General features: G+C 47.1%; 415 protein-coding genes, 6 tRNA genes, 3 rRNA genes, 12 pseudogenes and 5 riboswitches (2 of these 441 cut by a window edge). Of the genes and pseudogenes, 68 read left to right on the plus strand and 368 right to left on the minus strand.

Annotated features, from left to right (window positions below; translation table 11 throughout):
* Positions 1-448, plus strand: the 3' portion of a protein-coding gene (locus tag DNHGIG_RS04960; RefSeq protein ID WP_282198626.1) for an NAD(P)H-dependent oxidoreductase. The gene continues 266 nt to the left of window position 1, outside the view; only the last 448 of its 714 coding nucleotides appear in the window; its start codon lies off the left edge, out of view; it ends in the stop codon at positions 446-448.
* 145 nt (positions 449-593) lie between these two features.
* Here DNHGIG_RS04960 and DNHGIG_RS04965 read toward each other — a convergent pair whose 3' ends face one another.
* The 3 genes from DNHGIG_RS04965 to DNHGIG_RS04975 form a co-directional block, all read right to left on the minus strand.
* A complete protein-coding gene (locus DNHGIG_RS04965; protein ID WP_282198627.1) occupies positions 594-962 on the minus strand; it encodes a DUF488 domain-containing protein in 369 nt (122 codons plus the stop codon).
* A 165-nt stretch (positions 963-1,127) separates the two neighbouring features.
* Positions 1,128-2,342, minus strand: coding sequence for an FMN-binding glutamate synthase family protein (locus tag DNHGIG_RS04970; protein ID WP_282198628.1), 1,215 nt, complete (start codon positions 2,340-2,342; stop codon positions 1,128-1,130).
* A gap of 191 nt (positions 2,343-2,533) precedes the next feature.
* Entirely contained in the window at positions 2,534-2,926 is a 393-nt protein-coding gene (locus DNHGIG_RS04975; protein WP_282198629.1) for a hypothetical protein, read from the minus strand.
* A 203-nt stretch (positions 2,927-3,129) separates the two neighbouring features.
* On the opposite strand from DNHGIG_RS04975, the gene DNHGIG_RS04980 reads away from it, so the two are divergent.
* From DNHGIG_RS04980 to DNHGIG_RS05000, 5 genes are all read left to right on the plus strand, one after another.
* Positions 3,130-4,185 (plus strand): type III polyketide synthase, encoded by a 1,056-nt coding sequence (locus DNHGIG_RS04980; protein WP_282198630.1) that lies wholly within the window; start codon positions 3,130-3,132, stop codon positions 4,183-4,185.
* A 72-nt stretch (positions 4,186-4,257) separates the two neighbouring features.
* Positions 4,258-4,629, plus strand: a complete 372-nt coding sequence (locus DNHGIG_RS04985; protein WP_282198631.1) for an isoprenylcysteine carboxyl methyltransferase family protein — start codon at positions 4,258-4,260, stop codon at positions 4,627-4,629.
* A gap of 285 nt (positions 4,630-4,914) precedes the next feature.
* On the plus strand, positions 4,915-5,064 hold the full coding sequence (locus DNHGIG_RS04990; protein ID WP_282198632.1) for a hypothetical protein: 150 nt from the start codon (positions 4,915-4,917) through the stop codon (positions 5,062-5,064).
* 154 nt (positions 5,065-5,218) lie between these two features.
* Complete coding sequence (locus DNHGIG_RS04995) at positions 5,219-5,821, plus strand: TetR/AcrR family transcriptional regulator (protein WP_282198633.1); 603 nt, start codon at positions 5,219-5,221, stop codon at positions 5,819-5,821.
* 4 nt (positions 5,822-5,825) lie between these two features.
* Positions 5,826-6,521, plus strand: a complete 696-nt coding sequence (locus DNHGIG_RS05000) for a DUF2306 domain-containing protein (RefSeq protein WP_282198634.1) — start codon at positions 5,826-5,828, stop codon at positions 6,519-6,521.
* 105 nt (positions 6,522-6,626) lie between these two features.
* On the opposite strand, the gene DNHGIG_RS05005 is transcribed toward DNHGIG_RS05000, so the two are convergent.
* The 13 genes and pseudogenes from DNHGIG_RS05005 to DNHGIG_RS05065 all read right to left on the minus strand — a co-directional run bounded on the left by DNHGIG_RS05005 (position 6,627) and on the right by DNHGIG_RS05065 (position 19,978).
* The gene (locus DNHGIG_RS05005; protein ID WP_282198635.1) at positions 6,627-6,938 is read right to left on the minus strand and encodes a hypothetical protein; all 312 of its coding nucleotides are present in this window, start codon (positions 6,936-6,938) and stop codon (positions 6,627-6,629) included.
* 379 nt (positions 6,939-7,317) lie between these two features.
* The gene (locus tag DNHGIG_RS05010; protein ID WP_282198636.1) at positions 7,318-7,968 is read right to left on the minus strand and encodes a CoA transferase subunit B; all 651 of its coding nucleotides are present in this window, start codon (positions 7,966-7,968) and stop codon (positions 7,318-7,320) included.
* 18 nt (positions 7,969-7,986) lie between these two features.
* A pseudogene (locus DNHGIG_RS05015) lies at positions 7,987-8,686 on the minus strand (CoA transferase subunit A).
* A 51-nt stretch (positions 8,687-8,737) separates the two neighbouring features.
* Positions 8,738-9,523 (minus strand): 3-hydroxybutyrate dehydrogenase, encoded by a 786-nt coding sequence (locus tag DNHGIG_RS05020; protein WP_282198637.1) that lies wholly within the window; start codon positions 9,521-9,523, stop codon positions 8,738-8,740.
* A gap of 80 nt (positions 9,524-9,603) precedes the next feature.
* A complete protein-coding gene (locus DNHGIG_RS05025) occupies positions 9,604-10,986 on the minus strand; it encodes a GntP family permease (RefSeq protein ID WP_282198638.1) in 1,383 nt (460 codons plus the stop codon).
* A 429-nt stretch (positions 10,987-11,415) separates the two neighbouring features.
* Positions 11,416-12,774, minus strand: coding sequence for a sigma-54 interaction domain-containing protein (locus DNHGIG_RS05030; protein ID WP_282198639.1), 1,359 nt, complete (start codon positions 12,772-12,774; stop codon positions 11,416-11,418).
* A 470-nt stretch (positions 12,775-13,244) separates the two neighbouring features.
* Complete coding sequence (locus DNHGIG_RS05035) at positions 13,245-13,676, minus strand: cupredoxin domain-containing protein (RefSeq protein ID WP_282198640.1); 432 nt, start codon at positions 13,674-13,676, stop codon at positions 13,245-13,247.
* Positions 13,677-13,774: 98 nt separating this feature from the next.
* Positions 13,775-14,593 carry a YitT family protein gene (locus DNHGIG_RS05040; protein ID WP_282201358.1) on the minus strand — a complete coding sequence of 273 codons (819 nt, stop codon included), beginning with the start codon at positions 14,591-14,593 and terminating at the stop codon, positions 13,775-13,777.
* A 251-nt stretch (positions 14,594-14,844) separates the two neighbouring features.
* Positions 14,845-14,961: ribosomal RNA gene (rrf, locus tag DNHGIG_RS05045) — 5S ribosomal RNA — on the minus strand.
* A gap of 16 nt (positions 14,962-14,977) precedes the next feature.
* A tRNA-Asn gene (locus tag DNHGIG_RS05050) sits at positions 14,978-15,052 on the minus strand.
* 5 nt (positions 15,053-15,057) lie between these two features.
* Positions 15,058-15,134 (minus strand) — tRNA-Glu (locus DNHGIG_RS05055).
* A 59-nt stretch (positions 15,135-15,193) separates the two neighbouring features.
* A 23S ribosomal RNA gene (locus DNHGIG_RS05060) occupies positions 15,194-18,248 on the minus strand.
* 179 nt (positions 18,249-18,427) lie between these two features.
* Positions 18,428-19,978: ribosomal RNA gene (locus DNHGIG_RS05065) — 16S ribosomal RNA — on the minus strand.
* Together the 16S, 23S and 5S rRNA genes with 2 tRNA genes alongside form the textbook arrangement of a ribosomal RNA operon.
* 1,065 nt (positions 19,979-21,043) lie before the next feature.
* On the opposite strand from DNHGIG_RS05065, the gene DNHGIG_RS05070 reads away from it, so the two are divergent.
* Positions 21,044-21,394, plus strand: a complete 351-nt coding sequence (locus DNHGIG_RS05070; RefSeq protein ID WP_282198641.1) for a DUF4870 domain-containing protein — start codon at positions 21,044-21,046, stop codon at positions 21,392-21,394.
* Positions 21,395-21,457: 63 nt separating this feature from the next.
* Here DNHGIG_RS05070 and hxlB read toward each other — a convergent pair whose 3' ends face one another.
* Genes hxlB through DNHGIG_RS05090 form a run of 4 tightly spaced genes read right to left on the minus strand, consistent with a single transcriptional unit; the run spans position 21,458 to position 24,115 of the window.
* A complete protein-coding gene (gene hxlB / locus DNHGIG_RS05075; RefSeq protein ID WP_282198642.1) occupies positions 21,458-22,006 on the minus strand; it encodes a 6-phospho-3-hexuloisomerase in 549 nt (182 codons plus the stop codon).
* Positions 21,999-22,655 carry a 3-hexulose-6-phosphate synthase gene (hxlA, locus tag DNHGIG_RS05080; RefSeq protein WP_282198643.1) on the minus strand — a complete coding sequence of 219 codons (657 nt, stop codon included), beginning with the start codon at positions 22,653-22,655 and terminating at the stop codon, positions 21,999-22,001. Before hxlA ends, hxlB begins: the two co-directional genes overlap by 8 nt.
* A gap of 2 nt (positions 22,656-22,657) precedes the next feature.
* The gene (locus tag DNHGIG_RS05085) at positions 22,658-23,938 is read right to left on the minus strand and encodes an MFS transporter (RefSeq protein WP_282198644.1); all 1,281 of its coding nucleotides are present in this window, start codon (positions 23,936-23,938) and stop codon (positions 22,658-22,660) included.
* 54 nt (positions 23,939-23,992) lie between these two features.
* Positions 23,993-24,115, minus strand: a complete 123-nt coding sequence (locus DNHGIG_RS05090; RefSeq protein WP_282198645.1) for a hypothetical protein — start codon at positions 24,113-24,115, stop codon at positions 23,993-23,995.
* Positions 24,116-24,142: 27 nt separating this feature from the next.
* On the opposite strand from DNHGIG_RS05090, the gene DNHGIG_RS05095 reads away from it, so the two are divergent.
* Entirely contained in the window at positions 24,143-24,274 is a 132-nt protein-coding gene (locus DNHGIG_RS05095) for a hypothetical protein (protein WP_282198646.1), read from the plus strand.
* A 32-nt stretch (positions 24,275-24,306) separates the two neighbouring features.
* On the opposite strand, the gene DNHGIG_RS05100 is transcribed toward DNHGIG_RS05095, so the two are convergent.
* Positions 24,307-25,380, minus strand: coding sequence for a LacI family DNA-binding transcriptional regulator (locus DNHGIG_RS05100; RefSeq protein WP_282198647.1), 1,074 nt, complete (start codon positions 25,378-25,380; stop codon positions 24,307-24,309).
* A 221-nt stretch (positions 25,381-25,601) separates the two neighbouring features.
* On the opposite strand from DNHGIG_RS05100, the gene DNHGIG_RS05105 reads away from it, so the two are divergent.
* Positions 25,602-26,048 carry a Fur family transcriptional regulator gene (locus tag DNHGIG_RS05105; protein WP_282198648.1) on the plus strand — a complete coding sequence of 149 codons (447 nt, stop codon included), beginning with the start codon at positions 25,602-25,604 and terminating at the stop codon, positions 26,046-26,048.
* Positions 26,049-26,593: 545 nt separating this feature from the next.
* Here the strand turns inward: DNHGIG_RS05105 and ligA are convergent.
* From ligA to DNHGIG_RS05125, 4 genes are all read right to left on the minus strand, one after another.
* Positions 26,594-28,606, minus strand: coding sequence for an NAD-dependent DNA ligase LigA (gene ligA / locus DNHGIG_RS05110; RefSeq protein ID WP_282198649.1), 2,013 nt, complete (start codon positions 28,604-28,606; stop codon positions 26,594-26,596).
* Between the two features lie 436 nt (positions 28,607-29,042).
* The gene (gene ilvA, locus DNHGIG_RS05115; RefSeq protein ID WP_282198650.1) at positions 29,043-30,305 is read right to left on the minus strand and encodes a threonine ammonia-lyase IlvA; all 1,263 of its coding nucleotides are present in this window, start codon (positions 30,303-30,305) and stop codon (positions 29,043-29,045) included.
* Between the two features lie 605 nt (positions 30,306-30,910).
* A complete protein-coding gene (gene pcrA / locus DNHGIG_RS05120) occupies positions 30,911-33,148 on the minus strand; it encodes a DNA helicase PcrA (RefSeq protein ID WP_282198651.1) in 2,238 nt (745 codons plus the stop codon).
* 70 nt (positions 33,149-33,218) lie between these two features.
* A complete protein-coding gene (locus tag DNHGIG_RS05125; RefSeq protein WP_282198652.1) occupies positions 33,219-34,310 on the minus strand; it encodes an ATP-binding protein in 1,092 nt (363 codons plus the stop codon).
* Between the two features lie 179 nt (positions 34,311-34,489).
* On the opposite strand from DNHGIG_RS05125, the gene rseP reads away from it, so the two are divergent.
* On the plus strand, positions 34,490-35,518 hold the full coding sequence (gene rseP / locus DNHGIG_RS05130; RefSeq protein ID WP_282198653.1) for an RIP metalloprotease RseP: 1,029 nt from the start codon (positions 34,490-34,492) through the stop codon (positions 35,516-35,518).
* A 229-nt stretch (positions 35,519-35,747) separates the two neighbouring features.
* On the opposite strand, the gene DNHGIG_RS05135 is transcribed toward rseP, so the two are convergent.
* Positions 35,748-36,440, minus strand: a complete 693-nt coding sequence (locus DNHGIG_RS05135) for a geranylgeranylglyceryl/heptaprenylglyceryl phosphate synthase (RefSeq protein WP_282198654.1) — start codon at positions 36,438-36,440, stop codon at positions 35,748-35,750.
* 147 nt (positions 36,441-36,587) lie between these two features.
* The gene (locus tag DNHGIG_RS05140; protein ID WP_282198655.1) at positions 36,588-36,878 is read right to left on the minus strand and encodes a YerC/YecD family TrpR-related protein; all 291 of its coding nucleotides are present in this window, start codon (positions 36,876-36,878) and stop codon (positions 36,588-36,590) included.
* A gap of 318 nt (positions 36,879-37,196) precedes the next feature.
* Here DNHGIG_RS05140 and DNHGIG_RS05145 point away from each other — a divergent pair, with 318 nt between their 5' ends.
* The gene (locus DNHGIG_RS05145) at positions 37,197-37,661 is read left to right on the plus strand and encodes a hypothetical protein (protein ID WP_282198656.1); all 465 of its coding nucleotides are present in this window, start codon (positions 37,197-37,199) and stop codon (positions 37,659-37,661) included.
* 131 nt (positions 37,662-37,792) lie between these two features.
* Here DNHGIG_RS05145 and DNHGIG_RS05150 read toward each other — a convergent pair whose 3' ends face one another.
* From DNHGIG_RS05150 to DNHGIG_RS05575, 88 genes and pseudogenes are all read right to left on the minus strand, one after another.
* Complete coding sequence (locus DNHGIG_RS05150; protein WP_282198657.1) at positions 37,793-39,085, minus strand: helix-turn-helix domain-containing protein; 1,293 nt, start codon at positions 39,083-39,085, stop codon at positions 37,793-37,795.
* 314 nt (positions 39,086-39,399) lie between these two features.
* Complete coding sequence (locus DNHGIG_RS05155) at positions 39,400-40,359, minus strand: peptidylprolyl isomerase (RefSeq protein WP_282198658.1); 960 nt, start codon at positions 40,357-40,359, stop codon at positions 39,400-39,402.
* 102 nt (positions 40,360-40,461) lie between these two features.
* Positions 40,462-41,619, minus strand: coding sequence for an MFS transporter (locus tag DNHGIG_RS05160; protein WP_282198659.1), 1,158 nt, complete (start codon positions 41,617-41,619; stop codon positions 40,462-40,464).
* Between the two features lie 129 nt (positions 41,620-41,748).
* Positions 41,749-41,822 (minus strand) — tRNA-Gly (locus DNHGIG_RS05165).
* A 10-nt stretch (positions 41,823-41,832) separates the two neighbouring features.
* Positions 41,833-41,909, minus strand: a tRNA-Pro gene (locus tag DNHGIG_RS05170).
* Between the two features lie 9 nt (positions 41,910-41,918).
* Positions 41,919-41,995: transfer RNA gene (locus DNHGIG_RS05175), tRNA-Arg, on the minus strand.
* 3 nt (positions 41,996-41,998) lie between these two features.
* Positions 41,999-42,075 (minus strand) — tRNA-Ile (locus DNHGIG_RS05180).
* A gap of 288 nt (positions 42,076-42,363) precedes the next feature.
* Positions 42,364-43,281, minus strand: coding sequence for an EamA family transporter (locus DNHGIG_RS05185; RefSeq protein ID WP_282198660.1), 918 nt, complete (start codon positions 43,279-43,281; stop codon positions 42,364-42,366).
* A gap of 1 nt (position 43,282) precedes the next feature.
* Positions 43,283-44,989 (minus strand): arginine--tRNA ligase, encoded by a 1,707-nt coding sequence (gene argS, locus DNHGIG_RS05190; protein ID WP_282198661.1) that lies wholly within the window; start codon positions 44,987-44,989, stop codon positions 43,283-43,285.
* A 152-nt stretch (positions 44,990-45,141) separates the two neighbouring features.
* A complete protein-coding gene (locus DNHGIG_RS05195; protein WP_282198662.1) occupies positions 45,142-45,870 on the minus strand; it encodes a flagellar brake protein in 729 nt (242 codons plus the stop codon).
* Between the two features lie 171 nt (positions 45,871-46,041).
* Positions 46,042-46,401, minus strand: coding sequence for a hypothetical protein (locus tag DNHGIG_RS05200; protein WP_282198663.1), 360 nt, complete (start codon positions 46,399-46,401; stop codon positions 46,042-46,044).
* A 518-nt stretch (positions 46,402-46,919) separates the two neighbouring features.
* Positions 46,920-48,185 carry a phosphoribosylamine--glycine ligase gene (gene purD, locus DNHGIG_RS05205; RefSeq protein ID WP_282198664.1) on the minus strand — a complete coding sequence of 422 codons (1,266 nt, stop codon included), beginning with the start codon at positions 48,183-48,185 and terminating at the stop codon, positions 46,920-46,922.
* A 17-nt stretch (positions 48,186-48,202) separates the two neighbouring features.
* Positions 48,203-49,750, minus strand: coding sequence for a bifunctional phosphoribosylaminoimidazolecarboxamide formyltransferase/IMP cyclohydrolase (gene purH, locus DNHGIG_RS05210; RefSeq protein ID WP_282198665.1), 1,548 nt, complete (start codon positions 49,748-49,750; stop codon positions 48,203-48,205).
* Between the two features lie 93 nt (positions 49,751-49,843).
* On the minus strand, positions 49,844-50,482 hold the full coding sequence (gene purN, locus DNHGIG_RS05215) for a phosphoribosylglycinamide formyltransferase (RefSeq protein WP_282198666.1): 639 nt from the start codon (positions 50,480-50,482) through the stop codon (positions 49,844-49,846).
* Entirely contained in the window at positions 50,479-51,546 is a 1,068-nt protein-coding gene (gene purM / locus DNHGIG_RS05220; protein ID WP_282198667.1) for a phosphoribosylformylglycinamidine cyclo-ligase, read from the minus strand. The genes purN and purM overlap by 4 nt, the downstream gene beginning before the upstream one ends.
* A 13-nt stretch (positions 51,547-51,559) precedes the next feature.
* Entirely contained in the window at positions 51,560-52,975 is a 1,416-nt protein-coding gene (gene purF, locus DNHGIG_RS05225) for an amidophosphoribosyltransferase (protein WP_282198668.1), read from the minus strand.
* Positions 52,960-55,239, minus strand: a complete 2,280-nt coding sequence (purL, locus tag DNHGIG_RS05230; RefSeq protein ID WP_282201359.1) for a phosphoribosylformylglycinamidine synthase subunit PurL — start codon at positions 55,237-55,239, stop codon at positions 52,960-52,962. Before purL ends, purF begins: the two co-directional genes overlap by 16 nt.
* Positions 55,178-55,858 carry a phosphoribosylformylglycinamidine synthase subunit PurQ gene (purQ, locus tag DNHGIG_RS05235; protein ID WP_282198669.1) on the minus strand — a complete coding sequence of 227 codons (681 nt, stop codon included), beginning with the start codon at positions 55,856-55,858 and terminating at the stop codon, positions 55,178-55,180. Before purQ ends, purL begins: the two co-directional genes overlap by 62 nt.
* Before the next feature lie 3 nt (positions 55,859-55,861).
* The gene (purS, locus tag DNHGIG_RS05240) at positions 55,862-56,110 is read right to left on the minus strand and encodes a phosphoribosylformylglycinamidine synthase subunit PurS (RefSeq protein ID WP_282198670.1); all 249 of its coding nucleotides are present in this window, start codon (positions 56,108-56,110) and stop codon (positions 55,862-55,864) included.
* Entirely contained in the window at positions 56,107-56,829 is a 723-nt protein-coding gene (gene purC / locus DNHGIG_RS05245) for a phosphoribosylaminoimidazolesuccinocarboxamide synthase (RefSeq protein ID WP_282201360.1), read from the minus strand. Before purC ends, purS begins: the two co-directional genes overlap by 4 nt.
* A gap of 259 nt (positions 56,830-57,088) precedes the next feature.
* The gene (gene purB / locus DNHGIG_RS05250) at positions 57,089-58,381 is read right to left on the minus strand and encodes an adenylosuccinate lyase (RefSeq protein WP_282198671.1); all 1,293 of its coding nucleotides are present in this window, start codon (positions 58,379-58,381) and stop codon (positions 57,089-57,091) included.
* Between the two features lie 56 nt (positions 58,382-58,437).
* Entirely contained in the window at positions 58,438-58,962 is a 525-nt protein-coding gene (gene purE / locus DNHGIG_RS05255) for a 5-(carboxyamino)imidazole ribonucleotide mutase (RefSeq protein WP_282198672.1), read from the minus strand.
* A gap of 248 nt (positions 58,963-59,210) precedes the next feature.
* Positions 59,211-59,312: riboswitch (purine riboswitch) on the minus strand.
* Between the two features lie 120 nt (positions 59,313-59,432).
* Entirely contained in the window at positions 59,433-60,164 is a 732-nt protein-coding gene (locus DNHGIG_RS05260) for an EAL domain-containing protein (RefSeq protein WP_282198673.1), read from the minus strand.
* A gap of 189 nt (positions 60,165-60,353) precedes the next feature.
* Positions 60,354-61,485, minus strand: a protein-coding gene (gene prfB / locus DNHGIG_RS05265) for a peptide chain release factor 2 (protein ID WP_282198674.1) whose coding sequence is annotated in 2 segments (ribosomal slippage) — positions 60,354-61,403 and positions 61,405-61,485 — 1,131 coding nt in all. Because the reading frame shifts where the segments join, the coding sequence is not laid out codon by codon here.
* 33 nt (positions 61,486-61,518) lie between these two features.
* A complete protein-coding gene (secA, locus tag DNHGIG_RS05270) occupies positions 61,519-63,897 on the minus strand; it encodes a preprotein translocase subunit SecA (protein WP_282198675.1) in 2,379 nt (792 codons plus the stop codon).
* Positions 63,898-64,031: 134 nt separating this feature from the next.
* Positions 64,032-64,304 carry a hypothetical protein gene (locus DNHGIG_RS05275; RefSeq protein WP_282198676.1) on the minus strand — a complete coding sequence of 91 codons (273 nt, stop codon included), beginning with the start codon at positions 64,302-64,304 and terminating at the stop codon, positions 64,032-64,034.
* A gap of 236 nt (positions 64,305-64,540) precedes the next feature.
* Positions 64,541-64,981 (minus strand): protein-export chaperone SecB, encoded by a 441-nt coding sequence (locus DNHGIG_RS05280; protein ID WP_282198677.1) that lies wholly within the window; start codon positions 64,979-64,981, stop codon positions 64,541-64,543.
* Positions 64,971-65,264: a hypothetical protein gene (locus tag DNHGIG_RS05285; protein WP_282198678.1), complete on the minus strand. Its 294-nt coding sequence runs from the start codon at positions 65,262-65,264 to the stop codon at positions 64,971-64,973. Before DNHGIG_RS05285 ends, DNHGIG_RS05280 begins: the two co-directional genes overlap by 11 nt.
* 423 nt (positions 65,265-65,687) lie before the next feature.
* The gene (locus tag DNHGIG_RS05290) at positions 65,688-65,921 is read right to left on the minus strand and encodes a poly(ADP-ribose) polymerase family protein (RefSeq protein ID WP_282198679.1); all 234 of its coding nucleotides are present in this window, start codon (positions 65,919-65,921) and stop codon (positions 65,688-65,690) included.
* Between the two features lie 253 nt (positions 65,922-66,174).
* The gene (gene hpf / locus DNHGIG_RS05295; protein ID WP_282198680.1) at positions 66,175-66,714 is read right to left on the minus strand and encodes a ribosome hibernation-promoting factor, HPF/YfiA family; all 540 of its coding nucleotides are present in this window, start codon (positions 66,712-66,714) and stop codon (positions 66,175-66,177) included.
* 185 nt (positions 66,715-66,899) lie between these two features.
* A complete protein-coding gene (locus DNHGIG_RS05300; RefSeq protein WP_282198681.1) occupies positions 66,900-67,097 on the minus strand; it encodes a cold shock domain-containing protein in 198 nt (65 codons plus the stop codon).
* Positions 67,098-67,246: 149 nt separating this feature from the next.
* On the minus strand, positions 67,247-67,969 hold the full coding sequence (locus DNHGIG_RS05305; RefSeq protein ID WP_282198682.1) for an amino acid ABC transporter ATP-binding protein: 723 nt from the start codon (positions 67,967-67,969) through the stop codon (positions 67,247-67,249).
* Positions 67,966-68,628, minus strand: coding sequence for an amino acid ABC transporter permease (locus DNHGIG_RS05310; RefSeq protein ID WP_282198683.1), 663 nt, complete (start codon positions 68,626-68,628; stop codon positions 67,966-67,968). Before DNHGIG_RS05310 ends, DNHGIG_RS05305 begins: the two co-directional genes overlap by 4 nt.
* A 27-nt stretch (positions 68,629-68,655) precedes the next feature.
* Positions 68,656-69,456 (minus strand): basic amino acid ABC transporter substrate-binding protein, encoded by an 801-nt coding sequence (locus DNHGIG_RS05315; RefSeq protein ID WP_282198684.1) that lies wholly within the window; start codon positions 69,454-69,456, stop codon positions 68,656-68,658.
* Positions 69,457-69,949: 493 nt separating this feature from the next.
* Positions 69,950-71,065, minus strand: coding sequence for a DegT/DnrJ/EryC1/StrS family aminotransferase (locus DNHGIG_RS05320; protein ID WP_282198685.1), 1,116 nt, complete (start codon positions 71,063-71,065; stop codon positions 69,950-69,952).
* Positions 71,066-71,087: 22 nt separating this feature from the next.
* Positions 71,088-71,723, minus strand: coding sequence for an acetyltransferase (locus DNHGIG_RS05325; protein WP_282198686.1), 636 nt, complete (start codon positions 71,721-71,723; stop codon positions 71,088-71,090).
* Positions 71,720-72,760, minus strand: coding sequence for an N-acetylneuraminate synthase (gene neuB, locus DNHGIG_RS05330; RefSeq protein ID WP_282198687.1), 1,041 nt, complete (start codon positions 72,758-72,760; stop codon positions 71,720-71,722). Before neuB ends, DNHGIG_RS05325 begins: the two co-directional genes overlap by 4 nt.
* Positions 72,761-72,771: 11 nt before the next feature.
* Positions 72,772-73,926, minus strand: coding sequence for a UDP-N-acetylglucosamine 2-epimerase (gene neuC, locus DNHGIG_RS05335; protein ID WP_282198688.1), 1,155 nt, complete (start codon positions 73,924-73,926; stop codon positions 72,772-72,774).
* A 10-nt stretch (positions 73,927-73,936) separates the two neighbouring features.
* Positions 73,937-74,638 carry an acylneuraminate cytidylyltransferase family protein gene (locus DNHGIG_RS05340; protein WP_282198689.1) on the minus strand — a complete coding sequence of 234 codons (702 nt, stop codon included), beginning with the start codon at positions 74,636-74,638 and terminating at the stop codon, positions 73,937-73,939.
* Between the two features lies 1 nt (position 74,639).
* Positions 74,640-75,671, minus strand: coding sequence for a UDP-N-acetylglucosamine 4,6-dehydratase family protein (locus tag DNHGIG_RS05345; RefSeq protein WP_282198690.1), 1,032 nt, complete (start codon positions 75,669-75,671; stop codon positions 74,640-74,642).
* A 32-nt stretch (positions 75,672-75,703) separates the two neighbouring features.
* On the minus strand, positions 75,704-76,168 hold the full coding sequence (locus DNHGIG_RS05350; RefSeq protein ID WP_282198691.1) for a hypothetical protein: 465 nt from the start codon (positions 76,166-76,168) through the stop codon (positions 75,704-75,706).
* Entirely contained in the window at positions 76,143-77,498 is a 1,356-nt protein-coding gene (locus DNHGIG_RS05355) for a motility associated factor glycosyltransferase family protein (RefSeq protein WP_282198692.1), read from the minus strand. Before DNHGIG_RS05355 ends, DNHGIG_RS05350 begins: the two co-directional genes overlap by 26 nt.
* Complete coding sequence (locus tag DNHGIG_RS05360; protein ID WP_282198693.1) at positions 77,495-78,064, minus strand: DUF8042 domain-containing protein; 570 nt, start codon at positions 78,062-78,064, stop codon at positions 77,495-77,497. Before DNHGIG_RS05360 ends, DNHGIG_RS05355 begins: the two co-directional genes overlap by 4 nt.
* A 39-nt stretch (positions 78,065-78,103) precedes the next feature.
* Positions 78,104-78,289 (minus strand): annotated as a pseudogene (locus DNHGIG_RS20950) (Rrf2 family transcriptional regulator); the annotation flags it as partial.
* 59 nt (positions 78,290-78,348) lie between these two features.
* Positions 78,349-78,732: a flagellar export chaperone FliS gene (fliS, locus tag DNHGIG_RS05365; protein WP_282198694.1), complete on the minus strand. Its 384-nt coding sequence runs from the start codon at positions 78,730-78,732 to the stop codon at positions 78,349-78,351.
* On the minus strand, positions 78,729-80,615 hold the full coding sequence (locus tag DNHGIG_RS05370) for a motility associated factor glycosyltransferase family protein (RefSeq protein ID WP_282198695.1): 1,887 nt from the start codon (positions 80,613-80,615) through the stop codon (positions 78,729-78,731). Before DNHGIG_RS05370 ends, fliS begins: the two co-directional genes overlap by 4 nt.
* 50 nt (positions 80,616-80,665) lie before the next feature.
* Positions 80,666-82,444 carry a flagellar filament capping protein FliD gene (gene fliD / locus DNHGIG_RS05375; protein WP_282198696.1) on the minus strand — a complete coding sequence of 593 codons (1,779 nt, stop codon included), beginning with the start codon at positions 82,442-82,444 and terminating at the stop codon, positions 80,666-80,668.
* A gap of 15 nt (positions 82,445-82,459) precedes the next feature.
* Positions 82,460-82,801, minus strand: a complete 342-nt coding sequence (locus tag DNHGIG_RS05380; RefSeq protein WP_282198697.1) for a flagellar protein FlaG — start codon at positions 82,799-82,801, stop codon at positions 82,460-82,462.
* A 74-nt stretch (positions 82,802-82,875) separates the two neighbouring features.
* The gene (locus DNHGIG_RS05385; protein ID WP_282201361.1) at positions 82,876-83,694 is read right to left on the minus strand and encodes a flagellin N-terminal helical domain-containing protein; all 819 of its coding nucleotides are present in this window, start codon (positions 83,692-83,694) and stop codon (positions 82,876-82,878) included.
* Positions 83,695-83,879: 185 nt separating this feature from the next.
* Positions 83,880-84,107: a carbon storage regulator CsrA gene (csrA, locus tag DNHGIG_RS05390; RefSeq protein ID WP_282198698.1), complete on the minus strand. Its 228-nt coding sequence runs from the start codon at positions 84,105-84,107 to the stop codon at positions 83,880-83,882.
* Entirely contained in the window at positions 84,095-84,562 is a 468-nt protein-coding gene (gene fliW, locus DNHGIG_RS05395; protein WP_282198699.1) for a flagellar assembly protein FliW, read from the minus strand. The genes csrA and fliW overlap by 13 nt, the downstream gene beginning before the upstream one ends.
* A gap of 78 nt (positions 84,563-84,640) precedes the next feature.
* Positions 84,641-85,210 carry a DUF6470 family protein gene (locus DNHGIG_RS05400; protein WP_282198700.1) on the minus strand — a complete coding sequence of 190 codons (570 nt, stop codon included), beginning with the start codon at positions 85,208-85,210 and terminating at the stop codon, positions 84,641-84,643.
* 50 nt (positions 85,211-85,260) lie between these two features.
* Positions 85,261-86,169, minus strand: coding sequence for a flagellar hook-associated protein FlgL (flgL, locus tag DNHGIG_RS05405; protein ID WP_282198701.1), 909 nt, complete (start codon positions 86,167-86,169; stop codon positions 85,261-85,263).
* Between the two features lie 67 nt (positions 86,170-86,236).
* Complete coding sequence (gene flgK, locus DNHGIG_RS05410) at positions 86,237-87,697, minus strand: flagellar hook-associated protein FlgK (RefSeq protein WP_282198702.1); 1,461 nt, start codon at positions 87,695-87,697, stop codon at positions 86,237-86,239.
* 30 nt (positions 87,698-87,727) lie between these two features.
* The gene (locus DNHGIG_RS05415; protein ID WP_282198703.1) at positions 87,728-88,222 is read right to left on the minus strand and encodes a flagellar protein FlgN; all 495 of its coding nucleotides are present in this window, start codon (positions 88,220-88,222) and stop codon (positions 87,728-87,730) included.
* Positions 88,223-88,234: 12 nt separating this feature from the next.
* Positions 88,235-88,537 (minus strand): flagellar biosynthesis anti-sigma factor FlgM, encoded by a 303-nt coding sequence (flgM, locus tag DNHGIG_RS05420; RefSeq protein ID WP_282198704.1) that lies wholly within the window; start codon positions 88,535-88,537, stop codon positions 88,235-88,237.
* 203 nt (positions 88,538-88,740) lie between these two features.
* Complete coding sequence (locus DNHGIG_RS05425) at positions 88,741-89,124, minus strand: TIGR03826 family flagellar region protein (protein ID WP_282198705.1); 384 nt, start codon at positions 89,122-89,124, stop codon at positions 88,741-88,743.
* Positions 89,125-90,047: 923 nt separating this feature from the next.
* Entirely contained in the window at positions 90,048-90,371 is a 324-nt protein-coding gene (locus tag DNHGIG_RS05430; RefSeq protein WP_282198706.1) for a hypothetical protein, read from the minus strand.
* 124 nt (positions 90,372-90,495) lie between these two features.
* Entirely contained in the window at positions 90,496-91,446 is a 951-nt protein-coding gene (locus tag DNHGIG_RS05435) for a 5-oxoprolinase subunit C family protein (RefSeq protein WP_282198707.1), read from the minus strand.
* Positions 91,447-91,630: 184 nt separating this feature from the next.
* The gene (locus DNHGIG_RS05440; RefSeq protein WP_282198708.1) at positions 91,631-92,389 is read right to left on the minus strand and encodes a LamB/YcsF family protein; all 759 of its coding nucleotides are present in this window, start codon (positions 92,387-92,389) and stop codon (positions 91,631-91,633) included.
* Positions 92,390-92,860: 471 nt separating this feature from the next.
* Positions 92,861-93,577 carry a 5-oxoprolinase subunit PxpB gene (gene pxpB / locus DNHGIG_RS05445; protein WP_282198709.1) on the minus strand — a complete coding sequence of 239 codons (717 nt, stop codon included), beginning with the start codon at positions 93,575-93,577 and terminating at the stop codon, positions 92,861-92,863.
* A gap of 125 nt (positions 93,578-93,702) precedes the next feature.
* Positions 93,703-94,491, minus strand: coding sequence for an IclR family transcriptional regulator (locus DNHGIG_RS05450; protein ID WP_282198710.1), 789 nt, complete (start codon positions 94,489-94,491; stop codon positions 93,703-93,705).
* 710 nt (positions 94,492-95,201) lie between these two features.
* Positions 95,202-96,353 carry a glycerate kinase family protein gene (locus tag DNHGIG_RS05455; RefSeq protein WP_282198711.1) on the minus strand — a complete coding sequence of 384 codons (1,152 nt, stop codon included), beginning with the start codon at positions 96,351-96,353 and terminating at the stop codon, positions 95,202-95,204.
* Positions 96,350-97,909 (minus strand): acyl CoA:acetate/3-ketoacid CoA transferase, encoded by a 1,560-nt coding sequence (locus tag DNHGIG_RS05460; protein WP_282198712.1) that lies wholly within the window; start codon positions 97,907-97,909, stop codon positions 96,350-96,352. The genes DNHGIG_RS05455 and DNHGIG_RS05460 overlap by 4 nt, the downstream gene beginning before the upstream one ends.
* A 16-nt stretch (positions 97,910-97,925) precedes the next feature.
* Entirely contained in the window at positions 97,926-98,948 is a 1,023-nt protein-coding gene (locus DNHGIG_RS05465) for an ABC transporter permease (RefSeq protein ID WP_282198713.1), read from the minus strand.
* Positions 98,949-98,963: 15 nt separating this feature from the next.
* Positions 98,964-99,902 (minus strand): ABC transporter permease, encoded by a 939-nt coding sequence (locus tag DNHGIG_RS05470; protein ID WP_282198714.1) that lies wholly within the window; start codon positions 99,900-99,902, stop codon positions 98,964-98,966.
* A gap of 5 nt (positions 99,903-99,907) precedes the next feature.
* Complete coding sequence (locus DNHGIG_RS05475; protein ID WP_282198715.1) at positions 99,908-101,398, minus strand: sugar ABC transporter ATP-binding protein; 1,491 nt, start codon at positions 101,396-101,398, stop codon at positions 99,908-99,910.
* 72 nt (positions 101,399-101,470) lie between these two features.
* A complete protein-coding gene (locus DNHGIG_RS05480; protein ID WP_282198716.1) occupies positions 101,471-102,634 on the minus strand; it encodes an ABC transporter substrate-binding protein in 1,164 nt (387 codons plus the stop codon).
* Between the two features lie 20 nt (positions 102,635-102,654).
* Complete coding sequence (locus tag DNHGIG_RS05485; protein ID WP_282198717.1) at positions 102,655-103,410, minus strand: N-acyl homoserine lactonase family protein; 756 nt, start codon at positions 103,408-103,410, stop codon at positions 102,655-102,657.
* Between the two features lie 19 nt (positions 103,411-103,429).
* Positions 103,430-104,170, minus strand: coding sequence for a 3-oxoacyl-ACP reductase FabG (gene fabG / locus DNHGIG_RS05490; protein ID WP_282198718.1), 741 nt, complete (start codon positions 104,168-104,170; stop codon positions 103,430-103,432).
* A 52-nt stretch (positions 104,171-104,222) separates the two neighbouring features.
* The gene (locus DNHGIG_RS05495) at positions 104,223-105,818 is read right to left on the minus strand and encodes an acyl CoA:acetate/3-ketoacid CoA transferase (RefSeq protein ID WP_282198719.1); all 1,596 of its coding nucleotides are present in this window, start codon (positions 105,816-105,818) and stop codon (positions 104,223-104,225) included.
* Positions 105,819-105,830: 12 nt separating this feature from the next.
* Positions 105,831-107,009, minus strand: a complete 1,179-nt coding sequence (locus tag DNHGIG_RS05500; RefSeq protein ID WP_282198720.1) for a thiolase family protein — start codon at positions 107,007-107,009, stop codon at positions 105,831-105,833.
* 191 nt (positions 107,010-107,200) lie between these two features.
* Complete coding sequence (locus DNHGIG_RS05505) at positions 107,201-108,247, minus strand: LacI family DNA-binding transcriptional regulator (RefSeq protein WP_282198721.1); 1,047 nt, start codon at positions 108,245-108,247, stop codon at positions 107,201-107,203.
* Positions 108,248-108,504: 257 nt separating this feature from the next.
* Positions 108,505-108,688 (minus strand): annotated as a pseudogene (locus DNHGIG_RS21155) (transposase); the annotation flags it as partial.
* Between the two features lie 5 nt (positions 108,689-108,693).
* Positions 108,694-109,116, minus strand: coding sequence for a transposase (locus tag DNHGIG_RS21160; protein ID WP_439647726.1), 423 nt, complete (start codon positions 109,114-109,116; stop codon positions 108,694-108,696).
* Between the two features lie 282 nt (positions 109,117-109,398).
* Positions 109,399-109,803 (minus strand): type II toxin-antitoxin system death-on-curing family toxin, encoded by a 405-nt coding sequence (locus DNHGIG_RS05515; RefSeq protein ID WP_282198722.1) that lies wholly within the window; start codon positions 109,801-109,803, stop codon positions 109,399-109,401.
* Positions 109,804-109,950, minus strand: a complete 147-nt coding sequence (locus DNHGIG_RS05520; RefSeq protein ID WP_282198723.1) for a hypothetical protein — start codon at positions 109,948-109,950, stop codon at positions 109,804-109,806. It lies immediately after the preceding gene.
* A gap of 211 nt (positions 109,951-110,161) precedes the next feature.
* Positions 110,162-111,097, minus strand: coding sequence for a ComFC family protein (locus DNHGIG_RS05525; protein WP_282198724.1), 936 nt, complete (start codon positions 111,095-111,097; stop codon positions 110,162-110,164).
* The gene (locus DNHGIG_RS05530; RefSeq protein WP_282198725.1) at positions 111,094-111,948 is read right to left on the minus strand and encodes a DegV family protein; all 855 of its coding nucleotides are present in this window, start codon (positions 111,946-111,948) and stop codon (positions 111,094-111,096) included. Before DNHGIG_RS05530 ends, DNHGIG_RS05525 begins: the two co-directional genes overlap by 4 nt.
* A gap of 490 nt (positions 111,949-112,438) precedes the next feature.
* The gene (pnpS, locus tag DNHGIG_RS05535; protein WP_282198726.1) at positions 112,439-114,220 is read right to left on the minus strand and encodes a two-component system histidine kinase PnpS; all 1,782 of its coding nucleotides are present in this window, start codon (positions 114,218-114,220) and stop codon (positions 112,439-112,441) included.
* A 1-nt stretch (position 114,221) separates the two neighbouring features.
* A complete protein-coding gene (locus DNHGIG_RS05540; protein ID WP_282198727.1) occupies positions 114,222-114,917 on the minus strand; it encodes a winged helix-turn-helix domain-containing protein in 696 nt (231 codons plus the stop codon).
* 38 nt (positions 114,918-114,955) lie between these two features.
* The gene (gene recD2 / locus DNHGIG_RS05545) at positions 114,956-117,181 is read right to left on the minus strand and encodes an SF1B family DNA helicase RecD2 (protein ID WP_282198728.1); all 2,226 of its coding nucleotides are present in this window, start codon (positions 117,179-117,181) and stop codon (positions 114,956-114,958) included.
* A gap of 84 nt (positions 117,182-117,265) precedes the next feature.
* Entirely contained in the window at positions 117,266-117,925 is a 660-nt protein-coding gene (gene phoU, locus DNHGIG_RS05550; RefSeq protein WP_282198729.1) for a phosphate signaling complex protein PhoU, read from the minus strand.
* 30 nt (positions 117,926-117,955) lie between these two features.
* A complete protein-coding gene (pstB, locus tag DNHGIG_RS05555) occupies positions 117,956-118,723 on the minus strand; it encodes a phosphate ABC transporter ATP-binding protein PstB (protein ID WP_282198730.1) in 768 nt (255 codons plus the stop codon).
* The gene (gene pstA, locus DNHGIG_RS05560) at positions 118,720-119,610 is read right to left on the minus strand and encodes a phosphate ABC transporter permease PstA (protein WP_282198731.1); all 891 of its coding nucleotides are present in this window, start codon (positions 119,608-119,610) and stop codon (positions 118,720-118,722) included. The genes pstB and pstA overlap by 4 nt, the downstream gene beginning before the upstream one ends.
* A complete protein-coding gene (gene pstC / locus DNHGIG_RS05565; protein ID WP_369414750.1) occupies positions 119,610-120,443 on the minus strand; it encodes a phosphate ABC transporter permease subunit PstC in 834 nt (277 codons plus the stop codon). The genes pstA and pstC overlap by 1 nt, the downstream gene beginning before the upstream one ends.
* A gap of 216 nt (positions 120,444-120,659) precedes the next feature.
* On the minus strand, positions 120,660-121,544 hold the full coding sequence (locus tag DNHGIG_RS05570) for a phosphate ABC transporter substrate-binding protein (RefSeq protein ID WP_282198733.1): 885 nt from the start codon (positions 121,542-121,544) through the stop codon (positions 120,660-120,662).
* 124 nt (positions 121,545-121,668) lie between these two features.
* A complete protein-coding gene (locus DNHGIG_RS05575; RefSeq protein WP_282198734.1) occupies positions 121,669-123,450 on the minus strand; it encodes a methyl-accepting chemotaxis protein in 1,782 nt (593 codons plus the stop codon).
* Between the two features lie 497 nt (positions 123,451-123,947).
* Between DNHGIG_RS05575 and DNHGIG_RS05580 the strand changes: the two genes are divergently transcribed.
* The gene (locus DNHGIG_RS05580) at positions 123,948-124,832 is read left to right on the plus strand and encodes an HAD family hydrolase (RefSeq protein WP_282198735.1); all 885 of its coding nucleotides are present in this window, start codon (positions 123,948-123,950) and stop codon (positions 124,830-124,832) included.
* A 235-nt stretch (positions 124,833-125,067) separates the two neighbouring features.
* Positions 125,068-126,489 carry an EsaB/YukD family protein gene (locus DNHGIG_RS05585; RefSeq protein ID WP_282198736.1) on the plus strand — a complete coding sequence of 474 codons (1,422 nt, stop codon included), beginning with the start codon at positions 125,068-125,070 and terminating at the stop codon, positions 126,487-126,489.
* Between the two features lie 415 nt (positions 126,490-126,904).
* Here DNHGIG_RS05585 and DNHGIG_RS05590 read toward each other — a convergent pair whose 3' ends face one another.
* The 26 genes from DNHGIG_RS05590 to DNHGIG_RS05715 all read right to left on the minus strand — a co-directional run bounded on the left by DNHGIG_RS05590 (position 126,905) and on the right by DNHGIG_RS05715 (position 152,700).
* Positions 126,905-127,570 carry a polyprenyl synthetase family protein gene (locus DNHGIG_RS05590; protein WP_282198737.1) on the minus strand — a complete coding sequence of 222 codons (666 nt, stop codon included), beginning with the start codon at positions 127,568-127,570 and terminating at the stop codon, positions 126,905-126,907.
* Between the two features lie 402 nt (positions 127,571-127,972).
* The gene (locus DNHGIG_RS05595; protein ID WP_282198738.1) at positions 127,973-128,707 is read right to left on the minus strand and encodes an ABC transporter permease subunit; all 735 of its coding nucleotides are present in this window, start codon (positions 128,705-128,707) and stop codon (positions 127,973-127,975) included.
* Between the two features lie 40 nt (positions 128,708-128,747).
* Positions 128,748-129,443: an ABC transporter ATP-binding protein gene (locus tag DNHGIG_RS05600; protein ID WP_282198739.1), complete on the minus strand. Its 696-nt coding sequence runs from the start codon at positions 129,441-129,443 to the stop codon at positions 128,748-128,750.
* Complete coding sequence (locus DNHGIG_RS05605; RefSeq protein ID WP_282198740.1) at positions 129,440-129,826, minus strand: GntR family transcriptional regulator; 387 nt, start codon at positions 129,824-129,826, stop codon at positions 129,440-129,442. The genes DNHGIG_RS05600 and DNHGIG_RS05605 overlap by 4 nt, the downstream gene beginning before the upstream one ends.
* Positions 129,827-130,728: 902 nt before the next feature.
* The gene (locus DNHGIG_RS05610; RefSeq protein ID WP_282198741.1) at positions 130,729-130,956 is read right to left on the minus strand and encodes a permuted SH3 domain-containing protein; all 228 of its coding nucleotides are present in this window, start codon (positions 130,954-130,956) and stop codon (positions 130,729-130,731) included.
* 27 nt (positions 130,957-130,983) lie between these two features.
* Positions 130,984-131,331, minus strand: coding sequence for an STAS domain-containing protein (locus tag DNHGIG_RS05615; protein WP_282198742.1), 348 nt, complete (start codon positions 131,329-131,331; stop codon positions 130,984-130,986).
* Positions 131,332-131,356: 25 nt separating this feature from the next.
* On the minus strand, positions 131,357-133,561 hold the full coding sequence (locus DNHGIG_RS05620; protein ID WP_282198743.1) for a PAS domain S-box protein: 2,205 nt from the start codon (positions 133,559-133,561) through the stop codon (positions 131,357-131,359).
* Between the two features lie 23 nt (positions 133,562-133,584).
* Positions 133,585-135,705 carry a FapA family protein gene (locus DNHGIG_RS05625; RefSeq protein ID WP_282198744.1) on the minus strand — a complete coding sequence of 707 codons (2,121 nt, stop codon included), beginning with the start codon at positions 135,703-135,705 and terminating at the stop codon, positions 133,585-133,587.
* The gene (locus DNHGIG_RS05630) at positions 135,702-136,568 is read right to left on the minus strand and encodes a PP2C family protein-serine/threonine phosphatase (protein ID WP_282198745.1); all 867 of its coding nucleotides are present in this window, start codon (positions 136,566-136,568) and stop codon (positions 135,702-135,704) included. The genes DNHGIG_RS05625 and DNHGIG_RS05630 overlap by 4 nt, the downstream gene beginning before the upstream one ends.
* Entirely contained in the window at positions 136,568-136,888 is a 321-nt protein-coding gene (locus tag DNHGIG_RS05635; RefSeq protein WP_282198746.1) for an STAS domain-containing protein, read from the minus strand. The genes DNHGIG_RS05630 and DNHGIG_RS05635 overlap by 1 nt, the downstream gene beginning before the upstream one ends.
* A 29-nt stretch (positions 136,889-136,917) precedes the next feature.
* Positions 136,918-138,504 (minus strand): methyl-accepting chemotaxis protein, encoded by a 1,587-nt coding sequence (locus tag DNHGIG_RS05640; RefSeq protein WP_282198747.1) that lies wholly within the window; start codon positions 138,502-138,504, stop codon positions 136,918-136,920.
* A gap of 33 nt (positions 138,505-138,537) precedes the next feature.
* A complete protein-coding gene (locus DNHGIG_RS05645) occupies positions 138,538-140,025 on the minus strand; it encodes a class I adenylate-forming enzyme family protein (protein ID WP_282198748.1) in 1,488 nt (495 codons plus the stop codon).
* The gene (locus DNHGIG_RS05650) at positions 140,022-140,258 is read right to left on the minus strand and encodes an acyl carrier protein (protein WP_282198749.1); all 237 of its coding nucleotides are present in this window, start codon (positions 140,256-140,258) and stop codon (positions 140,022-140,024) included. Before DNHGIG_RS05650 ends, DNHGIG_RS05645 begins: the two co-directional genes overlap by 4 nt.
* A 12-nt stretch (positions 140,259-140,270) precedes the next feature.
* Positions 140,271-141,320 carry an alpha/beta hydrolase gene (locus tag DNHGIG_RS05655; protein WP_282198750.1) on the minus strand — a complete coding sequence of 350 codons (1,050 nt, stop codon included), beginning with the start codon at positions 141,318-141,320 and terminating at the stop codon, positions 140,271-140,273.
* Complete coding sequence (locus DNHGIG_RS05660; protein ID WP_282198751.1) at positions 141,321-142,301, minus strand: ATP-binding protein; 981 nt, start codon at positions 142,299-142,301, stop codon at positions 141,321-141,323.
* A gap of 18 nt (positions 142,302-142,319) precedes the next feature.
* The gene (locus DNHGIG_RS05665; RefSeq protein ID WP_282198752.1) at positions 142,320-143,045 is read right to left on the minus strand and encodes an SDR family oxidoreductase; all 726 of its coding nucleotides are present in this window, start codon (positions 143,043-143,045) and stop codon (positions 142,320-142,322) included.
* Entirely contained in the window at positions 143,045-143,875 is an 831-nt protein-coding gene (locus DNHGIG_RS05670; protein WP_282198753.1) for a 6-carboxytetrahydropterin synthase, read from the minus strand. The genes DNHGIG_RS05665 and DNHGIG_RS05670 overlap by 1 nt, the downstream gene beginning before the upstream one ends.
* Before the next feature lie 19 nt (positions 143,876-143,894).
* Entirely contained in the window at positions 143,895-144,464 is a 570-nt protein-coding gene (folE, locus tag DNHGIG_RS05675) for a GTP cyclohydrolase I FolE (protein WP_282198754.1), read from the minus strand.
* 96 nt (positions 144,465-144,560) lie between these two features.
* Positions 144,561-144,644: riboswitch (cyclic di-GMP riboswitch) on the minus strand.
* Positions 144,645-145,088: 444 nt separating this feature from the next.
* Positions 145,089-145,484, minus strand: coding sequence for a hypothetical protein (locus tag DNHGIG_RS05680; protein ID WP_282198755.1), 396 nt, complete (start codon positions 145,482-145,484; stop codon positions 145,089-145,091).
* Between the two features lie 104 nt (positions 145,485-145,588).
* Positions 145,589-145,672: riboswitch (cyclic di-GMP riboswitch) on the minus strand.
* 150 nt (positions 145,673-145,822) lie between these two features.
* The gene (locus DNHGIG_RS05685) at positions 145,823-147,223 is read right to left on the minus strand and encodes an efflux RND transporter periplasmic adaptor subunit (protein WP_282198756.1); all 1,401 of its coding nucleotides are present in this window, start codon (positions 147,221-147,223) and stop codon (positions 145,823-145,825) included.
* A gap of 45 nt (positions 147,224-147,268) precedes the next feature.
* Complete coding sequence (locus DNHGIG_RS05690; RefSeq protein ID WP_282198757.1) at positions 147,269-148,795, minus strand: DHA2 family efflux MFS transporter permease subunit; 1,527 nt, start codon at positions 148,793-148,795, stop codon at positions 147,269-147,271.
* 13 nt (positions 148,796-148,808) lie between these two features.
* Entirely contained in the window at positions 148,809-149,462 is a 654-nt protein-coding gene (locus DNHGIG_RS05695; RefSeq protein WP_282198758.1) for an HlyD family secretion protein, read from the minus strand.
* A gap of 75 nt (positions 149,463-149,537) precedes the next feature.
* Positions 149,538-149,981: a MarR family winged helix-turn-helix transcriptional regulator gene (locus DNHGIG_RS05700; RefSeq protein ID WP_282198759.1), complete on the minus strand. Its 444-nt coding sequence runs from the start codon at positions 149,979-149,981 to the stop codon at positions 149,538-149,540.
* A gap of 365 nt (positions 149,982-150,346) precedes the next feature.
* Positions 150,347-150,787, minus strand: coding sequence for a glycosyltransferase (locus DNHGIG_RS05705; RefSeq protein WP_282198760.1), 441 nt, complete (start codon positions 150,785-150,787; stop codon positions 150,347-150,349).
* A 54-nt stretch (positions 150,788-150,841) separates the two neighbouring features.
* Positions 150,842-151,537 carry a response regulator gene (locus tag DNHGIG_RS05710; protein WP_282198761.1) on the minus strand — a complete coding sequence of 232 codons (696 nt, stop codon included), beginning with the start codon at positions 151,535-151,537 and terminating at the stop codon, positions 150,842-150,844.
* A gap of 17 nt (positions 151,538-151,554) precedes the next feature.
* Positions 151,555-152,700 carry a sensor histidine kinase gene (locus DNHGIG_RS05715; protein ID WP_282198762.1) on the minus strand — a complete coding sequence of 382 codons (1,146 nt, stop codon included), beginning with the start codon at positions 152,698-152,700 and terminating at the stop codon, positions 151,555-151,557.
* 508 nt (positions 152,701-153,208) lie between these two features.
* Between DNHGIG_RS05715 and DNHGIG_RS05720 the strand changes: the two genes are divergently transcribed.
* Positions 153,209-154,447: a helix-turn-helix domain-containing protein gene (locus DNHGIG_RS05720; RefSeq protein ID WP_282198763.1), complete on the plus strand. Its 1,239-nt coding sequence runs from the start codon at positions 153,209-153,211 to the stop codon at positions 154,445-154,447.
* A gap of 18 nt (positions 154,448-154,465) precedes the next feature.
* On the opposite strand, the gene metK is transcribed toward DNHGIG_RS05720, so the two are convergent.
* The 4 genes from metK to DNHGIG_RS05740 all read right to left on the minus strand — a co-directional run bounded on the left by metK (position 154,466) and on the right by DNHGIG_RS05740 (position 158,198).
* A complete protein-coding gene (gene metK, locus DNHGIG_RS05725) occupies positions 154,466-155,662 on the minus strand; it encodes a methionine adenosyltransferase (protein WP_282201362.1) in 1,197 nt (398 codons plus the stop codon).
* Positions 155,663-156,065: 403 nt separating this feature from the next.
* Positions 156,066-156,296: an alpha/beta-type small acid-soluble spore protein gene (locus DNHGIG_RS05730; protein ID WP_282198764.1), complete on the minus strand. Its 231-nt coding sequence runs from the start codon at positions 156,294-156,296 to the stop codon at positions 156,066-156,068.
* Positions 156,297-156,423: 127 nt separating this feature from the next.
* Positions 156,424-157,230: a WecB/TagA/CpsF family glycosyltransferase gene (locus DNHGIG_RS05735; RefSeq protein ID WP_282198765.1), complete on the minus strand. Its 807-nt coding sequence runs from the start codon at positions 157,228-157,230 to the stop codon at positions 156,424-156,426.
* Positions 157,227-158,198, minus strand: a complete 972-nt coding sequence (locus DNHGIG_RS05740; protein WP_282198766.1) for an LCP family protein — start codon at positions 158,196-158,198, stop codon at positions 157,227-157,229. Before DNHGIG_RS05740 ends, DNHGIG_RS05735 begins: the two co-directional genes overlap by 4 nt.
* A gap of 179 nt (positions 158,199-158,377) precedes the next feature.
* Here DNHGIG_RS05740 and csaB point away from each other — a divergent pair, with 179 nt between their 5' ends.
* On the plus strand, positions 158,378-159,487 hold the full coding sequence (gene csaB / locus DNHGIG_RS05745) for a polysaccharide pyruvyl transferase CsaB (protein WP_282198767.1): 1,110 nt from the start codon (positions 158,378-158,380) through the stop codon (positions 159,485-159,487).
* A 379-nt stretch (positions 159,488-159,866) separates the two neighbouring features.
* Positions 159,867-160,721: a polysaccharide deacetylase family protein gene (locus DNHGIG_RS05750; RefSeq protein WP_282198768.1), complete on the plus strand. Its 855-nt coding sequence runs from the start codon at positions 159,867-159,869 to the stop codon at positions 160,719-160,721.
* Between the two features lie 237 nt (positions 160,722-160,958).
* Here DNHGIG_RS05750 and DNHGIG_RS05755 read toward each other — a convergent pair whose 3' ends face one another.
* Entirely contained in the window at positions 160,959-162,269 is a 1,311-nt protein-coding gene (locus tag DNHGIG_RS05755) for a gluzincin family metallopeptidase (protein WP_282198769.1), read from the minus strand.
* Positions 162,270-162,341: 72 nt separating this feature from the next.
* Positions 162,342-163,967 (minus strand): putative polysaccharide biosynthesis protein, encoded by a 1,626-nt coding sequence (locus tag DNHGIG_RS05760; protein ID WP_282198770.1) that lies wholly within the window; start codon positions 163,965-163,967, stop codon positions 162,342-162,344.
* Positions 163,968-164,618: 651 nt separating this feature from the next.
* Here DNHGIG_RS05760 and DNHGIG_RS05765 point away from each other — a divergent pair.
* Complete coding sequence (locus DNHGIG_RS05765) at positions 164,619-165,458, plus strand: YncE family protein (protein WP_282198771.1); 840 nt, start codon at positions 164,619-164,621, stop codon at positions 165,456-165,458.
* 285 nt (positions 165,459-165,743) lie between these two features.
* On the opposite strand, the gene DNHGIG_RS05770 is transcribed toward DNHGIG_RS05765, so the two are convergent.
* Positions 165,744-167,030 carry a helix-turn-helix domain-containing protein gene (locus DNHGIG_RS05770; RefSeq protein ID WP_282198772.1) on the minus strand — a complete coding sequence of 429 codons (1,287 nt, stop codon included), beginning with the start codon at positions 167,028-167,030 and terminating at the stop codon, positions 165,744-165,746.
* 279 nt (positions 167,031-167,309) lie between these two features.
* Positions 167,310-167,483 (minus strand): annotated as a pseudogene (locus tag DNHGIG_RS21165) (DapH/DapD/GlmU-related protein); the annotation flags it as partial.
* A 741-nt stretch (positions 167,484-168,224) separates the two neighbouring features.
* Between DNHGIG_RS21165 and DNHGIG_RS05780 the strand changes: the two are divergent.
* From DNHGIG_RS05780 to DNHGIG_RS05790, 3 genes are all read left to right on the plus strand, one after another.
* The gene (locus DNHGIG_RS05780; protein ID WP_282198774.1) at positions 168,225-168,902 is read left to right on the plus strand and encodes a response regulator transcription factor; all 678 of its coding nucleotides are present in this window, start codon (positions 168,225-168,227) and stop codon (positions 168,900-168,902) included.
* Positions 168,903-168,960: 58 nt separating this feature from the next.
* Positions 168,961-170,349, plus strand: a complete 1,389-nt coding sequence (locus DNHGIG_RS05785) for a HAMP domain-containing sensor histidine kinase (protein WP_282198775.1) — start codon at positions 168,961-168,963, stop codon at positions 170,347-170,349.
* Positions 170,350-170,483: 134 nt separating this feature from the next.
* On the plus strand, positions 170,484-170,654 hold the full coding sequence (locus tag DNHGIG_RS05790) for an aspartyl-phosphate phosphatase Spo0E family protein (protein WP_282198776.1): 171 nt from the start codon (positions 170,484-170,486) through the stop codon (positions 170,652-170,654).
* Between the two features lie 18 nt (positions 170,655-170,672).
* On the opposite strand, the gene DNHGIG_RS05795 is transcribed toward DNHGIG_RS05790, so the two are convergent.
* The 4 genes from DNHGIG_RS05795 to DNHGIG_RS05810 form a co-directional block, all read right to left on the minus strand.
* Complete coding sequence (locus DNHGIG_RS05795) at positions 170,673-171,014, minus strand: EamA family transporter (RefSeq protein ID WP_282198777.1); 342 nt, start codon at positions 171,012-171,014, stop codon at positions 170,673-170,675.
* On the minus strand, positions 171,014-171,394 hold the full coding sequence (locus tag DNHGIG_RS05800) for a DUF2304 domain-containing protein (protein WP_282198778.1): 381 nt from the start codon (positions 171,392-171,394) through the stop codon (positions 171,014-171,016). The genes DNHGIG_RS05795 and DNHGIG_RS05800 overlap by 1 nt, the downstream gene beginning before the upstream one ends.
* Positions 171,395-171,417: 23 nt before the next feature.
* Positions 171,418-172,131, minus strand: coding sequence for a glycosyltransferase family 2 protein (locus tag DNHGIG_RS05805; protein ID WP_282198779.1), 714 nt, complete (start codon positions 172,129-172,131; stop codon positions 171,418-171,420).
* A gap of 567 nt (positions 172,132-172,698) precedes the next feature.
* Positions 172,699-173,880, minus strand: coding sequence for a glycosyltransferase family 39 protein (locus DNHGIG_RS05810; RefSeq protein ID WP_282198780.1), 1,182 nt, complete (start codon positions 173,878-173,880; stop codon positions 172,699-172,701).
* Between the two features lie 102 nt (positions 173,881-173,982).
* Between DNHGIG_RS05810 and DNHGIG_RS05815 the strand changes: the two genes are divergently transcribed.
* From DNHGIG_RS05815 to DNHGIG_RS05825, 3 genes are read left to right on the plus strand one after another with little or no spacing between them, the layout of a single operon-like run.
* Positions 173,983-175,203, plus strand: a complete 1,221-nt coding sequence (locus DNHGIG_RS05815; RefSeq protein WP_282198781.1) for an O-antigen ligase family protein — start codon at positions 173,983-173,985, stop codon at positions 175,201-175,203.
* The gene (locus DNHGIG_RS05820; RefSeq protein WP_282198782.1) at positions 175,200-176,858 is read left to right on the plus strand and encodes a hypothetical protein; all 1,659 of its coding nucleotides are present in this window, start codon (positions 175,200-175,202) and stop codon (positions 176,856-176,858) included. Before DNHGIG_RS05815 ends, DNHGIG_RS05820 begins: the two co-directional genes overlap by 4 nt.
* Positions 176,851-177,609 (plus strand): hypothetical protein, encoded by a 759-nt coding sequence (locus DNHGIG_RS05825; RefSeq protein ID WP_282198783.1) that lies wholly within the window; start codon positions 176,851-176,853, stop codon positions 177,607-177,609. Before DNHGIG_RS05820 ends, DNHGIG_RS05825 begins: the two co-directional genes overlap by 8 nt.
* Positions 177,610-177,656: 47 nt before the next feature.
* Here the strand turns inward: DNHGIG_RS05825 and DNHGIG_RS05830 are convergent, their stop codons facing one another.
* Positions 177,657-179,876 carry a YcdB/YcdC domain-containing protein gene (locus DNHGIG_RS05830; RefSeq protein WP_282198784.1) on the minus strand — a complete coding sequence of 740 codons (2,220 nt, stop codon included), beginning with the start codon at positions 179,874-179,876 and terminating at the stop codon, positions 177,657-177,659.
* Between the two features lie 652 nt (positions 179,877-180,528).
* Between DNHGIG_RS05830 and DNHGIG_RS05835 the strand changes: the two genes are divergently transcribed.
* From DNHGIG_RS05835 to DNHGIG_RS05870, 9 genes and pseudogenes are all read left to right on the plus strand, one after another.
* The gene (locus tag DNHGIG_RS05835) at positions 180,529-181,506 is read left to right on the plus strand and encodes a D-2-hydroxyacid dehydrogenase (protein ID WP_282198785.1); all 978 of its coding nucleotides are present in this window, start codon (positions 180,529-180,531) and stop codon (positions 181,504-181,506) included.
* Positions 181,507-181,733: 227 nt separating this feature from the next.
* The gene (locus DNHGIG_RS05840) at positions 181,734-182,282 is read left to right on the plus strand and encodes a GNAT family N-acetyltransferase (protein ID WP_282198786.1); all 549 of its coding nucleotides are present in this window, start codon (positions 181,734-181,736) and stop codon (positions 182,280-182,282) included.
* Between the two features lie 358 nt (positions 182,283-182,640).
* On the plus strand, positions 182,641-184,623 hold the full coding sequence (locus DNHGIG_RS05845; protein WP_282198787.1) for a methyl-accepting chemotaxis protein: 1,983 nt from the start codon (positions 182,641-182,643) through the stop codon (positions 184,621-184,623).
* Between the two features lie 295 nt (positions 184,624-184,918).
* Positions 184,919-185,821, plus strand: a complete 903-nt coding sequence (locus DNHGIG_RS05850) for a class I SAM-dependent methyltransferase (protein WP_282198788.1) — start codon at positions 184,919-184,921, stop codon at positions 185,819-185,821.
* A gap of 256 nt (positions 185,822-186,077) precedes the next feature.
* Positions 186,078-186,287, plus strand: a pseudogene (locus tag DNHGIG_RS05855) (transposase); the annotation flags it as partial.
* A 64-nt stretch (positions 186,288-186,351) separates the two neighbouring features.
* Positions 186,352-186,567, plus strand: a pseudogene (locus DNHGIG_RS21170) (DUF4158 domain-containing protein); the annotation flags it as partial.
* Between the two features lie 671 nt (positions 186,568-187,238).
* Positions 187,239-187,922 (plus strand): HAD family hydrolase, encoded by a 684-nt coding sequence (locus DNHGIG_RS05860; RefSeq protein WP_282198789.1) that lies wholly within the window; start codon positions 187,239-187,241, stop codon positions 187,920-187,922.
* Between the two features lie 68 nt (positions 187,923-187,990).
* Positions 187,991-189,343 carry an MFS transporter gene (locus DNHGIG_RS05865; RefSeq protein ID WP_282198790.1) on the plus strand — a complete coding sequence of 451 codons (1,353 nt, stop codon included), beginning with the start codon at positions 187,991-187,993 and terminating at the stop codon, positions 189,341-189,343.
* A 12-nt stretch (positions 189,344-189,355) separates the two neighbouring features.
* Positions 189,356-190,123 carry a sugar phosphate isomerase/epimerase family protein gene (locus tag DNHGIG_RS05870; RefSeq protein ID WP_282198791.1) on the plus strand — a complete coding sequence of 256 codons (768 nt, stop codon included), beginning with the start codon at positions 189,356-189,358 and terminating at the stop codon, positions 190,121-190,123.
* Positions 190,124-190,426: 303 nt separating this feature from the next.
* Here DNHGIG_RS05870 and DNHGIG_RS05875 read toward each other — a convergent pair whose 3' ends face one another.
* The 3 genes from DNHGIG_RS05875 to glpK form a co-directional block, all read right to left on the minus strand.
* A complete protein-coding gene (locus DNHGIG_RS05875) occupies positions 190,427-191,002 on the minus strand; it encodes a glycerol-3-phosphate responsive antiterminator (protein ID WP_282198792.1) in 576 nt (191 codons plus the stop codon).
* A gap of 49 nt (positions 191,003-191,051) precedes the next feature.
* Positions 191,052-192,722, minus strand: coding sequence for a glycerol-3-phosphate dehydrogenase/oxidase (locus DNHGIG_RS05880; RefSeq protein WP_282198793.1), 1,671 nt, complete (start codon positions 192,720-192,722; stop codon positions 191,052-191,054).
* Between the two features lie 159 nt (positions 192,723-192,881).
* The gene (gene glpK / locus DNHGIG_RS05885) at positions 192,882-194,384 is read right to left on the minus strand and encodes a glycerol kinase GlpK (protein WP_282198794.1); all 1,503 of its coding nucleotides are present in this window, start codon (positions 194,382-194,384) and stop codon (positions 192,882-192,884) included.
* A 226-nt stretch (positions 194,385-194,610) separates the two neighbouring features.
* Here glpK and DNHGIG_RS05890 point away from each other — a divergent pair, with 226 nt between their 5' ends.
* Positions 194,611-196,353: a YcdB/YcdC domain-containing protein gene (locus tag DNHGIG_RS05890; protein ID WP_282198795.1), complete on the plus strand. Its 1,743-nt coding sequence runs from the start codon at positions 194,611-194,613 to the stop codon at positions 196,351-196,353.
* Positions 196,354-196,469: 116 nt separating this feature from the next.
* On the opposite strand, the gene DNHGIG_RS05895 is transcribed toward DNHGIG_RS05890, so the two are convergent.
* From DNHGIG_RS05895 to DNHGIG_RS05960, 14 genes are all read right to left on the minus strand, one after another.
* On the minus strand, positions 196,470-198,101 hold the full coding sequence (locus DNHGIG_RS05895) for a M20/M25/M40 family metallo-hydrolase (protein WP_282198796.1): 1,632 nt from the start codon (positions 198,099-198,101) through the stop codon (positions 196,470-196,472).
* A gap of 27 nt (positions 198,102-198,128) precedes the next feature.
* Positions 198,129-199,724, minus strand: coding sequence for an amidohydrolase (locus DNHGIG_RS05900; RefSeq protein ID WP_282198797.1), 1,596 nt, complete (start codon positions 199,722-199,724; stop codon positions 198,129-198,131).
* A 448-nt stretch (positions 199,725-200,172) separates the two neighbouring features.
* Positions 200,173-202,785, minus strand: coding sequence for an S-layer homology domain-containing protein (locus tag DNHGIG_RS05905; protein ID WP_282198798.1), 2,613 nt, complete (start codon positions 202,783-202,785; stop codon positions 200,173-200,175).
* 310 nt (positions 202,786-203,095) lie between these two features.
* A complete protein-coding gene (locus tag DNHGIG_RS05910; protein WP_282198799.1) occupies positions 203,096-204,385 on the minus strand; it encodes an MFS transporter in 1,290 nt (429 codons plus the stop codon).
* Positions 204,386-204,401: 16 nt separating this feature from the next.
* Positions 204,402-205,184, minus strand: a complete 783-nt coding sequence (locus tag DNHGIG_RS05915) for a carbon-nitrogen family hydrolase (RefSeq protein WP_282198800.1) — start codon at positions 205,182-205,184, stop codon at positions 204,402-204,404.
* Positions 205,185-205,196: 12 nt separating this feature from the next.
* The gene (locus DNHGIG_RS05920) at positions 205,197-205,877 is read right to left on the minus strand and encodes a DUF2848 family protein (protein WP_282198801.1); all 681 of its coding nucleotides are present in this window, start codon (positions 205,875-205,877) and stop codon (positions 205,197-205,199) included.
* Positions 205,878-205,883: 6 nt separating this feature from the next.
* Positions 205,884-206,531 carry a GntR family transcriptional regulator gene (locus DNHGIG_RS05925; RefSeq protein ID WP_282198802.1) on the minus strand — a complete coding sequence of 216 codons (648 nt, stop codon included), beginning with the start codon at positions 206,529-206,531 and terminating at the stop codon, positions 205,884-205,886.
* A gap of 256 nt (positions 206,532-206,787) precedes the next feature.
* Positions 206,788-208,050: a M48 family metallopeptidase gene (locus DNHGIG_RS05930; protein ID WP_282198803.1), complete on the minus strand. Its 1,263-nt coding sequence runs from the start codon at positions 208,048-208,050 to the stop codon at positions 206,788-206,790.
* 91 nt (positions 208,051-208,141) lie between these two features.
* Positions 208,142-209,128 (minus strand): metallophosphoesterase family protein, encoded by a 987-nt coding sequence (locus DNHGIG_RS05935; RefSeq protein WP_282198804.1) that lies wholly within the window; start codon positions 209,126-209,128, stop codon positions 208,142-208,144.
* A 191-nt stretch (positions 209,129-209,319) separates the two neighbouring features.
* Positions 209,320-210,024 carry a VIT1/CCC1 transporter family protein gene (locus DNHGIG_RS05940; protein WP_282198805.1) on the minus strand — a complete coding sequence of 235 codons (705 nt, stop codon included), beginning with the start codon at positions 210,022-210,024 and terminating at the stop codon, positions 209,320-209,322.
* Between the two features lie 1,082 nt (positions 210,025-211,106).
* Entirely contained in the window at positions 211,107-212,276 is a 1,170-nt protein-coding gene (locus DNHGIG_RS05945) for an S-layer homology domain-containing protein (protein ID WP_282198806.1), read from the minus strand.
* Between the two features lie 740 nt (positions 212,277-213,016).
* On the minus strand, positions 213,017-214,414 hold the full coding sequence (locus DNHGIG_RS05950; RefSeq protein WP_282198807.1) for an ArnT family glycosyltransferase: 1,398 nt from the start codon (positions 214,412-214,414) through the stop codon (positions 213,017-213,019).
* Between the two features lie 36 nt (positions 214,415-214,450).
* Entirely contained in the window at positions 214,451-214,858 is a 408-nt protein-coding gene (locus DNHGIG_RS05955; protein ID WP_282198808.1) for a GtrA family protein, read from the minus strand.
* Positions 214,859-214,881: 23 nt separating this feature from the next.
* Complete coding sequence (locus DNHGIG_RS05960) at positions 214,882-215,892, minus strand: glycosyltransferase family 2 protein (protein ID WP_282198809.1); 1,011 nt, start codon at positions 215,890-215,892, stop codon at positions 214,882-214,884.
* A gap of 225 nt (positions 215,893-216,117) precedes the next feature.
* A riboswitch (cyclic di-GMP riboswitch) is annotated at positions 216,118-216,201 on the plus strand.
* Between the two features lie 11 nt (positions 216,202-216,212).
* Here DNHGIG_RS05960 and DNHGIG_RS05965 point away from each other — a divergent pair.
* Complete coding sequence (locus tag DNHGIG_RS05965) at positions 216,213-216,656, plus strand: DUF6042 family protein (protein ID WP_282198810.1); 444 nt, start codon at positions 216,213-216,215, stop codon at positions 216,654-216,656.
* 226 nt (positions 216,657-216,882) lie between these two features.
* Here the strand turns inward: DNHGIG_RS05965 and DNHGIG_RS05970 are convergent, their stop codons facing one another.
* The 3 genes from DNHGIG_RS05970 to DNHGIG_RS05980 form a co-directional block, all read right to left on the minus strand.
* The gene (locus DNHGIG_RS05970) at positions 216,883-218,796 is read right to left on the minus strand and encodes an EAL domain-containing protein (RefSeq protein ID WP_282198811.1); all 1,914 of its coding nucleotides are present in this window, start codon (positions 218,794-218,796) and stop codon (positions 216,883-216,885) included.
* A gap of 118 nt (positions 218,797-218,914) precedes the next feature.
* A complete protein-coding gene (locus DNHGIG_RS05975; protein ID WP_282198812.1) occupies positions 218,915-219,958 on the minus strand; it encodes an S-layer homology domain-containing protein in 1,044 nt (347 codons plus the stop codon).
* Positions 219,959-220,120: 162 nt separating this feature from the next.
* Positions 220,121-220,690: a helix-turn-helix domain-containing protein gene (locus tag DNHGIG_RS05980; protein ID WP_282198813.1), complete on the minus strand. Its 570-nt coding sequence runs from the start codon at positions 220,688-220,690 to the stop codon at positions 220,121-220,123.
* Positions 220,691-220,960: 270 nt separating this feature from the next.
* Here DNHGIG_RS05980 and DNHGIG_RS05985 point away from each other — a divergent pair, with 270 nt between their 5' ends.
* A complete protein-coding gene (locus tag DNHGIG_RS05985) occupies positions 220,961-222,943 on the plus strand; it encodes a methyl-accepting chemotaxis protein (RefSeq protein ID WP_282198814.1) in 1,983 nt (660 codons plus the stop codon).
* Between the two features lie 54 nt (positions 222,944-222,997).
* Here DNHGIG_RS05985 and DNHGIG_RS05990 read toward each other — a convergent pair whose 3' ends face one another.
* The 5 genes from DNHGIG_RS05990 to DNHGIG_RS06010 form a co-directional block, all read right to left on the minus strand.
* The gene (locus tag DNHGIG_RS05990; protein WP_282198815.1) at positions 222,998-223,393 is read right to left on the minus strand and encodes a hypothetical protein; all 396 of its coding nucleotides are present in this window, start codon (positions 223,391-223,393) and stop codon (positions 222,998-223,000) included.
* Between the two features lie 706 nt (positions 223,394-224,099).
* Positions 224,100-225,545 carry an NAD(P)/FAD-dependent oxidoreductase gene (locus tag DNHGIG_RS05995; RefSeq protein WP_282198816.1) on the minus strand — a complete coding sequence of 482 codons (1,446 nt, stop codon included), beginning with the start codon at positions 225,543-225,545 and terminating at the stop codon, positions 224,100-224,102.
* 174 nt (positions 225,546-225,719) lie between these two features.
* Positions 225,720-226,355: a hypothetical protein gene (locus DNHGIG_RS06000; protein ID WP_282198817.1), complete on the minus strand. Its 636-nt coding sequence runs from the start codon at positions 226,353-226,355 to the stop codon at positions 225,720-225,722.
* A 386-nt stretch (positions 226,356-226,741) separates the two neighbouring features.
* A complete protein-coding gene (locus DNHGIG_RS06005) occupies positions 226,742-229,876 on the minus strand; it encodes an efflux RND transporter permease subunit (protein ID WP_282198818.1) in 3,135 nt (1,044 codons plus the stop codon).
* The gene (locus DNHGIG_RS06010; protein ID WP_282198819.1) at positions 229,873-231,336 is read right to left on the minus strand and encodes an efflux RND transporter periplasmic adaptor subunit; all 1,464 of its coding nucleotides are present in this window, start codon (positions 231,334-231,336) and stop codon (positions 229,873-229,875) included. Before DNHGIG_RS06010 ends, DNHGIG_RS06005 begins: the two co-directional genes overlap by 4 nt.
* Positions 231,337-231,610: 274 nt before the next feature.
* On the opposite strand from DNHGIG_RS06010, the gene DNHGIG_RS06015 reads away from it, so the two are divergent.
* Positions 231,611-232,711, plus strand: coding sequence for a YheC/YheD family endospore coat-associated protein (locus tag DNHGIG_RS06015; protein ID WP_282198820.1), 1,101 nt, complete (start codon positions 231,611-231,613; stop codon positions 232,709-232,711).
* 921 nt (positions 232,712-233,632) lie between these two features.
* On the opposite strand, the gene DNHGIG_RS06020 is transcribed toward DNHGIG_RS06015, so the two are convergent.
* The 8 genes from DNHGIG_RS06020 to rfbA form a co-directional block, all read right to left on the minus strand.
* Positions 233,633-235,405: an S-layer homology domain-containing protein gene (locus DNHGIG_RS06020; protein ID WP_282198821.1), complete on the minus strand. Its 1,773-nt coding sequence runs from the start codon at positions 235,403-235,405 to the stop codon at positions 233,633-233,635.
* 661 nt (positions 235,406-236,066) lie between these two features.
* Positions 236,067-236,291, minus strand: coding sequence for a hypothetical protein (locus tag DNHGIG_RS06025; protein WP_282198822.1), 225 nt, complete (start codon positions 236,289-236,291; stop codon positions 236,067-236,069).
* 57 nt (positions 236,292-236,348) lie between these two features.
* Positions 236,349-237,482: a dTDP-4-amino-4,6-dideoxygalactose transaminase gene (gene rffA, locus DNHGIG_RS06030; protein WP_282198823.1), complete on the minus strand. Its 1,134-nt coding sequence runs from the start codon at positions 237,480-237,482 to the stop codon at positions 236,349-236,351.
* Positions 237,483-237,872: 390 nt separating this feature from the next.
* A complete protein-coding gene (locus DNHGIG_RS06035; protein ID WP_282198824.1) occupies positions 237,873-238,238 on the minus strand; it encodes an EamA family transporter in 366 nt (121 codons plus the stop codon).
* A 512-nt stretch (positions 238,239-238,750) separates the two neighbouring features.
* The gene (locus DNHGIG_RS06040) at positions 238,751-239,428 is read right to left on the minus strand and encodes a GNAT family N-acetyltransferase (protein ID WP_282198825.1); all 678 of its coding nucleotides are present in this window, start codon (positions 239,426-239,428) and stop codon (positions 238,751-238,753) included.
* Complete coding sequence (locus DNHGIG_RS06045; RefSeq protein ID WP_282198826.1) at positions 239,418-240,374, minus strand: glycosyltransferase family 2 protein; 957 nt, start codon at positions 240,372-240,374, stop codon at positions 239,418-239,420. Before DNHGIG_RS06045 ends, DNHGIG_RS06040 begins: the two co-directional genes overlap by 11 nt.
* On the minus strand, positions 240,361-241,392 hold the full coding sequence (gene rfbB / locus DNHGIG_RS06050) for a dTDP-glucose 4,6-dehydratase (protein ID WP_282198827.1): 1,032 nt from the start codon (positions 241,390-241,392) through the stop codon (positions 240,361-240,363). The genes DNHGIG_RS06045 and rfbB overlap by 14 nt, the downstream gene beginning before the upstream one ends.
* Positions 241,393-241,933: 541 nt before the next feature.
* Entirely contained in the window at positions 241,934-242,860 is a 927-nt protein-coding gene (rfbA, locus tag DNHGIG_RS06055; protein ID WP_282198828.1) for a glucose-1-phosphate thymidylyltransferase RfbA, read from the minus strand.
* Between the two features lie 711 nt (positions 242,861-243,571).
* Between rfbA and DNHGIG_RS06060 the strand changes: the two genes are divergently transcribed.
* The gene (locus tag DNHGIG_RS06060) at positions 243,572-244,246 is read left to right on the plus strand and encodes a copper amine oxidase N-terminal domain-containing protein (protein ID WP_282198829.1); all 675 of its coding nucleotides are present in this window, start codon (positions 243,572-243,574) and stop codon (positions 244,244-244,246) included.
* 217 nt (positions 244,247-244,463) lie between these two features.
* Here DNHGIG_RS06060 and DNHGIG_RS06065 read toward each other — a convergent pair whose 3' ends face one another.
* Positions 244,464-246,560 carry an S-layer homology domain-containing protein gene (locus tag DNHGIG_RS06065; RefSeq protein ID WP_282198830.1) on the minus strand — a complete coding sequence of 699 codons (2,097 nt, stop codon included), beginning with the start codon at positions 246,558-246,560 and terminating at the stop codon, positions 244,464-244,466.
* Between the two features lie 118 nt (positions 246,561-246,678).
* The gene (locus tag DNHGIG_RS06070) at positions 246,679-248,136 is read right to left on the minus strand and encodes a glycosyltransferase (protein WP_282198831.1); all 1,458 of its coding nucleotides are present in this window, start codon (positions 248,134-248,136) and stop codon (positions 246,679-246,681) included.
* A 181-nt stretch (positions 248,137-248,317) separates the two neighbouring features.
* Here DNHGIG_RS06070 and DNHGIG_RS06075 point away from each other — a divergent pair, with 181 nt between their 5' ends.
* Both DNHGIG_RS06075 and DNHGIG_RS06080 read left to right on the plus strand, forming a co-directional pair.
* The gene (locus DNHGIG_RS06075; protein WP_282198832.1) at positions 248,318-248,614 is read left to right on the plus strand and encodes a transposase; all 297 of its coding nucleotides are present in this window, start codon (positions 248,318-248,320) and stop codon (positions 248,612-248,614) included.
* A gap of 8 nt (positions 248,615-248,622) precedes the next feature.
* Positions 248,623-249,450, plus strand: coding sequence for an IS3 family transposase (locus tag DNHGIG_RS06080; RefSeq protein WP_282198833.1), 828 nt, complete (start codon positions 248,623-248,625; stop codon positions 249,448-249,450).
* A gap of 37 nt (positions 249,451-249,487) precedes the next feature.
* Here the strand turns inward: DNHGIG_RS06080 and tnpC are convergent.
* From tnpC to DNHGIG_RS06185, 21 genes and pseudogenes are all read right to left on the minus strand, one after another.
* Positions 249,488-251,066 (minus strand): annotated as a pseudogene (gene tnpC, locus DNHGIG_RS06085) (IS66 family transposase).
* A 70-nt stretch (positions 251,067-251,136) separates the two neighbouring features.
* Positions 251,137-251,493, minus strand: coding sequence for an IS66 family insertion sequence element accessory protein TnpB (tnpB, locus tag DNHGIG_RS06090; RefSeq protein WP_282198834.1), 357 nt, complete (start codon positions 251,491-251,493; stop codon positions 251,137-251,139).
* Entirely contained in the window at positions 251,487-251,804 is a 318-nt protein-coding gene (tnpA, locus tag DNHGIG_RS06095) for an IS66 family insertion sequence element accessory protein TnpA (RefSeq protein ID WP_282198835.1), read from the minus strand. The genes tnpB and tnpA overlap by 7 nt, the downstream gene beginning before the upstream one ends.
* Before the next feature lie 230 nt (positions 251,805-252,034).
* Positions 252,035-252,292: a hypothetical protein gene (locus DNHGIG_RS06100; protein ID WP_282198836.1), complete on the minus strand. Its 258-nt coding sequence runs from the start codon at positions 252,290-252,292 to the stop codon at positions 252,035-252,037.
* A gap of 372 nt (positions 252,293-252,664) precedes the next feature.
* Positions 252,665-254,068: an undecaprenyl-phosphate glucose phosphotransferase gene (locus DNHGIG_RS06105; RefSeq protein WP_282198837.1), complete on the minus strand. Its 1,404-nt coding sequence runs from the start codon at positions 254,066-254,068 to the stop codon at positions 252,665-252,667.
* A complete protein-coding gene (locus DNHGIG_RS06110) occupies positions 254,019-254,939 on the minus strand; it encodes a glycosyltransferase family 2 protein (protein ID WP_282198838.1) in 921 nt (306 codons plus the stop codon). Before DNHGIG_RS06110 ends, DNHGIG_RS06105 begins: the two co-directional genes overlap by 50 nt.
* 90 nt (positions 254,940-255,029) lie before the next feature.
* Positions 255,030-255,575, minus strand: coding sequence for a dTDP-4-dehydrorhamnose 3,5-epimerase (rfbC, locus tag DNHGIG_RS06115; RefSeq protein WP_282198839.1), 546 nt, complete (start codon positions 255,573-255,575; stop codon positions 255,030-255,032).
* Between the two features lie 29 nt (positions 255,576-255,604).
* A complete protein-coding gene (locus DNHGIG_RS06120; RefSeq protein ID WP_282198840.1) occupies positions 255,605-256,552 on the minus strand; it encodes a glycosyltransferase family 2 protein in 948 nt (315 codons plus the stop codon).
* Between the two features lie 5 nt (positions 256,553-256,557).
* Positions 256,558-257,400 carry a dTDP-4-dehydrorhamnose reductase gene (gene rfbD, locus DNHGIG_RS06125; protein WP_282198841.1) on the minus strand — a complete coding sequence of 281 codons (843 nt, stop codon included), beginning with the start codon at positions 257,398-257,400 and terminating at the stop codon, positions 256,558-256,560.
* 46 nt (positions 257,401-257,446) lie between these two features.
* Positions 257,447-258,403 (minus strand): glycosyltransferase family 2 protein, encoded by a 957-nt coding sequence (locus DNHGIG_RS06130; protein ID WP_282198842.1) that lies wholly within the window; start codon positions 258,401-258,403, stop codon positions 257,447-257,449.
* Positions 258,400-259,464, minus strand: coding sequence for a glycosyltransferase family protein (locus DNHGIG_RS06135; RefSeq protein ID WP_282198843.1), 1,065 nt, complete (start codon positions 259,462-259,464; stop codon positions 258,400-258,402). The genes DNHGIG_RS06130 and DNHGIG_RS06135 overlap by 4 nt, the downstream gene beginning before the upstream one ends.
* A 73-nt stretch (positions 259,465-259,537) precedes the next feature.
* Positions 259,538-260,587, minus strand: a complete 1,050-nt coding sequence (locus DNHGIG_RS06140) for a glycosyltransferase family 4 protein (protein ID WP_282198844.1) — start codon at positions 260,585-260,587, stop codon at positions 259,538-259,540.
* The gene (locus DNHGIG_RS06145; protein WP_282198845.1) at positions 260,568-263,318 is read right to left on the minus strand and encodes a glycosyltransferase; all 2,751 of its coding nucleotides are present in this window, start codon (positions 263,316-263,318) and stop codon (positions 260,568-260,570) included. Before DNHGIG_RS06145 ends, DNHGIG_RS06140 begins: the two co-directional genes overlap by 20 nt.
* 10 nt (positions 263,319-263,328) lie before the next feature.
* Positions 263,329-264,039, minus strand: coding sequence for a phosphocholine cytidylyltransferase family protein (locus DNHGIG_RS06150; protein WP_282198846.1), 711 nt, complete (start codon positions 264,037-264,039; stop codon positions 263,329-263,331).
* Positions 264,040-264,069: 30 nt separating this feature from the next.
* Positions 264,070-265,422: an ABC transporter ATP-binding protein gene (locus DNHGIG_RS06155; protein ID WP_282201363.1), complete on the minus strand. Its 1,353-nt coding sequence runs from the start codon at positions 265,420-265,422 to the stop codon at positions 264,070-264,072.
* Between the two features lie 12 nt (positions 265,423-265,434).
* Positions 265,435-266,244, minus strand: coding sequence for an ABC transporter permease (locus DNHGIG_RS06160; RefSeq protein WP_282198847.1), 810 nt, complete (start codon positions 266,242-266,244; stop codon positions 265,435-265,437).
* A gap of 392 nt (positions 266,245-266,636) precedes the next feature.
* Complete coding sequence (locus tag DNHGIG_RS06165; RefSeq protein WP_282198848.1) at positions 266,637-268,994, minus strand: O-antigen ligase family protein; 2,358 nt, start codon at positions 268,992-268,994, stop codon at positions 266,637-266,639.
* Positions 268,995-269,429: 435 nt separating this feature from the next.
* Complete coding sequence (locus DNHGIG_RS06170) at positions 269,430-270,956, minus strand: stalk domain-containing protein (RefSeq protein WP_282198849.1); 1,527 nt, start codon at positions 270,954-270,956, stop codon at positions 269,430-269,432.
* A gap of 150 nt (positions 270,957-271,106) precedes the next feature.
* Entirely contained in the window at positions 271,107-273,452 is a 2,346-nt protein-coding gene (locus DNHGIG_RS06175; RefSeq protein ID WP_282198850.1) for a copper amine oxidase N-terminal domain-containing protein, read from the minus strand.
* A gap of 661 nt (positions 273,453-274,113) precedes the next feature.
* Positions 274,114-275,235, minus strand: a complete 1,122-nt coding sequence (locus DNHGIG_RS06180) for a glycosyltransferase (protein WP_282201364.1) — start codon at positions 275,233-275,235, stop codon at positions 274,114-274,116.
* Positions 275,236-275,443: 208 nt separating this feature from the next.
* Positions 275,444-275,758: a hypothetical protein gene (locus DNHGIG_RS06185; protein WP_282198851.1), complete on the minus strand. Its 315-nt coding sequence runs from the start codon at positions 275,756-275,758 to the stop codon at positions 275,444-275,446.
* 125 nt (positions 275,759-275,883) lie between these two features.
* Between DNHGIG_RS06185 and DNHGIG_RS06190 the strand changes: the two genes are divergently transcribed.
* A complete protein-coding gene (locus tag DNHGIG_RS06190; RefSeq protein WP_282198852.1) occupies positions 275,884-276,534 on the plus strand; it encodes a YigZ family protein in 651 nt (216 codons plus the stop codon).
* Here the strand turns inward: DNHGIG_RS06190 and DNHGIG_RS06195 are convergent.
* On the minus strand, positions 276,433-277,098 hold the full coding sequence (locus DNHGIG_RS06195; RefSeq protein WP_282198853.1) for a competence protein ComK: 666 nt from the start codon (positions 277,096-277,098) through the stop codon (positions 276,433-276,435). The genes DNHGIG_RS06190 and DNHGIG_RS06195 overlap by 102 nt on opposite strands.
* Before the next feature lie 247 nt (positions 277,099-277,345).
* Here DNHGIG_RS06195 and DNHGIG_RS06200 point away from each other — a divergent pair, with 247 nt between their 5' ends.
* The gene (locus DNHGIG_RS06200) at positions 277,346-277,930 is read left to right on the plus strand and encodes an RNA polymerase sigma factor (protein ID WP_282198854.1); all 585 of its coding nucleotides are present in this window, start codon (positions 277,346-277,348) and stop codon (positions 277,928-277,930) included.
* Between the two features lie 214 nt (positions 277,931-278,144).
* Here the strand turns inward: DNHGIG_RS06200 and DNHGIG_RS06205 are convergent, their stop codons facing one another.
* From DNHGIG_RS06205 to DNHGIG_RS06370, 34 genes and pseudogenes are all read right to left on the minus strand, one after another.
* Positions 278,145-278,522 (minus strand): hypothetical protein, encoded by a 378-nt coding sequence (locus tag DNHGIG_RS06205; RefSeq protein WP_282198855.1) that lies wholly within the window; start codon positions 278,520-278,522, stop codon positions 278,145-278,147.
* A 261-nt stretch (positions 278,523-278,783) separates the two neighbouring features.
* On the minus strand, positions 278,784-279,221 hold the full coding sequence (gene fabZ, locus DNHGIG_RS06210; RefSeq protein WP_282198856.1) for a 3-hydroxyacyl-ACP dehydratase FabZ: 438 nt from the start codon (positions 279,219-279,221) through the stop codon (positions 278,784-278,786).
* A gap of 155 nt (positions 279,222-279,376) precedes the next feature.
* Positions 279,377-279,901 carry a CDP-diacylglycerol--glycerol-3-phosphate 3-phosphatidyltransferase gene (gene pgsA / locus DNHGIG_RS06215; protein WP_282198857.1) on the minus strand — a complete coding sequence of 175 codons (525 nt, stop codon included), beginning with the start codon at positions 279,899-279,901 and terminating at the stop codon, positions 279,377-279,379.
* A 111-nt stretch (positions 279,902-280,012) separates the two neighbouring features.
* Complete coding sequence (locus DNHGIG_RS06220; protein ID WP_282198858.1) at positions 280,013-280,846, minus strand: flagellar hook-basal body protein; 834 nt, start codon at positions 280,844-280,846, stop codon at positions 280,013-280,015.
* Positions 280,847-280,884: 38 nt separating this feature from the next.
* Positions 280,885-281,712 carry a flagellar hook-basal body protein gene (locus DNHGIG_RS06225; protein WP_282198859.1) on the minus strand — a complete coding sequence of 276 codons (828 nt, stop codon included), beginning with the start codon at positions 281,710-281,712 and terminating at the stop codon, positions 280,885-280,887.
* Positions 281,709-282,737, minus strand: a complete 1,029-nt coding sequence (locus tag DNHGIG_RS06230) for a rod shape-determining protein (protein ID WP_282198860.1) — start codon at positions 282,735-282,737, stop codon at positions 281,709-281,711. Before DNHGIG_RS06230 ends, DNHGIG_RS06225 begins: the two co-directional genes overlap by 4 nt.
* Positions 282,738-282,858: 121 nt before the next feature.
* Complete coding sequence (gene spoIIID, locus DNHGIG_RS06235) at positions 282,859-283,167, minus strand: sporulation transcriptional regulator SpoIIID (RefSeq protein WP_282198861.1); 309 nt, start codon at positions 283,165-283,167, stop codon at positions 282,859-282,861.
* A 226-nt stretch (positions 283,168-283,393) separates the two neighbouring features.
* A complete protein-coding gene (locus DNHGIG_RS06240; protein ID WP_282198862.1) occupies positions 283,394-284,374 on the minus strand; it encodes a M23 family metallopeptidase in 981 nt (326 codons plus the stop codon).
* Between the two features lie 90 nt (positions 284,375-284,464).
* Complete coding sequence (gene spoIID / locus DNHGIG_RS06245) at positions 284,465-285,448, minus strand: stage II sporulation protein D (RefSeq protein WP_282198863.1); 984 nt, start codon at positions 285,446-285,448, stop codon at positions 284,465-284,467.
* Between the two features lie 208 nt (positions 285,449-285,656).
* Positions 285,657-286,925, minus strand: a complete 1,269-nt coding sequence (gene murA, locus DNHGIG_RS06250; protein WP_282198864.1) for a UDP-N-acetylglucosamine 1-carboxyvinyltransferase — start codon at positions 286,923-286,925, stop codon at positions 285,657-285,659.
* Positions 286,926-286,959: 34 nt separating this feature from the next.
* The gene (locus tag DNHGIG_RS06255) at positions 286,960-287,718 is read right to left on the minus strand and encodes a YwmB family TATA-box binding protein (protein WP_282198865.1); all 759 of its coding nucleotides are present in this window, start codon (positions 287,716-287,718) and stop codon (positions 286,960-286,962) included.
* A 103-nt stretch (positions 287,719-287,821) separates the two neighbouring features.
* Complete coding sequence (locus DNHGIG_RS06260) at positions 287,822-288,067, minus strand: DUF1146 domain-containing protein (protein ID WP_282198866.1); 246 nt, start codon at positions 288,065-288,067, stop codon at positions 287,822-287,824.
* Between the two features lie 197 nt (positions 288,068-288,264).
* The gene (locus tag DNHGIG_RS06265) at positions 288,265-289,755 is read right to left on the minus strand and encodes an NADH-quinone oxidoreductase subunit N (RefSeq protein ID WP_282198867.1); all 1,491 of its coding nucleotides are present in this window, start codon (positions 289,753-289,755) and stop codon (positions 288,265-288,267) included.
* A 3-nt stretch (positions 289,756-289,758) separates the two neighbouring features.
* Positions 289,759-291,276, minus strand: a complete 1,518-nt coding sequence (locus DNHGIG_RS06270) for a complex I subunit 4 family protein (RefSeq protein ID WP_282201365.1) — start codon at positions 291,274-291,276, stop codon at positions 289,759-289,761.
* Positions 291,277-293,160: pseudogene (gene nuoL, locus DNHGIG_RS06275) on the minus strand (NADH-quinone oxidoreductase subunit L); the annotation flags it as partial.
* Between the two features lie 29 nt (positions 293,161-293,189).
* Positions 293,190-293,498: an NADH-quinone oxidoreductase subunit NuoK gene (nuoK, locus tag DNHGIG_RS06280; RefSeq protein ID WP_282198868.1), complete on the minus strand. Its 309-nt coding sequence runs from the start codon at positions 293,496-293,498 to the stop codon at positions 293,190-293,192.
* Position 293,499: 1 nt separating this feature from the next.
* Positions 293,500-294,024 carry an NADH-quinone oxidoreductase subunit J gene (locus DNHGIG_RS06285; protein ID WP_282198869.1) on the minus strand — a complete coding sequence of 175 codons (525 nt, stop codon included), beginning with the start codon at positions 294,022-294,024 and terminating at the stop codon, positions 293,500-293,502.
* On the minus strand, positions 294,025-294,501 hold the full coding sequence (locus DNHGIG_RS06290; protein WP_282198870.1) for a NuoI/complex I 23 kDa subunit family protein: 477 nt from the start codon (positions 294,499-294,501) through the stop codon (positions 294,025-294,027). It abuts the gene before it with no gap.
* Between the two features lie 57 nt (positions 294,502-294,558).
* Positions 294,559-295,560: an NADH-quinone oxidoreductase subunit NuoH gene (nuoH, locus tag DNHGIG_RS06295; protein ID WP_282198871.1), complete on the minus strand. Its 1,002-nt coding sequence runs from the start codon at positions 295,558-295,560 to the stop codon at positions 294,559-294,561.
* Positions 295,560-296,663: an NADH-quinone oxidoreductase subunit D gene (locus tag DNHGIG_RS06300; RefSeq protein WP_282198872.1), complete on the minus strand. Its 1,104-nt coding sequence runs from the start codon at positions 296,661-296,663 to the stop codon at positions 295,560-295,562. Before DNHGIG_RS06300 ends, nuoH begins: the two co-directional genes overlap by 1 nt.
* A gap of 10 nt (positions 296,664-296,673) precedes the next feature.
* Positions 296,674-297,480, minus strand: coding sequence for an NADH-quinone oxidoreductase subunit C (locus tag DNHGIG_RS06305; RefSeq protein ID WP_282198873.1), 807 nt, complete (start codon positions 297,478-297,480; stop codon positions 296,674-296,676).
* Positions 297,477-298,025 carry a NuoB/complex I 20 kDa subunit family protein gene (locus DNHGIG_RS06310; protein ID WP_282198874.1) on the minus strand — a complete coding sequence of 183 codons (549 nt, stop codon included), beginning with the start codon at positions 298,023-298,025 and terminating at the stop codon, positions 297,477-297,479. The genes DNHGIG_RS06305 and DNHGIG_RS06310 overlap by 4 nt, the downstream gene beginning before the upstream one ends.
* Complete coding sequence (locus tag DNHGIG_RS06315; protein ID WP_282198875.1) at positions 298,016-298,384, minus strand: NADH-quinone oxidoreductase subunit A; 369 nt, start codon at positions 298,382-298,384, stop codon at positions 298,016-298,018. Before DNHGIG_RS06315 ends, DNHGIG_RS06310 begins: the two co-directional genes overlap by 10 nt.
* A 362-nt stretch (positions 298,385-298,746) precedes the next feature.
* Complete coding sequence (locus DNHGIG_RS06320; protein ID WP_282198876.1) at positions 298,747-299,004, minus strand: hypothetical protein; 258 nt, start codon at positions 299,002-299,004, stop codon at positions 298,747-298,749.
* Between the two features lie 188 nt (positions 299,005-299,192).
* A complete protein-coding gene (locus tag DNHGIG_RS06325) occupies positions 299,193-299,621 on the minus strand; it encodes a F0F1 ATP synthase subunit epsilon (RefSeq protein WP_282198877.1) in 429 nt (142 codons plus the stop codon).
* Between the two features lie 28 nt (positions 299,622-299,649).
* Positions 299,650-301,059, minus strand: a complete 1,410-nt coding sequence (gene atpD, locus DNHGIG_RS06330; protein ID WP_282198878.1) for a F0F1 ATP synthase subunit beta — start codon at positions 301,057-301,059, stop codon at positions 299,650-299,652.
* Positions 301,060-301,086: 27 nt separating this feature from the next.
* Positions 301,087-301,941, minus strand: a complete 855-nt coding sequence (atpG, locus tag DNHGIG_RS06335) for an ATP synthase F1 subunit gamma (RefSeq protein ID WP_282198879.1) — start codon at positions 301,939-301,941, stop codon at positions 301,087-301,089.
* A gap of 33 nt (positions 301,942-301,974) precedes the next feature.
* Entirely contained in the window at positions 301,975-303,483 is a 1,509-nt protein-coding gene (atpA, locus tag DNHGIG_RS06340; RefSeq protein ID WP_282198880.1) for a F0F1 ATP synthase subunit alpha, read from the minus strand.
* 16 nt (positions 303,484-303,499) lie between these two features.
* The gene (atpH, locus tag DNHGIG_RS06345) at positions 303,500-304,048 is read right to left on the minus strand and encodes an ATP synthase F1 subunit delta (RefSeq protein WP_282198881.1); all 549 of its coding nucleotides are present in this window, start codon (positions 304,046-304,048) and stop codon (positions 303,500-303,502) included.
* Positions 304,042-304,530: a F0F1 ATP synthase subunit B gene (atpF, locus tag DNHGIG_RS06350; protein ID WP_282198882.1), complete on the minus strand. Its 489-nt coding sequence runs from the start codon at positions 304,528-304,530 to the stop codon at positions 304,042-304,044. Before atpF ends, atpH begins: the two co-directional genes overlap by 7 nt.
* Before the next feature lie 133 nt (positions 304,531-304,663).
* Positions 304,664-304,879 (minus strand): F0F1 ATP synthase subunit C, encoded by a 216-nt coding sequence (gene atpE, locus DNHGIG_RS06355; protein ID WP_282201366.1) that lies wholly within the window; start codon positions 304,877-304,879, stop codon positions 304,664-304,666.
* Positions 304,880-304,986: 107 nt separating this feature from the next.
* Positions 304,987-305,730 carry a F0F1 ATP synthase subunit A gene (gene atpB, locus DNHGIG_RS06360; RefSeq protein ID WP_282198883.1) on the minus strand — a complete coding sequence of 248 codons (744 nt, stop codon included), beginning with the start codon at positions 305,728-305,730 and terminating at the stop codon, positions 304,987-304,989.
* A gap of 28 nt (positions 305,731-305,758) precedes the next feature.
* A complete protein-coding gene (locus tag DNHGIG_RS06365) occupies positions 305,759-306,133 on the minus strand; it encodes an ATP synthase subunit I (protein ID WP_282198884.1) in 375 nt (124 codons plus the stop codon).
* Between the two features lie 232 nt (positions 306,134-306,365).
* Entirely contained in the window at positions 306,366-307,553 is a 1,188-nt protein-coding gene (locus DNHGIG_RS06370; protein WP_282198885.1) for an acetyl-CoA C-acetyltransferase, read from the minus strand.
* A 332-nt stretch (positions 307,554-307,885) separates the two neighbouring features.
* On the opposite strand from DNHGIG_RS06370, the gene DNHGIG_RS06375 reads away from it, so the two are divergent.
* Positions 307,886-308,278 (plus strand): DUF2203 domain-containing protein, encoded by a 393-nt coding sequence (locus DNHGIG_RS06375; RefSeq protein ID WP_282198886.1) that lies wholly within the window; start codon positions 307,886-307,888, stop codon positions 308,276-308,278.
* Between the two features lie 6 nt (positions 308,279-308,284).
* Here the strand turns inward: DNHGIG_RS06375 and DNHGIG_RS06380 are convergent, their stop codons facing one another.
* Entirely contained in the window at positions 308,285-308,521 is a 237-nt protein-coding gene (locus DNHGIG_RS06380) for a hypothetical protein (RefSeq protein ID WP_282198887.1), read from the minus strand.
* Between the two features lie 121 nt (positions 308,522-308,642).
* On the opposite strand from DNHGIG_RS06380, the gene DNHGIG_RS06385 reads away from it, so the two are divergent.
* Positions 308,643-308,819: a hypothetical protein gene (locus tag DNHGIG_RS06385; RefSeq protein ID WP_282198888.1), complete on the plus strand. Its 177-nt coding sequence runs from the start codon at positions 308,643-308,645 to the stop codon at positions 308,817-308,819.
* Here DNHGIG_RS06385 and wecB read toward each other — a convergent pair.
* Together wecB and upp are read right to left on the minus strand one after the other, a co-directional pair.
* The gene (gene wecB, locus DNHGIG_RS06390) at positions 308,776-309,924 is read right to left on the minus strand and encodes a non-hydrolyzing UDP-N-acetylglucosamine 2-epimerase (RefSeq protein ID WP_282198889.1); all 1,149 of its coding nucleotides are present in this window, start codon (positions 309,922-309,924) and stop codon (positions 308,776-308,778) included. The genes DNHGIG_RS06385 and wecB overlap by 44 nt on opposite strands.
* An 11-nt stretch (positions 309,925-309,935) precedes the next feature.
* Positions 309,936-310,565 carry a uracil phosphoribosyltransferase gene (gene upp, locus DNHGIG_RS06395; protein ID WP_282198890.1) on the minus strand — a complete coding sequence of 210 codons (630 nt, stop codon included), beginning with the start codon at positions 310,563-310,565 and terminating at the stop codon, positions 309,936-309,938.
* A gap of 149 nt (positions 310,566-310,714) precedes the next feature.
* On the opposite strand from upp, the gene DNHGIG_RS06400 reads away from it, so the two are divergent.
* Positions 310,715-311,935: an MFS transporter gene (locus DNHGIG_RS06400; RefSeq protein ID WP_282198891.1), complete on the plus strand. Its 1,221-nt coding sequence runs from the start codon at positions 310,715-310,717 to the stop codon at positions 311,933-311,935.
* 21 nt (positions 311,936-311,956) lie between these two features.
* Here DNHGIG_RS06400 and DNHGIG_RS06405 read toward each other — a convergent pair whose 3' ends face one another.
* From DNHGIG_RS06405 to DNHGIG_RS06520, 24 genes are all read right to left on the minus strand, one after another.
* Positions 311,957-312,664 carry a hypothetical protein gene (locus DNHGIG_RS06405; protein ID WP_282198892.1) on the minus strand — a complete coding sequence of 236 codons (708 nt, stop codon included), beginning with the start codon at positions 312,662-312,664 and terminating at the stop codon, positions 311,957-311,959.
* Positions 312,661-313,320 (minus strand): ATP-binding cassette domain-containing protein, encoded by a 660-nt coding sequence (locus DNHGIG_RS06410; protein ID WP_282198893.1) that lies wholly within the window; start codon positions 313,318-313,320, stop codon positions 312,661-312,663. Before DNHGIG_RS06410 ends, DNHGIG_RS06405 begins: the two co-directional genes overlap by 4 nt.
* Before the next feature lie 13 nt (positions 313,321-313,333).
* Positions 313,334-314,074, minus strand: a complete 741-nt coding sequence (locus tag DNHGIG_RS06415) for a DUF2705 family protein (RefSeq protein ID WP_282198894.1) — start codon at positions 314,072-314,074, stop codon at positions 313,334-313,336.
* A gap of 67 nt (positions 314,075-314,141) precedes the next feature.
* The gene (locus DNHGIG_RS06420) at positions 314,142-314,891 is read right to left on the minus strand and encodes a hypothetical protein (RefSeq protein WP_282198895.1); all 750 of its coding nucleotides are present in this window, start codon (positions 314,889-314,891) and stop codon (positions 314,142-314,144) included.
* An 11-nt stretch (positions 314,892-314,902) separates the two neighbouring features.
* Positions 314,903-315,724 carry a hypothetical protein gene (locus tag DNHGIG_RS06425; protein ID WP_282198896.1) on the minus strand — a complete coding sequence of 274 codons (822 nt, stop codon included), beginning with the start codon at positions 315,722-315,724 and terminating at the stop codon, positions 314,903-314,905.
* A gap of 253 nt (positions 315,725-315,977) precedes the next feature.
* Entirely contained in the window at positions 315,978-316,715 is a 738-nt protein-coding gene (locus tag DNHGIG_RS06430; protein ID WP_282198897.1) for a response regulator transcription factor, read from the minus strand.
* A gap of 496 nt (positions 316,716-317,211) precedes the next feature.
* The gene (gene glyA, locus DNHGIG_RS06435) at positions 317,212-318,459 is read right to left on the minus strand and encodes a serine hydroxymethyltransferase (protein ID WP_282198898.1); all 1,248 of its coding nucleotides are present in this window, start codon (positions 318,457-318,459) and stop codon (positions 317,212-317,214) included.
* 219 nt (positions 318,460-318,678) lie between these two features.
* Positions 318,679-319,227, minus strand: coding sequence for a TIGR01440 family protein (locus DNHGIG_RS06440; RefSeq protein WP_282198899.1), 549 nt, complete (start codon positions 319,225-319,227; stop codon positions 318,679-318,681).
* Positions 319,221-319,691: a ribose 5-phosphate isomerase B gene (gene rpiB, locus DNHGIG_RS06445; RefSeq protein WP_282198900.1), complete on the minus strand. Its 471-nt coding sequence runs from the start codon at positions 319,689-319,691 to the stop codon at positions 319,221-319,223. The genes DNHGIG_RS06440 and rpiB overlap by 7 nt, the downstream gene beginning before the upstream one ends.
* 100 nt (positions 319,692-319,791) lie before the next feature.
* Positions 319,792-320,259, minus strand: coding sequence for a low molecular weight protein arginine phosphatase (locus tag DNHGIG_RS06450; RefSeq protein ID WP_282198901.1), 468 nt, complete (start codon positions 320,257-320,259; stop codon positions 319,792-319,794).
* Between the two features lie 169 nt (positions 320,260-320,428).
* Entirely contained in the window at positions 320,429-320,986 is a 558-nt protein-coding gene (locus DNHGIG_RS06455) for a manganese efflux pump MntP (RefSeq protein ID WP_282198902.1), read from the minus strand.
* Between the two features lie 205 nt (positions 320,987-321,191).
* Positions 321,192-321,560 (minus strand): chemotaxis protein CheW, encoded by a 369-nt coding sequence (locus tag DNHGIG_RS06460; RefSeq protein WP_282198903.1) that lies wholly within the window; start codon positions 321,558-321,560, stop codon positions 321,192-321,194.
* A gap of 15 nt (positions 321,561-321,575) precedes the next feature.
* Positions 321,576-323,867: a chemotaxis protein CheA gene (locus DNHGIG_RS06465; RefSeq protein ID WP_282198904.1), complete on the minus strand. Its 2,292-nt coding sequence runs from the start codon at positions 323,865-323,867 to the stop codon at positions 321,576-321,578.
* A gap of 12 nt (positions 323,868-323,879) precedes the next feature.
* Positions 323,880-324,239 (minus strand): response regulator, encoded by a 360-nt coding sequence (locus DNHGIG_RS06470; protein ID WP_282198905.1) that lies wholly within the window; start codon positions 324,237-324,239, stop codon positions 323,880-323,882.
* 452 nt (positions 324,240-324,691) lie between these two features.
* A complete protein-coding gene (locus DNHGIG_RS06475) occupies positions 324,692-325,732 on the minus strand; it encodes an L-threonylcarbamoyladenylate synthase (protein WP_282198906.1) in 1,041 nt (346 codons plus the stop codon).
* A 129-nt stretch (positions 325,733-325,861) separates the two neighbouring features.
* Positions 325,862-326,305, minus strand: coding sequence for a GNAT family N-acetyltransferase (locus tag DNHGIG_RS06480; protein WP_282198907.1), 444 nt, complete (start codon positions 326,303-326,305; stop codon positions 325,862-325,864).
* Positions 326,306-326,392: 87 nt separating this feature from the next.
* Positions 326,393-327,652 (minus strand): ATP-binding protein, encoded by a 1,260-nt coding sequence (locus tag DNHGIG_RS06485; protein ID WP_282198908.1) that lies wholly within the window; start codon positions 327,650-327,652, stop codon positions 326,393-326,395.
* Positions 327,653-327,704: 52 nt separating this feature from the next.
* Complete coding sequence (gene spoIIR / locus DNHGIG_RS06490; protein ID WP_282198909.1) at positions 327,705-328,415, minus strand: stage II sporulation protein R; 711 nt, start codon at positions 328,413-328,415, stop codon at positions 327,705-327,707.
* Positions 328,416-328,483: 68 nt separating this feature from the next.
* Entirely contained in the window at positions 328,484-329,368 is an 885-nt protein-coding gene (gene prmC, locus DNHGIG_RS06495) for a peptide chain release factor N(5)-glutamine methyltransferase (RefSeq protein WP_282198910.1), read from the minus strand.
* Positions 329,361-330,434: a peptide chain release factor 1 gene (gene prfA, locus DNHGIG_RS06500; protein ID WP_282198911.1), complete on the minus strand. Its 1,074-nt coding sequence runs from the start codon at positions 330,432-330,434 to the stop codon at positions 329,361-329,363. Before prfA ends, prmC begins: the two co-directional genes overlap by 8 nt.
* A gap of 79 nt (positions 330,435-330,513) precedes the next feature.
* Positions 330,514-331,425, minus strand: coding sequence for a DUF1385 domain-containing protein (locus DNHGIG_RS06505; RefSeq protein ID WP_282198912.1), 912 nt, complete (start codon positions 331,423-331,425; stop codon positions 330,514-330,516).
* A 114-nt stretch (positions 331,426-331,539) separates the two neighbouring features.
* Positions 331,540-332,550: a TolB-like translocation protein gene (locus DNHGIG_RS06510; RefSeq protein ID WP_282198913.1), complete on the minus strand. Its 1,011-nt coding sequence runs from the start codon at positions 332,548-332,550 to the stop codon at positions 331,540-331,542.
* Positions 332,551-332,813: 263 nt separating this feature from the next.
* Entirely contained in the window at positions 332,814-333,194 is a 381-nt protein-coding gene (locus DNHGIG_RS06515) for an RlpA-like double-psi beta-barrel domain-containing protein (RefSeq protein ID WP_282198914.1), read from the minus strand.
* Between the two features lie 273 nt (positions 333,195-333,467).
* Positions 333,468-333,707, minus strand: a complete 240-nt coding sequence (locus tag DNHGIG_RS06520) for a hypothetical protein (RefSeq protein ID WP_282198915.1) — start codon at positions 333,705-333,707, stop codon at positions 333,468-333,470.
* Between the two features lie 214 nt (positions 333,708-333,921).
* Between DNHGIG_RS06520 and DNHGIG_RS06525 the strand changes: the two genes are divergently transcribed.
* Complete coding sequence (locus tag DNHGIG_RS06525) at positions 333,922-334,209, plus strand: hypothetical protein (protein WP_282198916.1); 288 nt, start codon at positions 333,922-333,924, stop codon at positions 334,207-334,209.
* Between the two features lie 75 nt (positions 334,210-334,284).
* On the opposite strand, the gene DNHGIG_RS06530 is transcribed toward DNHGIG_RS06525, so the two are convergent.
* From DNHGIG_RS06530 to rho, 4 genes are all read right to left on the minus strand, one after another.
* Positions 334,285-334,884 carry a thymidine kinase gene (locus DNHGIG_RS06530; RefSeq protein WP_282198917.1) on the minus strand — a complete coding sequence of 200 codons (600 nt, stop codon included), beginning with the start codon at positions 334,882-334,884 and terminating at the stop codon, positions 334,285-334,287.
* A 194-nt stretch (positions 334,885-335,078) separates the two neighbouring features.
* Positions 335,079-335,276: a 50S ribosomal protein L31 gene (gene rpmE / locus DNHGIG_RS06535; RefSeq protein ID WP_282198918.1), complete on the minus strand. Its 198-nt coding sequence runs from the start codon at positions 335,274-335,276 to the stop codon at positions 335,079-335,081.
* Positions 335,277-335,387: 111 nt separating this feature from the next.
* The gene (locus tag DNHGIG_RS06540; RefSeq protein ID WP_282198919.1) at positions 335,388-336,653 is read right to left on the minus strand and encodes a radical SAM family protein; all 1,266 of its coding nucleotides are present in this window, start codon (positions 336,651-336,653) and stop codon (positions 335,388-335,390) included.
* 75 nt (positions 336,654-336,728) lie between these two features.
* The gene (rho, locus tag DNHGIG_RS06545) at positions 336,729-337,997 is read right to left on the minus strand and encodes a transcription termination factor Rho (protein ID WP_282198920.1); all 1,269 of its coding nucleotides are present in this window, start codon (positions 337,995-337,997) and stop codon (positions 336,729-336,731) included.
* Positions 337,998-338,237: 240 nt separating this feature from the next.
* On the opposite strand from rho, the gene DNHGIG_RS06550 reads away from it, so the two are divergent.
* Positions 338,238-339,065 (plus strand): DUF92 domain-containing protein, encoded by an 828-nt coding sequence (locus DNHGIG_RS06550; protein WP_282201367.1) that lies wholly within the window; start codon positions 338,238-338,240, stop codon positions 339,063-339,065.
* A gap of 33 nt (positions 339,066-339,098) precedes the next feature.
* On the opposite strand, the gene glpX is transcribed toward DNHGIG_RS06550, so the two are convergent.
* Entirely contained in the window at positions 339,099-340,076 is a 978-nt protein-coding gene (gene glpX / locus DNHGIG_RS06555) for a class II fructose-bisphosphatase (protein ID WP_282198921.1), read from the minus strand.
* A 134-nt stretch (positions 340,077-340,210) separates the two neighbouring features.
* On the opposite strand from glpX, the gene DNHGIG_RS06560 reads away from it, so the two are divergent.
* A complete protein-coding gene (locus DNHGIG_RS06560) occupies positions 340,211-341,749 on the plus strand; it encodes a M1 family aminopeptidase (protein ID WP_282198922.1) in 1,539 nt (512 codons plus the stop codon).
* 105 nt (positions 341,750-341,854) lie between these two features.
* Here DNHGIG_RS06560 and DNHGIG_RS06565 read toward each other — a convergent pair whose 3' ends face one another.
* The gene (locus tag DNHGIG_RS06565) at positions 341,855-342,997 is read right to left on the minus strand and encodes an N-acetyldiaminopimelate deacetylase (RefSeq protein WP_282198923.1); all 1,143 of its coding nucleotides are present in this window, start codon (positions 342,995-342,997) and stop codon (positions 341,855-341,857) included.
* On the minus strand, positions 342,997-343,707 hold the full coding sequence (dapD, locus tag DNHGIG_RS06570; RefSeq protein WP_282201368.1) for a 2,3,4,5-tetrahydropyridine-2,6-dicarboxylate N-acetyltransferase: 711 nt from the start codon (positions 343,705-343,707) through the stop codon (positions 342,997-342,999). The genes DNHGIG_RS06565 and dapD overlap by 1 nt, the downstream gene beginning before the upstream one ends.
* 245 nt (positions 343,708-343,952) lie before the next feature.
* Between dapD and DNHGIG_RS06575 the strand changes: the two genes are divergently transcribed.
* A complete protein-coding gene (locus tag DNHGIG_RS06575) occupies positions 343,953-344,273 on the plus strand; it encodes a hypothetical protein (protein WP_282198924.1) in 321 nt (106 codons plus the stop codon).
* A 68-nt stretch (positions 344,274-344,341) separates the two neighbouring features.
* On the opposite strand, the gene DNHGIG_RS06580 is transcribed toward DNHGIG_RS06575, so the two are convergent.
* From DNHGIG_RS06580 to DNHGIG_RS06655, 16 genes are all read right to left on the minus strand, one after another.
* Complete coding sequence (locus tag DNHGIG_RS06580) at positions 344,342-345,106, minus strand: polysaccharide deacetylase family protein (RefSeq protein WP_282198925.1); 765 nt, start codon at positions 345,104-345,106, stop codon at positions 344,342-344,344.
* Between the two features lie 144 nt (positions 345,107-345,250).
* Positions 345,251-345,895: a fructose-6-phosphate aldolase gene (fsa, locus tag DNHGIG_RS06585; RefSeq protein WP_282198926.1), complete on the minus strand. Its 645-nt coding sequence runs from the start codon at positions 345,893-345,895 to the stop codon at positions 345,251-345,253.
* A gap of 24 nt (positions 345,896-345,919) precedes the next feature.
* The gene (locus tag DNHGIG_RS06590; RefSeq protein ID WP_282198927.1) at positions 345,920-346,774 is read right to left on the minus strand and encodes a class II fructose-1,6-bisphosphate aldolase; all 855 of its coding nucleotides are present in this window, start codon (positions 346,772-346,774) and stop codon (positions 345,920-345,922) included.
* 49 nt (positions 346,775-346,823) lie between these two features.
* Entirely contained in the window at positions 346,824-347,645 is an 822-nt protein-coding gene (gene kce, locus DNHGIG_RS06595; protein WP_282198928.1) for a 3-keto-5-aminohexanoate cleavage enzyme, read from the minus strand.
* 22 nt (positions 347,646-347,667) lie between these two features.
* Positions 347,668-348,069 carry a 3-aminobutyryl-CoA ammonia lyase gene (kal, locus tag DNHGIG_RS06600; protein WP_282198929.1) on the minus strand — a complete coding sequence of 134 codons (402 nt, stop codon included), beginning with the start codon at positions 348,067-348,069 and terminating at the stop codon, positions 347,668-347,670.
* A gap of 151 nt (positions 348,070-348,220) precedes the next feature.
* Positions 348,221-348,586, minus strand: a complete 366-nt coding sequence (locus tag DNHGIG_RS06605) for a response regulator (RefSeq protein WP_282198930.1) — start codon at positions 348,584-348,586, stop codon at positions 348,221-348,223.
* Positions 348,587-348,745: 159 nt separating this feature from the next.
* Positions 348,746-350,251 (minus strand): hypothetical protein, encoded by a 1,506-nt coding sequence (locus tag DNHGIG_RS06610; protein ID WP_282198931.1) that lies wholly within the window; start codon positions 350,249-350,251, stop codon positions 348,746-348,748.
* A 352-nt stretch (positions 350,252-350,603) separates the two neighbouring features.
* Positions 350,604-351,125 carry a thiol peroxidase gene (gene tpx / locus DNHGIG_RS06615; protein WP_282198932.1) on the minus strand — a complete coding sequence of 174 codons (522 nt, stop codon included), beginning with the start codon at positions 351,123-351,125 and terminating at the stop codon, positions 350,604-350,606.
* Between the two features lie 164 nt (positions 351,126-351,289).
* Positions 351,290-352,909: a CTP synthase gene (gene pyrG / locus DNHGIG_RS06620; protein ID WP_282198933.1), complete on the minus strand. Its 1,620-nt coding sequence runs from the start codon at positions 352,907-352,909 to the stop codon at positions 351,290-351,292.
* Positions 352,910-353,090: 181 nt separating this feature from the next.
* Entirely contained in the window at positions 353,091-353,594 is a 504-nt protein-coding gene (gene rpoE, locus DNHGIG_RS06625) for a DNA-directed RNA polymerase subunit delta (RefSeq protein WP_282198934.1), read from the minus strand.
* Between the two features lie 118 nt (positions 353,595-353,712).
* Positions 353,713-354,657, minus strand: a complete 945-nt coding sequence (gene meaB / locus DNHGIG_RS06630; RefSeq protein WP_439647727.1) for a methylmalonyl Co-A mutase-associated GTPase MeaB — start codon at positions 354,655-354,657, stop codon at positions 353,713-353,715.
* A 125-nt stretch (positions 354,658-354,782) separates the two neighbouring features.
* Positions 354,783-355,928, minus strand: coding sequence for an acyl-CoA dehydrogenase (locus tag DNHGIG_RS06635; RefSeq protein WP_282198936.1), 1,146 nt, complete (start codon positions 355,926-355,928; stop codon positions 354,783-354,785).
* A gap of 18 nt (positions 355,929-355,946) precedes the next feature.
* Complete coding sequence (locus DNHGIG_RS06640) at positions 355,947-356,729, minus strand: enoyl-CoA hydratase-related protein (RefSeq protein WP_282198937.1); 783 nt, start codon at positions 356,727-356,729, stop codon at positions 355,947-355,949.
* Positions 356,730-356,740: 11 nt separating this feature from the next.
* Positions 356,741-357,595 carry a 3-hydroxybutyryl-CoA dehydrogenase gene (locus DNHGIG_RS06645; protein WP_282198938.1) on the minus strand — a complete coding sequence of 285 codons (855 nt, stop codon included), beginning with the start codon at positions 357,593-357,595 and terminating at the stop codon, positions 356,741-356,743.
* Positions 357,596-357,629: 34 nt separating this feature from the next.
* On the minus strand, positions 357,630-358,808 hold the full coding sequence (locus DNHGIG_RS06650; RefSeq protein ID WP_282198939.1) for an acetyl-CoA C-acetyltransferase: 1,179 nt from the start codon (positions 358,806-358,808) through the stop codon (positions 357,630-357,632).
* Between the two features lie 25 nt (positions 358,809-358,833).
* Positions 358,834-360,786 (minus strand): (Fe-S)-binding protein, encoded by a 1,953-nt coding sequence (locus DNHGIG_RS06655; protein WP_439647763.1) that lies wholly within the window; start codon positions 360,784-360,786, stop codon positions 358,834-358,836.
* 579 nt (positions 360,787-361,365) lie between these two features.
* Between DNHGIG_RS06655 and DNHGIG_RS06660 the strand changes: the two genes are divergently transcribed.
* The 3 genes from DNHGIG_RS06660 (at position 361,366) to DNHGIG_RS06670 (ending at position 363,984) form a co-directional block, all read left to right on the plus strand.
* A complete protein-coding gene (locus tag DNHGIG_RS06660; protein ID WP_282198941.1) occupies positions 361,366-361,656 on the plus strand; it encodes a DUF5316 domain-containing protein in 291 nt (96 codons plus the stop codon).
* Between the two features lie 142 nt (positions 361,657-361,798).
* A complete protein-coding gene (locus tag DNHGIG_RS06665) occupies positions 361,799-363,184 on the plus strand; it encodes a Na+/H+ antiporter NhaC family protein (protein ID WP_282198942.1) in 1,386 nt (461 codons plus the stop codon).
* A 212-nt stretch (positions 363,185-363,396) separates the two neighbouring features.
* Positions 363,397-363,984 (plus strand): TetR/AcrR family transcriptional regulator, encoded by a 588-nt coding sequence (locus DNHGIG_RS06670; protein ID WP_282198943.1) that lies wholly within the window; start codon positions 363,397-363,399, stop codon positions 363,982-363,984.
* Positions 363,985-364,064: 80 nt separating this feature from the next.
* Here the strand turns inward: DNHGIG_RS06670 and DNHGIG_RS06675 are convergent, their stop codons facing one another.
* The gene (locus DNHGIG_RS06675) at positions 364,065-365,267 is read right to left on the minus strand and encodes an MFS transporter (protein ID WP_282201369.1); all 1,203 of its coding nucleotides are present in this window, start codon (positions 365,265-365,267) and stop codon (positions 364,065-364,067) included.
* Positions 365,268-365,575: 308 nt separating this feature from the next.
* Between DNHGIG_RS06675 and DNHGIG_RS06680 the strand changes: the two genes are divergently transcribed.
* Positions 365,576-366,184, plus strand: coding sequence for a TetR/AcrR family transcriptional regulator (locus DNHGIG_RS06680; RefSeq protein ID WP_282198944.1), 609 nt, complete (start codon positions 365,576-365,578; stop codon positions 366,182-366,184).
* A 3-nt stretch (positions 366,185-366,187) separates the two neighbouring features.
* Here the strand turns inward: DNHGIG_RS06680 and DNHGIG_RS06685 are convergent, their stop codons facing one another.
* From DNHGIG_RS06685 to DNHGIG_RS06735, 11 genes are all read right to left on the minus strand, one after another.
* The gene (locus DNHGIG_RS06685; RefSeq protein ID WP_282198945.1) at positions 366,188-366,727 is read right to left on the minus strand and encodes a hypothetical protein; all 540 of its coding nucleotides are present in this window, start codon (positions 366,725-366,727) and stop codon (positions 366,188-366,190) included.
* Positions 366,728-367,188: 461 nt separating this feature from the next.
* Positions 367,189-367,950, minus strand: a complete 762-nt coding sequence (gene kamE, locus DNHGIG_RS06690) for a lysine 5,6-aminomutase subunit beta (protein WP_282198946.1) — start codon at positions 367,948-367,950, stop codon at positions 367,189-367,191.
* Positions 367,947-369,521 carry a lysine 5,6-aminomutase subunit alpha gene (gene kamD, locus DNHGIG_RS06695; protein ID WP_282198947.1) on the minus strand — a complete coding sequence of 525 codons (1,575 nt, stop codon included), beginning with the start codon at positions 369,519-369,521 and terminating at the stop codon, positions 367,947-367,949. Before kamD ends, kamE begins: the two co-directional genes overlap by 4 nt.
* A gap of 390 nt (positions 369,522-369,911) precedes the next feature.
* A complete protein-coding gene (kamC, locus tag DNHGIG_RS06700) occupies positions 369,912-371,618 on the minus strand; it encodes a lysine 5,6-aminomutase reactivase ATPase KamC (RefSeq protein WP_282198948.1) in 1,707 nt (568 codons plus the stop codon).
* Positions 371,563-372,627, minus strand: a complete 1,065-nt coding sequence (kamB, locus tag DNHGIG_RS06705) for a lysine 5,6-aminomutase reactivase subunit KamB (RefSeq protein ID WP_282198949.1) — start codon at positions 372,625-372,627, stop codon at positions 371,563-371,565. Before kamB ends, kamC begins: the two co-directional genes overlap by 56 nt.
* Before the next feature lie 14 nt (positions 372,628-372,641).
* Positions 372,642-373,934, minus strand: a complete 1,293-nt coding sequence (gene kamA / locus DNHGIG_RS06710; protein ID WP_282198950.1) for a lysine 2,3-aminomutase — start codon at positions 373,932-373,934, stop codon at positions 372,642-372,644.
* 50 nt (positions 373,935-373,984) lie between these two features.
* Positions 373,985-375,022: an L-erythro-3,5-diaminohexanoate dehydrogenase gene (kdd, locus tag DNHGIG_RS06715; RefSeq protein ID WP_282198951.1), complete on the minus strand. Its 1,038-nt coding sequence runs from the start codon at positions 375,020-375,022 to the stop codon at positions 373,985-373,987.
* 185 nt (positions 375,023-375,207) lie between these two features.
* Positions 375,208-376,773: a sigma-54 interaction domain-containing protein gene (locus DNHGIG_RS06720; protein ID WP_282198952.1), complete on the minus strand. Its 1,566-nt coding sequence runs from the start codon at positions 376,771-376,773 to the stop codon at positions 375,208-375,210.
* Between the two features lie 127 nt (positions 376,774-376,900).
* Positions 376,901-377,092: an alpha/beta-type small acid-soluble spore protein gene (locus DNHGIG_RS06725; protein ID WP_282198953.1), complete on the minus strand. Its 192-nt coding sequence runs from the start codon at positions 377,090-377,092 to the stop codon at positions 376,901-376,903.
* 34 nt (positions 377,093-377,126) lie between these two features.
* Positions 377,127-377,312: a XapX domain-containing protein gene (locus tag DNHGIG_RS06730; RefSeq protein ID WP_282198954.1), complete on the minus strand. Its 186-nt coding sequence runs from the start codon at positions 377,310-377,312 to the stop codon at positions 377,127-377,129.
* Between the two features lie 140 nt (positions 377,313-377,452).
* Positions 377,453-377,884, minus strand: a complete 432-nt coding sequence (locus tag DNHGIG_RS06735) for a YwiB family protein (protein WP_282198955.1) — start codon at positions 377,882-377,884, stop codon at positions 377,453-377,455.
* Positions 377,885-378,302: 418 nt separating this feature from the next.
* Between DNHGIG_RS06735 and DNHGIG_RS06740 the strand changes: the two genes are divergently transcribed.
* A complete protein-coding gene (locus DNHGIG_RS06740) occupies positions 378,303-378,788 on the plus strand; it encodes an AAA family ATPase (RefSeq protein ID WP_439647764.1) in 486 nt (161 codons plus the stop codon).
* Between the two features lie 264 nt (positions 378,789-379,052).
* On the opposite strand, the gene speB is transcribed toward DNHGIG_RS06740, so the two are convergent.
* Both speB and speE read right to left on the minus strand, forming a co-directional pair.
* Positions 379,053-379,922 carry an agmatinase gene (gene speB, locus DNHGIG_RS06745; protein ID WP_282201370.1) on the minus strand — a complete coding sequence of 290 codons (870 nt, stop codon included), beginning with the start codon at positions 379,920-379,922 and terminating at the stop codon, positions 379,053-379,055.
* A 14-nt stretch (positions 379,923-379,936) separates the two neighbouring features.
* Positions 379,937-380,770: a polyamine aminopropyltransferase gene (speE, locus tag DNHGIG_RS06750; protein WP_282198956.1), complete on the minus strand. Its 834-nt coding sequence runs from the start codon at positions 380,768-380,770 to the stop codon at positions 379,937-379,939.
* A 167-nt stretch (positions 380,771-380,937) separates the two neighbouring features.
* On the opposite strand from speE, the gene DNHGIG_RS06755 reads away from it, so the two are divergent.
* The 3 genes from DNHGIG_RS06755 to DNHGIG_RS06765 all read left to right on the plus strand — a co-directional run bounded on the left by DNHGIG_RS06755 (position 380,938) and on the right by DNHGIG_RS06765 (position 385,141).
* Positions 380,938-383,046, plus strand: coding sequence for a transglycosylase domain-containing protein (locus tag DNHGIG_RS06755; protein ID WP_282198957.1), 2,109 nt, complete (start codon positions 380,938-380,940; stop codon positions 383,044-383,046).
* 276 nt (positions 383,047-383,322) lie between these two features.
* Positions 383,323-384,510, plus strand: a complete 1,188-nt coding sequence (locus DNHGIG_RS06760) for a pyridoxal phosphate-dependent aminotransferase (RefSeq protein WP_282198958.1) — start codon at positions 383,323-383,325, stop codon at positions 384,508-384,510.
* Positions 384,511-384,739: 229 nt separating this feature from the next.
* On the plus strand, positions 384,740-385,141 hold the full coding sequence (locus tag DNHGIG_RS06765; protein WP_282198959.1) for a hypothetical protein: 402 nt from the start codon (positions 384,740-384,742) through the stop codon (positions 385,139-385,141).
* Positions 385,142-385,186: 45 nt separating this feature from the next.
* Here DNHGIG_RS06765 and DNHGIG_RS06770 read toward each other — a convergent pair whose 3' ends face one another.
* Positions 385,187-385,405, minus strand: a complete 219-nt coding sequence (locus tag DNHGIG_RS06770; RefSeq protein WP_282198960.1) for a hypothetical protein — start codon at positions 385,403-385,405, stop codon at positions 385,187-385,189.
* A gap of 156 nt (positions 385,406-385,561) precedes the next feature.
* Here DNHGIG_RS06770 and DNHGIG_RS06775 point away from each other — a divergent pair, with 156 nt between their 5' ends.
* The gene (locus DNHGIG_RS06775; protein ID WP_282198961.1) at positions 385,562-386,005 is read left to right on the plus strand and encodes a hypothetical protein; all 444 of its coding nucleotides are present in this window, start codon (positions 385,562-385,564) and stop codon (positions 386,003-386,005) included.
* Between the two features lie 429 nt (positions 386,006-386,434).
* Here the strand turns inward: DNHGIG_RS06775 and DNHGIG_RS06780 are convergent, their stop codons facing one another.
* Positions 386,435-386,842, minus strand: coding sequence for a hypothetical protein (locus DNHGIG_RS06780; protein WP_282198962.1), 408 nt, complete (start codon positions 386,840-386,842; stop codon positions 386,435-386,437).
* Between the two features lie 186 nt (positions 386,843-387,028).
* Here DNHGIG_RS06780 and DNHGIG_RS06785 point away from each other — a divergent pair, with 186 nt between their 5' ends.
* The gene (locus DNHGIG_RS06785; RefSeq protein WP_282198963.1) at positions 387,029-387,679 is read left to right on the plus strand and encodes an SGNH/GDSL hydrolase family protein; all 651 of its coding nucleotides are present in this window, start codon (positions 387,029-387,031) and stop codon (positions 387,677-387,679) included.
* A 523-nt stretch (positions 387,680-388,202) separates the two neighbouring features.
* Here DNHGIG_RS06785 and DNHGIG_RS06790 read toward each other — a convergent pair.
* The 5 genes from DNHGIG_RS06790 to DNHGIG_RS06810 all read right to left on the minus strand — a co-directional run bounded on the left by DNHGIG_RS06790 (position 388,203) and on the right by DNHGIG_RS06810 (position 394,243).
* Positions 388,203-388,556 (minus strand): hypothetical protein, encoded by a 354-nt coding sequence (locus tag DNHGIG_RS06790; RefSeq protein WP_282198964.1) that lies wholly within the window; start codon positions 388,554-388,556, stop codon positions 388,203-388,205.
* A 2-nt stretch (positions 388,557-388,558) separates the two neighbouring features.
* Positions 388,559-389,659: a ParM/StbA family protein gene (locus DNHGIG_RS06795; protein WP_282198965.1), complete on the minus strand. Its 1,101-nt coding sequence runs from the start codon at positions 389,657-389,659 to the stop codon at positions 388,559-388,561.
* Positions 389,660-390,804: 1,145 nt separating this feature from the next.
* Positions 390,805-391,326, minus strand: a complete 522-nt coding sequence (locus DNHGIG_RS06800) for a transcription repressor NadR (protein WP_282198966.1) — start codon at positions 391,324-391,326, stop codon at positions 390,805-390,807.
* 29 nt (positions 391,327-391,355) lie between these two features.
* Positions 391,356-392,459 carry a quinolinate synthase NadA gene (gene nadA, locus DNHGIG_RS06805; protein WP_282198967.1) on the minus strand — a complete coding sequence of 368 codons (1,104 nt, stop codon included), beginning with the start codon at positions 392,457-392,459 and terminating at the stop codon, positions 391,356-391,358.
* Positions 392,460-392,707: 248 nt separating this feature from the next.
* On the minus strand, positions 392,708-394,243 hold the full coding sequence (locus tag DNHGIG_RS06810; protein ID WP_282198968.1) for an L-aspartate oxidase: 1,536 nt from the start codon (positions 394,241-394,243) through the stop codon (positions 392,708-392,710).
* A gap of 241 nt (positions 394,244-394,484) precedes the next feature.
* On the opposite strand from DNHGIG_RS06810, the gene DNHGIG_RS06815 reads away from it, so the two are divergent.
* Positions 394,485-395,657: a cysteine desulfurase family protein gene (locus tag DNHGIG_RS06815; protein WP_282198969.1), complete on the plus strand. Its 1,173-nt coding sequence runs from the start codon at positions 394,485-394,487 to the stop codon at positions 395,655-395,657.
* Between the two features lie 340 nt (positions 395,658-395,997).
* Positions 395,998-397,344: an MFS transporter gene (locus DNHGIG_RS06820; protein WP_282198970.1), complete on the plus strand. Its 1,347-nt coding sequence runs from the start codon at positions 395,998-396,000 to the stop codon at positions 397,342-397,344.
* 123 nt (positions 397,345-397,467) lie between these two features.
* Here the strand turns inward: DNHGIG_RS06820 and DNHGIG_RS06825 are convergent, their stop codons facing one another.
* From DNHGIG_RS06825 to DNHGIG_RS06910, 18 genes and pseudogenes are all read right to left on the minus strand, one after another.
* Positions 397,468-399,054: an APC family permease gene (locus DNHGIG_RS06825; RefSeq protein WP_282198971.1), complete on the minus strand. Its 1,587-nt coding sequence runs from the start codon at positions 399,052-399,054 to the stop codon at positions 397,468-397,470.
* Positions 399,055-399,302: 248 nt separating this feature from the next.
* Positions 399,303-399,647, minus strand: coding sequence for a spore coat protein (locus DNHGIG_RS06830; RefSeq protein WP_282198972.1), 345 nt, complete (start codon positions 399,645-399,647; stop codon positions 399,303-399,305).
* Positions 399,648-399,659: 12 nt separating this feature from the next.
* Entirely contained in the window at positions 399,660-399,950 is a 291-nt protein-coding gene (locus DNHGIG_RS06835) for a hypothetical protein (protein WP_282198973.1), read from the minus strand.
* A gap of 65 nt (positions 399,951-400,015) precedes the next feature.
* Positions 400,016-400,233: pseudogene (locus tag DNHGIG_RS06840) on the minus strand (DUF3892 domain-containing protein); the annotation flags it as partial.
* 101 nt (positions 400,234-400,334) lie between these two features.
* Positions 400,335-402,101 (minus strand): hypothetical protein, encoded by a 1,767-nt coding sequence (locus DNHGIG_RS06845; RefSeq protein WP_282198974.1) that lies wholly within the window; start codon positions 402,099-402,101, stop codon positions 400,335-400,337.
* Positions 402,102-402,474: 373 nt separating this feature from the next.
* Positions 402,475-403,404, minus strand: a complete 930-nt coding sequence (trhO, locus tag DNHGIG_RS06850) for an oxygen-dependent tRNA uridine(34) hydroxylase TrhO (RefSeq protein ID WP_439647728.1) — start codon at positions 403,402-403,404, stop codon at positions 402,475-402,477.
* A 383-nt stretch (positions 403,405-403,787) separates the two neighbouring features.
* Positions 403,788-405,110 carry a TIGR00366 family protein gene (locus tag DNHGIG_RS06855; protein WP_282201372.1) on the minus strand — a complete coding sequence of 441 codons (1,323 nt, stop codon included), beginning with the start codon at positions 405,108-405,110 and terminating at the stop codon, positions 403,788-403,790.
* Positions 405,111-405,196: 86 nt separating this feature from the next.
* Complete coding sequence (locus DNHGIG_RS06860; protein ID WP_282198975.1) at positions 405,197-405,319, minus strand: hypothetical protein; 123 nt, start codon at positions 405,317-405,319, stop codon at positions 405,197-405,199.
* Between the two features lie 2 nt (positions 405,320-405,321).
* A complete protein-coding gene (locus DNHGIG_RS06865) occupies positions 405,322-405,714 on the minus strand; it encodes an ectoine synthase (RefSeq protein WP_282198976.1) in 393 nt (130 codons plus the stop codon).
* A 55-nt stretch (positions 405,715-405,769) separates the two neighbouring features.
* A complete protein-coding gene (gene ectB / locus DNHGIG_RS06870) occupies positions 405,770-407,059 on the minus strand; it encodes a diaminobutyrate--2-oxoglutarate transaminase (protein WP_282198977.1) in 1,290 nt (429 codons plus the stop codon).
* Complete coding sequence (gene ectA, locus DNHGIG_RS06875; RefSeq protein ID WP_282198978.1) at positions 407,056-407,571, minus strand: diaminobutyrate acetyltransferase; 516 nt, start codon at positions 407,569-407,571, stop codon at positions 407,056-407,058. The genes ectB and ectA overlap by 4 nt, the downstream gene beginning before the upstream one ends.
* Positions 407,572-407,677: 106 nt before the next feature.
* Positions 407,678-408,004, minus strand: a pseudogene (locus DNHGIG_RS06880) (ATP-binding cassette domain-containing protein); the annotation flags it as partial.
* 29 nt (positions 408,005-408,033) lie between these two features.
* Complete coding sequence (gene ehuD / locus DNHGIG_RS06885; RefSeq protein WP_282198979.1) at positions 408,034-408,741, minus strand: ectoine/hydroxyectoine ABC transporter permease subunit EhuD; 708 nt, start codon at positions 408,739-408,741, stop codon at positions 408,034-408,036.
* Positions 408,742-408,744: 3 nt separating this feature from the next.
* Positions 408,745-409,398 carry an ectoine/hydroxyectoine ABC transporter permease subunit EhuC gene (gene ehuC, locus DNHGIG_RS06890; RefSeq protein WP_282198980.1) on the minus strand — a complete coding sequence of 218 codons (654 nt, stop codon included), beginning with the start codon at positions 409,396-409,398 and terminating at the stop codon, positions 408,745-408,747.
* Positions 409,399-409,503: 105 nt separating this feature from the next.
* Positions 409,504-410,409 carry an ectoine/hydroxyectoine ABC transporter substrate-binding protein EhuB gene (gene ehuB, locus DNHGIG_RS06895; RefSeq protein ID WP_282198981.1) on the minus strand — a complete coding sequence of 302 codons (906 nt, stop codon included), beginning with the start codon at positions 410,407-410,409 and terminating at the stop codon, positions 409,504-409,506.
* Between the two features lie 108 nt (positions 410,410-410,517).
* Positions 410,518-410,661: riboswitch (cyclic di-AMP (ydaO/yuaA leader) on the minus strand.
* Between the two features lie 187 nt (positions 410,662-410,848).
* A complete protein-coding gene (locus DNHGIG_RS06900) occupies positions 410,849-411,388 on the minus strand; it encodes a GNAT family N-acetyltransferase (RefSeq protein WP_282198982.1) in 540 nt (179 codons plus the stop codon).
* A gap of 110 nt (positions 411,389-411,498) precedes the next feature.
* A pseudogene (locus DNHGIG_RS06905) lies at positions 411,499-412,343 on the minus strand (DUF72 domain-containing protein).
* 112 nt (positions 412,344-412,455) lie between these two features.
* Positions 412,456-413,862, minus strand: coding sequence for an amino acid permease (locus DNHGIG_RS06910; protein WP_282198983.1), 1,407 nt, complete (start codon positions 413,860-413,862; stop codon positions 412,456-412,458).
* Positions 413,863-414,280: 418 nt separating this feature from the next.
* Between DNHGIG_RS06910 and DNHGIG_RS06915 the strand changes: the two genes are divergently transcribed.
* From DNHGIG_RS06915 to DNHGIG_RS06925, 3 genes are all read left to right on the plus strand, one after another.
* Positions 414,281-415,519: a PucR family transcriptional regulator gene (locus DNHGIG_RS06915; RefSeq protein WP_282198984.1), complete on the plus strand. Its 1,239-nt coding sequence runs from the start codon at positions 414,281-414,283 to the stop codon at positions 415,517-415,519.
* Positions 415,520-415,635: 116 nt separating this feature from the next.
* The gene (gene ald, locus DNHGIG_RS06920; RefSeq protein ID WP_282198985.1) at positions 415,636-416,772 is read left to right on the plus strand and encodes an alanine dehydrogenase; all 1,137 of its coding nucleotides are present in this window, start codon (positions 415,636-415,638) and stop codon (positions 416,770-416,772) included.
* Positions 416,773-416,928: 156 nt separating this feature from the next.
* Positions 416,929-417,876 (plus strand): glycoside hydrolase family 130 protein, encoded by a 948-nt coding sequence (locus tag DNHGIG_RS06925; RefSeq protein ID WP_282198986.1) that lies wholly within the window; start codon positions 416,929-416,931, stop codon positions 417,874-417,876.
* Positions 417,877-417,941: 65 nt separating this feature from the next.
* Here DNHGIG_RS06925 and manA read toward each other — a convergent pair whose 3' ends face one another.
* The 13 genes from manA to DNHGIG_RS06990 all read right to left on the minus strand — a co-directional run bounded on the left by manA (position 417,942) and on the right by DNHGIG_RS06990 (position 433,751).
* Complete coding sequence (gene manA, locus DNHGIG_RS06930; protein WP_282198987.1) at positions 417,942-418,898, minus strand: mannose-6-phosphate isomerase, class I; 957 nt, start codon at positions 418,896-418,898, stop codon at positions 417,942-417,944.
* A 15-nt stretch (positions 418,899-418,913) separates the two neighbouring features.
* Positions 418,914-420,128 carry a glycosyl transferase gene (locus DNHGIG_RS06935; RefSeq protein ID WP_282198988.1) on the minus strand — a complete coding sequence of 405 codons (1,215 nt, stop codon included), beginning with the start codon at positions 420,126-420,128 and terminating at the stop codon, positions 418,914-418,916.
* Positions 420,129-420,163: 35 nt separating this feature from the next.
* Positions 420,164-420,364 carry an aspartyl-phosphate phosphatase Spo0E family protein gene (locus tag DNHGIG_RS06940; RefSeq protein WP_282198989.1) on the minus strand — a complete coding sequence of 67 codons (201 nt, stop codon included), beginning with the start codon at positions 420,362-420,364 and terminating at the stop codon, positions 420,164-420,166.
* Positions 420,365-420,387: 23 nt separating this feature from the next.
* The gene (locus DNHGIG_RS06945; protein ID WP_282198990.1) at positions 420,388-421,581 is read right to left on the minus strand and encodes a glycosyltransferase family 4 protein; all 1,194 of its coding nucleotides are present in this window, start codon (positions 421,579-421,581) and stop codon (positions 420,388-420,390) included.
* Entirely contained in the window at positions 421,578-422,621 is a 1,044-nt protein-coding gene (locus DNHGIG_RS06950; RefSeq protein WP_282198991.1) for a nucleotidyltransferase family protein, read from the minus strand. Before DNHGIG_RS06950 ends, DNHGIG_RS06945 begins: the two co-directional genes overlap by 4 nt.
* A 564-nt stretch (positions 422,622-423,185) precedes the next feature.
* Positions 423,186-423,851, minus strand: coding sequence for an APC family permease (locus DNHGIG_RS06955; RefSeq protein WP_282198992.1), 666 nt, complete (start codon positions 423,849-423,851; stop codon positions 423,186-423,188).
* A 447-nt stretch (positions 423,852-424,298) separates the two neighbouring features.
* On the minus strand, positions 424,299-427,574 hold the full coding sequence (locus tag DNHGIG_RS06960; RefSeq protein WP_282198993.1) for a DEAD/DEAH box helicase: 3,276 nt from the start codon (positions 427,572-427,574) through the stop codon (positions 424,299-424,301).
* A 130-nt stretch (positions 427,575-427,704) separates the two neighbouring features.
* Positions 427,705-428,751, minus strand: a complete 1,047-nt coding sequence (locus tag DNHGIG_RS06965; protein ID WP_282198994.1) for a Fic family protein — start codon at positions 428,749-428,751, stop codon at positions 427,705-427,707.
* Between the two features lie 456 nt (positions 428,752-429,207).
* The gene (locus tag DNHGIG_RS06970; protein WP_282198995.1) at positions 429,208-429,612 is read right to left on the minus strand and encodes a VOC family protein; all 405 of its coding nucleotides are present in this window, start codon (positions 429,610-429,612) and stop codon (positions 429,208-429,210) included.
* Positions 429,605-431,176: an AMP-binding protein gene (locus DNHGIG_RS06975; RefSeq protein ID WP_282198996.1), complete on the minus strand. Its 1,572-nt coding sequence runs from the start codon at positions 431,174-431,176 to the stop codon at positions 429,605-429,607. The genes DNHGIG_RS06970 and DNHGIG_RS06975 overlap by 8 nt, the downstream gene beginning before the upstream one ends.
* A 56-nt stretch (positions 431,177-431,232) precedes the next feature.
* Positions 431,233-432,648 carry a sigma-54 interaction domain-containing protein gene (locus tag DNHGIG_RS06980; RefSeq protein ID WP_282198997.1) on the minus strand — a complete coding sequence of 472 codons (1,416 nt, stop codon included), beginning with the start codon at positions 432,646-432,648 and terminating at the stop codon, positions 431,233-431,235.
* Positions 432,649-432,930: 282 nt separating this feature from the next.
* Complete coding sequence (locus DNHGIG_RS06985) at positions 432,931-433,464, minus strand: TIM barrel protein (protein WP_282198998.1); 534 nt, start codon at positions 433,462-433,464, stop codon at positions 432,931-432,933.
* Positions 433,440-433,751 (minus strand): hypothetical protein, encoded by a 312-nt coding sequence (locus tag DNHGIG_RS06990; protein WP_282198999.1) that lies wholly within the window; start codon positions 433,749-433,751, stop codon positions 433,440-433,442. Before DNHGIG_RS06990 ends, DNHGIG_RS06985 begins: the two co-directional genes overlap by 25 nt.
* Before the next feature lie 326 nt (positions 433,752-434,077).
* On the opposite strand from DNHGIG_RS06990, the gene DNHGIG_RS06995 reads away from it, so the two are divergent.
* Positions 434,078-435,763 carry a methyl-accepting chemotaxis protein gene (locus DNHGIG_RS06995; protein ID WP_282199000.1) on the plus strand — a complete coding sequence of 562 codons (1,686 nt, stop codon included), beginning with the start codon at positions 434,078-434,080 and terminating at the stop codon, positions 435,761-435,763.
* Between the two features lie 352 nt (positions 435,764-436,115).
* On the opposite strand, the gene DNHGIG_RS07000 is transcribed toward DNHGIG_RS06995, so the two are convergent.
* From DNHGIG_RS07000 to DNHGIG_RS07025, 6 genes are all read right to left on the minus strand, one after another.
* On the minus strand, positions 436,116-436,910 hold the full coding sequence (locus DNHGIG_RS07000) for an SDR family NAD(P)-dependent oxidoreductase (RefSeq protein WP_282199001.1): 795 nt from the start codon (positions 436,908-436,910) through the stop codon (positions 436,116-436,118).
* A gap of 162 nt (positions 436,911-437,072) precedes the next feature.
* Positions 437,073-437,450 (minus strand): OsmC family protein, encoded by a 378-nt coding sequence (locus DNHGIG_RS07005; RefSeq protein ID WP_282201373.1) that lies wholly within the window; start codon positions 437,448-437,450, stop codon positions 437,073-437,075.
* A 64-nt stretch (positions 437,451-437,514) separates the two neighbouring features.
* A complete protein-coding gene (locus DNHGIG_RS07010; protein WP_282197986.1) occupies positions 437,515-438,738 on the minus strand; it encodes an IS256 family transposase in 1,224 nt (407 codons plus the stop codon).
* Positions 438,739-439,479: 741 nt separating this feature from the next.
* Positions 439,480-440,604: an IS4 family transposase gene (locus tag DNHGIG_RS07015; RefSeq protein ID WP_282197990.1), complete on the minus strand. Its 1,125-nt coding sequence runs from the start codon at positions 440,602-440,604 to the stop codon at positions 439,480-439,482.
* Positions 440,605-440,724: 120 nt separating this feature from the next.
* The gene (locus tag DNHGIG_RS07020) at positions 440,725-441,237 is read right to left on the minus strand and encodes a DUF3600 domain-containing protein (protein ID WP_282199002.1); all 513 of its coding nucleotides are present in this window, start codon (positions 441,235-441,237) and stop codon (positions 440,725-440,727) included.
* Positions 441,227-441,814, minus strand: coding sequence for a sigma-70 family RNA polymerase sigma factor (locus DNHGIG_RS07025; RefSeq protein ID WP_282199003.1), 588 nt, complete (start codon positions 441,812-441,814; stop codon positions 441,227-441,229). Before DNHGIG_RS07025 ends, DNHGIG_RS07020 begins: the two co-directional genes overlap by 11 nt.
* Positions 441,815-442,164: 350 nt before the next feature.
* Between DNHGIG_RS07025 and DNHGIG_RS07030 the strand changes: the two genes are divergently transcribed.
* On the plus strand, positions 442,165-442,545 hold the full coding sequence (locus DNHGIG_RS07030; protein ID WP_282199004.1) for a zinc ribbon domain-containing protein: 381 nt from the start codon (positions 442,165-442,167) through the stop codon (positions 442,543-442,545).
* 284 nt (positions 442,546-442,829) lie between these two features.
* Here the strand turns inward: DNHGIG_RS07030 and DNHGIG_RS07035 are convergent, their stop codons facing one another.
* The 3 genes and pseudogenes from DNHGIG_RS07035 to DNHGIG_RS07045 all read right to left on the minus strand — a co-directional run bounded on the left by DNHGIG_RS07035 (position 442,830) and on the right by DNHGIG_RS07045 (position 445,836).
* Complete coding sequence (locus DNHGIG_RS07035) at positions 442,830-444,329, minus strand: malate:quinone oxidoreductase (RefSeq protein ID WP_282199005.1); 1,500 nt, start codon at positions 444,327-444,329, stop codon at positions 442,830-442,832.
* A gap of 342 nt (positions 444,330-444,671) precedes the next feature.
* A pseudogene (locus DNHGIG_RS07040) lies at positions 444,672-444,817 on the minus strand (IS110 family transposase); the annotation flags it as partial.
* Between the two features lie 119 nt (positions 444,818-444,936).
* Complete coding sequence (locus DNHGIG_RS07045; RefSeq protein ID WP_282199006.1) at positions 444,937-445,836, minus strand: LysR family transcriptional regulator; 900 nt, start codon at positions 445,834-445,836, stop codon at positions 444,937-444,939.
* Positions 445,837-445,961: 125 nt separating this feature from the next.
* On the opposite strand from DNHGIG_RS07045, the gene DNHGIG_RS07050 reads away from it, so the two are divergent.
* A complete protein-coding gene (locus DNHGIG_RS07050) occupies positions 445,962-446,702 on the plus strand; it encodes an SDR family NAD(P)-dependent oxidoreductase (protein ID WP_282199007.1) in 741 nt (246 codons plus the stop codon).
* 382 nt (positions 446,703-447,084) lie between these two features.
* On the opposite strand, the gene DNHGIG_RS07055 is transcribed toward DNHGIG_RS07050, so the two are convergent.
* From DNHGIG_RS07055 to DNHGIG_RS07080, 6 genes are all read right to left on the minus strand, one after another.
* A complete protein-coding gene (locus tag DNHGIG_RS07055) occupies positions 447,085-449,322 on the minus strand; it encodes a P-loop NTPase family protein (protein WP_282199008.1) in 2,238 nt (745 codons plus the stop codon).
* 277 nt (positions 449,323-449,599) lie between these two features.
* On the minus strand, positions 449,600-451,102 hold the full coding sequence (locus tag DNHGIG_RS07060; RefSeq protein WP_282199009.1) for a hypothetical protein: 1,503 nt from the start codon (positions 451,100-451,102) through the stop codon (positions 449,600-449,602).
* A 242-nt stretch (positions 451,103-451,344) separates the two neighbouring features.
* On the minus strand, positions 451,345-451,524 hold the full coding sequence (locus tag DNHGIG_RS07065; protein ID WP_282199010.1) for a hypothetical protein: 180 nt from the start codon (positions 451,522-451,524) through the stop codon (positions 451,345-451,347).
* 106 nt (positions 451,525-451,630) lie between these two features.
* A complete protein-coding gene (gene rlmH, locus DNHGIG_RS07070) occupies positions 451,631-452,110 on the minus strand; it encodes a 23S rRNA (pseudouridine(1915)-N(3))-methyltransferase RlmH (RefSeq protein ID WP_282199011.1) in 480 nt (159 codons plus the stop codon).
* 13 nt (positions 452,111-452,123) lie between these two features.
* Positions 452,124-452,291, minus strand: a complete 168-nt coding sequence (locus tag DNHGIG_RS07075) for a CxxH/CxxC protein (RefSeq protein WP_282199012.1) — start codon at positions 452,289-452,291, stop codon at positions 452,124-452,126.
* A gap of 271 nt (positions 452,292-452,562) precedes the next feature.
* Complete coding sequence (locus DNHGIG_RS07080; RefSeq protein ID WP_282199013.1) at positions 452,563-453,729, minus strand: S1C family serine protease; 1,167 nt, start codon at positions 453,727-453,729, stop codon at positions 452,563-452,565.
* A 199-nt stretch (positions 453,730-453,928) separates the two neighbouring features.
* Here DNHGIG_RS07080 and DNHGIG_RS07085 point away from each other — a divergent pair, with 199 nt between their 5' ends.
* Positions 453,929-454,153 (plus strand): hypothetical protein, encoded by a 225-nt coding sequence (locus tag DNHGIG_RS07085; protein ID WP_282199014.1) that lies wholly within the window; start codon positions 453,929-453,931, stop codon positions 454,151-454,153.
* 50 nt (positions 454,154-454,203) lie between these two features.
* On the opposite strand, the gene DNHGIG_RS07090 is transcribed toward DNHGIG_RS07085, so the two are convergent.
* The 5 genes from DNHGIG_RS07090 to yycF form a co-directional block, all read right to left on the minus strand.
* Positions 454,204-455,001, minus strand: a complete 798-nt coding sequence (locus tag DNHGIG_RS07090; protein WP_282201374.1) for an MBL fold metallo-hydrolase — start codon at positions 454,999-455,001, stop codon at positions 454,204-454,206.
* Positions 455,002-455,118: 117 nt separating this feature from the next.
* Positions 455,119-455,985 (minus strand): two-component system regulatory protein YycI, encoded by an 867-nt coding sequence (gene yycI, locus DNHGIG_RS07095; RefSeq protein ID WP_282199015.1) that lies wholly within the window; start codon positions 455,983-455,985, stop codon positions 455,119-455,121.
* Positions 455,972-457,300, minus strand: coding sequence for a YycH family regulatory protein (locus DNHGIG_RS07100; protein WP_282199016.1), 1,329 nt, complete (start codon positions 457,298-457,300; stop codon positions 455,972-455,974). The genes yycI and DNHGIG_RS07100 overlap by 14 nt, the downstream gene beginning before the upstream one ends.
* Positions 457,300-459,051, minus strand: a complete 1,752-nt coding sequence (locus DNHGIG_RS07105; protein WP_282199017.1) for an ATP-binding protein — start codon at positions 459,049-459,051, stop codon at positions 457,300-457,302. The genes DNHGIG_RS07100 and DNHGIG_RS07105 overlap by 1 nt, the downstream gene beginning before the upstream one ends.
* A gap of 4 nt (positions 459,052-459,055) precedes the next feature.
* Positions 459,056-459,742, minus strand: coding sequence for a response regulator YycF (gene yycF, locus DNHGIG_RS07110; protein ID WP_282199018.1), 687 nt, complete (start codon positions 459,740-459,742; stop codon positions 459,056-459,058).
* A gap of 131 nt (positions 459,743-459,873) precedes the next feature.
* Here yycF and DNHGIG_RS07115 point away from each other — a divergent pair, with 131 nt between their 5' ends.
* Positions 459,874-460,236, plus strand: a complete 363-nt coding sequence (locus DNHGIG_RS07115; RefSeq protein WP_282199019.1) for a hypothetical protein — start codon at positions 459,874-459,876, stop codon at positions 460,234-460,236.
* A gap of 30 nt (positions 460,237-460,266) precedes the next feature.
* Here DNHGIG_RS07115 and DNHGIG_RS07120 read toward each other — a convergent pair whose 3' ends face one another.
* Positions 460,267-461,373: the 3' portion of an adenylosuccinate synthase gene (locus DNHGIG_RS07120; RefSeq protein ID WP_282199020.1), read on the minus strand. The gene runs 177 nt beyond the window's last position; 1,107 of the gene's 1,284 nt are visible here — the last part of the coding sequence; its start codon lies beyond the right edge, outside the window; the stop codon is at positions 460,267-460,269.

Here is a 461,373-nt window from a genome sequence, read left to right on the forward strand (position 1 = left end):
TTGGGCTGATTTCGTGCTGTTCCAATTCCCTCTCTGGTGGTTCTCCGTTCCCGCTATTTTGAAGGGATGGATTGACCGGGTCTTCGCCATGGGATTTGTCTACGGGGGCGGTATGTGGTACGACAAAGGCGGATTGAAGGGGAAAAAGGCGATGCTCTCCCTGACCACGGGCGGTCCCGCCCATATCTATAGCAAAGACGGAATTAACGGGGACATCGACCAGATCCTGTTTCCGATCCATCACGGTATGCTGTTCTTCTCGGGAATGGAAGTGCTGCCTCCCTTCATCGCTTGGAGTGTCGCAAGCGCTTCCGATGAACAGCGGGAACGATACCTGGAAGAATTCAAACAACGGTTGCTCACCATCGAGAGCACAGAACCGATCCCCTTCCATCCCTTATCTCATTACGGAGAAAACCTCCAATTGAAAGACGAATACAAAGATTGAGGAGATCATCTCCTCCAATCCAAATAAGAAAATGAAAAGCCTTTAGGGGGAAAAATTCCTCTAGGCTTTTGACCCATGAATTAATGGAGATTCGTAATGCCTTTACTCCAGCCATGTCACTGTTTGTAAACGGGCGAATCCCCTCTCACCTCAGCTTTTTCTTCACCCAATCCCTAAGCACCACCGCATGATTATGCACCGGGTCTTTCGCCGCGTAAAGAAGGGTGACATTTCCTTCCTGTGCATATTGACAGATTTGGTTGATCAACTGTTGATGGAGGGGATCGGAAGCGAGTTCCTTTTCGTAAAGCTCGCGAAATTCCGCAAAACGCTCCGGTTTGTGGTTAAACTGTCGTCGCAGTCCCGGACTAGGTGCGATTCCTTTCATCCATTCGTCCAAACGGGCTTGCTCCTTTTTCACCCCGCGCGGCCACAAACGGTCGACCAAAATGCGTTTTCCGTCCCCCGTGTCTGACGGCTCATAAATCCGTTTCAATCTGATTTCATAAGGCATGTCTCATCCTCCTTGCCTTTAAGATAACGATTACAAATTGTAACCGGTATTACTGAATCCACTCAGTCCACTAATAAGGTTTCGGTGAATTTTTGTCAAGCCAGCATGCCCGAAAATGAAAAGCCTAGGGGGAAAATTCCTCTAGGCTTTTGACCTATATATTTTTTAATGGAGATTCATATAGGAATGACTTTCGACTTGACCTTCAAATGTGTGGAAAAAAGGCTTCGTTTCTTCAAAGAAACGGTCTTGATTCTCAGGTGCAACGTATCCGAGTTGGATTCCTGTCGCTTTGGCGATGAAAGGGTCAATCGTACACAGATCTGACTTTGTAATATCCGATAATGCAGTTTTACCGAGTGTTACGGCTACGGATTCCATTTCTTGAACACAAGCATTCAGATATCGAACTACATTCATGGCTGCTTGGTCAATATTTAATTGGTCTGTCATTTTACCTGTATATATAACTAAGCTCGTGGGCGGTTCAAACGGTACAGCTTTCACCATTTGTTCACTGACAAGCGCCATGATAGCGGCTGTACCAATATAGACACCATCTGCCCCCAATGCCATTGCCTTCAACATTTGTCCAGGTGTCACGAGTCCCCCGGTTGCAATCAGGTTGATATCACCCATTACGCCTTTTCGCACGAAGAACTCAGCTGCTCTTGTGATAGCAAAAAGAGTGGGTAATCCAACGTCATCTTGTAAGGTGGGTGACCCTCCATGCGTTCCACCTTCCGCACCATCAAGGGTTACGAAATCCACTTCGGCTTCTACAGCAATTTGTAATTCTTTTTCAAGATGATGCGTGGCGGCTATTTTCAGTCCTATGGGTACACCTGTTTCGTCTCGAAGACGCCTTACTAATTGAATAAAGTCATCCTTTGAATTAACCCCCGGCAGGCGCGAATGAATCAGGGCGTCTTCGCCCTCGTGTAAACCAAAAACTTCTCGAAAGTCCTCCCCGATATTTTTTGCTGTTGTGCGTTGTGGCGCTGAACCTTGTGCACCTTGACCCAATTGAATTTCAATGGCATCCAGACGCTTATATTTGTCGGGGGTGTTCATCCATCCCCCTCGATTATACTGACCAATGAATAGATGAGCCGCATCCCTTTCCTCTTCAAGGAGCCCTGCTTCACCAGAGTTTGTGGCTGTACCGACAGCGGTTGCCGCTTTGGCCAAAGCGATTTTGGTGCTTTTGCTTAACGCACCTCCAAAAGACATAGCGGCAATCATAATTGGAATGGAAAGGGTCAATGGTTTTCTCGCACGGTGTCCTATGGTGATTGAAGTACGGATTCCGACGTTTTCAGGCGTTGGAAAACGAAAGAGATGTACAGGATTGAACAGAATCTTCTCCCATGGAGACATATGAATAGGGCTTCCAAGAGGGCGTGAGATAGGAGTTCCTTGATTCGCCCGCATGGCAATTTCCATAAGGTTCGTCATGCCCACTTTATTCGTTGCAGGAATCATTTCAAACAGGTTCTCGGTGTATTGGTCTCATTGCTCTCGTAATCGCTTTGTCGACAGATTCGTTAATAAATGAACGGATAAAATGTTCAATGAGTCTCAGCACGTTGAGCACTCTCCCCGAGTTCACCACGATCAACTACGTTTTTTATCTCTTCAATTTTTTGAGCCATCGCGAAACACATTTGCTTCATGGTTTCGAGTTGACGGGCAGCATTTTGTTCTTCAACCGCAAGATCCACTAACTCACGATCGTCAAAGAACTGGTTGACAAATATGTTGAATTTGGAGTCGTGGATTTCTGGGTTTGAGGTGAGTTTTGTAAGTTTGTTGTAGTGCTCACGTTCAATTGAAGAAAGTGTTCCAGCCATTGTTTCCATACGATTGAGTTCTGAATGGATGTAAGAAAGTGTATGTTTCAGGTCTTGATCATTCTCCATTTTAGTAACACCTACCCAATTTTTTGCTTTTACTTTACCCATGAATTGAAATTCTATTCCCACCCATTCTGATATTTGGATGTACCCTGTTCAGATACGGCTTTTCTTTGTAGGAGTAAGGAATATCGCGGATAATGATCCGAAGAACTGTAAAAAGTAATCAAATAGAATGATCGTGTTGCGCATGAGGATATTGCAACAATGACGAGTATCAATGCAATGGTGTTAAGGGAAGGATGATTTTTGTGCCTTACATCGTATCAACTGGAATCGCAAAAGCCCCCTACGAATATCAACAAAAAGACATTCTTCCGATTGTGAGAGAGATGTTCTCAGATAGGTTTCCTGATATAGACCGATTGCTTCGGGTTTTTGAAAATACACAGATAGATACGCGACGTTTTTGTATGCCGATCGAACATTTTGCGGAAACACACGATTTTAAAAGAAAAAATCAACTTTACATAGACAATGCCGTCAAGTTAGGAATGGATGCACTTAAAAATTGCCTTGACCAGGTTCAACTCAGTCTGAATGAAGTTCATCATCTATTCTTTATCTCCACCACTGGACTGGCGACACCAAGTATCGATGCGAGGATTTTGAATGAACTTGATGCACATCCACACATGAAACGGACTCCCATCTGGGGCTTAGGTTGTGCGGGGGGAGCAGCGGGTCTCTCCAGGGCTTACGATTATGTCCAGGCACATCCCGATGAACTTGCGATTGTCGTCGCTGTCGAGCTTTGCGGATTAACATTTCAACGTGACGATAAAACGAAAAGCAATCTGGTAGCGACTTCCCTTTTTGCCGATGGTGCTGCAGCGGTTTTAGTCTCTGGGGATCGGGCATCCCTAAAAGGAAAGTTGAAGATTAAAGGAACGATGAGCACACTTTTAAAAGATAGCTATGATGTCATGGGATGGGATTTTTCGTCATCCGGATTTCATGTCATCTTTTCACGCGATATTCCTACTTTGGTAAAACGGGAACTACCGAAGACGATCCGTGAATTCACGAATTTCTATCGTTTAAACGAGGAGATTGATCATTATGTTATACATCCGGGTGGGAAAAAGGTTTTAGAGGCATATCAGAAGTCACTGTCCATACCTGTTGAAAAACTGCGTTTGGCAGAACAGATCCTCCGTGAAAATGGAAATATGTCATCTTGCACCGTTCTCTTTGTATTAGACCGTTTTCTTAAAAATGAACCGATACAAAAAGGTGAAGCGACTCTTATTTCCGCCCTCGGCCCAGGCTTTAGTTCTGAACTTATACTTGCGGAAGGAGTCTAGCCGATACATATCAATCATTATTTTCTATTCCTTTTCCTCTTTCTTATCCTCCAACGCTTTGTGGAATTATGGTTGGCAAGAAGAAATGGGAAGTGGGCCATCTCTCAAGGCGGGTATGAAGTTGGTAAGAGCCATTTTAAATACATCGTGTTCATACACACAGGCTTTCTCGTCAGTCTTTTTATGGAGGTAGGTGCCGGCGCGAATCCCCCGACCTGGTGGATGGTGCCTTGTATCATTCTCATTCTTTCTCAGTTTTTGCGATACTGGTGTATCTATTCCCTGGGGCCATATTGGAATACAAGAATTTATATCGTTCCAGAAAGCGGTCTTGTGAAGAAAGGACCTTATCGTTGGTACTCCCATCCTAACTATTTAGTCGTTATGACAGAATTCGTTGTTATACCGCTTATAACATATTTTCGGAATATTCTGGGTACCTAAGAACCGGTGATGATTTCGACCGTACAGGATATTTGTGGGTCACCCCTTTTGCATATTACGGTACCCTGTGCAAGAACAGTTCCGTTCAGATGAACTTCTAATGGAATAACCAACGCCTTCATCGCATCCTAACCGGTATATGACCACCATTTAACGGTAAAAATGATCAACATGATAGTGGCCAATGATCATTTTTGCCACCGATGATTCGGTGAGTTTGGAGGGGACTCGACAATTGAAGGGAGTTCATATACATATGAAGCGGCTTGTGCGGCAGATGCAAGTGTGCTTCTGGCCGTCACCGTGGGAGTGGGGTTAACGAGCGGAGTGCTGTTGATCCTTCAGGCCTACCATCTGTCCCACGTTGTCAACGCTGTATTTTTGGAGCACGCTCCATTGCAACAGGTCAAGCCGGGACTCTGGATCTTAGGATGAACAGAAGATCTAATCTTCGCTGGTGGGGCTTCAAAGCCCCATCAATTTTTTCACCTTGACAAACCGACTGCCGGTTTGTATGATGAAGAAAAGTCAGAACAAACCGACAGTCGGTTTTCCCAGCTTTCCATATTCTCTTGAAAGGGGGACTCCCATGCCGGAGCTCATAACGAATCCTACCTTAGATCGATTGTTATCCACAACCGAGCAGATCATTCGAGAGAGAGGTTGCCGCCGAACGACCCTGCAGGAAATCATGAACCGTTCCGGCCTATCCAAAGGAGCGATCTATCATTACGTCACGAGCAAAGACGAATTGTTCGGTTTGATCTTTAAATCTCGGATGGAAGCCGTGAATACGCGTTTTTTTGAAGCGGTCAAGAGTGCCCGGCGAGAATTGGATCAGCCACTGAAAGCAATCACGGAAGGGTTGCGACATATTCATAACGAGAAAGATGTCAGCAATCAAATTTTCATCTATCTGCTGAGTCAGCAAGAAAATCCGGCGATCCGAGAGATGTTGCGGGAAATCTACGACCATTCGGTACGTACTGCTGCGATTTGGATCGAAACCGGGCAAAAGAACGGCGTGATCCCGGACTCGCTCGACGCTAGAAAAATGGCCGACATGTTCGTCGTCTTGTCCTACGGCCTCCGGGCGAGGAGCATGATTTCTACGGAAGCCGTTTCTTTTTCCATGGATGATTTCCATGAACTGATGCACCACATGTTATCTGAACATTCAAGGGGAGGATGAAGGGATGGGCCTGTTCACCATATTTAAAGTGTTGCATATTGTCGCCGGGTTTACTGCTTTGCTGGTATTCTGGATTCCGATCATCACCAAGAAAGGAGGCAAAACACATGTCCGGGTCGGCTGGATCTATGTATGGGCGATGATCGTCGTAGCGGTCAGTGCCCTTTACATGGGGACATGGCGGATTGTCGCCGATCCAAATCGAACCGTTGAGAGTGCAGGGTTCGCTTGGTTTTTAATCTTCATTTCTATCCTGAGCTCAGCCACCGCATGGTTCGGAATCCGCGTGCTCAAGTTTAAAAAACGATCCGGTATCCATCGGCAACCGGTCGATCTCCTCTTTTCGTCCCTGTTGCTATTGTCCGGCATCGGTATGTCGATTTACGGTTCATCTCTTCACTCTTCGCTCCTGACCTGGTTCCCGTGGATCGGCGTTATGGTAGGTGGCACACAACTTCTGTACTGGTTGCGCAAACCGGACCATCCGATGCATTGGTGGTTCCAACATTTAGGAGGTATGTTGGGGTGTTGTATTGCAACAATGACCGCGTTCACGGTGTTCGGTGCTCCCCGTCTGCTCGGACTCAGCAAGGTGAGCCTGTTGATTTGGTTTGGCCCGACCCTTTTCATGCTCCCCGTGATCATTGGAATGTCCGTTTATTACCGGCGCAAATTCAGCAGAAATCGTGCCAACTTATAGTTGGCACGAGATCGCCGAGAAAAGATGACCCGCCCCTTGTCGAATGGATCGATTCAAGACTTCAAGCATGAAACGAATCACGGGATGAGGAAACGACGGTGTGGGTCATCTACGATTGTCAATCTCCTTGCGGTCAGAAAGCCAAGTCCTTTCGTCGATAGGAACCGTGTCTTGTATCTTTTCTCCATTTCGCCAACGTTCCACCCACACATATTCATAATCTTCGACCCCTTGAGCAATTGCGTCCACAATGTCGATCTTCTCTGTCCCAATACAAAGAATGTCGGGAAACTGATGTCCAATTAACCCCATCACAACGTAAATGTCTGATGTTAATCCGCCGAAAGATCCGCATATCGATCGGCATTGACCGTAATCCAAATGATTTCCGTAATTTTCACGCGTATGATGTGTCATGCAAACCGCCTCACTTCAGCTCGGACAATTCATAAAAAAAGTCCAGAGAATCGAGCGATTTCAATTTCCGGACTTCTCAATGGCTCGAACACTTTCTTGAAAAAAGTGTAGTTTGGTGGGCGTATGCTTTGCGTTCGCGCTCCGTGGAGGTCGAACGAAAGGAAGCGTGTCGATCTCCAAAGTCACTTTCTCACGCAAAGCATATGACCTATTAACGGTTTATAAGGAAGCGGAACAACCATCGCTCACCTCTGCGCCGCAAAGCGATACAACCCACCCAAAAGCCACTCCGTTTCTTGTGGCAGCCTCAAACATCTCTTTCTGCGTTTGTTTCGTTCCTGCTTAAGTGGTGAAACGAACTTTCGAAGGAAAAGACCAACTAGTTTGTTACCGCAAGATCGGGGCTAACCCGAAATGAGGCTTCCGTTTTTTCCTTGACTTCTTCAATGGTTACACCTTCTTGCGTTTCAACAAGAATCATGCCTTCCGGTGTAAAATCAAATACCGCAAGATCTGTGATCAAGCGATCGACCACTTGTTTGCCTGTCAATGGAAGGCTGCATTTCTTCTTGACTTTGGACTGCCCCAACTTGTTGACATGTTCCATGATGACAACCACTCGCTTGGCGCCATGTACGAGATCCATCGCTCCCCCCATTCCTTTGACCATTTTTCCCGGAATCATCCAGTTGGCAAGATCACCCGTTTCGGATACTTCCATCCCTCCCAAAATGGCTAGATTAATATGTCCTCCACGAATCATGGCAAACGATTCCGCACTATCAAAGTAAGAAGCCCCCGGTACAGCCGTTATCGTTTCTTTCCCTGCATTGATGAGATCCGGATCTTCCATTCCTTCAACGGGATATGGTCCGATCCCCAGCAATCCGTTTTCCGATTGCAGTAAAACCGTATATTCGCGCGGAATTTCATTGGCGACAAGTGTAGGCATTCCGATCCCGAGGTTCACATACATTCCATCCTGAATTTCCTTTACCGCCCGCTTGACGATTTTTGTACGCGTATCCATTCCTCTTCTTCCTCCTAACTATGCTTTGAGAACGGTGCGCCGTTCAATTCGCTTTTCATAATGGAGCCCATGGATCACACGTTGTACATAAATTCCCGGCGTATGAATTTCATCCGGATCCAATTCTCCTATATCAACGATTTCTTCCGCTTCGGCGATCGTAATCTTTCCTGCCATTGCCGCAAGTGGATTAAAATTACGGGCTGTTTTACGATAGACCAAGTTGCCCAGCGGATCCGCCTTCCAAGCTTTCACCAGGGCAAAGTCACCGACAATCCCATGTTCCAGGAGATAAGTGCGGCCATTGAATTCCCTGTGTTCTTTTCCTTCCGCAATCAGCGTCCCCACCCCCGTTGCTGTATAAAAGGCAGGTATACCGGCGCCTCCAGCGCGAAGTCTTTCCGCCAAAGTGCCCTGAGGAACGAGTTCTACTTCCAGCTCACCGCTTAAAAATTGTTGTTCAAACGTTTTATTTTCTCCTACGTAGGAAGCAACCATCTTTTTGATTTGCTTGTTTGCAAGCAAAATCCCGAGGCCCCAATCATCTACACCACAATTGTTACTTACAATCGTGAGATCTTTGACTCCTTTCTCTCTTAAAGCAAGGCGATTTTTCCGGGATTCCGCACAGCCCGAATCCTCCTACGATAATGGTCGATCCATCTCGAATGTCTTCTATGGCTTCTGTTACAGAGTGGACAAGTTTCCCTTTCTTCATGTCGTTCATCTCGCTTTCTTTCTCAATTTCTCTATGAAATCGGAACCATTTTTACTGCGCGGTGTAACCTCCATCGATGACGGTCGCTGTTCCCGTCACACCTTTTAACTTGTCGCTTGCCAAAAAAACCGCATAATCGGCAATTTCCCGGACGGATAGCAATCGCTTTTGCGGAACCAACGGGTAGATCACTTCCTCCAGCACTCTCTCCAGTGGAACATTTCTCGTTTTCGCCAAATCTTTCAATTGATTGCGCACGAGCGGCGTATCCACATACCCAGGGCAGAGAGCATTGACGGTAATTCCGTAAGCTGCACCTTCCAATGCCGCTACCTTTGTTAAGCCGATGACCCCATGTTTCGCGCTGTTGTAAGCCGCTTTCCCGGCGAAACCGACGAGTCCGTTAATGGAGGCTATATTGATGACTCGGCCAAACCCCTGTTGTTTCATGAGAGGAAAAGCATGCTTGATACCAATAAACGGAGCAGTCAACATCACTTTAAGCATGAGCTCGAATGTTTCGGTCGGGAATTCCTCAATCGGTGATACATACTGCAGTCCCGCATTGTTTACAAGAATATCCAAACGCCCGTACGTTGTCGATACGAATTCGATGCTTTGGCGGAACTGTTCTTCCTTCGTAACATCACAAGCAATGCCCAAAGCTTCAAAGCCTTGGTTTTGCAATTCCTGAGCTGCCTGTTGCGCAGCCTCACCATGCAGATCCGAAAGAACCACTTTCGCCCCTGACTCTGCGAACGCGCGGGCAATTTCTAGGCCAATTCCACTTGCTGCACCCGTCACCAGCGCGATTTTGTTTTCCAAAAGTTTTTCCATACCAATCCCCTCTACGCCATGTGATGAAATTCCCCAAGACACCTACAGAACGGAATCTGTATGTGAATCAATCTTGAAGACTAAAAAATAGAAACTGCAAATGCGAGAATGAAGACAGAAAGCGTTTTCGCAACCGTTATCGCAAAAATATCCTTATAGGACTGGCGATGGGTGAGTCCCGTAATCGCAAGAAGTGTTATAACGGCACCGTTGTGAGGTAACGTATCCATCCCTCCGGATGCCATTGAAGCGATTCGATGCAAAAGCTCAGGGCTAATCCCCGCAGATTGCGCCAACTGCAGATACTGTTTACCCATCACTTCAAGCGCGATCGACATGCCCCCGGACGCGGAACCGGTAATACCTGCCAAAACGTTTACGGCCAACGCTTCCGAGACGAGTGGATGGTTACTCGCACCTAGTATCGAATCTTGAATGATTTTGAACCCGGGCAATGTTTTCACAACGTTTCCGAAACCAACTTCAGACGCCGTATTGAAGATCGCCAACAACGCCCCCATGGCAGCCGCAGTGAATCCGGCAGCAAGTTTGTTTTTCACCTGTTTGGGATTGATGAGCAGCGCGGCCAAAATCCCGATCGTCAATGCCACGATCAAAGCCCAAGTGGAAGCTACCGTTTTGACATTGGCAATCTTGAACGTCTGCTTTAACATTTCTGGATCGTACCATGACGATACGTTTAAAAAGCCTCTACTTAATAGATAGTTAAAAACCAACACGAGTATGAGCGGCAAAACGGATAGCCAAATATTGGGGTACTTTTCATCTTGATTGACTTCTGGTTCATTCGTGTGTCCTTCCCCATATCCTTCCCCGGCAACTGCCGCTTGCTTGCGGCGATATTCCAACCAGAGCATTCCTGCTGTAAAAACCATAATACTTCCGATAATCCCTACGACAGGCGCCGCATACGCATCTGTGCCAAAATAGCTTGTTGGGATAATATTTTGAATTTGCGGAGTACCAGGAAGTGCGTCCATCGTAAATGTAAATGCGCCTAGTGCGATCGTCCCCGGTATCAAGCGCTTCGGAATATTGGCTTCACGGAAAATGGCAGCCGCGAACGGATAAACAGCAAAAGCTACGACGAACAAAGAAACTCCGCCATAAGTCAATATGGCACAAGCAAGCACAACCGATAAAATCGCCCGTTTGGACCCCAACGCTTTCACGATCGAATGCGCAATCGATGCGGCGGCTCCGCTGATTTCCATCACCTTTCCGAAAACCGCCCCCAGTAAAAATACAGGGAAAAACGATTTCACGTAGTTTGCCGCATTTGTCATAAACGTTTCCGTGTAACTTGGCAGTAAAGCGTGTCCCGATAAAACAACTGCAAGCAACGTAAAGATCGGTGCAAACACGATGACTGGAAAACCGCGATACGCAAAAAACATTAACAATCCCAATGAGACAAGAATCGCTAAAACCTCAATAAACATGGCAACCCCTTCCCCTCTTTTTCTTGGATAGAAGAACTCTTTTCTGGCTCGACTCAGAAAACATGCGTTCTGACGGGCGTATGTTTCGCATTCATCCTTCGCGGATATCTTCTTTGCAAGCATATGCTCGCAACGCCCCGAAGGATGCGAGACAATCTGTCAAAGCCGCTGTCTCACGCGAAGCATCCCCCCTGTCCGAAGGCAGTTTTCACTCATCTCTTGGCACAGCTTGCAGCATGGGCGGCTACTTATGATGCTTAGCAAATTTCATGCCATCCTGATTTTTCGTACGATCCGCTTGACTTACTCATTCGATTTCATCCGGAATTTTGGAACACTTTTTATCAAAACCATCCGAATACTTAAAAATAAACAGTCCAGGATTTTGGACTCTATTCCAAATTCCTGGACTCATCAGTATTCCTTTCATTATAAACCATATTTTTCGAGTTTCTGATAGAAACTCGACTTGCTGATTCCTAGCAATTTAGCCGCTTCCAATTTGTTTCCAACTGTTGCGGCTAATGCGCGCACAATCGCTTCTTTTTCGGCCTCTTCGATACTTTCCCTTAATGGCCGCACACCGAAGGTCGATTCCTTTTTTTCCGGTTGAGGAATCAAAAAATGATCAGCTTTCAGACAATCGCCTTCCATTAGATGTAAAGCGCTTTCGAGGGCATTTCTCAATTCCCGGACATTGCCCGGCCAGGAATATCCGCTTAGTAAATCCCAAACATCTTCCTCAATTTTTCTCACGTGAATCCCTGTCGATTCCATTAATTGATCCAACAAGTCGTGAACCAATTCCGGCAAATCTTCTAATCGTTCCCGCAAAGGAGGAATGTTGATCGTCACGACATTCAAACGATAGAACAAATCCTCCCTAAACTTTCCTTCTCTGATTCGCTCCCTCAAGTCACGATGGGTAGAAGCGATGATCCTTACATCAATGGAAATTGGCTTGGTTCCTCCCAGGCGTTCCACTTCTTTTTCCTGTAAGACCCGTAAGAGTTTCGCCTGTAATGTCAGGGGCATATCACCGATTTCGTCCAGTAATATCGTCCCGTGATTCGCCAATTCAAATTTTCCTTTTTTGCCCTTTTGCAAGGCGCCTGTAAAAGCGCCCGCTTCATATCCAAACAACTCAGACTCCAGCAAGGTGTCAGGAATGGCCGCACAATTCACCCGTATAAACGGTCCCATTTCCCTGCGGCTAGCCGCATGGATCGCATGGGCAAACAATTCTTTTCCCGTCCCGCTTTCTCCTGTTATCAATACGGTTGTATCACTTTTTGCCACTTTCTGCGCAAGTTTTTTGACCGCTTGCATTTTTGGGCTGGAACCGATGATATTCTCGAAATGATAGTTAGCCCCCAACTTCCGGCGGAGTTCCCGCTTATAATAGGCCAATTCCCGCTTTAATTGATCCACCGTAGCCGCCAGCGCGTGAAGTTCGCGGACATCTTGAAACATAACCGTACCTAAAACGGCAACCAATTTTCCATTCTTAAAGATGGGTACGCGGTTTGCGATCATGTCCTGTCCGTGAATTCGTTGAATCTCGGCAATCTCCGCTTTTCCCGATTTCCCCACAATGTGCATACGTGTGTTGGGAATGACCTCTGTGACGTGCTTTCCGACTACATGATCCACACCCAAAAATTCCCGGTATCTTCGGTTCATCAACAAAATGAATCCATCCGGATCGGTCACCACAATACATTCGTGCGCCTTTTCCAATACTTCTTCAAGCAAGTCCTGATAACTTTGAGGATCAAAAGTACGCATCGAAACTCCCTTCCCATTCATCATTCCTGTTGATTGACCGATCGAGTCGCTATAATATTCTGATCTTAACTGAAACAAAAATCGACTTCAAGCGGAGGTTTCTACTTTGTGTGCTTGGGTGGATGTATCGCTTTGCGCTTGGGTTCGATGAAGGTCGTCCCGCCCGGATTCTTTACAGAAGTTGCGGAACGACCTTCAACTCACCTCTGCGCTGCAAAGCGATACGATCCACCCAAAAGCCATTTCGTTGCATGTGGTAGTTTTAAATCTCTCTTCCTTACAAGAAACTTTTCATTCTCTGATGGGGCTGCTAGCAGCATGGGTGGCTATTATGTAATAAAGGCCGGTGATACACCGGCCTCATGTACATCTATATTGATGCGATCTATTGTTAAAAAAGGTAACTGCACGGCATGCTTCGCGTTACCTTGCCTCTTGATTCATTGAAAACCGTTACCGAAGAAACGATCCTATTTAACAGTGAGCGTTGTTTGCATGTCACTGTGACCGATTCCGCACATGACTGAACATATGATGGTATAAGTCCCCGGTTTTTCAGGTGTCCATGTAACGGTTGTATCGCTGCCGGGAGTTAATGGTTGGTTCACGTTTGTTCCTGCGATGGAAAATCCGTGTGCACCTTCTTTATCGCTAATCACGAACTTCACCGGTTGACCGGCTTTCACTTCAGTCTTATCTAACGTCCATTTGAAATTGGTAGCGGTCACTTTCACCGTTTGCTCATTTCCATTAGCCGGAGCGTTTGATGAAGAGCTGTTAGGCGCGCTTGTCGCATTATTTGAAGGCGTTGCCGATTGGTTGGAATCGCTGCCGCATCCGGTAAGTGCAAGTCCCAATGCGAGAACGCTGCCCGCCAAGAGTACCAGGCGATTCTTTTTCATCCATCTTGCCCCCTTTTCTTGTCCTTATTCCATCATATCATTTGAACCTTCTATAAATATGGGGATTCCAATCCGAAGCATGACACTTTTGTGACAAGTTAGGGTACAGGCAAGCGGGTAAATCCTTCCCCCAATACCTCGTGTGCATCGGTAACGATAACGAAGGCTTGCGGGTCGACTTCCCGTACAAGATTTTTCAATTTGCTGACTTCCGATTGCTGCACGACACACATAAAGATCGGGCGTTCCTCTCCGGTATAACCACCAACGCCTGTTAGCCTTGTAATTCCCCGATTGAGATTGAACAGCACCGCGTCTTGAAGTTCTTTGTCGTGCCGCGAGATGATATAGGCCAGTTTTGCTTGAGAAAATCCCTGTTGTATAAAATCAATCGTTTTACTCGTAACAAACAGGCTGATGAGTGCATAGAGAATTCGTTCTACATTAAAGATAATGCCGGCGGAAGCGATGATACTCCCATCGATAAAAAGAAGCAACACACCCGGTGAAACGCCGGTGGCTTTTTGAAACAGGCGTGCAAGCAAATCGGTTCCGCCTGTACTGCCCTGTGCCCGGAACACGAGACCGATTGCAAGTCCCAGAGTCAGTCCTCCGTAAATGGAAGCGAGCAACGGATTCGTCGTCAACGGATGGTGGATGAGCGGTTCGGTCAACCATAAGAAAAATGTTAACGTCAAGATACCATACAGCGTTTTCACACCAAACGTTTTACCCCCGAGCCATTTGACACCTGCTATGAATAATGGAATGTTAAAGAGAAGCTGTGAATATGTAATCGGCAGTCCAATCGTATAGTAAAGCAAGATACCAATGCCGCTTACGCCGCCTGTTACCGTCTTATTAGGAATAAAAATCCAATTAACAGCTATAGACAAGATCAATGCGCCGACTGACATCAAAAGATATTCTCTGATCCAAGAATTTCTGCGTACGTCTATTCGATCTTGCACACCATTCCCACCTTTGAGTTCTTTTGCGACAAGTTTAGTTTAAACATGATGAACCGTTTGAAGCCACCCCATTCTGAACAGTTTAAACGAAGATAAACAAAAAGTTCCTCCTTTAGGTAGGGGAGGAACCTTTCGGACTGTAAAATCTAAAGCAAAAATAAAAGGATCTTCCCGCTAAAGGAAGAACCTTTTTGTCTGCCTAGCAGCGACCTACTCTCCCGGGGGCTCCCGCCCCAAGTACCATTGGCGCTGGAGAGCTTAACTTCCGTGTTCGGGATGGGAACGGGTGTATCCTCTCCGCCATTGTCACTAGGCTGAAATATGATAAGATGGCTCCTCGAGTAGGATTCGAACCTACGACCCTCCGGTTAACAGCCGGATGCTCTACCGCTGAGCTATCGAGGAAGGAATGGTGACGCGTACGGGATTCGAACCCGTGAATGCCGCCTTGAAAGGGCGGTGAGTTAAGCCACTTCTCCAACGCGCCACGCGCATGTGAGGGGATTCCCTCATAACTGAAAGCGAATGCGACCCGCGTATGGGATTTAGGTTAAGCCCTCGACCGATTAGTACGGGTCAGCTCAACACCTCACGGTGCTTACACCTCCCGCCTATCCACCCTGTCATCTTCAGGGGGTCTTACCTCGTTGACCGAGTGGGAAGTCTTATCTTGAGGGGGGCTTCGCGCTTAGATGCTTTCAGCGCTTATCCCGGCCCGACATAGCTACTCAGCGATGCGGTTGGCACCACAACTGAGACACCAGCGGTCGGTTCATCCCGGTCCTCTCGTACTAAGGACAACTCCTCTCAAACTTCCTGCGCCCGTGGCAGATAGGGACCGAACTGTCTCACGACGTTCTGAACCCAGCTCGCGTACCGCTTTAATGGGCGAACAGCCCAACCCTTGGGACCAACTACAGCCCCAGGATGCGATGAGCCGACATCGAGGTGCCAAACCTCCCCGTCGATGTGGACTCTTGGGGGAGATAAGCCTGTTATCCCCAGGGTAGCTTTTATCCGTTGAGCGACGGCCCTTCCACTTGGAACCGCCGGATCACTAAGCCCGACTTTCGTCCCTGCTCGACCTGTATGTCTCGCAGTCAAGCTCCCTTATGCCTTTGCACTCGAAGCGCGATTTCCAACCGCGCTGAGGGAACCCTTGGGCGCCTCCGTTACCTTTTAGGAGGCGACCGCCCCAGTCAAACTGCCCGCCTGACATTGTCCCTTGCCCGGATCACGGGCACAGGTTAGAAGATCAGTACCTCAAGGGTGGTATCCCAACGGCGGCTCCACCAAGGCTGGCGCCCTGATTTCCAAGCCTCCCACCTATCCTGTACATGAGATACCCATCTTCCATATCAAGCTACAGTCAAGCTCCATGGGGTCTTTCCGTCTAGCCACGGGTAACCTGCATCTTCACAGGTATTACAATTTCACCGGATCTCTCGTCGAGACAGCGCCCAAGTCGTTACGCCATTCGTGCGGGTCGGAACTTACCCGACAAGGAATTTCGCTACCTTAGGACCGTTATAGTTACGGCCGCCGTTTACTGGGGCTTCGGTTCAGAGCTTCGCTTTCGCTAACCCTTCCCCTTAACCTTCCAGCACCGGGCAGGCGTCAGCCCCTATACGTCGCCTTACGGCTTAGCAGAGACCTGTGTTTTTGCTAAACAGTCGCTTGGGCCTTTTCACTGCGGCTCCCTCGGGCTCATCACCCTACCGGAGCGCCCCTTCTCCCGAAGTTACGGGGCCATTTTGCCGAGTTCCTTAACGAGAGTTCTTCCGAGCACCTTAGGATTCTCTCCTCGCCTACCTGTGTCGGTTTGCGGTACGGGCACCAGCAGCCTCGCTAGAAGCTTTTCTTGGCAGCGTGAAATCAGGGACTTCGCTACTTGAATTCGCTCGGCGTCACAGCTCAGCCTTACCGAGAGACGGATTTGCCTGCCTCTCAGCCTCGCTGCTTGCACGGACATCCAATCGTCCGCTCACCCTATCCTTCTGCGTCACTCCATCGCTCAAACGGCTGCATGGTGGTACAGGAATTTCCACCTGTTGTCCATCGCCTACGCCTTTCGGCCTCGGCTTAGGTCCCGACTAACCCTGGGCGGACGAGCCTTCCCCAGGAACCCTTAGGCTTTCGGTGGACAGGATTCTCACCTGTCTTTTCGCTACTTATACCGGCATTCTCACTTCTTGCCGCTCCACCAGTCCTCACGGTCTGACTTCACCGCAACAAGAACGCTCCCCTACCACAGATCGTTCATCACCCTAGACTCATGGCCGCCCGCGGTTTGAGCGGATGATTTTGGCGAATGCTTTTGAATGGATCCTTGTGGAAAGCATTCGCAGAAAATGTCTCATTCACCATGACGTCCACGGTGATGAACGATCCATCCATAGCTTCGGTATCCGGTTTGAGCCCCGTTACATTTTCCGCGCAGCGTCACTCGACCAGTGAGCTATTACGCACTCTTTAAATGGTGGCTGCTTCTAAGCCAACATCCTGGTTGTCTGTGCACCGCCACATCGTTTCCCACTTAACCGGAATTTGGGGACCTTAGCTGATGGTCTGGGCTGTTTCCCTTTTGACCACGGATCTTAGCACTCGTAGTCTGACTGCCGGAGACCGAGATCATGGCATTCGGAGTTTGACTGAGTTCGGTAACCCGCGAAGGCCCCTAGCCCAATCAGTGCTCTACCTCCATGTCTCTGCTCCGACGCTAGCCCTAAAGCTATTTCGGGGAGAACCAGCTATCTCCGAGTTCGATTGGAATTTCACCGCTATCCCCACGTCATCCCCGCATTTTTCAACATGCGTGGGTTCGGACCTCCATGCGGCTTTACCCGCACTTCATCCTGCACAGGGATAGATCACACGGTTTCGGGTCTACGACTGCGTACTCTAGCCCTCTTCAGACTCGCTTTCGCTGCGGCTCCGGCTTCCCGCCTTAACCTCGCACGCAATCGTAACTCGCCGGTTCATTCTACAAAAGGCACGCCGTCAGGCATAAACGCCCTCCGACTGATTGTAGGCACACGGTTTCAGGTTCTCTTTCACTCCGCTCCCGCGGTGCTTTTCACCTTTCCCTCACGGTACTGGTTCACTATCGGTCGCCAGGTTGTATTTAGCCTTAGGAGGTGGTCCTCCCGGATTCCCACGGGATTCCTCGTGTCCCGCGGTACTCGGGGTCCGTCTCGGAGTCCTCTTCGTTTCAGATACGGGACTGTCACCCTCTCTGGTCGGCCGTTCCAAACCGTTCTCTTACGAAAAGGATTGGTAACTCCACGTGAGACGCCCCACGACCCCGCCTGTGCAAGCACAGGCGGTTTAGGCTCTTCCCCGTTCGCTCGCCACTACTGAGGGAATCACTGTTGTTTTCTTTTCCTCAGGGTACTAAGATGTTTCAGTTCCCCTGGTGTACCTTCTCACTGCCTATGGATTCAGCAGTGGATACCCCGCCATTACGCGAGGTGGGTTGCCCCATTCGGAAATCCCCGGATCAAAGCCTGCTTACGGCTCCCCGAGGCGTATCGGCGTTAGCCCCGTCCTTCATCGGCACCTGGCGCCAAGGCATCCTCCGTGCGCCCTTCGTAGCTTAACCTACAAAGGTTGTTCAAAAAGTCGGTGGATCCGCCTTTTTGAACTTGCTCTGTTTGATGCAGTACCTTGGCATAAGCCAAAGTTGATGTCGCATTCGCTATCCAGTTATCAAGGAACCTTGAGGAATTCGCTCCCTCAAAACTGAGCCGTGCAGAAGAAAAGCATCTGTTACATCCTTAGAAAGGAGGTGATCCAGCCGCACCTTCCGATACGGCTACCTTGTTACGACTTCACCCCAGTCATCGGCCCCACCTTAGGCGGCTGGCTCCTCAGAGAGGTTACCCCACCGACTTCGGGTGTTGCCAACTCCCATGGTGTGACGGGCGGTGTGTACAAGGCCCGGGAACGTATTCACCGCGGCATGCTGATCCGCGATTACTAGCAATTCCGGCTTCATGCAGGCGAGTTGCAGCCTGCAATCCGAACTACGAACGGTTTTCAGGGTTTGGCTCCACCTCACGGTTTCGCATCCCGTTGTACCGCCCATTGTAGCACGTGTGTAGCCCAGGACATAAGGGGCATGATGATTTGACGTCATCCCCGCCTTCCTCCGACTTGTCGTCGGCAGTCTGTTGTGAGTGCCCAACTGAATGCTGGCAACACAACACAAGGGTTGCGCTCGTTGCGGGACTTAACCCAACATCTCACGACACGAGCTGACGACAACCATGCACCACCTGTCACCGCTGCCCCGAAGGGAAGGTCTGTCTCCAGACCGGTCAGCGGGATGTCAAGCCCTGGTAAGGTTCTTCGCGTTGCTTCGAATTAAACCACATGCTCCACTGCTTGTGCGGGCCCCCGTCAATTCCTTTGAGTTTCAGTCTTGCGACCGTACTCCCCAGGCGGAGTGCTTCATGCGTTAGCTTCGGCACTCATGGGTATGAGCCCACGAACACCTAGCACTCATCGTTTACGGCGTGGACTACCAGGGTATCTAATCCTGTTTGCTCCCCACGCTTTCGCGCCTCAACGTCAGGAATCGGCCAGCAAGGCGCCTTCGCCACAGGTGTTCCTCCACATCTCTACGCATTTCACCGCTACACGTGGAATTCCCCTTGCCTCTCCGACCCTCAAGCTCTCCCGTATCCAAGGCCGTCCCGGGGTTGAGCCCCGGGTTTTCACCCCGGACGCAGAAAGCCGTCTGCGCGCGCTTTACGCCCAGTGAATCCGGACAACGCTTGCCCCCTACGTATTACCGCGGCTGCTGGCACGTAGTTAGCCGGGGCTTCCTCCTCCGGTACCGTCAGGATAGGAGCATTGCCTCACCTATCGGTTCGTCCCGGAAGACAGAGTTTTACAATCCGAAGACCTTCATCACTCACGCGGCGTTGCTCCGTCAGGCTTGCGCCCATTGCGGAAGATTCCCTACTGCTGCCTCCCGTAGGAGTCTGGGCCGTGTCTCAGTCCCAGTGTGGCCGGTCACCCTCTCAGGTCGGCTACGCATCGTCGCCTTGGTGAGCCGTTACCTCACCAACTAGCTAATGCGCCGCGGGCCCATCTGGCAGTGACGCCGTGAAGCGCCTTTCCCTCCTCACGGATGCCCGTGAAGAGCGTATCGGGTATTAGCACTCGTTTCCAAGCGTTATCCCCGTCTGCCAGGCAGGTTGCCCACGTGTTACTCACCCGTCCGCCGCTGACTTTGAGGAGCAAGCTCCTCTCCATCCGCGCGACTTGCATGTATTAGGCACGCCGCCAGCGTTCGTCCTGAGCCAGGATCAAACTCTCGAAGAAAAATTCGCTCTGCGCCTCGCGAGCGAGGCTTCTTGCAGAGCCCATCTATCGTCCAATCGTGGCTCTCTTCTGCACGATTCAGTTTTCAAAGAGCGACTGTCGCAACAGCGACTTTCCCAATATACCACCTTGCAATCTGTTTCGCAAGTGGCAATTTTTGTTTCACTTTTCATCACCGCTCATCGCGGCGACGATTTGTATATTAGCATAACAACGAGAATGGGTTCAATCTCATTTTGAAAACAAAACAGACCAAAAATCGAATTGATTCATAAATTTTTCAAGAAACGTTCATATTTCTAGGTTTTTTTCTATTATTCCTTATAAATTTTCGTTCATGCCATATACCCGTAGACTCATCATATAAAGATAGTAGGAAGGAAGTGATGCTATGAAGATTTTACAAGGTGCGGCTCTTCATAAAAAGATATTATTTACTATTACGATCGCTATCATTGTGATCGGTACCAGCGGTTTACTGCTCTTCATCCCTCCATTCTCCATACCTCCGCTGTCCGCTTACTTTCTATTTTTTCATGAGCTTACTGGCTTGATTGTCATTCTCCCTTTTCTTCTTACTCTCATCATTCACGGAGTACCCAAACGAAAAACACATACAGTTAAAAAATTATACATGTGCACAGGTGCACTCTGGGGCCTTATTTTTCTTTTTTGCGCTGGGACAGGCGTGTTTGCATATTTTGCTGCCTCACCCCCCTGGTTATACGTTGTACATATCATTTCAGGAGTGAGCGCGCTGATCCTCTCATTGTTCCATGGATGTCAACACCACCCCGAACAGCATCGACGATCATCTCAAAATGATTTTCACCGTAAGTAAGTTACACAAAATGTGAGACTTCCATTACAATCTGCTCGATTCATCGGATACACTTCGGATACGCTTGGAATGCAAACATTTTTCTGTGTCATGGAAGAATGAGGTGATTCTGAGAGATTGCCTTCCATATAATGAAATGACCGTTTCTAAATCAAACGATAGCTCTGCAACAAACCCTTGCAAGCGAAACACTTGCTACCCCAAAAAAAGCAGGAGGGGATCCTATGCTTTCCTACGAAGAAAAGCAGGCTCGCACGTGGGGGATGCTTTGCCACCTTTCTGCATTAGCCGGTTATTTCATCCCATTCGGACATCTCTTGGGCCCTCTGATCATTTGGTTGATCAAAAAAGACGAATATCTTTTCGTCGATGATCAGGGTAAAGAATCGCTTAATTTTCAACTTACCCTGACCCTTTATACCATCATTTCAAGCATTCTGTGCATATTACTGATCGGTTTTGTACTCTTGTTGGTTCTTTTTCTCGCGGAACTTATACTGGTGATCATCGCTTCTGTCCAAGCAAACCATGGTGAAAAGTATCGCTATCCTTTAACGATACGATTTATAAAGTAATCCTTGAAAAACCGAGGGCCGGAGTCTCCGGCCCTTGTATGTGTGAAAAAATCACTTGCCTGGTTATTCCAAATTACTGTGCCGCACAAATGCAGCCCTGTTGTCAACTTCGTGCATTTGGGCATAGCGCAAGCAAATCGCGTCAAATACAATGTGCGCACATTGATCAAACAAGGAGCCGAGGGGCTGGACACTCTCCGTTTCCCCTTGACGCCTGAATTTCGTGGCCGCAGGGACGTGCAAGACAAAAGTGGCAAGACTCGCCAACTCGGACGTTTTGTCCGTTGTGAGCGCGAGTATCGGGCATCCGAGATCCCGGGCCTTTTGTGCGACCATGAGCACACTTTTTGTCGTGCCGGAACCGGAGATCGCGACAAGTACATCCCCTGCTTTCATGGAGGGAGTAATCGTCTCTCCAACCACATAAACCGTAGCCCCCAAATGCATCAGACGCATCGCAAATGATTTGCCCATGAGCCCGGAACGGCCTTCCCCGACGACGAAGATGCGCTTTCCTGCTTGCAAATCCGCTGCAAACAGTCCGATATCTCCTGCATCCACATGAGTCAGGACAGACTGTACTTCCTTCAAAATCGTCAGGATCTCATTCACAAAGCATTTCTCCTTTCAAAGCATCCGCCGTTTCACGAATCTTTCGGGCTTGTGCAACAGGATCTTCGGCATTCGTAATAGCAGAGCCGATGATTACCACATACGGTTTTACGCGCGAAAGTGCAAATAAATCATCGGCCGTTATCCCGCCTGCCAGTGCCAGCCGCGGACCGTCTGTACCTATACGTTGTATTTGAGTCAACCACTCGAGCGACTGTCTTTCCCCCGCAATCTCTTGTTGATCTTTGCTGACATGGGCACACAGGATCGCTTCTTTATAACGGTAAATACTCTCCAAGTGCGGAACAGGCGTATTGAGCAAATCTACCATTACGCGCTTTCCTCGTTGAGCGGCGACTTCCATGCACACATCGATCGTAACGGTGGGTGCAGCCCCCATCACGGTGGCAACGTCCGCCCCTGAAGCATAACAAAGGTCGAACTCATAACGGGCGTTATCAAATGTTTTCATATCGGCTACAATCGTTTTGTCAGGGAACGCTTCACGCAGGGCCTTGATACTTTCCATGCCAAATTCTTTGATGAGTGAGGTACCCACTTCCATCCAGTCCACATACTCTCTCACCCGTTGACCCAACTGGATGGCTTCATCGATCGTCATGCGGTCGAACGCGAGTTGGATCATCATAATTATGCCTGCACCTTCCGTTCTAATGGAATATGAGACGATGTTTTGACGGCAATCGTCAAAAGGACAGACAAGAGCAAAGATCCTGCCATAAAAATATAGGATGCACCCGGACCGCCCGTCAAACCGTTAAGATATCCCACGACATACGCCCCCACAAACGATCCCAAGGCTCCCATGCTGTTGATTAAAGCCTTTGCGGCACCCGCTACGTTACGCGGCATGATTTCAGGAACGATGGCGAAGAAAGGACCATAAGGAGCATACATCGCCCCACCCGCGATAACCAGCAAGACAAATGATAGCCAGAAATTCGATGTACCGATCGCGTACGATGCGTAAAACGCGAGAGCACCTATCAATAGGAAGGGCCAGACAAACGCTTTGCGATTCAATGTACGGTCCGAGTAATACGAACAGATGACCATGAGAAGCACCGCCAAGACATAGGGAACCGAAGAAAGCCAGCCCGTCGCTACGATCCCGATATGGGAAGCGGCCTTAATGATCGAAGGCAACCAAATGACAAATCCGTAAACACCGATGCTCCAAAAAAAGTACTGTAACGATAGCAAAATCACTTTGTTCGATTTGAATGCTTCCCTATAATTCTTGACCGGCTGTATCGCTAATTGTTCCTGCTGGAGCGCCATTTCGATCTCCTGTTTTTCCACTTGGGCAAGCCATTTTGCATCCTTCGGGTGATCATCGACTAACATCCACCAAATAAATGCCCAGAGAACCGCCGGGAGCCCTTCCAGGATAAACATCCAACGCCAACCGAACGCTTGCAGCAAATAGCCGGAGACTACCGACATCCAAAGCACGGTGACCGGATTCCCCAAGATCAAAAACGTATTGGCGCGAGAACGTTCCTGTTTCGTGAACCAATGGCTCAAATATACGAGCATCGCCGGCATGACAACACTTTCAACAACCCCCAGCAAAAAACGGACGATGAATAATACCGAAATGTTTGAGATAAAACCGGTAGCCGATGCAAGTACACCCCATAGAATCAAACTCCAGAAGATCAATTTCTTGGCGCTCCTCTTTTCCGCGTAATGAGCCCCCGGAATTTGAAAGAAAAAATACCCAAGGAAAAAGAGAGCGCCCAACAATGAGGAGACCCCTTGTGTAATATGCAACTCTTTCGCCATTCCTCCAGCGGCGCCAAATCCGTAATTCGCACGGTCAAGGTAAGCCAGACTGTACGTGATAAATACGATGGGAACCAGACGTATCCAGCGTCCAGGAGCCAATTTGACTTGCTCTTTTTCCATTCCACTCACTCCTTTGCATACATAAAAGAATCGAATTCCTCTCCATCGGTGACCTTACATATCGCTAGATCTCGTCACCGCCGATACATCGCCCGTATGTCCAGCCGGACTGCTTTCGTTAAACACATGCCATTCAAGCAAAACACGGATGATTCTGATCGTCCAGCTTGATGGCAACCGATCTCACCCCCTTATTCCAGGAAAATGTCTATATCAGCGGTCGGTTCGATCCGATGGATTTCCCTTCCGCAACTCCTGGCAAAACCGAATGGTACAGTAGCAGAAATCTGTTCGATTCCACATGATGAAACCGTTTCCATCAAAGCTCTGAAATGAGTCGCCATCATGGCGACAGCAACTCAGAATGATTATATGGACTTCGTAGTCGCGGATGATCCGTTCCCGTCCGGTTTTGAGCTGGACGGTGTGGAACCACGAACGATCAACTGACCCGACAAGGAAATCTGGCGTGCGGGAGTATCATCTCCTTCCAAGCGCTGTAACACGCGTTCCATGGCGGTAACCCCAATCTCATACGTCGGCTGGGCAATCGTTGTGATTCCGGGTCCCACAACGGGCGCCCAATCCAGATCGTCAAAACCTAATACAGAGATATCTTCTGGAATCTGCAAGCCTTTTTTTCGCAATTCTAAAATCAACTGTAACAAGATGACTCCGTTTGCCGCGAACAGGACACGCGATTGGTCTTGAGAACTGTGAACGAATGCGTCCAGCTTCTTCTCCAACTGCTTCTCGCTACGCAGGTCGATCTCATAAATATCCGATACACTACAATGGCCGTACCGACGAAGGACGTTTTGAAAAGAAATCAAACGTTCCATACGTGAACTGATTCCATCGATCGGTTCGCTAAAAAAAGCGATTCTTTCATACCCTTGTTCCACCAAATAATGAACGGCCTCCGCTGTCGCCTGTTCATTATCGACCCCCACCGTATCGAATCCCAACTCGGGGACTTTACGATCGACCAGTACCACAGGGGTATGCTCGGCGGCTAACTGGTGGAGGAACTCATTGTTTTGTCCGGTCGTATTGATGATGAGCCCGTCGATCCTCTGTGCTTGCAACATGAAAATGTATTCCCGTTCTTTCGCGGGATCGTTATCCGTATTACAAACCATCAAGCTGTACCCATGACGTTTGCAGACATCCTCTGCTCCGCGAAGAATTGCGGTGGAAAACGGATTCGTGATATCGGCAACCACAATGCCGATCAAATGACTCCTATCTCGCTTCAATCCGCTTGCCATCCGATTGGGGCGGTAATCCAGAGCGATGATAGCCTCTTGAATACGCTTGAGTGTTTGCTCCGCTAAAGCTTCGTAGTGGCCGTTCAAATAGCGTGACACGGTCGTTTTGGAAACGCCGGCTCTCCTTGCTACATGATCGATCGTTATGCGTTTACGCGCATCTTGTTTCATTTCTCAACAACCTTTTCCCGAGTGATGAGACAACATTGTAAATCTGTATGCTGGTTGGCGCATGCGATGAAATCGGTTTCTGAAATCGGTTCCATCGATGTGACTTTAGAATATCACATCCGATATCCGTGTCAAGGGGCAGTTCTTTTTTCACTTTCTGCTGAATCTGTGGTAAAGTGAAGATAAAATACAATGGCAGCATTTAAGAAGGGAAAGAGCCCATGACCGACGTTGAAGCATATCTGAGTAAACTGCGGGCGCAAGGATTCAAACTGACAGGCAAGCGCCGTGCGATCGTTGAAGTGCTGTTGCGGGAAGACCGTTACATTACGGCGAAAGATCTCATGGAAGCTTTGAAAGAGTCTTATCCAAGCCTCTCCCTTGATACCGTTTATCGTAACTTGAATATGCTGAAAGAGGCTCATATCATAGAGGAATCGGAGTACGGAGAAGGCGGGTCGCGATATCGTATCCGTTGCTCTACAGACCATCACCACCATCTTGTTTGTATACGCTGCGGTAAGACGGAAGCGCTGGAAGATTGTCCGATGGACATCCTCGCCCATGTTCCTGAAGGTTATCAGGTGGTGGGACACCGCTTCGAAGTTCTAGGCTATTGTCCGGGTTGTACAGACGATCTTTCCTCCAAAGGAGGAAGAGAAGTTTGAGACTTCCACAATATACGGAGTGGCTTTTGGGTGGATGATATCGCTTTGCAACGCTGAGGTGAGTGGAAGGTCGTCCCGTTTCCATTTTGGCCGTTAACGGGGTATATGCTTAGCGCGTAATTGCGAATTTGGAGGTCGCCTCGCTTCCTTTAGAACGTTCAAGGTGCAAATGCTTTGCGTGAGAAAGCGACCTTGGAGGTCGTCTCGCAACATTTGATCATTATTCTTTGCGAGACGACCTCCACGGAGCATGAGCGCAAAGCATTTGCCCCATACGACGACCTCCACGGAGCGCGAACGCAAAGCATATACCCGCTGAGACGACCTCCACGGAGCGCGAACGCAAAGCATATACCCGCTGAGACGACCTCCACGGAGCGCGAACGCAAAGCATACGCCCGCCAAACTACAGATTTTCAAAGAAAATGCCGTTCATCCAGGAACGGCATTTTTGTTCATTCGTTATCTGTTCGCGTAATGTACACGGCATTGGCTGTTTGCAAACGTGTCGTTTGAAAATCTCCCGAATCGAAAGCGCCCGGTATTCACTCCGTCCCTCCCAGCCATTCAAGGAGCGTATCTTCGTCCAATACTTGAATCCCCAATTCACGTGCCTTGTCTAGCTTGGATCCCGCTTTCTCTCCGGCGATCACATAGTCGGTCTTCTTAGACACGGAACTTGTCACCTTTCCTCCTCGTTGCTCAATCATGGCACTCGCTTCTTTGCGGTCAAACTTTGTGAGCGTTCCGGTCAGCACAAACGTCTTGCCGGCAAATGGCGATTCCTCAACCGCAACGGGTGCAGGACCGCGATAGGTAAAGTTAACTTCTGCCGCACGTAACTTTTCGATGACCACATGTACGGTGTCTTGCGCAAAATAATGCAGAATCGAATCCGCCATCTTGGGACCGATTTCCGGAACGGCAATCAATTCATCGAAGCTTGCCTGCATCAAACGATCGAGTGTCATGAAATGTTGAGCCAACAGTTTCGCCGCTTTTTCACCGATAAAGCGAATACCCAGCCCGAAAATCAAACGCTCGACAGAGTTTTCTTTTGAACGTTCGATCGAAGTGAGAAGGTTTTCCACCGATTTCTTTCCCATCCGCTCTAGCGGTAAAAGCTGCTCTTCCGTCAGCGTGTAGAGGTCTGCCACATCACGGATCAGCCCCGCTTGAAACAACTGGGTGACCACGCGTTCCCCCAATCCATCGATATTCATCGCATCGCGTGAAACGAAATGAATGATCCCTTCGCGTATCTGTGCTTGGCAACGTGGATTGATACAGCGCAGAGCCACTTCACCCTCGAGGCGGACGAGTTCACTGTCACATTCAGGACAGTGTGTCGGCATATGATATGCCCGTTCATTTCCTGTCCTTTTTTCTTTTAGCACACGCACAATTTCCGGAATGATGTCCCCCGCTTTTTGTACGATGACCGTATCGCCGAGCATGACATCAAGCTCACGGATAATATCTTCGTTGTGCAAAGTCGCTCGCGAGACGGTGGTTCCGGCTAACTGCACGGGATCAAGGATCGCCGTGGGCGTGACCACTCCGGTTCGTCCAACGCTGACCTCGATATCCCGGAGGATCGTCTCCGCTTGTTCTGCAGCAAACTTGTAGGCAATCGCCCAGCGCGGACTTTTTGCTGTTGCCCCCAGTCTCGCTTGCTGGTCATAACGGTTAACCTTGATCACCATACCATCAATGTCATAGGGAAGATCCGCACGTTTGCCCGCCCATTCACCGATGAAGTCGATCACCTCTTCGATATCGGCGCAAACGCGCATGTACGGGTTCACTTTAAAACCCAAGTCTTTGAGCAATTGCAATCCTTCATAGTGGGTTTCGATCGTTTCATCCTCCAGGTATCCCATTGCGTATGCGAATAGAGAAAGATTGCGGCGAGACACAATCCGCGGGTCGAGTTGCCGCAAGGAACCGGCCGCCGCATTTCGCGGATTGGCAAACAGAGGTTCCCCAGCTTCCTCCCGCTCACGATTGATGCGTACAAATTCTCTACGCGGCAGATAGGCTTCCCCACGTACCTCGAGCGTGAGAGGGCGCGGAAGTACGAGCGGAATAGCTTTGATCGTCCGCAAGTTGGCTGTGATATCTTCTCCCACCTCACCGTCACCGCGCGTAGCCCCTCGTACGAATACCCCATGTTCGTAAATCAGCGAGACGGCCAGCCCGTCGATCTTCAATTCACAAACATAGTTCACCTGTTCACCCGGAAGGGCGCCACGCACACGCCTGTCAAATTCGCGCAAATCTTCCGGTCCGAACGCATTGGACAAGGAGAGCATGGGCGTCCGGTGGCTCACTTTTTCAAATCCTTCAAGCGGCTCACCCCCAACCCGCTGTGTCGGGGAATCCGGTGTTATTAGTTCAGGATATTGGTTTTCCAAATCCACCAATTCGCGCATCATTTGATCGTACTCGTAATCGCTGATCGCAGGTTGATCAAGTACGTGGTAACGGTAGTCATGTTCTCTGATTTCTGCACGCAATTTTTCAATACGTGACTGGATTTCTTCAAGTGATTTCATCAATTCGCTCACCTCAAAACGTACTAAACCACAATCCTATCCTATCATTGCAAATCCCCTTCATGCCATACCATGAGACATTTTTGCGACGAAACGAAGCACACCTTCATTTTCCGATCCTTGCGCGAAAGGTACGCCCGCCAAATCAAAAGTACCATCGGAGGATTGAAAACTGCCTTGGACGGGCGTAATGCTTTGCGTGAGTGAGCGACTTTGAAGGTCGTCTCGCAACATTTGATTACTATTTCATGCGAGACGACCTTCACGGAGCATGAGCGCAAAGCATATACCCGCTGAGACGACCTCCACGGAGCATGAACGCAAAGCATACGCCCCACCAAACTCCAGATTTTCAAAGAAAAAAGAGCCCCTCTCCCAAGAGTCATTGGGAAGAGGAGCCCTATAGATAATCACTTTGATTCACAAACGAACCTGATCAGATCAGCAAATTAAACAAGTAAGGATCCTTCGTGATCTCGATATATTGGATACCGTTCCGGTTCAATCGATCGATTAACGGGTGATAATCGTCTTTACATTTCAGCTCGATTCCAACCAAAGCGGGCCCGTTGTCTTTATTGTTCTTTTTGGTGTATTCAAAACGCGTGATGTCGTCATGCGGACCTAATACTTTATCCACAAACTCGCGCAAAGCACCGGCACGCTGCGGAAAATTGATAATAAAATAATGTTTCAATCCCTCATACAATAAGGACCTTTCTTTAATTTCCTGCATCCGGTCGATATCATTATTTCCTCCGCTGACAATACAGACGACGTTCTTCCCTGCGATCTCATCACGATAAAAATCGAGTGCGGCAATCGGCAAGGCTCCTGCAGGCTCTGCGACGATCGCATTTTCGTTATACAATTCGAGGATTGTCGTACAGACCTTTCCTTCCGGTACCAATACGATATCATCGAGTATGTCTTTGCAAATCTCCATCGTGAGATGCCCCACCTGTTTCACCGCCGCGCCATCAACAAATTTTTCGATATCCTTGAGGGTAATCACGTCGTTTTTATCCAAAGATTCTTTCATTCCAGGGGCGCCTGCCGGTTCCACACCGATGATTTTGGTTGAAGGACTGATTCCTTTGATGTACGTACCTACTCCTGATGCCAGCCCTCCCCCTCCGATGCTGACAAAAACATAATCAATGTGTTCTTCCATGTCATTCATAATCTCGATACCGACCGTACCTTGACCGGAAATAATTCGCGGATCATCGAACGGATGGACGAAGGTCATTTTTTCTTGCTGACAGTATTTCACGGCTTCCGAATAGGAATCGTCAAACGTATCGCCTGTCAGGATGACTTCCACGTAGGAACCGCCGAACAATTTTACCTGAGAGACTTTCTGCCTGGGCGTCGGGGTTGGCATAAAAATTTTCCCTTGGATGCCCAATAGCTTACAAGAGTAAGCCACACCTTGCGCATGATTTCCCGCGCTCGCACAAACCACACCATTTTTCAATTCTTCTTCCGACAAACTTTGAATGAAGTTGTACGCGCCTCTGATTTTAAAAGATCTGACCACCTGAAGGTCTTCACGCTTCAAATAGGTATTGCAGTTATATCGGTCGGATAAAAGGATATTTCTTTGCAAGGGAGTCTTTTGAATCACATCTTTTAGGTGGTGATTCGCAACAATGATATCTTCTAATGTCACTTTACCTAATGTTACTTTCCCCATGTCATTGCTTCCTCCAAACAAACAATTCGTATCATAATTTTGTTTATTTCATTACTTTATCACTGAACGCCAAATCAGACAAACGTGAATTTTTTTGTCAATCCAAACTGAAACGTTTGGATCAAGCGTTTCCCGCCAGTGAAGAAGCAGAAACAGGATCAGAGAATCTACTCGGAAAAACACTCTGAAAATTCTTACTTGTAAATTAGTACTTGGGTGGATGTATCGCTTTGCGCTTAGGTTCTTTGAGGCATATGCTTTGCGCTCATGCTCCGTGAAGGTCGTCTCGCATAGAATAATAAACAAATGTTGCGAGACGACCTTCAAAGTCGCTATTACGCGCAAAGCATATGCCTTCTTAACGGTTTATAGGTAGCGGAACGACCTTCAACTCCCCTCTGCGCTGCAAAGCGATACGATCCACCCAAAAGATACTCCGTTTCTCTGTGGCAGCCTCAAACTTCTAATTCTGCACAAGAAACATTTCATTCTCTGATGGCGACGCTTGCAGCATGGGTTACTATAAAAAAAAGAGGTCCGAGCACATTTCAGACCTCTCATGATGGATCATACCGAATGGTAAGGGAGGACAATAGAACGGCGTTTCAACACTTCGTGATCGGTGCGAATCGCGCCAACAGTTTTCTTTCCCCAATCGGCTCCGGGAAGAGAACGACCAGTTCAAGATCATCTCCGGATCCGGAGCGGCCGACGATTTGACCGATCCCCCACTTTTTATGCTGCACTTGTTCACCGATATCCCAAGACAAAGAAAGATCGGCTCCCATTCCTTTGGGAATCTGCAATCTTCCGGGAATGGCTTGTGCGCGTGCATCCTGCCGTCCATTCTGTCCCTGAATGTTCCATTGACCCAATTGGGCTCTCCGATAGCCGATTTCCTCGATCAAGGACTTGGGAATCTCTTGCAAGAAGCGGGATTCCGGGTTATTTTTCGTTTGTCCGAACAACATGCGGGACAACGAAGCTGTAAGAAACAACTTTTCCTCCGCGCGCGTGATCCCGACATAACACAGACGTCTCTCTTCTTCGATCTCATCTTCGTTGCCGAGCGTTCTCATATGCGGAAACACACCTTCTTCCAATCCGACCAAAAAGACGATCGGAAATTCCAGTCCTTTGGCCGCATGCAATGTCATCAGCGTGACCGTATCCGCCTCTTCGTCCACTTCGTCGACATCCGCCACAAGCGCGACATCTGTCAGAAATTCCAGCAGCTTGCCCCCCGTTGAAGCCGATTGCTTCTTGTCGAACTCCCGGGTGACCGACAGGAACTCGTCAATATTCTCGAGACGCGTTTGCGCTTCAATCTTCTTCTCGGCTTCCTGTTCCAATTCCCGCCTGTATCCGGTCAACTTTAACATTTCTTCCGTCAGTTCCGTGACCGAGAGAAATTGCGCTTGTGTCGCCAGGTTGCGGATCAGCAGAACGAATTCTTTAATCTTCTTGTTAAACCGCGCGGACAATCCGACCTGTTCGATTTCCTGCATCGCCGCAAACAAAGACATTCCGTGCGCTGAGGCATAGGCTTGAATTTTCTCCAAGGTCGAATCTCCAATCCCCCTTTTGGGGACATTGATGATACGCGTTAACGAAATGTCGTCGCTCATATTGGCGATGAGGCGAAGATATGCGAGAACATCTTTGATCTCTTTGCGTTCATAGAACTTGATGCCGCCGACCAAGGTGTAGGGAATGTTCGCTTTGATGAAGCTCTCCTCGAGCACGCGGGATTGCGCGTTGGTACGGTACAACACTGCGCAATCCCTGCGCATCCTTCCCTGTTCCACGTAATTCTGGATCTGCTGCACGACAAAAAGCGCTTCATCATGTTCGTTCATGGCCCGGTAGAAACTGATCGGTTCCCCCACAGGCTTGTCCGACCAGAGATTCTTCTCCTTGCGTTGCTTGTTGTTGGCAATCACATGGTTGGCAGCTTCAAGGATCGTTTTTGTTGAACGATAGTTCTGTTCGAGTTTGATCACTGTGGCATCCGGATAGTCTCTTTCGAAATGAAGAATATTACGGATGTCGGCACCCCGCCATGCGTAAATCGATTGGTCCGAATCACCGACGACGCAGAGATTGCGCCGTTTTTCCGCCAAAAGCTTGACCAAGCGGTACTGGGCATGATTGGTGTCCTGATATTCGTCCACATGAATATAATGAAACTTGTTTTGATAAAACGAGAGGGTCGACGGATCAGACTCGAACAGATCGACCGTTTTGAAAATCAGGTCATCAAAATCGAGGGAATTGTTAGCGCGCAATTTTTTCTGGTAAGCTTCATACACTTGCGCCACAACCTGGTCAAACAACGTCTGTGCTTTCTGTGCAAAAGTCCGGTATGATTTCAATTCGTTCTTCGCATGGGAAATCACCGCTTGCACGGCCCTCGGCTCATACTTCTTCGGATCCAGGTTCAATTCGGACATACATTGTTTGATCGCCGTCAGCTGATCAGCCGAATCAAGGATCGTGAACGAATGCGTATACCCCAGTTTGTCGATATCCCTGCGTAAAATGCGCACACACATCGAATGAAATGTGGAAACCCATATGTCATTGGCCATCATCCCGATCAGCCGCTCCACCCGTTCCTGCATTTCCCGCGCCGCTTTGTTTGTAAACGTGATGGCGAGAATCGACCATGGGGCCACTTTTCTTTCCTGTATCAAATAAGCAATCCGCCGGGTTAATACGCTCGTCTTCCCGGAACCTGCTCCCGCAAGAATCAGAAGCGGACCTTCCTGATGGATGACCGCCTCTTTCTGTTGAGGGTTCAATCCCTCAAGAATCGCCTCCGCTCCACCTACCGTAAACATGTTCCTCACCCGCCTGTTCTACATTCTACCCAATAGCAACATATGTTCTCATTGTACCATATCGTACGGCTCATTTCCCCCTGTTATCGGCGAGACGCACCATCATCAATTCGGGCGCATACCGTCCCACGCGTTTGTACCAGCGGGACAATTGTTCCGCAGGCACTTCGGAAGTATTTCTCGGCATGGTCATATGATATCGTATCAGGCTAGCGACTTCATACGCGAATGCGTTTCCATAGCCAAGACGGAAAAGAATGCGTAAAGCCAAGCGGGCGCCAATATTTTCATGATCGTAAAAATGACCCACAAGATCTGTCTGGATATACTGTTTTGGTACTCGTATTCCCCTCACCACATACGTATCGCCGGAATCCGTCCCTTTACGGATCGCTTCCCCGTTTTCGATCAGAACCTGTTCTCCAGCGGAGAACGGCGGGTAAGACTCGCAAAACCGTCCCAAAAACTGCTTGATCCCCGGGTACCCTTTTCCGATATCGTGCAGCAGCATCGTCCAAACCATTTTCAAATTGCTGCCCGCAACGAAGGATGCAGCCTTTAAAATGTGTTCAAAAACTTCATACGAGTGATGAGGATTATGCTGATCAAGACCGATCGTCCCCCGATACTCAGGAATAAAACGAAAGAGCCTGCCGTCCTGCTGCAACTCGCGGATGACTGCTACCGGATCTTCGATTAACTCTTTTTCCTTCCCGCGAAAAAAATCTCGTGCCTCTTCGTCTACATCTGCATCCTGCAACATCGCTTCAATATGCGTGAATCCCTCACTGTATGTAGGAATCTGTAGATGGCGATCCGCCCGTTTCACAAATTCAAAGTTGACCGATTCGTTATCCTTCAAACGCAATAGCGCTTGGTCTAACGGGACATCCACCAAGATCGCTCTCGTCTTCACATGCAATTTCGACGCAACCGAAAGGAAAGGACGTCGCTGTTTTTCGGTTCTCACGGAACCCAACAGCCATACATCCTGACCTTTTCGCAAGGTATTCTCGATGTTTCGCAAAAGCGCGGAGAATGACTTTGGGTCATTCTTTTCGGGAATATGTTCGAGCAATGCCCCGCTTACTTTTGCGGAGGTTTGTCCCACAACAGTCGCTCCGGAACCGGGGATGCCAATGACGAACGTCAGATTGGGCAAAAGAATCCCTCCCTGCAGGCGCACGATCTTTTTTATATCATACCTGAAACTCGGGATGCTCACACCTTTTCGAAATCTGTCACCTGTCTCCAATTCTATACATGGTATAATAAAGTCGTACACGCATAAATTTTGGGTATTCGGGTCAACCTATATAGCGTTAGGAGTGATGAGGACGGATGAATATCGTATTGGCCATTTTGGCCCTCGGTTTTCTCATATTCATCCACGAATTGGGGCACTTTTGGGCAGCTCGTGCCACAGGAGTTCGTGTGGAAGAATTCGCAGTTGGTTTCGGTCCGCCGATCGTTAAATATAAACGAAAAGGAATCAATTACCGCTTGAACTGGATTCCTCTTGGCGGTTATGTCAAGATGCTCGGGGAAGATAATCCGGAAGCCTCGGATGCGCCCGACAGCTTCAACAATCGGCCCATTTGGGCGCGGTTTATCGTATTAATCGCCGGAGTGACGATGAATATCATCGGAGCGATCCTCATCCTTACACTTCTCTATAATGTATATGGCGTTCCCACTTACAAATATTATGTAGAGAACGTTATGGAAGGCCCCGCAAAAGCGGCCGGCATGAAACCTGGCGATGTCCTTTATTCGGTCGATGGCCAGCGAATCACCTCATTCGACGTATTCACAAACGAAGTCAAAGCTCATCAGGGCGGCACCATCACCGTCGACGTGGAACGAAACGGGAAACATATCCCTTTATCGATCACACCGATGACGAAAGATGGCAAGACGCAGGTGGGCATCTCGATCGGGATGAAGCAGGAGTTTGTCAAAACGGGAAACTTGCTAGCGAATACACAAGCCGCCATCACACAAACCAGCAATTTGACATTTCTCATGTTTGACGGCATTCGTCAACTTGTCATTGGCCACGTTCCGCTGCAAGATTTATCCGGCCCCGTTGAGATGATTCGCATCACAGGGCAGCAGGCTGAGACAGGAATGCCCAATTTCCTCTATATTGTGGCGGCACTCTCCATCAATCTGGCTGTCTTTAATATCCTCCCACTTCCTGCGTTGGATGGCGGGCGGATCGTCTTTTTGATCATCGAAGCCATCCGCCGAGGCAAACGTGTTTCCCTGGAAAAAGAAGCATCGATCAATTTCATTGGCATTCTTTTTCTTCTCGGGTTAATGGTGATCGTAACCTTTAAGGATGTATTTAAGCTGTTAAGCGAATAACAAAGACTTGAGTCTTGGGCCTCGTGCCCAAGACTTTTTTCTCCGTTGGAGCATCGAATGATAAACCATCCGCTTGCTAAAAAAGAAAAAGGGTTGACCCCTATTTAGAATTTTGGTATAGTAAAGCATCGAAGAGAACATGACATGATTCGACATCATGTCCCATTACATAACAACGACTTGTGACGCATGAAAGATGCGTTGTGGGTCGTTTTTTTATTTTCATTCGTTATTTAACCGCACGTACGGTCTCGTAAACCGCTTCAATCCCCCGTTCGTATAAAGCGTTTCCCACGACGATCGTATCGGCCCACTCGCCCATCTCTGCCCCCTTCTCATACGAGTCGATTCCGCCTCCATAGACTAAGTGAGCGTTTGTCGAACGCCTGATTTCCATAACGGTTTGAACATCTCCGTAACTGCCGCTGTACTCGATATAGATCGTGTTCATGCCGAAAAGCCGCTCCCCCGCAACGGCGTATGCGGCCGCCTCCTCCGCGGAAAGACCGGTCTTCGCCTCCGTCGCCTTGGCAACAGCCGCATCACCGTTTAAGACCAGATAGCCTTCCACGACAACCTTATGCCACGGAATCAAAGCCCCATACTCGCAAACGGCTTGCATATGATGACCGATCAACCATTCTGTCGATCCAGCATTCAAGACGACAGGAATCCCATACCCGTCCACTCCCGGAACAATGGCCGTCCGCTTTGAAACTTCCTGCCATACGGGCAAATGAGGCACAGCTTCTCGAACTAAGGTGTATAATCGATGCGATTTCTCGAATGTAATCCCTTGGGTTCCCCCTAACAGAATGGCGTCCGTTCCCGTCTGTCCGATCTCCCTCAATAATTCTTTCGTGATCGGGCGATCCGGATCCAACTTTACCGCATGACGCCAAGTTTTCCATGCGGTTGACAAAACATTCCGCCTCCCTGAAAATATGCATATTCCCTAGGTGATTCAAGTTGCCTCAAATGGGGCTAACAGGTATGGGTATCGCCCGCCAATGGATGAAACATTCACCTCCGACGGATCATGCGACATGTGACCTGGCTTCAAGCGGCATTACCTTTGCAAACGGTCCAAAATCAACGAATAACCGTCCGTACCGTAATTCAAACAACGTTTGACGCGGCTGATCGTGGCCGTGCTTGCGCCCGTTTCCTGCTCGATCTGGTTATACGTGTGCCCTTTGCGCAACATCCTCGCCACTTCCAGCCGTTGGGCCATCGACTGCACTTCGTTGACGGTGCAGAGGTCATCAAAAAACTGATAACACTCTTCAAGAGTCTTCAGTTGCAAAATCGCCTCAAAAAGCTGGTCAACCGTCTTATCCCGAAGCTTGTCAAGCTGCATTCTGCATTCCTCCATCTTCGCTCAGCTAAAACGTTACCGCATTACTCTATGAAGTATTCTCTACATCTTTGTTCGAATCCTGCATGGGCACTGAAAGAAAGCGTTCGCATTTTGTGGAATCATCATTGATTGTATTCGTTCCAATACGTAAAAAAATGTATAATTGGTTTAGTATTTTCCAATCGGAATGATACTATGTATAAAAAAGACCTCAATGTAAAGCTCATCAAGGAAACACAACCGCGAGTAATCGAAACTCCTTGGACATCTGAACAGCAGGGTAAGGTGTGAGAACAATCAAGAAGGAAGGGAACATCCATGAAAAGCATCAATTGGCGTCATCCAAGTATTCTGAACTGCGTGCTTATTGGGATTATTGCCGCGATCGTAATCCTCGCTCACTCTCTCGTCTTTGTCATCTTGAGCAAATGGTGGTATTCATTTTGGCTTTTTCTCTTTTTCATCACTTTTATACCGCTCTGGTTGTTATTATATGGATTTTTTTGGTCAGACCGCTTCAAATGGTATGAAATGATGATTGGCACACTATGGGTGACGTTCCTCATGTCTCTAGTATATCTTGAAAGCAACGAAATGATCGATTTCCGTTTCATGTTTTCCGTCTTGGTATGTGCAAGCTCCACTTTATCCGTCATGTTCGGTTTTTTGTTAAGAAAAGTATCACAGAGAGCCCGGCGCTTTTTCCAACGCCGTGAAAAAGAAGAACGCAAAGATGAAGGAATGGAGCAAAGCTCAAATCGAGGCACTTCGATCGGGGGCTAGAGAAACAAAAACTCCCGGCTCATTTTCAGTGATCGTTCAAAAAGGCTTCCGTTTGAAAGACATCTTGGATGCACATGGGTGAGCGATCGCCTTTTTGAACACACGATGTAAGCCCGAGAGTTTTATATCTTTCAAATCAAAATTTTTCGTTCGCGCAAACTGCCTTCCATCAAATCTGTCATCTTTTCCAAACATTGTATCGCTTCTTTGTGTTTGTTTCTTTTCTTAAAGATTTCGCTTTGTAGCGCATACAATTTGACTCGTTCGCTAAGTGGAGCCGTATTTCCCAAAAGATGTTCCGCCTCGTTCAGCCAACGCTCCGCTTCGTCCAAGTCGTCCTGGGCGAGATATATAGATATCAGCAAGCGATAAACCTCAGCTTTGTTCTCGCCTGTTTCGGCATAAAATTGAAGCGCTTTTTTCGCTTGATCGACCGCTTCTTCATAACGACCGACTTGCAGCAAAACACGAGCCAGCTCTTCATACAACTGGCCGATGTTTTTCTCAAAACCATATTCCCGGTATCGTTGAATGCTGATATCCAAGAGTGCAGCCGCTTGTTCACCGTTCCCTTCTCTTCCCAACAGGATCCCAAAACAGGCGGATGTATCGATCGCCTGACGAATTCCTTGCAAACTCCGGTAAATGGAAGCTGCAATCTGGGCGTATTCCGCTGCGCGTTCAAAATACCCTTGCTCCCTGCATGTTGCGCTGAGTTCCAGATAGGTATCGCCCATTTTTCGCAGATCCCGAAAATGGATCATGGATTCATAAGATTCAGCAAAAAAATGTTTCGCTTTCTCTGTATTCCCCATTCTTGCATAGATCTCACCCAATGTCTGTACGACTTTCGCATACAGTAACGGATCCAGGGGGCCTGCTTTTTGCATGTATTCATGCGCCTGCTCAAGATAATGCGCAGCAATCGGAAACTCCTTGCGTTTGTATGCGATCCGTGCCAATTGATATTGTACATTCGCCGCCAGCATATGGTCTTTTTTGGTCATCGCCGTTTCATACACGTAGTCGAGTAACTCTTCCGCTCTGTCAAACGTCCCTGTCTCCAAATAACAAATCGCCAATTGGTAGGACACGTCAATGACGGAAACATGGGTGGCATGCGACTCTTTCAAGTGCATTAACAAAGGGATCGCTTGTTCGTACTGCTGGTTTCCTATATATGCACATGCCAATTGGTAGGCACTTACATTCTCCATTTGCGTCTGTACATCGGTCAAAAAGTACTCAATCGGCGTTTCTAATCGCTCGGCGATCGCACACAGCAATTGGTGAGAAGGATTGGCTTTATCCGACTCGATCTGGCTCACCATGCTCGGTGTGACCAGTCCTGCGCTCAAATCCCCCTGAGTGAGTCCTTTTCGTATGCGAAGTTCTCTGATCTTCTGGCCTAGAGAATAAGACATCGTCGATCCCCCCATTCCATACAAAATATTTATAAAAAATAAATAATTGTTCATCTATTTATGCGATTATTATCTATTATAGAGAGAATACAACAACTGTCAACAGAGGTAACCTGATGAATTAAGGGTTATTTACTTATACCAGTATTATTCATGAAAATATGTTAATGGTTTTAAGTATTGTTGTAGACCCGTGTACATTGGGAGAGGACAGTTAATGCTTCCTGCCCTCGCAGGACTCACCCGTACCTTTTCCCCATAGATGCAAAAAACCCGGTGCCCATGAGACACCAGGTTTCATTTCGAGCCTTCTCCTATTGCTTTTGCCCGGAATTCGATGCTTGTGCGCTATCAGCGCCCGTGGTTCCCTGCGCCGACGCATTCCCGGCATTAAAGAGATCTTTGTACTGGGCCCAAACGATATCGACATTCTCCTCTTTCCGCAGCTCATCCAGTACTTGTTGCGGCTGCTTCGCTTTCTGTTGCTTTAACGCATCCTCGATCTTTTTCCTTACATCCGGATCATCCAACTTCGCCTCTTTCGCAGGTTTATGATCCGTCACTTTGATAATATGGTAACCAAACTGCGTCTTCACAGGGTCGCTCACTTCACCGACTTTGAGAGAAAATGCCACTTTCTCAAATTCCGGAACCATCTTTCCTTTCGGGAAGTATCCTAAATCTCCGCCTTTACTTGCTGAACCTGGATCCTTGGAGACTTCTTTGGCGATTTTCGCAAAATCTTCCCCTTTTTTCAGCCTTTGTTCCACTTGATTCGCTTCGTCAAGCGTATCGACGAGAATATGGCTAGCCCTCACTTGCTCGGGTTCATTCAATTGATCCTTATTCTGCTCGAAGTATTTCTTGATTTCATCATCGCTGATCTTGACGTCTTTCACTTCCAGCTTGTTCAAGAGCAGATTGATGCGCGCGCGATCTTTCAGTTCATCCATCGTCACATGGTTCTCGGCGAGAGACTGTTCAAACTGTGCATCCGATGGAAACTGACTTTTCAGCTTCGCGATTTCATCATCGACTTCCTTATCACTGACCGTTATGTTGTATTTCTGGGCCCCATCTTTGATCAGTTGGTCATTGATCATCTGTCTGAGAACATCTTGACCGCTTGCCCGCTCCATTTCGTTGAGAAACGCTTCTTTTGTGATCTTTGTGCCGCCGACCTTCGCAACCGTATTGGTTGTTGCGTTCGTAAAAAACCAGATTCCTCCGACCACAAGCGCGCCGGCTGCGGCACCTATGACTGCCTGTTTCATGTTTTTAAAATGCCCCTCTCTATCTAGCAAACATTTCGTCACGCATTGAGTATATCAGATTGATGAACGACAAGCACTCCCATACGAAATGACACATTTTGTTCATCCGGTGATCGGATCGTCATGCTTCCCGAAAGATGGATACACGCGGGTGATCACACCGAAAATCACATATATTCCAAGTAAACCGGCCAGCAACCAGGGAAAAGCATCGGGTCCCCATACTTGAATCATGAGCGCTCCCACAGAAGGCCCTAAAATGCTTCCTACCCCGTAATTAGCCGTGTATAACACGTTAGCGGTAGGCAGATGTTCACTTGTAATCGAGTCCCCCACATACGCGAGTCCCAGTGAATACAGAGAGCCGATGACCCCGCCGGTATAACCGAGGATCCATAGGAACAGCATGCCTGAACTTTCTATAAAAGAAAGCAGTGCAAATCCGAGCGCCCCAAACACGCACGTGACCATGAGCGTCTTGCCACGGCTATAACGATCACTGAGAAAACCGAGCGGAATCTGCAGAACCGTGCTCCCGAGTGTGAAAAAAGTGAGCGCCAACGATAACTCCTCCGCAGACGCCCCTTTGCGTAACGCATAGATCGGGAAATCGCCTGCCAATCCTCCTTCTATAAATCCGTAAACGAATGACGTGGAAAGGGCAAAAGGAGCCATCAGGATAATCGCGCGCCAGGAATATCTCTTGTTCCCCTCTACGATCTCAAACGGTTCTTCCGGAACAAACTGAAGCAATATGACGGGAATGGCAAACAGGATGGCAGACAGGATAAACGGTACCCAGACACCATAAGATAACAAATTGATTCCCTGTGGACCGATCGCCATGCCGATTCCAATCGACAGTCCGTACATGGCAAAGATTCTCCCGCGTCTTGACGCCTCCACGATCCGATTGATCCATACTTCCGTGGCAACGTAAAGGGCAGACAAGCCAATCCCCATGAGAAAGCGGAAGAATATCCATGCATACAGATGATCAAACAGCGGAAATGCAAGCACTGAAAGAATGGATAAAACGGCTCCCCCTTGAATCACCCGCTTGGCGCCATACTTGCGAATGGCCGGCTCGATAAAAGGGGAAGCCGCAAGGACTGCCAAAAACAAGGAAGTTGTCGACAATCCGTTGATCAATTCGTTCACGCCACGCCGCTCAAGTAGGAAGGCAAGCAGTGGAATGACCAATCCTTGGCTTAATCCGGCGATCCCGATGCTCAAGATGATCGCGATCAGTCTTTTCATAACCGCCCTCCTATGTACTTGGAACATCTGTCGTATTTGCAAGCATAAAAAATGTATCCCGTTCTCACGAGATGGATGAGCGATCCAACAATAAAAGACCACCTAGCTGAACTAGATGGTCTTTTCCTTTGGAGCGGGTGATGGGAATCGAACCCACGCTACCAGCTTGGAAGGCTGGAGTTCTACCATTGAACTACACCCGCAAGGAAAATATGGTCGGAGTGCAGAGATTTGAACTCTGGACCTCCTGCTCCCAAGGCAGGCGCGCTACCAAGCTGCGCTACACTCCGAAACTATTATGGCGTGCCCGGAGAGATTCGAACTCCCGACCTTTTGATTCGTAGTCAAACGCTCTATCCAGCTGAGCTACGGGCACATCTGGTGGGCCCACCAGGACTCGAACCTGGGACCAACCGGTTATGAGCCGGCCGCTCTAACCAACTGAGCTATAGGCCCGAACGAGAAGACAAGATATATAATAAACGGTTGCAACTTTAATGTCAATGGTGTTTTTTTCAATGTGCGCGAGAATCCGTGCGAACGATTCATACTATAACACGCTTCTCGCTTATGATCAAGGGAAACAGCGATCGATTTATATACAAAAAACAGGAACATGGCAATTATGTACTGCGGTTCTTTCTTTTTGCTCGTAGATGCTCTCGCTTTATACAATCAACTGTAAGGGAAGCCTTGTTACAAGGAAAAATTTTTGGGGCGGTGATCCGCCCCCGTCCCTTACGCTTAAGGTTTCGCCGCGCTCAGCTTCCGTTTTCCGGGTTGCCATTGGGCGACGATCATTCCGCCAAGGATCAGCAAGACTCCCATCCATTGAATCAACAAGATCGGTTCGCGCAAGATCAAAAAAGAGGCAACGACACCTACCGGAAGTTCGATCGCACCCAGCACAGCTGCCAGCGATCCGCCGATTTTTGGAATGCCGATGGTAAAAAGAACGGGAGGGATCACTTGCCCCAAACACCCGATCAGAAACGCCCACACCCAGAGTCCCTGGGGAAGCGTTCCGTTCCACAAGAAAGCCGGAGGAAAGACGAAATAGATGGTCACGGCAGAAGTAGTGACCAACACGGCAGAATTGACGATCGCCGGTGCCTTGCTTCGGATGCGGCCATTGACATAAAGAAATAGCGAATAACTCACCGCTGAAAGAATGCCGAGGATCAGCCCCAAGAGGGATACGTTCCCCCATTCCTCATGCCACAAATTCACCGCCATGACCGTTCCCGCAAGGATCAACGCAAGCGCGATCCAACGGTGGATCGTCGGTTTCTTTCGTGTAACCAGAAAATCGATCAGCATCGTCACCCACGTGAACTGGAATAAAAGCACGATCGCTAATGATGCCGGTAGCCACACCAGAGACGTGTAATAAAAGAGCGTCGTACCCGTCGACAAGACACCGATGATCGCCAAAATCCCCAAATCGCGGCGTGTCAACAGGCGAAACTGCTTGATGCGAAAAAACGCTCCGATCCAGATCACCAACATCGCCGCGGTGAATTGGCTGCTTGTCACATCTTCTGCAGAAAACCCTGCGTGGTAGGCGCTTTTGACGAGAGGCGAGAGCAACCCGTAGCTTGCCCCGCCCAAAAGCACGAGGAAAATCGCCAAAAGGCGGCTGGATGAACTTGATTTTTCCAAATCAAATCATCTCCAACGATTTAAGTCCGAGAAGATGGAGACACTTGCCGATCACCGTACGGGTGCATGCCACGAGCGTCAATTTCTGTGCAATCTCTTCCGCTTCCCCCTCGAGAATGCGGGTCGTATTGTAATACCGGTTGAATAACTGGCAAATGTCGATCACATATTTAGCGACAAGAGACGGATCATACTGCTCGGACGCGCGATCCAGAACATTTTCAAAGCGGCCTAACCATTTGACGAGGGACCATTCGGTATCTCCCGTGACGGCGCTCAGATCTTCCGGCATCCGCGCATGGGACGGATCATAATTCCCCTTCCGCAACAGGGAGGAAAGACGCGCATACGTGTACTGTACATAAGGACCTGTCTCACCGTCAAAATTGAGCGCTTCTTCCCAGTGAAAATCGATATCGTGCAGACGGTTATTTTTCAAGTCGTTGAAAATGATCGCACCTACACCGACCGCTTCGGCGACTTGTTCTTTGTCGGGCAAGTTCGGGTTTTTCTCCTCGATGATCTGCCGCGCCAGGTCAACCGCTTTCGTCAACACTTCTTCAAGCAAAACAACCTGCCCTTTGCGCGTAGACATCTTTTTCCCCTCGAAACGCATCATGCCGAAAGCGATGTGTGTACATTCTTTCGCCCATTCATAGCCCATCAGTTCGAGGACTTTAAACACTTGTTGGAAATGCAATTTTTGCTCTCCGCCGACGACGTAGAGAAGCTTGTCGGCATGGTATTCCCGATGGCGGTAAAGTGCCGCCGCCAGATCGCGCGTCGCATACAATGTCGCTCCGTCCGATTTGCGGATCAGGCAAGGAGGCATATTGTACGCCGAGAGATCGACAACATCCGCGCCTTGGCTTTTTTCAAGCAGGTGTTTCCGCTCGAGTTCTTCAACGACAGCGTCCATTTTATCATTGTAGAAGCTCTCGCCGCTGTAAGCGTCAAATTCGACGCCGAGCTTCTTGTAAATCGCTTTGAACTCCGCCAATGAAATCTCAATGAACCGTTTCCAAAGGGCGACTTCTTCCTCTCGTCCGTCTTCCAACGCTTTAAAGGCGGCACGAGCTTGCTCGTCCAATTCCGGATGTTTCTCCGCTTCTTCATGGAAACGCACGTACAGATCCAGCAGCTTTTTGATCGGCTCATCCTCCAGATCGAGCTGTTGTCCCCACATCCGGTAAGCGACGATCAACTTGCCGAACTGAGTGCCCCAGTCGCCAAGATGATTGATACGCACGACCTTATACCCTTGGCTTTCCAAGATATTGGAAATCGCGTTTCCGATCACTGTCGAACGCAAATGTCCCATGGAAAAAGGTTTCGCGATGTTCGGAGACGAAAGGTCGATCGCAACCGTCTTTCCTTTGCCCGCTTCCGTATTTCCGTAAGAATCACCTTGTTTCTGAATGGCGGACAAGATATCACGCACGCCTTCCGACCTTTTTATAAAAAAGTTCAGATAACCGCCAACCGGCACCGCTTTCTCAAAGAGGGGCAACAATTGGCCATTCACTTTTTCCGCTAATTCTTGCGCGATGACCTGCGGTGCTTTGCGTAACGTTTTTGCTAAGGTAAAACAAGGGAATGCCAGATCTCCGTGTGATTCGTCCTTAGGTACCTCGATCAAACCGTATAACTGTTCCGTGTCAAGAGATACCCACGGTTGAAGCTGTTGCACAACTTCCTTTCTATACATTCAACATTCGCCTCCTCACGAAAAAGAAACAAAAAGTACCCTCATCTCCATGAGGGTAGATCTCATCCAAATTTACTCATAATTTTGATCGTATAATTTCAAGTATGACTTGTCAAGGTTTGAACTACTCATAGAACTTCCGAAAATCAGTTTTAGGTGGATTCCCGCAAACGCTTCCGGATTTCTAGTTGACGCTGCATACAGTAGCGCAGAACCTGATCGCGTTGTCTTTCTATTATATTCGTGAATTCCAAAGAGGTCAGGTAAAAATCCGACTCCGCTTCACGGACGGCTCTGCGTACCTCGGCGCAATAAACGATGCGGGTGGGTTTGTTTAATGGTAAATCCAGTGTACCGACAACCGTTTGCCCCAATGACAAGACCTTTTTCGGAGATCGGAAAGCAAAGCCCCCTCCACTGAGATCCACCACCACAACCTCAACTCCTGTGTCGGCATCACAAGCAGCGAGAATCTCTTCCGGTGTGAAACGTTTGCCATTCCGTTCGAAAGCAGTCGGCTCTATCGGATGTAAAACAGATCGCAACATCACGGGAACTCGGAAATATTTCCTGCGTTGAACCTTGCTGATCGCATCTTTTTCCGGTTTCTGCAGTTCAAGCAATGGCACTTGGTCGGATACGATTTGTGTGACAGTCGTGTCAAACGTATAGAAAGTACCGGAAACCACATAACCGACACGCACTTGATCACCGGGAAGCAAGGATCTGGGAAACCCTTTTTCATCAAGAGGGATGTCCGTTAGCAATCGATCCTCTTTGATGTCTATCAACCGCACAGAATACCCTTTTTCCAGGTCAAATGGTTCATCTTTTTGATCTTGAACATAAAGGGATAGCAATTGAAATTTCTCAGGATACACACCCAACTTTCCTCTCCTTATAATCTTTCTTTCACGATCTATATGTCGTCGTCGCTCAAAGGCAGAACTTTTCTTCTATTATGCCATAAAAGATGGTATGAACCTATATATTTTTCCAAACGTAAGGCCACCTATGGGTTGGGGATCCATCAGGTGGCCGTTTCCTTTTGTTCACTGTCTGCCTGCTTGTCTCATAGCCAACAGATATTCAATGGCGCCTTTTAATTGCTTCTTGGAAAGCACGATGCGGGAACCTTCTGTTGCTTCAATGGAAACATCGGGGATCACATGATCCGACAAACGAAGCGATACGTTTGAAAACATGATCGTATGCGGAACATAACGATCTCCCCGTTCGCCGACGATCACTTTCGCGCCGAGCGAAGGCCTTTCCGCTTCCACTCCTTCAAGCATTTGCAAGACCTGATCCACACTTCCTTGCCAAATTTGCGGAGACTCCGGAATGAAATATTCATTCTGAAGGGACGAAGGTCCCGTGATCATTTGATCGGAAGGTTCTGTATGTAACATGAAAATCTCTCCTTTTCATTGATTTGCTTACTTTTTACTATTTCCACAATTCTCTTTTTTAAACATTTCATCAGATTTTATACTTTGAGAATTAGTGCTTGGGTTCGGTGAGATGCAGTAACTAGTGCTTGGGTGGGTGTATCGCTTTGCGCTTGGGTTCGATGAAGGTCGTCCCGCTCGGATTCTCAATAGAAGTTGCGGAACGACCTTCAACTCACCTCTGCGCCGCAAAGCGATAACACCCACCCAAAAGATACTCTGTTGCTTGTGGTAACCTTAAAGTACTTTTTTCGTATAAGAAACTGTTCATCCTCTGATGGTGCCGTTTGCAGGTTGGTGGATCTTGAAAATGTGTAGTTTGGAGGGCATATGCTTTGCGCTCATGTTTACGTAAAGGTCGTTTCACACGGAATATGATCAATGTTGCGAGACGACCTTCAAAGTCTCTATGACGCGCAAAGCATTACGCCCACCCCAAGACACTCCTTAAATGAAAAAAGCCGGCCAGTTACAACTGGTCAGCTTTTGAATGCTTTATCAGCGATGTCGCGGCGATAATGTGCGCCTTGAAAATGGATTTGTTCCACACCGCTGTATGCGGATGCTTTCGCGGAAGCCAGATCTTTGCCGAAACCGGTCACGCCCAAGACGCGTCCTCCGGAGGTGACGATCTGTCCGTCTTTTTCTGCCGTTCCCGCATGATAGACGAACACATTTTCGTTCACTTGGGCAAGTCCATGGATGAGTTCCCCTTTGCGATAAGACCCTGGGTATCCTTCGGCAGCCATGATCACGCAGACGGCCGCATCGCTTTTCCACGATAAATCGATCTCATGAAGCCGCCCTTCAACGACGGCGAGCATGACATCCACAAGGTCGGACTGAAGGCGAGGGAGAATCACCTGCGTTTCAGGATCGCCGAAGCGCGCGTTAAATTCGATGACTTTCGGGCCATCTTTCGTCAGCATCAGCCCGGCGTAGAGGGTGCCTTTGAACGGCGTTCCTTGCTCCCTGAGCGCATCCACTACGGGACGGATGATCGACTCCTCTACCTGTTGATACAATTCGGGAGTGGCCAGCGGAACAGGAGAATAGGTCCCCATTCCTCCGGTATTGGGACCTTTGTCGCCATCGAATACAGGCTTATGATCCTGCGAAGCCTCCATGACGCGAATGGTTTTCCCATCGACAAAAGCCATGACGGTGGCTTCCTGCCCTTCAAGGTACTCTTCGATCACGACACGCGTTCCCGCTTCCCCAAAAACTTTCTCGCCCATCATGGCTTCAAGCGCATCTTCCGCCTCGGCGAGCGTCATGGCGACGACAACCCCTTTCCCGGCCGCCAAGCCGTCCGCTTTGATGACGATCGGTGCCCCTTTCTCGCGTACAAACGATTTCGCTTCCTGCAAATCGGTAAATGTGCGGTACCATGCGGTAGGCACCCCGTTTGCAAGCATCAGATCTTTGGCGAACGATTTGGAGCCTTCAATCAATGCCGCCGCTTTGCGAGGACCGTAAATTCGTAACCCCCGCTCCTCAAAGATATCGACGATTCCGGCAAGAAGCGGCGCTTCCGGTCCGACGACAGTAAGATCGATATTTTCTTTTTCCGCAAAATCAGCCAGTTCCCGGACGGCATCCGCAGGTATATTCACAAGTGCCGCTTCTTGCGCAATGCCCGGATTGCCCGGCGCGCAATAGAGCTTTGGACGATGATGACTTTGCGCGAGGGCATGAACGATCGCATGTTCACGCCCCCCGCCGCCTACCACAAGGATTTTCATCTTTCGTTTCCCCCAACTTAATGTTTGAAGTGGCGTATACCCGTAAACACCATGGCGATACCCGCCTCATCGGCCGCTGCGATGGAATCCGCGTCTTTGATCGATCCTCCGGGCTGAATAATCGCCGTGATCCCGGCAGATGCTGCCGCCTCCACCGTATCGGACATCGGAAAGAACGCATCGGACGCGAGAACAGCGCCTTTCGCCCGTTCACCCGCTTGCTCGATGGCGATTTTCGCAGCACCGACGCGATTCATCTGTCCCGCGCCAACACCCACTGTGCAGTTGTCTTTCGCGAGGACAATCGCATTGGATTTCACGTGTTTGACCACCGTCCAAGCGAACAACAGTTGTTTCATTTCCTCATCGGTCGGTTGGCGTTTGGTTACGACTTTCAGATCGGCTGGCTGTAATGTTTGGGTATCGACATCTTGGATCAACAGACCGCCGTTCACTTTTAACAGAGTCTTCGGTTCGCCGAGCGCTGGAATGCCGCCCGAGGGCTCTTGACTCACTTCAAGCAAGCGCAGATTTTTCTTTTGTGTCAAAATGTCCAACGCATCCGCGTCGAATGACGGGGCGATGATGATTTCGAGGAAGATTTCCGCCATTTTTTGTGCAGTCGCTTTGTCGACCGGGCGATTGAGTGCGACAATGCCGCCGAAGATGGAAACCGGATCGGCCTCGTACGCTTTCATGTAAGCGTCGAAAATCGTCCCGGCGATCCCCACTCCGCAAGGATTGGTGTGTTTGACGGCAACGACAGCCGGTTCCGCAAACTCTTGCACGATCGCAAGGGCCGCATTGGCGTCATTGATGTTATTGTAGGACAGTTCTTTTCCGTGCAATTGTCTCGCGCCGGCGATCGTGTGTTTGCCTGCAGATGGTTCGCGGTAGAAAGCGGCCGACTGATGCGGATTCTCGCCATAGCGCAAATCTTGGGCTTTCTCGTATGTCAACGTGATCCGTTCCGGGTATTCCACACCGGTTTGCTTGGTCAAGTATTGGGAAACGAGGGCGTCATATGCGGCCGTATGACGGAAGACTTTGGCCGCGAATGCCAGACGCTCTTCACGCGTAAATGGTTTTCCCTGCTCCAGGTGCTCGATCACGGCGGGATAATCGGCTGCGTCCACGACGACCAGGACGTCCTGATAATTCTTGGCTGCCGCACGGAGCATCGAAGGTCCGCCGATGTCGATGTTTTCGATCGCATCTTCCAAAGTGACGTCTGGTTTCTCGATCGTCGCTTGGAACGGATAGAGGTTGACGATTACATAGTCGATCGGTTGGATCCCGAGTTCTTGGATCGCCCGCATATGCGATTCGTTGGAACGGATCGCCAACAGTCCGCCATGAATGTTGGGGTGAAGGGTTTTGACACGTCCGTCCATGATCTCCGGAAATCCGGTGATATCGGAGATTCCCGTTACAGGTATTCCATTTTCTTTCAGGAGCTTGGCGGTTCCGCCAGTGGAGACGATTTCGATCTCGTGGCGGACAAGTGCCTGAGCGAGTTCAAGAATACCTGTTTTATCGGATACACTGATGAGTGCCCGTTTCATGATGTTTTAGAGCTCCTTTCGTGTCTGCTTTTCTATTTTGAAACGATTGGGTTTGGCGGGTGTACCTTTTTGCGCGCTGTTCGGTAGCGCTGCCTACTGTAAAGTGGGCTCTTTTGAACCCCTTCGGTTCTCATAAATCACTACCCGCCCATCGACATGGATGCGGCCCTCGACCCAATCGATGAGAACCTGGGGAAGGAGGCGGTGTTCCACCTCTTGCACGCGTCGGGTCAGTTCTTCCTTCGTTTCATGGTCATGAATCTTCACAGGCTCCTGAGCGATGATGGGACCTGTATCCATGCCTTCATCGACAAAGTGCACGGTCACTCCGGTGTATTTGACTCCGTACGCGAGCGCTTGTCCGATCGCGTCTTTACCTGGAAAAGCGGGGAGCAAGGAAGGATGCAAATTGATGATGCGTCCACCATATGCCTCAAGCAATATTGGTCCACACAAGCGCATATAGCCAGCGAGTACGATGAAATCAATTTCCCGCTGCTTCAGTTCCCGCACGATCCGTTCTTCATAAGCCGCTTTATCGGCAAACTCCTTGGGAACAAGAGCAAGGCAGGGAACCCCTGCCTGTTTCGCTCTCTCCACCGCTTTTGCCTCCGGTTTGTCAGAAACGACAAGTTCGATCACAGCGCCTCCGAGTTCGTCGTTCTTCGCTTTGTCCAATAACACTTGCAGATTGGAGCCGCTACCTGACGCAAATACCGCTACACGCTTCATGCGATTCCCTCAATTCCTGAAATCTTCACCTGGCGTGCCCCTTCGACGACCGTACCGATCCGGTACGCTTTTTCACCGCGCGCAGTCACTTCCGCCAAGACCTCGTCGGCTTGTTCTTCCGGCACGATCAGAATCATACCGATCCCCATATTAAATGTACGGAACATATCACGTGCGGGGATTCCCCCTTCCCTCTGCAATAGTTGGAAGATCGGGAGAATCGGCCAAGAGCCTCCTTCAATCTGCACATCCACACCCCCGGGCAGTACGCGCGGAATGTTCTCAAGGAAACCGCCGCCCGTGATATGTGCCATCGCCCGAATGTCGACGCGGCCGAGGAGAGGCAAGACACTTTTGACGTAAATGCGCGTGGGGGTCAAAAGCTCTTCTCCCAGTGTTCGCTCCAATTCGGGGAAACGGTGATCCAAGGAGTAGCCTTTATCCGTCAAGAAAACTTTGCGCACCAGAGAATACCCGTTGGAATGAACGCCACTGGAAGCGAGCCCGATCAACACATCCCCAGGTTTCACGCGAGTACCGTCGATCACTCGGCTCTTTTCGACGACACCGACCGCAAAGCCGGCGATATCATATTCTCCATCCGCATACATGCCTGGCATCTCCGCTGTTTCACCGCCTACGAGCGCACAGCCCGCTTGTTCGCATCCGTCGGCGATTCCTTTTACGATCTGCTCCGCCACGCGGGGCACAAGTTTTCCTGTCGCCAGATAATCGAGGAAAAAAAGCGGCTCCGCTCCCATGACCAGAATATCGTTCACACACATGGCCACCGCATCGATCCCGATCGTGTCGTGCTTATCGAGAGCGAATGCGAGTTTCAGCTTCGTACCTACACCGTCCGTACCCGAAACGAGAAGAGGCTCTTTGTATTTGGCGACATCAAGAAGAAAGCCTCCGCCAAAACCTCCAAGTGATGTCAACACTTCTTTGCGCATGGTGCGGGCCACGTGCGGTTTGATGCGCTCGACCGTTTCATTGCCGGCATCGATATCCACGCCCGCTTCTCTGTAAAAATCTTGTGGCTTCTTTTCGTTGTTCTGCACGCTCATTTCTACCTTACCTTTCCAGCGCGAACTTATTCAGGTCTTCATAAATCTCCGTGGGGTATCGACCGGTAAAACATGCGTTACAGTAACTATGCGCCTGCAAAGACTCGACGCCGAACGCTTTCATCATGTTTGCTTCCGAGAGATAGGCGAGACTGTCCGCACCGATAAACTCGCGGATCTCTTCCACCGATTTTTTCGAGGCGATCAATTCTTCTCTCGCTGATGTATCGATCCCGTAAAAACACGGATGGGTCACGGGAGGGGAGGAAATGCGCACATGCACTTCGATAGCGCCCGCTTCCCGTAACATGCTCACGATCCGTCCGGATGTCGTGCCGCGGACGATTGAATCGTCGATCATCACGACCCTTTTCCCTTCCACGACACCTCTGACCGCCGAGAGCTTCAATTTGACGCCGAGCGCTCGCAATTCCTGGCTCGGTTGAATGAACGTCCGTCCCACATAGCGGTTCTTGATCAAGCCGATTTCATAAGGAATGCCCGCTTCTTCCGCATAACCGATGGCCGCTGAAATCGAGGAATCAGGTACACCGATCACCACGTCCGCATCGACCGGATGTTCCCTTGCCAACAGACGACCGAATTGTTTTCTCACCGTATGCACGTTGAAACCATCGATATTGGAGTCAGGGCGCGCGAAGTAAATGTATTCAAATGTACAAAGCGCTTTGCGATTCTGTGCAGCAAACCTTTCCGAACGCAACCCTTCCCTGTCGATGACGATCATTTCACCCGGTTCGATATCGCGAACAAACTCCGCCCCGATCGCATCAAACGCACAGGTTTCCGAAGCGACTACATACGCATCTCCAAAACGCCCGAGAGCCATCGGCCGCAACCCCATGGGATCGCGTAACGCCACCAGTTTCTCATCGGTCAAGACGACGAATGCATAAGCACCTTTGACCATCGAAATCGAAGCTCGAATGTTCTCTTCCAATGTCGGATAGCCGGAACGGGCGATCAGATGCGCGACCACTTCCGTATCGGACGTCGATTGGAAAATCGAGCCGTGCTCTTCCAAAAACGCATGCAGTTGATGCGCATTGATCAGATTGCCGTTATGGGCCAGCGCCATACTTCCCCGCAAGAATCCGAACGTCAACGGCTGCGCGTTCTGAACCGTGGAAAGGCCCGTGGTGGAATAACGCACATGACCGATGGCCGCATGCCCTTTCAAAGTTTTCAAGATATCGTTGGAAAACACTTCCGCCACAAGTCCCATATTTTTGTGATGGTACATCTTCTCCCCATCGATCGTGGCGATTCCCGCCGATTCCTGTCCGCGATGCTGCAAAGCATACAGCGCGTAATAGGTCAACTCGGCGGCGTTCTCATGACCGTAGATCCCAAAGACTCCACATTCTTCATGCCATTTGTCAAAGATCAGGTCATCAAGCATGGAATGGCTCCTTTCCATGTGGAAGCAAGGTTCTTCACCTGATCGGAAATCTTCACGTCTCCATTGACGGAAATGATCAATTGATCCCCGCGTACTTGCCCCAGCTTCTCCACAGGTACATCATGTTCTTTTGCCAACGCGAGAAAATCGTCCACATGCTCAGGCGCAATCTCCACAAGGATGCGAGACGGGCTTTCCGCAAACAATGCCGCATCGCTGCGCAACTCTGTCTGAATCTCGATGACCGCGCCTTTTTGTCCTGTGATACAACTTTCCGCCAGTGCGACCGCCAGTCCTCCTTCCGCGCAGTCATGTGCCGCACGCACAAGTCCTCTCTGGATAGCGGTGAGCGTCAAACGTTGCACTTTCTTCTCAAAATCCAGATCGATCACGGGCGCTGTGCCTGCCACCTTGCCGTGAATCGCGTGCAGGTATTCGGAACCGCCCAGATCCTTGTTCGTCCTTCCGATCAAATAGATGAAGTCGCCGTCCTGTTTGAATTCCTGCGTGGTGATATGGGCGACATCATGCACGAGGCCGACCATGCCCACGACCGGTGTCGGATAGATATCGATTCCGTTCGTTTCGTTGTAAAGCGAGACGTTCCCCGAGATGACGGGAGTTTCCAGCACGCGGCAAGCTTCTGCCATCCCGTCAATCGACTTTTCAAATTGATAGAAGATCTCCGGCTTTTCCGGATTCGAATAGTTCAAACAGTCGGTCACCGCAAGCGGTTCCGCCCCGGAACATACGACGTTTCTCGCCGCCTCGGCAACTGCAAGCTTGCCTCCCATCTCCGGATCGAGGTAGACATACTTGCCATTTCCGTCTGTGGACATCGCCAGCGCTTTTTGCGTACCGCGGATCACGACAACGGCCGCATCCGATCCCGGACGAACGGCTGTCGATGTACGCACCATGTAATCATATTGGTGATACACCCATTCTTTTGAAGCGATCGTCGGTTGACGAAGGAGAATATGCAGCACGTCTTGCAAATCGGCAGGTTCAGCCACCGATTCGACGTCGAACGTTTCCGTTTCGTCGAGATATTGGGGACGGGCAGACGGACGATGATAGACAGGGGCATCATCCACAAGAGTCTTCACCGGAATTTCAGCCGCCACTTGATCGCCTTCGAGAATGCGCAGCATGCCATCATCGGTCACACGGCCGATGACGGTCGCTTCCAGGCCCCATTTTGCAAAAATCTCTTCCGCGATATGCTCTTTTCCTTTTTTCATGACGACCAGCATGCGCTCTTGGGATTCGGAGAGCATGATTTCATAAGGGGTCATGCCTTCTTCGCGACGCGGCACTTTCAACATATCCAGTTCGATTCCGGAACCGGCGCGTGCAGCCATTTCGGAAGACGAAGAGGTCATCCCTGCGGCACCCATGTCCTGTATCCCGACGACTTCTCCCGTCTCGATCAATTCCAAGCAAGCCTCAAGAAGCAACTTCTCCATGAACGGATCGCCCACTTGCACCGCGGAGCGTTCCTTTGCATGCGGGTCTTCCGCCGACGCGAACGTTGCACCGTGGATTCCGTCGCGCCCCGTGCGCGCACCCACGACCATCACCGGGTTGCCGACGCCTTTAGCAGCGCCTTTCGCGATCTTGTCTTGATCGATGATCCCGACACACATGGCATTGACCAGGGGGTTATGGGTGTATTTTTCATCAAAAACGACTTCTCCACCCACGGTCGGAATACCGATACAGTTCCCGTAACCGGCGATCCCTTCGACGACGTGCGCGAACAGATATTTGTTGCGCTCGTTGTTTTCAATCGGTCCGAAACGCAAGGAGTTCAGCAGAGCGACCGGTCGCGCGCCCATCGTAAAGATGTCGCGGATGATTCCGCCGACTCCTGTCGCCGCTCCCTGATAGGGCTCGATAGCAGACGGGTGGTTATGCGATTCGATTTTGAACACGACGGCAAGGTTATCGCCGATATCGACGATCCCCGCATTTTCCCCAGGACCCTGTAGGACGCGCGGACCTGAAGTGGGGAAGCGTTTCAACACCGGTTTGGAGCTCTTGTACGAGCAATGTTCGGACCACATCACCGAGTAGATACCTGTTTCCACGTAATTCGGCTGTCGGCCAAGCAGGGTGACGATCCGTTCATACTCCGCATCCGTCAATCCCATGGTGCGGTAGATTTTCTCATCGGCAATTTGTTGTGGGGTGGGTTCGTTACGCACCGTGCTTCTCCCTCCATGTCCGTAAAATCGATGTAAACAGGCGTCTACCGTCATTCGAGCCAAGCCAATCATGTACCGCACGTTCAGGGTGCGGCATCATGCCGAGAACGTTGCCCGCCTCGTTAACAATCCCCGCGATATTTTCGACAGAACCGTTCGGGTTGACTCCCGCATAGCGGAAGACGATTTGATTGTTCTCTTTCATCTTCGCTAGCGTTTCTTCATCCACGTAATAGTTGCCCTCACCGTGTGCGATCGGGATATGAATGATTTCATCCTGTTCGTAGTCGCACGTAAACGGTGTATTCTTGTTCATAACGGTGAGCGGAACGATCTCACAGCGGAATTTCAATTGTTGGTTGTGGCGAAGGGCCCCCGGCAGAAGACCCGCTTCTGTCAAGACCTGAAACCCGTTGCAGACTCCGATCACCAATTTGCCTGCTTTCGCTTCTTTTTTCACGGCTTCCATGACCGGAGAGCGTGCCGCCATGGCGCCGCAACGCAAATAGTCGCCATAGGAAAAACCGCCGGGCAAAAAGATGCAGTCATACTGAGAGAGATCCGTTTCCTTATGCCATACGTAGTCGACATCTTGGGCAAGCACATCCTCGACCGCTTTGTATGCGTCGATGTCGCAGTTCGAACCCGGGAAAACGATCACCGCAAATCGCATCAATCACGCCTCCACCAGTTCAATTTCGTATGTTTCGATCACCGTGTTGGCGAGAAGCTTTTCACACATCTCCCGGACGCGCTCTTCTGCCATACGCTTGTCTGTCGTCTTGACTTTCACTTCGAGGTATTTTCCGATGCGCACATCTTCCACTTCATCATATCCGAGGGCATGAAGGGAGCGGGTCACCGCCGTGCCTTGCGGATCAAGGACCGATTTTTTTAACGTGACATGAATACGAACGAGGATCATGAAACGGTACCTCCTAAACGTCGCAGGATTTCTTGGTAAGCTTCTTCAACCGAGCCCAGATCGCGACGGAAACGGTCTTTGTCCAGTTTCTCTTTCGTTTCCGCATCCCAGAAACGGCAGGTATCAGGCGAGATCTCGTCGGCGAGGATGAGATTTCCTTGGGTATCGATACCGAATTCTAATTTAAAATCGACAAGAATGACATTTTTGTCTTTTAAGTAGTCTTTCATGATTTCGTTAATTTTGCGTCCGTATTGTTCCATGGTCGATACTTGTTCTGCAGTCGCCAGTTCGAGCACATCGATGTGGGAAGGGTTGACCAGCGGATCGCCGAGGCTATCATCTTTGTAATAGAATTCGACTACGGTTTTCGGCAAAACGGTTCCTTCTTCCAGTCCGAGACGTTTCGCAAGGGAACCGGCCGCAATGTTGCGGACAACCACTTCGAGGGGTACGATCGTCACTTTTTTCACTAACATTTCGCGTTCGGATAAGCGATCGATGAAGTGGGTAGGGATTCCCTTCTCTTCAAGCATGCGAAAGAAGATGGTGGAAATTTCGTTATTGAGATGTCCTTTGTCTGCAATTTTGCCTCTTTTTTCTCCGTTAAATGCGGTGGCATCGTCTTTGAATTCAACGATGTATTGATCGTCGCGGTCTGTCAGAAAGACTTTTTTCGCTTTTCCTTCGTATAGCATTTCGCCTTTTATAACAGTCATCATGGTATTCGTCCTCTCTTGTTGTACTTTTGAAAATTTGTGGTGTGGTGGGCGTATGCTTTGCGCTCATGCTCCGTGGAGGTCGTCTCGCACGGATTTATGGTCATATGTTGCGAGGCGACCTCCAAGGTCGCTGTCTCACGCAAAGCATTACGCCCACCAAAAGATACTTTTCTCTCCACGGATGGTGCCGCTCACGGCATGAGGGCTACTTTGAAAAACTTGGATTCTTAGGAATAGCTTCTTGAACCGGAAGCCTCTATAACCCCAAACGTTCAAAAATGGTATCGACATGCTTGATATGCCAGCTGGGGTCAAAGCAGTCGTCGAGTTCTTCTTTGCTCAGATGTTCCTTCACGACCGGGTCGTTTTCGATCAGTTCGCGGAAGGAGCGTTGTTCTTCCCACGCTTGCATCGCGCGCGCTTGCACGGTGTCGTACGCCTGTTCACGCACAAGCCCTTTGTCGATCAAGGCAAGCAAGACGCGTTGGGAGAAGATAAGACCGAATGTGCGTTCCATGTTCCGCTTCATGTTTTCCGGGAAAACGGTCAGGTTGTCCACGATGCGAATCATGCGGCGCAACATATAGTTGATCAAAATCGTGCAATCCGGAATGATGACGCGTTCCACCGATGAATGGGAAATATCCCGTTCATGCCACAACGGAACGTTTTCATAGGCGGCCAGCATGTTGCCGCGCAGGATGCGGGAAAGACCGGAAATTTGCTCGCAGGACACGGGATTGCGTTTATGCGGCATCGCCGAAGAACCTTTTTGCCCTTTGTAAAACGGCTCTTCCACTTCGCGTACTTCCGTTTTTTGCAGTGCGCGGATCTCCGTCGCGATCTTATCGAGCGTCGTACCGATCAAAGCGATCGTTGCGATATAAGCCGCATGACGATCGCGCTGCAACGTTTGCGTCGAGATCGGAGCGGGAGTCAGTCCGAGTTTCTCGCACACATATTTCTCAACAAAAGGGTCGATGTTCGCATACGTACCGACGGCACCGGAAATTTTTCCGAATTCGATCCCTTTGGCTGCCTGCTCAAATCGCTCCAGATTGCGTTTCATCTCCTCATACCAGAGAGCGACTTTCAGACCGAAGGTTGTCGGTTCCGCATGCACACCGTGTGTGCGCCCCATCATGATCGTGTATTTGTACTTCTGCGCTTGCTTTTTCAACACATCGATGAAATCATGCAGATCCTTGCGGATGATCTGGTTCGCCTGCTTGATCTGTGCAGACAGCGCTGTATCGACCACGTCGGTCGAAGTCAAACCGTAATGGACCCATTTGCGCTCCGGGCCTAAGCTTTCGGAAACCGCGCGCGTGAAAGCGACGACATCATGGCGGGTTTGTTCTTCGATCTCAAGCACGCGCTCCGTTTTAAAATCCGCGTGTTTGCGAATCTTCTCCACGTCTTCACGCGGGATCACGCCCAACTCCGCCCATGCTTCGCACGCGAGAATCTCGACCTCCAGCCACATGCGAAAACGGTTGTCCAGCGTCCATATCGCCGACATCTCCGGAAGTGAATAACGTTCAATCACAACAATGTCCTCCTCTTAAACGGTCGTGCAAGCGAGTTCTTTTGAAACACGCCCTCTTATCGTTTCAAGACCTCTTTTATATATGCGGATGCTCCGAGATCCTGCAGTTTTGCGTCCTTTTCTTCCACTTTTTTGGCCATTTCTTCACGATGCGCTTTCAACTTGGCTGCCACTTCCGCATCGGATGTCGCGATGATCTGGGCAGCTAAAAGGCCTGCGTTGTAGGCGCCGTTGATCGCAACGGTTGCCACCGGAATTCCTTGCGGCATCTGAACGATCGCATAGAGCGCGTCCACCCCTTGGATCGCGCCGCCTTGAATCGGTACCCCGATGACAGGCAATGTGGTATGTGCCGCGATAACCCCTGGCAAATGGGCGGCCAATCCCGCACCCGCGATAATGACTGCAAACCCGTTCTGCTCCGCTTCACGTGCGAGTTGAGCCGTCTTATCCGGAACACGATGTGCCGAAGAGATGCGGATCTCAGAGGGAACGCCCATTTTTTCGAGCGCTTTGGCAGCTTCCTGCATGATAGGAAGATCGGAATCGCTTCCCATGACGATCAGGACTTTTTTATTCATGCAACCCACTCCTTTTCGTTCTTAGAATCACCTATGATGGCAGTTTTATGACGAAGTAAAAACAAAACCCAGATGGGTAAGTCACTACAGATCCAACCGATCGTCGAGTGAAACCTACCCGCCTGGGTTTTTATCCCTTCGGTGTCATGCGCATAAAGGCATGCGAAACGCTCGGACCAGCCCTCTCATTAGAAGGAATGAAATACCAAGAGAATGGCGTTTAAACTCCCTCTGGCGGAGGCGGAACCCTAGATTCGCTTTCGACTCGTAGTCCAGTCATTTACGGTGACCGGGTAGAGACTCTCGGGCCATATTCCCGAGGATATACGAGCGGTATGTAATTACACGTTCAGTGTAACAATGGCTAAGGTCCTTGTCAAGCAAAATCCGAACAATTAAGTTATTGGAATAATATTCGTTCGTAAAATAAGGCGAAACATCAAGGGAATACTGAGATTCATCAGAAACATTTATCCGGCCTGAACGGACAACGGTTTGGGCATTCCTAACAAATAACCTTGTCCAAAAGGTATCCCCGCTTTTTTTAAATACTCCAGATCGCTGGTCGCTTCGATTCCTTCCGCAACGAGAAACATATCTTCGTTTGATATGGAAACCAATACATCCACGATCTTTTGTTTCAATGACGATTTAGAAATACCGGAAACGAGGGATCGATCCAGTTTAATGTATTCGGGTTCCAATTCGATAACCGCCGCCAGTGACGAATATCCCTGACCGAGATCATCGATCGCTACCCGAATTCCCCGTGTACGCAACAGGTTCACTGCCGTTCGTAACTCCTTTAAATCTCTCACCTGTGTTCGTTCTGTTAACTCAAGAACGAGACGGTGTTTTAAACTGGAATTTTCGGTGATTTCCAACAATTGTTCCATGGCGTCTTTCCGCATTAAAGTCGATGGTAATACGTTGATAAACAGCAGCCCCTCGATTTTGTTTTCAGCACCCTGCAAAGCTGTCTGTATCGCTAACAAATCGACCTCGTGAGCGATTTGCATGTCAATCGCATCCTGAAAGAGGGTAAGCGGATGCGCATAGCGGCTTTCCGCAGGCCCCCTGGCCAGCGATTCATAGGCGTATGCTTGCAAGCTTTCCAATTGGTAAATCGGTTGATATACAGTCTTTAATTTTCGTTCAGCCAATATCGTATAGAGTTCATTCTGCATACCGAAAGAATTCATGACGCGCCTCCGCTTTAAGAGGTTGTTCAAACGATGAGCTCTGATCGAAGGACTCTTCTTATTTTCCCATAGATTTAGTTTGACAAAAGCCCGTCAAATCCCTGCCTTTATCGACAAAAAAATACAAATCTTTCGGAAGGGATGAGGTGTTCCATAACAAAAAAGAGCACCCGGTCGGGTGCTCCCATCTTAATCATTGTTCTCTTCTTTGGCGGACAGGCGGCTGCGCAGCCAGGCGTCGATAAACGGGTCTAATTCTCCGTCCATCACCGCGTGTACGTTGCCCACTTCATATCCGGTACGGTGGTCTTTCACGAGCGAATAGGGATGGAAGACGTACGAGCGAATCTGGTTGCCCCATGCGATATCTTTGACTTCACCGCGGATTTCGGCCAGTTCCTTCTCTTGTTCTTCCCGTTTCTTTTCATATAACTTGGCCGCCAGGATCTTCATCGCCGCCGCGCGGTTTTTGATTTGCGAACGTTCGCTCTGACAGGTGACAACGATGCCCGTCGGGATGTGGGTGATGCGCACGGCCGAGTCGGTCGTGTTCACATGCTGTCCGCCCGCCCCGCTCGAACGATACGTGTCGATTTTTAAGTCTTCTTGGCGAATGTCGATGTCGATATCGTCATCCATCTCCGGCATGACGTCCACCGAAGAGAAAGAAGTATGGCGGCGTCCGGACGCGTCGAAAGGGGAGATGCGCACCAAACGGTGCACGCCGCGCTCCGCTTTGAGATATCCGAAAGCATTATACCCTTTGATCAAAAGGGTTACACTCTTGATCCCCGCTTCATCCCCCGGCAGATAATCGAGGGTCTCTACTTTGAACCCCCGACCCTCCGCCCAGCGCGTATACATTCGCAAAAGCATGGAAGCCCAATCCTGCGATTCTGTACCGCCGGCACCCGGATGGATCTCCAGAATCGCATTATTTTTGTCGTAGGGTTCCGATAGCAACAGTTCCAATTCAAAATCGGACAGCTTCTTGGCCAGTTGTGCCGCGCCGCGATCCACTTCATCGAGAAGCGATTCATCGTTCTCTTCTTTGGACAATTCGAGTAGCACTTCCAGGTCTTCTTGTTCGCGAGTCATCGACTCCAGTTGTTCCACGAGGTTTTTGATCGCATTGTTTTCACTGATCACTTTTTGTGCGGCTTCTTGATCATCCCAGAAAGAAGGCTCCGCCATCTTGTTTTCTAGTTCTTGCATGCGAGCTTTCTTGCCGGGGAGGTCAAAGAGACCTCCCGATGTCCGCCAATCGCTTGGCTGTATTGGTTAACTCCTGACGCAATTCCCCGTAAGTTTTCAATGCCATCGTTATTCTCCACTCCGTTCTCCTAACACACTCTTATACTTGTACTTGAACAGGTTGAACCTCAATACCAACGTTTGCCTTGAAGACAAGGAGGACGACTTCTTCGCGAATCGAATGGATCATCGCTTCAAACATCTCGTATCCTTCAAATTTGTATTCAACAAGCGGATCGCGCTGACCATACGCACGCAAATGGATGCCTTGACGCAGTTGATCCATCGCGTCGATATGATCCATCCACTTGCTGTCAACCGCGCGCAACAGAATGACTTTTTCAAAGTCTTTCATGACCGGGCCTAACTGCTCCGCACGGGCTTTATATTCCTCTTGGACAAGTCCCTGCAAGAATTCGAGCATCTCGGTGCGGTCCGCATACCTAGTGAGCTCTTCCTTCTTCAATTTGCCAGGGGACAACATATGGTGTTCCAGATAATCGATCAATCCTTGCAGATCCCAATCTTCCGGAACGATTTCTTCCTGACAATACGTGTCCACAGCGTAAGACAGCAATTCATTTGCCATGTTGATGATCGTATCGGAAACATCGTCACTTTCCAGAAGCTCGCGCCGTTGTTTGTACATCACTTCGCGCTGCTGATTCATGACATCATCGTATTTCAACACGTGTTTCCGGATATCGAAGTTATTCCCTTCCACTTTCTTCTGCGCACTTTCGATGGCACGCGTGACCAGACGATTTTCGATCGGCTGATCTTCTTCGAGTCCCAGGCGATCCATCATTGCCATGATATTCTCCGAACCAAACAGCCGCATCAGATCGTCCTCAAGCGAGAGGAAAAATTGGCTTGAGCCCGGATCGCCCTGACGTCCCGCCCGCCCGCGCAATTGGTTGTCGATGCGGCGGCTCTCGTGACGCTCCGTACCGATGATATGCAAGCCCCCCAATTCTGCGACACCTTCGCCGAGAATGATGTCGGTCCCGCGTCCCGCCATGTTGGTGGCGATCGTCACGGCGCCTTTTTGTCCGGCGAGCGCCACGATCTGCGCTTCACGCTCATGGTGTTTCGCGTTCAAGACTTGATGGGGAATGCCTTTTTTCTTCAGCAAGGAAGAAAGGTATTCCGACTTTTCGATCGAGGTGGTACCCACAAGCACCGGTTGCCCTTTCGCATGCCGTTTTTCGATTTCCGCCACCACCGCGTTGAACTTGCCGCGCATGTTTTTGTAAATCACATCGGGCAAATCGATCCGCTGGTTGGGACGGTTCGTCGGAATGACGACCACATCCATGCCGTAGATCGAACGGAATTCTTCTTCTTCCGTTTTCGCGGTACCCGTCATGCCGGAAAGCTTCTTGTACATGCGGAAGTAGTTTTGCAGCGTAATGGTCGCGAGCGTCTTCGATTCGTTCTGAATCCGCACGCCTTCCTTCGCTTCGATCGCCTGATGCAGCCCTTCGCTGTAGCGGCGACCGTGCATCAAACGGCCGGTGAACTCGTCGACGATGATAATCTCATCGTTCTGCACCACGTAATCTTTATCCCGATGCATCAACGTATGCGCCTTGAGCGCTTGCGTGATATGGTGATGAATCGAGATATGACTCGGTTCAAAGAGGTTTTGGATGCCAAAGAAGCGTTCCGCCTTGCGTACGCCTTGTTCCGTCAGTACGGCAGAGCGCGCTTTTTCGTCAACGGTGTAGTCTTCTTCGGCACGCAAGCCGGAGACGAAAATATTGGCGCGAATGTACATTTCCGTGGACTCTTCCGCCATGCCCGAGATGATTAGCGGCGTGCGCGCTTCATCGATCAGGATGGAGTCCACTTCGTCGACAATACAGTAGTGCAATTCCCGCTGTACCATCTGATCCAGCGACATTGCCATATTGTCGCGCAAATAATCGAACCCGAATTCGTTGTTCGTACCATATGTGATATCGGCCGCGTAAGCCGCTTTTTTCTCATGCGGTTCCATACCGTTGATGTTTAAGCCTACAGAAAGGCCAAGAAACCGATGGAGCTGCCCCATCTCTTCCGCGTCCCGGCGAGCCAGGTAATCGTTCACCGTAATGACATGAACGCCTTTTCCCGACAGCGCATTTAAATAGGAAGGCAGTGTAGCGACAAGGGTTTTTCCTTCCCCTGTACGCATCTCAGCGATCCGCCCTTGATGGAGAACGATCCCCCCCATCAATTGCACATCGAAGTGGCGTTTGCCGAGCACTCGTTTACCTGCTTCCCGCACGACGGCAAACGCCTCCGGCAACAGATCGTCGAGTGACTCGCCGTTTGCATGGCGTTGTTTAAATTCAATCGTCTTGCCACGCAACTCGTCGTCACTCAACTTCTCCACCATCGGCTCCAAGTTATTGATCCGTTCTACCACTTTATATAACCTTTTGATTTCACGCTCATTCGAATCTCCAAAAACTTTTTTCAGGAGGCTCAACATGTGAGCAATCACTCCTCTCTAATCTGCAAAAGGAAATCCCTCAAAGCAGAATTGTAACATTCCTTTGCAGGTAGAGACAACCTTTCCACACAAGAGTACAAAAAAATTCCAAAAAAGAAAAAGGTGACCCCCAGTCACCTTAGGTGGACTCTCTTGTCCTGCGTCAATTCCTCCTGATCTCCTCGTACCACGCCGATGGCCAATGCCACGATGATGAGCAGCGCCCAAATGCTTTCAACCGCATGCAGAACAAGTACGAGAATGATTGCCAGGACGATCTCCACCCATACGGGATGTACATCCGCGTATTTACGGACATTCCAATAGAGAATCTGACCGATCTTGACCACCAGAAAAAAACAAATAATCTGAACGATTCCCATGAGGAATCCCGTCAGAAAGCCCATTTCTGCCACCTCCCATGCTATCTTATGCAAGTACGGCATGGGCGAGTGACTACATGGAAGACACTTCACTCATGATTGGCAAAATTTATGTCGCAAGGGGATTCGTAGAGGTGGAGGGGAGATTGGAGTATATGTTGGATAGCTACAAGTAACGAGGCAGTTTATGCTTCCTCACTTTACTTTAATATACAATGTGATTTAAAAACTAAAAGGCCATCCGGCCTCTTTTGTATGAATTATTCCTGTTCAAGTTTTTGTGTTTCATTATTTTTACTATTATCGAGTTCCTCCAATAAGGCAACAATGTTTAATGTAGGGAGTATCAAAGGTGCTTCGCTTCCCTTACTCGTAATCTCTGATACTAATCCCCTTAAATAAGGAAATAGTATGGCCAGTGCATTAACTTTGTAATAACTCATAGCCGTTTCATAATCGTCAATACCATTTAAATGAAAATAACCAGCAATGGAAGCATAAACATATATTGGAGAACTATTTAGAGTCCTATCTCCGATTGAAAAGTTTAATATGACCCATGCCCCAGACCAATCATCCTGATCAGTTTGTATTTCATAATCGAATTCGGGTACTAGTTCATCTTCACCTTCATAAAACGGATTGAATTTATATTCGATATTTCTAACTTGGTAATCCCTAAATTGTAGACTAGCATACATTTAAAAATGCACCGTCCTTAGTATTGCCGATGGGGAACAAAGGAATTCTACTTTTTACTTGGCGAGGTCTTATCAGTTTTACGTTGATATCTTGACATTCCCATGAATTATCAATCATGTACTCTAGCTCTTCATCTGTGTAGAAAGCTTTTAGCATATCTCTTACGTTTAATTTTTCTAATCCGTTTTCTGTCCTTTGAACAAAACCCTTTACATCACAGTTCTCAGAAACCTTAATTCCTAATTCTTTAGCAGTATCTAAAATTTTATTAATGTTTAACATGTCATTTATCCTCTCTTTCAATACCTTTAACTAACCTTGGCTTATTACGTTTAAAGTTTCTTTGTATTTTGGGATTATGAATTTTCACTTCTTCAACATGCACAATATCAGGATCACCACTAATTGCAACTAAATTACGTACACAAATCTGCTGTCCGTGCAAATATATACCTAACCGCTTAAATATTTCTAACGAATTATATTTAGATTTTGTCGGAAACGTTCTTTGTATAACGTGAAACTCATCAGCTGGTAATAAAGAGCAAATAAAATGACGAATTTGTTCTTCATTCTTTTCTTCGAATTCCAGGCTGATACCTTCATTTTTTAATTCTTTTTCAACATCAGAAATAAAATTTTTTAAAACCTCAAGTCCTCTTCTGTTGTCCAGGTTTAGGAAATTTCGTTCATGTACTTTTATTTTTACTTGAAGAACAGCAACTTTTTCCCGTGAAGCTCTGGTGTTCGCTCAATTTTTGTCTTTCCCCAGATCCTTGCTTGAATATAATCATCCCGAAAAAAATATACTCCAGGCCCTAACCAATGATCGTCTCGTATAACTTTGGGGATTTGAAAGCCTGATGAACAGATATTAATTGCTGATTCTTCATCCGTTCCATGAAATGCAGAGATCTCATGTTCAATATCTAAAAACATCTAGATCATCCTTGCTATTAGCCTATAGCAACTGCCATGAAAATTATACCAATAAAACGGTGCCAAAAAATCCTTTTCTAGTCTCTTAATTATACGGGAACGTTTCCTTCCGGATCAATTACGAAAAAACTACACTACACAACACAATATGACATGAACCATAATAAAACGGGAAAAACCGAGGTCAGATAAGAAAAGGGGCTGCCCTCAGTTGTTAGACTTTTGGGACAGCCCCTTCATGATATATCCATTTTTACGCAAAGGTTGGTTCGATCAATCCGTACTGACCATCTTTGCGTTTATAGACAACGTTCACTTCATCCGTCTCCGCATTGGAGAAGACAAAGAAATCATGTCCTAGCAAATCCATTTGCATGATCGCTTCTTCAACAGGCATAGGCTTGACGGCAAAACGTTTCACGCGAACCACTTCAGGTTCTTTCGTGTCGGCTGGCGCTGTGCCTGTATCTTGAAACAAAGTACGAATGCCTTCTTGACGAAAACGTCGATTCAGCTTCGTTTTGTATTTCTCGATTTGTTTCTCAAGCTTCTCTGTGACGAGATCAATGGAAGCGTACATATCGGGAGAATTCTCTTCTGCGCGAAGGATGAGTCCACCGATAATCATCGTAACCTCGACGGTGTGTATGTCCTTCTCCACAGAAAGTGTAACATTCACTGCAGTTTCCGGCGGCATGTCAAAGTACTTATCCAACCGTCCGATCTTCTTCTCAGCGTAGTCTCGAAGAGCGTCCGTGATTTCCAGATGATCACCGCGAACTTGAATGTTCATGAGGTATTCCTCCCTTCCTGATATGATACATATTCCATAAAAATCACAAAAATCCTGCATCCTTTTACAACTTCTCCATCAATCTTTTACAAACATAGTCTTGACCAATCGGAACGAAAAAAGACCTTGAGAATTCTCCCAAGGTCCCTTGTTACAGAAATCTATAGTCATCAGTCAACCTGATTCTACAGTTTTGTAACATTAGCAGCTTGTGGTCCACGCGTGCCTTCCACGATGTCAAATTCCACCACATCGCCTTCATTTAAACTACGGAATCCTTCGGCATTGATTGCGGAATAATGAACGAATACATCATTCCCATTATCCTGCTCGATAAAGCCATACCCTTTTTCTGCATTGAACCATTTGACTCTTCCTTGCATGCATTCATCCTCCTAAAATATGTGACAATCGCCCTTTTTTGGGGGCATATTTAGTCTACTCCGGAAAATGAACGCCTATACCTGTTTTCACATACCAAAAAAAGCGTTGAACAGAAACGCTTGATTTCCCGTTCAACGCTTGACATGTTTTACAGAATTTTTGAAAGGAACGACTTCGTCCTTTCATTTTGCGGATTGGAAAAGAGATCCTGCGGTTTTCCTTCTTCCTGAATGATACCCTGATCCATGAAAATCACCCGGTCGCTGACTTCCCGCGCGAATCCCATCTCATGCGTCACCACGACCATCGTCATGCCTTCGCGCGCCAATGATTTCATCACTTCGAGCACTTCGCCGACCATCTCCGGGTCGAGCGCCGAGGTAGGTTCGTCAAAGAGCATGACCGTCGGTTTCATCGCCAACGCCCTGGCGATCGCCACGCGCTGTTGCTGGCCACCCGACAATTGATCCGGGTACGCGTTCGCTTTGTCGGAAAGCCCCACTTTGGCGAGCAGTTCCCGGGCACGTGTCTCCGCTTCCGCCGGTTGCATTTTCAGAACCTTGATCGGTGCCAGTGTGATGTTTTCAAGAACCGTCTTATGCGGAAAGAGATTGAAGCGTTGGAACACCATGCCCACTTCGCGTCTGACCGTATTGATATCCGTCTTCGGGTCAGTGATATTGTGCCCGTTAACGATCACTTCGCCTTTTGTGATCTCTTCCAGGCGATTTAAGCAACGCAAAAATGTCGATTTCCCCGAACCGGAAGGACCGATGACGCAAACCACTTCCTTGGGGTGGATATGGCAATCGATCCCCTTCAACACTTCGAGCGAGCCGAACGATTTGTGTAAATTAGTTACCCGGATCATGCCGTGCCGAACCTCCTTTCCAAGAAAGCGACCACCCGGGCCAGCAGGAAGGTGAGAATGTAGTAAAAGACCGCCAATGTGATGTACGGTTCCCAGACGAGCAACGTCGAACCGGCCATCGCCCGCGCGTTATATGTCAGTTCCCCGCCTGCGATCACAGCGAGCAAAGATGTGTCTTTCAAGAGAGCGATCGCTTCATTGCCAAGCGGCGGCAACATGCGCCGGAACGCTTGCGGCAAGACGACATAACGCATCATTTGGCTTTGCGTCATTCCGAGAGAACGCGCTGCTTCCCATTGACCGCGGTCAATCGATTGGATTCCCGCGCGGAACACCTCAGAGCTGTAAGCGGCATAGTTCAACGTAACCGCCACGATCCCCGAGATGAAAGCCCCGGGAGATTTTCCCCCAAAGAAAGCGGGGAGCACGGCAAAATGGAACAACAAGATCTGCACGAGCAGAGGCGTCCCACGGAAAAATGAGACGTACATTTTGACAAAACCTTGGATGAATGGATTCTTCGACAAACGCCCGAGCCCGAGAAACAATCCCAGAAGGGTCGCAAGAATGATACAAATTACCGTATATTCAATCGTATAGTACGCTCCGCTGATAAAAAACGGCATGTACTCCTGGATAGCATCCCAACGAAAGGTCAAGCATATCGCTCCTTTGATTCACCGAACTTATTGCTGGCCAAAGTATTTGTCGTAGATTTTCTTGTAAGTGCCGTCTTCGTTGATCTTCTTAATACCGTCGTTCAGCTTGTTCAGAAGCTCTGTATTGCCCTTCTTAACAGCCAGTCCATAGTACTCTTTCGGGAATTTCGGATCGATCGCGGTATGGAGGTTGTCGGCTTTGTTGTTTTTCACATAATCGATGACCACACCGTTATCGCCCACAGCAACATCCACGTCGCCATTTTTCAACGCTTCCAGCGCGAGCGGCATCGAATCGTAGCGCTTGATTCCTTTGTAATCCTTGCCAAGGAAGTCGGTAACGATCGTATCGCCCGTCGTTCCGTTTTGGACGCCGATTTTCTTGCCTTTCAGATCGTTCAAAGTCTTCACGCTTCCGTCTTTGGACACAATCATTTGGGTCGCTTCAAAATATTTATCGGAAAAGTCCATCGTCTTCTTACGTTCGTCCGTAATCGTAATCGCGGATACGAGGAAATCGCGCTCGCCATTGTTCAAAGCCGCGAAAATCCCATCCCATGGGGTATTCACAAACTTCACCTTCATGCCTTCTTTTTCCGCGATCGCTTTGACCACATCAATGTCAAAACCGACGACCTGTTGTGTCTTGCTGTCCACAGACTCAAAAGGCGCGTAGGAAGCATCCGTACCCACAACATATTCTTTCTGATTGCCACTTTGTGCGGAATCTCCCCCCGGTGCCGCCGACTTGGGAGCGCATCCTGCAGCGACGAAAGTAAGACCTGCTGCTAATGTACTTGCTAGCATAAGAGACTTCCACGTTTTCAACACAACTTCCCCCTCAAACTTTAAGTTTCTGAATCTTTCTATTTAATTTTACAATAGGCATGCGCTTTCGTACACATGAAATACTATACATTTAAACGTATATTAATTCAATAGGGGAATGATTGAACTTTTGCTAGATATAGTAGGGATCCCCACATGCTGAACATGTTGTTGATAACTTCGCGGTTTTCGGACACTTATTCACAGTATCCAAGTCATTATCCACAAATTTATCCACATGTACACAGGATATCTGAATTTTTAAACCGGCGAAAGATTATTGCACTGGGGATAAAAGGACACTGGGCGATGGAATAAAAAAGAACCTGATAGCGGTCAGGTTCTATAGGCATTATATGCTTGCTCTGGTTGTTCGTTTTTATATATTTCTTATTTATGTAATATATGTAAAGCAAGAATTAAATCATGACCACTCCTTGATCAATCGATTTGACAATAAGACCATCGGCTTAAAATTTATTGAATAGATATCTCAATCAGCATGATTATTAATACACTCTTTTATCGTCTCAACAACATATAGAGCTTGTTCATCGGAAAGATTATTAAAAAAAGGTATAGCTAGAGTTGTTTGAGAAACTCTTTCAGTAATAGGAAAATCTCCGGGCTTAAATCCAAATTCTTTTCTATAAAAAGGTTGCAAATGAATGGGGGAAAAATATGGACGACATCCAATTCCCTTCTCATGAAGACTTCGCATGATTGAAGCCCTGTCGAACTCTTCTGCAAAGCGAATCACGTAAACAAACCAACTCATTTTTACTTCGGGAGAGACGTAAGGGACAATTACGCCATTTACATTTTCAAAGTATTTATTATAGCGCTGCGCTACTGCCTCTCTTTTCGAGAGTATCTCATCGATCCTGTCCAACTGTGCCACTCCTAACGCGGCACTCAACTCGTCCATGCGATAATTGAATCCTAAGCGCTCATGGGCAAGCCACGCATTACCTTCTCCTCTTCCCTGGTTTCTCATGCTCCGGCACAAACGGGCCAGTTCGTCATCATTTGTCACAATGATACCGCCCTCTCCCGTCGTTATTTGTTTATTCGGATAGAAAGCAAATACCCCAGCCTTGCCCATGGCCCCAGCTTTTTTCCCTTTATACTCCGCGCCGATGGCCTCGCAAGCATCCTCGATGATAGGAAGATTATACTTCTCGCTAATTTTTAATATTTCTTCCATGTCTGTCGGTTGACCAAATACATGTACAGGAAGAATCGCTTTCGTTTTTTCTGTAATTTTTTCCTCGATTTTTTTTACGTCGATATTCATCGTATCTGGATCGATATCTACAAAAACAGGTTTAGCCCTTTCAAAAAGCAGACAATTGCTCGAAGCTACAAAACTGAACGGGGTCGTAATAACCTCATCTCCATCGCGAATATCCAATGCACGAACTATCAGATGAAGACCACTTGTTCCGCTATTTACCGCAATCGCATGTTTGACACCTACATAATCCGCTATTCGTTTCTCAAACTCCAAGACCCATGGTCCAATACTCAAGGTTGACGTCGATAATACGTCCATCACCATCTTGCGTTCATGGTCGGTAATATCAGGATTTGATAAAGGCACGAACATGATGTTTCCCCCTTGAACGGAATCAAATAAGAGTTTCAACTATGCGTGCGGGTACACCATACGCTTTCACTTTCGCAGGAAGTGAGCGGACAACTACAGAACCTGCTCCAACTATCGAATCCTCACCAATGTGAATCCCTTGAATCACTGATGTTCCAATACCAATATGGGTTCTCTTTCCAATAAAAACTTGACCTGCGAGGTGAGACCCCGGTGCAATGTGGGCTCCTTCTTCTACCATGCAATCATGATCCACTGTAGCACCCGTATTCACGATCACTTGTTTACCTATACAAGAATCAGGATTCAACACGGCTCCAGCTGCCACGAGACTACCATCTCCGACCTGAACGGATGAAGCAACGATGCTTCTCGGATGAATCGCTTTTACAAATGAAAAACCCATACGCTCCATTTTTTCGGCTATTTTCATGCGAATTTGGTTGTTCCCTATTGCGATAAACGCTTCCTTCAGGCCGGATCTATACAGTTCTTCTAAAATACTACTCTGTCCAATAACTTGAACTCCTGAAACTGTCTTTCCAAGCATCGATGGATTATCATCAACGATACCCACAACTGTATACCCAGATGATTGCAGAATATCAATTGAAACCTTTGCATGGCCTCCGGCTCCGACCACAAAAACTTCCTTCATTCGTCATCCACATCTTTCCAATCAATCAAGTAATCAGCAGGTAGATCTTCTTTAACCCTTTTTCCTATTAATTGATGAAACGTTTTGGGTGGCAATCCGGTTCCCGGTCTTTTCACGGTCAACATATCCTCCGTTAGAATCGTTCCTTTTTTTATTGGTCGGCTGGTTACAACACTTTTTCTTGCCAAATTCCTGTTTTTCACTTCAGAGGGTGATAACTCTTTCTTGGGTGTACCCAACGCCTTTTCCACTCGACGTATCCCCTGAATCATCAATTTCAGTTCTTCCGGACTTAAAGATGCGTGATGATCAGGACCTTCTGCCTTCTTATCATACGTAAAGTGTTTTTCTATGATTTGAGCGCCCATGGCGACAGCTGCTAACGGAACTTCGATTCCGAGCGTATGATCGGAATATCCCGTAATCTTTTGGAAGGTACTTCGTAATGTTTGCATCGCCCGTAAATTGACATCTTCAAACGGGGTGGGATAACTGGTTGTACAATGCAATAGGCATACATCGATTTCTCGCAATACGTCTAACGCTTCCTGAATTTCTTCGATCGTAGCCATACCCGTCGAAAGAATAACCGGTTTTTTTGTGGCAGCAATCCTGTGCAACAAAACCGTATTGGTCAAATCGCCTGAACTGATTTTATACAATGGGACATTCAATTCTTCTAGCCAATTGACACTTTGTACATCAAAGGGGGTCGAGAGAAACAAGATTCCGCGCTCTTCTGCGTATGATTTGAGTACTAGATGTTGATCAAAGCCAAGTTCCAGCCTTTTTAACATTTCAAATTGAGACTCATTCGTTCCCGTAGTCTCTTTCTGGTATTCCGCTTTCTCGGCAGTCCTTGTAACGATTTTTTCTGCTTTAAAAGTTTGGAATTTGACCGCGTCAGCCCCTGCCTCAACAGCGATGTCTACCAAGCGCCTGGCGATATTCAGGTCTCCCTGATGATTGACTCCTGCTTCCGCAATGATAAAAACAGGTTGTCCTTCCCCAATGGTTTTATTCCCGATGCGAATCATTGTAATCCCTCTTAGTACGTCATTTGTTTTTGTAAAAGTTTCTTATCCAGTGAGCATTTCTTTAATAATTGAACAATTCTTTTTGATGCTTGTCCATCTCCGTATGGATTCACACACGTTTTAAGTTTTTCATGAAACTCTTGATCTTCAAGTGCGAATCGGATTGCGCTCTCGATTGCATCGGTATCGTAATCAACAAATATAACATTTTCAGCGTGTTCTCTACCGAGGTTACGCGTACCAATATGTATAAATGGCAAGCGGAAAGACGGGGCTTCAATGATACCCGAACTTGAATTGCCGATGAAGACTTGCGTATGCGTAAGAAGAGACAGATAAAGATCATGATGGATATTGCGAAAGATATGCAACCAGGTTCGATCTCTATATCGCTCAATCACATCCACCATTTGTTCACTTCCCGGATCATTATTGGGATAAACAATCACCGTTTGCATTTTTACCCTGTCGAGAGCGCGCAAAATCACTTCCATTTGTTCTCCCGCTCGCTCCCTCTCCAAGATCACCGGATGTTGGATACAAAGCAAGATCGGCTCCTCACTCTGAATGCCCAATGTTTCGCAGATTGTCTCACGATCTATAAACTCTCGATGTAATATCGAATCTAATCCAGGGGCACCCACTTGATAAATCCGCCAATCTTCTTCCCCCATTTTCTTCAAGCGCTCAGCGCTTTCTTTCGTCGCCACGAAATGTAAGTGTGCAAATTTGCTAATCGCATGTCGAATCGATTCATCAATATGGCCGCTGTTGATTCTTTCTCCTCCGTGAATATGGGCAACAGGGATGTTTAAAGTTACGGCTGCGAGTACGGCCGCTAATGGCTCTAATCGATCACCAAGCACCAAAAGAATGTCCGGCTCCTGCGCCCTTAGCACATCGCCAATTGCCTGAACTCCCTTACTCAAAGCATTATAATACTCCGCTTCTTGCTCGATCCCCGAATACATCGATACTCTCGCTTGAATGGGAAAACCTTCCCTTTCAATCTCATGAACCGTTAACCCGTGAGTTTCAAGTAGATGCATTCCTGTAACAATAAGACAAAGTTCCAATGCCGGTTCTTGCAAAATGGCACTTATAATTGGGCGAAGAAGTCCAAACTCCGCTCTTGTGCCTGTCAGAACAGCTATTTTCCTTTTCATAACTCACATCCTATCGTCCATGCATGTTGAGCCAAGTCTCAGCTACTTTGAAGTCGAACCAAGTATCTATATCTATGGAACGATCCACATCCATGATCCAGACTCCTTGCCGGATTTGATCAGTCGGTTTTGGCTGCGTAACTTGCTCTTTTTTATATACATAAACCGCTCCGTTTAAGGCAAAAACATTTGGAAGCTCTTGTCTACGTGAGACAAAACCATTTGGAAAAAAAGGGGTCGCCCGCTCGTTTTCCACTTTTAACATCCAGTACGGATGATGTTTGACACGACAAACGGATGTTACTAAATCCGCGTCTAAACGATATAACACGTTAACAGCCCCATCAATGTCTTCCTTCGTACGGAGAGGGGAAGTCGGTTGCAAAAGTACCACAAGATCTGGTTGGAATCCTTCTTTCTTCTTTAATACTTCTAAAGCATGTTGAAGGACAGGCATCGTTGGTGTATCGTCTTTCGCTAACTCCGCAGGACGCAGAAACGGCACTTCGGCTCCAAATGACTCTGCCACTTTCGCAATCTCAGGGGAATCTGTCGTCACGAGGACACGCGTGATCGACTTCGCTTCCAATCCAGCCTCAATTGAGTAAGCAATTAACGGTTTCCCTGCAAGAGGAAGAATGTTCTTATTAGGAAGCCCTTTCGATCCCCCTCTTGCAGGTATGATCGCGAGAACAGCAGGTTGATCCGACACTTCAACTCTTCTCCTTTAACAAATCTAATTGTTTCCCTATCTCTGAAGCTATTAAATCTTTCACTTGAGCAGGTGTTAACAAAACCTCATCGAGAGAGGAATATCGTGTGCGATGAGTCAGTGGAATCCCCTTCTTATTCCAGGTTGTGAGATTCTCAACGGAATCAGGAACGATTACAAACATATCCTCAAACTCGTATGCACGCTTTGCTTCATCTTCTGTCATTAATTCTTCGTACAATTTTTCACCTGCCCTCAGTCCAATCACTTCAATGGGAACGGGGGTTTCATTCCTTTCCTCTGCAACCATGAAGCGAATCGCATCCGCAAGATCGGCGATTTTTAAGACAGGCATCTTCAAGATAAAGATTTCTCCACCTTCTGATGCTTCTGCCGCTCGAAAGACCAAACGCACCGCTTGTGAAATCGACATCATGAAACGAGTCATTTCAAGATCGGTCACAGTCAAAGGCTTTCTTGCCAATGCCTGTTGGATAAAAAGAGGCACGACCGATCCCCTGGAGCCTAACACATTTCCAAATCGAACACACGAAAAAACCGTTCGTTTTTTGCCTCGATACAAATTCGCTGCTGTAACTAACTTTTCCATCAACAGTTTGGTCGTTCCCATCGTATTCGCGGGATTAGCTGCCTTATCCGTTGAAATGGCGATTACTTTTTCCACATTATGTTCCAGACAGCAGTCAATCAGATTTTGTGTTCCCAAAACGTTCGTTTTAATTGCCTCAAAGGGATTGTATTCACAAGCGGGAACATGTTTTAACCCGGCAGTATGAAAGACAAAATCAATGTCTTGTAACGCGAAACTCAACCGCTCTCGATCTCGTATATCTCCGATCAGATAACGAATGTTATCGTATTCTGTTAATTCCTGTTGCATAGAAAATTGTTTTCCTTCATCACGGCTAAAGATACGAATCACGTTCGGGCCCATCGATAATAATTGGCGGACAATTTCTCCACCTATTGATCCGGTTCCTCCCGTGATCAATATATTTTTCCCTTTGAACATCTTTTAGACCTTCCTTATTGTCATGATCTTTGTTAACCTTGTTGATCATAAAACTTTGATTGATCTAACAGTGGAAAATGATGATCCGCTTGTTTGATCATTTTTTTATACATTCCCGATGCTTGTTGTGATTGCTGAATTCCTTGAATCCTTTCATACAGTTGACGCTTTCTTTCCTGGAGAAGAACATGTAAATAACGGTCACTGGCAATGATTTGATCGATCGCTTCCCTGAAAGCTTCTCTCATCTTTTGAATCTCCGTATTTACTTCCGGATTTCCAGAGGAAATAAGCACTTGTTCCTCCAAAATAAATTCTTTTTGCAAATGCTCAATGCTATGAAAAAGTTTTTCTCGTTCTGCAGTCAAGATTGAAATTTGAGAATCCGTTTGGCCAGATAAACAATGCTGCTGACGCTTTGATAGCTCATGTAACTCTCGATAACATACCAACAATTGTTCCGCTATTGATCTAATCCTCGTTTTTGTCATGAGCATTTCCTCGGTCTCCTGAGCCTAAAATATTGTTAATTCGTTCTGAGATTCCAAAGTTCTTTGACAATAAACCTTCATGAATCAAATCATTAAGATTCTTCTCTACCGTTCCTGAAATTCTAGCTCCCATCGATGCATTATAAAATTGAACGGAAGAATGTTCAGAAATGTACCGTTCGACCCATTTTCGAAATATATCCCAACTGACAGATGTCTTTATCAAACCTCCTCCAACCGCTTCCGTATACCTTACACATGTGGAAGTAAATGAAACACGTTCTCCATCGTAGATCGTCCCAGAAGCGTGAGTTCTTCCTTTTACGTAAGCAAAATCGCAACCAACGAATATGATTGGATTGCATCCCATCAAACCAGCGATCGAAAGTGCCGCTGTGGTCACCGAACCACCGCTCGAAACAGTTGTAAACTGAAGTCTTTCGGCTTCCGATTTCAACTCCTCAATCCCATCGGGAAATGCCCAAATGACAGTTTCGGGATACGTAAGAGTCAGTTCCGGACTAGCGGTCGGAAAGGTAATTAAAGGGGGATAACTTTTGATACCTTCAAATTGACGAATGACACGAGCATCTGCCTCAGTGACTACCACAAAATCAGGGTGTACGTTCTGTTGTTGCAAGGCTTGAAGTGCTGTTCCCACGCAAAAAATGACCGCTTGATCCTTCACGTTTGCAAGTAAGGGCAAAACATCGCTCAGAGATGGGCCTGCTGCCGCGATAATTGCAGGAACCCCATCAAAACAACCGGAAAATACACTAACATTTGGATGATCGTACAAATAGGGTCGTACCCTTTCTACATTGCTTAGCAACAGCTTTTGCTGTGCAGTCAGTGAGGAGGCTTGTACATGATATTCTTCAAGCAAGATTCGGATCTGTTCCATGCCTTCGGGAATGGCTTTCAACGACGGGCCATGGACATAAAAGGAAGCCGTTCCTTCCTGCACCGCTTGTAAACAGTTTGATAAGTTTTCAGCAAAATCTTGAAGAGAGACTATAGATATCAGTCGAAAGCGGGAATCTTCCAAGAGATCCGTAATGAGTCCGTATCTGAGAGCCGTATCCAATACCTCCTGACAGCACTCCAGAACGATCAATTGTTGTTGCGGATCCATTCCTTCTTTTAGTGCGCGAAGATGATGACCACATCCCAATCCGTAAATAATCAAATCACGATCTTGGGGGACGTTCCATTTTTTTATGAGTTCTTTCGCTTCCCGAATAGGATCATAACGACTATGTAAATAAATAGTTTTTCCCTTTGCTTGGATCGAAATTGTCGGCTGACCCGTACGTGCTTGGATGAGTCGAATCATTGGATTTCTTGTCCTTCATATTCTTTGATGAAATTCAACCATTCGCTCAACAGTGGAGCAAGCTCATATTCCATCAAATCTGCGACCGTTACGAAGTCTTCGTTTTCCCAAGCTTCCAAGACCTCTTTGAGCAAAGCCTGATTTCTTTGATGAAATTCAAGAGCCTTGGGCTGGCTAGATAATAGAACTGAACTATTTTGAATCAGTTGAGCGTTCCAATGTAACCCGTTTTCCGCCTGTAAGAAGAGTTTGATCGCTTCACCATCTGAGCCGCTACGAAAATATTCGGCAATCTGAAAAATAGCATCGATAAGTTTGGGTAAATATTCGATCGCAGATTGGTAGGTTTCTTTCAATAACGCTAAAGGACAAATCGTATCGACTTCTATCAGCTCCACTTGTTGATAGGGAATACTTGTACTCTCATCGAGTAATTCCCCGTTCACACGCACCTGTTGTATCAGTTTCTTTTGGCTATCAACGGTTGCTCGAATCTTCTCCCACAATTCATCACTGAATGTTCCTGACAGTTCCTTGTATTCAACCCCGTCAATTGTAACACGCATTGCTTTCTCCCCCTTATTTCTATCGCAAATATAATACCCGCCACCAGGACCGCGCCTTACCTGAACAAGCCCCTTTTTTATTAAGGACATCATGCGTTCCCTTACGTAAGCCGGATTTAGTTGTAATCTTTTACCTAATTCCTCAGATGTCACAGGATGCGCATAATCGGTTCTTTCCATCTGCAGAATTTCCAATATATTTTCCTCTAGTGCAGTCAATGGCATCTCTCATCCACTCATCGTTATTTAAGTCAACATATCCTTACATATTTTTATAAATAAAATTATTTATTGCTTTTTTCCTTTGCAACCTGAATGCTTGCCTGTTGAAACGTATCCCGCAATTCCGTCCCCAATTTGATCACGTCATCAATCATCGATGGATCTTTTTTGATATTGGCCTCGACCAAATGCCTGTACATGAAATCATAGAGAGCATAAAGATTCTCACAGAGTTCCGGGGCCACTTTTCGATTCAACGTAGTCATTAATTCTACAAGGATGTTCTGCGCTTTGACGATCCAATGATTGGCCTGATCCAATCGGTTCTCCTTCATCATCAGTTGCCCCTGTTTGCAAAACCGTATAAAACCATCAAACAGCATGAGTAATAATTTACTTGGGCTCGTTTGTACCGAGGACTGTTGATAGGCTTGAATGCCTTTCATTGGGCCTTCATCTCCTCCATGTCGCAAAATCTTTCATAATAACGCTTGGAATAAAGTTCAAGCATTTCAATAGAACGTTGACTGACGGTATGGAGCTGTTTATAGAAATGTAATGATTGACGACACGCAGCTAAATCTTTTTCTCGTGAATCCAATTGAAGTGAAAGATTTTTTTCGAAGTGGATATCCGAAAAGACTTCTCGGTAAGCGGTCGCATCCATAAACATAAGAGCTAATTTGTATCTTTCGATTCTTTTTTCAAGAGAATTTATTTCATGAACAAGGTTAGATGTTCTCTCCCGCTCCCCTTCTTCCAAAGCCGTGATAAATTCGTTCATTCGATCACAAATGGTTTGTAAATCACTATTGACTTTTCGTAATTGAGCAATTGTTTGCCTCATCTTTCTATATCCATAACGAATACGTTGCCAAGATACCTGATTATATGACATTTTTTCCATCATTTCATGAATGGGCAGGACTTCTCTGCAATAACGTGCGATTGCTTCTTGCAAAGTCATAATCTTGACACCGTTATATAACGCACCGCCTTCTGTGGCATTGATATATGTCCGTTTCCCAGAATACATACGCCCTTCAAACCATTTGAGATACACCAGATAATCATGAGTAGTAAATATGTCATTACCGTATATATCCTTTATTGGTATCAATTCTCTTCTCTTTTGTATTTCGTCAGTGCTGAGATTTTCGAATCTCGTACCTGCCGCATAAGCTTGTCCACCAGGATACGATAAATCCTGGCCTACAAAAATCAAAGGATCACAACCCATATACTCAATAACTGAAAACGCGGTAGTAGCTACAGACCCACCTGTTGGCATAGCCAATGCCTTTAAATCGTCACCGAACGCCTCTTCCAGCCAGGGAGTAAAATCATTTATCGAACAGATAACTGCTTTTGGCCCCTTATGATGTTTAACAATCTCCTCATGAACAGACATTTCCATTACAAGTGGAATATTGGAATAATCAACACCTTCAAAGTGCTTGTAATTAAGATGACTGCCATCTACGGTAATAAGAAGATGAGGAACAATCCCTTCTTTCTGCAATGCCCTATACGCCGTATCAACACAAACTATAAGAGCACGGTCCCCTATGTCCTTAAGTAAATGAATATTTTTGTTTAGGGAGGGACCAGCAGATACGAGAATAGCCGGTTTATCTTTGAAACAGTTATGTAAATCCTCCAAACGACCCGCACGCATTATGTCAGGCAAATTAGCTAAAATATTTCGAACCCACTGATCTCCGAACGTTACCCTTGTTGCTACGTTGGCTAATCCTTGCCGATACGCGTCAACAAGTCGCTTTCTGCACAGATCGTAAAACGATGGATACATTTTGCACTCTACAGGATGTTCAAGGATACAAACTTCTGGCAAGTCAAATATATCTCTTTCAACACCCAATCGGAATAAAGAATAAATGATATCCAAATCATCCCCTACATAGATTAACAACCGTTTCTCGGATAAAACATGTGTCAAATCGCGGTAAGATAGGATAAGCTTAAAAAGTTCCGGATCCGCACCAATTACAATAACATTTACCTTTTCACTTGTGCGTACCAGAATTTCTTCTATGTGATAGAAACCTCCGATCCCCAAAACAACTACTGTTTCCGCATTTGGATTCCATTGTTTCTCAACTTGAATGTAAGCCTCGTTTCGAGGGCTATATTTGCTCGTTAACGTTTGCCATTTATCATTGACTTTCACTTGAACGGAAATATCGCCAGATCTCGTCGTCTCGACGATAAAACGATCGGAGGCCGAAGTTATCTCCAATAATTTTTTTGCCAGTAGGGGATGATGGATCTCCAATTGTTCTAAATTTCTTCTCAAGATTGGATTCATTTTAATTCGGCCTCCTCATATTTAAAGCAAAACCTTTGACTGTTTTATTTTTAGTGGCCTAAAAATCCTAACAAAGCATTTCCTTGCATGTGTGATTGACTTATCGCTTCATTCATTGCGGTAAACTGAGCAATGAGAAGTTGTTTTTGCTGATCGGCCATGTCGTTGACCTGTTGAATCTGATCTTGTAAATCTTTGATCATGTTCTGATACAGTTGGTCCTGAGAGGTCGAAATACCTGTAAGCTGTGAAACGTTTACAGAAGAACCATTCAAAGTGTTAACCATCCCCGTCATATTGGTTAGCACTTGATTGAGTTTAAGTGCCATACCCGTAATTAAGTCACGGACCATCGCCGGGTTTTGTTGAAGAGCAGCGGTCAATTTATTGGTGTCCACCGTCAAACTGTTTGTCGTACCGACTGGTGATCCAATGGCACCCGTTGAGATACCAATCCCCATTAGAGAATTTTGAGGATAATTTGGTAAGGGAACCGTGTTTCCGCTATTATCCATTGTTTGTGTAATTGGTCCAGTAACCGCATCACGAATATTTGCTTGGAAGGAGGCAAGCGTCGCATCACCCTGCAGATCTCCGTCTTTACCAATGAGATTTCCGATCATATTGTAGAGCGAGTTAAATTGTGAAACAAAGTTTTGTACTGCCGTTACCGCTTGCGAAGTGTTTGAACTAATGGTAAGAGTTGTCTGACCAGTTTTCAGGAGATTGACCGTGACACCAGGAATCACGTTTGTAACGGCGGAAGAAACACTGGTCATCAGCGTACCGTTCACAGAAAATGTCCAATTCGAACCCGCGGTGGAAACCGCCCCGCTCGCCGTATCTAACTGAAGTGCATGCATCAAATTCCCTGTCACGTCCTGCACGGTTACGGGTTGCGACGATTTGGAAGTCAGGATCACTTTATCGTTAATCGGATCGTAAGAAGCTGTAACACCCGCATTGGATGTGTTAATGCGATTCAAAATAACGGACAAGCTATCCTTCGTTGTATCATAGGTAATATCAATATTATTAATCTTAAAATCACCTGTAGTTGTGCTTGTGACCGCAGTTCCGAAGTTCGCCGCGGCAGAACCTACTGCTTGCCCTAACTGTACTTGTCCTTGCGCGGTTGTCGTATAAGTATAAGGTCCGCTTCCAGATTGCTGGGCGACATCGAGACCGAGCACATGCGCAAAATTACTCGTATCACCTGCGGATCCGAATGTCATTTGCTGATTATCGGTCGTTGTTATCACGATCTGCCCGCTGCCGTTGACGGTTCCGGAAACCGTACCGCCAAACGCCGAGGAGATACGATTCAATACATCTTGAATGGTATCGGTGGAATTGACGGCAATATATTGCGTTTGTCCGCCCTTCGTAACAGCAAAGTTTCCTGTCGTTATGGCCGCGCTAAACTTTGTTGCTGTTACCGAATCTGTCCCGCTGATCAGCTGTCCGATTCTCCCTCCGCTCGTCAGCGTTGCATTGCTCCCAATGCCTGTGACGTTAATCGTATAGGTTCCTGGGGCCGCTCCTGTTCCTGCCGAGGCACTCAGGATCGTCGTATCAGCTGGAGTAGCAGTAAACGAGCCAAAGGTAGTACTGGAAGCCAACGTTTGCAACAGATTTTGCAAGGTTAGAGCGCTGTTGTTGACATTTCTCCAATCTGTCTGTTGCTGCTGAATTTTTGACAGTTGGTCATTCAAGCCGCCCGGTTGGTAAATCGCCTGCCGGTTGATATAATCCAATTGCTGAATGATCGAGTTGGTGTCAATCCCGCCCATCATCTGGGTCAGCAGTTGCATGGAATTTATTCCCATTATTTTCCTCCTTTCTTACGCTTGGCAATCTACCCAAACTCCCGCTAAACGTGCTAGATCTCGTAACGTTTTCTCGATACTTTCCGGCGGAATCTCGCGGATAATTTTCCCCGTTGCTTCATCGATGACTTTCACTCGAATTCGATGGTTTTCTTGATCAATGGAAAACTGCAAGTATTGACGATCCGTATCGAGAAGTTGTTTGAGTTTTCTTTCGATCTCCGTTGTCACATGGCTTCCCTTTTGATTCACTTGATTGTTTCTTGGGTTATGTTCAATTGTATAAAGATCTGTTTCATTAGGTGATGGATTTTTCCGTAGGGTTGAGGCAGAGCCTTCAGGAATCCGCATATCCATTTGGGATCACCCACCTCTGTTTAGCAAAGAACCGGCCATCTTCCATACGGCCGGCTCTAATCTTAATACAGATCTTAACGGAGCAATTGAAGAACTGCTTGAGGTGCTTGGTTGGCTTGTGCCAACATGGCAGTACCCGCTTGAACAAGAATTTGGTTCTTTGTAAAATTCATCATTTCGGAAGCCATATCTACGTCTTTGATACGAGAATTTGCAGCGGTAAGGTTTTGAGATGCTGTATTCAAGTTTGTAATGGTGAATTGCAAACGATTTTGTACAGCACCGAAGTTTGCACGGTAACCAGAAACTTTCGAAATGGCAGCATCGATTAAAGAAATAGAAGCCTGAGCAGAAGCAGCTTGTGTAATATTAACATTGTTAACATTCAAACCGTTCGCACCTGCTGTAACATTGTACAGGTTAACAGTAATCGTTTGATTTTTGTTCGCACCGATTTGGAAATGGAGATTTGCGATAGAACCGTTCGCGATGTTTTTGGTGTTAAACTGTGTTTGCGTTCCGATTCGGGTCAATTCGGCCTTCAATTGAGTAATCTCTTTGTTCATTTGCTGCCGATCTGCCGTTGTGTTGGTGTCGTTTGCTGCTTGCACTGCCAATTCACGCATGCGTTGCAGGATGTTGTGTACTTGATCCATCGCACCTTCCGCCGTTTGGATCAAGGAGATCGCATCCTGTGCATTGCGCGACGCTTGGTTCAAGCCCCGGATCTGTCCAGTCATTTTCTCGGAGATTGCCAAACCTGCCGCATCATCTGCAGCACTATTAATGCGGTAACCGGAAGACAGTTTCTGCATAGAGATTTGCTCATTTTGGTTATTGATGTTGAGGTTGTTGAGAGCAGACAAGCCCATCAGGTTGGTTTGAATCACCATTGCCATGTTCCATTCCTCCTTGAATGATTGTTTCTGTGCACTTCCATGTGCTTAGTCGGATTCTGCTGCCGACCTACCCTTTCTATCGGCGATTTACCCGCATAAATTTAAAAGCATTTACAGTCAAAAAAAGCCCTCTATTACAATTAACAGCAACATTTTTATACTTTTCTCTATTTTAAGCCTCATTTCATTTTGTTTAGTATTTTTTTCAGTTCATCGATCCGTAATGACTTGGATGCTTGCAAATTTTCCGCCAGTATGGCCGAGTAAATTTCCTTCCGATATACTTTAACGTCCCGTGGAGCTTGGATGGCAATCCGTACTTGTTCTCCTTTAACTTCGACGATTGTCACTTCAATCTGTTCTCCAAGCATGATCGACTCACCAGGTTTTCTTGTTAATACGAGCATGATCCTTGTACCTCCGTACTCTCTTTCAGGCACGTCATCACGAGGGGGTATCTAAACGAGAGATGGTTGAAAGCATGCAGAATGACTTGCTCGCCCGTATTATTTCGCGTATGGATCAAGATAGGAGCTAATAGATTTAACGTTATAACTCCATTTCTTGCTATTGTTGCAATCACTCGGACGAGTATATGACCCGTTTCAACCGTATCCCATCCTGCTTCTTTTCTAATCGTGTCCCTGTTAGGGTAATCAGAAACGTATGGATATGGGTCCATGAGAATAAAAGTAAGATCTGGGTCTTCTAAAGATTGCATGAAGAGAAACGGCTGATACTCCTCCAGTTCGATCATGACATACCGTTTCAAGTCCTCAAAACCAGGCAAGCCTTTAGGAAAGGTAAGTACTTGCTGGTCACCGACCTCCAGATTTCCGAAGCGAGTCGTATGGATCAACATTTGCGAATGTCATCTCCTTATCATAAATAACGGGAGCTTCTTCAGCTCCCGAGTTGTTGAATTTTTGCAAGATGATGTTTATACAGATCGATCAATTCGTTCACCGGATACCTGTATCGTGATCGAGGGATATTGCGCCATTTGAATTTGAACGTTCCCCGGGATCACCTGTGCATGAACAGCATGCGCCTGTACTTGCACCTCAGGACGATGCAAGAATACACTCGTTCGCACTACAGCCGGTTGATAGGAAAAGTGCACTGGGGATCGGGGAATCAATCCTACATTAAAGTCATGTGTTGGCGGACGAGAGTTTTCTACAGCCAAATCTGCAATTACATTTCCATTTTGAATCTCCCGCGCGAGACGGTCTCCTTCTTCCGCCTTTTTCTTTATGTAATCAAGTACAGCCTGTTGACCATCTTGGGCAAACTGACGCGCAAGCTGCCCACTAGTTGCCAGCCCCTCCTCTGCGAATGGAGCCGATTGGTCGATGGACAGTTTTCCCCTCTCAGTCTGAATATCGAGTGTCGCTGGTTGTTGCCTGATTTCTAGATCAGCCGTTTTTTGCTGAACATTCATTCGTGCAAATGATTGCGAAATACGAATAGATCCCCAAGTCTGATGAATGAGTAACGTACTCGACACGTGCACACCTACTTTTTCCAATCAAAAAGAAAAGTATACTTCATGTTCCCCTATTTTAAAAAGTCAACAAGTGTAGGTACTAAAATACGCGCACCTACAGCCAAAGATGCTTGCTGTACGTTTTCTGCCGTTTTCAGGTCAGTGATTGTCTTGGCGATATCCGCGTCTTCGACAGAAGACAAGAGCTTTTGATAGTTGGTATTCATATCATTTAATCTCTGTTCAATCAGGTTTACCCGATTGCTGCGGGCGCCTATATCCGCACGCGCAGCTAGTACTTTGTCCAGTCTCGTGCTAATGTTATCAAGCGCATTCTGTATGGTTGATGTATCGTTATTTTGCAATCCGGTGTATAACTGGTTCAGTGCCGTAAACGCATTATCGGCATCTGAATTGGCCCCGAACACGTTGTCCGCGGTGATATTGACACTGATCGTTACCCCGTCAGAAACCAAATAATCAATGCTTCTGGTATCGAAATTCGCCCATAAATTTGTAGGATCGGTTGGGCTTCCTGGGTCACTGAACGGCTTTACATCTGTCTTCTGCCCGTTAAAAATATATTTTCCGTTAAACTGTGCATTCCCCAGTTGTACCAGCTGATGGAACAGTTGTTCCACCTCTTTCGCTATGACCTGCCGATCACCGCTGTTCAATGAATCATTTGCCCCTTGAACGGCAAGCTCCCTTGCACGCTGTAAAACATCTGTGACCTGTCCGATCGTGGAGTCCGTAAAATCCAAAACGTTTGCAGCAGCGTCCGCATTGGTTTTAAACTGGTTCAAATGATTCAATTGCGCACGATAACGCAACGCGTAATTCACCCCAACAGGATCATCAGAAGGGGTATTGATCCTTTTTCCACTTGCCAACATATTTTGCAGGTTCATCATACGCTCATTACTATTCGATAAATTTTGTAACATCTGCAGATTCATCATGCTTTGCGTCACACGCATGGTTCTTTCTTCCTTTCTATATACCCAAGGAAAGGATTATTTCATTCTATTTTTTCGATCAAGTCATTTACCGAGTAATCCCCATTCCCGTAACAATCGTATTTAACAGCGAGTCGATCGTCGTTACCATCCGCGCTGCCGCACCGTACGCCTGCTGATATTTGATCATATTAGCCATTTCTTCATCAAGAGAGACACCGCTGACCGATTGACGCATGGTGTCCATCTGGTTGACCAAGGAATTCTGGTTCTTCTCCATTTGATCGGCCTCTTGCCCTTGAACTCCCAATTGGCCAACCATCGAGCGAAGAAAATCCTCAAAAGTACCCGCGGAGGAAGTCGCAAATGTTACGCTTTGGTTATACATATTACCAATGGATAATGCGTTGTTTCCATCTCCGCTTAAAGTACCCGAATCATTTGTATAAATCGAATTTGGCGAAGCAGCAGCTATGAGGCTTGTGTCCGTTATAGCTACCTGAATACTCGCCGCCGGGTTGCTTGGATTCGCAGTAAAGAAATCTACATTTGTAGGTTGAGAGGAAGACAAGGTATACCCTTGTTTATGTTGTGTATTGATCTGGGTGACGAGCGTGTTTGTAAAATCATTTAACTGGTTGATATACGTATCCACGTAGATGTTCTGCGAGTCCACCAACCCCTTTAGTTCTCCCGATTGGATGTTAAGCGAAGGGGTATCGTAGTCTGAGGACTGTGGATTTGTAATTGCATGATCTACGGTATAAAAAGTACCACTGTCATAGACCACGTGCTTCCAAGTGGTCGATCCGTCATCGACCAGGACAGTCTTATCTCCAACCTGAAGCGTGTACGATTGATTATTCTCCGTTACTTTTACATCAGCAATTTTCGAAAGTTGATCCACAAGGTAATCTCTCTGGTCGCGCAAATCGTTTGCATTCGCCCCAAAGGTCTCAGCGCTCTTGATTTGTACGTTCAGTTTTTGAATCTGATCAATATAGGAATTTACTTGGGTCACCTGCGTTTGAATGTTTGTCTGCAGATCGTTGTTCAGATCATTTAGTTGTTGGGCTGTTTCATTCAACAAGTCTGCCAGTTGTTTTCCTCTTTGCAAAACGACTGACCTTGCGGATGGATTGTTCGGGTCTGTACTTAACGTTTGCCACGCATTAAAAAACTGATTCAGCGCACTTGTTAGTCCGGTATCGGAAGGTTCATTCAAAATCGCCTGTAACTTATTCACTGTATCGCTCTTAACTTCCCATTCGCCCAACAACTGGTTTTGATTGCGGTATTGCGTATCCAGAAAGCTTTCACGCATGCGCGTAATCGATTGTACGTCGACCCCCGTTCCGATTTGGCCGACAAGTCCGCCACTCGTCATGCTCGGGTAGTACATAGGTTGAGAGGCAACCATATTCACCACTTGACGGGAATATCCCGGTGTGTTCGCATTGGAAATGTTTTGACCGACCGTATTGAGGGCGGTTTGTTGCGCGAACAGGGCGCGTTTCATCATTTCAAGACCAAAAAAGGTCGAGCTCATGCAAAAGTCCTCCTATCGCAATATCCTGCTTCATACCTTGGCGTCAAAAAAGCTTCTTCGCGGAGCCGACGCCGTCGTCCCCCGTTCGTGATACTGAATAGAGTTCGGGATATCAGTGAGCAAATCGAGTGTCATTTGCACGAACGCGAGCGACTGGCGCAAAAGCTGCGCATTGAGCTCATTGGCCTTCTTCAGTTCGTCCAGCACCGATGTGAGCCGTTCGATCATCCCCTTCATGCGAGCGGAGAGGAACGGATCTCCGAGCAGCGAAGGCAATTGACGGGCGGTCAGAGATTCTTCCGCCATCCCCTTTTTCCGCGCGAACGCAGCGACATGAGACATACGTTCTTTCTCCAACGATTCGATCCGCTGAATCCATCTCCATTCTTGTCCCGTTAAGGCGGAGAGCTTGTCCAACTCCCCTTTTATCAGAATGTCCTTTTTTTCATGGGCCAGAGACAATAACGCTTCATGCGCTTGAAGCAACTCATCGAAAATGGCGAACAACTGTTTTTCGTCTGTCACACGATCACCGCCTCATCGTTTGCCATGCCAGAAATCCACGATTTTCTCCGCCACTTGCCTTGAGTCCACACGGTAGGTTCCCGCCTTGATCGCCTGACGAATGGTCTCAATACGCTCAGTGTTTGCTGAGGGAACATTCGAAGTGTCTTGTACGGTTGTGCCGCTCGCCGATTCTTCCGCCAAACGCTTCGCTTCGTTTGAAATCTCGATCTGGTCTTGGCGATTGCCGCGGCGCCGTTCTTCACGCGGGACTTGCGCACCGATCTTCTGATACGCTTGTATCGGCGCTGTCCGCTGAATGTCATTGATTTTCATTCCATACACCCCTTCCGAAAAAAAGAGCCGAAACATGTCTTTCTCCATGTATCGGCTCTTTTTGCACTTTTGCAAAGAGATGAGAATCCGTGTATTCTTTCGTGACGGTCAATCATTGCACGTTATCGGCGAGAATCACCTTCAGATCCGCTTTTTTATACAGGATGGAGATTCCGCTCGATACGGTTTCCATCCTCCAATGACTAATTTTTGAAATAATACTTACCGGATTTCTTTTCCATAGAAGACTTCTCTTTTTTAACACTTTCGAATCCTTTTTGTAATTCGGCTGTACATTTGGAACAAAAACGCCCTTTGGAAATCAAATCGTTGCACCTTTCGCACGGATAAGTAAGATTGGGTGTATTGACCACTGTGAGGCGTCCTTCTCGAATAAACCGGATGATTACGTCAATCGGAACGCCTGTTTCTTCACTGACTTCATAGGTCGAAGCATAGCGATTTTCTTTCAGGTAGTTTCTTACATCCAAGAATTGTTGCTCTTCTTCGCGAATGCAAATGGGGCATATATCACGCGCCACCTTATTGAATAAGCGGCCGCAGTTCCGACAATTGGCCAATCCCATTCCGATCCACTCCTTCACCGACATTATACGGCAGGAGCAAGAAAATGTCGCTAGTTTTGGGAGAATTCTTTCATTGCTAAGCGAACATTGAAGTCCTGTGAAAAAGTCATAGATCAATAGGTAAATGCATCGTGAATGTCGAAGAGATAAGAAAACATAGAAAGAAATGAGCGATTACGATGAAATCGAAAGCATCAAGGCAATCATAATCCATCTTGTGGATTCGTGTATCACTGCCGGCTTAATGAAATCTGACGTTTACGTGGGAGTTTACGGGACTCACGTACGTGCCCAAGTGTCCGTTCATATCCTGAGGAAATCACGCTGCCCCCGTTCAAACGCATACAATCGGAAGGCAAATACCGACAAATCCAGAATAGGCGTATTCGTTGTGTGAACATGCCTTTGCAGAAGCGAAAACGGTATATGGACTGGATCGAACGCGAAGTAGGGGTCTGGAATGTGTGCAGAAACAAGCGCTGCTCGCCATAATTGTTAAAACTCTGAAATGCCGGTTTAAGAAAAAACGACCTAAAACCGGGATTTTAGACTGCCAAAATCCGTCTTTCACCGGACTTTTAGACGTTTTAGACCAATCGATTGGAAATACTAAATAATAAGGATATGTTCAAGATCGGAGTCGATGGTTCATGAGAAAATATACGTTATTGAGTATTGAAGAACGAATAAAAAAATCGAGAGGATTGCAAAACATGATTCAAAGCCGAAGAGAGCAACGGCCAAATGATAACAAACCTCGAACAGAGGAAGAAAAATTAATATTGATGGAAAGTTCCTATAGAAACTGGGAGAGAGATATGGTGAAAGTGGGAAAGAGGAAGTGGAAATATGTTGGAAAATAAGGAGAAGTATCTCGCGTAGACAACCGCCATGCTGGGCGCTCACAAAAAATAAACCAGCCGTCACTGACTGGATAATTGCTGCTTGTTCATTTCCTTCATCACATTCACGTCCAACCATAGATCCGAATATTGTTTGTGCACTAAGCGAATAGTCATATCTAGTTGCATAACTCGGGTTTCAATCGTATTTGCTTGTGACTGCAGGTGTTTCAAATCGGTTTTGACTTCTCGCACGTCCTTTTCTATGTTTTCTAACCTTTGTTCAACTTTCTCTAACCTTTTTTCAACGTTCTCTAGCCTTTGTTCAAAACTCTCTAACCTTTGTTCAAGCCGATCAAAACGACTACCCATTTGTTCCATTAATTGTTTCAATAATTCTTCCATCGCGTTTCGGCACCTCCCCTTTTAGAATTATATCACTCATTTGATTGGTACGGTACAACCTTCAAATGTCTATCCTCGTAGGTGATAACCTTAACCTTTCGACCACGCCCCATTGAACACACCCTCAAGCGAGCATCACTTGTGCAAGCTCGCGTGCCGCGTTTCTCGCGATCTCTTGTGCCTCTTCCACGGTAACCGCAACAAAACGGACGATGGCTCCGGGAGCTGACTGTGCCAATTTGGGCAAATCGGCGGAGATCACCGTGGCGATTTTGGGGTAGCCGCCTGTCGTTTGGCGGTCGGCCAGCAGGATGATCGGTTGTCCGTTCGCCGGAACTTGGATCGCCCCTTCCGGAATCGCGTCGGAGATGATCTCCGCCCGCCCACGGTGGGCCAACGGCGGCCCTTCCAAACGATAGCCCATGCGATCCGACTGCGGTGTGATGCGATACGTGCTTGAGAGAAATGTTGCGATCGCTGCTTGCGTAAAGTGATCCTCTTGCGGGCCGAGTACGACACGTACCACCGTTTCTTCCCCGTGGGATGCGATATAGTCAGGCGTTTTGCTCAGTCGCCGAGGCGCGAATGTCACTGCGGGTTCACCGATCGGCAATATGTCCCCCGTTTGCAAGGCACGACCTTGAAAGCCGCCAATGTGCCCTTTCAGATACGTGGAACGGGAGCCCATCACGATCGATACATCGATCCCGCCGGCAACCGCAAGATATGCCCGCACACCTCTGACCGGTTTGCCAAACTGAAGCACAGAGCCTGCCGATACATCGTGTGATGTCCATAGAGAAATGGGACGGCCATCTAATGTGGCTGACAAATCGGCACCCGTTATGGAAATTACTGTATCTTGATCTAAGACGATCTCCGGGCCAATGAGTGTAACTTCCAGGCATGCCGCACCTGGGGGATTTCCTACAAGCCAGTTGGCTGTTTCCAGGGCGAAACGGTCAAGTGCTCCTGCCACGGGGATTCCGCTTTTCTGATGGCCATAACGCCCTAAATCTTGGATCGTAATGAAAGGCCCTTTGGGCGCTTTGCGAACAGTGATGGTGCCTGGCATATAAACACCTCGATTCTGGTATGTAGCGGATTGCTTGTCCTGTTGACTGTGATACGGTAATACAATTTTACGCTAGCAAGTTGGATCCAACAAACAAAAATGCGTCCCCCACAATTACACTTACACGATTAGAAGATGATCGGCTCTTGTGAAAGGTTTAGTGTTAGGGAGTCAGCGCCTTGTATCACTCCCCTACCGCACGCAACTCCACTCCGGAGGATTGCAGCCGCTCCCGAATCTCTTTCACAAAAGCGAGCGCCTTGGGACCATCCCCGTGCACACAGACCGTGTCCGCTTGAATGGGGACATCCGTTCCGTCAGTCGCGCGAACGACCCCTTCGCGCAACATGCGGATTACCCTCTCGGCAGCTTCTTGCGCATCATGCAGCATCGCATCCGTCCGGGAACGTGGCGTGAGTGTCCCGTCTGCTTGATACGTGCGATCGGCAAAAACCTCTTGTGCCACGCGAAGCCCTGCGCGTTCTCCCGCTTTGACCAGTTCACTTCCTGCAAGCCCGAACAAAATCAAGTTTCGGTCGACGTCACGAACCGCCGTCGCGATCGCTTCCGCCAGTACCGCGTCGCGTGCCGCCATGTTGTAAAGGGCTCCGTGGGGTTTCACATGTTGGAGACAAACGCCCACTGTGGCCGCGATGGCGGCAAGTGCACCGATTTGATAGGCGGTCAGCGCATACGCTTCTTCCGGTGTGATACGCATGTCGCGACGGCCAAATCCCACGAGATCGGGCAAGCCAGGATGAGCGCCGATCGCGGTTCCATGCGCTTTCGCAAGCTTTACTGTCTTGAGCATGACCTGGGGATCTCCCGCATGGAATCCGCAAGCGATATTGACCGATGTAACAAGTGGAATCACTGCCTCGTCTTGCCCGATCGTATACACGCCGAAGCTTTCTCCCAGATCACAATTCAAGTCCACACGCATGGATCTCGCCTCCTACTTAGAAAAATAATTAGAAAATCTGTGGTTTATGGGCGTATGCTTTGAGGTCGCGCTCCTTGGAGTTCTTCGTTTCGGGCATATGCTTGGCGTTCATGCTCCGTGGAGGTCGTTTCAGCGGGTATATGCATTGCGCTCATGCTCCGTGAAGGTCGTCTCGCATGGAATAATGATCAAATGCCGCGAGACGACCTTCAAAGTCGCTATTACGCGCAATGCATATACCCTTTTACGTCCGAAAGGAAGCGAGACGACCTCCAAGGTCGCTGTTTCACGCCAAGCATATGCCTTCTTAACGGTTTATAGAAAGCGGAACGACCTTCCACTCACCTCTTCGCTGCAAAGAGATACAACCCATCCAAAAGCCGCTCAGTTTCATATAGCAGCCTTAAACTTCCTCTTTCCGCACGAAATATTTTCCTCTTATGATGGTTCCTCCCATGCGACATGGGGACGTCATTCCGATACGATGTTCACTTTCTGAGAGTTCGCTATCTTTTCATACGTCTCTGCGTCAATCGGAACGAAACGCACCCGATCCCCCGCCGACAAGAGGACGGGATGTTCGCGTGTTGGATCGTAAAGTTTGAGCGGGGTTCTGCCGATGATTCTCCATCCGCCCGGCGTTTCGCTCGGATAGACACCCGTTTGTTTGTCTGCGATGCCTACAGAACCAGCAGGGATGCGGAGACGCGGCTTTTCCAGACGTGGGGTGGCCAGGCGTTCGTCCATCCCTCCCAAATAGGGAAAACCGGGAGAAAAACCCAACATATAGATGAGATATTCTGCGCCACTATGTAACTTCACGACCTCTTCGACAGACATGCCGCAATGTTTCGCCACGTCTTCAAGATCGGGACCAAACTCTCCGCCGTAAAGCACAGGTATTTCTACAAGGCGGGCGGGAGGCATTTCCTCCAGGGACAAGTCATCCAACAGGTCACTCAGGCGGATGGCGAGCTCCCGATATCCAATGATGAGAGGATCATAATACACGGCAAGGCTGCGATAAGTCGGTACCCATTCTATGATCCCCTGGATCGGCTCCGCATCCAACATCTTGGAAAGTGCACGCACATGATCATGAATGAGCGGAGAGATTTCATCACCGAATTCGACCAACAACCCCCGATCCCCGAGCGGCAGCATCCGTGCCGGGCGATACAGTGTCATGCGATTAGTCCCCCGCTTTCCCGAATGTTTGTTTCATGTTCGATGGCCGCTTCCATCGCCAACGTTTACCCTTAACCCGAAACCTACGGATACAATCAAGACACAGATCAGTTTCAACGTTCCGATTACCGCTTATAGCCCAATGATTTTGAAATTTCTTCTGCCGTCCGCCTTGCTGCAGCTAACAAGACGGGAATGTCTTTTTCTTGAAAACGCGTATCCGGGCCCGCTAGAGAAAGACCCGCTACACACTGCCCCCGATGATCGAAAATGGGAAGGCCGATAGCTGCCGTACCTTCTTCAAGTTCCGCGTAAGAGACTGTATATCCCTTTCTCCTCGATTCACGCAAAACTGAAATTAGCTTGTCCCGATCGGTAAGGGTTCTTGACGCGTACGCCTTTAAGTCGACCCTTTGGAGATAAGATTCAATTTCTTCATCACTTTTGTAAGCCAACAAGATGCGCGGGCATGCGCCGGCATACAAGGGAGCACGTCTTCCCACTCTGGTATACACGCGAACAGGATGATTGCAATCCACTTTTTCGATATAAATTGCCTCATCTCCATCAGCAACGACGAGATTCACCGCTTCATCCACTTCATCGCATAATTGTTTCATCAACGGAAGAGAAATCGCGCGTATGTCGAGGCGGTCGGCAACCAACTGTCCATACTCTAACCAAGTAAGGCCGAGGCGATATCCGTATCCCTCCGTTCCCGGTGCGAGCAATCCGGCTGACACCAGACTCGTGACAAGCCGGTGAACCGTCGTTTTCGGCCAACCGGTGACGGCAACCAGTTCATCTAACGTAACGGTCGGTCGGTCTCTCCAATGCACAAGCAGTTCAAGCGCGCGGGACAAGCTCTTACTGGCTTCCAGTACCCGTCCCCCCTCAAACTTGTAGATATCCATATCCATAATTAAGCTTTGATGTTATTTTCGGAACTTTGGTTCCATTTTTATATTAGTATAAGATTACCTTTTTCCGTCGTCAATGGCACTCATATTTGTTTTCGGCGAAGTGTATGTTCATCAAGAAATCTTTGGCAATCAATTTTTAACCGTGATCTTTTTCTTGGATGTTAAAGAACACTACTCTCGCATGATTGATAAACTCAAAGAAACAGTTTCAAATCCCCGTATGAAAGTAGTTCGATTTATGAACCTCCTGCGATAGTTAATCATGATAGATGAGGGAAACTTTAAATAAATCCCATTTGGTCAGAAGGAGCTTGTTGAATAAATCCGTGAGGTAAAATCGAATAGCAAAAATCCGCCAATCGTTGGTAAGATAAAATGAGTAAACATCACCGCGACTAGCGGAATTATCTTGATTCAAGTACTAAACATTACAAAAGAAAATCCTTGTAGCGATTCGAACGTGAGGACCTTATGGGCAAAGGAACATCCATATGTGAGTAGTGGACTTGGAAAGAAAATGATGAATATGAGAACTGGTATCGAAAGGTTTTTCTCTATTCTCAAAGTCCAATCCCATCTTGAAAACCCATATTCGGCGAAAAACGTTAGCATGTGATGACTGTCGGCGTACTCGTAAAACCACGCACACGTTGTTAGGCTGGACACAAACAACATTAGAGATTTTGAGTACTTTTTCATTGTCAACCACATTTCGTTGTGATGAACCAATTTTTAGCATATAGCCTAATAATATTTTCTAGCGTGTCTACCAGGTATGAATATGCTCGTACCATCGATTCTTGCTCATTGATCGGTCTTGGACATATACTGAAAAATGCATCGATACCATGTTGATAGAGTTCTTGATACCCTTCACCCAGAGCACCGGATACACAAACTACAGTCTTACCAAATCGTTTTGCCCTTTTCGCAATTCCAATTACAGCTTTCCCGAATTCGGTCTGAAAGTCTGTCCGTCCTTCTCCCGTAATAACCAGTTCAACATCTTTTAAATGTTCATCAATTTGAAAAAGATCTAAAATGACTTCGATGCCCGGCTCCAAGGTTGCTCCACAAAAGGCAACTAGTCCGGCACCAGTTCCCCCAGCCGCCCCTGCCCCAGGTAGGTTCAAGACATCCTTTCCGAGGTCTTTTTCTAGAATTCTAGCAAGATGGAGTAAGTTTTTATCTAATTGTTCTACCATCTCAGGGGTAGCTCCTTTTTGCGGACCGTAGACAGCGGAAGCTCCATTGGGACCGCAAAGCGGATTTATAACATCACAGATAACTTGTATCTGTACTTTTTTTAAACGAGGATGCATATTGCAAGTATCCAATTTAGCGATTTTGTCTATATGCCTTCCTCCCAATTGGATCTCATTCCCTTTCTCATCTAAAGCTCGCAAGCCTAACGCTTGTGCGAGCCCTACCCCACCATCATTGGTCGCACTTCCCCCAATAGCGATGATAAGTTTCTTTACTTCAGGATGATCAAGTGCCGCACGTATTACTTCCCCGGTCCCATAAGTAGTAGTATCAAGTGGATTTCGCTCAATGTGAGACAGTTTCGTCAATCCCGAAGCAACCGCCATTTCCACTATTGCCGTATGTTCAATCAATCCAAAATATGCCGTTATCGGTCTACCTAATGGATCTGTGGCCTTACAATGTATCTTCTTCCCCTTTAAAGCCTGTAAAACTACTTCAACTGTACCCTCTCCTCCATCCGCGATAGGAATGCCAAGCACTTCGATATTTATCCCAACTCGCTTGACCGCCTCTTTAACAGCCTCAATCACTTCAAATGTCGACAGGCTTCCTTTATAAGAATCAGATGCCACGAGAATTTTCATGTCATGATCAACTCCATGGGACTTGGTTGAAAGATTCGAGGGTCCATTAATTTAAGATGATCAGAAATTTTGGGTTGAAAATCCATTTGCCCTAAAATGTCTCGTTCTAAGTCGATGCCGGGAGCAATTTCAACCAGTTCAAGTCCCTCTAATGTAAGCTGAAATACAGCTCTTTCTGTTACATAAATAACTTTCTTATCATGTTTAGCTGCATATTTTCCACTAAAGGTAATTTGATTCACATCACTTACAAATTTTTTATTTTTTCCTTCCTGTAGTATACGAATCTTTCCCCGATCAATTTCAACTTCTAAGCCACCAGTAGTAAAGGTAGTACAAAAAATAACTTTTTTTGCGGGCTGTGTTACATCGATAAATCCTCCACAACCGACAGATCGATTTCCAAATTTACTGACATTTACATTTCCAAATCGGTCCACTTCCGCTGCACCCATAAAGGCCAGATCTACACCTGCCCCGTGATAGTGATCGAATTGGCTGCCATGATCCAGAATGACTTCTGCATTTTTAGCAATGCCAAATTGATTAGAACCGATTGGAACCCCGCCAATGATGCCTGATTCTATCGTGAGTATAATGTCGGAATTAAGCCCTTCCTCTACAGTAATAGGTCCAATGACATCCCCAGGAATTCCAATTCCTAAATTTACGACAGCATTTTTGGTTAATTCTTGAACAGCTCGTCGACCAATGATTTTTCTAACACTCATTGGTAAAGGAGTAGCTTGCTCTACAGGAACTCGTAGTTCACCAGAATACACGGGATGATACACACAGTTTGGAATCTGACGATGTTCTTCCATTGGATTTTCTGCTATGACAACATAATCGACCAGATAACCCGGAATGACGACTTCTTTTGGATGGAAGGTCCCTGACTTCGCTAAATATTTTACTTGCACAATAACTTTTCCTCCACAAGCCTTCGCCGCTTGCGCCGCTGATAGAATTTCCAGTTTTAACGGTTCTTCTTCAGTAGTAATATTTCCGTTCTCATCCGCAGAAGTCCCCCGGATTAATACATAATCAAAAGATATGGCTTTATAAAACAAATACTCCTGATCATCAATTGTTAAAATTTCTACCAGATTTTCTTTCGTTTTGGTTCTTTCATTGAACTTACCTCCATCGATTCGAGGGTCAACGAAAGTACCAAGACCAATAGGAGAGATTTGACCAGGTAAACCATTTGCGATGGTACGAAAGAGATGAGTTAATTGACCCTGTGGCAAACAATAGGCATCGATTTTATTATCTTCAATCATCTTCCTGATTTTTGGAGCAAGCCCCCAATGCCCTCCAATAATTCGTTTGATGAGTCCCTCTTCTGCTAAATATTCAATACCATTGTTTCGATCCGATTGACCGGCAGCATGAAAAATCGTTAAATTTTTGGGATGACCAGTCTCAAGAAATCTTCTGCGTATATCCATCAAAATACGATCACATTGCCCCATACCACCAAAACCTGTAAAGGCAATCGTACATCCATCAGGTATCGTACGTACAAGATCTTCAGATTTTACGATTTTCATTTTGCTACACCACCTTTTATTGCCGTAATTTCGGAGCTCTTGAATATGCGATCAGGATGACTAAAAGTGTCAAACCTTGCACTACTTGTCGAACCCCCGCCGGCATACCACTTGCAACGAGCACATTCGTAAGCAAGGTTAAGACAATCGCACCCAATGCCGCGCCAATTAAGGTTCCTTCTCCACCGCTCAATTTTGTACCCCCAATTACAACTGCAGCGATAGATAATAACGTATAGTCATTTGCCATTTGTAATTGTGCATTACCACTATACCCAAGTAACACAAGTCCAGCCAAAATACCTATGACTCCGGAGAATACATAGGTCAAAATGACTGTGCGATTCACACGAATTCCGCATAGTTGGGCAGCCCGCCGGTTACTTCCCACTAAAAAAAGTGTTCGGCCAAATGTTGTTTTGTTAAGAACCAGACCCCAGACAACTAGTGTAATTATTGCAACAACTAATAGCCAACGAATGGGGCCAATAATCGGTTGCCCAATATCGAGGAGAAAATTCGGAATTGATCCTGAAGGCTGTCCTTTTGTGTACGCCAAGGTAATTCCATTGATTACTGAAACCATGATAAGAGTCATAACTAAAGGCGGGATACCAATACACTGGATCCCAATTCCATTGATGAGCCCAATAACAATTCCGAGAACTATAAGAATAATGATCGCGAAAGGCAAATGAGAGACTTTTCCGCCAATAAAACTCGCTCCCAGAAGTGCCCCCATTGACATTACCGCCCCTACCGATAGGTCAATACCCTCTCCACCAGATAAAATAACAAGTGTTTGACCAACTGTAGCAATCGCTAAAATGCTTGCTATAGCAAGAATATTTCCAATGTTATTTATAGAGGCAAAACCTGGACTTAAAATTTGCCCTAATATAAGAAGAAATAAACTTACAATAATTGATGGTGCATACACATTATTACGAACTATTGTGTTGAACCATTTTCTCGTTGTATTCTTTTTGTCTCTTGACGTTTGCGTTGCTTGTGTTGACAGCTGCTCCAACTCAACCATTTAATCCGCCTCCTTTTAATAAGTCAAACCTGTTCTCTTTCCTCTAAGCCAAGTTGCTCCAAGTACACCCATTAAAATGATTACCCCGGATAATAGATCCTGATAAAATGGTGAGATCTGTGCCGCCAAAACGGTTGTTGTAACCAGCCCCAAAAATATTGCTCCAAAAATTGCCCCCATTACTTCGCCGCTTCCTCCCAAGAGAGAAATCCCACCTATCACACACGCAGCAATGGCATTCAAGGATAGAGGTAATCCAACCAGAGGATCTCCTGATCCGACACTCCCAGTAAGTGCAATTGCGCCTATGCCGGATACAAATGCGGCGAACACATAAGTGAAAAATTGCATCCATTGTACGGGAATAGCCGATACATATGCCTTCCGTTCATCCCGGCCTAATGCAAAAAGCCAAATACCAGCGGGTGTCATTTTAATGAAGATCCATAAAACTAAGGCAATCAAAATAAAATAAACGGGCGTAGGAATTGAAAATAATAATCCATTATATAATTGAACAAAATCCATAGGTGCCTGGCCCCCAGGTGTAGGCATAACCCATAACGCTAATCCAGCCGCCACAGAGGATGTGGAAAAAGTTGCTAAAAGTGGATTCACACGTAGAAACCCGATGACGAATCCGTTGAGGATTCCCACTAGTATTGCCACTACCAAAGCAGATCCCAAAGCTGCTCCCATCCCCCATCCTTTTCCAAAAAGGGTAATCAACATAACGTTCACAAGTGACACGATAGCCCCTAAGGAGATGTCAATTCCACCGCCAAGCATAACAACCGCTGAACCTATCGATACACAAATGAGTGGAGCATAGGAAGAAATAAATCCTGCCAAAGAAGACAAAGATAAAAATCCCGGAGTGATAATAATGTTCAAAATGAGAAAAACAATCATCAAACCAAAAACGGGAAGTAAATTCCATTTAAGGATTCTCATCGTAATCATGCACCCCTCAGTATTGAAGCTGAGACAATATTTTCAGTGGAAATTTCCGATCCACTTAAAATTCGAACAATTTCCCCTTCATACATAACCAGAATACGTGACATTGGGGCCATCCGAGAAAGCTGAACGAGTTCTTCGTCATCACTTGAGACAAATATCACACTGGAACCTTCCTTAATTAAGTCACACATAATACGGTGGACATCAAGTCGCGCTTGAACATCGATTCCTTTCGTAGGGTCATCTGCCAATAATATGAGCGGTTTTGTAATGATCCAGCGACCAATCACGACTTTTTGTTGATTACCTCCACTCAATGTTTTGATCGGTTGTTTTGGAGTATCGAATTTGACACCATACTCGTGCAATAACTGTTTTTCGTCGATATTCTTCTGCTTCATGACAAGCTTTTTTACCGCACTAAGATTCTCGGAAAGAGATCTCCCTGCAAATACACCTTCATGCTCACGATCTCCTGAAATAAATGCCAAGCCTTCATTCACTGCATGACGAGGGGATGCAATATGTTTCTTAACTCCATTAATGTAAAGGTTAACAGTACCTTTCATTCCAAAAAGAGTTCTTACCAAGTCCGATTGACCATGACCCTGTAAACCTGCGATGCCAACAAATTCCCCAGGTCTTATGTCCAATTTAATGCGAGTTTTAAATTGCGTGAGATATAGTTCAGGCACTGACAAAACCGGATGTTCCGAAATATTACTCTCGTTTTCTATAGAATGAATCAGCGGAAACTTATCGACCACTTCTCTTCCACTCATCATCGATAAGAGCTCATTTTGATCCTTTTCTTCTATACCGACCGTTTCAATTGTTTCCCCATTTCTCATTACTGTAACTGAATCGCAAATCGAGTAGATTTCCGACATTCGATGAGAAATAAATAAAACAGAAGCTCCTTCATTTTTTAGATAGCGAAGCATTGTTTTTACAATTTCTACTTCTTCTCGATAAAGAGCAGAGGTAATTTCGTCTACAATTAAAATTTTCGGCTTTTGTATCAGCGCTTTTGCAAACTCAATGAGATATTGTTGATTGGGAGAAAGATCACTTACCTTTTTACCCAATAAATGATCCAGTTGCATTTCTTTCAGAATGAATAATGCCTTCTCCCTCAACTCTTTATGATCGGTAAAGAGGCCCAACCGTTTTGGGATGTTACACATTAAAAGATTCATTTCTACTGATAAATTAGTAAACAAACTAAGTTCTTGCGAAGTGATTACAATCCCTTGCCGTTTGGAATAAGCAGGAGAACGAAGCGCACAAGGTTTTTCGTAAAGTTCAATCTGTCCTTCATCGGGTTTAATAGCTCCTCCAAGAATCCTTGCCAATGTACTTTTACCTGATCCATTTCCACCTAAGAGCGCTCGAATTTCTCCTTTTTCCACAGATAATGTCGCATTTGACAGGGCTACGACAGAGCCAAAAGATTTCTTGATATTTTGACAGCGAAGAGCGATCATTAGATTCATCTCCCTTTGTATTGCATTAGCGGATCGTTGTTTATTAACGATCCGCTAATATATCAGTATTTTTTATTGAAATAAAGAATCCACTTGTTCTTGAGTAAGTGATGCATCAAGAGATGCGTTATCAGGCTGTCCTTGTCCCAATTTAACCGCTTCATCAAGTGAGATAGCTTTGGTAAATTTAAGCCCCTTCATCCAAGGTGCATCAGGTTGTGCATTTTTTGTCACTACATAGGGTGGATCTACTAAAATGGCATTCTTGAGATTTGGATCCAGCGGATTGGGTTGTAAAACTCCATCTTTGAATTTCTTACCCTGGAGCAAGTTTATCGTTACTTCTAATGCATCAACACCAACACCAGGTGCATATGGAACGGCAATCGAATTTAAATTCGGCATATTTGACCACTTACGTAAAAATCCAAACGTATAGTCCCCAGTCATAATGGGAGGAGATTGATTCGCGTTTTGATAGGCTTGTAAAACACCTTCGGCCATTACGTCCTGTTCCAAAATCCCATCGATGTTCTTATAAGTTGAGAGTAAGGTTGTCATTGCTGATTGCGCTGTTGACTCAGACCATTTACCAGGTACAGATGCGAGGACTTTTATATCTGGATAATGGCTTAATATGTCCTTAGCTGCTTGTTGTCGAATATTATCGGCTGTATTTCCAGGAAGACCTGTAAGTTCTACAATGTTTCCTTTTCCATGTAATTGATCGGCAATCCATTGGGTTTGGATACGCCAGAAGGCATCATTATTTCCAACAACAGCATAAGTGTCAGGATAAGCTGCAGGATCGTTCGTAATGACGACCAAGATTCCTTTCGCTTTCGCTTTTGCGATTACCGGCCCAAGGGAAGTGGCAGACACAGGATCGATCATCAAAGCGTCTACTCCACTGTTAATCATTGTGTTTAGCTGACTTAGTTGCTGCGAAACATCTGCATTCGAATTTGCGACTTGCAAGTCTTTGAGAATTCCAGAAGCTTTATACTTTTCGGCTGCCTTTTGAACATCCTCAACAAATTGCGATCGCCATGTATTTCCGAAATATCCATTGGCAAAACCAATGACGAATCCTTTCTTTTTATCGTTTGAGGCCGTGTTTTTATCTTGTAATCCAGACCCTGAACTCGAAGTTGACGTGGAAGTTCCGCAAGCTGTTAACATCGATAGTACTAATAATGCACCTGTAGCTATGGAAAACAGCTTATTCTTTTTCATAAATGGCTCCCCCCGTAATATCAAACCTTTTCAATCATGGGAAAATTACTTTCCTGATATTTTCGAATACTTATTTCATGGCCAGGTAAAATCCGTTGTGCAAGACGCCTTACTTTATTCATACTTTCATATATTTCTTTTGTACTAGTCAGAATCCCAGCAGGAATGTTTTCTCGTATGTTTTCTAATAAATTCGAAACATCCCCAGAAATACAAAGTGTTCCTTCTTCTGTTTTGACAAGTACCGACTGATGCCCCTCAGAATGTCCAGGTGTAAGGAACACTTTCAGTCCAGGGAGAATTTCTGCCTCATCATTAACAAACTTCCAACTAAAATAATCAACTGAGTGGTCATCAAATAATTCCCTCAAGTAAATGTCTTGTTGACTCGGAATTGGATTAAAAGCTGCTTTCCATTCGTTTTCCTGTACAATGAAGCGTGCCTTTTTAAATAAACGATTGTTTCCGCAATGGTCATAGTGGAGATGTGTGTTTATGACTATGTTCACATCTTCCGGGTTCCACCCAAGTCCTTGTTTAATAGCTTCGACAATGTATTCATCTGAATCCAGGTTACATGGACATACATGTTCCTCAACCCAGGTCTTATCATGAATTCCCGTATCTACAAGAATTTTATAACCGTCTCCAAAAATGGCTGTTGCCCATACGGGAATAGTGATTGCTTTTCCTACGTCTCTGCCGTAAGTCAAAGAAGACTTTTCAACAGAAAGTTCCCCCATTTTAAGAGCCATGACTTTCCATGTAGTTATCATATCAAGCTCCTCCTTGAAGTTATAAAACCATACCTCCACCGACATTAATGACTTCACCAGTAATATAAGCAGCCTGATCGGACGCCAGGAATGCAATCATATTGGCTACATCCTCTGGTTTCCCGGCACGTCCCATTGGAATTTTGGAAATCATGATATCCCATACTTTTTCCGGTACTGAACGAGTCATATCTGTTTCAATGAAACCTGGACAAATGGCATTACAAGTAACATTGAATTTGGCAAGCTCCCGAGCTGCCGTTTTACTCAAGCCGACCACACCCGCTTTTGCTGCTGCATAATTTGCTTGACCGATGTTCCCTAACCAACTCGCTGAAGAAATATTGATAATTCGTCCGTAACATCTTTCTCTCATATGTTGAGCCGCAGGTTGCATACAATTGAAAACACCCGTAAGGTTTACGGCTAGAACACTGTCCCACTGTTCATACGTCATTTTGTGTAACATTGCATCCCGATTAATTCCAGCGTTATTCACAAGGATGTCTAATTTCCCAAACTGTTCGATAGCATAGTGAATAAGGGCATTCGCCTGCTCTCGGTCAGCAACGTTAGCAACGAAGACGTCCGCTAAGTGTCCCTTTTTCTGAATGTCGTCTGCTGTTTCTCTGGCTCCCTCATTGTTAACATCGCTTACTACTACCTGAGCTCCAAGCGATGCGAGTTTATCTGCAATCCCGCGTCCCAATCCCCGTGCAGATCCCGTTACAATTGCAACCTTTCCAGTTAAATCAATCATTTGATCCCCTCCTTGTTATTTTCATCATCTAACCTTTTATGGTATAATTATGTTATACAAATTGAATTTCTCTGTTTCTTCTGATCTTTTCTTTCAAATGAAAGGAATCTTCTCGATAAATCGTAGGATCCATTATTCGCAGATTATTACGAATAATAGGTCTAAAATCCATTTGTCTTAAAATATCTCGTTCTATATCGATTCCTGGAGCGATTTCTACAAGCTCAATCCCATTTTTGGTCAACTCGAAAACAGCTCTTTCCGTCACAATGACAACACGTTGACCGCGTTCCATAGCTAATTGACCATTGAATGAAACTTGTTCAACTTTCTTTACAAATTTCTTTTCAGTTCCCTCTTTTACAATATTAAGTTTGTGATCTCTAAAATCTACTTCGAGTCCACGGGCAGTAAAAGTACTACAAAAGACGACAGTCTTGGCACATTGGGTAATATCAATAAATCCGCCAGCACCTGTAGAACGACCTGAAAATTTTGTGGAATTTACATTCCCATTTTCGTCTACCTGTCCTACACCCATGAATGTGAAATCAACACCAGTTCCATTGTAAAAATCAAATTGATATGGATGTTCAATTAAGGCTTCCATATTTTTTGCAATTCCAAAATCGATTCCACCTAATGGTGCGCCACCATAAACTCCTGATTCAACAGTTACGACTATTTCATCAGTCATATTTTCTTCGATGATTATACCGCCAATCTCATCATTGGGAATTCCTGTTCCTAGATTAATAATTGAGTTCGGTGTCAATTCCAAAGCGGCTCTACGGGCGATAAGTTTGCGTATCGTCAGAGGTTTTGCCTCAACACTCGTTACTGGAACCCGTAAGTCTCCACTATAAGCCGGATCAAAGTAAAAGCTTGAGGTTTGTCGGTGATCTTCTTCCGGATTTTCAGATTTAACGACTACATCCACGAAAACTCCCGGAATCACAACTTCTTTTGGATGTAATGTACCTGCTTCCGCAATTCTCTTTACTTGGGCAATCACCAAACCTCCAAAACGTTTTGTCGCCAGAACGGCCGGCAGCACTTCTAATTTCATGGCTTCATCTTCAAAAGTAATGTTACCGTTTTCATCGGCTGTAGTCCCGCGTACCAAGACAACATCAATTGGAATTTGACGATAATACAGATACTCTTCTCCATGAAGTTCAACAAGTTCAACTAAATCCTCTAATTCACGGGTACGAGTATTCATTTTCCCGCCTTCAAATCTTGGATCGATGAATGTTCCAAGCCCTATTTTCGATAAATGTCCTTTATGCCCACCTGCCATATCACGAAGCAGATGAGTAGCCTGCCCTTGAGGCAAACAGTACGCTTCAACTTTATTTTTGGATATTAACTCCATCCACTTCGGTGCAAGTCCCCAATGTGATCCAATAATCCGTTTGGTCATTCCTTCATGAGCAAGATGTTGAATCCCACGCTGCCGATCGCTTTGCCCTGCTGCATGAAACAATGTAAGATTACAAGGATGGCCAGTTTCCAAAAAACGTTTCTCTAATGGTTTAAGTATACTTTCGCAGGAACCTACCAATGTCATGCCCACGGTTGCAACTGTATACCCGTCTTGGATAAGCTCAGCCGCCTGTTCGCCGCTAAGAAACCTTGGTCTCATTGATGTTCCCCCCTATAAACAATTTTCATAGATTGTTGTTATGCCTTGACCTCCACCGATACACATGGTCACCAATCCAAACTGGGCATTTCTCCTTTTCATTTCATACATCAGTTTTACAGTCAAAATTCCACCAGTGGCTCCAATGGGATGCCCCAATGCAATTGCACCTCCATTAACATTCACTTTTTCCGGGTTTAGTCCTAATTCTCGAATTCCAACAATTGTTTGGGCAGCAAACGCTTCATTTAGTTCAATAAGATCGATATCTTCGATTGATAGGCCGGCACGTTCGAGCGCTTTTTTAGTGGCAGGTACAGGTCCATAACCCATTATGGACGGATCACAACCAGCCACAGCAAAGCTGCGTATTTTTAACAAGGGCTTAAAACCAAGTTTCTCAGCAATATCCGCTCCCATTAGTACGACAGCTCCCGCACCGTCATTAATTCCCGAGGAATTACCAGGAGTTACAGTACCATTTTCCCGAAATGCAGGCTTGAGGCGTGAAAGTCTTTCTATTGTGATTCCAATACGTGGATGTTCGTCAGTTTCAAACAGTTGGATTTCCCCTCCTTTATTAATCTCTACAGGAACAATTTCTTCCCTAAAAATCCCCTCTTGAAGAGCTCTCGCTGCTCTTTCTTGAGAAATCAATGCCCACTCATCTTGCTCTTGTCGAGAAACCCCATATTTTTGGGCAAGATTTTCCGCAGTTACTCCATTCGGATACGGTCCCATAGGCCAGGTCAAAATCGTAAGCAACCCGTCTTCAAATGTGTCATGTCCAAAACGATATCCGAAACGTGCTTTGCGAACGTAATAAGGTAATTGATTCATATTTTCCGTACCGCCGGCAACTATTATATCTGCGTATCCAGCTTGAATCTTTACGACTGCGGAATTAATTGCTTCCAATCCGGATCCACATTGCCGATTCACCGCATACGCGGTCGTTTTCAAAGGAAAACCAGCTTTTAAAGAAACCATTCTGCCCAAGAAACCACTTTCAGCCACTTGTCCAACATTCCCTACAATAACTTCATCTACTTCTTCCGGCTTAATTCCGGCACGAGTAACTGCTTCCCTGTAAACCAAACCACCAAGATCAGCCTGGTGAACATCTTTAAGACTCCCTGCCATAGTACCGACTGCGGTACGAGCACCGCTTACAATAACTACATCACGCACATAAATTCCCCCTGTTCAATTAATGATATAGATTATATATTTGGAACCGCTCCCAAAATAAAATGCGAAACTAATTAACAATTCGGTAAAAAACACATTTTTATTGACATTAATCACGTAAACAAGTTTTCATAATCATGCTTTAAACAACAAGATTATTGGAACCGCTCCCAAAAAACATCATAAAACCTTTACTTAAGATTTGGTGGTGCTGTTGTTTCTCGAATAACCAACTCAGGTGTATACGTAATACGTTGCAAACAAGTATCATTCCCCCGTATACGATCCATTAACAGAGACATTGCAGTGGCTCCCATTTGATAGTGAGGCTGACGAACAGTTGTGAGTGAAATCGGATGTATCCCAACAAACGGAAGATCGTCATATCCTACAATGCTTATTTCTTCGGGTATATTAATACCTGCTTCCTGCAATACATCTAAAATACCCAGTGCCATCAAATCATTGGCTGCAAAAATGGATGTAGGTCGATTAGATTGTTCCAACCAACGTTGTCCATATTGTCGTCCAGTATCCATTTTCAAATCGCCATATGCTACATCTCGTTCATTTAACTTTATCCCATAATCTTTGAGGGCTTGCATAAACCCGGCGGTTCGTTCTCGGCTTGCAGTCGATAATTGCGGACCTCCCAAATAACCGATTCTTGTATGCCCTAATTCAATCAAATGCTTAGCCGCTTGATAACCACCTTGAAAATTGTCGACAAGCACGACATCTGTTTCATATGCGTGAACATAACGATTCAGCAAAACGATTGGACACTGAATATTTTTTAGAACTGGTACTAATTCCTCTACGTCCATAACGGACATCAAAATTAAACCACTAAATCCAAACTTTTGTGCTCCTTGAAGATAAATTTGTTCTTTTTGAAAATCATAATCCGTATCACAAAGCACAACCATGTACCCTGCTTGATTTGCGATGTCTTCTACACCACGAGCTACTTCTGCGTAAAAGGGATTACGAATGTCACCAATTAAAAGTCCAATCATATTTAGGGAACCACGAGCTAAACCTTGTGCTATAAAGTTAGGTTGATAGTTAAGTTGTTGTATTACCTTCTCCACCTTCGCACGTGTCGCAGGTTTAACATTTGGATGTCCGGTTAAAACTCGAGAAACAGTTGATCGAGAAACTCCAGCCACACGTGCAATTTCGTCTATTGTTACTCCTTCTCGTGATCTCGTCATTCCAAACCTCTCATTTTTCATATTGGAACCGCTCCCAAAATTAATATAAATTTTTTTGTTCAAATTGTCAACAACTACTCATAATTTTCTAACAAGAATTTCGTCTCCTAATTCTTTAAAATGATCAAGTCCATATTTGTGTGTAAAATCCCTCGCATATGAAGCCTAGCGAATATGAGTCACTTTGGCAGCTTTCCTTTCTTGTACTTGAGTTTGCAGCCAGGCTAGATACTCGGATATATCTAGATACTTCTTGCCACTCGCCCACTTTTCATCGATCTCCATGAGCAAAGCACAGACGAGACGAACGACGGACTCCCGGTTGGGGAAGATTCGAATGACTCGTTCACGCCGACGAATCTCCTCATTCAGCCGTTCCATTCCGTTCGTTGTTCGTAGGCGTTTTCGGTATCTTTCTGGCAGCATGAGGACAGCCGTTGCATCTTCAAAACCGGCTTCCAGAATCCTCATAGCTTGGGCCGCCTTGTTCTCGTAAGATTCCGTACCACACAATCCTCCGTAATCTGGTTTACTTTGCGGGTCGAAACACCATTCACGACCATCTCCATAAGAGCCAAGACAAGAGCTTGCTCGCTCCGTTGGTATCGGGCAAACAACTCCGTAGAGAATTTACCGTTACGGATACGAGGAACTCGAAAAGTGATCGTTCCCACACGAGTTGTAAGTGGGTAGGGTAGGTACCATTTCGATAACCTTGTTGAAACTTCCGTCCGCTCATTAGGCTCTGCAGCCAATTGTTCGCTTGCTTGAGCTTGCAATACTTGGTTCAATACGGATTCTAACAACGCAGCCACCCCGGCATCCTGAGAATTCCCCAAAAATAACGGCTGCAAAAGCTTGGAATCTACGGTATTCTGGTATTGAGCCATAACAAAAACACCTCTCCTAGAATGGTGTCCGCAAACTTCATTCTAACCGAGGGTTTTTGACAATGGCTCCCTTATTTTTTAAGAAAGTCCATTTTTACACATAATATCGGACTCAACTGTATGGGATGATCGGGAAAGAAAATGTGTAGCTTGGGCGATAGTGGGGTGACGTGTGAGGGGGGAGTAGGGTTTCGGGGGATAGATGATAGTTGGGGATAAAACAGTCCTTGTATGGGCAAAGAATAAAGCCCCTTTTTCGAGCGAAAAGGGGATGTCTCTTTTTCATTCATTATCGTTCTCTCTACGCTCTACTGAATTACTTTCCAGCCAAATGGCTAATTCATCGAGTCCCATTTGTTTATTCGCGACCATTAACGCCACATCGTATAATTCTTCCCAGGATGCAGTTAGTTCGTATCCATTTAAGTCCAAGAACACTAAGGCGCAATATACACCCGTTCTTTTGTTGCCATCGTTAAAATATTGTGCAATCGCAAATCCATGCAAATACACGGCCGCTTTTAAAAACAAACCAGGGTATTGTTCTTCTCCGAAATATGTCGTAAAAGGTTTTACGACGAGAGAATCAATTAACCCCGGCTCTTTTTCCCCCGGCATCCCGCCATATAGGTTTAACAGCTCATCGTGCAGACCTATAATCTGTTCTCTTGTTAATGCGACATACATTTAGTTCTTCGCCAACTTTTCGAAGGTTTTATGGTACTTATTTAATACACGTTTTGCGGCATCTTTCACTTGTTTATCCGTGGCAACTGCATTTTGCTTGAGGTCTTTTTGTGTCATTGCCATGTCATTCTCCCTCTTCTTCTTCAAAGTTTAACACCTCCATGATCATATCTATGCCCATTTCTGGAGCAATTAGACTCGACCAACGGAGGAAACTATCAGAATTTCTAATTTAATTATACGAGATGGAAGAATAACATGGCTAGTTTCACTTCGAAGCGAAGGCTGGAATATCTATCCCTTCTCCTGTATCATTCGCCATGTCTTCTCTCTCCCTCGCCATATGCTCGCAAACTTTCTACCGAGCTACCGTCAGCACATAGACTGCTCCAACACCCGCTTCCAACAATACGCGGGAGCATGCTTCCGCGGTGGATCCCGTTGTATAGATATCGTCAATCAACAAGATTGTCTTGCCGGAGAGCTGCGAGACGTAAAACGGCTCGACGGAAAAAACGCCCTGGAGCGCAAGCAGGCGTTCCTTCCGGGTTTTCATGGCTTGTCCCGTTAAATGAATGTCACGTCGAAGAGGATTCAGCAGGGGAATCTTCGAATAACCGGATAACTCTTGCGCCAACTGATAAGCTTGATTAAAGCCACGTTCACGCAAGCGCTGGGGATGAATCGGAACGGGTACGAGAAAGTCGCAGGGGATGGCTGCCATATGCATGTCCCATGCGGTGCACAGGAAACCGGCGAGCAAAGGGAGTAGCTCTTTTTCGCGCATAAATTTGTATCGATGGAGAATCTCCCGCAATTCGTCACGGTAAGCGCCGTACGAACGAGAGAAGACAAATGAGGTTTGCCGGTAGCACTCCCGGCAGCGCAAAGACGGCTCGAATTTCCGTTGCTCCATTCTTGCGTCCCCCATGCCGCTATGATTGACGATTTCACTCGTCTCCCACTGCGGTTCTGTTGGCTGTCGGTTGAGTCGTACCGGCTGTACATCCGCAGATGGTACGCGGTCTTGGATGATGCGTGCATGCGTATCATACATTCGTTTCGTTTCTATCGCTCTGTTCACTCTTTCCAAATGGCGTCCGCAAACCATGCAGAGGGGAGGTTCGATCGGAGTGAGCCGTTGCTTACATGTTGGACAAAGCATCGGCATGTGGTCGGGAGGGGAAATGCGATCGGCGCGGGGAGAATGGATGGGCCCCGAACAGACGAGACATGAAGATGCCGCCGGGTACAGGAGCCCAAGGAATGTTTCCCACCAGAGGCGAATGTTCATGCCCACGACACCGTATAAAAGGTGATCGCAAGAACGCCAGGCCCCGTATGTGTGCCGATCACAGGTCCCAGTTCACTCAGTGAGGTTTCGACATAGGGGAACTCGTTTTCGATCCTTTGTCGCAGATCTTCCGCATCGTCCCGATTCGCCGAGTAGATCACCCCGAGACGAACTTTCTGCCCGGGTGAAGTCTGTTCCCTCAACAACTCCAGGAGGCGCTCGACCGCCTTGCGTCTCGTCCGGACCTTCTCAAAAACATCAAGTTTCCCCTCAGAATCCACATATAAAATCGGTTTGATCTGCAACAAGGAACCGACCAGTGCGGATGCTTTCGAAAGCCTGCCCCCACGGTGCAGGTGATCGAGGGAGTCGACAACAAAATAGGCGTGTACCGATGCGATCATCTCGTGTATGCGAGCGACGATCTCTTCTTTACCATATCCTTCATCCCTCATGCGAACCGCTTCCCGCACCATCTCGGCCAAGGGGTAGCTGGTAATGCGGGAATCGATGATCGTTACATCACCTTCGACCATGCGTGCCGCCGCCTGCGCCGTTTGGTAAGTGCCCGACAACCCGCTCGAAAAGAGCACGGCCAAGACTTGATCATGCGTGCGTAACAGTTCTTCGAATGTCTGCACAAAATCTCCGACAGATGGCTGTGAGGTCGTCGGCATGACCGGATCGGAAGCCAACCGTTCATAAAATTGATCAGCGAGAATATCGATGCCTTCCTTGTATGTTTGTTGGCCGAAGTTCACGATCAAGGGAACAACCGTCACTCCGTGTTGTTGAACGTAATCATGTGGCAGATAAGCTGTACTATCCGTAACGATCGCAAGCGAGCTCATCGGTAAAACCCTCCAGATCAAGTGTGAGCCTATTATAGCAGAAATCGCGATGGATCGATAAGTCACGTATGCCTATCAAGAAACTTTTCATCCTTTTATGGCAAGCTTGCGGCTGGGGCGCTCTTGAAGTGCTTGGGTGGATGGACCGCTTTGCGCTTGGGTTCGATGAAGGTTGACTAGGGTATATGCTTTGCGCTCATGCTCCGTGAAGGTCGTCGTAAGGGGCAAATGCTTTGCGTTCATGCTCCGTGAAGGTCGTCTCGCATGGAATATGATCTAATGTTGCGAGACGACCTCCAAAGTCGCTTTTCACGCAAAGCATTGCCCCTTTTACGTTCCTAAGGAAGCGAGACGACCTTCAACTCACCTCTGCGCTGCAAAGCGATACCATCCACCCAAAAGCCACTCTGTTGCTTTTGGCCGCCTCACACCTCTCTTCCCGTACATGAAACTTTTACCCTGACGGCACCAATTTCGGAATGGTGAACGACTAGGAGAACATGGGGTCTGGCTGTTTTTTGGGTAACGTAAAAGCAAAATCCGATCCTTTGCCCACTTCGCTTTGCACTTGTATCGTCCCATGGTGGGCCTCCAGAATGTGCTTGACGATCGCAAGTCCCAGACCGGTGCCTCCTGAACGGCGGTGTCTCGCCTTATCCACACGGTAAAATCGTTCAAACAAGCGGTCGATATCTTGCGGGGGAATACCGATTCCAGTGTCCTTGACGTGAACCGTCACGTGATCGTCCCCTTCTTCCATCCAGGCGGAAATTTCTCCACCTTTGGGGGTATACGTGATCGCGTTCGCAACCAGATTGATCATCACCTGCGCGATGCGATCGCTGTCGGCTTCCACAGAAACGGGATGTTCCGGCCAATTTCCTACAAGCGTAAGGCCGTTTTGTTCCGCTTGATGACACAGTTTGTCGAACGTAGAACGGAGGAGCTGCACCACATCGATCGTTTCCATCCGCATGATTGAACGGTTATGTTCAATCTGCGAAAGATCGAGCAGGTCAGAAACGAGGCGGGACAAGCGGGACGATTCGTCGTAAATGATCTGCACGAACTGTTTGGCCGTATCCGGATCGGCCAGTGCGCCGTCGAGGAGGGTTTCGGCGAATCCTCTCACGGCAGTGATCGGAGTCCGTAACTCGTGGGATACGTTCGCCACAAATTCACTGCGCATCCGTTCCAGACGGCGCCATTGGGAAATATCGTGCAAAACGGCCACCGCTCCCATGATCGTTTCATGTTTTCCCTGAATCGGGGTGATGATGACTTCCAACGTACGCTCGACCGGCGCGTACACGTTCATCTCTTTTCTCATCACTTCTCCGTGCAGGATCACATCGTCGATCATGGATGACAAGCCGTACGAACGCAGACATTCCCAATGCCAGCGTCCCAAAAATTTCTCTTCTTGTACCTCAAAGATTTTACCGAAAGCGGGATTGATCAGCTTGATGTTCCCCGAACGATCGACGACGATCACCCCGGAATCCATATGAGTGAGGATCCCTTCCAACTTGCTTTTCTCTTGGGTGAGATCTTCAATCTGTTGCGCGATCTTCGATGCCATCACATTGATCGATTCGCTGACCTCCCCCAATTCATCCGAACTGCGAAAACGCACGCGTTCGTTCACATCCCCTTCGGCGATGCGTCTGACCACCCGGTTAATCTCTTCGATCGGCTGTGCGAGTTTATGAGAGAAATAAAGGCTTACGAACGCTGTGGCGATCCCGACGAGCAGAAAGCCGATGCCGACCCTGCCCCAAAGATGTTGAAGCGTATCGACAATCGGAGAAAAAGGCACACCGACGCGCACGATTCCCAAGACATGCGGCCCTTCCTTGACCGGTACAGCCACATAATAAAAGTTGGTGTGCAGCCCTTCGTTTTCCCGAATATCCTTGCCCACAAAACCGGTTAGCGCGGATTTTACTTCCGGCTGGTCAGGCCCGTCATCGCGATTCCCTTGCGAATCAAAAAAGAGCTTCCCGCGTGAATCGAACAAGGTGATCTCTTTGCCTAACGCTTTCGCGGTTTTCTCGGCCTGCTGCATCATGTCACTGCGCGTTGCCGCAGGAGAAGCAAAATACGGACGCAACCATGTGACAGTCAATTGACCTTCTTCTTGCAATGTTTGCGTCACTTGCTCCAGCTTTACGTTTTCGAGAAGTTGTAAAATAAAAACCCCTGAAATCGACAGGGCCAAACCGATCAAAATCAGATAGGTAAAAGTAATGCGACTGCGGATGCCACGCATGTCAATTCTCTCTCCGTACGAATTTATATCCGACCCCGCGTACCGTTTTGATATATTCAGGGTTTTTAGGGTCACGTTCCAATTTTTCGCGCAAATGTGAAACGTGCACGTCCACGATTCGCGTATCGCCGACGAATTCATAACCCCAGACTTTGTCGAGAAGGTGATCGCGGCTGAGCACGCGCCCGCTGTTTTTGATCATGTAATGCAAGAGTTCAAATTCGCGCGGGGTCAGATCCACCTGTTTATCCCCTTGCATCACTTCATAACGGTTTACATCCACCGTAATATCGCCGCAGCGGTAAACCCCTTCTGCCTGGTTCGTTTCCTCGCCCGACCTTCGCAAAACAGCTTTCACACGGGCGACCAGTTCGCGCGGGGAAAAAGGTTTGGTCACATAATCGTCAGCCCCCATTTCCAGTCCGAGGATCCGATCGATTTCTTCCCCTTTAGCTGAAAGCATGATGATCGGCGTCGCGATCCCTTCTTTGCGCAAACGTTGGCAAAATTCCATGCCGCCGAGTCCCGGGAGCATCAGGTCAAGGATGATCAAATCGGGACGCTCCTGCAAAACCGTTTCCAGAGCGTTGAGCCCATTATCGCTGGTCATGACTTCAAAGCCCGCCTGCGTCAAGTTATATTCAATGAGTTTTTGAATGGCTTCTTCATCATCGACCACAAGTACACGCTGAGCCATTCCATACACCTCCAGGAAATTTGGTGCTTGTGCGGGCTTCACCCGTTATACTCTCCTCTCAACCGTTCGACGAGAAGAGAGTAACGCCTCGCAGCCGTTGCATGTTCGATCGCTTTGGCCACCGCCCGCCGCTGGCCGACGACGACTACCAGTTTCTTGGCGCGGGTCACCGCCGTATAAAACAGGTTGCGTTGCAACATCATGTAATGTTGCATGGTGAGCGGAAGAATGACGACAGGGTATTCGCTTCCCTGGCTTTTGTGTACCGTCACCGCGTACGCAAGCGCCAGTTCATCCAGTTCACTGGTTGTATAAACGATCTCGCGGGATTCGGGAATATCGGGGAACGTGACGGAAACTTCCCCTTCCTCTTCATCGATGCGTGTGATCCTCCCTACATCCCCGTTAAAAATCTCCTTTTGGTAGTTATTGCGCACTTGCATGACCTTATCGCCTACCCGCAAAGTGCGCCCACCGGATGTTAAAGAGGGTTTTCCCTTAGAAGGAGGATTTAATACATCCTGCAGCCGTTCGTTTAAATGTTCCACCCCGAGGAGGCCGCGGCGCATCGGAACCAGGACTTGAACATCTTCGATCGGATCCCCTTGAATGTACTTGGGGAGACGGCGACGATTCAAGTCCATGATAAGCTCGACCACCATGTCCGGCCGTTCCGCTTCCATGAAGAAAAAATCCCCGTCCCTTCGCATGACAAGAGGCAAGCCTTGTTGGATCCGGTGCGCATTCTGAACGATCATGCTCGCTTCCGCCTGGCGGAAGATCGTCGTCAAGCGGACGACAGGAACAACGCCGGATTGAATCATATCGGCGAGAACTTGTCCCGCCCCCACCGATGGAAGCTGGTCGACATCCCCCACGAAAATAAGCTTGGCGCCACGCGGCAACGCTTTGAGCAAATGGTAGGTGAGCGAAAGGTCGAGCATGGAGGCTTCATCGATGATAAACACATCTCCCTCCAGCGGCTGATCCTCATTCCGTTGGAATCTCCAACCGCCCCCATCTCCTTTAGAAAATTCGAGGAGTCGATGCAACGTCTTCGCAGGTACACCCGTGCTTTCCGTCATGCGTTTCGCCGCACGTCCCGTCGGTGCTGCCAGGACCACCTGATATCCCCTGCTCTCCAGCGCTTTGATCATCGCCCTTACAGTCGTCGTCTTTCCCGTTCCCGGACCCCCGGTCACGACGAGCAACGACGCGGTAAACACCGCTGCAACAGCCGCACGTTGCGCGGGCGCCAGCGTGATCCCTTCGTCCGCCGGAGCACCACCCTCTGCCCAAGTGGATGAGCCCGTTTGATTGGTCCGCTCGTGTCCGAGCGCCCTCTTTTGTTCGCCTTCGCGATCTTCCTCATGTCGGCGATGAAGAAGCTGCAGCAACCGGTCGGCCACTCCCCGTTCCGCGTAGTACAAATGCGTGAGATAGACGGGGGCTTCCTCTTTCCAAGCGGTCATCCGCACGTCCCGTGTTTCGCATAACCGATTCAGTGCCTCTTCAACGATCGTCTGATTCACTCCCAAGAGTTCGGATGCGCGTGCAAGCAAAGTCCGCTTCGGTAAAAAGACATGTCCTTCCTCCGCCGCCTGCCGCAAGATGTGCTTGATCGCCACCATCGTGCGCGCGGGCGAATCGCTGGAAACCCCCAATCGTTTCGCCAGAAGGTCGGCCGTCTTGAACCCGATTCCGTGGACATCTTCCGCCAGCCGGTATGGATTTTCCTCCAGCTTGGCGATCGTTTCTTGTCCGTACACTTGATAGATTTTCGCGGCGAGTGACGGAGAAATTTCATGGCTTTGCAGATACACCATGATCTCTTGAATGTCCTGATGCTGGCGGTACCCTTCCACAATACGTTCCGCTTTGACTTTCCCGATACCATCCACTTCCAGGAGCCGCCATGATTCCTCCGCAATCACACGCAGCGTATCCATGCCGAACGTATTCACAAGCTTTTTCGCTGTGGATGGACCGATCCCTTTGATCATACCCGAGCCAAGAAAGCGTTCAATCCCTTGCAAGGTGACCGGAGGCAACCGTTCCCAACTTTCCGCTTGAAATTGCCGTCCGTACTCTTTATGCTTGACCCATTGGCCTTTCAGCCGTACCGTTTCCCCTGCCGACAGCCCGGGAAGTACACCGACAATCGTGATCCGGTTCCCCTGCTCATCCGCCACTTTCGCCACCGTGTAGTGAGTCTCTTCATGATAATAAGTGATCCGTTCAACGGTACCTTCGATCGTTTCCATGGTCTGATCCCCTCGATAATCATCATCCTTTCTTTTTTCGTGAAAAAAAGGGCAAGTCCTGCCCAATAGCCTCTTGAACCAAGGCTACTTGTTCAGATCTTGCCGCTTTCCTGTAACCATATAGATGACCCACTCTCCCAGATTCGTAGCATGATCCCCGACACGTTCCAGATAGCGGGCAACCATTAACAGGTGTGTCAGTTGACGGTTCATCGCCCGACTGCTTCCCATCATCGTGACGATTTCCGAGAACATTTTCGTGTACAAGGCATCAACCTCATCATCTTTTTCCGCCAACGCAAGAGCGCGATCGATATTGCGCTCGACGTACGCGGTCAACGCTTCCCTCACCATCGCTTTGGCCAAATCGGCCATACGCGGAATATCGATCAAAGGCTTGATCAGACTTTCCCCGGACAAACGCAACGTGGTTTTTGCGATGTCTGTCGCATGATCCGCGATGCGCTCAAGATCGGTCACGATTTTCAGCGCCGTACCGATCACTCGCAGATCGCCGGCCATCGGCTGTTGCAATGCGAGCAAGCGCAAACAGCCATTTTCGATCTGTAACATCATCTCGTCGATTTGATCGTCCTGGGCCACCACTTTCTCAGCCAATTCCTGATCCATCTGCGCCAGGGACTTGACCGCCAGGTGGATCGCCTCCTCCACGAGCGTCCCCATTTTGAGAAGATCATGTTGCAATTCCTGCAATGATTGGTGGAATCCTTTACGCGTATCCATGCTGTCCTCCCGTCTCCGTTCTTTGTCGCTTTATCCGAATCGTCCCGTGATATAATCTTCTGTCCGCTGGTCACGGGGCGCGGTAAAAATCTGGTCGGTTTGTCCGAATTCCACCATATATCCATTGAGGAAAAATGCAGTATAGTCTGATATGCGGGCCGCTTGCTGCATGTTGTGCGTGACGATCAAAATCGTGTAATTTTTCTTCAGTTCATTCGTCAACTCTTCCACTTTCAACGTGGAAATCGGATCGAGCGCCGATGTCGGTTCATCCATCAAGAGCACATCGGGCTCAACCGCCAGGAGCCTTGCAATACAAAGTCGTTGTTGCTGTCCGCCCGAAAGTCCGAGCGCCGATTGTTTCAAACGGTCTTTCACTTCATCCCACAAAGCCGCCTGCCGCAAACTCCGTTCCACGATTTCGTCGAGATCCCGCTTCTTGGTAATCCCATGAATACGCGGACCATAGGCGATATTATCGTAGATCGACATCGGGAATGGATTGGGACGTTGAAACACCATGCCGACTCGTTTGCGCAGGGAGACGATATCGGTCGTCGGAGCATAGATGTCTTCTCCGTCGATGATGACTTTGCCTTCGATGCGCACATTGGAGATGAGATCGTTCATCCGGTTCAACGTGCGCAACAACGTCGATTTTCCGCAACCGGACGGACCGATCATCGCTGTCACCGAATGGGGCTGCACGTCCATCTCGATCTGAAAGAGCGCCTGTTTTTCCCCGTAAAAAAGGTTCAGACCTTCCACGCGCACTTTCGTTTCAACGCTCGTTTTCATGATTGTCCTCCTGTCAAACGTTTTTGCAACATGCGGCTCGGAATCGCGATCAAAAGATTAAAAATCAACACGACCAGCACCAGCAACGCTGCGGATCCTGCGGCGATTTCTTTGGCATCCGGCGCCAAACCGCTCGCCTGTACATACCAGAGATGGACCGACAGTGTTTCACCGACCGCGAACGGATTGAAGTCGAACAGGTGACGCGAAACGGACAATCCTGCCGTAAAGATCAAAATAGCCGATTCCCCCAGGGCGCGTCCCGCCACCAATGTGATCCCTGTGATCAAGCCGGGCAGTGCCGTCGGCAATAACACGCGGCGGATCGTTTGCCACTTGGTGGCCCCGAGTGCGAGAGAAGCTTCACGATAGGAACTTGGAATCGTCAAAAGCACTTCTTCCGTAACCCGCACCAAAACGGGCAGATTGAGCAACGCGAGTGTCAGGGCTCCCCCGAGAATGGAAAAACGCAATCCCATCCAATTGACAAAAAGAAGCATTCCAAACAATCCGAAGACGATCGACGGAACGGAAGCTAAGGCTTCCACCGAAAGACGGATCAACTCGGTCAAACGGTTTTTCTTCGCATATTCGGCCAGATAAATCCCGGCCCCCAACCCGATCGGCAAAGAAAAGAGAAGGGACAAAAACAGAATATAAAACGAATTAAAGAGCATCGGGCCCACACCGCCGCCCGCTTCCATCTCTTTCGGTCGGCCTGTGATGAAGTCCCATGTCAGTTTGTGTAAACCTTTCGAGAATATATAGAAAAGAAAGAACGCCAGAATCGCCAGAAGCATGACGCCGACCACCCAAAACATCACCGTAGCGATCCGGTCGGTCAGGCGGTTTCTCGCTGCCCGTTTCTCCAAAGCCGCTTTCATCATCACATGGCACTCCTTTTTGCAACAATCCGTATAAGCAGAATGAGTCCAAGAGAAATGAGAAGAAGGACAAGCGCCATCAGAAACAATGCGTTATTCCAGGTCGTACCGTAAAAAGTGTTTCCCATATCTTTGACGATTCCCGTGGTTAAGACAGAAGTCGGATCGACGAGTGAGTGAGGCAGTTTCGGCGCATTGCCGATGACCATCATGACCGCCATCGTTTCTCCGATCGCTCGGCCCATGCCGAGGATGACGGCTGTAAGAATTCCCGGGCGTGCGGCCGGCAGCAAGACCTTCCAGATCGTCTGCCAACGTGTGGCCCCAAGTGCCAGCGACGCTTCCTCAAGCGAACGCGGCAATGAACGAATCGCATCTTCAGAAACGGACAAGATGGTGGGCAGGATCATGATAGCCAGAATGATGGCCGCCGGAAGCAATCCATACCCTGCTCCTCCGAATACCTTGCCGAAATAAGGGACAAACAAAGTCATTCCGATCAACCCGTACACGACGGAAGGGATCCCCACGAACAAATCGGTAGCGGGACGCAAAATCTCCCGCATCCACTTTGGAGCGATCTTCGCCATAAAAACAGCTCCGGCAAGTGCGAACGGTACAGAGAGCAAAATCGACATGCCAGTTAACAAAAATGTTCCTGCGATAAACGGGAATGCACCAAACCGGCCATTATCAGGCGCCCAATCGGAAGAAAAGAAAAAGCTCGCAGGCTGCACATCTTTGAACGTTTGCAACCCTTGGTAACCGATAAAAACGATAATGGAAAAGATGATTAAGGAGACGGCGACCGCCGAAACAACAAACACGTTTCTCATCAGCCGATCCGTAGCCCGGCGTCGCTTGGCAAATGATTCATGGTGGCCGGAAACATCCGGGAGGGCATTTCCCGAGTGGGAGATGACCTGTTGTACACCATACCCCTCCATCCTAAAACCTCCTCATTCTTACCTAAAACAGGCAGGACGGTGCCTAAGCAAACACCGCCCTGTCACAAGACGTGTGATGAAACCATTCCTTCTATGTTGTTCTCATTACTGTCCAAGGAAGGAAACCGGAATGAATTTCATTTTTTCAACCGTATTGTTTTGGAAATCATTGCTCATGATATAATCCAAGAATGCTTTCGTCGCACCTTTCGGTTCACCTTTGGTGTACATGTGCTCGATGCCATAAAGTTTATAGGAACCGTTCTTCAGGTTGTCTTTGCTGTATGCAACTCCGTCAAACTTCAGCACTTTGACCGAATCGTCCGCATACGCCATATCGATATAACCGATCGCACCGGATGTTGTGGAAACGGCTGTTTTCATGGCCCCTGTCGATTCTTGAACAACCGCATCTTTCGTGAAGTCTTTGCCGTCCAGAATGATTTGCTTCACGAGCTTGCGAGAACCTGAGTTATCCGGACGCGTGATGATGGTGATTTTCTTGTCAGGGCCGCCGACTTCTTTCCAGTTCTTGATTTTGCCTGTGAAGATATCAGCCGCTTGTTGCTTGGTTAAGTTATCAATATTCACATCTTTATTTACGATGAGAAGAAAAGGAGCTACCGCCACTTTATGATCAACAAGTCCTTTGTCCTTGAATTCCGGTCCTGCTTCTACGTCAGACATCCCGATATCCGATGTACCGTCAGCCACGTTTTTCAACCCTGTGCCTGAACCGCCGCCGCTGGAGTTGATGGTGACATCTTTATTCTTATCCATGAATTGATTGGCCGCTTCTTTCGCCAGAGGAAGGAGCGCCGTAGAACCTGACACGGTCACTGTCCCGGAAACTTTCTCCGTTTGTTGACCGGGTTGAGCAGTTCCTCCATCTTTCTTGTCTGTTGCACTCCCGCATCCCGCCAAGATTCCGAGTCCGAGCGTTGCAACCATCGTCATCATGGTCGCTTTCTTCGACAGCTTCTTTAACACGAAAGAGTCCCCCTTTGGATAATCACCGCTACCCGTCATTGCGGCATCGTTTTCGTTTCTATCGTAGCTCTGTTTCGTAAATCTATTTTTGCCGGTATATTAAGAAATTGTTAAGATTGCGATGTCATACTTTAAATCGTCCGCTGAGCGTCTCCAACTCCTTGGCCATCATTGACAAGGAAGCGGCGGACGCCGAAATTTCATCGAGTGACGCCCATTGTTCTTGCGTGGTTGCCGACACGTTCTGTGTGGTTGTCGCAACAGACTCGGCCACCTCTACAATGAACTGAATCGCGTCATCCATACGTTCCGTTCCGGCAGTCATTTGCTGTACGGCCGCCGATACTTCATGGATCTGCTTTCCAACTTCATGGACGGAACGCTGTATTTCTTCAAATGACTCGCCAGCCGCTCGCACAACCACGACGCCGTTTTCGGCTTCCTTCTTCCCTGCTTCCATCGAAGAAGTTGCATGGTGAATCTCCCTTTGTATCATGCTTACTAATTCGGCGATCTCCTTGGCGGAATGTGCCGACTGGGCAGCGAGTTTGCGCACTTCATCCGCCACGACGGCAAACCCTCGCCCATGTTCACCTGCCCTTGCTGCCTCAATGGTCGCATTGAGGGCCAACAAGTGCGTTTGTTCGGCGAGACTCGTGATCACATGAACGATCTGTCCGATCTTTTCGGAATGTCCAACGAATCGCGCAAACACGTCCCCTAATTCCTGAACCGATCGATGAATGGTATTCATCTGCTCAATCACTTCTTGAACGACCCGATTTCCTTTGGCTGCAATTTCGGATGCTCTTCTGGCTGTATCCGAAACGGTCTGCGAATGGACTGCAATTTGTCTCGTACCGACAGATATTTCATGCGTGATGAAAGCCGTTTCTTCCATGCTGGAGACCTGTTTTTCCGTCCCGGCCACGATCTCTTCCATCATCTGAGTGATTCGTTCACTGGCCTCGTAGGACTGCTTCGCGTGAATCGTCAACCTTTCCGCCGCGGCAGCCACTCGGTGGGTACTTCCCCCGACTTGCTGAATTAAAGCACGCAGATGTTTGACCATTTGGTTAAACGATGCTGACAGTTCTCCGAGCTCATCTTTGGAACGAATGACGATCTCACGCGTGAGATCGCCGGCACCTTCAGCGATTTCCCTCAACTGGCCGTTCACCATCTGCAAAGGTTTGGAAATCATGCGGAATGTAAACAATCCGATCACCATCGCCAAAACCAATACGAGCCCATTCAACGCTAATACGAAAAGAATCATCGAATGGACCTTGGAAGCGTCGGCTGCCGCTTCTGTCGCCAACTCTTTTTGTTGTGCACCGGCGATGGCGACTGCCTGATTCTTGATATCGATCGCCAAGGGAAGTACTTCCTTGTTCGCAAGCACGACCGCTTGTTCCCGATCCTGCTTCGCAAGTGATATCACTTGATCAAATTTCTCCTGAAACTGTTGATTCGCTTCACTGAGTTTTAAGAGAGATTTCTTTTGCTCCTGTGTTTCTACAATTTTTAATGTTTTATTTACTACATTGTATAAGTCCAGATGGTCATCTTGCAGATTTTTCAAACTCGTTTCATCCTGGGTTAACAGAAATCCGCGTAAACTGCTGATTTGCTGGGAAGCGTCAAATTGAATCGTATCGGCATTCTTCAAGACGGCTACCTGCCGCTCAAGCAGACTCGAATAGGAATCGTTTACTTCCTTCATGGTATAAATGGAAGTACCGCACGTGACGGCAAGCAAGATGCCGATGAGCGAGAACCCGAGAGCCACTTTTCGAGCGATCGTAAATCGAAAGGATTTCCTTTTTCTCCGCGCAATACTCCTCACCCGTATGATCGGCTTCATCAGCCATGCCCTCTTCTGAAATACACGCGAAAGATTCATAAACCCGTACCCCTCATTGTTTGAATTTATATCGGTTTGATAGATTCATCATACGGATGTACTTTTTTCCATTTGTTAAAAAAACGTTAAGAAATTGTTGAAAAAAGTGTTCCTCCAATCTCGGTTCCCATGTGCGTTCGACAAACGTAAAAAATTCTGCGAGATTTTGTAACGTTACGACTTGGAAAGCCAGCAGTCATCGATCATCAGTAACAGGGTTGCTATGACAAATAGATACACGGGTACAATGAACAGGTACCATACGAGCATATGAAAAAACCACATGAGCATCGGACCACCCCCTGACCTATTTCCATCCTATCTTCCTATTGTGTAGAGGGAGTTAAAATGATTTGAAGATTCCGCCACGAACGGTACCCAACAAATCTGCACATAACGATTACTCCCTCTTAACAAATTTTCAAAAAACGTGACGTATACTGAAGATACCTACTGTAATCCATCCAAGGAAGGTGGACACCCTGGGACAACTCCGCATGATCCATCCAAAAAAGATCACTGTCTATTGCGATGTCGACGGTACACTTGTTTCCGAAACAAACGTCGTGAGCCCCTTGGTGAAAGGGAAAATTGAAGAATTCGTCCATCGCGGGTATGGTTTTACCTTGGCGACAGGACGAAGCTTCCCGGCCGTTCAACGTTTTTTACGAGAGATTCCGTGTAACGCTCCGCTTGTTCTTTGCAATGGATCTTACGTGTATGACCCCTTGCGGAAAAGAGCACGGTGGGTGTCTCTCAATAAAGAGTTGCTCGTTTCACTCGTACGGAAACTGATCCTTTTTCCTCATGTTCGGATCTATATGGACTGTTCTGATCACACGCTCTGGGTTTCGAATGAAGAAGCGTTAACGGATCCGTTCGTCAAACAAGAACATTTACAGCCTCGTTTGTGGAGAAACGTGCAGGAAGTTCTTGAAGCGGGAGATATTCTTAAACTCGGAATGAAACTGATTGACACCCCCGCGGATATCATCAAACAGATCGCGGAAATCTTGTCTTCCTATGCTGCGGCATATCCTCGGAGTATGCGTTGGTGCTACTCTAGCCATAATTACATCGAGGTCATGCCTGCAGGAGTGTCCAAATGGTTCGGGATTCAAAAGAGCCAGCAACTGTTGGGAATGAGCGATAGTAAGATATACACGATTGGTGACCATTTCAATGATCTGGAAATGATTCAGAACGCGGATCTCGGGGTCGCTATGGGGAATGCCGTGGAAGAAGTAAAACAGAAAGCTGCATATACGATCGGGCACGTTACGGAAGATGCCGTTGCTTACTTCCTGACCGATGTGATGAGAAACGAATCTCCGGTTCCGTATCCTCCTTCTTCACGTCGCGAGGCGGTTTCCAGAAGCTAATAACCTCTAACAGATGTATAAAGAGAAGTAAAAAAGTGTCTCAGTGCCACTGTCTGAGACACTTTTTTACGTCCTTCCTACCGCCAAATATTTCATTTGTGATGCGAATGTAATAGTGATGACAAATTTCGATTTTTTTATACTTGTAATGGAAACAAATACGAGTGGAAAGCCTCTGTTCCACTCGTATTTTCATAGGAACGAACATCCCTGTTGATCGTATGAGGTGTATGGAATGAGCATTACGCATTGCGAAGAAAAAGTGTCACATACCGTTCTCGTCACCGTAGTAGGACCCGAAGAATCGATCGACTTGGAACTCCCCGGAGATGTCCCCGTCGTCGATTTAATCCCCGCATTCGTTGAACTGTTTGCATTAGAATCCCATTCGAGCGATCCTTATGTCTGGGCTTTGGGCCCGTCGGAAGGACCGCCTTTTCCAAAAGAAAACACGCTCCTTCAATGCGGAGTCGTTGACGGAGATCAAATCTTCCTGCAGACACGCGAAGCTTGGAACCGGAACTTGTCCGCTCATGCAAAGGTATCTGATGAGCAAGCGCTGTCTTCCGCGCCAGGCGCAAGTTCCGATAATGACGCATCACAGAATGATGATCGCTTATCCTCCAATGAATGGAAGCCTCGGGGGCGTACGCGAGCCATTTTACCGGAAGCCATTCCATGGCAGAAACGAGTGGAGGCCGTGTTGCGCGCAGTCTTCTCGCACGAAACGCCTACCCTCGAGTCCAGCAGTTCCGAGACTTCGCCCACATCCGGCCACTTGCTTTCCCCATCTTCTTTGGCCATCCAGAAAGCACCCGGGTGGTGGAAACGAGCGAGAAAAACCTGGCGGAAGACAAACTATCTCAACCAATTGGACGAGAGGATCGCAGAACCGCAACTCAAACGTTGTGCCACGATCGCGGTGGTATCCCCGAAAGGAGGCGTTGGCAAGACCACGATCACAGCGTTACTCGGTACCTTGCTTGCTTTCGTTCGTCGTGACCGTATCGTGGCCATCGATACGAACCCGGACTTCGGTTCCTTAGGCCGTATCTTGGCTCCCGACCACCAGATATTCGTCGACGATTTGTTGTATCTCTTAGACAACACACCACTGACGGTGACGCGTTTGGATGGGAATCTTGGACGAGCCGTTCACGGTTTAATGGTCTTACCTGCACCTACCGATCCGGTTCGCATGGCGACATTGGATGAAGCCGCCTATACGAGAGTGGTTCGTCGATTACAGGAGATGGTAGGCGTTGTCGTTTTGGACTGTGGCACCGGATTGCAAGATCCCGCATCAAAGGCGGCCCTTGCTACAGCCGATCAAATCGTTCTCGTAACGGATGCGCAACCGTCATCAGCCAGCCTTGTTACAGAAGCGGCGGCTCTTCTTCAGCAAGAGGGAACGCCGATCTGGATGGTTGTCAACAAGATGTCCGCGAAAGGAAGCCGCCTGGATCTTCAAGCTCTCGAACATGCCATTCCCCATGCTCGCGGTTTCATTGAGATTCCAGCGGAGTCTCAAGCAGCTGACCAGTTATCTGCCGGTATATTTGACTGGCATGATGCGCCTTCCTCCTGGAAGCGGGTAGTACGCGAACTTGCCGTTTCCTTAATAGCCGAGTGGCCGGTACTAGGCATCTCGAAGTGACCGGCCGCCCGGCTTTCATTTTTGTGCGTACGGGTGATCCGCATCTTCCTTAACCGAAAAATCCTCCTTACGGCTGCTCGTGGAGTCGCAGATGGAGATGGATGATAAGGGGGTGAGTTATCGTTTTTTTTTACGAAAAAGTAACTGTTTGTAAAAAGGCTAAAAAATAGGTGCGACTAAAGAAAAAAAAGAAAAATAGATAAAAAATAATTCGCCTCTCTAAAGAACCAAATAATGCAATGAATGAAAATATCAAAAAGGAACCAAATAATTCATAAGTCATAGTCCATAATACTGGATTGAAGGTTGAATCCCAATTAAAAAATGTATCAAGAAGGGAAATTTTTAGCATCCAAAAAAAATCATGACTCATGGTGTCGTAATCTGTTGTAAGTGATGATTTTGTATATTTTTTTTATCTGCCCATTTGAACGAGTTCTTCTTTCTTCAGATTACCTAAATAATAGTCTTTAATAAGTTGAAACTCTGGATGGCTATTGTGTAGCAGATACAAGGTAGGAAGGGTTTTTTTCTTGTTAACTAGATCATTTTTTTCATCCAAGCGACAAATATCTTTTATATCGTTTTTTATCTGTGCGGCTATCCCCATATGCTCCGCGTATTTGTTTACGGTATCATGGTATTTTTCGGTAGCCAGCGCCGTTCCAATCAAACAAGCGGATGCCAGCAGAGCAGCAGACTTATTTCTAACCATCTGAAGATAGTCTTCCTCAGATTCAATCGAATCCATCAGATCATTGTGTTGACCATTGACGGCTTTCAGTACGTGACTATTCAGATATCTAATAGCGCACATCCTATTGGTTAATTCAAAAGAAGTCTGCTCTAACGCTTTTGTACTAAGGACTAAAAGACCTGTTGCTATGTTCATGGATATGCCTACATCGATCTTATTCCAAGGTACTGAAAAATCATCTTGATCCTGTAAGTCATCAAATATGTCTAGAGAAAGAATCATCAGCTCAACAGCGGCGGCTGCTTGATAGATGTCATGCGATTGACCGCCAAACATTCGATAATGTAAACATACCAGTTGCCCGAAGGGAAAGTTTCCTTTCATTTGAATGAAACGAATTCTGATAAGTAGGTTTTTAGTTCTTGAACTGAAAAATGGTCATTTATCAATTGTAACATGACTTGCACGATCTTAACCGTATCTCCTTTCATCACTCGATCACCTCCAAATCATCACAAATATTTTTGGAATTCTAAATTCAATGTGACTGCCTTTACATGAACCAATTATGTAGACCATTATAATGATATAACTTGAACACTTTATAGAATGGAAATTAAAGGACGTACTATATATATCTTACAACTATTCGTTATCAACGTGCAATGGGGTCCAAGCAATAGAAGATTTGACAGATCCTCTCATATCCGCTGACCCTGATGGCCTGAGAATCAAAGTCGCCATCTCCCACAAAAAGCTCCCCTCACCGGGGAGCCTTTTTCCTTTCTATTTCGCTTCCATATAACGGTTCAACAACAGGGAATTCACCGCCATGATCAACACGCCCAACAAGATTTTCCCGACAAAAAGCACCAGAGCTATCCAAATAAGCGATGGCTCATGGAAAAACAAAAGCCGACCGCCCACTAAGGCAAATTGAGAGACTCTCAAAAGAAGCCATTGCGCATGTAATAACAGGCTAAGAATCAAGACATACACAATCCAGCCCACAAACGCATACGGACGGAAACGGGAGAACATCAAGCTGCTCACAAAGAAGCCCAGCGTCGACAAGGTGAAGGCGAACGGAATCAGTTGAAGCAAAGCTTTCCCATCCACCATCAAGCTCTGCCAAAACAAGGACGAAAATTGTCCCGCATCTTGAAAATAAAACACCAGCACCAACAATACTTTCACAGGGATATAGGAATAAATCAGCATGCGCAGAACAGTCAGCATCACCCCGACCAACTTGGCCCACAGCATGGGCCAGCGCGAATAGGGCAACGACATCCACCAGTAAAAGGTGCCTTCCTTCCATTCTCGGTTGATCGAGGCCATAGACAAGAAGAACGCTATATAACCAAAGGCTTGAAAAACCAAACCCACATTCATAAGTTCAGGGTTGATGGATTTACCGGAATGTGCTCTGCACAACAGAAAGCCCCCGGCCAACAGCAATAGAAGGCAAGCGATCACAATATGCTTGATGCGTCCATCCCTGCTTCGCCACTTAAACATATTCACTCATTGCGCACCAACGTCCAAAAGAGTGCTCCATTCATCCCATGACCCTCCTGTATTCTTCTTGAATCGACAACCCTTTTTGCCGCAACGCCTCCACATCCGTTTGCGAGACCACATTCCCGCCCTTCAGAAAGAGCACATGTTCAAACAGTCCTTCAACTTCATGGATATCATGGGTGCTGATGATGATGGTTTTCTCACCTTCCGTCAACGTGTCGATCATCAATTCGACGATCTTCTCCCGCGACAACAGGTCAATCCCGGAAAAAGGTTCATCCAGCAAAATCAGATCCACATCACGCGCCAACGAAAGCAACAGCTGCAACCGCGCTTCCTGTCCCTTTGACATGTCGCCCACTATCTGTGTCGGTTCCAACTTCATAAACGCGGCCATTTGCTTCGCTTTCTCCAGATCAAAGTGCGGAAAAACTCGCGCGCCAAAACGGATCGCTTCTTCCACACTGTGGTGCTTATACCAACGCGCCCGGTCGGAGAGATACGCAATGCGCTCATTCAACCGCCAGGACGGCTTTTGCCCCAACACCCGCACTTCTCCAGAGGTCGGTTGGATCAGATTGACCATCATCTTAAACATCGTCGATTTCCCCGCGCCATTCTCGCCCAACAGGCCAATCACTTTCCCCTTGGGAAAGGAAAGGGTGATGCCATCCAAGGCCCTTTTCCTGCCATAACTTTTTACCACTTGCTGAAAGGTAACGATATCATTCACTCCCATTCCGCCTCCTCTAACCATTTTTGCGCCAATTCCTTGGTAATCCCCAAAGAACGCATGTTTTCGATAAAGCTATGCAAAGCCTCTGCAGCCAACTGTTTCTTCACTTCCTCCACTTTCGCTTGGGAAGAGGTAATAAAAGTCCCCTGACCCCTTCGCTTCTCACAAAGCCCTTCTCGTTCCAATTCCTGATAAGCCCGCACGACCGTGCTGGGATTAATCTTGAGCTGCACAGCCATATCCCGCACCGATGGTAATTTCATGCCCAATTCCACCTCACCTCTGGCAATCATCCGTTGTATTTGGTTTACCATCTGCTCGTAGATCGGCAAGGATAAATCCAGGACAAATTGCATGTGTCCAACTGTTCGCGTTTCCATAACGGCCTCCTTTCCAACCGCTCGCTCCTCTTTCCATCGTCTATTATGTTTGTAGTGTATGCATTCACACCAAACACTTACGTTTGAGTGTATTGTATCACTCCATACACTAAATGAAAAGGGGGAAAATATAATTACGTGTCGACACAACCTATCCAAAACCATAGGTTGTATGACTGATTGGAATAAGAGGGATAGAACCCAACATTCCCAAAGTAGGCTTGATGAAAACCGCAAAGAAAAGGGCACCAGATCGTTGCAAAACTAGCGGTGAAGATTAATACAGCCTTCCAACGGAAATCATCTTGGTCCCGAAAGCAAGGGCCAGAATCGCCCCAGTCTCTTTCCTTTTTTCTGCTTCAACGCTTGAATGAGCAGTAACCCCGCGATCAATACCAGTGAGTTGATCTGCGTAAAAAAGCACTCGTAAGGATCAGAGGATTCAGCAGCCAAAGCCATGACCTTCGCCCAGTGAAACACCGCATCAAGAGTACAAACATTAGATCAAACAAGAGTGAATTCCACACCGGATACGGGCAAATATACAACCATAGAAGGTTGTGCCATGATAAATACGGCTTGCATGGGCATCGGAATATTGGTTGTAGGATCAACCACCGACATATTGACGACCGCTACTTTTTGAATCGTATCGGACGTTGAACGGAAGGGAAGTTCCGGCAATTTAAGATTTGTTGCTATATCGTTCTTAACATCCTCCCCACTTCACCATCTGTTTAGAAAGGACTCCAAGACCGGCCGGATCTTTGCAGTATCAACTGTAATCGACAACTCACTACTTTTTTTCGAGACAGTTCAAAGCTGGATTCGCTGCGCCGAAAATAAGCGAAAAACCCTGTGATCCAATTGGAACACAGGGTTCTTGTCATTCTGTAAAACCGTCAACTTTTTTGTTGTACGGTAATCTGCGCATTGTCTTTCAAGAGAGGGAGTTGGCTGGTGATCACCGAGTCACCGTCAATTAGACCGCTGGTAACCAGCGTTTGGGATCCTTCCTGTTGCGCGATGGTCACTTCTTTGCATCGATCCTGGTTGTGATCCACTACATAGACATAAGATTTGCCATTGTCTTGCACGACTGCCGTTGAGATAACGATTCCTTGTTTCACGTCAGGTGATGATGCGGTTTTTCTAACTTATGGAGTTAAACTTCCAGGATTAATAGAGGGGTGGTCAACAAAAATTTCCCGTCCTAAAATATCCGGAATTTGCAGCAAATCAAAAATCTCACTTACTTGTGGACATAAATGAGTGATTTGAATCCTCACATTATTTTCTTTCAATTTTTCAACTAGATTTATAAATAAACCGATCCCGGTCGAATCTACAAAAGGGACTTGGGAAAAATTAATCTCTACACAGGGATATTGCTGAAGAGCTGGCAGGATTTCTTCTTCCATCACTTCTGTAATTTCAATATCCATATCCCCTTTGAAAGCTACCTGAGTTTTTTCTTCCCCAGGTATAATCTGAAATTCAAACATTGGAATTCTCTCCTCTCATAAAGTATTAAGATCGCTGAATAGGAAGAAGGATATTAACCGTGGTACCTTTACCTTCTTCACTCTCGATTTCGATTTTACCTTTATGGTTCTCGATGATTTTATAGCAGACCATTAATCCTAGGCCAGTACCTTTTTCCTTCATGGTATAAAAGGGTTCTCCAAGTTTGGATAAACGTTCTTTAGGAATTCCGCACCCCTCATCGATAAAACGAAGCATGATCTTTTCATTTCCGTAACGACGGCATTGAATTCGTATATGACCACCCTCCGGCATAGCTTCCATCGCATTTTTAATTATATTAATAAAGACCTGTTTCAGTTGATTCCTCTCACAATAAATGGAAGGAAGCTCAGGTTCGATGTCCAATTCGATTTGGATATTTCGAAGTGACATTTGAGGTTCCATCAAAGTCATGATATCAGTCAATAAGACGGATAAATCATTCTCTGTAAATTTAACAGTATGTGGTTTGGCTAAGAGTAAAAATTCGTTGATGATGGATTCAATCCGGTCGATTTCGGATAACATCAGATCAAAATATTTTTTATCATCCGTATGGGGTTTTAGGAACTGTAAGAATCCCTTAATGCTCGTGAGTGGATTCCGAATTTCATGAGCCACACCGGCTGCCAATTCCCCAACGACAGCCAGTTTTTCGGATTTCCTTAAAAGTTCCTCTGTTTTTCTCTGTTCCGTTACATCTCGACCTACCACCAATACCTGTTCAACTTCTCCTTGCTCATTGACCACCGGGGTTCCAATGACTTCTACCGTGATCCATCCTCCATTCACATGCTTATATCTAAACTCGACTCTTGTTGGACTTTTATTTATTATCATCTCTGCAAACTTTTCTTTAATGTAGGGAATGTCCTCGGGATGAACCATATCAAAAGCTGAATTTCCTTCATACATTTCGGGTGAGAACCCTAAGATTGTCTTATGAGATGGGGATGCGTATTGAACCACCCCGTTCACATCCAAAACTATAATCAAGTCAGACATGTTATCAGCAATCAGTCGATATTTGGCTTCGCTTTTTTGAAGAGCTTCTTCCGCGCGCTTTCGTACGGTAATATCCCGGATGATAGATAATATAGCTGGTTTATCCATATAAGTGATGGGACTACTTGTGACCTCTACATCTACCAGCTGACCGTCCAGACGAATGACTTTCGCTTCGAGGACATCGGGGTCCCCTTTATCTTCCAGTTGTTTTTGTCTGACTTTCAACCGTTCATGAAAATCAGGGTGTACAAATTTAAAAATTGATGTACCTATCAATTCATTTTTATCTTGTACCCCCAACATTTTCACGCCGGCTGGATTGATATATAAGATTTTTCCTTCTCTCTGTACCATAATCGGTTCTGGAGAAAGTTTGACGAGTAGTTGATACTTTTCCTCTGTTTCTCGTAACTTCTTTTCTATATTCTTCCTTTTGGTGATATCCGTGATAAAACCTAAAACCTCAACCACCTTCCCATCCTTGATAATAGGAGAAAGTGTGGTATTGAAAATCAGTCCGTAGAGTGTTAATTCGAAATATACGACTTTACCTGTAAAAGACTTTTGAAAATGTTCTTCAACGAGTTCCGCAACGTCTGGTTGAAACACTTCTTTTGCTGTCTTTCCAAACACACGATCAGTAGTGATTCGTAATACATGTGCAATAATACCTTCTGAAAACAGGAAAACAATTTCCCCTGTTTTGCGTTTCTTAATTTTAATGACCAAATTCTGCAGATGTTTCACACATTTTAGGTATTCATCGCTTAATACATCATTTAAACTGGATCTCTCATATTCCCTTCGGGTAACATTTCTAGAGATTACCCCTACGCCTATGGCGTCCCCGTTAGGATTTAGGATTGGGGTATAGATACAATCATAAAACTTAATTTCACCAGAAGAAACGACATCATGGACAACGGAAACTTCCCGCTTCTTTATTAATGCCTCTTCGACATATACATCAAACCTCGCAGCATGGTCTCTGAGTAGTTCTTTCAGGGTTTTTCCAATCATCTCAGATGGGGACAGTCCGAACATCTCTGCCCCTTTCTCATTCACTTCAAGAAACGCTCGTTCTTTGTTGTAGATCATCAGACCATCGGTACTTTGAGCAAACCAATACTTTACCATATTTTCTTCTAGATTTTCTCTTTGTACTTTCTTGTTCAATAGGATCTGTTTCCCCTTCCCCATATGGTGTACGCTCCCAACCAATCCTAGTGCAACTGTAAATATCCGTGCTTGTCTATCCTGGCAAATACATCTTTTTCAAAGTGAAGAAATTGATGTGACTTGTTTCCTATTTGTATAATCGTCCCTTCCAAAGCATATTTGATCTTGATGGTTTGTCCATCGGGGACTCGAATACAGGTGGGGATGCCTCCACGTGTACCTGCTTCCCCAATTTCGGCTCCGAACTCCGCATAGATTTCCCCCCCACGAAGCAATCCCTCTACGACGACCTTCCCGCCAGAATGAATTTTCGTGTTAATGATTCCTTGCCCGACAATATAAATGTCTCCACTACAGAAAATTTCACTGTTGAATGCATAAGGAATCGTTATGGAAGCATTGGGTTCTAAAGGTGTGTTACTAAACTCATAGAGTTTTTTCACCTGTTTGATCAATTCCCGCAGGTCTTCTGGTCCTTTCAAATGGGCGGGAATAAGCTTAAGGAAACCGTTGATTAATTCATTACCTAGTTCCTTATATTCATCATTTAGGATTTGTTCCATATCCGCCTTCATTATCATTTGGGTATACTCTTTAATGACAAGAGGTAATGTATTGAACTTTTTCTCAAGTAAGATACGTATTAATGAGCTTAATCCCATCTTGGCGATATCTGATGTTTTAAAGCCGGGAGCCGAATAGATCTGATTAATCGCAGCAGAAAGACTTTCTAATTGACTATGAATTTTCTTTAACAGCTGCCCCAATTCATAGATAAAAGGATTCCTTTTCCCCGCAGTAAGATGGCTGTTTATCACGTTCTTATTGATGAAAATTCGGTTCCCCGCTTGGATATTGGCACGATTGACATTTCCGTGTACCAATACATCCTCGATGGCATCCACCAACATTCTCTCATCCACATTCCCTTGAATTTCAACATCCCCTGTATACCGAATATTACCTGAATGTACATTTACGTCTTCCGTATGAAGTAATTTCGGTATAATGGAAATTTTGGCGATCATCCCACGGATTTCAAACTTGGGTCGTCCAGAACCCAAGGCCACAATCTTGCTCCCCTTCTCAATGAAATCCACACCTCTTCCTAGCTCCACCACTAATTCTTGAGCAGGATCCGGAGGAACGGTTTCCCCCGTAACCGTTACACCCGGTTTTCCAGGTTGCGGCGGATGAATAACAGCTATTACCTGTCCAGCATTTACATTGGCAATCGATTTAATTACTCGATAATCCACTGACCCATCTCCCGATTTATTCGGACCATTTAATCTCGTTTCGGTGTCAACAAGTATTTCGAGCCAACCGTCTTTTCCTTTTTGAGGCGCAATCCCTTTCGCGATTTCAAAAGTCCCTGGTTCCGTCGTTTCGGTTGCTTTCAAGATTTCAATCTTTTGAATCCCTGTTTTGATGTTCAATTCCTGCATTTTTTGGACAACGTGATTAGGGTTGAGGTGATTCCAAACCTCGACGGTTTCTTTTACCTCCAACTGGATATGATGATTTGGCTCCTGATCTATAAGGGTACAGGTCTTCTTGTATCCAGGTTGAATATGCAGGGTGGCCGTCATCTTTTTCTCATCCAGTTCGATCGACCACTCCGTATGTTTAATTTCATGATTTAATTCCACTTTAATTGTGTCTTTTTCCGATATGACGGTTGTTTTTCTCACTAACTCTCCGTTTTTGTAGAGAGAGACTCCTTTCGCAGGAGTGATCATTGGATAATGCGAAGGCGTTTCCTTACAATAAATACGGCCATCCTTCACCCATACCGATCCGAATTCCTTGTCCGCTTCGGGTCCCCTATCTTTGGTGTAACCTATGCGTTCGGTACTCGTAGAAGAGAGAGTTGTTTCTGCTGGTAATTTTTCCGCATCTGGAAAGTCAAGTTTGGTTTCTTCCACCGAAAATTCTAGTTCATCCTTTTTCGTAGAGAGATTCTCTCTATGTATGCCGTTCACCGGTCTTTTCTTTATGAGCCTGACAATGGCAGGTTTTGACCCAATGCCCAAAAAACCTTTAGATTCAGGCTCAATAATCTCGATATCCACTTCTTGTATGGTGGCATCTAGCAATTGTAACCCGACTTCAATCGCTTCTTTTACGTTTTTTCCTTTGGATATGATTCCGTTACCGCTCATTCTTCCTTCTCCTTTATGCTTGAATCATAGGGAGAATTAAAGCTGGATATATCCGTGGTTTGCTCTCCAACTTTTAGAATCACCATCGTAATATCGTCTTTTAGAGGGGTACCATCTGTATAAGAGTCGACCGCATCAATCACCATTTTTTCAATCTCGTTCACACTTTTCCGCTGATGTTGGAGGAGGACATTGATCAACCGTTCTCGCTTAAACTGCTCCCCTTCCGAATTTTGAGCCTCTATGATTCCGTCAGTATAGAAATAGATATAATCATCTGTCTTTAACTGTAGCTTCGCTTCTTGATAAACTTGATTGGGTAACCCGCCTAACATAATCCCAGATACTTTCGGAAGTTCTTCTATTTTATTTCCTCTAACGAGTAACGGAAGATTATGACCGGCATTTGCGTAAGTCAGGATACATGTACTAGGATCCCAATCTGCACAGAATACCGTGACAAAAGAGCGCAACGAACGTAAATCTTTATACAAGGCATTGTTCATCGCGGTCAGTGTTTCACCCGGTCCTGCGGTGTGCTCCGTAGCGCTGCGAAAAGCTCCCCGAGTTAAAATCATGAGCATCGCGGCTGGGATACCTTTCCCCATGACATCCCCAATTACGATTCGGAGTTTTCCGTTGTTTAAAGGATAAAAATCATAATAATCTCCACCAATCAACCTGGCCGGGATGGATGAACCGGTTAATTCTCCACTAATCAGCTTTGGTTTTTCCCCATTTAACAAGGTGGTTTGAATATTTCGTGCTAGATTGATTTCCCTCCATAGGAATTTATCCATCTCCTCAAGATTCGGAGTTGTATTCAGCTGGTGATGGAAAGATAATCGATTACGGAAGTTCATTAGAGTCGCTCCTTTTGGAGGGCTTCTAGGATTGTAAACAATCCTACAATTTCAAAAATCTGCTTTGTCGTTTCATCCATCCCTTCGAGATGAATCTTAAACCTCTTTTCTTGTGCCAAATAAATTAATTCCATAATGGCTCCAATACCAGTAGAATCAATAAATTCTAAGTTAGAAAGATCAATGACCAAAGAAGAAAAATTACTAGGGATTTCGTCAATTTTGCTTGAAAATACATCTATCGTTGTAATATCCAGTACACCATTTACTTTGAACAGGACATGGATGTCTTGATTCTGGATATCAATTGTTAAACTCATTGGAATCCATCCTTCTATCGGTTTTTGAGTTAAAGTTTGAATTTTTTTATGTGTTCAAGAAGGTTATTCGATAAATCGGACAAGTCTCTTGACTGATCATGAAGAGACTTCAACAGATCAGATAATGTGAGGGTCATATCGGTCGTTGCCGCTGTATGATCCTTGGCAATTTGTCGCATCACATGAATCTTCTCCAAAAGCTCTTTCTCTTTTTCGGTTTCGGGTCTGGATTGAAGATATCTTTCGATGAAATCAAGGGAATTCATCATCTCTTCTAACTGTTCTCGAGCATGCATGGTCGTTTCCATTGAGATGGTAAACATTTTCTCAACAGATTGATTGGCTTCAGCTTCCAATAGGACGGCCATCCTTCGGGCTTTGATGGCCTGCTCACTCGTATCCTTGAGTACCTGATGTAAGGTTTTGGTCATGCGATTGATACTTTCAGACAGTTTTCTAAGTTCATTGTTATCCTGCACGTGACTACGGGAAGTAAAGTCACCGGCTTCCAACAATTTAATATGTTTTTTAATCCGTTGAATGTTTTCGTAGATTCGATGAAAGAAACCAACCGTAACGAAAAACAATCCAAGCATCGATACCAAACCGAACACAATCAAAAGAATGGAATGGCGATACATTGGCCAACTCATGGCTCCATAATCCAAGGCAATGTAAATGGTTTGATCCTTATTGCAGGGAATGAACATCTTATAAACTTTGTTTCCGTTTACCTTTTCTACATAGTAGATTTTATCCGGCTTGTCGGCCAACTTGGTTAATGTTTCCTCATCTTTCTCACTCTCGAATTTGAATTGTCCGTACTCAATCTTTTTCATAGGAGGATACAATTTCTTCGCCAAACTAGGATCTTTAAAAACATGGGGATTGACAACCGCTATTTCTTTAACTAAAGGATTGCTTTTCATGACTTGGCTGATCCAAGCATTAGGACCCACTTGTTCCGTAAATTGGTAAACCTCGTTCGCTTGAATGTAAGGATCGATGATATAATTCGCTCCTGGGCGATGATAATAGGCATATTTGAAAAATTCAGGTTTATCGGTGTGGGAACCCGATTGGGAAATAGGGAGAACCATGATGTTTTTTTCTGTATAAGCGCCACCCGAAACTCTTGGTACATCTCCTTTTAATAAGTCGAACATGGGACGTGTTGCATCAGGACCGAATTGTTTAAAAGAGAAACCTACTTCTTTAGGATCAGTTGCCTTCACTCCAATCACGTCATCTCCGTTTTGAGCCAACAGAGTGATCCCTGCCAAACCTAACGAATCTCGCATTTTTATTAATTCTTCATTCCTTATTTCACCCAAACCCCGGCCTTGCAACTGGTCACTGATATACTTGGCACAAGCAATCAACTTCAAATCGATTTGATGCTCGATCGATTTGGAGGCCATATTGGTTTCTTGAATCCCTTGTTCAACACTTTGAGCGACTAATAATCCTTGGTTCTCTACATCTTTAGAAATTTGTTCATTGATAAAATATAATTGAATCGTTCCTGAGAATAATGCAATTACGAGCAACGTGATGAGTGAGCGGATCAAAAATTGAAATCGTAAAGTCGTTGTCTGTTCCTGGTTAGTAATCATATTGAATACTCTCCTCTAACTGAATACTCCCCTCTACTTTACCCTTCGCTGAGCTAGTTTGCGTAGTGTTACCTTGTCGGTTTTTCCTTGAACCACAGGGATCTCCTGAATGGTTATAAATCGATCCGGAACTTTAAAATTGGCAATCTGGGACGAACAAAACATACGCAATTCATGCGCATCACACGTTCCATTCGGAACAATAAAAGCCACGATTTCTTCACCAAAAGCCGGGTGCGGGATCCCTACGACAGCGGATTGAGAAACCGAAGGATGACGATTCAAGAAATTCTCGATTTCTGCAGGAAAAACAGGTTGCCCGCCTTTTTTAATCATGTCTTTCTTTCTACCTACAATCTTCAGCCGATTATTTTCCGTTCGTTTCACCAAATCTCCGGTGGTAAACCATCCGTCCTCGGAATAAACATCTTTTGTTAAATCCGGTCGTTGGTAATAGCCTGTAAAGGCTGCTTTCGGAGAACGGAAAATGACCTCTCCGATACCATCCTCCGTTTCCTGCTCAATCTTAAAATCAACACCTGAGAAAACCTCCCATTCAATGCCGTTACGTAAATCATCAGGCGTATACATCAATAACCCTAATTCGGATAAGCCATAGATCCCCAGAAATCCACAGCTGATTCCTTCGGCTATCCTTTCTATCAATTCTTCCCGTATGATCTCCCCCGCAAAGATGCATAGATCAAAACGATTCAAAATGGCAGGGTTCATATGTTTAATAAACGTGTAGATTCCTTGAAACACGGAGGGTGTACTGTTCACCTTGTTACATTGGTGTTGATCTAATAACGGAATGATTTTCGGAATATCAAGGTACTCCGTGGCTATGGTTTTCAATCCCGTCCGAAGGCAGGATAGCATCCATACCAGTCCATAGGGTGCAGTCGGATTAAGCGTTTGAAACACCGAATCCTGTTTTGAAAGTTGGGTTACACTCAACAGATTGTCAGACCAATTTTGGAGCGCCTCCGTTGTTAACATGATTCCTTTGGGAACCCCCGTACTTCCGGATGAGCATCCGATCAAATCAATCTCTTGTTGTTCGATAGGGCGGGGGAGGCCAGCGATTTCAATCTTTTCCCAATGGAACGAATCCTCCGATTCGTAGAAGACGGTTTGCTTACCGCTCTCTTTCGCCCATTTCTTCACTTCCTCACCGAATAAAAACCCTTGATGTTCCTTTACGGTGAAGATGATGTGAGGAGCCGTGATGTTCAGTACGCTTGTTAAATCTTCCTTTCGATATTGCCAACTTAAAGGAACCACGATCCCGCCACATTGATTAATGGCAATGGTAAGTGCCAGATATGCCGGAATGGAAGGGACTAATAATCCGACCTTTTTTCCGCGTAAGCTCCCCTCCTGTTGAAGAAGTTCCCGATATTTTTCGATCTCCTTTTTTAAGTCAGATAAGGTATAGGTGTTTGTGAAGGTGACTAATACTGTTTTTTCCAGATTCACCTCTGGTTGCTGAAAAATCCATTCATAGAATGTCCTCATAAAGAACGTCCTCCTGTCAAAGTCCGATACAAATTCTCCACACTTTTGATATCCTCGAAACTTTGAATGGTTCCTAAGTCTAAGCCAAACCTTTTCGAAATCTCGATAATGAGGTTCACCATCGACAAGGAATCCATACCCAAATCCTCTTGAAAAGAGGAGTGATTTTGGATTTTTTCCAGAGGAATGTTCGAAATCTCGGAAACCATGCTACGGAAATCATCTAATGTCATTGGGGACTCCTCCTAATCTTCCATAAACCACTGCGCGGATAATTGACGAATTTCGTGGAGCTTAAAATTGCAGCAATGGCCCTCTTCCTCGTATTCAACCAACTGGCTGTGAACCAGTTGTTCCTTTAAACCATAAATATCTTGATCGGTCACCATCACATCCTGTCCTCCGTGAAACAGAAGAATTCTTCGGTCTTTAGGGAGCATTTCCAGGGACGGTAAAAAATCAGCTCCCTCTAACACTTCATTCATTCTTTCGGTAAAATAATCGGGCAATCTCACTTTGTCCGTAGGAAGAGCCGGACTGACTGCCACAGTTTTCCTTACCTTCGGATGTTGGCTTCCATAGATAGCCCAGGAAGCCCCTGAACTCGTACCAAACAGGTAAATCGGAAGATTTTGCGTTGAATGGCATGAAGACTCAATGACCTTATTTACAAACTGGATCCACCGCTGCCTATTTCCTTTTATACCATTCATGAGATAAGTCTCGCCTTGCCCCGGTCCGTCGAAGCTAACGGTAGCAAAACCGGACCGAACAAAATCCAGCTCATAGGTTATCAACTCTTCTTTGGAGGAATCTAGGGGATTCACCATAACTACACATCCCTTGGGATGTTGGGGCATTCGAAGCCGTCCTTTACAAAGACATCCGTCGAGCTCAAAGGAAATATACGTGGTCACATAAGCGGAAAGAGTATCCGCTTGCTGGATCGCACTGAAACATTCCCGGAACCATCTTTCCTTTTCCGGCCCGCGTTGAGGAAAGATCCAGTACATGAGGTTAAAATATAAGCCTGCAATCCGATACATGTACTCCGCTTGTTCAAGCATTTCTTGTTGTTTCAAAAAATCCGCTTGTTTCTTTTTATCTATGGCTAATCGATACCAGCCATTAATCCAGTTTTCTTTGCAGGTCAAGGTAGGACGGATTTCAAACAGATCTTGTTTCTCCACTCCATGAGCGAGCCAACGGTCCCAGAAACCATTGATAAATCTGGCGGTAAATAAGGTTTTGTCGATTGCGGTGGGATTGATTTGTCTGTCCTCAATGGAATGCATCTACGATTCACCCTCTTTCTTGTTCATAATCAGTACGATGGTTGAACCTTTGGGTGATGTATAAAGAAGAACTTGTTTGGCCATTTTCATCATCAATGTAAACCCTTGTCCTAAAGATTTCTTTGTGGAATACCCCGCCAATAATGTCATATTGGGAAGGTCTTTCAGAGAAAAACCAGGACCCTTATCTTCCACAATGACACGGATCACCCCGTTGTCCTCTACTAAGGTCATCCTTCCTTCTTCCGCATGTTTCAGGATGTTTGTAATCGCTTCTGAGATCATCAATATCCAACCCATCACATTTACTCCGTTCAACGAGAGCTCCTGTAATGCTTTATGAGCGAGATTTCTACACTTTGGAATATCGGATCGCTTCTTGATCTCACCTTCACAGAGAATACGACCCTTCTTGTATTGAGGGATTTCATCTTTGGAGATCAGGAGGAATTTTCTCTGCGTCACGGCATACATGACATCCCGATAGATTTTCCATTCCTTTAGTTCCGTTTGTTCTTCGACTTCGGTTTCCTTAGGCTCTTTTTTATTAACGACCACTTCCTCTTCATTAGAAAGAGGTACAAAAGCAGGCATTTCACTCTTAATCTGTTTTTTAAGCTTCTCATACGTTTCAATCAGACAAGACTCTACATCCAAAGAAAGGTTTAACTCTTTCAGTCGCTCCGTAATCTTTTCTCTGTTTTGTACCCATGAATATAATAAGCCGGCTAAATGGATAGGAAGCTCTCGATCGACAACACTCATCGGTTCGTTTTCAAAGGTAAGTCTAGAGAATGCAAGATAGAACAATTCATCTGCACCCTCATAATTCAGCCGTAGTGCCATGTGTCGAGCAAGGTATCCAATAACAGCTCTTTGTTTCACATCATGCAACGTCAAACCAGAAGCAAGAGGTGGGGGCTGTGAATATTGTTTCTGTTCGGTACTTCTTTGAAATACCTTCTTGAATAACCGTCTCACGTATTCAACCGCCTTTGATTACAAAATACCTAATGGAGGCATGATTGTGACTTCATCGATAACAGCTCCTTTTGGCTGACAAAGGATATAAACGAGATGTTGAGCAAGTACAGAGGTAGGAATCATAGCTAATACATCCGGTTTCGGATCAATCGAATCCCAAAAGCTGCTGTTCACGGCACCGGGTAGGACGGCGGTTACTTGGACTCCCTTGGAACGTAATTCTGCTTGCAGGACACGCGTCAAACCCAAAATACCGAATTTAGAAGCTGAATATCCCCCGCATCCTGGAAGAATTGTGGTTCCCGCGATCGAGACGAGATTGATCATGTGACCTTTTCTTTGTTCGACCATGTGCTTACCGAAGTATTTACAGGTGAGGTAGGTTCCACGAAGATTAACGTTTATCATCTGATCAAAATCCTCGGTGGATGAGTCCAGTACGCTGGAGAACATTCCTACCCCGGCACAATTGATTAAGGCATCGACGGACCCAAAGTGTTCAAGGGAAACGCTTACGAACTTCTGAACGGAGGATTCATCCGTAACATCGAGCGGGACAGGTAGAACACTTCCTCCCTCGGTATCTATTTGATGGGCCAGATCATGTAATTCTTTTTCGTTTCTACTTCCAATAATTAACTTGGCCCCTAACTTACGGAGTTGAATGGCTGTTTCTTTCCCTATTCCACGGCTTGCTCCCGTAATGGCAACCGTTTTACCTTGCAGCTGCTTTGTATCCATTAGGCCTCAACACCTCTTTTTGATCCGAAGTATTCAAAGTAGTTTTTCTCCGTTTCCCAAAGACCGATTTTATGCAGATTGGGAAGATGGGGCGCTAGAAGCTTCCAAATGACGATTGCGACATTCTCCGAAGTAGGATTCAGTTCTTTGAATTCTTCCGTATCTAAGTTCAAATGTTTGTGATCAAACTTCTGTAGAACAATACTCTCTACGATTTGATCCAATTCTGCTAAATTGATAATCATACCGGTGACTGGATCAGGTTCGCCGGCTACCGTTACATCGAGATAATAGTTATGTCCATGGCCATGAGGGTTATTGCATTTACCAAAGATCTTTACATTTTCCTCCGCAGAGAGTTTATCACTATGTAAACGGTGGGCCGTACAGAAATGATATTTCCGGGTTAACGTCACCATGGACCCATCCTCCTTTTCGGAATACAAAAATGGATTTTCCCAAAGTCTAATTCTATGTAATTCACTATCGGGCATGTTACCTTGTAAGGAGTTCCAAAGATAGCTCACGATATTTTCGGTGGTTGGAATGTGTTTACGGAAATAGGGATGTTCCCGATCTAAAAATCTTCCATCCAATTCTTCGTTTACTAGATGCTTGACTACACGATCCACCTCCGTGATATTAACGACAATCCCTGATCTTTCATCGACGTCTCCTTTCACCATCACTTCTAGCGTATAGTCATGACCGTGGCCATTGGGATTGCTGCAGGGTCCGAACACGCGTCGATTTTCTTCATCACTCCATGATGGGACACGATAAACATGGGTAGCGGAAAAGGATAGTTTTCTAGACATGTAGATCTTCATTTTCCTCCTCCTTTTCCTACTACTCTCTGATTAAAGATTGCTCGAATTCACGGACCAACGCCTCGTTCTTACGGAATATACCTTTCTTTACAGTGGTTACTGTGACACTTCCTGGCTTCTTCACCCCTCGGGCACACATGCATAGATGGGTTCCTTCTAATGTCACGATGACCCCTTCGGGTTTCAAAACATCGGTGATCGCCTCCGCGATTTGTTGTGTCATTCGTTCCTGTACTTGCGGACGTTTGGATGTCAGCTCTACCAAGCGGGCAAACTTACTGAGTCCAACCACACGTCCATTAGGGATATACCCGATGTGCGCCTTACCATAGAAAGGTATAAGGTGGTGTTCGCAAAACGTATAGTAGCTGATGTCTTTCACTACAACCATTCCTTCGTATTCTTCTTCGAAGGTTGTGGTTAAGGCGGTTTTGGGATCTACCCCTACTCCTCCGAAAACTTCTGCGTACATTTTTGATACCCGCTTGGGCGTATCCAGAAGTCCTTCTCGATTTGGGTTTTCTCCTATCAATTCTAAGATCGATCGAATATGTTGTTCCAAAAGCTCCTGTTTTGTTATTGTTGCCATGTATTTACACCTCGCCTTTATTTATCGGAAATTTCTGTAATATAAAGAAGGCATAAAAAACCCACCTTGTTCAAGGTGGTTTCCAAATTCCACCTCTTCGGTAACTGGCTGGCATAGTCATTGACCGTAGCCCCTCTAGTTTTGCGTCCCTGGCTTTCGACAGGTTTGCCATTTATCGGAAGGTTTAATTTAGTACTTTTTCGCTATTATACCATATTCCCCTCGAATTCGACACGTTTCTACAAATTTCGATTAAATTCTCGTTGGCAGTAAATTGTTGCAACAGGAAATCATTTTGGTTTCTGCTTTTTGAAAGCGATTTCTCCTTGTCTAGATTTGTGAGACTGCTTGACTCGCGAAGTGTCTTAGAATGATATACCGGAATTTCTTTTGTGCAGTTCGCATTGGAAATACAACGTCATTTTTCGACATATTTAGGCTATTTTTTGTCGATTTATTGCATTTTTTGTCGAAAGACTATAGAATACAACCATAGGGTCCCATCCCCCATTGCTTTGAACATATCCAATCTCTTATATTTCTCGCGGTTATCCTTACCGCATCTTTTTTATCAATGTTATAAGTACGAACGAAAAAACCGCTTGAAAAGCGGTTTTAAATGAACTATCCAATCGATTGTATCTGTTCTTTGATCTTCTCTGCTAAAGGGGTTGCTTCTAATTCCCCTTTTAATTTTCGATATTCATCAAGAAATGAAGAGACATCGGGCTTTACACCTTTTTGTTTACACTCACGGGCCATGAGACGAAGATAGTAAAGAAACATTACTTCCGAGAATGTCGTCTCAGTTTTCGGAGTACGGCTGAGATGTTCACCTGTTTTTATAATCCCTTTTTTTATTTGATCAACCTTTCGCCGAACACTTGAAAATGGAAGCCCTAGAGATATTGAAAGTTGCCGGATCGACATGTGATGAAGATTTTCCTTTATGAAGGCAACTTCCGAATGCGTCCAACAATGATGTACCATCGAACGATTCTTGTATCTCTTTTCCCCCATTGTCTTAAATTTTCCTCTCTCTCTAATTTTGATCTGTACAATTTGCTTTCGTAAAAAAATAAAGAATTCCACCTTGAACATGGTGGAATTCTTTATTCCACCTCTTCGGTAACTGGCTGGCATAGTCACTGACCGTAGCCCCTATAGTTTTGCGTCCCTGGCTTTCGCCAAGTTTGCCATTATCGGAAGGTTTGATGTTAATATTGAATTATATACCTCTATTTTTCTACATAATTTTACTAAATACAAGTGTTTCGATGATGACTAATACCGCCAGGTAAAACCAAGAACCCTGTGATCCAATAGGAACACAGGGTTCTTGTCATTCTGTAAAACCGTTAACTTTTCTGTTGTACGGTAATCTGCGCATTGTCTTTCAACAGAGGGAGTTGGCTGGTGATCACCGAGTCACCGTCATTCAGTCCGCTGGTAACCAGCGTTTGGGATCCTTCCTGTTGCGCGATGGTCACTTCTTTGCGTCGAGCCTGATTGTGATCCGCTACATAGACATAAGATTTGCCATTGTCTTGCACGACTGCCGCCGTTGGGATAACGATTCCTTGTTTCGCGTCAGGTGCGAGCAGATTCACTTCCGTCACCATCCCTGATTTCAGGATCAGGTCTTTGTTGGGAACGGAAATCAGCACCGGATATCCTTTACCTTTTTCATCGAGAGGACTGATATTTTTCACTTGACCCTTGAAATACTGGTTGAGCGCGACCGCCTTCACCATGACCGGATCGCCGACTTTCAAATGGTTGATTGCATTCGCCGGTACATAGACGAGAATCTTCACCGTATCCAAGTTGGCGACCACGAGAACCGGTTGAGGCATTTGCGGAGAGACCATATCGCCGATCTCCGCGTTTTTCACACCGATAATCCCGTTGATCGGGGAGGTGACGGTCGCATCGGCAAGCTGATCCTGCGCGGTTTTCAAGTTGACCTGTGCCTGAACAAGAGCTTTGCGGCTCGCTTCGATGCCCGCCGTGCTTTGCGCAACCTCCACCTGTTGCTGTGCCGTCTGATAGCCCTCATTCGCGTTCCCCAGCGCCTGTTGCGCAGTAGCGAGCGCCCCTTTGGCCGCATCCAATTGTTCCTGCGCTCTTTGGTAATTCGCTTGCGCATTGACATAAGTTGTTTCCGCTTGTTCCAAATCCTTCTTCGAGGCCGCATTTTGCGCGTACAATTGTTCATAACGTTGCTTGTTGGTTGTCGCGTCATCCAACGCTTGTTTCGCGATGGTCAACGCATTTTCCAACTGCTGCACTTGGCTCTGTGCTTGCGTCAGGCCGTTTTGCGCCTGGATCACCCCGCTTTTCGCCTGAACAGCCGCGCCGTTCGCTTGATTCACCGAAGCTTGCTGCTGCGTTTCCGCCGTTTGCACGGCCGCCTGTGCCGCTTCCACAGCCGCCTGTGCACGGGCAACGGCGTTGCGAAGATCCCTGTCATCCAAGGTGAACAGCGTATCTCCAGCCTTCACGCGCGAACCGACGGAAACAGGAATGGAGGTGATTTTTCCGGCGATTTTCGGGACGATTTGCACCTCTTGATCCGGTTGTACCGTACCTGTATAGACAGGGCCCTTGCTGATCCATCCCGCTGTTGCTTTTGCCACTTCCACAGACAAAGGAGACCCTTGATCCTGTTGAAAAGCCTCTTTCGCGCCACATCCCGAGAGGACGGCCGTTCCGAACAAGCATGTACTGAGTACAAACGCCATTGTGACTCTTCTCATTCGACTCTTCCCTTCCTTTTCGTACGATCCATGATTTGCTGACCTTTACTGCCCCTTCGCCTTCGCGGGTGCTGGTTTTCTAAAAAACAGGACAAGAGGGATGGCCAGAAAGACAGGTATTGACGACAACAAGAAAGCATCCGCGATGCCGCGCGTCGTCGCATCTTGCATGATAAGTCCCGATAATTGGGATAACCCTTGCGTTCCCCGAAAGACCGGATTCGTACCGTAAGAAGTCACCGTGACCGCATCGGCGATGTATCGCGCATACATGGCGGCGCGGTCTTGCATGATCATAGTCAAAATCGCAATCCCAAACGAGGATGCGACCTGCCGGATCACGTTCGAGAGCGCGGAAGCATTGCCCACTTGCCGCGGATCGACGGCTGCGATCGCATTCATCCCCGCGGTGGACAAGGGCATCATACATAATCCAATACCGATACAACGGATGATATAGACCGCCTGCACCCATTTATGCGGGGTATCAACCGTCAGTGCATGGAGTTCGTAAGTCCCTCCAGCCAAAAGCGACAGCCCGGCCAGACCCAATGGAATCGCGCCGAACTTGTCAAACAGCCGTCCGGCAATCATCATCGTCAACGCCATGATGAGCGAAGCCGGCATCAACAAGAGACCTGTATCGATGGCTTCCATGCCTTGAATGTTCTGCAAATAGATCGGCATCAGGAAGACTCCACCGTATAAACCGATCGTTACGAGACTGGCGGCTACTACGCTCAACGTATACGTAACATTTTTAAATAAGCCGAGCGGAATTAACGGTTGTTCTTTTCCTGTTTCCACCCAAACGAGCAGCGCGAAACTCGCAATCGAAATGAAGATCAGAGAAACGATTTCAAATGAAGTCCATCCATCTTTCTGCCCGCTGCTCAACGCATACAACAAGGTGCCCGCCGATGTGGCGGAAAAAACGAATCCCCAAATGTCAAACGGTTTCCCTTTGACCGTTTCCGTCTCTTTTAACAGAAGCCAGGCCATCAGAATGGCCAGCACGATCACGGGGATACAGATGATAAAAAGAAACCGCCAATCCATCCATTCAATCAGGTAGCCGCTGAGCGTGGGTCCGATCGCCGGAGCCACCATGACGGAAACGCCCCATACGCCTAGTGCCGTCCCGATCTGTTCGCGGGGCATCAGTCTGTAAACGAGAGCCATACTGATCGGCGCGATCACCCCTCCGCCGATTCCCGCGACGATCCGCGCGAAGATCAGCGATGTATCGCTCCACGCCACCGCACTGAGGAGAGTGCCCAAGAGAAAAACAGACAGAGCCAGGATGAGGAACTTTTTGTACCCAAAACGTTCCCCCATAAATCCTGTGATCGGAATGATCACACCGGAAGCTAACATATAACCGGTGATCACCCATTGAATGCGATCCGTGGTTGAACCGAATGTGTTGATCAATTTGGGAATGGCCACATTGATCAAACTTGTATTCAGGACAGTAACAAACGTTCCGAGGATGACTGCTGCAAATGCCAGCCAGCGTTCGCTGGCCGATTCGCCGGGCGGAGTTGCCGTAGGTAGTCCTGTTGCTCCCACTTCGCAATCCCCCTTACGCGATATGTATTTTCACTTCGACGTTCGTTCCCGGAATCAGCGTTATGCCTTTGGGCTTGTTTAATTCGATTTCCACACGGACTCGCTGTGTCACTTTCGTGAAGTTGCCGCTCGTATTGACAGCCGGCAACAGGGAAAACGTGGAGTTGGATGCTTGATCCACTTTGCGAACCGTCCCTGTCATCTTCAGACCGTTGAGCGCATCGACCGTGATATCCACCGGCTGGCCGGGATGAATCTTGTCAATATACGTCTCTTCAATATTCGCGGATACATACGTGTCGTTCAAATTCTCGACAATGGCGACCGCTTGGCCGGGAGTTACCACTTCATGCTCCTTGTTAAACCATTTGACGATCGTCCCCGTAATCGGAGCGCGCAAGATCGCTTTATCCATCATGCTCGGATCCAGATTCGAAGTATCTTGTTGCGCAACTGCTTCATTCTGCTGAACGGATTGTCCTTCCTTCATGATGATCTGTGTCAGTTCGCCGGAAATCTGCGGCATCACCCGGTACTGATCACAGTCAATGCGAGCGTCTTCTGTAGACACATAATGCGTCGCCTGGTACCAGTAATATCCTCCAATCCCTGCTCCCCCCACAACAATTGCTGCAAGAATCGTGGATAAAATCACTTTTCGATTCATGCGTTTCTCCTCTTCCCTTCGCAATTTATTCGATCTTACTAATATTTCGGGTGCGAAATTTTATGACAAAAAAATTTACGCTTTACGCTGAGAGACCTTCTCGTGTATATGGTTGGCCAACAGTTGAAGAGATTTGAGAATCGATTGTGTTTCTTCTTCCGTAATTCCTTCGAGCAAAGAATCAAAATAGGAATCCTGCATGACGGGAATGGAATGAAACAATTGGCGCAATTTCTCCGTACACTCTACCCACACGACACGCCGATCTTCCTCGTCACGGATGCGTTCTACATAGCCCGATCGTTCCAATCGGTCAATAATACCTGAAACGGTGCTGTTTGTGAGTCCTACCACACGGCTGATATCTGACATTTTCTGTCTTCCATCTTTGAGACAGCGAAGGACGAGCAATTGTGATGCAGTCAGTCCATACTGGGATAATTCTGAGGATACCAATTCAAAGAATCCTTGGTTAATCTGTTTGATTAATTGCCGAATCTGGCGAGAAACGGTGCTCACTGACTCCCCTTCCTCTCTTTTTCTTTGCGAAAAAATAGTTTGCATATAAAGTATTATAGCAAGTCGCAATCGGAAAACAAGAACTTTTTCGCACTGTTTCTAATCTCAGCCATCAGAGGTATAGCCGGCAATCTCAAACGCAAAGAAACTCCTTCATTGCGAAGGAGTTTCTTTGCGTTTACATCAATTGGGGGTATGGGGTACAAAAGGATCTTGGGGAAAACCTCTTGTACGGATGAACATTTGGCAGCTTACGAACATCCTGCAAGACAGGATGTACTGGAGCCAACCGATTGTTCATCTCGCTTTTAATATACTACTAGATTTTGTATATGCAAATAGGCCCATAGACTTATTTCAAAATTTTATGCCGAAGTTGTCAACATACGCATCAATAAATGGATCGCCTTCTTGGGATGTACCCATCTGCGCAGATCCAAATGAGTAATCACGTGTTGCGATTGTTTCCGGAGAGAACGGATCAATTCCGAGATGTCACTGTCAGAAATATTTTCGTAAAATTCGATCATCTCTTCGTGATCCGCAAATGTTTTGACAATCTTGCTTGTCGCATCGGTTGATCCCGTATCGATCACGATGACCTGAACGTCTCCCTTGTTAAAAGAGGCTGCGCTCACAATCGTGCGCAAAATCCCCTCGACATACATCTCACCGTTTTCCACAATGAGTACGACAGCTTGTGTGATCGTTTCCGCAGCTGTTGACTTCCATAAGCCGGAGACTGCATGTATGATTGCCATCATCAATCCGTAAATCGCGAATCCCCAGAGTAAAAGGGCGAGCATAACGGTCACCTCCCTCTTGGTGACATAGTATGCACGCCCATTTTCATTGGTTCGTTACAGCTTGACCAGTCCGTTCTTCGCTGCCATGATCACCGCTTGTGTCCGGTCATCGACCCCCAGTTTGCAAAGGATCGATGAAACATGATTCTTCACGGTCTTTTCCGAGATATAGAGTACCTCACCGATCGTCCGGTTGCTTTTTCCTTCCGCCATCAATTTCAGAATTTCGCTTTCTCTTTGTGTCAAAGAAAAATGAAGGCAAGCATCCTCTTCCCGTTCCATCGTACGCTGGCTCTCCATCTCGGCCGCTTGTCGGCTCAAGCGTTTAAACTCTTCCAACAACTTCGTCGTAACTTTGGGATGAATGAATGATGCCCCTTCGACCGTTTTACGCACCGCATCCAGCAGCGACTCGGAGTCCACGTCTTTCAGCAAATAGCCGTTTGCCCCCACGCGGATCGTCTCAAACACATATTCTTCGTCATCATGGATCGAGAGAATGAGCACTTTGAGCTCCGGATTCAACTGTTTGATCGCGCGTGTCGCTTCAACGCCATTTTTCTTCGGCATATTAATATCCATGATGATCACATGCGGCATAAGAGCATCGGCCAATTCGACGACGACTTCGCCATCACCCGCTTCACCGACAACTTCGAGATCATCTTCCAACGCAAAGATGCGTCTCAATCCTTGTCGAAACAATGTATGATCGTCCGCCAGCAAAATCTTTATAGGATCATGTTTCATCGCACCTCACCTCTCCCTCATTCGGAAATCGGCAGTGAAATGAAGATTTTCGTTCCGTTGCCGGGTTGCGAATGAAAATGAATCTCACCGCCCAACAACTGAATGCGCTCTTGCATGCCCAAAAGACCGAAACGTCCATGTTCTCGGTTTTCCATGACCCGCTTCACATCAAAGCCTTTCCCATTGTCCTGTATATGAACGCGAACGTGCGTATCCGCGATCTCCACTTTCACAATCACTTGGGATGCTTGCGCGTGCTTCCAAACGTTCATCAATGCCTCCTGAACCGCGCGAAAGACTGCAATTTCAAGCCCCCCGTGAAAACGGCGCATCGGGCCAAACACTTTCAGTTGCGCTTCGATCCCGTATTTCTCCTGAAAATGCTGCACATAGTGGCGCAGAGTCGGCACAAGACCAAGGTCGTCAAGCGTCATCGGCCGCAAATCAAAAATGATCTTCCGCACCTCTATTAACGAATCGCGTACCGTCTCTTTCAACTCCCGCAATTCCCTGCGAACAAAATTCATATCGCGATCGAGCATTTTTTCACAAATCTCCGCCCGTAAAGCCACGTTTGCCATCATCTGTGCCGGTCCGTCGTGTATCTCTCGTGCCACCCGTCTGCGCTCTTCTTCTTGCGCCTGAATCACCTGGACCCCCAGCAATCTCTTATCTTCTGCCGTCTGTATGTAGCTCCCGATCTTTTTCAAATCTCCGGACAGATAACTGTATGCAACCCCCAGTTGCGAGACGAGTCCTTCTGCCCTCTTGATCATTTCTTCGAGATTTTTCAGGCGACGTTGCAATTCATCCCTCCGCAAACGCAATTGCGTTTCCCTCTCCCGTGAGACCATCACCGCGACTTGCAGTCGATGAGCCTCCTCGTATACTTCTTTGATCTTCTCTTCGGGATGCAGGCCAAAATTGCGACTTATCTCTGCCAGACGAAAGCGAGCCAGTCGATAGGAAGATTCCAGTTGATCAACCTCTTTAACGATCTTGTGCACCTGGGTTTGAATCGCTTCCAGTTCTTCCAAAAGCAACTGACGTTCCAGCCGTGCACTTTCGGCGATCGCAAAAATCTGTTGTTTGCCCTCATCGATCGCTTGCAAGGTAGCGTTTATGGCTCGGTCGATCATTGTCACATCGACTTCGTTTCCCATCGACACTCTCCTTCTCTTTAACATTTTCCTATAGAATTCGCGATTCGCTTCGTCGCGTATGCTTCGAAGGAAGTTTTTTATGTAGACATATTGTTGTAATTCCATATCTGTCTTAAAAATCCTGCCAGTCCACGTCAGAGGCATGGCGATTCCTTTTAAAAACGCTGGCAACAGGGAATGAAAAAAACGGGCACAGCGTTCGCTGTGCCCAAAAGTGCAATGGGGTAAGGGTGATATACCATAGGTTTCGCGATTCGATTTCATTTTATGGGGGGGGGCGAAAAAATTTGTTACCGTGAACGTTCTGCATTCTTACGACAAAATCCATCAATTTAACTGATTTTTCTCAATCTTTTCATTCAAATCCTGCGAAATCGTTTCCTATTCATAGCGAATCATCATTATGAGCCACCAGCCTATTTTTCTTGGATATTCACACGTTTTGAGCAGATTCATGGTTACAGGATACGATAGGTACACGAATGAACGAAAGGGGGCATTCTGTACCATGAGTGCACATATCGGTGAAAAGATTCGTAAATTTCGCAAGGAGATCGGTCTGACACAAACGCAATTGGCAGAGGGGATCGTCACACCCAGCATGATCTGTCAAATCGAGGCCGGTAAAGCGACTCCTTCCTACGCAGTCCTGGAGGCGATTGCCGAACGTCTGGAACGCCCTCTCTCCGATTTGCTTCAAGATACCCAGCCGCAAGGAAAACATAAAGCGATTTTACTATTGGCACAGTCTTTGATCCGTAATCGGGATTTTGAGCACGCATGCTCGATGCTCGAATCCCTGCTGCAACAAACGCCGCTGCAAGTCCCCCGCGATGATGTGGAACTCACACTCGCGAATGGCTACATTCATCTGGCCAAATATGAAGAGGCGCAGTCCCTGCTGGATGAATTATTGACGAAAAGTCTGTATTTAAAAAATATCCCGGTCGCTTTCAGGTGTCTTTTGTATTTGGGCAAACTGGCCCGTTGTTCCGAGAAAAAACAAGTCGCGTTGTATCACTTACGCAAAGCGTACGCGATCATGCAACAAGATGACGAGATCCCTTTGGAAGAAAAAATCGAGTTGCTCCAGCGTCTGGGAAGCCTCTATCAGGAACTGGGACGCACGGAGGAAGCGCATCAATGCTACCAAATGGCATACGAATGGGGACAGAGCGCGCTCAATGAAGAAACTAGAGGACGCATGTACCTGGAAAAAGGTCTGCATGCATTGCGGCAAATGAACTATGAAGAGGCATGCGATTTTGCAGAGAAGGCCAATGCTTTGTATGAAAACATGGATCATACCCTCGTGCTGGTCGACGTCTTGCGCAGTTTCTCCTGTATGCTGGCCAAACGCGGCAATCTCACAGAAGCCGTTCGCCGATTGCAAGATTGTCTCTATCAGTACAAACGGCTTGGGGATTCTTCCCGGGTGGCCTCCACTGAGTTGGAATTGGCAAAAATGCACCTGGAACAGGGCATGTATTTTGAAGCCGAACAAGCTCTGGAACGCGCGGAACCCCTCTTGGAACGGAACACGTTTGAACAGGGACTTTATTATCATCTGAGCGCCCTGCTCTATATGCGGACAAGCCGTTATGACGATGTTTTATCCCTACTCTCCAAAGCATTGCACATCTATCAACAACAAGGGGCATATGATGCTTGTGCCCAAGTGATCGAAGAAACGAACGTCTTTTGCCAAACGATATGGAAAAAAGAACAACCCCTTTTGCTTGCATGAGCAAAAGGGGTTCTTCCATTACAGACCGGCACCTTGACGGAGCGCAGCGACTTTGTCCGTTCGTTCCCATGGCAGATCCAGGTCGTTTCGGCCAAAATGACCATAGGCAGCCGTTTGCCGATAGATCGGACGACGCAGATCCAACATCTTGATGATTCCGGCTGGACGAAGATCGAAGTTTTGTTTGACCAATTCTACGATTTTCTCTTCGGGAATCTTGCCCGTACCAAAGGTATCCACCATGATGGAAACAGGCTTGGCCACCCCGATCGCATAAGCCAGCTGTACTTCGCATCGATCCGCAAGGTCTGCGGCAACGATATTCTTCGCTACATAACGGGCAGCGTATGCAGCGGAACGGTCGACTTTCGTCGGGTCTTTCCCGGAGAAAGCGCCACCGCCGTGACGAGCGTATCCGCCGTACGTGTCAACAATGATTTTACGTCCGGTCAAACCGGCATCTCCTTGGGGGCCTCCGATGACGAAGCGACCCGTTGGATTAATGAAATATTTGGTTTCGGCATTGATGAATTCCTGCGGAACGACAGGCTTGATCACATGTTCATGCAGATCTTTTTGGATCGTTTCCAGGGACACATCTTCCGAATGTTGAGTGGAAATTACGATCGTGTCGACGCGGTGTGGCTTCCCATCAACATATTCGATCGTCACCTGCGTCTTTCCGTCGGGACGCAAATAGGGCAACGTACCGTTCTTGCGCACTTCGGAAAGGCGGCGAGCCAGTTTATGTGCAAGCGAAATCGGCAGCGGCATTAATTCTTGCGTCTCATTGCATGCAAAACCGAACATCAGCCCTTGGTCGCCTGCACCGATCGCTTCGATTTCCTCTTCCGTCATTTCACCGGTACGCGCTTCGAGCGCCTTGTTTACGCCCATCGCGATATCGGGCGACTGTTCGTCGATGGATGTAATCACCGCACACGTTTCCGCATCAAAACCGTACTTCGCACGCGTATAACCGATCTCGCGAATCGTTTCACGCACAACCTTGGGAATATCGACGTAAGTGGATGTCGTGATCTCGCCGGCAACGAGCACCAAGCCTGTCGTCACAGACGTTTCGCAAGCCACGCGCGCGGACGGATCCTTCGCCAGAATGGCATCCAGTACGGCATCCGATATCTGGTCACAAATTTTATCGGGATGTCCTTCGGTTACAGATTCCGAAGTAAACAGATAGCGTCGTTGGGACATCATGAGGAACCCCCTTTAAATCCAAATGATCACGAACTTCGCAATCACACACGATAGTATCCCAATTTATGTAGCGTGTCAATCATGAATCATGTTCACGTATTACATTTTCATTCTGTCACATACTCCCTTGAAAATGTGTAGTTTGGTGGGCGTATGCTTTGCGTTCGCGCTCCGTGGAGGTCGTCTCGCACGGAACAATGTTCAGATGTCGCGAGACGACCTCCAAAGTCGCTGTCTCACGCAAAGCATTACGCCCACCCAATGTCACTTTTCATCTTCTGATGGCGCCGCTTGCGGTATGGGGGACTATAGAAAAGAAGCGCTCGGTATACACGAACGCTTCCTTGTATGATTCTATTCAATGATGAGCAATCCCTATGAGGACTTACTTTGGCAATCTTTACTTGTTGGTTCCTTGATTCGCCAACTGTTGTTGCGCAAATGCAACCAATTTTCTTGTGATCGAACCACCTACGGCACCGGCGTCGCGCGTGCGAATTTCACCCCAATAGTCTTCGCTGCCTTGATAGACAGGTAGTCCCAATTCGGCGGCAATTTCGTATTTCATATCATCCAACGCTTTATGCGCTGCAGGCACCAATAATGTGTTACGCTTTTGCCCTTTTGCCATAAAGGATCACTCCTTTGCGTGATTCCGGTAATCTCGATGGATCACCGGTATACCTATTGTTTGCGAAGGAGTGTATTTCAACCTGTAAAAAAGATGGGGTTCTGAGCAAACTTTGCCTCGTTGAGATTCAGTTCTTTTGAAATCGACCGCGTATATAAGCCGACAGCACCAAAATAGCAAACTTCGGTAACACCAATTGCCTTCTCCAACGGGACGGTTGTTTCAACAAACGATACAGCCATTCGATGTGCATTTTTTGCCAGATGAGAGGTGCACGTTTGACCGTGCCGGCAAAAACGTCTAAGCTGCCACCGATGGCAATGGATACGGGCACTCCCAGTTCCTTTTTATATTTTGCGATAAAGGCGTCCTGTTTTCCCATACCGAGCCCCACCAGCAAGAGATGGGGACGGTGTTGTTTGATCTCGTCCAAAATGTCAGGGACATCCGATTCTATAAAATACCCGTCCCGCCCGGCAAAATGAACGTGCGGATATTCCCTCCGGAATCTTTGCAAAGCCAATTGATTGGCTTCCGGTTTGGATCCCAAAGCATATACACGGTATTTTTCCCGGTCGCAAATGTCAAGCAATCGGGGAAGCATGTCCGCCCCTGTCACTCTTCCCTCCAAAGGAGCGCCAAACAGCCTTCCTGCCATAACGGCGCCGATTCCGTCCGGAGTCACCAGATCCGCCTCGCGCAAAATCGCCGCAAGCTGCGGATTTTCTTTGGCAATCATGACATATTCCGGATTGGCGGTTACCACCTGGCGTGGCTGATCTTCCTTCATCCACCCGGCAAGCAGTTCTATCGTTTCATCAAACGTTAATGTGGAAAAAGGAATGCCCAAAATCTCAATAGTTGGAATCCTTGGTTGTACTGCGCTGTCTCCCACATTCATGATTCTTGTATCACTAAATGTTTCACCATTCATTCCGTTTCATTCCCCCGCGTCCATCGCTCCACCCAATCATGCAATCGTTTGCGTTCCTCTTGTGTGACGAAGAAATACCAAAGCCCATCGTATCCATGAATACGGTTTACCCCCTGAATACTTTCGGTTTGGATCTTTTCAGGAGTTAAGCCGCTGACAAATTCTTTCGTCAAGCGAATTAACGTGATCGGCGGAACATCCGTTTTCACATGATCACCGAGGATCTGTGTGATATTGAACCATTTCGGCCAATATTCCATGGATTTTCCCTCTTGTATCATAGCACGTATGACCTGCTGCTGTCTCCGCATACGGCCCGTATCTGCTTCCGCATCATGGCGAAAACGGGAATAGTCTAACGCTTGCTTACCATTGAGGACTTGTTCCCCGCGATGCAGGTGGATATGGGTTCCGTCCGTCGGATCATCATAATCCATATTTTTTTCCACAAAAATATGAATGCCTCCCATTTCGTCTACCACGCGTTTAAATCCTTCAAAGTCAACCACAATTGTATAGTCGATGGGTTCAGAGAGAAAACGCGATACGGTCTCTTTGATGAGCGGAACACCTCCATAAAACATCGCATGATTGATCTTCGTAAACCCATAACCCGGCACTTGAACAAATGTATCGCGCGGGATCGGGAGAATGTGTATCTCTTGTTTTTTCGGATTCACAATAGCAACCATAATCGTATCGGCACGGGCTTGCTCCCCGTTACGCGAATCTACGCCAAGAAAGAGAAACTTCATCGTCGGTAAAGGCGCGACGGCAAAACCGGCACCCAAAGGCTCGCCGGCATGCGATGGATGCGCGGGAAAAAAGGAATGAAGATTGTGTAGGTCAGACTTTAGCCCCGGTTGATCATAGATTTTGTATGCGAATCCATATAGAAAGGTTAACCCGCCAATGAGGATAAGAGCGATGATGATTCCAATCACTCGTAAAAAAGAAAGTAAAGACATACGGATTCGCTCCTTTCTGCAAAAAATCCATACCGTTAGTATGACCGAAGGAGACGTAAGAATCCCTCCACACGCTTCCTTTCCGGTATGAAGCTTTCCATACACGGGCTGACCTGTTATACTAATGCTGAATGTGTACCGGACGTGTCCGCATGAACGATGTGAGGAAGGGACGAACGATGTCGCGCATATTAATTTCTGGGTATTATGGATTCGACAACCTGGGTGACGACACGGTGCTCTTCGGCATTCTCTCCGGAATCCGGAAACGCCGGCCCGACGCAGAGATGGTTGTCCTGTCCAACCAACCCGACAGAACAAGAGAATTATTTGGAATTCCCGCATATAACCGCTGGAACGCATTTGTCATCTTTCGCGAACTTCTTCGCTCCGACATGCTCGTGATGGGTGGAGGCACGCTGCTGCAGGATGTGACGAGTCCTCGCAGCATTCTCTATTACCTGGGGATTGTCGCTCTGGCAAAAGCGTTGCGAAAACCGGTCTTTTTCTATGCGCAAGGGGTTGGTCCCGTCACACAAAAACTTTCCAAACAGTTGATCCAGCGCGTTGTCAATCGGGTGGATATGATCACTGTACGCGATGACAAATCGCGAACCGATCTGCTTACACTGGGAGTGACCAAGCCTCCGATCCATGTGACTGCAGATCCGGCTCTCGTCATCGATACGGAACAGTTCCCCAAAGATGACGGATGGAAGATCCTCTCCCGCTATGGATTGGAACCATCGACCTCGCATCGGAAACAACCCCTCGTTGGGGTTGCCGTGCGCAATTGGGCAACCGACCACCCCTATCTTCAAGTGCTGGCTCGCGTATGTGACGACTTGGTGCGCATGGGCTGGCGCGTTGTGTTTATACCCATGCAGTACCCTGGAGATGTAGGGGCGTCCAAACAAATCGCTGAACATATGAAAGAGGCTGCAACCCTTCTCGATGAACAATTCACATTCCGTGACATCTCGAGTATCATCGCGAACATGGACATGATCATCGGGATGCGTTTACATTCGTTGATCTTGGCAGCTTTGTACGATGTCCCGTTCGTTCCACTCTCGTATGATCCGAAGATCGACCGATTTGTGCAGCGAGTCGGGATCGCGACAGGACTTTCCGTCGATTCGGTTACATACGATCATCTGAAAACACGCGTGCAGCACTGTATCGACAACCTTGAAATGCTCAAACAGATCATGCATGAACACATGCAAGCACTCAAACTGGAAGCGGAGAAAAGCGGAGAATTGGCCGTTCAATTTTTACAATCGTAAAATCCCGTTTGCACAATCCATTTGATGGTTGTGACAAACGGGATTTTTTAATGTCTGGAAGCGAGACGATCTCCACGGAGCACGAACGCAAAGCATATGACCGCTGGACCTTCATCGAACCCAAGCGCAAAGCGATACATCCACCCAAGCACTAATTTTCAAGTAAGCCTTCAATGTCCCATGCAGTGCAGATATTGAGATGAGCCTCTTTGCGCTCACATAATAAAATTTCTAATCATCCGTTTTATTTGATGATTCTACCTTTTTATTCGGCGATTGCAGTATGATTTAATCTTTTTTAATCTTTTCTATCTTTCTATCCAATCTTATAATAATTAGTATGAACTTGCAGTGATGATAGAAAGAGGGTTTCGCTCTTATGAACAAACCGGTCGGCTTATTCTCGGCAATTTTGATCACGTTTCTACTCGCAGGTTGTGGCGTCCATTCGACTGTAAGCCCTACAGTTGAGCCGCCGTCACCATCCATTCAGGCGGAACCTCTTGATGTTCACAAAGCAAAACCCATGCCGGAAATGTCTCAACATCCACAAGAGGACGCTGACATTCCGCGCACATATCACGGACCTGTCCCGATCTTAATGTATCATTCGATTCACTCAGACCCTAAAAATACGTTGATGGTCTCACCCGATACATTCGAAGCGGAAATGCAACATCTTAAAGATACCGGCTATCATGCAATCACATTCAAAGACTTGGAAGACTGGAAGGAAGGTAGACCTCTCCCCAGCAAACCCATCATAATCACATTTGATGACGGGTATAAAGATAACTATACAGTTGCCTTTCCGGTTCTGAAAAGATTGGGTCTGAAAGCGACGATCTTTGTTGTCTCCGGTTTTGTGGGGGGCAAAAACAATCTCTCATGGGATGAAATCAAGGAAATGCAACAATCCGGTGTCATCGAAATCGGTGCTCATACGGTTTCTCATTTGGATCTGACAAAGCTTTCGGAAAAACAAAAATGGGAAGAAATTCACGGATCGAAAGTAGCGATCGAGGAGCAGATTGGTTGTCCCGTGATCGCCTTCGCTTATCCTGCAGGCCGCTATGACGACGCGACAGTGAAGGAAACAGAGAAAGCGGGATTTGAGTTTGCCGTCACAACCAGAAACGGACTCGCCACTCCCCAGCAAGGGTTACTCACACTGCATCGCATCCGTGTTCCCGGCAATGAATCCGCTGAAGCTTTTGCAAAAGAGTTTCCATGAAGATGATCAAACCTTCTTGTTTGATATTTTGCAAGACCGTGAGCTCTGTGAGCCCATGGTCTTTTTTCAAGAATAGGCCCGTTGCGCCAACAGAGGATAAAAAAATGCCTTTGAACGGGCGTGACGCTTCGCGTGAGACAGAGACTTTGGAGATCGTCTCGCAACAACTAAACATATTACAAGCGAGACGCCCTCCGCGGAGCGCGAACGCAAGATACGCCCGTTTAAAGGCATGATTCAAGAAAGTGTATCGATTTCCAATAGAGTAATTCCCAGATGATGATCCGTCAGCGGATAATCGGTCGAACCATCCGTATACGTCGTCCACGCATTCAGCAAGAAATAATCACCATACGCCGACTCGATCGCGAACCCGCCATTTTGTATCGTTTTTCCCGATAAACGATCATGAAGCGGCTTTATGCCGATAAAAACCACATCCGGATCGGGCGTGCCCGGAGCAGGCACTCGTTCGCCCTGCGGAAGTCCTGTGATCCGTCCGGATGGATCGATGATCGCAGTATACGTTCCGGCAGGCAGTCGATAACGGGTCCAGTAACTTTGCCCTTTGCCCATCAGTGCGAAGTAACCGGAAAAATTTGCTTCTACACGGAACTTGATACGTACCCCTTTATCCGTCCGCTTCATAAACCGGTTCATATCTTTAATAAATCGCTTCTCAAAAGCTTCCTCATTTTCTCCGAACGCATGCAAAAACGGATCTTTTTCCCCGTTTTTCACATAGGAGAGATACTTATGAAAGGATGCTTCCCCGTAGCGTCTGATTAAGGAATCAACAGCAAAGTAATCCTGAATTTCTACATTATAAGAAACCTTTTCCGTAATTGTATCCATAGGATCGCTGATCAACGGAATCCATTGGTTCTTTGCTAAAGCATCCAAGACGGAATAGCGCAACTCTTTCGTTTCATTATCTGTGAGCAATTGTGAACGGCCCGAAGCTTCCGCCTGCAAACCCAAACGCCAGGCGATTCCTTCATTGATCCAACTGGGCATCTCCTTCGATACTCCGTATTGATTCAAAGCGACATGTGTCAGCTCGTGCTGCAACACGTTTGCTAATAATCCGTCGCCAGGGTTACGGCTTAATACGATGACGATATCATTTTCTGCCGTCACACCATTGCTTTTCTCCGCGATCGCTTCGATCTCGTCCTGGGGAAATTGCAATCGCTTCAACGTGTCACGATAGGCGTTGAGATCGGACGCCACATACAGATGGACAGGCTGAGTCAAGCGGATCCCCAGTTCGCGTTCAATCCGTCCCGGCATATCATTTTGCTGAATCATTTGCCTGATATGGTTCAATGTGTCTTGTTTGACCTGTTGGTCAAACGTTTTCACTTGAATCTGAACCGATGATGAGGGTAGGAGTAGCGAATTCAGGGGAACGGCTAATGAAAACGTCTTACCATGTGATCCGCCAGGAACGTTTGTACCGGCCGCCCAAGCGCTTCCGGTGGTACCTGCCATCACCGTAATCAGCGACAACCCAACGATCGTGGTGCTCCATTTTTTCTTTTTCATAGGTATCCTCTCCCATCTTCATCGTAACAGCTGAGAGAGGATTGTTTCAATATAAAAAATGCGACAGATCTTTCATCCTCGTGTCGAACGAACGGCAACACGATCCAAGATCCGGAGCAGATATTTACCGAAGAAAGGAATATAGCCGACTTCTTTGCGTTCAAGCCCACCGAGCATGAGCAGTGCCGCCATGTAGATCGCGAATCCCACCGGAAGTACGAGGAACAACACTACGGTAGAAAGAATCCGCTCGTTCGGAATGATCCCGACCAACAGAGAATGGACACCTTGACGCGTGAACCAAAGCGCGAGACCCATGATGGCGGAAGTGATCACGGGCCGTACGAGAAGCACACCCAGATGCAAACGAACTTTTGTATATTTCAACACGGCGCGCACATTCAAACCCGATGAAATCAAGTATGCGATCACCGTAGCATAAGCGGCGCCGATAATCCCGAAACGGGGGACGAGAAAAATATTGAACAGAAGTTTGCAGAATGTCCCGAACATCATATTGCCTACAGGCAGATAAAACTTTCCAATCCCCTGCAGGATATATGTAGTGACCAATTCATACGCGGCAAAAACGCTCATCAATGCGACGGATGCGACAACGGGAGCCCCTTGCGCGTCTTTAAACAACATGATGTTGATCTCGGTGGGCAAAGCGATCAAAATGGCCGCAGCCGGCAATGTAATCAGCGCGTTCAAACGGAAGGAAATCTGCACGCGCTCCTGCAGCAACTTCTCATTCTTTAAGGTGATCGCTTCCGTAATCGCCGGCATGAGCGACAAACCCATCGCCGTAGCAAAAGACAGGGGCAACTGAATGAGACGCAAGGCACGTCCCGTAAAGATCCCAAATTGTTCAGTCGCTTCGTCGATCGGCATCCCGGCTACATGCAACAGATTCGTAATCGTGAAGGAATCGACACTGCTGGAAATCGGCAAAACCAACGCTCCAAGCGAGATTGGAAGAGCATATTTCGACAGGTTTTTCACAACCGTCCACGAATCGAGCGCCACCTGCCCGGTCATTCGCGGCTCATAGCTTCTGCGCAACCGGCGCACATGGATATAGAGATAGATCAGACTGGCCAGAGCCCCTATCGCTCCTCCGAATGTCGCCGCGGCGGCCCCTTCTTTTGCCGTGTACCCGAGATGCAACACCCACCATGTGCCAAAAACGATGAAACCTACACGGACAAACTGTTCCACCACTTGCGAGTTGCCGGATGCCTTCATATGATGATTGCCCTGCATAAAACCGCGCATGGCGGACAATGGCGGTACGATCAGGAGCGCAAAAGCGATCGCCCTCATAGCAAGCGTGGCGTTCACATTCCCATCCCATTTGGCTAAATATGGTGACAACAGATACATCAGCAGGAACGTGACGATACCTGTAATGATCATCAAGCGGCTGGCAGCCCGATAGATCTGGTCCGCTCCGTCAAAATCGGAGAGGGCCACGCGCTCGGCGACCGATTTGGACATCGCGAGCGGAAAGCCTGCCGTCGAGAGGATCAACATGGTCGTATAGACGGGATAGGCAAACTGATAAAGACCGATCCCGTAGTCACCGATCATGTTCTGCAGCGGAACCACGTACACAACACCGAGTATCTTGGATATCAGCCCGGCAAGCGCCAGTGAAAACGCTCCCCGGACAAAAGTTTGGCTCTTTCCTGACATAAGTCCTCCTTAAAACAAGCATGACCTTATCCTACTATACTACAAAAGGGGAATGCTCTCTAGTTTAGATAATGAGTTAGGTATATGCATTCGCTCTTCCGTGTTTAACTTCAGGTAAAACTATCCCGACTTGCTGACTCCCAACGTTTTTAAAACCATTATCGAACACGTACTGAATCCCAATTTGAAAAAATAATAAAAAAATATTGATAGAATCCGCGATCATATTATTATCTAAAATAGATACTAACCGGTTAGTATCGATATTTTGAATGAGTATTTTCCAAATTCTTTTCGTGGGCGGGCGTTGATATTGATGCAGACGGAGGTTCTATCGTCTTTCCAGATGATATCTACAATTCTCCACATACCGCTCAAAGCTGGAGGGGCTAAAGAGCCCCTTTTTTTGTGAAGGAGGTACGTTATGTCCGCGAAAAAGTACACTCTCATATTCTTTTTATTCGCACTTATGATTCTTTCGGGATGTTCTAATCATAAGATGCAACTAGATTCTTCGAATCTTCTGATAAGCGATACTCATAACTTAGAAATTGTGAACTTGAACAATAATAATGATCGCATGGTTTCCAATGGTATTTTCCTACAAAATTTGTATTATGATGCCTTCAATAAAAAATAGTTTCTCCTGGTATGTCTTCAGAAAAACCGTTTTTCGGTTTACTATTTTTAACAAATGATCATTCGTTCGAATCAAAAAGTACAAAACCGTTTGTTCCTGTTCATTTGTATGCATACCGGAATATCTACTTTATGGACTCCGCACAAATTTTACACGATGAGAATATGCAAGTAACAGCACTAGGTTTTTATGACGTCCAAGCGCAAAATATCGTATCTACCATTCATATTCCAGGTGTCGTACAGGATATAACAGGGAGTGGAAACAAAGCTTTTGTATCAAGTTATTACCCTCCACAAGTGGCGATAGAAGACAAACTTCCAGAAAAGAAGTCAAACATTTACGAAGTTGACCTGGATACGAAAGCAATAAGACCCATTTTTAAAGAGGATCAAAAATATGTTCCGCTTAGGATCATTTCCGGGGGGCCATACATCTACGGAATCTTTCAAGGTGAAAGTGCCGATTTTTTACCTAAAGACGCTCCTAAAAATATACTCGTGAAAATTGACCCAAAAACAGGTACCCTTTTAAATCAGGTTAAACTCCTCCCATATGCTAAGGATTTAGTCCTCTCTTCAGATGGGAGAAATATCTTTGTAACGCATTTCGAAAAATTAGCGAGTGCGACTCCAATCTCTGTTCCAATCAGCCGAGTCAGCACCGAAACATTTGATGTAAAGGAAGTTACGGGTAATTTTCGAGCGTGCTCAATTGTATCCATGAATGGAAAGATATATGTAGGGGATGAACTCAATCAACAACTTACTGTCATCGATGAACAAACTTTACGGATCGAAAAGACCATACCGGTTAAGCTTAGTGCTATCTATTTATCGAAAACGGAATAAAAGACGCCGCGAACCCTTACACCCTTCAAAATCGGATCGCCATATGTTGTGGACCAATCACCGACTGGGTGTAATATTGAGTACGACGGCTCAGCAGCACGAAAGGAAAAACTACCGAAGTTTAACATCAAATACTAAGATCGCTTGAACGGCTTTTTGGTATTTATGCGGAATGCGTCCCAAAAGAAAAAACGCCTGATTCTCTCAGGCGTTACAGCGTGTAGACCAAGTACCTGTGGTTCCCATGTTCTACAAGCTGAAATCATGTACATTCTTGTTTTTTCATTACAAATATAGCCCTTTCATTTTTAAGCTTTCCTCCATTGCACGGGTCGCTTGCAACATCGCTGTATTGGCCGCTGCAAGATCGCCCTGTGACTGATAGATGTGGCTGAGTCGGGTATGGACATGAATCAGTTCCGAATAGAGGTTCTCTTTCTCGAAACGGGCAGCCGCTTGTGATAATGACGCAACGGCCAATTCGGCCGATTTCATCTCCCATGCCACCCTCCCGAAAATTTCTAGGGAAACCGCTTTGAGGCTGCTCTGCTCCGGAATCATCGCCAATCCGCGCTGACAGTATTCCATGGCCTGCTCGTAATCCCCCATGAAGGAATACAATTCGCCCATCCGTACATAGACGTAGCCCATCTGCTCATCATTTTCCTGCTCTTGATAGTCTTCCAGAACCTCCTGGTAGACTCTCTTCGCTTCCTCGTAATCCCCAAGCCTGCTTAGATAGATGCCGAGTTTCGTTTTACATTCGCCTACATTGGTCACGCGATGGTCGCTCTTGTACATGGTAATCGCGGAACGCGTGTAATCGGACGCTTTACGGAAATCCTCCAGCTTTCCGAACATGTCCCCCAGTCCCTCATAGGCCTTTCCGATTTCGAACAGTTCAGTCGTTCCTTGAAGTGCTGTGAGAGCATCTTCATAATATTCAATCGCATCTTCATACGGGCCGAGATAAGCGGTCGCATCCGCCAGTTTTCGCAACACTTTGCCTTTTAAGGCGCGATCCGCCTCGTCGAGTCGTCTCGTTTCACGTAATGCCTGTAACAAAAAGTGTCGCGCAAGGATATAATCGTTCCGCTGGATTTTGCAATAAGCCAACTGATCCAACACTTGAACGACCAATCGCCGGTCTTTATCGAGCGATACTTCACGATAGAGGGTCTCCAGTTGTTCGACCGCCTGCTCATAGTCTTCATTCTTCAAATATGCTTCCGCCAAATCGAACTTGACTTCGAATGACTGCATGCCAGGGGAATTCAACAGCTCTTTTAAGATTTCGATCGCTTTCTCATAATCCTGAGACTGCATCATCGCGCGTGCAAGCTTGTAACGGCTGTCCAGTTCCAATTTTTCCTGTATGTCATTCAGAAAATAGTCGATCGACACTTCCAAGCGCTTGGCAAGAGCTTCTAGCAGTTTGTACGAAGGATTCGCTTTGTCGGCTTCGATCTGGCTGATCATGCTGGGAGTGACCAATCCTTCAGCCAAATCCGTTTGTGTGTACCCTTTCTTAATGCGCAGATCTCTGATTTTCATGCCTAACGTTTTCGCCAACTTGCTCACCCGCCTTTTTCGAAATCTTCTATACATATATTGTATCATTCTTTCAGAAAAATGGAAGTTATTTTTGATAGATGATGCTTAATTTTCTTTAAAGTTATTTTATTTATGCAAGGTCAATATCTTCTTAAAAACGGCTTCTTGGGACAAAAAAAGACGTGATCATAGCGATCACGCGGAGGCCAATGAGGGATATGGTGATAGGTGTATTCTCATGATAAACCATATTTGCGGAAAAAGTATGGAAAAGCAACTTTCACGAGGCTCTTCCTTTCAGGGTTTCCACTTGATGTTTTCGCGAATCACGCGGGCCGGATTACCGCCGACCAATGTATTCGGGGGGACATCTTTTGTGACAACGGAACCGGCCGCAACGACCGCTCCATCACCGATGGTTACTCCTTTTAAGATCGTCGCTCGCGAACCGATCCATACGCGATTCCCAATCGTAATCTTTTTCGTGTTCGGACATCCGGGTTGGATGTGATGAAAATCGGTATCCATCAGTTGCACATCCCATGAGATGGCACAATCGGAGCCTATCTCGATATCCGATTTTACGATCACCCTTGAATTGGCTGTGATATAGCTGCGGTCACCGATTTTCAAGCGGGCGTTCGGCCCCACGAGGATCCGTACACCCGGACCCAAGCACACCTGTCCGTCGATCTCCAAAGTCCCGCCATCCGCAACTTGAATCACATTGCGGTCCAGTCCTTCTTGACCATTTTGCCCGATCTGTGTATTCATCCGTCCGACAATAAACTGTTTGCGAACGATCAAGTTTGCTGTTGGTGAAATCCTCCATCTCGTCTTCCAATGGGTGAACACCGGCAGGGGCACAGAAATGCTCCCCACGCGAAGACTCCAATACAAACTGTAAAGGTAAGAAAACAAGTCGCCTTTCAGAATCCGTTTGCTCACACGTCTGAATATGCCTTCCCTGCGGGATGAACGCTCTTCACATTCGGAACGCATAAGTGTTGCACCTTTCAAACCTGACAACGTCATATCCTCCCTTGTTTCAGGCTTTTCATAATGAAATGGCAGGCATTGAGTCAGGTGACGTATGTCTACCAAATGATTAAATCCTTAATGATCATATACCCGAAATGTGTCTGTGAGATGTCGAGTTTGTCAACTTACGAACAAATCGCTAAGATAAACTCATATGAAAGGAGGGCAACGATGCAGACTATCCTGCTTGTTGAAGATGAAAAGCCGATCGCCCGACTGTTGCAAGCCTATCTGAAACAAGCCGGCTACCAGGTCGTTGTCGCCAGTGACGGTGTGGAGGCGATCGAGATCTTCGCTCGGGAAAATCCTGCCCTAGTGCTATTGGATCTGATGCTTCCAGGTCAAAATGGCTGGGTGGTTCTGGAGGAGATTCGCAAGCAGAGCAGTTGCCCAGTGATCATGCTGACCGCAAGAGGAGATGTCAAGGACCGGATTCGCGGCTTCAAGGAGGGGGCGGACGATTACATTCCCAAACCGTTCGACCCGGAAGAAGTGGTGGCTCGTGTACAAGCCGTGTTGAGACGTTCGGTCGGTTTGATCGAACAAGATATGGTGCAGATTGGCCGACTGACCGTCGATTTTTCCGCGCGTACCGTTTCTCTCTCCGGAGAACCGGTTCCCTTGGCCCCGCGTGACTGGGAACTGCTCGCTTTTCTTATCCGCCATCCCAACCAGTGCTTCACGCGAGATCAACTGCTCGATCACGTATGGGGGATGGACTACAGCGGTGGTGACCGCGCCGTCGATGTAGCGATCAAACGATTGCGCCAATCCCTGAGAGACTGGCCGCCATCGGAAGGAGAGATCGTCACCATCCGCAGAATGGGGTATATGTTACGTGTTTTCTAAAACAACAAAACCATCCGGCCGCAGTGTTTCCCTGCTGCGTTATTGGACGACCCGCTACGTGCTCGTTTTGCTCGGCAGCCTGTTCGTTATCGGTGTGATCGCCATCTATTGGGTACGCAGCAATGCATATGAACAAAGTTTTGAATTGATGGAACTAAGGGCTTTCCAACTTGCCGACCTCTGCGCACAGGTTCTGAACGGCCCCGGGTCGCTTGAAAAACTCAAACACCTCAAGGAAATCCGCACCAACCGCTCGGTCATCCAACTGATGGATCATCAGGGGCACTTGTCGATCCTCTCTAACGGGAAATACGAAGAGATCGCCAGTACCTTGCCTGATCACACCCGTTTGTTTACCGAGATTTTGCATGGCCAATCCACAAGAGAAGTGATTCCGGTGGACGGACAAACATGGCTTCGTGTCGGTGTCCCAATTCCAGAAGAAATTCCTCATGGCAGCGGGCTTTTTCTTTCGGTGCCGGCAACGGATGTTCTGCCCAAATTTGAGCAGCTTTACGGACCGATCGCTTCCCTGATCGGCTCGGTCGCATTGGCCGGGTGGCTTGTGATCTATTTTCTCTCGCGAAAACTCACCTCTCCTTTACGTCAGGTGGCAGAAGCGGCACAAATGATCGCAGAAGGCGGTTACGACCCGGATTTGCCGAAAGAAGTCAAAGAGAGGGAACTGCAGCAATTGATCACCTCCTTTCGCGACATGGCCGAACGATTGAAACAGCTCGAACAAATGCGCACCGAACTGCTCGCGGGCGTCTCCCACGAATTACGCACCCCGATCACTTCGATCCGAGGGATGATCCAGGCGGTACTCGGAAAGGTGGTCACGGATGAAGAAGCGGACGAATTTCTACAGATCTCGCTCGAAGAAGCCAAACGCCTGCAAAAAATGGTCGAGGATTTGCTCAGTTTTTCTTCGTTCGAAGCGGGGGCCATTCCGCTGCAAAAGAATCCTGTGGAACTGGCCGCACTGGTGGAAGAAGTCATTCAGCAGCTCCGCGTACTCAGCCAATTTGCCGATGTGCGCATCGAGCGCGATCTCCCTGAGAACGCTGTGTGGATACAAGGGGATGCGGGACTGTTACGCCAGATTCTCATCAACCTGCTCAACAACAGCCGCGCCGCCTCTCCCCCTGACACAACCATCCGTGTTACCCTGCGCGAACGCGACGGGCAGATCGAACTCGATGTACAAGATGAAGGCCGCGGAATCCCGCCGGAAGAGCAGCCGTTTATTTTCGAACGTTTTTATCGCGGAAAAAACGGCCAGAAACAAAACCGCGGCCTCGGCCTCGGCCTGACGATCTCTCGCATGCTTGCCCAGGCACATGGCGGAGATTTGGTACTTGTACAGACGTCGCCCGCCGGTACCACCTTCCGTATCATCCTGCCCGTTTTTCCGCATCGTAAACAGCACAAGGCCTCTCCCTGATAAAGGAAGAGGCCTTGTTTTCATTTCAAAAAAATTTTTCTCGACTTCGACAAATATCAACAACTTTTTCGGCAGCGTTCAAGTATACTGGTGCTTGTGTTTGAATTTTTATGATTGATTTTGAGGGGATCAGAATGGATGAACACATATTGCAAAAGATCATCGAACAGTTACAATTCGAACTGATTCAGTTGGCTGCGGAAAAGAAAAGCCTCACTGATGAAACGGTTATCGCCAAGAGTCAGTTGTTGGACAAATATTTGCTGATCGCTCAACGCGAAAAGATGAAACAGGTATGCCGTTAATCGTTCAAGACGCACTGATTATCGCACAATCAAAGCTACCCCGATCATGATCACCACGACTCCCATCCAACGGGTGAAAGAAACAGGTTCATGAAAGATCAGCCACGCGGCGATCACCCCGAATACATACGAGAGACTCTGCAACGGATAAGCCACGCTAAGATTCACACGGGACAGGACGCCAAACCACAAGCCGGTCGCCAATACATACAAGAAAAGCCCTGTCAGGATCCACGGGGATAAAAATACTTGCATCCAATTGGACAGATGGAAGCCCCCTGCTTGTTCCAAGCCCATTTTGAAAAAAATTTGCCCAACGACAAGCAACAGTACATTGAGCAAAAGAAGCGTATAAACCATTACACAACTTTCCTTTCGCCGGATGAGGACGGTTCATGTTTCTTGGAAGGCGCGCTCAGTTGCTCTTTTAATAGCGCCACTTCCTGCGTCAAACGCACAACCCGGTCATTCAGTTTCGAGATCACCACAGTTAAATGCAAGATGAGTGTAAAACAAAAGATCAAACCGAATAAAAATAACATCGACGGCGCATAATAAATATGAAGATAAGAAGCCATTTTTTCCACAAGCGAACGGCTGGATGACAAGACAATCAAAACGAGACCTACCAGAAGCCACAAAAGCGAATACTGCTCTTTCAGTCGCTTCCGCCGCACAAGATCGAGAACGACGAAGATGAAGACGACCGAAAAAGCGATCGCGAATACGAATACATCCATTCCGATTCCCCCCTCGAATACGATTACGTTTTCGTGATCGTAGGTTTGCGCAATACATTCATCACGAGCGCAAGCCCGACCTTTACCATGTAATACACAGATTTCAGCGGTGTGATCGACGAGCGCCCCGCCTTCCTCTCTTCCATTTCCACAGGCACTTCCCGGATTTTGTACCCATTCAGATGAACGAGTACGAGCGCTTCAACCTCCGGATAATCGGTCGGGTAGTTCTGTGCGAACAGACGCATCACATTTCGGTTGACGACGCGGTAACCGCTCGTCGTATCGTACACGGGTTTGCCGATGATCAAGCTCACCATTTTTGAGAGAATGATCATCCCGATGCGCCTCGTCCACGTGGAGCGATAGCGGGTTTTCTCCACATAACGGGAACCGAGAATCAGATCGGCTTCCCCCTTTTCCAGGTGAGTGAGCAAACGCGGAAGATCGGCCGGATCGTGCTGTCCGTCCGCGTCGATCTGCACGGCCGCGTCATAGCCGTTCCGATAAGCATACAGGTAACCGGTCTGCATACCGCCGCCGATTCCCAGGTTAAATGGCAGATCGACCACTTGCGCGCCCGCCTGCCGAGCGACCTGGGAAGTCGCATCCGTTGACCCGTCGTTGACGACCAACACATCGACAGACGGGACGGCACGGCGAATCTTTTGGATGACATGACCAACGCTCTTTTCTTCATTATAAGCCGGGATGATGACCAGGACTTTCTTGGACATGATGCGGCCTCCTTTCTATATAGAAATTCAGTGCTGGGGAGGGTGTAATGCTTTGCGCGTAATAGCGACTCAAGGTAGCCACTCATTGCGCAAGCGGCACCATCAGAAGAGTGAATAATGTCTTTGGGGAGGCGTAATGCTTTGCGTGAGACAGCGACTTTGGAGGTCGTCTCGCAACATATGATCATATTCCGTGCGAGACGACCTCCACGGAGCGCGAACGCAAAGTATACGCCCAACAAACTACACATTTTCGAGATAGCCACTCATGCCGCAAGCGGCACCATCAGTGGATGATCGTTTCATGTGCGGGAAGAAAAATGTAAGGCTGCCACAAGCAACGAAATTAGCTTTTGGGTGGGTGTATCGCTTTGCAGCGTAGAGGTGAGTGGAAGGTCGTTCCGAAACCGCTATTAATAACCCAAGCGGAACGACCTTCATCGAACCCAAGCGCAAAGCGATACATCCACCCAAGCACTCATTTTCAAGGCAGATGTCTCGCACAAAGCATGCGCCCACCAAACCACACACTTTCAAATCAGCTGTCTCACACAAAGCTAACTTTCACTACACGTTCCCCTCCTGCCTCGTCAATAGCCGGGCGAGGACGATCGCTCCCCCCATGATCAGAAACGGCATCATCGGAAACGCATAGCGGGTCAAAGGCAAGAACATCAATTGAATCCCCGTCATGCCGATGAGAATGAACGCGAAGAGACGAAGTTCGCGCCACACCCAGGCGAGAACAACGCTCAACCATCCTATCACGACGATGGGCAGATGCATGGGAATGAGACTATCAAGGAAGCCTGCGTGCGGGATATCGTACCAAGGGCCACGGAACATATACCACCATTTCCCGACGGTAAACCATTTGATAAACAACCAAGTTTCCTGAGTAAAACCTTCCCGAATCCTCTTCCAGGCGAGTGCGCTCTGATCCACCCCTTGCAGATTTTTAAAGAGCGCGTCCCCTTCACGGAAATACGGGTCTGTCCCTGCAAGCAAAGGATTGCCGCTTTGCGTGGCCAATAACACCAAATGCCCCAGCGATTCCAGATTGCGGATCCACCAGGGAATCATCACGAGGACGAACCCGAGTCCCGTGGCTGTCAAGAGCCAGAGGATGTTCCTACACCTTTGGATGAAAAAATGATAGAAAAGCGGAAGAATGAGCAGAGGCGCGCTCGCCGGACGAACCAGCACCGATAACGCGAAAACCCCGCCGCTGAGAAACGTCCATCCGACCGACTCCTTCTGCATGCCGAGCAAAAACAGATACACGTAAAGCATAAAGAGAAATACAAACAATGTTTCCGTCAATATGGCAGCCGGTGACCAAACCATGCTGACATAGAAAGCGGAAACCAGCGCTGTGAGCATGGCTGCCGTTACCCCGTGCAAACGGCGGACGATCAGATAACTGAGCAGAATCGTCCCGACTGACAGCAAGGCCTGGATCCCGCGCACTTTCATTAATGGGCTGCCTGCACCCGCCCAAAACAACTTATAAATCATGGCGAGAAACAAAGGATATCCCGGCGTGACATACGCATCCGGCCCGCCTCCCCAGTAACTGTAGACCCCTGTCGTCAAGAGGCGGCGCACCATCGCATCATAATTCTTGGCATCGCCGAACAGAGGAGGTTGTTGTACTTTCACAAGAAAATAGAATCGCAGTAGAAGCGCTGCAAGCAAAATGAGCGAAACGAGAAACCATTCCCCTCGCAGCAGCCTTGTCTTCGCCATGTGCTCCCTCTTTTCAACAGTATTTCGCGAACATTATATCATAATCAACTTTGGCTATGATATAATCGACGGGGTATTTGTCAGGGAGGAGGGGAATTTTTTGTGAAAATAGACACATATAAGAACTGGGGCATCATCGCACTGACCTGGTTCCCGCTCGTTGACTTCGCGTTACGAAAGATACCGATCGTGGGAGTCCTCGGTTCCGTATGGGACAAGCTGATCCTGATTGTCCTCGCTGCTCTGGCTTTGAGACGCTATCTGCTGGGGGAGCGGATCGAACAGTTGCCGTACCACCGTGTATTGATCGCCTTCATTCTCCTTGGAGTCGCTTATCTGGCGATCGACCTTTCAAGTTTCGCTGTCGATTTTGAAGGATTCCGTGCGGTATACTGGTACGCTTTTTACGTGTTTGTCCTTCCCTATTTTATAGATGAGAAATTCGCCAAAACGCTCGTGCGTTGGAGTCTCGTGGCAGCATTATTGATCAGCTTGCACGGGATTTACCAGTTCATTGTGAAAGCGCCGATCCCAAGCAACTGGGTGGATGCGGGGGAAACTGTGCGCACCCGCGTATACTCTGTTTTTGGCAGCCCCAATATTATGGGCAGTTACCTGATCCTGATGTTCCCGACGGCGGCAGGCATGGCATGGGCCGCACGTTCACGGAAAGAACGATTGTTCTTTGCGTTGATCGCCGCCGCGACGTTAGCCGCTCTCGTGTTCACATATACGCGCGGCGCTTGGATGGCACTCTTTGCCGCGCTTGTCATCATGGCTGTCTTGTTTGACAAGAGACTGCTCATTCTCATCCTGGTAGCGGGTGTGGCTGCATTGTTCGTCCCGGCTATTCACAAGCGCGTGTTTGAACTGTTTACACCGCTTTATTGGATGAAAAGCGCCAAAGACGGACGGATTTTCCGTTGGTTGCTCGCATATGACATCATTCGGCACAACCCGCTGTTCGGCGCAGGACTCGGCCATTTCGGGGGAGCAGTCGCCGCAAGAAACTTCAACGCTCCCTATTCCGACAACTATTATGCCAAGACTTTGGGGGAAATGGGGATCGTCGGTCTGAGCACTATGCTCACTCTGTTTGTCACGGTGATGCGCAACTTGTATACAAGGATTTTTAAACCTTTGCGCGTTCACCAGGACTGGCCGCTCTTGCTAGGGATGTTCACCGGCTGCCTCGCCGTTTTGGTGCAATGCGCGGTGGAAAATGTCTTTGAAGTGCCTGCCATGAACTTCATGTTCTGGCTATTCGTCACCTTGATCGTGATTATGACGCGCGCTTCAGGAAAGGAGGAAAGCAAGGAATGAAAGCGAATGGGATCCCATCATCGAGACGATCGAGCATCCTTCCGATCGTTCTGCTTGTGCTCTATGCCGTCTTCCTTGTGACCTTCTATGATTTGGTCGTCATCCCTCTCGCGTTGGATCTCTCCTATATCGGGTTTCTCATGATCGGCGCGGGAGCAGTCATCAGCTGGTTCGCCATTCCGAAAGCATGGAGACGTACCTTTTCCTTGTTGACTTTGCTGATCCTGCTTCTTTGTTATGGAGTCAACAGCATCTACTCCGACTCGCTGGCATGGCGGTTCGTCGAATTTCCGGTGATGTTTGCGATTCTGGGGTGGATTGCTTCTCGATACGCGAAAATTCGCTGGACATACACATTGACCCTGCTCGTATCGGTAGCCGTCCTGCTGGCGCTCATCCCTTTGGGAAGCATGCCTTTCTACAGCAAGTTCGGGATCGCGGCGAAAAGCGATCAGTTGGATGCACGCCCGCTGTTTCCCCTATATCCGCTCGTCAACAAGGGGAACGCGATCTATTCATTAGGCGACCTGCCTAAAACGGACGAACAGGATACGTTGCAAGAAGACGAACAACAACTGGAACAAGTCAAAAAAGGGTCGAATGCTTCCTCCACACTCCGCGATTGGTTCAGCCGCTTGTTCGGCAAGAAGCCCGTCGATCCGAATGCGGTTGCCGCACGCATCAAGAAACAACTGGAAAATGTCGACGTCTTACAGTTCACTCCGGATACAGGGTACAAAAAGGAACCCGCCACGCAAGCGGAAGTCGCTTCCCTGCCTTTTTCTTCGCTCGGGCTGGCAGGCTTCCCTTACTATTCATCCAGTTGGAGCGTGGAAAACGGTGTGGTCAAGCAGCATTTTACGCCTGTCGATGATCCCAAACAGGTGCTTACCAGTTTCTTTGATCCGTTATCCATCACTGTCGCCATGGATGAACGGGCCGCTCGCTCGGTGAAAGAGAGCCGCAACAACTGGAATGATAGGTTTGGCCTGCATACAAACGTGGAGATTCCGGGTGCGACAATCATCGGCCAAGGCAAGTTTCTACCGGGTACCGGCACGCAACTGGTGATCGAAGGAGCGAACGAATTGAAACTTGTGGATGCCAGCCATCCGGATGGACCAGCGCTCGCCACGTGGAAAGGAACATGGGTAGAACCTTTAACGAGCGATCTGATCATCGCCGATATCGACGGAGATGGCCTGGACGAACTTCTGATCAATACCACGCCGGCGAAAATCTTGAAATTGAAACCTGACCACACATGGGAAACGTTATGGCAAAGCGGCCTGGCGAAAGAGAAAGATTCGTTCCGCTTTGAATTTGTAAGCCATGACCCGAATCTGAAGAAACCTGTGATCATCGCGAATGACCCGAGTCTGATCCGCGATGTGAACACCCGATATCTTACGGCTTATACGTACGACAACGGTCAATTGAACCGTGTATGGCGGATGTATAAGGAGAATATCGTCTTCCCGCACCCGATTTCTGCAGATCTGTGGGTGACACAACTGTACGGTACACAACAATTTTTCGTCTTGAAGTCTCTACCCTATCCTGTCGTGCCTGTACTTGTTGGGTTGTATGGGCTGTTGGTGCTGGCAGGTTACGGTTATCAATGGGTGCAAAGGGGGAAAGGCCGACATGCGTAGAATCCGACCGCTAATGCTTCTTGTCATGTTCTTTGCGGTTTTATCGCTCGGCGTGAGCGGATGCGGTATCCACTATACCGCCCCCAATGCACAAGAGGCGCCGTCCCAAACGGAAGAAAAACACGTGGATCCGAACGGATGGTCCGCGATCCTGGAAGCAATCAACAAAAACCAAACGGTCACCAAGTTCGGAATGAACGGCAATCTCTACGTGCGTGAACGCGGACGTACCCATCTCTCTTCCATCTACGGCAATGTCATCTTGCCCGATCAGATCGTCATGTCACAGTCGGTCGACGGCCGTTCGTACTATATTTTTCAAGACCAACATTCATCCTATTACCGCGAAGACGGAGCGTGGCGCCCGAGCTCGCGCGTCAAACTGCCTGACATCTGGGCATCGTTGGAGCGCCTGACGAAGATGAATCCGCCGACCGTCTATCGCTTAAAGGATCAGATTCTGATCAGTTCGAACACACATGTGTACCAATTGGAAGCAGATGCCGTGCCTTTGGCGGGATTCCCTGTTCCCGAAGGAAAATCGGTCCCCACGCTGTATACGTTTTATATTGACGCAAAAACGCATTACTTGATGAAAATCGAAATGGAATCCGTCAGCGGCGTCGATGATGTAGGCACATTCGTAACCAATGCGTCCATTCAATTTTTCAGCCTGAATGATGACAACTTGAAAGTGGAAATGCCTCCGGAACTGAAAAATCAGTTGAAGGAAGAGGCGAAGAGAAAATAGCGAAACAAACGAGGCTCTGCCGTTCTTTGCAGGGCCTCGTTTTTATGTCACTTCAAACCTGCGTAATAAGGCGGATGACTGTTTTTCAAATGCTGTTGCATCTGTGACACGACATATGCGATTTGAGCGCGTGTGACTTTCTCAACCGGATGAAAATGCACGCCATCTCCCGACATCAGCCCCAGTGCTTTGACAATCGCGATACTCCCCAGGTATGGATCATCTTGCGGGGTGAGATCTTCAAACGGTTTGACAAAGATCTCTTTCTTCGCGGAAAGTTCTCCGTATCCGAGAGCATGGGTTGCCAAATCCGCCAATTCTTCGCGCAGGATGGGCTCATTCGGGTGAAACTCTTGCAGATTTTTGGGGAGCCATCCCATCATTACGGCCGATTCGATAAATTCGTAGTTCGGGTCTGTCGGCAAGACGTCTTGATAAGAGGATTTGGCCACGGCATAACGGGGGAACGAAAGCCCCAGAACGAACGCGCGCACCGCTTCTCCACGGGTTACAACCGCATCCGGGTGCACCTTGTCGCCATCCAGCTTAAATACGCCCCTGTTGACCATTTCCTGCAGTTCCTTCTCTGCCCAATGTCCCTTGATATCGCTTACTTTCCGGTTATCGGCCGGTTGGCCCCAAGGAGTCAACCATTCCCCGGAAATCGCATCCAAGCGAGATGCAGGATCTGCGGCTGCCGGTGCGTAAACCAGAAGAACATTTCCCCATTTCGGACCGTTCCCGGACTCGCTGTTTTTCTCCATCAGACGTACATATTGGAGTTGCAGTGGGAACTTTTCCAAGATCTTCGCTTTCGCCGCTTCCACAGACATCGCTTGCTTCGGATCCGGATAGGGAACCGATTGATTTTCCGGAAGTCGGTTCATGGAATGATATTGTACGACTTTGCCAGTTTGGCCATCGACAGTGAGGTCGATCGTTTGATCGTCCGACAGGATCCCGTTGACCAGATGGCCAAAATGGAAATTGTAACCGTTCATTCCTTTAATGTCCGTAAATGCCGGTTCTTGATTCAAGAGAGCAAATGAATGGAGTTGGGTCGGCGCCGCTTGTTTCACAAAAGCGATCGCTTTCTCGCGCGCTTCTTCCCTGCTCAGTTTCGGCGTCTGCTTCTCATCAATCGGAGAACCCGGAGTGAATAAATCGCGCAATTCTCCAGTGTTCGCATCGACCGCGATTTCGATCGTCCCGTTTTTGGGATCTCCTCCTTTCATCCAGGAGAAGCGCCAGACTTTGATCTGATTGTTTTGCCATGTGGTGAAAGAAGCGTTTTGTAATGTATAGGAGGAATCGATCATCGACGCATACCCTTTGGCCAGTTTCAAGGCTGTTTCTTGATCGACATTGCCGTTTGCAGGAGCTGGTTCCGCCTTGTCCGCCAGAGGAACCGTCGGTTGGCTGGGTTGGAGTTCTTCTCCCGACTGTGTGATCATTTTTCCGGTATGGGCATCCATGATTGGAAAGCCACCCGCGCCGAAGAAAGGCAGCTGGTTCACTTGACTGGTGTATATTAGATGCATCTCGGGGGCTGACGTCCCCGGTTGGATGACGCTTTCATACTGTAACTGCAGCGGCAGTTGAGCGGAATACAAAGTGGCCGCTTTTTCCTTATCGATCACGGATTCGGCTTTCGGAAATTGATCATCCGAGAGAGACCATGTGAAATTATAATTGACGAGATTACCTTGCCCATCGATTGTTATCGTAAAACCGTCCATCGGGAAGGGAATCCCATTGACCGTACGCACAAAACGGAACGAATACCCGCTCATTCCTTTCACGTATGGCATGTTGACAGCTTCTTGATCCGTGGATATTTCTTGTACAAGAGCAGCCTTGTCCGGTTCGAGTTTTTGTATCCACGCTTTGGCCTTTGCTCTCGCATCATCGCGCGTTACCTTCGTTTCGCCATTGGATGAGTCTCCCCACATGTTTAGCGAGACGATATCGCCTGTCTTCGCGTTCACAATCGCGTGAATGCTTGCATGATCGGCAAAATTGTTTTTCGCCCAGGTGAAAATCCAAACCGAATTGTTGACCCCCGGCATTCCGAAATGATCATCGCTTTGCACGGACTCGAGTTTGTAATCATCTGATATCGAGAGAATTTGTTGCACCTTTTTCATCGCCTGGTCTTGTGTCAAAACAGACGTTTGTGCAGAGTCCGCCCCCGCCAGTGTTGGTGATGCAAACACAAGCGTCATGGCCAATGTGACGGCGGCCCATTTCCTGTTTCGTCCCCGCATTGATCTCTTCACCTCGCAAAAAATGTGATCCTACAATGAAAACTAGTGCTTAGGTGGATGTATCGCTTTTCGCTTGGGTTCGATGAAGGTCCAGAGGTCATATGCTTCGCGTTCATGCTCTGTGGAGGTCGTTTCAGCAGGTATATGCATTGCGCTCATGCTCCGTGAAGGTCGTCTCGCATGGAATCATAATCAAATGTTGCGAGACGACCTTCAAAGTCGCTATTACGCGCAATGCATATACCCTTTTACGTCCAAAGGAAGCGAGACGATCTTCGAAATCGCTGTCTCACGCAAAGCATATGCCTATTAACGGTTTAAAGGAAGCGGAACGACCTTCCACTCACCTCTGCGCTGCAAAGCGATACCATCCACCCAAAAGTCACCCTGTAGCTTTTGGCAGTCTTAAACATTTCTTCTCTACCAAGAAACTTTTCTTCTTCTGATGGCGCCGGTTGCGGTATGGGGGTATGAGAAAGCGCCATACACAAAATTGGGTGACTTTTCTAACAAAAGTGTAACATATAGGCATGGTCGAAGTATATCAAATGATGGAAGATGAAAGAAAAATGATAGGGTATAGGAATCCTCGAAGCTTCATAGAATAATTACTTATTCGTCTGATTCATTGCGTTACGAGGTGGGGAAGCGTATGAAGATAGTCGTGTTGGACGGTTATACATTAAATCCAGGAGATTTAAGTTGGCATTCATTGGAGGAGCTTGGGGACGCAACGATCTACGAGCGTACGCCCGAAGAACGGATCATTGAGCGTGCAAGCGGCGCCGAAATCGTGCTCACCAACAAAACGCCTTTGAAAGCGGAGACTCTCGCAAAACTGCCAGACCTTCGTTATATCGGCGTACTGGCTACCGGTTACGATATCGTGGATATACAAGCGGCCTCCCGCAAACAGATCGTTGTCACGAACGTTCCAGAGTATGGAACAAAATCAGTAGCCCAGATGGTATTCGCCTTGCTTTTGGAGTTATGTAACAAAGTTCAGTTACACAGTGATGCGGTAAAAAGCGGAGAGTGGGCAAGAAATCCGGACTGGTGTTTCTGGAAAGCCCCTCTCATTGAGTTGGCAGGCAAAACGATGGGGATTATCGGTTATGGCCATATCGGTGAGCAAGTGGCTCGCATTGCTTTGGCCATGGGTATGAATGTCGTAGCGAATCGGCGATCGGCTAACAAACATCACCCTTTTGTTGATTTGAAGGGACAATCGTTTCAATGGGTCGATCTACAGGAGCTCTTACGCATCTCTGATGTAATCTCACTGCACTGCCCTCTTACCCAAGAGACGAAAGGTCTTATCAATAAGGAAAGCTTGAGACTGATGAAGCCTACGTCTTTTCTCATCAATACGGCACGCGGGGGTCTCGTCGTCGACGCGGATCTTGCCGACGCGCTGAATCATGGCGTGATTGCGGGAGCAGCGTTGGATGTCTTGTCCAAGGAACCGCCTGGAAACGATAATCCGTTGCTGACGGCAAAAAATTGCTTGATTACGCCTCATATCGCCTGGGCATCAAAAGAAGCAAGACAGAGGTTACTGGAAATTGCCGTGAACAATATACAAGCGTTTTTGGAGGGAAAACCCGTGAATGTGGTAAACAAGGATTGACGGAAAAACAATTTGATATGAACGACATTGTGTACTTCAAATAGAAGCCGAGAACACATCGAGAACTGAGCTGCGAGACACAGGTATGGTTGCTGCTAATCTCGACATACCTTTTGAAGGTTGGGTACGATTGCCCTTTTGACTGGGAGCATGCTTAGGTATGAAGAAGAGGGCCATCACCACAGGATTCCTGTGGTGTTTTTATGTGAAAGAAGGGATGAGGTAAGATGAAATTGGTGGGACACAAAATCTATTTGCGATTTTTAGAGGCCACAGATGTGGGGGCGTTGGCAGAGATGCACCGTAGAAACCGAGAATTTTGGCAACAGTATACCCCAGAACGGACCGAGGAGTTCTATATGGAGGAATATCAGTTAAATCGAATCCAAACCAGCTTGGCGAAGATGGAAAGAGACGAGCAATACACGTTCGGCATTTTCCTCGTCGGTACTGATGAACTGATTGGCATCATTGAGTTAACTGAAGTAGTACGTGGTCCTTTACAGACATGTTGGCTAGGCTATTATGTAGATCAATCGCACAACGGACATGGCTATACTACTGAAGCTGTGCGCCTGATCGTTGACCATGCCTTCGAGGTTCTCAAGTTGCACAGAATCGAAGCAGGGGTCATGCCACATAACATCGGGTCGATTCGAGTTTTGGAAAAGGCAGGATTCCATAAGGAGGGGCTTTCCAAGAAGAACGTGAAGATTAACGGGAAGTGGGAAGATCATTTACACTTCGCTATCGTGAATCCCAATGATTCAGAATGACTAGGACGCCCCAATTTTTCTAGTGAACCGGTGCAATTCCCGCATGCTTAGAAAATGAAATCCCCTATCTGAGAGATAGAGGAAAAATAAAGGGTTTCGGGTAGGCAATAATATTTTACTATTTTATAAATAATCAGATAATATAGCGGTACATGACGTCTTTCTTTTTCCTAACGAGAAGAATCTAATTTTGTAAAACACTCATGATTTCAAGAGAAATAGACAGGAATCACTATAATCCAAAAATTTATTTAGTTTATTTGCTATTCTAAGACTTTATTTTCTCTTAACATATATTTTATATCATTATATTGTCTATCAATTACATAATTAATTATGGATCAAGGAGGTAACATTTTTGAGAAAAGGGGTTAAGGGTTTGTTTTCATTCGATGTAAAAAAGAGATTGATCCTGTCATTCGCGATCATTCTGATCATTCCCAGTATGATCATTGGTTGGGTCTCCTATCAGACGGCGAAAACCAAAGTCGCTGTCGAGATTCAACAAGCTGCTGACGAGAACGTTAAGCTCATCAACCAAACGATCAATGAGGCTATCCAAGCCAAAATGCGCGATATTGATTACTTTTCACAGAGGGTGAATCAGGAAGATCTCAACAGTAAAGATCATCTGCCCGTGAAAGAACAACTGGATGCCTATGCCAAACTCCATCCGGATCTACTTTCAATCTACGTGGGAACAACTACCGGAGAATTTATTCAATCCCCGAAACTCTCCCTTCCTTCTGGATATGATCCCCGCAATCGGCCTTGGTATCAGATGGCCATGAACCATAAGGGGAATATCATCATCACAGAACCTTTTTCGACTGCCAGCACCGGCCAAATGACTGTGACCATCGCGAAAACGTTGCAAGACGGATCCGGGGTTGTCGCGCTTAATTTGAACCTGCAATATTTATCAGATGTCGTGAGTCAGGTAAAAATCGGAAAAAACGGATATGTATTTCTATTGGATAAGACGAGTAAGGTGATTGTCCATCCTGCGATGAAGCCGGGTACCGAAGCGAAAGGCTATGAATCGGATATGATGTCCAAACGGGATTCCGGTGTCTTCGATTATTTATATGATGGTCAGAGCAAGTACATTGATTTTGTTAGCAACAAAACGACAGGGTGGAAAATTGCCGCCACATGGAAGGCGGATGAAATTGACGCAGCCGCTTCATCCATCTTTCACACGACAATGCTTGTTATCGTTCTTTCCTTATTTGCAGGCGCAGTCATTGTCTGGCTGATCATTCGCTCCATCTCAGGCCGCTTCAAAGAATTGAACGATGCGGCGGAGAGAATCAGTCAAGGTGACCTCACAGAAACGATACAAGTGAGGGCGAATCATGAGTTTGACAAACTGGCCATGGCCTTTAATCACATGAGTGAATCTCTACGCACAATTATTAATCAGGTGCAGGAAACCGCTGACCATGTGGCGGCTTCTTCTATCGAGTTGAGAGCGAGCGCCGAACAAACGAGCAAGGCAACGGAACAGGTGGCTATGGCGATTCAAGAGGTAGCCAGCGGTACGGAGAACCAGACGCGAGGTGCCGAAGAGAGCGCAAAAGCGATGGAGGAAATGGCCGCGGGTATCAGTCGCATCGCTGAAAGTTCATCCATCGTTTCTGAGGTGGCTTCTGAGACGATGCAACAGGCGGAAGAAGGCAACCGTTTTGTTCAAAATACGGTTAAGCAGATGAATGCGATCAGCGACTCTGTCAAACGTTCAGAAGAATCGATCTTGCACCTGGTGGAGCGTGCGCATGCGATCGAAAAAATCGTCGAGTTGATTACAAATATCGCTGACCAAACCAGTTTGCTTGCACTCAATGCGGCGATAGAGGCGGCAAGAGCTGGAGAATCAGGCCGCGGATTTGCCGTTGTCGCGGATGAAGTGAGAAAACTTGCCGAACGAACGGCTGAATCGACAAAACAGATCACCTATTTGATTGAAGAAACGCAGAAAGACACGAAATCTACAGTGGAATACATGGGACAAGTGAAAAAAGAAGTGGAATCGGGCCTTTCCGTGGCACAAGAAACGGAACAGAAATTCGTACGTATTTTCGAATCAATGAACCGAATCGCCGGACAAATCCAAGAGGTTGCTGCAACCGCTCAACAATTGTCGGCCGGAACGCAACAAGTAGCCGCTTCCGTAGAAGAGATGGCACGCGTATCGCAAGAAACGGCGGCACATTCGCAAAATGTTGCGGCAATCACGGAAGAACAATTGGCTTCTATGGAGGAAATCGGTTCCTCTGCAGCAAACTTGGAAAAAATGGTGGAAGAATTGCAAAGCCTCATGCAACGTTTCAAAGTCTGACTAAAAAAGCGGGGAAATCCCCGCTTTTCTATCATACTTCCGAGAATGTCGTCTCAAGCATTGTTGACCTCGTCAGCCTTTGCAAAGAGACCAGCATGAGCAGCGCCTTTAATCTCTAAGAATTCACCATGGGGCATCTTCTCGGCAGCTACTCGAAATAAATGCTTGACAAAATTTTATTATTGTGGTATTATTAAATTTTAATGATTGACACAATGGTTAGGTTTGGTATACTTCTTTTTAGATGCTATCTCTCGGTGCCTAAGGAGATAGGCTCTAAAAGGAGGATATTCAAATGAAAGAAAACCAAGTCAGTCTTACTGCAATAATGACCGCCTACTTACGTGCCTACCATGCCATGAATGATACCCCAAAAATTTTTGATGACTTTCTAGCCTATCGTTTGATACCAGAAGAAAGACGTGCACTCATTGAACAAGGATTTTCTAGGGCTCTCCAAATTCATGTTCCTGAAAGTAGCTTGGCAGACTCCGACCAGGCGACAAATGCCTTGCCGTCTTTATTGCAAGCCATGGGGTTACCTCATGTCCTTAGCCGTTCAAGATATACGGAAGATAACCTTGATCAGGCTGTAAAAAAAGGGGTGGAGCAGTATGTGATACTCGGGGCTGGGATGGATACCTTTGCTTTTCGCCGACCGGATCTCCTTAGTCAGGTTCAGGTATTTGAAGTTGACCACCCGGCCACACAAGCCTTCAAACGTAATCGACTGGCTGAATTAGAATGGGAAATCCCATCAAATCTTCACTTTGTACCTGTTGATTTCACAAAGGAGAGTTTGGCTGATGCACTCAAGGGAACTTCGTATGACTTTCAGACTAAAAGTTTTTTTAGTTGGCTAGGGGTCACCATGTACTTAACTCGAAACGAAGTGTTCGCAACGCTGCGTTCCATTACCGATATTGCCCCCGTGGGCAGTGCGGTTATCTTCGATTACTTTGTACCGGAAGAAGCTACTCCACATATGAAAGAGATGCAGGAGAATTTACGAAAGATAGGCGAGCCGATGAAAACGACCTTTGACCCGTCAACACTGGCTTTTGAACTGGAACGTTTAGGGCTCCGTCTTCACGAGAACTTAAGCCCATCCGATATCCAAGAACGCTATTTTCAGAGTCGAACGGATCGTTATTATGCGAGTAAACATGTGCGCTTTGCGTGGGCAGTCGTAGAGTAAAAAATATGTTCTCTCATATTAGATGATTATTAACGTCGGGTTGAGTGCTCGGCTTTTTTTATATATGAGCCTTTTGCATTATTCCTATCCCTTATGCCGTAAGGCATAAAACAAAAGAAAAAAGGACTTTACCCCAATTTGTAGAAAGTTCAAGTGACCAAACTCAATTCTTTCCACAGGAGGTAAAGTCACTTGTATATTCTACAACAAACTCTGTTTTCCTTTGAAGATTGGATGAAACTTGAGTCTCAAGAGACATAGAAACACAAAACCGTGGCAGGAATTATACAAGAAGCGTACGAGTGTAGAACGTTGTCATTCTCGATTAAAAGAGTATCTTACGGCAAATGATCTTCATGTGAAAGGGATCCGCAAAGTAAAATCTCACATGTATATTAACGCAATCGTTCTATTGGCTTCCGCCTTAGCCATGACCAAAGCAAACGCATACAAAAATGTAGCTTAAAAACGGTATTGGATTCGTATAAACAATTTTTTCTGGAAAATATAGGTTTTTGATTAAGAGCATGATGTCTTTCTTTTTGCCTAACGGCAGAAAACTAATTTTGCAAAACGCTCATATATATGAAATTCCAAAAGAGATGGGAGATCGGGAATTAACCCGCTAGTACCGGTTATCGGATGAAGAATTAAAAGTAGTCGATCAGCAGTGAGGAGCAGCTAACCGATTAGGATTCGCTGTGCAGATTGGTTACTTGCGTTTTTCCGGTCGTCCCCTGGCAGCAATATGGGTGGAAAGTACACTATAATTGGCCGTTCTCTACCGCCATGCCTACTTCATCGATAGAAACCTGATCACCAATATGCTCTCCTTAGAAACTTCTATACTGGCTACTAAGAATAACTAAATCATCATAATTATTGAAATCATTTCTATATCATTTTACTTATACTTAACCTTGTTTTTATTTTGTATTCAAGAAAGAAAAGTATCATTCTAAGTGAGAAGTGAATACAAGTTTCTTGGTTGGAGATTTGGAGAAACCTATAGCGAGATACATCTGTAAGGCACCTATTTTTGTCCTTAAGATCTTGCTATAGGTTTAATTGTCTCATAAGGAGGGAGCACAATTTATTGAAGGAATGATATGCTCGACTGACTGCGAACAAGAAGGCCGCTTTAGTGTACTTGAACATAAGTTGAGCGGGATTTTCTCACCGTAAATATCGGCGTGTTTATGCTTTGGAAAATGGATTTGCCTCCTGTATGATACGAAACCAGATGCGATCGTAACAGTTCCCGGCTTCGTGCCAGATATGAAAGCGAAGAAATAATTATACACATATTCTGTCCATTAAAGATTGATTGTTGAAAATACGAAATCCAATGCAGACTGCAAACGGTGCCTTCGCTGTTTCAGCAGGAAACCAAAATTATGGAGGGCCTATCTAACAGATGACGAGGTATCATTCAATTCTTTTTGATCTGGACGGCACATTGCTTGATAGCCGAAAATCGGTCATTCAGGCGACTTATGAAACAGCTTGCAAGTTTCTACCCGAACGCCTAAGTTATGAGGATATAAATGCAAGGTTTGGAGAACCTTTTTCTGAATTTGTATCCTTTGTCGGGCTTGAAGCACAAGCAGACGAGCTGCTTGCTTACTACATGGCACAAGTCGAGAAAAATCATGACCGTTTGGTTCGACCTTATCCATTTGTGATTGAGGGTATTGCACTGTTACGTGAAAAGTATCAATTAGCAATTGTAACAAACAAGGAACGCCGCTTAGTCATGCGAGGGTTAAACCATTTCGGACTTTCAGATGCCTTTGATGTGATCGTCTGCATCGATGATGTTCAACATGGAAAACCGAGCGCGGAACCGATTCTAAAAGCGATATCGCTGTTAGGTTCTACACCTGACCGTTGCTTGATGGTTGGCGACACGATATTTGACGTCATGGCAGCCGAGAATGCAGGAGTAGATTGTGCTCTTTTGAGGTACGAGGAAAGCGGATTGGCTGAACAAGCTGTCACATACGAGTTTTACAAGTTTCAAGATTTGGTCAACTTTCTCATCACTGAAAAAAATCCAAGTATGCTAACGGATGTTCGGTCAATTCCTCAAATGAGCTGAGTTTGAAAAGGAGTAATTCCAGATATCTGTTCAAGAAACAATGATAGAATCCGAAAGGAGTTGAAGATATGAGCTTTCAACATCTAGACTCTGCACATCTGAAACGCTTCCAAAGACGAGTTACTCTTTTGTCGGCTGCAGGTACATTTCTTGATGGCTATGATCTGACTGTTATAGCAGTCACGTTGCCTTTCCTTGTGAAACAATGGCACATAAGCCCAGCTCTTTCAGGTCTGGTAGCTTCTTCTGCCGTAATCGGTGTGTTAATTGGTTCTTTAGTTTTTGGGAATTTAACCGATACATTTGGAAGAAAAGCGATGTATGTAATCGATCTACTTTCATTTGTCATTTTCGCAGCTTTAACGGCCTTTGCTCAGAACGTTTGGCAACTCATCATATTCAGATTCCTTCTGGGACTTGGTATCGGGGCTGATTACCCCATATCCGCTACTCTTGTCGCTGAATTTAGCTCATCCGAGCGACGTGGGCGCCAGGGAACGTCATTAGCGGCAATCTGGTTTGTCGGTGCAGTTGCTGCATACGTCGTTGGCATTCTTTTTATGCCGTTTGGGGCAAATGCATGGCGGTATATGCTACTTTTAGGTGCTATCTTTGCGCTCGTCGTCTTTTTTCTCCGATCCACAATTCCGGAATCACCCAGATGGTTGGCATCGAAAGGACGAATTAAAGAGGCAGAAGAAATTCTGAAGCGACTGACAGATCAACAGGTTGTTTTGGCAAATGAGACTCATGAGAAACATGGTTTGATTGACATCTTTTCTGGTAAACTGTGGCGCCGTACACTTTTTGTTTGCGGCTTCTGGTTTACTTACGCTGTAGCCTATTACGGGATAACTATGTATACCCCGACGATTTTAAAAGCATTCACACATGGTTCTCAAACCAGCGCGAATATTGGGTCCGCTATCATAAGTATACTCGGGGTTTGCGGCGCGGTACTCGGATCCTACTTAGTAGAAGTGTGGGGACGTCGACCACTTATGATTCTCGCTTTCTCAGGTCTAACAGGTGCCTTAGCTATATTGGCTGTAAATCCACATCCAACGATGAATTTTTTGGTTATTCTCTTTAGTTTAGCGGTCTTATTTGCCACCATGGGACCCGGGATTCTCAATTTTGTATATCCGACAGAGTTGTTCCCCACAAGTATAAGAGCCAGTGCATCCGGATTTGCAACAGCCCTTAGCCGAGTTGGCGCTATTCTTGGAATCTTGGTTTTCCCTAATTTAGTGACTTCCTGGGGAATTGGTCCCGCGCTTTGGCTTTTTACACTTGCAGGTCTCATCGGGCTAATCTTCTCCATTTGGTTGGCCCCGGAAACCAAAGGACGCAATTTAGAAGATTTGAACGATGAGAAGGAATCGCACTTTAAAAAAAATGAAATTTTGTTAAATAGATAGGAGACTACCTAAATGGAATTGTGGCTTAGTCTATGGTCAATAGGTCCTAATCTTACGGAAACTGATTTATTGAAAATTAAAGAGGCCGGTGTTCAGGGAGTAGAAATTTGGGCTGAGCATCTGAAAGCGGATGAATACCTGAGGTTGGCAAATCGATGCGGACTCAAGACGGGAATGCATTTACCGTTTCATGATTTGAATCTGGCAACTTTTGATCCTGTTGTTGCGGAGCGCACTCTTGAAGTTCTTTCGGAATGGATTCAACGTTTAGCCGACCATAGAGCAGAACACGCGGTTCTACACGCCGGATACGCATGGGCGTATGAAGACCGACATGAAGCGCTATTTAAAGTAAAGGAACGTTTACATGTATTAGTTGATATTGCAAGCAAGGCTGGAGTTCAATTATTACTTGAGAATCTCATACCGGACAAGCTAAATTATACCCATAACTTTGCTTCGACTGTTAAAGAATGGACTGAACTGCTCACTGATTGTAATCTCGGAGCTTGTCTGGACATTGGTCATTTGGCCATCATGGAAGAAGATCCAATAGATACCCTAAAAAAACTGGGAGATCGTCTTATGTCCGTTCATTTTTCGGATAACGATCGAGCAGCAGATCTACATTTGCTCCCTGGTGACGGAAGTAATATTACAGCAGGTTTATGTGATTACCTAAAAGCTGAGGGATTTACGGGCCCCTTAGTATACGAAATAAATCCATATCGGTATACAATGGATGAAATTCTCCTGAATGTAAGGGATGCTCGATTGTAAGGCATCATGGACACTCGTTAAAACAAGCCTGGCTGACCGCCAGGCTTGTTCAGCATGTAGACAAAGTACCGAAGGATCTATTTCTATTCTCGAAATCCCGCCTTAACGGCAGGCTGGGTGAAGTTTATACAGACTTGATGATCATGATTTTCTTCCAAATACCACATGGTTCGTATTCGCTTTCTCATATTCTTGGTGGTGCATGAACCATTTCAACAAGAAAATTGCGCGGGTTACCATGCAAGCACCGCCGATCCTTGTCGATACTTGGTTTTCAATAGGGGTTTTGGTTGTAATGGCAGATCATAGATTTGATATACTTCGCGACAACCGGCTCTCATACTCCCACAAATGTGTTTTGCTCGTCGAAACCGCAAGGGCCCCGGCTTCAAAGAATGTTTCCAAGTCTTCTTCCCGTTCGATAAATCCTCCCAAGATGATATTCGCTCCCGTACTCTCCTTGATTTCGGCAATCTTCGGGTAGGAATAGGAAGGAAGCAGTTCAATGAAATCCGGTTTTCCGTGCTCCGCTGTTTTCAAGATCGTCTTCACGGAATGCGAATCAATCATGAACCCGCGCTGAACGGTCGTCAATCCGAACTTTTTGGCATGCAGGAGACTTGAAGTTCTCGTGCTGATAATCCCGTCGATCTTAATGTCTTTGGCCAGATAGTGAATGGACGCCTCGTCCTCTTTGATTCCCTTGATCAAATCCAAATGGAGAAAAATCTTTTTATTTAGCCGCTTGACAATCTCTACGAGAGGGCGCAGGTGGATGATCTCGCCTTCCAGCAGAAAAATTGTGTCCGAGGGGGCGGAGGCGGCTTTCTCCAACTCCTTAAACCCCCTGACTGCAGGAATCACCGTATATGGCTTCATGAGGCTCGGTCACCTCTTTATCGTTTTCTGTGCAATTGTTCTGCAGATTCTATACGAATTGTACCGCATTTCTGTATTCTTCTTCAAACTGCTCCAGGAAGGAAAGCTTTTGTTCTTCGTTCCATTCAAGAAGTTTTGCCATTTCCTCCAGCAGAATCCGATAAACCGGTTCCAGCGTTTCACGTTCAAAGAACAACCTTCCCGTCCGTCGGATCAAAAAGTCGTTTAAATTCACTGCCATTTCTTCTTCGATGCAGTACGAGAGTTCCGCACACATGAGCAGCAGGGAAGGATCTTTCTCTGGATGGGCCGCACGAAGTTCGAGCGCTTTCTCCATGATTTTCGCTGCATTCGTCCCGAACCTGCCGACCAGAACAAGGACTTGTTCTTCACTGATGCCCATTTGAGCACCGGCTTTCGCGTGGATGATTCTCACGAACGCAGGAATTTGCTCCGGGTGAGAGAAATCGCCCCCTGCCAACACGATCTTGTCAGTCGTACACTCGTGAAACTCTCTCCCTTCTTCCGTCTTTAATTCCTGAACGACCAGATCCACCACTCGTTCCGCCATCTTGCGGAATCCGGTCAGTTTTCCGCCGGCAATCGTAATCAATCCCGATGGAGAATGAAAAATCTCATCTTTCCGCGACAGTTCGGACGGCAACTTACCGTCTTCATGGATCAGGGGACGCAGGCCCGCCCAACTGGAAGTGATATCTTCCTCTTTCAGACGTACCGACGGGAACATATGATTCACCGCTTCCAAAAGATAGGCCACATCATCTTTGGTGACGCGGGGGGTTTCCAGATTTCCGTGATAATCGGTGTCCGTCGTGCCTATATAAGTCGCCCGATCACGCGGAATGGCAAAGATCATACGTCCGTCCGGCACATCAAAATAAACGGACTGGCGCAGGGGAAGCCTGTGACGCGGGACAACAAGATGTACACCTTTTGTCAAATGGAGACGTTTTCCGTATAACGACTTGTCTTTTTCCCTTACTTGATCCACCCAAGGCCCGGCGGCGTTGACAACTTTCTTCGCAAAGATTTCATACTTTTCTCCCGTCAAAACATCTCGCACTTGTACCCCGATCACTTTCTGATCTTTGTACAGAAATCGGGTGGCTTCCGTATAGTTCACACAAAGAGCCCCATAGGAAGCGGCCGTCTTGATCACTTCAATCGTCAGCCGCGCATCATCGGTACGATACTCGATGTAAAGCCCGCTCCCTTTCAATATATCTTTTCGCAGCAGAGGCTCAAGTTCCTCCGTATGACGCTTGGAGAGCATGACTCTTCGTTCTTCTTGGGCGACCCCGGCCAACCGGTCATAGATCCACAGACCGATGGATGTTGCCAATCTCCCATACGTACCGTTGGCGACCAACGGGAGCAGCATTTTTTCCGGAATCACGATGTGGGGAGCGTTCCGGTACAAAGTATCCCGTTCCCTCCCCACTTCTTTGACCAGGTTGACTTCCCCCTGCTTCAAATAGCGAAGCCCGCCATGAATCAGTTTGGTCGAGCGGCTGCTCGTTCCCGCTCCAAAATCCTGTTTTTCCACCAATCCCACATGCAATCCGCGGGAAGCCGCATCCAAAGCAATGCCCGCACCGGTAATTCCTCCACCGATGATGATGACATCCAATGGCTCGTTCGCCATGTCTTCAAGATACTGCCTTCGGTTCTTCGTTGAAAGCTGCCTCTCTCTTTTCATATCCAGTCCTCTCCCATTCGAAGTAAAAAAAAGACCACAACAAAGGCAATCTATTCTTGGAATTTGAATAGTAGCCTGTGTTGTGGTCGTCTCCAAATCTCAGACCGTTACACTATGTTATTGTTCCATCACAATTATATCCCATTTGCTTTCGAATTTCTACTCTTCGTCTTTTTCCCAATTCAAAGTTCTTTTAACCGCTTTCTTCCATCCTTTGTAAAGTTTTGCCCTGGTTTCCTCGTCCATATTCGGCTGAAATACCGCTTGTAAGCGAAAATTGTTGGCGATTTCTTCTTTCGACCAGAACCCGACGGCCAATCCTGCCAGGTAAGCGGCCCCCAATGCTGTGGTTTCGGTTACCGCCGGACGCTCCACAGGGACTCCCAAAATGTCCGCTTGAAATTGCATCAACAGGTTGTTCGTCACGGCTCCTCCATCCACCCGCAATGCCCGCAGCCTGATTCCGGAATCATTTTCCATGGCGCCCAAAACGTCTTTCGTTTGGTAAGCCAGGGAGTCCAAGGTTGCTCGAATGATATGTTCCTTGCGGGTACCACGAGTGAGCCCAAAAATCGCGCCGCGGGCGTACATATCCCAATAAGGCGCACCCAGTCCTGCGAAGGCTGGAACCACGTAAACACCCTCGGTGTCTTTTACTTTGCCGGCGTAGTATTCCGAATCGGGCGCGGAATCAATCAGTTTCAACCCGTCCCGCAGCCATTGGACGGCTGCCCCTGCAATAAAGATACTTCCTTCCAAAGCATATTCCACTTTTCCGTCCAATCCCCAAGCGATCGTGGTCAACAGTCCCGACTCGGAAGAAACCGCTTTCTCTCCGGTGTTCATTAACATGAAGCAGCCTGTTCCGTACGTGTTCTTCGCCGTGCCGGGCTCAAAACAGGTCTGTCCAAACAAAGCCGCTTGCTGATCGCCTGCCACCCCGGCGATTGGAATTTCGGCACCTCCGAACGTTTCCCGATCGGTAACGCCGTAGATTTCGCTCGAGGGGCGGACTTCCGGAAGCATGGAAGCAGGAATGCCGAGTTCATCCAGCAGCTTTTCATCCCATTTCAATTCCTTGATGTTGTATAACATCGTTCTGGAAGCGTTGGAATAATCCGTTACGTGAACTTTGCCGCGGGTGAGGTTCCAGATCAGCCACGTGTCGATGGTTCCAAACAGCAAGTCGCCTCTGGCCGCTTTCTCCCTTGCGCCTTTCACGTTGTCCAGAATCCATTTCACCTTGGTTCCCGAGAAGTAAGCGTCTACCACAAGACCCGTGTTTTCACGAATGTACGATTCCAAACCTTTTTCCCTTAATTCGTCGCAAATACCGGCTGTTCTTCGGTCTTGCCAAACGATCGCATGATATATCGGTTTTCCCGTATTCTTATCCCAAGCCACCGTGGTTTCCCGCTGATTGGTAATCCCGATCGCCGCCACTTCCTGTGGCCGGATACCCTTGGTTTCCAGCACCTCTCTGGCCACACCGCTTTGCGTGCCCCAAATTTCCATAGGATCATGTTCCACCCAACCGGGTTTCGGATAGATTTGGGTGAACTCTTTTTGAGCAACGCCTACCATTTGGCCGGTTTTGTCAAACAAAATCGCGCGCGAACTGGTGGTTCCCTGGTCAAGAGCCAGAATATACTTTTTTTCCATAGATGATCCCCCCCGGATTTCAGTGATCTCTCAAAATTATATTCTTCAATCAAGTGATACCAGGAGAAAAATCATGTATTTTTACAAAATACTTTCTATGATAGCGATAATTTGCAATCTATACTATCCATAAATTAGAATATTTTTACTAGATGTGTTAAATTCCAATTTGAAGGAAAGATAACTAGATAGATCATAGACTTTTTTCGCTAAGGAGGCCGATCAGGTGAAAAATTTGCAAAAACTAGCTACCGCAACGGTTCTCGCGGCAGTGGTATCTACCGTTCCCCAGTCTGCATGGGCAGAGCAACCGGTTCAGGCAAAACAGGAAGCAGAAATCCAGAAACAGCAGGTGCCTGCAGATGTGATTCAGAAAGATCAGGCGATTGCGAAAGTAAGAAACTTGTTTGATGGTTTAAAGGAACTTCCTTACGCCGAAGCCTATTATGTACCAGATCACATTGGAATGTATAGTAACCCGGTCTGGAGTCTTACCTTCTCAAAAGAGAACTTCACGCAGTTGAAACAAGAGCCGCAGAAGAAAAATGAAGATGGTCCGAGAGATGTGCTCCATGCCATATTGGATGCAAAAACAGGACAACTTCTCAACTTTTCGCGCCAAAATCCCGACTGGATAGGAGATAAGGAACCGTCCGCCCAGCAAGCCAGGCAAGCGGCCGCCGATTTCTTGAAAAAAATTGCCCCGGACCTATCCAACCGTGTACAAGTGGACGATGTCAGTAGCGGTACGATGGGTTTTTACAGTCAAAAAGGAAAAAAGGAGTACCGCTGGAGGTTCGCAAGCGTCAACTTTTACGAAACTGTTCACGGAATCCCGTTTCATTCGAACTGTGTGTCTATTCATGTAGACCCATACGGCCATGTTGTCGGGATGAATGTTTTCTTCCGCTTTGACAGTTCGAAACTGCCCGACCCCGCGAAAGCCATTCCTCTTGCAAAAGCGGAAGAGATCTTCTCCCGGCAGTTAAAAATGAACAAGATGTATATGACGGGATATACACAACGAGATGAGAACGGCAAGTTCAAGTGGGTTGAACACCCCGTACTCATGTTCACGCCGAATAACGTGCCTCCGATCAATGCGCTCACCGGTCAACCCGCAGAAACATTCTTTTTCCGGTCATGGAATGAAGAGCCTAAGAAATTCACCTTGGACGGTCTGGGGAAAACGCTACAGGCAGAAAACAAAGAAGAAGCGAAACGTCTCGTAACGGACTTTTTTAAATTAGATCTAACGAAATTCCAGTTTGAAGAACAACAGGATCCCGGGTTCGAATCCGATCGAGAGATGTGGAACTTCAACTGGACAGAAAAAAACACCGGAGGTTCTGCAGAACATCCAAAATTCGTGCACGCGACATTTGATGCGAAGAGCGGTCAGTTGATGGGCTTGTTTATGAATGAAAATGAAAACAGTGATAAGCCCACGATTACTTTAGAAGAAGGTCAAACGAAAGCGTTGGAATTCCTGAAATCCCAACTGCCAACAGGTGAACAGGAAATATTTCTGATGTCTTCGTTCGACGAAAGCAATTTCGAACAACCTCCGAAATGGTACGATCCATCAAAAGAGAAGGCTCAGCAGAATTTTAAGCCTGAACATGTTTACTCGTATACTTTCAATCTCGGCCATCAAGGGGTGCCTATTGCCGATTTAGGATACTCTGTGCAAATTGACGCCGTGACAGGCCAAATCGTCGGTGTCTATTTGCCTGTTCTTAAGCCAATCCATCTGCCGGACAATAAAAATACGGTTTCTGAAGAGGTCGCTAAGGAAACATTTTTGCATGACCAGCCATTACACTTGCTTTATAACTGGCCTGAATTTCACATGCAAATCGCTCCGGAGGGCCAACTGCTTTACGAACCGGATTTCATTCACATGGGTAAATTCAGTTATATCGATGCGTTTACCGGCAAAACGGTCGTTGTGGATGTGAACAGATAGGTGAAAGTCGAACGCGGTCATCCCTCACCCACTGCTTCAAAGGTGGGGGATGAGCTTTTCATCCTCTAATGAACCCGCCTGCACGGCTGTAACCGCCCATTGAACAAGGACGGTGTTTATCGCAATAATAGACGGATGGCAACGGGCATCATATCCAAAAGTGTTTCAAAAGCAAAATCGATATCTAAGCGTTCTGTCCATTTATGGGCATCCCTTCCGACGGGGCCGAGATGGACGACAGGAACGTTGAGCGCTTCCAACTCGGCGACCGGAAGCGAATATCCTTTCTCCCAAAGCGGCATATTGGCACTCAAGGAATGCAAAGAGGCGGAGGAGAACCCAAACCCCGTATAACTGGAGTCGGAAATACCCGAAAAGTAATTTTGCTTCTTTAATGTGACGCCGTGTTTTTCTTTTGCATAGGTGATCATTTCTTGCACGACCTGCCGGATCAACGGATGATTCCGCGAGCTTACAGGTGGGTAGAAAGGAGGAGCAAAGAACAGCACGATCATCGGCCACTTTTCTTTCGCTAATTGGGAGAGGGTATCTACCATATGGATCGATACCTCACGCTCATCTTGGCCCCTTTGATTCACCAGTACATGGTCAAACAGTTCCTTGATTTTTTCTTCGCCGTACGTTTGCAAAACATGCGCGACCAACTCTTCAAACGTCAGAACATTCACGCGTAGAGATTTAGGTGTATAACCCTCCAGTTGCGCGAACCTTTGAGCCTTGTTCGTGTAAGTCCGTTCGATTTCTCGAGCCACCTTTTCAGCCGATCGGCGCAAGTGGTCGACAATGGCTTCCAGCGGTTTTTCCATCAAGAAGAGATTAAACAATGTGACGGCACGATGGGTAACCTGTGTGGAATACGCTTCTTTCAGATCCTTGAAGATGAGATTGGTGGGCGGCGGTGTGACTTCACCCTCTACGACTTCACAGAACTCCGTGTTCAGTTCTAGTTCGTTCGTCATCAGTGAGGCCATGTAGTTTGCATTTAATCCTGAAAATGGTTCGCCGACGTGCGTCTCTTTTCCGCAACAGAAAAATCCTGGCAGCAGTTTCCCATTGGATCCGGTGTAGATATATTGATTCTCGTCTCCCGGGTAACGGGAAAACATCGGCTCCGAATTCAGGCACGCTTTATATTCAAGATCGTAACTTTCGGCCAACTGCAACAATATCGGAACGGCGGCCCTCATTCCCTCCGAGTTGACTTCCTCGTCCGGAACGGTCAACAAGAGCAGATTGCCCGCGAACGAACCTGCACACGCTTGCTCGATCATCGACATATGTAATGCGAGCCCGCATTTCATATCCATGATTCCCCGTCCGAACAGCCAATTCCCTCGTTCCATATCCCGCTGTACATCGATAGGCATCTCATCTTTATGACGAGAATACGTTTCGGTAAGCTCTTGCGGCTGGAAAGCGAGCGACTGCCATTTTCCGTAATCCTGTACATCCACCACATCAAAATGGCTGAGCAGAATGATCGTGTTTCTTGTATCTTCATCTTTTTTGACAAGCGCAGTAACCAGCTTACGCCCGTCATGCAACGGATGCACTTGTACGTGTCCCGGATTTTCCTGAAAATATGGCAATGTTCGCAGTTCCTGTTCAACAGTTTCCGCGATCGCGATTTCTGCTTTCGAACCTGTTACACTGGGGATCTTCACTAGTTTCGATAACAGGTTCACGAGTCCCGCTTTCGTCTGCCATCTCACTGCGCGTGTTTTCATCCGCAACCCTCCATTGTTTTATATCGCCTATCGCTGATAACGAATGTCCCCTTCGGTGATGGTCATTTCAATCTCTGTGTCCAAAAGCTCGTCCGGATCTTCCATTGAGAAAAGGTCTTTCGAATAGACAGTGACATCGGCCCATTTTCCTCTTGTGATCGTTCCTTTTTCGTGTTCCTCATTTGTTGCCAAGGCACCACCCCGTGTAAATAACTTGACGGCGTCAAGCATCGACAATTTCTCTTTTTCGTTCCAGCCTTGATGCGACTCCCACGGTGCCCTGCGTGTGACGGCGGCATGAATCCCCAGAAGGGGATCAATGGGTTCTACCGGTGCATCCGACCCGCCCGCACACATGACTCCGGAAGAAATCATTGTTTTCCACAGATAGGAATTCAGCATTCTTTCTTTTCCAAGCCTTTCAATAACCCAAGGGAAATCACCGACAACGAATCTGGGTTGGATGTCGGCGATACGGCTGGGATGAACCAAGCGATGAATGAGATCCTCACGCAGGATCTGAACGTGTATGAGCCTGTCACGATAAGCGACAGATGGAAATTGATCGAGGATCTGCAAGACGTTTTCGAGGGCTTGATCCCCGATTGTGTGAACGGCGACAGGCATGGAATATTCCCGCGTTTCACGGATGATCTCATAAAGTGTTTCTTGATCATGAATCGCCTCTCCAAATTGATCCGGGGCATCATGATAAGGCTCGGAAAGCAACGCCGTTCTCCTTCCTAATGCGCCATCGGCAAAAATCTTGACGGCCCCAATCCGGAGCCTGTGATTTCCGTATCCGGCGTACATCCCTCTTTCGTTTAGTGCTTTTACGTATGTAGAATCAATCAAAAGGTTGCAGCTCAAACCGATTTGTTCTTCTTCAATCAATTCTCGATACATTCGATACGTTTGATCGAGTCCTCCCAAGTAGCGGAGATCATCGGTATGAACACTCGTTAACCCTTTTCTCAACGCAAGTTCCATCGCTTGTTTCAACGCGTGTTTTAATTCATCGTAGGATCTCTCCGGGATGTGTCGGGTAATCAGGTTTGAAGCCGATTCAAGAAGCAAACCTGTCGGTTTTCGGGTAACCGGGTCAAGAACAACCGTCCCCCCAGGGGGAATCGTTGAGGATGGATCAAAACCACTCATTTCGAAAGTCTTACTGTTCACAAGGAATGCGTGGCAGCAGATCCTTCCCAAAAACACGGGACAATGGGGAGCGATTTGATCTAATTCTTCGAGAGTAGGAATCGTACCGTCTTCAAACTGGTTTTCATCCCATCCCCCGCCCAACAGCCATTCACCCGGCAGAAGTGTATTGGCTTTTTCTCTGATCTTATCCAACATTTCCCTTTTTGATTTTACTCCGGTCAAATCGAGTTCAAGGAACTTTAACGCAACCCCCGAAAGATGAAGATGACTGTCAACAAGCCCTGGTGTGGCCATCTTGCCTTGCAAATCAACGATTTTCGTTCCGGGCCTTCCCCATTGAAGCATCATATCCCGGTGTGTTCCCAGATCAAGAATCCTTCCGTTTTCGACGATGATGGTCTCAACCTGCGGATTGTTTTCATCCAGTGTATAGATGCTTCCATTTGTAAACATGGTTCTCATCAACCGAACCTCTCTTTCTCCCTTTCGTTTAGAGACATCAGCCGAAACGTTAATATTCCTTTGTTTCCCATGTTATATGAAACATAAAATTCAATGATTATACATGATAAAGCATCATTCTCTTTGTCTTTTCACACGATGTATAAAAGTATAAACGAAACCCGTATGCTTTCATTCCGGACACATAAAGAAAAAGACAGGATGTCTCATGCATCCTGTCTCTTATTAAACGAGTGCTTGGGTGGGTGTATCGCTTTGCGCTTGGGTTCGATGAAGGTCGTCCCACCCGGATTCTTAACAGAGGTTGCGGAACGACCTTCAACTCACCTCTGCGCTGCAAAGCGATACGACCCACCCAAAAGCCACTCCATTGCTTGTACATCATCTAATCTCTCTTACCGCTCAAGAAATTTTTTATTCTGTGATGGAGCCGCTATACGACATATGGTTACCATGGGAAGCTAGCAAATTGGTTCCACTCATAATCGGTTGCTGTGCGTCCGCGATAGGTGGAATAGCCGACGGCACCGCCGTCTTTTGCCGCTTGCATGGCCCCTTTGATTTCATCGGCGGTCGGATATTGCCAGGAATCAAACATATTGTAGGACTGGCCGATGATATGGATAGGCTTGTCGCCTACCTTATTGTGCATCGCGGCGATTTCGTCTTTGATCGCATTGTACGCATCCGTATAGGTGTAAGGTCTTTCCTTGTAATGCCAGTACACCATCGGCGCCATGACATCGTAGTACTTCGCCAATGTGGACCAAGGCAGGTTCGGTCTCCATGTCGCCGGATACACCACGGCGATCATCGGATAATAAGGACCGAAATTGTCGCGGATTCCTTTCGAGAACTGCTCGATGTTGTAAGCACTGAGATTCTCTTCGAGGTCAGCCGCGAGACCGTCCACTTGGTCACCGCTGGGTGTCTTATAATTGATCACATTGACAGTCTGTGACGCATCCTTCCACGGATCTTTCAAGTCGGCATAAATCCATCCAAGTACGGCGATGCCCGCGTCGTGCGCTTTCGGGAGGAAATCGTCCAGCGCATCTTGTCCGTAGAAACCGTCCATCGTTGTGGAGACTTCCAGGTACACATGTGTGACGCCCGCAGCCTTGAGGCGATTGATCGTGTCTTGAACCGGGTAGTTCTTCCAGTCGCGCCACATCATCCAGTCTCCTTTGCCGCGGACAAGATCGGCCGCTTCCGTATAGACATACACCGGTTTCGAGATCGTCTTGTTGCCGATCGTCACTTGGATCGTCAAAGGACCTTTGATGTTTTTCGGCGTGAATGTTCCCACCATCGGGTTATCTGTCGTTCCGAACGTTCCCCGGTTGTTATCGTCAGCACTAAATTTCACTCCGGAAGTGATCGCATTGCCCCACGCGTCTTGTGCATTCACCTGAAGCGTCACCGTTTGCAGGGGCTTGATGAACGTGGAAGGCGCCACATGTACGCTCATCTGTGCCGCATCACCGGGAACGACCGTAAACGATGCGGGCGCGTCAAGGGTTATCCCATTGGCGGAAACGTTGGCCGTATATGTACCCGCCCGCGTTTTGCTCACGGCGAAATTGACAGTACCGTTCACAGTCTGCGCTTGCAACGTTTGGCTTCCGTCCGGACCGTTGATGATCATTGTGATCACCCTGCCGTTGTCACTCGTATCCACCTGGCCGTCTTTGTTTTTCACATTGAGAGTTAATGTGACTGTTTGGGTCGGCTTGATTGAACCGTAATTGGTGGAGGTGAATGCGAGATGTTTGCCGTCTGCCGAGCCTGGATTCGTTTGGCCGGGGTTGGGCTGACCAGGATTACCCTGACCGGGATTCGGCTGAGAATCGGCGACGGTCACATCGATGCTTTTGGAGACGGTCGATGAACCCTGTCCTTGTCCTTGCAAAGTCGCCGTGACGGTTCCTTTGCCTGCCTTCTTCGCGACAAAGACGCCACCGTCTTTAACCTCACCGATATCTCCGCTCACACTCCAAACGACCGGCGGATTTGCGATCTGTTTATTGTTGCCGTCGTAGCCGTTCACCGTCAATTTCGTCTCTTGCCCCACTGTTGTCGACAGGGAATCAGGAAGGATCTCCAGACGCTGAATCTGGCCTTTCACTTCGACTTGGGCGCTGCCTGTCAACACGGTCCCATCCGGGTATGTGACAGTCGCCGTCACTTGGCCTGTGCCACCCGTTTGTGCGGTAAAGAGGCCTTTGTCGTCGATTGTGCCGATTCCTCCGCTGACGGACCATTTGACGGGAAGGGAAACCACATTTCCGTCAGGATCCAACGCCGTAACCGTAAACCTTTGTGTGGCCCCGCTCACCAAGGAAACGGTTTGCGGATAGATACTCACGGAACCTTTGGGTTTTTCCACCGGTTTCTCGGGCGGGGTTTCCGGTTGCGGTTCTTCACGGAGTTCGCGGAGTTTATCATCCGGCACATGGATCATATGGGCGATCACCGAAGCTGCCGCCGCACGTGTCGCATGATCGAGCGGTTGAAACGAACGATCTGGATACCCGGACATCACACCGAGATATGCGGAAGCGGCAATCGGCTTTTTCGCATAATCGGCAATATCGTTCACATCACGATAAGACAATGATGAGTTGAGTACGGAATCGGGCACTTGCTTCACTTGCAGAGCGTTCGCGATCATCACGGCCATATCTTGACGGGTGATGTTTTGCTCCGGGCCGAATTCGTTCTCGGAAATCCCGCTGATCAAATGGTTCTTGTAAGCAGTCTGGATATAAGGAAACGCCCAGTGATCTTTGCTTACATCCTGAAAAACCGGGGTTGTGTCCTTATCCAGCGGGAGATTCAAGCTTCTTACCAAGAGGGTGGCAAATTCCGCACGTGTCAACTGGTCATTGGGGTAAAAGCGGTCTTTGCTTTTTCCGGAAACGATACCTTGGGAAACGAGAGCGGAGATCGCCGGTTCGGCCCAGTAGCCTTCCGGTACATCAAGAAAAGGTGTTGCTGCGTAACTGACGGAAAGAGGTAACCACTGCGTCATCGCGACAGCTCCCGCGAGAGCAGTCATAGATAAACGCTTCCTATACGTCTTCCAACTCCTACTCACTCGACAACATCCTTCCTAATTATTGACACAATCTTTTTCGACAAAAAAGTTGGAACCCCTGCTACATCTAGTAAATTTTTCGCTAGAACTTGTCACTTTTTGTAGGTTGGAGGAAATGGGGGATATCGTTAGCAACAGCCTGAGGCATCATACACTTGCACAGAACATCAAAAACAAAATAGCCCTTTATTTCTTATCGAAATAAAGGACTATTTTACAAAGCAGTTATAAAGTTCTGAATCAATCGTTCGTTCCTGTATTCAGTCCCAGCCTAAACAAGCGGACGGTCGGGTCGAACACCAAACCACAAGAGAATCGCACCCAGAACGGGAACAATGCTGAGTAATAGAGTAGTCTCCCAGCCAAGATTCTGCGCCAACCATCCACATGCGATTGGCGATAAAAAAGCCCCGATATTCCCCCAAAGGTTCATCCATCCTGAAACGGAACCAGCAAATTCATTTCCCAAATCATTCGCAACAGCCCACGACGAAACAACAGGCAACCCAAGAGCTCCGAGAGATATCGTTAACCACACCACGTTCATAAGAGGTTGTGTTGCGTGTGCCGCTAAGTACATCGCTACTGTAAAGACGAACAATCCTGCAATTACTAATCCACCACGGGCAAGTAACCTCGATTTTCCTTTACGGATCAATCGATCAGAAAATGCTCCACCTGTCATCACACTCACGAAGATTGCGAGCCAAGGAAAGCTGGCTGCGAATCCCATCTTAGAGAGCGAGAAGTTACGCGCTTCCTGCAAATAAGTAGGTAACCACACCAAAAAGAACGTTACGATGTAAAGCACAACAAAGTATTGTAGCCCCAGCGCCCAAAAGCGTCCGTTCTTAAGAAATTTTCCCCAAGGCGCTTTCGCTTTTCTTTCTGTATCGATAGACCTCCCGTTTGAAATGATCGTCAGTTCTGCCTTGTTAACAAGTGGATGTTGTTCGGGTCTGTTTCGTCCCAACATAAACCATACGACCGCTAACAAAATTCCAATCATTCCGAAAACGTAGAAGACGGAATGCCAACCCCAAACTCCAACAATAGCAACAGTAATCGAAGGCGCAATGACCGGACCGAAATAAGAACCGGCTAAGAGGGCACTGGAGGCCCTTCCCTTTTCTTCTTTCGTGAACCAATAGGAATTGAATACGGCGTTTCCCGGATACATGGGCCCTTCGCCTACGCCAAACAAGAAACGTACGAACGCCAATAGACCATAAGAAGAGACAGCAGCGGTTAGCATCGTAAAAACAGACCACCAGACCAACGCGAGCGACACAATCGATCGGGCGCCAAATTGTTCGGCGAGTAGACCTGCGGGTATTTGAGATACTGCATATCCTATGGAGAATAAGGAGTTGAGCCAACCAAACTGTACCTTATCCATGTGAAAATCTTTCATCATGGCTCCAGCCACAACAGAAATATTTGAGCGATCCATATAGGCGACAAGCCCTATCAAGAAAAACACAAAAGCCAGCCACCACCGCACGCGTGTAGGTGCCGGAGTTACGGTCTCCGTTTTATTTTTAAAAACTGTTTGCGCCATACCGATTCTCCTCCTTTTAACAACGATACAGATTCGGAACTCTATCTTTAAAGACGGGCACTCGTTCGCGAACCGTTTTCACCATATTCAAGTCTATATCCGCGTACAAGATGACAGGCTCTGATCCCGCTTCCGCAACGATTTCTCCCCATGGATCGTAAACAATCGAGTGTCCGTTAAATACATCGTTTTCATTTCTGCCAGCCATATTGGCGCCGATCACGTACAATTGGTTTTCAATCGCTCGCGCGCGCAACAGAGCAAGCCAATGTTGTTCCCTTTGAATGGGCCATTGAGCGGGCACAAACAAGACACATGCACCATCAAGAGCATAACTCCGGATGAGTTCAGGAAATCTTAAGTCGTAACAGATAATCGTGGCAGCAGAAAACTGCTCAATTTCATAAATGTTGTACTCGACACCAGATGTTAAATATTTGTCTTCTTCCATCAAACCGATTAAATGTATTTTGCTATAGACATTAATGGCATTCCCTTGTGGATCAAAGGTAATCGATGTGTTCTTCACACCGCCATCCAATTGAATAGGGAAAGAACCGCCTACAATGTATACTTGATGTTCCGATGCTTTTCGAGAGAGAAATTGACTCGTAGGTCCGTCAAGCGTCTCGGTATGTTCCGCTAACCGAGCAAAATCGTATCCACTTGTCCACATCTCAGGCAGAACGATCACTTTTGCGCCATTCTGCGCGGCTTCGTCTATGTAGGTCTCCGCGGTTTTTCTATTTTTCTCTTTGTCCCCTTGAATGACATTCATTTGACATACTGCGATCTTCATACGTTTGCCTCCTTAATTCGCGAAAATGTTTTCCACCTTATAAACATGAACGATCGATCGATCGAAAACAGGATCCGTCATGGTTAGGCGATAGGCCGAACCGTATTTGAATTTTCCTTCAAGAATCGGCACAGTTCCACAAAATAATACGCTTCCATTTTCATCAATACAATTACGTTTATGGGCAAATTCAAGTATCTCATGAACGGGGAGTACAGAGGCCAAGGAGCCTTCTTGGTACAATTCCCATTGATCATTCATTTTGATTTCACAAGTTAAATGGATTTGATCCCAGTGCACAAGGACTTCTTCTAACGGCCACGCCTCAGTTGCAACCGGCTTGGGGCATGCTTGTTTTGCATAGGGGATGCTGATCGCCTCAAGTTTACGATCGGTATGGTCGGAGCCTACGCTGACAAATTTCCCGTCAGAGGAAATGAGGATTACAAATTCCACTTCTCCAGAGGTTTGTTCACCTAAGATTTGAATATCCTTGTCTTGTGTAACCAGTAAGTTACTGATCGGATAGACCATCGGGACTTCAGGAGGTGCCGGAATTCCCTCATGTGCTAATTCTTCTATGTGCATTCTGACCGCTTCCTGGTTTCGACCGGAATATCCGATACAAACACTTTTCGCTACGTGTAATGAAAGTACTTTCCCGTTTGGTAAAGAAAATGTTAACTGATTCACCCTCATCTACTCCTCATAGGTTTTTTTTACCTCTTCTTCTGTCTTCTTCAAATGATCGATGATCGCTTCCTCCGCTCTTCCTTCTCTTAAGCCTTCAATAATTTTCCGATGTTCCTTAATTACATCCTGCCATCTCGGCAAACTGTGAAGAGCCTTTACGCCAATTCTGCGCATCATATCTGAAATTTGCTCGGAAATTGTTAAAAGTCTGTCATTGTTTGCTAATTCGTATAAAACTCGATGAAAATCCCGATCCAAAATAATAAATTGATAAATATTTTTTTTGGCCATTTCCGTTTCCATCAATGTAACGAGTGCTTCTAACCGATTCAGACTCTGATTGTCGATCTCGGATTGGACTTTCCGTACTACGGAGGTCTCAAGAATCAATCGAAGTTCGAATATATCTTCTATTTCTTTAGCAGTAATAGGGCTGACATAAGTCCCCTTATAAGGAATCGTATACATCCACCCTTCCGCTTCCAGTGTTTGAATCGCCTCACGAAAAGGTGTTCGGCTTATATGGAACTGCTCTTGAGCGCGCCGCTCAGTGATCATTTCATTTTCTTTTAAAACCCCGCTAATGATTGCTTCCTTTAAAATGTTATACGCCTGAATACGTAAAGGGACAGGACTCGGCAGTTTCAGATCCAAACTAACATCTCCATTCAAAGGATGGTTATCATATATAATATATTATATATGATATATCCATTTCGTCAATGATTTTAGAATTAAGAGAATTTTTGAGTGGCATTTTGATCGGTATTCCATGTGTACGGATGATCCAAGTCAACAAACAAAAAATGCAGCTTGCCTCGCAACAGGCGGCTGCATTTTTGTTTTGACTTCAATACGAAGCCTCCAGAAAATGATCAAAGCTGTTTTCATCTTTTGATCCTATCTGGTTCTATTTTCTTTCTTTACTCTCCGCAAAAGCGATCCTCTCCGAGAGTGTCGGATGGTCATACAGGAAAAATTTAACTACCGAAGGAGGATTAGGTTCACTAAGACTCTCGGAAGCTAATTTTTGGAAAGCATGTACCGCTACGCCCGGTTTCCCTGTCATCTGAATCCCGTACACGTCCGCCGCGTGTTCATACACGCGACTGATATAGTTTTCCAGAGGGGAGGTGGCGAATGATACGATCGACACGACCAATAAAACGAGAGGAAGGGAAGCATGATCGGACAAGGAGCGAACGCCCCATTGGTTCCCGTACCGTGCGATCAGATGGGGCAACAAACGGGATAAAACCCACAACAGGATGAACAATCCACCGATGGATTCGAGCATCCCCCACACCACATGGTGCATGACATAGTGCCCCATCTCATGCCCCATGATAAAGAGAATCTCATCATGGGAAAGTTTCTTCAATGTCGTATCCCACAAGACGATCCGAGCGCTGGGTCCAATCCCGTTCACATAGGCGTTCACCGCATTGGTCTTCGTCGACATATCCACTTCATACACTTGATCCGCCGGGATATTCGCCTGATGCGCGAGTGACAAGATGTCCGCCTTCAACGCCTGATCTTGCAACGGTTGAAATTTGTTAAAAAGGGGATCGATGACAAGCGGTTGAATAAACATCAAAAAAACGATCACCGGAATGAAAGCCAGCCAATACCAGAACCACCACCGTTTCGGACTTTTGCGCACGATCGCATACCCCATCCATACAAGCGGAACCGCGATGATCACAGAAACCAGCCAGCTTTTTCCCAGATCCGTCAACCAATCGCCCAGCACTTGATTGGATAATCCGTACTCCCGGTTGACTCGATAAGAAAAATAGCGAACCGGCAATTCAAGCAAACTGAGTGTGAACATCAGAAGGACAGTGAATAAAGCGGCTTGCCCAAACGACCGCTTGAACATGCGCGCGGCCCATGTGCGAAAGCGAGCGGACAACCCGAAAGCAAGGATCAACAGATACACAAGCCATTCATACCCTTGGGAGGCAAAGTAAATCGCTTCTTTCGTCCGTGAGAACGATACGGCCTTTGCCAATTGATCCGGCGACATGAACGACAGTGGGTTCGCCGGATCCCCTGACGGATATGTACCGGAAGTTGACGGATCTACATAGACCCACCAAGAAAGCAAACCCAATCCGATCAACATCGTGAGATAAACCGCAGGAAAGATCCGTTGTCCGCGTTGCACCGCTCCTCCCCCTTTACAAAGAAATGGGCGAAACCGTAATCATGAAATCATGGACGACCTATGTATATGCGGCGAGCCCCAACGGTATGATTTATCGAAGGGGATACACGAAAGGATGTACCCACTTCTTCGCTATATGATCCCGTACCCACAGGACAATGCGGTCGTTATACACCTCAACCATACGGCTTTCACTCTTATCAAGTGAATTATCAACCGTGAACGTCGAGGAACCGCCGACATAGAGGACATTTTCCAACTTGCGGATCTGGTCGCTGTGCAACATCGATGCATGCGTATGACCGGAAAACCAAATGATCGGACCTTGATGCTCGCGCAAAATTTTGCGGATCTCCTCGCTCTGCTGTACGCTTCCGGGATCGCTTTGTGTGACCGTGTGATCGAGAGGTTGGTGCAAGAAGACAAATGTCAACCCTTGATCCTTGGCCAACGTATCGCGGAACCAAGCCAATTGTTCTTTACTGATATAAGCTCCGTCCGCAATCTGTTTATAATGTGCCTTGAACTCTTCCGGCGCCAAAAAGATAAAATGATATCCTTTTATATAGCGGTCATAGTAGGGGTTGTCCAGTTGAAATGCATTGTCAAAGCGCCATCTGAGCTCAAGATCGGTGACGTTCTTGTTTGTAAAAACTTCGTAATACTCATGATTCCCCATCGTCGGATACATTGGCCAAGGTGCATACTTTTGCAGAATTTCTTTAAGAAGTTGATAGTCGCCCGCTTTTCCGTTAGTCAGATCACCGTTAATCACCAAAAAATCAGGTTGAAACGGGCGAATGTCTTCAAGAGCGGCAATAAATTTCTGCGATGCGGTTTTTTGCCATGGATCATTGGATGCCATCACATGTACATCGGAAAAGACTTGAAAACGCATGACCGGATCTTCCGTTTCCGCGGCGGCAGCGATCGAAGCTGTCGGCGTCACGGATATCCCCGCTTGGGGCATTGTCACTTCTTCCGCATATGCAGGTGCTGTCCTGAATGGAAACAGCGTCATCCAGATGAGAAAAAGAAACAAGCCTGATCGACTCATCCTCCGAAACAACTTCCGCATGCATGTTCCCTCCTTAAACTCCCTTTGGTATTTAGTCTCTCTTTTGGGTAAAAAAACATGAGAAATACTGTTAGTTAACATTTACCACACAAAGACTTATTCTACCAAAAGTATTCCTCTGAGAGAAACGCGAAGAAAGTTGCTCCCTTTCAGTTTTCACGCCGTTTCCTTCCGACAGTACGATTTTTCGGTCAAGAGATCCATTTGGCTACCATATAAGCGACTCCTGCTGCCAATCCTCCCACCAACATCGTCTGCCAAGCACTTTTGAAAGGTTTGGTACCCATAAATTTACCTTTGGCATAGCCGAAAATAAACAGTGCAAGAAGCGTAACAATCACAGATACAAACAGACCGGTTTTTATATTCTGAAGGAACATGTAAGGCAAGAGAGGGATAAGTCCGCCGATGATATAGGACAATCCAATGGTGAGCGAACTGTTTCGCGCCCGTTTGGGATCCGGTTCTTCCAGACCCAATTCAAATTTCATCATGAAATCCACCCAACGATCATAGTCTTTGCTGATCGATTCAACAGCAGACGCGACATCCTTGTCTTCCATTCCCCAACTGCTCAAGATTTCCGCAACTTCTTCTCTTTCACGATGCGGCAGTTCGATAATTTCCCGGCGTTCCCGCTCCAACTCGGCCAAATAATGGTCACGCTCCGTGCGTGCAGCCAGATATCCGCCGAGTCCCATCGCGATCGAACCGGCCGCGATCTCCGCCAAACCCGCAATGACAACCAGGGATGATGATGATAATGTGCCCGACAATCCGGCGGCGAGAGCAAAAGGTACCGTTAAACCATCCGCCATGCCGATCACAACGTCGCGTACGAATTCGGAAGCCATAAAATGATTCTCCACGTGTTCCATTACCGCTTTCTCGTTCATCCGGTCCCCACCTTCTTTTGAAATCATGCAATTAAGAATAAGAATCATTTCATAACCCCTAAAAATGACACATGCTACTGCCGTTATGACAGTAGCATGCATAGTTTGAGCGGGTTATGATCTTCAGTTATATACGGGTAATTATAAGGAAGGAATCTGATAGAGTCAAGGGATAGACCAAGTGTGGCTTTACCTAATTTCGATTTACAATCATTAACTATTATTATCCCCCAAAAATTATTTGACATATTTGTTTCGAAAGCATAATATTAATATCAATACATTTCCCGAAGGGGATGATTTCACTTGAAAACTATTATTCATTTTCTGACTGGAATCTCTCTCGCTTTTTTAGCCGTTGGTATAGCACCTTTCTTGGCGATTAAAGAATCGGTATTAAATTTCTTCATGTGATACACCACCTTCGTTGGTGGCTTTTTATGTATTCCATCACCTCAACATAATGGCCCCTCAACATCTACGATTCCTATCATATCCTCGTATCCATTCTCTTGTCAGTACGAGCAACTATGCAATGCACATGACTTCATTGGTCGTCTGGGCATCATCCCTCACCAAAGAAATCGGTAGTTCCGTCGTTTTCGTCTGTGCGGACTGTCAAAAGTCAACATCGAAGTTAGCGTGATTCGTCTTGCCAATCTCCTCAAGAAAGCGTCGGTTAGGACAAAGGATACAGAAAAAAGCCAAATAGCTTTTTCAAAAAGAAAGATGTAACATGAAGTGAAAAATTCAAATTTAAAGTGGGGCTCTCCCAAGTAGATTTTATCTACTTTTGGGACAGCCCCTTTCGAGATAAAAAATATCCGAAATAGAAATTAGCCGAAAAAATTAGCTTAAAAGTTCGCCGTAAGTAAAAGTTAGCATTTGCAACCCGAAAGCGCTGCATAACCAGAGTTCTGATTCCCGTGGATAGAGTTTAACTCAAGCCTTCATCGACAGATTTCCCGGGGAATAGACATCCGATGCTGTCCATGCGTGTCGAACCCTGAGGTGAAAAGAGATGATTTTGTCTCCTTGTCTACCCCCGCGCGGAAGTACCTTCTGTTCGTTTTACCACAGCACTATTGATTGCTAGCAGTTGTTGTCGTGCTATTTGTGGCTCCTGTTCCGGCAGAAGTGGTTCCATCGGTGCCCGCCGTCGTACCGCTTGCGGTTGTCGAGCCATTATCTGTACTGTTTCCGGTCGTGGAATCACTCGTACTTGTAGTTGTCCCGCCCACGGTTGAAGAACCATTGTCCGTGTTGGTTCCGCTGGAAGCAGTTCCTGTTGTCCCTGTGGTCGTATTGGTCGTTGTCGAATTATTGTCTGAGCCGGTTCCGGAAGTCGTTGTACCGCTCGTCCCCGTCGTATCACCAACGGTAACTGTTGATCCATCGTCTTCGGTGGTTCCGGTAGAAGAAGTTCCATCGATCGTGCCGCTATCAGTACCCGTATCGCTGACCGTGGTTCCTGCACTCGTCGCATCACCGCTCGTGGTGGTTGTCGAACCAACATCCACCGCAACGCCTGTGTTTTGCAATCGATCTAACAAGGTAGCCGCTTCGGCACGTGTAAGAACACGATTCGGCGCAAAGGTGCCGTCTTTGTTTCCGTGTACCAGATCATATTTGACGGCGGTTGCCACATACGGACGTAGTGCGGGGGTTATTTGATCCGCATCACTGAAGTTTTCGTGCAACAGTTGATCGGCAGAGTCTGCATCCATCAACTGAATGCTCGGATCCAACTGCATAAGGATTTTTACCAATGTGACCGTAACATCTTGACGACGCGCTCCATCTTCCGGATGGAAATCATAGCCGCCGATCAGATCGCGGAATTTATCAAAATAATCTTTCGCCGCTTCCACGTATTTAAATTCCCAGCTATTCGGCGGTACATCATTGAAATCTTGCGTGTTGGACGTATTTTTCAGGTGAAAATAACGTGTGACCATCGTCGCGAATTCGTCTCTTTTTACGGTAGCATTCGGCTCGAAACGTTTATTCCCTTTTCCGGACAAAATCCCTTTGCCCACAAGATCGCGAATATACTTTTCCGCCCAGTGCCCATTGATATCGTTCAATTCTATTTTGTTGTTGATAATGTTCGTCGTATTGGTAATGTGGATGTTTTGCACCGCATGTCCTTTGCCGACAATCTTGATATTCCCGTTGCTTTGCGCAAATGCAGGCACAGCGCTCAAAGAAAGAGTGGAGAGAACCGACAGAGTGGTAACCATTTTCTTCATGTCCTATCACCTCAATGCAAGTATGATTTGATAGGTTAAGAGTACCTCAGAAGTATGGAATAAATATGGGATAATCATGAAATTCTTCTTTACATTCACTATTGACTTTTTGAGTCATTCGATGTATAGCACGAACACAAAGTATGTACCCACAGGCCATTCATTCTCAAAGTAACCCTTCACTCCGCAAGCGGCGCCATCAGAGGATGAAAAGTTTCTTGTGCGGGAAGAGAGATTTAAGCTTCCTAATGCAACGGAGTATCTTTTGGGTGGGTTGTATCGCTTTGCAGCGCAGAGGTGAGTTGAAGGTCGTTCCGCTTCCCTATATCTCATTTAGAGGGCATATGCTTTGCGTGAAACAGCGACTTTGGAGATCGTCTCGCCTCCTTTCGGATGTAAAAGGGTATATGCATTGCGCGTAATAGCGACTTTGAAGGTCGTCTCGCAACATTTGATTATGATTCCATGCGAGACGACCTTCACGGAGCATAAGCGCAATGCATATACCCGCTGAAACGACCTCCACGGAGCATGAACGCAAAGCATATGCCTCAAAGACGACCTTCATCGAACCCAAGCGCAAAGCGATACACCCACCCAAGCACTAGTTTTCAAAGTAGCTGCCTTTAACAAAAGCTAACGAATGTAAACGACATTAATAAAAATCCGACTATTTCATTTCATCCGGTGCACTGACAATCAAAGCCCGGGTCATGTTCCCGGGCCTGTCGTATAACCGCTTATACTTCTTCTCCTTCATGAGTGATCGCCTGAGTCAGCCGTTCGATCATCCAGCTCACACCGATGAGAAAAAACGGATCGATCACAAACACATAACGCGCTTGTCCTTCCGTGGCGAAAATCACCAAAGTAGAAAAAACGATAAACAGCAAGTTGATTTTATGCAAAACGTTCAACGGCCTGCGACGAAGAAAAAGAAACAGGAGGATCAAACTGTACAGCAAACCGCCGCCTACAACGACCCATGCGGCTGCACGCGCTCCCTGCATCAATGGTTGAACCCACACCTGATCAAATCGAATCTCCGCATTCGACATCGTCCATTCCTCAATCTCCCGGCCGACATTGAAGTAACTGACTGCCAGACGGTCTAGCCCTAGCAAAAATGCGTCGCGCGGATGAGTCGTGATCCATCGCACGGCTTCTTGGCGTGCCAGTTGCATCGCATCCACTTCGTTATACTCGCCCTTTTCATCCAGAATGCGGTCGGTTTTAAATATCGAATGCGGTACCTTCATCGGATCCATGTACATCCCTTTGTTGAGATCATTATTATTGATGTACAAAACGAAATTCCCGTTGGTGGAAATCGGAACAAAACGATGAAACACCAGATAGTTCCGCAACGTCCATGGAGAGATGACGAGCGCCATGAACACACCGGCATAAATTACGGGAACACTGATCGAGAAAATGCGTGACCACAATCCTTTTCTCCGCTCCGTCCATCCCTGCGCACCCGCCGATCTCTTTTGCTGAAGCCTTTGCCCCCTTCTCTCCCACCACAACATACACGCGTATAGGGCGGGAAAAACTGCGTATTGAGGTTTGACCAGACTTAACATGCCCATAAACGTTCCTAAGAGTAACGGATTCCACCGTCCTCCTGTACGATAGGCGAAAAAACACAAAATCACGAGGATTAAGGTAACCGCAAGAATCTCCGTGCTCAAAAGGCTTGTATAACTGACGGCAGGCGGAAAAACAGCCGTGAGAAGCGCGGCCCACAATCCAGTGCGTTCATTGAAATAGCGGCGAACGAGCAGATAAGCGCAGACGATCCATACGAGACTCAAAAGTACATTGGCGATTTTGGCGGCGAGAATGGACGGATCCAAAGAATAAACCAAAACAAGAAAAAAAGGATATCCGGGAGGGCGGAACGCGCTCGGATAGGATACCCCTTGCTTGATAAACGGCGTGCTCTCTTTGATATAATCGAGCCCTTCAGGCATCGTATACGTGCCGTTATGCAACAAAGAGAGCGCAAGATCATGGTAATGTTTAAAGTCGGAAATCGGTTGTGTATTTACATAATAGATCCATGCCAGACGAATCCCCGTTCCGAGAACGAGAATCGCAAGCAACCACTTGAGCGAGCGAGAATTTTTTAACATGGCAACCTCCTGCATGCCCTCTCACACGAACACAGACTACGCCATGGCACGAACGCGAAACACCCAAAACCGGCTCAACATGAAATTCAGTACGGTCGTGGGGATCAGCGTGAAAAGCTGGGCATATTGGACGGGAATATGGAGTTGGTAAACAACCGGCCGCAAGAGCCACTCGCCACATGCGGCCACCAAGAGATTTGCCAGCACAAACTTCACCGTCATATTCCAATGGATCCGCCGAACTGCAAACGTCCAGGACGCATTGAAGAGGAGGGAACTGATCATTCCGACAAGATAAGCGAGCGCATAACTCACAGCCATCCCTATCCCGATACGAATGAACAGGTAATAATTGATGTAGCTTACAGACGTATTCACAAGACCGATGAGACAAAACCGGAAAAACTGAAGGCACTGTTCTCTTTTCGCGAATGAAAGATTCACTGTGATCCACCTTTGTATCGGAGCTATGATCGTGCCGGGAAGTAATCATCATGCCTTTGTGACAGCTCCCGATCCTGATGGGTCTGTACCGTCCCCCCCGGAAAGCCAATTTTCTCCTCCAAGATATACAACGGACGCCTCCGTACCTCATCGTACATCCGCCCGATATACTCCCCCATCATGCCGAGGATCAACAGTTGAATACCACCTAAGAACAGAACGACGACCATCAAGGAAGACCAACCTTGTACGGTTGAATGGGTGAACAAGCGCATATACAGAATGATCAGGATGCCAATGAAGCCGATCCCCGCCGAATAAAGCCCTAAAATGCCTGCCAATTGCAGGGGTTTAAAGGAAAAGGATGTGATGCCGTCAAAAGCGAAACGCAACATTTTTCGCAATGGGTATTTCGTTTCGCCGGCAAACCGTTCTTGCCGTTCGTACTCGATGCCCACCTGTTTGAAACCAATCCAGGACACCAGTCCGCGGACGAAGCGATGTTTTTCCGGCATCGCATTTAAGCTGTCCACCACGCGCCGGCTCATCAAACGAAAGTCACCCGTATCCAGGGGGATCTGGATATCGATCAGTCTTTGAAGAATCCGGTAAAACAGTTTGGCCGTCACCTTTTTAAACCAGGTTTCACCGGCGCGGCTTTTTCGTACCGCATAAACGACATCATAGCCCTCTTCCCATTTGGTGATAAAATCAAGGATCAACTCCGGCGGATCTTGCAAATCCGCATCGATCAGCACCACCGCATCCCCTGACGCGTGTTCGATGCCCGCCGTCACGGCCACTTGATGGCCAAAATTGCGGGAAAAGCTCAGCACGCGGACATGGGAGTCGTGGAACGCCAATTCCCGCAAGATCTCTTCGGTACGGTCACGCGAGCCGTCATTGACATAAATCAGTTCGTAATCATATCCCGATATGGAACACACGGTCGACAAACGCTTATGCGTTTCCCGAATCACGAGTTCCTCATTGTACGCAGGAATCACAACGGAGATCAGTTTGCGTTTGTTCATGTGCATTCCCTCTCTGTTTGCATTCAATATCGATTCTTACACAAGATCGACTCTGCCCCTCGCCGCATCCCGCGGGAGAACAGAGTCGCATGTTCCTGATTCCTCTCAGTACAAGATAACATAACGATCGGCAAGGTTCAATGTCCCACTTTTAACCGAACACTTGAACTTTGTCAATTTTTGTAGAAAAATGAGGGAATATGAATTATAATACAAATACTAAACCTCCGATAATGGCAAACTTGGCGAAAGCCAAGGACGCAAAGCTACAGGGGCTACGGTCTATGACTACGCCAGCCAGTTACCGAAGGGATGAAGAAATGAGCAGTACGATAATTCCGAAGCAAAACTCCTGGAGTCTCGTATCAGACGTGTTATTTAAAGCTCAATGGATGCGCTTTCTTCCGTTAGATGGAATGATCGTATACCCGTTGCTCATCCAAGCAGCTACTCATAAACAAAATCTTGAGGAAGTCGTTTCATACTTGAAGAGACATCTCGTTTTTCAAAAAGATAAAGACTTGGTAAACCGAAGAGAAGCTGAATTGCGCTTGATCTATGAGCGCTCAGGCTATTCGTATCCTGAGACAGTAGAAGAGCTGTTGGATCTTATCATTCGTTTTGGGTTGCTACGTAAAATTACATGCGAGGATAAAACGAGATTGGCTCTGATCGATTGCGGCTGCATACCGAGTCCAGAAAACGTCCTCAATCTAACGCGAAGAGAAATACAGATATTAGAGGCGATACGCACAAGAAGTTAAAGCCTACACATTCTATGGGTGGTCAGTGAGAAAATGCTGTACGATTGAATTCGCAGAAAATAAGAAAGAGAAAATCCTCCGAAAGATCGGTTGGCCGCCTGCTTCGGGGATTTTCTCTGATGCAAGTGATCGACGCCGTAAGCGGGTGACTGCAACGTCTGTCCTCATCTTCGGGATACGATTCTACAAGCGATTGAATTAAGGGATTCTCAGCGGGACAGCCCGATCAAACTTCTACATGAGGATGCGTGTGAATCAAAACATTACGGTTCGTATGATTCTTTAGCAGCTGTTCAAATTCATGTGCTGTCAGAGGGTGGCTGAACAAGTAACCTTGCAGTGCATGACAGTCCTGGTTCCGCAAGAAGGCAAGCTGCTCCTCATTCTCCACACCTTCCGCAATTACCTTCAAGTTAAGGGAACGCCCTAAAGTGATGATCGCTCTCGTGATCGCCGCATCCTTTGGATCGGTCGTCAATTCCCGAATAAAAGACTGGTCAATTTTCAATGTGTCTACGGGAAAACGTTTTAAACTCGTTAATGAAGAGTACCCAGTGCCAAAATCATCGATGGAAAGGTGAATCCCTAATTCCTTCATTTGTTTGATCTTTTTTGCACCCTCTTCCGGATTATTCATGATCGCACTTTCCGTGATCTCTAACTCAAGCCATTGGGGAGCGAGCCCCGTTTGCTTGAGCACGGACTGAATGGTTCCCACCAAATCATCCCGTTGAAACTGATGCATAGACAAATTGACGCCGATAGGAATTCGCGGCAACCCCTTATCCTGCCAGCTTTTGTTTTGATTGCAGGCGGTATATAAGACCCACTTTCCTATCGAATGAATGAATCCTGTTTCTTCAGCCAGAGTGATGAACTCAGCAGGGGGTACCTCTCCAAGTTCAGGGTGTTTCCAGCGGAGTAATGCTTCCACGCCGATAATCCTGTTCGAGTGAATATCCGCTTTCGGTTGATAGAGTAAAAAGAATTGATGTTGTTCCAATGCCTTTCGAAAGGAGCTTTCTAAAATCAGCTTTTTCGATACATGCTGGGTCAGAGTGGATTCATAGAGCTGATAATGATTTCTTCCTTTTTCCTTGGCTTTATACATAGCGGTATCGGCGTTTTTTACTAGAGTCTGAGCATCTGTGCCGTCTTTCGGAAAAAAGGCGATTCCAATACTTGTGGTTACAAAAAGCTCTTGATTCGTCAGCGTTATGGGTTCCTCAAAGGATCCAATGATACGTCTCGCGATATTCAGAGCGCAATCCGTAGATTTTATGTCTTTTAACAGAAGAGTGAACTCATCTCCACCCATGCGGGCTACGAGGTCGGTATCTCGAATACATTTGACTACCCTCATGGAGAATTGCTGAATCAATTCATCTCCCACATGGTGACCAAAGGTGTCATTGACATACTTGAAACGGTCCAAATCCAGATACATGACGGCTAGTACCTGGTTATTTTTTTCAGCCTGATCGATCGCATTCTTTAATTCCGAAAAAAATAAAGTCCGATTCGGGAGATCCGTTAATGAATCGTGATAGGCCAGATGATTGACCTTCATCCGATCTTGATTCCGTTCTTTGAGTGTTTCAATCAGATAAGCAGACATCCACATTCCTAGAGCGTTTAGTACAAGATACGCGAACATAAATTCAACAGGAAGAGCATTCGGTAGATGATAACTATTCTTCATGTAAAAAGAGAGGAGAACTCCTGAAATCGCCAGGAACAAATCGAGAATCATCAGGACAAGGATTTTCTTAAACTTACTATACGCTTGAAATTTTCGGGAGAGGAAAAACGAAACGGCAAGGACAACGGAATAAATAAGAAGGGTATACTGAAGACCCGTCCCGCCCAAATAAACGCGATAGACGAAAAAGACAGCAGTAACGATGAGTCCTGTCTGAAATCGTCCATAAAAAACGGCAAGCAGCAGCGGTATAATCCGCAAATCATAGAAGACGCCTGAACTGAACTGAAACGGGAACGACATACAAAAAATGGTCGCTAATGAATAAAGAACGGAACACCAGAAGGATTCACTTTTTTTATTCGTAAACGGAGAGGAAACCAGAATGGATAGAAGAATGATTAAAACATTTAACAACAATTCTTTGACTCCTAGCACACGAACATCCCCCGGAAGTAGAAATCGATTCAAACTCACATTTTACCTTATACTTCGTCACTTTCTCAAGGAAAAAGACCGGGAGAATAAAGGTCATCTCCCGGTCTTGTCCACGAAATTAATGGGTATTCGTTGTGCTGGTAGCCGTTGAACTGCCGTTTACGGTTGTGGTTCCGCTTGTGGAAGTCCCGTTACCCGATTGGACAGTTCCGGATGTGGATTGGGATCCGCTGTTCTCCGTTGTATTGTTTGCAGATCCTGTATTCGCAGAAGGTGTGATCGTGACAGTTGTGTTATTTTGGGTCTGGATACTGCCGGATGTAGAGGATTGCGTTTCCGTGCTGCCGGTCGTCGTGTTGCTTGCAGTATTTGTATTTGTATTCGTGTTTGTATTTGTCGTTGATGTGCTTGTTCCTGTTTGATCGCCCACAACAACTACGCTGTTCTCTTGCAAACGGTCAAGCAAGGTTGCCGCTTCTGCGCGGTTGAGAACACGATTGGGCCCGAATGTGCCATCCCCGTATCCGTGAATCAGATCATATTTCACGGCCGTAGCCACATACTGACGAAGAGCCGGGGCAATTTGATTTTCATCTTTCGGGAAGTTTTCTTTCAAGAGTTGATCCGCCGCGTCAGCATCCATTAATTGAAGACTAGGATTTAATTTCAGTAATACTTTGACCAACGCAACCGTTACGTCTTGACGCTTTGCACCATCGTTCGGTTTGAATACAAGACCGCCATCCAAAGTACGATACGCATCAAAGTAATCTTTTGTCGCTTCTACATACTTGAATTCCCAAGAGTCTTTCGGTACATCTTCGAAATCTTGCGTGGTCGATTGCGTTTCCAAGTTGAAATATCTCGCAAGCATTGTTGCGAATTCAGCACGTGTGACCAGGCCATTCGGTACGAATTTATGATTGCCCCGACCGGACAGAATTCCTTTTTTCACGAGGTCTTTTATGTATTTTTCTGCCCAATGTCCTTGAATATCATCCAAATCAACCGTATTCGTTACTTGTTTCAAATTGATAATGATGTTTTGGTGCGCGTTCCCTTTCCCTGTAGTCACAATCTTGCCGTTGCTTTGCGCGAACGCGGGGACGGCGCTTAAAGAAAGAGTGGAAAGTAACGATAATGCAGTCAGCGTTTTTTTCATGCTCAATCACCTCATCATTTTGATTTCTACTAAAAGTTACGAAAATGAAATCTCATTTAATAGGGTACTTTGGTAATTTTTTATCCAAAAATAAATCCTCCTGCCGGTGAGACAGGAGGATTTATGATCAAAAATCTGTGTAATCCCCATATATGCGTGTAGTTATGATTTGTTCCCGAACCATCGTTTCCACCACGATTGATTCTTTTTCGAGTCAGCTTCTTCCCATGCGGCAAGAAGATCATGGGTGGCCGCTATTTCTTCTTGCATGGTTTGAAGCAACTCATTGAGCTTTGTCATATGGGCTTGGATCGGCGCGAAATCCTGACTGAATCGTTTATGTTCCTCCCTGACTTCCTCCCGCACAATTTTGCGAAACTCGTCAAATAGCTGTTGCTTCACGTCTTCCGCGAGCGCCATTGTGTGTGTTTCCGAGGAGACAATGCTTGTTTCACTAGGAACGGCATCCGTTCGAGGCACGCGTCCGAGTCTTGCCAAAACTGACTTCGCCGCGTTCTCAAGAGGGAATCCGGCATCGAGATCCCATTTGAGCTGTTGAAGAACTTCGCGATCGGCCGCCTTGAAGAGTCGCTGATTGTTATCATTGCGGCTGAACGCGTAGCCCAGAGCTTCCAGTTGCAAGCACCATTTTCGCAACGTGCTCCCCGTGATTCGAAAGGTGTTACACACTTCCTTAGACGTCCAGAACCGTTCAAATTCCACGTTCCCCATGCGTCCTCACCTCTCTGATTGAATTCGAGATCCATCCCTTATGTCCTTCTCGTTTGAGACGATTAGTGATGAATTTTCGAAAAAATCAGGATACCACCTGCAGCTTGCGCAGGGCTTTTCTCATCTTTTTTCGTTTAGGCATGAAATTTCCATCGGTTTTCATTTGACATGAACCGTTGGGGATTGGGCTTACTTTTCTCTTGTTTTTTTATATAATTGTAATGTTTTACTATTTAATAATTGAATGATTTGAGCGAGGAGGTATCAGCATTGAAAGAAGGGGTAAAGGGATGGTTTTCATTCAATGTAAAAAAGAAACTGCTCCTGTCTTTTGCAATTATTTTAATCATTCCCAGCATGATCATCGGTTGGGTCTCCTATCAGACAGCGAAAACCAAAGTCGCAGTCGAAATTCAACAAGCCGCTGACGAGAACGTGCAGCTGATCAATCAAACGATCGACCAAGTGATCCAGGCGAAAATGCTCGATATCGATTACTTTTCACAGAGAGTGAATCAGGAAGAACTCGACAGTAAAGACCATCTGCCTGTGAGAGAACAACTGGACGCCTATGCTAAACTCCATCCGGAACTACAATCAATCTATGTGGGAACATCCACCGGAGAATTTATTCAATCCCCGAAACTCTCCCTTCCTGCCGGGTATGATCCCCGCAAACGCCCTTGGTATCAGCAGGCCATGAGCCAAAAGGGGAATATCATCATCACAGAACCTTATGTGGCTGCCAGCACCGGCCAAATGACAGTGACCATCGCGAAAACGTTGCAAAACGGAGCGGGGGTTGTCGCGCTTGACTTGAAATTGCAATACTTATCCGACGTCGTCAATCAGGTAAAAATCGGACAAAAGGGTTTTGTATACTTATTGGCTAAGACGAGCAAAGTGATTGTCCATCCTACGATGAAGCCCGGTACGGAAGCGAAAGGCTATGAGGCGGAAGCGTTGTCCAAACAGGATGCCGGTGCGATTCATGATGTCGTTGATGGTCAGAGCAAGTACATTGATTTCATCACCAACGAAACCACGGGGTGGAAGATTGTCGCCTCATGGAATGCGGATGAAATCGATACAGCCGCTTCTTCCATCTTACATACTACCATGATTGTCATCGTTCTTTCCCTGCTCGTCGGTGCCATCATCGTCTGGCTGATCATTCGCTCCATCACAAGCCGCTTCAGAGAACTAAACGATGCGGCGGAGAGAATCCGTCAAGGGGATCTTACCGAAACGATCCAAATCCGGTCGAATCATGAATTTGACCAATTGGCCGAAAGCTTCAATCACATGAGTGAGTCTCTGCGCACAATCATCAACCAGGTGCGAGAAACGGCTGACCATGTGGCTGCTTCTTCCATCGAATTGAGAGCGAGCGCCGAACAAACGAGCCAATCAACGGAACAGGTGGCTCTGGCAATTCAAGAGGTAGCCAACGGAACGGAGAACCAGACGCAAAGTGCCGAAGAGAGCGCAAGAGCCATGGAGGAAATGGCCGTAGGGATCAGCCGTATCGCGGAAAGTTCGTCCGTCGTGTCTGAGGCGGCTTCCGAGACGATGCATCAGGCGGAAGAAGGGAATCGCCTGGTTCAAAACACGGTGAAGCAAATGAAATCGATCAGCGATTCCGTCAAACGTTCAGAAGAATCCATCTTGAATCTGGTGGAACGTGCGAAAGAGATTGAAAAAATCGTCGAGTTAATTACCCATATCGCCAATCAGACCAGCCTGCTAGCGCTTAACGCGGCGATTGAGGCGGCGAGAGCGGGTGAGTTAGGCCGCGGTTTCTCTGTTGTGGCGGACGAAGTGAGAAAACTTGCCGAGCAGACGGCCGAATCAGCCAAACAGATCACCCACTTGATTCAGGAAACGCAGAAAGACACGAAAACGTCCGTGGACTTCATGGGACAAGTGAAAAAAGAAGTGGAGTCGGGCCTCACCGTTGCGCAAGAATCGGAACGAACATTCGCCCGCATTTTCGATTCGGTGAACCGAATCGCCGGACAAATCCAGGAGGTCGCGGCCACCACCAAGCAACTTTCGGGAGGATCGCAACAGGTAGCCGCCTCTGTGGGAGAGATGGCACGCGTTTCACAAGAAACGGCGGCCCATTCCCAAAACGTCGCGGCGATCACGGAAGAACAATTGGCATCCATGGAGGAAATCGGTTCTTCCACTGAAAATCTGGAGAAAATGGTGGAAGAATTGCAAGCCCTTATACAACGTTTCAAAGTGTAACAAAAGCGGGGGAATCCCCGCTTTTGTTGTTATACAAAATCCTAGAACTTCTTCTTAATGGATGTTTCTTATGCGTTTCTTGACACTCTCTGCGAGAGGGGATGTTTCCAATTCCCCTCTCAGATTTCTGTACTCTTCAAGAAAGGAAGAGACATCGGGTCTTATCCCTCTTTGTTTACATTCACGAGCCATTTTACGTAGATAATAGAGAAAGATGACTTCTGAGAAAGTCGTATCACTTTTAGGAGTACGGACGAGATGATCCCCTGTTTTCATAATTCCGCTTTTTATTTGTTCTACCTTACGCCTTACACTTGAGAATGAAAGCCCAAGAGATATCGAAAGTTGGCGGATCGACATTCGATCAAGGTTTTCTTTGATGAATGTAACTTCCGAATGCGTCCAGCGATGATGTACCATGGAACGATTTTCATATCTCTTTTGCCCCATTGCTTAAAAACATCCCTCTCATATATATTTCATATCCATAGTACACAATTCATGTAATGTAAATGTATAGAAATAGTATACAAATGATGAATTTAGTATGGCTTAACTGTGAGGAAAGGATTGGAGAGGAAGAAGTCTTGCATACCGGTACGTTGTGATTCGTGAGGAATGTGTGCGCGAATCGGATATGGAAGGTTCTATAGAGATAAGGATTTCTATGAGAAAGGGAAAAAGCCGTAATAGAGAAAGATCAACCGGGGATATCTGCAACGCTGAAGGAGTGTTTGTGGAATGCATTTCTTCTGCAAACATAATGGTATCCCCCTGTGTTGTTTCCGTTTAACCTCGGCTTACAGAGGGATACCAATAATCTTGTATGGCTACTTGAAAATGAGTGCTTGGGTGGATGTATCGCTTTGCGCTTGGGTTCTCTGAGGCATATGCTTTGCGCTTATGCTCCGTGAAGGTCGTCTCGCATGGAATTATAATCAAATGTTGCGAGACGACCTTCAAAGTCGCTATTACGCGCAAAGCATATACCTCTTAACGGTTTAAGGAAGCGGAACGACCTTCAACTCACCTCTGCGCTGCAAAGCGATACATCCACCAAAAGTAACTCTGTCGTTTATGGCAGCTTTAAATCTCTCTTCCCGCACAATAAACTTTTCATCTTCTGATGCGCCGCCGAAGCGGCATGAGCGACTACTTACAAAATCGAGTGGATGTAACGAGCGACATGCACCCCTGCGGCGGATGCTTGCGCCAAACCGCGCGTGATGCCTGCCCCGTCGCCGATAGCAAATAGTCCGCGGATCTCTGTCTCGAACGATTCGCTCAAACGCGGGCGGGCGCTATAAAATTTCGCTTCCACGCCGTAAAATAACGTATGCTCTGCCGCGATCCCCGGGGTCACTTTTTCCAAGGCTTCCATCATCTCGATCAACGATTTCATCGTATTAAATGGCAGTACAAGCCCGAGATCTCCCGGAACCGCTTCTTTCAGCGTCGGTTCGATAAACCCTTCCCGAATCCGTTTCTCCGTTGAACGGCGGCCTTTGAGAATATCCCCGTATTTCTGCACGATCACGGAACCATTGGACAAATCGTTGGCACGGCGGCTGATCTCTTTGGCGTAAGCGATCGGCTTATCGAACGGTTCGGTAAATGTGTGAGAGACCAGCAAAGCGAAGTTCGTATTCGGACTGCCAAGAGCGGGATCCTTGTACGCATGACCATTGGCGGTCATCACCCCTGAATGGTTTTCCACGACCACGTGACCGCTAGGATTGGAACAGAATGTGCGGACACGCGTACCGACCGATGTGTTGAAGAGAAACTTCGCTTCATACAGATGACGATTGATCTCTTCCATCACCACATTTGAGGTTTCCACACGCACCCCGATGTCCACCTGATTGTTTATCATCGTCAACCCGCGGCGCTTTAACAAATTCGCCAACCATTCGGAACCGTCGCGTCCGGGAGCGATGATCACATGATCGGCGAACAGTTCCTCGCCGTTTTTCAAACGGATGCCTGTGACGCGATAGGAACTGTTCGCCGATGAAGAATCGGGCAATTCTTCGACGAGAATGTCTTCAACGAACGTCTTGAAACGAGTCTCAATCTTGTCTTCCACCGTACTGAAAATGTTTTGCAGAATCTTCAGGTTCTCTTCCGTCCCCAGATGGCGCACACGCGCTTTCAACAGTTTCAGTCCGGCCGCAGCCGCTCTCCGTTCAATCGCGGCCACAGCGGGCGTTGTCGGGTCGGTAACCGTCGTCGTTGCCCCATGTTGGAGATTGATGGAATCCGCATATTCGATCAACTCAAGCACTTTGGAAGGCGGCAGGTAGTCTTGCATCCAGCCTCCGAACTCGGTCGTGATGTTGAACTTTCCGTCGCTGTATGCACCGGCTCCACCCCATCCGGACGTGATCGAACACGCGGGCAGACACCCGGCATACTCTTTCATCCGGGTCGGCGGCGGACACTTGACCAGTTTCTCTTCCAAAATGGGGCATCTTCTATGTCGAATATCGTGACCTTTATCGACCAACAAAATTTTCGCGTTTGGAGATACCAAAGTCAGTTCATAGGCGGCAAAGATCCCACTGGGACCTGCACCGACGATGATCACGTCATATTTCATCGGATACACCCTTTAAATGTTCGTTTTTAAACAAATATTACCTATGAACCATGTTATCAAAAGGTTGAATCGATTGTCAAACCCGAACTTTTCTCTAGATTGATCGAGATGATTGTTCGTTCTACATCATAGATGGACATGAGGGATAAGGAGTGCAGAATCAATTCCTGCTGTTCAAAAAGAAAAATCTTTAAATTGTTTGTCATTCAGATTCATGTACATGTAATTTAGGATGTATCCTTCCTTGCTCTTTATGATCTTCGTGGTCGGAAATTTGCGAAATCCGGATTTTTCATACATCTTTTCCAAACGCAGTTTCTCTTTGAGCGTGGAAGCTTGATCATCTTTTCTGATTTCAAAAGGATACGGCTTTAACAGAACATAATCGGCTTCGATCTCTTCTTTCAGCGCTTTGAGCAGTAACCAAATAAACGCTTTCGCTAATCCTCTTCCCCTGAATGGTTTATAAATTTCCAAGTGTTCCAAGATAGCAATGGAGCCCTCCAGCTTCTGTTTGCCTATTTTTATGCAATTAAAGAAGTCTTCAAGTTCCTGCAATTCGCGGAGCATTTCCGGGGATTCATGGATCAGTGAAACATAATCGATCGTATGTTCACGAATTAAAGTATGGTGGGCCACCTGGATCAACGCTCTCCCCAGATGTTCCGTCTTTTCATAGATCCCGTTTTTCGTGACATGTCCCACGAATTCCACTTGAATGTGGATGATTTTCTCACCTTTCCAATTCATGCGAATCGAGGGGGTTAAAATCCTCGATTCCTCTCCGCCCAAGTTTTCCGCATGTAACATGCATGTGTCTCCTTCATATTAAAATTCGATTTTATTTCTTCTATGTGAACGCAGATGCTTGGATGATATGTTTAGGTTAGTTAAAGAATTGGTACCATTTACGGAAAAAGTGTGGAAAATCTATGTAAAAAATAGAAAAAACCCCCGAAACGGATGGGTATGTTCCATCCCTTTCAGGGGTTGATCATAGGGGCGTATTTAATTATTGAAAATGAGTGCTTTGGTGGGCGTATGCTTTGCGCTCATGCTCCGTGAAGGTCGTCTCGCACAGAATATGATCAAATGTTGCGAGACGACCTCCAAAGTCGCTATTACGCGCAAAGCATTACGGCGCCCACCCAAAGACACTTTTCACTTTCCTGATTGAGACACTTTCTTCAGGGTGGCTACTTGGAAATCGGCATCATAGGATCTGCCATTTGCACACGGTTTTTCCGGCGGAACTTCCGACGGATGAAGTTGCCGAAATCATCAAAAAGCGTATAAACAACCGGAATGAGCACCAGAGTGATCAAGGTGGAGAATGTGAGCCCGAAGGCGACAACGGTTGCCATCGGCGCTTGCGCTTCTCCCCCCTCCCCAAAACCGATCACAAGCGGCAACATCGCCAACACAGTGGTGGCCGTCGTCATCAAGATAGGCCGCAAACGAACCGGTCCGGCAGCCAACAGGGCTTCGTTCCGTTCCATGCCTTTTTTGCGCAATTGGTTGGTATAGTCGACCAACACGATCGCGTTGTTGACGACGATCCCGATCAACATGATCATACCGGTCAACGCGCTGATGCTTAGTGCCCGGTGTGTCAGGACGAGCCCGATGGCCGCACCGATGAATGTCGGTGGCATTGAGAACATGATGATAAACGGACTGAACAGCGACTCGAACTGGCTGGCCATGACCATGTATACCAGGATGATCGCTAACGGCATGGCGAATCCTAAGCTCTTGAAGGAATCATTCAGGTCGTTGCGCGATCCGCCGAGACCGATAGTATATCCGTCAGGTACCGGAATTTGCGCGACCTTGGCGGCTACTTCGTTTTGCGCCATTCCCTGGTTGACGTTAAACAACTCGGCAGTCACGGAAATGGTTCTCGTTTGGTTCGTGCGGCTGATTTGCGCAGGCCCGACGGTGGGAACGATGGAGGCCACATCGCTGAGAGCCACTTGTCCGCCGTTTTGTGTGGCGATCGTCACGCTTGACAGATTCTCGATTTGCCGGCTGAACGTTTCCGGGTATTCCACGATCACGTCGATCGAACTGTCACCCGCATGAAATTGGGTCGCAACCGCCCCTTGATAAGCCGAACGGATCGCGGAAACGATCTGACCGACCGACAAACCGTACTGGGCGGCCAATTGCCGATCCACATTCACCTGATATTGCGGAACTTGCTTATCCAACGAGCTTTGCACGTTCCGCGTGCCCGGCACGCTTTCAACCACTTTCTCCACTTCATCGCTCAGCTTTTGCAAGACCTTTTCGTCATCACCGCTGATCTGTACCTGAATGGGAGATCCACCGCTGCCGAATCCTGTCGACGATGCGGATACTTGGATGCGAGCCCCCGGGATATTGGCCACCTTTTTCCGCACCTCTTCGACGACTTGATCCGTGGATCGCGATCTTTCTGCCAGCGGTTTTAAATTTACTTGAATGTTCGCTCTATCCGTCGAAGCGAGACTAAATGGGCCGCCTCCCGCTCCTCCGACTTGTGTAAACACGGTGGTCACTTCAGGCATTTGGCGGATGATGTTTTCCACCTTCGTCGCGACCTGGTTGGTTACGTCCAACCTGGTTCCGTTGGCCATTTGAATGCTCACTTTGAAATGACCCTGGTCTACGTTGGGCGCCAACTCGAAACCGATCAAAGGCACCAGTGCGACACTGCCTGCAAACATGGCGATCGTTGCCACAATGACCGTCTTGCGGTGACCGAGTGCCCAACGGAGAACACGCCCATACGCACGGTTCAAGCGGATCAGCCCGCGTTGGAAAGCCGCCAAGGGGTTAAAACGCCCGCCGGTCACATGTTCTTCGTCATCCTGCACCTGGGGCATCCATTTGGACGCGAGCATCGGCACCAACGTGAGAGCACCGAACAAGGCAGCCACGTGCGAATAACTCACCGTCAGCGCGAGCGGGCCAAACAGTTGAGTGGCCAATCCGCTGGTGAATGCAATCGGCGCGAACACGGCGATCTGTGACAATGCGGAAGCCATGACGGCCGCGCCTACTTCGGCTGTACCCAATTTCGCCGCATCCTTTGCGTTATGTCCCTGGCTGCGATAACGGAAAATACTCTCGATCACCACGACGGCAAAGTCGACCAACGAACCTAACCCGAGCGCCAAACCGCCCAATGTGATCGTGTTGATCGTCTGGTTTGTGAAATACATCAGTGTGAACGTACTGATGATCGAGATCGGAATGACCACGCCGATGATCAACGTGGTGCGGATTCTCCGCAAAAAGAGGAACAAGACGATCACAGACAACACGGCACCCAATAACGTGTGTTCGACGACCGTTTGAATCGATTGCTTGATATCAACCGCCTGGTCGGACACCACCGTTAATTGAACGGTCTTTGGCAGCACCGCTTTCATCTGATCGAGCGCTTGATGGACGTTGTTCGATACCTGAACCGTGTTGGAGTCAGGCACTTTTAAAATATCGATACTCACACTGGGGACACCGTTAACGCGCGCCATCTCCGTGACATCCGCGTACGTATCCTGAATGCTGGCGATATCTCGGATATAGATCGTGGCCCCGCTCTGTAGACGGATGGGCACATTGCCGATATCGTTCACATTTTTGAAGTCGCCGTCCACATGGAGGCTGATCGATTTATTCCCCTGGTTGACAAGCCCTCCGTCTGCCGATGTGTTATCGTTTTGCAGCGCTTGTGTCACCTGGCTGATCGACAAACCGTAGGCTTGCATTTTGGCGGGGTCGAGATCGATATGAATCTCTCGTTTTTTCCCGCCTGTCACTTGTGTCGAAGCCACACCATCGACACGCTCCAAGCGCGGTTCGACAATATCGGATGCGAGGCGCTTCAATTCCAATGCGTCCGTATTGCCGGAGAGCGTGACGGTCAGAATCGGTGAACTGTTCGGATCGACACGGGTCACCGTCGGTGTGTCCACATCGGTCGGCAAACTTTTGCGGATGCGATCCAATTTGTCACGCATCTCCAACGTCGCCTGGTCCATATTCACGCCATAATTGAAACGTACGACCACACGCGAGGTGTTTTGGCTGGATGTCGAATCGACCTCTTTCACATTGGAAACGGTGGACATCGCCGATTCGATCGGCTTTGTGATCTGCTGCTCCACCTCTTCAGGCGATGCTCCCTGCCACGTGGTGCTGACCACTGCGACAGGAATCGTCATATTCGGGTACAGATCCACGCGAAGGAGTGGAATCGAGATCGTCCCCAACAGAATGAGGACAATCATGATCATCGAAATGGTGACTGGTCTTTCGATTGAAAAATTGGCGATTTTCATTGCTGATCACCCGACGCTTGGGCAGCGTCTTTCTTTTGACCGTTGCCTTGGCTTTGCGTGCCTCCGTGTTTATGAGATGAGTCGCCTGAGGCTTGCGCAGAGCTGTCTTTGCTTTGGGAACCGCTCTTGTTGGTCACATTCACCGAAGCACCTTCACCGAGCAGTTCTTGTCCTTCGGTTACGAGTACATCTCCCGCTTTCAGACCTTCGAGAACTTCCACTTGATCGCTCTCGATCGCTCCCAGTTTCAAGAGATGTTGATGCGCCACATTGTTTTCAACGGTGAAGACTTTGGGCCCATCGGGCGTTTGTACCAATGCGTTCGCAGGAATGACCAACGCTTTGCGCGGGGTGAGCCCTTCCACCGTCACTTGCGCCACCATACCCGGTTTCAGTTTCCGGTCGGGATTTTTGATCTCAACAATAGCCTGATAGGATTTCGAATTCGTGTCTTCCACCGGATTGATCCGTGAAATGACCGCATCCCATGTTTGGTTCCCCAACGCATTGACAGCTACTTTGACGTGCAGGCCTTCTTTGACTTTGTCAATCATATTTTCGGGAATATTCAGGTTCACCTGTACTGGGTCGATTTGCGCGATCGTCGCTACCGAGCCTTGCCCACCGGCATAACCGCCGACCTCCACATCCTTGGAAACCACCACACCGTCGACCGGCGAAGTAACGGTCGCTTGGGCGATCTGGCTCTCTGTCGCATCAATGTTCGCCTGGATCTGTCCCAGTTGCGCCTGGGCCGCCGCCACCTGCGCCTGCGACTGAGCCACCTGGTCTTGCGCGATCTTCACGCTGTCCACGTTGAGCGGGTCTCCTCCGGGACTCGCCGCATTTACTTGTTGCTGAGCGGCGTCGTATTTCGACTTGGCCGTTTCCAAAGCGGTTTGCGCAGCGTCGAGATCCGCTTTTGGAATCGCCCCCTGTTGGTACAAGTTCTGTTTGCGATTGTACGTATTCTGAGCGTCATCCAATGCGATCTTTGCTTGCTCTAAAGGAGCCAGCAATTGATTGTAGTTATTCTGTGCGTCCGTTTTCGCTTTTTCCAATTGGGCCTCGCTGGTTTGCACCTGCGCCTGGATCGCTTGCACCTGCGCCTGTTGTTGTTGGAGCTGAGCCTGCTGTTGCCGCAGCTGATTTTCTAGGTCGGTGGTATCCACTTGAACCAGCGGTTGGCCCGCTTTCACCGTATCGCCTGCATTGACGAATACTTTAACCACTTTCCCGCTGACTTTCGAAACGACTTTCGTTTGTAAACTCGGACTGATCTGGCCGGTAAAAACGGCGTGGGCACCGATCGTTCCCTCTTTGACCACTGCGGTTGCCACAGGGACTGCTCGCGAAGCCGGTTTTGCAGTCGCCGAGTTACTCGAACCGCAACCGCTCAGTATCGCAGAGCCGATGACTACACTCGTCAGCATGACCGGGACCAGTTGCTTTTTCTTCATACAATCCCCTCATTCAACTCAGATTTTGTCGCGAATCCTTTTAATTTCATAGCTTCCTTTCGAACTATGTATGAGACTACCACTACTTCTATATTAAAGACTATTTGCAAAAATGATAGAGCCAATTTCGGCTAAATCATGAAAAGATAAGTTGATTACAAATATTTTTTGAGCGAATCTTTCGTTTCTGCGGTTTATCATTTTTTTGCCACAATCTACTGCCTGTGCATATCATGTGAGAAGTGCATCGACGGTCAAAAAGGAGGGGATGACCTTGGATAAGGTCATTCGCTTTGCGATAGTGACAACCATCATGCCCCGGCGGGATGCACGCACCCATAAATGGCGGCCTCCCCATGCTTTCCGCATGATGGCACGGGAAGCGGCGAAGCTCGGCATGACACCGATTCTCGCGCATCCGGATCATTTTCAGTGGGAGAAGAAACGCGTGACCGGATGGGTGGGAAAAGCGGTAGGAACCCCCCAGGAACAGTGGACGCGACAAACGCTTCCTCTCCCCCATGTCGTCTATGAAAATGTTTTTGTCCATCTGGCTGTGCAGGGACGGGCAAATACGATCCGGCGAAAATGTCGTCTCCTCGGCATTCCTTTATTCAATCCGATCGTCGGCGGAAAACTGAGCGTCAACCGCGTACTGGCAAAGCATGCGGAAACGCGGAAATACATTCCGGCTACCCGCTATGTCCGGCAGATGGATGATATTTTTGCGTATTTGAACCGATTTGCTACCGTCTATGTGAAACCGAACGGCGGTTATGGCGGGCGCGGTGTCACCCGCGTGACGAAACAACAGGATGGCACGTACCGCGTGAAAGTGGATCGCTTGCAAGGAAAGCGGGTGCATGTGAATCGCCGCATGTCGCAACAGGAACTTCGCCATTGGATTCGCCGTACGCTCGGTGACCGCCTCATCGTGCAACAAGGGTTACCTTTGATTCAAGTGAACGGGGGGCAGGTCGATTTTCGCGTGGTTGTACAAAGGGGCGAACAAGGCCATTGGAAGTTGATTGGCATTATTCCGAAAATCGCATCGCGCGGCGGCGCCGTCACCAATATCGTTGCCGGCGGGAGGAAAGCGACCCTCTCCTGGATCCGAGAGAGGGGCCGAAAGAACGGGAAACAGATCCCGCTCGCCTCACTCGAACAAGCGGCGATCGAGATCGCCCGTTTATGGTCGAAACGTCAGCCCACGCTCGGGATCGTCGGATTTGACATGGGAATCGATGTGAACGGGAAGGTATGGATGATCGAAATGAATCCGAAACCGGCGAGATCGCTCTTGTCCGCAGGCATGCGCCGCAAGTCGTATCGGGCAATCGCGGGGTTCGCTCATTTTCTGGCGACCAAGGGATAAACAGATTGCTTGGGTGGGTATATCGCTTTGCGCTTGGGTTCGATGAAGGTCGCCTCAGCGGGTATATGCTTGGCGTTCATGCTCCGTGGAGGTCGTCATGGCGGGCATATGCTTGGCGTTCATGCTCCGTGGAGGTCGCTGTTTCACGCCAAGCATATGCTCCTTTAACGTTCCAAAGGAAGCGAGGCGACCTTCAAAGTCGCTATTACGCGCAATGCATATACCCTTTCACATTCAAAAGAAAGCGAGACGACCTCCAAAGTCGCTTTTTCACGCCAAGCATAGGCCCTTTAACGTCCTAAAGGAAGCGAGGCGACCTTCAAGGTCGCTATTACGCACAAAGAATATGCCCTCTGAAACGGTTTAAAGGAAGCGGAACGGCCTTCAACTCACCTCTGCGCTGCAAAGCGATACATCCACCCAAAAGCCACTCAGTTTCTTGAGTTTGCCTTAAACTTCTCTTCCCGCAACAATCTACCCAGAAGGCACTCCGTGGCTTGTGGCAGACTTAAGCTTCTCTTCCCGCACATGTAACTTTTCATGTGACGCCGCTCGAGGCATGGCGGAGTTGTACATAATAAACGCCGATCAGCCCCAAGAGGAGATCGGCGCGTATACGCATCGAACACGTAGCCCTTGTTTCTTCTTCTCGTAAGAACGAGGAGATCGAACATTTTTTGACCCCTTTATTCAGAGGTTTATTTTTATCTGTTCTCTTGTCGATGCGTATCATGGACGAAACATAGTTTCAGTTCGTAAAATATTAGGTCGCAAAACTTTCCGCAATCATTGTATCTCATCAGGCAGGGACATACAAGACCCGTTGGATACGCATTGATATGGAACATGATCGCGCGAAGTCTTGACACAAGCGAAATTTTTAGGTTTTTTTGTCGAATCGGGTCGAAATATTTTTTCGGCTTAGGCATGTGTATTGGTCTCAATGGCCTGCTCAAATGCCGCAAGCAACTCATTATATGTGCCATACGCATGTCCCGCAATCGCTTGGTTCACCGCTGCTTGCGCTTCTTGCGACAACGCGTTGTAAGCGATCATGTCCTTTTTCATACGCAAGAGGAGATCATCGATCTTCGTTCCCGAGAGCATTTTCAAGTTCGGCGTGGCCATCGCGTCTTCCAAAGCGGTGATGACATCGGTGATGTAAGAAGCATCGGAGAGATCTCCGGCGGATGTTGCCGTTTGCACGCGATTCAGTTCTTGCAGGAAAAGGGTTCTCACGTTTACCGATTGGTTAAAGACGGTTTTCACATCGTTCACGTTCGTATACCCTCCTGCCGGTTTGTTGTCGAGGACATCCTTGGCGACATTCAGTTGATTGTCGTAGTTGGGCGGGTGACCGGCGGTATCGCCCAGCAGTTTCATATAGTCGCTCCCCGCCGAAACGTCAATTCCGAGATCCTGGGCGTTTTTCTCTAACAGAGATTTCATCGTGTTGAACTCCGGCGCTTCATTGATCGCAATGAGAAGTGCCGCTTGTTTGACCGCAGCGGAAAACGCCTGGATCAATGCTGGATAAGAGGCAAACGATTGACCTTGAATGGCGGAGCTCACGAGTCTTTTCTGCTGGTCGGTGAGTCCGTCATAATCGGCAACAAGCGCACGGTATTGTGTAAGCGTGTCACTGATTTTGCTGCCCGATTCCACCGTGAAATCCGGTATTTTCTCCGCTTCTTCCAAAGCGGCGATCACGTCGGTAAGAAACTTGCGATTCTGCGCCAAAATGTCGTCAACCGAAGCGGCATGATTCACATCGGCTAACGACTGCCGGATCACCGTTCGTGTGGTTACCGCACGGTCAAACAGGGTTTTGACATCATTTGCTGTTTGGAAACCGCCCTCCGGCCTGTTCGCGTACACATCGAGCGCCACGATCTGTTTCTCGTCATTTGGAAGCTGTCCGTAGGAACCGCTTGCGGAAAGATCGATCGTCAAATCGGCCGCGTGATTTTCCAATGCGGATTGCATACTGCCCTCATCCGCCTGGTTGACTGCTGTCAAGGCGGCGCTGACACGGGCTGCGTCCCCTTGTCCCACGCCCTGTGTTACTTTCATGAAATTGAGCAACATCGCGGCCACTTCCTGACGCTGCGCACTCTTTTGCGGATAGAAATGCGAGCCGTCCCCGCTCATCAGCCCGATTTCCATCGCGGCTTGCACATATCCTTTCGCCCACGGGCTGACATCATCGCGGTCAGCAAGCTTGAGGGAGTCCCCTTTTCCATCCGCCGACCCTTTGGCCGCATGCACGAGTATCGCAGCCATCTCTTCACGCGTGATCGGATCATTCGGACGGAATGTGCCTTTGTACCCCGCCATCAAACCCGCCTGGGCGACCGCTTCGATCTGTTTCATCCCCCAATTCGCAGATGATACGTCGGAAAAAGAGGATCGCGCGACATCGGGTGTTTGCAGATGCAAGAGGTTAACCAGAATGGCCGCGACTTCCTGGCGGGTAACCGTATCTTTCGGACGGAACGTTCCTTTCATGTCCCCGCTCATTAAACCTAGCTTTTTCACTTCGGCAATCAAGTCCCGTGCCCATGGGCTTGCTGTGTCGATATCCGTGAAGGAGGAAGATGACGCCGGTTTATCCGTTGCCGCAAAAGAAGCCGCCGGCGAAACCGCAGTGGTCAGTGCAACGGTGACCGCCAGGAGTTTCTTGAATTGGTTCACGATCGTTGTCCCCCATTCCAATCCTATTCTATCTTCTACCAGTATAGCGAAAGGTGATAGGATTTGGAAAGGGAGGGATGTCTTTTCATTGTTTAGCTATTCACTCATCCTTTATCCGTTCTCGTGATAATTGGCTTGTTAATAAGTGCCTGGGTAGATAAATCGCTTTGCGCTTGGGTTCGGTGAAGGTCGTCCCGCACGGATTTTTACCAGAGGTTGCGGAACGACCTTCAACTCACCTCTGCGCTGCAAAGCGATTTATCCACCCAAAAGCCACTCTGTTACATGTGACAGCATTTCTCTATGCCCGCACAAGAAACTTTTGATTCTCTGATGGAGCTGTTCGCAGCATTGGTGGCTTTCTTGAAAATGTACGATCTGATGCGCGTATGCTTTGCGCTCATGCTCCCTGAAGGTCGTCTCGCACTGAACAATATTCAAATGTTGCGAGACGACCTCCAAGGTCGCTATTACGCGCAAAGCATATGCCCCCTTCACGGTCGAAAAGTAAACGAGACGACCTCCAAGGTTGCTTTCTTACACAAAGCATTACGCCCACCCGAAGGCACTTTTCACTCTCTGCTGGCACCACTTGCGGCAAAGACGTACACACTTAAGAATTTTTAAACACAAAAAAAGCACTTGCCTGTACGCAAGAGCTTCATGCTTGTCTTTTCCAGTATGCTTCTTTCAGCAATTCGATGTCTTCCGTATTCTTGCTGATTTTGTTGCGGTGTAAGTCGAGACGACCGTCTATTCGATCCAATCGCTCGTTCATGTCAGCCAATTCTCTTTTCATCTCTATCTGTTCTTTTTTGACCTCCGCGACCATACCGATCAATTGGCTCAAAAGATTTTCGATGCGGTCCAAACGCTGTTCAATCAATTCACTCACCCCCTTTCTATTCTATCACAGTACAGGGCCCATTTATCTATCATTTTCTCATAATCTTCCACAAAATTTGTAAATCACATCGGTGATATACGCGATCTGTTCCTCGCTGAGCGTGTCGAACAAGGGAAGGCGCAATAACCTTTCGCTCTCCCTGGTGGTAAAGCGGTCTTCCCCGTGAAACCTGCCGAAGCGTTGTCCAGCCTGGGAACTGTGGAGGGGGACATAATGGAAAACGCTCATCACACCGTGCTCTTTTAAAAACGCGATCAGACGGGTTCGTTCATCCAGATCTTTCACCTTGATATAAAACATGTGCGCGTTGTGCTCGCATCCGTCCGGGATGACGGGCAAATCAAGCACTCCCTGTTCCGCCAATGGCTGCAAACGCTCATAATACATGTTCCACTTGTGCATCCGCCGCCGATGGATCTCTGCGGCTTCCTCCAGTTGCGCGTACAAGTACGCGGCATTGAGCTCGCTCGGCAGATAGGAGGAACCGAGATCGACCCATGTATATTTATCAACCTGGCCGCGGAAAAATTTCGAACGGTTGGTTCCTTTTTCTCGAATGATCTCGGCCCGTTCGATCAGGCGCTCATCGTTGATGAGAAGCGCTCCTCCTTCGCCGCAGGTATAATTCTTGGTCTCATGAAAGCTGTAGCACCCCAGATGGCCGATCGCTCCTAAAGTCCGGCCTTTGTAGGTGCTCATTACGCCTTGCGCCGCATCTTCGATTACCCATAAGCCGTACGTTTCGGCAAGAGACAGGATCGTATCCATTTCGCAGGCCACGCCCGCATAATGAACGGGAACGATCGCCCTCGTCTTATCGGTGATCGCGGCTTCGATCAACGATTCGTCGATATTCATCGTGTCGGGACGGATATCGACAAAGACGATGCGGGCCCCGCGCAGAACAAACGCATTGGCGGTGGAGACGAATGTGTACGAAGGCATGATCACTTCATCGCCTTCGCGGATATCGGCAAGGAGCGCGCTCATTTCCAGCGCGTGTGTGCATGAGGTGGTCAAGAGGGCTTTGCTGCACCCCGTGTGTTCTTCGAACCACTCATGGCATTTTTTCGTGAAGGGGCCGTCTCCGGACAATTTGCGATGCTGGATCGCCTGCCGGAGGTATTGTTCTTCTTTTCCCGTAACTGCAGGGATGTTGAAAGGTATCATGTTTATGTGCCTCCAGATTGCATTCATTGATCATCATAGCTTGGTGGATTGTATCGCTTCAAGCTTGGGTTCGATGAATGTCAAGCGGTCATATGCTTTGCGTTCATGCTCCGTGGGGATCGTCTCAGCGGGTATATGCTTTGCGCTTATGCTCCGTGAAGGTCGTCTCGCATGAAATAATCATCAAATGTTGCGAGACGACCTTCAAAGTCGCTATTACGCGCAAAGCATATACCCCCTTTAACGCCAAAAGGAAACGAGACGATCTCCAAAGTCGCTATCTCACGCGAAGCATATGACCTCTTAACACTTTATAAGGAGGCGGAACGACCTGCAACTCACCTCTGCGCTGTAAAGCGATACAACCCCAAAAGTTACCCTTGGTCTTACTCACATCGACCGGCTGGTTACAATGACTCCGGCGACGATGAGAGCGAGTCCGATACCTTTGGCCCATGTCATCGGCTCGCGCAGAATGAGTGCCGAAAAAAGAAAGACCAGTACGAACGATATACTCATGAACGGATAAGCAAAGCTCAGTTCAAATTTCGTCATCGCAGCCATCCAGAAGAGCGAGGCGACGAAAGCGGAAACAAACCCGGAGAAGATCAGCGGGTCGAACAATAACTTAAACAAAAAAAGTAGCTTATCGGCAAAATCGACAGGAAGCGACCCGTACTTGCCGATGCGCCATTTGAGAATCAATTGACCATATACGGTAAAGAAAATCGTGCCTGCAATATAGAGATACCCCAATGATCGATCTCCCTTTCGTGTTAGCGTTTTGTTAGATATACCGCTTGTTAATATCTCGAAAATTAGTGCTTGGGTGGGTGTATCGCTTTGCGCTTGGGTTCGATGAAGGTCAAGCGGTCATATGCTTTGCGTTCATGCTCCGTGGAGGTCGTCTCAGCGGGTATATGCTTTGCGCTTATGCTCCGTGAAGGTCGTCTCGCATGGAATAATCTTTAAATGTTGCGAGACGACCTTCAAAGTCGCTATTACGCGCAAAGTATATACCCCCCTTAACGCCAAAAGGAAACGAGACGACCTCCAAAGTCGCTGTTTCACGCAAAGCATATGACCTCTTAAGGCTTTATAAGGAAGCGGAACGACCTTCAACTCACCTCTGCGCCGCAAAGCGATTCAACCCACCCAAAAGCCACCCAGTTGCTTTTGAAAGACTAAGCACAGCTTGCCGCACGGGGGCTACCACGTAAACCACCCCAGTGCGTTCTTACATGCCTACCTCGAGCCAACAGAGAAACTTACCTCTGCAACTTTTGGTACACATCCACCGCATGACGGAAGCGGAAACCGAGGGAAGCGTACAAGTTGAGCACTGCCAGATTGGCGGCAGAAATGGAGCTGGTCAGTTCGTGATGACCTTCCGCAAACATCCGCCTTATCGCTTGACTCCAGAAGTATTTGGCCATCCCTTTGCCCCTGTACGCGTCATGCAGAGCGTGCAGCAGGATTTTGTTGTGCTCGTATCCAAAAAAGCCAGCCAATTCCTCATTGTACATCAACGCCCAGACGTTCCCCTGCTCATACAATTGACGCAACCAATTGGCATAGCGAAGATCGGCCCGTGAATCGTCGATCGCGAAATCCCGATGGAAACGGCCATAGACAAAAGCGCCGTCCACCATCGCGAGGAGTTCTGCAAGCGGAACGTCTTTCGCGAGCGAGACTCCCTCTTTGTCATAAAAAATGAATTGTTCGCGCGTCGCGTACGGTTCGATCAACGTATCGCAGTAATAAAAGCCGTACTCATGCAACAACCTTTTATCGGCCAGCGGATCCACCTTGATCGTGAAATGTCCCGGCATTCCGGCGATGGCCTGCAAACTTTCCTCCGTATACGCGATGATCTCATATGTATCGATCCCGAACGCATTTGCATCCCAAGGCGTTTTTCGCAAAAACGGATGTTTATCTTCCATCGGCCCGTTCCATCCCTTCAAAACCCACGACTTCTTTGATGATGTAGATCGGCCTTTTCTTCGCTTCGTCATAAATTTTGCTGATATAAATCCCGATGATACCGAGAATAAAAATGATCAACCCTGCCAAAAACCAGATGGAGACGATGAGGCTGGGCCAGCCGATGATCCCTTTGATGCCGAGAAGCGCGCGAATCACGATGTATAATGCGTAGAGAAACGAGAAAAACGACATGAAGAAGCCCAATTTCACCGTTAATCGCAAAGGTTTGTCCGAAAAGGAAATGATCACGTCAAACGCGAGGTTCAACAAGCGTTTCCACGAATAACTCGATTTTCCTTGTTCTCGGCTCGCATGTTCGATTTCGATCGCGGTCGAGCGGAATCCCACCCATTTCACCATCGTGGGGAAAAAGCGCAATTTCTCCCGCATATTCACCAGTGTATCGATCACTTTGCGATGATAAATACCGAAATTCGCGATCGATGCGTCTTGCTCCGTATCGGTGAGGTAACTGAACACTTTGTAGAACAGTTTCGAGCTCATCCGTTTCAGCAAACGGTCCTGACGCTCCACTCTCTGACCAAAAACGATATCATACCCTTCTTGCGCCTTGGCGTATAACTTGGGGATCTCCTCCGGTTGATCCTGCAGGTCACAATCCATGACCACCACCCAATCCCCCGATGCATAGTCCAGCCCCGCCGTTATCGCGTAATGCTGCCCGAAATTACGGGAAAAGTGGATTCCTTTCACCCGGCGATCCCGCCTGGACAGTTCCTGAATCACTTCCCACGCGTGATCCGGACTGTTGTCGTTCACCATGATGATTTCAAAATCTGCCGTGATCGGTTCTAACGCCGCCCGCAAGCGGTTGTACAATTGCACCAGACAGGGGGCGCAGCGGTAAACCGGCGTGACGATCGAAATTTTAGCGCTTGCCATTTTTCAGATACCACTCCACCGTTTTGCGAAGTCCGTCTTCAAAAGTTACTTCCGCCCGCCACCCGAGTTCCCGTTCGATTTTTGCGGGATCGATCGCATAGCGCCAATCATGTCCGGGGCGATCGGTGACAAATTGGATCAAATCCCGATAACTCGCATGCGCGGAAGGTCGATGCTCCAGAGCGATTTCGTCGAGAATTGCGCAAATCTTCGTGGCGATGTCGATGTTTCTCCGTTCGTTGCGTCCGCCGATATTGTAGGTCTCGCCTACTCTCCCTTGATGAAATACGATATCGACCGCACGGCAATGATCGAGCACGTAGAGCCAATCGCGCACATTTTGTCCATTCCCGTAGATCGGAATCGGCTCCCCGGCCAGCGCTTTGCGGATGATCGTCGGGATCAGCTTTTCCGGGTGCTGTTTCGGCCCATAGTTGTTCGAACAATTGGTCGTGACAACGGGAAGGCCGTAGGTGTGAAAGTAACTGCGAACGAACAGATCGGAGCTGGCCTTGCTCGCGCTGTAAGGGCTGTTCGGGGCGTACGGCGTTTCTTCCGTGAAATAGCCGGTTTCTCCGAGCGTACCGTACACTTCATCGGTCGAAATATGATGGAACCGACAATTTTCGTAACCCCGTTTGAGCTTATGCGGGGCTTCCAGCCAATGCGCTTTGGCCACATCGAGCAGGGTGAACGTTCCATGCACATTGGTGCGCACGAATATATCCGGTTCCTTGATCGAGTTATCCACATGCGATTCGGCTGCAAAGTGGATCACACCGCGGATATCGTGCTCGCGAAACAGAGATTCCACCAACTCCCTGTCACAAATATCCCCTTGGACGAACGTATACCGGGGATGATGTTCCACTTCACGCAGATTGTCCAGGTTCCCCGCGTAGGTCAGCTTGTCCAGGTTGACGATGCGATACTTCGGGTATGTTTCAAGAAAATAGAGGATGAAGTTCGAGCCGATAAAACCGGCTCCCCCGGTGATTAAGATGGTCGTTTGGTTCATGTATGGATCATTCCTTTGAAATTGCGTTTCAAACATGGATACGAACGGCCTTCCGTTACTTTTTACAACTCTGATAGCAACATTTCGTTTTAAACAGAGTGTACAGATCTATTTAAGTATCAATTAAAAAAACCCGTTTAAGAAGCAGTTACCCATGACAAGTGATTGGATAGGCGTCATGATTTTCGTGAAACAATGATTTTTGGAGGTTGTCTCGTTAGGTTGAAAATCACCTTGAAAGCCTGTGCTCGGGTGGGTGTATCGCTTTGCGCTTGGGTTCGATGAAGGTCAAGCGGTCATATGCTTTGCGCTTATGCTCCGTGAAGGTCGTCTCGCATGGAATAATCATTAAATGTTGCGAGACGACCTTCAAAGTCGCTTTTTCACGCAAAGCATATGACCTATTAACGGTTTAAAGGAAGCTGAACGACCTTCAACTCACCTCTACGCCGCAAAGCGATACCACCCACCCAAAAGTCACTATGTTGCTTGTGATTGCAATAGCACTAACGCTCATGCGGTATCACTTTACAATGATTGCTTATTTTTTCATGGTCATGCCGTATTCGTGGTCAATCTGCTCCCAGTTATGGAGCACGTTTTCGCGCTGGGCGAGGTCGAACAGGTATTGCCCGTATTCGTTTCCTTTTAACCGTTCCGCCAATGCGAGCAATTGATCGCGGGTGATGTATCCCATTTTGTAAGCGATCTCTTCCAGGCAGGCAACTTTTAAACCTTGCCGCGTTTCGATCGTCTCGATAAACTGGGAAGCCTGCAGCAACGACTCGTGCGTGCCAGTGTCCAGCCAGGCAAAACCGCGCCCGAGCAATTCCACGTGCAAGTCTCCGCGTGCGAGGTATGCCTTGTTTACATCGGTAATCTCCAGTTCTCCTCGAGCGGATGGGGTGATCCGCTTGGCGATCTCGATGACATCATTGTCGTAAAAATAAAGCCCCGTGACCGCAAAATCGGACAACGGATTCACCGGTTTCTCTTCCAGAGAAATCACCTTTCTGTTTTCATCGAAGGCGACCACGCCGAAGCGGCTGGGATCTTTCACACGATAGCCGAAAATAGTGGCTCCCGATTCACGGCTCGCCGCTTTGCGCAACAAGTGCGTAAACCCTTGCCCGTAGAAGATGTTGTCACCGAGGATCAACGCCACACGATCCTTGCCGATAAAATCTTCTCCAATGAGAAACGCCTGCGCCAATCCGTCCGGCGACGGCTGCACTTCATACGAGATCGACAAGCCCAACTCCTCTCCGCTGCCCAATAACTGTTGAAACCTTGGCGTATCCTCCGGGGTTGAGATGATCAAAATCTCGCGAATCCCCGCCAACATGAGAACGGAAAGGGGATAATAGATCATCGGTTTATTATAAACGGGAAGAAGCTGCTTGGAAATCGCTTTGGTCAACGGATACAGACGCGTCCCGCTTCCTCCTGCGAGAATGATTCCTTTCATGTGGAATGCTCCTCGTATAGTATTTTTCAGATCCTCTGAAACAGAGAATTACCAGTAAAGATTTATTGTTTTTGGGGAGAATTTTCCATCATTAAAAACAAGCAAGTGACTGGACTTTTCGTGATGTTCCCAGACAATGAACATTAGGATCATTTGGGGAAATTCTTATATGCTCCTGTAGCTTTGTCTACTGGTTAAGTCTGTTTCCCCAGCTCTTGCTAGACCTTCTAACTCGCAGGCTGTTCCCTTTGGCAACCCATGCTCGAAGATAGCAGCTTCGAGGCAGCCCATGGCCCAAAGTGTGTTCTCATAACGAGGGTGTTGATCGGCAAGTGCACTGGGGGCATCCCGAAGAGTCCATTTCCCTTGATCCTTGTGTGGATATGTGTATGTGTACATCCATGATTATAGCAGAAGGAGAACATACGAGGGAAATATGCTTTCTAATGAGGGAAGTAGAGCTCTTTCATCGTTCATGAGTGGTAGGGTTTGGAGCTTGCACTAGATTACGGAAACAAATTTGAGTTACGAAGAAGCCTTAATAGCGTTTCTTAACGCACTTCGTCCTTGGTATTTATGATAAGCCTAAACATTCATCTCATCACCATATCATGATGCAGAGACTTTTTATATACACGGAACTTTTATCATGACAGATAACGCTGTATAGTTGTATATATAACCACCAAAACCTGAGAGGGGGATATACTGGTGTTCTTAAAAAAGAAGAAGCAACTATTAGCGGGGATTGCAATTGGCGGAATGATTGCAAGTACTGGTGTTGCTTTTGCTGATCAAAATTCCGTTACAACAACAATTGAAAACTGGATTAAGTTCCAATTTAATGGGGTTGAAAAAACGCTTCCTGATGGGTATAACGTGCTCAACTATAATGGTAGAGTATATGTTCCAGTAAGATTTGTGGCTGAGCAATTAGGCGGGAAAGTTGATTGGGATTCAAACACGCAGACCATAAAAATAAACAGTGACCTTCAAGATCAAATCGATGAACAACAACAACAAATTGAAAAACTAAAAGATCAGCTCGCTGATTTACAAAATCAACACCAAGTAAGTAATGCAATTACTGGATCTGGAGTATCTGATGACAAGTATAAGATCGATGATTTGAACGTATCTATCAATTACAACAATAACGGAGAAATGAAATCCATAACCATTAACGGAAATTTGACTAACGTTTCAACTTCCAGTCAACGACCGAAAAATATTCATGTGATTTTATACGATGCTAACAACACATCCATAGGGAACCAAATATATCCTTTTAATAGTCAATTAACAATCAATGAATCGCAACCGTTTAGCATTCAAATATTTAATCCCCCCGCTCATATTCATCATTATACCGTGAGAGTAGAATAAACCCCCTCTCATACAGGGGATTTCATTAGAATGCCAAATGCTGTTTGTTAGAGCCGTACTTCAGCTTATTCCAAAATATTCTCCTTTTTACCTCAACCCCTTCCTTGAATTAGAAGTTTGATAAAAAACTCTAAACTGCAATCACCGTTAAAAAAACGACTCGGGATCGAAAAGTTCCCTGAGTCGTTTCTTACATCGGTTCCAATATGCTGGAAAATCAGTTGATTTGCGTACTTGCAGCTTCTCCACTTGTGCTTTGTGTGCTATCCGATGTGGAGGTTGACTGAGTATCCGTCGTTTGTGTTCCAGATGTGGTTCCTGTTGATGTCGATTGAGATCCCTGTGCGGACGAATCGTTCGCTGTGTTTGCCTTCACTGCTTCTTCAAATGCTTGCACCAAATCGGAGTATGTCGTGAATGTTTTACCAGCGAGCGCTTCATTGACCGCTTTTTTCTCCTCATCAGTGAGTGCCGTGTATTGGGTTACGTCCGCTTTCAATTCATCGAGAATATCATTGATGTTTCTTCCGGAGGAAGTCGTATAGTTGGCTGTTTTGGATGCGTCCTCCAAAGCGGCGATGGCATCGTTGATATATTTCACGTCCGCGAGATCATCGGCCGATTTTGCCGATTGTACGTCTTTCAAGGCATTGACTTGGGCGGTTTTGACTTGAACCGCAGCGTCAAACACGGATTTCACGTCGGCAACGTTCGTATAGCCGCCATTTGGTTTGTTATCATAAACGTCTTGCGCGACACTTAGTTGATTGGCGTATACGTCCTGGGTCACTGTCGCATCGCCGATCAATTTTCCGTAATCGCTCGTTGCGGAAACGTCGATCCCGATGGCCGCAGCGTTTGTTTCCAGAGCGGACTTCATGGAAGCCGCGTCGGTCGCAGTGTTCACCGCATCGAGAGCGGCTTTTTGCTTATCTACCGCTTTGGCAAATGCCTGGATCATCGCGTTATAGGAGGTGAACGATTTGCCTTGGATCGCCGCATTGGCTTCTTGTTTCTCTTGATCGGTCAGCGCGTCATATTTCGTGACGAGATCTTTCAGTGTAGCCAAAGTGTCGCTGATTTTGCTATCTGATTCATAGACGAAGTTCGGCGTTTTTTGCGCATCTTCCAAATCGGCGATCACATCGGTGATAAAGCTGCGGTTCATCGCCGCAATCTCATCGACTGAAATGGCGCTGTTCACCGAATCGAGCGCCTGCTCGATCACCGTGCGGGTTTTCACCACGCGGTCAAACAGGGTTTTGACATCATCCACCGTCTGGAATCCGTCCTCCGGACGGTTCTCATAGACATCGAGCGCGACCGCCGGTTTGCGGTCCACTTTCAACTTGCCGTATGCGCTGCTGGAAGACACGTCGATGCCCAGGGCCGCCGCGTTTTCTTCAAGAGCGGTTCTCATGCTTGACGCATCCGCCGCATGATTCACAGCAGAAAGAGCCGGGGTGAAATTATCGCCTTCCGCCGATTTTACTTTCAGGAAGTTCAGGAGCATCGCCGCCACTTCCTGGCGCTCCGCATGGTCTTTCGGGTGAAAATTTGTTCCGTCTCCTGCCATGAGGCCCATTTCCATCGCCGCTTGTACGTACCCTTTGGCCCAATCGCTCACGTCATCCTTGTCAGCGATCTTCAGGTTGTCCCCTTTACCCGCAGTTCCCCCTGCCGCATGCACGAGGATCGTGGCCATCTCTTCGCGCGTCACTGGATCATGGGGACGGAAGGTGCCGCCTTTGTCCCCGACCATCAGGCCCGCCTTGGCGACCGCCTCAATCTGCTTCATCCCCCAATCGGACGATGTAACATCCGAGAAGGAAGACTTTGTTAGATCGGGTGTCTTCAACTTCAGCGTGTTCACAAGAATCGCCGCCACTTCCTGGCGCGTCACCGTATCGCGCGGACGGAACGTACCGGCCTTGTCCCCGGCCATCAGCCCCAGTTTTTGAGCGGTGATGATCAAATCGCGCGCCCATGTGCTTGCCTGGTCGATGTCTTTGAACGTTAACGACGCGCTGGTCTCCACAGATTCCTGTTCGGACGTTGTAGCGGTGTTATCCGAAGCAGCCTGTCCGGTCGCAGCGGTGTTGGTATCCGTGGTCGCCTGACCAGCCGTTGTTGTGCTTGATTCTGTGGTTGTTTGATCGGCCGTTGCCGCACTCGTATCAGTTGATGCGGAATCCGCAGCCTTTGTGCTTGTGTCGGTAAATGCATCCGTTGCATCTGTCGCCGCGAAAGCTGCCGGCGTGAGAACGGTAGAAAGTACGACGGTAGCCGCAAGGATTTTATTGAATTTCTTCACCGAAAGGACCTCCTCCAAACCATCATCTTCTCTAAGTATAAAGAAAATCTATTAAAAAAAGATAGATCTTCTTCTGCCAAACATCCTTAATCTTCTCGAACTCCAAGCGGCAGATAGATCAGGGAGTTCCCTTCTGAATGGCGGCCGCCTCCCGTCGGATGCGGCGGAGTTGCTCTTCGATTTCTTGCTGATATGTCGGACAACGATCCATCAGTTTTTCATACAACGAATGGGCCTGGGACAACCTTCCCGTCAACCGCAGTAGATCGGCCGTCAACAGATCTGTTTTCCATTCGGCAATCTGGTTATCCGGTGCGACAAGCCCCCGATAACTTGCAAATCGGCTTTTTCCCTCTTTCAAATTCTGTTCCGCACGCACAAGCAAATCTCTCGCCAATTGCATCTGCACGTAGGCGAGATAGTAATAGGTATCCGGGAAATTCGGGTCGGTTTCCCGCATGCGCGTACACACCTCTTCTGCCTGCTTGAACCTGCCGAGCGTCAGGAATCCTTGTAATAACAAACGCTGGATTTCCAACAGCGCGCCGAAACCGCGAAAATTTCGCGCCTTTTTCTCCGCCTCCTGCAAGAACTTAAGGCCCTCCTCAAACTCTCCCGCTCCAAGAAGCTCGCGGCCGAGAAACATGAGCCAGGTCGGATCCCCCGGCTCTTCCTGCAGCATTTGGCGCAACAGCTTCAGGTTGCGCTGCAATTTTTGCCCCATGTCAACTTTTTGCGCATCATATCCGTCGTGAATCAGCCGAATCGGAACCAAAAAATCGTGTGTCTTTAAATCAGTATACCGGTTCCCCTCAGACGGGCCGATCTGTTCATGCACCCGTCCAAAGAATCGGAGGTTTCCCCTCAAAGGAAACATCCGCGGCACATGATCACTTCTAGTCACCGTTTGTCCCGTGAGGTTCCATATGGAAACATGCACGAGAGGGGTCGGCTCATAGGTGTCCAAAACGGATGCGATTTCGCGCACAGAATCCGGGTCCTCCGGGTGCAAGTACTCATCTGCGTCCACCCAAAAGACCCAACGGCTCTGAATTTGCGTCAACCCAAAGTTGCGCGCGGCGGAAAAATCGTCACACCAGGTAAAGGGGAACACCCTGACTTTGGGAAACCGTTGAGCGATCTCGACGGTTCCGTCTGTGGAACCTGAATCGATCACCACCACTTCATCCACTGCTTCCTGTAGGCTGGCGAGACAACGCTGAATGGTGCGCGACGCATTCCGCGTGAGCACCGCCGCAGCAATCGTCGTTCCTTTCCTTTGATCCAAAAACGTGTCGATCTCCCGTTTGCCTTTTTCCGGAGAGAGATTTTCCAGCCTTTTTTCCATGTCACCGATCCACGGGGCCTGCGGATGAAACAGACAGGTCCGCCGCATCACTTTGAGCGCAGACGGCGCATACCCTTGCCGGATCATCGCTTCGCATAAAAGTTGCAACGCATCTTCATGAAAGGGAACCTTTTTCAATATTTGTATGGTCCGCTGTTCCACTTCCTCAAAACGCCCTTGTTCAAGTGCCTCAACCAGTGGCAACAATTTGGGGTCTTGGATGTGCATGAGCGTAACCCTCCTTTTGGGGTTCTATTGACTATTTGAAATGATTATATTAGACGGAGTTATAGGAAAAGCCTTCAGAGAAATGCTTTTTTATGAGAGCACTCATAATTGATATGATCCCCTTATAGTAGACAGAAAAAAGAAAGCATACTAATCTGTCTACTATGGAGGGGATTTTTATATGGGGAAAATGAGAAAAACTTATGATTTAGCGTTTAAGAAAAAAGCAGTGGATTTGTACATGAAAGAGGGTATGGGGTATAAGACGATAGCAAAAGAATTAGGCATTGAACATTCAATGGTTCGCCGATGGGTTAAACATTTTGAAACTGAGGGAATTCAGGGGCTTGAGGAGAAACGTGGAAAGGCTAAAGGACCTGGTAAAGGTAGACCAAGAACTCGCCCAGAAGGCCCTGAAATGAGAATGAAACGCCTTGAAGCCGAGAATGAAATGCTAAAAAAGCTCTTAAAGATGTAAAAGGGGGAATGGAAGCAGTACCAACACAAAAGAAATACGCAGTTATTAAGGAACTGGCTGAAGGAGATTATTCCATTCCGTTATTATGTGATATTGCAGGGGTATCCAAAAGTGGTTATTATAAATGGCTAAAACGGAAAGCATCCCCTTCCGCGAGGCAGTTAGAGAACCAAAAGATTAAGGAAAAGATCTTAGAGTGCCATGAAAAGGTCAACCGAATCTATGGTTATCGGAGAGTAAAGGTCTGGCTTAAGCGAAGATATAATGTACATATTAACCACAAGCGTGTACAACGACTAATGACGGAAATGGGGATTCGGGCAGTCATTAGGAAAAAACGACCTTATTACGGCAAAAAGGAAGCTTATGTCATTTCAAATAATCATCTAAACAGAGATTTTCAGGCTTCACGCCCCAATGAGAAATGGGTAACAGACATTACCTATTTAATTTTTAATGGACAAAAACTGTATTTGTCTGCCATTAAAGACTTATACAACAACGAAATCGTTGCTTACCAGATCAGTCGTAGAAATGACCTCAAACTAGTGATCGATACACTTAAGTTAGCCAGAAAAAAACGGAATGTGAAAGGAGTCCTCCTGCATAGCGATCAGGGATTCCAATACACATCCCGCCAATATAACCAACTACTTAAAAAATATCAGATGAAAGCTAGCATGTCCAGAAAAGGAAACTGTTGGGACAATGCTTGCATGGAGAACTTCTTCAGTCACTTTAAATCGGAGTGTTTCCACCTTTACTCCTTCCGTACAGTTGAAGAGGTTAAGGTTGCCGTACAACGATATATTCGTTTCTATGTAAGCGTAAAATAATCCCCACCTTTTGAAGAGATGGGGATTTTCGTATGATTTACGTATTCTTTTTTATAGCCCGGCAGGTAAGCGGTAGGCTTTCTGACCAAGGGAGAAGCTGATCTAAGGAATCTTTGTCTTTCATATCTAGGTTAGGTAGTTTCTCAAAGAGATAGGTAAGATAGGAATAGGGATGTAATCCATTTTCTTTCGCTGTCTCTATGATACTGTAAATGATCGCACTCGCCTTTGCACCACGCGGGGTATTGGAGAACAACCAGTTTTTGCGACCGATCACAAACGGTTTGATCGCGCGTTCACTTCGGTTGTTATCGATCTCCAATCGCCCATCTTGTAAAAACGCCTCTAATTTTTCCCACTGGTTCAGACAATACAAGATTGCCTGACCGAACGCACTTTTGGGCAACACTTTCGGTTTCTGGGTACGTAGCCATGCCAAAAAAGCATCCAACACAGGGCGGCTGCGTTCTTGACGGATTTGGTAACGTTCCTCAGGCGTGCACTCCTTTAAGTCCCGTTCAATCGCAAAGAGTTGATTGCAGAAATTGAGTCCCTCTTTGGCTGCTACCGGTGACGAGCGCTTCGATTCAGGCAGCGCCTTGAGTGCCTCATCGAATTTGCGCCGGGCGTGAGCCCAACAACCGACCAGGGTCACATCCGGTATCCCATGGTAACCCGCATAGCCATCGACGTGCAGGTACCCTTTGAAACCGGAAAGAAACTGACGCGGGTGTTTGCTCGCCCGTGTCGTCTGGTAGTCATAGAGGATGATGGCCGGACCTTCTCTCCCGGTGCGGTACAGCCATAGATAAGAAGTCGTCTGTGCGGCCCGACCCGGTTCGCGGAGCACTTGTAAGGTCGTCTCGTCTGCGTGCAGAATGTCCTGCTTGAGTAAGTGCTCGCGCATGCGATCATAGAGCAGACTCAACCAGGTATTCGCTCCGTAGAGGATCCAGTTGGCCAGGGTCTGACGAGACAACTCAATCCCCAGGCTTGCAAACTGTTGCTCTTGTCGGTAGAGAGGCATGCTCTCCACATATTTTTGACTCATGATATAGGCCATACTGGAAGAAGAAGCCAAACTCCCCGGAAAGACGGGGGCAGGCATAGAGGCTGTGACTATCGGCGTACTTGTCTCCTCACGCTCACAACGGCGGCAGGAGTAGACGTAACGGACATGCTTGACCACTTTGACTTCGGCCGTTAATCTTCAGCTCTTGCCGTATCTCCGTGCTCATTTCATGCAAAGAACCACCGCAACACGAACAAACCTGCTCCTCAGATGGCAGGCGATACTCGATCGTCTCCACTGGCAGGTTTTCAAGCAGGGTTTCCCGGTGGCCGCGTTTTTTGGAGCGGCGGTACGTAATGGTTTCGAGGGTAGGCTCCTCTACAGTGGGATCTGCCTCCACCTCGGCTTCGTTAAAAAGCTCAAGCTGATCGGCATTCGTTCGTTCGCTCGAAGAGCCAAACCGGCGCTGTTGGCTAAGACGAAACTGCTCCTCATACCACTTCAGTTTGGCGGTCAGTTCCGCATTTTGCTTTTTCAGCCAATCGCATTCTTTTTGGAGATCTTCTATTGTAGTAGGGGTCGGGTTCAATGTATGATTTTTCATAATACTATTGATTTGGACAATGTACAGCCAATTCCTTTTCCATTCAAAAAAAATAGGTGGATGTGTGGAATCATACGATTGTGCGCGCGGTCACCGCAGGGTGAGCTTGTCGCTGTTCGAGAGATAAACCATCGAGTAGCCAACGCAACTCCCGACGACTGATTTTCAACGGTACGGAGCTCGCTTCTTCCGGCCACTGAAATTTTCCTTTCTCTAACCGGCGGTAATAGAGCCAGAAACCGTTGTGTTCCCAATGAAGAATCTTCAGTTTATCTCGCTTTCGATTGCAGAAAACGAAGAGACAGGGCGAGAAAGGGTCGAGTTCAAACTCTTCCTTGACGAGCACAGCTAACCCGTCAATCGATTTCCGTAGATCGGTGCTTCCGCAGGCCAGATATACTCGCTCTACAATAGCTTCGCTTAGCATAACGTTTGGAGTGTTCGCACGACGTCGGCCAGCAGCGCAGGATCAAAGCCAGGCTGGATCTCTACGGTTACTTGCCCTACTCTAACGAGCAAGGTGTTTCTAGACTCGTCAGTCTGCCCGTCCACTTCTGCCGATATCCACTTGGATGATGGGGTCACAGCGGCTTCTTTGTGTTCAATCTTCCGGAGCCAATACCGGAACTGATGAAGCTTCAACTGATGAGCTCTACACCAAGCTGATGCGCTCTGTCCGCTAGCCCGAAAAGCGGCGATCCGTACCTCCCACTCTTTTCTCAGTTCTGCATGGGACATTGAAAATTCTCCTCTCCGAATATCTTGAGGAGATTATCTCAAATACAATACGAGGTTAGTAGGTGGGAAGTATTTGACGCTTACTGAATATCGAACTCAGGCTTCTTAATATTGCTTTTTTATTTCTGTCTACTTGACAGTGGTCACTACAAATTATGATCACTCTTTTTTTACGATACAGATCGATGTATAGCTAGTTATAACACTACAAAAATTCGAAAGGGGGATGTTCAAGTGTTTTCAAGTAAAAGGCAATTGTTCGCAGGTATGATTATCGGAGGAATGGTTGCAATAACCGGAATTGCTGCAGCCGACCCAAACTTTGTTACCGCAATAAGTTTGAGATCCACTTTCAGTTTGCCATAATCGCTCGTTTCAGACACATCGATTCCTAACGCATCGGCATTCTCTTCTAACGCAGATCTCATACTGTTTGCATCAGCCGCGTTGTTGACAGTGGAAGTCAGTTTCAAGAAGTTCAAGAGCATCGCCACCACTTCCTAGCGCTGTGCGTGATTCTTCGGATGGAAGTTCATCCCGTCGCCCGCCATCAGGCCCATTCCATCACCGCCGAAGGAAGTCGCAGGTGTCAAACAGTGGAGAGAACAACTGTGGTAGCCAGGATTTTAGAGTTTGTGCACGTATGTAACCTCCATTCAAAATCGATGTCACTACCAGTCAGTATACTAAAAAAGTGAAAATAGTAGATAGGAAAACTGGTGGTTTCATTTCATTGATGTTCCAATTTACAAGCCGTATCACAAGATCTATTAGACAAAGTAAGTTTAGCAGACAAAAATAGAGCACAGAACTAATATTTTGTGAACTGTGCTCTATAATCTTCTTTTGAAACTATATTACTAATAAGCATTCTTATTAATAAACCCATTTATGACCGTTTTTATTACAATCTTCATGTCTAATCCAAATGTCCAATTTTCAATATAGTCAATATCGCACCTAATTCTCTCCTCAATCGAAGTATCCCCTCTCCAACCGTTCACTTGCGCCCAACCGGTGATTCCGGGTCGCACACGATGTTTGAGCATATACTTTGGCACATCTTCCTTAAATTGTTCCACAAAATAGGGGCGCTCCGGTCTCGGGCCAATAATACTCATATCCCCTTTCAAGACATTAAAGAATTGTGGAAGTTCATCTAAACTGGTTTTTCGCAGAAATGTCCCAAACTTCGTCTTGCGAGGGTCATTTGGAGTCGTCCAATATGTATCCGAGACAGATTCTGAACTTACCTTCATTGTTCGGAATTTATACATTTTAAAGATGCGTCGATTCTTTCCTACACGCTCTTGTACGAACAAGACAGGCCCAGGCGAAGTAAGCTTGATTCCGATGGCTATAAAGAGAAAAAGAGGAGAAAGAATGGTTAAAACCACCAAAGAAAAAACAATATCAAAAGCTCGTTTTAATCCCGCATTAAAAGCCTCATCTAATGGTATATGCCGAACATCAATCATCGGAAGTCCGCCCACTTCTTCAAAATGCGGACGAGCAGGTAGATAATTAAAGAAATCCGGGATAATCATTGTTTGAATTCCCAACTTTTCGCAGATAGCGATAATTTGCCCTAATTTATGATGAGCGTCAAGGGGCAATGCTAAAATGACTTGATCGATTAAATGATCATTTAATATAGTGCTCAAATCATCTATGGTTCCCATGACTTGTACATGATCTACATAAGAAGTCGTAGGATACAATCGGTCATCAAGGAAGCCAATCACTTCGAAGCCAAATGTACGGTGTTCCCTCATTACTTGTAATACTTTTCTTCCCAAAGGTCCTGCCCCGATAATTAACACAAATTTCTTATTGTAACCCTTTGAACGTAGACGACGTAAAAATAAGCGCAAGCACATTCGCTCAACTGCGAGAAATAAAAAAGCCAATATCATGAAAGTGACTAATAAAACACGAGATACGTGAATTTGCTTTATAAAAAACAATATACTCATAAAAACTAATACAGCAGTAAAAGAGCTTTTTGCAATCTGAGAAAACTCAAATCGTAAACGACGGGTACGTTGGGGGACATAGAGCCCATAAATGGTATTTGTAATGAGAAACACGAGAATCATTACGATTCCCAATATGGTATACGTTTGACCCCCGATGGCGTCAGTTGAATCAAACCAACCTGATTGATATTCGATATACCATGACAGAAAGAACGCAAGAGCGGTCATTCCCGAATCAAGCAGAAGAAGTATTCGATTGAGCAGCGCTTGATAGGACCGAATCATGACTTACTCCTCGCTTCTTGAATAAATTAACAAATAATGATAGCAAATAACGAATTGCAATTCCGCTATAAATCAACCAGTTGAACAGAAAGAACTTACTTCCTGCGTGATGCTTCTTATAATAAAGGTACATCGCTCTGTGAAATTCATAAATTATACGTACTTTTTTCTTTCTGCTACTTGCGCCCTTATAATGAATGATTGTGGTCTTCGGGTAATACCAAATCTCCCAACCAGCCTGTTTGATACGGTAACACCAATCGATATCTTCGCCGTACATAAAAAAACGTTCATCCAATAATCCTACTTGTTCAATAGCTTCCCGACGAACCATCATAAATGCTCCCACTAAACAATCTACCGGGTATGTTTCGTCTTCATCAAGGTAAGTGAGATTGTACGATGCAAATCTCCGGCTTTTTGGAAATAACTTACTTAATTTCAAAGCCTGATATAAAGAATTCAAAGGTGTTGGAAAACTGCGGCGACACGCTAAATCCAAATTACCATCGGGCTTAATAACCTTACAACCGGAAGCTCCGATCCGTGGATGTGAGTCCATAAAGTGAACCATCGTTCGAAATGTATCTTCACTTACAATTGTATCCGAATTTAATAGAAGTATATATCGTCCTGAAGCTTCGCGAATCGCTTGGTTATTTGCATAAGCAAAACCGTAATTAGTCGAATTACGTATCAAGCGAACTTCTGGGTACAAGGATTCTACCGCTGAAGGACTACCGTCTATCGAGGCGTTATCTACAACAATAACCTCAATAGATACCCCCTCTGAATAACGAAATACCGAATCTAATGTTTGAATAAGGAGGTCTTTTGTATTATAGCTGACGATAATAATTGATAGATCCATGAGAACCTCCTTGCTTCCACTTTGAATACTCCCCATAGATTTATTGAAAGTTATGTTTCAAGCTATTTGGTGTCTTATAAGAACGAAATCTCAAAAATTGATTTCCGCATCTTTAAGTAAAGGAAGTTGTTGATCTTTTTGAGAGAGTATCGGAACAGAAGTGGGCCATTTAACACCTATCTCAGGGTCACTCCATATTATACCTCGTTCATGTTCAGGAGAATAATATTCATCAACTTTGTAAAGCACCTGCGTATTTGGTTCAAGTGTACAGAAACCATGAGCAAATCCCTTTGGAACAAGTATTTGCTTTTTATTCTCCGCACTTAATAAAACCCCGGACCATTTTCCGAATGTTGACGAGTTTTTACGAATATCCACGACTACATCAAATATAGCACCCGATATAACACGGATAAGTTTTGTCTGTGCTTTCGGTTGCAATTGGTAGTGTAAACCTCTTATAGTTCCCTCCTGAACAGAGAGAGAATGATTATCTTGAACGAATTCATAATTAATTCCATGTTCATGAAGGATTCGTTTATTATAACTCTCCATAAAAAAACCACGATGATCCTCAAAAACAGTAGGTTCTAATATAAAAACGCCTTCGAGATTTGTTTCAATTACTTTCATCCCTTATACCCCCCAGTGAAAATCTCTATCTATCGAAAAAAACGGTAAACATGAAAAAAAGGAACTTTCCGTTTTGACATGATCCATTTTCTACTTCTCAATAATTTAGGGAAGTCTCTAAAAAAAGATACCCAAGATGACAATAGTTCGGGTTCCTTTAAAATTACATATCCAAAACTAGCTATTTCATAGAGTAATAAATGTGGTAAATGAAGTAAACAATATCTTAAGCTATCATTTTTCAACATCATCCGATAACGATTGATGTAGGAATGTCTTCTTATTTTTAACGCTTGATTCGAACGAGAACCTTTTTTCCATCCCCGTTCGTGATAAGCAATTGCATCCGGAACATAGGCAGCTTTCCATCCAAAAAGTTGGCTTCGCCAAGCGACATCAACATCTTCTTTGTAAGCAAAGAAGTCTTCATCAAAAAACATGCCGTTATAACTAATCTCTTCTATCATTTCTCTTCGATAGATGGCTGCTGCCCCCGATACTCCGAAAACTTCAGCGGGTTTCGTATACATATCTGCCGATTGAAATGCACCTCGGTCAAAAGCTCGGCGCGTTTTTTTAATAATTAAACCGGTACTATCTATGATCTCCGTTGAAGATTTTAAGAGCAGTTTTCCACAGGCGCTTCCCACATGTGGATGATCCTTCATATAACTTACAATTTGGCGAACATAATCCGGATGAAGAATGACATCCGGATTAAGTACCAAAATATAATCAGCTTGCGATAATCGGAAAGCCTGATTATGTGCGAATGCAAATCCTCGATTCTCCCAATTTTCAATAAAAGTAACCTCGCGTCGATACTCGTTAGAGATTGCTAGAGTCCCATCGGTAGAAGCATTATCGACAACAATAATTTGATGTATAGGATAAGATTGTTGTAAAACTGATTCCAAACAATCTTTAATATACTTCTCACTATTAAAAGTAACAATTTGTATACTAACCCGACTCATGAAAATTATCCTTTGAACTCCCGTAAAAAATCACGTAATGCATCACGCCAATGTCTGAAATCTTTAAAACCATTGCAACGAATAGATAGATGATCCATTACTGAATATTTCGGTCTTGGAGCTGGTCTTGGAAACTCTTCCGTTGTGCAAGGTTCAATCTGAGCTGAAATACCAATTTCCTCGAAAATGGCTTTTGCAAACTCATACCAAGAGCAAGCTCCTGTATTCGAGGCATGATAAATGCCAAACTTGTCAGTTGTAATTAACTCTGAAAGAAATAGAGACAAATCAACGGTATAAGTCGGAGATCCAACTTGATCATGAACCACTTTCAGATGATTCCGTTCCTCCGCTAATTTAAGCATAGTTTTGACAAAGTTATTTCCGTGAAACCCATATACCCATGATGTTCTAACAATAAAGAACTTTGATGATAAACTCTGTACCAGTTGTTCCCCTGCTCTTTTAGACTTTCCATATACACCCAACGGATTCGTCTGATCATATTCTTTATAAGGTACAGAAGATAAACCATCAAAAACATAGTCGGTGCTAATATAGCAAATCTTAGAACCAACTTCTTCAGCCACAACGGTAATATTTCGAGTTCCAAAGGCATTAACAAGATACGCCTGATTTTCTTCTTTCTCAGCTAAATCAACTGCCGTATAGGCAGCAGTATGAATAATTACATCCGGCATAATGGAATGAACCACTTCTCTAGATTGGTTCATTTTCGTAACGTCTAGTTCTTCCTTCCCCATCCCAAAGACCTCAAATCTATCTTGAAGTATGGTAACAAGGTCTTTGCCTAACTGTCCATAAGCACCGGTTACTAATACTTTCATCGTGACTAACACCTAATCACACATATTCTTATAACTATATTTTTACTCAACGGTAATAGTTAAAACTCAATTTAAGTATCATCCCTAGATTTCTTATAATTCCTATTTTAAAAAATTTATGAGATATAATAACGAAAAGTCGTTTTATTAAATTCATATCTTTCAACCGAACGAACGCGTTTAACTTTTTCTTCTGATCATCTGATAGTCTGTTTTCATAGAGTTTGTAAAAAGCACGCGCTTGTTCAATATTTGGGGATAATAAAACCTTATCAGATGTTTTTTTTAAAACATAACAAAAATTAAACCGCTTCGCACCAACACTATTTTCAGCGTGCTGACGGTATAATATAGTAGGGTCAGTAATATGATCAATTCGACCGAATGCACTGGCAACTAACCCCAACCACCAATCATGCATTATCGCTTGTTCAGGAATTGGAATCCCCAGTTCCGCAAGTCTCCGATTGATCATCATCGTACATCCAGTGATGACATTTTGTGTAAGCAACCTGTTCAGATCGGTAAAACGAGGATCCAACTTCTGATACCTCCAAAAAGATTCAGAAATAACCTTGAGATGTGAATTGGAAACTTTCAAATCAGTGTGGACCAATAGCGGAATTTTCGGATACTGAAATTCCATCATAATCATCCGATGTAGGGTCCGTTCGACCTTATCAGGAAACCATACATCATCCTGATCTGCAAACATGAAGTATTCGTACCCCTTTTGAATGGCAAACTGAAGCAATTTTTCGTAACTGGATTTCGTGCCAAGATTAGAATTATCAAAAAGAACAACGAAGTTTTTATTCGATTGTTGATATTTAGATATAATCTGACGTGTTCGGTCATTTGAGTTGTCATCCCTAATTATTAGGGTAAAGTCTTTATACGTTTGATTCAGCAATGACTTAATCATCTGTTCAAGATACATTTCTCCATTGTAGGTAGAAAGTAAGATCGCTATTTTTTTAACATATAATCCCCTCGTGTTCATATGTCTCTCTCCAGGATCTCAAAAATTTGACGTGCCCTAGAATCCCAGCTATTATTATAAATAAATTGCCTCAATTTTCGCTCATTCATTTTATGGAGTTTCCTATTTTTTGCTAATTCGACTTGAGAGGATAGTTCTTCGACATCATTGTAAAGAAAAGCAATATCTTCGAACTTTTCGGTCTCCCTATATCTGACTACGAACGTAGGCTTTAAGTAAGCTGTATACTCATAAACCTTTACTGGATCCACTGATTCTACAAGACTATTCAACACGAACGGCATAATGAACGCATCTGCATCACGTGCATAACGCTTCAACTCTTCATACTTGACAGGTCCCGTGTAGTTAATCCTTTCATGGTGTGGCAAAGATACTTCGGATGGACCGATAATCGTAAACCGTATATCCTCATGTCTCCTCAAAAGTTCAAAAATAGAATTAAAGTCAAACCACTCGGAGATTGTCCCAAAATAGACGATATTAAAAAATCCGTCATCACCCTTTATATTTGAATCTTGATAAGAATTATTAGGCTCCAGAGCATTATAAACCAAATGAACAGGCCGTCGAAACCCTCGCTCTCGCACCAATTCCTGTAAACGTTTTGATGAAACTAAAACTATGTCGGCCCGCTCGAGTAGTTGATTCTCTAAAGATCGTAAGTATTCTATCGAATGATCGTCCTGTGGAAATGCTAAATAATCATCCATGCAGTCATAGATCAATTTACTGTATCTAATTTTTTCTAAATTTATAAATTGAAGAATGAAAGGAGATGTAATCCACACATAGTCATATTTGTTTTTAATCAGCTTATGTTTGTTAAAATTCACAATAGATTCGATCCACCTCAAAAAAAAGATCCTAGAAGAAAACGGAACTTTCCATAGAATGTTTTTACTCCTAAAAGACCCGGAAATATCATTTTTTACAAGTCCCCTGACTTTTATATTTCGAATGAAAAACAAATCCACATAGTAAAAAGATGTCATTTTTTCCGCCAAGAAATGTGGTCTTTGTTTAATCCAGTTCCAATCAACGTGCATCAAATAGGCCATTCTCTTTAGCATCATTTCCCCATTTTCTTATAAGTTGATCATAATGCTTCGTTGACATTGTTGATAATTAGCACTAATGCTCCGAAAAAATTTGCTTCCAATCTTTTATGAAGGAATCGTTTGAAAAAATTTTTCTAAATTCTTTCATCCGGTCAACTGCAAGAGAGTACTTGTCGAGAATTCCTTTCAATTTTGCCACGGCCTCATCTGTATTACCCAGAGCATATAAAAATGTATCATCGTTGTTCACAAGTTCCCTATGAGCAGGGATATCAGATAACAAAACAGGCAAATTAAAAGAAATCGCTTCGGCAGCCGAAAGCCCAAAACTCTCGCCCTTCGAGGTGGAAATAAAGATACCCCCATTCGATTTAATCAAAGCCATCAACATAGAAACTTTATGGAAACGGACAGGTGGCAAGTAAACAAGACGATTCACTATCTTTCGGGAATGAACGAGCTTCCAAAGATCGATATCTTGCATTACGTTACCGGCTAGTACCAGAATAAACCTGTCTCCCAGTTGATTTAAAGCTTTTGCAAAGATATCAATAAGTTCTTCAGTATTTTTATGTTTGTCCATTCGTCCCATATAAAATATTGGCGTTTTCCCCAAAAATCTATTTTCTAAAACAGAAATTTGTTCAGAAAGTCTTGATGGCACACAGTTTCTAAGTAAGTAAACTTTTGGTTTAAGTATTGAGGTTACTTCAGTCACTACCGTATCTTTGAAACTGCTCGAAGGAACTAGAATTCCCCCTATCTGATCAGGAACAGTCTTAAGATAAGTCCTATTATTTTTATAGGAGGTATGACACTCTATATATATTTTGTTATGTTCTTTTACAAGATCAAATATTTCTGGGGTATCTATTGATAAGATTACGTCATAAGCATCAGGATTAATTGCATCAATAATACCAATGTATTCCATCAGTGCATTTTTTTCAATATATTTCCTGAAATTATTCAATCCCCCACCATCTTGAAGAAAATAAACATCTTGACGTATAAGTAATTCATTCGATTGAAAAGCATGTGCCCGATTAAGCAGAACTCTTTCAACCCCTCCCATTGTGGCCCATTTATAGATATAAAGTACCTTATTGACATTCATCTTCATCTCGATATATCCTTTGCCAGTAATTTGTTCTTTTACACAGATTTTCTAATTTCCTAAACCTAGCATCCCATGTCGTAGATGCTAAAAAAGCAATACGTTCTGGATTCAACCTTTTTTCACGGATTGTTTGAGCATACATATTCTTTATGGCATCAGCCACCAACATTCTGTTACCACAATAAAAAACACCCGGATAATCCTTAATATGTTCAATTCCTGTAACGATGGTTGGTAATCCGAAAAACATATACTCATAAACCTTGATAGGATCAACTGCTTGTGACAATTTGCTATCGATAAAAGGTATAATTCCGATATGCCAATGTTTTACATATTTATGCAATTCGTTCGGTGGAACTTTTCCGTAGAATCGTATATTTGGTTTTTTACGAATCTCTTGTTGAATTTCATTAGATGCGCCATACCCGATAAGATGAAAAACCATGTTACTATTATTCTCAACTATGTTGAATACAAGATCCCAGTCAAACCATGATTCTGTCAAATGTCCGAAGTAACCAACATGAATCTTATTCTCACCTGTAGGTTCTTTTAAAGAGATATCACCATGTTTTAATAGCAATGGGTCGTACCCATTACCAACTACATGTATATCGGTCCTTAAATGTGTAAATTTCGATTTGAGAGGTTCCGAAACGGCGACAACAAGATCAGAAGTAACCAATACTGCTTCCTCAATCTCTTTGTTGTACCAAGGAGCCTGATCTACCCTCCCAAACTCTTCCCAGTCATCGAGAATGTCGTAGATCAAAGAGAATCCAAGCTCCCGAACTAAACGAATTGTGCCATAAAAGCCATGATCAGGAATGGTAATAAAGTACAATTTGTCACTAACAACCGAAAACAAGTTTAACAAATCTATCTGGGATATGAAGTCAAATTTTGGTATTTGGAAGATATTTCTATATACCTCTTGGTAACCCTTAGACTGCAATTCATCTGGTTTCCACTGCCACGCTACGTACAAAACACCGTAATTGTTTTTTGCCAGAAACTTAGCCAAATTGATTGTACGTTGATTGTATAATTCATCAAATTCGAAAGCGGCCGAGATTACGGCAATACCACTAATTTCACCTCTGTTGAAACGATCAACTAGTGTATTGATGATCGCTAAAAAAGTATTACTTTCAGTAAGCGGTTTATTTCTAGCTTTTAACTCCGAGTATACCTTATAAATTAAAGCTCTTGTGCCATCCCTCTTCCATTTCCTCAACGCTTTATAGATTGTTCGAGTGAACGGATTGCTATCACGTAATTTGTAGTATTTGCTTGCGATTTTCCAAAAATTGGACGAATAGATGATTAGCAACTCTTCCGTCATTTGATTTAATTGCACTTTGATCTTTGAAAGTTGGTCATTCAGATCATTAATATGTTCGTCTTTTTTTGTATTTGACTCAATGAATTGCTTAATCTGAATTTCTTTATCTACAATTTTTTGAGTTAACTGCTGAATTAGTTGGTCTCTTTGAGCCAATTCCTGTTTAAGTCTTCCTAGTTCTTTAATTTTCTTTTCGAACTCTGATAACATTGTAGTATATTGCTCTTTCCAAGCAGATTCTTTCTGTTCCACTGACGTCTTTAATACTTGGATCTGTTCTGACATATCCTGAAACTTTTTCCTCAATCTTTGACGAACTAGTGAGTTACCACTGTTTGTTTGAAAACCATCTAACAATCGAATTATAGCTTCCCATGCTCTAGTAATTGATTCTGAACCCTTAATCGGAAATAATCTGTCCGCAAGCTGCTTTCTCTTATTAATGTAATCTTCATCTGTTAACGCACAATCCAGTAATTTCTTTATTTCAGATGCATTGTTCGTATGAGGCACCAAATTATCATAAATGATTTGCTGTTCCAATGAAGGTTTTCCTTCGAATGGCTCAGGTGGTACTGGTTGAAACACAACCACAGGAATATCATTTGCAATCGCATCAAATATAGCACCAGAACCATCCGATAATACAACATCAGTTTCTTGTAAAAGTTCAGCCAAAGAGCGATCGTAATCGGCCACTTTTCCTATTCGATTAGCGATTTTAACCCTTTCCGGCTCCAAAAACAAAGTGCCGTGGTGCAATCGTATTGTGATATCATACTGATCATGTATGTTTTTAAATTCTTTTTCAAGGTGCTCGATCGAGCATGCAGACCCATAAGTAGGTAAATACAATAGACGTCGTTTCCCTACCCGTCTGTTTTTATCTACTTGTTTAAATTCTGCAAATCGAATGGGACCAATTTTTTGAGTCAACGCATATCCACTTAAAAATGACTCATCATATGGACCATAACAGAGTATCAAGTCATAATTAACGTTCCAAACATCAAAATTCCAAGTCTCCTTCGCTAATCCATATAGAAAACGTACATTACATTCCGATTTCGGCATAATCGGATACAATTGTGAACTTATTACAATTTTATAAACTTCATCGGGAATCCTTTGCAAAATTCTTGGGTGATACCCCTTTCTAATCAAATGTTCTTCCGTGGCTTTTACCATCGAACCCCATTGAGGATCTACAAAACCTGGTAAAAAAATATCAATTTTGAATGGACTACTTTTCAACAGAGGTTCCATTACTTCAAACAGCGTGATATTATGAATGACCAGAGCAATTTGGGATTCAGAGGACTTGTTTTCTTGGTCAGGAAAACAAAATGAACTAGAATGTACATGGCTTTGTAATAATTCATTCATTCTTATCACCTTAAACCTTCTCCCACATCTGAACTGCACGTCGATAATCTTCAATAGTATCTATTTCTATGCAGCTCAATCCACTAAGATCGGCTATATGCAAAGGTATTTCTTTCATGGCACATTCAACCGCGGCTTCAAAATATTGACTATTAACATTCTCTCTCTTCATCCACCATTCCAGACATTCAATAAGTTTGCGAGAAAATTTCTCATCAAAATATGCAAGTCCTATAAATTCTCCTAAAGCTTTATCAGGAGAAGCAATTTTCGATAGCTGAACAACAACGCCTTCATTATTAATTATTACCTTAACTTCCTCTTCTTCACATCTACCTGGTACAACTCCAATTTTTGACCCACCAAAATCAAATCGGGACAAGATTTCTTCGTCAAACATAACATCTCCATTTAATAACCAAAAACCTTTTGACATGTATTCCTTCGCATGCCATAACGAAACCAGAGTATTTGTAGTTCTGTAATTTTGATTTTGTACAAGTACAAACTCTCCAGACAAGTTGGTTATCTTTTCTCTTATCTTCTCCCATTGATATCCAACTACAAGAACAAACCTTTGAACGCCATTATTATAAAATTGTCTAATGGCCTTCTCCAACAATGTCTGACCGCCTATTTCCAAAAGACACTTGGGACGGTCAGCCGTTAACGATCCCAATCTCGTCCCTCGACCAGCACATAATATTACAGCCGTCCTCATAACAGTGTACCTCCCTTATACTACCGCTTTTTAAACGGAAGCCACAGATTCTTTGATATTTAAATTGACAATATTGTACGTAAGCTCGTTAGGAACATATAACAATCCCGGCACATAATTTTGACCTTCTAATGGTGGAACTTCAAAAAAGATCGCTACATTCACACAATCAAGAAATATTGGTTCAATTGGTTTCGGCTTTAGTCCCAAAGATACTGAGTACGAGCCTGGTGCAAGAATATTTTTAAATGTGAATTCAACCTCTAAAATAGTTCCTTTTTTTATAGGGGGTAACAAACGGTTTAGATTGAATATGTTCATGCCGAAGACGTCTTGGCCGTTCCGGTTACGCACCATGTATCCAACCGTACCTTCAGTGTCAATGTCAGAGTAATATTCGGCAACTAATCGAAAGACAACCTCTTCACCAAATGGGATAATATGTGTCGGTTTAGAATCTACTAAGGCTTCTGCCCTAATGAATCGGGCATGCCCAGTTCCAGACCGAAACTGACTCACTCTTCTCGTAAACTCTGGATCCTCACTTAATTCTTTAGAGATCTGATTATGCCTCATATCCTTTTTTTCTAATTTAGGCTTTGCAGCGAGTTCTGCAATTGACTTAAGCTTAGAGGTAACAATTTGCTGGTTAATCAGTCTTTCATAAGTTTCTGTGACCATTTGTATATCTCCAGCAGTGTGAATTCGCCCTTGATCCAATAAAATCCCCTTGTTACAGAAAGATCTCACCACTTCCAAAGAATGAGATACAAAAATCACAGTTCTGCTGTTGACCCATTCCCTGATTTTTTCCATACATTTAGCCGTGAAGTAAGCATCTCCTACGCTTAACGTCTCGTCTACGATTAAAATATCTGGGTCAACATTGATCGCAACTGAAAATGCAAGCCTAGCAAACATACCGCTTGAGTACATTTTGACAGGTTGAAAAATGAAATCACCTATATCCGCAAACTCGATGATTTCATCCAATTTTTTATCGATTTCCTGCTTTGATAAACCCATAATCGTACCATATAGGTATATGTTCTCAATTCCGGTCAATTCAAGATTAAATCCTGCTCCAAGCTCAAGAAGCGCTGCAATTTTCCCATTGACACTGATCGTGCCAGAAGTAGGCTGCAAAATCCCTGTAATAAGTTTAAGAAGAGTCGATTTTCCTGAACCATTTCTCCCTATAATTCCAAGTGTATCACCCATTTTCACCTGAAATGAGATATCCTTAAGCGCATGAAATTCTTTATGATATTTTTTTTTGAATGGATGAATGGATTCTTTTAATCTATCTATAGGATTTTCATACAATTTATAAGTTTTTGAAACACCTTTCACATCGATCATTACCTTATCCTTATCAATAATCACGATATCACCTCAAATCACGTCGGAAAAATGCGGCCTTAGTTTTTTAAACAATGAACCCCCGATGATAATCACAAGAAATGTTAATATCCAAAAATAAAATGTAAGTTTAGGTTCTTCCCAAAACCACTTGTGATATATAAATGCATTTCTGTAACCCTCAACAATATAATAAAGAGGATTAAGTTTTACCACGAAATGATAATTTGGGGGAAGAATCTTAAATGACCAGAAAATCGGGGTCAGCCAGAATAAAAATTGAAGTAACATCCCAACGATTTGACCGATATCTTTGAGAAATACAATCAATGCTGATGTAATCCATGAGATCCCTAGAACTAATAGAACAGAAGCAATCAGATAATAAAAAACCTGGAGATAGTAAATCTGAAAACCGAATCCATAAACCCAAAACATTATAAAAAGAAGAAGTATAAAAAATACATGTATAAATAAAGATGATAAGATCTTAATCAAAGGCAGGATACTAACTTTGAAAACCACTTTTTTTACAAGATAACCATTCTCTATAATTGACGTTGTTGCGTTTGTCACACTATCGGAAAAAAACATCCATGGAACCATGCCTGCCATTAACCAGAGGATAAAAGGAAAATTATCAACAGGCATTGACTTGAAACCAACCTGAAAAACAAACCACAAAATTAAGATGTTGATTGTTGGTTGCACAAATGCCCAAAGAATCCCTAAATACGAACCCAAGTATCGAAGTTGAATATCTTTTTTTGTGAGTTCAAAGATGATATGCCTTAGTTTAACAATTTCACGCAGTGAACGAATTACACTTCTCATTAACTCCATAATCCTTTCATCCTTCTGTTCAGCCACTCTCGACGTTTCTAGCATCATGATAAATGATATTTTATAAATAGAAAGAGTGAGAGGCTGACACTCGTATTCCGAATGTTCTCTCACCAAAGGAATTAGTAATATTTAAGCCTCATTTATAACACTATATTGCTCCTATAGTTCTTAGAGTACAGAAAAAATCAAGAACGTGCCAATAACATACCGATCAACTACAGACTTTTTCATAATGTGAACTCTTTAAGCTTATTTCTATTTACTCCCCCAAAGATTAAAAATACAATCATTCATTAATAACATGGTTGACATTCGAACGTTCTGTGATCGCCCAAATGTCTTTCTAGTTAATTTACGTGAAATTTACTATCTATCCATTCAGCTCAAGTTTACTCTCCACCCCTACTAATCATCAAATTTTTCTTTTCAGCATCTATGTTCTTCAATTGGTCAAAATATTGTTTCATCCGTTTATTCCCCTTAATTTGTTCTAAAAAACTATTATCAACAACTTTCCCTTTTTTTGTCTGAATTGCAACTAAAATCACTTTCGCCTTCTCTTTATCCTGTTCACTAACCCCCTGCATAGTTAGCAAAGGTTCAACCAATCGCTTCGCCTCATCATATTGCCCCAAATAAAACGCTGACTCTCCAGCGTACAGGTGCATGGCTGGCGTAAGATCATAAGGATACTCTGGCTTCAAAACAGGTGGCAGATTCTTGAAATTCGCGATTCGCTGCTCTATATCGTGGTAGGTGTTTAAAGTTTCCTGAAAAAAATTCTTAGCTTTGTTTTTATCTTTCTGATAAAGTTGAGTTCCTAACACATCAGTATAGACCATATACTGCTCAGGATACTGTATATGATAACGTCCATTCTCCCAGGACTTTTTCAAAACATCAACAGCCTGTAATCCATCTCCGTAACTGCCAATAAGCAGCCCCGCTTGTCTCAAGATTTCCGGGTCATGTGATGCTATAGAAGCTGCATTCTGAGCACTGCTATTGATATCTTTCTTTAAACTCTCTTTATTATTTTTCTTATACATCATCTCATCAAATCGGGCTTGGGTTAACCAAGCAGATGCACGATAAGGAGCGAGAGCAACAGCGTTTTCCGCTGCATTAAGAGCGACTTCGGGATCTTTTTCGTTTGCATTTGCTTTTTTCATATAATGATCAGAAAGTAAAAATCCGCAAGCAACAACACTTATAACCACAGAAAACATTACTCCAAGTACGGTTAATCCCTTTTGAAAAGCTGGAACGTGAACGTGTCTGGCAAGAATATTTTCCTGTTGTATGGATAGCTTGGGTAAAAGTAATGCGATCAATAACCACATAAGAAAATTAATTGTTCCATAAGAGAAATCAAAATCGATGGCACCATGGGCGAGAAGACCTAATAAAGAAATTATAAGCCCGTCTGTTATTAAACGATTTCGTACATGCTGTTTTCGGTATATACGAATCGCTACCCATAGTGTGCAAACAATCATCGCAATAAACAATAAGAAGCCAACAACACCCACACTCATAATGATATCGATTAGATAACTATGTGATTGCCGACTTGTGTACGGATAAGACTGATAGCGTTGCCAGAGCGCTTCCCAAGCATTTGGTCCCGCCCCAAACAAGGGATGTTCTGATAAGATTTTAAGACCATCCCGGTAAAAGAGAAATCGTTGGACAACAGAAAACTGTTGCAGATTAATCGATGTAATCCGTTGCACAAAGTTCTGTGGCAAACCGTGCTTCATAATAAGAGCAACCGCAATAACTACTAGAACTGATCCGAAACCAAACGCGCCAAACTTCCATTGTCGCGAGGTTAATCGTTTTTTCAACAAAGATGTTAATCCAGTGAAAATGGTTACGCCTACTATACCAAGAATGAGAGACGACCACCCAAGTAATTGTCTTTGTGCTAAAGTTGCCTTCGACAAAAAAGATAATGTGATCAAAACTATGATGATGGGAATTAATATATTCAATAAAATCTTACCCTTATTCTCTTTCGGAGATATCAAAAGCATGCACAACAACATTCCCGCCAGAACCAACCATGTTCCCCGAGAATAAGTTAAGATTAGGGCAACAATGATTATAAATCCCGCAATATTGTAAAGGTATTTCCTTTTTGATTGCTCGGCCACATAACTTGACATTACAACGGCAAACAAAAACGTAATCCCCTGATAGATCGCAAAAGTGTTGGGATACTCAAAATTAGACGCAAGTCGTCTCATCTGCAGATCAAAAATGGCACCGTTAATCTTAAGTGTCCCAAAGCCGTTAGAAAGCCCGTATAACCCAAAAAGAACACCCGAAATAATCAAACCGTTTATTATGATTTGCTTTTTGTCATCCGTACTCACAAGAACTCGAATCACAAGATAGAATAGAATATAACTAATTCCGCGCACTAAGCCTAAAACGGCGTACTCAACGTTCGCAGGCCCCAGTGCTGAGAAAAAATATACAGCGAAATAGGAAAGCACCAGATAATCAACAAAGTTCCATCCGCTTACCTTTAATCGATTCTGCTTTAACCATATAAAAGCAATGATAACGATAATAGACCAATAGATAGAAGCTGACATGAAGGATGGATCAAAAAAAAGACCGTTCCATAATGGAAAGATAATGAATAATAAAGCAACCATATAGTAAAAAGCTGGTGTCGTCTTTGGAGCCTCGATGGCGCGAATTGAACCCCCAATGCTCGTTAAATCCTGTATCATTATGTAATCCTCCGTCATCTACGAATTCACTTGTAATTTTATCAATAAGAATGACAAATTTCGATAGTAATCGACTATTAATTTTAGGTAAAAATAGCGGTAATAAATAAAATGTTCTTGATCACAAGCTGTATCTGCATTTAATCGATGAATTAAACTCATGGGAAATTATAGTACATCAGAGGAAATTTACGCATAAGTTATTTGCTTGATCCAAAATTTTCGAGAATTCGAGAAATTAACTTTAAAACAAATCCCATTTTTCCATAAATAATTGGTGTCTTCCTCAAAAGTTACGATTCTCAGCTAAACCAAAGCTCATCTCTTTGTATATACTCATCAGTCATATACTTCATATGAAGTTAAGCCTAACATTAAAAAATCAGGTTGCTCTGAACAACTGTCAGTGCAACCCAGTCATTTCGTTTTGTTCGGTTACTTTCCTGAACCTGAGCTTGAACTTGAAGAGGAACTAGAACTAGAGGACTGACCTCCTCCAGAGAACACCCAAGGTTTATCAAAAGCCATCAGGTAATTGTCATGCTGCGCAACGAGATCAAACATTTTCTGCTTTATCGTTTCAACGTTTAATTGAGCGTTGATTAGATCCGCTTGTACGGCCATTCCATTATCATACAACACTTGAGTTTTCTTTAAATTTTCCTCGGCTGACGCGAGACTTGCCTGCAAACTATTATACTGATCTTCTAATTGTTTAATTGTATAGTACAAAGAGCGTACACTATTACTCAACTGATTTTGCTGATCGGCCGCATTAAAGGTCGCCAAATCCACATCGATCTCTTTCGCGTGATATGGATCGGCTGTTGGGTCATTAAAGGTATATAACTTTAAACCCAACTGGGCTAAGTCAATTTTTTGATTAATTTGCCACAAAAGAGGACTTTCTGAAGTTACCTGACTAACTTTAGTATTGAGATCCACTTGTCCCAGTGCTTTCATTTGTGGAATATCAAGCAACTGAGGTCTTGCATCCGGAGACAGTCCTATCAGTTGATCCAACTGCTGATACGCGCTATCCAAAGCTCTCTGTGCAGCTTCCTGGCTGGCTATAAGGGAATTGTAGTTGCTATTTGACTGCTGTAGATCGATATTGCCTAAGAGGCCATTTTGATATTTCACTTGGTTAATCTGTTGTTGAATTGCCGCATTCTTTACTTGTAAATCAGCCAAAGTCTTAGCTTCTTGCGCTTGCAGTACCGCGTTATAAGCTCGCTTGACGGCATACGCAAGAGAATCTTGTGTAAACTCATACGCCTTCTGGGCGCTTTGATAATTTATGTTTGCCGTCGCATAATTGGTGAAAGCACGCGTGGCAGCCGTATTTCCACCTTTATCAGGTACATAATTTACATTGTCAGCAGCGTTATCTAAAACTTCCTTGGCACGGTTAATACTTGCAAGAGATTCCTTTACTGGATAACTGTTAGCCGTCGCCAAATCTAAAGCTTTCTGAAACGTCAAAGGAATGGCTACCTGATCATTGGATGCCTGATTTGAATCCCCCACGAGCCCTTTCGTCGAAATTATTACTGTTCGGTTGTTCCCATCCCATTGTACATCCGCTCCCAACGCTTCACTGACAAAGCGCAAAGGAACCATCGTTCGGTCGTTCACAATATGAGCGGGTTCATCCAACTTTTCTCGGAAACCATTAATCACAGCAAATGGAGAATCAATCGCTAAAACGATCTTTTTATTATCTTTTGTAACCGTTACGGTTTGCGACTGACCGTCCCAAGTAACTGTAGCTCCTAACTTTTCAAATATACTGCGTAGCGGTACTAAAGTACGGTCGTGAACAATAACAGGTCCCGGATCAAATTGTTGTACTTGACCATCAATTTTAATTGTAATATCCGATGTTGAATCGGCAATAGCCAAAGGAGAAGTGGCCAATACCAAAGAAGATGCGAGTACACCAGATAGGATCTGTTTCATAGTAATACTCCTCCTTAAAGGAGACAATCTTAATTTGAATTGAGAACAAAAGATCAAGATGTTTACTAAAAGATTACAAGAAGATATATACTACCCATAGTATGATTTAGTAAAAAAGGGGCCCCAAAGAGGCCCTTTTTATTCCATTTATTAATTGCCAAGAGAAATGGTTTGATTTGTTGCATCCCAGTTATAAGGTACACCTAAAACTTGTGCAAGCCATGCGATCGGAAGGAATGTACGGCTGTTTGTAATTTCGGGAGCAACATCCATAGTTAACGGCGTACCATTCACGGTCAATACGTTGTTGCCAATTACCATTCGAATTACAGTGCTTCCTTTGAAGATCGTTACCGAACTATCATTACCATTCCAAATAATGTTTTGCAATGGTACCCCAAGTGCTTGTGCAACATAGGTAACAGGTACATAGGTGCGATTATTTTTGATGTAAGGAGCTACATCAGCTGTCAGGGTTTGACCATTTACAGTGTAAGATGTGCTGCCAATTGTAAACTGAGCGGTACCAGAAGTTTGGCCGAAGAGCCCAGTATTAACATTAGCAACAGTCGCTTTAGCAACAGTTGTAGTATCACTGCTCCAAGCAGTAATCTTATTCGCTGCGTAGTCAACCGCCTCACCTTGAAGTTTAACAGGAATAGGACCTACAGGAGTTGTATTATCCAGTTTAATGGTTCCACCACTAATTTTGAAGGTAGAAGGCGCAGCAGCACTAGCAGAATCCAGCGTAAAGACTAACAAGTTACCATTGGTATAAACATTAGTAACGTGAGCATCCCCAGAAGTAACTGTTACAGTTGGTGTTTGATCCCATTGTACACCAGGTGCATCTAATTTAAGAATAACTTGGTCTTTGTTAGCAACACCTTGGACACTATCTCTATCGAATGCTCCTGCTTTTGCTTCTGTAACAGTAATATCTCCGATCGCTTGACCTGCTTTACCAGGCTCTACATTCTTAACATCAGAAACAGTAATCGTTCCAGGAGCCTGTGCAGTAGCGACTTTAACTGTTCCCGTTACGCCAGCAGTTCCACCAATAGAAAGATTTATATCACCATTCGCTCTTGCAGACGTTGCAATCTGTACATTTTTAATATCGACTTCGCCAGGGTCCGTGTTGCCTTGAGAACCAACACCATGGAATGTTAATTTCAATGTGCGATAGTCAGTACCCGTATAGGTTGCAGTGACATTCAATCCATTAGTAGTGGTATAGTTAATGGTCGGTATCCATCCTGTGCTAGAAGCGTTAGGACCACTTGTGCTATTAGGAGTTCCACCATTTGCCACTGCGTTTTCAAATACATCTTCCCAACGAGCGCTATCCGGCAGGGTAAGTTCAACAGTGCGTCCATCTACGAATGTACCAGGAACAGACTCTTTGATAATGATATCACCAATTGTTTGTTGGGACTTACCTGCAAGGATAGTAGGTGTCGATGCTGCAGATACAGAAGCGCTGTAGTCGCCATAGGTACCTACTTGCGCAGAAGTTGTATTTACTGTTGATGTACCAGAGATATAAACATTAATAGGTCCGTTGTGAGTTAGAGTGCTATCATTTACTTCAAATTTCAAAGGAATTTTAAAAGCTGAAGCTGTAGACTCTGAAGCATTGGTAGCTTTTAAGTACAGCGTATCGGTACCTGTACCTGATACAATTTGAACGGAATTAGCTGGATCGCCATAAAGTTGGCTTACACTTCCATTAAGGCCATCCCAAACATAACCAGATGGTAATTTAAGCTTGAGTGCATTATTGTCTGTTTTTAAAGAACCAGCAAGTTCTTCTGATAAGGTAAGATTGAAAGTAAATGTGTTGCTTCCGCTAGTTGTATCTGAAACAGCCACATCAACAGCACCATTGCTTTGAACGTTAGCGACTGTTACAGAACCGGTAGGGAATGCACTGCTCGTTGGAGCAGCTAAAGTAACGTTCACAGGCCCACTGCTAGGTCCATTTACTGTAATATTGTGAAGTGCTACGTTAATTTTAATGTCATCAGTAGGTGAAGTAGCTCCGTTAGTATTAGAACCTCCACTAACGGCAGAAACAGGATCGTTATTTATCACAATTTTAATTTGATTGTTACTGATAGGAGTAACAGTTGCTAAACCTGCAATACCTTGGCTACCTTGGGTTTGGTAAACACTTACGTTGTAAGTGCTGTCTGCAACTGTCCCAACATTAGGATTTACAGTGGTGAAAGTAAACCCATGAGGAAGACTCAGAGTTACAGTGTCACCTTTTTTAAGTGCTCCACCTGGAATAGTCATGGAGATAGTCCCCAAGTCAGTAGTGTATGATCCAGAGGTGGTTGAATTAGCAATAGTAGGAACTGTGAAAGCTGTTACTGTGCTGGCTGCTGCGTGAGCAACAACTGCTGTACCTGCGATTCCTGCTACTGCCGGTACGCTAGCCAACATTGCAGAAGTGGAAAGTACCGCGAGAAACTTTTTACCTTTTTTCATAACCCTTGTTTCTCCTCCTGTAAAAACATTGTCGTAACTCGTTAAACATTGAATAGTGATGCTTAACCCTTTTCTAATGATCTCCGGACCGTTCCTACGCGACTTTCGCTCAACACGACGTGATGATGCAATGTTTTCCCTCTTCCAAATGATCCGTTCCCTCTAAGGTACCGACATTCACCGAATCACGTGTGGTTTGCAGAGCGATCATTCCCGCAGGATCGCATCACTCCTTTCGGTGAACCCCATTGAAAATATGTAAATCAATATTCAATTGTTTCGTCATCTAATCATTCGACAAAATGTGATAGATTCCTGCTATTGATTAGGAATCTTTTAAAAGATTTTGTTGTTAATCGTTACATATCGAATTATACAGTCTCAAAGTAGACTCGTAAAGCCCCCAAATTTATTCTTTTTCCGCTAAATCAAGGAAAAAGTGAGTCCTCCTTCTCACCTTACTACCCTATGCGCCTTTGCTCCCGATAAGAACGCTTCAGATAAAAAAGCTTCAATTGCAACGCTTTCAAGAAAAGTAAACGTCGAATCAAAGCATCCCCGCTACCGCCTGGTCGGTGCCACCATTAAGATGGAAAATTCCATGTCCGGGGAAATCACGTAGAAAAACCGTTCCCCTGATCGTTCGACAGGAAGAACGGTTTCATTTTCGACAAATCTGCTGATAAACCGCCGTGGTTTGCGCGAGAAGGCGTTCCGTGGAGAATTCCCTGTAGACCTTTTCCTGGCCGGCGAGCCCCATTTTCTTCATGCGTTCCGGGTGGGAGAGCGCATCGCGGATCGCTTCCGCCAGCGCAGCAGGCGCTTGCGCAGGTACCAGGATACCGTCCACCTGATGAGTCACGATCTCCGGCGAGCCTCCTACCGCTGTCGTAATGACAGGCACACCAGCGGCCATCGCTTCCAGGATCGCCACGGACAAACCTTCCGAGATGGAGGGAAGGACAAAGAGATCCAGTTGCGGCAAGAGGTCAGGCACATCTTTGCGCACGCCGAGGAAATGGATCACGTTCTGCAGCCCCGCCTGTTGCACTTGCTTCTCCAGATCCTCGCGAAGCTCCCCGCCGCCGATCCATACGTAGTGTACGTCCGGCCACTGTTTGACGAGTTCGCGGATCGCTTGGATCAGGTAAATGTGTCCTTTGACCGGGTGCATTCGCGCGACCGTCCCGACAAGCACCGTATCCTGCGAAAGGTTCAGTTCGTCGCGCAGAGTGGAATGTTTGGCTCGCGACGGACGAACCGAAGGCAATTCGATCGCATTGTGGATGACGCTGATGCGGTCACTTGCGACTGTTTTGCGAAATTCCCTCTCCATCGCATGGGATACGAGTATGAAATGGTCGACATACCTTCCCGTCCATTCTTCCAGCCGCCCGAAGAGCCAACGTTTCCAGGCCACCGGGTAATCGAGCGCGAGGACGCTGTGCACCGTGGTGATCAGTTTGCAAGGCGTGCCTTCCAGCCTGTTGGCGATACGGCCGACCAGATTGGCGCGTACGCCGTGCGTATGAATGATCTCCGGGCGGAAGGTACGGATCAGGCGGCGCACCTCGGTTAGACCAGAGAGAATCAAATAGCTCTTCCCCGGTCCCAAAACGGTGACTGGGACATGATACTCACGGACGCGCGCAGCGAATTCCGCATCGTAAAAAACCGCTACGTGAGGCTTATATTGAGTTGGATCGAGGGACTTGACGAGACTGAGCAGGTGCTGCTCAGCACCACCAAATTCCCCGCCCCCGATGATATAAAGAATCCTCATGGGCACATCCACTGTATTCCGCCTCAGCTTTCATTAGTTCTCGTGTTCATTGTAACGGGGTGCGGTTCAATCGTCAAATCCCTTCTCTCTTGCGCCTCACTCGACTGTCAGGTAGCATAGGGAATTGAACGTACGATTGAAAATCAGTGCTTGGGTGGGTGTATCGCTTTGCGCTTGGGTTCGATGAAGGTCATTCCGCTCGAATTCCTTACAGAAGTTGCGGAACGACCTTCAACTCACCTCTACGCCGCAAAGCGATACAACCCACCCAAAAGCCACTTCGTTTCTTATGCGACCTTAATCCTCTCTTTACGCCAAGCAACTTTTCATACTTCGATTGAGCCATTTGTTGAATGAAACTCCCTTTGGCCGGGCGTAGTGCTTTGCGTGAGACAGCGACTTTGGAGATCGTCTCGCTTCCTTTTGGGCAGTAAGGGGTATATGCTTTGCGCGTAATATCGACTTTGAAGGTCGTCTCGCAACATTTGATCATATTCTGTACGAGACGACCTTCACGGAGCATGAGCGCAAAGCATATACCCCGTAAGACGACCTCCACGGAGCACGAACGCAAAGCATACGCCCGGTACAACACAGATGATCAATCGACCGTCCATACACTTACATTCCAGAGAGGAGGCAACTCCCATGATCCCATCGTATCGCACGATTCACGGCTACGGGGAAGAAACCATCATCATAAAAAAATCCAAATTCATCGGCTACGCGATGCCCGTAACGTCTGAAGAAGAGGCGGTCGCGTTCATTGAAGAGATCCGCAAAAAACATTGGGACGCCACACACAACTGCTACGCCTACCAAATCGGCTACCATGACGAGATCCAGAAGTCGAGCGATGACGGCGAGCCGTCCGGGACGGCAGGCAAGCCTATCCTCGAAGTGATCAAAAAAGAACGTTTGAAAAACGTGGTCGTCGTGGTGACCCGCTATTTCGGCGGGATCATGCTCGGAGCGGGCGGACTCGTACGCGCCTACGGGCAAACGGCAGCCTCGGGACTCAAGGCCGCCGGCATCGTCACGCGCCTCTTATGTAACCAAGTGCATATTTCAATCGACTATACGTGGCTCGGAAAAGTGGAACATGAGATGCGCGCCCATCAATTTCTCATCCATCACATCGACTATGCGGAGCGGGTACATGTGACCGCATGGGTGCCTGTTGACGATACGGACCGCTTAGTCAATCTTCTTACAAACGCCACAAGCGGGCGTGCGGAAATTACAATCGGGGATTCCCTCTACGCTTCGGTTGACGAGAACGGACAGTTGGTTCACTAACCGTTCCCGTCTTTTCTTTTTTCCGAAGTTCCAGTTCGTCAAGAGGTGTTCATAGCCGAACATCCTCGCGTGATAAAACATCTCTATGATGCGCGCTCTGCATAACTGTTCCTCCACATAACGTGCGCTTTGCATACAATGGATCTGTCGTCCGTTTGTTAGGAGGATGGCCGAACCGCCACTCCCTGTCTGAACAACCTCCTCAATCTGCTGATAAACCACGTATCCCGTCGCCGAGTCGGATGCCACGCGCGGCGTGCGGCATTTGCAAGGGATGAATAGTATCTTCGGCGATAACGGAAGAGGCACATGCTTCTTCCTGCTGATAATGTCACCGTAACACCTGCGCAACGAAGTCAGGTTGCTTCCTGTAAATGTGGCAATATGCTCCATCACATGTTGGATCGGACGACGATCATATTTGCTCGTCCCATCATTCAGAATGACTTCTGTCACATCTCCGTAACCATCCATGTACAAAGGTATGCATCCTGCAAGTTTCCCCCAGTATTCTTCGACATCCAAAACACGTGGAATCGGGACGATACCTTCCATCACCAGCATACCCCTCATTTCCTCCTATGGAAAATTAATACTTTTTATTCAATTGTATAGGATAATGAAGGGATTTTCAATCAGATTTGTTAATCAATTCATTTTCTTTAAAAAACAGGACCGCTTCAGCCTTGGATCACATCCGTTAAATCCATTGACGACGGCGATTCCCTTTTCGACGCTTGTCCCATTTCCTCGTACCCTGAGGGTGACGCGCGTACACTGATTTCACGGGCCGGCCCTGAAAGGGGAACTTATGAAACAAGCGAACATCCAATCGCGGGAAGACTTGCAAGAAACGATTCGCATGGCGCAAACGGGAGATCCGCAGGCGATGATCCACCTGCTGGAACAGTTTGAGCCACTGGTGCAACGAGCCGTCGCCATCCGCTATCCGAAGAAACAAGAGCGCGAAGATTTGCTTCAGGAGGCGTATGTGGCGCTCATTCGTGCGATCCAACTGTACAATCACGGGGAGGTCAGCTTCCCTCATTACGCCAAACAGATTGTATACGGCGCCACATGGAGTGCCACGCGCAGGAACTCCCGAATTCGGGGGAAAGAAACTCCCGACGGCACGCGCAATGAGGACGGGGAGACGTTAAGCATCTTTGACCGCATTCCCGATGAGCAAGCCGCTGCCGCCTACATGGAGCCGGAACTGGAAAGCTATCTGATGACCCTCTCTCCACGGGAACGGATGGTAGTCGTCGAGGTCGTGTTCGGAGGCATGCGCATGGCGGATCTCGCACGACGGGAAGGCGTATCTCTCGATACGGTCAAAGTGTGGAAAAAACGGGCGTTCGCGAAAATTCGTAAGAGCGTAGAGAAGGATTTATAAGTAGCCATCCATTCGGGTAGACGGCACACTCAAGGATGAACAGTTTCTTTTTCGGAAAGTGAAGTTTCAGGCAGTCCCAAGAACGGAGTAGCTTTTGGGTGGGTTGTATCGCAAAGCGATGCACCTACCCAAGCACGAATTACGACAACCGATCTCTTCAAACACAAAAAAAGCGCGTACCACATGGTTACGCACATCGATCCCTTTTATTTGATTATCCCATGACTGCCTTTCGAATCTTCCTGACAAATTGAAGATCTTCTTCGTATTCTTTCAGATGAGATACATCTTCTTCTAATCTACGTACATCCGCCGTTAATGCATCCAATCTTGCGTTTATGAGATCTTGTCCATGGCGCACGGAAAGGACAATTTCCTTGATTTCATCTTGGCGCTGTTCCAGGCGATCCATGCGTTGTTCCAGGCTGTCCATGCGCATTTCTATGCTGTCCAAGCGCTGTTCCAAGCGATCCATACGCTTTTCCATACGGTCCATGCGTTGTTCCAGCCGATCGAAACGGTCTTCAAATCCTGACATGCGGTCGTTGATCTTTCTGACTTCTTCTAAAATCAGTTTTAATTCATCCGCCATCCGACGACCCTCCCCCGCGATATAAGATTCATACTACTATGATTGTACCATACGGCTTGTCCGCGTACAGATATAAAGTGTTCTTTAAAATGGACTCAGATCATTTATAGGAATGTCTTTCGTACCAAGCAGTAAAATAGGCACGGTTGACCTCTACGGGTAACCGCGCCTTTCCAATGCAAATGCTGGATCCGTGTATCATATAACCGAGCGCGTATGAACGAACAGCGAATCCTCCATCGCTATTTCAGAGTGAGGCATTCACCGGCTCTCTTGTTTCTGCAGGGCGAACATCAGCTCCCCTTCGCAGACCAATTTGTCGCCGACATACGCCTTGCCTTGGCCTTTGCCGATGGAACCTTTGGATTTGATGATTTCCACTTCCAAGCGCAACGTATCCCCTGGACGCACCTGCTCGCGGAAACGCACGCCGTCGATCCCCGCGAAAAATGCCAGGCGCCCGCGGTTCTCTTCCATGGAGAGGAGCGCTACACCGCCGACTTGCGCCAGGGCTTCAACGATCAGTACACCTGGCATCACCGGGTAGCCCGGGAAATGCCCCTGAAAAAACGGCTCATTCATCGTGACATTCTTGATGCCAACCGCCCGTTTCCCCACTTCCAGTTCGACGATGCGATCCACCAGCAAAAAAGGATAGCGATGGGGGATGATCGACTGAATCTCATCGATGTTCAGCAAGGGATATCCTCCTTTGCATATAGCATTTCATTCCAGTATAGCACACCCTTGTCCCAGACAAAATACAAATACCTTCTCGGGGTAAGCTCGAGAAGTTCATATAAAAAGCACCTATAGCCACGCGGCGGGTGGCAGGGTGCTTTTTATCCGTTCTTTCACAATAATGTGCGGTTGTTCAGTTTGACAAACTGGCCGAGGTAGACGAAACTTGTGACCAGCGACAAGAGAATCGTGCACCACAATAAAGAATCGGCCAGCGGTAATTGAAACATGATTGCCACCAGGGATATGTAATAAAAAACGGTCGTCGTTTTGCCCCAGATCGTGGCAGGAACCGTTTTCTTGCCGCGCAAGTGAAAGACTCCAGACACGACGATCATCGCGACATCGCGGGTGATCAGCAGGGCGGCGGCAAGCCAGGAGATTCTTCCGGAGATAATAAATGAGAGAATGACTGCCAACATCGTCAGTTTATCCGCCAAAGGATCCAGCATGATGCCGAGTTCCGTGACAAGCTTGTATTTGCGGGCGAGATATCCGTCCAAGATATCGGTCAATCCGGCGAAGAGCAAAACGGTGAGCGCCCATATCATGTTGTAAGGACTATCCGAGAAGAACGCAAGGAAGTAAACGGGAATCAAAGCAAATCGAATCAGAGTTAACAGGTTCGGAAGATTCACAATGGGCCCTCCTTACGTCTAAACAGGGTTTATTATATCAGATTCGCTCCCGATTACAAAACGGTATGGAGTCTACAAAAAATCCCGCGGCCTAGCCGCAGGACTTTGCTCTTATGCACGCATGCTGTTCGCCATCCCCATCATCTGATCTTCCGTCTCGACGGCGCGCGCATTGAGTTGGTATACCCGTTGCGCTTTGATGAGATCGGTCATTTCATGAACGAGATCGACGTTGGACTGTTCGAGAAATCCTTGACGGATCGCGCCTTCGTTCCCATGGATGCCGCTCCCGTTTCGATTCGCCGCTACCACAGCCACGTTCCCCGCGACTGTAGGAACGAACAATCCGTCTCCCATCGGCTGGAAGATCCCTTCAGGCGCCATCAGTTCCTCTTGGGCTCCCGTATTTCGTACGGGAACGAAAATGCCGATCTGATGAGGCTCTGTCAATCCGGGATGACGGATCGTCCCGTCCGCCTCAATGGCCGCTCTCCCTATGGACGGTTTGTCCACGTGAATCACTTGTCCATGGGTATCCAGCACACGAAACCCCTGATCATTGACCAGATATCCGTCACGATCTAATTGAAACTTTCCGTTCCGTGTGTAATAGACATTCCCCGCCGCATCTTCCACGGCAAAGAATCCAATCCCGTCGAGAGCCAGATCATACTCCAATCCCGTTTCCTTGAGTGCCCCTTGCGCAAAAGACGCCTCCTGATCGATCGGGCGCACGCCATGTCCCAGCGGCAAATCATAAGCCAGGGGAAGATTCGGGTCTCTTTGCTCCGGATCCCGCTTCAACGTTTGTGTGAGCAGATCGGCAAACTGCACATCGGACGATTTGTATCCTGTCGTGTTGACATTCGCCACATTGTTGGCAATGACATCGATCTTGGTTTGCATGCTGCTCAAGCCCGAAGCGGATGCCCATAAAGCTCTCATGCCTGTTCACCTTCTTTGTGCTTGTTCCTATCGCGCGCTTACACTTTTCCAACTTCGTTGACCGCTTTCTGCAAGGTCTGATCGAGTGTGCGCACGACGCGTGTATTCGCTTCATAGCTTCGCAAGACGTTCATCATGTTGACCATCGTTTGTGTGAGATCGACATTGGAGTCTTCCACAAAGCCTCTCTTCAATTGCGCTTGTGAAGGGGGGAGAGCTGCCGTTCCCGGATCGTACAGGTTGTTCCCCAATTGTTTAACTTGCTTCACATCCACATCCACGACCATGCGTCTCTCCACATTGGTGATCGGTTGCCGTGTCACCGGATCGACCGCCGGTTGCCCCGTTGTGAGGTCGATCGCTTGGAGTGCCGAGCCTTCCATGTAGACACGCACCTGTTTCAAAGCCTGTCCATTCTCGTCCACTATCAGAACCGGATTCCCGAGCGAGTCCACCAGAGATCCGTCCCGATCCTGATGAAAAGAGCCGTTGCGCGTCAATTGCACCGTATCGCCCACAAGCACCGGAAAGAATCCGTGGATGTCACCACGTGCCGGGTCGTCGATGATGGCAAAATCGGTCGATTTTCCCGTTTCCCTGAGGGGCCCCGGAGTGAAACGCGGTCTCGAGTCGAGAATTTGCACGCCCAGTCCTAGAGTACCGACCCTTTCATTCGTGTTCAATACCGGACCGGAAGCGGAGTGGTCGTTCATCCGATACAACAGCATCTCCTCGAAAGTCCCTTGGATCCCGTCATCGCTTTTAAACCCGGGCGTTTCCGCATTGGCAATATTATTGGCGATGATCTCCTGTTGCTTCTCATTCGCGAGGATGCCCGAAGCGGCTGTCATCAACCCTCGAATCATAGTCCAATCCCTGCCTTACGCGTATTGAAGAAGGAGCGGGAGATCTTGTCCAATTGTTCAAGCGCGATTCCCGTTCCCTTCACGACACAGGCCAACGGGTCTTCCGCGATATGAACCGGTACGAGCAGTTCCCGTTCCATCAAGCGATCCAGCCCGCAGAGGAATCCCCCGCCTCCCGTGATCACGATGCCTTTGTCAAAAATATCGGCTGCCAGTTCCGGCGGTGTTGTCTCCAGTACGCTTTTCGTTGCCGCGATGATCGCTTCGACCGATTCTTCCAGCGCCTCGCGCGTTTCTTCGGAGTGGATGGTCAACGTTTTCGGCAGTCCTGTCAGCATGTCGCGTCCGCGAATCTCCATCGTCTCGTTGCGTGCCCCCGGAAACACGGAAGCGATCTTCATTTTTATGTCTTCCGCCGTTCGCTCCCCGATGAGCAAGTTATATTTCATCTTTATGTATCTGGCGATCGCTTCATCGAACTTGTCCCCAGCGACTCGAATAGAATTGGAGGTGACGATATCGCCTAATGAGAGCACGGCAACATCTGTCGTTCCTCCGCCAATATCCACGACCATGCTGCCACTGGGTTCGAAGATCTCCAGTCCAGCACCGATCGCAGCAGCCTTGGGCTCTTCGATGAGGTAGACTTGTTTCGCACCTGTACGCATGGCCGCTTCCCGAACGGCTTTCTGTTCTACGGATGTAATTCCTGCTGGTACGCAGATCATCACACGAGGTCGCATCATAAAGCCTGTGCCGACTGTTTTTGTGATAAAATGTTTCAACATCGTTTCCGTGATCTCAAAATCTGCAATCACTCCGTCCCGCAGCGGGCGGATCGCCAAGATGTTTCCCGGAGTCCGTCCGAGCATGCGGCGCGCTTCTTCTCCAACCGCAAGCACTTTTTTCGTTGTGCTTTCTATTGCCACGACAGAAGGTTCGTTCAAAACGATCCCTCGTCCTTTCATGTACACTAATACGTTGGCCGTCCCGAGATCCACACCTATGTCTTTGCCGAAGAGCATTTTACATAAAATCCTCCCTTATGCTTGAAGATAAAGTAGTGCGAAATCTTCGACAAAGGCGTCCCCATCGCTCGTATTCGTCTTGTCTCTCTATGCCCAAGAATTCGCAAGTAAGATTTTTCTACAACGAAGAAGAAACTCCTTTTTCCAAGGCGAGGTTTTTCGACGTTTTTCGTTTGGTTTCGTCTCTGCGGTATTTTTTCTTCGTTGCTTCGCCACCGCGCAAATGGCGAATCGACTTGTGGTATTCCAGGATTTCTTTCACGCGGTTCGCCAATTCTGCGTTGATCTCAGGCAAACGTTCCGTGAGATCTTTATGCACGGTGCTTTTGGAGACACCAAATTCTCTTGCGATCGTGCGAACCGTATTTCGCGTCTCCACGATGTATTCGCCAATCTTAAGGGTCCGCTCTCTGATGTAATCGTGCAATCCCCTCGCCTCCCCTTCTGTACAGTCTGGTACATTATATGAGGGGGTGTTTCACATATGCCAAAAATAGCGTGTTGACATGCTATCATGGGCATTTTTCTTGTCCTCTCTCGTTTTTCTTCGCCTTGACAAGCGGATGGAGTGTATAAGAAAAGAAAAAACCAGGCATTTCTGCCTGGCCGGTGGATGATTTCCTGCTATGTACCGGGAGGATTCCCGGATGGTATTATGGTTGGGTGCTCGTGCTGCTGGATTGCTGAGACGTGCCCTGTTGTTGAGAGCGATCCGGTTGCTGTGTCGAACCTTGCGGTTGAGATCCGCCAGGCTGTTGTGTGCCGGTGGATGGTTGCGTACCGCTTGGCTGCGTACCGGAAGGCGTTTGTTCCTTCGCGTCTTGTTTGTTTTTCGCGTTTTGATCACCGGTGGACGGTTTGCTCGTGTCTGCCGGTTGATCTTTGCCCGTCGCTTTGTCTTGGGATGACTGCGTTTGGGCTGCGTCGCCGCGCATCGGCAACACCGTCATCGGGTCGACATTCTTGCCGTCTTTCTTCACTTCAAAGTGAAGGTGATTTTTCTGGGAGGCTTCCAGTTTGTTGTTGCCCGATTTACCGATGGGTTGGCCTTGCAATACTGCATCGCCTTCCTTGACATCGACTTCGGCAAGCGAAGCGTAGTACGTGACATAACCGTTGTCATGCGTGATTTCTACCGCTTTTCCGAGAAGCGGATTGTCTTCGACACTGGTGACTTTCCCCGAAGCGGCTGCCACAACGGTGAACGGTTTGTCGTTTTTCAGCCCCATGACGATCCCGTTTTGCGTATAGAAGGTGTCGTTAAATTTCAGCAACGAAGCGGCTTGCGCAGCTTTGTCCTTGGTATCGTCAAAGAAGTTCATCGTGACGTTTGCACTTTGCCCGTCTTCACCAACCGGCCATACCCACTGGGGAGCGTTCACCGGAGCGGAAGGAACGGTCGTGTTGTCACCTTGCGACAGATGATTCGGCATGTCCGTTTGCGATTTGGAAAACGGAAAGGCGTCTTGTGATTTTGCATACATTAAGCCGATGATCAATGCCGCAGACCCCAAATAGACTACAGGATACATCCACCTTTTTGCGAAGAATGCTCTCCATACACTCGGTTTGGTTTCGCTTCTTGGAGTCAATCCTTCATGGTTTGATTGATTTTGATTTTTTTCTTGCGTCATTTTCCCATCACCTCACTAGCCATTCTGGACAGGAATAGAACAGCTTATACGAGGGGATACTCATTTGATGGGAAAAATTTTGTTTTTTTCTTATTTATTTTTCCACACTTGATGATAGTCCTCGATTTGCACCCCTTTATAGAAGTAGTTGAGGATCTCTTTGTAATCGTGGCCTTCTTTCGCCATGCCATCCGCCCCGTATTGGCTCATGCCGACTCCATGGCCGAATCCATGCGTGACAAACGTGATCTGTCCGCCTTGGATTTGCCAACTGAAGGCGGTTGAATTTAAACCGAGCGCCTCGCGGAATTGGCGCCCCGTGAATGTCTTGTCCCCCACTTGGATGCGTTTGACGCGGTCGGAGGATGTTTCTTCTACGACATGCAAAGGAGGCGATGCGGAAACGGGTACGGTTTGGATGCCGAGCAATCGATCCATGTCGGCGAGCGCCATCGTTTTCTTATCGGTTGCGTGCGGGGCTGTTTTGTCCCAGGGAACCGACACGGAGCGCAAATACGGGATCGTTTTCCCCCAGTAATTCTCTGACGCTTCCGTATAGCCGTTCGAGGTTGAAAAGAACGAAGCTTCGATCGGCTCATCGTTGTATGTGAGGATCTGCCCTTGTGTTGAAGCCACCGCCTCGGTGATCTTTTTCATGTTCAGTTCGTATTGGACAACGCCCCATCGCGCCCGCAACTGTTCATCCGTGCTGTACGCCTGGAAACTGGTATAATCATCGGTAATGTCTGCGCCTTCAGGGGTTTTCAGCCCTTTTTTCAGGCGCCCCACAATGTTTGTACGTGCGGCCACCGCTTGCGCTTTTAAAGCCTCCAGCGAAAAGGTGACCGGCATCTCCGCGGCTACCACCCCTTTTACGTACTGCTCCAAGGGGAGAGAAACGATCTGCTTTTTTTTCGTAAGGTAGATTTTTACTTGCGGCCCGTCATTCGGCAGGGTCACCGCCGCCTCCTTGGGTGGGGAATGTTCATTTTTTCCGAAAAGAACAACCAGTACAGAGGGGACTCCCATCATCACGAGGAGAACGACGAGGATCAACGGTATCCATTTTTTCAAAAGTATGCCTCCATTCATTCCACGACTCTAGTACATCTATATGCCTGGAATGATGGGGTATCACTCGTTCACAAGATTGTTACAGTTGATAGAAAATAAAAAACCGCTGGAAACACACGCTTCTGTGTTCAGCGGTTTTCACCTGCTCAAAAACATGTTTGGGCAGAAGAACAACAAGTTCCTATTTGATGCATTCCTATTTCTGTGTCTAATCTTCTTCCACACGCTCGATATCCGCACCCAGAGCGCGAAGCTTGCCTTCGATATCGACATACCCGCGATCCACATGATGCAAGCCGTACACCTCGGTCGTCCCTTCGGCGACAAGTCCGGCGATGATCAAGGCGGCGCCCGCGCGCAGATCGCTCGCTGTCACGGAAGCCCCGTAGAGGGTATCGACACCTTCAATCAACGCGGTTCGGCCTTGGGTGCGAATGTTGGCCCCCATTCGATTCAGCTCTGCGGCGTGCATGAAGCGGTTTTCAAAAACGGTTTCCGTAACCAGGCTTCGGCCAGGGGCGATCGTTAAGAATGCCATCATCTGTGCCTGGAGGTCAGTTGGAAAACCTGGATGTGTCAATGTTTTCACTTCCAGCGGCCGCATGGCAGGCCCGCCGGTCACGCGGATTCCACTGACATCATCTTCAATCTTGACGCCCGCTTCCTGCAGTTTGGCGATCAACGCTTGTAAATGGTCGGAGATCGCGCCTTCCACATACACGTCTCCGCCCGTGATCGCCGATGCGATCAAATATGTACCCGCTGTGATCCGGTCAGGGATGACGGCGTGTGTGGCTCCGCGAAGCGTTTCCACACCTTCAATGCGGATCACGTCGGTTCCCGCACCGCGGACATGCGCACCCATCGCGTTCAAATAGTTGGCGGTGTCCACGATTTCCGGTTCTTTCGCCGCGTTCTCGATGATCGTGGTGCCTTCCGCCAACGTGGCCGCCAGCATGATATTGATCGTGGCGCCTACGCTTTTGATATCCAAGTAAATGCGTGTTCCTCTCAGCTTTCGTCCCTTGGGAACTCTCACCTCAACAAACCCGTAGGCGGTTTCCACTTCTGCGCCCAAGGCTTGAAACCCTTTTAGATGCTGATCAATCGGCCGGGAACCGATCGCGCATCCGCCCGGTTGAGCGACACGGGCTCGTCCGAGCCGGCCTAAGAGTGAGCCCATGACCCACTGAGAAGCCCTCATTTTGCGCACCAGTGCTTCAGAGGGTTCCACGCTGTTAATATTCGCTGCTTGGATGCGAATCGCATGATCTTCCTTCGAGACTTCCGCACCCAAACCTTGTATCACTTCACTCATCGTCTTCACGTCTGTCAGTGCAGGAGTTTCTTCAATGACACTCTCGCCTTCGCCGGCCAATAAAGAGGCCGCCAGAATGGGCAATACCGCGTTTTTTGCTCCTTCAATTTTCACTGTACCTGAAAGACGGTTTCCACCGCGAATCACATACTTTGCCAAAATCGAAACCTCCGTTGCAGGACCGAAGCCCTAATTACTCGGTCGAAACGATAGGTGTTCCAACGATGATTTGAGTTTTCCGCTTCGAGGCATCGTCGCGAAGAATGATTTGGATATTCGTCTTCTTCCCGCCTACGAGCGAATACTCTTGGGATCGTGGGGAATAACCCGAAATGATCGTCATTCCGTCAGAACGAATCGTCTCCCTCTCTTCCAGTTTAAGGAATCTGAAAATTTTGGAGAAGAGGTCATTTCGTCCCATACTGTCCATTCTATCATTTGAAAATCCATTGATACAAGTGCTAATTTGTGGGGTCTTCGACGTTTGGCTCACCGTATCGCGTACCGTTTGGATGGAATCTGGCAAATCGGCGATATCCTGTGATGATTTTTCCACGCGGATGACCAAAGTGGTTTGCGGCTGGTGACCAGTAAAGTTTGTGGATGTAATGACGAGAGAGACTTTCGTATCGGGTGCCCAAACGCCGTAGATTTGATAGAGGTTTTGGCTTCCGTCTTGCACACGATAGGTTTGGGGATTCCGTATGGAAAGTGTACGATTAAGGGAGGCTGCCATTTCCTCTAGTTTGTTCATGGAAAGAAACGTGCGATTGATCTCGGAAAAGGCATACACTCCGTATCCTTCCGCGGTGGCACCTGTGAGATCGAACGTTTGCTTGACAATATCGCTCATAGGAGCAGACTCAGCCATCGTACGATTCACGGGTAACATCGAGAGGCTCATGATACAGAGAAGAAGAACAAATACGCTTACGCCGACTTTTTTCACCATGGATGTTCCCCCTGAACCCAATCTGAAAGAGGTTTACACACGCTTCAAACGTTACCATTCTAGTCTTTTCCGGCTGGATATATACGATCCACCTGCAAACGACCTATGATTTGAGCAACAAGGTGGAATTGATATACGCGAGGATAAATTGTACGCATTGATAACCGATCGCGATCGCGAGGAGAAGGCGCAGCGTACTCGCTTTGCCTCCGCGCGGTTTATGGAGAAATAGATCCCATTTCACGGCACCCAACGCGAACCAGGCGATCGATATGCCTATAAGATAAAGTATGAGGTTCACTAATCCCGCTATGCCTGCTGACAAGGAAAGGATTGAATCCATGACCATCTGTACACATCCATTTCATCATATTTGAATAGGCAATGGCAACAAATAGGTATCGAGAGGATTCTACATGGTTAAACAGTTGTCGACGCAAATATAATATGTTCGACCCGAAAGGAAAAGTTCCTCTCCGTTCGTGTCGAAAAATATTTCTTTAAAAAATCCCGGGATCGCGTCCCGGGATTTCTGTTTTCACACGTTTATCCAAACCATTTGAGATTGTTCAATACATTCATTAGCAGGTTCGGCACGATACCGAGCACGACCGTAACCAGGAGGGAGATCCACACGGTCACGGAAACGCTGCTGTCCACGCGTACGGCAGAAACAGGCAAAGCCGTTTCAAAGTCGACAAACATCCGTTTCATCACACCGATGTAATAATAGAACGAGGCGACCGACGTGACGAACATGATCGCTGCCAACCAATAGAAGCTTCCGTTGATCGCACCGAAAATGATGAACACTTTGCCGAAAAATCCGGCGGTGATCGGCAGGCCGGCCATCGAGAGCAGGAAGAAGCTCATCGCGATCGCGAGGAATGGCGACCGTTTGTACAGTCCTGCGAACGAATCGATCGTCTCGTTACCCGCGTCACGGTTGACCACTGAGATGATGGCAAATGCGCCCGCTGTCGCAAAGATGTACGCAGCCAGGTAAAAGACCATCTGCGAGATCGATTGCCAGAGGTTGAACTCCCCTTTCGCATGGCCGAGCACAGCCAGCGGCACGAGGAGATATCCTGCCTGCGCGATCGAAGAGTAGGCCATCATGCGCTTGATGTTTTTCGCCGTCATCGCGGCGAGATTGCCGACGATCATGGAAAGCGCCGCCAAGACCACCAGGAACATATACCACTCCTTAATGTTGGCCGAATATCCCCAGATGAAGATGCGGAAGACGAAAGCGAATCCTGCCGCTTTCGACACCGTAGCCAGGAAGGATGTGATCGGTGTCGGCGCACCTTCGTACGTATCCGGCGTCCACATGTGAAACGGAGCGATCGACAACTTGATGCCTATGCCTGCGAGAATCAATACGAAGGAAATGAGGATCAGTACCTTGTACTGAAACCAAAGGCCGTACAACGCTTGGGACGCTACGGCGATATTGGTCGTGCCGCTCAATCCGTAGACAAAAGACGCGCCGTAAAGGAAGAGCGCGGATGCCACCCCTCCGATGATCAAATACTTCATCCCGCCTTCCGTCGCCTTCGCATTCGAGCGATGGATCGCCACCAGGATATAAGAAGAAAGCGACAACAATTCCAGACCGACGAAAAGGGTGATCAGATCGAGGGCACTCGCCATGAACATCGCGCCCACGGTTGCAAAAAGCAGAACGTACGTATATTCCGGTTTGGGGATCTTCACATGTTGCGCAAAATCATGCGACATCAGGAGTGTAAGGAACGTCCCCGCAAGAAACAATAACTTGAACATGTTCCCGTAGTCATCCGTGATGACCATGATATTCGCCAACTGATCCGTCTTGCCGAAGTGAGTGAGCACCAGTCCGAACGATACGGCCAGCGCGAGAAGTCCGAGCACGGGCAAATAGGTTTTTTTCTGTTTCGGAAGGAACAGGTCGAGCACCATGATAAGAAACCCTGTCAATACAAGGACGACCTCCGGGCTCAACACTGCCCACACGCGTGCGAACGTTAAAGTAGGATCATACATCGGAGCCATGGGTTACCCTCCTATCCTCGTGACGAGTGACTGCAACGTCTGGTTGACAAGGTCGCCGAGGATCGCCGGATATACACCGATGAGAATGATCATCGCCAAGAACAACACCATCGGAACGTATTCCAACGCAGTCGCATCACGGATACCCTCTCGTGCGGCTCTTACAGGCCCAAACGTGGTTCGCTGCATCGCCCATAACAGGTACACAGCCCCCAGAATGATACCTAGAGTCCCGCAAGCCGCCAATTTCGGGAACGTGGCGAACGCGCCCATGAAAGAGAGAATCTCCGAGACGAAGCCGCTCATCCCGGGCAATCCCAACGATGCCAAAGCGCCTGCCAGCAGGAACCCGGAGAGTACGGGCATCGGTTTGGAAAGACCGCCGAGCTCCCGGATTTCGAGCGTTTCGGTCCGCTCGTAAATCGCACCTGTCAGGAAGAACAGAAGCCCCGACAGAAGACCCGAGGAGACGATCATGAACATCGCCCCTTGCAAACCTTCCGGTTTCAGTGATGCCAACCCGATCAAAAACACGCCCATGTGCGAAATCGTGCTGAAAGCCAGCAAGCGTCTCCAATCGTTCTGTACCATAGCGACCAAAGCACCATAGATAATATTGATCACGCCGAGCGCCGCGATGAGCGTGCCGTAATGCTGTACGGCATCAGGCAACACGCCCACGCCTACACGCAAGAGCACGTATGCGCCAATTTTCACTAACACGCCGCCGAGTACCATCGATACGGCTGACGGTGCCTGCTCGTGCGAATCCGGCAGCCACGTGTGAAAAGGAACGAACGCTTCCTCGATGAGAATCGCCAGAAAGAGCAAGAGGAAGAGTCCTTGACGCATGCCTGTGGAGATCACATCGGCGCCCGCCTGTTTAAACGTTTGCGCGATCTGCAACACGTCGAGAGTGATCGTGCCTGTCGCATTCGCCGCCTGATAAGCCAAGCCGATGAACGCGATCAATATGCCGACCGACGCCAATCCACGGTAGATCAAAAACTTGACGGCGACAGGCCCTCTTCGCTCCCCGCCCCAGATCGCCAACAGGAAATACATCGGGATCAAAGTCATTTCGAGGAACAGGAAGAACAGGAACAGATCCAGCGCTGTGAAGACCCCGAACATCCCGGTGACGAGAATCAGGAACCAGATAAAATACTCTTTCGCCCGCTTTTCGATCCGCCAGGAAGCGACGACCGCAAGCACACTGGTCATCGCCGTCAACAGGACGAGCGGCATCGACAATCCGTCAATTCCCATGTTGTAACTGATCGCGAGGGACTTGTCGAGAAACGCATTACTGATATGGATCCATTCTTTGTTCACCGTGTATTGCATATCAGGCGAGCCTGATTGGAATCCCGCAAAAGCGACGAGCGCCAACACCAGTGAACCGAGTGTAGCGAGAAACGCCACCGCGCGAATCAGAGAACGGCTTTCACGCGGAACAAAAAACAGAATCACAGCGCCCAGCAACGGGAGAAACGTCAGTACGGTCAAGAGTGTGAACATCAGAACGCCCCCTACATACAAACTGATCGCCACGAGAATCGCTACACCCAGCGTTGCGAGAAGACCGTACGTTTGAATCTGGCCGTTTTGCCCATATTTCAAACCGAGTGAGGTTATGTATGCCGCCTCACCGACGAGTGCAACGATGCCGTCAACGATCCAGCGATCGATAAAGTTGAGAATCTTGCCGATCCACACCACGGGTTTGACGATGACCGAATGATACATTTCATCGATCAGGAACTTGCGGAACGATAACGTATACAAAGGCCCGGCCGATTGGGCCACCCGTTCGGCGGAAACGGAACGCTTGCCGTACATCATCCACGCAAGCCCGATACCCGCAAGACCGATCAGCGAAGTGACAGCCATAAGCCCAGGGCTGGAAGCATACTCATGCCCCCACTCCCCGCCAGAAAGCAGGAATGCCGCCAATGGACTTCCCATAAACGGAGCATTGAAAAAACCGGATACCAAGGCGAGAACCGCGAGCAAAACCAGCGGAACCGTCATCACCGCGCCGCTCTCATGCGGCTGCCTTCCGCCGCCCCCGCGATATTTCCCCGTAAACGTCAGGAAGAATACGCGAAAGATATAGAAAGCCGTGAAAAACGCGGCGATCAAAGAGAGGATCCCGAGGAACGCATGGCCGCTGGCAAAAGCGGCGCCAACGATCTCGTCTTTGGACCAGAACCCGGCGAATGGCGGGATCCCGGAAAGCGCCAAGGCTCCGAACAGGAATGTCCATGCGGTCACCGGCATCTTGCGCCATAAACCGCCCATTTTGTGAATATCCTGCGTATCCGTCGCATGTATCACCGAACCGGCCGCAAGGAAGAGCAATGCTTTGAAAAAAGCGTGGGTCATCAGGTGGAAAACACCCGCCACATAAGCGCTGACTCCGAGGCCCAGCATCATATAGCCAAGCTGCGAAACCGTCGAGTATGCGATCACGCGTTTGATATCATTCTGTGTCAAACCGATCGCAGCGGCAAAAATCGCTGTAAACCCGCCGATGACCGCCACGACGGTCATCGCGGACGGCGATGCCGCAAACAACGGGAAGCTGCGCGCCACAAGGTATACACCGGCCGCCACCATGGTTGCGGCATGAATCAGAGCGGATACAGGCGTAGGGCCTTCCATCGCATCCGGCAACCACACATGCAACGGAAACTGTGCCGATTTTCCGACGGCGCCGACAAACACGAGGATCGCTGTCAGCGTAATCAGCGTTTCCGGCGACATCCATTGGATCGCGAACTGCTTCGCTTCCACCGCTTTAAAAATCCCGTCGTAATCAAACGTTCCCGTCGCCAGATAAAGGAGGACAATGCCGATAAAGAGACCGACATCGCCGATTCTGGTGACGATGAACGATTTCTTCGCCGCAGCGGCCGCCTCCGGTTTGAAGTACCAGAAACCGACGAGCAGGTACGAACAAAGACCTACCAATTCCCAAAAGATATAGAGTTGCAACAGGTTGGGCGAGATGACCAGCCCCAGCATCGAGAAGACAAATAAGCACAAATACTGATAAAACACATGAAAGCGATCATCGCCATGCATGTATCCCTTTGAGAACAAAAGCACAAGAGTGGACACAAATGTAACCACAACGAGCATTAACGCATTCAATGGATTGACTTCAAAGCCCATCGTGAGTGTCTGTTTGCCGATCGTCAACCAATGGAACAGATACGGGGCTTCCGTACCGTTCTTTGCAATGGTGAAGAGGATCGGAAGGGAGACGATAAAGGACGCAAACGTACAAAGCACTCCGATGGCCGTGACGAGACCTTCTTGCGCACGTTTCCCCAAAACCAGCAGTAACAGGTAGGCAACCAGCGGGAAGAGGGGAACAAGCCAGGCATATGCTACCATATGATCACCTTTCTCCTGAGTTCAGTGTCCTACCATTTGTTGAGATCCATATCTCGGACATCGCTGCTGTTTCGGTTCCGGTAGATGGCGATCAAGATTGCCAGCCCTACCGCGATCTCACAAGCGGCAATGACCATTGTGAAAAGAGCGAAAACCTGACCGTTAATATTCGGCGTTAACCCCATTCTAGCGAACGTGACGAGATTGATATTTGCCGCATTCAACATCAACTCGATCGATGCGAGCACGATGATGATGTTGCGTTTCGTTAAGACTCCAAAAAGGCCGATCGTAAAAAGAATGGCACCTAACGCCAGGAAGGAACCGATCGGTACCATGTCATTCTTCCTCCCTTCGCGCAAGTATGACCGCACCCACCAGAGCGACGATCAGAACAATGGAAACCAGCTCAAACGGTATGGTGTAGTTATTGAAGATCGTCTCCGCCACCTGGTTCACCGAACTGCCTTTCCATGCGGATTCCGCGCTTTGCGGCCAGTCGGTCGCGCCGATTCCGCGGATCGCCCACATGAGGACTCCGAGAAATCCCGCCGCACCGATGGCGCTTACCACCGTATGTGCATTCCACTGATATTCCAGTTCGGAAGAGTCATGGTGTGTAAGCATGATGGCGAACAACATCAGAATGGTGATCGCACCCGCATAGAGCAAGACTTGTGCAAACGCCACAAATTCGGCGTCCAAAAGGACGTAAACACCGGCCACCCCGATGAACACCCCGCCGATCGCCAGCGCCATATAGATCACTTTGCGCAGATTGAGCATGGCAATGGCCGAAGCGATGATGAGCAGCGAGATGATAAAGAACGTGATCAACTGGCCGGACCACGGCAGATTGAACATCTATTTTTCCCCCGCTTTCCCGGCAACTTCGTCCGTATCATTCGCATCATGAACGGACGCCTCACCGATCAATCCTTTTCGTTGCGCGTGCTGTTTTCCGTTTTCCACTAACCATTCCATGTTCTTATACAAGGCGTCACGGTTATATTCGGCCAGCTCGAACGTATCGGTCATTTGAATCGCTTCCGTCGGACAAACTTCTGTACACAGATCACAGAGAATGCAGATTTCAAAATTGATATCGTACGTTTCGATATGCAGCTTCTTATCTTCCCCACGGCTCCCCGACAAGGATATACAACTCGTCGGGCAGATCCGGGCACACTGATTGCATACGATACATAGGTTGGGATTGAATTTGTGGACCCCCCGGAAACGATCCGGCCAATTGGGTTTCACATCCGGGTACTGCAGGGTCACTTTCTTCTTCGGAATCTGGCTGACGGTGACACCGAATCCTTTCAATAATCCAAACACAGTCTCACCCCTACATGTTGAGGTTGTTCAAAAGCCTTCTATTTGTACATGGTCACGTTAGAAGAAGATTTTCCATGTTGCCGTTAGCAACAAATTGAGAAGAGCCAAGGGAATCAAAACTTTCCAGGAAAAACTCATCAATTGGTCCACGCGGATTCGCGGCATGGTTGCACGCGTCCAGAACATCAAGAAGATAAACGCTCCCGCTTTGATCACATACCATAACCATCCGGGGAGAAGCGGGCCGGACCAACCGCCAAAAAATAACGCGGCCGCAAGCCCTGACATCGCGATCAGGTACACGTATTCTGCCAGCATGTAGAAAGCGAAACGGAAGCCGGAATACTCGGTGAAGTAACCGGAGACGAGTTCCGATTCGGATTCGGGCAAGTCAAAAGGCGCACGGCTGAGCTCCGCCGTAGCCGCAATGAGAAAAACGATAAATCCGAGAATCTGCGGAACGACGTACCAGACGTATGGGAAATTCTTTTGCGCTTCCACGATCTTGACAATGTTCAGCGACCCGGCCATGAGCACGACACCGAGAATCGACATGGCGAGCGGAATTTCGTATGAAATCATCTGTGCGGCTGAACGCAAGGCACCGATGATCGCGTATTTGTTGTTGGATGCCCAGCCGCCAAGCACGATCCCGATAACGGAAATCGCCGAAAGAGCGATGTAATACAGAATGCCTACGTCGAGTCCCGCTGTAAACAAGTGTGACGCCGTGAAAGGCACGACGGCAAGCACCATGAATGCAGGCGCGTAGGAAATGATCGGGGCGATCGCGAACAGCGTTTTGTCCGCTTTGTTCGGAATGATATCTTCCTTTAAAAGCAATTTCAAAACGTCCGCGATCGTTTGAAACAGTCCCCACGGACCGACCCGGTTCGGACCGATGCGCAACTGCATGTAACCGATGATCTTACGTTCTAATAAGATCGCGTAGGTGACACATCCAAGGACGACCCCGAGGACTATGAGGCTCCCGATCAACATCGCCAAGAATGTTTGTACATTTAGGGGATGGGCACTCCAGTCAAACCAGTCGAACATTATGCATCCACCTCCCCGAGGACGATGTCTACCGCACCCAAGATGGCGATCATATTCGCCACGTTCTGCCCTTCCAATAACTTCGGCAGCAATTGAAGATTCACGAACGACGGGCGGCGGAACTTCAAACGATAGGGCTTATCCTTTCCTTCCGAGACGATATAGACCCCGAGTTCCCCTTTGGCTGCCTCCACCGCATAATAGTACTCGCCCGCGGGTACGCGGAGGATCTTCGGGACTTTTCCCATGACAGGACCCGAAGGAATCTGTTCGACCGCCTGCTCCACGATCTTGAGCGACTCTTCCATCTCCAGCATGTGGCACATATAGCGGTCGAAACAATCGCCGTTTTTGCCGACAGGGATGTCAAAATCGAACCGGTCATAAATCGAATACGGCTTGTTTTTGCGCAAATCCCACTTGAACCCGGTGGAACGAAGGTTGATCCCGGAGAGACCGTAATTCAAAGCGGTCTCCGTATCAAAGACCCCTACATTCTTCACGCGGTTGAGAAAGACTTCATTTCCGGTCACCAGATCATGATACAGTTTCAACTTCTCGCGGAAATGGGGGATATATTCACGTACTTCGTCGAGCCATCCTTCAGGCGCGTCCCACTTGACACCCCCGACGCGCATATAGTTGTACGTCAGGCGTGCCCCCGAGATTTTGTTAAACATCTCACAAATCCGTTCACGCTCATGGAAGGCGAACAAGAACGGACTCATCGCTCCGAGGTCGAGCAAATAAGCGCCCAGGAACAAGAGGTGAGAGGCGATCCGGTTCAGTTCCGCCACGATGACGCGAAGGTATTCCGCACGCTCGGGAACCTGAATGTCCATCGCTTGTTCCACCGCATTCACCAATGCATGGTTATTCAGCATCGCTGCCAGATAATCCATGCGGTCGGTATAGGGAATGATCTGCGTGTATTGCAGATCTTCCGCCAACTTCTCGGTGCCTCGGTGCAGATAACCGATCACCGGGGTGGCTTCACGCACGATTTCCCCGTCCAATTTGACTACCAGGCGGAGGACACCGTGTGTGGACGGATGTTGGGGACCCACGTTGAGCAAGATTTCTTCAGAACGCAGTTCAGCCATTGTGACCCTCCTACTCGTCCCATACACTATAATCTTTACGCAACGGATGGCCATTGAAGTCATCCGGCAGCATGATTCTTTTCAGGTCGGGGTGATCGGTAAACTTGACACCGAGCAGATCGTAAATTTCGCGCTCTTCCCAGTTCGCTCCCGCATACACCGGCACCAACGAAGGGACTTCCGCGTGGTCACGGGGTGTACGTGTCTTGACCGTGATACAGAGTCCCGTTTTCATTGAGTACAAATACACGACGACTTCGATGTACCCCTGCGCCGGATAGTCCGTTCCCGCGAAAGCTTCCGGGTAATCGAATGCCAGCGAAGGTTCTAAGCGAAGGAAATTGACGACCTCTCGCCAATGCTCTCTTTTGATGACAAACGTCGGCTGATACTTTTTGAGCATCGTTTCCTCAAGAACATCTTCGCCAAATTGCGCGACAATCTTACCTTTCACGAGATCGAGAACTTTTTGCGCCGCTTCCGTCTTGGCGATCGCTTCAGGTGACGGCTCTTCCTTCTTGGCTGCGGCAGGTTTAGCGGCAGGTGCGGCAGTCGTCGCTTTTGGCGCGGCCGGTTTCGCAGGTACATCCTTCGTTGCAAGCGCTTCCGTTGCGACGTCCCTTGATTTTTCGGCAGCGGGCGCTTTGGCGTCCATCTTTTCCGCTGTCGGGTTCTCCGTGGAGTTCGCACCTTTTGCCTCTGCCGATCCCGTTTCTTTCGGAGATTGTGGTTCTTTCTTCGCTTCCGATGTCGAATTTTCGCCAGTTTTTCCGGAAATTTGATCTTGATCTACCGTTTGTTTCTTTTCATCGCTCACGTTCGAGGCACCCTCTTTCCTTTTGCCTCAAGGCGGATCTTTTCCTGCAGCTTATTCAAACCGTAAATAAGAGCCGGCGGAGAAGGTGGACAACCCGGAATGTAGACATCGACGGGAATGATCTGATCCACGCCTTTCACAACCGAATAGGAACGCACATAAGGACCGCCGGCCGTCGCACAAGATCCCATCGCGATCACCCATTTGGGATCGGGCATCTGTTCGTACAGCCGTTTGATCAGCGGTCCCATCTTTTTCGTAACGGTACCTGCGATAATCACACAGTCGGATTGGCGGGGAGATGCACGGAAGATGATCCCGAATCGGTCGAGGTCATAATGGGCGGCACCCGTTCCCATCATTTCGATGGCACAACAAGCCAGACCGAATGTCATCGGCCACAGGGAGTTGCTTCGCGCCCACCCTTTGATCTGTTCCAATGCGCCGATAAACACTCCGCCTTTCTGCAGTTCCATCGATTCTTCCGGCGTAAACCCTTCAAATTCGATGCGCGGTTGTTGGGAATAGCCCTTGATCACTTCCATTCCAACACCTTCTTCTTCCAGGCGTAAACAAGCCCGATAATTAAGAAAAATAAAAAGAGGAACACTTCCGCATATCCAAATACGCCTAGCTTTTCAAACGATACAGCCCAAGGGTAGAGAAATAGGATTTCCACATCAAACACCACAAACAAGAGCGCGAACAAGTAATAACGGACATTATAACGCACTTGCCCTTCCCCGACCGGTTCCAGACCGCTCTCATATGTACTGAGCTTCATCGGGTTCGGTTTCTTTGGGCGTAACAACGGCCCTAAAACGTACAATGCGCCTACAGGCAAAGCGATACCCAAGATGAGGAACAACGTCACAAACAGGTAGTTGTTCCAATACGTGAACATAGGGCCCCCTCCATTGAGAAAATTTAGATTTCGTTTTACATAATTATAGCAAAGCCATCCATCTGTGTAAAACGACCATAAGGTCAATGGAACCATTGGGGAACCTTTTCCTTAGTCAAGCAAAAAGGCAACCTGACTCAGATTGCCTCCATTCCAGCTACGCTATATGACGTTCCACTATCTTGAAAAATGTGTAGCTTGGCGGGCGTATGCTTTGCGTTCGCGCTCCGTGGAGGTCGTCTCGCATGGAACAATGATCAAATGTCGCGAGACAACCTCCAAAGTCGCTGTCTCACGCAAAGCATTACGCCCACTCGAAGACACTTTTCATCCTCTGATGGTGCCACTTGCGGCATGGGGGACTATCTTCTTACTAAGAGGACAAAACCGGAAACGCTTGTCGTACGTCCTCGCGCGAAAATGACAAACCCATTTCTCACCAGACACCGAAGGGCACTGGACAACAATCCTCCATCTCGCAGCGTGTCTTCACAGGGTCTCGCGGAACCGATTACACAAGATTGCACGATACGACGCATCGATCCGGGTCTCAAGGGATTTCTCTCCCAAGATATTAAGACAAGATCTGCAGGCTTCGGAATCTGTGGCATCTGTGGCATATTCATCACCTCTCAATCATCTTCATTGATGTATTCAATGCAACAGGAGGTGAATTCGATATGGTCGGTCATCATCAGAATCACCGAATCGTTAAAGATGAGGCGTCACGGACTCCGCGCCACCAGATTCACGAAGCCAACAGCAATAAAAAACCCACCGGCCAAAGCCGATGGGTTTCGTCGATCGGTTAACGTTTGTCGTCGAAGGGGCCTTTCTTCGCCACTTGCAGACGGTTCAACGCTCTTTGCAAAGCGAGTTCCGCACGTAGATAATCGATGTCTTCCCTTCCCGCTTCGGATAAGCGTCGTTCTGCGCGTTCTTTCGCGCGCTGTGCCCGCTCAACATCGATCTCTTCGGGAAGTTCTGCCGCTTCGGCAAGGATCGTGATCCGGTCCGGCTTCACTTCTAAGAACCCGCCCGACACGGCTACACGACTCTCGTTGCGATTATCATTCGTAAAAATCCGTACGGCAGAAGTTTTCACCGTGGTCACAAGCGGAATGTGGCCAGCCATGATACCTACGTCACCGTCACCGCCGCGGACGATGACCATGCTCACATCGCCACTGTACACTTTACGCTCGGGCGTAACGATTTCCAATGGTACGTTTCTCATCTTGCTCTCCTCCTATGGTCAAATCGACCTAGGATAGGTTACGTGCTCTTTCAACGGCTTCATCGATGGTACCGACGTACAAGAACGCAGATTCCGGCAGATCGTCATGCTTGCCTTCGAGGATTTCCTTGAAGCCGCGCACCGTTTCTTTGACCGGAACGTATTTACCCGGTACCCCCGTGAACTGCTCGGCCACATGGAACGGCTGGGACATGAAACGTTGAATTTTACGCGCACGAGCAACTGTCAGTTTATCTTCGTCAGACAGTTCGTCCATCCCCAAGATCGCAATGATATCTTGCAACTCTTTGTAACGTTGCAGCACCGCTTGTACACCGCGGGCGACCCGATAATGTTCTTCCCCAACGATATCGGGCGAAAGGGCGCGTGATGTGGACGCAAGCGGATCCACCGCCGGATAAATACCAAGCTCGGCGATTTTACGCTCCAAGTTGGTGGTAGCATCCAGGTGAGCGAACGTGGTTGCCGGCGCCGGGTCTGTGTAGTCGTCGGCAGGTACGTAGATCGCCTGAATGGATGTGATCGAACCTTTTTTCGTCGAGGTGATCCGTTCTTGCAATTGACCCATTTCCGTCGCCAACGTCGGCTGATAACCCACCGCGGAAGGCATGCGTCCGAGCAATGCGGAAACCTCGGAACCCGCCTGTGTGAAACGGAAAATGTTGTCGATAAACAAGAGGACGTCACGATTCTCTTCATCGCGGAAGTATTCAGCGAGGGTCAGCCCCGTCAAAGCCACGCGCAGACGCGCACCGGGCGGCTCGTTCATTTGACCGAAGACCATCGCCGTTTTGTCGAGAACGCCCGAATCTTTCATCTCATGATAGAGGTCATTACCTTCGCGTGTACGTTCACCCACACCTGCGAACACGGAGAAACCGCCGTGCTGCTTCGCGATATTGTGGATCAATTCCTGAATCAAGACGGTCTTCCCCACACCGGCACCGCCGAAGAGACCGACCTTACCACCCTTGATGTACGGCGCGAGCAGGTCGACAACCTTGATACCCGTTTCGAAGATCTCGACTTTCGTGGCGAGATCGGTGTATTCCGGCGCTTCGCGGTGAATCGGATGACGTACCTTGGCGTTCACGGGTCCCGCTTCGTCGATCGGCTCACCGAGAACGTTAAAGATCCGTCCCAATGTTTCCTGCCCGACTGGAATGGCAATCGGAGCGCCCGTATCTACAACTTCCATACCGCGTACGAGTCCGTCGGTCGAGGCCATCGCCACGGCACGAACCACGTTATCTCCGAGGTGAACCGCCACTTCCACCGTTAAGTCGATATCCCGTTCGCCTTCATTCTGTGCTTTATGGGTGATCTTCAATGCGTTGTAGATGGCCGGAAGTTGGCCTTCCGGAAAACGAACATCGACGATCGGACCCATGACTTGGACAATGCGTCCAGTGTTCATCACTTGTTCCCTCCATTCATGCAGGTACTACTTCAACGCTTCCGCTCCGCCAACAATTTCCGCGATCTGCAACGTGATTGCAGCCTGGCGTGCACGGTTGAGATCCAGTGTCAGTTTCTTGATCATTTCGGATGCATTATCGGTTGCGTTGCCCATCGCTGTCATGCGTGCACCGTGTTCGGATGCTTTCGCCTCAAGAAGGGCCGAGTAGATCAACGTCTCCGCATATTTTGGTAACAGCTTTTCCAGAACCGCTTCGGCAGAAGGTTCGTAGATATAATTGGTGACTTTCGCATCCTCGCCGCCCACTTCTTCCAACGGAAGGATCTTCTTCGCGACCGGCCGTTGCTGAATCGGTGAAATGAATTCGTTATAAACCAAGATGACCTCGTCCACTTCACCCTTTTCGTACATGGATACGACCGCTTGTGTCACCCGCTTGATATCCGCAAATGTCGGGAAATCGGACAATCCCGTAATCTCTCCTGCCAGCGGGTATCCTCTGCGCGCGAAGAAATCGCGTCCCTTGCGTCCGACCGCAAAAATCGCATATTCGTTTTCCTTTTTGTCCTTCAGGCTTGCCATCGCATGACGGATGACCTGCGCATTATAGGAACCGGCCAACCCGCGGTCGGCGGTGATTAACACATATCCGGTGCGCTTCACAGGACGCTTCACAAGCATCGGATGGGATGCCCCTCCCGCTTTCGCGATGCTTCCGATCACTTCTTCCATTTTCGCTGTGTAAGGACGGGCTTGCGTGACGCGTTCCTGCGCACGGCGCAATTTGGCGGCAGATACCATCTTCATCGCTTTGGTGATCTGCTCCGTATTTTTAACCGATTTAATTCGACGTTTAATATCGCGACTACTTGCAGCCATTCTTATTCACCACCTTTGTCCGAATGGTGCTGCTTACGCGACAAAGGTCGCTTTGAATTTCTCGATCGCACTCTTGAGTTGATCGATCGTTTCTTGCGAAAGATCTTTCGTCTCTACGATCGCTTTCGGAATTTGCGGATAGTTCGTGTCGATGAACGCGAGGAATTCTTTCTCGAAACGTCCGACAGCGCTCAGCTCGATATCGTCGAGATAGCCGTTAGTAACCGCCCAAATCGAAATGACCTGTTTTTCTACCGGCATCGGTTCAAAGCGGCCTTGTTTCAAGATTTCCACCGTGCGTTGCCCGCGTGTGAGGCGTGCTTGTGTCGCCTTGTCAAGATCCGATCCGAACTGTGCGAACGCTTGCAATTCACGATATTGGGCCAAGTCAAGACGCAGGGTACCTGCGACTTTCTTCATCGCTTTGATTTGCGCGGAACCGCCGACACGGGAAACGGAGATACCGACGTTGATCGCAGGACGTACACCCGCATGGAAGAGATCGGATTCCAAGAAGATTTGTCCGTCTGTAATCGAGATCACGTTCGTCGGGATGTATGCAGACACGTCACCCGCTTGGGTTTCAATGAACGGCAATGCCGTCAAGGAACCGCCTCCACGTTCGTCAGACAGTTTTGCCGCACGTTCGAGCAAACGGGAATGGAGATAGAAGACGTCCCCAGGATAAGCTTCACGGCCCGGCGGACGACGCATCAACAAGGACAACTCGCGGTAAGCAGCCGCTTGTTTGGAAAGGTCATCATAGATGCAAAGCGCATGGCCGCCCTTGTACATGAAGTATTCACCCATCGCGCAGCCGGCGTATGGAGCCAAGAAGAGCAACGGAGCCGGATCCGAAGCGGATGCGGAAACGACGATCGTATAGTCCATAGCGCCATGTTTACGCAAGGTTTCAACCACTTGCGCAACGGTGGATTGTTTCTGTCCGATTGCGACGTAAATACAGATGACACCCTGGCCTTTTTGGTTGATGATCGTATCGATCGCAACCGCCGTTTTACCGGTTTGACGGTCACCGATGATCAATTCGCGCTGACCGCGTCCGATCGGAACCATGGAGTCGATCGCTTTGATCCCCGTTTGCAGAGGTTCATGAACAGATTTTCTATCGATAACGCCAGGTGCCGGCGATTCGATCGCACGGAATTCTTTCGTTTCAATCGGACCACGGCCGTCGATCGGTTGACCGAGCGGGTTGACCACGCGACCGATCAATGCTTCACCGACAGGAACCTGAGCGATTTTACCCGTACGCTTCACTTGGTCGCCTTCTTTGATACCTACCACCGTACCAAGAACGACACAACCGACATTATCTTCTTCCAAGTTGAAAGCCATTCCCAATTGGCCATTCGGGAATTCGAGCAACTCACCCGCCATGACTTTTTCCAAACCATGAATACGAGCGATCCCGTCACCCACTTGAATGACAGTACCGACATCATATACTTGAATATTTGCTTGATAATTTTCGATCTGTTGTTTGATCAGAGCGCTGATTTCTTCAGGACGAATGCTCATTCCGTCTCACCCCTATCTACCGTACTTGGTACCGCTTGAGCGACTCGCGAAAACGATCTAACTGTCCTTTCACGCTGGCATCCAAGACGCGATCGCCAATGCGGATCCGCGCTCCGGCGATCAAATCCGGATTGACCGATGCTGTCAGTTGAACCGTCTTCCCGCATGAGGCGCCAAGTTTATGCTCGACGGAAACGAGTTCCGTTTCCGCAAGTGGATATGCCGTTTCGATATGTGCTTTCACACGTCCGCGCGCTTCATCAACCCGGCGAACGTACTCGCGTTTGATCGCTTGCAATTGATTTTCCCGATGACGATCAAGCAGCAATTGCAAAAAATTCACGACAATCGGCGATAGAACCGTGCCGAACAGTTGGCGAATTTGCTCCTTCTTCACATTCGCGTTGATGACCGGATTCAGCAAAAACCGAGCCATATCCGGGTATTCTTCCAGCGTTTTGGTCACCGTTACGAGGTCGGCTTCCACCTGTTCCACGATATCGCGCTCGACAGCAAGCGTATACAATGCATCTGCGTAGCGCTTCGCCACACCCCCGCCTAGCATACGCGAGCCCCCATCTCTTTCACCGCTTCATCGAACAGCGCCTTGTGTTTGCTCTGATCGATCTCTTTCGCGATGAGTTTCTTCGCCAACAACACGGACAGTTCGCCTACTTGTTCGCGCAGTTCCGCAAGCGCGCGTTCTTTTTCACGATTGATTTCAGCCGTCGCTTCCGCTTGAATGCGCTTCGCTTCCGCTTCGGCAGCCGCGATGATCTCAGCCGCCTGTTTCTCACCGTTACGGCGCGCGTTCTCAAGCAAATCACGCGCTTCTTTCTTCGCAGCTTCCAACGCTTCGCGATGCTCGCGCGCGAGTCTCTCAGCTTCTTGGCGATTCTGTTCTGCAGTGGCAATTTGATTTTCGATATATTCTTGACGTTCCTTCATCACCCGCATGATCGGTCCGAAGGCCACGCGTTTCAAAAACCAGAACAACAAAAGGAAAATGATTAATTGTAATAACATCGTGCCAAATTGAAGCTCCACCAACGTTCACTCCTTTCGTCAAGGCGAGGGCACAAGGAAGGCGAGGTCAAACTTGCCCCGCCGTCCGCTGAGCCAGGTTCATGCTTGGCATATTCAGGCTATCCAATTGCATCCATTATGTTCAACTTTTCACTTATCGGCTTCCGAAAAGGATCAAACCGATCGCAACAGAGATAACCGGCAATGCTTCGACAAGACCGAGACCGATGAACATTTGGGTTTGCAACATACCGCGAGCTTCCGGTTGACGTGCAATCCCTTCCAGGAAACGTCCTACAACAAGACCGTTACCGATACCAGCACCAATAGCAGCAAGACCCAGACACAAACCAACGGCAATGACAGTCAATGACATGATGAAAGTCCTCCTTTTAATTCTCGTGAATGATTTTCGTTTATGTGCACAACATCTATGTGATCGTCAGAAAACTGGGTAAACGGATGAAAAACTTACTCTTAATGATTCTCGTGCGGCACCTTTTGGCCGATGTATACCAATGTCAAAACGGTAAATACGAACGCTTGAATGGTACCGACAAACAGCGAATAAGCCAGCCAGATAAACATCGGTATCGCTCCTACCGGAAACCAACCACCCAGGATCGGTATTTGGAGAATGATGGCGATGAGTACTTCCCCGGCAAAGATATTACCAAAGAGACGAAGGCCAAGAGTCAAGAATTTCGGGAGTTCTTCAATCAGATGGATGGGCAACATCCAGGCCGGCGAAACGTAGTGTTTGAGATACTGACCCGGCTTGCGCAAACCTACCCCGTGTGAGTACAAGACCATCGCGATCCCCATCGCCATGGCGACCGAGATATTCGCCGTCGGGGACATAAACCAGGCGATTTCTTGACCCGGTTCGACGCCAAACTGAGGGAGACCTGTTTCCGACTTGGTGACGATGTTTGTGATCAAGCCCATCTGATTGGACACGAACATCCAAATGATCAATGTCAAACCAAGAGGAACGTAGGTTTCCGCGCGTTCGCCAATCGTGTCTTTCGCCAATCCTTTAATAAAATCGGTAAGCCATTCAAAGAAGTTCTGCATGCCACGCGGATGTCTCATATCGAGATGTTTTACCGCAGCGAGCGCGAGAAGAGCGACTATAATCGATACGAGAAGACTCATGGCGATCACAGTCAGATCGACCGTCATGCCCAAAAATTGAACATGGAGATGCGCTTTTTCCATTCCGTTTCACCCCTTCCGCTTTAAAAATTCAGTTCCCTTTGCCCCTGCCAAGGATCATTCCTACGAACAGGATCACCTGATGGGTGTATAGCCCGACCAGAAACGACCAAATACTAGGATACCCGAGGCGATGGATCGCCATAACACCCAGGGCGATCATGGCGATGCGCGAAACCATGGCCACGATCGGTTTCTTCTTTTTCTGCCCTAGGGCAACGGCCGTCGCCATCTCGGTCTGTCTGGCAAGGCTTACGGCAAAGTACAAACTAACTGCCGACCCTATGGTGAGGCCGGCAAAAATTGATTTCCATGGATCAAAGAGCAGCCAGAGAACACCCAAAAAAACGGTTACATAGAGTGTTCGCTTGACAACTTGACGTACAACGCCATGAAAGTCATCCATAGTGCGCGAGTACCTTCCTGTTCATGATCCCTGCAGCAACGGCCCCTGGTGTTTCACACTATAAAACGGGTGTACTTCATTGTGAAACGGGCCGAGTTTATACTACAATATTTCTGTACGGTTTGTCAACGCAAAGAAACCCGTTTTCACGGGTTTCTCGCAGTTTTCGGCCGTTTTTCACAATATTGACAAAAACGCGGTGTATAAAGTGTACAGTGACGGGTTATACTGTTCAAATTTGTTCGACGATCAAAGAGACCCCTTGTCCGCCACCGATGCAAAGAGTTGCCAATCCGCGTTTGCTCTCACGTTTCTTCATTTCGTGCAAGAGTGTCACCAAGATACGCGCTCCGCTCGCACCGATCGGGTGTCCCAAAGCGATGGCCCCGCCATTGACATTGAGCTTCTCTTTCGGGAACTCCAGGTCTTTGCCGACAGCGAGTGCCTGTGCCGCAAACGCTTCATTCGCCTCGATCAAATCGATATCGTTGATGCTGAGTCCCGCTCTTTCCAATGCTCTGCGTGTGGCGTTGATCGGACCGAGCCCCATGACCGAAGGTTCTACGCCTGCGGAAGCATACGCGACAATGCGTGCTAACGGCTGCAAGCCGAGTTGGTGCGCTCTTTCCGCCGACATGACCACAAGTGCCGCTGCACCGTCATTGATTCCAGAAGCGTTCCCCGCCGTCACCGTTCCGTCCTTCTTGAATGCAGGACGAAGCTTGGCGAGCGTTTCGACCGTGGTGCCTGCACGCGGGAACTCGTCTTGTTGGAACAGAACCGGTTCGCCTTTCTTCTGCGGAATTTCCACCGGGACGATCTCATCGGCGAAACGCCCTTCCTGAATGGCCTTTACCGCTTTTTGCTGGCTCCAAGCCGCAAATTCGTCTTGTTCTTCACGCGTTAACCCATAGCGCTCTGCGATATTCTCAGCGGTAATACCCATGTGTACATCGCAGAAAGCACACCAGAGACCATCGCGGATCATGGAATCGACGACTTTCTGATCACCCATGCGATATCCTTGACGTGCACCTTCCAAGAGATAAGGTGCACGGCTCATGCTCTCCATACCACCTGCTAATACAACATCCGCTTCGCCGGCTTTGATCGCTTGGGCGGCGAGCATGACCGATTTCAAACCGGAACCGCAAACTTTGTTGATGGTCATCGCCGGAGTGGAATCCTGAAATCCCGCTTTGATCCAAGCTTGCCGAGCCGGGTTTTGTCCGAGTCCCGCCTGCAAAACGTTCCCCATGATCACTTCGTCCACTTGTTCATGCGATACATTCGCGCGTCTCAATGCTTCCTTCGCGACGATCGCCCCTAATTCCGTTGCGGGAAAACCTGCAAGGCTTCCTTGGAAATTTCCGATCGCTGTACGGACTGCACTTACAATGACTGCATCTCGGTTTGACATCTTCGTTCTCCTCTCTCTTACTCCACGGATGTTCATCGTTTTGTACCGGCTTGTTTTCCTTCTGTTTCTCTCCATTTTTCATGAAAACAAACCTGATTCATAAATTCTCTGCGGAATCCTTTTTTCCTGCCAAAGAACCTGACAATTTACGGAAAAATTACATGATTCGACGTATTACGACCTTTTCCACCCCACTTGTCACAGAGTTTTCAATAAGAATCTGTATGTAGATATATATTTTTCGACAGCGGGAGGATGTGGCGCATTTACTTGTAGAATCCTATACAAGAGCGTGTTGAAAACGGAGGACGAACCAGGGAGGTGTTCCTGTCATGACTAAATATTTTACCGTGGACGAAGCGAACCGACTGTTGCCTTTGATCAAAGAAAAAATCCAAGTGTTGCAAGACATCAAGCAGAAATTCGAGAGAAAGTTTCATGAATTGCAAGTCTATAAGCAGGGACTTGCAGATACGGACGCCGCAAGCGATCTGATTTTTAAATGGGAATGCGATTTGGAATTCATGGAGATGGAAGCGCAGATACATGTGAAACAAATCCATGAGACCGGCGCACAAGTCAAAGATATCGATTTTGGACTTGTTGACTTTCCCGCGTTCATCAACGGTGAAGAAGTTCTCTTGTGCTGGAGACAAGGAGAAGATACGATCACCCATTATCATGGCCTTCATGAAGGGTTTGCCGGAAGGAAACCGCTCGCGTAGATGCCCCTATTCGTTTTGGAGATGCGGACAATATTTTTGCATCAACTTGATCGTCTCCAGATCCGATCTTTTCCCGCGTTCTTGCAACCCATCGACAACTTTTTCGAAACGATGGGGCTGCAAGTTTTGCCCAAATTTGAACTTTGCGGATATCTCTTCTACGGTTAATCGAACCAAGGCGACTCCCGCCAGATTCTTCGCGTATCTCCTTTCAGAACATTCTAATACATATATTGACAGCATGAAAGAACCTTTTTTACCGTGATTTTTAGAGATCAAATGACGAAGATGATTTTTGAATGGAATGGCATGTGTACGAGAAGAGCTATCAGACGGATACGAAAACGAAGAAGGGGGCGAAAAGATGAGACAGATTTGGGAAGATTCTGCTGTGAAAAAAGATCAGGAACCGAATGAAAGAAGGGCGGGGGTACCCCGAACTCCCAATCCTTTGTTGGAAGTCGGTACCCCCGTTCATTCAACGATTCCGGAAAAAACTACTGTTTCGGGACAAACGGTTCCGGCCGCGGTGCCCCTGTAAAATGATGCAAAATCGCTTGCACGATTCTCTCGGATGCGCGTCCGTCCCCGTACGGATTGGATGCAACGGCCATCTTGTTGTGTGCGATCTCATCACGCAGGAGATGATCCGCTAACCGATAGACGGTCTCCTCGTCCGTTCCCGCCAGCTTGAGCGTGCCTGCATCGATTCCTTCGGGACGTTCGGTGGTATCGCGCAAGACGAGGACGGGGACGCCGAGTGAGGGCGCTTCTTCTTGAATACCGCCCGAATCTGTCAAAATGAGATACGATCGTGCCATAAAATTGTGGGTATCCACCACGTCGAGCGGGTCGATCAAATGGATGCGCGGATGCCCGCCCAGGATCTCATGGGCTGGTTCTTGTACGGCAGGGTTCAAGTGTACTGGGTAGACGAGAACGATATCTTCATGCTCTTCCACGAGCCGCCGTGTGGCACGGAAGAAGCTTCTCATCTTTTCTCCGATGTTTTCACGACGGTGTGCCGTCATAAAGACGAGCCGTTGACCTGTCGCCATCTGATCCAGGATGGGATGCTTGTAATCTTCTTTCACTGTATAGGCCATCGCGTCGATCGCCGTGTTGCCGGTGACAAATATCCTTTCCGCAGGTTTGTTTTCCCGAAGCAAGTTCTCGGCCGATGCCCGTGTCGGCGCGAAGTGCAGGTCGGCAAGCACGCCTGTTAACTGACGGTTCATCTCTTCCGGGAACGGGGAATATTTGTCAAATGTACGCAGTCCCGCTTCCACATGGCCGACCGCCACTTGCTGATAGAATGCAGCCAATGCGGCAACAAACGTTGTGGTTGTATCCCCATGCACCAATACGATGTGCGGTTTCACTTGAGTAATGACTTCTTCCAAACCTTTCAGCGCTTTCACACTGATTCCTGTCAACGTTTGCCGCTCTTCCATGATATCGAGGTCAAAATCCGGTTGGATCTGAAAAATATCCAGAACTTGATCGAGCATTTGCCGATGCTGAGCGGTAACACAGACCTTGGAGTCGATCGCTTCTCCCGCGCGTTCCAACGCTTTCACGAGAGGAGCCATCTTGATCGCTTCAGGCCTCGTCCCGAAGACTGTCAATATGCGAACGCGTTCCATGAATGTCCTCCTCACTTCGTACCAAACAAGCGATCCCCTGCATCCCCGAGTCCAGGGACAATGTATCCGTGATCGTTCAGTCTCTCATCGATCGCCGCAACATAGATGTCAACATCCTCATGTTCCTTCTGCACGGTCTCAATGCCTTCAGGCGACGCGATGAGGCACATGAGTTTTATGCTTCTGGCTCCGCGCTCTTTTAGAAAACTGATCGCCGCAGCCGCCGATCCTCCTGTCGCCAGCATGGGATCGGTCACGATCAGATCCCGTTCTTCCACATCGCTGGGAAGTTTGCAGTAATACTCTACAGGCTTTAACGTTTCCGGATCGCGATAGAGTCCGATATGGCCGACCTTCGCTGCCGGAATCAACTTCAGGATGCCATCCACCATCCCGAGTCCCGCACGAAGTATCGGGACGATCCCGAGCTTTTTCCCGGCAATCACTTTCGAGGTGGCCGTGGCAACGGGGGTTTTCACCGATACTTCTTCCAAAGGAAGATCGCGCGTCACTTCGTAGGCCATCAGCATAGCCACTTCCTCGACGAGCTCGCGGAATTCTTTGGTTCCCGTTTTTTCATCGCGTATGTACGTCAATTTATGTTGTATCAAGGGATGATCAAACACATAGACCTTGCTCATTGTTACTCGAGCCCCTTTATCGAATGTTTATACCGTACCATTATAACAAAGGGAAATGGGCTGTGCTAGTTATCTACAGAAGCAATCAGGAATCATTTTCCTCCCGGTTGGAATACTAACGACAGTTTCTTCTGAGGGAGGTCTTCCGATTGCCAAACCGGGAGTTTGTTGTGTTATGCACTGTTTCTTTTTTATTGCGTCTCGGATTGAACATACCGCTCGCCTTTTTTCCGTATTTCGTACGCCACCTGGGAGTCAGCCGCACGTCGGATGTCATCTTGTGGTCCGGGGCCTTGATGACCGCATCCTATTTGACGGCAAGCCTGATGTCCCCATACTGGGGAAAATGGATCGACCGTTTCGGTTCGCGTCTCTTGATCACGACGACCTCTCTGGGCATGGGGATTATCGTTCTCATGATGAGCGTATGCACGTCCCCGTTCATGTTACTGCTTTTGCGCCTGATGGTCGGTATCCTGATGGGAGGCCATATCGTCATCGTGACACTCGTGGCCAGAAACTCGCCTCCGGAACAAGTGGCCCGTTCCATGAGCCGTCTGGAAGCCATCGGTTTGCTCGGCGCCATTACCGGTCCCATTTTTGGTGGTTTGCTCGAACGTTCAGTTTCATATGGAACGTTTTTTCTGATGACCAGTATCCCTTTTTTCATCGTTGCGATCATCAGTCATACTTGGATAGTAGAATTCGCCTGTGTAAAAAAGGATGACGCCCCTGCATCCCCCACGCTTAAGGGCAGAGAGATGCGCACCATCTTTCAGTCGGAGATGTTTTGGGTTTGTGTCAGTACGATGGCCATCGCCCAATTCGCCGTTCTCTCCGTTGAACCGAATCTTCCCCATCTATTGCGCTATCTGCACATACACACCCGTTCGCCGGAATTGGTCGGGTTTCTCTTCGCTCTCCCAAGCGCGGGAACGTTTCTCTTTCTCTACCTGATCGGCCCTTTCCTCAATCGCTGGAAACTCGTAAAAGTCCTGCAAACAGCAATTTTCGGAATGGTTCTCGCTTACGTGAGCCAGATGTTTGTCAGCAACTTGACGGAGCTCTTGTTGATCCGTCTGGTCTTGGGCTTATGTATCGCTACCACATTGCCAGTGGTCAATAGCTTGTTGAAACTTTCTTTTCCCCCGGAATTGCACGGGCATGTGTTCGGTTATAACCAGCGCGCCTATTTTTTGGGGATGGTCAGTGGAGGTCTGTTGGGTTCGTGGCTTATCACGCTTGCGGGAATCAATCGGATGTTGGAAATGACAGCGGGATTCATCGCCATCTGCTCTTTTTATTTACTGATGGCGTTCCGGCGCATGGCTGTTCCTCTGAGAGAAGAAGCGAAAGCCCCGATGAAATGATCTCCATCGGGGCTTTGAATGTTAAAAGAAACCGACTCTTTTATTATCTTTTCTCAACATGTTTGTCAACACCTCATGTTTGAGGGTATTGTATTTGTTGACAACATCCTCCTCTTGGGTGATCACATCCAAATCTTTAACTTGCGTGTAACTTACCTCTTTTTCTTTTGGAATCACAATCGCGCTTTCCGCAGATTTCACGGGATATTTGCCGTAGTACGTAGAAACGGGAATGAACGAGATCGCCTCGTTGCCTTTGTATCTATACCCTTCAGGGATTTTTATGTGCTTGAGGAAGACGATGTATGCTTGATCTTCATGCATGATGTTATATCCCCCCATCACGCAATAGGATGAAGCAAAGAAATTACTGGGTTCATAGATATAAATAGAATCCCCTTTTTGCACATCGTTTCCTTTGTACACATCCAAAACGTTCACCTTTGAAAGAATCGCCCGCATGTGGTTCAATCTTTCGTTTGTAAGCCTGACTTTGACGATCACGTCCGATTGATCTTCTAGTTGCGACAGGGTAGCGATGGAATTATTAAAATAGATCCCTAAATATGCAGGGTCATCATTAAAGGAAACCTTATATGTATCCCCATTTTCTAAATAATTCCCAACGCTGACATCGTTTGCGAAAGAAAATCTCGTAAAAACCCCGAAGACTACCGAAAGAAGAATCATAATACCTAAAGAAACGAGATATATTTTATGTCTTCTCATTGTATATCCTTCCTTTGATCCTTGAAGGGAATCAGCTTCCCCTCATGAATCTGAAATTTTTCATCGGCCAGGATCTCGATATCATCTTTGTTATGGCTTGCAATCAGGATCGTTGCTCCTCTTTCTTTTTCTTCCAGTAGAATCTCTCGGACCAATTCGACTCCTTCTTCGTCCAAAGCGTTTGTGGGTTCGTCCAAGACGAGAAGATCCGGTTTTTCCATAATCGCTTGGGCGATCGCCAAACGTTGTTTCATCCCCAAGGAATACTTTTTAAATGTGCGCTGGTCTTCTGGATCCAATCCCACTCTTTCTATGGATTTTTTGATGTCCTCAGCGGAAATTTGTTGTTTTATGCTTGCCAACACTTTCAGATTTTCAAACCCTGTATAGTGGCTCCAAAATCCTGGTGATTCAATAAGAACGCCGACACTTTCCGGAAACGAGATGTCCCTATGAAGAGTTTTTCCATTAATTTTAATCTCGCCCGATGTGGGTTTAATCAAGCCGCAAACAGCCCGAAATAGCATGGTTTTCCCCGAACCGTTCCGACCAAAGAAACCATATATCTTTCCGTGTTCCAAGATCATATTGATGTTATTCAATATTTCTTTGTCCCCAATCTTTTTACTTACATGGATGACCTCAACCGCATTCATGGCGTGAACCTCCTTAAAGAATATCCAAGTTTTCAACCTTTCGCAGAGCTATGTAAACGAAAGCGATACAGAGAACGACCATATAGATGACCGAAAACGCAACGTTAAAGTCTTGAATGGAAAAGAGAATAGACCCACCGACTCTAGAAGAAATGTCCGAATGCCAAGACGCGATCCCTTGCGTAAAAGGAAGCCACTTGATGATTTCCGAATATCCCTTGTAAAATTCATAAACGACACCCGAAAGAAAGAGACAAAACAAGTGCGCAACGAATACACTCACAGTGCTGATTGATACAGGGATGCTCAATGACAGAAGATTGATCATGAGTATGATCATGTAGTTTAATAAAACCAGCAGTACGAACTCCTTCAAGATGATCGCAATTCCCGAAAGCCCTTCCAATACGTTATAGCCCAAAATCCACCCCATAGTGCCAACAACAAGAAACTGTAAAAAATAATACAAAGCTACATAAAAAAACAAGCTCAATATTTTTGCAATCAGCCATGATCTCCGCCGATCGGTTCTGGTAAAAATGTATATCGCATTTCTCTCCAGATCGTTTGAGACATAATCGCCTAAGAAATAAAACATGAATGTTTGAGGAGCTAACCAAAAAAGTACAGGGATGACATATTTCACGTCCCGAATCTCCAAATTTCCATATGTTAACACCAAGAAACATTCCAATAACTTGCATGATTTCATTTCAGCCCATCGGCTGTAATACAAACCTAAAAATACCGCCACACACACTCCTGACAAGAGAAGCTTGCGAAGTCTACTGAACTCCGTAATAAAAAAAGCTTTCAATCGATTACTCACTCCAGTAAAAGTCTTTCTCTTTGGATACGACCGCTCCCATAAAATACAGAGATGCAAATACCAAGAACAAGCAAAAAACAGCGATGAAATCGGTTGCGACTAAATGGATCTCACCCGCATTCCATTTATATTGCAAGGACATATACCCTTGTAATGTAGTAAACCCTAATTTATGAATCGTTTTGATAACATCGCTGAAAATAACAATCAACAGGGTAGCCAAAAGGCCAATATATGGATGCGAACATATGAGCACCACGAAGTGATAAAAAGTCCCTATAATCATGAAGCCGATGAATTGCATCACGAAACCGAACAAAAAGAAACGGAAATCAGCCCCATTCATGTCCCCTGCATGTCCGCTCATGATAAAGGCTCCCAAAATCAACCCATTCACCACGAGCGTATACATGATGACAAAGAGACTTACGGCAGCTATTTTCTCTCTCCACCATCGATTGGCGTTTTTATATTTGAGCAGCACTTTGCAATTATCGAAAACTTGCGTTATCAATCCATTCATCATTAAAAAGACGGGAATGAAGAGAAACGAAAGAAATTTTTCGTTCATGATCGCAAAGTAAATATCGAATACAATCGATTCTAATTTTTGAAGATGCCCATTTGCGTACAGCGAATGGATGATCGCTTTAGCAGAGAGCGCTCCTAATATGAATAAAAAAAGAAAAAATCTCTTGGAAACGAGTAGCTTTCTCACTAAAACAGCATGAATCGGTTTCATCATAACCCCCGCTATTTCGCTTCGAATCGATAAGACTGTCCCGCGATCATAACGATACCGAGTACGAAAAGAATACTGATCCATAACAACAAAACACTCAAAGACCCTTGATTACCCGATTGCAGAAGATTGATCAGAGAGAGTCGAAAAGATCCCCATGCAGTCACGGCCATCTCAACCACCACATAGAGTGAAAACACACCAGCAATGGTCGCGAATCTCCCCTTTTTGAAAACCGAAAAGGCTCCATAGGCAAAGACGGCAAATAAGGCGGCGACCAGACTGATTAGAAACATGTAGAGAAGGTTGTAGAGGAGTGGAGACTGAACTCTCAGAAGATCGAACATAAATGTATTGTTATAATTCTGAGTTCCTATGTCATAAGGGGGAAGAGCAAATCGGTTGTCAAATCCTTCTGTAGGAAAGGTAATCAGGCACAACAATTGGTTCCATAATAAAGGAATCAAAAATACAAAAAACGTAACGCCAAAAGTGACAATTCCTTTTGCCCATATGTACGTCTTTGTATCCGTTCGGGTGAGAATACTTTTATACACACCCGATTGATAGTCTACATAAAACGAATCGGAATAAATGATGGAAGCAATCAACGGTATAAGTATACACTCGACAGAGAGTAAGACATGGACCGAAGTTCCCTGTATGAGGCTCATTTCATAAGCGGATCGGATATTCGTCATGCCCATACCGTAAAATCGTGAGCATTCCAACAAAAAACCGCCAATGGAGATCAACATCAAAAAGGAAAAAACAAATTTGATCTCCTTGCGATGCAAACAATTACGGAGCTCAAGCATTAACATTCTACTCACACATTTTCACCTTTCCAATCTGTTTTTTCTTTTGAGCAAAACGATCGATTAAGATCAAATCCCCTCAATGACTACCTTTTATTGTTACTTCCCTAAGTCAGCGTGGGCTCTTAACGCTGTCAGCAGAGTATTCAATAACAGGAATTAAGAGAGGTATAACAATGAGAATTAGTACTAATTCCTGATCAATATATTAATTTGGTAATTAATTCTTGTCCTTACATAAATGTTTAGATTGAATCTAAAATTTTTGTTAGCAAATATTGATGAAGTCCACGTTTTGTGAGAGAACATACAAAAGTGAATGGATCGTTACGAACGAAGATAATAGTTTGTTTAGTTGAATTTTATAGCCTTTCCCCCGTTTCGTAACCAAAATAGTAGGATGACGGGGGTCTTTCTCGATTTTCTCTCGCAGCCTTTGGATATGGACGTAAAGGCTAGAAGGCCCAATCAGATTAGCAAGATGGATTAACTCATCAGCTTTAAACGTTTGTCCCATATTTCTGGTTAATATGTATAAAAGTTTAAATTCTGTGCTTGACAGTGGTAAACGTTCACCATGATTGATAATACAATGTCCTGTGATGTCGAAAATTACTTGGGGCGCTAATTCAATACAATTTTCAAGGCTATCTCCTTGATGTGTCGTACTATGTACCTGATGTAAACGAAGAAGTACGTTTGCCAGGGGTTCGGTCAAATGAATAGATGCTTGTTGTCGTAAAAGTACACGGTTCACTTCATTTGTATCTGAACTGATGGTTAGAACAGGTATTGGCGTTATATGTAACAAATTTCTCCAATAGAGCAAGTCATCCATAGTAGGATTGGGGAGATCAAGAACAACCGCTATAAACTCTTGCCTTTGAATCATAGATTCTATTTGTTCACGATCGGTGACATGATAAACCTCTATCTTATGAGATGTAAGGATACATCTAAACAATGATACAGTCGATTGGTTTTTGGAAAATAGTAAAATACGCATTCGACTGACCCTCCGATATTTCTTACGAGATTCTCGAAAATGGAAAATAATATGAGATTTACAATATCCGAATTTTAACACATTAACCAATTTGGTGGTCAAGAGTAATTCTTTAGAAACTAAAATGGACAAGAAGTTATTTCTACATGTGGAGCCATCAGAGAGTGAAATGTTTCTTGTGCGGGGGAAGAATTTTGAGGCTGCCACAAGAGAGGGAGTGGCTATTGTGTGGATTGTATCGCTTTGCGACGCAGCGGTGAGCGGAAGGTCGTTCCGCTTCTTTTTTGGTCGTTATGGGTATATGCTTGGCGTGAAAAAGCGACCGTGGAGGTCGTCTCGCAACATTTGAACATATTCTGCGAGACGATTTCTCGGAGCACGAACGCAAACCATATACATAAAACAAGGGTGTCCCCTCTATGTAACACGGCCACATATAAATCGAGCGGGACACCCCTAAAAATAGTTGCTGTATTAACGTATGGCTCAGGCAGACTTAAATCTCAAATCCTTCGTACAACGGGAAGCGGGCACACAAGTCGCGCACTTTCGCCATCGCTTGGTTGATCGAGGGCTGATGGTCTTTATTCTTCAATGTCAATTCGATAATCTCCGCGATTTCAACCATCGCGTCGGTTGTAAAGCCGCGTGAAGTAACTGCAGGCGTACCGATCCGGATACCGCTGGTAACAAACGGGCTTTGCGTTTCAAACGGAATGGTGTTTTTATTCACCGTGATCCCGACTTCATCGAGTAAGTGTTCCGCTTCTTTCCCAGTCAAACCGAGGTTGCGCAGATCGACCAGCAACAGATGGTTATCCGTTCCGCCGGAAACGAGGGTAAATCCGCGATCCATCAGCGCTTTTGCCAACGCTTGGGCGTTGTCGATCACCGCTTGGGAATATTGAGCGAATTCGGGACGCAGCGCTTCGCCGAACGCTACCGCTTTGGCGGCGATCACATGCATCAAGGGACCGCCTTGCGTTCCCGGGAAGACCGCTTTGTCGATCTCTTTCGCGTATTGTTCTTTGCAGAGGATCAAGCCGCCGCGGGGTCCGCGCAATGTTTTATGAGTGGTCGATGTGACGAAATCGGCATAAGGAACCGGGCTCGGATGGTGACCGGTCGCCACCAGGCCTGCGATATGCGCCATGTCGACCATCAGGTAAGCGCCCACTTCGTCAGCGATTTCTCTCAACTTGGGGAAGTCGATCACGCGGGGATAAGCGGACGCACCAGCGACGATCATTTTCGGTTTATGTTCATGCGCCAATTGGCGAACCGTTTCATAATTGATCCGATGTGTATCTGGATCCACGCCGTAGGGAACGAAGTTGTAATACTTACCGGAGATATTGACTGGGCTGCCGTGAGTCAAATGGCCGCCATGGGACAAGTTCATGCCCAGAACGGTATCGCCCGGTTTGAGAAATGCGAAATAGACGGCTCCGTTCGCTTGTGCCCCCGAATGAGGCTGCACATTGGCATGTTCCGCATTGAACAGCTTTTTTACACGCTCGCGTGCCAACTCTTCTACGATGTCCACGTATTCACAGCCGCCGTAATAACGCTTGCCAGGATACCCTTCCGCATATTTGTTTGTTAGAACGGTACCCATCGCTTCCATCACGGCACGGCTCACGAAATTTTCCGACGCGATCAGTTCGATTTTGCTGCGTTGGCGGCCCAGTTCCTTCTGTATCGCTTCCGCAACATCCGGATCAATCAAACGAAGATGGCTCATGGTCTCTCTCCTTCTCCTGCAATGGAAATGTATGGTATGTTGGGTGTATGCTTTGCGCTCATGCTCCGTAAAGGTCGCTATTACGCGCAAAGCATGACGTCCGGCCAAAGGCCGTTTTCAGTCCTCCGATGGCGCCGCTTACGGCATGGTGAGCTATAATCTCATGGGTGGAACATGTAAAGCGTCGCCTATGCGGCATAAACGGCTATTTTTATCGATTTACGGCTTCAGCACATAGACGGCCCGCTCACCGCCGATGAGTTTCGGACGTGTACGCGCCATCGTCACGTGTGCCGCACCGATCGTCTTGATACTTGGACGAACGGGAACAACCACGGGACGCAGATGCATGCCGATGAATGTATCGCCGATGTCAATCCCCGCGTGTGCCTGAATCCGTTCAACCATCACTGGGTCGTGCAAACGGCGGAAAGCTTCTGCCGCGACCGCACCGCCCGCATGCAGAACCGGCACCACCGTGACCTCCTCCAACTGGAATGCGCGCATCGTTGACCGCTCTACGACGAGCGCGCGGTTCAGATGTTCACAGCATTGAAACGCTACCTGAAAACCATATTGCTCTCTCGCTTCCAATACTGCGTCCACAATCGCTTTGGCTGTGTCGGCCGAGCCAGCTGTCCCAATCTTTTGACCGATGATCTCAGAGCTCGATGCACCGACTACCAAGATCTGTTCCTCCGTCAGACGTGCATGCTCCTGCAGCTCATCGATCACTTGCCGTGTCTGACGGCGGATTTCGTCTAGCATCCTCGAACCCCTTCCTCTTGACCGTATTCTTGTTCAATTTGGCGGATCTTGTCCAAACGTCTCGCATGACGGCCGCCTTCGAATTCAGTCGTCAACCATATACGCACAATCTCCTCGGCCAGTCCGGGTCCGATCACCCGTCCACCCATAGCAAGGACGTTGGTATCGTTGTGTTGTCGCGTCGCCTTCGCGGAAAAACAATCATGTACGAGCGCACAACGGACGCCAGGTACTTTGTTGGCAACAATAGACATCCCGAGGCCCGTACCGCAGAAGAGGATTCCGCGATCATATTCCCCGTTCGCGACCGCTTTGGAGACCTGAAGACCGTAATCCGGATAATCAACAGACTCTTCCGAATAGGTACCGAAATCCTTGTAAGCGAGGCCCATTTGATCGAGCACCGTCTTGATATGCTCTTTCAACGCATAACCCCCATGATCTGCTGCGAGCGCTATTTTCATCAGTCTCCCTCCTTCCTTCAGGATCGCTGGAACACCTACGGAATTCACTTACCAGAACCACAATGATTTTATTGTATCGTTCGTACGGATATATCCGCAACTAGTTGTCCGCATGTTCACGCAGTTTCTGCAATAATCGTGAGAGTACTTCTTCCAATTCACGTGCACATGCTTCATAGATTGTATCATCGCCGCCGTAAGGGTCATAAATGTCTGCTGTTGGATCATCGTCAACAAATTCCTTCAAAGTGAACGTCCTGTCCATGGCAAAAGGGAATAGGTGAACGACCGCTTTTTTGTGCGAACCGGTCATCGTCAGAATCAGATCGGAAGAACGAACGAGATTTTCATCCAGCGGTTTGGATACATGTGTGTCACCTGGGATGTTCCGTTTGGCCAACGCTTTAATCGCACCTTCCGAAGCCGATCCTCCCGGGATCGCAGCAACTCCGGCCGATCGTATCTCAATCCCTTTGATCCCTTCCTGTTCCAAACGGTGGCGGAATAGCGCTTCCGCCATCGCACTGCGACAAGTGTTACCCGTACAGACAAAAAGAACGCGATACAAGATCATCCCCCATTTCCGCCTTCTCCTTGCTTAGTGTAAGTATATCCCGCGATCATTTCATGATGCAATGAGGAGATGAGTGATTGACTTGAAGATGGTTGGTTGGGCGGGCATATGGCAACCTGGGGCAGTTTTCATCCATCGGTGAACCCCTGAAGCATAAAGCTACTTATAAAAGAAATTTGAGGCCGAGCGTAAACAAAATGGCCCCGCCCACAATCTCACCGTATTCACCGAACAGGCGGCTGACTCGGCTGCCGATGGACAGTCCCAGGGCGGCCATACAGGCTCCCACGATCCCAAATAACGAGACGACGAGTCCTACCGGTGCCTCAAACAGCCCCAATGAAAAACCGACAGACAAAGCGTCCATGCTGACACTCATGGAAAATAGCAATAACCCGATACCGGCGGTCCGGTCGAGCGATACGGTTTCTTGATTCTGTTTCACCGATTGCCAGACCATATGGATCCCCAGACCGATGAGCATCAAGGCCCCCAATATTTTGGCGATTTCTCCTACCACACGGCTAAGATAGATCCCTACAAACATGCCCACTAGCGGCATGAGGACGTGAAACCCTCCGATGGTTACGCTGATTCGTCCGATCTCCTTTTTCGTTAATCCCTGCATGCCAAGTCCGAGACAGAGGGAGAAAGCATCCGTGCCAAGCGCGATCGCAATCAACATGAGGGTGAGCATTTCTCCTGTTAGTTGTTCAACCATTTGCCCGTTCACATCCCGTAGTGATAGTCTGTCCCTAGCCAATGTATGCGTATCCGGGAGTTTCCATACCATGAGGGGCCGATGAAAAAATAACCGCTTCCTAACCGACCACGAGTACGTTCCATTTTATTCGGAACACGCAAAGCGTCTATCTTTTCGTGGAGAGATTCCATGAAAAAAGAGGCCCTGCAAGAGCCTCCCTGCGTTACAGTTGTATGAGAATCACGAGCTTTTCCCCGCGGCGAATGACGCCTTTAAAGTACTTGTTATCCGTTTCATATGATTGGATGTCCTCATCATCACAGTCGATCACATCATGCGCCTCGTCTACCAGATACGCTTTATCGTCCACGATCAACAAGCGATTAAGCGGAGTCAGTTCTTTCGCCGGCGCCCCGAGCATCGTCCGCAGATCCATCACGGTGATCACGACGCCGCGCAGGTTCATGACTCCAAGGACGTGCTGCGGAGAAAGGGGGACCGGACGAATCGGCTGAACCGTTTCGATGGAGCGTACCTTCTCGATCGGCAGGGCATATGTTTCATTACCTACCTCAAATAAAACCAATTTCATCTGCGATTCTCCTCTCTATGACGCAAAAAAAGCGTTTGTATCCAAGATCAATGCAACCGTACCGTCTCCCAAAATGGTTGCTCCCGAGAAATAGGGGATTTTTTTCAATTCGCGATCCAACGATTTCAGAACCACTTCTTGCTGACCGAGCAAATCGTCGACAACGATGCCCATTTTCTGTTGCCCTTTTTGTATCAGAATCAGATTTCCTTCTTCTGATCGCTTTCCGCCAAATACTTCGCCGACATATTCGACCGGGACGACCTGATCCCGCCAAACGGTCACTGGCTTGCCGTGAACGGTTTTGATTTCGGGAATGTCCGTAACTTCCGCGATCGTTCCGATCGGCAGTACATAGGGATTCTCTCCGATCTTCACCAAAAGTCCGTCGAGAATCGCCAATGTCATCGGAAGCTGAATGACAAATTTCGTTCCTTTGCCTGGTTGGCTATGTATCTCTACTTTTCCTGACAGAGATTCGATCTTGGCTTTGACCACATCCAGCCCGACCCCCCGGCCGGAGATATCGCTGATCGTATCGGCCGTAGAAAACCCGGAAGAAAAGAGCAACTGGTACACTTGTTGGTCTGTCAACGAATCGTTCGCATCGACGATCCCTTTCTCCCTCGCTTTTCGCAGCACTTTCTCACGGTCGATACCACCGCCGTCGTCCTCCACTTCGATGAACACATAGTTGCCGGAAGGATAGGCACGCAATTGGATATGGCCGGCATCTGGTTTGCCGCGTTTTCTGCGCTCTTCAACCGGTTCGATCCCGTGATCGATCGAGTTGCGCAGCATGTGCAAGATAGGATCGCCGATCTCTTCGACAACGGTGCGATCCAATTCCGTATCTTCGCCGCTGATCGTGAATTCGATCTCTTTGCCGAGTTGCTTGGCTGTGTCACGCACCATACGCGGAAACCGTTGAAATACGCTTTCGACAGGAATCATGCGGATCGACATGATCAACTCCTGTAACTGATTGGAAATCCGGCTCATATGGTCGATCGTTTGTTGCAGACCGTCATGCCTTACCTCTCCGCGAATCTGCTCGAGACGTGTCTTGTCAATCACCAATTCGGAGAAGAGGTTCATCAATTCGTCCAATTTCTCCGTATCGACACGAATGGTACTTCCTTTTTTCCCTTCAACTGCTGACTGTTTTTGCTTTGTTTTCTTGACCACATTCTCCGAGCGTTCCAGTCTTTCATTTTCTTGTTTCCATTCACGCAATTCGACCAGTTCGATTTCGGAGACAGATTCGATCGCGTGACGGATCTTTTCGATGGATTCGTGCGACCATAAAATAAACAAGACATCTTGTTCGAGTTGTTCTTGTTCGATCGCATCCATCGGCGGTTTGGTAAAGAGAAGATGATCCTGTCCACCGATCGCTTCGAACACCAAGTACATCCGGGCCGATTTCATTTGCGTCGTCGGTGCCAGGCGTACACCCGCCTCATACACCCGAAACCCTTTCGCCAACGCTTGTTGGATCACATATTGGACATGTTCATCATCGGTGATCCGCTCTTTCGGAAGCAAATTTCCGGTACGCACTGATTGGTTCCCCTGCTTCTGCCATTCGGCGAACATGATGATCTTGACTTCCGATACACGCAGGATCTCGTTTGCGATCTCTTCCGCATCCAGGTCGGAAGCGAGGACAAAGCGTATATTTCCATTGTACTCCCCCGCATCCAAGACAGCGGGTTCCGGATCGGTGTGAAGCAGTTTGTCTTCATCGAACGTTTGTCTTACCTGCGCCCAGCGGGCCATCGGCATCAAGCAATCCTCGCTGAAACCGATCTCGATTTCATACACGCGTTGGCCCTGTTCCATGGCGGTTTCGGCAATCGTTTGCACGATCGTTTTCGTCGAGGAAGCCGCTGCCATCTCCTCACGCGCAGGATTCTCAGACGTCTCCTCTTGTCTCAAGACGCGGTCCAATTCCTCGAGAAGCGCGCTCCAGTCATGCGAACGCTCCTCTCCGAACTCCTCAACCTCCTCTAAAAGTGTTTCTAATGCATCCAATGCATGAAACAAAGCATCGACAACAGAGGCAGACAAGGGGAGAAGTCCATTCCGGATCTGATCCAACAGGTTTTCCGCATGGTGAGTGATGTCACCCATGTGGGTGAACCCCATGGTCATCGACATCCCCTTGATTGTATGAGCAGCACGAAAAATGGTAGGGATGACCGCCAAATCTTTCGATTTCTCGATTTCCAACATCCCATCCGACCATGCTTGCAAATGTTCTCTCGTTTCATCGATAAACATGGACAAATATTCTGCGTGCACGAAAACAGCCCCCTACGCTAAAACTTTATTGATCGCTTCCAATACGCGTTCCGGCTGAAACGGCTTCACACAGAAATCTCTGGCCCCTGCTTGAATCGCTTCGATGACCATCTGTTGTTGTCCCATCGCGGAACACATGATCACTCGCGCATCAGGATCCAATGCTTTAATTTCCTTTAATGTCTGAATGCCGTCCTTTTCGGGCATCGTGATATCCAGTGTGACAACATCGGGTTTGTAATTTTTGTACATTTCAATCGCTTCGTTCCCATTGCTGGCTTCGGCGATGACATGATGTCCACTTTTCGTAAGCATATCCTTGATCATCATCCGCATGAATGCAGCATCGTCAACCACTAAAATATTGGCCATAATACCCCTCTTTTTCTATTTTTTGTAATACACCCTTATAAGCCTTTCTAAAACTGAAAAATTCTCCATTCTCAAGCGCAATTCCTTTTTATTTCGTGAACTTGTCAGCCAAATTTCTCAGTTCTTCAGCATTTTTTGACAAGGAAGCCCTCCATGCCGCAAGTGGCACCATCAGAGGATGAAAAGTTTCTTGTGAGGGAAGAAGTATAAGGCTATCTCAAGAAACGGAGTGGCTTTTGGGTGGGTTGTATCGCTTTGCGGCGCAGAGGTGAGTTGAAGGTCGTTCCGCAACCTCTGTTAATAATCCCAGCGGGACGACCTTCATCGAACCCAAGCGCAAAGCGATGCAACCCACCCAAGCACTAGTTTTCAAGGAAGTCACCCTGCCGCACCCAATAAAAAAAGACCCTTGGCCATTAACCCAAAGGTCTTCCTACCTATCAGAAAAGTATTCAGGTCAATACGCGATACCCAGCCGCTTTCATCAAACGATTCATAATCGCGAGTCCGATTCCTTCCCGTGGAAAACTTTCCGCATAGATCCGTTCGATACCCTGCTGATCAAACGCGCGCAAAGCGGCATAAAGGCCTGCTGCAACTGTGGACAAATCACTCCTCTGTCCACAAGAGATCACCGCATCTGCCCGATACATATCCACATGTTCATCAGTTGTCAACACACCCACACGCGCACCTTCTAAACGTGACCGATCCACATAGGACTGGATACGGGAGACCACGGAGTTGTCCTCCCCCGAAACAATCCACATATCCCCGCGCGGTGCATAATGTGTGTATTTCATCCCTGGAGACTTGGGGGGCTGTTTCAGCTCTCTAGGTGACGTTTGTTTCAATGCCGGATCCAAAAGCACATCACCAACCACGTGCCCGATTTGTTCCTGCGATATGCCTCCGGGCCGTAAAATCATGGGCACTGGAGAGGTGATATCCACAACCGTCGATTCTACCCCCACGCCCGCAGGACCGCCATCGATCACAGCGGCGATCAAATGATCCAAATCTTCGAGCACATGTTCCGCGGTGGTTGGACTGGGACGTCCCGAACGGTTTGCGCTCGGCGCGGCGAGAGGCACTCCGGATGACTCGATCAACATGCGCGCCACCGGATGGTTCGGCATGCGAATCCCGACCGTATCAAGCCCCGCCGTCACCTGATCTGGGATTCCATCTTTTTTGGGAAAAATTAATGTCAAAGGCCCCGGCCAGAACGCATCCATAAGCTTTCGCGCCGTGTCGGGGATTTCCTTAACTAAGCGCTCCAAATCACGCTCTGACGCAATGTGGACAATCAGTGGATTATCGGACGGCCGCCCTTTTGCTTGAAAAATTTTATCCACAGCCGCCGGATTCGTCGCGTCCGCGCCGAGCCCATAAACCGTTTCCGTCGGAAAAGCAACGACTTCCCCATTCCGGATCAGTGTTCCCGCATAGGCGATGCTTTTCTCGTCGGCAGTTAATCGCTTCGTTTGCATAAAAATACCCGCCTTTCAACGATAGTATATCAAAAAGGCAGGTTTTTAGGCATAATCCTTCATCATTCGACAGAATACGAGAACGACTGTTCTATTTTATTCACATTATCCACATCCATCTGTGGATAATTAGTGAGTTATGCACCGTTTCCTCATCGGCACACCTCGTCCAATCTGTTGGATCGCATGCGGAGAATCCTGAATAGAAAGGGGAATCTCATCAAACTCGATCTCTTCAAATCCCATGTGGATAAATATATGTGGAACAGCTGTGAATAAGTAGAGTTCTTCCACACCCTCCGTTTCTGCATAGGAGAGAAAGAGTTGGATCAGTTTCATTCCTTCCGGTTCCGTCGCGATCTCTTTCGTCAAGACCAGCGAACGCAGCAAGCAACTGTTTCCGTATCGTTCCACACCAACGGTCCCCACCATGTTGCCTGTCTCGTTGTTCAATGCGATCAGAAAATGGTCAATCCACTCTTGTACACCCGCGTTACCCACACCTGCCGCCATGAGCAATTCCTCAACTTGCTCCACATCTTCGATGGTGCCTCGGCGTATTTGTATGGCCATGCTGATATCCCCCTGGTATGAATCTCGTATTCTACTGCCATCATTAATGATACATATGAATGAGTCAAGGATCATAGACCTTCTCGCCTATATTTCTTTACGAGATGATTGAGGCAAAATGATAGAGAAGCAGGTTCCTTTCCCTTTCTCGCTGTCTACTTGAATCTTGCCGTTCATCAATTGTACAATCCGATAACTGGCCATCAATCCCAACCCTGTTCCTTTCTCTTTTGTCGAATAAAATGGGGTTCCCAACCGGTTGATTTCATCCCGTGTCATTCCGACACCCGTATCGATGATCTCGATAATCACATGTTCATCTTTACGGCAAACGAATACTTGAAGCGTTCCGCCCTTGGTCATGGCTTCAATTCCGTTTTTCATCAAATTGACCAACACCTGACTAAACCTGACTTGGTTGGTCGTCAGTGAACAAGAACTGTCCCCTTTCATTTCGATTTCCACATTTCGCGGTTTCGCACAAGAAGATAATACATTTGCGATATGTCGAACATGCTCCACGACATCGAATGTTTCCGCTTTCTCGATTTGCGGTTTCGTGAGAGACAAGTAATCGTTGATGATCTCTTCGGCCCTGTCCAACTCATCGATGATCAATTTCATATACCGTTTGTCTTCTTCACTTACCTCCCGCGAGCATAAAAGCTGGACAAACCCCCGAACCACCGTCATGGGATTGCGGATCTCATGTGCGATGGAGGCGGCAAGCTCACCTAACACATGCAACTTCTCCGCTTTTTGCATCTCGATTTCCATCGCCTTGTTTTCCCGCATATTTTCAATCAAATGAACGGAGACCCACATGGCAAGAACATGAAGAAAACAAAAACCGGCGAAGAAAACCAGTATGTTTTCCTTACTGTCGGGAACCAGTTCATGGATTCGATAGTATCCGATGAGCGCAATGAGCAACGACGTGGAAAAAGCGATGGCCATGGCCGTCAGAATTCTGCGCTTTCGATTCAAGGTTTGATACAGGGGAACAAAAAAAACGGTCAAGCCCACCAATGCGATCGCACTGTATAGCGCCGTATAGAATCCGTACCCACCCAATCCATAACGATAAAGAAGGGCTGCCAACAGATCTGCAAGGCCCACTTCATATCCTCCGTACAAGAAACCGAGAAGGATCGGTATCGAACGCAGATCATATATGTTCCCAGGCACGATCGTAAACGGAAAAATCATGCATGCGACTGTTGCGGTCACAGAAATCAACCCGATGATTAATTTTTGAAATCGCTGTTCGATTTTAATGGAGTAATAGATTAAGATCCCTATGATGATGATCAGGATATTCAGTAAAAGATCCTTGATGCCAAACATCACTCTCACCCCTGTACACGAAAAAACAGGTTCCGATAAAGAACCCGGTCATCTATGAGTGAAACAGTTTGTGAAAGAAACTGCTGATCCTTGTAAACATACGGATGATCTCATCGAGAATGGCGGAACGAACTTGGACTTTCTGTTTATGGGAGGGATTACCGTAAGAGACTTCGATCGTACCGAGAGGTTTGACGGAAGCGTCCATATCTTTCGGTTTGACCTGTACGGCATCTCCATTCGCGATGTCCACGAAACATAAGGAAGGAAATAAAACGCACCACCAGTTCTGTCCGTCTCCTTTGCCGATAACAATGCGCAGCGCTTCATAATTGCCTGCCGGATATACTTTATCCCCATAGATCTTTGTCGGAAAAGGGACGATCCCATACTCGGTTTTCACCGGATAGGAAGAACCTTTCTCCCGCAGCACTTCTTTTGCGATTCGGTCGATCTCCGATATATCTCGTTTCAGAATCTGCCTCGCTTCTTCTTCCGTTTGTACGCGGTACAGTTTTTTCCCTACTTCTTCAATGACACGGTCGCGAACCTCTCGCTTCAGCAGCTGATCTTCCGGTGAATCCGAGTTGGCAATGACGCGAAAGCGAATGGCATGATCGGGAATTTCAGAAACGGATGATCCAATGACTTCTTCCTGTTCTGCCAAAGCGGTAAGACCGCCAAATGTCGTCTGCCATCCGCTACCCGCCATCGTGACCAGCATTGTTAAAGCAAGTCCGAACATGATTTTGACCCGCATCATGAAGCCCTCCCCTGATACTTTTGCTTGATAGATTCAGTATCTCCGGGAGGGCTCTTGAATATACTTTTCTAGCAAAACCAATTGATAGATTCACGCCAGCCGATCACGACACGACCGATCCCTTGCCAATCGGGTATGATTGTCGTTTTCGCCGGCGGCCATCCTTGTTCGATCAAGCGGGCGACTGCTTCCGCCTGATGGATGCCGACCTCAAACGCTACGAGGGCAGGACCTTCTTCCCGCATTACAAGAGGCAACTGCGTGACCATCATGCGATAGGGACTCAATCCGTCTTCTCCGCCGTCAAGCGCCAATAGCGGTTCATAGCAACGGACTTCTTCGTCGAGGTGTTGCACATCTTCACTCGGGATATAAGGAGGATTCGAAACGAGTACATCGACTCGCTGGCCTTTCCGCAAGATCGGTTCAAGCAGATTCCCCTGAAGGAAAGATACGGAAGCTCTGAGACGCGCTGCGTTTTCCTGGGCGACGAGAAGAGCATCCTTTGACAGATCGATCGCCAACACTTTCGCTTCGGGCCACTCCAGTGCCAGCGTAACGGCAATCGCGCCTGAGCCGGTACCGACATCCACGATCACCGGATGACCGGTAAACATCTCTTTCCGTTTACAGACTTCTTCAACCAAGATCTCCGTTTCCGGCCGGGGGATGAGAACCCCTTTACGCACGATGAAATCGCGCCCAAAAAACTCCTGATGCCCCACGATATATTGCAACGGTTCATGCGACCCGCGCCGCTTGATCAACCGTTCGTAAGTCTCGCGGCTTTCTTCGGGAAACTCCATGTGCATTTCCGCAAGCAGTTGATATTTCTCCCACCCCAATACGTGTTGCAAGAGAACTTCCGCATTTAAGCGCGGGTGGCGAATCCCTTTGTCCTCTAAAAAACGGGATGCCCTTAAGATGACATCCCGTATCGTTTCCTTAGTCATTGCCCGCCGCCTTCAACTGTTCACTGCGCTCTGCCGCGATCAACGTGTTAATAATCTCATCGAGATCGCCTTGCAGAACCGCGTCCAATCTGTGCAATGTCAGTCCGACCCGATGATCGGTGACACGGCTTTGCGGGAAATTGTACGTACGAATGCGTTCGGAGCGGTCACCTGAACCCACTTGACTCTTGCGCGCGGCAGCCAATTCGGCTTGTTGCTCCTGTTGTTGCTTTTCATAAAGGCGTGCACGTAACACTTTCAACGCCTTTTCTTTATTCTTCAATTGGGATTTCTCGTCTTGGCAGGAGACAACAATCCCGGTGGGAAGGTGGGTGATACGGATCGCCGACTGCGTGGTATTCACAGACTGCCCGCCGGGACCCGTCGAGCAAAACGTATCGATCCGCAAATCTTTCTCGTGAATCTCCACTTCCACCTCTTCGACTTCCGGCAATACGGCAACAGTCGCCATCGATGTATGAATGCGTCCTCCCGATTCGGTTGCCGGAACCCGCTGTACACGATGACCGCCCGATTCGAATTTCAGCTTGGAATAAGCCCCTTTGCCATTGACCATGAAGATGATCTCTTTATAACCGCCGAGGTCTGTTTCCGCCGCGTCGATCACATCGATTTTCCAACCGTTTCGTTCTGCATAACGCGTATACATGCGGAACAAATCACCTGCGAACAATGCCGCTTCTTCCCCTCCTACGGCACCGCGGATCTCGACGATGACGTTCTTGTCATCATTCGGATCTTTCGGCAATAAGAGAACGGTCAGTTTTTCCTTTAAATCGGCTTCCCGTTCCGTCAGTTCGTCAAGCTCCATCTTGACGAGTTCGCGCATTTCGTCGTCGAGTTTTTCCTGAAACATAGATTTCGCGTCCGCAATCCCTTTCACAACTTTTTTGTATTCGCGAAAGACTTGCACGGTTTCCTCGATATCGGCTTGCTCTTTGGCATACGTGCGCAACTTCTCGGGATTGTTGATGACCTCAGGGTCACAGAGAAGATCGGATAGTTGGTTATATCGGTCTTCGATCGCTTGCAGACGATCGATCATATACAATCACCTCACTGCTATTGAAAGTCGTGCTTAGATGGCTATATCGCCTTGCGCCCAAAAGTCACTCCATTCCCCGCTATCCTGTCGCCGACTCATCCGTATATGAAGATCCGGCGCGATCATCTTCGGTATGCTCCTCAAGAATCGCTTTCACGGATGCGATCGCCACTTCGATCTGTTCGTCATCGGGTTCGCGCGTCGTCATGCGCTGCATCCAAAAACCCGGCGTAACAAGTGCGAGCAACAGCGGGTTTGTCGTGGATGCGGACAAACGGATCAACTCGTAGGACAGCCCCGCCACGACAGGCAATAAAAGTATCCGGGCAAGAACTTTGTACAGCAAAGGTAACGTTTGCCCAGAGAAGAAGGAAAACAAAACGATCGAAAAAAGAAAAACAAACAGCAGGAAACTGGTTCCGCAACGTCTATGAATCAACGTGTGTTTGCGCACATTCTCAACGATCAATTCCTCTCCGGCCTCAAAGCAATTGATCGTTTTATGCTCGGCTCCGTGGTATTCGAAAGTCCGCCGGATGTCTTTTATGAAAGAGATCGCCCCGATATACCCTATAAAAAAGGCCAGGCGCAATCCCCCTTCCACAAGAGCAAATCCGACTCCACTTGTCGTTACCCATTTGGCGATAAAAACTGGCAGCAATATAAAAAACCCGATTCCGAACACGAGTGACGAGAAGATGGTCACCGCCAGTTGCCAAGGCGACATGGCTTCCTCACCTTCATCAAATGCAAGGTGAGAAGACTTTGTCAGTGCCTGCATCCCAACGACCATCGACTCATAAAGCACTGCGCATCCCCTCAGGATCGGCCAACGCAGTAGCGGATACTTATCAGCCAAAGACTCGCGCGTTTCCATATCGACATGAATGTCGCGGTTCGGTTTGCGCACGGCGACGGCAACTTTGTCGCCCCTGCGCATCATAACTCCTTCGATCACGGCCTGACCGCCAATATACATCTGTGGCTCCATCGTTTGTTCACACGCCCCTTCTAGTAAACAAGGCGAGACATCTGATTCCCTTATTGTATCATAATGCAAACAAAAAAGCAGGGGGTATCCCTGCCTCCCAAACTGGCCGGTGGCTCATCTCAAAAGCATGTAGTTATTGATGACACCGTTTGTCTTATACCAAACTTCCGATATCTTCTTTGTCGTTTCATCATAATAACAAATCGCTTTTGGTTTGGATTGATAGCCCGCTTGATCATGCATCGTTTCGCCGTTTTCCTTCGTGGCTAGAAAATAGATTCCTTTGCCGTCAGAAGAAAACTGCGCTTGTTTGATCTGCGTATACGTGTCTGAATCTGAGAAAAGGGGAACCGAGCGACCGGAATCCAGATCCAACTGATATACGGTATGTTTGGCATGTTCGTCGAAGGAATCGGCGACGGTGAAAAGGGCCTTTTTACCGCCGGTTGAGATGGACACATCGGTCACATCTTTGTTTATGGTTGTGATTTCTTTGCCCTTTTTATCGTTCGGCTGAAAAAGGGTCAGATGATAGGTGGGCGGTTGGGGCACCGCCTGATTCTTGTTGGCTTGTTCGACCTTCGTAAAATCATCTTGCAAAGAATAGGTTAACGATAAGATCTGATCGGAAGACGGATCGTAATCAAAGTATTTGACACTCAAATCTTTTTCCGCGGCATTCCAAACATCAACTGTTTGCGTCCGGATATCATATGTAGCCAGATGAAAGTTTCGCTCACCCGGAAGAACCACCCGCATATAGATTTTCGAATGTTTCGGGTCGATACGGAGAAAATCCACATTCGCCAGACGGTCGGTGAGCTGCTTCCTTTCCTTCGTAGCGAGATTCCATTCGAATAATTGAATAAGTCCTTTCTTATCCCGCCCCGTATAATATAAGATCTTCCGATCGGCTGACGGAACGGCCGTCGGATAGTTGGTCAGTTGCTGCTGATCCAAAAGCTGAGTCTGATTCTTTTCCGGGTTCGTATCATAAAACTGCACTCTGTCATTTGTATCCGAAAAAGCGACGAGCATTTCTTGATCGGATCCTCTGCCGCAGCCGGTAGCGAGCCATACGGAGAACATACATGCAACAAATGAGAGTAGAATTTTTCTTGTCATATCGGTACCTCTAGGTTATAGCCGGTACAGTCCCAATCAACCGAAACCCTAAGCCGTTTTCGTATGGAAGTTTCGTTAGGCACTGTACGAACGCATCGTGTTATAAAGCTAGCAATGTGACATTCGGAACGTATACGTTATCCAAAACACATCCCTTCATGTATACGTTCCTGAATGTTTAAAAATACAGAAGCAAAGGGATTCATGCATCTCTTCACTTCTGTATCTTCAATCGGATCTACGTATCTATTGTACGCAATCCATTAATCATGGAAATAGCGTCCGTGTATGATTCCATAATAGGTGTCTTGCCCCAAAATATTCGAGAAAACGTATGGCATAACGTCCAAGACGGCGTTCGGCAATGATCCTCGATCCCATTTATACACGAATGCGAGCCGATTGTTATCCAAGTTTCGAACCGCTATGCGCGTACCTGCCGGCGGTTCATCGAATCCTATTTTCGTTGCACAATCATAAGAGGACAAGACTTTACCGTCGGCGCCTATTTTTCCTTCACCATTGTAGTAAGTAATATTTCCATAGACGACCTGACCAGCCAGGTTCGGTTCGGCGAAAGCTGTGCCTGTTATACCTCCCAGTAAAGTTGCTCCCGTTAAAATCGATACGATTGTTCTCTTCATCCTATTCTCTCATTCCTCCTCACTTTTTTTACTATAATTTTCGACATTTCGTTGCGTTTTTTGGGTGTACAATACCATTCATGTAAATATTCAATAAAAAAATCCCCTTCCATGGGAAGGGGAAACATCTATCTCCGCGTTTTTACGAGGAGAAGAAACAAGGGTTATCTTTATTATATCCAAGTCTATACGTTTTTTATTACGTTATTTATGGTAATTGAGCCTTTCGAAAGCAGGTGAGTCGTTAAATGGCAGGTATGAGCTTGTTTCGTGTCAAAGTCTTGACTGTAAAGCCTGCATTTGAATTTTTTTGGCGTTTTCTTGTAAGAAAGACAGGGCTCGGTCAGCTTCCTCGTAACAGTTACGCACGGTTTGATGAATCCTCTCCAATTGTTGGTGTTGTTGGCGGATCGGAGCATTCAACGTACTTTCCACTTGCACATAGATGTTCTGCATCGTTTGCGTAGCTTGCCGCAGTTGCTGAAGCGCTGACAGAGAAAGGTTTTGCTGCAAACGGATCAACTCCTTGAAAAGATAAGACCGTTATTTTGGGCTCTATCGTATACTTTTCCGACAGAGTGGCAAACATAGTGTAACCGTTCGGGCGGAAAGTTTTTCACCGAATGCTTTATTTTTATCGATGAAGGCCATTCACTCGATAATAACAGATGAAATGGTTCATATTACATCTAAGAAATACAACCCCACGCACAGGAGAGATATGCAGATGGAATTCAAAAAAGGAAAGCCTGAAGACGGCTTGGACGAGTGGGCTAAAGATGCTGAAATCATCGGAGAGAATGTATATGAACGAATGGCTTCGAATCATCGGTTACGCGGAGATGCTGTTCACTTCAATGAAACGTTCGAACATGCGGGAGAACGACCGAATCGGTCGGAAGCTTCGAAGGACAGAGGATTAGAAGCTGCAGAAGAGGTGATTCTCGGCGACTTTGTCGTGGAGCCGGCCGTGAAGAATCAAAATAACGATGAGTTTTATCAAGAGGATCTTTAAACACAGAAGCTCCTAAGAACGGCTTCTACAATTCCCCCAGGAGGAAACCGTTTTAGGAGCTGATCTTGATCTTCTTTACTCGCTCACATGAACAGCAGGGCGTACAGGCACTTCATGACAATGTCTGCAGCGGGCTTCATAACTTTCTGCAGCGCCTACCAGAATTACGGGATCGCTCGCATACGCCGGATGCCCATTGATCAGACGTTGTGTACGGTTAGCAGGATTGCCGCATTTAACACAGATGGCCTGCAATTTATCCACATATTCAGCCATCGCCATTAACACTGGGGTCGGCCCGAACGGTTTGCCGCGAAAATCGAGATCCAATCCCGCAACGATGACGCGAAGCCCGCGATCTGCCAGCGAATTGCATACGTCGATAATCTGTTCATCGAAGAATTGCACTTCATCGATCGCAACCACTTCCGTATCCGGATCGACCAACTCCATGATCACGGCTGCCGAATCAACGGCCCATGCATCTTCCTGTGTTCCGTTATGCGACACAACTGCCGAATGATGATAGCGAACATCGATCGAGGGCTTGAACACTTGAACCTTCTGTTTGGCGATACGCGCCCGATTCACCCGCCGAATCAGTTCTTCGCTCTTACCCGAAAACATACTGCCACAAATGACCTCAATCCACCCCGATTGTTTAACAAAATACAACAGGATCTCTCCTCCTACAAGGACACCCCAAAATTGCTATCGAGACGCCGATAAGGCGGCTATGTAAACAAACGTTGATAAGTAGCTACGTAAAAAACTTCGTTCGAAGCGCTCATCATGAAAACATGTGTATATCATTGCGATTCATACGTTGAAAAAGCCGAGCAAATTGCCCGGCTTCATCTGCTTGCGCATTACAAGTTGTATTTCTTCTTGAAACGATCCACACGACCGCCCGCATCGACAAACTTCTGTTTACCGGTGAAGAAAGGGTGGCATTTCGAGCAGATCTCGACGCGGAGGTTCTCTTTGACAGAACCTGTTTCAAACTTGTTACCACATGCGCAGGTAATTGTCGTGATCTTGTATTCCGGATGAATACCTTGTTTCATTGTTGTCACCTCTTTCCGGCCATAGTATTTGCCATAGCCTAAAAATCAACTGAATGGTATTATAGCACGTACTTACTGGCAATGACAATGTGGATGAAAAGGAAAATTCCGCTACATGACTTTCTTTCTGCGAAACTCTACTGGCGGTACATGTGTGAAGGAACCGATTTCCGTATGGGGGCATTCGGCGCGGAAGATATCCATCATCGTTTTCATGCCGAGAATATCCCCTTTCGGTTTCGGGATATGCGTCAGATAGTATTCCGGATCGATGTTCAGGTTCCGCATCTGAATCAAGCGGATCCCGTTCTTGTTGATAAAATCGATCATCGCTTCGATCTCTTCTTCACGGTCTGTGACACCCGGAAACACAAGGTAGTTGATCGATACATAGACGCCTTTGTCCGAAGCATACTTGGCCGATGCGGCCACATCTTCAACGCCGTAGCCGCGCGGGCGATAATAAGCGTTGTAATGTTCGGGAATCGCCGAAATCGTGGAGATACGCATCAAATCCAGCCCTGCATCGACAATTTCCCGAATCATGGGTGTGAGTCCCGCATTTGTATTGATGTTAATAAACCCGCGATCCGTGATTGCCCTCGTCCGCCGGATCGCCTCGGCAATATCACGTCCCCGAGTGGACGGCTCTCCTTCACATCCTTGTCCGAAAGAAATGATCCCGTCTTCTGCCGCTTGCAGATGGTTGACCATCACTTCAACCATTTCATCCACTGTTGGCTTAAACTTCATGCGCACTTGCGGGGATGGGAACGAGGATTCTTCCGGCTGTTCGGAGATACATCCGACGCAGCCTGCATTACAGGTTGACGACACGGGCAAAGCGCCTTCATAGCGTTGCAAAAATGTATTTTGAGACGTCAAACAGCCGTAGACGAGTGAGCAGTGGCTCAAATGCTGGTAAATCCGATTCTCGCCATAAGCATCCAGCATCTTGTTCACATGCTTTTCCACATCGGGATAATTCAACGGATTCCACCTTTCCCTCAGTGCATCAGTGGCATCCGCAGCCACATAGAAACGATTCTTGTGCCACACGACGGCTGTATAACCGAATAAGGGAAGCGGTTCCGCCCCTTCGCGCTTCACATAGCCGGGCAGTAAGAGTCGTGTATACCCTTGTGGAAGCAATGCGCCCACAGCGGACACATCCCCGGGCATCACTACCGTCTCTCCTGTTTTCTTATCGATTCCGACGGCCTTGGTTCCTGGAAGCGAAACCAGGGTGGCTCCCTCGGGTAAAGGTATTAATTCTTCTTCAAGGATGTCTGTCAGCATATTCCCTGTACGCCCCAAGGGCGCAAGAGCAGGATCATCAAAGATCTGGCCCTCTTTATCTGCATAAACGATGTTCACATGAATCTTCCTTTCAATTGTCCTCCTTTTTGAACACTCATTCAGAGGATGTTCAAAAAGTCCGGATACTCGCTCCTACCGCGATTTTGACAACTCGCGGCCTTCCTTCATGCCCTCCAGTGTAGCAAGGAACTCCTCGTTTGTCTTTGTTTCTTTCAACTTCTTTAGGAAGATATCGGTAAAGTTCGGGTCATCGCTCATTGCTTTGCGCAGAGCCCAGATCTTATCCAGTTCTTCCGGCGTTAGCAGCAATTCTTCACGCCGCGTACCCGATTTGCGAATATCGATCGCCGGAAAAATCCGCTTCTCTGCCAGACGCCGATCCAGATGCAGCTCCATGTTTCCGGTGCCTTTAAATTCTTCGTAGATCACATCATCCATGCGTGAACCCGTTTCCACCAATGCAGTCGCGAGGATGGTCAGGGATCCGCCCTCCTCAATATTTCTAGCCGCACCGAAGAATCGTTTCGGACGGTGGAAAGCGGCCGGATCAATCCCCCCCGACAAGGTGCGTCCCGATGGAGGAATCACAAGGTTATACGCCCGAGCAAGCCGCGTGATCGAGTCGAGCAAAATGACCACATCCCGCCCGTGTTCCACAAGGCGCATCGCCCTCTCAAGCACCAGTTCCGCTACTTTAATATGGTTTTCAGGAACCTCGTCAAATGTCGATGCGATGACTTCTCCACGCACCGAGCGTTGCATATCGGTCACTTCTTCAGGCCGTTCATCAATCAGCAGCACGAAAAGTTCAATATCGGGATAATTCGTGGAAATCGAGTTAGCAATCTGTTTGAGCAAGAGGGTTTTACCGGCTTTAGGAGGAGCTACAATCAAACCGCGCTGACCGAGGCCAACAGGTGCTAGCAAATCAATAATCCGAGTGGAGAGGTTTTCCGACGTGGTTTCCATGACCAATTTCTTTTGTGGAAACAATGGGGTCAAGGCTGGAAAATGCACTCGTTCCGCCGCCACTTCCGGGGCTACGCCATTCACGGCTTCCACTTGCAACAATCCGAAGTATCGTTCGTTTTCCTTCGGCGGTCTCACTTTTCCTGAGACTTTGTCACCCGTTCGCAGGTCAAAGCGTCGAATCTGCGAAGCCGCAACATAAATGTCATCACCGCTTGGGAGATATCCGATCGGGCGGAGAAACCCGTATCCATCCGGCATGATTTCGAGAACGCCTTCCATAAACATATAGCCTTCTCGCTCCGCTCTCGCCCGGAGGATCGCGAAGATCAATTCCTTCTTCTTCAGCGTCCCGTAGTAAGGGATCTGATATTCTTTCGCGAGTTTATAGAGCTCTGTCAATTTTTTGGCTTCCAATTCAGAAATGTGCAAACTTCTTTCACCTTCTCTTTCAGCTTCTCTGATACTTATTATATCATGTTTACCCGACCATTCCTATCTTATTCGCTGCTAGATTACAAGAGGAAAAGAAAAATTTCCGAACCGTTTCAACGAAGGATACGATCGTTCATCACTATTCTATTCGCCCATTGTGTCTCTCTTAACCAAGCGAAATTCGTTATAATGGGGCTGTTAGGAATGGTAGTACGAGACGAAATGGGGATCATTACGATGATGGACTGGATTCTGGGATTGATCGGCAGTGCGTGCATTGCGCTTCTCGCTTATTGGAAGCGTTCGTTGTCACAGTCGGGCGCTTTGGCGGCGGTGGGGGTCGGAACCGTTCTGTATGCCTGGGGCAGCCTCCCTTGGTTCGGAACATTGCTCGCGTTTTTCATCTCATCATCCATTTTATCGAAATGGAAACAAAAAGCCAAAGAAGTTCACGAGAATGTTTATGAAAAATCAGGTAAGCGAGATGCAGGGCAAGTATTGGCGAATGGCGGTGCTGCCCTATGTCTGTGTATAGCCCATCATTTCTTCCCGCATCACGGATGGTGGGCCGCGTTTCTCGGTATCATGGCATCCGTGAACGCAGACACATGGGCAACGGAGATTGGCGGACTCAGTACGAAATCTCCACGCTCGATTCTCACGGGAAAAAAAGTTCCGCCCGGTACGTCCGGAGGCGTGACACCTCTCGGACTGTTGGCGGCCCTTTGCGGCAGTTTATTAATAGGTGCTTGTGCCTGGTTGTTTGTATCGGTTTCCCCTGAAGAAGCCAATACCCGACTGTCTTCGGGAGCAACTGGGGTTGGATGGATTCCATACCTGTTTACGGCTACGGTTGCAGGAGTCACGGGCGCGTTGGCAGATTCTCTCCTTGGCGCCCGCCTTCAAGTGATGTATCGATGTTCCGTTTGTGGAAAGGACGTGGAACGTATCCTGCACTGCGGCAAACCGACGGTATGGATAAGGGGAGTCCGATGGATGAATAACGACATGGTCAATTTCTTGAGTTCGCTGCTCGGCGGACTGGTCGCCTTATGGCTAGGCTAGACCGTGTTCATGGCGCGAAAAAACTCCCTCGCCTTAGCGAGGGAGTCCTGTCGCTCTCACTGCCCGTTCCATGTTGTGTCTCGTCTCGACGAACCTTACAGTTCCCGTTTTTGCACGCATAACGACCGTATGGCTCATGGCTACGTCATTTCCAAGGAAGCGTACACCGCGAAGCAGGTCGCCATCCGTGACGCCTGACGCTGCAAAAATGCAATCATCCCCTGCCACCAGATCTTCAAGCAAGAGTTTCCGCCCCGGTTCGATTCCCATGTCGATACACTTCTGGCGTTGCGATTCATCTTCAGGAAGCAGGCGTCCTTGGAAATCGCCGCCCATACACTTCAATGCAGCGGCAGCCAAAACGCCTTCCGGCGCTCCTCCGATTCCTAACATAACGTCGATACCCAGTTCCGGAAACGCAGTCGCTAGAGCTGCCGCGACGTCACCGTCGCTGATTAATTTCACGCGCGCGCCCGCTTTTCTCACTTCATCTATGATCGCTTGATGACGCGGCCGATCCAGCAGAACGACCGTAAGATCACTCATCGCTTTCCCTTTGGCGGCTGCCACCACTTTCAAGTTCGCGGCCACGGGCCAATCGAGATCGATTTTTCCACTTGCTTCCGGCCCGACGGCGATTTTTTGCATGTACATATCGGGGGCATGCAGAATATTCCCTCGATCAGCGATGGCTACACAAGTCAATGCACCGGGCAATCCTTTGGCCACGAGGTTCGTTCCTTCCAAAGGATCGACAGCAATATCCACTTCAGGGTCGCCCTCCGTGCCGCATCCCAGTCTCTCACCGGTATAAAGCTGAGGAGCCTCGTCCATTTCGCCTTCGCCGATGACCACAGTCGCCCTCATATTGACCGTATCGAACATTCTTCTCATTGCGTCGGTCGCAGCGCCATCCGCCTCGTTTTTCTGTCCGAGCCCTAACCATCTCGCAGCCGCCAAGGCTGCCGTTTCAGTCACACGTACGATTTCTAACGTTAAACTGCGCTCCATTTGTCACACTCCCGTTCATGCGTTTGCGACTATTATTATAGCACTTTTAAAACTATGTGCTACACTTTTCTTCTCGGCAGGATTCGACAAAAGGGATGCAGAATCAAGAGTGTCGTAGAGGATGGTGGATCCAAATGAGCGACCGGAAACATAAACGCAAACTTTTTCTTGTGTCTGGCAGTATGACCGTTTTCTTAACGACTCTCGTCCTCTTGTTGGTCTTGCGTCCCACACAAGGATGGCTCACCCTGCTGGAAGACAAGTGGAAGGTTCTTCAACCCCGCTTTTTCCTCGACACTCTCGCACACACGCAAACAGAGGGGAATCCCGAAAGGGAAACCAAGACATTGACCTACATGATCGACGCAGAGTTGGATACGCAAAATCACGAACTTAAAGGTCATGTCGCCGTAACTCTTCCCTCCGGAAATTACCGTGACATACCCTTTTATTTGTATCCATCTCCCGATCAGCCTATGCGCATCGTCAGCGTGGAGTGGAACCAAAGACCCGCCCATTACCGCGTGGATCCGAATCAATTACAGGTGAAGCTCCCTGTTTCTTACAAAGGTTCACCTACGCTAGATATTCGTTTTGTTACACCGATCCCCCGCGCTGGAACACGATTCGGAGAATTCAATGGCATCTGGTCACTCGACTATTGGTATCCGATTGTGGCTGTACAGCGCGATGGGAAGTGGATACAAAAACCTGTTCCGAAAGGATTCGGCGATCCTTTTCTGATGGATCTTGCCAATTATACAGTACGATTGCGTTACCCGAAAGGCTTTACCTGGTTCGCCAGCGGTCCGGCTGTTCAGGAAATTTCATATGGGAGTCAAATGGTAACCGAATGGAAAATCGATTCTGTACGCAATTTTACCTTGATCGGATCGCCTACCTTTCTGAAAAAACAATGGAAGACAGCCGACGGGGTGGACATATCGGTAGCCTCTCAAACCGATAACCATCTCGATCAACTGGTAGACGTGACGAAACATGCGATCGATACCTACACGAAACGATACGGGGCTTTCGCATATCCCGTACTCTCGGTCGTTCAAATGCCTGAAGGTACCGTATTCGCGCATGAATACCCGAATCTCGCGCTCTTCTCTCGTGCGATCTGGAGTTGGGGCACCGGGGAGCGGTGGATTGCGCATGAAATCGCACATGCCTGGTGGTTTTCTTCCGTCGGTACGTATAAAGCGCTCGACCCGTGGCTGGATGAAGGTCTTGCCGATTATTCGGCTCGGCTGTATTTGGAAGACCGTTACGGCAAAGAGCGCTATCGGGCTGAAATCAAACAAGACTGGACGCTCTTCGTAGAACAAAGAGGATATTCACCGCGGGATCTCGGTCGCTCGATCGGACCGATTACCAAACAAACCACACAACCCTACATGTCCTTTTCCGAAGAGGATTCTTATTACTATCTCGAATATCTGCGGCCGGTCTTAATGTACCATGACTTGCGCATGCATATGGGAGATGACAAGTTTTTCGCTTTTCTCAAACAGTTTTATCTGAAAAATCGCTTGCATACCGTTTCGCGTGCCGACCTGGAACATGCACTCGCTGACGTCGCTCCTGATGAGGTTCAACGCCTTAACCTCTGGCTCGACAGTCCGAATCAGGAGTTGATCGCCAAGGTTCAAGGGGATTTTCAATAAAATCCTTCCATTGGTCATCCAATGAAGCGAAGACATAGGGAAAAAATCAGGCGTAACAAAACCGTTCCCCGCGATTTTGTTACGCCCGTTTCTTGATAACGATTGTTACCGAACCCCATCCGATTTCCATGTCAGATATTTCGTCAATAATTCAATCGCAATGTCGATCGCCTTCTCATTCGGCTCGATCTTTGCATGATGCAAACCGTACGGCGTCTCAACACCCAGCCAAAACATGAATCCCGGGATCTCTGAAAGGAAATAGCCGAAGTCTTCGCCTGTCATCGCTTCCCGGCACTCGATCAGTTCCACGTTTCCGTTTTCTCTCACCCAACCCATGAATTCCCTCGTGATCGTTTCTTCATTGTACACTTGGCGGTAATTGGCTCCGTAATCGATCGTTGCTTTGCATTCAAAACCAGCTTCTACGCCTCTCACAAGGGATTCGATGCGCGCTTTAATCTTGGCCATGGATTCCATGGACAGCGTGCGAATCGTTCCTTCCAGGCGTGCCTTTTCCGCAATGATATTCTGTTTCGTGCCGCCTTCGATTTTTCCGACGGTAACGACCGCGGAATCCAACGGGTCGATATTTCGTGAAACGATGCTTTGGATCTGTGTGAGCAGATGAGCCGCCGCAACCACCATATCATTCGCTTGATGAGGAAAAGCGGCATGTCCGCCGCGCCCTACCAAATCGATAAAAAGCTCAGACGTATTAGCGAAAAGGATCCCCGGCCGGGTCGCGATCGTTCCTACCGGGTATTCGGGGGCAATATGGAGGGCAAATATAGTATCGGGCCTCCATTCGGCAAACTCCTTGCTCTCAAGCATCGGTTGCGCTCCGCCTGGACCTTCTTCGGCAGGCTGAAAAATAAAAATCAGGTCGTCATTGATTGGATGATGAATAAAATGTGTTAACACACCGAGGGCAATCGCCATATGAAAATCATGGCCGCAAGCATGCATATACCCCGGATGTGTAGAGCGGAACGGGTAGGTAGTGTCCTCCTCGATCGGCAGGCCATCCATATCGGCTCTGTATCCCAGGCGTTTCGCGGGATTTTTCCCTTTGATTCTGACCAGAATACCTGTCCGCCATGTTTTGATTTCCATCCGTTCTTGCGGTAAAGCGGCTAAATAATCGAGCAAGAACCGCTGTGTTTTAAATTCGGAGAAACCGGGTTCAGGAATCTGGTGCAGTTGCCTGCGAATGTCGATAAACGGATGTCCGGTTGTACTCGACATTATAATTGACGCAGCTCCTGTTTGATTTCTGTCTTGGCTTTGGTTTTCTCGTCGATCGTTTTAATCACGCGAGCGGGTGTGCCCGCAACGACGACATTGGCTGGAACATCTTCGATAACGACAGCGCCCGCAGCGACGACAGAGCCTTTGCCCACGCGAACACCTTCCAAAATAACCGCGTTTGCTCCAACGACGACATCATCTTCAATGACCACAGGTGTCGCTGAAGGGGGTTCGATTACGCCTGCGATGACTGCTCCCGCACCGATGTGACAGTTCTTGCCGATGATCCCGCGACCGCCAACGACCGCGTTCATGTCGATCATGGTTCCTTCGCCGATCACTGCACCGATATTGATCACGGCCCCCATCATGATAACCGCATTGTTGCCAATCTCCACTTGATCGCGGATGATGGCGCCCGGCTCGATGCGCGCATGGATATTTTTCAGATCAAGCAACGGAATCGCTGAATTGCGTCGGTCATTCTCAACCACATAATCCTCGATCTTGTCTTTGTTTCCTTCGAGTACCGCTTGAATCTCATTCCAATCGCCAAACAAAACGCCCGTATTTCCATTGATGAACGTTTTGACTTGTGACCCAAAGTCGATACCTTCCAGGTTCCCTTTGATATACACCTTTACAGGCGTTGTTTTTTTGCTCTTTTGGATAAACTCGATGATTTGTTGTGCATCCATAATCGTAATCTTATGACTCCTTTCTCTTTTTAAATCATGAAAGCATTTCGTCACATTGAGTATAACATTTCTATTATACACGGATCAGGCGAACAAACATATGAGCGAACGAATTTTGTAAAGCTATTCATCAAAGGCTATACGTGAAAAAATGACAACGATAGACAAGCTTCCATGTCAATCCTCAAAAACTATGATAAGATAAATGCTATAAACCATCCTTCCTTCAGACAAACAAAGAGAGGAGGACTCCCATGGACGAAATCAAAGTTTTGTTACACAAAATCCTGGAAAGACTCGATATCCAAGGAGCAACGATCGAACAAATGAAAGGAGAAATCGCAGACATAAAAGAAGATATCGCTGTAATGAAAAAGGATATTGCAGATATGCAAACAGATATCGTTATGATGAAAAAGGATATCGACGTTATGAAAAAAGATATCGCAGAAATGAAAAAAGATATCAATGAGTTGAAAATGACCTCTTGGCGGCAAGAAAAAATTATTGAAACACTTTCTCTCCGTTCCATTGAGCAGGAGAGCGAAATCCGAGAATTGAAACGTATCAAGTAATAGGTTTTTCCTTAACCAAGGATCCCTCTCTCACGGAACCTCTCAGATGTCTCATACTATATCCCTCATCAATTCTTAAACGCTGGAATCTCGAGCAATTGAGGGATCGTCACGAGCGAATACCCTTTCGCTTTCAGCATCCGGATCAGTTCCGGCAGGGATTCGACCGTGTGCTTCAATGCCTTCGGGCCGGCGCTGTGTTCCAGAATGATGCCGCCCGGTTGAATCGTTCTGTTGACGATCTCGATGATCTCGGCAGCATTCTTACTCTTCCAGTCAAGTGTATCTACTGACCAATCGATCACTTTATAATCCATAGAAGCGATCTGCAAAACATTATCAGTGGAAGCGGCGCCGTAAGGAGGGCGAAACAGAAGGGTGTGATAACCCACGATCTTCGATAACGTCTGTTCGGTTTGTACGATTTCATGGCGAATCTCTTCCGGTGTAAGCCTGGTCAATAACCGATGATCCCAGGAGTGGTTCCCAATCACATGTCCCTCTTCCGCGATGCGTTTCACGATTGCGGGATACTTCTTTGAACTTTTTCCCACAAGAAAAAAAGTCGCTTTCACTCCTTCTTTTTTCAAGATATCAAGAATTTGCGGCGTAAATTGTAGATCCGGTCCGTCGTCAAAAGTCAAGGCCACCTCTTTTTTGGAAAGAGGGCCATTCCGAAAAAGGACACCGGCTGGAAGCGATTTTGAGGGAGACGTTTGCATCGTATGAGCCCCTGTGTTGATCGTATCGGCGGACGCACCTGCTTCTGCGATGAGAAACGTAAGCCCGATGATTGCAATGAAAGAGAGACAAAGGCGCTTACAATGCCTCATTCGAACCCCCTCCACAACGATTTGATGATGTTAGGTTGTGAGAAACCGGTGGAGATATGCGGTAGAAAGAGCGCCACTTTCTGGTCCTTCGTGAAAAAGGCACTCCCCGCAAAGCGGAAGAGTGCCTTATGTAGAAAACCAGGATTATTTATCCATTTTGCTCCAATCTGCCAGAAACCGCTCGATTCCTTGGTCGGTCAACGGGTGTTTGATCATTTTCTCGATCACCCCGAATGGACATGTGGCGATATGAGCGCCTGCGAGAGCGGCTTCCGTCACATGGACAGGGTGACGCACGGATGCGGCAATGATTTCGGTATCCAATGCGTGAATGCGGAATATATCTGCGATATCACGGATCAAATGCATGCCGTTTTCGGAGATATCATCCAAACGCCCGATGAACGGGGAGACGAACGTTGCACCCGCACGTGCCGCCAACAATGCCTGGTTCGCCGTGAAAACGAGAGTGACATTCGTTTTAATGCCTCTGGATGCAAAAATCTTGGTAGCTTTCAACCCTTCCGCCGTCATCGGAACCTTGATGACAATGTTGGGATGAATGGCCGCCAACTTCTCTCCTTCTTCAATCATGCCGTTGGCATCGAGAGAAACCACTTCCGCTGATATGGGACCATCAACGATCGCGACGATTTCTTTTAATACCTGGAAAAAATCGCGGCCTTCCTTCGCTACAAGGCTCGGATTCGTCGTCACGCCGGAGATCACGCCCATATCATTCGCCAGACGAATCTCCTCAACATTCGCCGTATCGATAAAAAATTTCATCGATGTCACTCCTTCAAATGAGGACTAAGCCCGGTTGTTCGAACCGAAGAGACGGATCTTCTCGCGGACGACTTCTTTGATCGCTTCACGCGCGGGTCCGAGAATCTTGCGCGGATCATACACTTTCGCATCGTTGTTCAAAATTTCGCGGACTTTCGCCGTAAATGCGATTTGATTCTCTGTGTTCACATTGATTTTGGATACGCCAAGCGAGATCGCTTTGCGGATATCTTCATCCGGAATGCCGCTGCCTCCGTGCAATACGAGAGGTACGCCTGTGAGATCGCGGATTTTGGCGAGACGGTCAAAGGCGAGTTCCGGTTTTCCTTTGTACGGACCATGTGCGGAACCGATTGCGGGCGCCAACGCATCGATTCCTGTTTCTTGTACAAGGCGTTGCGCTTCCTCCGGAACCGCGAGGGAAGCTTCACGCTCATCGACAGTCAAGTCATCTTCCGTACCGCCGATTCGGCCAAGCTCGCCTTCCACATCGATGCCGAGCACATGACAAGCATCCACAACCTGCTTGGTCTTAGCGATGTTTTCTTCCAGCGGATAGTGGGATGCGTCGATCATGATGGACGAGAAACCGGCACGGATACATTTGAGCACGACTTGATAAGAGGAACCGTGATCGAGATGCAGGATCACAGGTACACTCGCTTTCTCGGCAGCCGCTTTCGCCATCGCCACCGTGTATTCGAGACCCATATATTTCATGGCACCTTCCGATACGCCGAGAATCACGGGGGATCGTTCTTCTTCCGCTACCTCGACGATCGCTTGCAGAAACTCTAGGTTGTTCACGTTAAATTGGCCAACGGCGTACCCATTCTTGAGTCCATCGTTCAGCACTTCTTTAAATGATGCAAAGCCCATTCTGGCTCCCTCCCTCAAATAATGCCACTACTCTTTTTCCCCTATCTTATCATGAATGGGATAGGAGACCAAGTATCTTGCGCGCATCTTTCGGGCTGGCGACCTCGCGACCCAGTTCCTTCGCGATACGCACCACGCGCTCGACCAATTGCGCGTTACTTTCGGCAAGAACACCTTTTGTATAGTAGATATTGTCTTCCAAACCGACACGCACGTGGCCGCCGAGAAGGATCGCCATCGTAGCCATCGGCAACTGCGCTCTTCCAACGCCCGCCACCGACCATGTCGCATTTGGCGGGATGGATTCTACCATATGAAGCAAATTCTTGGGAGTGGCAGGAATCCCGCCGGGTACACCCATGACGAAGTCGAAATGCAACGGCTCTTGGATGAGACCTTTTTTCAATAATCGTAAACCGTTATGTATCATTCCCACATCAAAAATCTCCAATTCAGGTTTTACACCGTATTGGGATAGGGTCTTCGCAAATTGTTCGATATCGGAAGGCGTATTCATGAACACATCTTGACCGAAGTTGACAGTTCCCGTCGTCAATGTCGCCATTTCCGGACGCAAAGTAACCGGCTGAATGCGCTCCTCGGCCGTCATCCCCACGGCGCCGCCCGTCGAAACCTGAATGATAATCTCGCATTTGGCTCGTATCTTTTCGATAATTTCCCGATACACCTCTTTATCTTGAGTAGGCGTGCCGTCCTCGAGACGGCCATGGATATGCACAATGGATGCTCCTGCAAGATAAGCTTCATAAGCCGCTTGGGCGATCTCGTCGGGTGTAACGGGCAGGCGCGGATGATCCTCTTTGGTGACTTCCGCGCCTGTGAGCGCACATGTGATGATCAGTTTCTCCATGTGAATTCCTCCCTTCCTACCCTTACGGCGAAACGTTCGCGCGTCTTTGTTTTTCTTTTGGCACGACACAAGTGCCTCTGGCATAGCAGACCAATTCCGGTTCTGAAAGAACATCCGCTGCCGATGGATTCTGTGCGTCCACATTCGCCCGGATCACTTTATAAGCGTGAAATTCCATCGCTCTCGACGTATTGCCCACTCTCGTGATTTTTCCGTATGCTTCGATATAATCGCCAGCGTACACGGGAGCTTTGAATTCCACACAATCATAGGCTACAAATAGGCCTTCGTCTCCATCATGGCGAATCAATAATTCCGTTGCGACATCCCCGAACAGTCCCAAGATACGTGCGCCATCGACAAGATTACCGCCGTAATGCGCATCGTGTGAACTCATGCGAATACGAATCATGGCTTGCTCCATATCTTCTTCTCCCCTCGGAACCATTTACTAATAGTATTCAAAAATTCACACTTCTCAACCCTGTTCTTTCTGCTTACACTCTCATTCCACCTGCATGATTCATGTTTCGCTTGAAAGCGCATACATTCTCCAAAAAAAGAGGCCCCATTTCCTATGAGACCATTTGCGCATGAACCGCCATTCTCAACTCATCGATATCAAACGGCTTGGTAAAATGCGTGATCGCGCCCAGTGCTGTTGCCTCTTTGATTAAATCCAATTCACCATAAGCGGTCATCATGATCACTTTCGTATCCGGTTCAATCTTGCGGATACGGCGCAGGATTTCCAATCCGTCCATCCCGGGAATCTTCATATCCAACAGGACAAGATCCGGTTTCTCGTTCGCGATGATTTCAAGCGCTACCTGCCCGCTCGGTGCCTGAAAGATCGTATATCCTTCTTTGCTCAATACTTCCTGTAACAACACGCGGATGCCATATTGGTCATCGACGATCAGCACTTTTTTCTTCTCCATCAAGTCCCCCCCTTTTCAGGTCTAACATGTGTGGTTTGGTGGGCTCAAGCTTTCGTTCATGCCCTGTGGAGGTCGCCGCTCGCAACACCAACAACTCTCACGTAATCATTCGCTTTTTTGTATGGATTTCCCTCTTTTACACGCAAAAAAGGTATCCATTCAAACGGACGGGTGCTCATTCGCAGATCCCCATACATCCTGAATGTCCTTGAGAAAATTGGATGTATCCAATGGGATATTCAGTTTCTCGCACCATTCTTCGATCGTATAAGTGGCGCCGAACGACCACATCTGTTTTAGCTCCCTGCCTGCTTGCTGATCCCGAAACCAGCGGTTTCCATACTGCGTCTGCAAGCGGGAACACAATTGACTGGCAAACATCCATGAGCGCAAAAGACGCGCAGAAGCAAACGGATGCAGAATATCTTCCAGGTACGTTTCTTTGGTATACACCGCACCCGTTGCCCGGGACATCATTTGCACGTAACGTTCAGCCATTCCCTCAAGGCTTTGGGCCGCATATAGATCAAGCTCGTACAAAAACATCCCGGCGTATTTTCGCCAACGATATAACTTGCGAAAGAGAGAATACTCGTAGAACTCTGTGCGTACGGCTTCATCCATATCCAAATGGTGCTCCGTCCAATCCTTATTGGTTATCAAGTCCTGTAGAACATATCCATACGCATGCGGCAAGGACGGATCTCCGAGAAGCTTGTACATCCAAGGAAGATCTTCTCGTATATGCGCAAAATATTCGGCTCGTCCCGCCTCATGAAGAATCTCGCAATACTGCGACAATCCGCCTTTCGGGTAGATGACCAAATAAATTTCTTTCGGTATTAACAAGGGGGAACAACAACAAGACGATTTGTTCACTCGTTTCTCAACATCCATGACGATGCTGGCTTGCTGCAAGATATTAATCCCTAAGCCGTATAATGTGTCTTCCAGCGTAGGCAACAGTTCGATTTCACGAAAATACAAATCGTACTTCCGACCGGACAATACAGGATACAGGTGATGCCTCTCTACCCCTTTCCCATCAGTTCCTTTGGGTATGTAAGTAGCAAACGCTTTCTGATAGAGTGCATCCGTTTTCGCGAGAAAGTCTTTCATCTGTTCCTCTAGAGCGGTCAGTTGAATACCGGACAATTTCTCGTAAAGTGCCCGGTAATGGGGAAACCCTTGCTGTTTCGCTTGTTCCTGTAAGCGCAAAAAACGCTCTTCACGCAACGGATGTAAAACCGTTTCCATCGCATTGACTCGTTGGCAAAGTTCATGCCGTTTCTCATCTTCCGTCTCCGTCCAGATGAGTGACCGTGCCCGCGATAAAGGAACCGACCTTCCCTCCCAGGCCACCTCTAGCTTGTTTTCCAATTGCTCAATCGCCTGGGTGCTATCACGCAACATCGATTCGATCGTCTGAAAGAACAGATATCTATAAACATACAAGAGTGGGCGCCTGTCTTCTTCCTTACTCTCCGAAGAAGACAACGCATTGCGCATCGTCTCTACATTCATAAACGTGAATAAATCTTCAGATTCTTCACGATGATCCTCGTTCGTTTTCTCTTTCTTCCCCGCGCTCGCGTAATAAAACTTCCGGCACATCGACCGAATGGAGTGTTCCAAGCGGCTGAATATGTGTTGCAGATCCCCCATACTCTCTATTACACTCCTCCCAACGAGCAAAACAAAAAGACCCGAGCTCGACGCTTACGATTCGATGTCATGGTGCGGGAAACCACCTCCAACAGTTTTCGATTTGTGTATTCACTGATACATGGAGGGATTTTCACGGGCGATTATGTTAAAGATATTCGGGCTTCTGCGTATTATTCCTGCCTGACTGCGTCGAGAAATACCGATTTTCCATATATTTTATCGCAAATGATTTCGTTTATTTTAAATAAAATGAATTTTCTTATAAAACAAAACAGGCTGAGAAAGAAAAAAGAGCCTCACCCTCGCGAGAGGAGAAAGACTCACTGTAGGAATCAGCCTCTTATATGCTTTACAAGACAGATTTTGCAGCCTCTATCGCCGCTTCGTAGTTCGGATGGTTGGTCACTTCAGGCACGTATTCGACATAAACCACTTTGTCGTTTTTATCGATGACGAACACCGCGCGAGCCAGAAGACGCAATTCCTTAATCGCAACCCCGTAGTTGATGCCGAATGATAGGTCGCGATGGTCAGACAATGTTTGTACGTTCTCGATGCCCGCTGCACCGCACCAACGCTTTTGCGCGAAAGGCAGATCCACGGAAATCGTCAAGACTTTGACCCCCGGCAGACTTGCCGCCTCTTCGTTGAAACGACGGGTTTGCGCATCGCATACGCCGGTATCGAGGGACGGTACAACGGAGATCAGTCGAACGGATCCTTTAGAACTGTCCAATGTCACTTGGGAGAGGTCGTTTGCCAGAACAGTAAAGTCTGGAGCTTGATCGCCCACTTTCACTTCATTGCCGAGCAGTGTGACCGGATTCCCTTTAAAAGTAACCGTGTTTTTACGTTCCGCAATTGCAGTCATTGTTTAAGCCTCCTTATATTCAAGCGTGATTGATTATGTACGGGCACAAAATACCCTTACTGATGTAAATTGTACTATGGAATGCAGGTTCTGTCTGTGGCGATGCTTACGAAAAAAGGGCCGGAAATATTCCCGACCCTGGTTTCGAGCGATAGAAGCGAATTTCACGCCGATTCATGGGATTGTTGTTTTCTTGCCAACGCCGCTTTCACAAAATCGCGGAACAGCGGTTGCGGACGATTCGGTCGCGAAATAAATTCCGGATGGAATTGAGAAGCGACAAACCACGGATGATCGGCCACTTCGATAATTTCCACCAGACGTCCGTCCGGAGATGTACCCGAGATCACCAGCCCCGCTTTTTTCAAGTCTTCACGGTACTCATTGTTAAACTCATAACGATGGCGGTGACGCTCATACACAAGCTGTTCCCCGTATGCTTCATACGCTTTCGTGCCTTTGACCAGCGTGCACGGGTAGAGCCCCAGGCGCATGGTTCCTCCCTTATTCTCGACCTCTTTTTGTTCAGGGAGTAAATCGATGACCGGATACTTGGTCGTTTCATTGATTTCAGAGGAGTTGGCCCCTTCAAGCCCCAGAACATTGCGGGCATACTCGATCACTGCTACTTGCATGCCCAGACAAATTCCCAAGAAAGGTACTTGTTTTTCCCGCGCGTAACGCGTCGCTGCTATCTTGCCTTCGACCCCGCGATCCCCGAATCCGCCCGGCACAAGAATACCGTCCACATTCCGAAGATATTCCGCTACATTTTCTTCTGTCAGATCTTCCGCCTGAATCCATTCGATCTCCACATTGGCGTTATTCGCAAAGCCCGCATGATAGAGCGCTTCCGCCACAGAGATGTAAGCGTCGCGAAGGGAAACGTATTTACCTACAAGGCCGATGCGTACTTGATGCTCGAGATGTTTCACTTTATACGCGAGTTCTTTCCATTCTGTCATATCAGCCGGTCCGCACTCAAACCCGAGGTGGCGTACGACGATTTCGTCAAGCCCTTGTTCCTGGAACATCAACGGTAGGTCGTAGAGCGACTCCGCATCCCGCGATTCGATGACCGCATCCTCGTCCGTGTCGCAAAAGAGAGCGATTTTCCGTTTCACTTCCATCGGTAACGGCCGTTCCGTTCGGCAAACGATGACATTCGGGGAAATCCCGATCGATCGCAATTCCTTGACGGAATGCTGCGTGGGCTTCGTTTTGATTTCGCCCGCTTTACCGAGGTAGGGAACGAGCGTCACATGAATGTACATGACATTTTCACGTCCGACATCACTTTTGATTTGACGGATGGCTTCGAGAAAAGGAAGGCTCTCGATATCCCCCACCGTTCCACCGATTTCCGTAATCACGACATCCGCGCGCGTATCGCGGGCGGCGCGAAACACCCGTTCCTTAATTTCATTCGTTATGTGCGGAATGACTTGCACAGTCGCGCCGAGATAGTCACCGCGGCGCTCTTTTTGAATGACAGATGAGTAGATCTTACCTGTCGTGACATTATTATTTTTCGATAAGTTAATATCGATAAATCGCTCATAATGTCCAAGATCAAGATCTGTCTCGGCACCGTCATCGGTCACAAACACTTCACCGTGCTGGTAAGGACTCATCGTTCCGGGATCCACGTTCAGATAGGGATCAAACTTTTGGATCGTCACCTGAAGGCCCCGATTTTTTAACAATCGCCCCAAAGATGCTGCCACAATCCCCTTACCAAGACCAGACACGACACCTCCGGTCACGAAAATGTATTTTGCCATTCGTACTTTGCCCCCTGTCTAAAAACAAAAAAAAACTAAAAGCTGCTTTCTTTTAGTTTTTCCAACTCGTGAATATCCTCATGTATGATATCGTTCCGTCCGACTGCTGTCAAGAGCAAAGCACGATTAGCCGCTTTCCGATTTCCGGATCGCGGCTGGTAAAACCTGTATGTCATTATGATTAAAAGTCATCGTCTTCATCTTCGAATGCTTCCGCATCCTCATCATCCAAATCCTCGACCCCAAACGTCTCTTCGAGTTCGTCTTCATTGAAGTCGAGATCTTCTTCTTCCATGTCTCCGAATTCGATATCTTCTTCCAGTTCCTCATCCGCATACAGATCTGCATCTTCATCGTCATCTTCCCAATCAACATCTTTGCGGATGAACTGCTTGGCGCCCGCTTTATCCATCGTTTTATCGACGGGATACCAACGTTTTAGCCCCCACACGTTATTTCCGATATTGAGGAACCGGCCGTCTACGTTGATCTCTGTATATAAACGCGCGATGACTTCATTCACTTCTTCAGGAGTCATGTCGCGCAGACGAGCAACTTCTGCCATCAGATCACGATAATAATAAGGTTTATTCGTTTCTTTCAAAATATCGTACGCAAGGTCGACAAGCGGCATCTCCCTTGCCGTTTCCTTATCAATCGTCAAAACTCGTGCCTCTTCAGACATCGGTTCCACTCCTTCTAAGAGGGGTATCAGGGATAAAAACCCATGCGCGTCTGATCACATGGGAAGTAGAGGTAGTATACCATACTCTGATGTACGCTGCAATCTCCGGAGAGATCCTCTACACTTTCAATAAGCGCCGGAGAACGATATCGGCGACTTCGTAAGGATCCGTGCGCCCTTCTTCCACATCCGATAGCGTTGTGGCCCATTTCGGGTCTGCTTGAATCAAACTTTTGATTTTCCGACCGATCTCTGCGTCAATAATACTGAGGATTTCATCCTGGCGCTGTTTTTGCCGTTTGTTTGCCAGACGTCCGCTCTCTTTGAGAAACGCAAGATGGCGTTCGCACTCGCACCACAATTCTTTGATTCCCATATTATCCCGTGAAGCCACTTTTAAAACCGGCGGACGAAATTCGAAGTCATGGACGAGGTCAAGCATGTGATTGACCGCCTGTACTGTCTTGTCCGCACCGGGCAAGTCCGCCTTATTGACAACAAAGATATCGGCAATTTCCATAATGCCCGCTTTCATGCTTTGAATATGATCCCCTGCACTCGGATGCAGAACGACGACCGTTGTGTCTGCCACATGCATAATATCAAGTTCCGATTGCCCGACACCGACCGTCTCAATAAAAATGACGTCGCTGCCGAACGCATCAAGCACGCGTACCGCTTCACGCGTAGCCTTCGCCAAGCCTCCGAGCGATCCGCGTGTCCCCATGGAACGGATAAATACACCGGGATCCAATGCGTGCTTTCCCATGCGTACACGATCGCCCAGGATCGCTCCACCCGTAAAGGGGGAAGTCGGATCGACAGCAATGATGCCCACTGTTTTTCCCATTTTCCGCAATAATGAAATCAATCGATCGGTCAAGGAGCTTTTGCCCGCCCCCGGCGATCCTGTCAAGCCCACCAGATACGCGCGTCCTGTATGCGGATGGATATCCTTCAGAATTTCTTTCTTTTCCTGCGTGTCGTTTTCAATATGTGTAATGGCTCTGGCAGCCGCACGTTTATCCCCTTTTAGCAATCGTTCAACCAGTTCATGCACCATGATCACCTGTATCGAAAAGTAAGGCCTGTCGCCAAAGCGTACAGGCACTTTCTACTATTATATACTTTTTTAACGCTGTTTTCTCATCTTATTTCCTTTGGAATACCTCGAATCTTTCCTTTTGTCTATTTTAACAAATGATTCGCGATCACCATGCGTTGAATTTCCTGTGTACCTTCATAAATTTGAGTGATTTTCGCGTCGCGCATAAAGCGTTCGACCGGATATTCCCGCGAATACCCGTATCCGCCAAAGATCTGTACCGCTTCCGTAGTGACTTCCATTGCCGTATCACCTGCAAACACTTTCGACATCGCAGAAGCCTTTCCATATGGAAGTCCCTGATCTTCCAGCCATGCTGCTTGGTAGGTTAACAATCTCGCGGCTTCAATTTTCGTAGCCATGTCGGCCAGCTTGAATTGGATCGCTTGATTCGCGGCGATCGGTTTGCCAAATTGTTCGCGTTCCTTTGCATAGGAAAGAGCATGGTCTAACGCTCCTTGAGCAATGCCGACCGCTTGTGCGGCGATCCCGTTGCGTCCTCCATCAAGTGTCATCATGGCTATTTTGAAGCCAAATCCTTCATCGCCCAGCCGATTTTCAACGGGCACTTGACAATTTTCAAAAATGATTTCTGTCGTCGGCGATGATTTGATTCCCATTTTTTTCTCTTTTTTGCCGACATGGAAGCCCGGAAAATCCTTTTCGACGATGAAAGCGGTGACCCCCCGCGTTCTTTGGGAGCGGTCGGTGGAAGCGAAAACGACATAGATTTCCGCCTCGCCGCCGTTAGTGATGAATATTTTTGAACCATTCAGGATATAGTGGGAGCCATCTTCCGATAAAACCGCCGTCGTGCGCATACCGCCGGCATCCGAGCCGGAACCTGGTTCTGTAAGCCCGAATGCGCCGATCTTCGTACCTTCCGCCAAAGGGCGAAGGTATTTTTGCTTTTGTTCTTCCGAACCGAACTTATAAATCGGCCATCCGGCGAGCGATGTTTGTACCGATAATGTGACACCGATCGAGGCGTCGATCCGCGACAGCTCTTCCACCGCAATCACATAGGAGAGAAAATCGAGCCCCGCGCCCCCGTATTCCTCAGGCCAAGGAATGCCGCAGAGACCGATCTCCGCCATCTTATCAAAGATCGAACGGTCGAAAACCTCTTCTTCATCGCGTTGTGCCGCTGTTGGCGCCACTTCTTTCAAGGCAAATTCACGCACGAGTTTACGGATTTCCTGTTGTTCTTGCGTCAAATTGAAATTCACGGTGATTCCTCCCGGATGTTATTTCCCTTCGAAACGGGCAGACCGTTTTTCCAGAAAAGCGCTCATTCCTTCTTTTTGATCTTCTGTCGCGAAGCACAGAGCAAACAGTTCCGCTTCGTGACTTAAAGCGCGATCGATGTCCATATTGACGCCTTCATTGACAGACTGCTTGCTCAATTTGATCGCCACAGGCGCTTTTTGGGCAATTTTCTTGGCCAATTCTTTAGCTTTCGGCAAAAGTTCAGCCGCTTCATACACATGATTCACCAGGCCGATCGCCGCGGCCCGTTCTGCCGAGATCATATCTCCGGTCATGAGCAATTCCTTGGCGATCCCCGCACCGACCAACCTCTGGAGACGTTGCGTCCCCCCGAAGCCGGCAATGACACCGAGATTCACTTCCGGTTGCCCGAATTTGGCGTTGACGGAGGCCAGGCGAATATCGCATGCCATCGCCAACTCGCATCCTCCGCCCAAAGCATAGCCATTGACCGCCGCGATGGTGGGTTGCGCCAACCGCTCGATCTTCGTCATCACCGCTTGTCCCAGACGGGCAAATGCTCTCGCTTCGTGAGGGGTCATGACGCGCATCTCGGAGATGTCCGCTCCTGCCACAAAAGCTTTATCCCCCGCGCCCGTGAGAATGAGCGCATGTACGGACGAATCGTTCTCCACCTGTTCCAATGCGGAAGATAGTTCGAGGAGAAGGGCCTTGTTTAAAGCGTTCAACGCTTTTGGCCGATTTAAGGTGATGACGGCGATACCATCCTCTTTCGTGAAAAGCAGATGCTCAAACGACATGATCGTTCCCCCTAGTTCTCATACACATAAAATCCGCGTCCCGTTTTTCTTCCCAACCAACCCGCCTTCACATACTTGCGCAAGAGCGGGCAGGGGCGGTATTTCGAATCGCCGAGTCCTTCGTACAGCACTTCCATGATGGCGAGACAGGTATCGAGACCGATAAAATCGGCCAGTGTCAACGGACCCATGGGATGATTCATCCCCAGTTTCATGACCGTATCAATCGATTCGACATCGGCAACTCCTTCGTACAAGCAATAGATCGCTTCATTGATCATCGGCAGAAGAATGCGATTCGACACAAATCCCGGGAAGTCGTTTACGAGGCAAGGAACCTTGCCCATTTTCTTCGCGAGATCTTCGATCGTTTGATATACTTCGTCAGCCGTAGCTAGTCCGCGAATGACTTCGACCAACTTCATCACGGGAACCGGGTTCATAAAATGCATGCCGATCACCCGTTCAGGACGCTTCGTCACGGCTGCGATCTCTGTGATCGGAAGAGAAGATGTGTTGCTCGCAAGAATCGCTTCCTTCGGACATATTTCATCGAGCTTGCGGAAGATATCCGTTTTGATCTCCATGTTTTCAGTCACGGCTTCGATCGCCAGGTGTACATCTTTCGCATCCGTCAAATCGCAGGATGGTGTAATGCGTGACAAAATCGCCTGTTTTTCTTCTTCCGTCTTGCGTCCTTTCTCCACGTCGCGCGTCAAATTTTTTGTGATGGTGGCAAGTCCGCGGGAGACGAATTCTTCTTTGATGTCGTTCAGTATCACTTCAAGACCGGATTGTGCAGCCACTTGTGCAATACCGGACCCCATTTGTCCGGCCCCTACAACGATAATTTTGCGTACGTCCATGTGTTTCTCTCCTCCGTTGGTATAATTCCTCTACTCAATCCACCCGCAGTAAAATCGCATCCCCTTGTGCGGCACCTGAACAGATGGCAGCGATGCCCAATCCTCCACCGCGGCGGCGCAATTCATGGATCAATGCCCCGATAATCCGGGCGCCGGAAGCGCCGATCGGGTGTCCAAGCGCGATGGCCCCGCCGTTGACGTTTACCTTCTCCTCATCCCACCCGACGATCTTTCCGGACGTGAGCGTTACGGCAGCAAACGCTTCATTCACTTCAAAGAGATGAATGTCTGAGAGTTTATACCCCGTTTTTTGCAACAGCTTGTTGATGGCAAGTCCGGGTGTCGTAGCAATATATGGGGCTTCGGCACCGACAGCCGCATGTCCAAGAATGGTCGCAAGTGCCGTTTTCCCTTCCGCTTTCGCACGTTCTTCCTCCATCAGAACCAGCGCAGCGGCTCCGTCATTGACACCTGGAGCGTTTCCTGCTGTCACGGTTCCATCCTTTTTAAATACAGGCGGCAGGGCGGCCAGTTTCTCCAATGAGGTATCGCGGCGAGGTGCTTCATCCGTATGCACGACAGTCGTTCCCTTCTTCCCGGGGACTTCCACAGGAACGATCTCCGCCGCCATGCGTCCTTCATCGATGGCCGCAATCGCCCGCTGATGAGAACGAAGAGCCCAAGCATCCTGCGCTTCCCGGCTGATCCCGTATTCGGCGGCTACGACCGACCCATGCACGGCCATATGCACATTGTGGAAAGCGCATGTTAAACCGTCATATGTCATCAGATCGAGCACCGTCTGGTCTCCCATTCGGTAACCCCATCTTGCATTCGGCAGGATATACGGGGCATTTGACATGGATTCCATTCCGCCCGCGACGATCACCTCCGCATCACCGGAACGAATGATCTGATCAGCGAGTGTCACCGCGCGCATGCCGGATGCGCACACTTTGTTGATCGTCTCTGTCGGCGTCGTCCAAGGCAATCCTGCCTGAATGGCCGCTTGGCGTGAAGGGATTTGTCCGGCTCCCCCCTGCAAGACCATCCCCATGATCACTTCATCCACTTGTTCTGGGGAAACGTCGGCCCTTTCCAATGCACCGCGGATCGCGGTTGCACCGAGCGATACGGCGCTGAGCGGAGCCAGATGTCCGCCGAATCGCCCGAAAGGTGTGCGTGCCGTACTTACAATCACCGCTTTTTTCATCTTTTCACACCCCTGTCATCTTGATCTAAATCGCCATATTTAACAGCTCTACGACATCGTATGTGGCGATCTGTTCTTCAACCCCTTTTTGCTTCGTGCCGTCGATCATCATCGTCATACAATACGGACAAGCGGTTCCGATCGCCGTACATCCGGTTTCCAGCGCTTGTTCCGTGCGCATGACATTGATCCTTTCGCCGATCGTTTCTTCCTTCCACATGGAACCGCCGCCCGCTCCGCAGCACATCCCTTTCTCTTTGTTTCGTTCCATCTCCACAAGCTTGATGCCTGGAATTTTTTCGAGAATGTAACGGGGTGCGGAGTATACGCCGTTATACCGTCCGAGATAACAAGAATCATGATAGGTGATGACTTGATCGACTTCTTTCGTCGGTTTCAAGCGGCCTTCATCAATCAACTTGGCGAGCAATTCAGTCGCATGAAGGACTTCCGCTTGAAAACCGAACGCCGGGTATTCGTTTTTAAATGTGTTATATGCATGCGGATCTGTCGTCACGATTTTCTTCACGTTATAAGCTTTAAAGATTTCGATGTTCGCTTCCACCAACGTTTGATACAGCAATTCGTTGCCAAGACGTCTCGCCGAATCACCGTCGCTCTCTTCCTCATTGCCGAGTATCGCGAAATCCACCCCTGCCTCATTGAGCAGACGTACAAACGCTTGTGCGATCTTCTGGTTGCGCGGATCGAAGGAAGCGGCCGATCCCACATAGTAGAGATATTCCACTTCACCGTCCACTTCAGCCATGGTGCGCACTTGGAGGCCCTTCGCCCAATCGGCGCGCGTATTCCGATTTTGGCCCCATTCATTGGAATGGCGTTCAAGGTTTGTAAACGCACGGTTGACTTCGGCGGATGCCTTCCCCTCCGTGAGCACCAGATAGCGGCGCAGATCGATGATCTTATCCACGTGTTCATTAAACACGGGGCACGCTTCTTCACACGCGCGGCAAGTGGTGCAGGACCAAATTTCGTCTTCCGTATACACGTCACCGATCAACTGCGGCAGTTCTTCCAGACCCGCGGCCACTTCCGTTTGCAATACCAGATTTCCCGTTTGGTTTCCGCGGGCGGTCAACAAACGGTCGCCGACATCGGTGAGATGATCCCTCATCTTCAGAATCAAATATTTCGGCGAGAGAGGTTTACCGGACAATGTCGCCGGACAATTCACATGGCAACGTCCACACTCCGTACAAGCATAACCATCCAACAGTTGTTTCCAAGTGAATTGGTCAATGCGGCCCACACCAAACTCTTCGATCGTTTCATCGCTCAGATCGAGCGTTTTCAGCTGCCCGTTCGGTCTCATTTTACGGAAATATACGTTAAAGGCGGCCGCGATCATGTGTAAATGTTTCGAACGCGGGATGAAGATCAGAAATCCGAACAGGATGAAAAGGTGCGCCCAAATGAAGATTTCTCGCAGTACGACCAGCAGGGTTTCATTACCACTCGCAAAAAGGGTTCCAAGGCCGGATGCCACAGGAGACGCCCATCCCCCATGCGACTGATGAATCGCTTCATTCAATCCTAAAGTGATCAAATCGGTCACGATCAGTCCGAGGATCAAATAGAGAATCAAAAAAGCATCAAACGAATTATCCAAACGCATCGGTTTGATCAGATAGCGTCTGATCAGGGCGATGGCAATCGCCGCGATGACCAGTATCGAGAACAACTCATGCATGAACGTAAACCAGGCGGCTTCACCGATCAAAGGCAAATGGAAGCCAAAGATGTTATACGTAATGAAGTCGAGCGTACCGAAAGATAAAACGATAAAACCCCAAAAGATCACGAAGTGACCGATTCCCGCCGGATCGGCCAAGACTTTCGCCTGTCCCAGCACATATTTGAAGAATGAACGAATGCGATGCTCTTGCTGATCCGACCGGTCTTCCGGTTGGCCGAGCATCAAATACAAATACTTCTTGCGGAAGGCGATCGTGAACATGTAAAGGGAGTAGCCCGCCACAATCAGAAAAAGTAACACACGCACCCAGTACAAGAACCCCACATCCTTTCTAAAAATGTTATCCATTTGGAACACGTTCTTGAATGAATGAGCTCTCATTCATTTTTCTACCAAACGACAGGTAGATAGATGTCGCAAATATTCTTACTTATACTTATACACGAATTTGCTTAAAAGTTCGATAAGAAAAACAAGTCCCGTTCCCTGATTATCTTGAAAACGCTTCACGATATCTTCGTTTTGTTCGTTATTTCATATGGTTTTAACTTCATCACGTTTCTAGCTCCGGAAATCAAACGCCAGAAGTACAATCTCAGAAAGATGATCAGCCGTCCCATGAAACCTTCTCCTTGTTCTCTTTTATGTCGGAATTATAAAAAATAATTGACATGAAATGGTTATTGCGATGTATATTAACTTTGCCGACACCTCCTTATCGTTTCCTTGTCTCATTCACTCAACGAGATACTTGGGCAAACCATTCTCTCATCGGACTTTCAATACGGAAATTCCGCTCGTTCACCACGCATGCGAGCTAGTCAAAGGAGGCCGATCTTCATGAAACCTTTTTTATTTGGAAGCAGTCTGTCCATTCTTGTACTTATACTTTCTGTGGTCACTCATCATGGATCCATGGTTCTTGATATATGTGGATGGATCGGCTACAGCAGTTGGCTGGGTGCTGGTATCGTAACAGGAGCTTTTGTGAACGGAGACCGGATGAGGGCGAACTTCCATATGGAAGACAAAGAGGATCGAAGAAAAAGGCTACAATGGTCGAATGTGTTATTTCTCTTCGGGCTTCCGAATGTTATAGCAAACATTGTTGCATTATTCGTACTACGATGAGGACTTGTCCTTCATACATGAATCAAAAGAGTTCAGCGGCTGACATGGATCGAATTCGCGGCTTGTTCGTGCCGGAGAAATCATGTTTAAATGAAGAGGTACCAAATTTTGACGATCTATCATGAGGAGGGAATGAATACGGATGAACAAAACCCGAACCGTTCCTTTGTCATTGTCCGTCATACCATTTCTTGTTTCCATCGCCGGATTGATCGCTGCATTGAAATTTATAAACATCCCTTTGTATTCCGGGCTTGCGGCGGGATGGCTGACAGCCGTAGTGATATCTCTCTCCCATGGAGGAACATTTAGGTCTGTGGTCCGCGCAACGTATCAAGGAATGAAGAGCACTTTTTTCGTTGTCGCCATTCTCTTGCTGATTGCTGGAATCATTTCGGCATGGCTTGCTTCCGGGACGGTTCCTGCCATGATTTTCTATGGGATTCAATTGATTCACCCAAAGTTTCTCGTTGTGACCGCTTTTTTACTCGCGGCGGTTTCTTCGATGACCCTGGGCTCTTCAGTGGCTACCCTCTCCACTATGGGGGTTGCGATCGCGGATATGGCGCAAGTGCTAAACCTCTCGCCCGCGTTGATTGGCGGCGCTCTCATCTCCGGTGCGATGGTTGGAGATCGCACATCGCCCGTATCAGGAACATTTCACCTGGTTGCCCATATGACAGAAACCAAAGCGGAAGAAAATTATAAACCGATGTGGCAGACAGGAATACCGATGGTTATCGTTTGTATCCTTCTCTATTTTTTTCTTGGATATGGAAAAGTGTCCGGCAGTTTCAATCCTATGAACCACCCGTTTTTGCAAGAATTGATCCGGCATTTTCAGATGCCCTGGTACGTGATCATTCCCCCTATTCTGGTGCTCGTATTGGCGGTGTTTCGCGTTCCGATCATGCTGAATCTGGGAGTCGGTACTGTTTTGGGTATCTTCTTCGCCGTCACATGGCAAGGGGATTCGTGGCTTTCGGTTTTGCGTTCCCTCTGGCTCGGTTATGATCTTCAAGTGAACGGACAAGTGTTGCTCCATGGCGGCGGCATTTGGCCGATGTTCAACGAAGTTCTACTGATCGTCGCGGCGGGTGCTTTAAATGGGGTTATGGAGGAAAGTGGTATGTTGCATGCGATCCTTGATTCGTTACTGCAGCGCATCCACTCGAAAAGCGGATTGATCGGCGCGACTGTGTTACTAAGTATCTCTATGTCATTACTGGCATGCAATCAGTCATTATCCGTGATTGTGCCGGGACGCACTCTTCGTTCCACATTTGAGAAACTTGGAGTTCCTTCTCGTTATCTGGTGAGAAGTTTGGCGGACTCAGGCGTTGTTGTTTCACCGCTCATCCCTTGGAATTTGCACGGGATCCTTTGCTCTGCGGCCATGAGTATCCCGACGGTCGTTTACTTCCCTTGTGCATTCTTTCTGTGGGGTCTCCCCATCCTAACGCTTCTTCTCGCCTTTTGCCCGAGAAGGTTGTCGTTCAAATGGAATCAGCATGGCCATTCGATTTGAGGCCCAGTTTAAATAGAATACCTCATGGTTTCACAGAGATATCTTGATGCCTTTTTTGTTAAACGATGGGTAAAAGAGGTGCGCACCAAGCCAATTTGGGAGAGTTATATACTATCCAGATAGTATTCAATTTTTATGATATAATATTAAGTGTAACTGTCAACCATTTTTTAAAATCATTTGGGATCGTTCTACGAGGTGTACAATTAACAATGAACAAACACAAGATAAAAAAAGAGATCTCATTTCAAAAATTTATGGAAGCATCTTTGAAAGTTTTTGCTGAAAAGGGTTATGAAAAAGCCTCATTAGACGATATAGCTAGAGAGGCTGGTTACACAAAAGGTGCATTTTATATTCACTTTTCCAGCAAAGAAGAATTATTCCTGAAACTGATGAAGTCCAGATTAGAAGTTTTTAAACAACAGTTTTTGGAGTCTTTTACGCCCGGGGAAAACATAGAGGATACGGTCAGAGCAGGGGTAGCACTTTTTGTTCATCTAACGAAAAAGGATAATTGGGCACCGTTATACTTTGAATTTTGTGTTAATGCCATAAGAAATGATAGTATCAAGAAACATATGGCTGATCACTACCAAGATTGGATTGAGACGATCATTTTTATTTTAAAGCAGTCAAAAGAATGTAAGAGTTGCAAAGATGATGTATTAAAGCAACTAGCTGCGACCATAATCGCCTTATTAGACGGTTATCATTTACAAGAAAGTATTTCGCCAAATTCCATGAGTCAAGATACGATCTCCAAATCGATTGTAAATGTAATCCATTCCATTTGTTAAATTCTTATTCCGCAGTCTAACGATACGAGACTGCGGAATGGTTACAATGAAGGGCCTCTATTGGTTGATTCTCGCTGAAGTTACGAACCTCGATTCAAATACCTCCGCCCAGAGACAAGAACAAGCATACCGAGGAATACAGCGACTGCGGCGACATAGTACGATACACTCGGAGCGTAACGCTCCGCAAGTTTACCGGCAAGCCAAGGTGCGATGGCACCGCCGACAAACCGTACGAAACTGTAAGCGGCCGAAGCAATTCCCCGTTCAACCGGTGCGACATGCATGACCGCTGTGGTAATTAAAGTGGTATTGATCCCCATGAGTCCTCCGGCAACGATGATCAGAACGATGAGAACCGTTCGGGAAGAGATCTCATATCCCAAGATGTCGATGAAAGGTGTATGTGCGGAAACGATCAATCCCATCGTCGCCAAATCAAGGGCAAACAAAAGCAGCATCGCGTACAGGATCTTCTGTGTGCTGAATCGGCTTTGCAATTGTGGTGTGAGAAATACGGAAGTTATCGCCAACAATACTCCCCAACCGAAGAACACGTAACCGAGACCATGCGCATCCATGTTTAATACAAAAGGAGAAAAAGCCAAAAGAGTAAAAAAGCCGAAATTATAGAAAAGTGCAGTGATCGCCATGGTCAATAGTCCACCATATCGCAAAGCGCGGATCGGGTCAAGCACCGAACTTTTTCGCTGCGGTTTCGCGAGATTCGGGAGCAATGTAAGTACGGAAATAAAGCCAATAGCCATAAGTATCGCGACACCGAAGAACGGCCCGCGCCAACTGATTCCCCCGAGCCAGCCACCGAGCAACGGTCCGGTAGACATACCAAGTCCAAGAGCGGCTTCATAAAGAATGATTGCACCTGCCGTGCCGCCACTAGCCAAACCGACGATCGCAGCAAGAGCCGTTGCGATAAATAACGCGTTACCCAGTCCCCATCCGGCCCGAAACCATACGATCTGTCCAATCGAATGGGAAGAACCCGCTAATGCAGCGAATAAGACAATAAGAAAGAGTCCCGTAAGCAATGTCCACTTGGTTCCGATTCGGCTCGAGACCGCACCGGTGATCAACATGGCCACACCCGTAATCAGCATGTAGCTCGTAAACAAGAGCTCGACCTGGCTGGGATTCGCATGTAACTGTGCTGCAATGGCTGGTAAAATCGGATCGACCAAGCCAAGTCCCATAAACGCGATGACACAGGCGAATGCTACTGCCCAAACGGCCTTCGGTTGACGGAGACTGACTTGATGGCTCATATGGTTCGCTGTTTCAATGGATGGCACCCTGATCAACCTCCGTTTGCAAAAATAATTGTTTGATAAAAGAAATAGAAAGAGCACTGCGCATGGAGACGTGAAAAGGCTTCCGCTATGAAGCACTGTTTTCTCGCATAGCGCATCAAGCGAAACCTTTTATAGACATGTTGTTTATTTATCAACATAATGTTAATTATATAGATAGCAAGAGATTTTTCAATCGACACATTTTATAATTATGTTGATTATTCAACTGACCGGATAATCATGTTGTATAAAGTAAAGAAATTAAACAAGGGGATGCCATCATGTCGATAAACAAAAAACTTGACCCACGCGTAAAAAGAACACATCAACTTTTGAGGGAAGCACTCATTGCGTTAATGTGTGAAAAGGGTTATGATGCGATCACTGTACAGGATATTGCCCAGCGAGCGACTCTCAATCGCGCTACATTTTACCTCCACTTTCGGGACAAGGAAGATTTATTGCAACAGACGATTGACGATATCCTGAATGATCTAAGTTCCGGCATGACGTCGGTAGCGATCGCCGAAAAGGAAGATGAGCCTCATCCGGACTTGATTTATATTTTTGAACATGTGTCCCGCAATTCCGACTTTTATAAAGTAATGCTCGGTAAAAATGGATTACCGGGATTTATGTTTCGTTTGTCAGATATGATCAGCCGAAGGTTACACGAAAAGATTGCCGCCAGACAACCGGACGAAAATCAACTCAAAGTGGCCAAGGATATCTTCACAAGCTACGTCACTTGGGCTTATCTGGGGGTGATCGTTTGGTGGCTGGAAAATGATATGCCGTATACACCCAAATACATGGCGACCCAGCTGACACTCTTACGAATCCAACATCGAAGGTTGCTTTTCGGGGAACATAAAGAACAAATGCCTTAATCCCTACGATTCTCCGATTTCTCGGATTTTTTTCTTCATCTGAGCGATCGTCAGATGATCGAAGACCCGAAATCCTTCTTCAAGCGCGATCGTCCTTCCGTTTGAATCTAAAGGATATACACCTTGCCAGATGCCGACAAGGCTATAGTATGTTGTGCCTACAATCGGTTTGAGAAAAAAGACATAATCATGTTTGAATAACGGACCAGGGTATATTTTCAATAAGGGATCATCCTTTTTCGGAGGGGGAATGAGCCCCGGTTGCACGATTTGGATCGTAGGATGAGGCAACGTCCCCTTTAACACGTCTTTGACTTGAAGCGTCTGAACGTAATTGACTTCTCGCCCCTTCTTTACATAGGCACGACTCGTTTGGATGGGAACCGCATGAACAATCAGCGTTGCAGTTTTTACCAGTTCCTTCTCCGTTTTCACTCTCGTGGTATTCACATGGATTTCGCCAATCGATTGAATCGCATAAACGGGTGAAGTGAAAAAAGTCAAAAGAATAAGCAGGGTAAGTGCATGTACCAATCGTTTCATGATGATCTCCTCCCTTCACTCGTTTTAAGATTTCATATTCGACGGATTTTTATTTGCCTGACCAAATCCAAAAATCCACCTTGAAGATTAGTGCTTGGGTGGATGTATCGCTTTGCGCTTGGGTTCTTTAAGGCATATTCTTTGCGCTCATGCTCCGTGAAGGCCGTCTCGCATAGAACAAAAAATCAAATGTAGCGAGACGACCTTCAAGGTCGCTATTACGCGCAAAGAATATGCCCTCTGAAACGGTTTAAAAGAAGCGGAACGACCTTCAACTCACCTCTGCGCTGCAAAGCGATACATCCACCCAAAAGCCACTCGGTTTCTTGTAGAAGTCTCAAACTTCTCTTCCCACACGAGACCCTTTTCATCCTCTGATGGCGTCGCTTGCAGAATGAGTGGCTATGAAAAGAGCCGCGTATTGCCTTTCTGCATGCAATTCGCGGCTCTTCGTCTATCTTTCACTTGTCAGCCAATCCACGTTTGACGATTTCCTGTACGATAAAGGAAGCCACATCAGGTGCCAGTGTACCAGGGCCGAAGCCAGCGTCATAGCCCAATTCCAAAGCGAGCTCATGGGAGATGCGCGGACCGCCACAGATCAGAACGATATTTTTGCGCAATCCCTCCGCTTCCAGCAATTCAACAAGTCGACTCAAATTCGGAATATGAACATCTTTTTGTGTCACGACTTGCGAGACGAGCAGGGCGTCTGCTTTCAGTTCGATTGCTTTCGCGATCAGATCTTCATTTTCCACCTGGGCTCCCAGATTGTAGGCATTTATCATCGGATAGCGTTCCAGTCCATATTCACCCGCATAGCCTTTCATATTCATGATGGCATCGATGCCCACCGTATGTGCGTCCGTGCCGGTGCACGCACCGATGACCACGATCTTGCGGCCGATCCGTTCCTTGATAAATTCATTGATCTCATAAAAATTCATGCGCGGGGAATCGACTTTGGCCACTTGTATTTTCGTGTAATCGACCGTATGGCGGCACTTGCCGTACAAAACGAAAAATGTATACCCTTCCCCCATGTCGGTCATGTGGACCACAGAAGGTTCCATTACACCCATCTTCATCGCTAACTGCCTGGCCGCTTCCGCCGCTTCTTCACCATGAGGGACAGGAAGGGAGAAACTCAGTTGAACGACACCGTCATCCATCGTATCGCCATAAGGCCGCACGCGAGTGAGATCCACTTGCTTCGTATTCATACATTCACCTCTTGTTCCAACCCCAGTTCCTTGCGCAGTAAAATTTCAAACGGATTGTAGTAGTTTTCTGCCCGCATGACCACGCCATTGAGCCCTTTTCCGCCCGTTAGCGTTCGCTTCACATCGGCGAAAACGCCACGGGACAGCGCTTCGAGCAAGCCCATGTCACGGATCTCTTCCAGCAGGCGGGTCGCCTCATCCAATACCTGATGGGCGCGCCGCACGATGATCCCGTCCGGTTTGAATTGAATCTCGTCCCCCAGATGGCGCATGTTGTTGAACACGTATTTGGCCGTTTCAATCGCGATTTGCCTGTCATGCATTAAAGGGGTGTGAATGGCTTCTGTCATCATGCCAAGGAGCTGAATTCCTTGATGAGACATGATTCCCACAACGTTGAATAACGTGTCTTGTACGAGCCCACGAAAAATATTACCTGTCATGTGTTTGGTTGGCGGCATGTATTTTAACGGCGCGTTGGGGAAGATTTCGCGCGCCATCTGCGCCTGTGCGAGCTCGAGCAAAAAACCGTCTTCGATCATCGGGTTCATCTCGAATGCATGGCCAAGCCCCATCTGCTCGGCAGGCAAGCCCGAACGAAAAGCCATCTGTTCATTGATAAACTGGCTCGCCAGGACGGTATGTGCCGCTTGCACCGCATCGGCGGTTGTCAGGTAGTTATCCTCGCCCGTGTTGATGATGATTCCGGCGTAAGCGTTGATCATACGCGAGAAGTGTTGATCCACGAGTGTGCGCTGCATGTTGATATCGCGGAATAAAATCCCGTACAGCGCGTCGTTCAACATGACATCCAAACGTTCCAATGCTCCCATCGCCGCGATTTCCGGCATACAAAGCCCCGAACAGTAGTTGCATAAGCGGATATATCGGCCCAATTCCTCGCCAACTTCATCCAGTGCCTTACGCATGATGCGGAAATTTTCCTGTGTCGCAAACGTGCCTCCAAAACCTTCCGTCGTGGGTCCGTAGGGTACATAATCGAGCAGAGATTGGCCGGTCGAGCGAATCACAGCGATGATATCGGCACCTTGTCTTGCTGCCGTACGCGCCTGGATCACATCTTCATAGATATTTCCCGTCGCCACGATCACGTAAATATAAGGTTGTTTCCCCTCACCGAGGCGTTGCAAGTATTCCTCACGCTTTTGCCTGTTCGCGCGGATGCGGGCAAGCGACTGTGCCGCCAATTCGATCGCCTTTTGTTGGATCAGATGTTCAGGCGCTTTCGGCAGTTGAAAGAGGTGTAAACGTCCCGATGCCACTGCTTCTCCCACTTCTTGAACCGTCAAATTTTCCTGCAAGATCGCGTTCACAAAATATGTGGCGATCCCTTCTGACAATTTTCCCGCTTCCAGCGCCTGATCGACGACCACGTTCGCAAGAGGCACAAAATCAGCATCTACCCCGTCCAATCCGAATAAACGCAAAACAGTCCGTTCCACCGCCACCGTTGTTCGCGCCAATATAAAATCGGTGATATTGTCTGCAATCGCGGAAGCTGCGGAACGAGCACGCTCGATCTGTTTCGGATCCAGAAACAATTTGCTCATCGTGCTGCTTTCCCCTTTCATCTATCCTGATAACTAGTGCTTGGGTGGATGTATCGCTTTGCGCTTGGGTTCGATGAAGGTCGTCTTTGGGGCATATGCTTTGCGCTCATGCTTCGTGAAGGTCGTCATTGCGGGCATATGCTTGGCGTTCATGCTCCGTGGAGGTCTTCTCGCTCGGAATATCTTTAGTTGTTGCGAGACGACCTTCAAAGTCGCTATTACGCGCAAAGCATATACCCCATAACGTCCAAAAGGAAGCGGAACGACCTTCAACTCACCTCTGCGCTGCAAAGCGATACTATCCACCCAAAAGCCACTCCGTTTCTTCTGGTAGCTTTAAACTTCCAAACACAAGAAACTTTACATCCTCTCATGGCGCCGTTTGCTACATCAGTGACTAACTTGACGATCCTTCGGTGTCGAATTAGCGGCGTGAAGATCTAACTGTTCTCCCAGATGTGTACGTCCATAGCGAATGATAGCCTTGGGGAGTCCCAGATGTTCAGCTATCCAGAGCGCATCCTGCGGTACTTGTTCTCGCTCCGTTCGCAACGGTACGATGCGATAATCCATCGCTTGCTGCAGTTGCACAAGCATATCACCTGCCTGATGCAGGCGGATCTCCTCTTTCTTTTCATGAGCGAGACCGATCACCCGATATGCTTGAATTCCTGGCACTTTCGCGACTGCTGCAAAGTGGGTGGCCACAAATGCGGAATGTTCCGTCGTCAGCAGATGGCGGACAAGTCCTACGGCAATCGCCTCCCCTTCCTGCGGATTGGTCGTACGCGCGACTTCATCCATGAGGAATAGCCCTTCTCCCGTTTCGCCCAAAATGTCAACCAAGCGTTTCACTTCACCGCCAAACGATGAAAGGCCGTGTTCACTCGTTTGCTCATCACCGCCGAGAAAACGGATGCGCTCGACAGGGCGAAAGGTATATGCGCGTACAGGGACGTGAAAACCATATTGAGCCAATCCCTGCAGAAGTGCCATCGTTTTGAGCGCGACGGATTTCCCCCCCATATTTGGTCCCGTCACTACGCCAACACCGCGCTGGAACGTGAGAGAAAGCGGTGTGTAGCGACCGCCTTTTTCACATACCTGCTTTTCGATCCAAGGATGCACCGCATCTTCGATCAGCCAACCCCATTCATTCCATTTCGGCTCAACAGCTTTCCATCGATTGGCCCATTCACTTTTGGCAACAAGCCAATCCAAACGGCCAAACGCCTGATGCACCTGTCGCAAACGATCAACCTCAGGAAGAAAGTGACGGCTGATCTCTTGCAAAACTTCCTTTTCAACCGCTTCCAACTGCTCCATCAAAACTTGTTCTTTCTCTTTCAATTTCTCGATGTCAGTGCTGTCGACAATACGGAAGATCACTTCCCACGCATTTTCCGCCTGCCTGATCAAGGATCGGTCTTCATTTGCGAGTGCCAACATGTCGCGGTCATTTTTATCCCAAATATATTCACCTTCGCGATTGGGCAAGCGGCCGTAGCGCGCATGAAGAACGTCATACAGTTCTTTGCGCATTTTGCGGATCTCCGCGCGAACCTCATCACACGCGTTGCGCAGTTGTGCCAAACGCGGATCATATCCGTCATCAATGGAAAAATCGGGCTTCAACTCTGCGGATGGGTTCAGCAAGCGAAGCAGTCGCTCCCAATCGACGTCGGTCATCCATGAAAACAAGATTTGTTTTTCCCGCAGTGACTCTTGAAGTCCCCGTCCTGTCCAAAGGAACTGTTTGATTTCAAAGAAATCAACCACTCTGAGCGGCATGCCCTTGACGAGGAGTGCGAGTTGTTGTTCGACTGGCCGCAAGCTTTGCAACCGATTGCGCAGGGTCTCAGCGAAGTCTCTGTCCTCAAGCGCTATGCGCATCTGTTTAACGGCGTTCATTTCCTCTTGCCAAGCGATCCGATCATTCGGGCCAAACGGAAGCAATCGATTTTTATAATGTTTCCCCAGCGATGAATAAGGGCACGCTTGTGCCCATACCTGTTCCCAATGCACCTGTATCTTTGTTTTTTCATCCAGAAGATGGTAGGCGGGCACGCGCGTCACCTCCAATTCCCGCTTTGACATCCATAACAGGGAGTTCTCCCGCCACTTCGCGAATCCGTTCCACGAGTGCTTCCCTCGGCAAATCATATCCCGCGATCGAATGGGGGTTCACCGCGATGGCCAATACGCGCGTTTCTTTACCTATTAAAAGACGATGCCCACGCCGTACATAAGAACGCCAAGCTTTCGCCGTCACAAAAACGTGTGTCGCGTCAGGAACGAGTAACGAAAATCCTCTGGGCATTCCCTCCATTTGAGCCAATACGCGATCGGTAACCGCTCCGGGTATGCAAAGCGCCTGCGCGTCCTGCGGCCAGTTCGCGTCGAGACACAAATGGCCCGTTAATGAAGAGGTTTGCGCAAGAACGGCAGGAGCACAGGAAGGACCGCCCGCTACCGGTCGCCCGTACTGCTCCGCTAAATCCAGCAGGCGGCATTCCCACTCCTCGTTCGCCCGCGGCAACCGGAAGCGCCATAACCATTCGGCTGTCTGACGCACCACTTGGTCGACAGAGCGGCCTGCCACCGCACCGGTTACCAAGATGACACCATCGGTCACATCGGGTGATGCCGCGATCATGCGATCAAAAGCACCATCCACAAGATGCAAATCAACACCTTTGGCATCAAAACGTGCGAGCACATCTTTCACGTGCTGCATTTGGCGAATTCCAGCCAAGATGACCGTACCGCTTCGTTTCACGCGTGCGATATAGACCTCTCCGAGAGGGGAATCGATTCCCGTCGCCTCTTCCAGTACAAGTTCAGCGGTTCCCTCTGTTAACATCTGAGCGGAAGACGCCACGAGGGCGCCTGCCGGTACAACGACTTCCGGTTTCGGCACCCCCATGATCGCATCCATTCGTTCGCCATCCACGCCGATGCTTTGAATCGAAACTTTTACTCCCTCTTGCTCCGCTTGTGCCAGCAGATCATTCAGCACGGTCGTCTTGCCCGCGTGTTTGGCAATCCCGACAATCGCTATACGCTTGGCACCAGCCTCCTTCACGACGGTTAACATCTCATCCATTCCTTCCGGAAGCTTTATTCCTGCTCACGGCGTCTCCGTTTTAATCCTTTCGGTTCAAGAGACAATGCTTGATCGTTGAGAAGCTTTCCTAGTCCAATGTTTTGTTCATGATGGTTATGCGTACAAGTGGGAGGACAGCCTTTGTCTTCATATACAGGCTCATGGTAAACCGAGATGACTCCTTCAAAGTTACGCAGCACGACTTTACCATGACCTTGCGAGATCAAATATTGCGGCATGACGGGGATCTTACCGCCCCCACCCGGTGCATCCACAACAAAGGTCGGCACCGCATATCCGGATGTATGACCGCGCAATTGTTCCATGATCTCCAATCCTTTGGATACGGTCGTACGGAAATGCTCAATGCCCTCAGAGAGGTCACATTGATAGATATAGTAAGGACGAATCCGGTTTTTCACGAGTTCATGCATCAGTTTTTTCATGATATGCACGCAATCGTTGACTCCACGCATCAGCACGGTTTGGTTGCCAAGCGGAATCCCCGCATCCACGATTTTATGGCAAGCTTCTACCGCTTCAGGCGTGAGTTCATCCGGATGGTTAAAATGCGTATTAATCCAGATCGGATGATACTTGCGCAACATATTCAAGAGATTATCCGTGATTCGCTGCGGGAAGACGACGGGTGCGCGTGTGCCGATGCGAATGATCTCCACATGAGGAATCGCACGCAAGTTCGAAATGATATATTCCAAGATCTTATCATTGACAAGCAGACCGTCGCCCCCGGAAAGCAACACGTCGCGAACCTGAGGCGTACGACGGATGTAGTCGATCGCCGCATCCAGTTGCGGTTTGGGAACCGCATGACCCACCTGTCCCGAAAAACGGCGGCGCGTGCAATGGCGGCAATACATCGAACATTGGTTTGTAATTAAGAACAGCACGCGATCAGGATAACGGTGAGTGAGACCCGGTGCGGGTGCATCTTCATCTTCCGAAAGCGGATCTTCCATATCCCAGGGGGATCGTGTCATCTCCGCGGATAAGGGAACCGCCTGTAGACGGATCGGGCAATTCGGATCATCCGGATCCATCAACATCGCGTAGTAGGGTGTGATCCTTAGCGGCATCGATTCATTCACATGCTTTGCGCCTTCAATTTCGTCTTCGGTCAGATTGATCACTTTTGCAAGATCTTCCACCGTGTTGATCGTATGCGTCAATTGCCACATCCAATCGTTCCATTGTTCATCCGTAACATCTTTCCACAATTCGATATCGCGGAAGTGGCGTTTTTTCTTACCGTAAAGGTATTTCAAATCTTTCTCTGCAAGACTCATGTCTACTTCCTCCTTTTATCAGATGTATCTATGAATTCCGAATCCTTTAATCAAGCGTATTTCTCACTGAAGATGCGCAACAGTTCAGGGCACTCACGAACCAGGGAGAGTGACAGTTCCGCGTGCCCCTTCGTATATCCGTTTCCGATGACCATGGTGATATCTTTGCCCACGCCTTCCGCACTCAAGGCGGCTGCCGTAAACGATGTCGACATGGAGAAAAAGTAAACCATTCCCTCGTCACGGGTCGCGAGTATCGATGACATCTCTGTTCCCGGTACGTTGACACAATTGATCGTCACATCCGCAAATTGCCCGTTGGTCGCGCGCTCGATCGCACGCATAACGGAAACGGCGTCGGTCGCATCGAGGTTTATTACCTCATCCGCCCACCCCAACCCGCGCAACAATTGGCATCCTTTTTCCCCGTATTCCACGGCGATGATACGACCTTCCGGCCCCGCCGATAAGCGCGCCTGACGCAGGACCAGCAAACCCGACTTCCCTCCTGCGCCAAGGACGACCACCGTCTGGCCTTTTTGTACCCATCTTGCGGTCTGAGCGGGTGCGCCACAGACGTCCAGAACGGCTAGTGCAACTTTATCTGGAAGATCGGCCGGCAATTTGGCGTAAAGGCCGCTTTCAAACAAAATCGCCTTTCCTTTGATGTCGACTTGGGCACGATCCGTGTCAATCTTGAGGATCTCGTCAATCGTCAGAGGGGTGAGGGACAGTGAGACCAGTGTAGCGATGCGTTCTCCCACTTCAAGATTCACTTTTCCACACAGGTCTTCCCCGATTTGTTCCACTCTGCCGATCAGCATCCCCCCGGAACCGGTCACAGGATTATGATGCTTGCCTCGATCTGCAACCGTCTTCCGCATGATCTCGGCGATCTTATTCACATCTCCGTTCGCTTGGTTACGCATCTGCACAAAGGAAGCAGAGTCGATATTTAATGTTTCAACGTCAATGAGAATTTCGTTGCTGTAGCAAATCGGTGTATTATCGATGCGCCATGCTGGCTGAGGCATCGCACCTGCGGGCTCGATCACCCGGTGCAGCCCGTAGCGGTCACCTTTCTTCAAATGCGCGGCCTCCTTTGATCCTTTTGTCTTCTGTCGCTCTCTTTTTTATTGCAAAACTTGTGCCAACCAAATGAAACCAAGAAAAATGGCGCTTAACCGCATACATCGTGCGGCAGCGCCGAATTTTCGCAAATGAGAGTGCCGGATTTTTGGCACTGCTCGAAAATTGCCTTTTTTCTCGCCAGTCAATCGTTACTTATTTCTGAAGAAGGAACGTTTCCCTTTATTTTATCAAGTTTATATTGCAGCGTTTGCCGGGGAATGCCTAACAGTTTGGCTGCTCTTTGCACGTTGCCTCGCGTCTCTTGCAACGCCGTCCGAATCATGTACTGTTCGACCTCCTGCACCGCCGCACGGAGCGTGCGGCCTTTAAGGAACGATTGCCAGAAGGAATCCGGATGGCCGCTCCTTGGCCGCTCCTCTCTATGATCCGTTGGCTCATGTCCATCATTCTCCTGAAACATCCTTCTGTTAACCTGTTGACCACCATTTGCTCCCGCTTGAAACGAGTTTCCGTCTTTCGTTTCCTGTTTCGCTTTTCTGACAATTTGCCACGGAAGGTGCTCCACTTCGATGAGATCGTCGCTCACTTGGTTCATGGCCCCCTCAATCGCGTGTTCCAATTCCCGTACATTACCGGGCCAATCGTAAGAAAGCAACAGTTTCTCCGCGGTGGGGCTTACCCCTTTGACCGAGAGTCCGAACCTGTGATTGTAATCATCAATAAAGTGTTGGATGAGCAGGCCGATATCCTCCTTTCTTTCGCGCAAAGGAGGCAGTTGCAGAGAAACCACGTTGACGCGGTAATACAAATCGGCACGTATCATCCCTTGTTCAACCGCCGCCAGCGGGTTTGCGTTTGTGGCTGCAATGATGCGTACATCGACCGGGATCACTTTTGTATCGCCGACCCTGCGAATACATCCATCTTGTAATACACGCAAAAGTTTCGCTTGCAATTCTAGCGGCATGCTGTTTAATTCATCCAGAAACAAAGTGCCCTCATGTGCCAATTCGAATAATCCCGGGCGGTTTTCTGCTCCCGTGAAACTGCCTTTCACCGTTCCGAAAAGAATCCCTTCCAAGAGAGAAGCCGGGAGCGCCGCACAATTTTGTGCGATAAACGGCTTGTTTTTGCGCGGACTTGCGTGATGAATGGCTTGTACAAACAGTTCCTTCCCTGTGCCTGTCTCGCCGTACACCAAAATCGGTGAAGATGTGGAAGCCGCGCGCTTCGCGATATCTTTAAGTCTCTTCATCTGCTCATTTCTCGTAAGGATATCATCAAATGTATAACGTACCTGCATGGGGGAACGGTCGGTGCGTTTCGCGGGTGACGCGAGCAATTTCGCTTGCAGATCAAGCAATTTTTCCGTCAGTTCTTTTACACGCGTCAAATCCCTGGATACTTCCAGCGCCCCGATCACGCGCCCTTGCGAACGAATCGGCAGTGTCGTATTGACGGTATGCACTTTCCTTCCGCGAAAATTGGTATACGTTTGTGGCTTGTGATAAATCGCTTCACCCGTTTCAATGACTTTCAGCAAAGTACTGGTGTCATTCATCAAGGATGGAAATACTTCCAATACATGTTTTCCTATGACTTCCTCCGGCCGTAAACCATCAAGCCTTGCCGCGACTTCGTTATAATAGATCGAGATCCCTTCCCGATTGACTGCGTGGATCCCTTCATCGATCGAGCCCAAGATCGCTTTCAGCATCTCCGCCATTTCTCTCAGATCCTGTTCCATACAAAGGCCCCCTCGCCTGCAAAACACTATCAGATTCTATTATAAGTGAATTTACCAGACTGTTGGCACTCTTGTGCTGAAAATTGGGCAGAATGGATGAGTGAAGTCGAAATCATTTGCGTCCTCTTTATTTCTTTCGCTGTTGGTATCTCAAAATGACAGGAATACGCTTCTTGATTAACTGGCCGATTTTCCCGCAATCTTTGGTCGAAAGATTCCCCCAGTACCCGTCGTTGGACAAAGGAATCCCGAGTTCACGGGCAATTTCCCATTTCATTTGCTCGATCATCTGCTTGACTTGCGGATCTTCGATATTCATCGCCAACACCTTTGCTTCAGGGCTTGAAGGATACTCATGTCCAGAATCGGCTGATCCAATCGCTCAACCATCGAAAGAGAACGGAGCCTAACCAGATCCCAACGATACCAAGAATTCCGGACAGGACTGGCGGAGCAGGAAGGGGAAGTTTGAACATCGTAAAAATGACACCTACAATGATACCGGTAAGCAAGGAGAGAAACGGTGTTTTCCATTCCATAGAATCCCGGACTCCTTCCCGATAGATGTGATCCAAAGGATCCCTGGTTTCTTCTGATTCTTACACGATTCGGGGTGTAACGTATACCGACCGAATGATGGGAATGATCGTGTCATTTATGTTGAAACGTGTAATTTCACCTAATCTTTTGAAATAGTTTTCACTTTTATTTGCAAATTCATGCGGCTCTTCTCGCCTTCCATCTCCATCGTATACTCGATACATATCCGTGCTTCGTCATCCCCTATGAAATGATCCATTTTCTCTGTTTCAATCCAAAATCCTAAATTTCCGTAAGGGGTTTGGTATTGCCCGGAAAATTGTTTGTCTAATTGGTAGACGTGGCGCATGTTGATTTCCCCTTGGCGGATGAGGGTAATATCATTCTGCGCGACTTTTAATGTCGTCTGTGTATTTCCTAAACCCGATTCATTATTTTCCTGATAATGGAAGTATTGGACATCGCCTTTTACGTACCAAAAACCTTCGAATGTTTGATTATACGTTTGGGTAGAGCCATCAGAAAGAGTTTGCGTGGTGTTTACTATGATCTTTACTGGCTTTTTTATCATGGGTATGACTGTCCTTTCTATTTTGAAAGCTTGTGGTTTGGTGGGGATGCCTCTTTGCGCTTGGGTTCGGTGAAGGTCGTCTCAGCGGGCATATGATTGGCGTTCATGCTCCGTGAAGGTCGTCTCGCATGGAATCATAATCATATGTTGCGAGACGACCTTCAAAGTCGCTATTACGCGCAATGCATATACCCTTTTACGTCCGAAAGGAAGCGAGACGACCTCCAAAGTCGCTGTTTCACGCCAAGCACATGCCCTCTTACCTGTTTAAAGGAAGCGGAACGACCTTCAACTCACTTCTACGCTGCAAAGCGATACGATCCACCCAAAAGCCACTTTGTGTCTGGTGGTAGCCTCAAAATACTCTTTCCGCATAAGAAACTTTTCATCCTCTGATGGTGCCGCTTGCTGCAAGGTTGTGGACTCTCCATCGGACCTGAGCCGATTCATACGTTTATCGTGGTTTCCTAAAATCACGAACGGTTTTTTTCTCAGAGCTGAATCTTTTCATCAATTTGCCACCCATATAGATGAAATAGGGGCTCAAGCATTTTATGGCGGTCAGTCACTTCATGAACAGTCTCATGGGGAAGCATTTCTATCGTTATTGCGAAACCGCTTTGGCAAAAAAGGAATTTATTTGCTTGATGAACCGGAATCCGCCTTATCTCCAGCCCGACAACTCGCATTTTTACGATTGCTTCATGAACTTGTGACTGTTGGTGAATCACAATTCATTATAGCCACACATTCTCCTATCATTTTAGGCTATCCAAATGCCTCGATTCTAAATTTCGATACTCATCCGATCTCTCCTATATGTTATGAAGAGACCACTCACTATTCTATTACACGTAGATTTTTGGAAAACAGGGAGCATGTATTAAAGCTGCTGTTGGAATAAAGAAAAAGGAGGCGGTTCATACCTCCTTTTAAAGTGAAATTTCAACATCAGCTTCATTCAATAAATGCTCGCATAGTGCAATAAATTTTCCTTGACTGTACATGGCTTGTAGCAAACTAATAATATGCTTTTTATTTTGAGACTATCGTTACGGAAGTCTCTTCTGAAATGATTAACAAGGACGGGAAATCCGTTGTGGAATGTACCGTTACCTTGGATTAAATCCAAAAGAGCCCCCTCTTGCTAGACAAAAGGGGGCTCACCTTATTTCACGAGTCCGAGAAGCACTTCACGGATCACTTTGGATGCGAGAATCTGTGTTTGTTCCGTAGGATCGATCCCCGGTGAAACTTCGACCAAGTCAAGTCCGACCACGTGGATACCCGATTTAGCCATCTCATGGATGGACTGCAACAATTCAAGAGAGGTGATTCCGCCGGGTTCCGCTGTACCGGTACCGGGGGCAAATGCCGGATCAACGACATCGATGTCGATGGTGACATAGACGGGACGCCCCTGCAATTCTGGCAGGACTTGTTTCAACGGTTCAAGAACCGTAAAAGGATAGAAGTTCGTGTTGGCGCGCGCCCACTGAAACTCTTCCTTCGTACCCGAACGGATCCCGAATTGGTATACGTTTTTCGCGCCGATGATATCGCAAGCCTTGCGGATCACGGATGCGTGGGAATAAGGTTCGCCTTCGTAATGTTCACGCAAGTCGGCGTGCGCATCGATATGAATGAGCGCGAGGTTCTCGTATTTTTTTGCGACCGCTTGGATCGGTCCCCAGGATACCAGGTGTTCTCCGCCGATGCCAAGAGGAAACTTTCCATCCTTCACGATACGACCCACATATTCCGCAATCATTTCAATCGATCGGGACGGATTGCCGAATGGAAGAGGAATATCTCCCGCATCGAAGTATTTGACATCTTCCAAAAGCTTATCCAGATAAGGGCTATATTCCTCCAGACCGATGGAAACTTCACGCACGCGGGTGGGGCCTAAGCGCGTACCGGCGCGAAAAGAAACCGTCCAATCCATGGGCATTCCGTAAATCACAGCCTGAGCCGCTTCATAATCTTGCGTCGCGCCAATAAATTCGCCGCCGTTATACGCCGGATCAAACTTCATCGGGTGGAAAGCCATTACTTCAACAGCTCCTCAACAAATTTAGGTAAGCGGAAGATCGATTTATGGATGCTTGGGCTATAATACTTCGTATTCGGCGGATCAAACAGTTTCGCTTCATCAACATGTAATGGATCATATTTTTTCGATCCCATCGTGAAGCTCCAAAGGCCCGATGGATACGTGGGGATCGATACGGTATACAAGCGAGTGACAGGAAAAATCGCAGCGATATCTTTATACACGCGGCGAATCAACTCCTGATTGAACCATGGGGATTCCGTTTGTGCCACCATGATGCCGTCCTCTTTCAACGCTTCAAAAATCGCCTGGTAGAAGTCGCGGGCAAACAACCCCACCGCCGGACCTACAGGTTCTGTGGAATCCACGAGGATCACGTCATATTCGTTTTTATTCTCCTGAACATGCTTGATGCCGTCGATCACTTGAACATCGACGCGCGGATTGCCTGTCAATTCGCTCGCGATTTGCGGCAGGTACTGTTTCGAAACTTCGATCACACGACCGTCAATTTCCGCGAGTACCGCTTTTTCAACGGACGGGTGTTTCACGATTTCACGGATCGCGCCGCCGTCTCCTCCGCCGACGACCAAAACCTTTTTCGGATTCGGGTGTGTGTTCAGCGCGACATGTGCGATCATTTCGTGATAAACGAATTCATCTTTATCTGTGGTCATCACCATGCCGTCCAAGACGAGCATCTTTCCCCATTGGAGCGTATCCAGCATGGCGATATCCTGAAACTCGGATTTTTCCGTATGTAACGTTTCTTTGATTTTCGCTGTTATTCCGAAATTCTCTGTTTGTTTTTCCGTATACCATAGATCCATGGGAGGGTGTCCCCTTTCCTCTAAAAAATCTCGCAAAATTCGCTACGTATTATACCAGAACTGGTCAGAAAATAAACCCCTTTCCTCCATTCACTTACAAAGTTTATCTCTCCCCAATCATGTACATACTGGAAAGTAGACGAGCTTGCTACGAAAGAGGGATGCGTATGCCCATATCCACAAAGTCATCCGATCTCTCAAGTGACACACTGCATGGAACTCCACCAACAGCCTATCCCAGCAGAGTACAACGGCGCAGGAGGAGAGGCGGGTTCATCTTCGCCTTTTTCTCGCTGGTTTTCCTTATTTCTATGGCAGCCGGCAGTCTTTTTTATCTCTACTTGCGATATGCACCGCTGCCTCCCAGTAACGTAGCCAACACCTCGACCGTAATCGCTGATGACGGAACAGTCCTGACCGATCTGTTTAGAGGTGGACAGAACCGCTTGAAGGTTCCATTGCAAGAAATTCCCCTTTATTTGCGTGAAGCTACGATCGCTGTGGAGGACGACCAATTTTATTCCCATCACGGATTTAATTTAACGAGTATCGCCAGGGCTCTTTATGTGAACTTCAAAGAAGGGCGCATCGTTGAAGGTGGTTCAACGATTACCCAACAACTAGCAAAAAAACTTTACTTCTCTGATGATCGAACCTTCACACGCAAGCTCAAGGAAGCCGTCCGGACCATGCAGTTGGAAATCAATTATTCGAAGGATCAGATTCTCGATCAATATTTGAACATTATCTATTATGGGGAAGGAGCATACGGAGTCGAAGCTGCGGCGCAGACGTACTTCGGAAAATCCGTGCAGGATTTGGATCTCGCGGAATCGGCGATGCTCGCGGGTCTCCCGAATAGTCCGAGCAGCCTTTCACCTTTTCAGAATGAAAAAGGAGCGAAAGAACGGCAACGAATCGTTCTCGATGCGATGGTCAAACAAGGATATATCACGAAACAACAAGCGGATGACGCGTATCATGAACCTCTGAAATATGCGACAAAGCATTCATTGAATGCCAACGCACCGCATTTCACCAATTTGGCCGCCACTGAAGCAAAAAACGCGCTTGGCCTGCAGGATAACGAACTGGCTCTAGGCGGGTATAAAATCCATACCACTCTGGATCCCAACATGCAAAAATTGGCGGAGGACGCGGTGGCCAAATATATGCCGAGAGGAGATCTAGAGGTTGCCCTTGTGGCGATTGATCCGAAAACGGGGGCCTTGAAAGCGATGGTGGGAGGGCGTCATTTTAAAGATCCTGGTTTCAATCACGTGCTGGCTAAAAGGCAACCAGGATCATCGTTCAAGCCGATACTCTATCTGACAGCTCTCAACAATGGTTATACCCCCGCCACACGCATCAAAAGCGAACCGACGACGATCAAATATGGAGCGGATGGCGAAAAAACGTACGAAGTCAAAAACTTTGCGGATCAATACGTCCATGATTTCATCGATATGCGAACCGCGATCTCACGTTCCGACAACGTGTATGCAGTTACGACGAACATGGACGTAGGCCCTGATAAAGTAGTGGAAGAGGCTAGAAAACTGGGAATCGAGAGCCCGTTGCAGCCATATCCATCACTTGCTCTCGGTGCTTTTCCCGTTTCTCCTCTTGAAATGGCGCGGGCCTATTCGGCCTTGGCGAACGGTGGGCAAAAGGTGCAGATTCATGCCGTTTCATCCATTGAGAATGCTTATAATAAAAATGTTTACCAGTTTCAGAGCACTCCGGAACAAGTAGCAGACCCGAAACTTACGTTTATCCTTTCCGATTTGATGAAAGGCGTTTTCGAACCGGGAGGAACCGCTTATCGAGTCGCAAAAATGATCGATCGCCCCGTTGCGGGAAAGACAGGTACAACCGATACGGATGCCTGGATGATCGGCTATACACCCGACCTGGTGACCGTCGTATGGATTGGATACGATAAGGATCGGTTGCTCTCGCAAGAAGAATCGCATCTCGCAGCCCCAATCTGGGCTGAATTTATGAAACAGGCGTTGGCCCGCCAAGAGAAAACAGATTTCCAGAAGCCTGAGGGAGTCATCCAAGTAGCGATTGATCCCACCACGGGTCAACTGGCTACACCCAACTGCCCATCCCAACATCTTGAGTACTTCGTGGCCGGTACGGAGCCTACCGAAGAATGTTCGGAACACCCGGCATCCCTCCCGGGGAAGCTGCGAAAAAAACTAGGAGAAGGCAGTTCAACTCTGCATAAAGTGTGGGACTACCTCACAGGCGGAAAAGAAAATCCCTGACGCGTCTCCATTCTTGACGCATCATTATACGAAGAAAAGGTTGTACCCCTGGCCGCATTCAGTGTCAGCTGAGGATGAAAATTTTCTCATGCGCAATGTGATAAACCTACCCAAGCACTCAATTTCAAAGTTGATTTAGTATTCATCACTGTAGAAAGATACAGTCTACGCGTTCACACATAGGACCACGGATGCATTCCGTGGCTCTTTGCTGTTGACTTGCTTTCCTTTTTTGGCGTATGTTTAGATCAATATGAAGCTATGGAGGGAAACTCAATGCCATTCGGACTTTCTAACCGGGTCAAGGAAATCGCTCCTTCCCCTACGCTTGCGATCGATACGAAAACGAAACAGATGATTGCCGAAGGAGTAGACGTGATCAACTTAAGTGTTGGCGAGCCTGACTTCAACACGCCGAAACCAGCTTGCGATGCAGCCGTCGAAGCGATTTACTGCGGATTTACCAAATATACGGCCGTACCGGGTATAGTCGAACTCCGCAAGGCGATCGCCGAGAAACTGGAACGGGAAAATGGTGTCACGTATTCTCCCGATGAAATTATCGTGTCTTCCGGCGGTAAACATTCTCTATACAACATTTTTGTCGCAATCATCAACCCTGGTGATGAAGTCATCGTTCCGGCGCCTTATTGGGTGAGCTATCCGGAAATGATCCGACTTGTCGGCGGTGTTCCTGTCATCGTTGAAACGGACGAATCCACTGGATTCAAGGTGACACCCGAAATGCTCTCCGCCGCCATCACTGAGAAAACGAAAGCACTCGTTCTCAATACGCCTTCCAACCCAACCGGCGCCGTTTATTCGCCCGACGAGATCCGCGCACTGGCTAAAGTTATCGAACAGCATGAGTTTTATGTGATCTCAGACGAGATTTATGAGAAACTCCTGTACGATGCCGAACACCTGTCATCCGCAGCAGTTTCTGAAGGTATGAAGAAGCGGACGTTGTTAGTCAACGGTTTCTCCAAAGCGTTTTCCATGACGGGGTGGCGCATGGGATATGTGGCCGGTGATCGTGCGATCATCAAGGCGATGACCAGTTTTCAAAGCCAGACGACATCCAATCCTGTCTCTATTTCACAGAAGGCTGCGATTGCTGCCCTCAACAGCTTTGATCCTGAAATGGTAACAGAATTCCGCCGCCGCCGTGACTTTGTGCTCAGGCGATTGGAAGAGATGCCACTGATTCGTTGTATCGAACCCCAAGGCGCGTTTTACGCATTTCCAAATATCGCTGATATCCTGGGTAAAAGTTATAACGGGCAAACGATCGACTCCTCGGATACGTTAGCCGAACTTCTGCTCACCGAGTCGAAGATCGCGTTGGTTCCCGGCAGCGGATTTGGAGCACCGAATAACATTCGGATCTCTTACGCGACTTCGATGGCAAACCTAGAGAAAGCGATGGATCGTTTGGAATCATTCCTCAAAAACGTTCGCTAAAATCCCCGGACCCGATTCACATAGAGTGAACGGGTCTTTTTTTATGTATTCTTCCCAGATATAACGACAACAGAAGACGGAAGCATGGAGAAGTTAAACGAATACACCGACCCAAGCAGCTTTTTTATGATATGACAAAGGTTGTCACACGACGACAAATTGTCTGAAGGATTCGACTACTGTTCGCGGAGAATTCTCTGTATAACGATTCACGGAAAGGGGGAGCTTGATGAGACCTTCTACATTACGAACGACGGTTTCGGATGATGTCAAACGAAAGTTTGTGGCTCGCTGCCGTGAACTCAATATGTCTAAAAGCGAGGTCTTGCGTCACTTGATTCACTCTTTTCTTATGAACCCTCATCCTCTGATGACTGACACGGCTGCCACTGCGGAAATCCAACTTCAAAGCAACCGTCAGGATCCGCCGCCATATGCAAGCCATGAAAATCTTGATGAGTTGACCCTAACATATATGGACAACGCCCCTGCAATCAACGACCATCTGGTCCATTCATCCGTTGATCTTGAAAACCACAAAGAGCTTCCTGACCTCGTCATTTGTGAACAGCGCTTGACAATCTTTGGACGAGAATACGTACTCAAAACGTCAGATGATCCTAGTTTCTAGCCAGCAATCAGGCCGTCCTTCTCACGGGACGGCCTTTCTTCATCATCAGCATTCGTCACTTCCTTCAAGTTTGCCATCGCCATCGGCAAATTTCCCGTCGTTCACAATTTGGATGAACCCCGCCTGACTCAATTGATCAAGCACTTCAAATAAACTGTCTTTTTTTTCCGCAGGCAACTTGGAAACAAAAGAGTTGATTTCACGCTCGCTCCTTTTTTTAATGAAATGAATACCTCCGTGCTTTGCGTACATCGAATCATTCATTCGTGTCCCCCCTTTTTCGCTACATGTCAATGCTAGTATGCCCAACTCTGGTTGAATCCCACACAGGTTGACATCCAATCCCATACGATACAAAGGAGAGTATCGCACGGACTTGGAATACGATCGCTCATGATACCTTGCGAGGGGGTGAACCTCATGAGTTCCCGACGTAACAAAAGAACAAGGGAAGACTTTCAACTTGTGAAAGCGGCCCTGCCTGTCAAAACGAAAAATGGAGGCAAAAAGAAAGGCAACTCATCCAAAGCGAAGGGCGCCAAAAAAACACCAAAGTCCGCTCCCCTGACTCTACAGCTGCCCAATCCCAATTCGCCTACGTTCGTTCAAGACTCCATGAGATCCATCTCGAATTTACGCAATCTGTGCAAGAATTGCCTTAAATATATCCAAAAGGCCGATTCCATCTTGGATACCCTGTTTAGCAGCGCTAATTCCTTGCATGAAACGGGACTGTTACAGAAACTTATGCAGAGCAAAGGGAAAAACCTCTCGACGGGTGATTGGACGACGATTTTATTGACCCTAATGAACACACCGCTTGGTTCCTCTCTATTGAAGAAACCGGACGGAGATGAGAGGTAAGGTTCCCCTTCTTATTTACCCTGCTGATAGGGACTTGTTCATGCTTTGACCGATGGATGAACCATCGGTTTTTTGGATGTTTACGAACTATATGTCCATGACGAAAGGGTTCCGAGTCAAACGGAACCCTTTCTGTGTTTTCATGATAGCCACCCCTGCCGCAAGCAGCGCCATTAGAGGATGAAAAGTTTATTGTGCAGGAAGAGAGATTTAAAGCAGCCATAAGCAACAGAGTGACTTTTGGGTGGGTTGTATCGCTTTGCAGCGCAGAGGTGAGTGGAAGGTCGTTCCGCAACCTCTATTAAGAATCCGGGCGGGACGACCTTCATCGAACCCAAGCGCAAAGCGATACATCCACACAAGCACTAGTTTACAAGGTGTACGGCCTTCATCTGACCGTGATTCAAACGGCTGACAACGGGCGTGATATCAATCTTTTGGATTCACCATTTTTTTCATTTCTTTTAGCATCTGGTCATCGACTTTGCCTTTACCGTATTTCTTCACAAGCTCATCAACATTGGCAGTAGGTTCCCCACCTTTGGTCGCATCCTTGTACGCCTTTACAAAGGCGTTCAAGCGCTCTTCACTGACCGGGATTTTGAATTTTTCGGCGAAACTTTTCGCCATATTTTTCACGTTTTCAGGATCCTTCCATTGCTCAGGTGTTGTATTTTTCACTTTATTGATCATATCGAATAAACTACCTTTATTCACATTCTTTAAGCGTTCTTTGAGTAAATCCACCCCGCCCACTTGGGAACCCGATGCTCCTGATTGTTGCGTCTGTGCGGATGTAGCCTTCTTGTTTTCTGTGTTTTTCCTCTTCTTCGCCACAGAACAAACCTCCCATCTCATAATGTGGCGTTACAATTCCTTTATCATCCTATGGCATACACTCGCTCGACGCACCGGATAGAAGCCCAGGAGCTTCCGATCGATTAATAAGTGATACATACGACTATACAGCTTGCTCACCTTCTGCATAGAATATTACGTATCAACTGGAGAGGCGGAAGTCACATGGCTTTTTTCGTCACGTACGGTGATTCTGTACCTGCAGGATATGGCGTCCCTATTGCATGTAACTTCATCTCGGTCATACAAAAAAGGTTATCATCATCTCGCAACCATCCCGTACAAGCTATCAATCTGAGCATACCGGGATTGAACACCTTCGGCCTTCTGGAGATGCTTGCAAGCGGTGATGGGATGGCGCTTCTCCCTTCCTCTTCCTTCATTATCGTTTATATTGGAGGCAATGATTTGATTGATTCCCTGCCCCTTTTGCTCTCAAAGGGAAAGCGCGTTCTTCCTAAAGTCATTCAAATGTCGCAACAGATATTCACTCGTACACTGCAAGTCATTCATCGACATACAAGATCCCCTATCTTAGTCGGCACGTTATACAATCCTTTCCCGAATTCCCCAATCGCAGTGGAAGCTGTTTCCCTTTATAATCAGCAAGTCATCATTCCGGCCGCTCAAGCCGCTTACACTCGAATCGTACCTGTAAATGAAGCCTTTCTCGGGCGCGAATCCGTTTTGATTCAAGGATACTCTTCCGGGATCGCAGGGCAACATGGAACTCACGGAATTGAATATCCCATCCATCCCAACCTTGCCGGCCACCGCGTGATCGCAGAACAATTTTTAAACTGTCTAGGAAACTAGCGCTTGAGTGGATATATCGTTTTGCGCTTGGGTTCAATGAAGGTCGTCTTTGAGACATATGCTTGGCATTCACGCTCCTTGAAGGTGTCTCAGCGGGTATATGTATCGCGCTCATGTTCCCTAAAGGTCGACTCAGCGGGCATATGATTGGCGTTCATGCTCCGTGGAGGTCGCTTTTTCACGCCAATCAAATGCCCTTTATCTATTTAAAAGGAACGAGACGACCTTCAAAGTCGCTATGACGCGCAAAGCAGTACGCCTACCCAAAGACACCTTTCAACTTGATGGCGCCGCTCGTAACATGAGTGGCTATCTTTGAAAGTTTACCTCCCATATGAACCCACGAATGAATCAGAAAGCCAGATATTAAAAAAGCAAGAGGTTACGTCTCGCAACCTCTTGCTTTTTCTTTCTGTGAAGACAGTTTCCGTTTGCAGTTCATTGTACATCCTTCCGGCGGATCACGGAAGTCAGGATATTCCCCAGGGAATAACTATGAGTATTCCCTTTCCGTCAAAATTCGTCACTTCCGGCCAAAATTCCGAATCTGTTCGAGCAAACTTTCACGGCTGGGAAGCACGGGTTCTTTGCTGCGTACTTGAGTCCGTTTTTGTGTTGTTGTGGATGGTGTCGTTTTTGCGGTGGTTTTCGGTAATAGAACAGGATCTTGACTTTTCCAGCGATCCATCCATTCCTGCGGTATAAAACGAAGTAAATCCTGCATTTGGATCATCATTTGTTCCGCTTCCATGCCCCGTTTCAGCAGTTCGCGGATGACGTGAGATCGGTTGCGCGCATTGCCGATTCTCTCAAGAATATCAGCATCTTCCACTTCATCCAGGCTGAAAGTGATCCGGCGCAATCCAGATTCAGACATACTTATGCCTCCGTTTTACCTGCTGCCGCTTCGTCTGCTTCTTCCCCGAAAATATATCGTGCAATATTCAAGAATCCTTGTGAATTGCCGAAACGTGCATGCACCTTTTTGTTGGTTAATTCAATATTTGGACCATACGCTTTCAGATATGGGAATAATACTTCACCGCCTCCACCGGTAATATATACCTTATCGAATTGACTCAGGTTTTCATTCCATGCCTGTACAAACACTTCATTAGCAATGGCAGTTGCCAAATCTTGTTTGAGAGATTCCAGTTCTGACATCAACTCTTCATCCGCACGCATCCCTGTCGTCTTGCCCGTCCAAGCCAATTCATCTGCCTGCGCGTTCGTTAATTTGCGGTTTGTATTACGGATCGCTTGCGTGATCCGGTTCATTCCAAGATCAGTGATGCCGTCACTCATCGCCGGTACTGGCTCATAACCTTCGAACACCGCATAGTCGGTGGTCTTCATACCGATGTCGAGGATGGCTACCAGCCCGTTTTCCACATCATCCATGCTCTTTCCTTGTTCCAGGAGCATGCCCAGAACCACGCCGAGTCCCTGAGGAGCAACGAGCACGTTTTTGATGCGAATTCTTTTCTCTACACCTTTATACGGCCCTTCGTGATAAGCGACCTCGAAGACGCGGTTCTGCAAGCTTTCCGTCAGAGGTCCTTGTTGTTCGGCAAAATAAGAAACGGCCAATCCTGTGCACAGGTTGACTTCATACTCGCCGCTCACATCCGGTGTAGCGATCGCAAGGGCTGTCGCTAACAAAGCGCGGAACTTGGGATCATCAACCTTATTCTCCGTTAAAACATAGTCAACCCGACTTAAACCGGAGCGTAAAGCTTTGGATCCAACCACCCATTCAACGGAAGGCAACGCGTTTTCAGATATTGATACATGCAAGCTGTCAAGAACATCCACATTTGCCGTTTTGATCTTTGAGAAAAGTGATTGCATTCCTTTTAATGTATCTTTCGGCGCTTTCTCCGCAACAGAAGGAAACGCCTGCGGTTTTTTCACGCTTGAACTCACCTTTGTATAACCATATCCGGCATCGAGTCCAACATAAATCGGTCGTTTCGCCATATTCTCAACTCCTATGTACAAGTTTGTATACCTATTCTACCTAAATTTTTCGTTTTAAGGGAGAGTTTTATAATGACTGCATCCTATTTCTTCGTATCTTTTCTCAAAAAGAATGATGAAATAAGAAAAAGTATGACCTTGTACGAAAATCTGAGTTCCTTCTTTTTGTTCGACATAAGCAGACCAAAAATATAAGAATACATAAGAAGTTATATGAAAATATATGATCCAGTTTTAATTGATCATATAAAATATGAATTGATAAGAAATAGTATGATTAAGTAAGAATCCCACCTCACCTAGACCCTCTCCTTCATTATAATCTATGAATATTTACGAAAATGTAAGCTAAGATAAGACTTTAACTCACATTATAATAATTTATCATATTTTTTATGAATAAATAAGAGATCATATGAATTTGCGGCTAGTAAACCTTCTCTCGTTCGCTTATTTATGACTATTTAAGACTAATTAAGAAATTATAAGAATAAATCTCAATAGTGATGATTATATAAGATAAATTCATATGAAGTGATATTTTTTCATCTCTCGTTAGAACAAAACAGACTTGCTATGACTGATACAAAGGAAAAGCTGTAATTTGGCTTATAACGGCCGATTTTAGTGTAAGGAAGCATTTTTGATGGGGGGAACATCGAATATACAAAAAGATCGGGGGTCAAAAGAGGGACAAAATTCGATAGTATTCATCAAATGATTCGACGATTCGATGAAAAACGACTGCATTTGCTATTGTCATTACTCAGCGCGAAGGCGAAATCAACAAGTACAAAAACAAGATCTGCATCACGCTCGTGTTTCGTGAAGACCGTCTTACTGGGCGTATGCTTTGCGTTCATGTTCCGTGGAGGTCATCGTCTCGCATGAAATACGATCCAATATTGCGAGATTACCTGCAAAACCGCTATTTCACGCAAAACAAATACACCTTTAGCGTTCCAAAGATGCGAAATGACAATCAAAGTCACTATTACGAGCCGAGTAGATGTTACTTTACTTTCAGAAATCAACAAGACAACCGCTCGTCGAAAAAAACTGCCCGATGATACCCGATCACCAGGCAGCCAAATATTCATCCGATCGTCATGACTATTTGGGAGGAAAACTTCCGATCTGGCAAATTATTCCCCCCTATATTCTACAAGCGTAAAACCTTCCTTCTGCAATGCTTTCTTGGCATCCGCAATATTTTCCGGATCCTCAGAGCTCACCGTATGATAATGCAGGCCACCCGAGACTTCCGAGAATAACGGGATCGATGCCCTGTCCCATTTTTCGACAAAATTCTTCACGTCTTTAGGTGTGGAGATCCCAAGAAACCCTCTTATTCTTCCATAAATGGGGTGATCGATAAAAACATCCTCAACACGAACATGATGGGCCACAAGAATTTCCAGCTCCCGTCTCAACTGTTCGGGAGTATGAATGATTCCCAGTACTTCTCGCCATTCTTGCGGGCTCTCGGTACATACATAACCGTGCGTCGTACTGACAATCTCATGTCCGTCCTTGCGCAGGAACGCAATATCTTGTACGATGGTCTGACGGCTGACACCTACACGCTCTGCAAGCTGGGAGCCAGACAATGGTTCGTCTATAGACCTTAAAAGTTCGAGCAACTTTTTCCTGCGTTCCGAAGACACCAAACTCCCTCCTCGTAGAAAAATCACGTTTACGATAGGGAAAGCATACGATCAATGGCGACCTTCGCCCACTGTGCCGTTTCACGGTCTACGCGAATGACATTTTCCTCTTTCCCATTCACCAAATTTTCAAGAGAACGCAACAAATGAGGCCGGTCAATCCGATTCATCGTCAAACAAGGGCATATCATCGAATTCAGTGAGATAATAAATTGCTCCGGATGTTCCTGCGCCAATCGATTCACAAGATTGTGTTCCGTTCCAATCGCCCATTTCGTCCCTGCGGGCGCCTTACGGATCGCTTTAATGATATAATCAGTGGAACCCGCTTCGTCCGCGAGTTGAACGGTTTCGTACATACATTCCGGATGTACGATCACACGAATATCTGGATACTGTTCCCGTACCTGATGGACATGCTTCGGTTCAAATTTTTGATGAACGGAACAATGACCTTTCCATAAGATCATACGAGGCTCTTCTTGCCCATGAGGAAATTCAAGTTCCATTCGCTTTGGATCATATACGCACATCTGGCTTAAAGGAATTCCCAATTTCACTCCTGTATTGCGTCCCAAATGTTGATCCGGCAAAAAGAGAACTTTCGCTTTCTGGTTGAAAGCATAAGTGAGAATCCGTTCCGCATTCGAAGATGTAACGGTCAGCCCGCCATGTTGACCCACAAACGCTTTGATTGCTGCCGTCGAATTCACATACGTGACCGGGATGATCGTATCTCCATAGAGGGAAGTCAGCACATCCCAGCATTCCTCAACTTCTTCGAGGTCGGCCATATCCGCCATGGAACAACCCGCGTTCATATCAGGCAGGATGACGATTTGATCATCCCCCGTGAGAATATCCGTCGTTTCCGCCATGAAATGAACACCGCAGAAAACGACATACTCACTTTCCTTCAAATCGGCCGCAATGCGCGCCAATTGAAGAGAATCTCCACGATAGTCTGCGAAACGAATCACATCGTCTCTTTGATAGTGATGACCGAGAATGGTCAATCGATGGCCCAATTCTTTCTTGGCGTCGGCAATTCGCTGATCGAGTTCTTCCGATGAAATCGCAAGATCATCCGCTGTTACAATTCCGTCAAGCGCGCATTGAGATTCAAGATTCATTGTTTTTATTCCCCCTATCATAGAGCAGTGGTCATAGCTATCTTGACAATGTGTAGTTTGGCGGGCGTATGCTTTGCGTTCGCGCTCCGTGGAGGTCGTCTCGCACGGAACAATGTTCAGATGTCGCGAGACGACCTCCAAAGTCGCTGTCTCACCCAAAGCATTACGCCCACCCAATGTCACTTTTCATCCTCTGATGGCGCCGCTTGCGGCATGGAGGGCTATCTTGAAAACCAGTGCTTAGGTGACTATGCAGAAAAAACAAATTGGTCACTTTTTACTTGCAGCGAATGGCGTTGCTGCTCATTATTCTCTTCAGGATAGTCGCTGCGAAAATGCGAGCCTCGACTTTCACGACGCCACAAAGCTGCTCTCGCCACCAACAAAGCCGATACGAGAAGATTGCGGTCTGCAAGCGTTTTCGCCTCTTCCAGCCACTCTTCAATTTTGCCGCATGCTTCCTGTAAACGTCTGCCCTCACGAATCAGTCCAACCTCTTCCCACATCAAGCTTTGAACGCGAGCAAGCAGGGATGCAGTCGGCTGCACGGACAGATTCGCTATATATTCGCTTGAGAAGGAAGGTTCATGCGCTTTCTCAAGCGATCGTACCTCTGCCAACGCCTCAGCCGTACGTCTGGCAAAAGCGGCCCCTTCAAGCAACGAATTGCTCGCCAAGCGATTCGCACCGTGAACGCCCGAGGACGCGACTTCTCCAACGGCAAACAATCGCGGCAGAGTCGTACGCCCGTTCGTATCGGTTTTGATTCCCCCCATCGTATAGTGGGCCGCCGGCACAACCGGTATCAAATCGCGCGCGGGATCGATTCCGTGTTTTTTGCAAAGTTGCGTAATAGTCGGAAAGCGTTTCGCAAAATGAGAGATCGAGCGAGCATCGAGATAAACGTTTTTCCCGGCATTGTATTCCGTAAAAATCGCTCTGGCAACGATATCACGGGAAGCTAAATCCTTCCATGGATGATAGCGTCCCATGAAGGCTTCGCCCGCGCTGTTAACAAGTACAGCACCTTCACCGCGAACCGCTTCCGAGATCAATGGCATAGGATTCGTATCTACTTTCAAAGCAGTGGGATGAAATTGCACAAACTCCATATCCTGAAGTTCCGCTCCCGCCTGGTAAGCCATCGCATATCCGCTGCCATAGATCCCTGGATCGTTCGTCGTGTAACGGTATAATTGTCCGAGACCGCCATTCGCCAAAACGACAGTCTTCCCTTGAAAATAAAGAGGGCCTAATTCATGGTCAACCGCAACGAGTCCTTGACATTCCCCGTCAACCACGATCAATTCCGCTGCATAACAATGCTCGAAAATGTCGATCCGTGGCGATGTGAGCACATGTTTAGCGAGTACATCGACAATCGCCTTTCCCGTAGCATCGCCGCCGGCATGGACGATTCTGTTTTTCCCATGCGCTCCTTCTCTACCTAAAACAAGTTCCCCCGTTTTGTCCCGATCGAAAGGAACTCCCAAATCCACAAGAAGCCGGATCATGTCCGGCGCGGCATGTACAAGCGTGTCCACTGCCGAGTAGTCAGAGAGTCCGGAACCGGTACGAAGTGTATCGTCTCTATGCAAGTCCGGGCTATCATCGTTACCGATTGCGGCCGCGATTCCTCCCTGTGCAAACCGGCTGTTACCGTCGCCGATTCGATCTTTAGTAACGAGAGAAACCCTTCCATAGCGGGAGGCAAACAAACTTACCGTCAAACCGGCAATCCCCGAACCGACAACCACGTAATCGGTTTGGATCAATCTCGACATGATAGAATCCTTCTTTCCGTCAATTTGCTTTCTATTATCATAGAGAGACCTATCACCTGTCAATACACCTGTAAAGTCACATAATAGTCATATTTTTTCCATCTGTCGTTGACACTAAGGAGCAGCTCTCTCTATAATGGCCCTAAAGTAACCTGATGACGCGTAGAATTCTTGGTTCGCGATATGATAGATAGGAGAACCGCAAAACTTATCATTGACATTTTGAAACGGGGTGTGAACCTTGCAAGTTTCACGGTACTTCGATCACGCAGCGACAACGCCACTGCGGCGGGAAGTCTTGGAAGAGATGGAGCCCTTTCTGACCACGCTTTTTGGCAATCCCAGCAGTCTTCACCAGTTCGGCTTGACCGTCAAAGAAGCGGTTGAAAAGGCCAGAGAGACGGTCGCGCATGCGATCGGCGCACGCCCAAAAGAGATTATATTCACCGGGAGTGGGACAGAATCTGACAACATCGCCGTTCTAGGAACTGCCCGCTACTTGCGCCAACAAAAAAAAGGGAACCATATCATCGTGAGTCAAATCGAGCATCCAGCCGTCCTGGAAGCGGCCCGCGCATTAGAACGGGAAGGGTTTGAAGTGACCTATCTGCCTGTGGATGAAAACGGACGCGTTTCGATCATAGAGTTGGAACGTGAACTCCGTCCAGAAACGATCTTGGTAAGCATCATGCATGCAAATAATGTGACGGGTACGGTACAACCGATCGCTGAAATCGGATCCTTGTTACATGAAAGACACGTGATTTTCCATACAGACGCGATACAAAGTTTCGGTAAAATCCCCGTGGATGTGAATGATCTTCATGTCGATCTACTTTCCATCAACGCACATAAGTTGGGTGGACCGAAAGGGATTGCCGCTCTCTATATGCGAAAAGGAATCCGTGTGACGCCGCTCGTATACGGAGGCGGACAGGAACGCGGCATCCGACCGGCGACACAAAATGTCGCAGGTATTGTGGGGTTTGCGAAAGCGGCGGAATTGGCTATGACGGAAAGGGTGAGGGAACAAGAACGGCTTGAACGATTGCGTTCCCGTTTGCTCGACAAACTTCAATCATCCATCAGCGGGCTTAAAATGAATGGTGATACCAAGTACCACCTTCCAAATATAATCAATATCAGTGTAGATCAAATTGAAGGCCAAGCGTTGATGCTTGAGCTGGATCGCCTGGGATTTGCCACTTCCAGCGGTTCCGCTTGCAGTTCAGGTAATCATGAACCATCCTATGTTCTCCTTGCCATGAATAAATCAACGGAACATGCATTGGAAAGCCTGCGCATATCAATGGGATCCAGCACGACGGAACAATCCGTTGACGAGTTGGCCGAGGCGTTACACCAAGTGGTTACGGAATGGAGACGCGCCAGAAATATTCCATTTACCCACTAGTCCCATCGTTACCTGTCATTTTGTCATGAGGGCGATTTTTCGTCCTCATCCATCTGAAATCAGAGTAGACAGAAAATTTTGTTTATAATAGAATAGAATTGACCATTCTTCCGTATAATCTATAAACGTATGGCCACTTGACGTTCATGTCGGTTACTGCATCCTCTTACATTTGTCGACAATCGACCAAAGAAAGAAGGTGATAAATGAAAGCCCTTTCATAATCTTTGGGGAGGTGACTTGCTTTTCCTGAAAATAGTGACCCCGCACTTAACGTATAGCTGATCCAATCGTTCATCCATGTTTATCATTTCAATGATTATGGGAGGGGTGATATTGTATGGTACATGATGAAAGAACAGGTCAACTCGATTCTTCACTCTACAAGAGCCAAGCGAAAAAAGCCGCGATTGCCAGCACGATCGGCACAGCAATTGAATGGTATGATTTTTTCCTTTATGGTACAGCTTCCGCGTTGATCTTTCCAAAATTGTTTTTCCCGCAGTCTGACCCCTACGTTGGTACCTTGCAATCATTCACGACATTTTTTCTCGGTTTTGTTGCTCGTCCCATCGGAGCCGCGATTTTCGGACATTACGGCGACCGTATCGGACGCAAAGCGACTCTCATCATCACGCTGCTGCTCATGGGAATCAGCAGTACGATCATTGGTTTGATGCCCACATATGACAGTATCGGTTTCTGGGCTCCTTTCTTCCTTACGGTGCTGCGTGTACTGCAAGGAATCGGTGTCGGGGGCGAATGGGGAGGTTCCGTCTTGCTTTCAATGGAATGGGGAAATAGGAGAAAGCGCGGCTTGATGGCCAGTTGGCCGCAAACAGGTGTAGGATTGGGGCTCCTCCTATCCTCAAGTTTAGTGACACTATTTATCAATCTAACCGGAAACAGTTTCAACTCATGGGGGTGGCGTATTCCCTTCTTACTGAGTATCGTACTCGTTGCGATAGGCTTATTCATCCGTTTGAACGTCCTCGAAACCCCACAGTTCAGCAAAGTCCTGGAAGAGAAGACAGTCGCGCGGCAACCCGTGGCAGAGGTTATCAAGAATAACTGGAAAGAGATCATTTTGTCTGCATTTGTGCGCATGGCGGAACAGGCACCTTTTTATATCTTTATCACATTTGTCATCAGTTATGGAACACAACAACTTCATATGTCCCGACAATTCCTCGTAAACGCAACGCTGGTGGGTTCCTTGCTTTCTCTCGTAAGCGTACCGTTCTTCGGCTATTTGTCAGACTTCATCGGCCGTAAGCGCATGTATATGATCGGCGCTGTCGCGACACTGTTGTGGGCCTTCCCGTATTTCGGACTTCTCAACACCCGAATTCCCGCTCTCGTCTTCCTTGCCGTTGTCATTTCTTTGATCCCGCACGATATGCTCTATGGCCCGCAAGCGGCTCTCATCGCGGAAAACTTTCCAACAAAGTTACGATACAGCGGTTCATCCCTCGGTTATCAACTCGCTTCCATCATCGCTGGCGGCCCGGCACCATTGATTGCCGCCTACTTACTCCACACTTTCGGCAGTTCAACTGCGATTAGCCTTTACATCATCTTCAACTGTATCATCACGATGATCGCCACAGCTATGCTGAAAGAACGCTCGCAACAAGAAAATCTTGAATTACCACACGAAACACCCTCCGCTTCGTTGCATTCGTAAGATACCGAAATGATCAAAAGCGTTTGGAAAAGGGAGAGGACTAGACCTCTCCCTGATCGACATTGATCGTTTCAATGAAAAAGAGGGGCTTGTACCCCTCCGAATGATAAGAATATTTGAATCTTATTCGTGTTTCATTTCTTGATTCAGACTTTCAGCTTCTTTCAATTGTTCCGTAAAGTAAGCGGAACGAATCGCCCACATATAAAACACTAAAGCACTGACAGCAACGACTACCATATCCCAACCGTACGAGATGACATTATGTCCGCCAAATCGATCGCTGCCGAGATAGGAAATGAGCATCATGTAAAGAAGGTAGCAAACGAGCCATAAACCCGCTTTGAAATTGCGTGAAAAAGTTTCCTTTCCTCGCTTGGCTTCATAATAAAAATAAATGGGAAGGCCGATCAACATGACGAACAATACTTGTCCAGTTAATGGCCATCTGGACCAATACAAAATCAGCGACGAAACAATAAAGGCGATCGGAGCGATGACAACCAGACCTTTTGTTTTAAGAGGACGACGGTAATGGGGAACCAGTTTGCGCAATGACATCGCTGTAACGGGCCCCGCCATATAGCTGACGACCGTCGCTACCGATATGACTTCCACAAGCTCTCCCCATCCGCGGAACACATACATGAACAGAAATGAGACCGCCAAGTTTAACCACATGGCAGGACGGGGTACCTTGTACAACGGATGAACGGTTCCGAAAATCTTTGGAAAGTAACCATTCTTCTCCATTCCGTAAATCATTCTTGCAGTAGAAGCCGTGTAGACGATCCCCGTACCCGAAGGCGAGATCACGGCGTCGGCGAACAGAGCGACCGCCAGCCAACCGACCCCAAGGATCATTGCCAGATCGGCAAACGGTGACTTCAACTGTAACCCAGCCCATCCGTTCGCTAACAGGTTTGAAGGAACGCTGCCGATGAACACGAACTGAAGGAAGAAATAAAGCACGCCTGCCAGAAGCAGAGATAATACGACAGCAAAAGGAACATTGCGGCCCGGGTTTTTCGCTTCTCCCGCAAGATTGATCGGTGTTTGAAAACCGTTAAACGCGAACACGATACCCGATGTTGCAATCGCGGTCAAAACGCCTGACCACCCGTCCGGCATGAACCCACCAGGAGCTTGCGTGAAATTGTTTGTCTTAAAACCGGCTATATAGATGCCTACAACTGTCAATAGCGGAACGACAAATTTAATGACTGTGACAATGGTATTCGATTTCGCAAACAATGCGACCGTCCAATAGTTGAGAAAGAAATAAACGAATACCAATAATGATGCTAAGACGAGTCCTGACATTGTCAAATGACGGCCATCATACATCCCCTGCGCCCACGCCCATGGCCATGAGCTCATATACTGCACGGAAGCTTCCGCTTCGATGGGAATCACAGAGACGATAGCAATCCAGTTCGCCCAACCAGCGATAAACCCGACAAACGAACCGTGGGAGTATTGGGGATAGCGCACCATCCCTCCCGACTCAGGAAACATACCTCCTAACTCCGCATAGGAAAGAGCGATACAAATAATGATCAGACACCCGATGATCCATGAATAGATCGCTGCGGGGCCGGCTACTTTTGCCGCTTTCCATGCGCCGAACAACCAACCTGAACCGATAATAGAGCCCAATCCCGTCATGGTTAACGCGAAGAGCCCTATATCCCGCTTCAAATTTTCCATGAATCTCCGCCCTTCTTTAAACCTCATTTGATAAAATATTTTACTAAACAGTTTTACAAAAATCAAACAAATGGTTAGTAGTATTTAAGAAATTTTAAACCGAAACACTTTGCATGAAACATGGACGATAAAAAAACTTCAATCGATGTAGCTTGCGAAACAAAGAATGGATCAGCCAAAGACCGTTAGGAAAAATGCGGAGCGGTGAAAAAACCGGATTCATCCACGGAATGAATCCGGTTGTTCGTTTACTGCATCATCGTTGGATATGGAAACTGGGTGGAATAATTGCTAAACTGCTGGTACGCCTGATCGATTTTTTGTTGCTCTTCCGCTTCAAGATTGTACCAGCCTTTCTGAAACATCATATTGAACATTTCGCGCGCACACTGATGTGTTTCATTTAAGATCGTCATGATGTCCTGATGGAGTGTGTCATGACTCGCTTCCCGTGCAGCGATATTGATACTGTCCGTCAGATACTTCTCCGTGGCAAGGACATCATTCAAGCGGTCACGATCATTCATGAGTGGACCTTTCACTTGCGGTTCATTCGCCGATTTCGGATTCCCAATCTGATTTTGTTGCTGCATAGCAGAACCCCCCTATTGATTCTGTGGAGACTTTGGCATACGGATCATCGCCTGGGTGTTATTTGTCTGCAAATGTTTAAGAAGCAAGTTGTAATGCCGCTGGTGCATTTGCCCTGCCCGATCAATTGCCGACCTTACTTGCGGGTCTGTGCATTCCTGTGCATAGTGGGCACATTTTTTCATCGCCAAAAGAGTCCAGGACAGTTGATCCCTGAGATACAGATAATCTTTGGTCGTGACGACATCGGGCGGAGTCATCATCACAGGTTGTTGCCCCGTTTGTCCCATCATCTGCTGTTTCATTGAGGTTTGCCCCTTTCCTTGCCTTCATTTTCACGTATAGTTTGAAACAAAACGCACACTCCCATTCAGAAACGCGGCAGATTGTCGAGATTGTTCTCTTTGATGCCATCCGGTTCTGAGCGAAGTATGTCCCTGCCGTATTTACGAAAGACATCCACATGCTCCAAGTTGCCACTTTTAGCTTCGGCAAGCGCCCGACATAATCGAGGATGCGTCCGCTTTCCGTTTGAACAGCGATGATGTCACCATCTTCATTCTTACGAACGGCTACAATTTTTTCCGACATGAAAAATCCCTCCTTGTGAATAGGATTTTCCACAAAGGAGGGAAAGCATGTATCAATTCGGCCACTATGGAACAAAGATAAAAAGATTGATGGAACAATTATTTGTCTTCTTTTTTCAATTGAAAGAAAACCCATCCCTGCGAATGACCGTCCCCATCTTGAAAGGTTGTATGTAAAACCGGTTCGATCCGTAACCGTTTGTTTGTATACAGTGAAGCGTAATGCGTATTCAAGTGATTCTCGAAGTACCGCGAGAAAGACGAAAACTGAAAGTAGTCCCCTGACTCAAAGAATATATAGATCGCATTCTTGTTGTTCACGCTGAACGGAACGATTTCTTTACCTGAAGACAAGCCGTATTGATGCAGGCTGTCATAATAATAAGGCGAACGGATCACCCAACTCGCCGGAACCATGTTGTAATGCTGCACATCGCCAAATTCTTTGAAAGGATTTGCCGTGTCCGCCACCAAGTTGATACGTAAATGGATAAAGAGCGGATCGCGATACTCTTGTTGCAACAAACGGATACTGTCTTCAAAATGTCGCTTATTGATTTCTCGCACATAGGCTTGCTGCTCAAGATTGCCATAATTGTTCAGCGATAAAAGAATCATGACCAAACCGGCGACAAAGGTCATTCGTTTCGCGATCGCCCCCTTGTTTTTTTGTGTAAACAAGGGTTTCATCAGTACCATGAGGCCGAGAAGATCGATGTATAATGGGATCGCCACCCGATTGGGGAAACGAATACACGCGAGTACCATAATCCCCATGATGATCATAAGGAACGAAAGAACGGACAACCTTCTGATGAGGCGCTCTTTTCCTAAGGGCAGTTCGTAAGCGACAGTATTTGATCCCATGATGATGAACAGTGCGCATAACAGAAGCCATCCATATCCCATTGTACCTTTGATTGCGGAAATCCCTTTCGAGAGAGAGAAGAGCGATACATAGGGCACCGCATTCTTCTGCAAAAATGTCTGAAAGGATTCGCTGTTAAAGATATCTTCGTCATGGATCCACAACAATTTGGCCATCCGGTAATCATCGAGTGTCCAACCTGTCTTACGCAACGCCTCCTCCGTTCCCGAATGAAAATCTCCCATGGCCGTATCCATAAAGCTACTGCGAACAGAATTAAACTTGTCGTATTGTTTATATGCATCGCTGCCATGCATCACATGCGCAAAACCTGATGACAAAGAGACGAAAAGCAAGAGCGGAACGATCATATACACAAATCTTTTCTTCATGTTTGGCAGCAAAAAACTGAACCAGATCGGGAACGAATAGCATACGCCGACAAAAATGATGTCCGGTCGAATCAGGTAACTGAACCCCAAGAAACAACCGGGTAGAACCGAATGCCAGCCAGCAGGTTGTCTGGTCAAATTCAGATACGCGAGATACAAGCACGCCATACACCATAAAAAGAGACTGGTGGACGCGAAGTTCAGCCTTAAAAAAATAAAGCTGTATAGGCTAAAAAACACAAGGATCATCAAAAGTTTATGGAATAAACCTTTCGTAAGTGAAAGAATCATCCGGTATCCGAGGATACATCCGATCCATTGGGCGAGATATAACGTAAGACTGTACCATGGTATATGTATGTTGAAGCGGTAGAGAACATACAGAAGCTCACTGAGCGGCAAGGAAAGAAATACTCCATCGGGATGTGCGTGTTGGCCGTATTGTCCTGATAACAGGCTCACCATAATCATGTCATCGTTGGTTTCGTACATCGGATGTCCGAAAGATAAAACGATCATGCCCGCGAACGCAAGGAGGATGGAAGATATTCTGTTTTTCGACGAAAATGGATGTACCGGTTGTTTCCATATTGCCGTACGTACCATTTCAATCCCCTAACTTAAAAATTTTCAAACTTCTAGTGAATCGAATCATGTGGGCAAAGTACGGAATCAAAGAAAAATGGCAGTAAGAACTGCCATTCTCCTGATCGTATTCACTTTACGTTGGTTTTTTTGAAAAACTGTAGTGTGCGGGCGTATGCTTTGCGCTCATGCTCCGTGGAGGTCGTCATTGCGGGCATATGCTTGGCGTTCATGCTCCGTGGAGGCCGTCTCGCTTGGAATATGTTTAGTTGTTGCGAGACGACCTCCAAAGTCGCTGTTTCACGCCAAGCATATGCCCCTTTAACGTTCCAAAGGAAGCGAGACGAGCTCCAAAGTTGCTATTACGCGCAAAGCGCCCGGCACAAGAAACTTATTATCCTCTGATGGCGCCACTTGTAGCATGGGTGACTACTTTTTCTTTCACATGAGCTCGGTCATGCTCCTCACATTCAACGGAGCAGTATCCCTTAAACTTTTCTTCACATTCCGGACAACAGATATGTTGTTTATGGCACATATCATAGGCACAATTGATATATCGGTCTTCCGGTTTGCCACAATGATAACACTTACCTACAATCACGTTTTCTTCCTGGTTGATGGGAACCGAAATTCTCTCATCGAAGACGTAGCATTTGCCATCAAACAGTTTTCCTCTTACCTCAGGGTCTTTGCCATAGGTGACAATTCCCCCTTCCAATTGGGAAACATCTTTAAATCCTTCACGCAGAAGAAAACCGGACAATTTTTCACAACGGATCCCACCGGTACAATACGTCAGGATTTTTTTATCTTTATACTGGCTGAGATTTTTGCGAATCCACTCGGGAAATTCGCGAAACGCCTTCACTTCGGGACGGATCGCATTGCGAAAATGGCCGATGTCATACTCGTAATCGTTCCTTCCGTCGATGACGATCACATCATCTCTTTGCAACGCCTCATAAAACTCTTTGGGTGAAAGGCGTTTGCCCGACAGTTGATTCGGATCGATATCCTCTTCCAGATCTAAACGGACGATCTCTTTTTTAACTTTCACTTTCATTTTCTTGAAAGCATGTCCGTCTGCCTCATCAATCTTGAACCACATATCGGCAAAACGAGGATCTTGATGCATCGTATCCATATAGGTCTGAGTCTGTTCAATGGTTCCCGAAACGGTTCCATTAATCCCTTCTTCGGCAATCAAGATACGGCCCTTCAAACCTAGATCCTGGCAAAACTTAAGGTGCTCTTCGGCAAACTCGGCCGGATTCTCGATGTGGACATATTTATAATAGAGTAAAATTCGATATGGCTTCATGAGAAACCCCACCTGTCTCTTAGTTAATGTTATTTTTGACAAACGATCGTAAACTTACACAGAAATAGATTCCAGCAATGGAACCCATTTGTTTTGGAAAAACGCGAAAAGACCGCCCTTCAGTTAACCCTACGTAGCGGTCTATTTCTATTCCATAAAACATTCACAGAACTCAAATAGAACTGCTCATTGATAAATTCTTAACAAGTGTCATACTTCGACAGAAAGAGTACGGAGATTTTCAATACATGCTGTATATACCATTATTCATATTATCATGATAAGAACAAAAGATCAACTCTTATCTGTTTTCGCTGCCTTTAACTGCCGATCAACCATTCCAATCGCGAATGCTTCGTTCATATTGTGGACAGCGATGAAACTTAGAAAAATGACAACCCCACAGCGAATATAACCCCGGATACAAGCAGTGTCGTTACACAGTAGCCCATGATATCGCGAACACCAAGTCCGGCGATCGCCAATGCCGGCAAAGCCCAGAACGGTTGAGCCATGTTCATCCACGCTTCTCCGTATGCGATGGCCATCGCGGCTACTCCCGGATCAACCCCCAGCTTGGCTGCGGCGGGCATAATAAAGGGACCTTGTACAACCCAGTGGCCTCCACCGGAAGGTACGAAGAAATTGATTAATCCTGAACTCAAAAAGGCGAGAAAAGGGAACGTATGCTGATTGGAAATCGAAATAAAAGCGTTAGTGATCATCCCGCCGAGTCCCGACGACTCCATCATACCCTGAATCCCCGCGTAAAACGGAAATTGGATGAGAATACCCGCCGTTCCTTTGGCAGCATTCGCTACCGCACGCATATAGGATAGCGGTGTTCCATGCAAAAGCAGCCCTGTCAAGAAGAAGATGAGGTTGACGGTGTTGACATCCACTTTAAATCCTTTTGTAGCAAAATAGTAGACGAGGTATGAATATCCCAGGATGACGATCAAGAGTGTCAAGATACGGCTATTTTCCATTCTTACGGCAAACGTCTTTTCCGCTGGAATCGCTTCCGTCGGGGCCGATTCCTCTTCTACCAAGAGACGCGGATCAATACTTACTACTTCATGGGGCTTCGGCATCATCATTTTCGTCATAATCGGAAGAACGATGAGCAACGCAACAGTAATAAACAAATTGAAGCCTGTGAAGATCGTTTGCGTTAGCGGAATGAGTCCTGCTGTTTTCTGCATCGGGTTGCCCGGTGTTGCCGCCAATAGCGGTACAGACCCGGAAAAACCTCCGTGCCATGTGAGAAAACCAATGTAGGCGCTTGCAATCAAGAGACGATAATCGGAACCTTTCACCCGTTTGGCCACTTCTCTAGCAAACAAAGCTCCGACGATTAAACCGAATCCCCAATTGAGCAAGCATGCGACCGCTGAACCTAACGTTACAAGGATGACACCCTGCGTCGGTGTCTTCGCCACACCGGCTAAACGCTGAAGCCATCGTTTCACCAGAGGAGAACTCGCCAAAGCATGTCCTGTGACCAAAATAAGGCTCATTTGCATGGCGAAAGCGAGCAGATTCCAAAAACCGTTGCCCCAGAATTGAACCATTTCCAAGGTGCTATGAGGAGTAAAAATGATTCCGGCAACGAACAAGATAAGAGTTAACAATAACGCAAAGACGAACGGATCCGGTAAAAATCGTTGTACAATCATTGTGAAAAAGTTCGATAGCGCTTTCAGATCAACCCCTCCTTCCGAATGGTAGGTATAAAAAATGTATACAAAAGTGTTCCTTTATCACCAATTATAATTTTTATTTTAAATTTTTACAATAATGTTTCTTGGTCTACCACTTCTATTCTCGAGCGAGCCAACTTCGATTGGCGATTGTTCATATGATATCGCCAGTAACTAAAAAGCCCGCCAGAAGGCGGACCCATCCCTTGCATGATTATAATTCCTCCTCAACCAAGGGGTATGCACCGTCCTGGTTGTGAACTTCGCGACCTGTACATGGTGGATTGAACACACAAATCATCCGCAGATCAGTCTTGGAACGAACACGGTGTTTCTCGTGACCGTTCAGAGTATATAAGGTTCCGGGCTTAAGGGAATAAACCCTACCATTCGAAAGGTCTTCAAGCTCACCTTCTCCTTCGATACAATACACCGCTTCAATATGGTTCTTATACCACATCGTTGTTTCCGTTCCCGCACGCATGATGGTATCGTGAAGGGAAAAACCGACACCATCTTTCTTTAACAGAAAGCGGCGACTGTTCCACGTATCAGCAACTACGTTATTTTCCGTGTCGATAATCTCTTCAAGTGTTCGCACAATCATTTTTCATATCTCCTTCCCTCAGGACGTTCGCTTGAACGCATTTTTCCTCGTTGAATCATTCAGTGGAAGATGTTTTACACTTCTTTATACTCTCGTCAAGAATTTCGAACCCTTTAGTCAGTCCAGCTTCATCAATGATCAAAGGCGGTAACAGCTTGACAACTTCATTTTCGGGTCCGGACGTTTCGATGATCAGTCCCCGTTCAAAAGCAGCCGCACAAATATTTTCCGCCATTCCTTCCACTCCACACGCAATTCCCTGAATGAGACCTCTTCCGCGCACTTCTCCTTCTAACTCGGGATGGTTTTGTACGAGGTCATGTAAGAAATGACGTATTTTCTCTCCCTTATCTTTAATCTCTTTACTGAACGCATCCGTTTCCCAGTAACGGAGTGCCTCGGTTGCCGTGACAAAACTTAAATTATTTCCTCGAAATGTTCCATTGTGTTCGCCCGGCTCCCATATGTCAATCTCCGGCCTGATCAACGTCAAAGCCATAGGCAACCCGTAACCTCCGATCGATTTGGAGAGACAGATGATATCCGGCTGAATCCCGGAGGGCTCAAAACTGAAAAACGTGCCCGTCCGTCCACATCCAACCTGGATATCATCAACGATCAACAAGATCTTCCACCGATCGCAAATGTCCCGGATCCGCTTGAGCCAATGGAAGCTTGCCGCGTGCAGGCCACCCTCCCCCTGGACGGTCTCGAGGATAATGGCAGCCGGGAGAGAAACGCCGCTACCATTGTCTTCGAGAAACCGTTCGATGAACGAGACTGTATCGATCTCGTCTCCAAAGTAACGATCAAACGGCATCGTCACGCTGTTTTGCAAAGGGATACCCGCACCTTTACGCTTAAACTTGTTTCCGGAAACGGAGAGAGAACCGATGGTCATCCCGTGAAAAGCGTTTGTGAAACTCATGACCGTTTCCCGGCCGGTCACTTTACGCGCCAATTTCAACGCGCTTTCCACCGAGTTGGTTCCCGTAGGTCCAGGAAACATCACCTTGTAATTCATGCCGCGCGGTTTCAGGATCACTTCGTGGAATCGTTGCAAGAACATCTCTTTTGCCTTCGTTGCCATATCGAGACTATGAGTAATCCCGTCATTGATGAGATATTGGATCAGTTTTTCTTTCATCCTCATGTTATTGTGCCCATAGTTCAATGCTCCCGCACCGGCAAAGAAATCGATATATTGCTTACCCTCTACGTCCCAAAGCTGATAACCGTTCGCTTTTGCAAACAAAGCGGGAAAACTTCGGCAATAACTCCTTACTTCAGACTCCAATTCTTCAAACACTTGCAACGATGACGGACGATTTTCGATGACCTTCATGCTTTGTAACCTCCTCCTCGTTCTCGCTTCAGAATGGGTCCAATGCGAAACAACTTCTCCTTTTCGTGGGTTCCCCCTGGGAACAAGTCTTCCTGAAAACACTCCGACACTTCACATCCGGTCCCCAGGTCTCTTGCCAACCCTCGAAACAAAGACTGGGATGGAGTATTAGACGGACTGATCGTAGTTTCCAGAAAACGTACGTCCTTACACGCTTTCCGAGCAAGCAGTTCTTGTAAAAGAGCTTTTCCCAAGCCTTTTCCCCTGTGTGAATCATGAACAGCGATTTGCCAGACAAAAATCGTATCCGGACTTGAAGGGGGACGAAAAGAGGAAACAAACCCTGCCATTTGATTCCCGGAAGTGGCTACTACACACGTTTCCGAAAAGTATTTGCATAAAAGCAAATAGCTGTAAGCGGAATTCAGATCCAGAACACCTGTGTCGCGTACGAGTTTCCAGATCTTTCGCCCATCTTCCACGTTCGGTTGACGAAGTTGAATGTTTTCCAATTCATCAACGGTACTCAGTTGTGTGACCGAAGTATTCTGAAGTCATTCGTTTGAGTGGCATCTCAATCAACCTCCTTTATGAGTCGGTACAATTTTCCCTCATGGATCACCCCCTTCGAAAACGGCTCAAGAACATTTGCAATCGAGGACTTTTGGAATTGCCAAAGATCTCTTCCGGCGTTCCTTGTTCCACGATTTGACCACCATCCGTGAAAATCACACGATCGGCCACATCTCGTGCAAAATCCATTTCGTGTGTGACTAATATCATGGCCATATCCCCTTCAGAGGCGATTCCCTTGATCACTTCAAGCACTTCACCGACAAGTTCAGGGTCTAGGGCCGATGTCACTTCATCAAACAACATGATTTTCGGTCGCATGACCAAAGCCCGCGCGATCGCCACACGTTGTTTTTGTCCGCCGGAAAGCTCGATCATGCTTGTTGCTCGTAAAGGGAAGCTCAATATCCCACTTCCTTTCTGCTTCCTATTGGATTTGCCTCTCCGCTCAAATTTGATAACTTTCGATTTAATCGGTACTCTAGACGGCGAACCAGAAGCGATGAAGGGTAACTCAAGAGTAGGAACATCAAACCTACGATCGTAAATCCCTCAAGATAGCGAAAGGAGGTAGAGCCGATCATTTTGGCCGTTTGCAAGATCTCCATTAAAGTGATTGCCGATAGAATCGGTGTCTCTTTAAACATGACAATCAAGTAGTTTCCCAAGACCGGGATGACCGGCGGTATCGCTTGAGGTACGATGATTCTGCCCCACGTCTGCATTTTTGAAAAGTTCAGAGCGACCGCAGCTTCCCATTGGCCACGAGGGACGGAATCGATCCCTGAGCGATACACCTCGGACAGGTACGAACTATAATGCAATCCTAAGCCGATCACTCCCGCTGTGAAGGGGGAAAGTGAAACCCCAAACACAGGCAGCACGTAAAAAATAAAATACAGCTGAACAAGAAGAGGGGTGCTCCTCACAAATTCCACAATTCCGCCTGTAACTAGAGATAAGGGCTTACACGCGGATCTCCTGCCAATCGCAAGCAAAAGTCCTGCGATCGCTGCTATGAAAAACGCCACGAACGTGGAGGTAACGGTTACCTTTAACGCTTCAAGAAGTTGCGGAACGATGGACCAGGCGAAATCCCAATCCCACATGGGCTATGACCTCCCTGCAGCAACTCTGCGCTCAATCAGGCGAATTCCCCATGTGATGGGGTACGCGAGAATGAAATACATCACGAGCAAAAGAGTATAGATCTCGGTGGTTTGGAATGTCGAGGTGCTGAGAATTTTCGCCTGAAAGGTTAAATCTGCAAGTGTAATGAGAGAAACCAAGGCCGTACCTTTCAGCAATTCAATGAGCAAATTTCCGAAAGCCGGCAACATCATGACAAACGCTTGGGGCCATATGATACATCTCATTCTCTGCCAGGGAGTCATGTTCAACGCGATCCCTGCTTCCGTATGTCCTTTTGGTACGGCAAGGATCGATCCACGAACCACTTCTGATCCGTAAGCCCCATAATTGAGCCCCAACGCAAGTACCGCGGCTGCCATTTTTGGCAATTCGATGCCCAGGATCGGCAGGGCAAAATACAACCAATACAACTGAACCAGCAGGGAGGTTCCGCGAAAAACTTCTACATAAATAGCCGTTACGCCCCGAATCATTGAATATTTGGACAGGCGGCCAATCCCCGCAAGCATGGCTAAGAAAAGAGCTGCGATCATCGAGAGAATCGTAATCTCGAGGGTGATCCCCGCGCCTTTCAAGAGTGGCGGGAGTAAGTCTAGGAACGAATAGATTGACATGCACTCCTTTCGATCTTGATCATCAACACTCAAGTAGAATGAGAATGAAGGATCTTGTGAAATCTGTCTGCATCGAATTATTATAGAATGGGGAGATATGCATTCTTACTGTTCGTTTGTACACACTTGCTCAGCTGTTACATTGCCCGGCAATTCCTGTTTGGTAAATCCGAAGGGCTGAATGATCTTGAATAGTTCACCCGATTCCTTCAGTTTCTGTAACTCACGATTGAATGCATCACGGAAGTCCTTGTCTTCTTTGCGGAAAGCCGTTGCCCCGTATCCTCGTGCGCTCTTCCCTTCAATCATCGGTTGTTGAAAGTCCATCACTCTTTCAATTGATGGATCTTTCACCGCATCGAGCACCGATTGCAACGAAGGCCCCGTCATCGTAACCACATCCGCTCGGCCTGCTTGTAGTGCGGCGACAGCGGAAGGCTGGTCGGGAACCGTTACGATCTGTGCGGCGGAGACTCTCGACTTTTGCAGATAATCAACCTCTATAGCTCCGGTCATCACTGCAACTTTCACTTTCGGGTTGGCGGAAATATCCCGATAACTATGAATATTCACTACATTCCCTTTCTTCACCGCGATTGCCTCACCGATACTGTATTCAGGGTCGGCAAATGCCACTTCTTTGCAACGTTCCGGTTTAATGAACATACCCGCCGTGATCATGTCGAAACGCTTAGCTTTCAGCCCGGGTATCAGTGATCCAAATTCGGTGATCTCACCTCTCATCTCATGAATCCCTAACCTTGTGAGAACCGTACGCGCGACCTCAACCGCTTCACCCGTCAGCTTTCCATCTGGTGTTACATAGGCGTAAGGTTTTTCATTCGCAAATCCGACGGTCACATATCCTTGTTTTTTTACACGCTGCCAAGTAGATTCCACGGATGTGTCGGAAGAGGTGCCGACACCCGTCTTTCCTTTGGAGACTCCGCAACCAACCACCGCAGTCATCATGATCAGGGACAGCCCTAAAGTCCTAAATAACTTTTTCACTAGACAACCCCTTTCGCAAATTCTCGTCTACGCATGAAAAACAAAACCCCCGAGGACAAATACCTACGGGGGTATAAAATAAGCGAATACTTTCCCATGAACATCATTCACCCCTCTCTTACACTGCTTACGAAGTTAGCTGACGGATTCGGGCTGAGAGTCGGCCCTACCGGTCATGCGAGACTGCATGCCCGGATTCACCCCAAACGTGGTTCCCCCGCTTCCCTTTCGGGAATTCAGCATCACACAATATTGACTTTTCAGATTTGATTATAATCTTATCCGCAGATAGGGGCAAATTACCAGTTGGTAAGGAATTCCGACCATAGGGAGGGATATGGGAGAATTCTCTTGCTGAACTACCGTGCACAAAAATGACGGAATATTCTCGGGGAATAAGACAATGTATTCGACATACCAAGAAGGCCATTCGCGAACTTTAATGTTTGATGAATTTCAAGACTTCGTCCGGGTCTGCCAACTTGCGCCCGTAATATTTTTTAGAACGGAAATTGTGGATTTCTTCACACGCCTTGGCCATTTTCTCCATAATCACATTCTGGGGCAAATCTTCCGGACTCCAATAAAAGATATTCATTTCATATGGTTTTCCGTCTTCATCTTTCCTGCGGTATTGAATACGATCCGCCTTGACAAACCCGTTTTTGCGATAAAATGCTTCCCTCTTTTTCGTGTCTTCATCTTCGTGATCAATAGGCTCCACTTCTACGATGATCGTCTTCCCCTTTTCTTTAAAACGGTTGAGGAGTTTCGTGCCGACTCCTTTCCCTCTTGTCGCAGGATTGACGAGTAAATAGTCAATAAAGATAAATGTAGGGAATTCGGCATACATCACGATGTATTCATCTGTCTCTTCTTTGTGGTAGGTGTCCTTATCCTCAATCAGGTCATAGAGTTGACGCGGATCTTTCATCTCGTGTTCTGGAAAGTAATCGGCCAGCCGTTCATACCATTCCATGACATTCCCTCCCTTTAAATTCAAGATTTATTCGTATCGTTTGTTATACTATACAAAAACATACCCGGATGATAAAAAAGCTTCCCACCATGCTTTTCGTGGGAAGCTTTTTAAAAGAAATCCAATTGCCGCGGAGACAATCCTTTATATTCTATGCCCAAGAGTTCGATCATTTCCATGGCATTGGCGGCGGCATGTCCGCCCGAATTGTTGTTGAATAAGACACAAATCTCTTGTGATCTTTGTTGCAGATCTTTCAACTTCTCTTTCCACTCCGTTAACTCTTCCCGGCTATACCGGTATAAGTAACGGATGTCTCTCCAATTACCGTCTCCGGTATTCGTCCATCCGTTTACATTACGCCCGTGAAAGCGTACGAGTGTTAATTGACGATTCGTCGGATGCAAAACTGTGGGTATGGAGCCTGCTCCCGCTTGCGGTTCATCGCAAATGCTATGGATCCATCCTTCTTTCTCCATAAACGCGATTGTTTTTTCCAACATTCTGGGCGTGAACCAACTCCTGTTTCTGAATTCAAGCGCAACCGGAATATCACCCATCTTCTCCTTCGTATAGCGAAGAACATCCACATTTTCTTTGATACATTCAAACCAGGGTGGGTATTGAAAAAGAACGGCTTTCAATTTACCCGCTTGTATGACCGGTTCAATCGATTGTTTAAACGCATCAAACATTTCTCCCAGACTTGAGAAAGGATTCTTTCCTCTTAAATGTCCGGTCATTCCTTGGTATGCCTTGATAATGAAAGAAAAAGCGGGCGGGGTTTCTTCGACCCATTTGCTGTAGTTTTTCTCGGGAAGGACGGCATAAAAAGAACTGTCTACCTCCACTATCGGAAAATAGGAACTGTAGACTTTCAGTTTATCCCCGCTTGCCACCCCGTCCGAATACAAGTCCTTATGATCCCCCAACCGGTCAGGCCGATTTTAATCATGTTCTCTCTTCCTTTTCTCACTGCTCTTTCCGTATATTATAGAAAATTATACATGATAAAACGCAGAGAAGGCCCCGCGATATAAAGAGGGCCTTCTCTGCGTATGCAAATCTTATGATGCGTTCTTTACTTTGTGAAATTCACTTTCTACCTGATTGGCTTTATGAAAACCTTTCCCGTAATAAAATGCGACCAAAAGGGCTAACCAAAGAGGTCCGACGATGAGCGCGATACGCGTATCCGGGAAATAAGCCATCAAACCGACGACGGCGACCAAGAATGCGAGTGATACATAGGAGCTCAATGGCGCCCAAGGCATTTTATAGACCAGTCGGCGTTGCTCCTCTAGAGATAAGCGCTTACGATAGCGTATCTGGGAAAGAAGAATGACTGCCCAGGTCCAAATTGCTCCGAACGTTGCGATACTTGTGACCCATGTGAATACTTTTTCCGGAACGACATAGTTGAGCACCACCCCGACAAGCAAGGCCAAAGCAGAAGCGATGATCGCGGGACCCGGTACCCCCGATTTCGTCAGCTTGCCGAACGTGGCAGGCGCCTCCCCTTGTTGTGCCAAGTTAAAGAGCATGCGCCCCGTGCTGAAAATACCACTGTTACAGGAAGAAAGAGCCGCCGTCAACACGACAAAATTGATAATTCCCGCAGCGCTGGGAATCCCGATTTTATCAAATGTCAAAACGAAAGGACTTCCTTTTTGACCAAGTTCGTTCCAAGGATAGATCGACATGATGACAAACAAAGCGCCCACATAGAAAATCAAGATTCTCCAAAAGACGGTATCGATCGCTTTTGACAGTGTCTTTTTAGGATTTTGCACTTCTCCGGCGGTCACACCGATCATTTCGATCCCTAAGTAAGCAAACATCACCATCTGCAGAGACATGAGGACTCCCTTGATACCGAACGGGAAAAATCCCCCATGTTTCCACAGGTTGCTGATTCCGACAGCGATTCCGCCATTCCCGAATCCAAAGAGGATCATGCCAAGTCCGACGACGATCATGGCCACGATGGTAACGATCTTGATGAGAGCGAACCAAAATTCCAATTCACCATACGCTTTCACGGCGATCAGGTTGATGATACTCATCATGACAAGCGCAGCTAATGCCCAAATCCAACGGGGCACCCCCGGAATCCAATATTCCATATAAATGCCGACAGCCGTGATTTCTGCCATACATGTAATAACCCACAAAAACCAATAATTCCATCCTGTCAAATAACCGAAAACAGGCCCCATATATTCGCGTGCGTAACGGCTGAAAGATCCCGCAACCGGGTTCTGGATCGCCATTTCCCCGAGTGCGCGCATGATAAAGAACATCACGATGCCGCCGACGATATACGCTAACAGGATTCCTGGACCCGCCAGTTTAATGGCTGATGCCGACCCCAGAAACAAACCAACACCGATCGCTGCCCCCAAAGACATCAAGGTAATATGTCTTTGTTCAAGACCTCGATGCAATTCAGTGATGCGGTTATTTTTTTGCATACGATACCTCCTCACGGTTTGTTCGCATTTGTTCAATTTGGCTTCCCATGACGTCCACCAAGCCACACATGTGCAATATCGGTTGTACTCGCGCGCTGCGCGGATAAATCACCCTACCTAACGATTGTTTTGTAAAAGTTGTACATACCCCTTTCATTTTTGAACGCGCGACCATTTCACAGATTCAACTTCCAATTTAGATGGCAACGCTTTCAATGATATAATTAAAAATAGATGAGTCCTTCATCGCTATTTTACTTTTCGTTTTTTATTATAAAAGAATGATTTAATTAATTCAAACATCTTTTGTTTGTAAATATAACCAAATCATTCCCTTGTAATTGGTTGAAAAACACAAATGACATCCGAGCATCCAGAGCGCGTTGGTTCCCAATTTTTTCGTTAGGGGGAAACATGCATGACGATTGAAAAAGACCCGTTCGACGAAACGTTTGACAGCTTGGAAACGCTCGTCGATACGATCAGTGAAGTGCTTCATTGTCCAGTTACCCTTGAAGATGCCAACCACCGGCTTCTTGCATATAGTTCTCATGATCCGCAGACCGACCCGGCGCGGATTGCCACGATCATTGGGCGGCGCGTCCCTGAAAGAGTCATTCACAGTCTGTGGCGGGAAGGCGTCATCCAACGATTATCCAACAGTGATGAGCCTATCCGCATCCGGGCGATCCATGAAGTAGGACTCGGCAACCGGGTGGCGATCGCCATCCGCAAAAACAACGATGTCTTGGGCTATATATGGGTGCTGGAAGAAGAAAATCCGCTTGACGAACAAGCGATGCATCAACTAAAAAAAGCGGCCCAAGCCGCCAAAACAAAACTTTTGCAACTCCAGGTGCAGAAACGGAAACAAGAAGAAGGGTATCAGGAGTTTTTCTGGAAACTATTGACCGGACATGTTCAATCGCTTGCTGCGATCAAAGAACAGGCCGATAAACTCTTGCTCACGCTTCCTCCATGTTATCGCGTCCTTGTATTCCAATTTAATGAGGATATAAGCAATCAACTGTATAAGCAAATTCACTATCTGATCACAACCACGCAACGCGTGCGCATAATTTTCCATGTTGTGGATCGGAACCAGTTGATCATGCTGGCATCCCCTTATCATCAGTCCCAGCCGAACGCGCAGGATACATTCACGGAGTTCATTCGCGACTTTTTCACGCAAATGAAAGAACGTTATCAGGTGACATCCATTGGTGCCGGCGCGGGATCTTTATTTTATGAAGATTATACGAAGGTGGAAAAGAGCTATCAGGAAGCACTGACCGTTCTGCAGATTAAGAAACAGTTCCCGAACAGCACGAAGGACACCTTCCATTTTGAAGATCTTGGATTTTACCGGTATTTGCCCGCCATGCTCGAACAAAAGAGGGCGCAACGCTTCGTCAACCCCCATTTGCAAAAACTGAGAGATTACGATCGAGAACATCATGCCCATCTGCTTAAAACGCTGGAAGTCTATTTAAGTTGTGATTGCAATGTCAAAGAGGCGGCCGATCAGTTGCATGTTCATACAAACACACTGAATTACCGTCTCTCACGAATCTCGGAAATCGCCGGAATAAACCTGAAAAACATGGATCACAAAGTGTCCCTGTATCTCGATCTGAAAATGGAACAAGGTGAGTAGTCGTCTTGTTGGTTTTCACAAATCCTGCTCACCATTTTCTTTTTTCACAACAATGAAAAATAGAGGGATTCGTCTTATACTTGGCTTACATGCAAAGTATAAGGAGGAGCCCATAAATGATCATCGGCGTACCGAAAGAGATTAAAAATAACGAAAATCGCGTCGCAATCACACCAGCTGGAGTAGAAACACTGAAAAGTTGCGGACATGAAATATATATCGAAAAATCTGCAGGTCTCGGAAGCGGTTTCACGGACGAAGAATATCAGAAAAAAGGCGCCGTGATCCTTGATACCGCGGAGGAAGTTTGGGCGAAATCGGATATGATCATGAAAGTCAAAGAGCCCCTTCCGCAAGAATATGGATATTTTCGTGAAGGTTTGATCCTTTTCACTTACTTGCACTTGGCACCGGAACCGGAGTTAACAAAAGCATTGATGGAAAAAGGCGTGATTGGCATCGCCTATGAGACGATCCAATTGGATGACCGCTCCCTTCCTTTGCTCACACCGATGAGTGAAGTGGCTGGACGTATGGCTGTTCAAATCGGAGCTCAGTTCCTGGAAAAACCGTATGGCGGAAAAGGAATTCTTTTAGGTGGCGTACCAGGCGTTCAACCGGCTGAAGTGGTTATCGTCGGCGGCGGTGTCGTCGGTACCAATGCGGCAAAGAGAGCGCTCGGCGCAGGAGCTCGCGTCACAATCCTGGATATCAATCCCGACCGTCTCCGCTACCTGGACGATATCTTCGATGGCCGAATCACGACATTGATGTCAAACTCTTACAATCTTGAACAAGCCGTTCGCAAAGCAGACCTCTTGATCGGTGCCGTATTGATACCGGGTGCACGTGCGCCGAAGCTCGTGAAGGATTACATGGTTCAAGGCATGTCGAAAGGATCGGTGATCGTTGATGTGGCGATCGACCAAGGCGGTTCCATCGAAACGATTGACCGTGTAACCACCCACTCCGAACCGACCTTCGAGAAATACGGAGTGATTCACTATGCCGTCGCGAACATTCCCGGGGCTGTCGCAAGAACATCAACCATCGCTTTAACAAACGTCACCATTCCTTATGCTGTGCAAATCGCGAACAAAGGCGTCAAACAGGCGATCGCGGAAAACCGTGCGCTCTATCGCGGCGTGAACGTGGCTGGCGGTGTTGTCACATACGAAGCCGTAGCGAACGCTCTTGGCCATGAATACGTTCCTGTTGAAAAAGCGTTGGCGAAAGAGACTTCTCTTGTGTAAGGGATATACAATCGCATAAAAAGAATCGAACCCCCTGAACTCCTTTTGTACAGTCGTTCAGGGGGTTATTCATTTGATGAAATACTTTTAGGTACAAGACTTGTTGGATATAATTTTAGTATAAATAGAAATCATTCGAAAAAAGGGGATGATACAATGAATCATGTTTCATTAAAATTCCCTTTTGGACCCTTTCACAAATCTGTCCATAATCCGATTTTATTTCCTCAAGGAGATTCATGGGAAGCTAAAGATCTATTTAATCCTACCGCAATTGTAAAAGACGGAAAAATCTATCTTCTTTATCGGGCGGAAGACCATACCGGAAGAGGGATATGGAACGGAACTTCCCGAATTGGCCTTGCTGTCAGTTCAGATGGGATTTACTTTGAAAGATATCCGAAACCCGTTCTTTTCCCGACAGAACCGTATGAATATCCCGGAGGATGTGAAGACCCGAGAATCGTTCAGCTTGATGATACTTTCTATTTAACTTATACGGCATTTGACGGAAAAACGGCACGTTTATGCCTAGCGACTTCGAAAGATCTTCTGCAATGGGAAAAACATGGCGTCTTATTCCCCCGTTGGAATCAAGGCCCCATTTATGAGTGGACAAAATCGGGGGCGATTGTTCCCCAGAAAATTCATAATCGATATGTCATGTATTTTGGCGATTCGGATATTTGGATCGCTTTCTCCGATGACGGGATTCATTGGCATCCACATGAAGAATGTGTCGTACGTCGGAGTGAAGATCCGCAAGCTTTCGACAGCTTGCTCATTGAACCGGGACCTTCTCCCGTTGTAACCGATGAAGGCATTCTATTGTTTTATAATGCGGCGAAATCAATACAAGAAGGCCCGCATGCCGGTAAACCGTACTACTCGGTCGGTCAAGTCTTGTTCTCACTTCATGATCCGAAAAAGGTTTTAAGTCGCACAGAAACGCCTTTCTTTATTCCTGAAAAGGAAGATGAAGTGAAAGGACAGGTGGATTTTGTCGTCTTTGCTGAAGGACTTGTCAATTTCAAAGGAAAATGGCTCTTATACTACGGCATGGCAGATTCGAGGGTTGGAGTGGCGAGCCTTCAAACTTCCTAGATAAGAAGATCCTTTAGGACGACCGCTTGAGGCCAAGTGGTCGTCTTTCTTGTCAAAACCTTCCCCTACTCTGGAAGATACGAGACAAACGCCTCCAAATCCCCTGATAAGCTGTATGGTCCGAGAGTCCTTGGGATCAATACATGGTCTCCTTTTCGGATGACGAGCTCACCTTCTGACCATTGTAAGCGAGCGGATCCGAAAAGAACGGACAAAAGTATGAAACGATCCTTGGATCGCTCTTCGTGATTCCCCGACAACTCCCATTTTTCCGCCGAAAAATAAGGTCCCTGCAGATAGTGGGTGATTCGTAATGATCCATGATCCATGATCTTTGCTTTGATATCCTTTTTAACAAATGGAACCTTTGTGACCTGTAAAACTTTATCGACATGCAACTCTCTTTTGCGGCCAGACGGATCCACACGATCATAATCGAAAGCGCGATATGTGACATCCGAGTTCTGCTGTGTCTCCAAGACAACAATTCCTTTACCAAGCGCGTGAATCGTACCGTGGGGAATATAGAAAAAATCACCTGCACGTACGGGAACTCGTACCAACAATTCATCCCACTGACCTTGTGCCATCATCTCGGCCAATTCTTCTTTCGTCTTAGCCGTGTGTCCATATACAATTTCAGCTCCCGGTTCTGCATGTACAATGTACCAACATTCCGTCTTTCCAAGTTCCCCATTTTCATAAAGAGAAGCGAATTCATCATCCGGATGTACTTGAACCGAGAGATCATCACAAGCGTCCAACAACTTGACTAAAAGCGGAAAACGTTCGAATGGATGATCGGCAAACCAATCCGGGTGTTTTTGGAGCAAATCTTGAATCGTATGGCCTTTATACACGCCATTGGCGACTGTACTTCTCCCATTGGGATGATCCGATATCACCCAGGCTTCCCCCGTAGATTCACTGGGAATCGGGTAGTCAAAAAGTGTCCGTAGTCGTGTTCCTCCCCAAATTCTTTCGTGATAGGAAGGCGTAAACAGTAACGGATACGCATTCATGTTCATTCTCCCCCGTCAGACACCAGAGATTGATCTTTCAGAGTGACTCGCTCGATTTCGATACAGCACTTCTGTCAGTAAATAAGACAGGGTGGATTCTGCGCCTTGATTCAGATTCGGACCACTCGACGTCAAGCCATCATAACAACTTCCTTCTTCTGCATGAACCATGGGAACACCTAGATCGTTCTCTCCGTAATACCAAGCTCGGCATTTTTCCAATACTTCTCTGTACGTCATTTGACCCAATGTTTTATCCGCTTCCGATACGGCCAGCGCCAATTTCATGACATCCAGGGGCTGTTGATCCCATTGACTTCTGCTCGTTTGTGTGCACCATCCCTTGTTCCCGATCGGGCTGATACAACCTTTCTCGCCGGTCATCTTTTCAATGAGAAAATCGAGACTTTCTTTCGCGATATCTAACGTTTCCTGACGTCTCGTCACTTGATAGGCGCAAAACAAAGACCAAGGCAAGAGCCCGTTTCCGTATGTCATAGCAGGCTCGAACCAGCGCCACTCCTTACTTGCATGTTTCCGGTAAAGAGCGGTCAATTTCTCTTCGAACCCTTCCACAAAGGACGGCAAAGCGGATTCGATAAAATGGTGAAATGGATCCGCATGTTGTTTTTTCATATTCTCGTGATGTTGTAGAAGTAAACTGCTTGCGGACAGTACATAAGCCCAACCTCTTGGAAAAGTCAAATCTTTGGCTCTTGCCGCGCCTTTGACGAACATTTCTTGCACGGCGATCTGCCGTTCAGGATCAGGTAATTTGCAATAGGTGACGGCACAAGCCCATAGAGCACGCCCCAGGCAATCGTCGGAAGGCAGTTCCTGTTCCGGTAGTAAATGATATCCAATATTATTGTGAAAAGATCCGTCTTCCCGTTGAACCCACAGAAGAAATGAAAGATATCGATCAATCAGACGCAACAGCTTGTCCTTCAAGTGATTCCCTTGTTTCATCGCAGAGACATGTGGGTACCATTCGACACATACCCAAAGAGCTCGCGCATTATCGTCTGTGGTATAACCTTCTTTTCTTCTAGGGATTTTTCCCAGAGCATGCTCCAAAAGCCCAGTCCCGTCTGTCAGCCTTTCCAAATGCCGAAAACTTACGAGAGTCGGATCGGATCGATCCTTTTCCAAGAACCTTTTCATTTTTTCACGTGACAGTTGAATCTTTCGAATACGAGAAAAGTCAATTTTCCCTATCAACGGCCACATAGCTACCTCCCCGTACGTTTAGCTTCTTCGAATGACTAAGCTTTGGGAAAGGACATTTCGTTTCGGGGAGGCCTCATCAGTTGTTGGGCGACGATCAAATGTTTATCCAATTGCTGAGCCAATGCGACCACGCTTTCATCGGCAAGATTCCCTTTTTCCTTGACTAAATGAATCATTTCCCACCGCAGCGGTTCAATTTTTTGCTTCAACATCGTGTCTAAAACCTCGCTGGACATCGTCGTCACCTCCCGGAATTCACTTAGCTTGAGATGGAGACAAGCTGATGTTCGTCCGAACGACGTTTTTCGAGAGACATTTGTATCGTCCGGAGAAAGAGAAGCGCGTGCTTTTTACCGACCAGCGGCCATTGCATGTTCTTTCCGATACGTCCGATTTGTCTTTCCCATTCTTTCAAAGAGGATTCGTCAGATAGTACCATCGATAGTTTTTCGCTCCACTTGGATCGATCATGGAACGGGATTAGCATCTCTTCATATCCTGCAAGCAGATCTTTTGCATAGCTGTACGGTGTACTCAAAACGGGGCGTCCTAATCCTACGGCATAAGCCAATGTTCCGCTCGTGATCTGTTCCATTCCCGGATAAGGGGTGATATACAGATCACAGGCTGTGATATATTGAACAAGTTCCTCTTCTTCCATGTACCGGTCGATCATCAACACGTGGTTCTCCAATTTCTTCGAACGAATCAATTGTTTTAATTGCTCTCGATAAGCTTCACCCTCCCGTTTTTTCACCTCAGGATGGGTTTGTCCGACGATTACATACAGGACTTCGGGAACTCTTGCAACCACCTCGGGCAAAATCTCGAGAATCATTTCGATCCCTTTATTCCTGCTCAGTAAGCCGAACGTCATTAAAACTTTTCGATTGTTCCACTGCAATTGGTCACGAAGCAGACTTCTCGTTTGCGGGTTGGGTACCGGTGTTCCGTGTGGAATAAACGCAATTTTTTCTTGTGGGACGGAGAAGGAATTCATCAAGTAATGAATGGCCTTTCGATTCATAACGATGATCCGATCGCTTCTTCTGGCAATTTCCTCTTGAATGGAACGATAGGGTTCTTCAGGATTTTGGAAGACTGTATGAAAAGTTGTTATGAGCGGTTTTTTCAATTCCCGAATAAAATCAAGAATATACGAACCGGCTTCTCCCCCAAAAATTCCGAACTCATGCTGTAACGAAACTAACGAGATGCTACTGTCGTTTATTTTTTTGGCCATAAGGGAATAGGCCTCTCGATCATCACGAAGTAAAGTCCATAAATTCGGACGATCATAGTTATTGCGATCCTTTTCGTCTGTTAAAACGACCACTGGATCCGCCGCATTCCACATCTTCGAATTTTTTACGCTTTGTCTAAGGTGGTATGTGTAGGTCGCTAAGCCGCATTTTTTGGGAACATAGGTGCTCACATAAGCCACTTGTGTCATCCCTGAATCACTCCCACTGCCCGATTCATGACTGCTTCATGTAAAATATGTCTTGACCCCACTTCCAAACCATATCCGAAAATACAATTGTTCAACTGGGTAGAATCATGTACTTTGCATTTGTCCCACATGATCGTTTCCGAACAACGTACATGCCTGCCCAACTCACAATGATCACCGATGACGGCATAAGGACCGATGACACTTCTCTCTCCAATATGTACCTCATCACCGATCAAAACGGGTGGTACTAGTAACACGCCCGGTCCAATTTCCGTATTTCGCCCCAACCATATCCCTTTGCCTTGCTCTTTCTCTTTCAACGGTAATGTAAATTTTCCATCCAACAGATCCCAGTGAAGTTGACGGTAGCGGTTTTTGGTACCCATGTCCATCCAATACCCGTTGATCGTTTTTCCATAGACTCCGATGTTCTTTTCGATCAATAGCGGGAATGTCTCCCGTTCGATGGAAACTTCCTTGTGTTTGGGGATCCATTGAAGTGCCTCTTTTTCCATGACATAAATGCCCGCATTGATGAATCTGGAAGGCGCTTCATGTTTGTTTGGTTTCTCAACAAAACGCAGAATCCGGCCTGACATGTCCAGCTCGACGACTCCGTATTGAGAAGGATCTTCAACCTCGGTCAAACCTATGGTTACCAAACCGTTATGGTTTCGGTGAAACTCTAACAGGGGGATGATCGATATCTCATGAATAATATCGGAATTCACTACAAGAAATCGATCGCTCAGCAGATCTTCCGCATTTTTAATGGCACCTGCCGTACCAAGCAGGTCTTCTTCGATTGCATATTCAATACGAACTCCCAGAGAGCTTCCATCCCCAAGGCGTTTTTTGATAACGTCTGCATAATGTTTTACGGCTAGAACAAAGTCACCGATCCCTTGCTGTTTCAGGTGGACAATCAAATGTTCTAACCAAGGCTTATTACCGACAAGAGCCATGGGCTTTGGAAGATTTTCTGTAAGCGGCCGTAAACGAGTGCCTAAACCTCCTGCCAAGAGCAAAGCTTTCATTGTGCTTCTTCACCTCCATAAGGTATGACCCCAATTGAACGGAATAAAAAAAGAAGTCTTGAACATAGCAGAAATCTTTTATACATGAGCCCATGATAAAAAATTTCAAGTATGAACAAACTTCTTGACGTGTATCGTTCGTTTCCGCTTCGTCTTTAGAGTCACGATACGGAGTTGGTTCAGGTCGACATTGGATTCTCGCAAATCATGACGCCCGATCAAGACAGTTTTAATTTTTGGATGGTGCCGATTGCGGCTGTACGTTTACTGTAAATTCATCGTACCTCCCTCTTTTTCAAATTGTTAGCACTCGATCAAGGTGAGTGCTAACAATTTGAATATATGGAACTTGGCAGGTTTCTATCAAGCTCTAAAATAGGTGACATTGATGTGTTTCTTCCTCTTTTTTCGAATTTACTATGATGAGTTTGGAATTTTCGCTAAATTGCTCTTGATTGCTATCACCCTCACGCTCTTAATATCTCTGGATGTCTGATCTCAAGTGAAAAAGCCGCCTCCACTCCCAAGGGTTGTGAGACGACTTTCAGATGAGTTTTCTTGACGTTATGAGGTATCCAGGTAAACCCTTCTCAATACACACTTCCTCCTCTGATTGTTTCGCATATAGCATAAGCGGATCGAAGAAAGTGTCCATGTGGAATGATTCATGCTACACGTTCTTACGTGTTCAACGTGTCTGACACGCCAGTGGATACGTCCAATGAAATCATAAAGCCACCCGATTGCGAAATCCCCCTTGAATCGCAAACCGACAGGACCATCACGCGCGATATTCAGATCATCTCGTGGTCTGTTTTTCATCCACTTTTCGCGTGATGCTCTACCATCAAGACCCGTTTTTGATGTCGCCGCAAAACCTGCCGTGCTTACACCCGTTGACCTGCCGGTCATGTACAGAGTCATAAACGCCCATTGGATCATCATGCGAACGAAATGACCGATTCCAATACCGGACTTCAAAAAGGCTCGCTTGCAATAGAAGGAAATGAAAGCGGCATTTGTAAATACAGACGGCCATTCAGCATATGAGAGGGCAGCACATGAAGTCAGAACGGCTGCGATCATATAGCTTGCAAACAAAGCCGTCCCGATCATTTTTCCACCGATTCCGGGTAAAACAAAGACTCTCTTTTCCGTAGATGCAGCTCCGCCCTTTGAATGAAGACCTGAAGAAACTCTTCTGCCGAATATCGTTTGTTTTACCATCATCAATCACTCCTCCGGGAATATTTTTTAAAATTCCGTACCAACCAAGGTGTCATCCGCTTGTATATATAAAGTTTGATAATATTCTATTATTTCCTTCTCTTGTGATCAAAATTTTCAGAAAAATTTTTCGTCAAATTTTTCGGATGATCGACTTTTAAAATTACTTGAAAGCTAGTGCTTGGGTGGATGTATCGCTTTGCGCTTGGGTTCGGAGAAGGTCGTTCCGCCCGGATTCTTAGCAGAAGTTGCGGAACGACCTTCAACTCACCTCTGCGCTGCAAAGCGATACCATCCACCCAAAAGCCACTCCGTTGCTTGTGGCAGACTTCATCCTCTTCTCCGCATAAGTAACTTTTCATCCTCTGATGGTGCCGCCCATGCGGTATGGGTGCCTAATTTGAAGATGAGTGCTTGCGTGAATAAGAGTTCATCCTGTATCAAATCATGTTATATACCCAGTATTTCGCGGATTTCCGCTTCGGATAAGCTGGAAAGTGCCGTTTCCCCTGGCTGGATGACTTGTTCAATCAGCTCTTTTTTCTTCTGTTGCAATTCGTATATTTTTTCTTCAATCGTTCCTCGCGCAATCAATTTCATCACATGGACGCTGTTTTTTTGTCCAATGCGGTGGGCTCGACCCGCAGCCTGTTCTTCAACGGCGGGATTCCACCACAAATCATAGAGAATGACCGTATCGGCTCCAGTTAAATTCAATCCGATGCCTCCCGCTCTTAACGAAATGAGAAAAATGTCTTTTTCCCCATGATTAAATCGCTCTGTCATTTCCACGCGTTCTTTGGAGGGCGTTTGTCCATCCAGATAAAAGTATCCGATATTTCTCCCCTCCAGTTCCTCCCGAATGATCTGGAGCATGCTTGTAAATTGAGAAAATACTAACAATCTTCTTTTGTTTTGAAGCGCATGTTCAATGATTTCCGTCAACTGTTCCAGTTTACCGGACTTGCCGTCATAGTTTTCAAGGAAGAGAGAAGGATGGCAGCATAGTTGTCTGAGGCGCGTCAATCCCGCCAAAATTTTCATTCGACTCTTTTCAAACCCTACTGTTTGCAATGATTCTTTCGTTTCCTGTTGGATTTTTTCGAGGTAGCCGATGTATAGTTCTTTCTGTTCCTTCGTCAAGTCCGATTGATGAACGGTTTCGATCTTATCAGGCAGTTCCTTCAATACATCCTGTTTGACCCGTCTCAAGATAAACGGACGAACCATCCGCGCGATCTTATCTTGCGAGAGACTCCGGAATGAGCTCTGATTTTGAAAAAATCCGGGCAGAATGGCATCAAAAATGGACCACAGTTCATCCAGGGAATTTTCGATCGGCGTACCGCTCAGCGCAAATCGCTTCGTTGCCTTGATTTTTTTGACGGCATCGGCAGTTTTGGTCGAATGATTCTTGATCGCCTGTGCTTCATCCAAAATCAGCGAATCAAACTCCATATCTTGATAAACTTCAATGTCTTGCCGCAAAAGCGGATAGGATGTAATGAACACATCTGGGTTACAACTGCGGAGACATTCCAATCGCTCATCCGGTGTCCCATAGGCGACCACAACATCTACATCGGGCGCATATCTTTCAAATTCACTTTTCCAATTATAAACAAGCGATGCTGGAACGACGATGAGCGACGTTCGTACCTTTCTGTTTTCATCCGCTTTTTCGGAGAGAAGATAGGCAATCGTCTGCAAAGTCTTTCCGAGTCCCATATCATCAGCCAAAATGCCTCCCAGGCGATAATGAGCCAAAGTTTTTAGCCATTGAAAGCCAAACTGTTGATAGTCCCTGAGCTTGGCATGCAGTGTTTCCGGTACCGCAAAATCAATCGTATCTGGATTTTTGAGATCCTGGATGAGACGGCGAAACTTTTTCCCTAGCTTGACAGAATACCTGTCCCTTTCGCCGACGATTTCATCGATCTGCAGGCCGCGATACACAGGAAGCTGCAAGACTCCCGCTTTTACCTGCGATTTATTGATGTGTAATTCCGTAAACAGACGATTCATGGTTTGAAATGCTTCGTTTTCCAATGACAAGAATGCGCCATCCGGCAAACGATAATACTTTTTCTTCTCCACAACGGATTGCAAAATCTTTTTGACTTCTCGTTCGTCAATTCCTTCGATGCCAAAACTGATCTCCAGCAAATTCCCGTCCGTATTTACATCAATCTTGGTCACCGGTGTGTTTGGTTTGACCGAAATCAAGGCTCTGACAGCATGGGTCATATAAATTTCCGCTTTTTGCTCAAGTTTTGGGACGACTGTGAACAAAAAGTTGTAAATCTGGTCATCACCTTCAAGATAACATTCTTTCCCGTTATACTTGAAGGGAATACTTTCGAATACTTTCATGATCGCTTGCTCTTTTTCCGGTTCTCGCAAGAGAATCATGCCTTGTTTGGATTCATTTGCCGCCTTCGGCCGAAACGGATCGATGACGATGTTTCCATAGTGATATTCGATTTTGACAAATAACCGTTCATCTGTTCGATCGATATATACCTTGGCGTTTAGTGGTACACTGACTATTTGGTCAGACACTTGTTCTGCTAGTTCCACCCGACCGATTTCTTTCAATCTGGGCATCACATAGGATACAAATGTTTCCATTTGTTTGCGAGCGACCGGAAGTAATCTCTCACCGGCAGGATTCATAAACGGAGCAAGTTTGATCATAATATCCTTTTGGGCGGGGGGTAATTTATAGAACGTCCCTTCTTGAAAGAGCCACCCATAGTCTTCAAAGAAGGTGATTCCCTTCAAAGAGGTCAGGTCCAGTTGGAAATCGTCTCCCGTTCCTTTCATCAAACGAAATAGTAACGGGAAATTATGTTCTTGGGGTTCCGTTTGAAAGCGTACGTTATCATGATTCTCATATACCACTGTTCTCCCCTGCAGTTTCGAAAGAAGCTCATCCGCAATCATCGGAGGAATGAGCAGTGAGCGCTCGTCCTCATGACTCCCATAGTAATAACTCCGTTGCTTGCGGAAAAACCCTTCATTTCTCTGTATTTCCCGCAAAAGTTTCAGGACTTCTTGGTCTTCTTCCAGAAAGTAATGGTCAGATGGATCATAGGCGAATTTGCTGGTGAAAAAACAAGTTGTTTTTTCTTCAACACTTTGTAGGAATTTGCCGATCTTTTTCACGACGTATGTCCGTTTTGTTCCCACTTTCAACTCGATCGAGAGAAATTTTGGGCTCAATTGCGAATATGGGACATAATTTTTGCTTAGATGATACTCCACCTTTAGTGGTTCTTTGTCTTGTCTCTCTTTCACCTCGATCTCCGGATTGAACCGATTCATAAACGTGCGAATTATCTGATCCGCTTGCCGGTATATGTGTGGATCCGAAGTGTCTACTCCCTGTCTTGAAGCTAGTTTTATCGCATTTGCTCTGCCCGTTTCATACCGTTGTCTTTGTTCGATTCCCAGGAGCACTGCAACGATATGTTTGCATGCCCAATATGTTTCGTATGCCGGGCAATCGCAAGAGGCATCGATACATCCGTCCATGATATATACCTCTACGTTATATTCTTTATTTCCAGCAACGGTGGCGTACCAGGCATTGCTATTTGGATCATAATCGAGCTTGATCACTCTTCCCTGTTGATAATAAGAGAGTCCGCGTTCATATATCGTTTTCGACCCGCACCACCGTTTCGCGTATTCTTTTGTGATAAAAAGAGCATCTTCGCTCATGCTTTCACCTCTAGAGCCAGGGATTATATAATGCGTCTATTGTATCATCATTTGTTGTAGTTTCCATTTCCATATCCTGAACAATAAACATTTTTCTCAGCGGTGAATTCGCTTCTTCATCGTACAAGAGCTAAACCTTTCTCCACCGGGCATTTCTGCCCCGTTCGATACATTCTATAACGCCTTCTTTCCCCATTTCATTCAAAACCTTTGTAATCGTCGGTCTGCTTATTCCCGGACAACGTTCTTCCACATCGGAAACCGTGAAATCCGCAATCATATGCTCAACAACTGTTCTGACTCTTTCTTGTTTCCAACCGCGTTTATCCGATGTGACTATACCGGCTCGTTCCTCAAATCGTTTGTAGGCGTTTAAAATCATCATCAGAAAGTAATCCAACCATGGCTTTATGTTGTGTTTTCCTTCATGCCAACCTTGAGAAGAGATCTCTAGGGTTTCGTAATACTGTTCTTTCGTATCTTCAATCACTTTTTCCAGACTGATATATCGTCCTACAATATACCCCGCCTGATAAAGCAGTAATAACGTAAGAAGTCTCGCCATCCGACCGTTACCGTCGGAGAACGGATGGATACAAAGAAAATCCAAAACGAATGCAGCGATCAGAATGAGATCCTCGACTTCCCCGCGATCCCGTTCTATGTTGTATTGCCTACAAAGCTCATCTACAGCTTCGGCGGTTTTCCAAGCAGGAACCGGCGTGAAACGTATGCGTTCCTGACCATTCGGTAACTTTTCCCGAATGTCATTGTCAGTTAACTTCCATCTCCCTCCCGCTCCCGTGGCTAATTCCATGAGATCCCGATGGAGTTGCAGGATGACGTTGGGAGTCAAACGGATATGTTCATAACTGGAATGAATCGTATCTAAAACCTCACGGTATCCTGCAATCTCTGCTTCGGATCGGTTTTCAGGTGCAAGTCTCTCCTTCAACAAACGCTCCAAACGATTCGTTGCAATGGTGATTCCTTCGATTCGGTTGGAGGATTCCGTACTCTGTATAATCGCCACTTGACGCAACGCCTCCAACACTTCGGGTTTTTGGCGTTGGAATAGGGTTTCCTTGCCCTTGTATTCGTGTATTCTGGCGATCAATTTAACAGTTGAGCCGGTATAAGATAGATTTTGCAAGTATTGATTTCGAAAAGACATCATTTGACCCACCCCTTATATATATAATTTTACCAAAAAATTATATATATAAAAGGAGCGGAAAAGAAAAAAAAGAAGCATACGATCTATGCTCCCTTGTTCTTTATCTTCAAATATCTTCGTGGTGTTCGTGTACCATGGCTTTAATATATCGGATGTCTTCCTACATATCTTCAATTCTTTTAGTGGCTCCACTGGAAGTATCTCGACGTTTATGACTTTACGCAATCACCTGCTTTCAGACCTAAGATTTCGTCACCAATACGGGTCGCGCCTTGAACGAAAGCTGCCAAATTCCCCAGACCATCATTCAGCATAAGGCACTTGCTTGAAACCCGAAACTCCAGATGATAAAGCCCAGAAACAAAAACGGCGCAAGAGGAACGAAAGCCGTCTTTTGTTTTCGAATAATCCGTATGAACCAAAAGATGGCAATGATGACGTTTGCGTAGCGCCCGATTACTTCGCAGGTTGAACCAACTCAATCACGACCCCGTTAAAAGATTCACGTTCCGCGAACGCAACGGTGGAGTTGTGTGCGCCCTGACGCGGTGTCATATCTTTCAAAAGAATACCGGAACTAACTGCTCGGTGAATCGCTTCGTTAATATCATCGACTTCCATCGCGATATGGTGGAGTCCACCTCCTGTGGCGCGGAGAAATTCAACGAGTTCTCCCTCGTCGCCCAATGGCTGCACCAATTCGATCTGCGTATCCCCGATGGGCATAAACGCAACTTTTACGTGATACGATTCTACATATTCGATGTTGGAAGGGGTTAACCCCAGTCCCTTTTGATAGGGCACGAGGGCTTTTTCGATATCATCCACGATGACGGCGATGTGATTGATTTTCTTAATCATGAACTTTCGCTCCTTCCTGATGCATCTTTCTCAAAATATGTTTCTGTATCTTGCCGACGGAGGTACGGGGCAGCTCCGTCACGAATTCCACCAATTCCGGAACTTTAAACTTGGCCAATCTGGTTTGACAAAACGATACGATTTCATCCGGCAACACTTGATGCCCTTCACGTAATACTACGTATGCCTTAATCGTTTCATCCCGTATCTCATCGGGAATTCCGATGACGGCACAGTCGAATACCGCCGGATGTTGCATAATGACCGATTCGATTTCATTGGCCGCCACATTTTCGCCGGCTCGTTTCAGCATGTCTTTTTTCCGGTCTACAAAGAAAAAGTACCCTTCCTCATCCACGCGGACGTTATCACCGGTATATAACCAGCCGTCCTTCAGCGCCTCTTCGGTTGCTTCTGGATTGTTAAAATATCCTTTCATTAACGTTCTTCCGGGAACTCCTTTCACAATCAACTCTCCGACCTCTCCCTGCGGCACCTCGTTCCCATAGTCGTCAACAATTTTTACTTCATATCCCAAAACCGGTCTTCCGATCCCCATGTTCTTACGCACTCCATCGATCGGGTTCATCAAGGGAGTTCCAATCGTTTCGGTCATACCATACAACTGCAACAGCTTTGTATTGTAATTCTCTTCAAATGCCGCAAGTTGTTCTTCTGTAACCGATTGCGCAAACCAAACCACGCGCAGATGGTGATCCCGATCCGCCGGATCGTACTCTTGCCGTAAAATCATCCGAATAGGCGCAGCAAAGAGAGAACCGACAGTCGCTCCCAATCTCTTCGCCTGTTTAAAATACCTGGAAGCGCTAAAGCGCTCGGTTATCGCCATACTTGCGCCCACGGTGAGGGCTGACATGGAAGAATAATACTGCGCGTTTCCATGAAACAAAGGAAGCACTATGAATTGTCTGTCGTCAGGTGTTAAGCGAATGGATTTGGACATCACTTCTCCTGCATACAAGTAGTTCGCATGGGTGATGAGTACTCCTTTTGGACGGGACGTTGTTCCCGACGTATACATGATGGCGGCCACATCTTCGGAATGAAGCGGAACGATGGGGACTTCTCCTTTCGACTGTTCAATGATTCGATCCAAACTTTTGTCTAGATATTCGGTACCTTCATAACGGGCCAGCCAAAAATCGCGAAGCGGCAGTTCATCCTTGATATTGTTGAACTTGTTCAAGTAGTCTTCCTCGGTAATCAACAATACCGACTCCGAATGTCCCAGAATAAATTCCATCTCATCTTCGGTTGACAGGATGTTGGTCGGAACCATGACCGCCCCAATATGTGCCAGCGCAAACCAAGAAATCATAAATTCCAGGCAGTTGGGCAGATGAAGGGTGACTTTGTCCTCTTTTTTTACCCCAAATTCAAGGAGGGCTGTCGCAAGTCGATACACTTTGTCTGAGAACTCTCGATACGTGAGAGCAAATAGTCGTTCCTTGTGATTTTCAAATACGAGAAAAGTTTTGTCCGGGTGATGCGTGACTTTTTCCGTCAGAAGATCGCGAAGCGTACGATTCCCAATAATGTCCATAAAAATCCCCCCCGAAATCTTTTCTGGGAGGTTTTTAAAGCAAATATTATGCCAAATCATAGGCCATGCTTTTTCTTCTTGCGAACCAAGGTGGCCAAATCGATGCCGAGCGTCTCCGCACATCGCTTTAACGGACGGTATTTCGACAAATACCAACTCAGAATTTGCTTTTCATGATCGTTTAAAAGTTCCTTCAGCTTTTTTCTTTGATATGAATGGGTAAAGTCCTGTTCGTTAACAATGGCCGAGGACGTACGATGAAAGCTCAAAAGATTAAAAGGCAGTTGGTGTTCATCTATCGAATCCTTATCCGACGTCAAAATAAATCGTTCCACCATATTCTTCAACTCGCGAACATTGCCCGGCCATTCATACGCAAGCAGTTTGTCGATGGCGGAGGAAGTTAAAATCTTGTTTGTGCGGTATTTTTCGTTGAATTGATTTAAAAAGTGCATCAAAAGAGCGACAACATCATCCTTGCGTTCCCTGAGCGGAGGAACTTGAATCGTTAATACGTTAATTCTGTAATAAAGATCTTTTCGAAAGCGTTTTTCTTGTATTAAAGTCTCCAGATGAGCGTTGGTCGCGGCGATGATACGAACATCAATCGGTATAGGTTTGGTTCCCCCCAACCTTTGAATTTCCATGTCCTGCAGTACACCCAATAGTTTGACCTGCAAGGATAATGGCATTTCGCCGATCTCATCCAGGAAAAGAGTTCCTTTGTTTGCCACTTCAAATAAACCGGCTTTTCCCCGGCGGCCTGCGCCGGTAAATGCTCCCGGCTCATAACCGAACAATTCGGATTCCAACAGATGCTCGGGAATCGCTCCACAATTCACTTTCACGAAAGTTCCTTTATCATGACGTTCACTGATCGAGTGTATATATTTCGCCAACACATCTTTTCCGACCCCTGATTCTCCGAGAATAAGGATTGGAGTATCCGTGGACGCAATTTTGTTCGCCAAAGAAATAATTTTCTCCATGGCATGACTCCGATAAATCATTTGTCCACCTTCCAGTTCCGCCGACTGAACCTCTTGCAATGTTTGTCGATAGCCTTCGTTTAACGCACGGGTCTCATCCAGTTGTCGTTTTAGTTCATTTAATTCCGTCAGATCCCTCACATTTGCAATGACACGCAACAAATGGCCCGCATCGTCAAAAACCGGAGTGGCACTGATCAAACCCTCGGAACCATTAAAATAATGAATGAGACTGGTCACTGTTTTTTGTTTCTGGATGGCTTCGGCTACCACCGAATTGGGGAGCCAACCGTTTTCTAATAATTGAAAAACAGTATGTCCATCCAATTGGGCGGGTGTCAATCCCGAGATTCGCAAAAACGCCTTGTTATACCAGGTCGTAAGTCCGTTTCCGTCCGTAATGTAAATCCCATCATAGGAACTATCGATTAAGTGCTTTAATAAAAGCTCAGACTCATACAGTTGCTTGGACAGATCATTCATACGGACCACCTTCAGATTCGAATATTTTTAATATATGTATTATTGCATATTTTTAGCAAACATGCATATGCAAAATTGCATATTTCCTGCGCCAGATGTATTCATTCCGTCCTTATAAACCATGATGTTTGTAACCAATTACATGAGCCATGTAAAAATAAAGCCATGGCTCACGAACGGAAAAGGAATCATGGCTCTCGCTACATACACAAAAAAAGCACTTCTCTGCCCATCGAGGGTGAGAAAGTGCTTTTCTTTTTATCAGCGCTTACGGAAGCAATTTCAATTCCGCCTCTCGAGCCGCCGTTCCATGTCACGGAATGCTCTGAGCGAGCGACTCAGCTTACTATAGGCGTCGCCCCCCTCACTCCAGCCCTGAAAGCCAATCATTCCATTAAAACCGATCTTTTTAAGCTGTCCAAGCAACGCGAAATTGTCCAACTCTCCTTCGTCCAACGGCTCGATCGTCGCAACGTTCCCAAAACCGTGTGGATTCCGACGACTACCGGACAAGTTTGCCTGCTTCAGGTACGGCGCAACCGCTTCCAGCGTAGCCGGCAGGTTTGTCCCATCGACGGCGTACCAGTGGTAGCCACAGAACACGATACCTAAATTTGGATGATTCATCCGGCGACACAGTCGCACCGCATCTTCGTGGCGCTCGATCCAGAAGGATAGGTGCGTGTAAAGCAGAATATCGATGTTTCGCCGCTCGCAAATCTTGAGCGCCTTTTCCAACCACTTCACCGCAATGTCGTCACCCGCCGGGTCTGAGGGGCGCAGATGCATTCCTACGGATTGGATCGCCAGTTCCACAGTCGACACCCCTCGAGTGTCTCCAACAGCTTCAGGATGCCCTCATTTCTCGGATGGCTCTCTCCTAATGAGAGATCCAACACGACGTACACACCCGCTACGTCCAGCCCATATTTCTGCTTGACGCTGCTGAGCTTCTCCGCGTCCCGCCACCGCTCTCCGTGCCAGATGGACAAATGCGTTGCATCGTATCCGATCTCTTTCAGCATCTCGCACCGTACCTCGAAGCTGTAAATTCCCATTGAGTTATAGAAGGAAAAATCCATTGCATAAACACGATAAACCATAGCTGCTCGTTCCCCTTTTTCGGAAAATCGTTTCTCAGATCATCATCTAATACCCAAGAATCTTCCTCAGACTTTGCACATCGACGAACTCTAAGTAAAAACCATTGAAATTGACTAGGTAGAGGGATAGCCCTGGTCCATTTGAAACCTCCCTTTCTTACATATTAAAAGTGGCATTTGGAAAATCCTTCACATTTCTATAATTAACAGGAGCAGGAATCCGTTCCGTGATTCCTTTCATAAATATTCCCATAGATTGACCTCTCTTTCCAAAGTATCTAAAATACAACACATATTAAAACTTTAAATAGAAGAGGAGCCACAAGATGAAAATCAAATCGAAGATAGTGCTGAGCCTTTCCGTTTTAATGGGCATTCTAGTGGTTTCTTGCGGTGCAACTATCGTAACTGAGAAACGCCTACAGTCTTCTTATGAACAGCTGATACATACGGATCAAACGATTTGTTTTGATCTGAAAGCGATTCAGTTTCGTCTCGCAGGACTTTCCAATGACGAGAGAGCATTCCTTCTCACTGGAGATAAAAGCTATCCCATGGAAATGAAAGATAAACAAACGGATCTTGAATTCTACATAAATCAACTAAAAGGATTGCAGCTTGATGATCATGATCAATCGATTCTGGATCAAGTGACTAACCACTATGATGCCTACTTAAAAGCAAGCAATCAAGTCATCCAGGCCTATAATGCCGGCCAACCTGAGCAGGCCAAATCGGTGCATTTTAATCAGGAGCGCAAGGCACGTAAAGAGCTTGATCCCATTGTCCAGTCGTTTTTGAACGATAAGCAAAAACAACTGGATAGTCGTATGGCAGCTTTACATCGATCGGCCCAACAAACACAGATCCTTATGCTGGTTTTGATCGGACTGTGTATAGGTTTTGGAGTGCTATCCAGCATCAGCTTGATTCGTTCAATCCGCCCTTTATCCGAAGTCAATCGTCAGCTAAAAGATATTGCTGACGGTCATGGAGATTTGAGCAAGACGATCACGGTGACAACGAAGGATGAAGTGGGTGAGTTGGCCCATACATTCAATCGGATGATTGCCAACCTTCGATCGCTGGTGTTACAGACCAGAGAAATGGCCACTCAAGTCTCGTTAGCTGCACAGGAATTGAATGCGTATGCAGAAGAAACGACCCAGGCATCGAGCCAAATGGCAACCACCATGCAGGAACTCGCTTCCGGTATGAAGAATCAATCGAACTCCGTAAATTCGGCCTCCATTGCATTTAGGAGAATGGATGAAAACATGCAGAGAATTGAACAAAGCGCTTCCACTGCAGCTACTCTGTCGCAGGATACCTCTTCTGTTGCTGATAAAGGTAGTGCATCCATATACAGGGCCGTCCAACAGATGCGAACGATTCATGAAAGCGTGTCTGCATCCTCTCAAGCTGTCTATTCTTTATCTGAGCAGGCAGAGCGAATCCGTTTTATTGTTACTGTTATTCAGGAGATCGCTTCTCAAACGCATCTCCTTTCACTCAACGCTGCGATTGAAGCTGCGCGGGCAGGAGAGCAAGGGCGAGGATTCGCAGTAGTTGCCGCGGAAGTGAGGAAGCTGGCCAGTCAATCGGAAGAATCAGCTAAACAAATCGCTGAAGACATCACTTCGATCCAGCATCAGATTCAAGAAGCCGTTTCAATGATGGAAACCGTTACTAATGATGCATCTATTGGAATGGATGTTGTAGTGGAAGCAGGCGAATCCTTCCACCGGATCCAAGAATCGATCGAGCACGTGGAGCATCAAATCAAAACGGTATCCATCGCTGTATCAGATATGGTGAAACATTCACACCACATTACCACTTCCATGCAGAAAATCACCGAAACACAAGATATGGCTTTGATTGGTACACAGAACATTTCGGCTGCGTCTGAGGAACAATTATCTGCAATACAAAAAATTACAGATTCGGCTTCTGTTTTATCTGGAATTGCAACAAACCTTGAAGAGATGATGCAGCAATTCAACGTTTAATCGAGCTTGCCGATATTTTTACGAAGTGTCGAGAACGTGAAGACCGATGTACCGGATTGAATAGAGAGTTTGTGGTTTTATCCGTCAATTAGGAGTTTTAATCTGGGCAACGACAAAGACTCATTGGACAGAAGCTGCGGACATCCGCCACAGTAAGCGGATCATTAACATGGAGAAAACCCACCGAGACAGGAGCCATACCTATCTCGCGGTGGGTTTTTCCCGCTCCATTTTCTACTTACACGAGCTTGCTTGCTTTTCATTGAACCACAGGCCCAATGAATTTGCTATTCCTCTAAGGGTGACATGGTCGAGCACGAAAGTAGCCAGGGCGATCCCCCATTACTCAGGGCTATAAAATGGAACGTACGATTCCGCCATCTACCCGCAGTGCTGCACCCGTAATTGCAGAAGCCTGTTCTGAAGCCAAAAATACTACGAGATCAGCCACCTCCTTCGGCTTGATGAAACGTTTCAACAAGGAAGTGGGCAAATAGGTTTGGAACGTCTCCTTTTCCGCTTCTTCAAAGGTTTTTCCAGACTCCGCAAAATTTCTTCTCATAAAATCATCCGTTCTTTCGGTAAGCGTTGGACCGGGAATGAACGCGTTGACTGTGACCCCCCTATCAGCCACGCTTTCGGCAAGGCCACGCGAGAGCCCTAACAATGCTGTCTTGGTTGCACCATAATGCACCATTTCACCCGAAATAAAACCTGCAGTAACGCTTGCATTGAAAAGGATTCTCCCCCACCCCTTTTTCACCATACCCTGAGCGTAATGACGGGAAAGACGTACAGCACTCATGACATTTACCTGAAAATACTGTTCCCAATCCTCGTCCGTTATCTCAAAGAAAGGCTTTGGCTCGAAAATCCCCAGGTTATTCACCAGAATATCTGCCTCTGGACAATAGGCTATCAATTGGCTTACACCTTCTGTGTGGCTCAAGTCAGCGGCAAAACCATACACCTCAGCTCCCGGAACTTCCTTTTTCAACCGTTCCACGGCTTCAGTCACACGCTTTTCGTTTCGCCCATTCACGAGCACTGAAGCCCCAGACTCGGCTAGTCCTTTTGCGATAGCGTAGCCGATACCTGTCGTTGACCCACTGATGATTGCTTTTTTTCCTGTAAGTGTAATCTCCATGACTATACTCCTTACGAACAAATGAATTGTATGAGACGCTCAACCCGATATAGGTTATCAGCATCGCTTATTTAGGTAAGTTTGTGTCGTCGGATTGAAAAGTAGGTATGTTTGTGTCTCGAAAATGCGACACAAACATACCTACAAAAAATAGAGTATATGTTACGCTTTCACCCAATTTGATTCCAGTTCAACACCTGCTGCTTTAAGTGTTGTATAAACAGGACAGCGAGAATCAGTTATTTCCTGCAGTTCCTTTAGTCGATCTTCAGATTCGCTTGTCTTTACTTTCGCATGAATGGTCACTTTTTCAAAGTATGGGCGAACGTTTGGATCCCCCATCAACCCGCGCGGGTCAAATTCACCCCGGATATCAAATTCAATGCCTTGCAAGTCGAAGTTGATTTCTTTCGCTACGAGATTTGCAACGATGTTTTCGCAACCGGCTAGAGCACTTAATACCAAACTCAACGGATCCGGTCCAGTTTCTTTTCCTCCAAAGGCAGGAGTTGTATCAATAATAATCTCATGGTTTTTTATACGTGCATGAGTCGATCAAGTCCGAATTTGTGTGTAAAATCCCCTCTTTGGTAGAACAGGTCGTCTAGCGAAGATGGTGTACCTTGGAAGCCTGTTTCAAAGTCTCTTTCTGTACTTTGCGCCAATCCCAGTACTCAGTCATGTCCAGGTAGCGACGGCCCGTACTCCACTTCTCATCCATCTCCATCAGCAACGCACCAAGCAGCCGTAAGGCGGACTCTCGATTGGGAAAGATGCGGATCACCCGCTCGCGTCGACGGATTTCTTCGTTCAGGAGCTCCTGGCCATTGGTTGTGCGTAATCGCTTGCGATAACGTTCTGGAAGCTCCAATACAGCTGTCACATCGTCAAATCCTTCTTCAAGCACCCGCATAGCACGTGGAGCTTTTTCGTAATAGTCTTCGATCACCTGGTTCAGTAAGACTCTCGCCGTTTTTAAGTCAGGAGCGTCAAGAATCGCTCTTACACGCCCATAGACATCCCCTTGTAGGGACTTGGGTGTAGCATCCAGTAAGTTACGCATAAAATGAGTTTGACAACGTTGCCACGTACATCCCTGAAATTGCGCTTTTACGGCATTTACCAACCCACTATGGCTGTCCGAGACGACGATATCCACGCCTCGCAAGTCTCTGCTTTTGAGCCATGAAAAGAACTCTGTCCAGCTTGCTTCCGATTCGCTGTCTCCAAGCATCAGCCCCAGGATTTCACGATATCCTTCTTCGTTAATGCCCGTTGCGATCATGACACTCCGAGAACGCACACGTCCCTCTTCCCGGATTTTTAAAACCATGGCATCCACGATGAGAAAGGGATACGTATGCTCTCTAAGGTTCCGATTGTTCCAGGCATGTACAATGGGATCCAGGCGTTTACACAAGTCCGACACCGTTGATTTTGAGAACTCTGTTCCACACAATTCCTCCGTAATTTTGGCTACCTTACGGGTGGAGACCCCATTGACCACCATTTCCATTAAGGCTAAGACGAGAGCTTGTTCACTCCGCTGATAGCGCATGAAAAGGTCTGTAGAGAATTGACCATTCCGGAGTCTTGGAACGCGAAGCGTGAGCGTCCCTACTCGTGTAGTGAGAGTATGGGGGAGTGTACCATTCCGGTATCCTTGACGTTCTTCGGTACGCTCATACGGAGCTGCTTTCAGCTGTTCTGTAACCTGGGCCTGAAGGACCTGATTCAATACTTGCTCGATTAATCGAGCTACCGCTTCATCCCTCTGAAATAAACCGTGCAAAATTTCATCATTTAGGTTAATCTGATATTGAGCCATTTTCCATTCCTCCTTAGTAGATTAGTCGCCAACCTTATTCTACCAAAGAGGAAGCGAAATGGCTCAATTTTTGCTAGATTACTGAACCATTTTTACACAGTATATCGGACTCAACTCATGAGTCTGCATTTCTTGAGAAATGATCACCGTTAAGTTTATTGAAAGTAGTGACTATATCCCCTTTAGTTGGTAAATTTGGTTCTAGTGATATAATTTCCAGGAATCGATATCAAGTTCCTGTTTACACTTACGATTATTTGTGATAGCGTTCTCATTAACCCACCTTACATAAATCCCCGTAAATATAATCTCAATCTTTCGCTTTACTATCACTCGTGATACGGTTCACCGATCTTCACCTAAACACATAGTTGATTATGAACATAAGGTTTTCATTAATAATATACCACCCTTATTGGAATGGCCCTGTTAAAGGACGTGAGCAATCACGTCTTTTTTGATTTCATACATAAAACAATCCTTCCAATTGCCTCTCATAACAAAAGAAAAGCACCATCTACCACAGATGGTGATTGAATAGAGAATTACTTATTTATAACCACTAGTGTTGCATAAATTATAACTGAATTTTCTGCGTTTTAATCTAATGCTATTTTAACAAAATAAGGACAGAGCACGTTAAAGGTAGCCCCGCCCATTTGGTATAATATGTATATTCTAAAAAGAAAGGGTTCCGTTACTGTCCTGTATTCTGGCATGCCGATTCATTGCTGAGATCTCTTACCTTCGCCTTTTTTTCGATGATCTATTGTACTTGAACCATTCTATGTAATCGCACCATAAGAAGGCCTTTAGACTTCGAAGCAACTCCAATAAGCTTTTGGTAGTTTGAATTTGCATCTTCATTAGAATCATCAGACAATAGGTGATCAAAGCAAGATACACTTGGTTCCAAACCGCCGTTTCGGAGAGACCATAAAACGTTTTGATTCTCAAATGTTGTTTCATCCATTTAAAAAACAATTCGATTGCCCATCGTGTACGATATATGTCACTGATCTCTTCTGCTGACAAATCAAAACAGTTGGTAATAATTCTTATGTCATTGCCCTGTGAATCCTTTGCCTCGACCAGTCGAAGTACGTGATCCATGGGCTTTTGAGGGGATCCTAGCAACACTTTTGTGTCCGCAAGGACAGGACTCTCATGAAGCACTTGAGATTCCAGAAGGTAGAACGTTGCATTGTCCTTCAAACGGGTAACAAAGCCTATTCCCCTACGGCAATAATCATCAAATTTCTTGTAATCGACATAACCACGATCAAACACATAGATGGCTTCCGAATCATCAATCAAGGAATCCATTTGTGTGATGTCATTAGGCTTCGCCGTCGTTAGACGAATCTGTTCAGGATAGACTTCATCATGATCGACAAATGCCAAGCTCACGTGGATTTTTATTCCCGCTTTGGTTTTCCGAAAGCTCGCCCAGCGGTATTTTGATAAACATAAACTGATCGTAGTTGAGTCTATGATTTTGTATGGCTTCCGCCCGGCAGGGTTAGCAGCCATGCATTGGATTTTTCCAACTAAAGAAAAAAACAGATGAGCGAGTAGATCGGTATCCACCTGACGGTGTTTCCGTGAAAGTTGCGAATAGCTGATGGAATCTAATTGCAAGAATTCTTGCATATGAGGATTCAAGATATCTGCCGCAACGGCACGTAAACTTTCACGTTTTTGCAAGATGGCGTGCAGAAATAACAGGACGTAAGATTTCGTAGTAAGCTTCTTAGCGTATTTATCTTGTTGGTTTTGATCTACTTTTTCTTGAAAATTACACTGAAAAAGTGGTTCAACCCATTTACCAAATGCCGAAAGTAGGGTATCCTTATCCTTGTCCATAAGTGTATTTCCTTTCAATGGATTTGGACAGGACTACCTGACCTCTCCATTGTAAAGGATTTTTTTATTTAAGAGATGAAAAAAATAATAGAAGAATATTCTGAATTAATTAATGCAACACTAGTGATTTATAACTTTAGTATCAACAGAATGAGCACTGTTCAACTTATCAAAGTAAGGTTGTATTTCCTTTTTGATTTGCTCATATTTCTTTTGGTCTTCGGCACTTAAACGTTCAGGATGCAGATTCCCATGTATATCTGCCATCTTTACATTGTAATAAGCCATATCTTTAAGCAGTAGTATAAATTGCCCAAATTCCTCCGCACTCAACGTTGATTTTGCTCGTTGGAGTTTCGATTCTAAATGTTCGTAACCTTTTTGATTTCCACCAGCTTGAATGAAGTTTTCTTTAGAACCATATACTTGGTCGACGAGATAAGAATACGCGAACGCCCCTGATGGAATCAAAAACACTGCAACCAATGCTCCTGCTATCAATCGTTTTTTCATTTTAGCTCCTCCATTTTTAAACTCAATCCTACTTAGAATTTTTTCCTTCAATTCGGCTGATGGTTTAATCTTCTGAGCATTTTCCTGTAAGACACTACGAATTTGATTTTCAAAATTCATGTTGATTCTCCACCTTTCTTAAAAGATTTACTGAACTCTCCTTTTTTTGCCGTAGTTTTGTTAAAGCTGAATTGATTCTAGATTTCACCGTTCCTAGTGGAATATCAAGAATCTTCGCGACTTCCTCCTGTGAATAGTCGTTCAGATAATGAAGGATAATCACTTGCTTTAATTTGAACGGTAGATGCTGGATTGTATTAAGTAACTGTTCATTCGACAGGTTATCTACAACTCCATCGGAAAAATCAGGTTCAATTAAGATTTGGGGTTGTTCCATGTTTTTATTTGTAATTCGAAATCGCATCCACTTCTTTCTGCGATTGGAATTAACCTGCCGAATCACAATTCCCATTAACCATGAATGAAAAGATTTGGTTATATCAAATCTGGCTAGAGATTTGTGTAGTTGAATGTAAATCTCCTGTACCACATCCTCTAAATCCGATTTGTCCTCGAGCAAAAAATGAACGGTTTTGTAAACATTCCCAATCGTTTGTTCATAAATCTCACTAAAGGCTTCTCGATCACCAGCTAATGAAAGGCTGACGAGTTGATTAAGTTCATTCGAATTATTCATCCATCACTCCCCCTCAAACTTTTCACACTATATTGGCCTGAAACAGAAATATCGTTCGATTTTTTTTATCAAAAAGTGACTTCACGAAAACAAAATATTCAACTTGTTGTTTTTGCATTGTAATTCTCCAATCACCTAGGCTTCCATAATATACCTAATAGAGTGGGGGTATGAGAATATTCTTCGTCCTATTTTCTGTAATTTTTAATACTTTCGGTAAATTTCTTTTCGTAGCCTTAGCACCATTGGGAATATACGTTGCCTGTGTAGCAGATGGGCCTATTGGTTGGATAGTTGGCGCAGTAATATTTATTTTTTTCGCGCTGTGAAACGATAAGGAGGTATACAATATGCTTCAATCGAAGATAGCTATGATCTCCTCAAACCCTAAACTAGTAGGTAAACTGTGTGATCTTATTGGTTCAATGCCGAATATTGACTTTTCAACTATGGGTGGACTTTTCTTTTGGGACACATTAGCCGAGTCAGGTGGATGGAAACTTCAAAAGAATAAATTTACTGATCACTGCAGACTTCTCGATCCGAACAATATTAGAAGGGCTTGGGGATCAGAGAGAGCAATGATGAGCGCCTTGGAGAAGTTGCACTCTACTACTGCTTCCAATAGTCAGACAAGTAAATCGGATAGTAGGAAAGTTTATTGTCCAGAATGTGGTGAGAGAGTACCAGAAGGTAAGTTTTGTAAGGAATGCGGATCGAGGATGGAATAGTTCTACGGGTTTTATACTTTAAAAAACAATTGGAAAGAGCCTCTCTAAAACGGAGGCTCTAAAATTTGTGTCACTTATGATACGGTTCGCCACCTCTCTAAAAAAAGAACCTTCAATCCAAAGATTGATCAAAAGATCTGTGTTAAATCCCCAATTTATTCCATATAACTGTTTATTTCAATCATTTCCTTTTCAATCTCTTTATCATAGAAACGATTGTCCATAGATGAAAAAATGATGTGTTAACTTTTTTATTCAATTCCTTTGTTTCTACATCCAAAGGATTAACTATAGACCAGTTCTTTTTCGGTTAGACCAAGCGTCTGCGCCGTAGAAGTATGAATTTCTTGCAAAAGATCTGGATTTTCCACGAGTGACACGCCATAAGAAGGAATCATTTCTTTTATTTTCATTTCCCACTCCATCATATGTTGCGGGAAACATTTTTCTAATACCTCCAGCATAACATGAACGACAGTAGAAGCACCCGGAGAAGCGCCGAGCAACGCAGCGATCGATCCATCAGCGGCACATACAACTTCCGTACCAAATTGAAGTGTTCCTTTACCGCCTTCCTTTGTATCTTTGATCACTTGCACACGTTGGCCAGCTACCACGATATCCCAATCTTCACTTTTGGCGGTCGGAATAAACTCACGCAATTCTTCCATGCGCTGTTCATTCGATAACATCACTTGCTGGATCAGATACTTTGTCAATGCCATCTCTTTTATACCTGCCGCCAACATCGTCAAGATATTATCCAGTTTTATGGAACGGATCAAATCAAAATATGAACCCGTTTTCAAGAATTTTGGTGAGAAGCCGGCAAACGGTCCAAACAGCAATGTTTTTTGGTTTTCAATATATCTTGTATCAAGATGGGGAACAGACATTGGAGGAGCACCAACCTTAGCTTTACCGTATACTTTTGCATGGTGCATGGCTACGACTTTCGGATTTTTACATACCATAAACAGTCCGCTTACTGGGAATCCTCCAATATGTTTTGACTCAGGAATACCGGTTTTTTGCAACAAAGGCAGACTTCCGCCCCCCGCGCCGATAAAAACGAATTTTGCCGTATGGTATTCGATTTCACCGCTAACGAGATCATGCACTTTCACTTTCCACGAGCCGTCGCTCGCACGTTTAATATCCTTCACTTGATGCTTGTAGTTGATCTCGACGTTTTTACGCTTCAAGTGGTCAAACAACATGCGTGTTAATGCACCAAAGTTGACATCTGTTCCAGAGTCGATTCTCGTGGCCGCAATCGGTTCATTCACTTTACGGCCTTCCATGATAAGCGGAAACCATTCCCTCAATTTTGCAGGGTCATCAGAAAATTCCATACCTTTAAACAAGGGGATGTTTGAAAGCGCTTCAAAACGTTTTTTCAAAAACGCTACATTCTTTTCCCCTTGTACGAAGCTCATATGAGGGATTGGCATGATAAAGTCCTTCGGATTCCGAATCAGATTTCTGTTTACAAGATAAGACCAAAACTGTTTTGAAAGCTGAAATTGTTCATTCACTTTAATAGCTTTGCGAATATCGATAGATCCGTCAGATTTTTCGGGGGTATAGTTCAGCTCGCATAGTGCAGCATGTCCCGTACCTGCATTATTCCACTCGTTTGAGCTTTCTTTACCTGCCATTGCGAGTTTCTCAAACACTTTGATTTCCCATTCCGGTGCTAACTCTTTCAGCAATGTTCCCAAAGTCGCGCTCATGATTCCAGCACCAATTAAGATAACGTCTGTTTTATTCTCGTTGCTCATGATCCTCTTCCTTTTCCCCTATATTTGTTAAAAAAGAGTAGGCACTCCTGCTTAGGCGTTACAAAAGGAGGGCCTCCACCTCGGAACGCGCCTTCTGTCTCAATTAGACCATATCATAATCTATTATGATATTTATCGATTCAAATATCTACTATAATCTGATGGTAATCATCCAATTAGGGGCTGGTTAAGATGAGGAGTCCGTCTACAAGGGCCTGGGAACACACAATACCAAAGCCTTAACCCATCTTCTTGCAAGGGTTAAGGCTTTTATACTGACCACATGTGATTCCAGACACACTCTTGGTTATCTTGAGTATAGGATCAAAAGGGGGCATTTTTATATGTTTGTTTGCGTATCAAGAGATGGTAAACAATCGTCAAGATGCGATGGGCGACAGCCACAGCGGCGCGGTTTGCCCTTCTTCGAGCGTCGATACGGTGATAGAGACTAGACAATAGGTATTCCATGTACGAGCGGCTGCCTTTCAAGCACTATTTCAAACTTCCGCTTTACGATCACTTATGATACGGTTCACCTGAGTGGTTGTGGTAAAGCAGACCATTTTCACACACTCTTCTCTCAAACACGATGTAACGTATTGTCCTATAAAATATCAACCGATCGTTTATAAAGCTCCTGCTTGAGAAATCGATAAAGCTTTGAGCTTGCCAGCTTCAATGGATATTCTGATGTTTTGCAGAGGATGCCGAAAGTCATATCTATGAGACTACCGTTGATAGTCCGTACCGTGGTTCCTATAGGAACTGTCTTCAATACAGTATTTGGAACAAGGGCAATACCTAATCCGCTTTCGACATAGTATTTCAAAGCCGTCATACTCCCTATCTCCATCGTGTCTAATGAAATGTTCCCTGATTCCTGCAACACCATCTCAAGTTTTCTGCGGTACGGACAGGTTGCTGAAGTAATGAGAAGACGATGTCCCCGAATATCATCCGGCGCAATAACCTCTTTTTGAGCAAGCGGATGGTTCTCCGGCATCAAGACCACAAACTCTTCCTTAAATAACGGTTCAAAATAAAGATCAGAACCCAGATCGGGCGCCGAGCAAAGAGCCATATCAAGGTCCCCTTTGAGAAGTCGTTCACTCAACGTTGGCGTATTTGCAATGTCCACGGAGATACGGATTTTCGGATAGTGAGATAAAAACCTCTTCAAGATATCAGGTAATCGATAGCTGGCAGTTGGCTCCGTAACCCCTAAACGAATATTTCCCGCTTCACCTAATCGAATATTAGACAAGTTCGTTAGCAATTGCTCCATATTCTTTACAATTTGCAAACTTTGTTCGTAAAACAGTCTTCCGGCTTCTGTTAACCGAATTTTTTTCCCGCGTTCGATCAACTGAACGCCCAAGTCGGATTCAAGTTTTTGGATTTGCATCGTGACTGTGGATTGAGCATAATTCATTTCTTCAGCTGCACGGATAAAGCTCCCGAAGTTCACTATCATTTGAAACGTTTTTAATGTTTTAAGATCCATCTTAGTATCTCCATTCCACAATTCAAAGATTTTTAATGAATAATTTAATTTATTCAATTATAAAAATAACGAACGGCAATATACAATTCTTTTAGATAATGATTTAACAGAAGGAGATGACTGATATGGATTTAAAAAACAAAGTGGCACTCGTTACCGGCGGCGGTACTGGGATCGGTAGGGCTACATGCCTCGAACTGGCTAAGCGAGGTGCAGCCGTTGTAGTGAACTACTCGCGTTCTAAAGCCGATGCGGAAGAAACGGCACAAATCATCAATCATGAAGGTGGGCGCGCAATAGCCATACGAGCCGATGTTTCCCAAGACAAGGAAGTAAGGGAAATGGTCGATACCATTGTGCAACGATTCGGGACTGTTGATTTGCTTGTAAATAATGCCAGTATTACACGACATATTTCGTTTGACGATTTAGAAGCGGCAACGGAGGAAGTATGGGATGAGCTTTATGATGTTAATGTCAAAGGAATGTTTTACTGCGCGCGAGCCGTTGCCCCTTTTATGAAACGTAATAAACAAGGTGCGATAGTCAATCTTGGCAGCATTGCGGGCCAAACAGGGTTAGGCTCTTCGCTTCCATACGCCGTATCCAAAGCGGCAGTTCACGGTCTTACCAAATCGTTAGCACGTGCTCTAGCTCCAGACATCAGAGTCTGCTGCGTTGTACCGGGAGCCGTCGCGACAAGATGGTGGGCTGGAAGGGAAGAACAAATGAAGAGGTTAGCTCCGAATCTTCTGTTGCAGCGTATTTCAACACCCGAAGATATTGCTCAATTTATCTGTGCAGTCTTGGAACAAGAAGCGATGACAGGACAAATTATTACGATAGATAGCGGACAAACGTTGTAACATTCAAAATGACCGGACAAGTACGTGCTTGTTCGGTCATTTTATAATTACCATAGTTCAATTCCTTTGCATTTGAAGCGTTAAGCCTTAATTCCCCACTGTTTCAGGTTTACCATAATCTCCACTTTCCGCTTTACCTTCACTTGTGATACGGTTAACCTTAACGGTCATAACGGCGAAATTTTTGTCGCTGCTTGGTCCTCGAAGAGCCTCTGCAGTAAATGTCCTACCCGTTCCCTTCCGTAAGTAGTGTCAGTGGTGTAAGTAGCGAAAAGCTTGAGACGCTTCTTCTGTACCTCAGTCTCTCGCTTTGTCTTGATGCAAATGACCCCTCTGCATAGTTCGCAGAAGGGTCAGCGAATATAGTTTCAAAACATTATGATTAGACAAACCTGCCACCTTTCAATGTAATTGCAGTTTTTACTAGCTGTCTAATACCTAATAGATATTCATGTGACTGTGTTGTTGCCGCTTCTCCCGGAATCGGTGCAGCTTGATCGTAGATTCTCTCCATGTGTTCAATTCGTCTTTGTGCAGAACCCCTGCCGCTAAGATTAAAAGCATTATTCCAGGAAGTAAGTCGATCGGTCCAGAGACGCTGAGTTGTTAGGTCGAAGAGCTTGGAGTGAATTTCACGAGCAATTCTATCAACGGCATTCTTCTTTTCGTCGTCCGATACATTGCCTGGAACCCAACGAACAGGTTGGTTTAGATAAATTCTAATATGTTCCATTAATCGATCTTTAAGTTCTGATACTGGGCGGAGGTTATCGTATTCCCCATTATCATAGTTCAAAGCAAGACGGCGAGATAAGGCTTTTAATCTCGTCCAGTGCTGGGCTGGTTCATTAGATGAGCTTGCTTTACCAAAACGACCTCTCCATATATCATGAAATCTTTTGGTTGCATTTTGAACAGCAATTATCAAATTTGCCTCATCGTAAAAAGGGATTGCCTCTGATATCTTCTCCACAAAGATGCTTGTTTCTAAGGTAGAAATCAAATCTTTAAGTTGTTCAAGAGTGTGCTTATCTTTTTCTTGCATGACTTGATCTAAGTTTGCCAAGTAATACGAGCGCTCAGATAACAACAGATCCAGATTTACTGCAACTTCGTATCCCAATGTTTCTCTAATGTGAGAAACAACCTGATTTAAGGAAGCCCCGACGTGGTTAATTCGGCTTTTTCGAGTCGGTAAATTATCGCCTTTAAGTTCGTCAAGGTGAGTGAAGCAAATACGAAGCTTAGAGATGTGCCCACTAGCTACAAGTTCCTTAATAACAGATAAGGCAGCTGTTTGCATTGGCTGTTTCGCACTATCAACAAGTATAATTGCATCACAAGCATCAAACTTTCTAGATGTTTGTGAAGGTAAGCTACTTGTTGACGACACCGTGTGTCCTATACCCTGACCATCGATTAAAACCAATCTTGGCACGACGTTGTACCAGTTCGGCATAAATGGCCCCTTGACCCTAATGCCCTGAACTAAGGGCGTTAACAATTTTCCAAATTGAGGGGCATAGTTACTTGACAGCCTTCTCACATTTTCTATGAATGTTGTTCTATCCTTGGTGCGATACTTCCATGTTAAAGGCCATTGATCTCCATCATATTCTAATTCTCCATCTTTCAACAGTTTAAACCGTTCCGCCATCTCATCTAGAATTTCATCAACTAAAGCGTGGAATTCCTTCTTTTGCCTAAGCTCCTCATCGAAGATTTCCTCAAAAGCTGTCTTGTCTTCCGAATCCAAAGAATCAGGGTTAATGTTGAGTTCCTTAATTAGCTGTTCTTTTACTTTTGTACTTACCGAAGCAAGTTCGTTCACTTGGGCTAAGTAACCCTTAATTACTGCTAAAAATCTGCTCCTCTCTTCTGTAGTTACTCGGTGCTCATTGACGGACAACTCTTGGTCTTCATCTTCCTCTTCTTCATCGTCCAAATCTAAATTTGGGTCGCCGAGTACATAAAAAAATCGAAAACGTTGTTCGCTATGTTCAAGTAATCTCATGGAAACTGTGTTGTCATCCATGCCGTTTACTTTAGCTAGTACCGCAGCCATAACACAATCCTCAACATGAAGCCTGATTTCCCTGAGTTCAAAGAAAGTGACGATCGCTTCGTAATCACCCGGAGAACAAATAACTTCAATATCTGAGACAGTTGTTTTATTGGGTGATGTGGAGGGAAACCGGTCTTTTTTGGGGTCAGAACCTATAAATTGACGTAGCAAGGTGGTTTTCCCAGCCCCTGTAGATCCCACAAGAAGCACCTTTGCGTAGCCTTGATCCGCCCCAGGTAAAGGCAGATGAGCTTCTCTAAGGCTGTAATAGTCCGTGTTTTTGGGTTCCAAGTAGTCATAGAACGCAGCAACAATCTTCTCATTGTAGCGCAGAAGGGCTAACGGCTTGGCACTTAGGTCCCAAAGCGAACTGTCCGAAAGAATCTCATTCATTTGATCCACTAAGCGCTGTGCTTCGTTCTCATCAGTTGTTCCCAATCCTCTTCTTACCCTAAGTCCAACCTTACCTGTCGGATCTTTACGAACCGGATGCCTAAAAACAATTGACCAAGAATGCCTACCTACACCCTTCACCTTGCTCGCCGTATAACTCACACATCAACACCTCCTCATTATGTGTTCCAAATGTATGGCATTGTGTTCCAAAGTATGCATATTTGTATCCTACTGTTGCTGATCTGGGCAAAATTGTCAAGGATTTTTTCCAGTCTTTGCACAATGGGTGACTCTTTCAGACGTTTAAGTGATAAAAACTCAATTAATGGGGCAAACAAGCGAAAATATAGAAATAACCGAAGAGGGGGACCCCTTCGGTTACTCAAGAAATGTTAGTCACTGATAGTAAGGAATACTTTTCAAGCACCGATTCCCATCAAATCTTTCCATGGTTTAATCGGTCGTCGTTTATTGTGAAAACGTCAAGGTTGTCAGAAGATAATAACCTCAATTTGGCTTGATATTCTTTTTTGAGTGTTGATTCATTTTTGTTACCATAATGTAAAATGGCTAGTCTCTTACCTTCAACAGCCAAAGACCTGAAAAGCCCATTGATATGGCCATCATCTCCATTAAAGCCATACCCAATGATGCATATGATGTCCGATTCTCTAAATTTATCGTATAACTCAACGTATCTTTTCGACATTGTAATGGAAGTCAACGGCTTAATTCCGCTTTGGGTAAATATGAACGGTACAACGATGTGTTCATAGCTCGCTAGCTGCTGTTCAGTTGGGTTTATCAAAATGTTATTGCAATAAGGATCATAAAATTCTGATACACTGCCGTTGAGGTGAAATACAGGTACAGAAGAGAGCGTGGTGTTGTCAAGAACTTGCTCTGCAAAACTGTTATAATTTGTTGTTCCTATTGCAGTAATTGTTGCATACTTGGACAAGGACAATAAATCATGATAGTATCCTGGCCCATTGGCAATTTTATCAGGGTCAATGTTGCTGTGGGAACTTATGTACCTTCTAACCGTATGAAGAAAGATACTGATCCTAGTAAACTTTGCCCAATGTGCTTTCGGATTATAAAGATAGCGAAAATGGCTGTCGATTAGGGCCTGATAATCAATCGATTTTGAGTATATGTCCTCAAGAACTGTTCTCCCTAGCTCTGCCATGATCTCTTCTAGTGAACTGTTGGCTGAAACAGCATGCGGTTTTTCTTCAAGCACAATCTCCATACCCGTTTGGCCAACATTGCGGTAATCCAAACTGAAAATTCCTGATAAATCATCAAAAACCGATAGCCTCTCAGGGGCTGATTCAAACAATTCTTCGTTTAGTTTAGAAATTAGTCGCTGACCACAAGAACCGACAAGAAGTTCTAATATTGCTCGAATGGTACGTTGTAACTTTCGATGTTCGGGATTCGATTCCAAGGTTTTTAACATCGCGGAAAAGAAGGAGGACTCGAATAACTTTACACTATCAGCTAGACGGTTATTCAATTTTACAGCTTGTCCATATAAAATGTCCCCAATCTCAATATCCGTCTCTTTTTTAAACTTTGCTCGCAATTCATCCTCTGAAATGTGCCAGTTTTTAAGAAGGTTGTGAACGCCATGATCAAAATTGTCCAAGTATGACAGTATTTCTTCTCGTCTATTTTCCAAGCTGGAAGCAACAATGGCCTCATAATCCCCCCGTCCGAATACATGAACCCTCTTCTTTTGGTAGTCATTAGGCAACCACTTTACAGCATAGGTTGATGTATTGTTGATTTTCTCAAGTTGTTTACGAAACTCAGCTTTATCTTCATCAACTGGCGTTCGGAAGAGGTCTAATGCGAATTTTCCACCCGAGGGTAATCCATAACCAATTTCTGCGCCTGCTCCAAAAAATAACGATATTTTAGCCCCCGTCATTTTCCACACCTCACTTTACTTCAAAATGTTACGATTATTCTATTACAAATGATACCACGAATGTAATAGGTTGTGGAATCTGTGGATAACACACTATCAATCGATGTTGATGGATAATTTAATCAAGACATTCTCATAAAGCACCTCGAAAAACGTATATTTCCCTTTCCGAAAAGCAACTACCCCTTGGACGGTTTCTGGACGTTTAGCATCCATTTATCGCAAGGGGCGGGTAGTAGAAGTTATTCTTTTTTCGGTCGCGGATAATCCCGCATCAGCATATCGTCTTTATCGCCATGGTCGAGGTATTCGATAACTTCCTTCGGCTTCGGTGCCTTTATATATCGAAAGCCTCTTTTCGCTAGTTCGTTCTGACCGAACGTGCGGATTTCGCTCATACCGATCAGGTCAGGGTAGCCCATACGCTCGCCAGCTCCGTGACTTCGTTGAGCGTTTCTTCCCATAAACAATATTACACATTCCAAGTCTATTAAATGTATCAAAACTGTACTCGAAGAAATTTCGCCGTTACTTGTGATACGGCTCCCCCCGCATGATCCTGAACCCCCGGTACAACTGCTCCAGCAAAATCACGCGCACCATCTGATGAGGGAACGTGAAACTGGAGAAGGATAGCTTTAAATTCGCCCGCGTTAAAACAGAATGATGCAATCCTAATGAACCACCGATCACGAAGGCAAACGAACTATGCCCCATCGTGGTGAGGCGTTCCATCTCTTTGGCCCACTGTTCGGAAGTGAATGTCTTCCCTTCGATGGCGAGAGCCACGACATAATCGCGGTCTTTGATCTGCGCGAGGATGCGAGTGGCTTCTTTTTCTTTGATCGCTTCTTCTTCCGCCGGGGAGAGAGTATCGGGAGTGGACTCATCGACCACTTCCACGATCCGCAGTTTGGCATACGCGGAGAGGCGTTTGGCGTATTCCGCGACGGCTTGTGTCCAATATTTTTCCTTCAATTTGCCGACAGCGATGATGTTGATTTGCATAAGAAAGCCCTCCTTATACGATCAGGTACTTCGGAGGGCGTTCGCAGTACTCGCAATGCGCGGGTGCCTCCCATGCGGTGAAGGAAGTCTCCGCCAATACATAAATATCAGGAGATTGCTCGTATTCGTTCACGAAATCTTCGAGTGCTATCTCCACATGCTCTGCACATACAACAAACACTTGCCCACCCCGTTTCATATCTTCCAATTTCAGTATTATACCAGAACCATAGAGTAAGCATCAATCGAAACGCTACGCGTGACATGTAGCAACACATGGATTCAGAGCGTATGTCGAGAGAATATGTAGTTGAAAAAAGAGTGCCACAGATCATACATTCCTATACATAAAAAAATCCACCCGCTAAGGGGTGGATGATGCTGCTCAAACACCGCTATATTTACTCTGACTCAGTGATCCGCTGCTCTAGATCCGTATGCCGAACGATCCGCTAATTCTGCAGCGTTTGCAGTTTGACCGAGACCGTCTTTTGATTGTGTCCTCTGTAAACCGTTACTTGAACGGTATCACCCGGCTGCTTGGTGAACAGGTATTTTTTCAGATCGGACATATTCTTGACATCCTGATTGTCGATCTTGACGATCACGTCTCCTCTTTGCAAGCCGGCACTCTTCGCTTCGGGACTGAGAGTTTTGATGAGCACACCCTCATCTACGGGAACATCCGGACGATATTCTTCAGGCACATCGGAAAGATTATATCCGGCAACCCCCAACATCGGGCGGACGACTTTCCCGTTGTTCATCAATTGTTGGATGATTGGTTTGGCTTCATTGATCGGGATGGCAAAGCCGATGCCTTCGACACCGGTCATGGCGATTTTCGCCGAGTTGATACCGACCACCTGTCCGGCGATATTCACGAGCGCCCCGCCGGAGTTACCGGGGTTAATGGCAGCATCCGTTTGCAGAACCGTTTGGGTCATCAATTCCTGTCCGGTCTCCGGATCTTTGACGGGAAGATCCCGTTTCGTGGCCGAAATGACGCCGACGGTGACCGATTGCGCGAATGCTTGTCCCAGAGGATTACCGATAGCGATCGCCGGTTCCCCGATTTGCAACGCATCGGAGTTACCGAATTGCGCAGGCTGAATATCTTTGACCTTGTCAGCCGGCACTTGCAGGACGGCCAAATCGGTGTATTTGTCCTGACCGAGCACCTTTGCCTTCACCTGCTGATCCCCGATCACGACATCCACCTCGGATGCGCCTTCCACCACATGGTTATTGGTCACGATATGACCTTCTTTGTCAAAAAGGATCCCCGATCCGCTTCCCGTTTCCTGCGTTTGCGACTGATCCGACCAGAAATTATTCGTTTTCTGCAAATTGAGAACACCGACAATGGCAGGCTTCACTTTGTTCACCGCTTGGGTGACCTGGGAATTGACATTCACGGTAACACCCGTCGTTCCCACAGGCTTGTCAAGCGCGGGTGCCGTCGCTGACGGGATATTGATCCAATTGGATTTGATCATCGTAGGAACTAACGCTAACGTCGTACCTGAGCCAACCAAGGCTGAAACGACGATTAAGGCGAACCATTTAAGTGGTGACTGCCGTTTTGGGCGTGTATCGAAATCATCGTAAAAACCCATTCGACAAACCTCCTAATAACCACTGTAAGTCATTTCGTGAAACATAATTTTATTATACAAAGTGGGTGAACAGTGGAACAACTGTACCGTGATTCCTTTCACAAAACGTTCGTTATCCTACATATTTTTAACTTTCATGATTAAATACTTATCTATTTGCAAATACTAGATTGTAAAAAAGAAAAAGGAGGAATCCCACATGAAACGTATCCCGAAAATGCCTTCGGAAGTGGATCTATTCGCACAATTGGCCGACCTGAAAGAAGTCGATTATAAAAATACACTCGTCATCACAGCGGTTGTGGAGTTGCTTGTCGAAAAAGGAATTTTGGAACGGCGCGATGTCATACAAAAAGCGAAACAATTGGATCACAATCTTTCTCTGGAGATCGATCGGATCATTGAAGAAAAAACAAAACACTAGACACAGAACAATCAAACACGAACCGTCTGTCGAGTAACCCCAATGATGCGTCACCGTCTCGTGAGAGAACGGATGGGCGTCGGCTTTTTGCGGTACGTTTGATGCAATTGCACATCTTCTCCTACTTGTATACCCGCTCCCTGCAAGATCGTTTGCACGGTTAACTCGGCCAACTCAGGCACGTTATTATCGGGAGAAAGGTGTGCCAGATAGACATCTTGTGTATCGCCGCTGATCACTTCTGACAGCGCTTCGCCAGCCGCTTCATTGGAGAGATGCCCTTTGTCACTCAAAATCCTTCGTTTCACATTCCATGGATGCGGACCTACGCGCAACATCTCCACATCATGGTTCGATTCGAAAATGTAGGCATCCGCACCGGCAATTGTTTCTTTGACCCTTTCGCTCACATACCCCAGATCGGTGACATGTGTAAGTTTTGTTTCTCCCTCATAGATATTAAAGCCGACCGGTTCGTTACAGTCATGGGAAATCGTGAATGGCTCAATGGTGAGCTCGCCGAATTCCAGTTTGTCACCCGCCTTGATCACATGGCGGTCACTTTCCGGAATCCCTTCAACCACTTTATCCAACTCTCTCCAAGTCCCCTCTGTTGCATACACAGGGATTTGAAACCGCCTTGCCATCACTCCGACCCCTTTGATGTGGTCAGAATGTTCATGTGTAACAAGGATGGCATCGATCGATTCGCCGGATACGGCGATCTCTTCCAGAGCGGCTTGTATCTGCTTGCCAGATACTCCTGCGTCGATGAGCAAATGTACTCCATCGGCCCCTATATATGTACAATTCCCCGTACTACCGCTTGCCAACACACTAAACTTCATCGAAGCCATGAGCCCTCCTTTCCTAATTTTAGGGATTGGTTGAGCGTATTCAAAGCATGACATCCCACCGAAGCTACTACTCTCTGATTTGGCAGTGCCATCCATTAAGCATAGTAACTACCGTACTGTTTCCAGTTCTCCCGTCATTCCGTTGACAAAATAGACATTCTGATCCGTGGTGATTCGCCACATCGGTGCCAAATACCAAGATTCCGTATTAAAAGGCTTGCTGAAAAAACCGAGACGGATATCGCGAATGACTCTATTATGCGCCGGTACCGCAGATTTGTCCATGGACTCCGCCAATGAACGCAACGCACCGACCGCAGAGATCACCGGTCTCTTGTTTCCTTCTTCACCGATGACCTCTAAAGCCGACTGCTGAATCAAGGTAACCTGACCGTTTTGCAGGGTTACAAGTATCGGCGCGGAAAAAATGGGGTAACTCTGATACATTTGCAAATAGCGCACGGTTGCATCGTTTACTCCTTGCTTAAGGACACGATCCCCTCCATAGGAGAGTGGGTTCCATACGAATGTACCGATTTCCGCATACAAACGGTCAAAAATTCTGGGATCATCCGGCGATATCGTGACATGCATAGGGGTCACATCATAGAGCAGCTGACCTGAACCTTTGTACGTAATCGTACCCTTGTCCCCTTGATATTGTACCCAAGAGGGGTGGGAACTAGTGGTATCCGCCAACCGAGGATTTTTTAATAATTTTGAAGCGACCAGTTTCGGATCGACTTGCGCGTAACGCACGCGCAAGAATCCCAGCTCAGGGGTTTCCTTGGGAATATCCGTACCGAGCGTCAGATTGCGGCTTTGCAAGAGATCCCGCACTTCCGCCACTTGCTCCTCAAAGGACTGCACCGTTCCCGCCTCGACATTTCGTACCGCATAATACTGATAACCGAGCAAGAGATCCAACAGTAAAAATGTAAATATTAAGTAGGTCTTCGCTTTACTCCAGTCCATGCAACCATCCCCCATTATCTGCCCATAATTCTCCGCTGACAGCATCCACATGTACGGGGGATTCACCTTTTCTCTGGATGAACCAGACAGGCCTTAACAGGAAACGGTCTTTTTCCGCATACTCTGGCACATAACAGAGGGAAATATCGGTGATCGTCGTATTCGTAATCCCGCGTTTCCGTAATGAGTCCAATAACGCAGGACCCGAGAGAACATACGCATCCTCCCGTTTGACAAGCACTCCCGGATATACGACCGAACGAACCATCTCGAAAACGATATTGCCACGCATTTTTACTCGAATGGAAAAGTAAGAATCATCCATCGGCAAGCCGTTGATGTAACTGCGAAACAGATACGACGAAGTGATGTCCCGTTGCATCGAGCCGTCCACCGCCAAATAGGTTCCTTCCATTCCCCCGTGATCATTCACAAATTCGATGGCTTTCTCCAACGAATGATCCATTTCCTCCCCCGTCGTGTACAGATCAGTACTTGGATTTGTATAGTCGATCATTTTTGTGGATGAGGAGAATTGAACGCCACGGCTACCGTCTGTCAGGATAACGGATCCGTCCCGTTCCGCAATACGCCTCGTCAATGAAGGATCGACAAAAAACGAGGACATGAGTTGTGTTGTATTGAATACGTTTCTTTCATACGTATCGACTGGGACCTTCATCTTGTCACTCGGCAAGTAATACGCATGTTTTGCATCCCCGTATAATGCGTAGAGTGGAAGTTTTCCCGCCATGTTCCAGATCTCTAGGAGAGAATCCGCAGGAATTTGAACCTTTGCCCAATAGGCAGCCGTGTCCCCTTTTAACAAAAGCCGCATATTCCCATCCGCATCGTACATGAGATATAAGGAACGCGCTTTAAGAGAATTGAACATGCCGGAGGGGAGCGATAACGTCTGCGCCAAATACTGGGCTTGCACCTCAATCCCGTAATCATATTCGATCGAGCGTTTAGTAACGGTCGATTCCCATACGGATTCCGACCATGTCACAGGCGTAAATTCCGAGACGGTCGCTTTACGCAACAAATCACGAGTCATATGGTATGGGTCACTGTCTGGAAGGATGACTGCATGCCTGCCATCCCCCAAATGTACCAATATGCGCGTCGGTTGCAGCACTTGTGTCACCGTTTTCCCTGGGCCCCATGCGGTTCCACCGACATATCCGGAGGAGTCCACCGCTTCATAGACGGGAACGCTATACCACAGTTTGAATGACAAGACGACAGAAAAGAGCACAAGCACCGTTAAGATCCATGTCTTCACCGTCTCGATATGAATCTTCGCACGCACTACGCCACCCCTTCTTTCGCGACAGGCAACGTGAACAAAACGGTCGTCCCTCGTCCCAATTCGCTCTCGATTTGGATTTTGCCCCCGTGCTTTTCAATGATCTGCTGGGCAATCGACAGGCCTAGTCCCGTTCCTCCCAATTTGCGGGAACGCGCTTTGTCTACGCGATAAAAACGTTCAAAGATCCGCGGCAAATCTTTCTTGGGAATACCGATTCCCGTATCGATCACTTTTACGACAACCATATCGCCGTCCCGGGATGCGGCGAGACGGATCATCCCTTTTTCCGGCGTATATTTAAGCGCATTGGAAATCAGGTTATCCAAGACTTGATCCAGCTTGTCCCGATCCACCACGACTTGAGGCAGGCGGGGTTCCACCTCGACAAACATACCGATCCCCTGATTCCTGCATTGAACCGAAAAACGTTCCACCGCACGATCAAGCAGCCCTGCCAAGGATTGAGGGGAAAAGTTCCATCCTTCCGTACCGGAATCGAAGCGGGACAATTGTAACAGATCGTTTACCAACCGAACCATTCGATCCGTCTCGTTGTGAATGACGCGCAAGAAATGGGCTGACAATTGCGGGTCATACATCGCTCCGTCTTCCAAAGCCTCTATATAACTCTTGAGTGTGGTCAAAGGTGTACGGATTTCATGCGAAACGTTAGCGACAAAATCTCTCCTCGCTTTTTCCTCTTTCTCTTCTTCCGTAATGTCGCGCAAGACGATCACTTGTCCCGGTTTTTCCCCTTCGGCCCCCTTTAATGTCGATGCGTACGCGTAGAGGATGCGCCCATCCGGACCGCGAAACTTCATTTCCGGTCCTTCCCACTCATCCACTTCCAACACCTCATGCAAAGGATGGTTGATCAAATCTTTTTCCTCCACCATCAAGAGCTCTTGCGCAACCGGATTCGCCAGCAAAATAAGGCCCTGTGCAGATACGGCGATCACGCCGTCAGACATATGAGCGAGAATCGCTTCCATTTTATCTTTTTCTTGTTCATTCTCTGCCAGGGCATCCCGCAACCGGTGTGTCAAGTAGTTAAACGTGAGTCCCAGTTCCCCGATCTCATCATCTCCCTTGACAGCCACTTCTTGGCCAAAGTCCCCTTTGGCCATCGCTTTCGCTTTTTTCGTAATTTCCATGATCGGGTGAGTGATCGTACGGGCCAGCATGATCCCCAGAATCGCCGTCAAAACCAGCGCGATCAGAATCCCTGTATAGAAGATCCAGTTGATCTCCGACATCGTTTGGTAGATCGTCTTCATCGGCGCCACGAGGTAGACGGCTCCGATAACTTGGCCCGCATCCCGTACAGGAACGGCAAGAAATGTATAGCGCATTCCCGTCTTTTCATCCACACGGATGACTTCTTCCTTCGTTCCGGACAGCGCCCACGTCACTTCCGTGCGCACGCGTTTCTGCCCCACATACGAACGGTCTTCAGATGTGGCGACGATGATCCCGTTTTTGTTCAAGATGTAGATATCGGCACCTGTCAGTTCCGCAAAGGAGCGGGCGAGGTTCTCCAAATCACCGTCCGCTTCATCCGTCACTTCCTTTTCAAGATAGTGCGGCACCAATTCGGCCAACAAACCGGCTTGAGAATTGATCGTTTTTGAGAAATTGCCCAAAAAGTACATGTTTAACGATCGGATAAAGTACACGCCGATCAATTGCATCGCAAACAAGATCAGTAACAAGTAAATCATGACCAATTTCCAGCGTATACTGCGAAACAAATCGTTACCTCCTCAGCGAGTAACCCACCCCGCGACGAGTGATGATATACTCCGGGTTGGACGGATCATCTTCAATCTTCTCTCGCAAGCGCCTGATCGTCACATCGACCGTTCGTACATCTCCGAAATAATCGTATCCCCAAACTTCTTGCAACAGGTGCTCCCTCGTCAGCACGGTTCCGCGGTGTTTCGCAAGATAGCTCAATAATTCGAATTCCCGGTGCGTGACTTCTACAAGAACGTTCCGCTTATACACTTCATATGTGGCTGTATCGATCACCAGATCTCCGACAATCCATCTCGGTTTCTGTTCCCTAACCTCCGTGGTGGCCGAGCGGCGGAGGTTCGCTTTCACCCGAGCGATCAATTCACGCGAAGAAAAAGGCTTCGTCACGTAATCATCCGCCCCGATCTCCAGCCCTAAGACTTTATCGATTTCCGAATCCCTGGCTGTCAACATGATCACCGGTACGCTGGAAAAAGTCCGAATCTCTTTGCATACTTCAAAGCCGTCTTTCTTTGGTAACATAATATCTAAAAGCATCAAGTCTGGCTGTTCCGTTCGCGCCATCTGTACCGCTTCCATGCCGTCATGAGCGACAACCACTTGGAAGCCCTCTTTTTCCAGAGAAAATTTCAGGATTTCCGCAATCGGCATCTCATCATCTACAACCAGTATCTTCGGAATCATCGTTTCACCTCGATCGAACATAATCTAGTTATTCTTTCTATTCTATTATACAAAATGCTATCTTGAGAAATTTATTTTTTGCTCATGCTTTTTCCCGCAAAAAAGCACACTAGAAGTAGGAGGTGGAAGTCATGGCAGAGCAGGCGATACTCGCCACATTCAAAAGCCCGGAAGACGCTGAACATGCGGCCAAGAAACTGAGATCCATCGGCATTGAAACGATACAAATCGACCGTGTATCCTCGTTTCCCGGAGAACCGACCGACGAGCTTGTCAATCCGCTCACGGGAAATATCCCTTCGTTAGGGCATATGACATTAGGTACCGATTTCGACGGACGGAACGCATCCGTCCTCGCAGCCGCCGACCCGGCGGCGAGCGGACAATCAGGGGAGCTTGTATCCGGTGAAGATATCCTGTTGACCGTGGTATGTGAGAAAGATCAAGTGGAGAAAGCCGTGAAGATCATAAAGGATGCAGGAGGAAATACGTAAGGCTGCCTCATTCGAGGCAGCCTCATTTAATTAATACAGAGAAGAGACAGGAACGGTTTGCTCGCGATTCGGTCCGACAGAGAAAATCGAAAGCTTTACACCCGTTACTTCCGTGATCTTCTCGATATATGCGCGCGTATTTGCCGGCAGTTCGTCATAAGAACGGACATTGGTGATATCTTCGGTCCACCCAGGCAATGTTTCATAAACCGGCTCACATGCGGACAACACTTTAAGACTGGTGGGGAACTCTTTGAGAATCTCGCCATTGTATTTGTAAGCCACGCAGATTTTTAACTCGGGCAGTCCTGTCAAAATGTCAAGGCGCGTTAACGCCATTCCGTCAAGTCCGGAAACGCGACGCGCATGGCGCACGACGAGCGCATCCAGCCAACCCACGCGCCGTGGCCGCCCCGTAGTCGTCCCATATTCATGACCCGCTTCACGAATCGTCTGGCCGATTTCATTCAAGAGTTCCGTGGGGAAAGGACCGTCACCGACACGCGTGCTGTAAGCTTTCACGACGCCGATCACTTTGTCGATTTTGGTCGGTCCGACACCCGATCCGATACAAACGCCGCCCGCAACCGGGTTGGATGAGGTTACATACGGATACGTCCCCTGATCGATATCCAGCATGGAAGCTTGTGCCCCTTCGAACAACACATCCTTGCCCGCATCGATCGCTTCATTCAAGACGACGGAGGTGTCTGTGACATATGGGCGGAGAACTTCCGCATATTCGAGATATTCATCAAGGATTTCTTGATATGAGAAACCTTCCATACCGTAGAACTTCTCCAGGATTTCATTTTTGTCCGCGAGATTGCGCTGGAGTTTTGCAGCGAATTCATCCCGATCGAGCAGATCGACCATACGAATGCCTATGCGTGCCGCCTTATCCATGTAGGCAGGACCGATTCCCTTCTTCGTCGTACCGATTTTTCCTTCACCTTTGCGCAATTCTTCCGCTTCATCCAAGCGAAGGTGATAAGGCATAACCAGATGAGCACGGTCGGAAATGCGAAGATTATTCGCGGAAATCCCGTTCTCTTGCAAGTATTTCAGTTCTTCCACTAATGCTTTGGGATTGACCACCATGCCGTTTCCGATCACACAGATTTTTTCTGGATAAAA

This window comes from Collibacillus ludicampi, from assembly GCF_023705585.1.
Lineage (GTDB): Bacteria > Bacillota > Bacilli > Tumebacillales > BOQE01 > Collibacillus > Collibacillus ludicampi.

What these genes read in the sequence shown, in the direction of transcription:
- atpA (WP_282198880.1), bottom strand. Translation starts at nt 303,483, where the DNA reads ATGAGCATTCGTCCTGAAGAAATCAGCGCTCTGATCAAACAACAGATC.
- DNHGIG_RS06795 (WP_282198965.1), bottom strand. Translation starts at nt 389,659, where the DNA reads ATGGCGAAACGACCGATTTATGTTGGACTCGATGCCGGATATGGTTAT.
- upp (WP_282198890.1), bottom strand. Translation starts at nt 310,565, where the DNA reads ATGAGCAAGGTCTATGTGTTTGATCATCCCTTGATACAACATAAATTG.
- DNHGIG_RS06255 (WP_282198865.1), bottom strand. Translation starts at nt 287,718, where the DNA reads ATGGTGAAAAAAGTCGGCGTAAGCGTATTTGTTCTTCTTCTCTGTATC.
- purE (WP_282198672.1), bottom strand. Translation starts at nt 58,962, where the DNA reads ATGAATAAAAAAGTCCTGATCGTCATGGGAAGCGATTCCGATCTTCCT.
- purS (WP_282198670.1), bottom strand. Translation starts at nt 56,110, where the DNA reads ATGATCCTCGTTCGTATTCATGTCACGTTAAAAAAATCGGTCCTTGAT.
- atpG (WP_282198879.1), bottom strand. Translation starts at nt 301,941, where the DNA reads ATGGCTGCAAGTAGTCGCGATATTAAACGTCGAATTAAATCGGTTAAA.
- DNHGIG_RS05300 (WP_282198681.1), bottom strand. Translation starts at nt 67,097, where the DNA reads ATGCAAGGAAGAGTCAAATGGTTCAATGCAGAAAAAGGGTATGGCTTT.
- rfbA (WP_282198828.1), bottom strand. Translation starts at nt 242,860, where the DNA reads ATGAAAGGAATCATTCTCGCAGGAGGAAGCGGGACGCGTCTGTATCCG.
- DNHGIG_RS05590 (WP_282198737.1), bottom strand. Translation starts at nt 127,570, where the DNA reads ATGAAAGGAAACTTTCCCTTCGGGCAACTGGTATGTTTACATTATCGA.
- ilvA (WP_282198650.1), bottom strand. Translation starts at nt 30,305, where the DNA reads ATGGGGAAAGTAACATTAGGTAAAGTGACATTAGAAGATATCATTGTT.
- ehuD (WP_282198979.1), bottom strand. Translation starts at nt 408,741, where the DNA reads ATGTGGGATTGGGATTTCGCCTGGTCCATCGTTCCGCAACTTCTTGAA.
- DNHGIG_RS06455 (WP_282198902.1), bottom strand. Translation starts at nt 320,986, where the DNA reads ATGGTTGAACAACTAACAGGAGAAATGCTCACCCTCATGTTGATTGCG.
- DNHGIG_RS05680 (WP_282198755.1), bottom strand. Translation starts at nt 145,484, where the DNA reads ATGGGGGAAAAGAGATACAAGAATCGTTCGATGGTACATCATTGTTGG.
- DNHGIG_RS05820 (WP_282198782.1), top strand. Translation starts at nt 175,200, where the DNA reads ATGAAAGCGAATGGGATCCCATCATCGAGACGATCGAGCATCCTTCCG.
- fliS (WP_282198694.1), bottom strand. Translation starts at nt 78,732, where the DNA reads ATGAAAGGCATTCAAGCCTATCAACAGTCCTCGGTACAAACGAGCCCA.
- DNHGIG_RS06835 (WP_282198973.1), bottom strand. Translation starts at nt 399,950, where the DNA reads ATGAAACAGCAGATGATGGGACAAACGGGGCAACAACCTGTGATGATG.
- DNHGIG_RS06070 (WP_282198831.1), bottom strand. Translation starts at nt 248,136, where the DNA reads ATGCACATCCAAGACCCCAAATTGTTGCCACTGGTTGAGGCACTTGAA.
- DNHGIG_RS06675 (WP_282201369.1), bottom strand. Translation starts at nt 365,267, where the DNA reads ATGAGCCATCAAGTCAGTCTCCGTCAACCGAAGGCCGTTTGGGCAGTA.
- DNHGIG_RS05605 (WP_282198740.1), bottom strand. Translation starts at nt 129,826, where the DNA reads ATGGAAACGCGAACAGTTGGACACATGCAATTTGTCCTGGATTTATCC.
- DNHGIG_RS06735 (WP_282198955.1), bottom strand. Translation starts at nt 377,884, where the DNA reads ATGATAAAAAAGCCAGTAAAGATCATAGTAAACACCACGCAAACTCTT.
- pstB (WP_282198730.1), bottom strand. Translation starts at nt 118,723, where the DNA reads ATGAAAACGAGCGTTGAAACGAAAGTGCGCGTGGAAGGTCTGAACCTT.
- DNHGIG_RS05260 (WP_282198673.1), bottom strand. Translation starts at nt 60,164, where the DNA reads ATGAATTCTTTCGGTATGCAGAATGAACTCTATACGATATTGGCTGAA.
- kamD (WP_282198947.1), bottom strand. Translation starts at nt 369,521, where the DNA reads ATGAGCAAATTGTTTCTGGATCCGAAACAGATCGAGCGTGCTCGTTCC.
- DNHGIG_RS07065 (WP_282199010.1), bottom strand. Translation starts at nt 451,524, where the DNA reads ATGGGCTACCCTGACCTGATCGGTATGAGCGAAATCCGCACGTTCGGT.
- DNHGIG_RS05835 (WP_282198785.1), top strand. Translation starts at nt 180,529, where the DNA reads ATGAAGATAGTCGTGTTGGACGGTTATACATTAAATCCAGGAGATTTA.
- DNHGIG_RS06510 (WP_282198913.1), bottom strand. Translation starts at nt 332,550, where the DNA reads ATGACAAGAAAAATTCTACTCTCATTTGTTGCATGTATGTTCTCCGTA.
- fliW (WP_282198699.1), bottom strand. Translation starts at nt 84,562, where the DNA reads ATGTTGATCCATACGACTCGCTTCGGAAATCTGGAGGTCGGTGACCAG.
- phoU (WP_282198729.1), bottom strand. Translation starts at nt 117,925, where the DNA reads ATGGATACGCGTAAAGGATTCCACCAATCATTGCAGGAATTGCAACAT.
- DNHGIG_RS06830 (WP_282198972.1), bottom strand. Translation starts at nt 399,647, where the DNA reads ATGCAGCAACAAAATCAGATTGGGAATCCGAAATCGGCGAATGAACCG.
- DNHGIG_RS06995 (WP_282199000.1), top strand. Translation starts at nt 434,078, where the DNA reads ATGAAAATCAAATCGAAGATAGTGCTGAGCCTTTCCGTTTTAATGGGC.
- flgL (WP_282198701.1), bottom strand. Translation starts at nt 86,169, where the DNA reads ATGCGTGTGACGCAAAGCATGATGAATCTGCAGATGTTACAAAATTTA.
- DNHGIG_RS06685 (WP_282198945.1), bottom strand. Translation starts at nt 366,727, where the DNA reads ATGAAACGATTGGTACATGCACTTACCCTGCTTATTCTTTTGACTTTT.
- DNHGIG_RS06820 (WP_282198970.1), top strand. Translation starts at nt 395,998, where the DNA reads ATGGTACATGATGAAAGAACAGGTCAACTCGATTCTTCACTCTACAAG.
- DNHGIG_RS06375 (WP_282198886.1), top strand. Translation starts at nt 307,886, where the DNA reads ATGACTAAATATTTTACCGTGGACGAAGCGAACCGACTGTTGCCTTTG.
- DNHGIG_RS05810 (WP_282198780.1), bottom strand. Translation starts at nt 173,880, where the DNA reads ATGGCGAAGACAAGGCTGCTGCGAGGGGAATGGTTTCTCGTTTCGCTC.
- prfA (WP_282198911.1), bottom strand. Translation starts at nt 330,434, where the DNA reads ATGATCGATCGTCTGCAAGCGATCGAAGACCGATATAACCAACTATCC.
- DNHGIG_RS06300 (WP_282198872.1), bottom strand. Translation starts at nt 296,663, where the DNA reads ATGGCTGAACTGCGTTCTGAAGAAATCTTGCTCAACGTGGGTCCCCAA.
- DNHGIG_RS05000 (WP_282198634.1), top strand. Translation starts at nt 5,826, where the DNA reads ATGGGCCTGTTCACCATATTTAAAGTGTTGCATATTGTCGCCGGGTTT.
- DNHGIG_RS07035 (WP_282199005.1), bottom strand. Translation starts at nt 444,329, where the DNA reads ATGAGCAACGAGAATAAAACAGACGTTATCTTAATTGGTGCTGGAATC.
- DNHGIG_RS06140 (WP_282198844.1), bottom strand. Translation starts at nt 260,587, where the DNA reads ATGAAGATGAATGTCAATAAGGTACTTTATATCTATAAATGGGCCACA.
- DNHGIG_RS06130 (WP_282198842.1), bottom strand. Translation starts at nt 258,403, where the DNA reads ATGAACACGAGGGGATTATATGTTAAAAAAATAGCGATCTTACTTTCT.
- DNHGIG_RS05280 (WP_282198677.1), bottom strand. Translation starts at nt 64,981, where the DNA reads ATGTATGCTAGTCTACAATTTAGGGATTACCAAGTTAGAAATATCGAA.
- rpoE (WP_282198934.1), bottom strand. Translation starts at nt 353,594, where the DNA reads ATGTCTGAAGAGGCACGAGTTTTGACGATTGATAAGGAAACGGCAAGG.
- DNHGIG_RS06565 (WP_282198923.1), bottom strand. Translation starts at nt 342,997, where the DNA reads ATGTCGAGTACAACCGGACATCCGTTTATCGACATTCGCAGGCAACTG.
- DNHGIG_RS05495 (WP_282198719.1), bottom strand. Translation starts at nt 105,818, where the DNA reads ATGAGACCAAGGTTTCTTAGCGGCGAACAGGCGGCTGAGCTTATCCAA.
- DNHGIG_RS05085 (WP_282198644.1), bottom strand. Translation starts at nt 23,938, where the DNA reads ATGGAAAAAGAGCAAGTCAAATTGGCTCCTGGACGCTGGATACGTCTG.
- DNHGIG_RS05650 (WP_282198749.1), bottom strand. Translation starts at nt 140,258, where the DNA reads ATGACATTAGATGATTTCCGTAGCATGGTTTCCGAGATTTCGAACATT.
- DNHGIG_RS06440 (WP_282198899.1), bottom strand. Translation starts at nt 319,227, where the DNA reads ATGCTAGACGAAATCCGCCGTCAGACACGGCAAGTGATCGATGAGCTG.
- purL (WP_282201359.1), bottom strand. Translation starts at nt 55,239, where the DNA reads ATGACGGTAGACGCCTGTTTACATCGATTTTACGGACATGGAGGGAGA.
- DNHGIG_RS05635 (WP_282198746.1), bottom strand. Translation starts at nt 136,888, where the DNA reads ATGAGTTTAACAATTGATATCCAGAATCAAGACATCCATGTCCTGTTC.
- DNHGIG_RS06160 (WP_282198847.1), bottom strand. Translation starts at nt 266,244, where the DNA reads ATGGAGTTAATGAGAAGTGTAATTCGTTCACTGCGTGAAATTGTTAAA.
- DNHGIG_RS05765 (WP_282198771.1), top strand. Translation starts at nt 164,619, where the DNA reads ATGTCTTCAGAAAAACCGTTTTTCGGTTTACTATTTTTAACAAATGAT.
- DNHGIG_RS06900 (WP_282198982.1), bottom strand. Translation starts at nt 411,388, where the DNA reads ATGGAATGGTATGAACGGCTGGCCGATTACTTTCCAGAACACGAGATG.
- recD2 (WP_282198728.1), bottom strand. Translation starts at nt 117,181, where the DNA reads ATGGAAACGATCGAAGGTACCGTTGAACGGATCACTTATTATCATGAA.
- DNHGIG_RS05895 (WP_282198796.1), bottom strand. Translation starts at nt 198,101, where the DNA reads ATGAAAACACGCGCAGTGAGATGGCAGACGAAAGCGGGACTCGTGAAC.
- DNHGIG_RS05540 (WP_282198727.1), bottom strand. Translation starts at nt 114,917, where the DNA reads ATGGCTCAGCGTGTACTTGTGGTCGATGATGAAGAAGCCATTCAAAAA.
- DNHGIG_RS05935 (WP_282198804.1), bottom strand. Translation starts at nt 209,128, where the DNA reads ATGCGGAAGTTGTTTCGGAGGATGAGTCGATCAGGCTTGTTTCTTTTT.
- atpH (WP_282198881.1), bottom strand. Translation starts at nt 304,048, where the DNA reads ATGCTAGGCGGGGGTGTGGCGAAGCGCTACGCAGATGCATTGTATACG.
- DNHGIG_RS06935 (WP_282198988.1), bottom strand. Translation starts at nt 420,128, where the DNA reads ATGTGGCCGTTGATAGGGAAAATTGACTTTTCTCGTATTCGAAAGATT.
- DNHGIG_RS07010 (WP_282197986.1), bottom strand. Translation starts at nt 438,738, where the DNA reads ATGGCTCAATATCAGATTAACCTAAATGATGAAATTTTGCACGGTTTA.
- DNHGIG_RS05505 (WP_282198721.1), bottom strand. Translation starts at nt 108,247, where the DNA reads ATGAAAAATGAGAGGTTTGGAATGACGAGATCACGAGAAGGAGTAACA.
- DNHGIG_RS06945 (WP_282198990.1), bottom strand. Translation starts at nt 421,581, where the DNA reads ATGACACAAGTGGCTTATGTGAGCACCTATGTTCCCAAAAAATGCGGC.
- DNHGIG_RS05980 (WP_282198813.1), bottom strand. Translation starts at nt 220,690, where the DNA reads ATGGGGAACGTGGAATTTGAACGGTTCTGGACGTCTAAGGAAGTGTGT.
- DNHGIG_RS05625 (WP_282198744.1), bottom strand. Translation starts at nt 135,705, where the DNA reads ATGAGCGGTAACGGAATCATATCCAAAGGAAAAAACGTAAAAGAAGCG.
- DNHGIG_RS06810 (WP_282198968.1), bottom strand. Translation starts at nt 394,243, where the DNA reads ATGTCGAGATTGATCCAAACCGATTACGTGGTTGTCGGTTCGGGGATT.
- DNHGIG_RS06590 (WP_282198927.1), bottom strand. Translation starts at nt 346,774, where the DNA reads ATGGGCTTTGCATCATTTAAAGAAGTGCTGAACGATGGACTCAAGAAT.
- DNHGIG_RS06640 (WP_282198937.1), bottom strand. Translation starts at nt 356,729, where the DNA reads ATGTCGTTTGAGCATCTGCTTTTCACGAAAGAGGATGGTATCGCCGTC.
- fliD (WP_282198696.1), bottom strand. Translation starts at nt 82,444, where the DNA reads ATGGGAATAAATTCCATGCAACTGCTGACCCAGATGATGGGCGGGATT.
- DNHGIG_RS05790 (WP_282198776.1), top strand. Translation starts at nt 170,484, where the DNA reads ATGGATGAACACATATTGCAAAAGATCATCGAACAGTTACAATTCGAA.
- DNHGIG_RS05915 (WP_282198800.1), bottom strand. Translation starts at nt 205,184, where the DNA reads ATGAAGATCGCAGTATGTCAAATGAATGTCATTCAAGGGGACAAAGAG.
- DNHGIG_RS06225 (WP_282198859.1), bottom strand. Translation starts at nt 281,712, where the DNA reads ATGATTCGAGGGTTGATGACAGCCGCTTCGGGCATCCTCGCGAATGAG.
- DNHGIG_RS06370 (WP_282198885.1), bottom strand. Translation starts at nt 307,553, where the DNA reads ATGTCAAACCGAGATGCAGTCATTGTAAGTGCAGTCCGTACAGCGATC.
- DNHGIG_RS06480 (WP_282198907.1), bottom strand. Translation starts at nt 326,305, where the DNA reads ATGGCCATACAAATACGCCGAGGCACCATCGAAGATGTGGAGCAAGTT.
- purD (WP_282198664.1), bottom strand. Translation starts at nt 48,185, where the DNA reads ATGAAAATCCTTGTGGTAGGCGGCGGGGGGCGTGAACATGCGATCGTT.
- DNHGIG_RS07080 (WP_282199013.1), bottom strand. Translation starts at nt 453,729, where the DNA reads ATGGGTTTTTACGATGATTTCGATACACGCCCAAAACGGCAGTCACCA.
- DNHGIG_RS06240 (WP_282198862.1), bottom strand. Translation starts at nt 284,374, where the DNA reads ATGACGCAAGAAAAAAATCAAAATCAATCAAACCATGAAGGATTGACT.
- rffA (WP_282198823.1), bottom strand. Translation starts at nt 237,482, where the DNA reads ATGATACCTTTCAACATCCCTGCAGTTACGGGAAAAGAAGAACAATAC.
- DNHGIG_RS06170 (WP_282198849.1), bottom strand. Translation starts at nt 270,956, where the DNA reads ATGAAACAGATCCTATCTGGTGTACTCGCATCTTCTTTGGTATTGGCC.
- DNHGIG_RS06260 (WP_282198866.1), bottom strand. Translation starts at nt 288,067, where the DNA reads ATGGTCATGGATTCAATCCTTTCCTTGTCAGCAGGCATAGCGGGATTA.
- ehuC (WP_282198980.1), bottom strand. Translation starts at nt 409,398, where the DNA reads ATGTCAATCTATTCGTTCCTAGACTTACTCCCGCCACTCTTGAAAGGC.
- DNHGIG_RS06670 (WP_282198943.1), top strand. Translation starts at nt 363,397, where the DNA reads ATGAACAAACACAAGATAAAAAAAGAGATCTCATTTCAAAAATTTATG.
- DNHGIG_RS06385 (WP_282198888.1), top strand. Translation starts at nt 308,643, where the DNA reads ATGAGACAGATTTGGGAAGATTCTGCTGTGAAAAAAGATCAGGAACCG.
- prmC (WP_282198910.1), bottom strand. Translation starts at nt 329,368, where the DNA reads ATGACTAAGGAAACGATACGGGATGTCATCTTAAGGGCATCCCGTTTT.
- DNHGIG_RS05850 (WP_282198788.1), top strand. Translation starts at nt 184,919, where the DNA reads ATGAAAGAAAACCAAGTCAGTCTTACTGCAATAATGACCGCCTACTTA.
- DNHGIG_RS07085 (WP_282199014.1), top strand. Translation starts at nt 453,929, where the DNA reads ATGAAACGTATCCCGAAAATGCCTTCGGAAGTGGATCTATTCGCACAA.
- DNHGIG_RS06410 (WP_282198893.1), bottom strand. Translation starts at nt 313,320, where the DNA reads ATGAATGCGGTTGAGGTCATCCATGTAAGTAAAAAGATTGGGGACAAA.
- glyA (WP_282198898.1), bottom strand. Translation starts at nt 318,459, where the DNA reads ATGAGCCATCTTCGTTTGATTGATCCGGATGTTGCGGAAGCGATACAG.
- DNHGIG_RS05685 (WP_282198756.1), bottom strand. Translation starts at nt 147,223, where the DNA reads ATGAGAAGAGTCACAATGGCGTTTGTACTCAGTACATGCTTGTTCGGA.
- DNHGIG_RS06120 (WP_282198840.1), bottom strand. Translation starts at nt 256,552, where the DNA reads ATGAGTCGGGTTAGTATACAAATTGTTACTTTTAATAGTGAGAAGTAT.
- DNHGIG_RS05140 (WP_282198655.1), bottom strand. Translation starts at nt 36,878, where the DNA reads ATGCAGCTTGACAAGCTTCGGGATAAGACGGTTGACCAGCTTTTTGAG.
- DNHGIG_RS06915 (WP_282198984.1), top strand. Translation starts at nt 414,281, where the DNA reads ATGACGATTGAAAAAGACCCGTTCGACGAAACGTTTGACAGCTTGGAA.
- DNHGIG_RS05145 (WP_282198656.1), top strand. Translation starts at nt 37,197, where the DNA reads ATGAAAAGCATCAATTGGCGTCATCCAAGTATTCTGAACTGCGTGCTT.
- tpx (WP_282198932.1), bottom strand. Translation starts at nt 351,125, where the DNA reads ATGACTGCAATTGCGGAACGTAAAAACACGGTTACTTTTAAAGGGAAT.
- DNHGIG_RS06550 (WP_282201367.1), top strand. Translation starts at nt 338,238, where the DNA reads ATGATGGACTGGATTCTGGGATTGATCGGCAGTGCGTGCATTGCGCTT.
- DNHGIG_RS05305 (WP_282198682.1), bottom strand. Translation starts at nt 67,969, where the DNA reads ATGATCCGGGTAACTAATTTACACAAATCGTTCGGCTCGCTCGAAGTG.
- rpmE (WP_282198918.1), bottom strand. Translation starts at nt 335,276, where the DNA reads ATGAAACAAGGTATTCATCCGGAATACAAGATCACGACAATTACCTGC.
- wecB (WP_282198889.1), bottom strand. Translation starts at nt 309,924, where the DNA reads ATGGAACGCGTTCGCATATTGACAGTCTTCGGGACGAGGCCTGAAGCG.
- spoIIR (WP_282198909.1), bottom strand. Translation starts at nt 328,415, where the DNA reads ATGATGCGGGTCAAAATCATGTTCGGACTTGCTTTAACAATGCTGGTC.
- DNHGIG_RS07045 (WP_282199006.1), bottom strand. Translation starts at nt 445,836, where the DNA reads ATGGATCTTAAAACATTAAAAACGTTTCAAATGATAGTGAACTTCGGG.
- DNHGIG_RS06960 (WP_282198993.1), bottom strand. Translation starts at nt 427,574, where the DNA reads ATGAGCGAAGATGCTCTTTTTATCACAAAAGAATACGCGAAACGGTGG.
- DNHGIG_RS05530 (WP_282198725.1), bottom strand. Translation starts at nt 111,948, where the DNA reads ATGAGCTCGCTTGCGATCGTTACGGATAGTACAGCTTATCTGCCACAT.
- DNHGIG_RS06655 (WP_439647763.1), bottom strand. Translation starts at nt 360,786, where the DNA reads ATGTTCACGATCGCCTTCCGCAAGAAGTATTTGTATTTGATGCTCGGC.
- nuoK (WP_282198868.1), bottom strand. Translation starts at nt 293,498, where the DNA reads ATGGTACCGATCGGTTCCTTCCTGGCGTTAGGTGCCATTCTTTTTACG.
- DNHGIG_RS05440 (WP_282198708.1), bottom strand. Translation starts at nt 92,389, where the DNA reads ATGCGTGTGGACTTGAATTGTGATCTGGGAGAAAGCTTCGGCGTGTAT.
- DNHGIG_RS05580 (WP_282198735.1), top strand. Translation starts at nt 123,948, where the DNA reads ATGATCCATCCAAAAAAGATCACTGTCTATTGCGATGTCGACGGTACA.
- DNHGIG_RS07000 (WP_282199001.1), bottom strand. Translation starts at nt 436,910, where the DNA reads ATGGAGATTACACTTACAGGAAAAAAAGCAATCATCAGTGGGTCAACG.
- yycI (WP_282199015.1), bottom strand. Translation starts at nt 455,985, where the DNA reads ATGGACTGGAGTAAAGCGAAGACCTACTTAATATTTACATTTTTACTG.
- DNHGIG_RS05705 (WP_282198760.1), bottom strand. Translation starts at nt 150,787, where the DNA reads ATGCTCGCCCTTTTACTCTGGGGATTCGCGATTTACGGATTGATGATG.
- DNHGIG_RS05735 (WP_282198765.1), bottom strand. Translation starts at nt 157,230, where the DNA reads ATGAATGGTGAAACATTTAGTGATACAAGAATCATGAATGTGGGAGAC.
- DNHGIG_RS06285 (WP_282198869.1), bottom strand. Translation starts at nt 294,024, where the DNA reads ATGTTCAATCTGCCGTGGTCCGGCCAGTTGATCACGTTCTTTATCATC.
- glpK (WP_282198794.1), bottom strand. Translation starts at nt 194,384, where the DNA reads ATGGAAAAAAAGTATATTCTGGCTCTTGACCAGGGAACCACCAGTTCG.
- DNHGIG_RS05350 (WP_282198691.1), bottom strand. Translation starts at nt 76,168, where the DNA reads ATGCTCATGACAAAAACGAGGATTAGATCAATAGCGGAACAATTGTTG.
- DNHGIG_RS06925 (WP_282198986.1), top strand. Translation starts at nt 416,929, where the DNA reads ATGAATCATGTTTCATTAAAATTCCCTTTTGGACCCTTTCACAAATCT.
- DNHGIG_RS05780 (WP_282198774.1), top strand. Translation starts at nt 168,225, where the DNA reads ATGCAGACTATCCTGCTTGTTGAAGATGAAAAGCCGATCGCCCGACTG.
- DNHGIG_RS05105 (WP_282198648.1), top strand. Translation starts at nt 25,602, where the DNA reads ATGACCGACGTTGAAGCATATCTGAGTAAACTGCGGGCGCAAGGATTC.
- rpiB (WP_282198900.1), bottom strand. Translation starts at nt 319,691, where the DNA reads ATGAAAATAGCGCTCGCAGCAGATCATGGGGGTTATGCGTTGAAAGAG.
- flgM (WP_282198704.1), bottom strand. Translation starts at nt 88,537, where the DNA reads ATGAAAATCAATGACATTCAGCGGACAGCGCCGATACAAGCGTATCAG.
- purQ (WP_282198669.1), bottom strand. Translation starts at nt 55,858, where the DNA reads ATGCGATTTGCGGTGATCGTTTTCCCGGGTTCGAACTGCGACATCGAC.
- DNHGIG_RS05345 (WP_282198690.1), bottom strand. Translation starts at nt 75,671, where the DNA reads ATGTTCAAAGGGAAAAATATATTGATCACGGGAGGAACCGGATCAATA.
- DNHGIG_RS05290 (WP_282198679.1), bottom strand. Translation starts at nt 65,921, where the DNA reads ATGTTTTTAGATATTGAACATGAGATCTCTGCATTTCATGGAACGGAT.
- DNHGIG_RS05040 (WP_282201358.1), bottom strand. Translation starts at nt 14,593, where the DNA reads ATGTCAGTCGGCGCATTGATCTTGTCTATAGCTGTTAATTGGATTTTT.
- tnpA (WP_282198835.1), bottom strand. Translation starts at nt 251,804, where the DNA reads ATGTCCCATGCAGAACTGAGAAAAGAGTGGGAGGTACGGATCGCCGCT.
- DNHGIG_RS05475 (WP_282198715.1), bottom strand. Translation starts at nt 101,398, where the DNA reads ATGATCGCTCTTCGCTGTCAAAATATCAAGAAATCTTTTGGCTCTGTC.
- DNHGIG_RS06430 (WP_282198897.1), bottom strand. Translation starts at nt 316,715, where the DNA reads ATGCGTATTTTACTATTTTCCAAAAACCAATCGACTGTATCATTGTTT.
- DNHGIG_RS06525 (WP_282198916.1), top strand. Translation starts at nt 333,922, where the DNA reads ATGGAATTCAAAAAAGGAAAGCCTGAAGACGGCTTGGACGAGTGGGCT.
- yycF (WP_282199018.1), bottom strand. Translation starts at nt 459,742, where the DNA reads ATGATTCCGAAGATACTGGTTGTAGATGATGAGATGCCGATTGCGGAA.
- DNHGIG_RS06660 (WP_282198941.1), top strand. Translation starts at nt 361,366, where the DNA reads ATGAAACCTTTTTTATTTGGAAGCAGTCTGTCCATTCTTGTACTTATA.
- DNHGIG_RS06720 (WP_282198952.1), bottom strand. Translation starts at nt 376,773, where the DNA reads ATGGAACAGGATCTGAGAGAAATGGCGGAGATGCTGAAAGCGATCTTG.
- DNHGIG_RS06145 (WP_282198845.1), bottom strand. Translation starts at nt 263,318, where the DNA reads ATGAATGAATTATTACAAAGCCATGTACATTCTAGTTCATTTTGTTTT.
- DNHGIG_RS06790 (WP_282198964.1), bottom strand. Translation starts at nt 388,556, where the DNA reads ATGTCTGAATCTGGATTGCGCCGGATCACTTTCAGCCTGGATGAAGTG.
- DNHGIG_RS05940 (WP_282198805.1), bottom strand. Translation starts at nt 210,024, where the DNA reads ATGAACGAGAAAGCGGTAATGGAACACGTGGAGAATCATTTTATGGCT.
- DNHGIG_RS05875 (WP_282198792.1), bottom strand. Translation starts at nt 191,002, where the DNA reads ATGAAGCCATATACGGTGATTCCTGCAGTCAGGGGGTTTAAGGAGTTG.
- ligA (WP_282198649.1), bottom strand. Translation starts at nt 28,606, where the DNA reads ATGAAATCACTTGAAGAAATCCAGTCACGTATTGAAAAATTGCGTGCA.
- DNHGIG_RS05020 (WP_282198637.1), bottom strand. Translation starts at nt 9,523, where the DNA reads ATGGAAAAACTTTTGGAAAACAAAATCGCGCTGGTGACGGGTGCAGCA.
- DNHGIG_RS05595 (WP_282198738.1), bottom strand. Translation starts at nt 128,707, where the DNA reads ATGTTTAAGTGGCGAAGCAGGGATGGACGCATCAAGCATATTGTGATC.
- DNHGIG_RS06650 (WP_282198939.1), bottom strand. Translation starts at nt 358,808, where the DNA reads ATGAAAAAAGCGGTGATTGTAAGTACGGCACGCACACCTTTCGGGCGA.
- DNHGIG_RS05720 (WP_282198763.1), top strand. Translation starts at nt 153,209, where the DNA reads ATGAGTGCACATATCGGTGAAAAGATTCGTAAATTTCGCAAGGAGATC.
- DNHGIG_RS05470 (WP_282198714.1), bottom strand. Translation starts at nt 99,902, where the DNA reads ATGAGAATCCTTAAATGGAATTTACTTCCCGTTTTTGGTTTGATGATT.
- DNHGIG_RS05640 (WP_282198747.1), bottom strand. Translation starts at nt 138,504, where the DNA reads ATGATTACTAACCAGGAACAGACAACGACTTTACGATTTCAATTTTTG.
- DNHGIG_RS06380 (WP_282198887.1), bottom strand. Translation starts at nt 308,521, where the DNA reads ATGCTGTCAATATATGTATTAGAATGTTCTGAAAGGAGATACGCGAAG.
- DNHGIG_RS04965 (WP_282198627.1), bottom strand. Translation starts at nt 962, where the DNA reads ATGCCTTATGAAATCAGATTGAAACGGATTTATGAGCCGTCAGACACG.
- purC (WP_282201360.1), bottom strand. Translation starts at nt 56,829, where the DNA reads ATGACTGTTATAAAAGGCGAAATGCTATACGAAGGAAAAGCGAAAAAA.
- DNHGIG_RS06470 (WP_282198905.1), bottom strand. Translation starts at nt 324,239, where the DNA reads ATGGCCAATATTTTAGTGGTTGACGATGCTGCATTCATGCGGATGATG.
- DNHGIG_RS06200 (WP_282198854.1), top strand. Translation starts at nt 277,346, where the DNA reads ATGAAACAAGCGAACATCCAATCGCGGGAAGACTTGCAAGAAACGATT.
- DNHGIG_RS07020 (WP_282199002.1), bottom strand. Translation starts at nt 441,237, where the DNA reads ATGAATTTTGAAAATCAAATTCGTAGTGTCTTACAGGAAAATGCTCAG.
- kamB (WP_282198949.1), bottom strand. Translation starts at nt 372,627, where the DNA reads ATGGATGAGATGTTAACCGTCGTGAAGGAGGCTGGTGCCAAGCGTATA.
- DNHGIG_RS05860 (WP_282198789.1), top strand. Translation starts at nt 187,239, where the DNA reads ATGACGAGGTATCATTCAATTCTTTTTGATCTGGACGGCACATTGCTT.
- DNHGIG_RS05870 (WP_282198791.1), top strand. Translation starts at nt 189,356, where the DNA reads ATGGAATTGTGGCTTAGTCTATGGTCAATAGGTCCTAATCTTACGGAA.
- DNHGIG_RS06315 (WP_282198875.1), bottom strand. Translation starts at nt 298,384, where the DNA reads ATGTTCACGTATTGGAACAACTACCTGTTTGTGACGTTGTTCCTCATC.
- DNHGIG_RS06135 (WP_282198843.1), bottom strand. Translation starts at nt 259,464, where the DNA reads ATGGCCTATTTGATGCACGTTGATTGGAACTGGATTAAACAAAGACCA.
- DNHGIG_RS05645 (WP_282198748.1), bottom strand. Translation starts at nt 140,025, where the DNA reads ATGAGGACATTCTATGAATGGATTTTTCAGCAACCAGAGGTGAATCTG.
- DNHGIG_RS05865 (WP_282198790.1), top strand. Translation starts at nt 187,991, where the DNA reads ATGAGCTTTCAACATCTAGACTCTGCACATCTGAAACGCTTCCAAAGA.
- DNHGIG_RS05030 (WP_282198639.1), bottom strand. Translation starts at nt 12,774, where the DNA reads ATGCGTACTTTTGATCCTCAAAGTTATCAGGACTTGCTTGAAGAAGTA.
- DNHGIG_RS05900 (WP_282198797.1), bottom strand. Translation starts at nt 199,724, where the DNA reads ATGAGAACCATGTTTACAAATGGAAGCATCTATACACTGGATGAAAAC.
- DNHGIG_RS06580 (WP_282198925.1), bottom strand. Translation starts at nt 345,106, where the DNA reads ATGAGGCATTGTAAGCGCCTTTGTCTCTCTTTCATTGCAATCATCGGG.
- DNHGIG_RS05025 (WP_282198638.1), bottom strand. Translation starts at nt 10,986, where the DNA reads ATGTTTATTGAGGTTTTAGCGATTCTTGTCTCATTGGGATTGTTAATG.
- argS (WP_282198661.1), bottom strand. Translation starts at nt 44,989, where the DNA reads ATGTATAGAAAGGAAGTTGTGCAACAGCTTCAACCGTGGGTATCTCTT.
- tnpB (WP_282198834.1), bottom strand. Translation starts at nt 251,493, where the DNA reads ATGCTAAGCGAAGCTATTGTAGAGCGAGTATATCTGGCCTGCGGAAGC.
- DNHGIG_RS06845 (WP_282198974.1), bottom strand. Translation starts at nt 402,101, where the DNA reads ATGGTACGTACGGCAATATGGAAACAACCGGTACATCCATTTTCGTCG.
- DNHGIG_RS05910 (WP_282198799.1), bottom strand. Translation starts at nt 204,385, where the DNA reads ATGGCGCAAACAGTTTTTAAAAATAAAACGGAGACCGTAACTCCGGCA.
- DNHGIG_RS06515 (WP_282198914.1), bottom strand. Translation starts at nt 333,194, where the DNA reads ATGAAGAGAACAATCGTATCGATTTTAACGGGAGCAACTTTACTGGGA.
- DNHGIG_RS05825 (WP_282198783.1), top strand. Translation starts at nt 176,851, where the DNA reads ATGCGTAGAATCCGACCGCTAATGCTTCTTGTCATGTTCTTTGCGGTT.
- DNHGIG_RS06190 (WP_282198852.1), top strand. Translation starts at nt 275,884, where the DNA reads ATGATCCCATCGTATCGCACGATTCACGGCTACGGGGAAGAAACCATC.
- DNHGIG_RS05620 (WP_282198743.1), bottom strand. Translation starts at nt 133,561, where the DNA reads ATGGGGAAGGGGAAACAGATCCTATTGAACAAGAAAGTACAAAGAGAA.
- DNHGIG_RS06405 (WP_282198892.1), bottom strand. Translation starts at nt 312,664, where the DNA reads ATGAGAAGACATAAAATATATCTCGTTTCTTTAGGTATTATGATTCTT.
- DNHGIG_RS05100 (WP_282198647.1), bottom strand. Translation starts at nt 25,380, where the DNA reads ATGAAACAAGATGCGCGTAAACGCATAACGATCGATCATGTAGCAAGG.
- DNHGIG_RS06680 (WP_282198944.1), top strand. Translation starts at nt 365,576, where the DNA reads ATGTCGATAAACAAAAAACTTGACCCACGCGTAAAAAGAACACATCAA.
- rseP (WP_282198653.1), top strand. Translation starts at nt 34,490, where the DNA reads ATGAATATCGTATTGGCCATTTTGGCCCTCGGTTTTCTCATATTCATC.
- DNHGIG_RS05965 (WP_282198810.1), top strand. Translation starts at nt 216,213, where the DNA reads ATGAGCAGTACGATAATTCCGAAGCAAAACTCCTGGAGTCTCGTATCA.
- DNHGIG_RS06980 (WP_282198997.1), bottom strand. Translation starts at nt 432,648, where the DNA reads ATGAATGATCTGTCCAAGCAACTGTATGAGTCTGAGCTTTTATTAAAG.
- DNHGIG_RS05360 (WP_282198693.1), bottom strand. Translation starts at nt 78,064, where the DNA reads ATGCGTGTTACAATTGACGGGGTTGAATACAAGGAACTGTCAGGAACA.
- fsa (WP_282198926.1), bottom strand. Translation starts at nt 345,895, where the DNA reads ATGAAATTTTTTATCGATACGGCGAATGTTGAGGAGATTCGTCTGGCG.
- DNHGIG_RS06105 (WP_282198837.1), bottom strand. Translation starts at nt 254,068, where the DNA reads ATGATTCGGTCCTATCAAGCGCTGCTCAATCGAATACTTCTTCTGCTT.
- atpB (WP_282198883.1), bottom strand. Translation starts at nt 305,730, where the DNA reads ATGGAAAAAGCGCATCTCCATGTTCAATTTTTGGGCATGACGGTCGAT.
- DNHGIG_RS05750 (WP_282198768.1), top strand. Translation starts at nt 159,867, where the DNA reads ATGAACAAACCGGTCGGCTTATTCTCGGCAATTTTGATCACGTTTCTA.
- nuoH (WP_282198871.1), bottom strand. Translation starts at nt 295,560, where the DNA reads ATGTTCGACTGGTTTGACTGGAGTGCCCATCCCCTAAATGTACAAACA.
- DNHGIG_RS05905 (WP_282198798.1), bottom strand. Translation starts at nt 202,785, where the DNA reads ATGACTGCTCTCGCGGGAGCTGTCGCGATGACGCAGTGGTTACCTCTT.
- DNHGIG_RS06165 (WP_282198848.1), bottom strand. Translation starts at nt 268,994, where the DNA reads ATGATACAGGATTTAACGAGCATTGGGGGTTCAATTCGCGCCATCGAG.
- DNHGIG_RS21160 (WP_439647726.1), bottom strand. Translation starts at nt 109,116, where the DNA reads ATGGCTCAATACCAGAATACCGTAGATTCCAAGCTTTTGCAGCCGTTA.
- DNHGIG_RS05960 (WP_282198809.1), bottom strand. Translation starts at nt 215,892, where the DNA reads ATGAACAAACGCAAACTGATCTCCGTTGTGATTCCTGCGTACAATGAG.
- pstC (WP_369414750.1), bottom strand. Translation starts at nt 120,443, where the DNA reads ATGAGAAACGTGTTTGTTGTTTCGGCGGTCGCCGTCTCCTTAATCATC.
- DNHGIG_RS06185 (WP_282198851.1), bottom strand. Translation starts at nt 275,758, where the DNA reads ATGCTCCGTGAAGGTCGTCTCGTACAGAATATGATCAAATGTTGCGAG.
- DNHGIG_RS06195 (WP_282198853.1), bottom strand. Translation starts at nt 277,098, where the DNA reads ATGCTGGTGATGGAAGGTATCGTCCCGATTCCACGTGTTTTGGATGTC.
- DNHGIG_RS05615 (WP_282198742.1), bottom strand. Translation starts at nt 131,331, where the DNA reads ATGTTTGAATTTCAGATTATACCTGGGGAAGAAAAAACTCAGGTAGCT.
- DNHGIG_RS05160 (WP_282198659.1), bottom strand. Translation starts at nt 41,619, where the DNA reads ATGAAAAGACTGATCGCGATCATCTTGAGCATCGGGATCGCCGGATTA.
- DNHGIG_RS04975 (WP_282198629.1), bottom strand. Translation starts at nt 2,926, where the DNA reads ATGGGTAAAGTAAAAGCAAAAAATTGGGTAGGTGTTACTAAAATGGAG.
- DNHGIG_RS06175 (WP_282198850.1), bottom strand. Translation starts at nt 273,452, where the DNA reads ATGAAAAAAGGTAAAAAGTTTCTCGCGGTACTTTCCACTTCTGCAATG.
- DNHGIG_RS06080 (WP_282198833.1), top strand. Translation starts at nt 248,623, where the DNA reads ATGGAAGCAGTACCAACACAAAAGAAATACGCAGTTATTAAGGAACTG.
- DNHGIG_RS06150 (WP_282198846.1), bottom strand. Translation starts at nt 264,039, where the DNA reads ATGAGGACGGCTGTAATATTATGTGCTGGTCGAGGGACGAGATTGGGA.
- DNHGIG_RS05665 (WP_282198752.1), bottom strand. Translation starts at nt 143,045, where the DNA reads ATGGATACAAAGCAGCTGCAAGGTAAAACGGTTGCCATTACGGGAGCA.
- DNHGIG_RS06610 (WP_282198931.1), bottom strand. Translation starts at nt 350,251, where the DNA reads ATGGGGGATCTGCAACACATATTCAGCCGCTTGGAACACTCCATTCGG.
- DNHGIG_RS05740 (WP_282198766.1), bottom strand. Translation starts at nt 158,198, where the DNA reads ATGTCTTTACTTTCTTTTTTACGAGTGATTGGAATCATCATCGCTCTT.
- manA (WP_282198987.1), bottom strand. Translation starts at nt 418,898, where the DNA reads ATGAATGCGTATCCGTTACTGTTTACGCCTTCCTATCACGAAAGAATT.
- DNHGIG_RS06075 (WP_282198832.1), top strand. Translation starts at nt 248,318, where the DNA reads ATGGGGAAAATGAGAAAAACTTATGATTTAGCGTTTAAGAAAAAAGCA.
- pcrA (WP_282198651.1), bottom strand. Translation starts at nt 33,148, where the DNA reads ATGTTTACGGTAGGTGGAGCGGAGGCGATTCTTGAGGGATTGAACCCT.
- DNHGIG_RS05155 (WP_282198658.1), bottom strand. Translation starts at nt 40,359, where the DNA reads ATGAAACAGGCAGTCATAGGTGCCGCAGCCGGCGCGCTTGTGGTCGGA.
- DNHGIG_RS06000 (WP_282198817.1), bottom strand. Translation starts at nt 226,355, where the DNA reads ATGTTACATGCGGAAAACTTGGGCGGAGAGGAATCGAGGATTTTAACC.
- DNHGIG_RS06730 (WP_282198954.1), bottom strand. Translation starts at nt 377,312, where the DNA reads ATGGAATGGAAAACACCGTTTCTCTCCTTGCTTACCGGTATCATTGTA.
- fabG (WP_282198718.1), bottom strand. Translation starts at nt 104,170, where the DNA reads ATGATTGATTTAACTGGAAAGGTTGCAATTGTAACGGGATCTGCACGG.
- DNHGIG_RS05285 (WP_282198678.1), bottom strand. Translation starts at nt 65,264, where the DNA reads ATGTTAAACATTAATAAAATTTTAGATACTGCTAAAGAATTAGGAATT.
- trhO (WP_439647728.1), bottom strand. Translation starts at nt 403,404, where the DNA reads ATGAAGCCATATCGAATTTTACTCTATTATAAATATGTCCACATCGAG.
- DNHGIG_RS05425 (WP_282198705.1), bottom strand. Translation starts at nt 89,124, where the DNA reads ATGGGATTGGCCAATTGTCGGAACTGCGGCCGCTTATTCAATAAGGTG.
- DNHGIG_RS06270 (WP_282201365.1), bottom strand. Translation starts at nt 291,276, where the DNA reads ATGTTCACACTCTTGACCGTACTGACGTTTCTCCCGTTGCTGGGCGCT.
- DNHGIG_RS06420 (WP_282198895.1), bottom strand. Translation starts at nt 314,891, where the DNA reads ATGAAACCGATTCATGCTGTTTTAGTGAGAAAGCTACTCGTTTCCAAG.
- DNHGIG_RS06910 (WP_282198983.1), bottom strand. Translation starts at nt 413,862, where the DNA reads ATGCAAAAAAATAACCGCATCACTGAATTGCATCGAGGTCTTGAACAA.
- DNHGIG_RS06180 (WP_282201364.1), bottom strand. Translation starts at nt 275,235, where the DNA reads ATGAGGATTCTTTATATCATCGGGGGCGGGGAATTTGGTGGTGCTGAG.
- DNHGIG_RS05200 (WP_282198663.1), bottom strand. Translation starts at nt 46,401, where the DNA reads ATGTTACATACAGAACCTTCCGATCAAATGATCACGGGACCTTCGTCC.
- purF (WP_282198668.1), bottom strand. Translation starts at nt 52,975, where the DNA reads ATGCTTGATGACCTGATCTTTGACAAATGGCATGAAGAATGTGGAGTC.
- DNHGIG_RS07025 (WP_282199003.1), bottom strand. Translation starts at nt 441,814, where the DNA reads ATGAATAATTCGAATGAACTTAATCAACTCGTCAGCCTTTCATTAGCT.
- csaB (WP_282198767.1), top strand. Translation starts at nt 158,378, where the DNA reads ATGTCGCGCATATTAATTTCTGGGTATTATGGATTCGACAACCTGGGT.
- DNHGIG_RS05975 (WP_282198812.1), bottom strand. Translation starts at nt 219,958, where the DNA reads ATGAAAAAAACGCTGACTGCATTATCGTTACTTTCCACTCTTTCTTTA.
- DNHGIG_RS06975 (WP_282198996.1), bottom strand. Translation starts at nt 431,176, where the DNA reads ATGGACATTATTGGGAATCGTACGCTTCGCGATCTTCTGACGGAAAAA.
- DNHGIG_RS06575 (WP_282198924.1), top strand. Translation starts at nt 343,953, where the DNA reads ATGGACGAAATCAAAGTTTTGTTACACAAAATCCTGGAAAGACTCGAT.
- DNHGIG_RS05525 (WP_282198724.1), bottom strand. Translation starts at nt 111,097, where the DNA reads ATGAACATTCGCCTCTGGTGGGAAACATTCCTTGGGCTCCTGTACCCG.
- DNHGIG_RS06460 (WP_282198903.1), bottom strand. Translation starts at nt 321,560, where the DNA reads ATGAAATTGGTTTTATTTGAGGTAGGTAATGAAACATATGCCCTGCCG.
- DNHGIG_RS06485 (WP_282198908.1), bottom strand. Translation starts at nt 327,652, where the DNA reads ATGTTTGGCATCAAGGATCTTTTACTGAATATCCTGATCATCATCATA.
- DNHGIG_RS07060 (WP_282199009.1), bottom strand. Translation starts at nt 451,102, where the DNA reads ATGACGGGGGCTAAAATATCGTTATTTTTTGGAGCAGGCGCAGAAATT.
- kamC (WP_282198948.1), bottom strand. Translation starts at nt 371,618, where the DNA reads ATGTCAAAGCGGGAATTGGAGGTGACGCGCGTGCCCGCCTACCATCTT.
- kce (WP_282198928.1), bottom strand. Translation starts at nt 347,645, where the DNA reads ATGGAGAAACTGATCATCACATGTGCGCTCACAGGCGCGGAAGTCACC.
- DNHGIG_RS05380 (WP_282198697.1), bottom strand. Translation starts at nt 82,801, where the DNA reads ATGGATATGCGGATTCCTGAAGGCTCTGCCTCAACCCTACGGAAAAAT.
- DNHGIG_RS05800 (WP_282198778.1), bottom strand. Translation starts at nt 171,394, where the DNA reads ATGGATGTATTCGTATTCGCGATCGCTTTTTCGGTCGTCTTCATCTTC.
- DNHGIG_RS05430 (WP_282198706.1), bottom strand. Translation starts at nt 90,371, where the DNA reads ATGGAAGAATTATTGAAACAATTAATGGAACAAATGGGTAGTCGTTTT.
- DNHGIG_RS04970 (WP_282198628.1), bottom strand. Translation starts at nt 2,342, where the DNA reads ATGTCTCCATGGGAGAAGATTCTGTTCAATCCTGTACATCTCTTTCGT.
- glpX (WP_282198921.1), bottom strand. Translation starts at nt 340,076, where the DNA reads ATGGAGCGCAGTTTAACGTTAGAAATCGTACGTGTGACTGAAACGGCA.
- neuB (WP_282198687.1), bottom strand. Translation starts at nt 72,760, where the DNA reads ATGATTCGCATCGGGAATAAAACCATTGGGGAAGGACAACCTGTTTTT.
- DNHGIG_RS05795 (WP_282198777.1), bottom strand. Translation starts at nt 171,014, where the DNA reads ATGGTTTATACGCTTCTTTTGCTCAATGTACTGTTGCTTGTCGTTGGG.
- DNHGIG_RS05370 (WP_282198695.1), bottom strand. Translation starts at nt 80,615, where the DNA reads ATGAATCCAATCTTGAGAAGAAATTTAGAACAATTGGAGATCCATCAT.
- DNHGIG_RS05465 (WP_282198713.1), bottom strand. Translation starts at nt 98,948, where the DNA reads ATGGTTGAGTTGGAGCAGCTGTCAACACAAGCAACGCAAACGTCAAGA.
- DNHGIG_RS05830 (WP_282198784.1), bottom strand. Translation starts at nt 179,876, where the DNA reads ATGCGGGGACGAAACAGGAAATGGGCCGCCGTCACATTGGCCATGACG.
- DNHGIG_RS06645 (WP_282198938.1), bottom strand. Translation starts at nt 357,595, where the DNA reads ATGGACGTACGCAAAATTATCGTTGTAGGGGCCGGACAAATGGGGTCC.
- DNHGIG_RS05585 (WP_282198736.1), top strand. Translation starts at nt 125,068, where the DNA reads ATGAGCATTACGCATTGCGAAGAAAAAGTGTCACATACCGTTCTCGTC.
- DNHGIG_RS06560 (WP_282198922.1), top strand. Translation starts at nt 340,211, where the DNA reads ATGAGCGACCGGAAACATAAACGCAAACTTTTTCTTGTGTCTGGCAGT.
- DNHGIG_RS05460 (WP_282198712.1), bottom strand. Translation starts at nt 97,909, where the DNA reads ATGAAAATCGTAAAATCTGAAGATCTTGTACGTACGATACCTGATGGA.
- DNHGIG_RS06970 (WP_282198995.1), bottom strand. Translation starts at nt 429,612, where the DNA reads ATGATTAAGAAAATCAATCACATCGCCGTCATCGTGGATGATATCGAA.
- DNHGIG_RS05035 (WP_282198640.1), bottom strand. Translation starts at nt 13,676, where the DNA reads ATGAAAAAGAATCGCCTGGTACTCTTGGCGGGCAGCGTTCTCGCATTG.
- DNHGIG_RS06230 (WP_282198860.1), bottom strand. Translation starts at nt 282,737, where the DNA reads ATGCTCTTCGGCAAAGACATAGGTGTGGATCTCGGGACGGCCAACGTA.
- DNHGIG_RS06785 (WP_282198963.1), top strand. Translation starts at nt 387,029, where the DNA reads ATGGCTTTTTTCGTCACGTACGGTGATTCTGTACCTGCAGGATATGGC.
- kamA (WP_282198950.1), bottom strand. Translation starts at nt 373,934, where the DNA reads ATGAGTCTTGCAGAGAAAGATTTGAAATACCTTTACGGTAAGAAAAAA.
- kal (WP_282198929.1), bottom strand. Translation starts at nt 348,069, where the DNA reads ATGGAGCAAGCCATGATTCGTATTCGCATGAGTTCACACGATGCGCAT.
- rfbD (WP_282198841.1), bottom strand. Translation starts at nt 257,400, where the DNA reads ATGAAAGTATTAGTAACCGGTGCTTATGGACAGTTAGGCAAAGACCTT.
- DNHGIG_RS05880 (WP_282198793.1), bottom strand. Translation starts at nt 192,722, where the DNA reads ATGAAAAGAGAGAGGCAGCTTTCAACGAAGAACCGAAGGCAGTATCTT.
- DNHGIG_RS06010 (WP_282198819.1), bottom strand. Translation starts at nt 231,336, where the DNA reads ATGAAGAAAAAGCAACTGGTCCCGGTCATGCTGACGAGTGTAGTCATC.
- DNHGIG_RS06825 (WP_282198971.1), bottom strand. Translation starts at nt 399,054, where the DNA reads ATGGAAAATTTGAAGCGGGATATAGGGCTCTTCGCGTTAACCATGACG.
- DNHGIG_RS06940 (WP_282198989.1), bottom strand. Translation starts at nt 420,364, where the DNA reads ATGTCCAGCGAGGTTTTAGACACGATGTTGAAGCAAAAAATTGAACCG.
- DNHGIG_RS05010 (WP_282198636.1), bottom strand. Translation starts at nt 7,968, where the DNA reads ATGGATACGCGTACAAAAATCGTCAAGCGGGCGGTAAAGGAAATTCAG.
- DNHGIG_RS05385 (WP_282201361.1), bottom strand. Translation starts at nt 83,694, where the DNA reads ATGGTGATTCAAACCAACCTGATGGGCTTGTCTGCTCTCAACAACCTC.
- DNHGIG_RS05630 (WP_282198745.1), bottom strand. Translation starts at nt 136,568, where the DNA reads ATGAACTTCCGTAATCGATTATCTTTCCATCACCAGCTGAATACAACT.
- DNHGIG_RS05320 (WP_282198685.1), bottom strand. Translation starts at nt 71,065, where the DNA reads ATGTTCGTGCCTTTATCAAATCCTGATATTACCGACCATGAACGCAAG.
- pyrG (WP_282198933.1), bottom strand. Translation starts at nt 352,909, where the DNA reads ATGGCAAAATACATTTTCGTGACCGGAGGTGTCGTGTCTGGTCTTGGT.
- rlmH (WP_282199011.1), bottom strand. Translation starts at nt 452,110, where the DNA reads ATGCAAATCAACATCATCGCTGTCGGCAAATTGAAGGAAAAATATTGG.
- DNHGIG_RS06605 (WP_282198930.1), bottom strand. Translation starts at nt 348,586, where the DNA reads ATGGAGAAGAAAAAAGTGCTGATCGTCGATGACCAATATGGCATCCGC.
- DNHGIG_RS06770 (WP_282198960.1), bottom strand. Translation starts at nt 385,405, where the DNA reads ATGAATGATTCGATGTACGCAAAGCACGGAGGTATTCATTTCATTAAA.
- speB (WP_282201370.1), bottom strand. Translation starts at nt 379,922, where the DNA reads ATGAAGTTTGATCCGGCGTATAACGGCGGCGAATTTATTGGCGCGACG.
- DNHGIG_RS06220 (WP_282198858.1), bottom strand. Translation starts at nt 280,846, where the DNA reads ATGAGAGCTTTATGGGCATCCGCTTCGGGCTTGAGCAGCATGCAAACC.
- DNHGIG_RS06310 (WP_282198874.1), bottom strand. Translation starts at nt 298,025, where the DNA reads ATGGAAGTGATCAAGGGCTATTCCCAACAACCGCGCATCGAATTTGAA.
- DNHGIG_RS07090 (WP_282201374.1), bottom strand. Translation starts at nt 455,001, where the DNA reads ATGAAGTTTAGTGTGTTGGCAAGCGGTAGTACGGGGAATTGTACATAT.
- DNHGIG_RS06860 (WP_282198975.1), bottom strand. Translation starts at nt 405,319, where the DNA reads ATGCAAGGGATGGGTCCGCCTTCTGGCGGGCTTTTTAGTTACTGGCGA.
- DNHGIG_RS06990 (WP_282198999.1), bottom strand. Translation starts at nt 433,751, where the DNA reads ATGGTTTATCGTGTTTATGCAATGGATTTTTCCTTCTATAACTCAATG.
- DNHGIG_RS06725 (WP_282198953.1), bottom strand. Translation starts at nt 377,092, where the DNA reads ATGAATATCGAAGATCCGCAAGTCAAGCAGATGATCGAGCAAATGAAA.
- flgK (WP_282198702.1), bottom strand. Translation starts at nt 87,697, where the DNA reads ATGAGCTCGACCTTTTTTGGTCTTGAAATGATGAAACGCGCCCTGTTC.
- rfbC (WP_282198839.1), bottom strand. Translation starts at nt 255,575, where the DNA reads ATGAAAGTAATTGAAACAAATCTCGAAGGCGTTTTTATATTAGAACCT.
- DNHGIG_RS05710 (WP_282198761.1), bottom strand. Translation starts at nt 151,537, where the DNA reads ATGAAACATGATCCTATAAAGATTTTGCTGGCGGACGATCATACATTG.
- DNHGIG_RS05760 (WP_282198770.1), bottom strand. Translation starts at nt 163,967, where the DNA reads ATGTCAGGAAAGAGCCAAACTTTTGTCCGGGGAGCGTTTTCACTGGCG.
- DNHGIG_RS06965 (WP_282198994.1), bottom strand. Translation starts at nt 428,751, where the DNA reads ATGATGTCTTTTCGAAATCAATACTTGCAAAATCTATCTTATACCGGC.
- DNHGIG_RS06505 (WP_282198912.1), bottom strand. Translation starts at nt 331,425, where the DNA reads ATGGAGCCACAGATGTATATTGGCGGTCAGGCCGTGATCGAAGGAGTT.
- DNHGIG_RS06045 (WP_282198826.1), bottom strand. Translation starts at nt 240,374, where the DNA reads ATGGCAAGCGCTAAAATTTCGATCGTCACGCCGGTTTACCGCTGCGCC.
- DNHGIG_RS05655 (WP_282198750.1), bottom strand. Translation starts at nt 141,320, where the DNA reads ATGCATTCCATTGAGGACAGACAAATCAATCCCACCGCAATCGACAAA.
- DNHGIG_RS06005 (WP_282198818.1), bottom strand. Translation starts at nt 229,876, where the DNA reads ATGAAAATCGCCAATTTTTCAATCGAAAGACCAGTCACCATTTCGATG.
- DNHGIG_RS07115 (WP_282199019.1), top strand. Translation starts at nt 459,874, where the DNA reads ATGGCAGAGCAGGCGATACTCGCCACATTCAAAAGCCCGGAAGACGCT.
- DNHGIG_RS05355 (WP_282198692.1), bottom strand. Translation starts at nt 77,498, where the DNA reads ATGATTCGACTCATCCAAGCACGTACGGGTCAGCCGACAATTTCGATC.
- DNHGIG_RS05150 (WP_282198657.1), bottom strand. Translation starts at nt 39,085, where the DNA reads ATGTCTTATTCTCTAGGCCAGAAGATCAGAGAACTTCGCATACGAAAA.
- ald (WP_282198985.1), top strand. Translation starts at nt 415,636, where the DNA reads ATGATCATCGGCGTACCGAAAGAGATTAAAAATAACGAAAATCGCGTC.
- DNHGIG_RS06110 (WP_282198838.1), bottom strand. Translation starts at nt 254,939, where the DNA reads ATGGATCTATCAATTATTATCGTCAGCTATAATACAAAAGACCTCCTT.
- folE (WP_282198754.1), bottom strand. Translation starts at nt 144,464, where the DNA reads ATGGCAACAATAACAAAACAGGAGCTTTTGGAACAACATATTCGATCG.
- DNHGIG_RS05695 (WP_282198758.1), bottom strand. Translation starts at nt 149,462, where the DNA reads ATGAATCGAAAAGTGATTTTATCCACGATTCTTGCAGCAATTGTTGTG.
- DNHGIG_RS05730 (WP_282198764.1), bottom strand. Translation starts at nt 156,296, where the DNA reads ATGGCAAAAGGGCAAAAGCGTAACACATTATTGGTGCCTGCAGCGCAT.
- purN (WP_282198666.1), bottom strand. Translation starts at nt 50,482, where the DNA reads ATGAAGCGTGTAGCGGTATTTGCGTCAGGTAGCGGCTCCAATCTGCAA.
- DNHGIG_RS06040 (WP_282198825.1), bottom strand. Translation starts at nt 239,428, where the DNA reads ATGGAAGATAAACATCCGTTTTTGCGAAAAACGCCTTGGGATGCAAAT.
- DNHGIG_RS05275 (WP_282198676.1), bottom strand. Translation starts at nt 64,304, where the DNA reads ATGGGCTTTCTGACGGGATTCCTCATGGGAATCGTTCAGATTATTTGT.
- DNHGIG_RS06765 (WP_282198959.1), top strand. Translation starts at nt 384,740, where the DNA reads ATGAGACCTTCTACATTACGAACGACGGTTTCGGATGATGTCAAACGA.
- DNHGIG_RS05805 (WP_282198779.1), bottom strand. Translation starts at nt 172,131, where the DNA reads ATGTCCAAGAAAGTCCTGGTCATCATCCCGGCTTATAATGAAGAAAAG.
- DNHGIG_RS04995 (WP_282198633.1), top strand. Translation starts at nt 5,219, where the DNA reads ATGCCGGAGCTCATAACGAATCCTACCTTAGATCGATTGTTATCCACA.
- DNHGIG_RS05840 (WP_282198786.1), top strand. Translation starts at nt 181,734, where the DNA reads ATGAAATTGGTGGGACACAAAATCTATTTGCGATTTTTAGAGGCCACA.
- csrA (WP_282198698.1), bottom strand. Translation starts at nt 84,107, where the DNA reads ATGCTCGTATTAACAAGAAAACCTGGTGAGTCGATCATGCTTGGAGAA.
- DNHGIG_RS05990 (WP_282198815.1), bottom strand. Translation starts at nt 223,393, where the DNA reads ATGGGGCAAAAGAGATATGAAAATCGTTCCATGGTACATCATCGCTGG.
- DNHGIG_RS06755 (WP_282198957.1), top strand. Translation starts at nt 380,938, where the DNA reads ATGCCCATATCCACAAAGTCATCCGATCTCTCAAGTGACACACTGCAT.
- DNHGIG_RS05095 (WP_282198646.1), top strand. Translation starts at nt 24,143, where the DNA reads ATGTCTATATCAGCGGTCGGTTCGATCCGATGGATTTCCCTTCCGCAA.
- DNHGIG_RS05005 (WP_282198635.1), bottom strand. Translation starts at nt 6,938, where the DNA reads ATGACACATCATACGCGTGAAAATTACGGAAATCATTTGGATTACGGT.
- DNHGIG_RS05995 (WP_282198816.1), bottom strand. Translation starts at nt 225,545, where the DNA reads ATGAAATATGACGTGATCATCGTCGGTGCAGGTCCCAGTGGGATCTTT.
- secA (WP_282198675.1), bottom strand. Translation starts at nt 63,897, where the DNA reads ATGTTGAGCCTCCTGAAAAAAGTTTTTGGAGATTCGAATGAGCGTGAA.
- meaB (WP_439647727.1), bottom strand. Translation starts at nt 354,657, where the DNA reads ATGGTGCATGAACTGGTTGAACGATTGCTAAAAGGGGATAAACGTGCG.
- DNHGIG_RS05715 (WP_282198762.1), bottom strand. Translation starts at nt 152,700, where the DNA reads ATGGGAAACGAAGTCGATGTGACAATGATCGACCGAGCCATAAACGCT.
- DNHGIG_RS05515 (WP_282198722.1), bottom strand. Translation starts at nt 109,803, where the DNA reads ATGTATGTCGCATTAACAAGAGAACAGATTATAGGTCTGCACGATGAG.
- DNHGIG_RS06325 (WP_282198877.1), bottom strand. Translation starts at nt 299,621, where the DNA reads ATGAGAAACGTACCATTGGAAATCGTTACGCCCGAGCGTAAAGTGTAC.
- DNHGIG_RS06775 (WP_282198961.1), top strand. Translation starts at nt 385,562, where the DNA reads ATGAGTTCCCGACGTAACAAAAGAACAAGGGAAGACTTTCAACTTGTG.
- purH (WP_282198665.1), bottom strand. Translation starts at nt 49,750, where the DNA reads ATGAAACGGGCACTCATCAGTGTATCCGATAAAACAGGTATTCTTGAA.
- DNHGIG_RS06955 (WP_282198992.1), bottom strand. Translation starts at nt 423,851, where the DNA reads ATGATGGTAAAACAAACGATATTCGGCAGAAGAGTTTCTTCAGGTCTT.
- neuC (WP_282198688.1), bottom strand. Translation starts at nt 73,926, where the DNA reads ATGAAAAGGAAAATAGCTGTTCTGACAGGCACAAGAGCGGAGTTTGGA.
- DNHGIG_RS07030 (WP_282199004.1), top strand. Translation starts at nt 442,165, where the DNA reads ATGCTTCAATCGAAGATAGCTATGATCTCCTCAAACCCTAAACTAGTA.
- atpD (WP_282198878.1), bottom strand. Translation starts at nt 301,059, where the DNA reads ATGAACACTGGACGCATTGTCCAAGTCATGGGTCCGATCGTCGATGTT.
- DNHGIG_RS05950 (WP_282198807.1), bottom strand. Translation starts at nt 214,414, where the DNA reads ATGTTAAAAAATTCTCGCTCGCTCAAGTGGTTGCTTGCGATTCTCGTT.
- DNHGIG_RS05480 (WP_282198716.1), bottom strand. Translation starts at nt 102,634, where the DNA reads ATGAAAAAGAATAAGCTGTTTTCCATAGCTACAGGTGCATTATTAGTA.
- DNHGIG_RS05945 (WP_282198806.1), bottom strand. Translation starts at nt 212,276, where the DNA reads ATGAAGAAAATGGTTACCACTCTGTCGGTTCTCTCCACTCTTTCTTTG.
- nadA (WP_282198967.1), bottom strand. Translation starts at nt 392,459, where the DNA reads ATGAATCTTGAATCTCAATGCGCGCTTGACGGAATTGTAACAGCGGAT.
- DNHGIG_RS05435 (WP_282198707.1), bottom strand. Translation starts at nt 91,446, where the DNA reads ATGCCAGGCACCATCACTGTTCGCAAAGCGCCCAAAGGGCCTTTCATT.
- DNHGIG_RS06265 (WP_282198867.1), bottom strand. Translation starts at nt 289,755, where the DNA reads ATGGCTCCGATGTATGATCCTACTTTAACGTTCGCACGCGTGTGGGCA.
- speE (WP_282198956.1), bottom strand. Translation starts at nt 380,770, where the DNA reads ATGGATCTATGGTATACGGAAAAACAAACAGAGAATTTCGGAATAACA.
- DNHGIG_RS06320 (WP_282198876.1), bottom strand. Translation starts at nt 299,004, where the DNA reads ATGCCACAGATGCCACAGATTCCGAAGCCTGCAGATCTTGTCTTAATA.
- pstA (WP_282198731.1), bottom strand. Translation starts at nt 119,610, where the DNA reads ATGATGAAAGCGGCTTTGGAGAAACGGGCAGCGAGAAACCGCCTGACC.
- DNHGIG_RS05670 (WP_282198753.1), bottom strand. Translation starts at nt 143,875, where the DNA reads ATGAAGATCTACATGTCTAGAAAACTATCCTTTTCCGCTACCCATGTT.
- DNHGIG_RS06865 (WP_282198976.1), bottom strand. Translation starts at nt 405,714, where the DNA reads ATGATTGTGCGAACACTTGAAGAGATTATCGACACGGAAAATAACGTA.
- DNHGIG_RS06475 (WP_282198906.1), bottom strand. Translation starts at nt 325,732, where the DNA reads ATGCAAACGAAGCGATTAACTGCCGACGAGAAAAGCATCGCCTATGCG.
- DNHGIG_RS05575 (WP_282198734.1), bottom strand. Translation starts at nt 123,450, where the DNA reads ATGAATCTTTCGCGTGTATTTCAGAAGAGGGCATGGCTGATGAAGCCG.
- DNHGIG_RS05070 (WP_282198641.1), top strand. Translation starts at nt 21,044, where the DNA reads ATGCTTTCCTACGAAGAAAAGCAGGCTCGCACGTGGGGGATGCTTTGC.
- rfbB (WP_282198827.1), bottom strand. Translation starts at nt 241,392, where the DNA reads ATGAACCAAACGACCATCTTAATCACCGGGGGAGCCGGTTTTATCGGC.
- DNHGIG_RS06365 (WP_282198884.1), bottom strand. Translation starts at nt 306,133, where the DNA reads ATGGATGACTTTCATGGCGTTGTACGTCAAGTTGTCAAGCGAACACTC.
- DNHGIG_RS06665 (WP_282198942.1), top strand. Translation starts at nt 361,799, where the DNA reads ATGAACAAAACCCGAACCGTTCCTTTGTCATTGTCCGTCATACCATTT.
- DNHGIG_RS06100 (WP_282198836.1), bottom strand. Translation starts at nt 252,292, where the DNA reads ATGCTCTTGAACTTCTTGAAACTGACTTCCACTGTCAACAACGCGGCT.
- kamE (WP_282198946.1), bottom strand. Translation starts at nt 367,950, where the DNA reads ATGAATACGAAGCAAGTGGATCTCACTCGCGTGCGGCCTTATGGCGAT.
- DNHGIG_RS06205 (WP_282198855.1), bottom strand. Translation starts at nt 278,522, where the DNA reads ATGGCGGATGAATTAAAACTGATTTTAGAAGAAGTCAGAAAGATCAAC.
- DNHGIG_RS05325 (WP_282198686.1), bottom strand. Translation starts at nt 71,723, where the DNA reads ATGAAGGAAGTTTTTGTGGTCGGAGCCGGAGGCCATGCAAAGGTTTCA.
- DNHGIG_RS05450 (WP_282198710.1), bottom strand. Translation starts at nt 94,491, where the DNA reads ATGGATATCTACAAGTTTGAGGGGGGACGGGTACTGGAAGCCAGTAAG.
- hxlA (WP_282198643.1), bottom strand. Translation starts at nt 22,655, where the DNA reads ATGATGATCCAACTCGCGTTCGACCGCATGACGATCGATGAAGCCATC.
- hpf (WP_282198680.1), bottom strand. Translation starts at nt 66,714, where the DNA reads ATGAACATTCAAGTTCGCGGTGATCATCTGGAAATCACGGACGCTCTT.
- ectB (WP_282198977.1), bottom strand. Translation starts at nt 407,059, where the DNA reads ATGAAGGTCATCGAAAATCGTCCGTCATCGTTGCAAGTGTTTGAAGAA.
- metK (WP_282201362.1), bottom strand. Translation starts at nt 155,662, where the DNA reads ATGTCCCAACGACGCTATCTGTTTACTTCGGAATCTGTAACCGAAGGA.
- pxpB (WP_282198709.1), bottom strand. Translation starts at nt 93,577, where the DNA reads ATGACACTGTATCGCCCGGCACGGATGCTGCCGCTCGGGGATCGGGGG.
- DNHGIG_RS05755 (WP_282198769.1), bottom strand. Translation starts at nt 162,269, where the DNA reads ATGAAAAAGAAAAAATGGAGCACCACGATCGTTGGGTTGTCGCTGATT.
- DNHGIG_RS05455 (WP_282198711.1), bottom strand. Translation starts at nt 96,353, where the DNA reads ATGAAAATTCTCGTGGCATCTGATTCTTATAAAGGAAGCCTGTCGACA.
- DNHGIG_RS06950 (WP_282198991.1), bottom strand. Translation starts at nt 422,621, where the DNA reads ATGAAAGCTTTGCTCTTGGCAGGAGGTTTAGGCACTCGTTTACGGCCG.
- DNHGIG_RS05485 (WP_282198717.1), bottom strand. Translation starts at nt 103,410, where the DNA reads ATGATAACTACATGGAAAGTCATGGCTCTTAAAATGGGGGAACTTTCT.
- DNHGIG_RS07015 (WP_282197990.1), bottom strand. Translation starts at nt 440,604, where the DNA reads ATGGACAAGGATAAGGATACCCTACTTTCGGCATTTGGTAAATGGGTT.
- pnpS (WP_282198726.1), bottom strand. Translation starts at nt 114,220, where the DNA reads ATGCGTGGCATCCGCAGTCGCATTACTTTTACCTATCTGATTTTGATC.
- DNHGIG_RS07050 (WP_282199007.1), top strand. Translation starts at nt 445,962, where the DNA reads ATGGATTTAAAAAACAAAGTGGCACTCGTTACCGGCGGCGGTACTGGG.
- DNHGIG_RS06760 (WP_282198958.1), top strand. Translation starts at nt 383,323, where the DNA reads ATGCCATTCGGACTTTCTAACCGGGTCAAGGAAATCGCTCCTTCCCCT.